Source organism: Hymenobacter bucti, assembly GCF_042681145.1.
Classification (GTDB): Bacteria; Bacteroidota; Bacteroidia; order Cytophagales; family Hymenobacteraceae; genus Hymenobacter; species Hymenobacter bucti.
The window spans coordinates 817534-1278906 of the sequence record NZ_JBHUFD010000001.1 but is presented as its reverse complement, the minus strand read 5'-3'; the positions used below and the strand labels follow the sequence as shown (position 1 = coordinate 1278906).

Here is a 461373-nt window from a genome sequence, read left to right as displayed (position 1 = left end):
GCGGCTTTGCTGCTCACGGTGGCGAAGTTGCCAACCATAGAGTCGGTAATGGCAGCGTTGAGTATCGAGGCCGAAGTCTGGATGATGGAGTTCGACACGCGCGAATCGCGCACGTTGCTCTTGCTGCCAATGCTCACGTGCGGGCCCACTACCGAGTTGGTAATGATGGCGTTCTCGCCGATGTACACCGGCTCGATAATCACCGAGTTGGTGATGGTAGCCGACTCGGCCACCAGGTTTTCGCCGCGCTCCTTGAGGTACTCCAGGTAGCGCTGGTTGGTGAAGACGGTGGCGTCCTTGTTGCCGCAGTCGAGCCACTCGGTTACCTGGCCAGGCACGAAGATGGTGCCCTTGTTCTTCATGTTTTCGAGGGCGTTGGTGAGCTGGTACTCGCCTTTGTCCTTGATGTCGTTGTCAAGCAGGTATTGCAGCTCTTCACGCAGGTACTCGCCGTCCTGGAAGTAGTAGATGCCGATGATGGCCAAGTCCGACACGAACGTTTCGGGCTTCTCTACGAAGTCAGTAATCTGGCCTTGCTCGTTGAGCTTCACCACGCCGAAGGGCTTGGGGTCCTCTACCTTCTGCACCCAGATGGTGCCGGGCACCGAGCTATCCAGCGTGAAGTCGGCCTTGAACAGCGTATCGGCGAAGGCTACCACCAGCGGTCCGCTCAGCGATTCTTTGGCGCACAGAATGGCGTGGGCCGTACCTAGGGGCTCGTCCTGGTAGTAAATAGTGCCTTTGGCACCTACCGACTCGGCAATCTTAATCAGGCTCTTCTCTACCTCGGCGCCAAAGCGGCCAATGATAAAAGCCACTTCTTCCACGGCTTCGCCGCACACCTGGGCAATATCTTCGACCAAGCGCTGCACGATGGGTTTGCCAGCAATCGGAATCAGGGGTTTGGGAACGGTGAGCGTGTGCGGACGCATGCGCTTGCCCATGCCGGCCATCGGAACGATGATTTTCATTGGAGAGGGGTGAGAAAGGGTAAAAGAGGTTTGTCTTCGACAGATACTCGTTTTGGTTGAAATCGTTTCGCCGCAAAGAAACGCCCGAACCTAGTATGCTGCTACTCGGCTGTGCTATTTAGTCATGTAGCAATTCGGCCAGCACCGCTGGGTCCACGTTACCCCCGCTGAGAATGAGCACTGTGTGCTGGCTGGGCGGCAGGCTGGCGCGGTGTCGCAGCAGGGCGGCCAGCGGCAGGGCGGCCGTGGGCTCCACTACCAGCCGGGCTTCGAGCAGCAGGCGGCGGGCGGCGGCGCGCAGCTCGGCCTCGCTCACGGTCACCACATCGTCGGCGTACTGGCGTAGGTGGGCCAGGGTTAGCTCGCTCAGGGCCAGTGTGCGCACGCCGTCGGCCAGGGTGCGGTTGGTGTCGGCGGCGGCCCACTCCACCACCCGGCCCTCTCGGAAAGAGGCTTGCGCATCGGCGGCCAGCTCGGGCTCGACGCCGATGATTTTCACGCTGGGCTTCAGCAGCTTGATTGCCGCCCCTACCCCACCCAGCAGGCCGCCACCACCCACCGGGGCCAGCACCAGGTCCACGGCGGGCAGGTCTTCCAAGATTTCCAGGCCCACGGTGCCCTGGCCGGCTATCACGTAGGCATCGTCGAAGGGTGGCACCAGCACGGGCGGGTGCGCGGCGCCGGCCAGCAGCCGGGCAGCCACAGCCTCGCGCTTTTCAAGGGCGGGGTCGTAGAGGATAACCTCGGCCCCTAGGGCCCGCGTGGCCGCTATTTTGACCTGCGGCGCGTTGGTGGGCATGATGATGGTGGCCCGCAAACCCAGCTGGCGGGCGGCGTAGGCCACGCCTTGGGCGTGGTTGCCGCTGCTGTAGGCCAGCACGCCGCGCGCCCGCTCCTCGGCCGTGAGGGCCATGATGCGGTTGCCGGCTCCTCGTATTTTAAAAGAGCCGATGGGCTGGAGGCTTTCGGGTTTTAAGAAAATAGCTTCGCCGGACAGCTCGGGCACGTCGAAGGGCAGCAGGGGTGTGCGCCGGGCCAAGCCTTGCAGCCGCTGGCGGGCCTGCTCGATGTCAGAAAGTGTGACGAGATTCATACGTACCTAGGGTCGGGTTGGCGGTTCGCGCAAAGTTGGGGCAAAAACTGCCACCCGACTTTCCGCGTTAGCTGTCCCATCCCGTACTTTGCTTGTATGAACTACATTTTTGAAATCGAACTCGGCATCCAGAGCCTGTTTGCCGCCACCAGCGCCGGCTTCACCAACGATGCCAGCGCCGGCCAGGGCCACGTAAACAACTGGCTCAGCGCCCTGCAAAGCAGCAACGACCCGGCGCTGCGCCCCATCGCGCAGGAACTGGAAGTGCTCAGCCGCGCCATCAGCAGCAACGACGCCACGGCCATGTCCAAGTCGCTCTATCTGCTGGGCAACCTCACCGGCAAGTCCGCGCTCAACCTGCACGCCTTCGGCGGCGGCATCGGCGACAAGCTGCGCGAACTAAGCCAGAAGCTCATGTCGGCCGGCGGTAACCTCCAGCTCATCGGCCAGCAGCAAAACCGCAACGCGGCCTCGGCTCAACATTAATCAATGAGCAATGAACAAAGGGCAATGAGCAGACTGATTATTCGGTCTGCTCATTGCCCTTTGTTCATTGCTCATTATTTACTTACCCGTGCTGCCGTAGCCGCCAGCGCCGCGCTCGGTTTCGCTGAGTTGCTCGACGGGCTGCCAAGCTATGGTTTCGTGCCGCGCTACTACCAACTGCGCGATGCGCTCGCCATCCTGCACCACGAAGGGGTCATTAGATAAGTTGACCAGCAGCACCTTAATCTCGCCGCGATAGTCGGCGTCGATGGTCCCGGGGCTATTGACGATGCCAATACCGTGTTTGTAGGCTAGGCCGCTGCGGGGCCGTACCTGTGCCTCATAGCCTTCGGGCAACGCCAGACTCAGGCCCGTGGGTATGAGTTGACGCTCCAGTGGCCCTAGGGTAATAGAACCATCGGGGAGGTTGGCGCGCAGGTCGAGGCCGGCGGCGTGCGCCGTTTGGTACTGCGGCAGCGCGTGCTGCGAATGGTTGATAACGGGAATCGTAAGCATCATCCGCCAAAATTACTGCTTGTAGCCGCCCTAGGCGCACAAAAAAGCCCGGCTCGTGAGTCGGGCTTTTTGTCTTTCTTATAAAATGCTTGACCTAAATAGCCGCCATCTCGGCGCGCACAAAGTCGGCGAGCTGCGTTAGGTATTCGGTGCTGAAGTCGAAGCGAATGCCCGCCGCGGCGTACACCTCGCCGATGGGCCGGGTATACCCTAGGGCCAGCGCCCGCTGGTAGCCCGCCAGGGCGGCGGCGGGGTCCTGCCGGAAATTGCGCCACACCGCAATGGCGCCGAGCTGCGCCAGCGCGTACTCGATGTAGTAGAACGGCACTTCGTAGAGGTGCAACTGCTTCTGCCACAAGTAAGGGCGGAAGTTTTCGAGGCCGCGCCAGCTCACGCTACGCTGGTTAAACTCCTGAAAAATCTGCGTCCAGCGCTGGTGGCGCTGGTCTTCCGTGTGGGCAGGGTTTTCGTAAATCCAATGCTGAAACTTATCGATGGTAGCCACCCACGGGAAGGTTTCGAGCACGCTCTCGAGGTGCGTTTTCTTGGCCCGGCGCAACTCGGCAGGGTCATCAAAAAACACGTCCCAATGGTCCATGCTCATGAGTTCCATGCTCATCGAGGCCAGCTCGGCTACCTCGCTCGGCGGGTGCTTGTCGGCCGAGAGCGGCAGGCGCCGCGTGAGGAAGGAATGCACCGCGTGGCCGCCTTCGTGCAGCATGGTCACCACGTCGCGGAGCGACGAGGTAGCGTTCATAAAAATGAACGGTACGCCAGTCTCGTCGAGCGGGTAGTTGTAGCCGCCCGGCGCCTTGCCAATTCGCGATTCCAAGTCGAGGTGACCCATCTGGCGCATGGTGCTCAGGCACTGCCCTAGGAAGGGGTCAAGGCGCTGAAACACGGTGATGGTCTTTTCCAACAGCTCTTCGCCGGTTTGGAAAGGCCGCAGCGGCTGCTTGCCGCTGGGGTCCACGTCGAGGTCCCAGGGGCGCAGCTCGGGCAGCGCCAGGGCCTTGCGGCGGGCTTCGTCAAACTCGTCGATGAGCGGCACCACCGTTGCCCGGATGGCCGCGTGGAAGTTAAACGTATCCTCGGGCGTGTAGTCGAAGCGCCCCAGGGCGGCAAACATGTAGTCGCGGAAATTGGCAAAGCCCGCGTTCAACGCCACTTGGTTGCGCAGCTCTACAAGCTCAGTAAACAGCTGGTCCAGCGGCTTGCTGTCTTGCAGGCGCCGCGCCTGAATGGCCCGCCAAGCCTGCTCACGCACGGGGCGCGAAAGGCTCTTGAGGCGGTCGGCGGCGCGGGGCAGCGTTATCTCTTCGCCGTCGAGCGTTACCGTCATGGCGCCCACGGTAGCTGCGTACTGCTGCTGCTTGGTCGATATTTCGGTTTTGAGCGGAATATTTTCTTCGCGATAAATCTCCGACGCCCGGCGCACCGAGCGCAAAAACACGCCGTAGCGCGCTTCATCGAGCTCGGGCAGGTTGGGCGCGGCCAGCAGCTTTTCGTTGAGGGCGTGGTCGTAGGGGGCTACCTGCGGCTCGATTTCCTGCACAAAAAACTGAAAAGCCTCGGCGTGGCTTTCGTCCTGCGTATTGCAGGTCATGCGGATGTAGCGCCACGCCAAGTCCTCGCTCAGCACGGCTTCCAGCTCCGAGCGGTCGAGTAGCCACTGCTCGAGGGCTGCCGCACTGGGCAAACTGCGAGTCTGCAACTCCTGAAAAAAAGGCTCCAGCGCCGCCCAGTCGGTGACGTAAAACTCCTCCGGTAAGTAGTGGCGCGCGGGCCGCGCCGTGTCCGTCGCCACAGACAGGGCAGTCGTATCAACCTCTGATATCAGCATAGAAATGGGGTACGCAAATGGTACGCTAATGGGTATGGGCGCTGCTAAACCAGCTAGCCAGCACAGCGCCCGGCGGCAAGCTGACGGGCTGCTTCCGCATAGCAAAATAAGCTGCACCGCCTAAACTGCAACCACCAAGCCTTACCGAATGGTTACACCAATAGCTACCAACTGCACCTAAGCGCTTGGCTATTATTTAAATAAGATTACCCAGGCTTAGCCTATTTCTATCACCACGTCGCTCGTGAGCGGGTGGGCCACGCAAGTCAATATATAGCCTTTAGCGATTTCTGAGTCGGAGAGACCTTCGCGCTCATCAAGGTGTACTTTGCCCGACAGACACTTGCCGCGGCAGGCGGTGCACAGGCCGGCCTGGCACGAATACGGCAGGTCGATGTCTTCGTCGAGGGCGGCATCAAGAATGGTTTTGCCGGTGGGCACTGTCAGCACATACTCGCTGCCTTCGTACTGAATGGTCACGTTGCGGCTCTTCGCGGGGCCGTCGTCGTCGCCGGCCAGCACGTCGCCGTGGGTGGCGCTGGCCTCGGCCGTGTCGGCGGCGGCCACAAAGCTCTCGCGCCGGATGCGGCTGCTAGGTACGTTGAGCAGCTGCAGAGCGGCCTCGCACTCCGTCATCAGGCCCTCGGGGCCGCAGATGTAGTACTCGGCCTGCGGGGCCGGAAACTGGTGGCGCTGCTCCAAGATGCGCAGGATGGTGGTGCGGTTGACGCGGCCCGTGTGCTGGTGCGGCCCGGCCGGGCGCAGCGGCTGGCTGTACACGTGCTCGACTTGCAAGCGGCCGCGGCTGCCGGCTTCCAGCTCATCGAGCTGCTTTTTAAAGATAACCGAATCCTCATTGCGGTTGCCGTAGAGCAGCAGCACGTGGCTCTGGGGCTCCTCGCTGAGGATGGCCTTGAGCATGGACATGAGCGGCGTGATGCCCGAGCCCGCCCCGATGAGCACCAGTGAGCGCGCCGCCTTGGGGCTGGGCTGCACCACGAAGTTGCCGAGCGGCGGCAGCACCTCGTACTGCTGGCCTACTTTTACGCTATCCAGCAAGTAGTTGCTAACCAGGCCGCCCGCCACGCGCTTCACGGTTACGGACAGGCGCGGGGCCTCGGCGGGCGTGCTGCTGAGCGAGTAGGCGCGGCGCTCTGGCTTGGTGCCGGCCGGGCCGCAGGGCACCAGCAGGGTCAAAAACTGGCCGGGCTTGCTAGGTACGGTCTGGCGGTCGGGCCGCTCAAGGTGAATGGTAACGGTATCGGGGGTTTCCTGGGTAAGGGCGACGACGGTCAGCGTCAGGTACGACGACATGGGCTCAAGCTTGATAGAACAGAATAGAGCGCAAATTTACGGCTCGCATAGCTGGTACGGCTAGTGTATAATTTGGGTGCCTCGCCAACCTGGCGCTTACTTGAGCGACGTAGCCTAGCTTCGCGGCCCGATGTTACACGATTTAGCCTCTCTCCTCGCCCGGCACCGCGACCGGCTGGCCCCCATTTTTGCTTTTCCGTTGCGCGGCCCCAATGTAGCCCGCCTCAACTTCACAGATACCAATCCGCTCCTTACCCACCCCGAACGCTTGCGCGACACCGTCGCTTTTGATGAGCTAGTGCAACAGATGCTGGCCGAGCAGCACGCCTCTACTGGCATCGGCGGTTACCTCGAAAACCGCGTTATTTACCGCCGCAGCCCGCATTTCAGCAATGAAAATGAGGCGCGCTCGTTGCATTTGGGCGTTGATGTGTGGGTGCCAGCTGGCACGCCCGTAGCCGCGCCACTAGCAGGCGTAGTGCATAGCGTAGCAGATAATGATAATTTTGGCGATTACGGACCAACGGTTATCCTACAACATTGGCTAGATGGCATACCCTTCTACACGCTTTATGGCCATCTAAGTCGCACTGATTTAGCCGCTTTGCAACCACGTAATCCGATACTTCTAGGGCAGGTATTCGCTCACGTCGGGCCTTACCCTGAGAATGGTGATTGGCCTCCGCACTTACACTTTCAAGTAATAAGCGATATGCAAGGGCGCAGGGGGGATTTTCCGGGTGTAGCTCCAGCTAGTGAACAAAACTATTGGGCAGAGCTATGCCCTAGTCCTTGGCTATTACTGAAATAGTGCAGGATATAGCTTCATTGCGCTAATCACCTATTTCTCCCGCTCTATCGTGTAGTTTATCAGGGCCTCCAACGCGGTGCGGGCGGCGGAGGCCGGAAACTCGTGCAGAATATCTAGGGCCTCGTCGCGGTAGCGCTCCATGGTGCGCACGGCGTAGTCGAGGCCACCCGATTTCTTCACAAAGTCGATGACGTGCTGCACGCGGTCGCGGTGGCCGGCGTTGTTTTTTACGTTGAAAATAATGCGCCGCTTGTCGAGCCAGCTCGCCTGCTGCAAGGCATAGATGAGCGGCAAAGTCATTTTTTTCTCCTTGATGTCGATGCCTAAAGGCTTGCCGATTTCGGCGGTGCCGTAGTCAAACAGGTCATCTTTTATCTGGAAAGCCATGCCTACTTTTTCGCCAAAGAGGCGGGCGCGCTCCACTACTTCCTTGCTGGCACCCACCGAGGCCGCTCCCACGGCCGTGCAAGAGGCAATGAGCGAAGCCGTTTTCTGGCGAATGATGTCGAAATAAATATCCTCCGTAATGTCCAGCTTGCGGGCCTTCTCGATTTGCAGCAGCTCGCCTTCGCTGAGCTCGCGCACGGCGCGGTTCACGATTTTGAGCAGGTCGAAGTCATCGTTTTCCAGCGCCAGCTGCAAGCCGCGCGAAAGCAAATAATCGCCCACCAGCACGGCTATCTTATTCTTCCAGAGCGCATTGATGGAGAAAAAGCCGCGGCGGTAGTTGCTCTCGTCCACCACGTCGTCGTGCACCAGCGTGGCGGTGTGCAGCAGCTCGATAAGCGCCGCACCGCGAAAAGCGGCGGGATTCAGCTCGCCGGCGGGGTCGGCGGCCGCGGTGCGGGCCGTCAGGAACACGAACATGGGCCGCACCTGCTTGCCTTTGCGGCGCACGATGTAGCCCATTATCTTATCGAGCAGCAGCACGTTGGTTTGCATCGACTGGCGGAACTTCACCTCAAACTCAGCCATTTCGGCGGCGATAGGAGCTTGGATAGAGTCGAGCGGATGTGCCATGCAGGGGCAATGATACGGCAGGCAGCCGCATTGAGCCACGTTGCCCAGGGAGTAGCTTGCGGTGCTTTTCGCCCCTATACGTATGCTTACTACTGTTGAGTTCGTGCTCACTGGCCCCAGCCACGGTCGGCCTTTCGCCGCCGATGCTACTTATCTGGCTCCCGACTCGCCCGCCGCACCGGCCCGGCCCGTGGTGGTGTTCGTGCACGGTTTCAAGGGCTTCAAGGACTGGGGGCACTTCCCGCTGCTGGCCCGTTTTTTTGCCGCGCAGGGGTTTGTTTTTATCAAGCTCAACCTCTCGCACAACGGCGTGGTGGTAGGCGGCTCCGGTGACCTGGAAGACCTGGAGGCCTTCGGGCACAACAACTTTAGCCACGAGCTAAACGACCTAGGGCAGTTGCTGGACGCCCTGCACACGCCCGGCGCCACACCCCTGCCCGCCGCGCTGCTCGACCTGGGGCGCCTCTTCCTCATCGGCCACAGCCGGGGTGGCGGGCTGGTGCTGCTGAAGGCCGCCGAAGATGCGCGCATCCGGGCCGTGGCTACCTGGGCCGCCGTGGCCGACCTCGCCCCGCGCTGGCCCACCGAGGTGCTGGCGCAGTGGCAGCGCGAGGGCGTGCTCTACGTACCCAACTCGCGCACTGGCCAGCAACTTCCTATGTATTACCAGATTGCGGAAGACTACCACGCCAACCTGCCGCGCCTCGACCTGCCCAGCCTAGTGCCGCAATTGCGGCAGCCGCTGCTTATTGTGCACGGCGACCCCGACGAAACCGTGCCCCTAGGTGCCGCCCAGGAACTGCTGGCCCGCAAGCCCGACGCCGAGTTGTTCATCGTGCCGGGCGCCGGGCACATGTTTGGCGGCAGCCACCCGTGGGCATCGGCCGAGCTGCCGCCGCTGGCCCGGCTGGTAGCCGAGCGCACGGCCACCTTCTTTCGGCAGTACCCATGAGCGACGTATTGGCTTATCTGCTGCTCGGCGGCAACCTAGGCGACCGGGCGGCCCACTTGCAGCAGGCCCGGCAAAATCTGGCCGCCGCGGCTGGCGAAATCGTGGCTGCCTCGGCCTATTACGAAACGGCCGCCTGGGGCCGGGAAGACCAGCCGGCATTCCTGAACCAAGCGCTGGCCGTGCGCACCGCCTTGCCCGCCGCCGCGCTGTTAGCCGCCTGCCTGGCCACCGAGCAGCTAGCCGGCCGCGAGCGGCAGCAGCACTGGGGCGCCCGCACCCTGGACGTGGATATTTTATTCTACGGGGCCGAAATTATTGCCACGCCTACCCTGGTGGTGCCGCACCCGGCGCTGCCCGCCCGCCGCTTCGCCTTGGTGCCACTGGCCGAAATAGCCCCGCAGCTGGTACACCCGCAGCTGCACCAAACGGTAGCCGAGCTGCTCGCTAGCTGCCCCGACCCGCTAGCGGTAGTTAGGATAATGGGTAATTTGAGTAATGGGTAATAAGCGTAATTTGAGTAATAAGTAATGAGCTTGATTACCTCATATTACGCTTATTATTTAAATTACCCATTACTCAAATTACCCATCACTTAGATAGACCCCACGGTGGCGGTGGGCGCTATTTTCTTCACTAAGCCTTGCAGCACCTTGCCGGGGCCGCACTCCAGGAACGTGGCGGCGCCATCGGCGGCCATGGCTTGCACGCTCTGAGTCCAGCGAACGGGCGCGGTAAGCTGGGCCAGCAAGTTAGCCTTGATTGCGGCGGGGTCGCGGTGCGGGGCGGCGTCCACATTCTGGTACACGGGGCAGCGCGCCGGCTGAAAAGTGGTGCGCTCGATGGCTTCGGCCAGCGCGGCCTGGGCCGACTGCATCAGGGGCGAGTGAAAGGCCCCGCCCACCGGCAGCGGCAAGGCGCGCTTGGCGCCGGCCGCTTTCAGGGCCTCGCAGGCCTTGGCGATGCCCTCGACCGAACCGGAAATAACGAGCTGGCCGGGGCAGTTGTAGTTGGCGGCCACCACTACGCTGCCCGCCGCCGCAATTTCCTGGCACACCCGCTCCACTACCTCATCGGCGAGGCCCAGGATAGCGGCCATCGTGCCGGGCTGCTCGTCGCAGGCGGCCTGCATGGCTTGGGCCCGGCGCGCCACCAGCGGCAGCGCATCGGCAAAAGAAAGCACGCCGGCCGCCACCAGCGCCGAAAACTCACCTAGGGAGTGGCCGGCCACCATGGCCGGCTGGATGCCCGGCAGCGCCGCGAACTGCGCCACCGAGTGCACAAACACGGCGGGCTGGGTCACATCGGTGCGGCGTAGGTCAGCCTCGGTGCCCTCAAACATAAGTTGGGTTAGGCTGAAGCCTAGAATGTCATTGGCCTGGGTAAGCAGAGCGCGGGCGGCCTCACTGTGTTCGAATAGGTCGCGGGCCATGCCCGGAAACTGGCTGCCCTGGCCGGGAAAAACAACGGCCACGGGGCCAGCGGTAGTAGGTTGGGTGGGGTTCACAAACAGCGGTACTAAAGTAGAAAAAAGCTCGCCGACGGCTCGCGAGGCAAACTTAACGCAAAAAAAGCCGCCTCTTTCGGGGCGGCTTTTTCGATTGCGAGGTAGTTAGCTAAGGCTAGCGCACGATTTCTACCCAGCCTTTGTAGGTGCGCTTGGTACCGGCAAAGTCAGCAAACTCGACCTCGGCCAGGTAGTAATACAAGCCATTCGATACCTTACCGTTGGCTCCCGTCTCGTTGAGCGGGCCGCCCCCGTCCCAGTTGATGTAAGGGTCTTTGTCGCTCTCATACACCTTGCGGCCCCAGCGGTTGAATATCTGAACGTGCGTGCGCCGGATAGCGCTCGCCGTCTTGGGCCGGAATCGCTCGTTGAGCCCATCTCCGTTGGGCGTGAAGATGTTGGGCAGCAGGAAGAATGCGCAGTTGTCCTGACAGGCCACGTTGCTGAGCGCGCTGCGCACCCGGGCCGCGTTCACGGCCTGCACCTGGTAGCAGCCCGCCCCGCCCGTGTTGCCCGCCGTGTTCAGGGGCACCTGGTGCAGGTAGGTGTACTGGGTGGTCGAGTCGATGAGCGTAAACGGCCCCTCGGCCGTGCTGCGGTAGAAGATGCGGAAGTACGCCACCTCGCCGCTGCAGCCGGCCGGCGTGTTGCCGAGGGTCCAGCGCAGGCGGTTCTGGTAGCGCAGAGCCGCAAAGTCAAGGTTCGAATCTCGCTGGTCGAGGTTGGCCAGGCTGTCGCAGTTGGTGGGCACTACGGTCAGCACCGGCGTGCAGGGCGTCGGGATGAGCAGGGCGCAAATCTCCTGGCTGCGGTTGAGCAGATTGGTGAGAATGGGCTGGTTCAGCGAGTTGGTCGGCGTGGTGTACTGCCCGTTCGTTTGCACGTAGTAGCAGTAGTTGGCGCCCCGCGTCAGGCCCCGGTCGACGTACGTGACGCTGCTGGCGCCCGCGCTGGGCGTCAGCGTAGCCACCTGCGCATAAGGGCCCGTGGCCCCGAGCCGGCGGAAGATGAGCGTGGGCTTGGTGCTGTTGTCCCACGGCACCTGGTAGGACCAGGTCAGCGTGTTCAGGTTGTTGTTGCCATCGGGCACCACGCCCAGGCGCACGCTGCTGGCCAGTGGCGAGGTCTCCGAGGTTTCGGCGCTGCCGGGCTGGGTGGTGGCGGCGCTGAAGAAGACGAGCTGGTAGGTGTACTGCCCGTCCTGCGTGTTCAGGGCCGGGGCACTATCCACGTAGGTGGTGTCGGTCAGGCTGGTTTTGGTCGTCACCAGCGTGAAGGGCGCGGCGCCCGTGCTGCTGCGGCTCAGGCGGTACCCAAGGGGCGCGTTGAAGCTGCCCACGTTGGGCCGCGGCTGCGTCCACTTGATGGCAATCTGCCCGTTGGTGGGGGCCGTCGTCAGCACGTCCACGTTGGTGAGCTGCGCCGAGCGGCCTAGGAGCGCGCTACACGACTCGTTGGAGGCCAGGCTGGCCCCGCCCGCCGGCAGCGGGAACGTGACGTAGATGCGGTAGCAGTACGTGCGGCCTCGCGCCAGACCAGCGCCGTTGTTGTCGTCGGTGTAGGCCGTAAGGTTGGCCGGAATGCTGGCGATGCGCGTGTAGCCCGCCGCGGCCGGAATCCCCGTTTCACACGGCCCTGGTGTGAAGGGATAGGAGTTTTCGCGGCGGTAAATCTGGATGGTCGGTAGCACGCCGGGCTGGCTCGATGTCAGGCAGGGGTAGCTGGCCCACGTCAGCAATATCCGCTGGTTGGTCGTGACGGTGGCTTGCAGGTTAGTGGGCGCGGGGCCCACTACCGTTACGCGCCAGGTTTTCTCATCAATCAGCGGCGGGTCAGAGGCAATGGCCGGCGTGTGCGGCGTGTCCTGCGCCTTGAACACCACGAGGTAGGGCTGCGCCGCAATGTTTTCACACTGCGTAGCCCAGTTAAACCGGCCCACCGCGCGCGGCGGCCCCTGTGTAGACTGCCGGAACGTGGCGGGCGGGATAATGCCGCTGTAGGCAAAAAGCTGTATCGGCGTGGCCGGCGCATTGGGCCCTACCCCATCCACGGCCGTGACGCTTTTGTTGAGCACGGCACCCGCGATTACGCACGTGTCCTGCGGAATCCGGATAACCGGGGGCAAATTGGTAGTGGCCACCACGTCTATCTGCATGTCCCGGAGCACCTCGCCTCGCATAATGTAGGCTCCTAGGGCATTTTTTCGCCACTCTTCCACGATAATCGCCACGTTGTAGGTGCCCGTGCGCAAAGGCGCGTTCCAAATGAGCTGGCCGCGGTTGTTGATGGTGAGCGACGCGTTGGCGCCTACATTGGCCAGTTGGTTACCGTTATTGTCTAGGAACGATACCTGCCTCGGATTCTGGCCATTAGCATCAAATGACTGGCTATTCGGATATTGGTAGCCACTGGTAATGGTGGGCGTCGGGATGAAGCTGGCGGGCAGTGGGTTGGGTATCAGCGCCACTTGCTGGCTCTGCATTAGCCGAAAGCCGAGTGAGTCGCCATCGGCGTCGTAGGCGGCCGGGTTGTGCAGGAACACCTGCCCGGCGGCGGCCGCGTCGATAGCCGGCGCCTTCAGTACCGGTAAGCTATTCTGACCCAGGCCGGGGTCTACGGTCAGCGTGGTACTAATGTAGAACGTCTGGTTTACCGAGCCCGTCATGTTCACCACACCCGCCACGCGGTTGGCTTCGACCATGCTGGCCGTGTACCGGCCCGAGCCGGGGTAGGTGTGCTCGAAGTAAAAGGTAATGACGTTGGCCGTCGGCGATACGCTAACTTCCGTGGATTTAGGAATGCCACTCGGCGTATCGAGGTCGCTGGTTTTGCCATCGCCGTAGTACACTCGAATGGTATTTTGCTGCACATACCGCGGGTCGCGGTACAGCGTTAGCTTAAAGAAAATGCGATTCGGGTTGCGGGTCGGCGTTGTGTCGACCTTGGCCTGAATGTCGCCCGCGCGCAGGTGGGTGGCGTGCGCGGCTGTGGGAAGCAGCCAGCCCAGCCCAGCCAGCAGGAAGGTCAGAAACCACCCGCTGCGCCAGAAGGACGACTTAGGAGAGGAAAGTGTTTGCATATAACAATAATAAGGGGTGCGGAGACTATTCCTTCACTGCCAACCCACTACCAGACACAACCTTTTGGAGCAAGATTGGTTGTAAACAGGTTATGCTGGCTAACGGCGCTGGGAAACGATTGATTCAGGGCGATGCGGAGTTAATAGAACAGTAATATTTAACCATTCTAAATAGTACGCATATTAGACGGCGTGCTTGGGGGTCAGGGCCTGCGGCCCTACCTTTGGGCAACTTAAGTAGCTCTTTTTTGGCTGATATTTTTATGAATTGGTTTACAAAAACCTTTACCAGCAGCATCGGGCGCAAGATTGTCATGTCCCTGACGGGCTTGTTTCTTTGCACTTTCCTGGTAGTACACTTGGTTGGCAACCTCCAGCTCTTCAAAAACGATGACGGCGTCGCGTTCAACGTTTACTCGCATTTCATGGGTACCAATCCCATCATTCGCACCATCGAATGGGGTTTGGTACTAGGTTTCGGCTTTCACATCTACGAGGCCCTGATGTTGCAACTGCGTAATAAGGGTGCCCGTGCTCACAAGTACGACCAGTGGGAAGCTAAACAGAACTCAGAGTGGACCTCGCGCAACATGGGCCTGCTGGGCTCTATCATTCTGGTTTTCTTAATAGTACACCTGTACAACTTCTTCTGGCGCGCCCGCTTTGGCTCCATCGACCCGGACATTAACCACAACGATAACCTCTACAAAGTAGTGGTAACGTCGTTTCACCAGCTTTGGTATGTGGTACTGTACGTAGCAGCGCAGGCCAGCCTAGGGTACCACCTCTGGCACGGCTTCCGCTCGGGCTTCCAGACCCTAGGCCTGAACCACCGCAAATACATGCCGCTGATTAAGAACTTTGGCTACGCTTTCGCTGTCCTAGTTTCAGCTGGTTTCGCTGCGATGCCGCTGTATTTCTACCTCTTTACCAACGAGCAGGGCGCGCTGAAAGATGGCGTAGCCGTGACGTTGCAGCATTTGACGTTGGCTTTTAACTAATTTGTTAAGCCGCTAGGCAGTTGGGGGCCGAGTTAGTTACTAACTCACGCTTCTCGCTTACCTAGCCCCCTAACTTCCTAATCACCCACTAGATATGGAATTGCTTTCCAAAGCTCCCGAAGGTCCACTGGCCGAAAAATGGGACAAACACAAGTTCAACGTCAAGCTCGTTAACCCCGCCAACAAGCGTAAGTACGACGTAATTGTGGTGGGTACTGGGCTAGCCGGGGCAGCTGCTGCGGCTTCGCTAGCCGAACTGGGCTACAACGTAAAAGCCTTCACGTACCACGATTCGCCGCGCCGGGCGCACTCCATTGCGGCGCAGGGCGGCATCAACGCGGCCAAGAACTATCAGAACGACGGCGACTCCGTGTTTCGCTTGTTCTACGACACCATTAAGGGTGGTGACTATCGCGCCCGTGAGGCCAACGTGTACCGTCTGGCGCAAGTGTCGGTTAATATCATTGACCAGTGCGTGGCACAGGGCGTGCCCTTCGCCCGGGAATACGGCGGACTGCTAGCCAACCGCTCGTTTGGTGGTGCGCAGGTAAGCCGCACGTTCTACGCCCGCGGCCAGACCGGGCAGCAGCTGCTATTGGGTGCCTACTCGGCTCTGAGCCGGCAGGTGGCCTATGGCAAGGTTAAGCTATATACCCGCTCGGAAATGCTCGACGTAGTGGTAGTTGACGGCCAGGCTCGCGGTATTGTCACGCGCAACCTCATTACTGGTGAGGTACAAACGCACGCGGCCCACGCCGTGGTACTAGCCACGGGTGGCTATGGCAACGTGTTCTACTTGAGCACCAACGCCATGTACTGCAACGTGACTGCTCCTTGGCGGGCACACAAAAAGGGGGCTTATTTCGCTAACCCTTGCTTCACCCAGATTCACCCCACCTGCATCCCGGTATCAGGCGACTACCAGTCGAAGCTGACGCTGATGTCAGAGTCGCTGCGTAACGATGGCCGCGTGTGGGTACCCGCTACCAAAGAAATCGCCGAGCGCTTGCGCAAAGGCGAAATCACGGCTACTGACATCAAAGAAGAAGACCGCGACTACTTCTTGGAGCGTAAGTACCCCGCTTTTGGTAACCTCGTACCGCGCGACGTAGCCTCGCGCAACGCCAAGCAGATGTGCGATGAAGGCCGTGGCGTGGGTTCAACCGGCCTAGCCGTGTACCTTGACTTTGCCGACATTATCAAGCGCACCAGCGCCGAGGCAGTAAGCCAGAAGTACGGTAACCTTTTCGCCATGTACGAGAAGATTACCGATGAAAACCCCTACCAACTGCCGATGCGCATTTACCCGGCGGTGCACTATACTATGGGCGGCCTATGGGTTGATTACAACCTGCAAACCACCATCCCGGGCCTTTATGCCACGGGCGAGTGCAACTTCTCGGACCACGGCGCTAACCGCCTAGGTGCCTCGGCCCTGATGCAGGGCTTGGCCGACGGCTACTTCGTGATTCCGTACACCATTGGCGACCAGCTGGCCCAAACGCCGCCTAAGCCAGTAACGACCGACCACCCGGCTTTCGCGGAGGCTAAAGCCAGCGTGCAGGCCCGAGTAGAGCAGCTGCTGAGCATCAACGGCACCCGCACGCCTGACGAGTTTCACAAGAAACTGGGTCACCTCATGTGGGAGTATTGCGGTATGGCCCGCAATGCCGAAGGCCTCAAATACGCCAAAGCCGAAATCGCCAAGCTGCGTAAGGAGTTTTGGAGTGATGTAAAGGTGCTAGGCAACGGTGAGGAAATGAACCAGGCTTTGGAGAAAGCGGGCCGCGTGGCCGATTTCATCGAGCTCGGCGAGTTGATGGTAGACGACGCCCTAGACCGGAACGAAAGCTGCGGCGGCCACTTCCGCGAGGAATACGCCACTGAAGACGGCGAAGCCAAGCGCGACGACGACCATTACGCCTACGTAGCCGCCTGGGAATATATGGGCGAAAACCAGCCCGAGCGCCTCAACAAGGAAGAGCTAGTGTTTGAGAACGTGAAGCTCACCCAGCGCAGCTACAAATAATTATTAATGAGCAATGAACAATGGACGATGAGCAGCTCTACTGCTGTTCTGTTCATTGTTCATCGCTAATTGTTCATTACCCTATATGGCCGGCTCTAATCCCAACGCTAAACCTATGAACCTGACGCTGCGTGTGTGGCGGCAGCCCAACCGCCAGACCGAAGGCCAGATTGTGGAGTACAAAGTGAACGAGATATCTCCCGATATGTCGTTCCTGGAAATGCTCGACGTGCTTAACGAAGACTTGCTGCGCAAGGGTACCGACCCGGTAGCCTTCGACCACGACTGCCGTGAGGGCATTTGCGGCTCGTGCGACTTGTTTATCAACGGCCGCTCGCACGGTCCGGAGAAGGGTACTACGACATGCCAGCTGCACATGCGCAAGTTTTCGGATGGCGATACTATCACCATCGAACCTTGGCGCGCCAACGCTTTCCCAGTCAATAAAGACCTCAGCGTAGACCGCTCAGCATTCGACCGCATTATCCAGGCGGGCGGCTACGTGAGTGTGAACACGGGCGGTGCCCCCGACGGCAACGAGATTCCGATTCCAAAGGAAATTGCAGACCGGGCATTTGAGGCAGCTACCTGCATCGGCTGTGGCGCTTGCGTGGCAGCCTGCAAAAACGCTTCGGCGATGCTCTTCGTGAGCGCCAAGGTATCGCAGCTGGCGCTGTTGCCGCAGGGCAAGGTAGAAGCCCAGACCCGCGTCGAAAACATGGTGGCCCAAATGGACATCGAAGGCTTCGGCGCCTGCTCCAACATTGGCTCGTGCGCAGCTGAGTGCCCGGTGGGCATCTCGCTAGAAAACATTGCTATCCTGAACCGTGAATTCCTGACAGCTAAAATCTCTTCGAACAACTTGGCTTAAGCTCTAGCTAGTTATTAGCAAACAGCGCTCTGGCTTCGCCAGGGCGCTGTTTTTTATTGTGGCTGTACTAAAACATCCCAGTCAGTTATTACCTAGGTTATTGTTTGCCGGAACTACCGAGGGCGGCGGCGGCGGGCTGAATAAATACGTGCCGCACATCGGGGTAGGTAGTTTTGATAGAGGCGCACAGGTGCTCCACTGCCTCCGTTAATTGTGCCACGGACAAATCGGGCATAAATTCGACGGGTAGCACCACCAGTAGCTCGTGCGGGCTGAGGTAGGAAGAGAGTGCTGGGGCTGTGCTCACAACAGCAGGCTCGGCCTGCACCAGAGAGGTTATCTTTTCTAATAATTGGGGCTCGGCGGGCTCGCCTAGGAGTAGACTTTTGGTTTCGCGCAGCAACAGACCCGCCACTACAAAGAGCAGCAGGCCAATAAGCACGGAGGCCACCCCATCAAGCACCGGTTGATGAAGAAGATGGCTAAGCAAGACGCCCAGGAATGCAATCAGCAGCCCCAACAGGTCGGAGGCGTCCTCAAACAGCACTACGAAGATGGAGGGGTCCTTGCTGGCGCGAAAGGCCTGCCAGAACGGTTGGCGCCCCCGCTGAGCGTTGAAGGTGCGGCGGGCCACCAGAAAGGAGGCGCCGTCGAAGCAAAAAGCCACCGTCAATACCACGTAGTTCCAGGTGGGGCTACCTAGGGGAGCCGGGTGGCGGATGTGCTCAATGCCATCGTAGAGCGACAAGCCACCGCCGATGATGAAGATGAGCACGGCCACCATAAAGGCCCAGAAATACAGCTCGCGGCCATAGCCAAATGGCCGCCCGGCGGTGGCAGGCTGCTGGCTTTTGCGCAGCCCCAGCAGCAGCAGCCATTCATTGGCCGTATCGACCAGCGAGTGGATGCCCTCGGACAGCATCGCGGAGCTACCCGTAAACCAGGCAGCCACGAATTTGATGATAGCGATACCCAGGTTGGCGGCCAGCGCCATCACGATGGCGGTTTTAGATTGAGGTTCGTCGGTTGGCAAGGGCGGGGCTGTAGAGGCCGGGGTATATCCGGGGCCTACCGGGGCTACTACGGGCCAGCACCGCCCAAGGCTGCGGCCGAGCTACTTATCTCGCGGGCTCGCCAGGGTACAGCCCAGTTGCACCAAGCCGATAAGCTACTCATTCGCTTTGCTGCCTAAAGCCAGTTGGGAAGTCGCGCGGAGCAGCCAAAAAAAAGCTGCACAGTGAGAAGTGATTATGCTGAGCTAGCAAATAGTAGCGGTGAAGCTCCTAGCGCGAGCTTTGTGGCGAAAAGCAAGGCGCTAGAAACCTGCATAAAGCGCCTAGGTTATAGCAATATTCTGAGGCCGACCACGGAGTTGCGCCCCGTAGCACCGTTATTCGCAGGCACATTTGCCGCCCATGAGTTTGCTTGCTGCTGCCGTTCCCGTTGCCGTCTTGGTTTTAGCCTGGGATGAGACCACTCCCGCCGTGCGGGCGCTAGTGGAGGCCACCGAAGCCACTACTTCCGCGCTCGATTCGGTGGTAGTGCTGGTGCCGGCCGAAACTGGCGAGCCTACGCAGGAGGAGTACTTGCCGCTGGCCGCCGAACCCACCCTGCCCGAAGCCGCCGAGGCCGCCATCTCCCCAGCCGAAGCCCCTCCTACCGAACCAGCAGAGGCGCCGCCGCTGGGTTTGCCATCGGCTTCACCGGTCCCGCCAACGCTTTCGAAACTGCCGGTCCCAGGTGCCCCAGCGGCGCTGCCGCCAGCGCTGGCAGCGGCGCTGGCCCCGTTGGCTTGGTCGGAGGTGCGCGTGTTGCGCCTCAGTAGCTTCGGCCTCCCAGGGCTTACGGAGTTGAGCAAGCAAGCTTTACCCCACCCTATTTGGCAGAGCAGCACGCTGCTGCCCGCCGCGCCTTACCTAGGTAGCCAGCCTGAGGTGACCAGCAGCGAAGTAAGCACTACTGCCAACCAAGGCACAATTAAGCCTAAGGCAGCGGTAATGCACGCCACTTTACCAGAAGACGCCGCCGCGCCGGGCGCCCCTACCCCATCGGGAGCAACCCAGCCCGCGCGAGCTCTACCAGGCTTGGCCCCCGATTACTTGCTGGCTGCATCGCCGTTGCCGGCCCTTGATGCCGAAGCCGACCTAGCCCCCATTTTACCCGACGAGCTGGCAACCGCAGAGGCGGCCCCCGCCGAAACCCCGAGCAGCGCCCAAGCAAGCTGGTCCGAAGCCCTGGCCTCGCTGCGCACGCCCCTCCCGATTGATGAGCCGACGCTCGCCGCTGACTTTCAAGACGCGGCGGCCTACTACGCCGCTACTGCGGGCGGAGCAACCGGCACTGGGCCCACCGCGCTGCGGTCGGCAAGCAAGCCCTTTGCGGCGCCTGATTTGAATTTTCAGGTTATTCAGTACGCGCGCTTTGCCGTGCCGGTGGCGCTGGCACAGGCGCCGTTTTCGGCCATCTACGCGCCGGCCTGGCCCACTTGGCTGGCCGCGCAGGAATTGCGCTACCGCACGCGGCAGCCGCTGGTGCTGCACGTGGCTACCCTGGCCGCTGGCGCAGACCAGTCGATTGAAACGGCCACTGGCTGGCAGGCCGAGTTGCAACGCCAAGCCCTGCACCGCGCCGACCTTATCCTGGCTGAAACGCCCGAGCTTACCCGTCGCCTCCGCCACGACCTAGGGCTCTCGCCCGAGCTGGTGCGCACGGTGACCGCTGCCGATGCCGCCGCCGTAGCGCAGGCCCTACGCACTGCCCGCGTGCGCCCAATCATCAATCCGGGTTAATTTTGCCGCTGATGACGGAATTTGAACAGGAATTTGAGGCAGCGCTCGAAGCTGACCCGCACACGGGCGACGTGTTTGTAGTGGCGCCTTTTTCGGTAGCCGAGGTGTACGGCACCAAGGATGAGCTACTTGTGCAAACGGCCATCGAGGGCTTTCCCTACCAGGGCGAGCTCACGCCGCTCGGCGATGGCTACCACGCCCTCGTGATACCCCGCGAGGTGCGCCGCGCCGTGGGCAAAACCGTGGGCGACGTGCTGCGCGTGGCCCTCAGCCACGACCTTAGCGAGCGCGTCATAAACCTGCCTGACGACCTAGCCGCCGGTCTGGCCGAAAATGCCGCGGCCAACACTTTTTTCAAGAGCCTGACCAAGCCCGAGCAGCGCTCCTACGTGCGCTACCTCAAGGGTGCCAAAACGCCCGAGATGCGCGCCAAGCGCCTCACCGAAACGGTTTACCGCCTGGGCATCGGGCGCAAGCGAGAGTAAGCTATAGGTAATTGGCGTAATGGGTAATGGGAGTAATGCTGTCGCATAAACTGAACAGCATTACTCCCATTACCCATTACGCCAATTACCTATAGCTTACCCAGTACCAGTGCCGTGCGGCTAGGCACGTAGAGGCGCAGGCGCGGCGCCTCGGCGGTGCCGCCGCCCCCTAGGGTGTCGTAAACCACTGCTTCGTCGAGGCGGTCGAAGCCACCGAAGGCGGGCCGGTCGGAGCTGAGCACTAGGCGGTAGCGGCCCACGGCGGGCACCGGAATGCCGTAGTCGAAGAAGCTCTCGCTCACGCTGAAGCTGAAGACGAACACCAAGCCGGCCCGCTCGAAGGTGATGATTTTATTGCCGGTGTCGATGTTGAGCAGCTGCGCCGGGCCTTTTACCAATAGCTCGTGCTGGCGGGCCAGCTCCAGCATGGCTTGGTCGAAGGCCAGCAGCTGGTGGTAGCGCAGGTCAGGGTTATCGCCCAGGCTCCATTGGCGGCGGGCGTAGTGGTAGCTCCAGTCGTTGCCGGCGCGGGGGAAGTCTATCCATTCGGGGTGGCCAAACTCGTTACCCATGAAATTGAGGTAAGCCTCGCCGCCCGCGCTAAGCGTAATGAGCCGCATGAGCTTGTGCAAGGCCGTAGCTCGGGCCGCGCCGCCATCGGGGTCAGTGGCCTGCATGTGGTGGTAGATGGCATCACCAAACAGCCATTGGGCCAGGGTTTTATCACCCACCAAAGCCTGGTCGTGGCTTTCGGCGTAGGCCACCGTTTTTTCGCCCTGGCGGCGGTTCACTAGCTGGTGCCAGAGCTCGCCTAGGTCCCAGTCTTCGTCTTGCTTATGCTTGAGGGTCTTAATCCAAAAATCGGGCAGGCCCATGGCTAGGCGGTAATCGAAGCCCACGCCGCCTTCGGCAATGGGGCGGCAGAGGCCGGGTAGGCCGCTCATGTCCTCGGCCACCAGCAAGGCCGCTGGCTTGATTTCGCGCACCAGCGTACTGGCCAGCATGAGGTAAAGAATGGCGTCGTCGTCGGCATCAGGACCGAAATAGCTGTCGTAGCCGCCAAACGCGTGGCCCTCGCCGTGGTGGTGGTAGAGCATCGACGTGACGCCGTCGAAGCGGAAGCCGTCGAAGTGAAACTCTTCGAGCCAGTAGCGCAGGTTGCTCAGCAAAAACTGCTGCACCTCGGGCCGGCCGTAGTCGAACAGCTTCGAGTCCCAGCCGGGGTGGTTGCCGCGGTCGCCTTTATGAAAGTACAGATTGCCTGAGCCGTCGAAGTCGGCCAAGCCCTCGGCCTCGTTCTTCACGGCGTGCGAGTGCACGAGGTCGAGCAGCACCACGATGCCGCGCTGGTGGGCCTCATTCACCAGATAGCGCAAGTCTTCGGGCGTGCCGAAGCGCGAGCTAGGGGCGAAGAAATTGGCCACATGGTAGCCAAACGAGCCGTAGTATGGGTGCTCGAGCACGGCCATCAGCTGCACGCAGTTGTAGCCATCGGCCTGAATGCGGGGCAGTACATGGTCAGCAAACTCGCGGTAGGTGCCCACGCGGCCTTCCTCGGTGGCCATGCCCACGTGGGCCTCGTAGATGAGCGGCTGGCCCTTGGTGGCGTCCGCAATGCGAAAGGCCTGGTCGGTCCACTGAAAAGGATGCTTATGCACCCAAAGCTGGGCCGAGTAGTCTTTGCTATGCTCGTCTTGCACGGCGCGGCGCAGGTAGGCGGGCAGGCGGTCCTTGCCCTGGCCGTGGGCCACCACGTGCAGCTTGTAGCGCGAGCCAGCAGCCGGGCGGCGGCCGTGCTCATTGTCGGCCACGAAGCCTTCCCACACGCCCGTGGCCTCGTCCTTGTGGAGCGGGTCGGCCCCGCGGTTCCAAAAGTTGAAGTCGCCGACCAGGTACATGGCCTCGGCGCCCGGCGCCCACTCGCGCACCACGTAGCCGCGCCGCGTGGCGTCGTAGTGCAGCCCTAGGTGCTGGTGGGCGGTGGCGAAATTGCTCAGCGAGCCGTATTCTTTCGTGATAACGGCCAGCCGGTCGGCCAGCCGCTGCTGGCGGGCCAGCAGCACGGGCTCGTAGGGTTGCAGCCAAGAGTCTTCCTGGGTGAGCGTCAGCGTAGGAGCGGTGGGAGCGGCGGCGGGAACCTGGGCGTTGGCAGACATAAGCAAGGAAAAAATAGGGACATCCAAAGGTAGGCAACTGCCCGATAGCCGGGCCCAATGCCTACTTTGCGGGATGCAATCATTTACTCGTTTTTCGTGGGCTGGTTTGCTGCTGGCCACGCTAGCCGGGCCAGCGCTGGGGCAGCGAGCCGCCCCGGCCCGTCCGGCTAAGGCTAAGACCAACGCCGCCGTAGCCAACCAGCTGCCACCCGCCACCGCGCCCGTGGTAGCCCGGCACGCGCTGGTGGTATCGGCGCACCCCGCGGCATCCCAAGTGGGCCGCGACATTATGCAGCAGGGCGGCAACGCCTACGATGCCGCCGTGGCCGTGCAATTTGCGCTGGCCGTGGTGCTGCCGGTGGCCGGCAACGTAGGCGGCGGCGGCTTCATCGTGTACCGCGACCACCGCGGCTCGGATGGCACCCTAGACTTTCGCGAGACCGCCCCCGCCGCCGCCAGCCGCGATATGTACCTCGACGCCAGCGGCAACGTGGTACCCGGCCGCAGCACGGCCGGCGCGCTCGCGGTGGGCACGCCCGGCACCGTGGCTGGCATGGTGGCGCTTCATAACAAACTCGGCAAGCTGCCTTGGACCAAGCTCGTGGCGCCCGCCGTGCGCCTGGCCCGACGCGGCGTGGCCCTCACCGAAAAAGAAGCCGCTGGCCTCAACCGCACCCAGGCCGATTTCACGAAGTACAACCCCGGCTCACCGCCCGTATTCGTACGGGCCACGGCCTGGCAAAAAGGCGACACCCTCAAGCAGCCCGACCTAGGGGCCTTATTGCAGCGCATCCAGGACCAGGGCCGGGCGGGCTTTTACCAAGGCAAAACGGCTGAGCTGCTGCTGGCCGAAATGAAAAAGGGTAACGGCCTCCTCACCCAGCAAGACCTCGACGGCTACCAGCCCAAGTGGCGCGCCGCTCTGCACGGCCAGTACCGCGGCTACGACGTTATCACGATGCCACCGCCCAGCAGCGGCGGCGTGGCCCTGCTCCAGATGCTGCAAATGCTAGAGCCCTATAATCTAGGCCAGCTGGGCTACCACACGCCGGCGGCGGTAGCGCTCATCACGGAGGCCCAGCGCCGCGCCTACGCCGACCGCGCCACCTACCTAGGCGACCCCGACTTTGGTAAAGTGCCCGTGGCGCAGCTACTGGCCAAGGACTATAATAAGCAGCGCGCCAGCACTATCCGCCCCGATGGCCAGGCCACGCCGAGCGCCGAAATTACAGCTGGCTCCGGCCTGCCCCGCTACGAAAGCGACCAAACCACGCACTACAGCATCGTGGACGCCCTAGGTAATGCCGTGAGCTGCACCACCACCCTCAACGGAGCTTACGGTAGCAAAGTAGTCGTGGCCGGTGCGGGTTTCCTCCTTAATAATGAGATGGATGACTTTAGCTCGAAAGCCGGTGTGCCCAATATGTACGGCCTGGTGGGCGGCACCGCCAATGCCATCGCGCCCGGCAAGCGCATGCTCAGCAGCATGACGCCGACCATCCTTACCAAAGGCGGTAAGCTGGCCCTCGTCACGGGCTCGCCGGGCGGCAGTACTATCATCAACAGCGTGTTGCAGTCCATTCTCAGCATCGTGGACTACGGCGCCAACGCCGAGCAGGCCGTGTCGGCGCCGCGCCTGCACCACCAGTGGCTGCCCGATGAGCTATACGTGGAGGCCGGCGCCCTCACGCCCGAGGCGGAGAAAACGCTCCAGGAAAAGGGTTTTAACCCCAAAGCGCGCGCGCCGTGGGGCCGGCTCGACATCATCCGCGTGTTGCCTACTGGCCAGTTGGAAGGTGGCGCCGACCCTAGAGGCGACGATGCGTCGGTGGGGTACTAATTCTTGACCTATCGCTTATTATGCCCAAAGCTCTTGAGCGTGCTATTGCTTGGCTCGTTGCGGGTCTAATAGTAGTAAGCGCATTGTCGGGCCTGTCCATTATAGATACCTTGGTGAGCTTGAAATATGAGATAACTGCTCCTAGAGGGTGTATTAGTCATATCACTGGCTACAATCTGTGTCAGCAATTAAGGTCGAGCCAGATTACTTGCATTAGTAGCTTACTGGTTGCCTTGGTGATTACTCTGCTTGCTTGGCTGCGCCGCGATAAGTAGGGCTGGGCTTAGGTGATTTTGGCAGTTGCAAAGCCTCGAAAAAATACGTATCTTTGCACCCGAAATTGGTATTCAATCTGAAAAGAGGGGACGCGCAGTCCCCTCTTTTTTTGTCCTATTCCCCCGCCCGCCATGGCTCAATATGACCGCCAACGCATTCAACAGCTACTCGCCGACGCCCTCGGCGACAGCGGGTTGTATGTTGTGGACCTCACCGTGTCCGACTCGGTGATGCCCAAAATCACCGTCACTCTCGATGGGCCTAACGGCCTCGGCATTCAGGAGTGCGCCCAGGTGACGCGCCGCCTCAATCGCGGCATGGAGGAAGCCTACGGCGAAGAAGCCGCCTACTCGCTTGAAGTAACGTCGCCCGGCGCTGACCAGCCCCTCACCGACCCGCGCCAGTACACGCGCCACATCGGCCGCAGCCTGCTGCTGAAGCTGCAGGATGGCACCGAGAAAACAGGTCCGCTCACCGCTGTAACTGAGGAAGGCATTGAGCTAGAAGAAGTTATCAAAGTAAGAACCAAGAAAACTACGCTGCCCGCCGCCTTCATTCCTTTCGGGGACATAAAGGAGGCTACCGTTGTTATCTCTTTTAAGTAAACCGCAGATTTAAACGGATTAAACGGATTTCGCAGATACGCCCGCTAAAGCGGGCTACCTAGGTTCCGTTTCAGACGCTTTTACGCTTTAATCTATCTCTCATGGCTAAAAAAGCAGCAGGCCCCAGCCCGCAGGAAGTTGCCGCCGCGGCGGCCGACCTGAACGCCCGGATGCTCATCGAGAACTTCCAGGAGTTCGCCAAGAGCCGCAACATCGACCGGCCCACGATGATGTCCATCCTCGACGACGTGTTTCGGACGATGATTCGCAAGAAGTTTGAGGACGACTCTAACTTTGACGTGATTGTCAACCCCGACAACGGCGACCTAGAGATTTGGCGTAACCGCGAAATCGTGGACGACGACTCGGAGGATATCTGGGACCTTGACAAGATTCCGCTGGCCGAAGCCCAGAAGATTGAGCCCGACTTCGAGATTGGTGAGTCGGTAGCCGAGCCCATCAAGATTGAGGACTTTGGCCGCCGTGCCGTGCTGCTCGCCCGCCAGACGCTGATTCAGCGCGTGAAGGATATGGAGCGCGACAACCTGTACCAGAAGTACAAGGACCTCGTGGGCGAAATCATCACCGGCGAAGTCTACCAGGTATGGAGCCGTGAGGCGCTCATCCTGGACAAGGACGAAAACGAGCTGGTGCTGCCTAAAAGCGAGCAAATCCCGAAGGACCGCTACCGCAAGGGCGATACCGTGCGCGCCGTAGTGCACCGCGTGGATGTCGTGAACGGCACGCCTAAGGTTATCCTGAGCCGCGCCGCGCCCGCCTTTCTGGAACGCTTGTTTGAGCAGGAAGTACCCGAGATTTTTGACGGTCTCATCACCATTAAAAACGTGGTGCGCGAGCCCGGCGAGCGCGCCAAAGTGGCCGTTGAAAGCTACGACGAGCGCATCGACCCCGTAGGTGCCTGCGTAGGTATGAAAGGCAGCCGCATCCACCCGGTAGTGCGCGAGTTGATGAACGAGAACATCGATATCATCAACTACACCGACAACCTAGAGCTGTTCATCTCCCGCGCTTTGTCGCCGGCCAAGGTAGGTTCGATGAAAATCAGTGAACAAACTGGGCGGGTTTCCGTGTTCATGAAGCCAGACCAAGTTAGTCTGGCCATTGGCCGGGGCGGTGCCAACATCAAGCTGGCCTCGCGGCTAGTGGGTATGGAAATCGACGTTTTCCGCGAAGCCACCGACTACGAAGAAGATATCGCGCTTGACGAGTTTACCGATGAGATTGAGGCTTGGGTAATTACCGAACTCAAGAAAATCGGCCTCGACACGGGTCGCGCAGTGTTGGCCGTCAAAAAGGACGACATCGTGCGCCGCACCGAGTTGGAAGAAGAAACGGTGGACGATGTGTACCGCGTTATTCGTCAAGAATTTGCGGACGACGACGACCTCCCAACCGACGAAGCGGCCCCCGCCGCCTCAGCCGACCCCGAAAGCGCTCCGGCCGCCCAATGAGGGCCGGGGCCAACCGCCCGCAGAGCTATTATTAAATCGAGCCAGTAGGCTTGGTTTATAGCCTGCTGGCCAGATTTAATCTTTACCTTTGCACCCTAGAACGTATCGTTCGCGACTTTATAGAATGGCGGAAGCAACCCCGAAACGGCTTATTCAGGCAGCCAAAGACCTGAACATCGGTATCGACCGGGCCGTCGAGACCCTTTCCCGCAAGGGGATAGTGGTCGAAAATAAGCCTACCACCAAGCTCACCGGTGACCAAGTGGCTTTGTTGGAAAAAGAATTTGCGGCCTCAGCGCAGGACAAGCAAGAAGCGCAGCGCCACACTCAGGCCCGCCGCCAGAACGAGCTGAACGCCCAGGCGCAAGCCGCCGTGGCTAAGCCCGCTGCACCTGCTCCGGCCCCCAAGCCCGCACCCGCCCCAGCTCCGATAGCTGCTGCGCCAGTAGCTGCCCCCATAGCTCCGGCGCCAGTGGTGGCCGCTGCTCCGGTAGCTACGCCAACTCCCGCGCCGGCTGCTCCAGCGCAGCAAGAGCCAGCTCCTACTCCGGTAGCAGCTTCACCTGCCCTAGCACCCACGCCAGTAGCCGAAGCTTCTAAAGCTCCTGGCCTCAAGGTCATGGGTAAAATTGAACTAGATAGCAAAGGCCGCGTCGTTCCGCCGCGTCCAGCTGCGTCAGTGCAAGCTCCGGTAGCTACGCCACCCGCCACCCCTAAGCCAGCTCCAGTTGCCCAGCCTCAGCCTATCGTGGCACCGCAACCCGTGGCCGCGCCAGTGGCTCAGCCAGTAGTGGCTAAAGCAGAGCCTGCTCCCGTTGCTGCGGCACCGGCCGCTCCAACCGTAGCACCTACGCCTACTCCGGCAGCACCCGCGCCGACTGTTGTAGCTACTCCAGTTGCTGCGACGCCCGCACCAGCAGCTCCGGCTCCGGCCGCAGCTCCTTCGGTTCCAGCTGTTACGGCAGCACCTACCGCCGAGGCTCCGGCTGCGGAGGAAGGCACTATTACCGCCAAGGCCGACCAACTGAAAGGTCTTACCGTACTGGGCAAAATCCAGCTGCCGGTTGATTCGAGTCGTCGTGGCCCGGGCGGCCGTGGGCCGCGCCCCGTAGCTTCGTCCGATGTGCGCAAGAGCGGCGTTGGCACGAACAACAATCAGAAGAAGCGTCAGCGCCTACCGGCTCCCGGCCAGCCAGGCGGTGGAGCTAGCACGGGCACCAGCACTACCCCTGGCACTGGCCAGCAAGGTGGCGGTGGTGGCTACCAGGGCAACCGCCCTAGTGGTCCCGGCCAAGGTAACCGCCCTGGCGGCCCTGGCCAAGGCAATCGCCCCGGTGGCCCTGGTCAGAACCGCCCTGGCCAAGGCCAGAGCGCGCCCCGCACCCCGCAGGTCCCGCTTACGGCTGAGCAGAACGACAAGCAGATTCAGGAGCAAATCAAGGCTACGCTGGCCAAGCTGAGCGGTGGCAAAAACAACGCCGCCGCCAACCGCGCCCGCTACCGCCGCGACAAGCGTGGCATGGCTGCCGAAGAGCGCGAGGCCCTACGTGCCCAGAACGAGCTTGATGCCAAAACTCTCAAAATCACTGAGTTTATTTCCGCCAACGACTTCGCGTCGCTGATGGATGTGAACGTGAACGAAGTGATTCGGGTGTGCCTAGGTATGGGCATGTTCGTGTCGATTAATCAGCGCCTCGATGCTGAGGCTATCACGGTTATCGCCGACGAGTTTGGCTTCGATGTAGAGTTCCTCTCGGCAGAGGAAGACGAGGAGGCTATCGACATGAGCGATGCCCCCGAGGACTTGCGGCCGCGGGCTCCTATCGTAACCATCATGGGTCACGTCGACCACGGCAAAACGTCGTTGCTTGACTACATCCGGAGTGCGAGCGTAGCCAAAGGCGAAGCCGGCGGTATTACGCAGCACATTGGCGCCTACGAGGTAACCACTAAGTCGGGCTCGCCGATTACTTTCCTTGACACACCTGGTCACGAAGCCTTTACGGCTATGCGTGCCCGTGGTGCCAAGGTGACGGACATCGCGATTATCGTTATCGCGGCCGACGACTCGGTGATGCCCCAGACTAAGGAGGCCATCAACCACGCGCAGGCTGCCGGGGTACCGATTATCATCGCCCTCAACAAGATTGATAAGCCCTCTGCTAACGCCGAGAAAATCCGCGAAGAGCTTTCGCAGATGAATATCTTGGTGGAAGAGTGGGGTGGCAAATACCAGAGCCAGGAGGTTTCGGCTAAGTCGGGCCTAGGGGTAGAGGATTTGCTGGAGAAAGTGTTGCTCGAAGCTGAACTGCTTGAACTCACTGCTAACCCTGACCGCAACGCCATCGGCACGGTAATCGAAGCCGAGCTTGATAAAGGCCGCGGCTACGTAACCACCGTGCTGGTGCAAACTGGTACCCTGAACGTAGGCGACATCGTACTAGCCGGCCCGCACTATGGCCGCGTGAAGGCGATGACCGACTACCGTGGCAAGAAAAAGAAGGTAGCTGGCCCGGCCACGCCGGTGCAGGTACTAGGCCTCACGGGTGCCCCGCAGGCTGGTGACCGCATCCAGGTAATGGAAACGGAGCGCGAAGCCCGCGAACTGGCCACCCAGCGCCAGCAGCTGGCCCGTGAGCAGACCATCCGCACCAAGAAGCACATTACCCTCGACGAAATCGGTCGCCGTCTGGCAATTGGCTCGTTTAAGGAGCTGAACATCTTGGTGAAAGGTGACGTGGACGGCTCGGTAGAAGCCCTATCCGACTCGCTGCTGAAACTGAGCACGCCCGAAGTAAAGGTGAATATCCTGAGCAAAGGCGTAGGTGCTATCTCGGAAAGCGATGTGTTGCTGGCTTCGGCTTCTGATGCCATCATCATCGGCTTCCAGGTTCGTCCTTCGCAAAGCGCTCGCCGCTTGGCCGAGCAGGAGCAGATTGACGTGCGCTTGTATTCCATCATCTACAACGCCATCAATGAGGTGAAGGACGCGATGGAAGGCATGCTGGCCCCAACGCTGCACGAAGTAATTACGGCCAACGCCGAAGTTCGCCAGGTGTTCAACATCACTAAAGTCGGCACCATTGCCGGCTGTATGATGACGGATGGCACGCTGACTCGCAAAACCCGCGTGCGGGTAGTGCGCAACGGTATCGTGCAGTACACCGGCGACATTCAGGACCTCAAGCGCTTCAAAGACGATGTGTCGGAGGTGCGCCAAGGTTACGAGTGCGGTATTTCCATCAAAGGCTACAACGACCTCCAAGAGGGCGACAACATTGAGGGCTTTGAAGAACAAGAAATCAAGCGCAAACTATAATCGCAGATTTAGCGGATTCAACGGATTGCGCAGATACGCCCGCCTGCGGCGCGCTGACTACTCGGACTATCCAACTTATCTACCCGAATTATAAAAAGAAAAAGCCGCCTGAAAGGGCGGCTTTTTCTGTTCTATTATATCAGTTATCTATCAAGCTAGTCAGCCCGCCGCAGGCGGGCGTATCTGCGCAATCCGTTGAATCCGCTAAATCTGCGATTTTAGAAGAGCAGGAATTTCTTCTTCTTCTTGTGGTTGTGCACCAGCGGTTGCCCTTTGGTGACGCTACCGGAAGCTTGGTGACCTGCGCCTCGTTTATTCTCTTGGCCAGGCATAGCCCGGTATTTACGCAGCGTGAAGCCACCGCTGCCCTTGTCGTATTGGTGAGACGGTTTGCCGCTGCTGGCACCAAAGCTAGTGTTGCCGGTGCGCGCTTCCAGTATTTGTAGTTGCTGGTCGCGGGCAGCATCTTCAGGCGCCATTTGCTGCTGGCGGCGGGTGCGGGCCGGGTCAATAGACTGAGTTGGGGCTTCACCGGCCGAAGCAGAACCAGGCGCCGACGACTGCGCCTGAGCTGGCAAAGCACTTAGCAACCCTAGGGAGCCAGCCAGCAACCCAATAGACAAAAGGTTTTTCACGCGAGAAAGTAAAGGATGGAACAGCGGCGAAAGTACGGCGCTAACTATTGCCCAAGTTCATTAAGTTCCAGGTGAAGCCGGCCAGCTTCGCGCCGGTGTTCAACCGCCCTAGGATAAGCTAGGAACGAGCACGCAACGCATCGCGAATTTCGGTCAGCAGTACTTCTTCTTTGCTGGCGACGGGAGCGGCCGACACTACTTCTACCACTTCGGCCGGACGCTTGAAGCGGTTAGCCAATTTCACTACCCAAAAGATTACGAAAGCGATGATAAGAAAGTAGATGACCGCATTAATAAAATTGCCGTAGCTAACTACTGCTGCTTTAGCATCCTGGGCCGCTTTCAGGGTAGCGTAGTGCTCGCCATTTAGGGCAAAGAATTTCTCTTTAAAGTCGATTCCGCTGGTAAACACGCTGAGAACCGGCATAATAACATCATCGGTAAGCGAGGTAACTATTTTACCAAACGCACCGCCAATGATTACCCCGACGGCGAGGTCGAGCACATTACCCTTAGAAATAAACTCTTTGAATTCGGAAATAACACTCATGGGGATAGAAAAAAGGGTGAAAAAAAGTCGGATGCTTGCAGCACAACTTTGTTAAAGCAAGCACAAGAGGTTGCTACAATCTGAAGACAATTGGCGAATAGCGCTGCAATATGCAGGAAATGTCCTAATATTTTCGCGCAACTGCCTATTTTTTAACTTCAAACAGGCGCTATAGCTAAGCAGCGGCGGCGCCATTTGCCAAGCCGTACCTTTGGGGCCGTTCGCGCTCATTGGTTTTTTCTATGGCTCCCACTTTCGACAACCTGCTTTACGAGCTGGATGCTACCACTGGCATCCTTACCCTCACCGTCAACCGCCCCACCAAGCTCAACGCCCTCAACGCGGCTACCATCTCGGAGCTGGGCCAAGCTATTGCGCAGGCGCGCCAGGACGCGGCCGTGCGCGGCATTTTGTTGACGGGCAACGGCGAAAAAGCCTTCGTGGCCGGGGCTGACATCGCCGAACTCGCCGAGCTGAGTGGCCCTGATGCCCAAGCCGCCGCGGCCCACGGGCAGGCGGTGTTTCGGCAGTTCGAAACCAGTCCGAAACCCGTGGTGGCGGCCGTAAACGGCTTCGCTTTGGGCGGCGGCTGCGAGTTGGCTATGGCCTGCCACATTCGGGTGGCTTCGGAAAATGCCCGCTTCGGCCAGCCCGAGGTGAACCTAGGGCTGCTGCCCGGCTACGGCGGCACCCAGCGACTGGTGCAGTTGGTGGGCAAGGGCAAAGCCCTGGAGCTGTTGCTTACGGCCGACCAAGTGAAAGCCGACGAGGCCCTACGCCTGGGCCTAGCCAACCACGTAGTGCCGCAGGCCGAGCTATTGGCCTTCTGCCGCAGCTTGCTACTCAAGATTTTAACCAAGGCGCCAATCGCCCTAGGCCTTACTATCGACTGCGTAAATACGTACTTCGACCAAGGCGGGGAAGCTGGCTACGCGGCCGAGGCAGCAGCCTTTGGGCAGGCCTTTGGCACGGCTGATTTTAAAGAAGGTACGGCAGCATTTCTTGAAAAACGGGCCGCCGTATTCACCGGAAAGTAACTTTACCCGGAGGACTTGACCTAGGGCGGTGCTACCAACCCACAACCGGTAGCAGCACCGCCCTAGGTCAAGGCCTCCCAGGCGTAGCCAATGAGTATTGCGAAAAAGCTGGCCTCCCAAACGGCCATTTACGGGGTCAGCAGCATAGTGGGGCGGGTGCTGAGCTACCTGCTGGTGCCGATATACACCGCCCACTTTGCAGCGGCCGAGTACGGCGTGGTAACGGGGCTCTACGCCTACGTATCGTTTCTAAACGTGGTATTTACCTACGGGCTCGAAACTACGTTCTTCCGGTTTGCTAACCGCCCTGGCCAGGACCGCCGCGAGCTGTATGACCGCACCCTGAGCCTAATGCTGCTCAGCAGCGTGGTGCTTACGCTGTTGCTGGCCCTGCTGGCCCGGCCGCTGCTCGGGCTGCTCGACCTGCCGCCCGGCCACGAAGAATACGCGCGCTGGGTAGCCCTTATTCTAGGGTTCGATGCTATTGCGGCGCTGCCTTTTGCCCGGCTGCGGCTCGAAAACAAGGCGCGCAAGTTTGCCGCTATCCGTCTGGCTAACATTTTATTGTACGTTGGGCTCAACCTGTTCTTCGTAGTGCTGTGCCCCTACGTGCTGCAAAGCCCACCCAGCGGCTGGCTAGCGGGCCTGCGGCCGCTGGTAGCGGCCGTGTACGACCCGACGCTGGGGGTAGGCTACGTGTTTTTGTCTAATCTCGCCGCTTCGGCCCTTACGCTGTTGCTGCTGGGGCGCGAGCTGCTGGATTTTCGCTTTCGCTGGCCCGATTTATCATTCCTACGGCCGCTGCTGGCCTACGCCCTCCCCCTCATGCTGATGGGCCTGGCCGGCATGGTCAACGAAACGCTCGACCGCATCTTACTGCCGCGCTGGCTACCCGACAACTTTTACCCCGGCCTGAGCCGCCTAGGGGCCGTGGGCGTGTACGGGGCGTGCTACAAGCTCAGCATTTTTATGTCGCTCGTCATCCAAGCGTTTCGCTACGCGGCCGAGCCCTTCTTCTTCTCGCAAAGCACCGAAAAAAACTCGCCCGCCACGTTTGCGCTGGTGCTCAAGTGGTTTACGCTGTGCTGCGCGTTCATTTTTGTGGGCATCAGCCTGAATCTTACCTGGGTAGGCCCGCTGTTCTTGCGGCGCCCTGTGTACCTGACGGGCCTCAACGTGGTGCCGATTTTGCTGCTGGCCAACCTTTTCCTAGGGATATATTACAACCTATCGGTTTGGTTTAAGCTCACCGATAAAACGTACTATGGCACCTACATCGGCGCCGCCGGGGCCGTCCTCACCATCGCCCTCAACTTCGTACTGATTCCGGTATTGGGCTACACGGGCAGCGCCTGGGCCACGCTGGCCTGCTACTTTCTGATGGCCGCCCTGTGCTGGTGGCTGGGCGAACGGCACTTCCCGGTACCCTACCCAGTGGGCCGGCTGCTACTATGGCTGCTAGGCGCAGTGGCCCTGGTAGTAGTGGGGCAAGCTGCCATTCAGGCGCTTCCCACGGCCCGCTACGCCCTGGGCTTGGCATTGCCGCTGCTTTTTATCGGCCTGATATACGTAGTAGAAGGCCGCCAGCTGAGCCGGCGCCGAGGCTAAGCGAGAGGGGTAGGAGCAAAAAAAACACCGGGCACGACCCGGTGTCTTTCTGAGCTATGAAAACAAACTTAGCCAACTTCCTTTTCCCGAATCGACCAAATGGACGATTACAGTATCAGGTTGCTAACCGGTACAAAGTTGGCGGTTTTGAATGACATATACGCAGTAAAGCTGAATCTTTTCGGCGAATTTCTCCTTCTGACCGGTGAACACACCAAATAGGAATGCTAACATTCAATTAATTATTTGGCAGAATTAACTTATTACTGCGTTTTTCCAGATTGGGGGTTTAACCCATTTAGTAGCAGATAACAGCCGCCGCTTGGTCGATTAGCCTGGGCGTCTGAAAGCATGGCTGCCGGGCAAAACCAACTTACCTGGTACCTTTGTTGCAGTCCAGTAGCCCGTCTTTATCGTATACTGACTTCTACTTTTTCTCCCTGTTTTTCCACTCGCTACCGCCACTCGGCTCCTTCCCTCATGCTCACTCTCTCCCTGCTGTTTCTCAGCAACCCGAAGACCATCATCTTCATTGTTTTCGTGCTGGTGTTATTCTTCGGTGCCAAGCGCATTCCTGAGTTGTTCCGGGGTGTGGGCCAGGGCGTGCGCGAGTTTAAGGACGCTAGCACCGAGCAGCAGCAGCGCCCCAATTACCAGGCGCCCACCCCTCCCCAGCAGCCCTATGGCCAGCCCGGCCAATACGCCGGCCAGCCCCAGCCGCCCTACGCGCCGCAGCCCGGCCAGCCCTACGCTCAGCCGCAGCCACCCTATGGCCAGCCGGCTCCCGGCCAGGCGCCCCAGGCTCCGTATAACCCCAACGGCCCGGCTGCTTAGGTGCTGCGCAGCTTTTTTTTAATACTTCGCTTTAATTTCTTTTCTCATGACTTCTTCCCTGCTTTTTCTAGGTGATATCGGCGGCTCCGAATTGATTTTGATTATGGTCGTCATTCTCATTTTCTTTGGTGCCAATAAAATTCCGGAGCTCGCCCGGGGCCTTGGTAAGGGCATCCGCGAGTTTAAGGACGCCAGCAGCGAGATTCGCAACGAGTTTGAGAATGCCGGCCAGCCACGCCCAAACCAATACGCCAACCAGTACCCGCCGCAGCCGCAAGCCCCGTATCAGCCGCAGCCCTACGACCCGTCGCAGCCGCAGTATGGCCACGTGCCGCCCACTGCCCCTGCCGCCTATGAGCCCGTGCACCCGGTGTATAATGCCGCAGATGATGTAAATTCGCCCGCCGTAGCTCACGTTCCGCACGCCCACGACACGCCCCTGCCGGGCAGTGCGCCTGCCAACAAGCCGCGCCTCGACCAGCCTTCACCTGACGCATAAGATTTGAAACCTCTTTTTTCTTCCCTTTCGGAAATCCAGCGCGAGCTGGCGGCGGGCACTACGTCCTGCCGCCAGCTCGTTGAGTATTACCTCGATAACATCGCCCAGCGCAACGCCGAGCTGAATGTCTTTCTGGAAGTGTGGGCCGATGAGGCTCGCCAGCAAGCCGCCGCCGTGGACGAAAAGCTGGCCCTAGGTACCGCGGGCCGCCTCGCCGGCATGGTCATTGGCCTCAAAGACGTGCTGGCCTACCAAGGCCACTCGCTGCAAAGCAGTAGCCGCATCCTTGACGGGTTTAAGTCGCTCTTTACCGGCACCGCCGTGCAGCGGCTGCTGGCCGAAGACGCTATTTTCATCGGCCGCCAAAACTGCGACGAGTTTGCCATGGGCGGCTCGAACGAGAACTCGGCCTTCGGCCCGGTCCGCAATGCGCAGGACCCTAGCCGGGTACCGGGCGGCTCATCGGGCGGCTCGGCCGTGGCAGTGCAAGCCGATATGTGCCTGGCTTCAATTGGCTCCGACACGGGTGGCTCGGTGCGCCAGCCGGCCGCTTTTTGCGGAGTTATTGGCCTCAAGCCCACCTACTCGCGCATTTCGCGCTATGGGTTGGTGGCGTTTGCCTCGTCGTTTGACCAGATTGGGCCGATTACCCACTCGGTAGAAGACGCTGCCCGCCTGCTCGAAGTAATGGCGGGCGCCGACGGCATGGATAGCACCGCCAGCCAGCAGGCGGTGCCCGCCTATAGTGCGCTGCTCGAGCCCCTCCCCCACTACCGCATCGGCTACCTCAAAGAAGCCATCGACCGGCCGGGCTTGCAGCCCGAGGTACACGATGCCCTGCAAGACACCCTCGACTCGCTCCGCAGCCAGGGTCACCTCGTCGAAGCCGTGGACTTCCCGTACCTCGACGAGATGATTCCGACGTATTACATCCTCACCACGGCCGAAGCCAGCTCTAACCTTTCGCGCTTCGATGGGGTGAAGTATGGCTACCGGGCGCCGGATGCTACGGACCTAGAGTCGCTCTACAAGAAAACGCGGGCGCAGGGCTTCGGCCCCGAGGTGCAGCGGCGCATCATGCTGGGCACGTTTGTGCTGAGTGCCAGCTACTACGATGCGTACTACACCAAAGCGCAGCGCGTGCGGCGGCTCATCAAGGAGAAAACCGACGAACTACTGCGGCAATATGACTTCCTGGTGCTACCAACTACCCCGACCACAGCCTTTAAGATTGGCGAAAAGCAGGACCCGGTGTCAATGTACCTAGCCGATATTTTCACGGTGCAGGCCTCGCTGTCGGGCGTGCCGGCTATATCTATTCCGGCCGGGCAAGATGCGCAAGGCTTGCCCATTGGCTTGCAGATTATGAGCGGTGCTTTCCGGGAAGCTGACTTGCTGGCGTTTGCCAACGAGCTCATGGCCGTGCCCGCCGGCAGCTAGGCGCAAGCCCCGCAGGCAATCGGTTTTCACCGGTTGTTGCTGGTAGCTCGTCCTTGCTAAAGGCGGTTCCCTAGGTGCCAAATATTCAACTGACTGACTACGTAGCGAACTGCTGCGTAGCCAGTCAGTTTTTTTAGCAAGGTTTGCTAACGGTTAGGCGGTTCATAACTTGTATTTTACCTTAGCTCAATGAAAGTATCGCACCAAGTACCCGCGTTGGCCAAGCGTCCTGCTTTGCGGGGCCGTTTGACGGGCCGGTTGCTCGGGTGGGCGCTGGCGCTGGGCGCGCTGCCAGCCGCGGCCCAGCAGTTGCCCCGTGCGGGCCGCACTCTACCTATCGATACTGTACGTCAGATAGTTGACTTGCCCGCCGCGACTATTGACTCGCTGGCCGCCGAGCCGCTCATTGAGCTCACGGTAGATTCGGCACGCCTAGCCTGGCTGCAAACCCCAACGACGCTGCAAGAGCTGGTGGGCGACCGCATGAGCTGCTTTGAAACGGCCGCCCCGCACCAATTCAACAATGCGGTGATGGCTTACGTGCGGCTTTTTACCGAGCGCCAGCGCGGCTATACCCAGCGGGTACTGGAGCGCCGCGACTTTTACTTCCCACTTTTTGAGAAATATCTGGCGAAGTACAATCTACCCGATGAGCTAAAATATCTGTCGGTGGTGGAGTCGGCCCTGCTGCCCGCCGCCAAGTCGGGAGTGGGCGCCGTGGGCTTATGGCAGTTTATGCCCCCTACGGCCAGCGACCTGCGCCTCAAGCGCGACGAGTGGGTAGACGAGCGCATGCACCCCGAAAAATCTACGGAAGCTGCCTGCAAATACTTGCGCGACCTCTACCGCATATTTCACGACTGGGAGCTGGTGCTGGCGGCCTACAACTGGGGCACGGGCAACGTGCAACGAGTGATTCGGAGAACGGGCAAGCGCAATTTTTGGGAGATGTACCCGCACATGCCCGCCGAAACGCGCAACTACGTGCCCACTTTCACGGCCATCATGTACGCGATGACCTATGCCAAGGAGCACGACCTGCACAACTCCTCGATGCGCTACCAGCACTACGAGCAGCTCGACACACTGACCCTGCACGGGCAGGCTCTTGATTTGCGTCGCCTCAGCCGCGCCCTCGGGTACGCCGACTCGCTGGCCCTGCAGCGCTACAACCCCGAGCTGCGCCACGCCGGCCTACCGGCCGGCTACCGGCCCTACGTGCTGCGGTTTCCGGCAACGGCGCGCGAGCACCTAGGCGATGTCGACCACGCTACGCTGCTGGCCTATTGCCAGCCGGCCGCCGAGCTGCCGCGCCCACTAGCGCCGCTGCTGGCCCAATTAAACGGTGTGGAGCCCTGGTCGACGGGCAGCCAGCTCGCTCATGCCGATACGGAGGCGGCCGCCCCCCACCTCCGCCGCCTCAACTACACGCTGCGCCGCGGGCAAACTCTGGCCACCGTAGCCGAGAGATATCACGTAAGCCCGGCCCAGCTCCGCAAGTGGAACGGCTTGCGCAAAGACCAATCGCTGAAGCCTGGCCGCCAGCTGCTGGTGCTAGTACCCGCCCCGGCCGCAGCCGCGCCGCATACCGAGCAGACCCTAGTGGCCGCGGTAGCTCCGCCGCCCATCACGGTGGCCACTCTTCGCCACGCAGCAGCTACCGACAGCACTTTACAGATACTCGCTGCCGCTAATGTGCGCTACGCCCGGCTGGCCCAGGAGCGCACCGCCCGCGAGGTGGCGCAGGCCCAGGAGCTAGCCCGCGTAAAAAAGCAGCTGGCGGCCCGGGCAGCGGCGCAGCGGCGCTTATCCATCGCGCAGGCAGCGGCGGCGGCTAAAAATGCGGCTGCCACGCGCCTAGGTCTGCCCACCGACTCGACTACCACCGACGACGCGGTGGCGGCTGCTGTGGCACCAACGCCTTCGCAATCGGCCCGCACGGCCAAGCGCCGCGACAACACGCGCAACGCTATGCGGACTGAGTCCGTGGCTAGCGTAGACGCTACTACCGAGCCGGATTTGGCGCCAGAAGATGCTAACGCTACGCCTCCTTCACGCACCAGCCGCACTAGCGTAGCCAGCTCACCGGTCGAGGGCCGGACCACTGGCCGGACGACAACAGAAACCCGCCGACCTAGGGAGGAAAAAACTGAAGCGGCCCCCACCCTTTACACCGTGCGGCCGGGCGATAACCTCACCAAGCTGGCCCAAATGCAGGGTATCAGCGTGGAGCAGCTCAAAGCGTGGAATAAGCTGACGACCGAGAACGTGCTGGCCGGGCAGCAGCTGCGCCTTGCCGCGCCCGCCGATGCCACGGCGCTGCCCGTGGCGGTGCAAAACCCGGCGCCGCGCCACGCTAAAAATATCCCGAGTGGCCCCAAACTCGAAACCCACACCGTGCAGCCCGGCGACACGCTTTTTAGCATTGCCAAGCGCTTTGGGCTGACGCTGACCGAGCTAAAGCGACTCAATCACCTGGCTAGCGACCAGGTAAAACCGGGTCAAAAGCTGGTAGTGGGCGGGTAGCTCCCGCCAAATAAAGTGTATTTTTGCCGAACGGCCGCGATTGGTTCGCGGCCGTTTTTGTTTGGTCTAACTCCCCACCATGCTCAAAATCAACCCCCAAGACGCGCTCGACTACCACGAGCAGAGCCCCCAGGGCAAAATCGAGGTAGTGCCTACTAAGCCCGTGAGCACCCAGCTCGACCTGGCCCTGGCCTACTCGCCGGGCGTGGCCGAGCCCTGCAAGGCCATCGCCAAAAACCCCGACGACGTGTACAAATACACCGCCAAGGGCAACCTAGTGGCAGTTATTTCTAACGGAACGGCGGTGCTGGGCCTCGGCAATATTGGGCCGGCCGCCTCGAAGCCGGTGATGGAGGGCAAGGGTGTGTTGTTCAAGAAATTTGCGGGTATTGACTGCTTCGATATTGAGATTGACGCCGAGGATCCCGACGAGTTTATCCGCATCGTGAAGGCGTTGGAGCCCACGTTTGGCGGCATTAACCTAGAGGACATCAAGGCACCGGAGTGCTTCCGCATCGAAACGGAGCTGCGTGACAAGATGAACATCCCGCTGATGCACGACGACCAGCACGGCACGGCCATCATCACGTCGGCGGCTTTGCTGAACGCGCTGGAAATCGTGGGTAAGAAGATTGACGAGATTCAGCTCGTGGTGAGCGGCGCGGGCGCGGCGGCCGTGTCTTGCCTGCGCCTGTACCTAGAGCTAGGCGTGAAGCTCGAAAACGTGGTGGTTTTCGACAAGGACGGCGTTATCAACGCGGGCCGCACCAACCTGGCCGATATGCAGATGCGCTTTGCTACGCAGCGGCCCGTCAGCACGATGGCCGAGGCGCTGGAAGGCGCCGACGTATTCCTAGGGCTGTCGGCGGCCAATGTGCTGCCCGCCGAGCTGCTGCTGAAGATGGCCGACAACCCCATCGTATTTGCGCTGGCTAACCCCGACCCGGAAGTGGCCTACGACCTGGCCATGAGCACCCGGCCCGACCTGATTATGGCCACCGGCCGCTCGGACCATCCTAACCAGGTAAACAACGTGCTGGGCTTTCCCTACATCTTCCGGGGAGCTTTGGACGTGCGGGCCACCGAGATTAACGAGGCCATGAAACTGGCCGCCGTGCGCGCCCTGGCTGAGCTGAGCAAAGAGCCCGTGCCCGACATGGTGAACAAAGCCTACGGCGATAATACACTGGCTTTCGGTCGCAACTACCTCATCCCGAAGCCCCTCGACCCGCGCCTGATTACGACGCTGTCGCCGGCCGTGGCCAAGGCCGCGATGGAAAGCGGCGTGGCCCGCCGCGACATCACCGACTGGACGGCCTACGAGGACGAGTTGCGCGCCCGCCTAGGGGTCAACCAGAAGCTGATGAACCGCATCACATCGGCTGCCCGCTCGGGGCCGCGCCGCGTGGTGTTTGCCGAGGCTGATAACTACAAGATTATTAAGGCGGCGCAGATTGTGCGCGATGAAAACATTGCCCTGCCCATTTTGCTGGGGCCGCAGGACCGTATTCAGGCCATTGCCCAAGAGAATAATATTGACCTGGAGGGCTGCGAGATTATTGACATTTTGCAGGAAGAAGCGACGCGCCACCAGTACGCCGAGCTATTCTATCAGAAGCGCTCGCGCCGAGGTATCACGCTCTACGAAGGCCGGCGCCTGATGCGCGAGCGCAACTACTACGCCGCCATGATGGTGGAAACCGGCGCGGCCGACGCCTGCATCACCGGCTTTACGAAGGACTACGGCAAGAGCATCGTGCCCGCGCTGCAGGTAATCGGGCCGGCCGAGGGCGTGAGCCGGGTGGCCTCGATGTACATCATCCAGAACCGCCGGGGGCCGTTTTTCTTCGCCGACACCACGGTGAACATCAACCCCAGCGCCGAAGAGCTAGTGGGCATTATTGGCCTCACGGCGCGGGCCGTGCGGTTTTTCGATGCCGAGCCCCGCATTGCGGCCATCTCGTACTCCAACTTCGGCTCGAACTCGGGCGTGCTGCCCGACAAGATGCGCAACGCCGTGGCGCTGGCCAAGGCCAAGTACCCCGACCTGCTCATCGACGGCGAGATGCAGGCCAACGTGGCCCTCAACCCCGAGCTGCTGCGCGAGCAGTATGGCTTCTCGCCGCTGGCCGAGCAGGGCGCTAACACGCTGGTTTTCCCCAACGTGGAGTCGGGCAACATTGCTTACAAAGTGTTGCAGGAAATCGGCGGCGCCGAGGTAATCGGGCCCGTGCTGATGGGCATGCGCAAGCCCATCCACATCTTGCAGCTCGGCGCCTCAGTGCGTGAGATTGTGAACATGACGGCCATTGCGGTGGTCGATGCCCAGCGCGGCGGTAAGGCGCTGTAGCCCAGTACGCACCCGCGTTATTTTACCACTTTATCAAGGCGGCCCGAAAGCAAACAGCTTGCTTTCGGGCCGCCTTGCTAGTATTTGGCCGGGCCGCGCTTATTTTTGATAGTATAAAGCCAAGAACCGCTTGCCGGGCCAGCAATAGGCCCTGACCAGCAACTTTCCCTCGGCAGCCCACTGCCCCCACCCTCGCCATGATAGCCTACCTCGACGGTAAACTCGCCTATAAAGACCCCACTCAAGCCATTATCGACACTGGCGGCGTGGGCTACGAAGTTAAGATTTCCCTAGGTACCTACTCCAAGCTGCCGGCCGAAGATGCGAAGGTGAAAGTCTTTACCTACCAGCACATTAAGGAAGATGGGCAGACGCTCTACGGCTTCCTCGACCCCAACGAAAAGGCGCTGTTTCTGCACCTAATTTCGGTGTCGGGCATTGGGCCGGGCACGGGCATCAACATGGTGAGCAGCATGGGGGTGAGCGAAATTCGGCAGGCCATCGTGAACGAGGATGTGCGCGCCATCCAGAGCATCAAGGGCGTAGGGCCGAAAACGGCGCAGCGCGTGATTCTCGACCTCAAGGATAAGCTGCGCAAAGACGAGCTGCTAGCCAAGGCTGGCGTAGACACCGTGCCGCTGGCCCGCCAGCACAATACCCAGCGCCAAGAGGCGTTGCAAGCCTTGGTAATGCTGGGGTTTGCCCGCGCGGCGGCGGAAAAGACCCTCGACCAAATTCAGCACAAACACGGCAACGAGCTGAGCGTGGAAGAGCTCATCAAATTTGCCCTGAAATCGCACTAGGCAAGCGGCCAGGCAGCTATATCAGTATCCCAGGTTTGGGCGGCGGCACCAGCAGCGGCCCAGATTATTAGCTTTATCTACTTAAACCCGGCATCTTCCTACTTCCTAGGGTGATGCCGAACCTCTGTATCTGCTTGAAGTCTCTACTATCTGCTGGTTATAAATTACTTACCCCAGCTACTATATTGACGACCACGCTGGTCTCGTCAGTATTTATGGCGGCGGCGTGGGCGGGCTCAGCCGGGGCGGCGGGGCATTCGCGCGTAGCAATTGGGGTGTTTACGTGGGCGGGCCAGCTGGGGTTGCCCCTGCAAGGACTGCCCGCGCAAACCGTGCCCGCCGACACGGGCCGCTACCGGCCCAGCCGGCGCCCTAGGGTGCGCACCCAAGACCGGCCGGGCAGCCGGTTTTCGCCGCAGCGGCGGCGCTCGCCGCTGGTGTTGCCCCTGCCCAAGAGCGTGCAGATGACGGTGACGCCCGACGACAGCCTCAAGCGCTACAACGTGCGCGAAACGGTGGGCGCCGACATCGACTACCGCGACCCGACCGAAATCACGCGGGAGGAGCTGCTGCGGTTTCAGGAGCGGCAGGCCATCAACGACTACTACCGGCTGCGCAGCCAGGGCGGCGTGGCAGGCACCGGGGCGCAGCCGGGCTCGGCGCAGGCTCAGCGGCTGATTCCGAAGATTGACATCGGGCCGGTGGCCGACCGCATTTTTGGTGGGCGCTACATCGACATTCGGCCGGCGGGCTCGCTGACGCTGAAGGCGGGCGCGCGCTTCAACACCAACCGCAACCCGGCCCTGACCTTGCGCCAGCAGAGCGTGGGCGACTTCATTTTTGACCAAAACCTGAATTTGAACCTGAGCGGCCAGGTGGGCACCAAGCTCAAGCTCACGTTCAACTACGACACCAAGGCGGCGTTCGACTTCGACAACCAGATGAAGTTCGACTACGTGGGCCAGCCCACCGACATCCTGCGCAAGCTAGACCTCGGCAACGTGAGCATGCCGCTGAATAACTCGCTGATAACGGGTGGCTCTAACTTGTTCGGCATCAAAACCCAGCTACAGTTTGGGCGCCTAGGGGTAACGGCAGTGGCGGCCACTTTACGTGGCTCGGCCGACGAGGTGCGGGTGCAAAACGGCGCCCAGAGCCGCACCTACGAGCTGAAGGCCAGCCAGTACGAGCGCGACCGGCACTTCTTCCTGGCCCAGTACTTCCGCGACCAGTACGACCAAAACCTGCGGGGCTTGCCCACGGTGCAGAGCGGCATCACTGTCACCCGCTTGGAGGTGTACGTGACTAACGACAACCGCACCACCGACAACCTGCGCAACGTGGTGGCACTCATGGACCTAGGCGAGCCCCGCCGCGACCGCACCCTGCGCTCGCAGTTCTACAACCAAACGGGCGGCACGGCGGCCGTGGCCGTAAAGCCCGCCGACAACGCTGGCAACTCGCTTTACAACACGCTCTTGCGCGGCGCCGGCGCCACCCGCGACAACCTGAACGTGGAGCAGTTCCTAGGTGGTCTGCCCGCCCCGGGCGGCACGGTAGCGCTGGTGAAGAACCTCGACTACGAGCGCGTGCGGGCCCGCAAGCTGGCCACCAGCGAATACACCTTCAACGCCCAGCTCGGCTACGTGAACCTGAACACGGCCCTGCTGCCCGACCAGGTGCTGGGCGTGAGCTACTCGTACCTCTACAACGGTAAGACCTACACAGTGGGCGAAACGATAAACGAGTACAGCAACGTCGCCCAGGACCAGGTAATCTACCTGAAGCTGCTGAAAGCCACCAACCCCGGCGTGGGCACCGTGGCCTACGACAACCCGACGGCAAATTTTAACCAGCTGAACCCGAACCTGCGAACCCGCAACACGCCAGCCTGGGATTTGATGATGAAAAACATCTATCCCCTGAACGCTTCACAGCTCAACCGCGACAACTTTAACCTTCAGATTATCTACAAGGACGACGCCACGGGCGTGGACTTGATTTCGCTGAAGGAAGGCGCCCGCATCCAGAATACGCCGCTGATTCAGGTGCTGGGGCTGGACCGGGTGAATGCCAACAACGACCGCAACGCCGACGGCAACTTCGACTTTTTCCCGGGCATCACCATTGACCCGGAACTAGGCAAGATTATTTTTCCGAGCGTGCAGCCGTTTGGCTCCTACCTGCGGGCGCAGTTCGACACGGCCAATACCAACGCTACCGTGGCCGCCGCCGAGCGGGCGCTGGTACAGAAATACGTGTACCAGTCGCTCTATAACCGCACGCAGAGCGATGCGCAGCAAGAGCAGGTGAAAGACAAGTTCTACCTGCGCGGGCGCTTCCAGGGCGCCTCGGGCTCCGACGAAATCAGCCTGCCCGGCATTGGGGTGGCGCAGGGCTCGGTGAAGGTGTACTCGGGCAGCACGCTGCTGACGGAGGGCGTCGACTACCAGGTATTCTACGACCAGGCCAAGGTCAAAATCCTCAACACCGCCTACCTAAGCGCGGCCAACGAGCTGCGGATAGCCTTCGAGAAAAACGCTCTGGTGCAAGTGCAGCCGCGCAAGCTGGTGGGCACCCGCCTCGACTACGCCGCCAACCGCGACGCGCTGTTTGGCTTCACGGCCATGCACATCCTGGAAAACCAGGCGCCCGGTATCAACCGCGTGAACATCGGTGACGAGCCGGCTAACAACACCATGCTGGGCGGCGACGTGAGCTTCCGCAAGGACAGCCGAGTGCTGACCAAGCTAGTGGATATGCTTCCCGTTGTGTCGACCAAGGAGCTCTCGACGGTAGCTTTTACGGGCGAGGTAGCCAAGCTCATTCCAGGCCGGGCGCAGTTGGGGCGCGGCGAGAATGGCGTGAGCTACATCGACGACTTTGAGAACGCCCGCACGCCCTACACGCTGAGCGGGCTGGCCTCGATTCCGGCGTGGCGCCTGGCCGCCACGCCGGCCCCCATCCTGGGCACGGCCACCGGGCTGGCCAGCAACTACCGCCGCGGCAAGCTGGCCTGGTACACCATCGACCAGAGCTACTACACGGGCGGCAATGGCACGTCGGGCATTGCCAGCGCCACGCTCAATAACTTTTATACGCGGGGTGTCCAGCGTAATGAAGTATTCCCCATCAAGGACCTAGGCACTACCGGCAACGGCTACGAATACACCTTTGACCTGGCCTACTACCCCGGCGAGCGGGGGCCGTATAACTTCCTACCCGACGGTATTGACGCCAGCGACCCCGACAGACGCCGCTTTACCGACCGCTCGCCCGCTGCTAACCAGGCCCGCTTCGGGGGCATTTCGCGGGGCATTACGTTCGATACGGACTTTGACAACGCTAACATCGAATACCTAGAGTTCTGGATGCTGGACCCTTTCGCAACCGCCAGCAACCGAGAGCTCACTAAAATTGATGACCCTCAAACCCCCAACGTTTATGCGAATGACCCCAATGCTGGCGGCCAGTTTATTCTGAACCTGGGCAACGTGAGCGAAGACGTGCTGAAGGACAGCAACCAGCACGAGTTTGAGAACGGCCTGCCCACGCCTGCCGACCCCGACCCGGCCTTGCTCACCACCGGCACCGCCTGGGGCCGCGTGACCACGCAGCAGTTTCTAACCGATGCCTTCAGCGCCGCCGCGGGCGCCCGCGCCCTCCAGGACGTAGGCCTCGACGGCTTCGGCAACACCGACGAGAAAGTGTTCTGGACCGGGCAGCCGGGCAACTTTGGCGCCTTTACCGACCCGGCCGCCGACGACTTCCGCCACCACCTCGACCCGAGCTACACCCAAAACAACGTGCAGCTCCTAGGTCGCTACAAGGACTATGACAACTACGATGGCAACTCGCCCGAGAATTCGCAGCTCAGCTCCACGGCCTACCCCGACAAGGAGGACCTGAACCGCGACAACGTGGTGCAGGACTCGGAGCAGTACTACGAGTACGCGATGGACCTGCGCCCGGGCCGCCTGAACATCGGCGAGAACTACATCATTGACAAAGTAGTGGCGCCCATCGTCAGCACTACGGGCGCGGCCACTACCGAAACGAATACCTGGTATCAATTCCGCATTCCGGTGCGCGAGTACCAGCGCGTGCAGGGCAACAACGGCGCCGATTTTGGCTTCAAGAACATCCGCTTCATGCGCTTTTACCTCACCGGCTGGCAGCAGCCGGTGGTGCTGCGCATGGTGCAGCCGCAGTTCGTGGCCAACCAGTGGCGCCGCTACCTCAGCCGCATTGCCGACCCCCGCATCGGCCTTACCTCGCAGCCCACCGATGCCGACGCCTTCAACGTATCGACGGTAAGCGTGGAGGAGAACGGCCTGGGCGCTGGGGCGGCCACTAACGGGTCGATTCCCTACGTTCAGCCGCCCGGCATCACGCGCGACATCGAGTACGGCTCGTCGTCGGTGGCGCGCCAGCAAAACGAGCAGAGCCTGCGCCTGTGCGTGGAAAACCTGCGCGACGGCTACGCCAAGGCTGCCTACAAGAACCTCACCATCAACATGCTGCGCTATAAGCGCCTGCGCATGTACCTGCACGCCGACTCGCAGGACCCCAACACGGTGAGTAGCACGCAGGAGGGCGACAGCGTGCGGGCATTCCTGCGCATCGGCACCGACTACACCCAGAACTACTACGAATACTCGCTGCCCCTGACCTTTACCACGGCCGGCCAAACGGTGCAGAGCGACGTGTGGCCCGAGAGCAACAACGTGGACGTAGCCTTCCAGGACTTCATCGACGCCAAGGCCGAGCGCAACCAGCGCGGCTGGCCGCTCACCGTGCCCTACGTGAAGAAAGTGCTGCTGCCCAGCGGCAAAACGGCCTACCTCACCATCCTCGGCAACCCCGACTTTTCGGCGGTGCAGGGCTGCATGATTGGGGTGCTGAACCCGGTGAAAGTGGGTAACACCAGCTCGAAAACCTTCTGCCTGTGGGCCGACGAGTTTCGGGTATTTGACTTCGAAACCCAGGGCGGCTGGGCCGCCAACGCCCGCCTCAACGTGAAGCTGGCTGACTTGGCCAACATCACGGCCACGGGCTCGTTTGTGGGCGTGGGCTTCGGGGGCTTGCAGGACAAGGCCCAGGCCCGCTCGACCAGCGACGTGATTCGGGGCGACCTCAACGCCACGGTGGCGGCCGATAAATTTCTGCCGCCCACCCTGCGCCTGCGGGTGCCCGTGCTGGTGCAGGCCAGCACCCAAACCACCACCCCGCAGTACGACCCCCTCGACCCCGACACCAAGCTCGAGCAGAGCCTGCTCAAGTTTGCCGATGCCGACGCCAAGGCCGAGTACAAGAAGCTGGTGGTAGACCGCACCACCAGCCGCAGCATCTCGGTGCTGAACGTGCGCAAGGAGCGCGGCCCCACCCAAACCAAAGTGCACCCCTGGGATATCGAGAACGTGGCCGTGAGCTACGCCATCACCGAGCGCACGCACTCCGACATCAACACCCAGCGCGACTACTCGCGCTCGTACACGGCGGCGCTGGCCTACATCTACCAAACCACCCCGCGCAACTTCACGCCCCTGAGCAGCTTCAAGGCGCTGGATAATCCCTACCTCAAGATTTTCAAGGAAATCAACTTCACGCCGCTGCCCAGCCGCTTCTCATTCCGCACTGACCTCGACCGGCGCTACAACGAGCGCTTTTTGCAGCGGGTGCTGGAGCCGGGCACGCTGCCCACCACCGCCGGCATCGCGGGCGTCTACTACAAGTCATTCTACATCAACCGGGTGTATGATATGCGCTGGGACGTGACCAAGGCCCTGGCCATCGACTACACCGCCAACAACCGCGGCGTGATTGACGAGGGCGTAGGCCGCTCTATCGGCAATAGTGCCGAGGCCCAGGCCAACCGCCAGCAGCAGTGGAATAACCTGCTGCGCGGCGGCCGCACCACCAACTTCGACCAAACCATCTCGGCCACCTACCGGCTGCCGCTCGACAAGTTCCCGCTCACCGACTGGCTTTCGGCCGATGTGCGCTACTCAGCGCACTACAGCTGGCAGGCGGCCTCCACGGCCCTGCGCGCCCGCACGCCCACCCCGAGGCGCCTAGCCGACAATACCATTGACCCCACCGATACCACCACCGTGGCCATCAACCTAGGCAACACGGCGCAGAACAACGCCGAGCTGACGGCCAACGGCAAGATTGACCTGGTGAAGCTTTACAACAAGGTGCGGTTCTTGAACATCATCAATAACGCGCAGCCGGCGCCGCGCCCCGTTCAGCCGAACCCCAACGCGCCGGTGCCGCCCGGCGGCCGCCCCCAGCAGCCGGCCGCCCCCGACACGGCCCGCAAAGACCCGTTGCGCTTCGTGAAGGCCGCCCTGCGCGCCATCATGACGGCCCGCAGCATCAACTTCACTTACGCCCACTCCAATGGTACGCTGCTGCCGGGCTACCTACCTAGGACCCGCTACTTTGGCCTCACCGACGGCGACTTCAATGGCTTAGGTGGCTTGGCGCCGGGCATTCCATTCATTTTAGGTCAGCAAATGAGTCTGGCCTCGCTCTATCAGGAGGCGGTGAGCAAGGGCTGGTACACCGAATCGAGCCAATACCTGAACACGGCCTACAGCGCCCTGCTGACCGACAATGTGGCCGCCCGCACCGCTCTGGAGCCCTTCCGCGGCTTCAACGTGCAGCTCGATGCGCGCTGGCAGCGCACTAAAAACGACGAGTCGTACTACCGCCGCACCATCGACACGGCCTCGACCGCTTATAAGGAAGTGGGCTACCTGACGCCCCTGGCGGGCGAAGACCTGGCCCGGCTGGTACCCCAAACCTTGGGCACGGGCTCGTTCAGCGCCACCACCATCACCATTCAAACGTTTTTTGGCGACCTAGGGGCCAACGGCGAAACCAGCAAGGCCTTCGACCGCTTCGTGGCCAACCGCGCCGCCGTGCAGGCCAAGCTGCAGGCCGCTAACCCAGCCCAAGCGGCGGGCGGCACCACCACGAAACTCTTTAGCCTCAACTCGCAGGACGTGCTGATTCAGAGCTTCCTGGATGCCTACCACGGCAAGTCGTCGGAGGGCTACGAGGCCAAGCGCTTCAACCCGTTCGGCATGTTCCCGCTGCCCAACTGGCGCCTGGAGTACAACACGTTTGCCGAGCTGCCGGGCATGCGCGAGCTATTTCGCTCATTCACTATCAACCACTTATACTCGTCGGTATACACCCTTGGTAGCTACACCACCACCACCAGCTACAGCCGGCAGCCCGACTTTGGCAACAACGCGCTCGTGCCGCTGGCCGTCAACAGCACCGGCCAGTATATTCCGTACTACGTGGTGGGGCAGGTCAGCTTCCTGGAAAGCCTGGCGCCGCTGGTGGGCATCAACTTCCAGACCGTCAACAATGTAACCGGCCGCGTGCAGTACAGTACCAGCCGCGCTGTGGCCCTGAACACCACCAATGCCCAGGTAACCGAGGTGCACGCCACCGACCTCACCATCGGCATCGGCTACGCGGCGGCCGGCCTTAAGCTGCCCTTCCGGGTGGGCGGCGAGCAGCGCGTACTCAAGAACAATTTGCAAGCCCGCCTCGACCTAAGCATCCGCGATAACACCACCATTCAGCGCAGCATTCTCAACTCCATCGACCCCATCCCCAACCTGCCGGGCGGCGCGGCCTTCGCCCAAGGCGACGTGGGCATCCCGACCTCGCAGATTACCAACGGCGCCCTCACCGTGCAGTTGCGCCCCACCATCGACTACCTGCTCAACACGCGCCTCAACCTGCAGTTCTACTTTACCCAAACCATCACGCAGCCTCGCGTGAGCAACGCTTTCCGCAACGCCACCAGCGAAGGCGGCTTGCAGCTGCGCTACAGCTTGCAGTAGGTGAACTAGTGAGTTGGTGAAATAGTGAGCATGTTGAACTTACCGCTTTTGCTTTGCCGATGAGGCCACAGCCGCTGGCTCGCCGTACTTTTGCGGCAACTCACCATTTCACTAGTTCACCATTTCACCTTATGGATTTTCCCGCCACCCTGCACTACACTAAGGACCACGAATGGCTGCGCGTTGAAGGCGACGTGGCATACATCGGCATCACTGACCACGCGCAGCGCGAGCTCGGCGACATCGTATATGTGGACATCGATACCGTGGACAAGGAAGTTGCCCAGCACGATGTATTCGGCACCGTGGAGGCCGTGAAGACGGTTTCTGACTTGTTCAGCCCCATCACCGGCACCGTGCTGGAAGTGAACGCTAAGCTGGCCGACGCCCCCGAAACCGTGAACTCGGACCCCTACGGCGACGGCTGGATTATCAAGATGAAGGTGGCCAACCCCGCCGAAATTGAGGCCCTGATGACGGCCGACGCCTACGCCGAGCTGGTGGGCGCCTAGGTCCACCTGGTTTCGTTTTAGAACGCCATGCCCCGGAACGCGCCGCGTTCGGCATGGCGTTCTTTTTTTGACTTCTCCCCTATCTTGCCCGTTCACGCTGCTTACCGAGCGCCCCCCATGGCCCAGTCTTTATCGCGCAAATTTTACGCCGTGCCGCCCCTGCTGTGGGCGGCTATTATGCTGGTGCTTACCCTCACCCCGGCCCAGGAAATGCCCCGCACACCCGACTGGAAACTGCTGGCCTTCGACACGGCGGCCCACGCGGGCGTATTTGCCGTGCTGGCCGTACTGAGCTGGGTGGCCCTGCGGCAGCAGCGGCGCTGGCCAGCCCTGGCCCAGCGCGCCGGTATAGTAGTGCTAATAGGCTGCGTGCTGTTCGGCGGCCTCATCGAGATTTTGCAATACCTCATGGCCGTGGGGCGGCAAGCCGAATGGTCGGACCTGGCCGGCGACAGCCTAGGCGCCGTGCTGGCGCTATTACTGGTCGGCGGCGGCTGGCACTGGTGGTCGCGCCGCCGCCTGGCCACTCCTGCCCTAGTCCTGCTGCTGCTCTTGAGCAGCAGCCTTTTTTTTGCCCCACCCGCCCGCGCCCAGGCGCCCGACCTGGGCCGCGCCCGCCGCACTATCGAGGCACTAGCGGCGCCCAAGCTGCACGGCCGCGGCTATGTGCAGGGCGGCGAGCACGCGGCCGCCACCTACCTGCGCGGCCGGCTGCGCCAATTGGGCCTGCAGCCGCTGGCGCCCGATTTCACGCAGCCCTTTACGCTGGACGTGAATACGTTTCCGGGAAAGATGGAATTTCAGCTACTTATTCCAACCCCACGCCGCCTGATACCGGGCAGCGACTTCATTGCTTCGCCAGAATCTGGTGCCGGGCACTCGCCCGAACGCTACGTAGCGGTACCGCTGGACACCTTGGTTTTTACGGATAGCACCGCGTGGCGCCAGTATTTGTCGCCTCCCGCACTGCCCAATGGCGGCCGCCCCAAGCCGGGACCAATAGCCGCTCTGGTGGTGCGAGCCCGCGACGAAGCCCGGCTGGCTCAGTTGCCTCCCGCGATGCAGCAGTACATCGCGCAGCACCCACGCTTCACATTGGTACCCAAGCTAACCGCTTCGCTGGCCAGCCAGCAAGCCGCTACGCCTCACTTAGAAGTGCTCGCTAGCAGTTGGCCTGCCAACCTCCTCACAAAGCCTTTTACCCTACAGCTCGATGCCGAGCTCCAGCACAACTACCAAACCCAGAACCTCGCCGCCTTCATCCGCGGAAGTGCCCAGCCCGACAGCTTCCTGGTGGTTTCGGCCCACTACGACCACCTAGGGATGATGGGCGATAAGACCTATTTCCCCGGCGCCAACGACAACGCCAGCGGCGTGGCGCTGCTACTAGAGCTCGCCGCCCACTACGCCCGCCCCGAAAACCGGCCCGCCTGCTCGGTCGTGTTTCTGCTGTTTGGGGCCGAGGAGGCGGGGCTGGTGGGCTCGCGCTATTTCGTGGCGCACCCGCTGGTACCGCTGCCGCGCATTAAGTTCCTGGTCAACCTCGACCTGCTGGGTACCGGCGAAGAGGGCGCCACCGTCGTGAATGGCAAAGTCTACGAGCCCGCCTACCAGCGCCTCACCGCCCTCAACGACGCGCATCACTACCTGCCGCGCCTCAGTGCCCGCGGCCGGGCGGCCAACTCCGACCACTTCCCGTTTTCGGAAGCTGGCGTGCCTGCATTTTTCCTGTACACCCGCGGCGGCAGCCCGGCCTACCACGACGTGCATGACCAGCCCGCCGCCCTGTCGCTGGCGGGCTTTGCGGGGGCGTTTGGGCTGGTGCGCGACTTTCTAAACGACCTAGGCGCCCGGCCCTAGGTAGCCCGGCGGCCAACAAAAAACCCCGACCGCTAACCGGCCGGGGTTTTTAGATAAAATAATCGAATAAATTTTATAAAATAACCTAATTCACTAATAATCTGTCACAAGTATCCCCCACTTTCCGCCCGAGGGCGGAAATCGTTTACCCGTTGGCTTTCAACGAGTTTAGAATTTTCTTAGCCAGCGGCTCCCATTCGGGCTTCTGGCGGTCGGCGCAGTTAAAGGTGCAGATGAGCAGCTTGCCCTGCACGTCGGTGAAGAACACCAGCGTGTACACTTCGTGGCCCATCTCGGGCTTCATGAATTCGAGGTAGCCCACTTTGCGGCCCGAAACCTCCTTCACGCCCTCGCCAAACCAAGTGGTTTGCTTATACTGCTTGTGGTAGGTTTTCGAGAAGTTGGTCTGGTAGATGTCCACCATGTCTTGGTCGGCTTCGTTGTCCGAGTAATTGAAGGACAGGCTCACCAGGTTGTTGTTGGTGAACACCACGCTGGGCCGGCTGCTGGCGTGCGAGTAGATGAAATCCATCTGCTGCTCGCTCATCAGCTCGAAGCCTTTGGGGATGAGCACTTCTACGCGCTCGCTCAGCACTCGCTTTTTTACCAGCTCGATTTCCGAAGCGGGCCGGGCCGCCATCAGCAGGCCCGATAACGAAACCAGCAGGGTTAGTATGAATGACTTCATAATAGTTAAAAAGTAAGAGGGTGAGTGAGTAGAAGTAGCTCTTCGTCCTATGTGGCATCTAAGTTACAAGCAAAATCCAAATTTGGTTTATCTGGAAAATGACGTAGCTCAGTATCCGTAAATCTAATTTTAGCGAAACACTTGTTTAGTATAAACTACTAATTATCAAATGCTTTACTCATTTAATGTGAATCAAAGCATCTTATAAAAAACCAATAAATTACTTCTTTTGCACGTTCACTTTATGAGAAATATGCAAAACGTAATCCGAAAGATGCAGTAGTTTTTTTGAAAAAATATCTCTGTAGCAATTACAGAATATTATTGAGCTGCTCCTTGATTTTTTCCAACTCTTCTTTCATGCCCACTACTAGGTGCTGCACGGCCGCGTCGTTGGCTTTGGAGCCTATTGTATTGATTTCCCGGCCTATTTCCTGGGCCAGGAAGCCGAGTTTCTTACCTACGGCCTCATCGGGCTGCTGGATTGCCAACTCGAAATAGTTTAAATGCGCGGCTAAGCGCACTTTTTCCTCCGCAATGTCCAATTTCTCTATATAATAGAGCACTTCCTGCTCAAAGCGGGTGGCGTTGAACTGCTCGTGCTGCGTGAGCTCGGCGAGGTGGGCGGCCAAGCGCTGGCGCACGTGCAGGATGCGCTGCGGGTCGTGCAGCTCCACGGCAGCCAACTGCTGCCGAATGGTGGCGATGTAGCCTAGTATCTCAGTCTGGAGCGTTTGGCCCTCATCGTGGCGAAACTGCTGCATGGCGGCCAGCGCCTCGGTGAGCAGCGGCTGCAGCTCGGCCCAGGTGGGCTCGTCGGCGGGGCCGGCTTCGGCCTGGGCCTGCTCCGATGCACTGGGCACCACGCCGGGCAGGCGCAGGGCCGCCAGCAGGGTGGCCTCGGTAACGGGCAGGCCCAGGCCCTGGGCAATGGCTTGCAACTCGTGGTAGGCGGCCCGCAGCGCATCGCGGTTGAGCGCCACGGCGGCGGCCGGGGCAGTGGCAGCGCGGGTGAAATCGAGGTTGAAATTAACCTTGCCGCGCAGCAGCGCCTTAGTGATTTGCTGCCGGATATCGAGCTCGTGGGCTTGCAGAAAGCGCGGCAGGCGTAGGGTCAGGTCGAGGGTTTTGGAGTTGAGCGAGCGCAGCTCTACCGTGGCAGCGTAGCGGTCGGTTTGGCGGTGGGCCTGGCCAAAGCCAGTCATGGATAGTAACATAGGAGGGAACTGCCTGGGCCAGCGGCACCAAAGGCGGCGTTAGTGATACAAAGGTGAACGGCAAAGCTATTGCCCTAGGGTCTTAAACGCTCACCTAGGCTATTTGCCCTTTGGCCAGGGGCTTTTACTCGCTAAAGGCTACTGCCGCACCAACGGGTGCCCCCGTTTTTGCAACCATACTATAAGGTATGCCGTCGGGCAACCCGGCCCGCTGGTATGTTACGCCAACGTTACAGGCGTTGTGGATTACCAATGATTTGATAATTTTCGAAGGCTTACTTAGATTCTAGCCTGGGGGAACTTTGCGGCTGCATTGGCATAACCCCCCTTTTTATGCGCACTTCTACCCTAGGCCAGCCCGCTACGCGACTGGCCACCCTCGTATTTCTGCTGCTGGCCCACTGGGCTTCGGCGCAAGTCACTACCTCGTCGATAAGCGGCAAGGTCATCTCCGACAAAAATGAAGAGCTAATCGGCGTAACCGTCGTGGCTACCAACGTGCCTACCGGCACCAAGCGCGGCACCGGCACCGAAACCGACGGCCGCTTCAGCATCCCCAACCTGGCGCCCGGCGGTCCTTACACCGTTACGGTTACGTACGTGGGCTTCAAGGAACAGACCGTGAGCGGCGTATTCCTGACCCTAGGTAACACCACCCGCCTCAACTTCACGCTGGCCGCCGAGGCGCAGCAGCTCAATGAAGTAGTGATTACGGGCAACACGCAAGCCACCAAAACCGGCGCCGGCACCAACGTGGGCAAGGAAGCCATTCAGCAGCTGCCCACTATTTCGCGTAGCATTCAGGACTTTACGCGCCTCGACCCGCGCAACTCGAACGGCTCGTTTGCCGGCTCGTCGTTCCGCTACAACAACATTACGTTGGATGGCGCCGTGAACAACGATGCCATTGGTTTTTCGCCTTCCCTAGGTGGGCAGGGCGGCACTTCGGGCCTGCCGGGCTCGTCGGCCCGCGCCAACCCGATTTCGCTCGATGCCATCCAGGAGATTCAGGCTTCGGTGGCGCCCTTTGACGTGAAGCTGGGCAACTTTACGGGCGGCTCCATCAACGCCGTGACGCGCTCGGGCACCAACGATTTCCACGGCTCGGTGTACGGCTACGGCCGCAACCAGGGCATTACGGGCAAGAGCATCGACGGCGAACGCAACCGCATCGGCGCGGCCTACCACGACTACCAGACGGGCTTTCGCCTAGGTGGCCCAATTATCAAAAACAAGCTGTTCTTCTTCGTGAACGGCGAGATTGCCCGCCGCCAGGAGCCGCAGTTTTACGGCGCTGGCACGCCCGGCTCGCCGGTGTCGCAGGACCTGGCCCAGCTCATCAGCAACAAGCTGCAAACCACCTACGGCTACAACGTGGGCGAGTACAACGACTATAACATCCACGCCAACAGCGACAAGATTTTCGGCCGCATCGACTTCAACCTCGATGACAAGACGAGCATCGCGCTGCGCCACAACTACGTGAAGTCGGACGCCACTAACCTGGAGCGCTCGGGCAGCTTGTTCAAATTTGGCTCGCAGGACTTCAACCAGAACAACCTGCAAAACTCGACGGTGCTGGAAGTGAAGTCGAACTTCAGCAGCAAGATTGCCAACAACCTGATTCTGGGTTACACCAACATTCACGACTACCGCTCGCTGCTGGGCGGCCAGAGCACGCTGTTTCCGGCAGTGCAGATTAACAACGTAGGGCCTTCGGTAGGTGATAACACGCCGTACTCGGGCACGTACTACCGCGGCTCGAACCAGATTTTGCTGGGCTCGGACCGCGAGGCGAGCATCTTCAATACCCGCACCAAGACCTTCGAAATCACGGACAACGTGACCTACTTTGCAGGCAACCACACGCTGACCCTAGGCACTCACAACGAGCTGTATAAGATTGATTACGGCTTCATTAACTCCTGGAACGGCCGCATCGAGTATAACAGCGTGTCGCAGTTCTTGGCCGACCAGCCGACCCGCATCCGGGGCACGTACAACAAGACCGACAACAGCTACGACTACAACTACAACAACCCGTCGGCCTCGTTTAATGTCAACCTGTACTCGGCCTACCTGCAGGACGAGTGGAACGTGACCGACCGCCTCAAAGTGTCGCCTGGCCTGCGCTTCGACCTCACCTCGCTGCCCACCGCCCCGGCCCTGAATACGGCCCTGGTGAACAACCCGCAAAACGACGCGCGCACCCTAAACCAGACCTACCAGCACAAGAACTGGTCGGAGCTGAACAACAACATCCTGGGCCGCATCCAGGTATCGCCGCGCCTGGGCTTCAACTACGACGCCAAGGGCGATGGTAGCATCGTAGTACGCGGTGGTACGGGCTTGTTCACGGGCCGCATCCCGTTTGCCTGGTTGGGCTACGCTTACTACAACAACGGTATCAACTACAACTCGGTGGATGCCAACAACCTGCAGCCCACCAGCGGCAACCTGGCGGCCGGCACCAAGTACCTGCTCAACCAGAACCCCAACCAGATTTACTCGCAGCTACCCGCCGCGGCCCAGAACACGACCGAGGTTAATCTGATTGACCCCGACTTCAAGATGCCGCAAATCTGGCGCTCGTCGCTAGCCTTCGATTTCAAGCTGCCAATGGGCTTCCGGGCTTCGGTAGAGGGCTTGTACACGGAGGTGTTGCAGGACGTGAAGTTCCAGAACATCAACCTGACCGACAACGTCACTTACTACGCCCAAGGCCCGACCCAATCGCCGCGCTACTCGGCTCCGGCCGGCGGCAACGCCAAGGTGAACACGGCTTTCTCGAACGCATTCTTGCTGACCAACACCAACCAGGGCCGCCGCTACCAGCTCACGGGCTCGGTGGGCAAGAGCTTCACTAACCTGCTGGACCTGAGCGCCGCCTACACCTACGGCGTGAGCAAGGACATCAGCAACGGTATCCGCAACTCGCCCCAGAGCAACTGGGAGCTGAACCCGGCCCTGAACGTGAACGACCCGGCCCTGGCCTACTCCAACTTCGACCTGCGCCACCGCGTGGTAGCCAGCATCAACCTACACCACAACCTAGGGCAGCGCTTCACGGGCTACTTCACCTCGGTGCTGACCTACGCCAGCGGCTCGCCCTACTCGTGGGTGTACAACAGCAACCCCTTCGGCAACGGCCAGCAGAACGTGCAGCTCGCCTTCATCCCCGGCTCGGCCGCCGACATCACGCTCGTCAACCGCGTAGCCACCACCGTGAACCCCACGGGCTTCGCCCTCGACGCCAGCGGCGCGCAGTACGCCGCCCTCAGCAGCTTCATCGACGGTGACAACTACCTCAAGAACCGCCGTGGCCAGTACGCCGAGCGCAACGCCGCCCGCACGCCTTGGAACAACCAAGCTGACGTGCGCTTCATGGTCGAAGCCAAGCTCGGCAAAATGGAACCCAACGAGGCGGGCGTAGTAGCTGCCGGCCACAGCATCCAGATTTCGTTTGATATCCAGAACGTGGGCAACCTGCTCAACAAGAGCTGGGGCCGCCAGTACTTCGTGCCCAACACCTTCAACTCCACCCTGGGCACCGGCCTTTCGCAAGTGGCCTTCGCCGACGCGGCAGGCAACCTCTCGGCTACCTACGGCGCCAACACGTTTAACCGTCCGGCCTTCACCTACAGCTCGCCGGCTACTTACTCCATCGACCAGCTGGCCTCGCGCTGGCAGGGTCAGCTAGGCGTGCGCTACCTGTTCTAGGTCCTGCGCGCCTCCCAAAATCGGCCCCGGTCCTGCTTATGCGGGGTCGGGGCCGATTTTTTAGTTTACCACCCCCCCAGCTGAGTTCTGAGACCCTAGGCCGCTCATCCCCAAGCCGCGCAAAGAAATAACTCGTCTTTACTCAAAATTCATCTTATAAATAACAAGTAAATTATATATTGTGCTTTCATCAACTGCCGTGCTTAATTGTGAGTATTTGATGAATAATTCTTTTCGTCACTGGCCCCGCTTACCCTCGTGCGGGTGCCTAGTTCGGAGCGCCTCGCGGGTTGATTTTCCTCATTCCCCCCGCCTAGCCGCCCGCCACTTTTTCTCACCCTAACACCAGGAGGCCGCCATGAAAGCACTAGCGCAGTACACGGGTTTTTTACGCAGGCTCCGCTTCACCTACTGGCTGTTTAACCTGGCCAACCTGCTGCGGCTGACCAAGAACAAGGAGCTGTATAAGAGCCTGGGTATTGGCCGGGCCGTGTGGCAGCACGTGGCCCACGCCGACATCAAGCAGCCCTCGGCCGATATTCCGTGGCTGGACCAGGCCGGCGTGACGCCGGCCGCCATTCGGCAGCGGGCGCACTTTGCTAGCTTTCCCGCGGCCGTACAAGAGCAGCTCTTGCAGTGGCCCGCGCAGGGCTTTATCATCTTACCCGGCCTGCTAACGGCGGAAGCCGATGCGGTAAATGCCGAGATAACGGCGCTTCGGCAGGCGGGCAAAATAGATTTCAACTTCACTGGCCGCAAGATTTTTAACGCCTGGCAGCACAGCCCGGCCGTGGCGGGCGTCTTCCATCACCCGCTGCTGCTGCGCATCATCCGGTTCATTTTTGAAAAGGACGTCATTCCGTTTCAAACGGTCAACTTCGTTCGGGGCAGCCAGGAGAAGCCGCACAGCGACAGCATCCACATGACGACCGAGCCCCTTGGGTACCTGGCGGCCGTGTGGGTAGCGCTCGAGGACATTCAGGTGGGCAGCGGCGAGCTGCTGTTTTACCCCGGCAGCCACAAGCTGCACTACGTGATGAGTGAGGATTTTGCCAGCGGCAACACCGCGCTACACCTAGGTACCCACACCCGCGAAAGCTACGAGACTAAAATCGAGGAGGTTATCCAGCAGCACGCCTGCGTGGGCCAGCCGTTTTTGGCTAAGAAAGGCGACGTGCTACTCTGGCACGCCAACTTGCTGCACGCCGGTTCGCCCATCTCGGACCCGCAGTTGACGCGCCACAGCATGGTGGCGCACTACTTTGCCGATGGGGTACTGCGCTACCACGAAATAACCCAGCGCCCCGCCATCATCTAGCGCCGCGGCCCGGCGCTATTTTTGGGCCTGTGAAAGTCCTGCACCTGCCCAAGTGGTACCCGCACCGCTACGACGACCAGGACGGCGACTTTGTGGCCCGGCACGTGGCGGCCATTGCGGCGCACGGCGGGCCCGGCGACGGCCCGGCCGAGTCGGCGGTAGTGTTTGCCACCGTGGCCCGCGGCCCCCTCCCCGCTCTGCTGGTGGAGGAAGCCGACCTAGGCGGGCTGGTGCCCACCTGGCGCTACTACTACCGCGCGCGCCCCACCGGCCTGGCCCCGCTCGACCGGCTGCTGAAGCTGGGCCTGTGGCTGCTGGCCCAGCACCGCGGCCGGCGGGCCGTGCGGCAGCACTGGGCCGGCGCCAGCCCCGATGTGGTGCACGCGCACGTGCTGTTTCGACCCGCGATGTGGGCGCAGTGGCTGCGGTGGCGGCACGGCACGCCCTACGTACTCACCGAGCACTGGACGGCCTTTCAACCCGCTAGTGCGGCGCGGCTAGGTTGGTTCAGGCGCTGGCTGGCGGGGTGGCTGGTGCGGCGGGCCGCGGCCTTCACGCCCGTTTCGGCTGACCTAGGGCGGGCGCTGGCGGCGCTGGGCGGCACGAATGCCCAAACTATTGTGGTGCCGAATGTGGTTGACACGGAGCTGTTTCACCCGCCGGCCGCGCCGGGCGGCCGCCAAGGCCTGCTGCACGTAGCCGCCTTTAATGAGCCGGCCAAGAACCTAGGCGGCCTGTTGCGCACCGTGGCCGAGTTGCGGCGCACGCAGCCCGGCCTGCCGGGCCTGCGCCTGCGCGTGGCCGGCTACGGCCCGGCTGAGGCGGCGCTGCACCACCTGGCCCAGGCGCTGGGACTGCTCGCCGATGGCACCGTCATCTTCCTAGGCAAGCTAGCCCCGGCCCAGGTGGCGGCCGAGATGCGCCAAGCCGCGAGCCTGGTGCTGTTCTCCAACTACGAAAACCTGCCGTGCGTGCTCATCGAGGCGCAGGCTAGCGGCCTGCCGGCCGTGGCCACCCGCGTGGGCGGCGTGCCCGAACTGCTGCCTGACCCCGACCTAGGGCTACTCGTGCCGCCCAGCGACGAAGCCGCCCTGGCCCAGGCCCTGCGCGAGGTGCTGGCGGCCCCACCCGGCCGCTTCGACGCCGCCCGGCTGCGGGCCCGGGCGGTGGCCCAATACAGCTACCCGGCGGTGGGGCGGGCCTTTGGCGCGGTCTATGCCCGTATTTTGGGGCGATGAAAGTTCTCCGCTCGCTGCTCGAAGCTGCCGTGGTCCTGGTGGTAGCGCTGGGGCTGGTGCGCTGGGTGCTCAGCATTTTTAGTAAGAAAACTACCGTTTACCGCCCCACCACGGCCCGGCAGCTGACGCTGCTCACGTGGCCGCTGCTGGCGGTGGGCGCGGGCCTGACAGCCGCCGGCCCCGACCTGTTCGCCGCTACCGCCGCCGAGCGCTGGCTGGCCTGGGGCCTGCTGGCCGCCGTGCTGGCCCTGGCCGCGCCGGCCCTGGTGCTGCACCTGCGCTACTACACCCTCAACGCCGCCACCACGCTGGTGTTCGACCCCACCAAGGGCCACTTGCAAGTAGCATTGGCCGAGGTGCTGGCCTACGACCCCGCCCGCCAGGGCTGGCCCGGCCCCGGCCCGGTAGAGTGGAGCCGCTGCCGCTGGCCGGGCGTATTTTGGCGCCCCTACGAGTACCTGCGGCTGCCCCTGCCGCAGGGCGACGTGATTATCACCGTGCTGGTGCTGCCCACCATGCAGCCGCTGGTGCACTACCTGCGCTATTTTGGGGTGGAGGTAGTAGAAAGGCGCCGCGGCTGGGCGTGGGTGTAGCGCTCGCTGCCCGGCCAGTGCCGCATCGGCTAGCGCCGCGCCGCTGCGTACAGCTCGCCTAATACCGCGCCGCCTAGGTCGTAAAAGTGCAGGGCGCCGGCCAGCGGCGCTGGATGCGCCACCGCCGCCGCGTAGCCGGCGGCCACCTCGAAGCTGCTCACGGCCCACCCAGGCACCGGCCCAAAATCCGCCAAGCGGTGCTCACCAACCAGGGCAGGCACCTGGCTGAACTCGGCGTCGATGCCCCGGCCGGTAGCCTTCACGAAGGCTTCCTTACGCGTCCAGAGCTGGTAAAACGCGTGGTGCGGCACTGGGCTGCGCTCAATAAACGCTTTTTCGGGTGGGCTAAAGCTGTAGTCGAGCAGCTCTTCAAAGGCGAACTGTGAGTCTAGGCGCTCGACATCGACGCCCACTTCGGCCCCGGCCATGGCCAGCAGCACCCAGTCGCCGGCGTGCGATACGTTGTAATGCAGCGGGGCTTCGCGCAGCCGCGGCTTTTTGTCCGCGCCCAGCTCGAAGTGCAGGCCGGCCGGCGGCAGCCCTAGGTAGGCGCCCAGCACCAGCCGCTGGGCCGCCCGCCCCAGCAAAAAGCGGTGGTAGTCGGCGGGGCGGTGGTAGCGGTGGGCGCGCCGCAGCTCATCGGCTTGCAGCAGCGCCGCGGCCTGGGGGGCGAATGACTGACTAGCGGCCACGGGTAGCCGAAACACGGCCACGGCGGCCGGCCATCGAAAATCGGGGTGCGCGCTCCAGCGCTCGCCGGCCGGCCGGGTACTACACGTCAGCAGCATGAGCGGGCGGCGCGGCTAGGTGGCACGGCCCGCCCGTGTTCAGCACTGGTCGAGGGCAGCTTGCAGAATCTGAGCGCATTCGGCATCGTGGGGCGGGGCAAACATGTGAAAGTGATTACCGGGCAAGTCATACGTTTTTACGCCCCCCAGGGCAAATTCCGTCCACCCTAGGTGCGTAAAATCATCCATGTAGTAGAGCCGCTCCTGGCTGCGAAACACGTGCACGGCAATAGCCTGCGGCCGCAGCCGAAAATTTTGCTGCGCCAGCGCATTCACCACGCCCAGCTTGTGCGGGTGGCCGTTGATGCGCTCGTACCGCTCGGCGGCGCTGTATTGGAAGCGCTCTATCGTGGCGCGCCGCAGCGACTGCATCTTCCACCAGAAAGCCTCCTGCGGATTGTTTTTCATCACCACCAGGCTGTACAGCACGCGCTTAACCAGCCGAACACTCCGCTTCAGGTTTTTGCGCAGCCACGGCATATCGTGGTCCGATTGCTCGGCGTAGGTATCAAACATGCCCACGAACTTCACCTGCTGGCCCGCCGCCGTGAGCTGCCGGGCCATCTCAAAAGCTACGATGCCCCCAAACGAGTAGCCCGCCAGGGCGTAGGGCCCGTGGGGCTGGGCCGCCGTGATGGCGGCCACGTAGTGCGCCGCCATTGCCTCCACGCTTTCCGAAGGCTCCTCGATACCGTCCAGCCCCTTAGCCTGCAGGCCGTACACGGGCTGGTCGGGCGCCATTTGCTTCGACAAGGCATTAAATATAAGCACGTTGAAGCCCGCGCCGTGCACGATGTACAGGGGCGTTTTGGTGCCCTGGGGCTTGATGGGCACCAGCGAGCTCCAGGCGCCGGGCTGGTGCGCTTGTTGCAGCACCGCCGCCAGTCGCTCTACCGTGGGGTGCTCGAAGAGGGTAGCCAGGGGCAAGCGCTGGCCGGTTTCCTGCGCCAGACGGGCCATCACCTGCACCGCGATGAGCGAGTGCCCACCGAGCTGAAAGAAATCGTCATACACCTCGACCTGCGTCACGCCTAGGCACGCTTGCCAGGTGGCGGCCACCAGCTCTTCGAGCTGGGTGCGCGGCCGGCTGGGGCGCTGGGCGGGGCCGGCCTCCGGGCCGCTGGGCGCGGGCAGGGCCTTGCGGTCGAGCTTACCGTTGAGGGTGAGGGGCAGCGCGGGCAGCACCACAAAATCGCTGGGCACCATGTAAGCGGGCAGCTGGCTCAGCAGGGCCTGCTGCCAGCGCGTGGTGCGGGCCCGGTCGGCGGGGGCCGCGGCGGGGTCAGTCAGCACCAGGTAGGCCACCAAGCGCTCGTCGCCGGGGCGGCGGTGGCAGGTGCCGATGACGGCCTGGCGCACCTCGCCGAGTGCCTCCAGGGCATGCTCTATTTCGGCGGGCTCGATGCGGTAGCCCCGCACTTTCATCTGCTGGTCGAGGCGCCCCAGGCACAGCAGTTCGCCCGAGGGCAGCAGCCGGCCTAGGTCGCCGGTGCGGTAGAGCAGCCCCCCAGGCTGGCTGGCGAAGGGGTTGGCCACGAACTTCTCGGCCGTGAGGGCTGGGCGGTTGAGGTAGCCCACCGCCACGCCCTCGCCGGCAATGCAGAGCTCGCCCGGCGCGCCGGGGGCGGCGGGCCGGCCGTGCTCGTCCAGGATGTAAAACTGAGTGTTGGCGATGGGCCGGCCGATGGTTATTTCGGTATCGGCGGGAGTTATCTGCTTCATCGACGACCAGATGGTGGTTTCGGTGGGGCCGTACAGGTTCCATACTTCCTGGCTGCGGGCCAGCAGCCGGCCGGCCAGCTCCAGCGGCAGGGCCTCGCCCCCGCACAGCACCTTCAGGGGCAGGGGCCGCGGCCAGCCCGCGTCGAGCATCAGGCGCCAGCTCGACGGCGTGGCTTGCATGATGGTGATTTTTTCGGCCTCGACCAGCCGCAGCAGCTCCTGGCCGTCCTTGGCGGCGTAGGCATCGGCCAGCACCACGGTGGCCCCGCTCACCAGCGGCAAGTAGAGCTCGAGGCCGGCAATATCAAACGAGATGGTAGTAATGGCCAGCAGCCGGTCCTCGGCCGTAATGCCCGGTGCCTGCTGCATGCTGCACAGGAAATTAACGGCGTTGCGGTGCGTCACCTCCACGCCCTTGGGCTTACCAGTCGAGCCCGAGGTGTAGAGCACGTAGAGCACCGCCTGGCTATCGGGCAGGGCGGTAGGCTCCTGGTCGGAGTAGCTGCGCGCTTGCCCTAGGGCCTCGTCGATGGGCAGCACGCGGGCCGTAGTGGTCAGCGCGGCCGGCGCCGAGGCCAGCAGTAGCTTGGCACCCGCATCGGCCAGCATAAACTCGAGCCGCTCGGCCGGGTAGGCGGGGTCGAGGGGCACGTAGGCGGCCCCGCATTTCATGAGCGCCAGCAGGACCACCACCAGCCCCGGCGAGCGCTCGACGGCGATGCCCACGCGGTCGCCTTGCTGCACACCCTGGTGCCACAGGTAGTTGGCGAACTGGTTGGCGCGGCGATTGAGCTCGTCATACGACAGCTCTTCTTCCCTGAACCGCAGCGCCACCCGTCCGGGCGTGGCGCGGGCCTGCTCCGTGATGAGTTGGTGCAGCGTTTTGTGCGCCGGGTAGGGCTGGGCCGTGGCGTTGAGGGCGTGGTAGGCCACCGCCAGCGGGGCCACTTCCCCCTGCACCAGCGCGCGCAGGCTGGTGGTAGGCGCGGCCACGATGCGGCGCACCAGGTCTTCCAGGCTGGCCATCCAGCCGGCCACGGTTTCAGCCCGAAACAGGTCGGTATTGTACGACCATTCCAGCACTAGGCCTTGCTCGGTGCCGCTGGCATTCACAAACAGCTCGAAGCTTTCGTAGGCCCTGGGATTGTTGACCAGCTCGTAGCTGAGCCCCTGAAACGCGACATCATTAGTCAGCCCTAGGTCGATGTTGAACATCACCGGCACCAGTGGCACGCGGGAGGCATCGCGGGCCAGGCGCAGCTTTTTGAGCAGGCTACCGAAGGTGAGCTGCTGGTGCTCGTAAGCGTCGAAGAGCGCCGTTTTACGCTGCCGCAGATAGGCGATGAAATCGCCGTCGGCGTAGGGCTGGCTGCGCAGCGGCAGCAGGTTTACGCAGTGGCCCACCAGCTGCGGCAGCCCGCTGGCCGACTGCCCGGCCGCGGGCAGCCCCACCACCACTTCGTTCTGGCCCGTGAGCTGGGCCAGCAGCACTTCAAACGCCGCCAGAAGCGTCGTCACGAAGCTACAGCCAGCGCCCAGGCCCACTTTTTTGAGGTCGGCCACCAGGTCTGGTGCCAATGGGTAATCGGCGCGGGCGCTGCGGTAGGTGCGCAGCGCGGGCCGCGCAAAGTCGGTGGGCAGCGTCGTGGTGGGCACCGGCCCCTGGTACTGCGCCAGCCAAAACTGCTCGACCGCCGCAAAGGCCGGGCTGCGGCTAAACAGCAGCTGCTGGTCGGCGTACTGGCCAAAGGGCGTGGCGGCCGGCAGCACGGGCGGCAGACCCTGGTAATAAGCCGAGTACAGCGCGCCCAGCTCTTGCAGCAGAATGCCCATCGACCAGCCATCGCACACGATGTGGTGGGCCGTGAGCATCAGCTCGTGCACATCGGCCGCCAGGCCAAACAGGCTGATGCGCAGCAGCGGCCCGTGCAGCAGGTCAAATACGTACTGGGCATCGTGGGCCACGCGGGCAGCCACGGCCGCCCGCTGCTCGGCGGCGCCTAGGTTGGAAATGTTTTGGTAGTCAACCTCCACCGGCAGCTCCCGAAACACGCAGCTGTACTTGCCATCGGCGCTGAAGGCCGAGCGCAGCGCCTCGTGGCGCTGCCCTAATGCTCCTAGGGCCCGCCGCAGCGCCGGGCGGTCGAGGGGGCCGGCCAGGCGCAGGGTCACCGACTCATTGTAAGCCCGACTGGCGTCGTCGCCGCCGAGCAGGCACACCGCCCATATCTCGGCCTGCGACTCCGTGATGGGCACCAGCCGCCGCAGCTCGGGGCCGGCGAAGGGGTCAAACTCCACTTCGGCCACGTTGGCCAGGCGGGCGGGCAGGCGCGCCACGAGCGAGTCAATCGTAAAATTCTTGCTCATGGCCGGCTAGTGCACGCTAAGTTGGCGGTAGCTGTCGGGGCGGCTGGGGTCGGCCACAAACCAGGCGGGGTTGCCGGCGCGGTCGCGGCCCAGGCGGGCGCCGGGCGCGGGCGGCTGGTTGAGCTGCTCGGTAGTACCCAGGGCCGGGGCCGGGGGCCGGGTCGCGGGGGGCCGCGCCACGGTAGACCGCGGGGCTTTCAGGAAGTCGGCGGCCACCAGCTCGCGGGCGCTGGCCAGGCAGGCGGCCACTATCTGGTCCACTTCCTGCGCGGTGTGGGCCGTGGTGAGGAAGCACGGAAAGCCATCCCAGATGTGAATACCCTTCTCGCGCATCAGCGTAAACAGCAACTCGTTATAGGGTAGCTCCTCGTAGAACTTAATCTTCCAGAGCGACCCAAACTGCGCCACGTAGAAGGGCAGCTGCTGGCGCTCGAGCTCGGCATTGAGCAAGTCAGCCAGCCGCTCGGTGCAGGCCGTGAGCTCCTGCTGCAACCTAGGGCCCTGCTCCTTAAGGTACTGGAGCGAGGCCTTGGCGGCGGCCAGTGCCAGCGGGTGCCGCACAAACGTGCCGGCAAAATAGGTGACGCCCGCTTCGGGAAACGAGGCGTCGCCGTACTGCCAGAAGCCGCCGTCGAGGGCGTCCATCCACTCCTCGTGGCCCGCGATGACGCCGATGGAGAGGCCGCCGCCCACCACTTTGCCGTAGGTGGCCAGGTCGGCCCGAATGCCAAACAACGCCTGCGCCCCGCCGGGGTGCAGCCGGAAGCCGGTGATGACTTCGTCAAAAATTAGGGCCGTGCCCGCGGCGGCCGTCACCTCGCGCACCTGCTTCAGGAACGCAATGGGCCGAAACTCGGGGCGCCGGCTCTGCACGGGCTCGACCAGCACGGCCGCCAGCTCGTGCGCCCGCTCCTTGATGATGCGCAGGCTTTCGTCGGTGCCATAGTCCAGAATGAGCATGTTTTGCACCGCCTCGGGCATAATGCCGGGCGCCGCCGGAAACGACTTCAGCTGCCGGGTGCCGCGCACTAGTACTTCATCCACAATGCCGTGGTAGGAGCCCGTGAAAGCTACCACCAGCGAGCGGCCCGTGACGGTGCGGGCCACCCGCAAGGCGCCCAGCACCGCCTCCGAGCCCGTGTTGCAGAGCGCCACCCGGTCGAAGCCCGTGAACTCGCACAGCAGCTGGCTCACCTCGCCGGCCAGCGCGTGCTGCGGGCCTATTTCATAGCCCTGCTCCAGCTGGGCGTGCAGCGCAGTTTTGATAACCTCGGGCTGGTAGCCCAGCAGCGACGACCCAAACCCGTTGAGCGCGTCGATGTACTCATTGCCGTCGAGGTCCCAGAGCCGGCTGCCGCTCGAGCGGTTGACGACCAGCGGGTACACCAGCTCCTTGGTGAGTGGCCGGAAGCCCGACACCACGCGCGGGTCGGCCATGCGGGCGCGGTGCTGCTGAGTGTAGGCTTTGCTGGCGCCGGTTTTTTTGGTGTAGCGGCGCGTCAATTCCTGCAAAAACGTCTGCTGCGCTGGCCCCAGTTCGGTGGCCTGGCGCTCGATGCGGGCGGTGGCGCCGAAGGGCTTTTTCAACTCCGCCACTTCTTCGGCCGACAGCCCGGCCGCCGGGGCCAGCGCGGGCCCGGCGGCCGGTGCTGGGGCCAAAGCCGATGGGGCTGGAACCGGCGCCGGAGCAGCCCAAGCCGGGCTGGGCTGAGCCACCGCGGCTTGCCCCGGCCCGCCGGCGCTGGCTTGCAGCAGGGCCACTTGCTGGGCAATGAGGTGCAGCTGCTGCGCCAGCAAACCTAGGGCCGTGTTGGCGGCCGGCGCGGGCAGCGCGGGCCCGGCCATGAAGACGCCGACGGGCGTCGGAGCGGAGGCGGGCGCCGCCAGTGTCGGGGCGGCCGGGGCGCTGGCGGGCGCGGGCGGCGCCGGCGCGTCGGCGGGCAACTGCTGGTCGAGGTAATCCACGAGCTGCCCTAGGGTGCCGTATTCTTCGTTCAGCTGCCGGAACGTGATGGGTAGGTTAAACTCTTTTTTGAGCGTGATGGCTAGCTGCGTAAGCAACAGCGAATCGAGGCCGATTTCCAGGAAGCTGGCGTCGGGCGTGGCCGTAGCCAACTCGATGCCGGAGGCGTCTTCCAGCAGGGTGCGCACCTTATTAAATAGCGCAGGCTTTCTCATACTAATTGCAGAAGGGAGGGGTAGAACAGAAGTAGGTAGCAGAGCAAGTAGTTCTTCCGCCGCGGGTTTGGCTAGGGAGCCAGCCACCGTCGCGGGCGGGTCGAGCCAGCAGCGCTGGCGGTCGAAAACGTAGGTAGGCAGGCTAATTTCACGGAATGCCGACTCAATATATAAGCTAGACCACGCAGGTTGCAAACCACTTAACCACAACTGCCCTAGGGTGGTCAGCATGGCGTGGCAATCGGAATGCGTGGTAGCCGGCGGCAGGCCCGGCAGCACGGCCGCGGCGCGGGTACCTAGGTGCGGGCGGGCCAGGGCGGCCAGTGCCCCGCCGGGGCCCACTTCGAGCAGCAGCGGGTTGGCCAGGGCACCTAGGGTGTCGAGGGCTTCAGCAAAGCGCACGGGGCGCCGCAGGTGCTGCGTCCAGTACTCGGGGTCGGTGGCCTGCGCATCGGTGAGCCAGGTGCCGCTCACGGTTGACACCACCGGGCGCTGGGGGCGGTGCAGCGCCACGGTGGCCACCGCCGCCCGGAAGGCGGGCAGCGCGGGCTCCATCATGGCCGAGTGAAAGGCGTGGCTGGTGGCCAGCAGCTGGCTCGGCACCGCTTGCGCCTCGAGCAGTTGCGCAAACGCGGCCACGGCCTCAGCGGGACCGGCTACTACGCAGCGGCGGGTGCCGTTGGTGGCGGCCAGCGAGAGGGCGGCCGGCAGCTGGGTTAGCACGTCGGCCGCGGGCAGCGGCACCGCCAGCATGCGGCCGCCGGGCAACTCGCCCACCAGCCGGGCGCGGGTGGCTACCAGCCGCAGGGCATCGGCGAGCGTGAACACGCCGGCCAGGTGGGCCGCCACAAACTCGCCCACGCTGTGGCCGCACAAGATGCTAGGCTGCACGCCCCAGCTCTGCCACAACTGCGCCAGCGCGTACTCGGTCACGAAGAGCGCGGGCTGGGTGTAGCGGGTGTTTTTCAGGCGTTCTTCGGCCCCCGCGCTGCCCGGCGCCGGGTACAGCACCGCGCGGATATCCACGTCGAGCTGGTCTTGCAGCAACGCGGCGCAGTCGTCCACGGCCTGGCGGTAGGCGGGCTCGTGCTCGTAGAGGCCGCTCCCCATGTGCAGGTACTGCGAACCCTGGCCCGGAAACAGAAACACCGTTTCGCCCGGCACGGCGGCCACGGTTTTGGTGCCACCTAGGGGGCCGGTGGGGCTCTGGAGCGCCGCCGCAGCCTCGGCGGCCGTGCTGGCCACCACAAAGCCACGGTGCGCAAACGCCGGCCGCGTAGTGTGCAGGGTAAAGGCCGCATCGGCCAGCGAGGCGGCCGGGTTGGCACCTAGGTGCTGGGCCAGGCGCTGGGTGTAGGCGATGCGGCTGGCGTCTGACTTGGCTGACCAGGTGATGAGCTGAGCCGGGCGCTCGGCGCGGGCCGGCGCCGGGGCAATGGGCGCGGCGTATTCTTCCAGCACCACGTGCACATTGGTGCCGCCCACGCCAAACGAGCTGACCCCGGCGCGCCGGCTGCCCGCCGGCTGCCAGGGCGTGAGCGCGGTATTGACAAAGAAGGGACTATTGGCGAAGTCGATGTGCGGGTTGGGCACTTCGAAGCCCAGCGAGGCCGGCAGCTGCTGGTGGCGCAGGGCCAGCACCGTTTTGATAAAGCCCGCCACGCCGGCCGCCGCCGTGAGGTGGCCCATATTGCTTTTGATGGAACCTAGGGCGCAAAACTGCTTGGTGGTCTGCGCGCCGAAGGCCATCGTCAGCCCCTCGATTTCGATGGGGTCGCCGAGCGGGGTGGCCGTGCCGTGGGCCTCCACGTAGCTGATGGTGGCGGGGTCCACGGCACCGTCGGCCAGGGCCTGGCGAATGGCGCCAGCCTGGCCCTCCGCGCTAGGGGCAGTGAAGCTGCCTTTGCCGGCGCCATCGTTGTTCACTCCCACCCCTTTGATGACGGCGTGTATGGTATCGCCATCGCGCTGGGCGGCGGCTAGGGGCTTGAGCAGCACCACCCCGGCGCCATCGCTGAACACGGTGCCCTGCGCCTGGGCATCGAACGAGCGGCAGTGGCCGTCGCCGCTCAGCATGGCGCCCTCCTGGTAGAGGTGGCCGCTGCGCAGGGGCGCCGTGATGCTGACGCCGCCCGCCAGCGCTACTTCGCACTGGCCGCTGCGCAGGCTCTGCACGGCTTGCGCAATGGCCAGCAGCGAGGTCGAGCAGGCCGAATACACGCTCACGGCCGGGCCCTTTAGGTTGAGCTGGTAGGCGGTGCGCGAAGCCAGGTAATCTTTCTCGTTCACCGTCATCACCTGAAACTCGCCGAGCTGCGCCACCCGCTCGGGATGGTGCAGCACGTTGCGCGGATAGTAGGTATTGTTGCCGCTACCCGCAAACACGCCCACGCGCCCGGCGTAGGTTGGGGGCAGGTAGCCGGCCTCCTCCAGCGCCTCCCAGGCTATTTCCAGAAACACCCGCTGCTGCGGGTCCATGACCTCGGCCAGCTTGGGCGTGAGGCCGAAGAACCGGGCGTCGAACGCGTCGGCATGGTCGATAACGCCGCGGGCGGCCACGTAGAGCGGGTCGCTGCGGAGCGCCGCCGGAATGGAGGCGTCGAGCTCCTCGGCGCTGAAAAACTGAATTGTTTCGCGGCCTTGCGCCAGCACGTCCCACAGCGCCGCCACCGAGGCCGCCCCCGGAAAGCGCCCCGCCAGGCCAATCACGGCCACGTCGCCCGCTTGGCTATCGCGGGCTTGCCCTAGGTCCGCGGGCGCCGGGCGCGCCGGGCCCAGGCCCCCTAGGTAGTCGGCCAGGCCAGCGGCCGTCGGAAACTGGTAGAGCTTGGTGATGGGCACGGTGTACTGGTACCGCTTCTGGAGGGCCGCCACCGATTTTTGAGCCAGCAGCGAGTTGCCCCCCAGCTCAAAAAAATTGTCGTCGGCCCCCACCTCGTCTAGTTGCAGCAGCTCGGCCCAGAGCTGGGCCACGTGCTGCGCGGCCCCGGCCGCGGGCCGCCGAAATGGCACCCCTAGGGCCGGCCGCGTGCGCTCGGGCGCGGGCAGGGCTTTTTTATCGACCTTGCCGCTGGTGGTTTTGGGCAGCTCCGGCAGCCACACGAAGGCACTGGGCAGCATGTAATCGGGCAGGCGCTGGGCCAGCGCCTGGCGCACGGCCGACACCTCCTGCGCGGCGCCGGGTGCGGCCACCAGGTAGGCCACCAGCTGCGCCGCGCCCGTGGGGCTGGCGTGGGCCACCACCACGGCTTGCTTGAGGCCGGGCAGGTCGGCCAGGGCCACTTCGACCTCCCCCACTTCAATGCGGTGGCCCCGGATTTTCACCTGGTCGTCTTGCCGGCCCAGGAACTCGATGTTGCCGTCGGGCAGGTAGCGCCCTAGGTCGCCGGTGCGGTAAAAGCGCGGGCCGGCGGCACTTTCCACAAACTTGGCTTGCGTGAGGGCGGGCTGGTTGAGGTAGCCTTCGGCCAGGCAGACGCCGGCAATGCACAGCTCGCCCACCTCGCCGGCGGGCACTGGGCGCAGGTCGGCATCCAGGAAAAAAACCTCAGTGTTGGCAATGGGCTGGCCGATGCCGGGCAGCGGGGGCCAGGCGGCGGGCGGCCCGGCCAGCCGCAGCTGCGTCACCACGTGGCATTCGGTGGGGCCGTACTGGTTATAGAGCACGCAGCCGGGCAGCGCCGCGCAAAAAGCTGCGAGTTGCGGCGTTATCTTGAGCTGCTCGCCGGCGGTCATGATTTCGCGCAGGCTCGCCGGAAAATGCTGGGCGCTCACGGCGGCTTCGGCCAGCGCTTGCAACGCCACGAAGGGCAAGAACAGCCGGTTGACCGCCTGCGCGTCGAGCAGCGTTAGGAGGCCTTCGAAGTCGAGGCGTTGCTCCTCGCTCAGCAGCACCAGCGTGCCGCCCGTGGTCAGGGTCGCGAATATTTCCTGAAACGAAACGTCGAAGCTGAGCGGCGCAAATTGCAGGGTGCGGGTACCGGGACCGGCCAGCGAGTTTTCCTGCTGCCACTGCAAGAGATTTACCAGCGCCGCGTGGCCCATGCACACGCCCTTGGGCTCGCCCGTCGAGCCGGAGGTGTAGAGCACGTAGGCCGCCGTGCCGCTAGCAGTCTCTTGATTTTCGAGTTGGTTTTCGAGCGCGGGCGCGGCATCGGGCGCCAGCACATGCAGGCCTAGGGCCGCCAGCGCCGCCGCATCCGGGGCCGGCGCCACGCAGCAGCTGAGGCCCGAGCTGGCCACCAGCTGCGCCAGCCGCTGAGCGGGGTAGCTGGGGTTGAGCGGCAGGTAGGCTTTGCCGGCCTTCAGGATGGCCAGTGCTCCCACCACCATGTCGAACCCGCGCGTGGTGCTGAGGCCGATGAGCGGGGCCGCCGGGGCCTGGTGCCGGATGGCTTGGCTAAGCTGCTCGGCCCGGCTGAGCAGCTGCGCATAGGTGTATGTAGCCGCCCCGTCGACCACGGCGGGCAGCGCCCCGTACCGGCTAGCGGCCTGCTCCACGAGCTGCTGAATCAGCGGGGGATGTAAACTATCTGCCACGTGCATACCTATAATTTTTAACTGCTTATTAATTGCTTTTAGCGCCCTTTCGCTAGTGAAGCCGGCCTCACAAAACGGCCGGTTTTTCCCTAAGCATAATCATCTTTATTTACTAAACGCTACCTACCCTAATGCCGAGGTAATCTGGCTTTCTTTCGCTGACCTAGGTTCGCGAATTATTACTGGCTATAAAGACCAAGTAACAAAATTGGTCATTTCAAGTCAATAATTACCGGATAAATGGCCTGTTATCCTCGGTAAGCATTGGCTACAGCTGTGCCAGCGAAAATGCCTCCGCAAAGGGTGCCGGCGTAGCGCCCGCGGGTGCGCATTCCCAATAAATTCATCAAGCATTATTATAACTTTGAATAATACAATAAATAACCAGAGTAATTTTCAAAGCTACTATCAACTAACCTGAAGTATTGCAAGGAGCTAACTTTACATAGAAAATAAATTATATAAATCCCCTTTTACCGGGTCCCTACCCCTTATCCACTTACCGGCCAAAACAGCGGGCGGCTGCTCGCCGGGGTGGGGTGGGCGGGCCGGGGCGCTGGCGGTGGCCCGCGTGGCCTAGCGGGCGGGCCGCTAGCGGCCATCTTTGTGCTTCTATTGCTCTTTACTTATGGCTACTCCCCTGCTCCACTTTCTTGACCAAGGCGACCCGGCGGCCCAGCCGCTGGTGATTTTGCACGGCCTCTTCGGCACCCTCGACAACTGGCAGACGCTGGCGCGCCGCTGGGCCGACGAGGCGGGCCTGCGCGTGGTATCGGTGGACTTGCGCAACCACGGGCGCTCGTTTCACGCGCCCGAGCACAGCTACGCCCTCATGGCGCAGGACGTACTGGCGCTGCTCGACCACCTAGGTCTTGACCCCGCTCGCCTCACGGTGCTGGGGCACAGCATGGGCGGCAAGGTGGCCATGACCCTGGCCCTAGGCTACCCCGCGCGGCTGGCGCAACTCATCGTGCTCGACATTGCGCCGCGCTTTTCCGACATGGAACACCAGGACGATATCATTGCCGGCTTGCAGGCCGTGGACCTGAGCACCATCCAGAACCGGCAGCAGGCCGAGGCGGCGCTGGTGCCGAACATTCCGCAGCTGGGCGTGCGGCAGTTTTTGCTCAAAAACCTGTACCGGCGCGAGGACAATTCCTTTGCCTGGCGCATCAACCTGCCCGCGCTGGTTGAGAACCTAGCGGCCGTGGGCCAGGAAATCGCGGCGGCCCAGCCGTTTCTTAAGCCCACGCTATTCATCCGGGGCGGCAAGTCGGACTACATCACGGCCGACGACAAGCTGCACAGCATCCCGGCTTTGTTTCCCAACTCGCAGGTGGCCACCGTGCCCGACGCCGGCCACTGGGTGCACGCCGAAAAGCCCGACGAGATATTCGGGCTGGTGCGAAACTTCGTTTCAATGAGCAATTAACAAGGAGCTATGAGCAGGCCGTTGGTGCGCCACCTGCTCATTACCTTTTTCCTGTTCATTGTTAATTGCTCCTTGCAACATGCTTTACCTCATTCCTACCCCGCTGGCCGAGGGCACGGCGCCCCAGGTGCTGCCGCCGCAAGTGGTGGCGGCGGTGGCCCGGCTACCCTATTTTCTGGTCGAAAACCTGCGCACGGCCCGCCGCTTTGTGAAGGAAGTGGCGCCACACCGCGTCATCGAAGACATTCGCTTTGAGCTGATTGACAAGGACAGCACGCCGCCCCAGGTGCAGGCGGCGCTGGAGCCCCTAGTGAAGCAGGGCCTCGAAGCGGGCGTGCTCTCGGAGGCCGGCTGCCCTGGCATTGCCGACCCCGGTGCGGCGCTGGCCCAGGAGGCCCACCGGCTGGGGCTGCCGGTGCGGCCGCTGGTGGGGCCATCTTCGATACTGCTGGCGCTCATGGGCTCGGGGCTGAACGGGCAGCGGTTTGCTTTCCACGGGTATTTGCCCATCGAGAAAGGCCCGCGCATTGCGGCCATCAAGCAGCTGGAAAAGGAAAGCACCCAGCGCGACCAGTCGCAGCTGTTTATCGAGACGCCCTATCGCAACGACCAGCTGCTGGCCGACCTGCTGGCCCACCTGGCGCCCGGCACCCGCCTCTGCGTAGCCACCGACCTCAGCGCGCCCACCGAGTACCTCCGCACGCTGCCCGTGGCCGCCTGGCGGCGCCTGCCCGAGCTACCCAAGCTGCACAAGCGACCCACCGTGTTTGCGCTGGGCCAGTAGCCACCTAGGGCTGCTTTTTAGTTTGTTTTCAGAAACTTCGTGCGCTGGCCCGTGGCATCGTCCTGCAAAAAATAGAGGCCGCTGGGCAAGGCCTGCACATCCAGCGGCCCCAGGTCTTCGGGGGCTTGCGGGCGCTGCACCAGGTGGCCCAGCTGGTCGAAAATACTGAACTGCGTACCCGCTCCCGCCCCGGCCACGTGCAAGGTGCCGGTAGTGGGGCTGGGGTAGGCGCGCAGGGCGGCGGGGGCGGCCCACTGCACGGCCACCACGGGGCTGAACGTGACCGTGCCATCGCGGTCGAGCTGCCGCAAGCGGTAGTAGCTGCGCGGGGCCGGGCTAGGGTCCACAAATCCGTAGGCCTGGGTTTGGGTAGTGGTGCCGGTGCACGGCACCTGGCCGATAGCCGCGAAGCCCACCGGCGCATCGGCCGCCCGCTCTACCACAAATTGCTCCGCATTGTGCTCCGACGCGGTGGCCCACGACAAGGCGACGCCTTCCGGGGTAGCCGCACCCTGAAATGCCACCAGCGACACCGGCAAGGGGCTCACGGTGCTGAAGGCCTCGTACACCTCAATATCCTGACCTAGGGCCAGGACTGAGAAAAAAACCAGCTCTATTTGGTTGAATTCTTTCGTCGGCGTAAACGATATTCGGTTGATGCCCGCGGCCTGCACATTCAAACTCAGCACATCGCTGCTGAGCTGGTGGCTGTCTACTTCCGTGGTCTTGGTGCCTTTTTTATAGTACGTGGTTAGGGTAGCGCCGCCCAGCAGCGCGGCCGAAATCAGGATATTGGGCTTGATGTACATGCCCGCTTCTTTGCCGGCCGCGGCCGTGCTTGGGAAGCTCATTCGCAGCCGGGTGTAGCCGAGCAGCAAAGAAGGTTTGATGGTGGCGTTGGTGGCTAGGTTGCTATCGGCGGCCTTATTATCGTCGCTCACGATGCCATCGGCCATCACCACCTTGTTGGCATACTGCACCTGGGCCCACGCGCCGGGCGTGGCTAAAAGAAGGCTGACTGAAACGAGCATCAAGGCCCGCAAGCTGCGTAAAATTTTATAATTCATCAAGGAAGGAGAGATAAGTGTACCCCCGCCGTTTTGCAAACCAGCTACCAAAGCCGGATTTATAAATATTGTGTATTTTGATGTATCTAATGCCCAATTTCTTGCCCGCGCGCCGTACCAGAATGAGATGCCCACGTCTCGGAACGGCAATCAAGCTCGACAGTCAATTGTATTAACTCACTAGAATTATCCGCGGCCACGGGTGTCCAGCACCTCCTCTTCAGGCGGTGCGCAGCTCGACCTGGAAGGCGGTGCGGCCATCGGCCCCGGTGGCCAGCCGGAAGGCGAAGCCGTGGGCCAGCAAGATGTCGCGCACCAGCGTGAGGCCGATGCCCTGGCCGCCCGCCTTGGTACTGAAAAAGGGCGTGAATAGCCGCTGGCTCACTGCGGGGCTGAGGGGCGCGCCGTCGTTGGTAATGCTGAGCGTGAGCGGCTGGGTAGTGGTGCGCACCCACACGTGGCCACCACCGGGCCCGATGGCTTCGAGGGCGTTTTTGGCCACATTGAGCAAGGCCTGGGTGAGTTGCTGCGAATCGGCCTCAATGAAAAGAGGCCCGGCGTGGGCCAGCTCCCAGTGCCAAGCCACATCCTGCTGCGCGCTTTGCGGGGCCAGCAGCTGGCCTAGGTCGCGCAGCAGGGCGTGCAGGTCGGTGGGGTGCGGGGCGGGCGGGGGCAGGCGCACCAGGCGGGCGTAGCCGGCCACGAAGTCGGCCAGCTGGGTATTGCGCGTGATGCTCACGTCGAGGGCCTGGGTAAAATCGGCTTGGTCGGCCGGGGCCAGTTGCGGGGCGTAGTACCGGAAGCTGCCCAGCAGCGAATTCACGGCCCCGATGGAGTTATTGACCTCGTGCGCCACCAGCCGGATAAGCTGCTCGTAGGTCTGCTTTTCCTGGGCCCGGATTTCCTGCGTCAGCTCTTCCAGCACCACAAAGCGCCGCTGAAAGCCGCGGTCGAGAAAGTGCGCGGCGGCGGCCCGGTAGGTTTGGCCGCCGGGCAGGCGCACGGCTTGGGGCTGGCCGCTGCCTAGGTCAGCCAGCACGCCGCCCCAGGGCGCGGGCAGGGCCGCCACCGCCTGGCCCACCAAGTCGGCCGCGGGCATACCTAGGGCCCAGGCCGCGGCCGCGTTGGCGCTGGCGATGTGTTGCTCGAAGGTTAGAATAAGGATGCCGGCCGGCGAGGCCTGAATGAGCCGCTCGAGTAGCACGCTCTGCTCGTGCTGGCTCACGCGCTCTTGGCGCAGGGCGTCGAGCATGTCGTTGTAGACCTCGATGAGCTGGTCGAGCCCCGGCTGCCCCACGGGCCTGAATTTCAAGTTGAAGTCCTGCGCCTGCAAAGCCGCCGTGCCCGCCTCGATGAGCCGAATGGGCTGCATAAAACCCCGGTAAAGCTGCCACGCCAGCCCTAGGCTGCCCAGCAGCACCACTTCGCAGGCAATGAACAGGGCCGCATTGGTGGTGCGCGCCTGCGCCGCCAGGGTGATGAGCACCGCGTAGAGCGGCAGCAGAAACAGCAGAAGCTTGAGGCGCATGAGGTCAATGAACAATTATCAATGAGCAATGAACAGCGCTAAATAAGACTAAAGCTGCTCATTATTAATTGCTCATTGCTCATTAGGATAAGGTATCCCAAACTTATCCAACCTTCGATATAAAGCGCCCCGGCTCAGGCCCAGCGCCCGCGCCACCTGGCTGAGGTTGCCGCGGTAGTGGGCCACGCTCTGGCGAATGGCCTGCTCCTCCAGCGCCTCCAGCGTCATGGTGCCGGGGGCCGGCAGGGCAGCGTCGGGGACCGGGGGCGCGGGGGCACCTAGGTGCTGCGCCTGAAAATCGGCGGGCGTCAGCTCGTCGTGCGGGCTAGTGAGCACCGCGCGCTCGACCAGGTTTTTGAGCTCCCGGATGTTGCCGGGCAGGGCCTGGGCTTGCAGGTAGTGGGCGGCGGCGGCGCCCAGGCGCAGGCCGGGGCGCTGGTAGGTGGCTTGCAGCTGGCGCACGAAGTGCTGGGCCAGGCGCGGAATGTCGTCGGCCCGCTCGCGCAGGGCGGGCAGGCGCAGCGTGATGAGGTTGAGCCGGTAGAACAGGTCTTCGCGGAAGCGGCCCTGCGCCACCAGCTCGGCCAGGTTTTTATTGGTGGCGGCCACCACTCTAATGTCGAGTCGGCGCGGGCGCGAGTCGCCGAGCACCTCGTAGGTGCGGTCTTGCAGCACGCGCAGCAGCTTTACCTGGCTGGCCAGCTCCAGCTCCCCGATTTCATCCAGAAAAATAGTGCCGCCGTTGGCCAGCTCGAAGCGACCCACGCGGTCGGCGCGGGCATCGGTGAAGGCGCCGCGCCGGTGGCCAAACATCTCGCTCTCAAACAAGCTTGATGAAATACCACCTAGGTTCACTTTCACGAAGGGCTGCGCGCGGCGCGGACTATTCTGGTGCAGGGCTTCGGCAATGAGCTCCTTGCCCGTGCCGCTCTCGCCCTCTATCAGCACCGAAGCATCGGTGGCGGCCACCTGCCCTACCTGGCGCAGCACGGCCAGCAGGCGCGCATCTTCGCCCACAATGCTACCTAGGGCAAACTGCCGGTCGAGCGCCCGGCGGCCGGGCGGCGGGGCCGCCTCGGCCGGCGCGTGCAATTGCAGGACGGTGGTAATGGTTTGGAGCAGCGTTTCGTTTTGCCAGGGCTTGGTCACGAACTCGGCGGCGCCGGCCTTCATGCCCGCCACCGCCAGCGCAATGCTGCCCCAGCCCGTGAGCAGAATAACCGGCACCGCGGGCGCCAGCGCCCTGAGCTGACCTAGGAGCGCCAAGCCGTCGGCCCCGGTAGTGGCAGCCGCAAAATTCATGTCGAGCAAGACGAGCCGGGGCGCGGCCTCGCGCACGGCGGCTAGCGCCTCGGCTGGGCCGGGCACCGCCTGCGCGGGATAGCCAGCCTGCTTCAGCAGCAGCTGCAACGACACGCGCACGGCTAGGTCATCATCGACTATCAGAACCACAGATTTAACTAATTCTAACGGATTTTTTGTGGTTCTTCAACAAACGGCACAGAGCGAGCGGAACCACAAAAAATCCGTTCAATCCGCTGGAATCAGTTAAATCTGTGGTCCTAGTGGCCGCTCACGCTGGCGCCGCTGCTCACGCGCTTGGTGAGCTGGGGCGAGCCGCTGTAGCTGATGCTGGCGCCGCTGCTGGCCTCGGCCACTAGGTCGTCTTTTACGGCTATCTGTATGGAGCTGCCGCTGCTGGCCTGGGCGCGGCAGCGGTCGGTGCGCAGGTCTTTGCCGTTGAAGGTGGCGCCGCTGCCGGCTTGCACATCGAGGCTGGTGGCGCGGCCATCGAGCATCGTGGTGCTGCCGCTGCTCTGGCGCACGGCCAGGGTAGCGGTCGAAATGTCGGCCTTCACGGTAGCACCCGACGAGATATCGAGCTTGAAATCGTCGGCGTCGATGTCGCCGCTGGCCTTCACCGACGAGCCACTACCCGCCACGAGGGCCGTGAGCTGGTCGGCCGTGACGCTGGCCCGCAGCTGCACGTGCTGGCGCGAGCGCTGCTGGCCGTTGCGGTCGTTGGGGTTGTCGTAGCCGATGGTGAGCACGCCGTCCTCCACCGTCGTGCGGATGTAGTTGGCAAACTCGGCCACGTTGGCGCTCACCTCCACGCGCTGGCCGTGGCCGGCCGTGAGCTCCAGCTGGATGCCGCTACCCACTTTGATGGCGTGGAAAGCGGACACCGAGCGCATTTGGGCGCTTTGGGCGTGGGCGCCGGTGAGGGTGGCCAGGCCAAGCAGGGCGGACAGCAGGACGTTTTTCATGGGGCGTGAAGCTAGAAAAGGGGGAGATAAGAACCAGGCGTTTGCCGCGAGTACCGGGCCGCGGGGCAGTTCGTTACGGCCCCGCCGAAAAATACTGCGCCGCGGCCGGGCCGGGCACTCGGCCGGGGTTTCTTGGCTACCTAGGGGCATTTATTCTTCGCGCAGCGCCACGGCCGGCTGAATACCCGCCGCCAGCCAGCTCGGGTAGAGGGCGCAGCCCGCCGCCAGCGCGTAGAGGCCCACCGTGGCCAGGGCCATGCCGGCGAGGTACACGCTGGTTTTCACATTGAACACGCCCAGCAGCGGAAACTGCGCCGCCACCAGCAGCCCCAGCCCCAGCCCAAACGTAGTGAGCACCAAGATTTCACCCAGCACCTGCCTACTGATGGCCCCCGCCGTGGCCCCTAGGGCTCGGCGCACGCCCAGCTCAGCGCGGCGCTGGCTGATGTTGAGCCACAGCACGCCAAACAAGCCCAGCGCCACATTCACCAGCAAAAACAAGCTCACCACACCCATGATAAAGGGGGGCGTAAGCAACTGCTTGAACTGCACGCGGCGCTGGTCGGCCAGCGGGGTGATGTTGCTTGACAAAGTAGGGCTGATGGCGTGAATATCATCGCTGATTTTCTTTTCGAGCGCGGCCCCGCTGCCGGGCTGCACCCGCACCAGTAGCGTGGCGAGGGCGTGGGCAGTATCCTGGGGGCTGACATATAGGAAGATAGCGGGCCGAGGCTCGTTCAGCTCGCCATCGCCCCGGTAAGAGCCGCTCACGCCTACCACCCGCCACGGCTTGGGCATCATGCGGGTAGGGCCGCCGCCAATAATATGGCCCAGCGGCGACTCGCCGGGGGCGAATAGCGCATCGCGCAACGACTCGGTGATGACGACCGAGCGGCTATTGGCGGCCTCGTCGCGGCGGTCGAACCAGCGGCCGGCTTTCATTTGCAGCCCCATCACCTCCCGAAATTCGGGGCTGGCATCGTAGTAATTGGCCTGGTCGCACACGCGTTTTTTATCGCCCTCACCCGCTTCTAGGTCGCCGTTATTAGAAGAAAAAGAATAGGGCGTGTTGCCCTCAGTTCGGGCTACGCCGGCCACGCCGGGGGTAGCTTTCAGGTGCTGGATAACCTGCTGCAATGTGCCCAGCACCTGGCCGCGGCTGGGCTGGCCCCCGGGGCTTAGGCTCACGCTCCACACCTGCTCGTAGGCAAAGCCCAGCGGGGCGCGGTAGTTGCCCCACAGGTACACGCCCAGGCTGCTCACGGCAAATAGCACCACGAAGGCCAGCACTAGCTCTATCACCAGCAAGCTGTTGGCGCGCTTGCGGTTCCACATCAGGGTAAACAGGTGGCGTATCATGCGGCAATATCTCCTTTCAATGCCTTCACGGCGTGTAATTTAGACATTTTATAAGCCGGGTAAGCCCCCGACAGCACACCAAAAAACAGTACTATCCCCAGCGCCAGCGCAAACACGCGCCCATTGAGTCCAAACTCGGAGTAGGCAATGAAGTGGCTGCTGTTGAGCAGCGCTAGGGCGCCCGCTGCCAGGCCCAGACCCAGCACCCCCCCGAGCAGCGTAAGGAAAATATTTTCGAGCAGAAACTGCCCCACCAGCCGCCCCGCCGTGGCCCCAAAAGCCTTGCGCACGCCAATCTCGCCCGAACGCTCCAGCGTGCGGCTCACGTTGATGTTCACCAGGTTGAGGGCCGGCAGCAGCATAAAAAGCAGGCCTAGCGTGAGGAGCAGCCGCATAAAGCGGTTGCCGCCGCCGGGCGCTACTTCGCCCCCGCTAAAGCGGGCCGTGAGATTGGTTAGCAGCGGCAGCGCGTGCGACACAAGCCGCTCATATATTTTGGGGTCGGGAATGGGCTGCCGGGCTATCAGTTGGTCGTATTCGGCTTGTATCTGCGGCACCTCGGCCGGACTGCGGGCCAGCACGATGGCTTGGTAGGCACCGAGCAGGTCGGGCTTGCGTAGGTCGTCGGGGGTAGTGGTGATGGGCGTCCACACGTCGGCGTAGGTCATCAGCCGCATGACGGGCACATCGTGCACTACCCCCACCACCCGGTAGCGCATGGCATCGACCTCGATGGTGTGGCCCACCGCCCCAGCCGTGCTGCCGAAATAGCGCCGGGCCGTGGTTTCGTTGATGACGGCTACGTGGGCCGCGTCGCGCACTTCGCGCCCGTTGTAGGGCCGGCCGGCCACGAAGTCAAAATCCAGCACCTGCCAAAACTCGCCATCGGTGCGGCGCTGGTCGAGCTTCAGGGTTTGCTGGCCCACGTAGGCCACGGCCGTGCCGGGGTTGGCCTCGCTCACCGATACCTTTTCGGGCGTGCGCATGCCCCGCACCGCTTGGTTGAGGAAGGCATAGCCAACGCTCGAATTGTTTTGCCCACCGCCCCGGTACAGCAGCTGCATCCGGTTGACAAATAATAGCCGGTCGGAGCGCAGCTCGGGCTGATGCGGCCCAACCGCAAAATCAAAAAATGAATACACCACCAGCAAAATCATCAGCGTGAAGCTGATGCCAAACAGGCTGATAGCGGTGAAGAACTTGCGCCGCAGCAAGACCTTCCAGGCGATTTTAAGGTAGGAAAGGAGCATAAGATTTTGAGTTTGTAAGTGTCTGTCTTTGCTGCGCTCGCAAGGACAGGCGGGGCACTACGCTACTTGCCGCCCGTCGAAAAAGCGGATGAGGCGCTGGGTTTTGAGGGCCTGCTGCTCGTCGTGGGTCACCATCACGAGGGTGGTGCCCTGGCGGTTGAGACCTAGGAGCAGGTCCATGATTTCCTCGCCCATTACCGAGTCGAGGTTGCCGGTGGGCTCGTCGGCCAGGATAATTTCGGGCTCGCCGGCCAGGGCGCGCGCGATGGCCACCCGCTGCCGCTGCCCGCCCGAGAGCTGCGCCGGAAAGTGGTTGGTGCGGGCATTGAGGCCCACTTGGTCGAGGGCGGCCAGGGCTCGGCGGCGACGCTCGGCGCCGCCCACGCCGGGGCGGTAGAGCAGGGGCAGCTCCACGTTGTCGCGCACCGAGAGGTCGTTGATGAGGTGGTAGCTCTGAAAAACGAAGCCGATTTTATGGTTGCGCAGCCCCGCCAATTCCTTGTCAGAATAGGAGTTCACGGGCCGGCCATCAATCTCGATGGTGCCGCTGCTAGGCTCATCGAGCAGACCCATGAGGCTGAGCAAGGTCGATTTGCCGCAGCCGCTCGGTCCCATCACCGACACGAATTCGCCGCGCTGAATGGCCAGGTTGACCTGGCTCAGGGCTACGGTTTCGATGGTTTTGGTCTGGTAGACTTTTTCGATATTGGCCAGCCGGATGACGGGCGGGGTGGTGGAGGTTGGCATTTGGCAGTGTGAATTGAGCTGTGTAAAAAAAGTGGTTATGGCGCGGGGCTCTGCCCCGTACCGACTATTCGCAGCTAGTCAGCTACCAGCGGCTGCCCGGTTTCAAAATCAAATAACGTGAGCCCGCGCAGCCGGTAATAACCCACCCAGCCCGCCCGCAGGGCCAGGATGTAGCTGCGCCGCGCCAGGTCCTTGGCCGCCGAAGCCAGCGTAAGGTCGGTGAGGCTGAGGCGGCCGGCCTCGTAGGTGGCGCGGGTGATGGCGTAGCGGCGCTGGGCCAGCGTGTCGGCGCGGGCGGCCAGGCGGGCCTGCCCAGCCAGGGCCGGCACCTGCGCGGCCTGCGTGAGCACGGTTTGCTCGAAGCTGCGCTCGTCCTGGGTCACGATGGCCTGGGTTTGGTCGCGGGCCAGCTCGGCGGTGCGCACGATGGCCCGGCGCCGGCCCCAGTCCACAAGCGGCAGCGAAAAGGCCAGCGCCACCTGCTGCTGGTTTTGGAGGGCGGAGTAGCTGTCGAGCAGGTAGGGCGCCTGGTTCACGTAGCCGAGGTTGGCGGTTAGGGTGGCCAGAAAGCCGGTGGTGCCCCGCGCCTGAGCCACATCTTGCGCAGCTTGCAGCTGCCGCCGCTGAAAGGCCAGCGTGGCGGCGCGGTGCTGCCGGGCCTGCCCTAGGGCCTCGGCGGGCACCACGGCCAGGGCGGGCGCGGGGGTGGGCACGGCCAGCGGCGGCACGGCGCCATCCGTATCGGTAGCGCCGGGCAGGGCGCAGTAGGTGCGCAGGCTCACGGCGGCGCTTTCGGCATCGAGGCGGGCCTGGGTCTGGGCCTGCTGGGCATCGAGCAGGTTGAGCTCGAGCTGAAGCAAATCGCTCTGCGAAAGGCGACCTAGGGCGTATTTCTCGCGGCCCACGCGCAGCAGCTCGGCGGTGGCCTGGGCGTTTTGGCCGGCCACGGCGGCATTCACCTGCTGCAAGAGCACGTCGAAGTACAGCTCGGTCACGCGCCGGGCCAGGGCTTCGCGGTCTTCGAGGTACTGGCGCTGGCTTTCCTGGTAGAGCAGCGGCGCGATGCGGCGGTTCCACTTCAGGGCGTTGAAGTAGCCCAGCGGCTGGGTCAGACCTAGGGTAAAGGGCTGGTTGTTGTAGCGCTTTTGGCTGCGGGCAAAGTCATCGAAGCGCTGCACCTGCGAGCCGATAACCACTTGCCCGCCCGTGAGGCCGATGTTCTGGCTCAGCCCCAGCCCCAGCAGCGAGTTGTTGATACGCACCGACTGAAACTCGGTGGTGCCATCGGGCTGCACCACCGGCGTGATGATGCGGCTGAAATTGGGCACCGTGCCGGCCAGCGTCAGCTGCGGGCGGTAGTTGGCCTGGTAGGCACGGTAGGCCCAGTAGCCACCCTCGCGGGCGGCGCGGGCTTGCAGGGCGGCGGCCGAAGTAGCCAGCGTTTGCTCGATGAGGGCGGGCAGGGTGAGGGTTTGGGCAGCTGCTTGATAGGAAAGTAAAAGCAAAAACCCTAGCAAGGCACCCCAGGCCCCGCCGCCCGCCCCTTTGGGAGCAGGGGAGCCCGGCAGTTGCAGCGCCGCTGGCTTCTTAGGAACACAGTTTTTATAGGAAGGAAACACGGCTGCTTTTCGCTGAATTTTTGATTTTGCATTGGTTGGCTTTCCTCCCACACGCGCCTCAAGTGGCGCAGAGCGGGGCGCTACCCTAGGTTACTCCACCCGCAGCGCGGGCGTGTCCGCGTACCCCTTAGTGTCTGAGAGCACGACCTCCTCCCCTTTCGCCAGGCCGCTCAGCACCTGCACGTAGTCGGTGTTGCTGTCGCCCAGGCGCACCACCCGGCGCACGGCGCGGCCGCCGCTCAGCACGAACACCGGCTGCTCCTGGCCACCCTGGTAGAAAGGGCCGTTGCGGAGGCGCAGCACGGCCCGGTGGGCGCGGGTTATCACGAATACGTCGGCTCGCAGGTTGGCGCGCAGGCCGGGGTAATGGTCGTTATCGAGGGCGGCGTAGAAGGTCACCGTGCCCTTGTCCACGGCCGGGCTGATGCTGGCTACCGTGCCGCGCAGGTCGGTGCCGGGCCCTAGGCGCACCAGCACCGGGTCGCCGGCGTGCAGCTGGTCGGCGTAGGCATCGGCGAGGGTGGCGCGCACCCGAAAGCGGCTGAGGTCGGCCACGCGGGCCAGGGCATCGCCGGCCTGCACGGTGGCGCCTAGGTTGTCGTTGACCCAGGTCAGCACGCCGGGCTGCTGGCTACTGATGTTGGCCTGCCGCAGCTTGCCGGCTTGTTCTTGAATATTGCGCCGCTGCATCGACACCGTGAAGCTGAGCTCGCGGCGGTCGGCGGCGCTGGCTTGGCGCTGGTTGGCGAGCTGGTGGCGCAGGCGCCCGGCTTCGAGGCGGGCGGTGCGCAGGTTAAGCTCGGCCTGGCGCACGGCCTCGGCCGTGCCGCCGCCGATGCCGAGCAGGTGCTGCTCGTCGCGCAGGGCCGATTGCAGGCTGCTCACTTTCAGGGCCTGGGCTTCTTGCTGGGCTTGCAGGTCGGTAAGGCTGCGCTCGAGGGTGAGCTGGAGCTGGGCGTTCTTATTCTGGTTGCGCAGCTGCTCGTCGTCGAGCTTGGCCAGAGCTGAGGCGGCCAGGTCTTTGTCGAGCTCCAGAATGGTTTGGCCCGGCCGCACCCGCGTGCCCACCGCCAGCACCACCCGCCGGATGCTGCTCTGCAAGGGGCTGGTGAGCACCGCCTCGCGGGCCGGAATGACGGTGCCGGCCGCCGTGAGCGTGGCGTCCACGTCGCCCGTTTCGACCATCGCCGTGCGGATGTCAACGCGGTGCAGGCTGGGTTGCAGCACCCGGCGCAAACCCAGCGCCGCCCCCAGCACAGCGGCCACGGCCCCCAAGCCCAGTAGCCATGTGCGAAACTGACGACGGCGTTGCGTGGCGGGCGAAATAACTCTGTCCATAATCGGGCAAGTGGGTAGTGGGTTACTACCTACTAAGCCAAGCGCCGTGCCATCATCATAAGCTATTATTGATAAGCTACTTATATCAAAAACCCGAGGCGAACCACCCACAAAACCTGTCCACTACCGGGCAGGGTGTTCAGTAGCGGACACTTTGCCTAGGGCGCCTGCTTGCTTACCGGCCTAGCCCGGCCGCCACCTAGGGCGGTGCGAGCCAGCAGCGGACTGGCCAACAACTTTGTACCCTGGCTTAGCTACCAGCTTAAAATCGCCAAGTATGCTACCGGGCGCGCTACCTTCGCGGTGGGTATTTATGCCCTTTGCACTGTGATTTATCGCCACCTTCCTAACCTGTGTCTCCAATACGAGCCCCTTCTCGGGACGATGCTTTTGGAATGGGTCGCCTTCAGCAATCCGCACCACCTGCGCGCCAGCGCCAGCCAGCTGCTAGTGCTGCTTCGAGAGCTGAAAGTGCGCCACCTGCTGCTCGATATGAATAGCCTGCCCGACCTCTCGGTGGCCGACCAGGAGTGGCTGGGTATCTACTGGATGCCCGGTCTGGTGGCGCTGGACCTCGAACACCTCGTGCTGCTAATTGACAACAACCGCCAGCACAATCAGCTGGCCGTCGATGCCCTGCACGACCTCGTGCAGCCGGCCATTCGCTTCAGCTCGCACTACTTTGCCGATGCGGCCTCTGCCCTGGACTGGCTCACCGACGGCTCGCCGCGGCTGCCGACCCTGGCGGCCGAGTGGGCCGCCCGCCACGCCCCCACCGCCCACTAACCGCACAAACTGCCAGCGATGTACCGTGGACCCTGCGGGGTCCGCGCGTGGGGAGCGGCCGGACGATAACCCGCGCGGACCCGCAGGGTCCGCGGTACACCCTGCCTACCACCACTACTCCGCGCCGCTGCCCCGGAAGGCGGGCATGGTGGCCTCGCCGGCCGCCGCCACGCCGCGCCGGCCCAGCACCCGCCCGGCCGTGCGCCACAAAATGCGCAGGTCGAGCCCCAGGCTACGGTGCTCGACGTACCACAAGTCGTAGGCAAATTTTTCTTCCCATGAAAGGGCATTGCGGCCATTCACCTGGGCCCAGCCCGTGATGCCGGGCCGCACCCGAAACCGCGCTTTTTGGGCCGCCGAATATAGGGGCAAGTACTCGTGAATGAACGGCCGCGGTCCCACCAAACTCAAGTCGCCGCGTAGCACGTTCCAGAGCTGGGGCAGCTCATCGAGGCTGGTGCGCCGCAGCCAGCGGCCTAGGGCCGTCAGGCGCTGGCCGTCGGGCAGCAGTTGGCCGGCTGCGTCGCGCTGCTGGGTCATGGTGCAGAATTTCAGCAGCTGAAACGGCTGCTCGCGGTAGCCGGTGCGCCACTGCCGAAACAGCACCGGGCGCAGGCCGCCCAGCCACGCCGCCCCGGCCACTAGCAGCAGCCCCGGCGCCAGCAGCAGCAAGCCCAGGGCGGCGGCGCCTAGGTCGAGCGCCCGCTTCGCCCGCTCATACACTGGCCGGAAGCCGAAAGCCGCTTTTCAGTAAAAACCGGTCGTTGGTGGCCACGGCCCGGAAAGCGCGGCGGCCGTGCAGCACCTGGTCGTCCCACCAGGCCACGGCCTCGCCGGGCGCCAACTGAATGGTCACTTCGGCCGGCGTACCGGTAATGTGCGTTAGCAAAAACTCCCGAAATTCCTGGGTTAGCGCGTGGTTTTCGGCCGTTTCGGCGGGGTCCACGCAGTGGTAGTTCCAGTTGAGGCGCAGGCCGGCCGGCGTTTGGGCGATGATGGGCAGCGTGCGCGAGTCGTCGGCTTTGGCAAAGCGCACGGGGCGGTCGAGCAGCCGCGCGGCCAGCGCGGGCGCGTGCCATTGCAACTGCTGCCACAGCTCGTCGGCATTCACGAAGGTGGTTTCGCCGCCCGCCGGGGCCTGCACTAGGCAGTGCATAAACATCACGTCGGCCGGCTCGCTTAGGTACGACTCGTCGGTGTGCAGCGGCTGGGCGTTTTTGCTGAAGCGGTACGCGGCATCGTCGGGGATGGCGGCGTCGTAGCGCACTTCTATCCACTTCTCGCCGGTGCGCACGCTACCTAGGGCAAAGTTCTCGTCGAGGTGCAGGCACTGGCCAGTGGCCTCGGTGAGGGCATCGTAAAAAGCCGGCCACTCGGCCGCCGGCCGGCTCGCCGCCAGGCCTCGCAGGTGCACTACTTTTGCCGAGCCCAGGGCGGCCCGCAGGGCAGTAGCGGCCGCGGCCACTGGTTGGCCAGGCGCTATCGAAAGCGTAGAAATAAAAGACATAGCTGGCTGGCAAACGCTGGTCACCAAGCCTAAAGTACGCTTCTGCCCACGCTTCGCCCCCCAAATTTACTATCTCCCGTGCTCACCTTTCCCAACGCCAAGCTCAACCTAGGTTTGTACGTGACGGCCAAGCGGCCCGACGGCTACCACGCCCTCGAAACCGTGTTTCTGCCCCTGCCCTGGGCCGACGCCCTCGAAGTGCTGCCCGCCCCCAAAGGCCAGACCGGCCCCAGCCTCACGCTCACGGGCCGCCCCATCCCCGGCGAGGTGGCTACCAACTTGTGCCTCAAGGCCTACGAGCTACTCAAAGCTGATTTCTCGGACTTGCCCGCCGCCCAGCTGCACCTGCACAAAATAGTACCCATCGGGGCCGGCCTAGGTGGCGGCTCGGCCGATGCCGCGTTTGCATTGCGCGCTATCAACGACGTATTTAAGTTGAATTTAACGGTAGCGCAGCTCGAAGGCTACGCCCGCCGCCTGGGAGCCGACTGCGCGTTTTTCATCGAAAACAAGCCGTGCCTGGCCCTGGAAAGAGGCGACGTGTTCGAGCCCATCGCCCTCGACCTGCGCGGCACGGCCTGCGCAGTGGTGTACCCAGGCCTGCACATCAGCACGGCGCAGGCCTTTGCGGGCATCGTGCCCAGGGCGCCCAAAATGCCTTTGCGCGAAGCCCTAGGTCAGCCCCTGAGCACCTGGCGCGACACGGTCAGCAACGACTTTGAGGCGTCGCTGGCGCCCGTTTACCCCGTGCTGGCCGACATCAAGCAGCAGCTCTACGCGGCGGGCGCGGCCTATGCCAGCCTCTCGGGCTCAGGCTCAGCCGTGTACGGGCTGTTTCCGGAACTGGCGGAGGCGCCGGCGCTGCCCTGGCCCAGCGAGTACCTGGTGTGGCGCGGGCAACTTTGAATTAAAAATTATAAATGAAAAATTAAAAGAGAGTATACTTTTTAATTTTTCATTTATAATTTTTAATTCAAACGACTATCTCAGCAGCCGCACGTTGGCGGGCCCGGCGCTGGTTCCACTGGTCGAGCACGGGGTGCACGAGCACGCTGGCCAGAATCAAAATGGTACCTAGGTAGAAGCCGCCCGACATTTTCTCTTGCCCAAAGCCGGGCACCCGCAGCACGAACATAATCTGCGCCAGCACGATGCCGTAGACGGGCTCCAGGTTGATGGTGAGGTTGACCACGAAGGCCGAAATCCGCTTCATCAGCTCGACCGAAGTCGAGAAGGCGTACACCGTGCATACGCCCGCCAGCAGCAGCAGCCACAGCCAGTCGAGGCCGTGCAGGGCCAGGTGCAGGCCCTGCCCCTGGGTGAAGTACCGGCTATAAACCGGAAAGAACAGCGCGATGCTCAGGCAGGCGCCCGCCATTTCGTAGAAGGTAAGCTTAACCGGCGCGTGGCGCTTGACCAGCTGCGAGTTGAGCACGCTAAACAGCGCCGACAGCCCCGCCGAAACCACCGCCACCAGCAAGCCGGTGAGCTGCGTAAACTCGGCCTGCGAAATGAGGTACAGCCCCACCATCGCTAGCAAACCCAGGCCCACTTCGTAGGGCCGCACGCGGCGCCACAGCAGCAGCGGCTCCAGCAGCGAGGTCCACAGGGCCAGCGTGGCCAGGCCCGCCAGGCACACGCTCACCGATGACAGGCGCGCGGCCAGAAAAAACGTAATCCAGTGCGCTGCCACCAGCGCGCCCACGCCCAGCAGCTTCAGCGCCTCGGGGCCGGCCACGCGCCAGCCCGTGCGCCGCACCACCAGCAGCCCCGCCAGGCCCGTGGTGGCCAGCGCCGTGCGCCAAAACACCAGCTCGACCGGCGGCACCGTCAGCAGCTTGCCCAAAATGGCGGTGAAGCCCCAGAGCAGGACGATAAAATGCAGCTTGAGGTAGTCTTTAAGCATAAGGTAATAGGGGTAATTGGAGTAATTAGCGTAATGGACACGGCAGCAGTATCCAATCAGGATTACGCTAATTATCCATTACGCCCATTGCCCCATTCTATTTAGGTACGAGGCGATACAGCACCAGCCCGATGGCCGAAAATACCATCCCCGGAAACCACGCTGCCAGCAGCGGCGGCATGCTGCCCACCTGCGCCAAGTTGCGGCTCAGCATCACGAAGATGATAAAAATGAAGGCCAGCACGAAGCCCAGCGCAATTTGCCCGCCCACGCCGCCACGGCTTTTGCGGGCGCTCAGCACCACACCAATAAAGGTGAGAATCAGAATATCGAACGGGTAGGCGTAGCGCTCAAATTTCACGCTCAGGTACTGCGCGGTATCGTCGGCGCCGCGCAGGATTTTACTGTTAATCAAGTCGTTGAGCTGGGGTGAGGTCAGCGTCTCGGCCAGGCGGTAGGTGTTGGCGAAGTCCTTGGGGTAGAGGTTCAGCGTGGTGTCGCGGGCCGGGATGGTTTGCAACACTTCATCCTGGCTACCGCGAAAGGAGCGCACTAGCTGCTGCGACATTTTCCAGGCCTGCTTGGTGCTGTCCCAGGCCAGGTTGTCGGCCGTGAGGCGCCGGCGCAGCACGGTGCCGTCGATGGTTTCGAGGGCAAAGTGGTAGCCCGTGTTGGTGGAGCTGCTATAGCTTTCGAGGTACACGTAGCTCCTAGGGCCGATTTTCATGTGCACGTTGCGCCCCTCAAAGCGCCAGGGCTCCTTCACGTGCAACGACTCGAAGTGCACTATCTCCTTGGTAGCCTTTGGGATAACCCAGCCCACCAGCCCAAACGTGAGCAGCCCGATAATGGTGGCGCCCATGAGGTAGGGCACCAGCAGCCGCCCAAAGCTCATGCCGCTGGCCAGCATGGCCACAATCTCGGTGCGCGCCGCCAGCTTGGCCGTCACAAACACCACCGCCAGGAAAATAGTAATCGGCGAGAGCAGGTTGGCGAAGTACGGAAACAGGTAGATATAGTAGTGCGTGAAAACGTGCCCAAACGAGAGGTTGTGGTGGATAAAATCGTCGTTTTTCTCGGTGTAGTCAATCACGCAAATCACCGACACGAGCATTACCACCGTGAAGAAAAACGCGGTGAGAAACTTGGTGATGATGTATTTATCAAGCAACTTCATAAATCGCAGATTTAGCGGATTTAATGGATTTCGCGGATACGCCCGCCTGCGGCGGGCTGGCTATGCTTTTTTGGCTGGGGCCGGTAGCTTTGGCTAGGTGTGGAACGTGGATTTGATGAAGCGGCGGTATTGGAGGGAGGTGCTGCCAAAATTCAGGAGTAGGCCTACGTGGAGGTGGTAGGCTTCTAGGTAGTTGATGACTTGGGCAAAGTGGATATCGGCCAGGTCGGTTGTGGCTTTTAGCTCTACCAGGATGGGTTTTTCGGGCTGCGGGCCTTCTACCATAAAGTCGACCCGGCGGCTACCAATCTGCTGCCCCCGAAAGTAGATGGGCGTTTCGACCTCCTGCTGGGCCTGCATGCCCTCGCGTGCCAACTCAATGGACAGCGCCCGCTGATAAATTACTTCCGGAAAGCCCGCACCCAAAACGCTATGCACCCGCATCGCGCAGCCAATGGCCCGGTGCGTAAACGGCGTGTAAACCGCTAGGTCTACCCCGTAAGCCGCCCCCGGCTCCCCCACCAAGCTACCAAGCCCAGCCCCACTCCCCAAATAGTCAGCATCCACCCAATCATCAAAAGCCCCATCCATAATCAAAAAGCACAATAAAGCCTAGTCAGCCCGCCGCAGGCGGGCGTATCCGCGAAATCCGTTAAATCCGCTAAATCTGCGATTATAGGCGGCGCATTAGTTTTTCGACCATGCCCGGCTTCCACTGGGCAAACGTGCCGGCGATGATTTGCTTGCGTGCTTCTTTCACCAGCCAGAGATAAAAGGTGAGGTTGTGCATTGAGGCGATTTGCGCGCCGAGCATTTCCTTAGCTTGCATGAGGTGGCGCAGGTAGGCCTTGGTATAAAACGTGCTGGCGTAGCCACCTAGGGTCTCATCGATGGGTGAAAAATCGTCGGCCCACTTCTTATTAGTGACGTTGATAATGCCCTGGGTGGTGAAGAGCATGCCGTTGCGGGCATTGCGGGTGGGCAGCACGCAGTCGAACATATCGACCCCTAGGGCAATGTTTTCCAGGATATTAGCCGGCGTGCCCACGCCCATGAGGTAGCGCGGCTTGTCCGGGGGCAGAATGTCGCAGACCAGCTCGGTCATCTCATACATGAGCTCGGCGGGCTCGCCCACGCTGAGGCCGCCGATGGCGTTGCCGGCGCGGCCCTGCTCGGCGATGAACTCGGCCGACTGCACCCGCAGGTCCTTAAATGTGCTGCCCTGCACGATGGGGAACAGCGTCTGCTCGTAGCCGTAGAGCGGCTCGGTGGTGTCGAGGCGCTCGATGCAGCGCTTGAGCCAGCGGTGCGTCATGTCCAGGGAGCGGCGGGCGTAGTCGTACTCGCACGGCCAGGGCGTGCACTCGTCAAACGCCATGATGATGTCGGCCCCGATGCGGCGCTGAATATCCATCACGCCCTCGGGCGAAAACAGGTGCTTCGAGCCGTCGATGTGCGAGCGGAAGGTCACGCCCTCTTCCTTAATCTTGCGGGTGCCGCTGAGCGAAAACACCTGGTAGCCACCGCTATCGGTGAGGATGGGCCGGTCCCAGCCGTTGAACTTGTGCAGGCCACCAGCGGCCTCCAGCACCTCCAGGCCGGGGCGCAGGTAGAGATGATAGGTATTACCAAGGATAATCTGGGCCTGCACGTCGTTTTTCAGTTCGCGCTGGCCCACGGCTTTCACGCTGCCGGCCGTGCCGACGGGCATAAAGATGGGCGTTTCGATGGTGCCGTGCGCGGTGGTGAGCAGCCCGGCGCGGGCCTTGGTGCCCGGGTCTTGGGCGAGGAGGTCAAAAGTCATGGTCAAAAAGGCACTGGGCCGAAGGCCGGGCAACTGGCCGGGCGCCGGGGATAGTTCCGGCGCGGCGCCTGGCCCACGGCACTGCCACAAAGGTACTTCGGACAGCCGGGCCGCTTATTCGGCGAGTAACGGCCGGCCCTGGGCCACCCCCGGCCGTACCTTTGGGGCCTAGTCCCGTGCTGCTACCACCGCTTACCTCGCTTCCGCCGTCGCTTATCCTGCTGCCGCTGCTCCTGGTGCAGCTTTGGTACTGGGCGCGGTATTTTCGGCCGTTTACGCGGCGCCCCCTCGAGGCGCTAGCCGAAGAGCCGGGGCCCGACAGCGAGCCGGTGTCCCTCATTTTATGCACCCACAACGAGCTCGACAACCTGCGCGAACTCGTACCGATACTCCTCAACCAAGACTACCCGGCGGGCTTCGAACTGGTGCTCATCAACGACCGCAGCCACGACGAAACCGAGCTCTACGCCCAGCAGCTGGCGCAGTATTATCCGGGCCGGTTTCGGCTCGTAACCGTGACGCACACGCCCGCCGGCTTCTCGCCCAAGAAGTATGCGCTCACGCTCGGCATCAAGGCCGCCCAGCACGAGCGGCTCCTGTTTACCGACGCCGACTGCCGTCCTGTCACGTACGACTGGCTGCGCCTGATGCAGCGCGGCTTTAGCCAAAAAAATGGTACCGACTTAGTACTGGGCTTCTCCGGCTATACCGAAGAGCCGGGGCTACTCAACCAGCTCATCCGCTACGAGACGCTGCTCACGGCGGCGCAGTACCTAGGGCTGGCCTGGGCGGGCCACCCCTACATGGGCGTGGGTCGTAACCTGGGGTATACGCGCGGCACGTTTCAGAGCACTAAGGGCTTTGCCAGCCACATTAGGCGTCTCAGCGGCGACGACGACCTGCTGGTGCAGGACGCCGTGGCCCTGGGTGCCCGCGTGGCCGTGGTGGCCGACCCGCCCGCCCAAACCCTGAGCGAGCCCGCCCACACCTGGGCCGGCTGGTGGCGCCAAAAGCGCCGCCACCTCTCGGCCGGCAGCCGCTACCGGGCGCCCGACCGCCGCCGGCTCGCTATATTTATGGGTAGCCATGTTCTTTTCTACCTACTAACCCCGGCCGTATTGGCAGTGTCACTTTCCCTAGAAAATAGTTTATCTTTGGGAGTATTGTGGCTGGCCCGAACATTGCTGTTACTAACAGCTTATATACCACTGGCTCGCCGCCTGGGGCAGAAGCTGCCCGCCGCCACGCTGCCTTTTCTTGATTTTATATACCTCGCTTTTTATTGCGCCTGGGGCTTCTCGCTCCTGGTGCGCCGCCCGCTCCAATGGAAGTAAACCCCGCTGATATTCAGAAACAGTTTTCGTCTAAAGCCCGGCATGACTTCAAACTCATCCGCGCCGCCGTGGACAACGGCGATGAGAAGGCTTATGCCGAGCTGATGCAGATTTATAAGAAGCCGGTGTTTCACGTCGTCCTTAAAATGGTGCGCAACCCCGACGACGCCGAGGACCTCACCATCGAGGCCTTCGCCAAGGCGTTTCGTAACCTGCACAAATTCAACCCGGAGTTTGCGTTCAGCACCTGGCTCTTCCGCATCGCGACCAACAACTGCATCGACTTTATTCGCAAGAATAAAATCAAGACGATGAGCATTGACTCGGCCGTGAAAATGGGCGACGGCGATGAGATTCAGCTGGAATTCCGCGACAACGACCTCAACCCGGCCGACACGACGATTAAGAACCAGAAAATCGAAATCATGCGTCACGTCGTGTCGCGCCTGCCCGATAAATACCAGCGTCTGGTGAGCCTGCGCTACTTCGACGAGCTCAGCTACGAAGAAATCGCCACCGAGCTTAAAGCACCCCTAGGTACTGTGAAAGCTCAGTTGCACCGCGCTCGCGAGTTGCTCTATGACATGGTGAAGGACAAGAAAGAATTTATTTAATTGATTGGCATAACGCTAAACCCGTCATGCTCATCTGGTGGCCACGCAGTGAAGCATCTCTACCGCACCGTTGGAATACAAACCAGACGATGCAGCAGAGATGCTTCACTGCGTTCAGCATGACGGGTTTTAGTTTTTTTTACCGTTTTGCATGAATTTGCTCACCAAATACTTCCCTACCCTCACCCCGCAGCAGCTTAAACAGTTTGCGGAGTTCGAGAAGGAATTTAAAGCATGGAACACGCAGATAAACCTCGTGTCCCGCACCGACGCCGACAACCTCATGGAGCGCCACATCCTGCACTCGCTAGGCATTGCCAAGGTGGTGCAGTTTCCGGCGGGCAGCGCGGTGCTCGATGTAGGCACGGGCGGCGGCCTGCCGGGCTTGCCGCTGGCTATTCTATTTCCCGAAGTGAAGTTTCACCTCGTCGATAGCATTGGCAAGAAGATTAAGGCGGTGCAGTTTATGGCGGGCGTGCTGGGCCTCGGCAACGTGACGGCCACCCAAACCCGCGCCGAGCAGGTGACCGAGAAGTTTGACTTTGTGGTGAGCCGAGCAGTGGCGCGGCTGGCCGCGTTTCATCCCTGGATTATGCACAGCTACAAGAAGCATCCCGCCCGCGGGGCGGGGCTGTATTACCTCAAAGGCGGCGACCTAGGTGAGGAAATCGCCGAAAGCGGCCTCGTGGCGCAGGTTGTTGACCTCAAGGATTTCTACGAGGAGGAGTTTTTCGACACCAAGAAAGTGGTGGTGGTGCCGGTGTAAGGCGCGCAGTAGCGCGCTAAACTGCGGCCAGCCACGAGCTGCTAGCTGGCGGGCGCGGCGGTAGCCAGGGGTTTGGTAGCGAACCACTGCTGAAGCTTCTCCAGCAGGTGGTTGCGCAGGGCGTCTTCCTGGCTGGGCTGCGCGTACACGCGGAAGGCCACGGTCATGGTGGCACCGGGTTTGAGAGCCACCAGCACCACCTGCGGCGCGGGCGCGTCGGGCACCTCATCGTCGTGGCGCAGGAGCGGAATTGCCTGCTGGCGCAGGGCCTCGAAATCGGTGCTGCTATCCAGTTCCAACTGGATTTCGACTAGGGCCCGCTTGGGGTGAGCTTTGTTGATGATGACGCCGTTGGACGTGGCGCCGTTGGGCAGAATAACGGTATCGCCCTGCGGGGTGAGCAGGATGGTATTGAAAATCTGGATGGCCTGCACGGTGCCGCTGCGGCCCTGGCTCTCAATAACGTCGCCCACGGTAAAGGGCTTGAATATTAGCAGTAGCACGCCCCCGGCAAAGTTGGCCAGCGTGCCTTGCAGGGCCAGGCCCACCGCCAGGCCCGCCGCCCCCACAATAGCCACGAATGACGTGGTTTCGAAGCCCACCATGCCCGCCGCCGACATCAGCAGCAGCACCTTGAGGGCAATGCTGAACATACTGGTGAGGAAGGAACTGAGCGACACATCGAGCCGCGCCGTGGCAGCGGCCACCAAGCGGCTGCCCCAGCTAATGAGCCACCAACCCACTACGAGCAACACAATAGCCGCGACCACCTTAGGTATGTAGAGCACCGCTAGGTCTTGCAGGCGTTCGAGGTAGAATCCAACTTGATGCAGGGCCAAAAGCGAGGTGAGCAACATGATAAAATGGCAAGCGAAAAGGTACTAGCAACGGCTACCGACCCCGCTGGGTTGAGTTTGAGCTCGCTACTAGCTGGCAATGAGGGCGCCACGCACCTAGGCCCGAGCTACTGCACCGGGTAGTAGTACAGCGTGGGCTTCTCGATAATACCCCAGTGCTTGAGCAGCTCGGCATTGGTGACCGACTCGTAGGGCCGGGCAATGGGCGACCACGACAAAACCGTGCACTCGTGGGGCAGCCGCACCACCGGCGCAGCGCCCGCCCGGGCGAGTACAGCGAGCGCCTGGCGCTCACGGCCGTTGTGATTCTTGGGTTGCAGCTTGCGGTCGGCGTTGGTGAAAATAAGGGCTACCACCACTACCGCTGCCGCGTACCACTGCTGCGGGCGGCCCTGCAGCTGCCGCAGCAAGTAGCTGCCTGTCAGTGCGTAGCAGCCAATAAGCCCCACCGTGATGGGCAGGATGGAATCGTGCCGCAGGATGAGAGGCCGGTAGTTGCGGTAGCCGCCCAGGGGCAGCAGCGCCACGTAGACCAGCGCAAACCACCCTAGGTAGCGCAGCACCAGCAAGATGCGCTGCGCCTCGGCCGTGGGCGGCAGCCGGCGCCGAATCAGCTGCACATTGGCCAGGCAGCCCAGCACCAGCAGCGGCAGCCCGAGCTTGCTGGTGAGCTCATCCCAGATACCTAGGGGCACCAGCTGGTAGCGCTGCCCGAGGGGCAGCGTAGCCATCAGGTTTTCGGTATTGTGCCGCCCGATGTAGAGCGAGTACAAACAGAGCGCGCCCAGCCAGCCCCAGACCAGCACGGCCTGGCAGGTTAGCGAGCCAGCGGGTGGCGGGCAGCGGCCAGCGCTGCCTAGCTGCGTGCAGGCCCACGCCCAGCAGCAGCACCAGCACCACCCCCGCAATAATGGGCCCGCTAAACGCCAGCACCACCACCAGCAGCAGCATGGCTACCAGCTGCGGGCCGCCCACGCGCAAAGGCTGCTGCTGGCTGGCCGCCCGGTACAGCGGCCACAGCAGCACCAGCAGGGCCAGCAGCGGCAGGGCATAAAAAAAGGTGTAGGTGAAGGAGTTATCCACCACCGACATCTGCCCGTTGTAGCCCGTGGTCTGGAAGAAGGGCGCCATGAGGGCCATCGCCAGCCACAGCCGCCAGTTGCTGAGGCGCCGGGTGCCGGTGGCGTACCACCCCAGCACGTAAAGCAGCAGCGCCTGCACGCCCACGCTGAGCAGGGCCAAAGCCACGTACACACTAGCAATAGGCGTAGTGAAGGCTTGCAGCAACAGCGGCACGCGCAGGCAGTATTCGCGCAGCGTAATGTGCGAAAAGAACCGATTTGGGGCCGAGTACCAGCCCCCGGTAGTCAGCACCGTCCAGCCGAAGGGGTCGTGCAGCACCGGCGCGTAGTCGGCGCGCGGCACCACAATGGCGGCTAGGTCGCCATCGAGGGGCAAGTGGGTGTGCTGCACGTAGGTGAGCCCCAGGTCGGCCAGCACGGCCAGCATGAGCAGGGCCAGTAGCCAAGTCTTTTTCATTGCTTAGGGGAAGGAGCCGTGGGCCGCGCGCCAGCCGGCAGCAGCGTCACGGCCGTGATGCGGTCGCCGATGTCGAGGCGCTGCACCACCTCAAGGCCGCGCACTACCTGGGCAAAAATCGGGTAGCGGCCATCGAGGTGCGGGGTGGGTAGATGAGTAACGAAGAACTGGCAGCTTTCCGTGTCCTTACCGGCCGAGGCCAGCCCCACGGCGCCCGCGCCATAGGTGAGCTGAGCCAGCTCCGAGCGCAGGGTGTAGGGCGTGCTGCCCGAGCCGTCGCCGCGCGGGTCGCCGCCCTGCATCACAAAATTGGGCACCACGCGGTGGAAATACAGCCCATCGTAGAAGTGCTGCCGCACCAAGGCCACGAAGCTGGCCACCGCGCCCGGCGACTCCACCACTTTCAGTTCCAGCTCCACCACGCCCTGCGTGGTGGCCAGGCGCACGCGCTGGCCCACCGGCACGCTTTGCACCACCGCCCAATCGATGGGGTGCTGGCTGGCCGTGCCCCGCGGGGCCGGGGTGAGCGCGGCGGTTTTTTCGAGCTTGTCGAGCGCCTGTTGCAGCGCTATCCAGGGCTCTATTTCGCGGGGCAGCGTCAGCTTGTCGCGGGCCTGGCGCAGGGCGGCCAGGTCTTCGGCCTGGGGCGCGGGCACCAGCTTGGGGTCGGCCAGCGCCTCGGCGGCAGTGCTGAGCTGCGCCTCGTCGCCACCCGCCAGGGCGCGCCGCAGGGCTGCCGTGAAATCGGCCTGGCGGGCGGCGGGGAAAGCTTTGTTGCCGCGCATCGCCACCAGGGCACCTAGGGCGGTGCCGGGCACCACGGGCGGGCCGGTGGTCAGGGTCGCCTCTTTAGCTACGAAGTCAAACTGCGCCGGGTCCTCACCTAGGGCCGTGAGCAGGGCGGCTTTTTCGTACTGGTTGGCCGTGCGCTGATAGCGGCGCCGGATGCTGTCGGCGGTGGCGGGGCGCTGGGCGGCGGGCGCGTGGCGCAGGGACGCTTGCAGCAGGGTGGTGCGGGCGCGGAAGTGCTTATTCTTTAACAGGTCAGGAAATGCGCGATTAAATGCACTATCTGGCTTGGCTTTTAAGAACCATTCGGCAGCGGCCAGCGATTCCTGGGCCAAAGGTCTAGCCAGTTCATCACTGAGCACTTTCTGAGGCATAAGCAGCCCCCCCGTTACCACCGCGTGCCGTTCTACAGACAACTGGGCCGAAGGTGGCGGCGACATAGCGGAGAACTGTAATGTATTAGGCAAAGCTCGCAGGGCTCCAATACGCACTTGATGGTCCGCGTCGAAGCGGGCTGCTTTGGCTAAAGCATCATAAACCACCGGCCGCGCCACCCGCCCCAGCGCCGTGGCGCAGTTAGCCCGCACAAAATAATTTGGGTCCGAACTCAAGCCTTTCAACAGCACTGGCAGCGCTACCCGCGCTAGCGTCGAATCCTGGCCCCGCATGCGGGTAAAAGCCGCCGAAGCGCCCGTGCGGGCGGCTAGCACCTGGTTTCGCTGACCTAGGAGCTTGGTAGCCTGGCCCACAGCTTCGGGCGTGGCGAGTCCGCGCAGCGCGGCGCGGTACAGGCCCCAAGCGCGGCCGGGCGCAGCAGCGCTGTCGGGGCCGGGCGGCGTTATTGTCCAGAGCTGGCTCACGGTGCGCTTAGTTACGCAGCGGCCTAGGGCTTCGTAGGTGGCGCGGCGGGCCAGGGCGTTGGGCTCGAGCTGGGTTAGGCGCTGCCCTAGGGCGGGCACGGCAGTGCTGTCGCCGGTTTGGCCGAGGGCGTAAGCGGCGGCGCGGCGCACGGCGGGCGCGGCATCGTGCAGCAGCGGCAGCAGCGCGGACACGGCTTTGGCGTCTTGCACCGAGCCTAGGGCCTCGGCGGCGGCGGCGCGGTAGGTGGCGTTTTTATCGGTGAGAAAGGGCAGTAGGTCCGCCGTTTTGCGCTCATCCTGGGCGGTGGCAATGCGCCGGCGGGTGGCATCGGCGTAGGGGTGCGCGGGGGGCGGCACGGCCGATACCAGCAAGGGCACACCAACTAAAAAAAGGAAGAACAAGCGCATAGGGAGGCCCGAATGAAGCCGCAAGTAAGACCCGAAGTTGTTGATTTCACCCGGCGCGGGCCGCAAAGCCTCGGCCCCGGCCCGACCTTTGCGCTCGCTTTCTACCCTTCCTCCCTCCTCCCGTTCCTCATGCTCTCCCCGCAGCAGCTCCGCATTCAGGATTTTCACTACGACCTGCCCGCGGCCCGCATCGCGCCCGAGCCCCTGCCCGACCGCGCCGCCAGCCGCCTGCTGGTGAGCCGGGCGGGCGTGCTCACCGACAAAACCTTCCGGGACCTGCCTAACGAGCTGCCGCCCCATACGCTGCTCATTTTCAACGACACGCAAGTGGTACGGGCGCGGCTGTTGGCCCGGCGCCCCACGGGCGGCGTGGTCGAGCTGTTTTGCCTCGAGCCCGTGACCCCGCACCGCGCCCTGGAGCCCGCCTTGCAGCAAACCGCCGCTGCTACCTGGCGCTGCCTCGTGGGCAATGGCCGCCGCTGGAAGGAAGGCCCCGTGACGCTGGAGTTTTCGTTCGCGGGCCAGCCCGCCACGCTCTGGGCCGAGCGCCAAGCCGTGGAAGAGAGCGGCGAAAGCCTCATCGATTTTCGCTGGGAGCCCAGTTCGCTGCCCTTTGCCGAGGTGCTGCGCGCCGCCGGCCACCTGCCCCTACCGCCCTACCTGCACCGCCCCGACACCGCCATCGATGCCGTGCGCTACCAAACCGTGTACGCCGCCCACGAGGGCGCCGTGGCCGCGCCCACCGCGGGCCTGCACTTCACCCCCGAGCTGCTGCAAGAGCTAGCCCAGCGCGGCGTGGCCACCGGCCAGGTAACGCTGCACGTGGGCGCCGGCACGTTTCAGCCCGTGAAGGCCGAAGCCATGGCCGACCACCCCATGCACGCCGAGCCCATTATTGTGCAGGCCGGCTTGCTGCGGCAGCTGCTGGCGCACCGGCCCCACCCCGTTATTGCGGTGGGCACCACCAGCCTGCGCACCCTCGAAAGCCTGTACTGGCTCGGCGCTGGGCTGGTGCGCCAGCCCGAGCAGTCCACGCTGGCCGTGGCCCAGTGGCAGCCCTATGAGGAGGCCGCGCCCGCGGTAGCGCCCGAGCAGGCGCTGCAAGCGCTGCTGGCCTACCTCGAGCGCCAGGGCTCCGACGCGCTGGAGGCCAGCACGCGCCTGCTCATTGCGCCGGGCTACCAGTTTCGGCTGGTGCAGGGGCTGATTACCAATTTTCACCAACCCGAGAGCACCCTGCTGCTGCTGGTGTCGGCGCTGCTGGGCCCTGGCTGGCGCACCGTGTACGACCACGCCTTGGCCCATGGCTACCGCTTCCTGAGCTACGGCGATAGTTCTCTGCTGTTGCCGGGCTAGCACAGTGGCGTTAATCGATTTTGGCACGGGCTTTGAACGACTGCGCTCAACCGGGTGCCTTCGCGCCTCACAACCCTAGCGAAGTGGCCCCGTAAAAGGCCCAAGAAATCCAATTCTACCTTTCTTTTCAATCATGAAAAACGCAATTCTGCTCCTCGCCGCCTGTGCCTTCACCACCGCTTCTTTTGCCCAAACTCCGGAGACGGAAGTGAAAGTACGTGACAACGGCACGAAAAAAGTAGTTACCAAGACCGGCAAAACCAACGTGGGCCAAGCCCTCGAAAACACGACCGATGCCGCTGGCAACCTAGCCAAGAAAACTGGCAGCAAAATCAAGAGCGGCACCAAAAAAGGCGTCAGAAAAGTAAAGAGCGGTACCCAGAAAGTCGGCAAAGAGACTGTAAAAGGTAGCGAGAAAATCGAAGCTAAAACGGAGTAGTCCGCTTGCGCTTATTACAAAGAAAAAGCCCCGGCCTGCGCCGGGGCTTTTTCTTTGTGGCATGAGTATTACGCTTACTACGCCGGCGCTCTTGTTTCCGGCCCTATCGCTGTTGCTGCTGGCTTACACCAACCGTTTTTTGAGCTTGGCCGACCGGGTACGGGGCCTGAAGGCGCGCTATGAAAACGCCCCCCACGCCCACCTACGGCCGCAGATTGAGAACCTGCGACGCCGCCTAGGGCTGCTGCGTAACATGCAGGCCGTGGGCACGGGCAGCATGTTTGGCTGCGTGCTCACCATGTTTGTACTGTACGCGGGCTGGCAGCAGGCCGGGCAGCTGCTATTTGGCGCCAGCCTGCTGGCCCTGCTAATTTCCCTAGGTATGGCTCTGCTCGAAATTCAGATTTCGGTCGACGCACTCAATATTGAGCTGGACAACCTGCAGGAAACGCCCGCTGCCTGACGGCCGGCTTACTGGTCGGCCGGCTTTTCCTTGAGCTGGTACAGCACGCTTTCGCTCACGCCGTGGCCAAATAAGCTGAGGCCCGCGTTGAACACCACCAGGGCCACCGTACCCGCGCCCACCCACTGGGCCGTGGGCACCTTACGCTCCTTGAGGGCGCCGGCCCAGCTGATAAGGCACGCGCCGGCCCCTACCGTCAGTAGCCCCGCGGGGGCAAATAGTAACCATTTAGCTTTATGGGTCATTGCTGTTGCACAGCGGCTTATTAGGTAGCAGGCCGCCGTGCCACCTAGTACCAGAAAGCACTTTCCAGGGTTGCCAGCTTTGGGGCAAAAGCTCCTCCTGGCCGTTCAGCTAAGTAGTAGCTGCGAGCATAGTTTGGGGAGCATTATACCTAAAAAAAGTATGCCAGCGAGGCATTGAGCCTAGGTAAATGCGGTAGCGCCCTATCTTCGTGCAGGTCATATTGATAAAAACTGCACTTATGCCGCGCACCATTTTATTAGCTCGTTTATCGCTGGTTCTGCTGTTGGCACTGGCGGCAGCTGCTGCGTTTTTACCCCACCACCACCCCGAAGCGGCGCCCAATGCCTTTCAGCCCGCCGACATTGCTTGGATGCTCACGGCCTCGGGCCTGGTTTTGTTTATGACGCCGGGGCTGGCGTTTTTTTATGGGGGTATGGTGAGCCGGCGCAACGTTATCTCGACCATGTTGCAGAGCTTTATCGCCCTAGGTATCATTTCGGTGCTGTGGTACGTGGTAGGCTTTTCACTGGCCTTCGGCGACGACATTGGGGGCGTGATTGGTGACCCGCGCACGTTTTTTATGTTCAACAACGTGGGCACGGCGCCGCACGCGCGCCTGGGCGTCACGATGCCGCTGGTGCTGTTTGCCGCGTTTCAACTCAAGTTTGCCATCATCACGCCGGCGCTCATCAGCGGCGGCTTTGCCGAGCGCATTCGGTTTTGGGGCTACCTCATTTTCATCTGCCTCTTTAGCATTTTTATCTACTGCCCGCTGGCCCACTGGGCCTGGCACCCCGATGGCTTTTTGGCCAAGTGGGGCGTGCTCGACTTTGCGGGTGGCACGGTGGTGCACATTTCGGCGGGCTTTGCGGCGCTGGCCGGGGCCATTTCCATCGGCCGCCGCCGGGTGCACCTCGATGGCCACGCCCACGTGCCGGTCAACGTGCCGTTCGTAATCCTAGGCACCGGCCTGCTGTGGTTCGGTTGGTTTGGGTTTAATGCCGGCTCGGCCTTCGGGGCTAATACCACGGCGGTGCAGGCGTTCTTCACCACGCACCTGGCCTCGGCGGCCGCCATGCTCACCTGGATGCTGCTGGAGTCGGCCCGCGGGCAGCGGCCCTCGGCCATGGGCACGGCCATTGGGGCCGTGGTGGGGCTGGTGGCCATTACGCCCGCGGCGGGCTACGTGGCCTACGGGCCGGCGCTGGCCATTGGCATTCTGGCCTCGGGCGTGAGCTTCGGGGCCGTGATTCTGAAAAACCGCACAACCCTCGATGACACCCTCGACGTGTTTCCGTGCCACGGCGTGGGCGGTATCGTGGGCATGCTGGCCACGGCGCTATTCGCCCAGAAGGGCGGCCTGTTTACGGGCGGCGGGCCGGCGCTGCTGGGCTACCACCTGCTTACGCTGCTTATTGTGGGGGTTTTTACTTTTGGGGGCTCGTGGCTGCTGTATAAGGTCACGAACCTGATTGTGCCCATCCGGGTAAACGCCGAAAATGAGGCACACGGCCTCGATGCCAGCCAGCACGGCGAAACCATTTTGGTGGCCTAGCTACCCGGTAGCGAGGCCGCCGGCCGCCCCTTTATTGCCATGACGCAGTTATTTTTTTCTGACTATCACCCCCAGGAGCAGCCGGCCGCGGCCCCGCAGCCGCTCGTTATTTTTGGGGCGGGCGGGCTGGGCCGCGAGGTGCTCGTACTGCTAATGCAGCTCAACGAGGCCGGCGCGAGCTGGGACGTGCGGGGTTTTTACGACGACCAGCCGCCCGCCGCGCCCACCGTGGCGGGCCTCCCCTACCTAGGCACCGCCCACGACCTCAACCAAACCACCGAGCCACTGGCCGTGGCCGTGGCCGTGGGCAGCGGCGCTAGCCGCGCCGCGGTGGTGGCCCGGCTCACGTCGGGGCAGCTCAGCTTTCCGGCGCTGGTGCATCCGGGAGTGCGGCTGGCGCGCTACCAGCGCGTGGCCCTGGGGGCGGGCTGCATCATTCAGCAGGGCTGCGTGCTCACCTGCGACATCGCCCTAGGGCGCTTCGTGCTGCTCAACCTAGGCTGCACCATCGGCCACGATGCAGTGCTCGAAGACTTTTGCTCGCTGATGCCCCACGCCAACGTGGGCGGGGCGGCGCAACTCGGTACGGGGGTGTACCTGGGTACTAATGCTACCGTTATCCAAGCGGTGCGGGTAGGCGCGGGCACCACGGTGGGCGCCGGGGCCGTAGTAGTGCGCGAATTGCCGGCCGGGATTACGGCCGTTGGGGTACCCGCAAGGGCAACGAGCGGTATTCAGCTATAGCGCGAGCTTTCAGTTCGCGCTACGGCTGAATGACCTACTTACTTGTTAATTGACTTTGGACCGTATTTATCTTTCGCCCCCGCACCTAGGTCGCCACGAGCTCAACTACCTGCATAAGGCAGTCGAAGACAACTGGGTGGCCCCGGTGGGTCCTAACCTCACGGGCTTCGAGGCGGACCTATGCGCTTTTACGGGCGTCGGCCATGCGGTAGCGCTCACCTCGGGCACGGCCGCCATCCACCTCGGGCTGCGGCTGCTGGGCGTGGGGCCGGGCGATGAGGTGCTGTGCCCTTCGTTCACGTTTGTGGCCACCGCCAATCCCATTGGGTACTGCGGCGCCACGCCAGTGTTCGTGGATAGCGAAGCCGATACCTGGAACATGTGCCCCGCCCGCCTGCGTGAGGCCCTGGCCGACCGCCACCGGCTAGGTAAAAAGCCAAAGGCGCTGCTGCTGGTGCACCTCTACGGCATGCCCGCCAAGCTCGATGAGCTGCTGGCCATCGCGCAGGAGTTTGGCTTGCCCGTGCTCGAAGATGCTGCCGAGGCCCTAGGGTCACGCTACCAGGGCCGGCCGCTGGGCAGCTTCGGCGACGTGAGCGTGTTTAGCTTCAACGGCAATAAGATACTGACCACCAGCGGCGGCGGCGCCTTGCTAACCAACCGGGCCGACTACGCCGCCAAGGCGCTATTCCTGGCCACGCAGGCCCGCGACCCAGCGCCGCACTACCAGCACTCGGAAGTGGGCTACAACTACCGCCTCAGCAACCTGCTCGCCGGCATCGGCCGCGGCCAGATGGAGCTACTGGAGGACCGGGTGAAGCGCCGCCGCGAGATTTTTACCTGGTACCGGGAAAACCTAGCGGGCCTGCCCGGCCTCGCCGTGGCGCCCGCCGCCGAGCTGCCCGGCAGCCGCACCAACCGCTGGCTGACCACCGTGCTCCTCAACCCTGCGGAAACCAAGGCTACTCCCGAAACGCTGCGCCAGCACCTCGAAACGCGCAACATCGAGAGCCGGCCGCTGTGGAAACCGCTGCACTTGCAGCCGCTCTTTGCCGGGGTGCCCATGTACGGCGGCGCGGTGTGCGAGGACCTGTTTGCCCGCGGCCTATGCCTGCCCAGCGGCACGGCCCTCACCGACGACGACCTAGGGCGCGTGGCGCGGACATTACGGGAAGGGCTGGAGTAAGCCTTCACGCGAAGTTTTACGAAATAAGGCGCGAAGTTTTGTAAAGCCGCTCCAAACGGCGTTAGCGCGGCTTTGCAAAACTTCGCGCCTTACTTCGCAAAACTTCGCGCTAAAAGACACTACCTGAACTTAGGACTCTTGACGCGGCGGTCGCGGCGCAGATTGATGGGCTGGGCGGCGGGGGCCTCCACCGTGAACGCAATGGGGAAGCGCCGGCTGGCCCCCGGCGCGAGACTAAACAGCCAGGTCAATTTGCCCGACGGCTCATCGAGGGCGGCCCCGCCAAGGTCGATGGGCTTCACGGTAATCTCCTTTTCCTGCGACACGGGCAGCTGGTCGAGCAGGCGCAGGCGCACGGCGTAGGGGTGGGTGTTCTTGACGTTGATTTCGTAGCCCAAACGGGCGCGGGTGCGGCTACCGCCGCTAATGGGGCCTTCAAAATCTTCGCGCTTGGTACGCGTAAGCTGCACTTGGGGGTCGCGGCCAAACGATACTTCGAGGGTGTCGGTGTAGGCGCGGGTGTCGAGGTCGGTGGTGCCCACGTAGGTGCCCCGGTAAAAGATGGTGGCCGTCTCGGCCAGAAAATTCACCTGGTTCCAGTCGCTCACCCGGCCCACCAGAAATACCTCCTCGTCTTTTTTAGGGATGGCCAGGTATTCGAGGCGCATGGGTAGGGTGAAGTCGCCGAGCACGTACGTGTGGGCGCCACCAGCAGGCAGGGTCACGGGGGCGGGCAGGCGCAGACTGGCCCCAAGGTCAGGGGCCGCGGCGGGGCCGGCGGCAGCGGTGCCAGGAGTGCCAGGCCCTTTCACGGCAAAGTCGTCAAGGTTACCCTCGCCCTCGTTGCCAGCGCGGCCAAAAGCCACGGTCCAGGGGTCGAGGGCGGGGCGGGTGGTTTGGGCCGAGGGGGTGTTAGTGCGCAGCGTTACGGGGAGGTTGGTCCAGGGCAGGCCGGTGTCGTTGCGCAGGGCGGCGCGGCTCACCACGCGCAGCTGGCGCAAGTTGGGCTCGCTCACGCGCAGCTCGTAAGTGGGCCGCCAGGGGGCAGCGGTGGCCAGGCGGTAGCTCACGCGTAGGCGCACCTGCCCGGCGCGGGGCACTTGCAGATGCAGCAGCAGGTCGGGAGGAATGACGTCGGCGGCCGCCGCAGTGCCGAGGGCCGCCAATTGCTCGTCTATTTGCACCAGGCGGGCGCTGTAGGCGGTGCCGGCGCGCAGCGTTTCTTCGGCCCAGCGACCGGGCGTGTTGTTGTCGGCGTGCGTGTTTTGCTTTAAAAACTCCTTCTCGGCGCTGAGTAGGGCTATTTCGTGGCGGCGGCGGCCAAGGGTGTCGCGCCCCACCGTGCGTCGGGGGCTACCGGCCACTAGCTCCAGGCCCTCCAGCTCGGCCCCGGTGGCATCGGCTTGCAGGGCATAATCGGTCAGGGCCGGGGCCAGGCCGGTCACGCGCACATCCACGGCCCCGGCAGGTAGCGTGGCGCTACCCTCATGCTGCAGCTCGGCCGCATCGAGGTAGAGCGTGACGGCCCGCAGCGGCAGCGCCTGGCGAATGGCCGTGGGGGTAGTTTGGGCCGGGGCCACCCAAGGGGCGAGGGCCAGAAGCAAGGAGGAGAGGAAAAATTTACTCACAAAACTGGAGGTATCACCTTATAAAAACGCGGCGCAGAAGCTGACTCCGCGGCCTGCTTTAAGCCGATTGCAAGCTACCTACCGCCTGCGCCACTGGCGCTACCGCGGCCGGCCGGCCAAACCAGCGGCGCAGCAGCAGGTGCGTAGGCAAGTAAAACACGCTAAACAGCGCCAGCATCCAGCCTACCAGATACACCGGGCCGGGCAGCCAGACTTGGGCGTGGGCATCATCAAAGCCAAACACGTAGTTGATGTTGACCGGAATCTTGGGGTCAGGCAGCACGGTGCCAGCGGGCGGCAGCAGGAAGTACGCTACCAAACACAGGCCCCAGCCGAGGCCCGCCCAGGCCCAGAGCGCCCGGCGGTCGTAGCCCAGCCGCCGCACCATAAACAGTAGCAGAAACGGCAGCCACCCATGGAAAAACGACAGCCCCCGCAAGAACAGCGAGCGCTCGGGGTCGAACATATACGCCGTGAGCCCCACCAGCTTGAAGCCGAACAGCTGAGTCAGAAAATCGGCGCACCACAGCAGCTGCGGCAGCAGAATACCCACCGCCGCCATCGAGGCCGGCAACGGCCACTCGGTCCACAGCCCAACCACGCTCAGCAGCAAGGCCACATCGCAGAAATACAGAAAATTGGTGGGGCCGTAGTTGAGGTAGTACACGGGCACCAGCACGGCTACGAAAGCCGTAACCAGCAGCTTCAGGGCAAGCGGCAAACGAGTGGGGGCAGCAGACATAACGCGGGTTGGGTTGAGGTGAGCCGCAATGCCGGCCGCCCTAGGGCCCCACCGACATTGCTGAGGCGAAATACGGCCCCGCCTTGCTGCCAACAACTGCGAAATATCACCTTTCAGGAGCTTTCAATTCCCCCGTCTTCTACCGCAAGCACTTGGCTTAAAGCATACTACTTGGTTTTTATCAGACTTTTGCCATCCAGCCAAAAGCGCTTCCTGCCCCCGCAACAAAGCGCTACCCCAGCGCCTGCGCCAAGTCAGCCAGCAGCTCGGCGGGCTCTTCAATACCCACGCTCAGGCGCAGCACACCCGGCGAGATACCTAGGGCGCGGCGCTGCTCCTCCGTGAGGCCGCGGTGCGAAGTTGCCGTGGGATACGAGCATGACGAGGCTACGCCGGCCAGCGAGGGCGCCAGTGGAAAGAGCTTGGTACGCTGCACGAAAGCATCGGCGGCGGCCACCGTGTCGTCAGCCAGCCGCACCGAGAGCATGCCGCCGTACAAGCCGTTCAGCAGCTGAGCCTCGGCCAAGCCGTGGCCAGGGTGCGTTTCCAGGCCCGGATAAAACACCTGCGCCACGGCCGGGTGCTTGGCCAGGAAACGGGCCACGGCCAGCGCGTTTTCGGAGTGCTGCCGCATGCGCAGGAGCAGCGTTTTGAGGCCCCGCACGGCCAGCCAGCTATCCAGCGGCGCCAGCATCAGCCCTAGGTTGGTGGCTACTTGCCGCAGGCGCTTATTTAGGTCCGGGTCGTTGGCTACCACCACGCCGGCCGTTACGTCGGAGTGGCCACCTAGGTACTTCGTGGCCGAGTGCCACACTAGGTCGGCGCCCCAGTCGAGCGGCCGCGTCAGCACGGGCGAGGTAAACGAGCTGTCAATGAGCAGCAAAATGCCCTGCTCACGGCAAGCCTGCGCCAAGCGTGGCCCATCGAGCACCTTCAGTAGCGGGTTGCTTAATACTTCGGCCAGCACCAGCTTGGTATTGGGCTGGCGGTGCTGACCAAGGTCGTAAAGGTCATCCAGCGGTACGTAGGTCGTTTCGATACCTAGGCGGCTCAACTCCTTTGACAGCAGGACCACCGAGCCACCATAGAGCTCGGCGGGGCACAGCACGTGGTCGCCGGCCTGGCAGGTGGCCAGTACGGCCGCCAGCAGCCCGGCTAAGCCGGCGCCAGTGGCCACGCCACCCGCGGCGCCCTCCAGGCGAGCTACCTCGGCCACTAGCTCATCCGAATTGGGGTGTTCAGAGCGCGAATAGCCGTACATGCCGCCGTGGTCGGGGGCCGTGTAGTAGGTTTCCAGCTCAGCCAGCGAGCTGAATTTGAAGACCGAAGTCTGGTAAATCGGGGTGACTTTTGGGTGAATCGGGGTCAGGTCCATAGGAGGGCGAAGGTAGGGCCCGCGCCTTGCTCCTGCCCACTACGCTACTGCGTGCGGCGCACTTCCTCGGCTTCATCGCGCACTTCCATCGACTTATCGATTATCTCCTCAGCTTTACCCGTTACCGAATTGGGTACCAGATGCAATAGCACCCGGTTCTCGCGGGCGAACACCTGCATTAACACCACGAAGTACGAGAGCAGCAACGGCCCGATAACCAGGCCCACGATGCCAAAAATATCCACGCCCAGCGTCAGGCCTACCAGCGTTACCCACGGGTGGATATCACCCATGTACTTGCCTAGCTGAATGCGCAACACGTTGTCAATGTTGATGATAACGATAACGCCCACCAGCAGAATACCGATACCCTGCCCCGTGTGTCCCTGCGCAATCTGGTAGAGCGCGGCCGGCCCCCAAACCAGCGGCGTGCCCAGCACCGGGATAAAGGCCATGAAAAACGCGACAACCGTCCAAAAACCTGGGCTAGGCACCCCAAAGCCCCACAGCGTCAGGCCCGTGAGCAAACCCTGCACAATGGCCACAATACCCTGACCTAGTACGTTGGCGTTCACGTTGTTGCGTAGCGATTCGCTCAGCTCGTCCAGCGTCTTTTCGCGGAAGGGTAGGTAGCGGTGCAGCCCCGCCAGAAAAGCCTCTTCCTGAGTAAACAGATAGTACATCGTGAAGAGCATCAGGCCCACTATCACAATGACATTTAGCACGCTGCTGGCTAGTGTAGGTATCCACTGGCTCACTTTGGTAGCGCCCTGCTGCAGCAAGGTGCGTACCTGCGCTTGGTCAGTCACCTGCATTCCCAGCTTGCGCTCAATGCCCTGCACGGTGGCCAGAATCTGGTCGGTATTCTGGGCCACTATCCGCACCTTATCGATGAGCAGCGAGGTAAGCGCAAAAAACGGAATGATGAGCACCACCACTGCAAACAATAGCAGCATCACCGTCACCAGCGTGCGGTTCCACTTGCGCTTGTGTACCAGCGCCGTAAACCACGGCCGTAGCACCACATAGAGGATGCCCGCTCCTAAAAAAGCCGTGAGGTAACCCAGCAGCCCGTAAAGCGTGAGTAGCCCCAGCACTATCAGCGTCACGATGAGCAGCAGGTAGCGTTGGCGGGGCGAGTAAATATTAGTTTCGATATTGTTCATAAAAGGTGGGAGAAGCTGCTTGCAGATTCTGCAGTTCGGCGGCGTAAAACTGGTAGTTCTGCTTAAAATCGGGGAATTAATAACGACAAGTAAGATGTCCTCTTAACGTCATTTTATCCCTAACTACTAAGCTGATGCGCAGCAAAATGTTGAGTTATCATAAGTTGCTAAGATTGCACTTATCCGCTTGCACAGACCACTTATACGCCTCCGCGCTATTATTGGTGAAAGCATAGTAATATTCCTGATTACAATAGCTCAGTACGCTGGCCCAATTATCGGGTCAGAAGCAGTTCGACCAAAGCCAGCCTTTTGCCGCACCGAGCAAAGTCGTAAGCCGCGAAAGCGAGCCACTAGCAGGCACGCACCTTCTCCGCCCAGCTACGCAAAAGCGCCCGCCCCGGCCGAAGCCAGAGCGAGCGCTCTCTTGTGTAAACTACGAAACGAGTGACCTAGGCCAAAGCCGACTCAGCCAGCACCGTCACTTTGTTGCGCAGCACCTCCACGATGCCGCCACCGATGTGAAACGTGCCGCCGCCCGCGCCCGTCACTATCACGTCGCCCTCTTTCAGGGCCGCAATGAGCGGGGCGTGGTTGTTGAGCACTTCAAACGAGCCATCGGTACCCGGAAAGCGCACCGAAGTGGCTTCGCCTTCGTAGACCTTCCGGTCGGGGGTGATGATTTCTAAATGCATAACTCTTGTTGGTTAAGAGCTAAAAGTTAAGAGTTAAGAGTTGGTAGCTGCGTTCGGCAACTCTTAACTCTTAACTCTTATCTCTTAACTTATTTGGCTTCCGCAATCAGGCGCTCGCCCTTGGCCACAGCATCTTCGATGTTGCCAACCAAGTTGAAGGCCGACTCCGGGAGGTGGTCGTACTTGCCGTCGATGATTTCGTTGAAGCCTTTGATGGTGTCCTTGATGTCAACCAGCACGCCTTGCAGGCCAGTGAACTGCTCGGCCACGAAGAAGGGCTGCGACAAGAAACGCTGCACGCGGCGGGCGCGGTTCACAGTCTGCTTATCCTCCTCGCTCAGTTCGTCCATGCCCAAGATGGCGATAATGTCCTGCAGCTCCTTGTAGCGCTGCAAAATCTCCTTCACGCGCTGGGCGGTGTTGTAGTGCTCGTCACCCAAGATGGTGGCGTCGAGGATGCGCGAGGTCGAGTCCAGCGGGTCAACGGCCGGGTAGATGCCCAGCTCGGCGATTTTGCGGCTCAGTACCGTTGTGGCGTCCAAGTGGGCAAAGGTGTTAGCCGGGGCCGGGTCGGTCAAGTCATCGGCCGGCACATACACGGCCTGCACCGAGGTAATCGAGCCGCGCTTGGTCGAGGTGATGCGCTCTTGCATGGCCCCCATTTCGGTGGCCAGCGTGGGCTGGTAACCTACGGCCGAAGGCATCCGGCCCAGCAGAGCCGATACTTCCGAACCCGCCTGCGTGAAGCGGAAAATGTTGTCGATGAAGAACAGGATGTCGCGGCCGGCACCGGTGCCGTCGCCATCGCGGAAGCTCTCGGCAATCGTGAGACCCGACAGAGCCACGCGAGCGCGGGCTCCGGGAGGCTCGTTCATCTGGCCGAACACGAGGGTAGCCTGCGATTTCTCCATCTCGGCCATGTCCACTTTGCTCAGGTCCCAGCCGCCCTCTTCCATCGAGTGCTTGAAGGCGTCGCCGTAGCGAATGATGTTGGCTTCGATGAATTCGCGCAGCAAGTCGTTGCCCTCGCGGGTACGCTCGCCCACGCCGGCAAACACCGACAGGCCCGAGTAGGCCTTGGCCACGTTGTTGATAAGCTCTTGAATCAGAACGGTTTTGCCTACGCCGGCACCGCCGAACAAGCCAATTTTACCGCCCTTCACGTAGGGAGCTAGCAGGTCAATTACTTTGATGCCGGTGAAAAATACCTCCGACGACGTCGCCAATTCCTCGAACGCCGGGGCGCTGCGGTGAATGGGCAGGCCGCCCGTGCTCGTGGGCTGCGGAATGCCGTCGATGGCCTGGCCAATTACGTTGAACAAGCGGCCCTTCACACCGTCGCCGGTGGGCATCGTGATGGCGTGGCCTAGGGGGCGCACGGCGGCGCCACGGGTCATGCCCTCGGTCGAGTCCATGGCGATGGTACGCACCCGGTCTTCGCCCAAGTGCTGCTGGCACTCCAGTATTACCACTTGGCCGTTTTCTTTGGTTACTTCCAGCGCGTCGAAGATGTTGGGGAGGTCGCTTTCGCCCGCGAAGCTCACGTCCACCACGGGGCCGATAACCTGGGTGATTTTGCCCGAATTCGCCATTTGGTTTTGTTTTACTAAGTTAATACATTTTGAGGGTGCAAAAGTACGCCCTAAACGGGGCTTTTCAAAGCTGTGTGCCACCTAGGAAAGGAGGTAGTTGGGCCCACCCACAAAACGGCCTTCAGGAACCGTTCACGAAGTTTTTTCAAAAATTTTTGCCTCCGCTCTTGCCTCGTATTATTCCCTTGCTACCTTTGCAGCCCCGAACGGCACACCGCCATAGGGAAACTGTCCGATGGTGTAACTGGCAACACGCTTGATTTTGATTCAAGAAAGTCCAGGTTCGAGCCCTGGTCGGACAACGACGACAATGCTCGACAACTTTAGCAAAGGCGCTGGCTTCTCCCCCCCGGGAGCAAGCCGGCGCCTTTCGCGTTTTACTTCTTTACCTTCGCCCGGCCCCCTATTTTAGGTTGCCGGGCGTTTTTGTTTCTACCTTACCATATGGAACCGCACGTTAAACTATTCGCTGGCAGTGCATCTAAGGAGCTAGGCCGCAAAATAGCGGAGGCCTACGGGCAGCCGCTGGGCAACCTCAGCCTGCAGCGCTTTGCCGATAATGAGCTAGGGCCAAGCTTTGACGAAAGCATTCGCGGCTGCGAGGTCTTTCTCATCCAAAGCACCTTCCCGCCCTCCGAAAACCTGATGGAGCTGATGCTGATGGTAGACGCCTGCAAGCGCGCCTCGGCCCACAAAGTCAATATCGTGATGCCCTACATGGGCTACGCACGCCAGGACCGCAAAGACAAGCCCCGCGTGAGCATCGGGGCCAAAGTGGTGGCTAACATCATCCAGAGCGTGGGCACCGACCGCCTCATGACCTGCGACCTGCACGCGGGCCAGATTCAGGGCTTCTTCGACATCCCGGTCGACCACCTCGACGGCGCCACCGTCACGGCGCCCTACATCAAGTCGCTGAACCTGGAAAATCTCATCTTCGCCTCGCCTGACGTGGGCGGCGTGGTGCGCACGCGCGCCTTCGCCAAGAAATTTGGGGCCGAAATCGTGGTCTGCGACAAGATGCGCCTGCGGGCCAACGAAATTGCCTCGATGCAGATAATTGGCGACGTGAAGGGCATGGACGTGGTGTTTGTGGATGACCTAGTGGACACGGCCGGCACCATCTGCAAAGCCGCTGACCTCGTGATGGAGCGCGGCGCCAACTCGGTGCGCGCCGTCATCACGCACCCGCTGCTGAGCGGGCCGGCGCACGCGCGCATCCGCGCCTCGCAGCTCACCGAGCTCATTACGACCGACACGATTCCGCAGCGCGAGGAAAACGAAAAGGTGCGCGTGATTTCGCTGGCCCCCCTGTTTGCCCGGGCCATTCGCAACGTGGTCACGCACGAGAGCATCAGCTCGCTATTCAGCTAAGTAGCTACTCGCGGACCCGCAGGGTCCACGGTACAACGGCCGCTTGCTTTTACCGCCCCAAATCCGTACCTTTGCGGCCCGTTTCGGCAAGGGTTGCCGAGCGGATAATTCATTCCAAATCAACTTCTTTTATGAAAAGCCTGGAGATTGTAGGGTTTAAAAGAGCGAATCTCGGCAAAACGGACGCTAAGGCACTGCGCCTCGACGCCCAAGTGCCTTGCGTACTGTACGGTGGCCAAGAAGCCGTGCACTTTTCGGTGCCCGCCATCCTGTTCCGCGAGCTGTTGTACACCCCGGAGGCCCACATCGTGGACCTGAACGTAGAAGGCAGCCATTTCCGCGCCATCGTGCAAGACGCTCAGTATCACCCCGTGAACGAGATGCTGCTACACGTTGACTTCCTGGAAATTAAGGAAGGCAAAGAAGTTAAAATGGACATTCCCGTAAAATACATCGGCGTATCGCCGGGCGTATTGGCCGGTGGCAAATTGGCCAGCAAAATCCGTAAGGTGAAGGTGAAGGCGCTGCCCGAAAACCTGCCCGACTACGTGGAAGTTGACATCAGCACCCTCGAGCTAGGTAAGTCGGTGAAAGTAGGTGCCGTACAGCCCACCAACTACGTTATCCTGACCAGCGCCCAGGCGCCCATCGCTACCGTAACCGTACCGCGTGCGCTGAAAGGCGAACTCGCCGCTAACCGTTAATCGCAGATTTAGCGGATTTAACGGATTGCACAGATACGCCCGCCTGCGGCGGGCTGACTGTTTTGGTTCGTTTGGTTGGTTAAATTCGTTACTCGCTGTTTCGCAAAAGAAAAAGGCTGCTTTGTTAGGCAGCCTTTTTCTTTTGTAGAATTCGTATTGCTAGGCAAATTATACATCATTCGGAAAAAGCCAGCCGCGCAGCGGCGTACCCGCGCAATCCGTTAAATCCGTTAAATCTGTGGTCTTCTTGGTTCTTGCCTTGGGCAATATTGGCCCCGAATACGCCGACACGCGCCATAATATTGGCTTTATGGTGGCCGATTATCTGGCACAAAAATTTGAGGCGCCGCGCTTCGTGCTGGGCCGCCACGCGTTCACTACCGAATTTAAAAGCAAGGGGCACACCTACGTTTTGGTGAAGCCCACTACGTTTATGAATCTCAGTGGCAAAGCTGCGCAACATTGGTTGAGCGCGCTCAAAATTCCGGTCGAGAATATGATTGTCGTGACCGACGACCTAGCCCTGCCCTTCGGCAAGTTGCGCCTGAAGGGCCAGGGCTCGGCCGGCGGGCACAACGGCTTGAAAGACATTCAGGCCACCCTAGGTACCGATGTGTATGCCCGGCTGCGCTTCGGCGTCGATGCCAATTTTCCTAAAGGCCGGCAGGTTGATTATGTGCTGGACCCTTTCTCAGCCGATGAGCAGATTGACTTGTCACTGCGCATCGAAAAGGCGGGTGAGGCGATAGTGGCCTTCGGCTCAATGGGACTAGAGCGCGCGATGAACGTGGTGAATGTGAAATAAGAAAAGCCGGCCGCTACTAGTTAGCGACCGGCTTTTTTTGATGTATGGACGCAGATTATTGCGTCTCTACATCCAACTACAAAATGCTGCTGCCGTTGCGTACGGCCGTACCGGGCTGCATCAGCGCTAGGCTACCATCCGCATTCTCAGCCAGCAGCAACATGCCCTGGCTCTGAATACCTTTTATTTCGCGGGGCGCTAGGTTTAGCAGCACCATCGCCTGCTGCCCAATCAGCGCTTCGGGAATAAACGACTCGGCAATGCCACTCACAATCGTACGCTGGTCGAGACCCGTATCGATGGTCAGCTTGAGTAACTTCTTGGTTTTAGCGACTTTTTCGGCGGCGATAATGGTGCCGACGCGCAAGTCCATTTTACCAAACTCCTCGAAGCTTACGTTTTCCTTCGTGGCCGTTACAGGCGTGTTGGCCAAGGTGTTGGCTTGCTTGGTATCGAGCAGCTTCTGTACTTGCGCATTCACCACTGCATCCTCGATTTTAGCAAATAGCAGCGCCGGTTCTTGTAATTGGTGGCCGGCGGGCAGCTGCTCGGCGCGGGCAGCGCTCTGCCAATCACCGGGCTGGAAATTCAGCATTTTCGCCAGCTTATCGGCCGAATCGGGTAGAAAGGGCGTGAGCAGCGGCACCAACGCGGCGGCCACTTGCAACGCCACGTGCAACACAGTACCGGTGCGCGCCGCATCGGTTTTAATGAGTTTCCAAGGCTCGGTTTCCGCTAGGTACTTATTACCGACGCGGGCGAGGTTCAGCACCTCGGCCAGCGCGTCGCGGAAGCGGTAGTTTTCGATTAATTCGCCCACGCGGTTCGGGAACTCGGCTACCTGTCGGAAGACCTCTTCATCCAGTTCGGTGAGCTCGCCGCGCTCGGGTACTTTGCCCTCAAAGAACTTCTGCGTAAGCACCGCTGCGCGGTTCACAAAGTTACCTAGGGTCGCAACCAGCTCATTATTGTTGCGCGCCTGGAAGTCCTTCCAAGTGAAGTCGTTATCCTTGGTTTCGGGCGCGTTGGCGCAGAGCACGTAGCGCAGCACATCGGCCTGGCCGGGGAAGTCGGCTAGGTACTCGTGCAGCCAAACGGCCCAGTTGCGCGAGGTGCTGATTTTATCACCCTCCAGATTCAAAAACTCGTTGGCGGGCACGTTGTCGGGCAGGATATAATCGCCGTGCGCCTTCAGCATTACCGGGAAAATAATGCAGTGAAAAACGATGTTATCCTTACCGATAAAATGCACCAGCTTGGTACCGGGGTCCTGCCAGTATTTCTGCCACTCGTCAGGGAAGCCTTCCTTGGTGGCCGAGATGTAGCCGATGGGCGCATCAAACCAGACGTACAGCACTTTACCTTCGGCGCCGGGCACCGGCACGGGCACGCCCCAATCGAGGTCGCGCGTCACGGCGCGGGCGTGCAGGCCCTGGTCAATCCACGATTTACACTGGCCGTAAACGTTGGTTTTCCAATCGTTTTTGTGGCCTTCAACTATCCATTCGCGCAGCCAGGGCTCGTACTCGTTCAGGGGCAAAAACCAGTGCTTGGTTTCGCGCAGCACCGGCGTGTTGCCGCTCAGCATCGAGCGCGGATTAATTAATTCGGTGGGGCTGAGCGAGGTGCCGCAGCGCTCGCACTGGTCACCATAGGCGTTTTCGTTGCCGCAGTTGGGGCAGGTGCCCACTACGTAGCGGTCAGCTAAGAACTGGCTGGCCTGCTCGTCGTAAAGCTGCTGCGTGGTTTGCTCGATGAATTTATCGTCGGCGTATAGTTTCTTGAAAAACTCACTCGAAACTTCGGCGTGGGTTTTGGAAGAAGTACGCGAATACACGTCGAACGACACGTTAAAATCGCGAAAAGAATCGCCGATTATTTTGTGGTATTTATCGACAATCTGCTGCGGCGTAACGCCTTCTTTCTGAGCCCGGATGGTAATCGGCACGCCGTGCTCATCGGAGCCGCAAATAAATTTTACGTCGCGGTTTTGAGCGCGCAAATAGCGCACGTAAATATCGGCTGGTAAATACACGCCGGCCAAGTGGCCAATGTGCACGGGACCGTTGGCGTATGGCAGCGCTGCCGTAACGGTATAACGCTCTGGTAGTAAGCTCATTACAAAGAGAACAATAATATCAATCTATTGGCGCAATTAATTAGTTACTATCCGGCAGCTTGGTTTTTACTGCTGATAATTATTAATCTTGCTTCGCCACAAAAACTACTTCTAGCTAAGAAACCGATTTTAAACGAGAAACGTGGGGGCCAACAAAATAAGCGGGATGCCCGTTTGCAAATCAGGTAATTATACCCGGCACAACGGTGTGAATTTCAGTCGGCTTTTTACTTTTTTATTCCCAATTCAACCTTTACTCATGGCCAAAAAGACTAACTCCGAAACCGCTGACGCCGTAGCGCCACCCAAGCGCACGCCCCAGGAAAAAGCTCAGCGCAAAGCTGACAAAGCCAGCCGCCACGCCAACCAAGACCTCACCGATAGCCGCGCCGAAAAAAAGGCTGGCCAAAAGGAAACGCTTAAAACAGCCGCCAAGCAATTGCAGAAAGAGCTTGATGCGCGCATGAGCGAAGTGGTCACTCGCATTCGCAAAGAAACGAAGGCCAAACTGAAAGAGGTAGTAAAAGAGGCGACGCGCCGCCTCGACGTGGACACCGAGCGCATGTTTGAGCAGGCCCTGCACACTATCGTGCGCCACTACGATTCTGTGGCGCCGGGCCGCAGCGCTGACCTCAGCTTCCCCGCCCCCGCCGCGGAGACCGCCGATGTCGCTACCAACAGCAACAGCACCAAAGGCACCAGCCCCAAGAAGGGTACTGCCAGTAAAACACCCTCGCCGGGCAAGGCCCAGCCGGCTGCCGCTACCCCGGCCCCAGCAGCGAGCAAGCGGGGCCGCGCTACTAGCAAACCAACCGCTAGCCCAGCCCCAGCAGCCAGCCCCAGCCGCGGGCCGGGCCGGCCCAAACGCGCCACTGCCGACGCGTTGGTTACGGATAGCGCCACCAACCTAAGCACACCTGCGGCCAGCGCTAATGATGGCGTAACAATAGATACCGTGTAGCACAGCGCACTTCACTCAGTAGCCTTAGCTACCTAGGAAACCGACTTCATTAAGCACAAAGTCGATTTTCTAGGTAGCTAAGGCCATTTTTATACCCTAGGGCCGGCGCAAAGTGTCGGCAATGGACTGGTCGATGCGGCGCAGGCGCGTTTCTGGCGTGGTGAGGTTGGGGTCGTTGGTATTGAGGGTTTCGGGGCGCTTGGTGCGGTTGATGTCGGAGGCATCTTCGCCGAGGCGCATCACGTTGGGGGTGGCGTCGGGCACGGGCACCCCGGCCCGGCTGATGGTACCGTTGGACTGGTAGATGGCGCGGCGGTCAGCGTCCGAATTTACTTCGGTAGGAATGCTGCGCGGGGCCGCGTTTTCGGCGGTTTGCTCGGTGGCCGTGCAGCTCACCAGCAGGGCTGAGGCGGCCAAGCAAGCTAAGCGCAAATGAGTATGAAAGGACATGATAATCAATGAAGAAGGCGACCCTAGGTGGGTCGCCTTCTTTAAACGAGAGTTGAAGCTGGGAGTTCGGTCTATTTCTTTTCGAACAGCAGCGCGTTGCCATCCATGCAGTAGCGCTGGCCGGTGGGCTTGGGACCATCATCGAAGACATGGCCGAGATGGCCGCCGCACTTAGCGCACACGATTTCGTCGCGGCTCATGCCAAAGCTCTCATCCGACTTCACCTTGACGCTGGCCACCGTAGCCGGCGCGAAAAAGCTGGGCCAGCCAGTGCCCGAATCGAACTTGGTATCACTAGAAAACAGCAGGTTGTGGTCGGCGGCGCAGTAATAGGTACCCGTTGCGTGATTGTCGTGGTATTTGCCGGTGAAGGGCCGCTCAGTACCCTCTTGGCGCAGAATATAGTACTGCTCGGGCGTAAGCTGTTTTTTCCATTCGGCGTCGGTTTTCACCACTGCGTATTCGCCGGGCTTACCCGTGACGGGCTTGGGCTGCGGGTATTTACCCTCCGTAACGGAAGCGCCGTGGGGGCCGGCGGGCACCGCAGCCACGGTTTTAGACTGGTCGGCGTGGCTCTGCGAGCAGGCCGGCGTAAAAGCGAGGGCGCTCAGCAAAAGAGGGAGCAAAGAAAGGCGCATGGCGAAGAAAGCAGGAGGTATGAGTGGCTAACAAACGCACAAACCAAGTCGTTCGGATGTCTGGTCGGGCTTATCTAAAATAGCTAAAATGGAATCTTTGACTGGCCTAAACTGTCTGTATTCCGGCAAACTAGTAATTAGATAATTAACGCGGCTAGGGTTTTCCACTTGAGACTCCGTACCTTTGCGGCCGCAAAAACATACGTATGACCCAGAACATTCGGAATATCGCCATCATTGCCCACGTTGACCACGGCAAGACGACTTTGGTGGATAAGATTATCCACGCCTCCAAGATTTTCGATGCGCATCAGCACTTCGACGACCTTATCCTCGACGACAACCCCCTGGAGCGCGAGCGCGGCATTACTATCGTATCGAAGAACGTGTCGGTACGCTATAATGGCGTGAAAATCAACATCATCGACACTCCTGGTCACGCCGACTTCGGCGGCGAGGTAGAGCGCGTGTTGAAGCTGGCCGACGGCGTACTGTTGCTCGTGGATGCCTTTGAGGGCGCCATGCCGCAGACCCGCTTCGTGCTGGGCAAAGCCATCGACTTGGGCCTGAAGCCCATCGTAGTGGTGAACAAAGTGGACAAGGAAAACTGCCGCCCCGACGAGGTACACGAGCAGGTTTTCGACCTCATGTTCAACCTAGGCGCCTCGGAAGACCAACTTGATTTCGTGACCTTGTATGGTTCGTCGAAGCAGGGCTGGATGAGCACCGATTGGAAAGCAAAAACTGACAACCTCATTCCGCTGCTTGATGCGGTAGTGGCGTCCATCCCGGCTGCGCCGGTGCTGGATGGCACGCCCCAGATGCAGATTACGTCGCTCGACTACTCGGCGTTCGTGGGTCGTATCGCTATTGGCCGCGTACACCGCGGCACGCTGACGGAAGGCTCCAATATGAGCCTGATGAAAGCTGACGGTAGCATCAAGAAAGTAAAAGTGCGTGAACTCCACGTATTTGAAGGCCTAGGCCGCGTAAAAGTGGACTCGGTAGGCAGCGGTGAAATCTGCGCCGTTTCGGGCATCGAGGGTTTCGACATCGGCGATACGCTGGCCGACGCTGACAACCCTGAGCAGCTCGAGCGCATCAGCATCGACGAGCCGACGATGAACATGTTGTTCACAATTAACAACTCGCCGTTTTTTGGCAAGGAAGGTAAATTCGTGACTTCGCGTCACTTGCGCGACCGTCTGTTCAAGGAAACCGAGAAAAACCTCGCCCTGCGCGTGGAGGCTACCGATAAGGAGGATACCTTCCTGGTGTTCGGCCGCGGTATTCTGCACTTGTCGGTACTGATTGAAACCATGCGCCGCGAAGGCTACGAGCTGCAAGTGGGCCAGCCCCAGGTGCTGTTCAAAGAAGACGAGAACGGCAAACGCACCGAGCCCATCGAGCTACTCGTGGTGGACGTGCCCGAGGAGTCGGCCGGTAAGGTAATCGAGCTGGTGAGCATGCGCAAAGGCGAAATGACCATCATGGAGCCGAAGGGCGACTTGCAGCACTTGGAATTCACCATTCCGTCGCGCGGCCTCATCGGCCTGCGTAACAACGTGCTGACGGCTACCGGCGGCGAAGCCATCATGAACCACCGCTTCGTGGATTACGAAGAGCACAAGGGTCCGATTCCGGGCCGCATCGCGGGCTCGCTGATTTCGTTGGAAACCGGCCCCGGCACGGCTTACACCATCGATAAGATGCAGGACCGTGGTTCGTTCTTCGTGGACCCAGGTGAGGAAGTGTACGCTGGCCAGGTTATCGGCGAGCACACCCGCCCCAACGACTTGACCATCAACATCCAGAAGGGCAAGAAGCTGACCAACATGCGCGCCTCGGGCACGGATGACAACGCTAAGATTGTACCTAAGCGTCAGTTCTCGCTCGAAGAAGCCATGGAATACATCCAAAAGGATGAGTACCTGGAAGTAACGCCCAAGTCGGTGCGGATGCGCAAGATTCTGCTCGACGAGAACGAGCGCCTGCGCTACGCCAAGACTGCCGAATAAATCGCAGATTTAGCGGATTAAACGGATTTCGCAGATACGCCCGCCTACGGCGCGCTGACTATGCGAGAAGTATGGGAAAGGCTGCCTTTGGGCAGCCTTTCTTTGTTTGGGGGAAACACTTTGATTTGTTTTTTTATGGATTCTTTGAATGCCTTTATTCGGTTTTTTAGTCTTGCTGATGCGGCTGCTACGCAGCGCATGGAGGCGCGGCTGGCGCTGGCGCTCCGCGACCCGAGCGCCTACCAGATGCAGTACGCCGAGGAATTGGGCGAGCGCGGCATGGACGGCAGTGAGCTGCCCGCGCAGGAGCTGCGCGACGTGGCCCTCATCGACGCGCTATTGAGCGAGGACTTGCTGTGGGAAAGTGACTACCAGGACCCCGCCGCCGAAACGGCCGAGGGCCTGAATGACATCCTGGAGCAGCAGCAGCGGCCCGAGCGGCTGCGGCTAACAGCAGCGGGCAAGGGGCCCGAGGCGCTGGACGCTTTGCAGGAGGCGCTGGAGCCTCTAGGGCTGGCGCTGGTGCTACTGACGCTGGATAGCGACGCGTACCCGCTGAGCGTGGTGGCCGAGGCACAGGCGGAGGACGCACGGAAGCTGGCCCAGGAGCTAGGCTTTGGCGTAACGGTGTACTAGGAAATTCGCTTAGCGCAACACGAAGCAGCGCTTCGGGCTACTGCCCGCGCTGGCGCACGGCCTCGAAAGTGAGCACCGCCGCCGCTACGCTCACGTTGAGCGAGTCGAGCACGCCGCGCATGGGGATGACAACCGTCTCGTCGCAGGCCTGGCGGGTGGCGGGCGTGAGGCCGTCGGCCTCGGTACCGAGCACCAGGGCGGTGGGGCCGGCGAAGGAGGTGGCGGTGTAGCTCTTGGCCTCGTCGGCCAAGGCCGCAGCGAAGGTGCGGATACCTTTTTCTTTCAGAAAAGCCAGGATATCAGCCATTGGCGCGGCCACGGTGGGCACCGTAAAAATACCCCCTAGGCTGGCCCGGATGACGTTGGGATTGTAGAGGTCGGTGCGCGGGTCGCCGACGAGCACGGCGTGGGCGGGCGCGGCATCGGCGGTACGCAAAATGGCGCCTAGGTTGCCGGGCTTCTCCACGGCTTCGAGTACCAGCACTAGCGGATTTTCGGGCAATTCTAGGTCGGCTAGCGTGCGGCTGGGCGTGCGCAGCAGGGCCAGCACCCCGTCGGAGCGCTCGCGTACGGCCAGCTTGGCAAACACGGCGGCGCTCACGGGCAGCAGCTCGTAGGGGCGTGGCACGAGGCGCGTGGGCTCGACGAGCTGCCGGGTTATTTCCTCACCAGCCAGCTCTTCGCAGACCAGTAGCGTGGCCACGGCCCAGCCAGCCTGGCGGGCATTAGCCAGCTCGCGGTAGCCTTCGACCAGCGTGAGACCTTGACGGCGGCGCTCAGACGATTTTTCCTGAAGACGTAGCACCTCCTTGATGCGCGGGTTGTGCAGGCTGGTGATGCGGTCGGGCTGAGCGGGGCGGGCGGCGTACATGGGGCAAAGGTAGGAACGCGGTGAGCAGGTGATAGAACGAGGGAGTGAGAGGGAACCTAGGCGGGGCGCAACGGGGCGGCAGCGCTTTCTTTACACGCAGCAGCGTCAGCAGCTGTGCAAACTAGGCGGCTCATTTCTGCCTAGCCCCTTCACCTCCTTACCCAGTAGCTTACTTGGTGCTCCGGCTCAACACTAAGATTCTAATAGGCTTCGCCATCGCGCTGTCGGCGCTGGTGGCCACGTCAATTATGGCGTTTGTCACCATTCGGCAGCTGAGCCACTACACGGCCTTGGTGGACCACTCTTACCAAGTGTTGCAGCAAACCGATGACCTGCGCCTGACTATTCGGGATGCGCAGACCGGGATGCGCAGCTACCTGCTGGTGGGCGACGCCGACTACCTCGACCTCTACCGCAGCAACGCCCTGCTGATGCAGCGCCAGGCTGTGACCTTGCAGCGCCTCGTGGCCGACGAGCAGCGGCAGCGCCTGCGCGCCGACACGCTGCGCCAGCTCATCGAGGGCCAGACCGAAGAGCTGGAAGTATTCAAGACCTACAACCCATCGCCCGCGGTGGCCCAGGCGCTGCTCCTGCGCGAGCAGCAGCCGCTGCGCACGTTTCGGGGCGTGGTGCTGCGCCTGCGCCAACGTGAGGAGTACCTGCTGCGCGTGCGCAACCAGCGCCAGCAGCTCTTTCAGCGGCTGGTGCCGCTGGCCATTGGGCTGTCGGCAGGGCTGGCAATAGTCATTGTGCTGTGGCTGTTTCGGCGCATTTCGGGCGAGCTGCGGGCCAACGAGCGCCTGCGCCTGGAGCTGACCCGGGTGAACATCGACACGGCGCGGCGCATCCGGGGCATCGAGCACCTGGCCCGGCAGGTGGTGCAGGGCGATTACAAGGTGAAGATTGCCGACGATGGCCAGGACCGGCTGGGCTCGCTGGCCGCACGGCTCAACGAGATGACGCAGGCCCTCGACGACGCCTTTAGCACCCTGGAGAAGCGCAACCAGGAGCTGGACCAGTTTGCCTACGTGGCCTCGCACGATTTGAAGGCGCCCCTGCGCGGCCTGTCTGCCATTGTGAAGTGGATAGAGGACGAGCAGGCCGCTGAGCTCTCGCCCGCCCTGCTCACCTACCTCGACCAGATGAAAGGCCGCCTAGGTCGCCTCGACGACCTCATCAACGGCCTACTGGCCTACGCCCGCGCCAGCCGCACCGAGGCCCCGGCCGAGGAAGTAAATGTGGCCCAGCTGGCGCGCGACGTGGCCGACCTGGTGGTGCCGCCCGACTTTGCCCTGGAGCTGGCGCCGGGCCTGCCCACCTTCCACACCGACCGCCTAGGGCTCCAACAGGTGTTTACCAACCTGTTCAGCAACGCCGTGAAGTACCACGGGCCCGGCGGCACTGGGCGGCTGCGCGTGAGCTGCCTCGATGCCGGCCGCCACTACGAGTTTAGGGTGCAGGACAATGGCCCCGGCATCGCGCCCGAGCACCACCAAAAGATTTTTCTGCTGTTCCAGACCCTGCGCGACCGCCACACCGCCGAAAGCACCGGCATCGGCCTGAGCATCGTGCAGCGCCTCATCGACGACCGCAAGGGCAGCATCCGCGTCGAGTCGGCCTTGGGGCAGGGTGCCACCTTTATTTTTACCTGGCCCAAAGGCTAGCCCGATGCAACCCTTGGGGCCGGGCCGGGGCTCTGGTAGTCAGGTGAAATACTGCGCTTATTTTGCACCCGTATTTTCACTGCTGCGCCTCATCACTCCCTCACTCCTTTCTTCTGTACTTCGCTGCCATGCGTTCAGTTCTGCTAGTTGAAGACGATATTTTTGACACGATGACGGCGCAAAAGACCTTTGCCAAGTTCAGCGTGCCGCACCAGCTGCACACCGCCTTCAACGGTGAGGAGGCGCTGGATATGCTGCTGGGCCGCGGCCAGGTGCCGCCCCTCGAGCCCCTGCCCGAGCTCATCCTGCTCGACCTAAACATGCCGCGCATGAACGGCCTGGAATTCCTGGCCGAGATGCGGGCCACCCCCATCCTGTGCGACATCCCGGTGTACATCACCACCACCTCGGATATGGCGCACGAGCGCGCCGCCGCCGCCGAGCTGGCCGTGAGCGGCTACATCCTCAAGCCCTTCGATGTAGAATCGGGCCACGACCTGATAGACAGCCTGAGCCTGCTCGAAAAACTGCTGAAATAGCGCGTCTGATGCCGGGCGCCGGCACTTTTGCCCCAGCCGAGGCCGTTGAAAGCTCAACTGGTTGCCATTAGTCAGTTTGGTAGTTATTTGCCGCATGAAATCCGTGTTTCTCACCGCGCTGGCCCTCGGGCTGGGCGCAACCAGCTTGTCGGCTTCGGCCCAGGATGCCCCGCGGCAGCTCGGTGGCGCGCCGGTGGTGCCGATGCCGGCCGCCCGCCCCGCCGCCCCCGCGCCCCAGCCAGCGGAGGTAGCCCCGGCCCCAGCGGCGGTGTCAGCCCCGGCTTCTAGCGCCACGGTGGCCGACTCGGCACGCCCGGCGCCCGTGGTGAGCACCCCGGCCCCGGCGGCCCCCGCCCCGCCGCCGCCGGCCGGCAGCCCCTTTGGCCGCCCCTACGTGCAAGAAGGCGCGGCGCGCCCCACGCGCTACCAGGTAGGCCTCAAGAGCGGGCAAGTGTACAGCGTCTACGACGTGGAGGTGAAGTCGCCGCTCTTCGGCCGCTCGCATTTGCTGCTGGATGGCCAGCGCCGCATCGACCTGGCCGACGTCGGCTTCTACGAAGACCAGAGCGGCCACTACGTGCGCACCACGCTGCCGCGCTCGAACCGCGAAACCACGCTGCGCCGCGAGAAGACGGGCCGCATCAGCTTGTACGCCACCTATAATACGTCGTATGCCTCCTCGCCCTACGGCATGGGGATGGGCATGGGTGGCTTTGGCTACGGCGGCATGGGGATGGGCGGCTTTGGGGGTTACCCCTACGGCGGCTACCGCACCACCAAGACGGAGTATTTCTCAAAAGACAATGGCCCGGTGCAAAACCTCAGCGTGCGCAACCTGGCCCTGGCCACGGCCGACAATGCCGGGGCGCAGGCGCTGCTGAGCAATGCGCGGCGCTACCAGCAGTCGACCATTGCGGCCTACCTAGTGGGCGGCGGCCTGCTGGTAGCGGGCCTGGTGCAGTCGGTGCGGCCCAACAACCCTGGCATCTCACCGCTCTTCTACGCCGCCATCCCGGTGCTCATCGTGCCGCTCATCTTCCAGAGCAAGCAGGCGGCCGCCCAGCGCCAAGCCATCGCGCTCTACAACAGCGGGCGGCAGTAACCAGCCTGCCCTAAAACACAAGCGCCGGGTACCCTAGGGTAGCCCGGCGCTTGTGTTTTAGGGCAGGCTGGCTGCCTAGGTAGACTACAGGGCCACCAATAGCAGGTTCACGAGCACCATGCCCACGAGGTGGTAGCTGCCCGTGATGAGGCCATAGAAAAACGGTCGCGGAATGTTGGGGTTGATGGCAATATTGACCGTGTTGGTAAACAGGTACCCCACCCCAACTACCAGCGCAAAGCGCAGGGCATTGCCGTAGGTGTTGATGTGCAACGCAGACAACAGCACGGCGCAGGTAATCGTGATGATAAGGGCGCATACGGCCGGCCCCACGATGTAAAGGAGTTGCTGGTTTTGGCCCGTATCGGGCTCGTTTTCCTTACCCAGCGAGGCCCGGTAGGGCTTAGGAAAAAGCCCTAGGTACCACATGGCCCCTAGCAGAAAGTACGCGATAAAAGCCGCCGCTACGCCGAGCCAGTTGATGGAAGACAGCACGTTGAACATGGGAGGAAAAATGAGGGGGTTGAACAGTTATTTTGATTGTTTGACCCTGCAAAATTCCGCCTCGCCTATGACAGCCCTGTGTCAGCAGCCGGGCCAGGCGCGCAAAAAAACTCGTGCGCTCGCTGGGCCTGCTCGCACAGCTCTGCGCGCAAGCCCAGCGGCTCCAGCACGGCCACGGCACCAGCATAGGGCAGCAGCCAAGCGGCCAGGTAAGCCAGCGTGCCGCTAAAAAACGTCATTTCCAGGCTACCATCGGGCAGGGCTTGCTCGTGGGCCCAGCCGCACTGGCGCTTGGTGTCGTGCAGGCGCTGCACCAGGCTGGGCAGCACCCCGGCCGGCTGGAAGCGCAGTACCACTTTCTCCTTGTGCCGGTGGCGGGCCTGGCTGGCCCAGTACTGCTGCAAAGTTTCGGGGCGCGGGGCAAAGTGCTCGGCACTAAGGGCCAGCTGCTGAATGCGGTCGAGGCGAAAGTTGCGGAAGTCCTGCCGCAGCCGGCAGTAGGCCACCACGTGCCAGTGCTGGGTGAGGTAGAGGCCGATGGGCTCTACCTCGCGGGCGGTGGGCGGGTCGGCAGCCGTGGCTTGGTAGGCCAGGCGCACTACCTGCTGCGTGGCAATGGCCGCCACCAGCTGCTGATAGACCGCGGGCTGGCCGGGCGCGCCGGCCTGCCCAAACACCTGAATGTGCGGCGTCAGCGTTTCGAGGTAGTCGCGGTCGGGGCGACGCAGCACGGCCCGCAGCTTGTCCATGGCCGCACCGCTGAGCTTTGCGGTAGCGGCATCGGTGAGCCGAGCGGCCAGCTTCTCGGCCGTGAGCAGGGCCGCCGCTTCTTCGCGCGTGAACATGACGGGCGGCAGGCGGTAACCCTCGGCTAGCGAGTAGCCCACGCCGGCTTCGCCGAAGAGCGGCACCCCGGCCAGCTCCAGCGTGCGCAGGTCGCGGTAGATGGTGCGCAGGCTCACGCCAAACTGCGCGGCCAGGGCGGGGCCGCCCACCACGCGCTTGGCTTGCAGCTGAATGAGAATGGCCGTGATGCGGTCGAAGCGGTTCATAAAGAGCAAAAAAAGGTACCGGCTAGCTTACCGCGCCCGCGGCCCACCCCGGCGGGCCACGGCCACCGGGCGAACGGACTTGCGCAGGAGCCGTTTACCAATCAGTAGCAACTCCTTTTCTATGCCCGCCCGCCGCCCCACTTCTCCCCCACCCGCCGCCGATACGCCCGCGCTACGCGAGTTGGCACTGCTGGCTCACCACCGGCTGTGCGCCGCGTACGGCGCGCCGTTTTTATTCTTCAGCACCAAAGACCCGCTGAGCGAGCTCATCAGCGCGCTGCTCTCGCACCGCACCAAAAACGCCGACTCGCACCGCGCCTACCAGCAGCTGCGCACCACCTTCCCGGCTTGGGAAGACGTGCGCGATGCGCCTACCATCGACGTGCAGCGCGCCCTGAGCGCCTGCACCTGGCCCGAGCAAAAGGCACCCCGCATTCAGGCCGTGCTGCGCGAAATAAGTAGCCGCTGCGGCGATGAAAACCTGCCGCCCTGCTCACTCGATTTCCTGGCCGAAAAGCCCATCCCGGAGGCGCGGGCCTGGCTCGAAAGCATCACGGGTGTGGGCCCGAAGACAAGCGCGGCCACGCTGCTATTCAGCAATTTGCGCCTGCCGGCCATGCCCGTTGATAGCCACCACCACCGGGTGGCGCAGCGCCTAGGTCTCATCGGACCAAAGGTGGGCGAAGGGCCGGCGCACGCGCTGCTAGCGGCCCTGCTACCGCCCGACTGGACCGCCCAGCAGGTCTACGACCACCACGAGGCGCTCATGTATCACGGGCAGAAGTGCTGCTTCTTCTACAACCCCGCCTGCGCACGCTGCGTGATGCTGGACGTGTGCCCGGTGGGGCAATTAGCAATGAGTAATTAGCAATGAACAATGAGTAATGAGCAGGTAAAAGCTAAAATTGCTCATTGCTCATTTTCCTCTAACGCCCGCCACAACGAGCTGCTGCCCGGCCCCGACGGCCGCTGGACGGTGCGCCTGGCCGCCCCGCCGCAGGGTGGCAAGGCTAATGCCACCCTACTCGCTTTTATAGCCGAAGTATTTGGTGTAGCTAAAAGCAGCGTGCAGCTGCTAAGTGGCCACACGGCGCCCTTCAAAAATCTGAAAATTAGTGACCTAAGCGAGGAAGAAGGTGCGGCGGCACTGGCTCGCTACCAGGCGTAGGCCTACCGTACCTAGGGTCTTTTTGAGCTACTCGCCGCTAGTTCAGCACGCGCACCCCGGCCTCCCGGTACTGGGCCAGCACGTGCGGGGCGGCTTGCTGGTCGGTCACTAGCGTGCCGATGGCGGACAAGGGCGCGAATTGCAAGTACTTGTCTTGCTCGAGCTTGCTCGAATCGCAGAGCAAAAATGCGTGCTGCGCCGCGGCCAACACCGCCCGGCTGATGGTCGCTTCCAGCTCACTGTTGGCGCTCAGGCCCCGCCGCACCGATAGCCCATCTACGCCCAGAAAAGCTTTGTCCACGGCGTAGCGCCCTAGGTGCTCTACCGCCAGGGCCCCGTGCACGGCTTGCCGCTCAGCATCGACTTCGCCCCCAGCAATGACGACCTGCACGGCGGAGCCGACCAGCTCAAAAAGCACCGGCAAAGAGTTGGTGAGCACCCGGATTTTCAGATGCCGAATGAGGGCGCACAGCGGAAAAGTGGTGCTGCCGCAATCAATAAAAATGGTGTCGCCCTCGGCGATGTGCTCCGCCGCCAGCCGACAGATATATTCCTTTTGGCTGAGGTTGACGGCCGCCTTGCGCGCAAACGCAACCGGGTGCCGGGCTACGCTCGGCAGCACGGCCCCGCCGTGCGTTCGCACCAGCAGCCCTTGGCTTGCTAACTGCGCCAAATCGCGCCGAATCGTGATGGGATTTGTCTGCAGGTGCTGCGCCACGTCGGACGCCACCAAGCTACGCTCGCGCTCCAAGACACTCAAAATGTAATGCTTACGCAGTTGGAAATTCATGGAAATGGTGTAGCTTGCCTTAACCAATCACAAATAAACACACTCAAACACAAATGAACAATTCTGTCTGCACGAACGAACGCATTCGCTTGCGAGAACAGACAATTTTGTCTGATAACTGGTACACACTGCGCAAGGTCACGTTCGATTATCAGCGCAAAAACGGCGTTTGGGAAACCCAGTCGCGCGAGGCCTACGACCGGGGCAACGGGGCTACTATTCTGCTGCACAACCCCGCCGCCGACACGGTCATTCTGACCCGGCAGTTTCGCCTGCCCACCTTCGTCAACGGCAACCCTTCGGGGATGCTCATTGAGGCCTGCGCCGGGCTGCTCGACGATGAGCATCCGGACGTGGCCATCGTGCGCGAAACGGAGGAGGAAACCGGCTACCGCCTCACCGCGGTGCAGCGGGTGCTGGAAGCCTACATGAGCCCCGGCTCGGTCACGGAGCGCTTGTTTTTTTACCTGGCCGAGTACTCGACGGCCACCGAGCGGCAAGCCGGCGGGGGCATCGAGGAAGAAGAGATTGACGTGCTCGAACTGCCGCTGAGCCAGGCCCTGGCCATGGTCGCCACCGGAGAGATTCAGGATGGCAAGACCATCATTCTCCTCCAGCACCTTCGGCTGCAACAGGTTGGCGGTTAGATTTTAAGCTTACTTAACCCAACTCGCTTTATGCTCATTCTGATAGCTGGCCCCTACCGCAGTGGCACCGCCGATGACCCCGCCCGCATGGCCGACAACCTGCGCCGCCTCGAAGCCGCTGCGCTACCCTTGTTCCGGGCCGGCCACCTGCCCCTGATTGGGGAATGGGTGGCGCTGCCCCTGCTCAGGCTGGCGGGCTCTACCCGGCCGGGCGATGCGCCCTACGAAGAGATTCTGTACCCAGCGGCGCACCGCCTGCTTGCCAAATGCGACGCGGTACTGCGCCTAGGGGGCGCCTCAGCGGGCGCCGACGAGGATGTGCGGCTAGCGCAGGCGCGCGGCCTACCCGTGTACTACCGCCTCGAAGACGTGCCAGGCTACCAGGCGATGGCCGGCCCGGCCTGAGCGGGCCCCACAGCGCCTTACTTGCCGCGCTTCCAGCGATAGTAGCGCCGGTACCAGGGCGCGGTTTTCTTGAAGAGGCTGCCCGTGGTTTCGTGCGGAAAGATGTTGACGCGGAATATCTGCATTCGGTCGTCTTCCAGGTGCAGGCCGCCGGTGTCGGTAGCCACGGCATAGGTGAAGCCCGCTTGTTGCACCTGGGTTTTCACCGCCTCGGTGAGGGCGCCGTAGGGGTAGGCGAAGGAGATGATTTCGGTACCTAGGGCCTGTTCGAGGGCGGTTTTGCTCTGCTGAATCTCGGCGGCGGCTTCGGCGGCGGGTAGCTCCGGCAGCCTGGCGTGGCGCATGGTGTGCGCCCCGATTTCCCAACCCGCCGCCACGAAAGCCTGCTTTTGGGCCGCGTCCATGATGTCGGCGCGCGGCTCGGTGGGGTCGGCGTCAGCATCCCAGTAGTTGTAGCGCACCCCAAAGTCGCCTAGTAGATACAGTACGCCGCGGTAGCCGGCCTGCTGCATGAGGGGCAGCAAGTTAGTGTAGTTATCGACGTAGCCATCATCAAACGTGAGGATGATGGGCCGGCGCGGAAACTCGGCCAGCGGGCGCCGGCCACTGGCAAAATCCTGGTAATCGAGGAAGGTGATGGGCGTAAATTTCTGCTGCTGGAAATACGCCAGGTGCTTGGCAAAATTCTCTTTGGTAACGAAAATCTGGTGCCGCGAGGCCAGCGGCGCGTCGGGAATCTTGTGGTACATGAGCACCGGAATAAAGCCCGGCACGGCCTTCTGCATGCGGGCCGACTCGTACACCGCCAGCACCCGCGCCGCGATGGCGGCTAGGTCGTAGTCGGCCCGCACGCGCTGCTGCAAGGCGGGCGCCACCCGGCCGGGCTGCTGCCAAAACGCGCGCGCATCGCGCAGCACCACCTGCCAATCAACCGCTTCGGTGCCCTGCTGCGCTAGGATATCGCCGAAGTTGGAAGCCGCGGCGGCGGCGTAGGTGGCTTCGGTTACGGGACCGGCGTAGCGGGCTTCGCCTAGGGCCAGCACCGCCCGGCCGGCCCCCAGGGCCTCAATGGCCACCCGGCCGGCTCCGATGACGAGGTCAGTTTTAGCGAGCCAGCCGGCTACGTCGTCGGTGAAACCCACTACTTCGACCCGCTCGCCGAACTCGGCTTGCAACGCCCCTAGGGCGACTTTGCCGGTGGCGGGCAGGTGGTCGAGTTCGCCGCCAATGAGGGCGACGCGCAAGGCCGAATATTCGCGCAGCAACGGCGGAAACACGTGTTCAAACAGCGCCGCCGCCCGCTCGCCCTTGGGGCCGTTAAAGCGGCCGATGAAGGCCATGCGCGGCACCTCGCCGGCGGGTGCGGGCGGCGGGGCACCTAGGGTATCAAACGCTATCCCGTTGGGGATTACGGCGAGTTTGCGCGGGGCCGTTTTCACTTCGGTGCGCAGATGCGCGGCCAGGTTTTCGCAGATGGCAATGACTTTATCACCGTACACGTCGAAGAGCGAAGTCGAGGTGTGCAAGTGCTGGCGCCCGTGCACGGTGCTCACCAGCGGCACCGCTAGCCCACGCACCGCGAAGTAGCTGACCCAACTGGCCGCCCGCGAGTGGGCGTGCACCACGTCGATGTTATGCACCTTTATCAAGTGGCGCAGCTCCTGAACGTTATGCCAGCGCTGCCGGTACTTACGCTGGCTGATGGGCAGTTGCACCACCGTGGCGGCCGTGGGCAGGTGGGCCGCGTCCGAAGCTAGCCACACCTGGTGGCCCTGGCGCCGGTGGGCTTCAGCTAAGGCTACGGCGTAGGCCACCGACCCGGCAAAGAAATTGGCAGAAAGGACGTGCAGGATGCGCATGGGCCGGCAAAGGTATCGGCCGCCGTCGTAGCGCAGACTTTCAGTCGGCGAGCCGATAGCCACGCCTGACTCGCAAGCTGAAAGTCCGCGCTACTACACCCTAGGCCCAGGCGCGGCCAGCCACGTTGCTCATGTACTTCTGGCCGCTGCCGGTGTTGAGAAGCAGGACGCGTTCATCGGCGCGCAGCCAGCCGGCGGCTAGCAGCTGGCGGGCGGCCATCCAGACGGCGGCACCTTCGGGGGCTACGAACAGGCCTTCCTGCTGGCCCAGCTCGCGCATGCCTTCCAGCATCCCTTCTTCGCTGATGCTCACTACCGTGCCTTGCGATTCGCGCAGAACGTCCAGCATCAGGGGCTCGCCGAGGGGGCGGGGCACGGCCAGACCGTTGGCGAGGGTGGGACGGCCGTTATAGTTCAGGCAATTGGCCTGGTGGCCGAAGTAGGTGTCATAGAGCGGGCGGCAGTTTTCGGCCTGCACGGCCACCATGCGCGGCAGGGCGGTTTCGGGGGCAAGCCAGCCCATGGCCTTCATTTCCTGGAAGGCTTTCCAGATGCCGATAAGGCCGGTGCCGCCGCCGGCGGGGTAGAGCAACACCTCGGGCAGCTGCCAATTGAGTTGCTCCGCTATTTCGTAGCCCATGGTTTTCTTGCCTTCGAGGCGGTAGGGCTCCTTGAGGGTCGAAATATCAAGCAGTTCGCTGCCGGCATTAAGCTGACGCACGCGGGCCGCGCAGTCGTTGATGAGGCCATCGACCAGCTCGACCTGGGCGCCGTACCAGTAGCATTCTTCCTTGAAGGCCTCGGGCGTGTGGCGCGGCATCACCACGGTAGCCGTGAGGCCGCCGCGGGCGCAGTAGGCGGCCATGGCCACGCCCGCATTGCCGGCCGTTGGGATGATGCAGCCCTGCGCGCCCAGCTCCTTGGCTTTGGAGATGGCCATGCTCAGGCCCCGCGCCTTGAACGAGCCCGTGGGGTTCTGGCCTTCATCCTTGAGGGTGAGCGCGCTGAAGCCGTATTTACTACCTAGGCGCGGCAATGCCAGCAGCGGCGTGAGGCCTTCACCTAGGGTCACTTTGTTGGCGGCGTCGAGCAGCGGCAGCAGCGCGCCGTAGCGCCACATCGAACTGTCGGCCTGGTCGATGCCCTGGGCGGGCGTGGGCGCGTGGTGCAGGTCGTAGTCCGCCACCAGCGGCTGCTGGCAGCAGGCCGACACGCTCTGGAGCTCGAAGGGCGAGTAGGGCGTGTGGCAGCGGGCGCAGTGCAGGCTGTGGATGCGCGAGTGCGACGGGGCAACGGTCAGGTTCATGGGGCAAAGTTCTGGCGGCTCTATACGCACCGCTATGCCCCGGCGAAATGGAGTTTTCGCATAGCCTATTCCTTTTGGGAATAGTAGCGCTGGGTGAAGCGCAGAAAGTCGCGGTACGGCCCATTGTTCTCCGTGCCCTTGCGCTGAATAAAATTGAACTGCCGGAACAACGACAAATCCTTGATTTTAACTTCTTTTAGCTCACCCGTAGCCAGCTCCTTCAGCACGGCCTGGCGCGGCAAAAAAGCCAGGCAAGTTGTCTCGATGCGCACGAAGTTTTTGAGGGCTTCGGTGCCACCTAGGCGCACTCTCACCGGCAGGGCAGCCAGCTTGATGCCCTGCGCGGCCAGCGCTTCTTCGAGCACCGCCAGCGTACCGGAGCCCGTTTCGCGCAGCGCCAGCGGGATGCTGAGTAGGTCGGCGGTGGCCAGCTCGCGGCCGGCGAGCGGGTTGGCAGCGGCGCACACGGCTATCACTTCGTCGGTGAGCAGCGGCGTGTAAGTGACGCGGCTCACTTTGTGGATGCCTTCGATGATGCCCAGCTCGATTTCGTGCTCCAGCAGCGCCTGGAGGATATTGTCGCTATTGCGGTTTTTGAGGCTGAGCTGGTGCTGCGGGTGCTGCTGCAAGTAGGCCGCTACCACCGGCGGCAGCACGTAGAGCGAGATGGTGGTGCTGGCCCCGATGAACAGGTGCACCGCCGGCGCAAAGCCGGGGCTGAGCTCGCTCATCTCCTGTTGAAGCTCCTGTTGCAATTGCTTGGCTTGCAAGAGCTTTTGGTACAGCTTCTGGCCGGCCGGCGTGAGTAGCACGCTGCCGCCCAGGCGCTCAAACAAGCCCGTTTGGTAGTGCTCTTCCAGCGCTTTCACCTGCTTGCTCACCGCCGACTGGCTGATGAACAGCGCCTGCCCGGCCTTGGTAAAGCTCAGGCGCTGGGCTACTTCGAGGAATACTTCGTGAGGGTGCGAGAGCATGCGGCGGGGTTTTAACTTTCAAAGAAACGCTATCACTATAGCGCGGGCTTTCAGTCCGCGAATTACTACGCCTGCTACTCGCGGACTAAAAGTCCGCGCTACAGCATTTAAACAAACAAAAAAGCATAGCTATTGACGCATTTTTGACCGGTCGTTTACTACCTTTCCAGGGCCGTTTTTCCCGGCCTTTTTATGCGCCTCTGCCGCCTGCTGCCGCTGCTATTTTTATTCCTATTTACTACCTTTTCCTGCTCCAAAAAGACTAGCCAAGAGCACGCCAGCGGCCCCAACGGCGAGGAAATCGACCCCTACCAGAATATTACGTTTGCCTTTGATGAGCCGGTGGCGCCCCCCACTCGGGCGGGCGGCTGGGACAGCACGCGCTACGTGCAGTTTGAGCCCGCCATTAAGGGCAAGTTTCGGTGGGCGAGCGAGGGGCGCGAGCTGGTATTTTCGCCGTTTGAGCCGCTGCGGCCGAGCACGGTATTCCGGGCCAGCCTGCGTAAGGCGGCGCTGCCCGCTACCAAGCAGTGGGTGACGCTGGACCGCGCCAAATTTCATACACCGCTGGTGAGCATCACCACCACGCAGGTGTACTACGGGCGCAGCGAGCAGGCCAGCGGCACCACCGAGCTGCGGGCCAAAGTGCTCTTCAACTACCCCGTGCGGCCCGCCGACCTGCGCCCTAGGTTGACCCTGACCCAACACGGCCGCCCGGTAGCCTACACCCTCACCAGCACCGAGCCCGACCGCGAAATGAGCCTGCTCATCACGCAGGCCGTGAAGCCCGGCGAGCCGCTGCAATTCACGATTGCGCCGGGCTTGCTGGCCGTGGATGGCACCGAGGGCACCGCCGCGCCGCTGGCCGCCACCGCCACCGTGCCCGAGCAGCTGGCCCTCGAAGTGCGGGAGCTGACTGGCGAGGTGGTGGACGGCGAGGCCATCGTAACTATTCTCACCAACCAGCCGGTGGCGGTGGCCGACGTGCAGCCGCTGCTGCAAGTGTCGCCCAAGGTACAGTTTTCGATAGAAACTCAGGAAAGCGGCCTGCTGCTGCGCGGCGGCTTTGAGGTGGGCAAGAACTACCAGATTACCATCAAGCCGGGCCTGCGTGGCGCCCTAGGTGGCAAGCTCCAGGAGAAGTTTGAGCAGACGGTGGGCTTCGGCAACATCGCGCCGAGCATCAGCTTTGCCAGCGCCGAAAAGGCGATGTACCTCAACGCACTGGGCAGCCGCAACCTGGGGCTGCGCCTGAATAAGATTGAGAAAGTGGAGGTAACAGTAGCCAAAGTGTACGCCAGCAACGTGCAGGAATTCCTGCGCAACGGCAAGCAGTACAGCGGCGGCGAAGGCGGCGAGTACGATGGCGAGCACGGCGAGGAAAGCGGCGACGACACCAACGCAGATGGCAGCGAGGGCGGCGGCAGCTACCAGTACTACGAGCTCGAAAACCGGGGCGACGTGCTCTTCACCCGCACCTACGCTACGAGCGGACTGGCCAAGAAAAACGGCCTGCACCTGCTCAACCTCAGCCTGCAAGACCTGGAATTTAACGCCCCGCTCAAGGGCGTGTACGTGGTGCGGGTGCAGGACACTGAGCACCTGTGGCTGCGCGAAGAGAAGCTGGTGGTCCTCACCGACCTAGGCATGATAGCGCGGCAAAACCTGGACGGCGGCACGGTGGTGTTCCTGAACTCGCTGCGCACGGCGCGGCCGGTGAGCGGGGCCACGGTGCGCTTCATCAGCACCAATAACCAGGTGATGGGCACCGCCACCACCAACGGCGAGGGCGTGGCCCGCTACGACAGCGTGGCCGGCTCGCGCTTTAAATTGGGCATGGTGACGGTGGGCAGAGGGGCCGATTTCTCCTTCCTGAGCTTGCCTAGGATGCAGGTCGAAACCTCGCGCTTCGACGTGGGCGGCCTCACTCGCAACGCGGCCCACTACCAAGCCTTTCTGTACGGCGACCGCGACCTGTACCGGCCCGGCGACACGCTGTACACCAACACGATAGTGCGCAACGAAACCTGGGGCACGCCCCCGGTCGGCCTGCCCGTGAAGGTGCGCCTGCTGCTGCCCACCGGCAAGGAATACGCCAGCCTGGGCGAGCGCCTGAGCGCGGCCGGCTCGGTGTCGTCGCGCTTCATTTTGCCCGCCACGGCCATGACCGGGCTCTACACCCAGGAGGTGCTGACCGGCAACGACGTGCTACTGACCTCGCGGCAGGTGAGCGTGGAAGAATTTATCCCCGACCGAATGAAAGTGAGCGTAGTGGCCGCGCCGGCCGTGGGGCGCCCGGCCCAGCCGATAGCGGCCAACATCACGGCGCAAAACCTGTTTGGGCCGCCCGCGGCGGGGCGCAAGTTTGAGGTGGAATTCTCGCTCAAGACCAAGCCGTTTTACCCTAAGGATTACTCGGATTATAACTTCGCCATTCAGCAGGGCAGCTCGGAAACCTCGGGCCAGCAGTTTCAAAAGGAGCAGCGCGAGGGCGAAACCGACGCCGCCGGGCACGGCACGGCCACCTACGTTTTGCCCGATGTGCACGACCTAGGCACGCTGGAAGGCACGGCCTTCGCCACGGTATTTGACGAGACCGGCCGGCCGGTCAACCGCGTGGCCACTTTTGAGGTGCAGACCCAAACTACTATGTTCGGCATCAGCCACTTACCTTCGCTAGTGGGCACGCACCAGACCCAGCCCATCCAGGTCATTGCCCTCACGCCGGCCGGCCAGCCCACCCGCGCCGAGGCTCAGGTAACGGTGGTGCGCAAGCTCTGGGAAACCGTGCTAGAGCGCCAGGGCGACCGCTACGTCTACAACTCGCAGCAGCGCGACGAGGTGGTATTCAGCAAGCTGCTCACGCTAAAAGGCCCCGATAAAATCTTGTATCGCCCGCAGTATTCGGGCGAATACGAGGTGCGCATCCGGCGGCCCGAGGCCACGAGCTACGTGGCCGAGCAGTTCTACGCCTACGGCAGCGGCGACACGGCCGGCAACTCCTTCGAGGTCAACAACGAAGGCGAGATAATCATCGAGGCCAACAAGCCCAAATACGAGCCTGGCCAAACGGCCAGCCTGCTGCTAAAGTCGCCCTTCGCCGGCCGCATCCTCGTGACGGTGGAGCGCGACCGCGTGCTGAGCCATTTCTACGTCGATACCGACCAGAAATCGGCGCGGGTGAGCATCCCCATCCTAGGTGAGCACGTGCCCACTATCTACGTCACGGCCACGGCCATCCGGCCCATTGTCGATAATTCGCTGCCCCTCACCGTGGCGCGGGGCTTCCTGCCGCTGGCGGTCGAGAAGCCCAGCACGCACCTACCCGTGCAGCTCACCGTGGCTGCGCAGAGCCGCTCGCAAGTCTTCCAGACTATTGCGGTGCGCACGGCACCTAGGGCCCAAGTCACGCTGGCGGTGGTCGATGAAGGCATTTTGCAGCGCACCGGCTACCACACACCCGACCCCTACGCCTACTTCTACCAGAAGCGGGCGCTCGAAGTCAGCGCCTTTGACATCTACCCCTTCCTGCTGCCCGAGCTAGGGAGCAGCAGCAGCGGCGGCGACGCCGCCGACATGGGCCGCCGCACCACGCCCGTACCCAACCGCCGCGTGCGCCTGCTGGCCAAGTGGAGCGGCGTACTCACCGCCGACGATGCCGGCCTGGTGCAGTACAAAGTGCGCATCCCGCAGTTTAGCGGGGCGCTGCGCGTGATGGCCGTGGCCTACAAAGACGACGCCTTCGGCAACGCCGAGCAAACGATGAAGGTGGCCGACCCGGTGGTTATCAGCACCGCGCTACCGCGGTTCATGTCGCCCGGCGACACGATTGACGTGCCGGTGACGCTGACGAATACGACCGATAAGCCGCTGCAAGTGGGGGTAAGCCTCAGCGTTGCCAACGACCTGCTGCGCCCTTATCCATTCAACAAAGCCAATACTTCCTACCCCTTAACGCTCAAGCCCAACGCAGAGAATCGGGCTAATTTCAAATTAGTTGCTCAAAGTAAGATTGGGAATGAGACCGTAAAAGTGACCGTTACGGGCGCGGAGAATTACTCCGAAACCATCGAAATGCCCGTGCGTCCCGCTGCGCCGCTCGAAAAGCGCACCGGCAGCGGCGACGTCACGGCTGGCACCCCGGCCACGCTCGACTTGCGCACCGATTTCCTGCCTAGCTCGCTGCGGAGCAAGATGCTGCTGAGCCGCTCGCCGCTCACACAGTTCTCCAAAAACCTGGATTACCTGCTGCAATACCCCTACGGCTGCCTCGAGCAAACCGTATCGGCGGCGTTTCCGCAGCTGTATTTCGGCGACCTGGCGGCCACGCTCAACCAGCAGCCCAACCGGCCCCAGCGCTACAACCCCAACCACCACGTGCAGGAGGCCATCCGCAAAATAGAGTCGATGCAGCTCTACAACGGCAGCCTCAGCTACTGGCCGGGCGGCGACTACGACAACTGGTGGGCCACGGCCTACGCCGCCCACTTCCTCATCGAGGCCAAGCAGGCCGGCTTCGCCGTGAACCAAGCCATCCTCGCCAAGGTGCTGGACCACTTGCAGTTCCGCATCCGGCAGCGCGAAACCGAAACGTATTATTACTACGAAGGCAACCAGCGCCGCGAGCGCGTCATTGCCAAGCGCGAAAATGCGTACTCGCTCTACGTGCTGGGGCTGGCCGGCCGCCAAGATGCCGTGGCCCTCAACTACTACCGCGCCAACCGCTCGCTGCTCACCGCCGATGGGCGCTTCCTGCTGGCCGGCACCTACGCCCTAGGTGGCCAGCAAAAAGCCTTTCAGGATGTGCTGCCCCGGACGTTTGTGCCCGAGAGCGGCAGCCGCGAGCTCGATGGCTCGTTCTCCTCGCCCATCCGCACCCAGGCGCTGGCGCTCAACGCCTTGTTCACGGCCGACCCCAACAACCCGCAGGTAGCCAGCATCGCCCGGCAGCTGAGCCAGCAAGTGCGCGCCGCTAATTATATGAACACCCAGGAATCGGCGTTTTCGCTGCTGGCGCTGGGCAAAATCGCGCGCCGCGTGCGCACCAGTACCGTCACGGGCACGTTAGCGGCCGGCGGTAAGAGCCTAGGTAAGTTCGATGGCAAGGATCTGACGGTAAGCAACGTGGCCAACTACCAGCTGCTGCTGAAAGCCAGCGGCGCGGGCGGGCTCTACTACTTCTGGGAGATGGAAGGCATCTCGGCCGGCGGCCAGGTGCGCGAGGAAGACAACTACCTCAAAGTGCGCCGCGAGTTCCTAACCCGCGACGGCAAGCCGGCGGGCCGCACCGGCTTCCGCCAGAATGACCTAGTGCTGGTCAAAATCACGCTGCGGTCGGCCGAGGCGGCCGGCGAGGTCAAGAACGTGGCTATCACCGACCTGCTGCCCGCGGGCCTGGAAATCGAAAACCCGCGCCTAGGTCCGCAGCGTGAGGTAGACGGCGAGAAAGCCCCCAGCACCCCCGACTACCTCGACGTGCGCGACGACCGCATCAACCTCTTCACCACCGCCTCGCCCGAGCCGAAGGTATTTTATTACCTGGCACGGGCCGTGAGCAAGGGCACGTTCAAGCTGGGCCCGGTGAGCGCCGATGCCATGTATAACGCCGAGTATCACTCGTATAACGGGGCCGGCGTGGTGCGAGTGCGGTAACTAAGGTCCATGACGTGGGTACCCCGTAAGGCACCCACGTCATGGCATAGTCGTATTTTCGCCAACCTATGCCCCCTCCTCCCATTCTCCAGGCCCTGCGCCTCGAAACGCGCCCCGCGCACGACCAGCTCGAGCAAAATGCCTTTAACCAGCAGCTGACTGCCGGCACCATTACCGAAGCGGCCACGGTGCATTTCTTAGCTAAGATGTATGGCTTTCTAGCGCCCTACGAGGCGCGGCTGCGCCAGCAGGACCTAGGGCCCGAATGGGACGTTACCACCCGCCAGCGGGCGCCCCTCATCCTCGATGATTTACAGCAACCTAGCTCAGCGCTAGCGCTTTGCCCCGACATACCGCCCCTAGGTACCTGGCCGCAACTGCTGGGCGCCATGTACGTGGTAGAAGGCTCGACACTAGGCGGCCAGGTGATAGCGCGCCAGTTGGTAAAGTCCAATATCCCGCAGCGGTTGTATTTTTCGGGCTACGGCGAGCAAACCGGGCCGCTGTGGAAGGCATTTTGCCAGCTGCTGGCCCGCGAAGCAACCTCCGACAACGAAGCCGAAATAGTACACTCGGCCAGCCTTACTTTTCAGAAACTAAGCACATGGCTCAACCAGCCGCCAGCCTAACCGACGAGTCTCTTTTCGGGCAGCCTATTACCCTCACCAACTGCGACCGCGAGCCCATCCACATTCCGGGCTTGGTGCAGCCCTACGGCTTTGTGCTGTGCCTCGACGCGGCCACCCGGGAGATAGTGCAGGTCAGCGACAACGTGGAGGCCCACGTGGGTATTTCGGTTGACCAGCTGCTGGGTAAGGGCCTCGAGCGGCTGCTGGGCCCCGCCCAGCTGGCCGAGGTGCTGCCACTGTGGCCCACCCTCACCGAGGCGGCCAAGCTGCTGGGCGTGCGCCTCGACTACGTGACGGGCAAGCCGCTGTTCAAGCTCATCATGCACCGCTACGATGGGCTGGTGTGGCTCGAATTTGAGCCGGTGGCCGAGAAGGAAGCTAATCCGCTCGACCTGGCGGCCCTCAACGCCACGCTGAGCCAGATGCTGACGGCCACCACCGTGCTCGACTTTTGCCAGCACGCGGTGGAGGAGGTGCGCGCCCTCACCGGGTTTGCGCGGGTGGGCATGTACCGCTTCGCCCCCGACGAAAGCGGCGAGATGATAGCCGAAGCCAAGCGCGAAGACCTGGCCCCGCTGCTGGGGCTGCACTACCCGGCCACCGACATTCCGCAGCAGGCGCGGGCCATGTACCTCAAAAACTGGCTGCGCTTTATTCCGGACGTGGACTACGCGCCCGCGCCGCTGGTGCCGGTGCGCAACCCCGCCACCGGCCGCCCGCCCGACATGACGTATTCGGTGCTGCGCTCGGTGTCGCCCATTCATATTCAGTACCTGAAGAACATGGGCGTGGCGGCCACCATGACCATTTCCATCATTCAGGATGGCCGGCTGTGGGGCATGCTCATGTGCCACCACGACAGCCCGCGCCTAGTGAGTTACGAGCTGCGCGAAATGTGCCTGTTTATCGGCAAAACGTTTTCGGCGCTGCTGCACACCAAGGAGCAGCTCGAGCAGCACGCCTACCAGCTGCACATTCAGCAGGCGCAGGTGCGGCTATTCGAGCAGGTGAGCCAGCAGGCTAATTTCCTCGACGGCCTACACCAGCAGCCCACTACCTTGCTCGACGTGTTTGAGTGCGGCGGGGCGGCCATCTTATTTGAGGATGAATTAATTACCCTAGGTAGCACGCCCAGCCCGGCCGAGATTCGGGCCCTGGCGCTCTGGCTGAAGCTACACGCGCCGCAAGACGTGTTCCACACCGATTCCTACGCCCGGCTCAACCCGGCGGGGCGCAGCCTGCGGGCCACGGCCAGCGGCATCCTGTCCATTGCCTTGACCCAGGAGCCCGGCGACTACATCTTCTGGTTTCGGCCCGAGCGGCTGCAAACCGTGACCTGGGCCGGCAAAAACGAGAAGGTGCAGCAGATGGAGGACGGCCAGCTGTTTATGTCACCTAGGCAGTCGTTTGCGGCCTGGAGCCAGGAGGTCGAGAGCACGGCCACGCCCTGGCAGCCCCTGGAGCTGGAAGCGGCCAAGGAGCTGCGCCTGCACATTTCGGACGTGCGCCTCAAGATTTTCAACGAGCTGCAAGCCCGGGCCGCCAGCCTGAGCCGCCTCAATACCGAGCTGGCGCGCAGCAACGACGAGCTCGACTCGTTTGCCTACGTGGCCTCGCACGACCTGAAGGAGCCGCTGCGGGGCATCCACAACTACTCGATATTCTTGCTCGAAGACTACGCCGAGCGGCTCGATGAGGAGGGCGTGGGCCGGCTGCAAACGCTGGTGCGCCTAAGCCAGCGCATGGAATCGCTCATCGACTCGCTGCTCCAGCTCTCGCGGGTGGGGCGCCTCGACCTGGAGGTGCAGCCCACCGACCTCAATCAGCTGGTGGCTGAGGTGTGCGAGCTGCTGCAGCCCCGCCTCGAGCAAACCCACACGACCGTGGAGGTGCGCCACCCGCTGCCCACCATTATGGTCGACCCGACGCGGCTGAGCGAGGTTTTTAACAATCTAATCAGCAACGCTTTAAAATACAGCAACAAACCCGAGAAACTGGTGGTGATAGGCGAAGCGCCGGCCAGCAAGCTGGCCGACCGGGGCGTGGCCAACCCAGAAGACTACTACGTTTTTTACGTGCAGGATGATGGTATTGGCATCGACCCGCGGCACCACCAGATGATTTTTCGCATCTTCAAGCGGCTGCACGCCCAAGATAAATTTGGGGGCGGCACGGGAGCGGGCCTGGCCATTGCCCGCAAAATGGTGGAAAAGCACGACGGCGAATTATGGGTAGAATCCGTAGTAGGCCAAGGAGCTACGTTTTACTTCTCAATTTCAAAATCAATCTAGCCGTGTCTACCAATTCTCTCCTGCCCATTCTGGTGGTGGAAGACAGCGCCGAAGACTTCCTGGCGCTGGGCCGGGCTTTTCGTAAGCACGCGCTGCAAAACCCCGTACTCCGCTGCGCCGATGGCGACCAGGCCCTGGAGTATCTACAAGGCTACGGCAAGCACCCGGCCTGGCCCCAAAAGCTGCCCGCCATCGTGCTGCTCGACCTCAACATGCCCGGCACCGACGGGCGTATGGTGCTCGACATTGTGAAGCAAGACCCCTACCTGCACAACATTCCGGTTATCATGTTCAGCACCTCCTCGAGCAGCCGCGACGTGGACGACTGCTACCGCCTGGGCGCCAACAGCTACCTCACCAAGCCCATCTCGTACAGTGAATTAGAGGAAAAAATCAGACTCACGATTGACTACTGGTTGGGGGCTTCCGAGCTACCCGTGTTCCACTTCTAAAGTTGCAGGCGGCAGTGAAGAAAATTTTACTGGTCGATGATAACGAGTACGACCGCATGCTGTACAAGCGCTACCTCAAGCCCCAGGCGGGCGAAGAGCGCATGGAGTTGTACGAGGCCACCTCGGGCGAGGACGCGGTGGCGCTGTTTCAGCAGCTGCAACCCGACTGCGTGCTGCTCGACCACAGCCTGCACGACACCGACGGCCTAGCCCTGCTAGGGCAGCTGCGCGAGCTGGTGCCGGCCCATAGCCTGTGCGCCGTGATGATAACGGGCAGCGGCAACGAGGCGCTGGCCGTGCGGGTGCTCAACGGCGGCGCCCTGGACTACTTGGTCAAAGGCAACTTCGACCGCGAGCTGCTGGGCAAAACCGTGCGCCACGCCATCGAGAAAAACGAGTGGCGCCAGTACCAGGCCAGCTACCACCAGGAGCTGCAAGCGGCCAACCAGCAGCTGGCCCGCACCAACGCCGACCTCGACAACTTTGTGTATGCCGCCTCGCACGATTTGCGCCAGCCGGTGAACAACCTGCGCGGGCTGTTTGAAGAGATTAAACGCGCCGCCACCTTCGCCGACCCCGCCGATGCGCAGCTGCTGCAATTCATGGACAAGTCGCTGGGCGCCTTGAGCACCACCATCGACGACCTAGCTACCGTGGTGCAGGAAAACCGCCAGCCCACGGCCCAGCTACCCGAGCCGGTGGCGCTGGCCGACCTCGCCGCCGACGTGCTCGAAACTCTGCGCCCGCAGGCGCAAGACACGCACGCCGTTGTTGAGCTTGATTTCAGCAACTTGCCCGAGATACCCTGCGTGCGCAGCAACCTGCGCACCATTCTGCTCAACTTGGTGGCCAATGCCCTCAAGTACCGCCACCCCGACCGGGCGCCGCGCGTGGCCGTGCGCTCGTACTCGGCCGAAGGCCAGCCCGTGCTGGCTGTGCAAGACAACGGCCTGGGTATCAATCTAGCGCAGCACGGCACCGAGCTATTTCAGCTGTTTCGGCGCTTCCACCCCACGGCGGCCGAGGGCACGGGCGTGGGGCTATTTTTGGTCAACCGCCTGGTGCAGGCGCAGGGCGGTCGCATTGAGGTCGAGAGCGAGGAAAACGTTGGCACCACCTTTCGGGTGCACCTAGGTACCGCCAACTGAGTAGTGTAGGCTTTTAGTCCACGCTACAACCACTGACACCCAGGGTAGCCAGTAGCCTACTTCGCCCCGCCGGGAGCTTATTTTTGAGGATGCACAACAGGCGAAAACGGCGGCTCGGCCAGCTAGGTGGGGGCTTACTGCTGCTAGCCCTACTGGCGCTGGTGCTCGACCGCCTGTTTCCGCTGCCGCCGGCGCCACAATACTCGCCGCTGGTGCTGGCCCAGGATGGCAGCGTGCTGCACGCCTACCTCAACCCCACCCAAAAGTGGCGGATGAAAACTGAGCTGCCCGAGATTACCCCGGCGCTCCAAACGGCTATTATCGCTAAGGAAGACCGGTATTTTCGCTACCATCTGGGGGTGAATCCATTGGCGCTGGTGCAGGCGGCGGGCCGCAACCTGCTGGGCCACGGCCGCACCACCGGGGCCAGCACCATCACCATGCAGGTGGCGCGGCTACTGGAGCCCAAGGAGCGCACCTTCGGCAATAAGCTGCTCGAAATGCTGCGCGCCACCCAGCTGGAAGCGCACCTCAGCAAGGCCGAAATCTTGCAGCTTTACCTCAACCTAGTGCCATACGGCAGCAACATCGAGGGCGTGAAATCGGCGGCGCTGCTCTACTTTCAGCAGCCGCCGCACTACCTCTCACTGGCCCAGACCGTGACCCTGGCCATCATCCCGAACCGGCCGGCCGGGCTGGTCCTAGGTAAGCACAACGCCCAGATTCTGGGCGAGCGCAACCGCTGGTTGCGGTACTTCGGGCAGGAAAAGCTCTTTCCGACGCAAGACATTGCCAACGCGCTGCTGGAGCCACTGGAGGCCCGGCGCCACGCCGCGCCCACCCTGGCCCCTCACCTGGCGCGGCGGCTGGTGCAGGCCCGGCCCGGCCAGGCGCTCATCCCGAGCACCCTGCGCCCGGCCACCCAGGCCAAGGCCGAAGACCTGGCCCGCAACTACGTGCGGCGGCTGGCCACGCGGGGAATCTCGCAGGCTGCCGTGCTGGTCGTCAACAACCACACGCACGCCGTGGAGGCCTACGTGGGCTCGGCTGATTTTGGCGACCTAGGCAGCAGCGGGCAGGTCGATGGTGTGCGGGCCGTGCGCTCGCCGGGCTCCACGCTCAAGCCGCTGCTCTACGGCCTGGCCCTCGACCGCGGCCTGCTCACGCCCAAAACCGTGCTGCCCGACGTGCCCACCAATTTCCAAGGCTTCCGGCCCGAAAACTTCGACAAGAAGTGCCAGGGCGAGGTGACCATGGAGCGCGCCCTCACCTACTCGCTCAACATTCCGGCCGTGCGCGTGCTGGCCGAGGTCGGGGTCGATAATCTCACCACCACGCTGCGGCAAGCAGGCTTCCGGCAAGTGGGGCGCGATGCTCCTAGGTTGGGGCTGAGCACCATTTTGGGCGGCTGCGGCGCTACGCTGGAAGAGCTGACCGGGCTCTATTCGGCCCTGGCCAACGGCGGAAAATACAGCCCGCTCGCGCTCACCTCGCAGCAGATTTCCCGCCCCAGCACGCGCCTCCTCAGCCCCGCCGCCGCTTACCTTCTCACCGACATCCTGGCCCAGCGCACGCGGCCCGACCTGCCCATGGACGCGGCCAGCAGCCGCCACCTACCGCGCATCGCCTGGAAAACCGGCACCAGCTACGGCCGCCGCGACGCCTGGAGCATCGGCTATAACAAGGACTACACCATTGGGGTGTGGGTGGGCAACTTTAGCGGGCAGGGCAGCCCGGCCCTCACGGGCGCCGACGTGGCCTCACCACTGCTGTTTGACTTGTTTAACGCCCTGGCCTACAACAATAGTAACGAGTGGTTTGCGCCGCCCGCCAGCCTCGATTTTCGGCTGGTTTGCGCCGAAACCGGATTGGTGCCCGGCGAGCACTGCCCCAACCAGCTTATGGATTATTACCTGCCCGGCGCCTCGGCCAGCCACCGCTGCCAGCACCAGCAGGAGGTATTGCTGGCCGCCGATGGCACCTTCAGCTACTGCCGCGCCTGCGCACCGGCCGCCGGCTACCGCCGCGCGCTGTACCCCAACGTACTGCCCGAGGTACTGGCCTACCGCGAGGCCCAGGGCCTGCCCACCCGCCGCCTGCCGCCCCACAATCCCGCCTGCCGCCTCGTGCGCGGCACCACCGCCGACGCCCCCGAGGCCGCGCCGCTGCTCGCCATCACCTCGCCGGCCGGCCACGCCGAGTATTTGCTCGATGCCGCCGACCAGCAGCTGCTCCTTACCTGCGCCGCCGGCGCCGAAGTGCGCCAGGTATACTGGTACGTGAACGACCAATTTGTGCGCGCCGCCCCAGCCACCGAACGCGTGTTTTTTCGGCCGCCCACCGGCGAGGTCAAAATCTCGTGCGCCGACGACCACGGCCGCAACGTGGACGTGCGCGTGCTGGTTCGTCACTTCTAAACGGGCGGCCAAGGGGGCGGCTCCCAGGCCGGCGTGTGCTTTTTCGAAGAATTAAAAATATTATACTAATACCCTGTTTTTAAGCCATTTATAATTTTTAATTTACCGTTTTTAATTTCGATTTCCTACTCCACTCAGCCTCATGGCAATTGCTTGGAGCGGCGGGCTTACGGCTCTGTCATCGACCTAAGCGGCGCAAACCACTCGCCAAGCCCCGCCGTAGTTGGCACAGTGCTTGTACTCCCGTCCTTACCAACAAGACCTTTTTCTTCCGCTTTTTACTTGTCCTTCCCATGAAACGCACTTCCTGGTTATTCCTCCTTCCGGTGCTGCTGTTCAGCTTCCTCTCCAGCCACCAAGCCCAGGCCCAGCGCGGCTGGAGCCCGCAGGGCAAAGGTGCCGCCATCGGCGGCGCGGCCGGCATTTTGGGCGGTGCCCTCATCAATAAGCGCAACCGCGTAGTGGGCGGCGCCATCGGCGGCGCGGCCGGCGCGGGCATCGGCTACGGCGTAGGCAAGCACATTGATAACAAGCGCAAGAAAGCCGCCGCCCTAGCCGCCGAGCGCGCCGCTGCCAACCAGCGCATCGCCGCCGCCAACGCCCGCGCCGCCAGTGCCGAACGCGCTGCCGCCGAGCGCCGCGTAGTAGTTGAGCGCCAGGCCGTCGCTCGCCCGGCCATGGGCGTGGCCACCGCCGCTACTGCCGCTGGGGCCGGCCTCGTAGCCGCCCAGGCGTTTGCGCCCTCCACGCCGCCCAACACAGTTATTGCCGCCGGCTACCTGCCCAATCCGCAGTACGGCCAGACTGGCACGGCCTACCCTAGCTCGCCGATACTGCGCAAGAGCTGGTAAGCCTCAGTATTTAGCTAATTCAAGAAAACCCAGGCTCAGCGGCCTGGGTTTTTCGCCCTTCATACGTTCCTTTATTCTACCAAAACCCTTTTTATGAAATTTTACCTGCCTTTGATTTGCGCGGCTACCCTGCTGGCCTCGTGCGGCAACAACGCCGACAAGGCGACCACCACCGGCGCGGCCCCGGCCACCAGTAGCGCGAGCGTGGCCGACCTCGACCAGCAATTTCTCAGCGCCTGGAACGGCAAGGACGCCGCCAAAGCTTCGGCCCTGCTGGCCGACGACGTACAGTTTTTGCAGGGCGAAACTCGCTTCAGCGGTAAGTCGGAAGTGATGAACAAGTGGATTACGCCCACCATCACCACTATTTCGGGCCTCAAAACCAGCGTCGTGAGCTCGGGCAACGATGCGAATACGGCCTACGAGGCCGGCACTTTTTCGGTGGATGTGCTGCCTACGGCCACCGACAATACGGCCGGCACGGGCGCGGGCAACTTCATTTTTCTCTGGAAAAAAGGCGGCGATGGCAATTGGAAGCTCAGCTACGCCCAACTCGAGGACCTACCCGTGCGAGCGAATAAGTAACACGAAGCGGCAAAACCTTTGCCCGGCTATCGGCTTATAGAGTTTCGGTTGTCTGAAAAGACGGCCGCGCGACCCTAGTAAGCGATAGTGATGTTGAGTAAACCGATACGATACCCCCACCGGCTGGCCCGGCTCCGAAAACTTCGGGGCGGGCCAGCCGGTCTTTTTATATGGCTGCTTTTCAGCCTACTGGCCAGCGGCTTCGCCCAGGCGCAGGCGCCCGGCGCGCCCGCTTCGCAGCCCATCCCGAGCACGGCCAGCCTGCCGGAGTGCATCAGCTTTGCGCTGCGCAACCAGCCCGTGGTACGGCAGTCGCAGCTCGATGAGGAAATTGGCGAGCGCAACATTCGCATTGGGCTGTCGGCCTGGCTGCCGCAGATAAATGCTACGGGCATCTACACCCGTAATATTCAGTTGCCCACGGCGGTTTTTCCGGACCTCACCAACCCCGGCGGGCCGCAGCAGATTTTTCGCATCGGCCTGAACAATACCTCGACGCTGGGCGTGGCGGCCAGCCAGCTGCTATTCAGCAACGACGTGCTGCTGGCGGCGCGCTCGGTGCGCCCCACGCGCCTGGCGTATCAGCAAACCACCACGGCCAACAAGATTGACGTGGTAACGAACGTCAGCAAAGCGTTTTACGACATTTTGCTGACCGAGCGGCAGCTAGCCATTCTGGACGAGGCCATTCAGCGCCAGCAATTGCAGGTGAAGGACTCGAAGGCCAAGCTCGACGTGGGCGTGGCGGACAAAACTGACTACCTGCGGGCGTCTGTGTCGCTGCGCAATGCCTACGCCCAGCGCCAGGGTACGGCCGCCGCGCTGCCCGGCAAGTACTCGGCCCTGAAGCAGCTCATGGGCCTGGGGCCCGAAAAGCCGCTGGCTCTGCAGTACGACACCCTGCAAATGGTGCGCGAGGCGCAGCTCGACACGGCCGAGCGGCTGGTGCCCGAGCGCCGCATCGAGGTGCAGCAGCTCCTGACCCAGAAGAAGTTGCAGGGCTTCAACATCGATTACTACCGCTACGGCTTCCTGCCCACGCTCTCGGGCTTCTACAACTACAACCGGGTGTACCAGAGCAACCAGTTTTCGGAGCTCTACCGCACGGCCTACCCCAACCAGCAGGCCGGCGCGCAGTTCGCGCTGCCGCTCTTCACAGGCCTGCGGCGGCTGCAAAACCTGAAGATAGCGCGCCTGCAAGACGAGCGCCTCGACCTGGATTTGTTCGATACCAAGAACCAGATAACTACCGAGTTCGACCAGGCCCTAGGTGTCTACAAAGGCGCGCTGAGCCAGCTCAACGCCCTGCAAGACAACCTAGTAGATGCCAAGGAAGTGTACCGCGTTATCAACCTCCAGTACCGCGAGGGCATCAAGACTTTTCTGGAGCTGACCATCGCCGAGGCCGACTTGCGCACGGCCCAGCTCAATTATTACAACGCGTTGTTCAACGTGCTGTCCAGCAAGCTGGACGTGCAGCGCGCCCTAGGCAACATTACGTTTAACCAGTGAGAAACCTCAACCTATTGGCGGCGGCCCGCGTGGCGCCCGCCCTGCTAGTGGCGGGCCTGCTGGCCGCCTGCGGCAAAAAAGACGAAGCCCAGCAAGCCGGCCCGCCGCCCGCCGTGCCTGTGGCCGTGTACAAGGTGCAGGCCGAAGACGTGGTGAGCGCCGACTCCTACCCCGCCACCGTGGTGCCCCTCAACGAGGTGCAGCTGCTGGCCGAAGTAACCGGCTATCTCACTGATATTTATGTGCAGGACGGGCAGAAGGTGACCAAGGGCCAGAAGCTCTACGCCATCGACCGCACCCGCTACGCTGCCGCCGTGGACCAGGGCCGCGCCCAGCTGCAAGTGGCCCGCACCAACTACGTGCGGGTGGCCAAAGACGCCGAGCGCTACCAGCGCCTGGCCGCCCAGGATGCCATTGCCCTGCAGCAAGTTGACGTGTCGAAAGCCGACGTGGCCAACGCCCGCTCGCAGATTGCGGCGGCGCAGGCGTCGCTGCGGAGCCTGTCGCTGGACGTGAGCCACTCCATCATCACAGCGCCGCTCACGGGCACCATCGGCATCGCGCAGGTGAAGCTCGGGGCGCTCGTGAGCCAGGGCCAGACGCTGCTAAACACCGTGTCGGCTGAGGACCCGATTGCGGTGGATGTGAATATCGGCGAGCAGGATATTGCCCGCTTCACCAAATTGCAGCAGGCCAAAGGCGTGCGGCAGGACTCGATTTTCACGCTGCAAGTGCCCGGCGGCCAGACCTATAAGCTGCCCGGCAAAATCGTGACCCTTGACCGCGCCGTGGACCCGCAAACGGGCACACTGAAAGTGCGCGTGCAGTTCCCCAACCCGCGCCGCTTGCTCAAAGCCGGCATGAATACCAGCCTGCGCGTACTCAACCAGGATACCGGCGAGCAACTCGTCATTCCGGCCCGTGCCGTGACCGAGCAGATGGGCGAATTCTACGTGTACGTGGTGGGCGACAGCAGCAAGGTATCGCAGCGCAAAGTGCTGACGGGCACCAAAATAAAAGATAAAACGGTGGTGCGCCAGGGCCTGAAAGCCGGCGAAACCATCGTGAGCGACGGGGTGCAGAACCTACGTGAAGGCGCAAAAGTCCAGGTCGGCGACCCGAGTAAGCCGGCGAGTGCGCAGGGCGGCGCGGCGGTGCCGGCAGCAGGCAAATAGCCTCAAAACGCCCCGTCATGCTGAGCGCAGCGCAGCGGAGTCGAAGCATCTTGGCAGGTGAACTAACTCCTATCGTTAGCAACGAAGCGGCCAAGATGCTTCGACTCCGCTGCGCTGCGCTCAGCATGACGGGGCGTTATTTAACTAACTGCTCACAAGGCATTTATTCTTATCCTGAATGATATCTGACGTTTTTATACGCCGACCGGTCACGGCCATCGTCGTGTCGATAGTGCTGGTGCTGCTGGGCGTGTTGTCGCTTAGGAGCCTGCCCATCAGCCAGTACCCCGATATTTCGCCGCCCGTGGTGCAGATTTCGGGTAGCTACACCGGTGCCGATGCCCTCACGGTAGAGCAAACCGTACTCACGCCCATCGAGACGCAGGTAAACGGTACGCCGGGCATGGCCTACCTCTCGTCGAACGCGACGAGCGACGGGCGCATCTCGTCGAACGTGACCTTTGAGATTGGCACCAACGTGGACATTGCGACGCTCGATGTGCAGAACCGCGTGAGCGTGGCCCAGCCCCAGCTGCCCGACGAGGTCAAGCGCCTGGGCCTAACGGTGAAAAAGCGGAATCCGACCATCCTGATGGTGGTGGCGCTGTACTCGCCTAAGAAAAGCCACGACGTCAAGTTTCTGGACAACTACACCAACATCTACATCCGCGACGCGCTGCTGCGGGTGAAGGGCGTGGGCGACGTGCAGAGCATCGGCCAGGACTTTTCGATGCGCGTGTGGCTCAAGCCCGACCGCCTGGCCCAGCTCGGCCTCAGCGCCGCCGACGTGACCACCGCCTTGCAGGAGCAAAACGTGCAAGTGGCAGCCGGCTCCATTGGCTCGGCCCCGCAAACGAGCGCGCAAGCCTTTGAGTATTCACTTTTTGCGAACGGCCGCCTGAGCACGGTGCAGGAATTTGAGAACATCATCGTGCGCACCAAGCCCCAGGATGGCTCCATCGTGTACCTCAAGGACGTGGCCCGCGTGCAGCTCGGCAGCTTCTCGTATTCGCAGACTTCCTTCGTAAACAGCAGCCCTTGCACGATTTTGCTCGTGAACCAGGTGCCCGGCGGCAACGCCCTCGAAACGGCCGACGGCGTGTACGCGGCCATGAAACAGCTGCAAACTAAGTTCCCGCCCGATATCGCTTACAGCGTGCCGTTTGAGTCGGTGTCGGTGGTAGAGGTGTCCATTCACGAAGTGGTCGAAACCCTGGTTATCGCTCTGCTGCTGGTGACGGTGGTGGTGTTCGTGTTTCTGCAAAGCTGGCGGGCCACGCTCATTCCGGTGCTGGCGGTGCCGGTGGCCATTGTGGGCACGTTCATTCTGTTCATCCCACTGGGCTTTACCATTAACACGCTGACGCTATTTGGCTTCGTGCTGGCCATCGGCATCGTGGTCGATGATGCCATCGTGGTGGTGGAGGCCGTGCAACACTACATCGACACCGAAAAAATATCGGCGCGCGAGGCCACCGAAAAGGCCATGAAAGACATAACGGCGCCGGTTATTGCCATCGCGCTCATCCTGGCGGCGGTGTTCGTGCCGGTGGGCTTCATCCCCGGCATCGTGGGCAAGCTCTACCAGCAGTTTGCCGTTACCATCGCTATTTCGGTGGTGCTGTCGGCGTTTATCGCGCTCTCGCTCACGCCAGCCCTCACCTCGCTCATGCTGCGGCCCACCGAGCAAACGGCCGACTCCAAAGGTCTTAACAAGCTGTTTTACAAGTTTAACCAGTGGTTTGAGCGCGTCACGAAGTCCTATGCCAACGGCGTGCGCAAGGCTTTGCGCTTTGCGCCGCTGGTGGGCATTTTGCTGCTGGGCGTGTACGGCGGCACGTTTGCGCTGTTCCGCACCAAGCCTTCGGGCTTTATCCCGACCGAGGATGAGGGCCGGCTGTTCGTGGCGGTCGAGCTGCCGCAGGGCGCGTCGGGCATTCGGACTCAGACAGTGCTGGCGCAGATGGCCCAGATTATCAAGCAGAAAGTGCCGACCGTGCAGAACATAGTGGGCATTAGCGGCTTGAACGCGCTTAACTTCTCGTTTAAGTCGAGCAGCGCCACCATGTTTTTGCAAATGAAACCCTGGGACGACCGTAAGGAAGAGTCGCAACAGCTGTTTGGCGTGATTGCGCAGCTGCAAAAGGAGTTTTCCGTCATCAAGGGAGCCAATATCGTGGTGGTACCGCCGCCGGCCATTCCGGGCCTAGGCAACACGGGCGGCTTCAGCTTTATGCTGGAGCAGCGCGAAAGCTCGACCGACATCAAGGCGTTTGAGGCTACGGTCAACAAGTTTGTGGGCGCAGCCAACCAGCGGCCCGAAATCGGAAGTGCCTACACCTTCTTCACCGCCAAAACCCCTGGCTACCAGCTCACCGTGAACCGCGAGCAGGCCAAAAAGCTCGGCGTGCCGCTCACCAGCGTCTTCAATGCCATATCGACCTACCTAGGCAGTACCTACGTCAACGACTTCACCAAGTACGGGCGCAACTTCCGGGTGGTGGCCCAGGCCGACACTAGCTACCGCCAGGATATCACGGCGCTCAACTCGTTTTACGTGGCCAACCAGGCGGGCGGGCAGGTGCCGCTTAGCTCACTTGTGACTTATAAATTGGTTGAAAACGCACCGCTTATCTCGCACTACAACCTATTCCGCTCGGCCGAAATCAACGGCGATGCCAAGCCCGGCTACAGCTCGGGCCAGGCCATTGCGGCCTTGCAAGAGGTAGCGGCCCAAACCCTGCCCGCCGATTACGGCTTTGACTTTTCGGGCTTGAGCCGCGAAGAAATCAGCGCGGGCAACAGCACGGTTATCATCTTTGGGCTCTCGATTTTGTTCGTGTTTCTGCTGCTGGCGGCGCTCTACGAAAGCTGGTCGGTGCCGTTCTCTGTGCTGCTGGCGGTGCCCCTAGGTATCTTCGGCGCCATCGTGGCGCTCACGCTGGTGCCCAAGCTCACCAATAACGTGTACGCTCAGATTGGTATGATTACGCTCATCGGCCTGGCGGCCAAAAACGCCATTCTGATTGTGGAGTTTGCCAAGGAGCGCGTGGATACCGGGATGCCCGTGCTCGACGCCACGATGCAGGCCGTGACGCTGCGCCTGCGGCCCATTATTATGACCTCGCTGGCCTTCATTCTGGGCGTACTGCCGCTGGCCTTTGCCTCAGGCGCGGGCGCCGTATCGCGCCAAACAATAGGATGGACGGTGGTGGGCGGCATGCTGGCGGCTACCTTCCTGGCCATCTTCGCCGTACCGGTATTGTTCCTGAATATCACCAACTTTGCCTACGGCAAAAAGAAGCTCGCCGAGATATCGGCCAACTACAAGCCCGAGGAGCACGGCCACGAAGGCCACGGCTCGCAGGAGGGTAGCACGCCGCCCGCTGGCCCGTCGGAGGCTAATACGAATGACGTGGCGACGGAAGAGCGCAAGCGCAAGGACGAGACACCGCCGGAACTGGGGACCTAGGGCTCACTTGGCGCTCGCTCAAAAATCGTTCGTCATGCGGAACGCAGTGAAGCATTTCTACCGCACCGTTGGATTACTAACCAAACGGTACGGTAGAGATGCTTCACTGCGTTCCGCATGACGAACGGTTTTTGAGCTACTGCTTAGTAGGCAGCAACCTCACGCCTCCACCGGGTACTCGTCGCCCGCGAAAACCGGGGCCATGTCCTGCTCCTCCGCTTCCGTAAACAGCCGCGAGCGGATGAGAAACCGCACCCCTAGGGGGATTTCCAGCGAGAAGCTGGCGCCCCGGCCCTTCACCACGTCCACCGTGAGTTGGGTGTGCTTCCAGTACTCGAACTGGCTGGCACTCATGAAGAAATCGCAGCCGTGGATGCGGCCCAGCCACACGTCGTTGCCGCCCACCCGAAACTCGCCCTTGGCAAAGCACATCGGCGACGAGCCATCGCAGCACCCGCCGCTCTGGTGAAACATGAGCGGGCCGTGCTCGTCGCGCAGCAGGTCAATGGTAGCTTCGGCGGCGGTGGTGACGAGGACGCGAGGGGTGGGCATAAATGTGCGGTAAGCTTTAGCTTACCGTTGAGTGATAGGAATGAAAACTGCCGCCAGTTATTCCCAGCGGCAGTTTTTGAGGTATTTACGGCAAGCTGAAGCTTACCGCACAGCTAAAAGAACCCTAATTTCTGCTGGCTGTAGCTAATCAGCATGTTCTTGGTCTGGCGATAGTGCCCCAGCATCATCTTGTGGTTCTCGCGCCCAAAGCCCGAGGCCTTGTAGCCGCCAAACGGCGCGCCGGCGGGGTAGTCGTGGTAGCAGTTGACCCACACGCGGCCGGCCTGAATGGCGCGGGGCACCTCGTAAAGCTCGTGCGCATCGCGGGTCCACACGCCGGCCCCTAGGCCGTAGAGCGTATCGTTGGCCAGCTCGATGGCTTCGGCCACCGTTTTAAAGGTTGTCACCGACACTACCGGCCCGAATATTTCCTCCTGAAAAATCCGCATCTTGTTGTGGCCTCGGAACATGGTGGGCTGAATGTAGTAGCCCTCGGCCAGGGCGCCATCTTCCTGGCTGTAGGCCTCGCCGCCGGTCAGCACCTCGGCACCTTCGGCCTTGCCGATTTCGAGGTAGCTCAGGATTTTCTCGAACTGGTCGTTGGAGGCCTGCGCACCCATCATCGTGTTCATATCAAGCGGGTTGCCGAGCTTAATGGCCTTCACGCGGGCAATAACGCGGGCAATAAACTCGTCGTAGATGTCTTCGTGAATCAGCATCCGCGAAGGACAGGTGCAGATTTCGCCCTGGTTGAGGGCGAACATCACGGCGCCCTCGATGGCCTTGTCCAAAAAGTCATCATCGGCGTCCATTACGCTTTTGAAGAACACGTTGGGCGACTTGCCACCCAGCTCCATCGTCACCGGAATCAGGTTTTCGGCGGCGTACTGCATGATGAGGCGGCCGGTGGTCGTCTCGCCCGTGAAGCTGGCCTTTTGGATGCGCGGCGACGAGGCCAGCGGCTTGCCAGCTTCGAGGCCAAAGCCATTGACCACGTTGACCACGCCGGCCGGGATGAGGTCGCCAATCAGCTCCATCAGCACCATGATACTGGCGGGCGTTTGCTCGGCGGGCTTCATCACTACGGTGCAGCCGGCGGCCATGGCGGGCGCGAGCTTCCAGGTAGCCATCAGCAGCGGGAAGTTCCAGGGAATAATCTGGCCCACTACCCCCAGGGGCTCCTGAATATTGAGCGATACGGTGGTGGCATTCAGCTCGGTAGCGCTGCCCTCCTCGGCCCGAATGACGCTGGCAAAGTAGCGGAAGTGGTCGACTACCAGCGGCATGTCGGCGTAGGTAGTTTCGCGGATGGCTTTGCCATTTTCCACGCACTCCACGGCCGCCAAGAAGGGTAGGTTTTCCTCGATGCGGTTGGCAATCTTATTAAGAATATTGCTGCGCTCGGTGGCCGAGGTTTTGCCCCAGGTCTTGAACGCCTCGTGAGCCGCGTCGAGGGCGAGGTTGATGTCCTCCTTGGTGCTGCGAGCTACTTTGGTAAAGGCCTTGCCATCAATGGGCGACGGGTTATCAAAATACTGACCCTTAACCGGGGCCACCCATTTACCACCAATGAAGTTGTCGTAGTGATTCTTGAACTGGGGGCGCGCCACTAGCGTGGTGGGCGCTTCGAGAACTTCTGCCATAATGCTGCGGGAATTTTAGAAGGGTTGAAGAACAAGGCAAAGGTGGCCCGTTACCCTTCCGTGAAGGCTGTGGTATTCTCGCAAAAAATGTTGAAATTGCCGCATATTAAAGTGAGTACTTACTCACGTACAAATCGTTTGTCATTGCGAGCGGAGCGCAGCAATAACAAACGGCTCCTCCCTCTCCCCTCCCCCATGCCCACCCGCGTTCATTTGCCCGCTGCCGTGCCGCCCCTGGCGCTGGAGCGGCTGCACTCTTTGGTTGAAAACCGGACGGTTTTTGCGCTTGAAGCGTTTGAGCTCAATATTTTTGAGACCCACCGCCCGGCTCTGCGCGTACCGCTGCGCCTGGAGGGGCTGGCGCTCACGACCATGTTACGCGGCAAAAAAGTGATGCACCTGCCCGGCCGACCAGCTTTCGACTACCTGCCCGGCGAGTCGGTGGTAGTGGGCGAGGATGAGCTGATGGAAATAGACTTCCCCGACGCCTGCTTGTGCCAGCCTACGCAGTGCCTGGCCGTGGCCATCGCCCCCGACAGCATTCGCCAAACCATCGACTTGCTCAACGAGCACTACCCGCGCCTCGAAGCCCACCAGCCCTGGGCGCTGGCCGGCCCCGAGCACGCCCACCTCACCAACACGCCCGAGCTCACCAGCACCCTAGAGCGCCTGGTGGCCGTGTCGCGCACCACTGATGCCGCCAAGGACGTGCTGGCGGGCTTCACGTTACAGGAGCTGTTGGTGCGCCTGATGCAGACGCAGGCTCGGCAGCTGCTCTTTCAGGATTATACCAAACACCTTACCACGCATCGTTTTGCGGCGGTGGTGCAGTACATCAAGCAGCACCTCGCCGAGCCGCTGCCAGTGGAGAAGCTGAGCGCGGTGGCGTGCATGAGCAAGGCCACGTTCTTCCGGCTGTTTAAGCGCGAGTTTGGCCTGACGCCCGTTGAGTACATCGTGCGCGAGCGGCTGGCCGAGGCCAAACGCCTGCTGTGCCACCCGCTGGCCACCGTGGCCGAGGTGTGCCTGCGGGCCGGCTTCAACAACCTGTCGTATTTCCAGGCCTTATTTAAAAAGTGCGAAGGGCTGACGCCAGGCGCGTATAAGAAGCAGCACACGCCACTTAGGTAGGTTAGGCCGTAGCACGGACTTTTAGTCCGCGAGTTAAGGTGCTACTACTTGCGGACTAAAAGTCCGCGCTACGGCCTAACCTACCTAGGCGTAGCTGATGTGCACTACTTCTACCGTCTCCGGTTTTGGCCCTAGGGGCAAGCTCACCGCCTGCCCCAGCTTAGCCCCGACCAAAGCGCGGGCAATAGGCGCCACAAAGCCCACTTTGCCCGCCGCCACGTCGGCTTCATCGACGCCCACCAGCGTAAAGGTGCGCTCGGCTCCTACCCGGCCCCCGCTTAGGGTGCGGAGCGTAACGGTGGCGCCGAAGCGGACTTCGCCGGGCGGCTGGGTACTGGGGTCGATGAGCTTGGCGCTGGCCAGGCGCTCGGTGAGCAGGGCCAGGCGGCCATTTAGCAGCGACAGGCGGTGGGTGCGGTCGGTGTCATTGTCGCGATTGGCGGCGGCCTGCGCGCGGGTAGTTTCGAGCGTGGTTAGCTCGGCTTGCAGCTGGGCGAGGCCCGTGGGGGTCACGTAATTGGGGGTGCCGGCGGGTAGCGCGGCGCGCGGCGGCACGATGGGCGGCGTTTGCGCATCGTCTTCTTTCACAAATCCTCGGCTCATGCCCGGCAAACGCAGCGCCACCGGGCAAGTTGCGGCGGGCGTGTAACTATCGCGGCTCTTCAGGAGTTAAGTCCTGCTCTTTATCTGATAATTGCTATCGCCGCTTCCCGTTTATCGCCTCCCATGTCTGATACGTTAATTACGCCGCGCGCCACCACGGCGGTCCCGGCCGCCCGGCAGCTCGATGCCGCGCTGGTTTGGCTGATGGCCCTCACCTGCGGGCTAGTGGTGGCCAACATCTACTACAACCAACCCCTGCTGGCGGCCATCGGCCGCACCTTCCACGTTTCGGACAGCCGCGCCAGCCTCATTGCCACCGCCACGCAGGTCGGCTACACCCTAGGAATGCTGCTGGTGGTGCCGCTGGGCGATATGCTAGAGCGCAAGCGCCTGATGCTGTGGATGCTGCTGGCGGCGGCCGGCTGCCTAGGCGCCGCGGCCGTGGCTCCCACGTTTGTGCTGCTGGCCGTGGCCAGCGTGCTCATTGGCATCTGCTCATCGGTGCCGCAGCTGCTGCTGCCCATGGCGGCCACCCTGGCGCCCGAGGCCGACCGCGGCCGCATTGTGGGCCGCGTAATGAGCGGCCTGCTCATCGGTATTCTGCTCTCGCGCACGGTGAGCGGCTACGTGGGCGCGCACCTAGGCTGGCGCTTTGTATTTGAAGGCGCGGCCGCGCTGATGCTGGCGCTGGCGGCCCTGCTGGCCTGGCGCTTGCCCCGCGACCGGCCCGCTTTCCAGGGCAGCTACGCTTCGCTGATGCAGTCGCTGGGCACGCTCGTGCGCGAGCTGCCCGCCCTACGGCGCTCGGCGCTGGTGGGGGCGGCCATCTTCGCTTCCTTCAGCGTTTTCTGGACTACCCTCACGTTTTACCTCGCCGGCCCGGCCTACCACTACGGCAGCGATGTAGCCGGCTTTTTTGGCTTGGTGGGCGCCCTAGGGGCCCTGGCCGCGCCCCTGGCCGGCAAGGTGGCCGACACGCGGGGGCCGCGCTACGCCATCACGGTGGGCATCGTGCTGGCCCTGGTCTCCTACGGGCTGCTCGGCGTGGGCGGCGGCTACCTCGTGGGGCTGGTGCTGGGCGTTATCCTGCTCGATGTGGGCGTGCAGTCGGCCCACATCTCTAACCAAACGCTGGTGTTCTCGCTGCGCCCCGAGGCCCGTAGCCGCCTCAATACTGTGTACATGACGGGTTACTTCACGGGTGGCTCCCTAGGTTCGGTCATCGGCGGCCTGGCCTGGATGCACTTCGGCTGGCCGGGCGTGTGCGCCACGGGCGGCGCTTTTGTGGTGCTGGCGCTAGTGGCGCACCGGTATTATGGGCGGCCGGCTTCCCAGGCTGTTCTGCCCACAGCGGCTACTCAACCCTAGGTAGCAGCTTGAGCCGCACTCTCAACCGGAATCTCGGTGCCGTACAGCTTATTCAGGGCGACGCCTCCCCGGCGCAACGTTTCTACGGCATCCTGGCTGATTGTTAGCATAACGCCTTCGTAGGAAGTAGTTTCTACTTGTTTTACCGCCACTTTTAGCTGCCCAAACACAAGCCAGTCGCCGGCTTTGATGACAGTAGAAGGTGGGTAGACCCGACCCGTGAGCAGAAAATCGCTGCCGCTAGGTTGGTTGCGAAACGAGATTCGGAGGAGAAATATAGCCATGTGCTGCGCAAATAGGTTGAGCCAAATAACTTGTTGCGAGGCTCTGAAAAAAGCAACTGCCTAGGTGTTGGCCCAGGCAGTTGCTTTACAAAACAGCTTAGCCCAGCCGCCCCAGGCACGTCTGCAAACTGGTGCGCCAGTGCGGAATCGCGATGCCTAGGGTCTGCTTCACTTTGGTTTTGTCCATCACCGAGTAGGCGGGGCGGGTGGCTTTGGTGGGGTATTCAGCGGTGCGGATGGGCGTTGTTTTCACCTCCGTGTGGCTCAGCTCGAAAATGGCGGTGGCGAAGTCGTACCACGAGGTAACGCCCTCGTTGCTATAGTGGTAGAGGCCGTAGGCAGTGCTCTGCTGCTCGATGATAGTGAGGATACAGCCAGCCAGGTCGATGGCGTAGCAGGGCGTGCCCGTTTGGTCCCAGATGATGCGCAGTTCGTCGCGCTCGCGGCCCAGCTTGAGCATGGTTTTCACGAAGTTGTTGGCATACTCGGAGTACAGCCAGCTGGTGCGCAGGATGAAATACTTATCAGTGAGGGGCGGAATAACCTGCTCACCCTCCAGCTTGGTGAGGCCGTAAACGCTGATGGGCTCGGCCGGGTCGGTTTCGACCAGCGGCTGGTTGCCGGTGCCGGCAAACACGAAATCGGTCGAAATCTGGATGAGCACGGCGCCAAACTCGCCGCACAGTCGGGCCAGGTTTTCGGCGCCGTCGCGATTCACCTTGCGGGCTATGTCTACTTCATCCTCCGCTTTATCCACGGCCGTGTAGGCGGCGCAGTTAATGGCGTAATCTGGCTTGTGCTGCTCGAAAAGGCTCCGCAGGCCCGCAGGATTTAGGATGTTAGCTTGGTCCTCGGGCGGAAAAATCAGGCCCGGCGTATTGCGCTCTTTGGCTACGTGCGCCAGGCACTGCCCCAATTGGCCCGAGGCCCCAAAAACCAAAATAGTACTCATGTCCGGCGTTGCGTGAATTTGCGTTGAGCGCGCAAATTACGGCATCTCAGAGTAGCGCGGGCTTTCCATGCGCCCGCGTCCGCGCGCGCCTAGGTGCACGCAATCGGGCAAAAACGCGGGCGGACTAAAAGTTGGCCCTACTCGCTCGGGGCGTTAGGCCCGCGCTTGTTTTTGATGGGCTCGAAGCGGCGCTCACGGGGCTGCTTTTCGCTCAGGTACTTCCAGTAGCGGCGCGGCATGTGGCGGTTGTGCAGCTTGAGGTTCTTGCGCTCGGGGATGTTGACGTGGTCGAAGTAGGCCTGCCACAGGATTTTGAACAGCGGCTCACGCTCGTCGAGCACCGTGGCCGAGAGCTCGCCCCGGCGCAGGGTAGTAGCACCGCCGGCCTCAAAGCTCACGACATCGGTGCGGGTAAGGTCGTAGTACAGCCCGTAGTGGCGGCGCTTATCAAAAATGAGCCAGCGCTGGTCGGCGTAGCGCTTATTGAAGTGACTGGCGATGAGCGGCAGCACGTCAAAATCGGGCTCAATGGTGGCGTGGAATAAGCCGTCCTGCGCTTTCTCAAACCGCACGAAGGCTTCCATGCGGTGCTTCTCACGAAACATCTGCTGGGCCAGGCGCTGGCAGCGGCGCACGGTGGCGTCGGCGTAGTTCTCGGAGATGTCGCGGCCGGTGCGCAGCGCCATGTCGGCGTAGCGAAAAATGAGTAATTCGCGCTCCGGGTCTTCGCTCAAAAACACGTGGTAGAGCCGCGCCCGCGCCGGCTCGGGCATGAAGCGCAGCAGGCCATCCCAGGTGCGGGTAGCCAGCGCGTCGTCGGTGTCGATGGCCACGGCCTGGGCAAACAAGCCGCCCTGCGAAGCCTCGGCGGGCTGAATACTATTGGGCGCCGAGCGGCGGTCGTAGATACGAAACAGCACCGTGAGCAAGCCCTCGAAACTACCGTCGTAGGTGTAGTCAGCGGGCGGGTTGCGCAGCTCAGGCGCGGCCGGGCGCGGAGCTACCGGGCCCACGGCCGTGTTCGTAGGGCGGTTAAGCGGCGTGAGTTGGCTCATAGTTTTTTTCTATGTTATAAGGAGCGCGTTTTGTCATGCTGAGCATGACGACCACTATCAAAGCAAGTCCTGCTAAATCGAGCTATCTGTACCCTCCGATTGCAAAAACTGCAACAGTAACTCGTTGACCGCGGCCGCCTCTTCGAGGTGCACCCAGTGCGTGGCCTGCGGAAAGTAGTGCAACGTAGCCTGCGCGCATTCGGCTAAGCTAAGCTGGGCAAACTTCTTATTCAAAAACGCATCGCGCTCGCCCCAAAGCACTTGCACCGGCCCTCGGATGCGCGGCCAGTCGCCGACGGGTGGCCGCGTCAGCGCCCGGTACCAGTTCAGCATGGTGGTGATGGCGCCGGGGCGGTTCCAGGCGGTTTTGTAGCGCGCTACCTCGGCCGCGCTGAAGGTGCCAGGGCGGCTGGAGCGCACCAGCATTTGGGCGCCAAGCTGCCAGTTGCGGCGGCTAATCAAGCGCTCGGGCAGGCCCGGCAATTGAAAAAAGGCGATGTACCAGCTGCGCAAAAGCTGGTCGGGCGCTTGCCACAGGTTCGGCAGCACCGCCCTGGGGTGCGGCACGTTAATGATGGTAGTGCGGGCCACCCGGCTCGGGTGATGCGCCGCTAGGTACCAGGCCACAATGGCGCCCCAATCGTGGCCCACCACGGCGGCCTGCGCCCGCCCCGCCGCGTCGATAAGCCCGATGATATCGGCGGCCAGCGTGGGCAGCCCGTAGCTTTCGACGCCTAGGGGCTTGTCGCTCAGGTTATAGCCGCGCTGGTCGGGCACCCACACGCGGTAGCCGGCGGCCACCAGCGCCGGCAGCTGCGCCCGCCAGCTGTACCAATATTCGGGAAAGCCGTGCAGCAGCACCACCAGCGGGCCAGCGGCAGGGCCGCACTGCACCACGTGCAAGCGCAGGCCGTTGGTAAGTACATCGTGATGTTCCAGGGGGTAGTCCATAGCGGCTTGTACCCGGCGGGGGCGCCCTAGGGTTGCGGCCGCGCTTTCTGGGGAAGGAGGATGCCGGGGGCGCAACCAGCCGCCTACCTGGTTTTCCGCGGCTGGCGCCGGCCCGCCAGCTTAGCCCTAGGTGGTTTGGCGGCGGCGCCCAAGGGCGAATACTGGCTGGTGCATATCTTCGCCGCATCCCACTTACTCCTTCGCCCCATGGCTACTACCGACCTCCTGGCCCCGCTCCCCAACGCCGACCACCGCGAAATGGGCGGGGTACTGATTGACACCGTGCGCACCGGCAACTCGCGGGTCAAACGCATCGTGTACCCGGCGGGCTTTCGCTGGTCGCAAAACATGAAGCCGCTCATCGGTACCGAGCTGTGCCAGCACGCGCACGTGGGCTTTCTGGCCAGCGGCCACCTGCGCATCGAGTACGCTGATGGCGTAATTGAAGACTTCGTGGCCCCGCAAGTGGTCGCCATTGCCCCCGGCCATGATGGCTGGGTGGTCGGCACCGAGCCGGCCATCCTCATTCAATTCGACTTTGAGGGCGAAACCGTGGCGCGTCTCGGCTTGCAGCGGTAGCTGGCAGCGCCAGGCGCTACCTAGGCGGCTACGCTCGGGGCGACCTCGGCAGCGAGGCGGGCCGTGCGGGCGGCATCGTGCAGCTGCCGCACCATGGGCATCAGCTCGCTGAGGCGGCAGCAGCACGACAAGCGCGGAGCCTTGTCAAAAGAAGCCAACACCAGCTCGGCGGAGTGAATTAGCGCAGCTTCTGGCAGGGCGGCTACGTCGGCGAGGGCACGATGGGTAATTTGCATGGCGAGAGGGGCCGCAATGGCCTGAGTGGATAGCATTTCGGCCTTTAGGGCCGGCTTAGTTTACCACCACCGTGTCGGTGATGAAAGTATTGTTACCAGTCAGAAACTGAATTCGATACGTACCGGCCGTGGTGGCCTTAAACTCATAGGTAGTCTGCGAAACTGTTGTGGTCGTGTTGCAGGCGCAGCCGCTGTAAGTCCCCGACACGCCCACTTGCACGGTGTTGCCGTTGGGCACGGCCACTACGCTGCCAAGCGTGCCGCAACTGCTGCCGAGCGTGTAGCCAACCGCAAACACGGCGGGCTGATTGACGCCCACCGTGCGCGGCCCAATGGCACTCACGATGGGCGCGAAGCTCGTCGAGTTGCACGTCGGCTCCTGCGTCGTGAGGCAGCCCGTGAGACAACTGGCACCTAGGGCGATGGCGGAGAGAACTACTAAATTTTTCATAACAGTAAGAGAGCAATCAAGCACTTGGTAGTTGCAAGTTGACCTCGCTGTTTGGTTTACCCCGCTTGGGCAAACAAGTCGAGCTGCTGCGTTACGAGGGCCGAGCGCACGGCCTTGCCCCCAAACAGTATCTGCCGGCGAATCTGCTGCTCGTCGAGCTCGCCCAGGCGGGCCGGCGCCGAGCCGCGGCAGGTGAGAAAGTGCTTGGCGCGACGCATCACCACGCCGAGCTGCTTGAGCGTTTCGGCGGTGAGGGGCCCGAAGCGGCGGGTCTGGATGATGCGCTCGACCGAGCGCGCGCCCACACCCGGAATGCGTAGTAGCATGGCCCGGTCGGCCACGTTCACGTCTATCGGGAAGAGGTGACGGTTGCGCAGGGCCCAGGCCAGCTTGGGGTCTACTTCGAGGTCGAGGTAGGGGTGCGCGGGGTCCAGGATTTCGTCGGCTTCGAAGCCGTAAAAGCGCATCAGCCAGTCGGTTTGGTACAGCCGGTGCTCGCGTACCATGGGCGGCTGGGTCACCTGCGGCAGGCGGGCGTCGTCGGTGATGGGCACGTAGCCCGAATAGTACACCCGCTTCAGACCGTAGCCCTGGTAAAGGCTGTCGGAGAGCTTGATGATTTGGAGGTCGTTTTCGTCGCTGGCGCCCACGATGAGCTGCGTGCTTTGGCCGGCGGTGGCAAACTGCGGCACCTTCTTAAAGAGCGCCTTTTCCTCCTTGTTCTGAATAATACCGTCGCGAATCTGACCCATCGGGGCCAGAATCTCGGCGTAGTTTTTCTCGGGCGCCAGGTTTTGTAGGGCCAGCTCAGAGGGCAACTCGATGTTCACGCTCAGGCGGTCGGCGTAGAGGCCAGCTTCCGCAATCAACTCGGGCGAGGCGCCCGGAATGGTTTTGACGTGGATGTAGCCGTTGAATTTATGCTCGGTGCGCAGCTTCTTCACAATGCGCACCAGGCGCTCCATGGTATAGTCAGGCGACGAGAAAATACCGCTGCTCAAGAATAGCCCCTCGATGTAGTTGCGGCGGTAGAAGTTGATGGTCAAATCCACCACCTCCTCCACTGTGAAGGCGGCGCGCTTCACGTCGTTAGAGCGGCGCGACACACAGTAGGCACAGTCAAAAATGCAGTGGTTGGTGAGCAATATCTTGAGCAAGCTCACGCAGCGGCCATCCTCGGTATAGCTGTGGCAGATGCCCATGCCCTCGGCGTTGCCGAGGCCCTTCTGCTCGTTTTTACGCTTGCCACCGCTGCTGCTGCACGATACGTCGTACTTGGCAGCATCGGCTAGTATGCTTAGCTTTTCCTGAATGCGCTCGTTCATCTGACTAAGGGGGTTAGCGGGGGTAAAACTACTGTTTGCCGTTGATATTAGCAAGCAACTTATAAGCTAATTTTTTTGGAAATGGTTCCGGTTTTTCCTACGTGGCCGGCAAGAAGCCAGCCCAAGGCGCCTAGGTGGTTGGCACTCATCAAACCACGGTCTTAGCGCGGGTACTGCGGCCGGAGCCGTAACTTGCAGGGAGTGCGTGTGCGCCCTATGCTGAGGTTTATTTCCCACCCCTTCTGCGTTCTGCTGCTTGGCTGGCTGCTCGTGCTGAGCGGCGCGGGGCCGGCGTGCGGGCAAGAGTTTACGCCGCGCGTGGCCGTGCCGCCCGACTCGCTGCGGGCGGCCGAAGAAGCACCGGAGCTGCCGGCTGACTCCCTAGGTCGCCGCTTCGATGAGAACCGCCTGCGCCTGAGCTTGCAGCGCTACACCCGCCGCAAAACCATTGCGGGCCGGGCGGTGGCCGCTTTTTTCCGGCTCACGCGACCTAGGGAAGAAGACCGCGGCCTCGATGCGGTGCTGCTCAACCGGCAGTTCGACCAGCACAATTTTAAGATTGTGCGCCGCGTCACCATCACGCCTCTCGACGCCTTTGGCTATAGCCTAAACGACTCGCTGCGCCGGCCGCGCACGCTGCTCGAAAAGGCCGGCAACGCCATCCACATTCGCACGGCGCAGTCGCGCATCCGGCAGCTCTTGCTCTTTAAAATAGGGCAGCCGCTGCTGCCGCAGGCCCTGGCCGAAAGCGAGCGCCTGCTGCGCCAAACCGATGAGCTGCTCGATGCCCGGGTGGTGGTGAACGACCTCACGGCAGGCCGCGACAGCGTGGATATTCTGGTGTACACCACCGACGTATTCAGCATCACGGCGGGCTACGATTTTCGCTCGCCCACCCAGGCCATCGTCACGGCCGGCGACCAGAATTTTCTGGGCCTAGGGCACCAGTTCGACAACCGCTACCAGTACGGGCGCGACCTGCCGCAGGACTGGGGCTACGAGGGCACGTACCGGGTACCGTTTCGCAACTTCGTGTACGGCCGCGGGTATTACTTTAATGAGTTCGAGTCGCACTCGGGGGGCGTGGCCGTGCAGCGCGATTTCTATTCGCCCAGCGCCCGCTGGGCGGGCGCGCTCTCGCTCGATGCCATCAATCTCCGTATTGTGCTGCCCCGCGATGCGCCGCCCCAGGAGGGCCAGCAGCCCAATTTTCAGTTTCGCTCCTACACCAGCCAGAGCCTGTGGGTGGGCCGGGCGTTGCGCCTGCGCTCCTACGACCTAGGCTACGAAAACCCCGGCCGGGTGATTGTGGCGGCCAGCGTGCTGCACGAAAACCACACCACCAACCCCACCAACACCCCCGACGACCGCACCCGCACCCTGTACCTAGGCACGGTGGGCTACTCGGTGCGCCGCTACTATAAGGATAAGTACCTCTTCGGCTTCGGGCGCACCGAAGACGTGCCGGCGGGCACGCTGCTCAGCCTCACGGCGGGCATGGAGGCCAACCCCGTGGGCGCCCGCCGCTACTTCGACGTGCGCGTGGCCACGGCCGGCTACTCCGAGCGCCAGGGCTATCTGTTTGGCAGCCTGAATTTTGGCACTTTTCAAGACGTGGCCACCGGCAAGTGGGAGCAGGGCCTGCTCACCGGGCAGTTTCTGTACTTCACGCGGCGCTACCGGGTGGGCAACTACCAGAGCCGGCACTTGCTAAATGCGCGCCTCACGGCGGGCTTCAACCGCTACCCGGCTGAGGTGCTGCTCAGCGGCGTGGGCGGGGCGGGCGGGGCGGTGCGCGGCTTCCAGCCCGCCGGCCAGATACTGCCCACCAGCCGCTTCACCACCAGCTATGAGGGCACCGTGTACACGCCGCTCTCGCTGCTGGGCTTCCGAATGGCGGTGCTGGCCTTTGCCGACGTGGCCTTTATCAACCAAACCATCGGCGGCGGCTCGCCCTTCGGCACCCAAACGCCCTACACGGGCTTTGGCATCGGGTTTCGCTTCCGCAATGAGCTGACGGTGCTGCGCACCTTCCAGATACTACTGGGTTTTTACCCTAGGGGCCAGCTCGCGCCCAATGGCGTGCGGCTGTTCGAAACCTCGCGCGACTCGTACCAATTCAGCGACTTCAGCTTTGGGCAGCCCAGCGTGGTGCGCTACGACTTGCAGTAGCGCGGGCAATAAGCTGGGCCATTTGAAAACTTTTTGGTTGAGGAACCGTTTACTATCTACATTGATTGCACACAATACAATCAAGCACAATACAAGCGAATTTCCCCAAAGCATACAGCTACCAACTGGCAGCTCCTTTTGTTTTTCAAACCATGAGCCAAAATACTGTTCTGTTTACCCCTTTCAAGGTAGGCGCCCTCACCCTACCCAACCGCCTGGTAATGGCGCCCATGACGCGCAGCCGCGCCAAAGCCGAAGGCAACGTGCCCGACGACTCGACGGTGAAATACTACGTGCAGCGCGCCTCGGCCGGCCTCATTATTACCGAAGGCTCGCAGGTATCGCCCCAGGGCGTGGGCTACATCTACACGCCCGGCATTCATAGCCAGGAGCAGGTGGCGGGCTGGAAAAAAGTGACCGATGCCGTGCACGCGGCGGGCGGGCGCATCTACATTCAGCTGTGGCACGTGGGCGCCATTTCGCACCCCTTCTTCCACAACGGCGAGTTGCCGGTGGCCCCGTCGGCGGTGCAGCCCAAGGGCGTGCAAGCCTTCACGGCCAACGGCCAGGAGGAAATTCCAACGCCCCGCGCCCTCACAACGGAGGAAGTAAAAGCCACCGTGGAAGACTTCCGCCAAGCGGCCAAGAACGCCCACGAGGCTGGCTTCGACGGCGTCGAGATTCACGGCGCCAACGGCTACCTGGTTGACCAATTCATTCAGGACGGCACCAACCAGCGCACCGACGAGTACGGCGGCAGCGTGGAGAACCGCGCCCGCTTTGCCCTCGAAGTAGTGCAGGCCGCCGTGGACGTGCTCGGCGCCGACCGCGTGGGCATCCGCCTCGCGCCCACGGGCACCATGGGCGGTATTAAGGACAGCGACCGCCTAGGTACCTTCAGCTACGTCACCGAGCAGCTCAACAAGTTTGGGCTGGCTTACCTGCACGTGATTGAGGCGCTGCCCGGCCACCCCATGGCCGCCAAAGATGGCAAAACCGTAGGCCCCGCGCTGCGCAAAATCTTCACCGGCCCCTTCATCCTGAACGGCGGCTACACCCAGGAAACCGCCGAGCACGCCCTCGAAAACCAGGAGGGTGACCTCGTCGCCTTCGGCGTGCCCTACATCGCCAATCCCGACCTGGTGGAGCGCTACCAGCAGGGCGCGGCCCTCAACCAGGCCGACCCAGCTACCTTCTACGGCGGCGACGACAAGGGCTACATCGACTACCCTTCGCTGCAAGAGCAAGCCGCTAAGTAGCGCCAGGCATCGGCCGGAAACGACCAGTGCTTAGCGCCCTAGGTACCCAAAAACCGTTCTGGCTTAGGCCAGAACGGTTTTTTTTGCGTTGCCCCGCCTGCTGGCAGGTGCGTGGCCTTGCGAACTGCGGGGCCTGAGTCGTCGCTATCCCTAGTCCAAACCTTCGGGGCTGACTGGGCTGCGCGGCAGCACTCCAAAAAAAGTAAATGAGCGATATATAAAATAAATTTTGGTTGTGTGCAATTAAAATTCTTACAACTATCTTTACACTCTAAAACCGAAGGCTATGAACGACTCGTCCACCTCGCACTGCAACCCGCTGCTCAAGCTTGATAATCAGCTTTGCTTTTCGGTGTATGCCCTGTCGCGCCTCATCACCAAGGCCTACCAGCCGCTGCTCGACACCCTAGGCGTTACGTATCCGCAGTACCTGGTGCTGCTGCTGCTCTGGGAGCACGAGTCGCTGACGGTGAAGGAGCTGGGCGAAAAGCTACTGCTCGACTCGGGCACGCTCACGCCGCTGCTCAAGCGCATGGAGCAGCGCGGCTGGCTCAGCCGCCGCCGCGCCACCCACGACGAGCGCTCGGTAATAGCCACCCTGCTACCCGCCGGCCGCGACCTAGAGCGCCAGGCGCAGGAGATACCCACCAAGCTGGGCAGCTGCTTCGATATGAGCGTGGAGCAAATAGGCGAGCTGCGTCAGCACCTGCAGCCGCTCATCGCCAAACTAACCAGGTAACTGCCCCCACTCTTTTCTTTTTTGACTGCACAAAAGCATTCAGCGCTTGTACACGGCAAAAGCAAAGGTTACCGGTGGCCGCGCCGGCCGCGCCATCTCGTCTGGTAATGTTATCGGCCTGCCCCTGAGCACGCCCAAGGAAATGGGCGGCCCTGGCAAAGCCGACTCGACCAACCCCGAGCAGCTCTCCGCCACCGGCTACGCTGCCTGCTCTGACGGCGCCCTTAACCTAATGGCCCGTATGGAGACCCCCCCCATTACCGGCAGCACTGTGGAGGCCGATGTGAGCTTTGACAAAGCCGGCGAGCACTACGGCATAACCGTGGATTTGAATGTGAACCTGCCCGGTTTCGACCAAGCCCAGGCCGAAGAGCTGGTAGCCAAAGCTCACCAGGTGTGCCCCTACCCGCGGCAACATCGAGGTTAACCTCAGCACCACGACCAACGCCTAGGTTACCATTTTAAGTAGCGAAGGCAGCCGTTTGCCCCCTCGGGAACCAGCTGCCTTCGTGTTAAGCTTCTGCGCCCATCCGCGCAAATCTTCCGCGCCTTCCGCGGTAAACAACATAAGGGAAGCGCTGCCGACCTTTGCCCCCAACCCAGCCCCTACCCCATGCTTCACCTCGGCGATTTTAACGACCTCGAAATAGCCCGCGAAGTCAGCATCGGCTTCTACCTCACCAGCGACGACGGCGACCTGCTGCTGCCCGAAAAGTACCGCCCCGTGGGCGCGCACGTGGGTGACACGATTCGCGTATTCGTGTACCGTGACTCCGAAGACCGCCTCATTGCCACTACCTTGGAGCCGCTGGCGGTGGTCAACAGCTTCGCCACCCTTGCGGTGCGCGACGTGGGTGGGCCCGGCGCCTTTCTCGACTGGGGCCTCGAAAAAGACCTGCTGCTGCCCCACGCCAACCAGCGCCACGCCGTGCAGGTGGGCGAGCGCGTGCTCGTGTACGTGTATCTCGACGACGCCACCGACCGGCTGGTAGCCTCGGCCAAGTGGCAGCAGTTCCTCAGCCCCGAGCCCTTCGAGGGCGCCGAGGGCACGAGCGTGCAGCTACTCATCGCGGAGGAAACGCCCCTAGGGTACTCCGTCATCGTGAACGGCACCCACGCGGGCCTGCTCTATAGCAACGAGGTTTTCCGGCCGCTGCGCACCGGCGAGTTGCTGCCGGGCCACGTGCGCCAGGTGCGGCCCGATGGCAAGCTCGACGTGCGCCTCGGCCAGGCCGGCTACGACGAAGTCGAAACCGCCGCCAACCTCGTACTCGCCGCCCTGCGCGACCGCCCCAATAAGACGCTACCCCTAGGCGACAAAAGCCTAGCCGACGACGTGTACCGCCGCCTCGGCATGAGCAAAAAAGTATTCAAAAAAGCTCTGGGCTCTCTCTACAAACAGGGCCTAATAACGCTGGGTCCGGAAGAAACCCGTTTGGCAACGACAGAATAGCTTCCGCGTTTCTTCCGCGTCAAAATACGCTCTCAAAGCCCGCTGCGCCACCCGGCCCAGCGGGCTTTTTTATGCCCGATTTTAAAGGTTGTTGCAACCTGAGCACCGGCGGCCGGCTCTCTATTTTGACTAAAAACTGATTAATACGTTATAAAACGCATAAACCAGTTTTTAAACTGATTTATCAGTTATACATTTACCCCATGGAGGAATTAACCAAAACCGAGGAGCCCATCATGCAGGCGCTCTGGAAGTTGAAGCAGGCGTTCGTGAAGGACATCATCGAGCACCTGCCCGACGACCCCAAGCCGCCCTACAACACCGTGTCGTCGGTGGTGCGCATCTTGGAGCGCAAGGGCTACGTGGGCTTCAAGGCCTACGGCAAGACCTACGAGTACTTTCCGCTCCTTAGCAAGGCACAATATCGGGCGCAAAGTCTGAAGCGCATGCTGGCCCGCTACTTCGACAATTCGCCGGCCGCGCTGGTGTCCTACATGGTCGAAGAAAGCCTGAACCCGAAGGAGATTCAGCAGCTACGCAAGCTGCTCGACGAGGACGAAGCCAAAAACTCGACCGGCCGTGGGTAGCGGCTTCTTGCTCTACCTGGCAGCGGCCACTAGCTGCCAGGGCGTGTTTGCGTTGGGCTACTGGCTGCTGCTGGCGCCGCTCTCCACCTTCGGCTGGAACCGCGCTTATCTGCTCGGCGCGCTCGGGCTGAGTGCGGGGCTGCCGCTGGTGGCGCTGCCCGCCGCCTGGGCGCAGCTACTGGGGCCGGCGGCGCTACCGGCGGCTACGCTGCCAGTGTGGTACCTAGGAGCAACTGCCCTGGCGCCGGCTACTGCCGGAGCCGCGCCCACCAGCATTCCCTGGTTATTGGTAGTGTTGATTATCTATTGGCTAGGCGTAGCGTGGCAGGCGGGCCGCACGGCGCGCAGCCTAGGGTGGCTCTACCGCCTCAGCCGGCGGCACCCGCGCACCCGCCTGGGTCGGGGCTGGCTGGTGCAACTGCCCGAGCCCAGCCGGCCGGCGTTCTCGTTTGGGCGCTGCGTGTTTTTGTCGCCCGCCCACGCCCAGCTTCCCGCCGCCGACTACGCGCTGCTGGTGCAGCACGAGCAGGTGCACGGCGCGCAGTACCACTCGCTCGATTTGCTGCTGGCCGAGGCCCTAGGGTGTTTTTTTTGGTTCAATGGCCTCGTACCCTACTTCCAGCGGCAACTGCGCCTGGTACACGAGTACCTCGCCGATGCCGCCGTGACGCGCCCGGCGGGCAACCGCGTGGCCTACGGGCGCCTGCTGCTCAAGCTGGCGGCCGGACCGCTGCCCTCTTCGCTGGTGCACCCCTTTGCCGCCCGGCAGGTGGCCCAGCGCATTCACATGCTCACCTTCCCCCCTTCTTCTCCCATGCAAAAGCTTCGTTTTCTGTTGATTATTCCGGTAGCGGCCCTGGCCTGGGTTGGCGCCGCTACGCTGAATCCAACCCCATCGGTCGCGGCCGGACTGCCTAAGGTTCAGCCAGTAGCCAAGGCGCAGAGTCGCATTGGCACCATCACTTGGCAGGGTAATAAATTCCTGACCACGACGCAACTCAACGAGGCCCTAGGGCTTAAATCCGGCGACCTCTACAGCAAGGAAACGCTGGAAAGGACACTTGCCTACCGGCCCGACAACCGCGACGTGACCTCGCGCTACATGGACCAGGGCTACCTGTTTTTTCAGATTACGCCGACCGCCACGCCCCGGCCCGACGGCACTACCGACCTGCTGTTTACCATCAGCGAAGGCGCTACGGCGCGCATCAATAGTGTGGTCGTGAAAGGCAATCAAAAGGTGCCCACCGCTGATGTGCTCGCGCTGATTCCGCTGCACAAAGGCGAGCTATTCAGCCGCGCCAAGCTAATTCAGTCGCAGAAGACGATGGTCGAGAGCGGCCTTTTCGACCCCACCAAAATCGGCATCAACCCCCAGCCCGACGTGGCCAACGGCTTGGTCAATATCGAATACGTGCTTATCGAAAAGTAGGCACGCGGTATTTTTCCTGCCTAAAAATTTGCTTTTTCCCAAAAGCATCGTTCCTTTGCCCCCGCAAACCTATTTCAATTATGTCTTTCTGCGCAACCGTTTCGCAAAGCTGGTGGCCCTCAACCTTTCCCAAGGCTGAGCATTAGGCATATATAGTTGGTTGAACCCCTTAGAGATTCTCCAAGCCCGCTGCTCACCGCAGCGGGCTTTTTTGTTGTTTTAGCTTCCCGTTTTTTCCCTGCCATGTCGGCCGCCCCCGAAGTTTCCTCCGCCATCCTCGTTCACAGTCGCCACCGCCGGCTGCTGGCCGATACCCTCACACCGGTGAGCCTCTACCTGCGCCTGCGCGACCAGTTTGTGGGCACGCTGCTACTCGAAAGCTCCGACTATCACGGCAACAACAATAGCTTTTCCTACCTCTGCTTCAGCCCCGTAGCGCGCTTCGAGCTCGATAAAAACCAGCTCACTACCCAGCGCCCTGGCCAGTCCGCCAGCACTGCTACGCTCGCCGACCCGCGCCAAGCCCTGGGGCTGCTGCGCGAGTTTCGGGAGAGCTTCCAGCCGGCCGCGCCCTCTGGGCTACCGTTTATCACGAATGGGCTGTTTGGGCACATGGCCTACGAAGCGGTGCAAAACTTTGAGGACGTAGAGTTGCGCGACAAGCCGGGCGCCAGCACGGTGCCGGCCATCGTGTACCAGGCGTTTCGCTACGTCATCGCCATCAACCACTTCAAGGACGAGCTCTTTCTGTTTGAGCACCAGTACCTAGGCAAGGGCGAAGAGCCCGCCGCCGATACGCTCGACCAGATAGAAACGCTCATCCAGAGCCGCAATTTTGCCACCCACCCCTTCCGGCTGAGCGGCGAGGAAACCTCCAACGCTACCGACGAGGAATACTTAGAATTGATTCGCCTGGGGCAGCACCACTGTCAGCGCGGCGACGTGTTTCAGATTGTGCTTTCGCGGCGCTTTCAGCAGGGGTTTCAGGGCGATGAGTTCAACGTGTACCGGGCGCTGCGCTCGCTCAATCCGTCGCCCTACCTGTTCTTTTTCGACTACGGCAGCTACAAGATTTTCGGCTCCTCGCCCGAGTCGCAGATTGTGATTAACAAGGGCCAGGCCGTGCTCTACCCCATCGCGGGCACCTTCCGCCGCACTGGCGACGACGCGGCCGACGCCCGCCTGGCCCAGCAGCTCCTCGACGACCCCAAGGAAACGGCCGAGCACGTGATGCTCGTGGACCTGGCCCGCAACGACCTCAGCCGCCGCTGCGACGTGGTGGCGGTCGAGCGCTTCAAGGAAATTCAGTACTACTCGCACGTTATCCACTTGGTTTCCAAGGTAGTGGGCCAGCTCGGCGCCGATACCGAGCCGCTCGACGTAGTGGGCGAGACCTTCCCCGCCGGCACGCTCTCGGGCGCCCCCAAGTACCGCGCCATTCAGCTCATCGACCAGTACGAAAGCACGCAGCGCGGCTTCTACGGCGGCTGCATCGGTGCCCTCGACTTCGGCGGCGACTTCAACCACGCCATCATGATTCGCACCTTCCTCAGTAAAGACAACACGCTCTTCTACCAGGCCGGCGCCGGCGTAGTAGCCAAATCAGTGCCCGCCAGCGAATTGCAAGAGGTGCATAACAAGCTGGGCGCGCTACGCGCCGCCATGCAGCAGGCCGAGCGGGTGTAATTGGAATACGGTCGTCATGCAGAGCGCAGCGAAGCATCTCGCGTGCTGACGTTAGCAAACGTAAGAGATGACTACGCCACGCGAGATGCTTCGTTACGCTCTGCATGACAGCCGTTTTTATACGCTCCCACCGCCCGCTGATAATTGCTCATTATTAATTGTTAATTGAAATAATGCCTATCCTGGTTCTCGACAACTACGACTCCTTCACCTACAACCTCGTGTACATGCTGCGCGAGCTGGGCCAGGAAGTAGACGTGTTTCGCAACGATAAAATCAGCCTCGATGAGGTCGATAAGTACTCGCACATCTTGCTGTCGCCCGGTCCCGGCATCCCGAGCGAGGCGGGCATCATGCCCGAGCTCATCAAGCGCTATGCGCCTACCAAGCATATCCTGGGCGTGTGCTTGGGCCACCAAGCCATCGGCGAAGCCTTCGGCGGCCAGCTCGCTAACCTTGGCGAGGTGCACCACGGCGTGGCGCACGTACTGCACCAGACGCCCGACGCGGCCGATAACCGCCTTTTCAACGACGTGCCCAACGACGTGCGTGTAGGCCGCTACCACTCCTGGACCATCGCGCCCGACGGCGTGCCCGCCGAGCTGCGCGTGACCGCCGTAGACGAAAATGGCCAGGTGCTGGCCCTCGCCCACCGCGAGTACGATGTCCTAGGGGTGCAGTTCCACCCCGAGTCGGTGCTGACCGAGCACGGCAAAACTATGCTGGCAAATTGGTTGAAGTAGCGCAAAGCGCTGTTTCGCGTTGCCGTCATTCAGTCTACTTCTTTTAAGCAACGATACGCGAAGCGGAGCTTCGCGCTACTCATGAAAGACACGCTCAACCACCTCTTTGCCTACCGAACGCTGCCCCAGGAAGAGGCGCACCGCGTAGTGCTGGGCATCGCCCAAGGCCAGTACAACCCGGCCCAAATCGCGGCCTTCCTTACCGTGTACCTCATGCGCAGCGTAACAGTGGAAGAGCTGGCCGGCTTCCGCAACGCGCTGCTGGAGTTGTGCCGCCCCGTAGACCTAGGCGGCGTGGATGCGATGGACGTGTGCGGCACCGGCGGCGACGGGCGCAACACCTTCAACATCTCCACCTTATCGGCTTTCGTGCTGGCCGGCGCGGGCCAGCCCATCGCCAAGCACGGCAATCACGGCGTATCGAGCATCAGCGGCAGCAGCACAGTTCTGGAGCACCTAGGAGTGCGCTTCACGGCTGATAACGACCAGCTGAAACGGCAGCTGGACGAGGCGAATATCTGCTTTTTGCACGCGCCGCTGTTTCACCCGGCGCTGAAAAACGTGGCCCCGCTGCGCAAGGAATTGGGCGTAAAAACCTTCTTCAATATGCTCGGCCCGCTCGTGAACCCCGCCCGGCCGCGCTTGCAGCTGGTGGGCGTGTTCAGCCTGGAGCTGGCCCGCCTCTACGCCTACCTGCATCAGCAGGAGACGAACCGGGAGTTTCTCATCGTGCACAGCCTCGATGGCTACGACGAGGTGTCGCTCACGGGGCCGGTCAAGCTCATCAGCCGCCACGGTGAGGAGCTGCTCTCGCCCGCCGACCTAGGACTGCCGCAAACCACGCCCGAGGCGCTGTTCGGCGGCGACACGGTGGCCGAGGCTGCCCACATTTTCATGAACGTGCTGCGCAACGAAGCCCCCGCCGCCCACCGCAACGCCGTACTCGCCAACGCTGCCCTGGCGCTGCGCACCGCTGGGCGCGCCGCTGATGCAGCCGAAGGACTAGCCCAGGCCGCTGAGTCGCTGAACAGCGGCCGGGCGCTGGCGGCATTTGAAAAATTATTGTCTTTGAATTAATTGTAAATCGTTGTCATGCAGAGCGCAGCGCATTATATCGCTTGCCCCGTTGCCGACATAAAAGATTAGTGCGCTACGTGAAATGCTGCGCCCTGCATGACCGACTAAAAAAATGACCATTCTAGATAAAATTGTAGCCGAAAAGCGCCAGGAAGTAGCCCGCTGCGAAGCCGAAACCTCGGTGGAAACCTTGCGGACACAGCCCGATTTCACGCGCCCCATTATATCGGCGCGGGCGGCGCTCACGGCGGCCGGCTCCACGGGCATCATTGCTGAGTTTAAGCGACGCTCGCCTTCCAAGGGCGTTATTAATGGCACGGCGGAGGCCGGCGCAACCACGGCCGGCTATGTGGCGGCGGGCGCGGCCGTGTTGTCGGTACTCACCGATGAGCCGTTTTTTGGCGGCACGCCAGCCGACCTGCGGGCGGCGCGGGCAGCCTGCCCAGCTACCCCGATTTTACGCAAGGATTTTATCGTCAGCGAATACCAGATTACCGAGGCCCGGGCAATGGGCGCGGATTTGATTCTGCTCATCGCCAGCTGCCTCACGCCAGCCGAGGTCAGGCAGTTCAGCGAGTTTGCGCACGGCCTGGGGCTGGAAGTGCTGCTCGAAGTGCACGACGAAGCCGAGCTACGCAGCCACCTCACCGATAGCGTTGATTTAGTGGGCGTCAACAACCGTAACCTGGCCACCTTCGCTACTGACGTGGATACGTCGGCGCGGTTGGCGGCAGGTATTCCCAGCCACTTCGTGCGGGTGGCCGAGAGCGGCTTGCAGCACGCCAGCACCATTTTGGCGCTGCGCGAAGCGGGCTACCGGGGCTTTCTGATTGGGGAGACGTTTATGAAAACTGCTGACCCGGCGGCGGCGCTGGCTGGGCTAGTGGCCGAACTATCCGGCTCGGTTTCGGCTTCTTAAACGATTATGAAAGTCAAAATCTGCGGCATGCGCGAGGCGGCCAACCTGTGGGCGGTAGCCGACTTGAAGCCCGACTACCTAGGGTTTATTTTCTACGGAAAATCGACTCGCTACATGCGCGACACGCTCAGCGCCAGCCGGGTGCGCAACCTGCCGGCCGGCATCAAACGCGTGGGCGTTTTTGTAAACGCGGACCTAACCAACGTGCAGGCCACGGCCAGCGCCTACGCCCTCGACTACGTGCAGTTGCACGGCCACGAAACCCCCGAATACTGCCAGCAGGCGCGCGATTCGGGCCTGCATATTATCAAAGCATTCGCGGTGGGCGAAACCTTTGATTTCACGACCCTGACGACCTATGAGCCAAGCTGCGATTTTTTCCTCTTCGATACTAAGGGCGCGCTGCCGGGCGGCAATGGCACGGCCTTCGACTGGCAGATTCTGGCCGGCTACGCGGGCACCACGCCCTTTTTCCTGAGCGGCGGCCTGGGGCCGGATAACTTGGCCGCGCTGCTCGCTTTTCACCACCCGCAGCTCTACGGCTTCGATTTTAATAGTCACCTCGAAACCACGCCCGGCGTAAAGGATGTGGCCGTGACGCAGCAGCTGCTTCAGCGCCTGCACCACGAGTCCGCCAACTCATGACTTTTAACTCATAACTCTTAACTATATATGACTGCCCCCTCCCCCTACCAGGTTGATGCCGCCGGCTACTACGGCCCCTTCGGCGGCGCCTACGTGCCCGAAATGCTGTACCCCAACGTGGAGGAGCTGCGCGATAACTACCTGCGCATCACCCAGGACCCGGATTTTCAGCGCGAGTTTCAGCAGCTGCTGACCGACTACGTGGGGCGGCCCACGCCGCTCTTTTTGGCCAAGCGGCTGTCGGCCGAGTACAACACCACCATCTACCTCAAGCGCGAGGATTTGTGCCACACCGGCGCTCACAAGATTAACAATACCATCGGCCAGATACTGGTGGCGCAGCGTCTGGGCAAGCAGCGCATCGTGGCCGAAACCGGCGCTGGCCAGCACGGCGTGGCCACGGCCACCGTGTGCGCCCTCATGGGCCTGGAGTGCATCGTGTACATGGGCGAAATTGACATCGAGCGGCAAAAGCCCAACGTGGACCGGATGCGGATGCTGGGCGCCAAAGTGGTGCCCGCCCGCAGCGGCAGCAAAACCCTGAAGGACGCCACCAACGAGGCCATGCGCCACTGGATAAGCCACCCCACCGACACGCACTACATCATCGGCTCGGTAGTTGGCCCGCACCCCTACCCCGACATGGTGGCCCGGTTTCAGTCAGTTATTTCGGCCGAAACCATCAGCCAGCTCCTGCACCAAACCGGCCGCGCCACGCCCGACTTTATGCTGGCTTGCGTGGGCGGCGGCTCCAACGCGGCGGGCGCCTTTTACCACTACCTAGACGAGCCCAGCGTGCGCCTGATTGCCGCTGAGGCGGCCGGCCAGGGTGTTTCCTCCGGCCACTCGGCCGCCACCACGGCCCTAGGTAAGCCCGGCATCCTGCACGGCGCCAGCACCATCCTGATGCAGACCGACGACGGGCAGGTAACCGAGCCCTACTCGATTTCGGCGGGGCTCGACTACCCCGGCATCGGGCCGCAGCACGCGCAGCTGTTTGCCACCGGACGAGCCGAATTTTTGTCGATTACCGACCGGCAGGCACTCGATGCGTCGTTTCAGCTTTCGCGGTTGGAGGGCATTATTCCGGCCCTCGAAACGGGCCACGCGCTGGCTTGCCTACCGCTCATTGGGGCTAAGAAAGATGATGTGGTGGTAGTCTGCCTCTCGGGCCGCGGCGATAAGGATTTGGCTACTTACACCAAGCATCTGGAAGAATATTCTTAATCGTTTTTGGTAGGGTGCGGGGCTTGCCCCGCACCCTACACCTTCAATCATGAACCGCCTCATCGACCTATTCCAACACAAAACCGCTGACGTTCTCAACGTCTATTTCACCGCCGGCTTTCCGCAACTCGGCGACACGGTGCCCATCCTGCGAGCCTTGCAAGACGCGGGCGCCGACCTAGTGGAAATCGGCATGCCGTACTCCGACCCGGTGGCCGACGGCGAAACCATCCAGCGCAGCAATCAACAGGCGCTCGAAAACGGCATGACCGTGGCCACGCTCTTCGAGCAGTTGAAAGACGTTCGCCAGCAGGGCCTCACGGTGCCGATTCTACTCATGGGCTACCTCAACCCGGTGGTGCAGTTCGGGGTTGAGAAATTCTGCCAGCAGTGCCAGGAAGTGGGCGTTGACGGCGTGATTTTGCCCGACCTGCCGCTCGAAGTGTATGAGCGCCAGTACCGCCCGCTCTTCGCGCAGTACGGCCTGAAAGTGGTATTCCTGGTGACGCCGCAGACCAGCGCCGCCCGCGTGCGCCAACTCGACGCCCTGGCCGATGGCTTTATTTACCTCGTGGCCGCCGCCGGCACCACCGGCGCCCAAACCGACATGAACGCCGACGTGGACGCCTACCTCAGCCGCACCAAGGCCCTAGGGCTCCAAAACCCGACGCTCGTGGGCTTCGGCATCAGCGACGCGGCGAGCTTCGCGGCGGCGAGCCGGCATACGACGGGCGCCATCATCGGCAGCGCGTTTATCCGGCTGCTCCAGCAAACGCCGGCCGAGGGGCGCACGGCCGCCATTACGGATTTTGTGCATAGCATCCGGGAGTAACGTTTGCTGAGTTGCCTCACGCAAAAAGCGGTACGTACCATCTGGTACGTACCGCTTTTTGCGTATTGGAAGCTAGGCGCGCCTAGCTGGCGGCCAGCAGCTGGCCGGCTAACTGGGTGTGCTGCTCGTCGGCTTGCTTGGCTTCGCGCACGCAGGCCTCTAGGTTCTGCTCTGCTTGGCTGAGGCCGGCCTGCCCGGCGTAGGTGCGCAGCGTGCCAAACGCGGCAATCCAGTAGTGCAGCGCCAGCTGGCCGGCGGCAATAATGCCCAGGTCCCGCGTATAATCGTCGGGCGCCTGCTGCCGGATTTTTTGGCTGACCTCGAAGTGCGCTTCCAGAATAGGGTTTTCCTGCTCGCCGCCAGTGCCCGCTTCGGCCAGAGCCTGGTCGATGCGCGTGGCCCACTGCTTCGCGGTTTCGTTGCCCTGCTCGAGGGCCGCCTTCAGCTCGGGGCTGTGGACGTCTTTCTGGATTTCGGCCGTGGCGGCGGCAGCTACTTGGCTACCGCCTTTGAGGGCAGCCAGCCCTTGGCCGATGAGCTGCTTAAGTTGTTCGTTTGCCATTGGTTAAGTGCTTTTTTCCTGGTGATGATGTGACCGGGCTAACGCGCTACCTAGGGCAAGGTTCTTACGGTTGAGCCCAGAAAATTCGCTTAGCCGGGCACTACCGAGAGCTTGCTGTTTGAGCGTTATGGGGCTTCGGGACGATTTAGATTCTTTCTAAAGAAAGTTTGAAGCGAGGGCTTCTGAGCCGTTACTTTGCATTTCTTTAGAATAAGTCTAAATTACAAATGCATACTTCTCGTTACCTACTCCTACCGCTGGTGGTTTGTGCCGCCTCCGCTACCGCGCAGGCCCAAACCACTGGCACCATCACCGGCCGCATCACCAATAGCAACGGCGGGGCCGTGGAGGCCGTGAGCGTGGGGCTGCAAGGGCAGGCTAAGGGCGACATTACCGACGAGCAGGGCCGGTTTCGCATCCGGCAGGTAGCACCGGGGCAGTATACCATTATAGTGTCGGCGGTGGGCCTGAAAACCGAGCAGCAGACCGTGACCGTGACGGCCGGGCAGGCGGCAACCATCAATTTCGCGCTGACTGAGAGCGCCGCCGAACTGAAGGAGGTAGTCGTGAGCGGCGCCCGCACCAACAAATTCAACCGCTCGGGTAGCGTGGACGTGGCCAAGATGCCGCTCAAAAACCTGGAGAACCCGCAGGTATACGCCACCGTGGGCAAGGAGCTGCTGACCGAGCAGCTGGTATTTTCGGTGGATGATGCCTCGCGCAACGTGCCGGGCCTACAAAAAATGTGGGAGCCCACCGGCCGCTCCGGCGACGGGGGCTCGTTCTACGCCAGCCGGGGCTTCGTGGTGTCGAGCCAACTGCGCAACGGCGTGGCGGGTGCCGTCACGAGCACCATCGACGCCATTAATTTGGAGAAGTTGGAGGTTATCAAGGGGCCGTCGGCCACGCTCTACGGCAGCGCGCTTACCTCGTTCGGGGGCCTGCTCAACCGCGTGACCAAGAAGCCCTACGAATCGTTTGGCGGCGAGGTGGCCGTGTCGGCCGGCAGCTACGGCTTCCACCGCGTGAGCGCCGACGTGAACACGCCGCTCAACAAGGCCAAGACGCTGGCCTTCCGCCTTAACACGGCCTACAACTACGAAGACGGCTGGCAGAATGTGGGCTACGCGGGCTTTGCCAAAAACCTGGCCATCGCCCCCAGCCTACAGTTTCGGCCTAATGACCGGCTGACCATCAACCTCGACGCCGAGGTGTACCGGGGCACCAACGTGGGCAAGCAGCTCGTCTACTTCACCTTCGGCGACCCCATCCGGAACCTGGGTTTTTCGCGGGCCGATGAGACGCCGCTCGACTACCGTCAGTCGTACATCGGGCCGGGCCTCACGCAAAGCTCGCGCAGCACCAACCTGTTTGGGCAGGTGCGCTACCGCATCTCGCCGAGCTTTACCTCCACCACGTACCTCACCAGCAGCCGCAGCTACTCGGAGGGCAAGGGGGCGTACTTCTACCTGCTGTCGAATGCCGTGGCCAGCGGCGGCGCCATCACCACGCCGGGGGCTAATACGCTGCAGCGCGCCGACCAATCGACGCAGGACAGCCGCACCCAGACTTATGAGGTGCAGCAGCTTTTCAACGGCGACTTTCAGCTCGGCAACCTGCGCAACCGCATGGTCCTAGGTCTAGATTTCTTGCGCATCGACTCCAATGTAGACTTCTTCGGCGGCACCATCGACCAGGTGCCCATCCGCGCCGAGAGCCCCGGCTACCCGGCCGGCTACGACTACCGCGCGTACTTCACGGGCAGCACCGTCAATGCCCTGTACGCAGCCAACCCACCCGCGCACTATCCCATCACGACCAAAGCCAACATCTACAGCGCCTTTGCCTCGGATGTGCTCAACCTCACCGACCAGCTGAGCGTGCTGGCGGCCGTGCGCGTCGACCGCTACGACAACAAAGGTGGCCTGGTCTACTTCCCGGTCAATGCCTACGCCCAAACGGTGGTTTCGCCCAAGTTCGGCGTCGTGTACCAGCCCATCAAGGATCGGGTGGCGCTGTTTGCCAATTATCAGAACAGCTTTCTCAACCAAAACAGCGTGTTTCTGGATGCCCAGGGCGGCTCAAACGTGACCCGGCCCCAGCGCGCCAACCAGTGGGAAGGCGGCGTGAAGCTCGACGCGGCCGGCGGCCGGGTAAGCGCCACGGTGAGCTACTACGACATTCGGGTGAGCAACATCTTGCGCACGCTGGGTTACAACGCCGCCGGCGCCACCATCGGCGTGCAGGATGCCTCGCAGTGGAGCCGCGGCGCCGAGCTAAACCTGACCGCCAACCCGCTGCCGGGCCTCAACATCGTGGGGGGCTTTGCCTACAACTACTCGGTGGTGGTGAACACCAGCGACGACCTCAACGGCCTGCGCCCCGAAACGGCCTCCTCGCCCTACCTAGCCAATGCCTGGGTTAGCTACCGCCAGCCCGCCGGCCCGCTCCGCGGCCTGGGCGTGGGCCTGGGCGGCAATTACGCTAGCGACAACAAGATTGTCAACCGCGTGTCGCTCGGCTCCTTCACCCTGCCCGAGTACACCGTGCTCAACGCCAGCGTGTTCTACGACCTGCCCCACTACCGCTTCTCGGCCAAAGTGGACAACCTCACCGATAAAAAATACTGGATAGGCTACACCACCATGAATGCCCAGAAACTGCGCAGCATCGTGGGCTCGGTGGCGTATAAGTTTTAACTTCAGCTTGTAGCTTGGACTTTGTAGTCCGAGTGCGAGCGCAGCGAGCATCCACGTAGGCCAACGCCTGCAAGCGTAGATGCTTGCTGCGCTCGCGCTCGGACTACAAAGTCCAAGCTACTTTCAGCAAGTCCTCCTATGACCTTTCGCAAAGCAATCGGAAAGCTGCACCTCTGGCTGGGCCTCGCCTCGGGGCTCATCGTGCTTATCGTGAGCTTGTCGGGGGCCGTGTTTGTGTTTCAGGACGATATCCGCGACCTTACGCAGCCCTGGCGCAAAGTGGAAGTACAGGCCCGGCCCATGCTGCTGCCCTCGGTGCTGCAAGCCACAGCCACGAAGGCCCAGCCCGGCTTCACCGCCTCCTGGACCACCTACAACGGCCCCGACCGCTCGACTGCCGTGTACCTGAGCAAAGGAGAGGAGGTGTACTACGCCTTTTTGAATCCCTACACCGGCCAGCTGCTGAAGGTCCAGAACCTAAAAACCGATTTTTTCACCATCGTGCAGTACCTGCACATGTACCTGCTGCTGCCGCCAGCCATCGGCAAGTGGGTGGTGGACATTGCCGTTATCACCTTTGTAATCATGCTCGTGTCGGGCCTGGTACTGTGGTGGCCGCGCAATAAGGCAGCCCGCAAGCAGCGCTTTTCGGTGAAGTGGGAGGCCTCGCCCAAGCGCCGCACCTACGACCTGCACAACGTGCTGGGCTTCTACGCCAGCGCGCTGGCCTTAGTGATAGCCCTCAGTGGCCTCTGCATCAGCTACGAGTGGCTGATGAATGGCATCAGCACTGCCGTTAACGGCGGCCGCTCCATCGCCCCCGAAAACGCTGAACCTAAGGCTGATACTTTACTTACCGCGCGCCCCGCCCGCCCGGTGGTTGATGTGGCATATGCCTATCTGCGGCAGCAGTCGCCCCAAGCTGAGATGCTGCTCATCGGCCCCGTCGGCAAGGCCGCCGAGCCCGTCTGGTGCACCGCCTACGGCCAGGCGCTGCACTACTACCACCGCGATGAGTATCGTTTTCACCCCCGCACCGGCCAGGTGCTGCTAAACCAGCCCCACGCTAGCAAAAGCCCCGGCAAGAAGCTCTCGGACATGAATTACGACCTACACACCGGCCTTATTCTGGGCTTTGGCGGTAAGGTCATTGCGTTCATGGTCAGCCTCATCTCCGCCAGTTTGCCCGTCACGGGCTTCCTGGTGTGGCGCGGCCGGCACAAGCACCGCAAGCCTCACCAGCGTCCGGCGCTGGCCACCGCCTAGGTCAGGCACCAATTTGATTTAAGCTACTTGCCCTAGGGTTTATTGCAATGGAAATTTCTCGAAAGACACGTTGCTCATCACGCCTTTCTCGTATTTGGCCAGGCAATTCTTGTTGAATTCAGGGCTGAAATTCACCTCGCCGGGCTGCACTGTCTTGGGCGCTGGCTGGCCCTGGCGGAAGAAGTAGATTGTCGTTTTGCCATACTTGGTGTAGGGCGCCAGGTCGCCGTACTGCCGCATTTCTTGCCAGAGCGTGTCGGCCACCGTCACGGCCGCCACCCGGGTGATGGGGCCGGTATTGTTCTCGTTGCGGTAGCTGGCCACCTCCTGAAAATTACCCGGCAAATCCTGCCCGGTGGGCTGGCTCAACGAGTCGTAAATAAACCAAGCAAGTAGCGCCACCACGGCACCTAGGGCGAGATATTTTAACTTCATAGTGAATAGCGCCAGTAGCAAGCTTGCCTACATAAGCGCTTACTCAACCGTTAGGTTATAAACGATGAAGTGCGGAATATTAAACGCGCTGTACCAATCTTTTACGGGCGTCTGGCTTTGCACCAGCTGGCAATAGAGCAGCCAGCCGGGTTGCTCGTAGGGGAGGGTGTACACTAAAAAAGGCACTTTTTGGCCCGCCGCAAAGCTGCGTTCCAGAGTTGGCTGCTGGCCTGGCCCCAGGGCCGTGGCCGGTTGGCGCGGCCGGTAGGGCCAAATGTCTGGCCGCAAGCTGTACAGTGCGCCTTTGCCGGGCAACGCTTCGAAAGATTTGATATTTGCGCCTTTAGCGAAGAGAAACTGAACTTCTAGGCGACTTTCCGCAGCTTGGTGCGCAAAGACATCGAAGCTGAAGCGCCCTTGGGCATCGAAGGTTAGCAGCCGGGCTACGTCGCCGACCAGCTCCTTCTCGGCCTCGGCCACGCCCCGGCGATACTCCTGGTACGTGAGGTGAAAGTGCTTGCCGGCCAGCCGCGGGTTGGTGGCGTCAACGTGCCACTTTTCGACGTGCAGCGCCCGCGCCATTAACTGGTGCAGCTCCGCATTATCAGAGCCAAAATGCAGCGCCATCCGCACGCTGTCGGGGGCCGGCGCGGCCGGGGGGCGCTGGGCGTGGGCCACTGTGGCCCAGCCGGCAAATGCGTAGAGAAGGAAGGCTTTCATAGAATGAGGTATTTTTTGACAAACCTCGCCGCTGCCTTCACCTCGCCTTAGTTAACACCCGTTAAGAAGTGTTAAGGTGTGTTAAACCTCGGCCATTTTACTTATTCGCCGGCTACTTTCGGGCCGGATGACGCGACGAATCAAGCTTTTGGTGGCCCTCATGGCCGGCTGCACCCTGGCGCTACTGGGCCTGCAAGCCTACTGGAACTACCAGGCCTACCAGCAGGCACTCCGCAGCTTCCGGCGCGACGCCAACGAGGCGCTGGCCGACGCTACCCGGCAGGAAATTCGGCTGCGCCAGGAAGCTTTACTCCAGCGCTGCCGCATCTGGCTGGCCGACACCAACCAGTTTGTGATAAGAGCGCGGGTGGATAAAAAGGAGGGCTACACCATCTTCTCGCTCGCCGACAAGCACCCCGCGCCCACCGAAAAGCGGCTACCGTATGACATCGGCTTTCAGGATTTTCACCTAAAAACCAAGCGGCTTGATACCGACGGCCGCGCCTTTTTTATCAAGCGCTTCACCGCCGGCGCCGTGGCCGACAATGTGCGCGAGGGCCTGGCTTATTTCTACACCCGCGCGCTGGGCGAGCGCCTGCACGCCGCCTTTCGGGCCGACACTGTGCATACCCGCCGCCTAGGGCAGCTATACGCCCGCGCCCTGCGGCAGCGTGACATTCCGACGCCGTTTCGGCTGGTGCTGGCACGGCAGTCGGCCGACAGTAAAGAGTTAGTTTTTGCCACGAGTTCATTCAACACCAGCGCCTTTGGCCGCAAGGATATGCTGTTGCGGGCGTGGTTTCCGAACCCGCAGCGCGTGTACCTACGCCGGATGCAAGGCGTGCTGCTAGGCTCGGTGGGGCTGATTGGCATTGTGATGTTTTGCTTCGCCTACACCGTGCAATCACTGCTCAGCCAGGAGCGGCTGGCGGCGCTCAAAGACGACTTTGTGAGCAATATGACCCACGAGCTCAAAACGCCCGTGGCCACCATCGGCGTGGCGGCCGAAGCGCTGGAGCAGTTTGACCTCGGCCCCAAGGCCAGCGCTGAATACTTGGGTATTATCCGGCAGCAAGCCGGCCGCCTAGGCGCCCTCATCGACCAGATTTTGCAGAGTGCCGTGGCCGAGCAAGCCGGCCCGCCGCTCGCCCGCCGCCCCCTAGACCTAGGGCCGTTGCTGACTCACGCGCTGACGCAAATACAGCCGCAGTTAACCCAGGCCGGCAGCCCGCTGGTGTACGACGCACCGCCCGCCGCCTTGCCCATCGTCGGCGACGCTATACACCTCACCAACGTGCTCATGACGCTCTTCGACAATGCGCTGAAGCACGGTCGCCTAGGTGGCAAAATTCGGCTGTGGAGCGGCGTGCATGGCGGCGCGGCCGTGGTGCAGCTCATCAATGAAGGGCCAATTATTCCGCCGCAGTACCTAGGGCGGGTGTTCGAGAAATTCTTCCGGGTACCCACTGGCAACCGCCACGACGTGCCCGGCTACGGCCTGGGTTTGCACTACGCCCAGACGGTAGTGCGGCACCACGGCGGCACCATTGCAGTGCGCAGCCAAGACGGGCGCACCACGTTTACCATCACCATTCCCCTCGCGCCCCATGTCGCCCTCACCCCGGTTGCTGCTCTTGAAGGATGAGCTGCCGCTCGCCCGCATCGTGCGCGAAAGTCTGGAGCACCAGGGCTACCAGGTGCACCACGCGGCCAATGGCGTGCTGGGGCTGGCCGCGTTTCAGCGCGATGCCTACGACCTGTGCATCGTCGATGTGATGCTGCCGCAACTCGATGGCTTCGCCTTCGTGGCCGAGGTGCGACGCACCAATCAGCAGGTACCCATCCTGTTTCTCACGGCCAAGTCGCAGCCCGCCGACGTGGTGCAGGGCTTCGGCGTGGGCGGCAACGACTACCTGCGCAAGCCCTTCAGTCTCGAAGAACTGGCCGTGCGCCTACGTGAGCTGCTGCGCCGGGCGCCCGCCGCCACGCCCGAACTACCGGCCACCATCGCCCTAGGTCGCTACAGTTTCATCCCATTCAAGCAAGAACTGTGGTTAGATGGCAAACTCATAATCAAGCTTTCACACCGCGAAAGCGAGCTGCTGCGCCTGCTTGCCAGCCACCGCCCGCACCCGCTGGCGCGCCAAGCCACGCTGCTCCAACTTTGGGGCGACGACTCGTTTTTTCACGCCCGCTCGATGGACGTGTTCATCTCGCGCCTGCGCAAACACCTGCGCCACGACCCCAACCTCGCCATCCTCAACATCAGAGGGGTCGGCTACCGGCTGGTATCGTAGCGGCTTAATTTCAACCTCAACCCTAGGTCTACCCACCCGCTCGCAAAGCCACCGAACACCCCCAACAACTTCTGAGCAAGCTATTTATAAGTTTCTACCTAGCTTCTAGCACGTTCTCTTAAGCAGCTACCCTCACTCCTACTAACTGGCAGCGTAGCTCAGGCTGCGAAATACTGTTCTATCAACTCGTCGGTTAGCTCTCGCTTCAGGGTTTGGCCGTTGCTAGCCGCGGGGAAAGCATTGCGGCAAAAGCCCGCCGAACGCTGAAAATCGTACAGCGCGTGGCCGTAGCCGTTGATAAGCAACACGGCCGCAGTCCAGGTTTCATCCCAAACTAGCTGAACCTTCACCGGAAGGTGTCGGTCGGTCACGTTGGCGACGTCGTACACGTGCAGGGCGTCCAGTATTTCCAGGTCGGCCCCAGGCCGCACGGCATAGAAATAGCCCGTGGTGCCATCATCTTCAAAAATCACACTGCGCTCGCCCCCCACCGCCGTGCTCTCCACAACGGTGTTTGGGGTGCCAACCGTAATTTTTTCTTCGGTACCTAAGTGCATAGCAATGGGTTGTAAACGCTAGCCTTTTACTTTATCGGCTAGAAACCGCGCCGTATGGTTCGTGTCCTTGAGCTTCACCAGCTGCTCGGGCGTGCCCTCAAAGAGCAAGTGGCCGCCGTTGATGCCACCCTCTGGCCCTAGGTCGATGAGCCAGTCGGCGCACTTAATGATGTCCACGTTGTGCTCGATGATGAGTACCGAATTACCCTGCTCCACCAGCGCGTTCAGCGCGCCCAGCAGCTTAGCAATGTCGTGGAAATGCAGACCAGTGCTCGGCTCATCGAAGATGAATAATATCTTATCTTGCTGTAAAGTAGCGCCTTTGGTGAGGAAGCTCGCCAGCTTCACGCGCTGGGCTTCGCCGCCGCTGAGCGTGTTGGCCGACTGCCCCAAGCGGATATACCCTAGGCCCACGTCGAGCAGCGGCTTGAGGCGCTCGGATACTTTAGGCTGGCCTTTGAAGAACTCCACGGCGTCGGCCACCGTCAGGTCGAGCACCTCGAAGATGTTCTTGTCCTGGAATTTGATTTCCAGAATATCCTGCTTGAACTTGTGGCCGCCGCAGCTTTCGCAGGTCAGGTAGATGTCAGCCATGAACTGCATCTCGATTTTCACCTGGCCCTCGCCCTGGCACACCTCGCAGCGCCCGCCCTCCACGTTGAATGAGAAGTGCGACGGCTTCAGGCCGCGCGCCTTAGCCAGCGGCTGCTCCGAAAAGAGCGAACGAATGGTGTCGTAGGCCTTTACGTAAGTCACCGGGTTCGAGCGCGACGACTTGCCTATGGGGTTCTGGTCCACGAATTCGACGTGCGTTACCTGCCCGTTCACGCCCAGCAAACGGTCAAATTTGCCGGTGCTTTCGCCCGCGCCGCCGCCTAGCATCTTCATCAGCGCCGGGGCGAGGATGCGTCGGATGAGCGTCGATTTGCCCGAGCCGGACACGCCCGTTACCACCGTCATTACGCCCAGCGGAATCTTGACGCTCACGTTCTTCAGGTTGTTTTCGCGGGCGCCGGTCAGCTCCAGCGCGTTGCGCCAGGGGCGGCGCACGGCGGGCACCGCCACTTCGAGCAGCCCGCTCAGGTACTGGCCGGTGTAGGTTGCCGTGTCGCGGGTCAGCTCGTCAAAAGTGCCCTGAAACATGAGGTTGCCGCCGCCGCTGCCGGCTTCGGGGCCGATGTCGATAACCTGGTCGGCGGCCTCCATCATCTTCTCCTCGTGCTCCACCACCACTACCGTGTTGCCCAGCGCTTGCAGCGAGCGCAGCACGCCAATCAGCTGCTCGGCATCCTTAGGGTGCAGGCCGATGCTGGGCTCGTCGAGCACGTACATCGAGCCCACTAGCGCTGAGCCCAGCGAGGTGGCCAGTGAGATACGTTGGCTTTCGCCGCCGCTCAGCGTATTGCTCAAGCGGTTGAGGGTGAGGTACCCTAGGCCCACCCGATTGAGGTAACCGAGGCGGTTCGTGATTTCGGCCAGCAGGCGGTCGGCCACCGCCATATCGTGCTCGCTCAGGCTCAGGTTCTCGAAGAAAACCTGCGCATCGGCGATGGGCAGCAGCACCAAATCGGTGATGCTGCGACCGTCGATTTTCACGTACTGCGCGTCTTTGCGCAGGCGGGTGCCGCGGCAATCGGGGCAGGTGGTGCGGCCCCGGTAGCGGCTTTGCAGCACGCGGTACTGAATTTTGTGGGTCTGCTCGCTCACCCATTTGAAGTACGCATCCAGGCCCTCAAAATACTTGTTACCCGTCCACAGCAAGCGCTGCTCGGCGGAGCTGAGGTCATTGTAGGGGCGGTGAATAGGGAAATCGAACCGGATGCCATTCTTGAGCAGCGGCTTCAGCCACTCGCCCTGCTTTTCGGTGCGCCAGGGCGCAATGGCGCCCTCGTACACCGTCATGCTCTTGTCCGGAATAACCAGGTCCTCGTCAATGCCCAGCACCGAGCCGAAGCCCTCGCAGGTGTGGCAGGCGCCGTAGGAGTTGTTGAAGGAGAAGAAGTTAACGCTTGGCTCCTCGAATACCTCGCCGTCCAGCTCAAACTTATCGGAGAAGGTGCGCGTCTCGTCGTCTAGCTTCACCACGCAGGTGCCGTGGCCCTCAAAAAAGGCCGTTTGCACCGAGTCAGACAGGCGGAATTGCAAATCCTCGTCGCCCGGCTGCACGGCGGCGCGGTCGATGAGGATGGAAATATCGCTCTCCACTTCAGGCTTGCCTTCGCCGATAAGGTCTTCAATAAACGCATTATCGCCGCTCGCCAGCACCACGCGGCCGTAGCCTTTTTGCAGCAGCAAATCCAGCTCCTTGCTCATCGGGCGGCCGGGCTCGGTGCGCAGCAACGGCGCCAGAATAGTGACGCGGGTATCGGCGGGCAGGCTGAATAAAAAGTCTACCACATCGGCCACCGAATCTTTACGCACCTGCTCGCCGCTGACGGGCGAAAACGTGCGGCCCACCCGCGCAAACAGCAGCTTGAGGTAGTCGTAAATCTCGGTGCTCGTGCCCACCGTCGAGCGATTATTCTTGATGCTGACCTTCTGCTCAATAGCGATGGCCGGCGAAATGCCCCGGATGTAATCCACGTCGGGCTTGTCCATGCGGCCCAAGAACTGCCGGGCGTAGCTGCTCAGGCTTTCCACGTACATACGCTGACCCTCAGCGTACAAGGTATCGAAGGCCAGGCTCGACTTGCCCGAGCCCGAGAGGCCCGTGACCACGATAAACTTGTTGCGGGGCAGCGCCACGCTCAGGTTTTTGAGGTTGTGGACGCGGGCATTCTTGATAAGAATAAACTGGCGCGGGTCGAGGTGGTCGATTTCGTCGTGGGCCGGGGCGGCCACTTGCAGAGCGGAATTGTCGGACATGAATGCGGTAACGCCGGCCGGGGGGCGGAAGGTTTCGGGCGCGGGCGCAAAGGTCGGGCGTAATCGAATAAGCGGTAGGACTTTTTACTATGCTTTGCTCTCCTTACCCTTCTCTATATAGTTACGTTACGCTCTCAACCTGCTGCACTTCCTGCTCGTAAGTTCACGCCTATGTTACTTGAAGAACTACGTTCGCCGGTTGGGAAGCTATACTTATCCATTCAGCAGCCCGAAAACGCCCAGTGGATTTATGCCGATTGGATGGGCTACCCCACCAGCAACAACGTGGCCGCTGGGGCCATCGCCTACCTCAACTGGATGCAGAAGCAACACCTGCACGCCGTACTCAACGACAACCGCCACCTGGTGGGCCGCTGGGACAGCTCGCTCGACTGGCTCGAGCAGGTGTGGGTGCCCCACGCCGTGCAGTGCGGCATCCGCTACTGGGCCCACCTCGACAATGCGGAGGCCATGTCGGCGCAATCGGCTGCCGCGCTGCGGGCCCGCATCAAGGGCCAGTTTATGATGGAAATGTTCAGCGACCAAGCTGAGGCTGAAAAGTGGTTGCGCAGCCACCTAGCCCACCGGTAGCCGGGCGCAATGGCCAGCGCCGCCGCTGTGCCTCAGTAGCGGCCCTCAGCCCCACTGCCCCCCGAGTGCCCGCCGCCAAACTCAAACCCCACCTCGGGCGCAGCCGGCGCGTGGGCCGTCTGGGCTACTACCAACGTTTCTAGGTTGAAGTGCGACGCTGCCTCCTCATCAGCGGCCGCCGTGAGGCCGTGGCGGGGCGTGCGCAGGTAGCGCAGGGCCGCCAAGGAGCCTAGGAGCAGCACGGCCCCGCCCACGGTAGCCGCAATTTCGGGCGGCAGCAGCGAGCGGTAGTAGCGCAGTGTGAAGAGGGAAAAAGCCAGCGCCAGCAACCCTAGGGTCAGCAGCAGCCGGTCGTGGCGGCGCAGGCCCAGCCCGATGTACACCACTGGCATACCCGCCGTGCAGGCGTAGAACAGCGGCGCCAGCGGAATCTGCCCCGACGGGCCACCGCCGCCCAGCAGCTGGGCGTTGCCCTCGCGCACTACCAGGTAGTTGCCGGCCAGGTAGAGCGCGGCTAGCCCCAGCGTACGCAGCACCAGCCCGGCACTGCGGTAGTAAAAATAATCGGTCCGGTTTGGTAGCTGCCGCAGGGCCAGCAGCAGGCCACCCGCGGCGGCCATTGCGCCAAATGGTAGCAGTTGACGACCTAGGGTGCTTTGCAGCAGCACATTGGCGAGTAATGCCAAGGCGGCGCTGAAGCTGGCGGCTGCCACCAGCGGGTCGGCGTAGCGTACTAGGGCGGCCAGCAACACTGGTAGCAGTAAAAGCAGTGAGCAAGTAGTAACAGTTGAGCTGGTGGCTAGCTGCTCGCTTATCTCATTCGCCAAAAAACCCCAGGCTACTAGGGCAATATAAAGCAGTGCGTTATCAGCCCCGGAGCGGTAATGCGAGGAGCCTTTGATAGTAAGCTCCAGCAGCACTACCGCACCCACTACAACCAGCACGTCATAGGCAGTGGGGGGTAGCTTCCCCTCCGTTATCAGGACCGAAAAGCCCAGCGCGGCGGCGATTCCCAATACCGTAAGGATTAGCAGTAAAATTCGTATCCAGACATTGGGGCGATAATAGGGGCTGGGGTACGCTGCGTTGATAGCTACTTGCTGGGCCGGCGTGAGCAGGCCGCGTCGTTGCCAGCGGCGGGCGGCAGCCCGCATGGCGTCGGCAGTGGCCCAAGCCAGCGGATATGCGTTGAGACTCATGCGATGTGCAGCACTTTCTTAATATTAATCAACAGCAATATTAGCCCCAGAAAACTGAGCGGAAAGTAGAACATCCCTAAGGTAATAAAACCTTCTTCTATGCGGAGAAACATGCCCAGCATGATGAGCATGGCGGTGAAGGCAACGTAGCCGTAGCCCACCGCCAGCAGCAAAAACACGTAGGACTGCGTGCGCCGGGCGTACCACACCAGCATTCCGCAAATGCCTAAAATCAGCAGCGCTACCAGCCAAAAACGTAGCAAGGCCGACCATTCGGGCCTATTACTTGAGCCCTCAAAAAGCCGCACCATGGCCGCCAGCAGCGCCACGTTGCTGCCCAGCAGCAGGTAAGTATAGGAAAAATGCGGCTTGCGGCGCAGTTGCTCCGAAAGCAGGCCGGCCGCCAGCAGCCCTAGGCCCAGCAGCAGCCCCGGTCCGCTCAACTGCGCCGCCGGAAAGCCTTGGGTGAAAAGGGTAAGCGGCGCCACGCTCACGCCCACCCAGGCGGCCAGCGCCGTAATGGCCATCGAAAGCACGCCGCGGTGGTCGAAGCGGTAGGCCAGGTAAAAAAATAATCCCGCCGGTAGCACCGTGGCCAGCCCGTAACGCGCGCCAAACAGCTCATACTGAGCTTGCAAATATCCTTCCAGCACCAGAAACAGCAAGCAGCTGAGCAGCAGCAGGTAGTCGGCCGCGATGGCGGTACGCGGCGCCTCGCCCCACGTAAACGGCGCCCGGTGGCGGGCGGCGTAGGCATAGGAACCAACCATTGCCAGGACGATAGTGCCGATAATAACCCCGTGCCCGATGCTGCTAAGGTGCTGATACACCAGCACCCCCAGCCCGCCCACCAGCAGCATGCTGCCGAGGTAGAGCAACGCCCGCAGCTCATAGTGCAGCGAGAAGGGCCGGGTGCGCTCATCGGCCCGGATGGCATCGGCTTGGGTAGGTGGCAGCAGGCCCTCGGCTTCGAGGTCGGCCAGCAAACGCAGGGTAGGAGCAGCCATGAAACGATAGAAACCAGGTAAAACCGACCGTAAACATAGGTTGCTGAGGGCTAGCTATCATGTCAGTTAGCCCAACTGCCAGCGGCTGCTCTTCGTATTGCTGCCTATCTAGCTGCATTTATATGGCCGAACTTCGTATTCAACCTAAAAAACCTGCCCCCAGCCCGTGGTTGCTGGTGGCTTTAGCAGTGGTAGTGCTTGCCGTAGCGGCCTACTTCTACCTGCGCCCCGACCCGGCCGACGAGCCGGCTCCTACCCCGGCCGCCACGGCCGCGCCGGCCCCCATCGATAGCCTGGCGCCCAACAGCCCAGCCGCCGTGGCCCGCGCCACGCCCCCGCCCGACGATTCAGTCGAAACCAGCCCGGCTCCAGGTAGCTCGTCGCCCGCCCGCGCCCGGTTGCTGGAGCTAGCCCCCAAGCTCACGCAGCTCGCCGACCTCGCCGACCTGCGCGACGACGCCACCATCCGCGAGCAGCGCGACAACTTCACCAGCGCCACCGCCCGCCTCGAAGACAATGACCCCAGCGCCAGCCTACGCCCCGGCCTAGTAGCGGCCGCCAGCCTGCTGCTGGCCGTGCAGCAGAAGGGCTATCCTAACCTCGAAACTGAGGCCGCTACTCTCCTGGGCCAGGCCAACCAGCTATCTGGCCGCGATGCCACGCCCGCCGAGCAAACTCAAAACCGCGAGTACCTGGCCGAAGTCGCCAGCCTGCTCAACACCCTGAGCTACCCCGCCAAAGACGTTCTGTAAAGCTGCTTGTTATGAGTTCTCCCACTTTGCGCCGCCTGCGCGACCTGCCCACTTTTGAAATGGCCACCGGCGACCCCGACCCCCGCGGCTGGGCCGTGCGCGGCGGCGATGGCCAGGTATTTGGCATCGTAGTCGAGCTGCTGGTTGACCCCGGGGCGCAGCGCGTGCTTTACCTCACCGTGCAGCTCGAGCGGGGCTTGCCCGGCGTACCCACCCCCGCCCCGCACGCCGAAACCCAGATTCTGCTGCCCCTGGCCGCCGTCAACCTCGATACCGAAGGCAACAGCGTCTTCGTCACGGCGTTGCGCCGCGACACGGTTAGTAGTTACCCGACGTTCGTGGATTTCATTTTGCCCACCGAATTTGAAGAGGCGATGCAGCAGGCGCTAGGCAACAACGCTACTGCCTAACTAACATCCGTCATGCTCATCTGGCGGCCACGCAGTGAAGCATCTCTACCACCTCGTTGAAAAGTGCGGTAGAGATGCTTCACTGCGTTCAGCGCACTAGATAGCTTTCAGCCTCTACTACAAGTAGTAACTAATTCGCCCGCACCATGTCGGCCACCGCTTCTACCCAATAGGGCTCCGAGTTGAGCGAGGGCACCAGCTGCCAGTGCTCGCCGCCTTTTTCCTCGAATAGCTCCTTGAACTCCACGCCTACTTCAATGGTCGTTTCGAGGCAGTCGGCCACGAAGGCGGGCGAGAAAGCCAGCACTTTCTTGATGCCTTTGGCTGGGTATTCGGCCAGCACCTCGTCGGTGTAGGGTTGCAGCCAGGGGTCGCGCAGGCGGCTTTGCAGGCGGCTCTGGAAAGTCACGGTGTACTGGTCGTCGCGCAGCCCTAGGCCCTCGGCCAGCAGGCGTGAGGTGGCAAAGCACTGCGCTCGGTAGCAATAGCGGTTGTTCTTGTTATAAGTGTTGCAGCACTTGCCCAGCTGGCAGTAGCCCTTGAAGCTGCCCTTGAGCACGTGGCGCTCCGGAATGCCGTGGTAGCTGAACACGAAGTGGTCGTAGTCGCCCTTAGCCATCTCGGCCTTGCCGCGCTTCACAATGCTGGCGATGAAGCCCGGCTCATCGGCAAACGAGCTGATGAAGCTGATGCTCGGCACTATCCACCAGTCTTTTACGATGTCCATGACCTTCTCCTGCACCGAGCCGGTGCTGGCCGAAGCGTACTGCGGAAACAGCGGCAGCACCACGATGCGGTCCACGGCCGCATCACGCAGCTCGGTTAGCGCCGTTTCAATGCTGGGCTTTTGATAGCGCATGCCGAAGGCCACCACGTACTCGTCGCCTAGGGCCTGCTGCACAGCTGCTTTCAAGTCGAGGCCGTGGAAGAGCAGCGGCGAGCCGCGCTCGGCATCCCAGAGCTCCTGGTAGATTTTGGCCGATTTAGGCGCCCGCAGCGGCACCACCAACCCTTTAAAGAGCGGGTAGCGCACGGCGGCCGGCATGTCTACTACGCGGCCATCGGTGAGAAATTCGTTGAGGTAACGGCGCACGTCGCTGGTCTGAGGCGAGTCGGGCGTACCTAGGTTGACCAAAAGCAGGCCAATGCGGCGGGCGGGAGTAGGCATTATTTATAGCGATTAATGGTTAGTGAGTAATGATTAATGTCTCAGGACGACCAATCAGTAGCCACTAGCTATTCATTCTGTGTCGACTGCATGCTTAACCAAAAAAGTAGGGCTTAGGCTTCAAATTCGACGCAAAAAACGCTAATCATTAATCACTAAACCCTAACCGCTCATTCTCGCCGTACCTTTGCAGGCTGATTTTCAAAACTATCCTTAAATTATCATTCTAGTGAACCCCGAACCTAAGCCCCACCGTGCCGGCTTCGTCAGCATCATCGGCAAGCCCAACGTCGGCAAGTCCACGCTGATGAATGCCTTAGTGGGCGAGCGCCTGAGCATCGTCACGAGCAAGGCCCAGACCACGCGCCACCGCATCCTGGGCATCCTCAACGGCGACGATTTCCAGCTCGTCTACTCCGATACGCCCGGCATCATCCAGCCCAAATACGAGCTGCACAATGCCATGATGGCCTTCGTGTACTCGTCTTTGGAAGATGCCGACGTGATATTATTCGTCACCGACATCTACGAAAAGCACGACGAGGAGCCCGTAGTTGAGCGCCTACGCAAGACCGTGGATACGCCCATCTACATTCTGGTCAATAAGATAGACCAAGCCGACCAGGCGGAGGTCGAAGCCAAGCTGGCCTACTGGAAAGAACAGCTGCCCAACGCTACCGACGTGCTGCCCATCTCGGCGCTCAACGCCTTCGGCACCGAGCGGGTGTTGCAGCTGGCCCTCGAAAGCCTGCCCATCCACCCGCCCTACTACCCCAAAGACGAGCTTACCGACAAGCCCGAGCGCTTTTTTGCCGCCGAAATGGTGCGCGAAAAGATTTTCAAGCTCTACAAGAAAGAAGTCCCTTACAGCTCCGAAGTGGAGATTGAAGAGTTCAAAGAGGACGACGACATCATTCGCATTCGCGCCGTCATTTACGTCGAGCGCAACAGCCAGAAGGGCATCATTATCGGGGCCAAAGGCGAGGCGCTGAAGAAGGTTGGCACCTGGGCCCGCGAGGAAATGGAGAAGTTTTTCCAGAAAAAAGTGTTCCTGGAATTGTTCGTGAAAGTGAACGAGAACTGGCGCACCGACAGCAAGGCGCTCACCCGCTTTGGATATCAGTAACGTACCGTGGACCCTGCGGGTCCGCGAGATTTAGCAGCTTTTACAATAACACACGCGGACTCACAGAGTCCACGATACACCGACCATTTTAACCTTAACTACTCCGGGTACTGCCGCGCCAAGGTCGGGCCGGTGGCTGGAGCCAACCACATGAATACCATTGCAATAGTGGGCCGCCCTAACGTGGGCAAGTCCACCCTGTTCAACCGCCTGGTGGGCCGCCGCCAAGCCATCATGGACAACCAAAGCGGGGTAACCCGCGACCGCCACTACGGCTACGGCGACTGGATTGGCCACAATTTCACCGTTATCGACACGGGTGGCTACGTCTACAACTCGGACGATATTTTCGAGAGCGAAATCAACCGGCAGGTGAAGCTGGCCATTGATGAGGCCGACGTAATCCTGTTCATGGTCGATGCCGAAGCCGGCCTGCACGGCCTGGACGAGGAATTTGCCCAGATACTGCGCCGCTATATCAGCAAAAAGCCCATCTACCTGGTGGCCAACAAGGCCGATACCAACCTGCGGGCGCACGGCTCGGGCGAGTTTTACGCCCTAGGTCTCGGCGAAACGGAAATATTCGCCATCAGCTCGGCCAATGGCTCGGGCACCGGCGAACTGCTCGACGCCATCGTGAGCAACTTCGAGGAAGTAGGCGAGGAAGAGCCCAATTCGGAGCTGCCGCGCATCGCCATCATCGGCCGCCCCAACGTGGGTAAGTCGTCGTTTGTCAACCTGTTGCTGGGCGAAGACCGCAGCATCGTGACTGACATCGCTGGCACCACGCGCGACTCTATCGAGGCGAAGTACTCGGCCTTCGGCCACGAGTTTATGCTGGTCGACACGGCCGGCCTGCGCCGCAAAGCGCGGGTCAACGAGGACATCGAATTTTACTCCAACATGCGCTCGCTGCGCGCCATGGAAGCCGCCGATGTGTGCGTGGTGCTGCTCGACGCCAGCCGCGGCATCGAGGCGCAGGACGTGGCCATTATCGCCCTGGCCGACAAGAACCGCAAGGGCATCGTTATCCTGGTGAATAAGTGGGACTTGATTGAGGATAAGGAGACCAATACGGCCCGCGATTTTGAAGCCAAAATCATGGAGAAGCTGGCACCGATTGCCTACCCGCCGGTTGTGTTTATCTCGGTGCTGAACAAGCAGCGCGTGCACAAGGCGCTGGAAGTCATTATGGAAGTGTACTCGAACAAGCGTCGCAAGATTCCGACTTCGCAGCTCAACGACGTGATGCTGAAGGAGATTGAGCGCTACCCGCCGCCCATCCAAAAGGGCAAGATGGTGCGCATCAAGTACGCCACGCAGCTGCCCACGCACAACCCAGTGTTTGCCTTCTTCTGCAACCTGCCGCAGTACATCCCCGACTCCTACGCCCGCTACCTGGAGAACCGGATGCGCGAGCATTTCGACTTCACGGGCGTGCCGATTGGGCTGGCCTTCCGCAAAAAATAATTTTTTTCGGGCAGGTGGGTTACCTCCTCTGTGGCGTGGCATTAAGGGGCAGAAATCTTCAAAACCCATTTCTACCTTTCACCATGAAAAAAGTACTGTTCCTCGCCGTAGCCGCCATGTCGCTTTCGCTCGCTTCGTGCGACAGCAAAAAAGAAGATGCTGCTGAAGCTACCGGCACTGCCGTAAAAGAGTCGGGCGAAGCTAAGGCTGACGCTATGGAAGAAAAGGCTGATGCCGTTCGTGACTCGGCTGACAAAAAAGGCGAAGCTATCGGCGACGCTGCTGACGCAAAAGACCCCAAGTAATTTCTGGCGCTCGTCGCCTGCCAAAAGGCCCTTCCCCGATTCGGGGAAGGGCCTTTTTCATTTTACGCATGTATCTTTAGCTTTCAGAACCCTAGGAGCTATATTTTAAGGATTATTCTAAGATTTTATTATTGTCAACGTTAGCTATATCCGTGTTATTCTATGACCGAACCTAGGTCCAGTATTTTAGTAGTGGAAGACAGCCCGACCCAGGCCCGCGTGCTGTGCACCTGCCTACTGCAGCTGGGCCTGCCGCTGCTGGGGCCCGCCGCCACAGCCGCCGCTGCGCTGGTGCTGTGCGCCACCACCTGGCCGGCCGTGGCCGTTATCGACCTTGGCCTGGGCGCCGGCAACGACGGCGTAGCGCTGGCTCAGCAGTTGCAGCAGCGGGCGCCCCTACCCCTCATTTTTATCTCGGCCACCGACGATACCCAGCTGTTGGCCCGGGCGCGGGCCTTACAGCCGCTGGCTATCTTACCCAAGCCGTTCACGGTCACAAGCTTGCGGCGTATGGTGGAGCTGGCGCTGTACGGCCAGGCGCGCACGCCGCTCGACTGGCAGCCCGGCGCGGGCGCCGAGCCCGCGCTGTCGCCCTGGCTATTCGTGCGCGAGCGCGATGTGCTGATGCGCCTCGCGCTTGCTGATATCACCTGCGTGCACACCGAGCAGAAGCACGCCGTGCTCACGCTGGTGTCGGGGCGGCGCTACTCGGTGCGCACGCCGCTGGCCGAGCTGCGCCTGAGCCTGCCCGACACGTTTGTGCAGGTGCACCGCTCGTGGCTGGTCAATCTGAACCACGTCGAATACGTTGACCCCGTGGCGGGGGTCGTGCGGCTACCCGACGCCCTGGAGGCCCCCCTAGGGCGCACGTATCGCGATGAGTTGCTGCGCCGGCTGCCTCTCATTTCGTGAGGGTGCGCGCCGCGCCCCGAAACCCAAAAGCCGCCGCTAGCGGTTAGGGTACGCAATGGATGTTTCCACTCCCGAGGCCGCGGCGGCGCACTTTGCCCAGCGGCCCGATACCGAATTGCTTTACCTAGCCCGCCACGCCAGCCGCTACCCGCCCGCCGTGGGCGCAGCCGCCGTGGCCGAGCTCCAGCGCCGGGGCCTGGTGCCCGAGGCACCCGCCCCCATCCCCGCCCCCCCGCCCACCGAGGCCCCCAGCGAAACCTGGGGCCAGCTGCTGCGGCAGCTCGGCAAGGGGCTGTTCTGGCCCAGCCCGCCCTACGTGGCCGTGCCGCTGCTCATCGACCTCAACGTGCTTGTCTGGCTGCTGATGGTCGGCAGCGGCGTGTCGGCCACCGACCCTACGGGGCGCGAGCTCGCCACCTGGGGCTCCAACGTGAGCAGCCTCACGCTGCACGGGCAGCCCTGGCGGCTCTTCACTAGCTTGTTTGTGCACGGCGGAGCCACCCATTTGCTGCTCAATATGATAAGCCTGTGGCTGCTGGGCCTGATGCTGGAGCAGCGCGTGGGCCCCTGGCGCCTGCTGGCCGTGTACCTGGCCAGCGGGCTCGCCGCCAGCCTGGCCACCGTGTGGTACCACACGGGCGGCATCAACTCAACGGGGGCCAGCGGCGCCATTTTTGGGCTGTACGGCTTTATGCTGGCTTTGCTGCTGAGCAAGAAAATGGTGCTCGACAAGTTTGACCGCCGCGCTATGCTGGGCCTGGTAGCATATCTGATATTGAGTAACTTGATTTCGGGCCTTACGGGTAATATCGACAACATTGCCCACCTAGGTGGGCTGCTGATGGGGCTGCTGGTGGCGGGCCCGCTGGCCATCTTCACAATGAGCAATGAGCAAGTTGGCAATGAGTAATAAGCCCCTAGGTTTTTTTAATCCTTACCCGCTCATTACTCGTTGGTAAGCATCTGCAGTCAGCTTGCTCATTCTTAATTGCTCATTGAAACTCATGCTTGCCCTCCAACAAGATGCCGTGCAGCAGCCCGCCGTAGCGCGGGAAATCGCGACGCCCACCCCCGCCGCCGGTGAGGTCCTCCTCAAACTGCGCGTGGCTGCCCTCAACCACCGCGACGTTTGGATTCAGAAGGGCCAGTACGCGGGCATCAAGCTACCCTGCACCCTCGGGGCCGATGCCAGCGGCGAGGTAGCCGCGCTGGGTGAGGGCGTGGCCGACCTCGCGGTGGGTGCCCCGGTTATCCTCTACCCCGGCGTAGCATGGGGCAGCAACCCTAGGGTGCAGGGCCGCGAATTTCGCGTCCTGGGAATGCCCGACCCCGGCACATTTGCCGAATACACCACGGCCGCCGCGGCCTACGTGCGCCCCCGCCCGGCGCACCTCGACTGGGCGCAGGCGGCGGCGCTGCCGCTGGCGGGTCTCACTGCCTACCGGGCGGCCTTTATGCGGGCGCAACTGCAAGCCGGCGAGCGGGTGCTCGTAACGGGCATCGGCGGCGGCGTGGCCCTGGTGGCCGCGCAGTTTTGCGCCGCGGCGGGCGCCGAGGTGTGGGTAACCTCAGGCGACGACGACAAGCTGGCGCGGGCGCTGGCCTTGCCCATCGGCCTGCGCGGCGGGGCCAACTATAAGGCCGAGGGCTGGGGCAAAGACCTCACCAAGCGCGCCGGCGGACTGTTTGACGTTATCATCGACAGCGCGGCCGGAGCGGGCTTCGAGGCGCTGGTCGATGCCGCGGCGGTGGGCGGGCGCATCGTATTCTACGGCGGCACGCAGGGCAATATTACTTCCCTGCCGCCCGGCAAGGTTTTCTGGAAGCAGCTCAGCATCCTAGGTACCTCCATGGGCAGCCTGCAAGATTTCGACGCCATGCTGGCCTTCGTAAATGAGCATCAACTCGTGCCGATAGTCGATAAGCATTTCGCCCTGGCCGATGGCGAAGCAGCGCTGAAATACCTGGCCGCCGGGCAGCAGCTCGGCAAAGTAGTGCTCGACATCGCGTAGGGTGCGGGGCTTGCCCCCGCTCAGCGTTAAGCGGCCTTGCAGAACACGTACCATCGTTGCCAAAGCACCTAGCAACGATGGGCAGGGGCAAGCCCCGCACCCCGCAAAAAAGCGCCCGCAACTGATGTTGCGGGCGCTTCTGTTAAGCAAGCTACCGGTTATTACTTCTTACGGTATTCCGAGTTCAGGTACGTGAGCACGGGGGTCGTAATGTCGAGGCCTTTTTCGCCGTAGGCGATGGTGCCGCTGGGCGCCGCAATGAGTATCATTTTGTAGCCGTGCGACTTGCCGTAGGCTTCCACTTTTTTGTTCACGCTCTCCAGCACCGTTTGGGTCAGCTTAGCTTCGGCCTCCTGGGCCTGGGCCTGAATCTTTTGCTGCTCCACGGCGCCCTGCTGCTGCTGGGCCTGGAGCTTCTGTTCGGCGGCGGCGCGCTGCTCGGGCGTGAGCGAGGCGGCGGTTTTCTGGTACTGCTCCACGGCGGTGCGGAAACCATTGACTAAACTCTGGTTCTGGCGCTCCCAGCCTTTCGCCTTGACCTCAAAGGCCCGGCGGGCATCCTTCATACCCTGGTAGCCATCCAGCATCTTGCCCGACTCGACGTACACAATGGCACCTGCGCCAGCAGTGGTCGTGGGCGCGGCGGCTACCGGCGCAGCGGCTACAGCTGGCGTGGCCGTTTCTTCGGCGGCAGCGGGCGCGGCGGCCGGGGCAGCCACGGTATCGGCAGCTACGGTTTCAGTGGGCGTGGCGGCGGCCACCGAGGCAGCCGCGGGCCGCTGGTTGAAATGCAGAAAGTAGAGCACCGCCACTGCAATGAGCAGCACGGCATTAAAAGCTAGTTGAGCAGGATTCTTCATGGTAGCAAAGGTAGAGTCAATGAGCAATTAGTAATGAACAATGAGCAGAGTCGCCTTTTGGTCTGCTCATTGTTCATTACTAATTGCTCATTGCTGCCGGCACGGCCAGGTGCAGCAGGGCGTCGCCCTGGTTCACGACGGGCATATTATTGAAACCGATAACGTAACCGCTCATAGGCGATTCGAGGCGCACCGATTGCAGGCCGTAGGGGTCGGACACGGAACCGTAGACCTGGCCCTGCTCCACGTAGTCGCCGAGCTTGACCCAGGCCCGAAACAGGCCCGCGTAGCGCGCCCGCAACCAGCGGTGGCGGTGGCACACAATGCTGGGCCGCGCCGGCACCGGCCCCGGCGCGGCGCTCATGCCCAGGTGGTGCAGCACCCGCAGCGTGCCCGCAATGGCTTCCTCAATGCCCGGCTCGTCGAGGCGCAGGCTCTCGCCGGTTTCAAACACGATAATGGACTTACCCAGGGCGTGGGCCGTGGCGCGCAGCGAGCCGGCGCGCAGGCGTGCGTGCAGCGTGAAGGGCGCGGAGAAGGCGGTGGCCAGCTCATCGGTCACGTCGTCTTCGCCCAGCACGCAGCGCAGCTGCGGGTAGTTGGCGCGGGCAGCACCGCCGGTGTGAAAGTCGATGCCAAAATCGACGAGCGGCATCACCTCGCGCATGAAGCGGTGCGCCACCCGGCTGGCCAGCGAGCCCCGCGGGTGACCCGGAAAGGAGCGGTTCACATCCTTGCCATCGGGTACTTCGCGGCTAAAATTCAGAAAGCCGTAGATGTTGAGTATCGGGATGGCCACGATGCTGCCCCGCGTGGGCTGCAACAAATCGCGCCGCAGCAGCCGCCGAATCGTCTCGATGCCGTTGACCTCGTCGCCGTGCATACCGGCCATCAGCAGCAGCACCGGGCCGGGCTTCTGGGCCCGAATGATGTGCACCGGCACGTCGATAACCGTGCCCGAGGGCAGCTTCGAAATAACGAGCCGCGTGAGCACCCGCTCGCCGGGCTTAATGGTTAAGCCATTGATGGATAACGAGTCGCTTGGGGGCATGGCAACACCTAGGCGGGCCGCCTAGGTACCCCAGACAGTCCAGATTAACGAGAAAGCAGGGCGCCGTTCAAGAACCCGGCCAATCTTGGCGCGGCGGCGCGCTAGCCTTATTCGGGCGCCGCATCGGGGGCCGGCTTCTTGGCTTTCACCTTGCCCTTGCCGCCACGCTTGCGCTGGGCCAGGGCGGCGGTGTAGTCGATGATGCGACCCGCGATGTCGAGGCCGGTGGCTTTTTCGATGCCCTCCAGGCCCGGCGACGAGTTGACTTCCAGCACCAGCGGGCCGCGCTTGCTTTGCAGCATGTCCACGCCCGCAATGCCTAGGCCGAGGGCCTTGGTGGCCAGCAGCGCGGCGGCTTTCTCGCTGCGGCTGAGCTTGACGAGCGTGCCCACGCCGCCGCGGTGCAGGTTGGAGCGAAACTCGCCTTCCTTGCCCTGGCGGCGCATGGCGCCCACCACCTCGCCATTCACTACAAAGGCGCGCACGTCGGCGCCCTTGGCTTCGCCAATAAATTCCTGCACCAGAATGCGGGCCTTGAGGTTGTGGAAAGCCTCAATAACCGACTGGGCGGCCTTGGCGCTTTCGGCCAGCACTACACCCAAACCCTGCGTGCCCTCTAGGAGCTTGATAATGACCGGCGCACCACCCACGTGCTCGATGAGCGCGGGCACGTCGTCGGTGAAGTTAGTGAAGGCCGTTTTGGGCATGCCCACGCCGGCGCGGCTCAGTATCTGGGTCGAGCGCAGCTTGTCGCGCGAGCGGATGATGGCCTGGCTGTCCACGGCGGTGCGCACCTTCATCATCTCGAACTGCCGCACCACGGCCGTGCCGTAGAACGTGACCGAGGCCCCGATGCGGGGGATGATGGCGTCGAATTTGGCCAGCGGCTGGCCCTTATAAATGATGTCAGGCTGGCCTTGCTCCAGCACTAGGTTGCACTGCAAATGGTCGAGGACCTGGGCCGCGTGGCCGCGCTCGAGCGCTGCCGCCACCAGCCGCTGCGTGGAGTACGATTTGGGCTCCCGCGAAAGAATAGCCAGGTTCATAAAATTAGCTGCCAGCACTACCTATAATTAAACTCAAACAATGATTTTTTGCTAGCCCACCGGCCCGGCGGGCGCGGCCAAACTATCGCCTATTGCCCACCCAGCCGCCTTATACGGGCCAAGCTACGCCTAAACCGCGCCAGCGGGGTCAGGTTTGTCGGGTTGGGAGCGGGCGGCGGCCCGGCGCGCGGCTTTAAACGATAAATCGCGCCGCGTTACGTCCACCACGAAGCGGCCCTGGCGCAGCAGCGCCCGACCCAGGAGCACGGGGTAGCGTAGGTCGGAGCGGTCAGCCAAGGAAAACTCAGTGGTGAAGTTCTTGCCGTAGAGCCGCACCGTGGTGGTGATGACGTAGCGGGCCTGCACCTCCCCATTGGAGGAGCGGATGAGGCGCTGGTCGAACTCCTGAAACGCCAGCGGCCGGCCGTCGGTGGCGGGGTGCTCGGGGTCGAGCAGGCGCACGTGCAGCACGGGCTGGCCGGTGGCGGCATCAGGCATTAGGCGCACCTCATCGCAGTGGATGGCGCTGGTGTAGGCGCCGGTATCAACCTTGGCCTCCACGCCGCGCAGAGCCAGGGCGGGCAGGTCGATGAGCTCGCGGCGGCCGAGCGAACGCTTCTTTTTGGGTTTCAGCAACACAGTAAGCTACTAAACTAGAGATAGTAAGCCCGCAAGCATTCTTGCGAGGCAAAACAACAAAGCAACCCTTCCTTCACAACTCAACGAGCGTTCGCTGGCGTAAAGGAAAGGTTGCTTTATCATTTTGCCTCGCGGAGACGGCAATTTATTATCACGGGAAAAGTAGCCCGACATTATAAGCAGCTCAGTACGGCTGCTGATTGAGCAGGCGCTCGTATTCGCGCTGCGTGCGCTCGCCGCGGTTGAGTTTGCTATAGGCCGAAAACCCCTGAATGGCCAGCCCGAGGCCCCAGAATACCGATGTCCAGACGGGCCAGGGCAACTCGTTGTAGCGGTGGTGGCCGTGCGCCTCGGGCAGCAGCAGCCACAGCAGCCACAGGCCGGTATTAACAAGGAAGTAGACTACTAGGTGGCTCTGGAACTTGGTGCGGGCTTTGGCAATCTGCCACAGGCGCTGGTCGCGGGTGGCATCGGCAGTAGGGGCGGTAGCGGGGCGGAGGGGCTGCATGGCGAAGGTTGGTTAGCGGTGGTTGGAAGCGATAGTCAAATGTAGATTTTGCCCCGCCCCTTCACAATTCTCGCTTACCGAAGCAGCCCGCCCTAGGACTGAAACCGCCGTAACGCCCGCCGAAGCGGCACGTACACGCTCCCAACTTCTGCCGTTTTTACTTATGCTTGCCTCCCCTACCCCTCGCCTGCGCATCGTGCAGGGCGACATTACCAAGCTCGCCACCACGGCCATCGTCAATGCGGCCAACTCGTCGCTGCTCGGCGGCGGGGGCGTAGATGGGGCCATTCACCGGGCGGGCGGCCCCCAGATTCTGGAAGAGTGCCGCCAGATTCGGGCTCGCCAGGGCAGCTGCAAAGTGGGCCAGGCGGTTATCACGAGCGGCGGGCGTTTGCCGGCCAGCTACGTCATTCACACCGTGGGCCCGGTCTGGAACGGCGGGCACAAAAATGAGCCCGACCTACTGGCCAGCTGCTACCGCACCAGCTTGCAGCTGGCGCTGGACAATCAGCTGGAATCAGTAGCTTTTCCGGGCATCAGCACCGGCATCTACCACTATCCCAAGCCGGCGGCCGCCGCCATTGCCGTGCGCGAGGCACAGCAGTGGCTGGCGACCCACGAGTGGCCTAGGGAAGTAGTTTTCGTAGCGTTTGACAACGAAGCCAAGCAGTTGTACGAGCAGGAAGTTGCGCGGACTCTGTAGTGCGCATTCGTAAGCGTGCAGCCGGATGCGGACTACAAAGCCCGCGAACAGCTACACCGCTACGCCGATGCCTTCGACCCGCTCGGCCACTTGGCGCATGAGCCAGAGCGGCGTGCTAGTGGCGCCGCAAATACCCACCGACGTGGCCTCGGCCAGCCATTCGTCCTGGATTTCGTTTTCGTTTTCGATGAAGTAGCTGCGTGGGTTCACGCCGTTCACGACCGTGAACAGGGCTTTGCCATTCGAGCTTTTGCGGCCGCTCACGAATAGAATCACGTCGTGCTCCAGGGCGAAGCGGGCGAGCTGCGGCTCGCGGTTGCTCACTTGCCGGCAAATGCTGTCGTTGGCATCGAAGCTCTCGAGCTCGCCACCGGCCGCCGCAATGCGGGCCTCGATGAGCGACTTCATCTTGTAGAAGCCGGCCGTGCTCTTGGTGGTTTGGCTGAAGAGTGTGACGGGGCGCGTGAAGTCAATCTGGTCGAGGTCGGCCTCGTGCATCACGATGATGGCCTGGTTGCGCGTTTGGCCGGCTAGGCCGATAACCTCGGCGTGGCCGGGCTGACCGTAGAGCACAATCTGGCCGTTTTCGCGGGTGGTGGCGTCGAAGGCGTGCTTCACGCGGTTTTGCAGCTTGAGCACCACCGGGCAGCTCGCGTCGATGAGCTCCAGGTTGTTTTGCAGGGCCAGCTGGTAGGTTTCGGGCGGCTCGCCGTGGGCCCGAATGAGCACCTTGCAGTCGTGGAGCGTGCCGAGCTGCTCGCGGTCAATCACGCGCAGGCCGCGCTGGTTGAGGCGCTCCACTTCCATGCGGTTGTGCACGATATCGCCGAGGCAATAGAGGGTTTCGGCCCCGCTATTTAACTCATCCTCGGCCATTTGAATGGCAAACTCGACGCCGAAGCAATAGCCGGAATTTTTATCGATGGTAACCTGCATGATAGCTAGATAACAGCCCGGCCACCGACCAGGTTCGAAAAGGCAAAGGTACGCAGCCCTAGGTTGGTAACGAGCAACCTGGGTGCGCAGCCCCTTACCAAAGACCGTGCGACACTTGGCGCCGCCGGCCCGACCTTTGCCGGTCCGCGCCCGGCCATGCTGTTCAATTCGCTCCACTTTCTCGCCTTTTTTCCGCTCGTAGTCGGGCTCTACTACGCCCTGCCGCCGCGCTGGCGGGCGCCGCTGCTGCTACTGGCCAGCTACTACTTCTATTTCAGCTGGCGGCCCGAGTACACGCTACTGCTGGCAGCCACCACGCTGCTCGACTACTACAGCGGGGTGCGCATGAGCCGGCTGGCTACCCAGGCCCAGCGCCGCCCTTGGCTCTACCTGAGCCTGGCGAGCAACCTAGGCACGCTGTTCATTTTCAAGTACTTCAATTTTTTTCGCGACACGGCCAACGGGCTGGCGGCTGCCCTGCACCTGCCCCTGGCGGCGCCCGCGCTGGCGCTGGTGCTGCCGGTGGGCGTGTCGTTTTATACCTTCCAGTCGGTGGCCTACATCGTGGATGTGTACCAGGGCAAGCTGCCGGCCGAGCGCAACCTAGGGCGATTCGCGCTGTTCGTGGCCTTCTTTCCGCAGCTGGTGGCCGGGCCCCTCGAGCGGGGCTCGCAAATGCTGCCGCAGCTGCGCCAAACCCACGAGTTCGACTACGGCGGCGTGGCCAGCGGACTGCGGCTCATGGCCTGGGGCATGTTTAAGAAAGTGGTGATTGCCGACCGGCTGGCGCTGCTCGCCAACCCCGTCTTCGACCACCCTAGGCGGTTCGACAGCCTGGCTTTAGCGCTGGCGGTGGCCGCCTTTACGGGCCAGATTTACGCCGATTTTTCTGGCTACACCGACCTGGCGCGCGGCGCGGCGCGGGTGCTGGGCTACCACCTGGTGCTCAATTTTCGGCAGCCCTACCTAGCCACGTCGGTGGGCGATTTCTGGCGGCGCTGGCACATGTCGCTCTCCAATTGGTTCAGGGATTACGTGTACATTCCGCTGGGCGGCAGCCGCCGCAGCCCAGCCCGTAACTACGGCAATGTATTGATTGTCTTCTTACTAAGTGGCCTTTGGCACGGCGCCAGCTGGACCTTCGTGGCCTGGGGCGCGCTGCACGGCCTTTATCTCATAGCCGAAAACTGGACTGCCTCGGCCCGCACGGCCCTGGCCCAGCGTCTCGGGCTGGTGGCCCGCCCGCGCCTGCACCGGGCCCTGGGTACCGCCACCACGCTGGTGCTGGTGGCCTACGCCTGGATATTCTTCCGCGCCAATTCTTTGCCCGATGCTTTTTACATCAGCACGCACTTATTCCGGGGCTGGGGCGGGCTGCACCCGGCGCAGCTCCAGGGGCTGCTGGCAGGCCTAGGTCGGCATTTTGCGGCTGAGTTAGTAGTAGCGGCCGGGGCCGTGATGCTGCTGGCCACCGCCGACTACCGCGCCGAGCGCGGCTCGGTGGCCGCGTGGCTGGCGCGCTGGCCGGCGCCGCTGCGCTGGGCCGGCTATCTAGGGCTATTGCTGGCTACGCTCTACGGCGGGGTGTTTGGCAGCAACCAATTTATTTATTTTCAATTTTAGCTGTTCCGCTTCGCGCTACTACTTACCATGCGCAAACTCTTATTTCGACTATTGCTGCTGCTAGGGGGCGTGGGGCTGCTGGGGGGCCTGGGCCTGTGGGTGGGCCTGCGCCGCGGCTACGTCGATGCGTTTTATGCGCGCTTTGCGGCGCCACCGGCGGGCTCACTGGTGCTGGGCACTTCGCGGGCAGCGCAGGGCATCCGGCCCGATATGCTGGCGGCGCGGCTGGGCGGGCGCTACCAGGGGCCGTGGCTCAACTACGCGTTTACGCTGGCCGAGTCGCCCTACGGGCCGGGCTACCTGGGCAGCATCCGGCGCAAGCTGGCGCCGGGCACCCGCCGCGGCTTATTCGTGCTGGCCGTAGACCCGTGGTCGCTGTCGCTGCCGAAGGCGGTGCTGGATAAGCAGCCCCTGGTACTGCCCGAGGCGCAGTCGATGGTGAGCCAGCTGCGCAACGTGAGCCAGAATCCCAACCTCGATTACCTGACCCATTACCTGCACAAGCCCTTTTACCAGCTGCTACTCGATACCAATCCGAAGCACGTAATCGAGCGCCTGCACCCCGATGGCTGGCTCGAAATAGCCCTGCCCCCGCCCACCGCCGACCCGGCGCTACTGCGCCGCCGCACCGCCGAAAAGCTCGCCACCTACCGGCCCATCGCGGCCGGCAGCCGCCTGGCGGCGGTGCGCCTACTCAGCCTGTGGCAAACCATCACGCTGCTGAAGCAGCACGGCCGGGTGGTGCTCGTGCGCCTGCCCACCGGCCCCGGCATGGCAGCGCTCGAAGACGACTACCAGCCGGACTTCGACCAGCTAATGAGCCAAGCGGCCCAGCGGAAGCACATCACCTACCGCTCGTACCTCACTGAGCCCTACGCCACCAACGATGGCAACCACCTCACCAGAGATGCCGCCGCGCAATTCAGCCAGCGCCTGGCGGCCGACATTGCGCAGCTGCCCGCAGCCGAGTAGCGCGGAGTTTCAGTTCGCGCTACTCGGCTGCGGGCAGCATTTTATAGCATTCATTCAAGGGCTGACCCTTCGCGTTGTGCGCCACCAGGTAGTATAGGCAGGGTGGCAAAGCGCCCACGCTACCAGCGACGGTAGCGGCCTGCCTCACCTCGCCGAGGTGCTTAGCTCAGCTGCTCGTTTATCTTGTGCGCGTAGGCCGCGAACAGGGCCGACGACACGTTGTCGAGCACAAAATCGACCTGCTCGGTGATGGTGATGTGCGTGGTATCGAGCAGCACGGCATCAGCGGCGCGGCGCAGGGGGCTCTCGGTGCGGGTCGAGTCGATGTGGTCGCGTTTGCGCAGGTTTTCGATAATATCCTCCAGCGATACGTGCTCGCCTTTGGCGGCCAGCTCCTCCTGGCGGCGGCGGGCGCGCACTTCCACGTCGGCCGTCATGAATATCTTGACCTCGGCGTCGGGAAACACGGTAGTGCCGATGTCACGGCCATCCATCACCACGCCGCGCTTGCGGCCCATGCGCTGCTGCTGCGCCACCATGGCGTGGCGCACCTGCACAATCACCGACACCTCGCTCACGGCGTTGGAAATGCGCATTTGGCGAATGTCGTCTTCCCGTGTTTTCCCGTTCAGGTACAGCTCGTTGCGTCCCGTGCGGCTATTGTGCTTAAAACTAATGTTGATATCGTGGCGCAGCGCCTGCTCTACCTGCCCTAGGTCATCAAACGGAATATTGTTTTCCAGCAGGTACAAAGTCACGCCCCGGTACATGGCCCCGGTGTCGAGGTAGGCGTAGTGCAGGGTGGCGGCAACGGCCTTAGCCGTAGTGCTTTTGCCACACGAAGAGTAGCCGTCGATGGCAATAACGAGGTTTTTCATAAACACGCGGTAGTGGCCATTGGCCCCGCAAGATTACGAAATCTTGTCCTTACGCGCAGCTTGGCGCTCGGCCAGCCGCCACGGCACCGACGCAAAAAAGCCCGCTACCGAAGCCGTAGTGCCCTTATCCAGTTGTTCTTTGACCAGAAAAAAAGGATTAAAAAAAAGCTGGCCGGCGATGCCCACCCCCGTGGTGCCGTCGGGCCCGGCGGCCCACTCACCCTGGTAGGTGCGCACCAGGCACTCGCCTAGGTAGCAGCCCACGGCCGTAATAAAATCGGGGTGCTCGGCCGGTTCCAGGGCCGTGCGCTGCGCATCGATGAGGTGGCTCAGGTGCGCGAGCGCCTCGCCGCCGTAGCCCGGCAGCCGCAGTTGCTGGCGCACCTGCTCGGCAGCGGTAGTGAGGGCGAGGGCTTCGGCCGAAAGTTCATTTAACATTTAACAATCATCATTTAACAAGCTGCTGATTCTCAAAGCACAGCTCCTATACTTATTCATTCAGCCAGTACCCAGGCTGCTACCCCTTCAGGCAGAACTACGCGAGCCCATTAACACAAAAGTCGGCGGCAGCCCCTTGCTAACTGTTGAATGACTCAGTGGCCGCAGGGGCAGGGCGTGGCCTTGCCAGCGTGGCTTTTGTACCAGCGCGTTTTCTTCTGCAAGGAGGCGTGGCGGGCGCAACCGCTGGCGGTGCTCAGCAGGGCGGCGAGCAGCAGCCAGGCGGGTAAGCGGGAGTTAATGAATAGCTTCACGGCGAATATTTTTTTATTAAAAGTACTTTACTTCGGCTGGATTGCCCAACGCACGGCGGGGGGCAACTAGTTTATTCTACTGTTTATGCCTCCTGATTTTTCGCTTTCCATCAATTTGGTGGACATTCCGGCCCGCACCATTTACCCGGCTACGCTGCGGGTGGCCGGGGGCCGCATCGCCGCCATCGAGGCCGCGCCGGGCGCCTCCGAGCCCGACGAGACTCTTCCCTACGCCCTGCCGGGCTTCGTGGATGCGCACGTGCACGTGGAAAGCTCCCTGCTGGTACCTAGCGAGTTTGCGCGGCTGGCCCTGCCCCACGGCACGGTGGCCACCGTGAGCGACCCGCACGAAATCGGCAACGTGCTGGGCGTGGCCGGTGTGCAGTACATGCTCGACAACGCGGCCGCCGTACCCTTTAAGTTTTGCTTTGGGGCGCCGAGCTGCGTGCCGGCCACGCCGTTTGAGACGGCCGGGGCCGAGATTACGGCCGCCGATATTGAGACGCTGTTTCAGAACCCCAAAATCGGCTACCTGGCCGAGATGATGAACTGGCCCGGCGTGCTGCACCGCGACCCGGTGGTGCTGGAAAAAATTGACCTGGCCCGGCGCTACGGCCGCCCCGTGGATGGCCACGCGCCCGGCCTGCGCGGGGCCGATGCCGAGTGCTACGCCAGCGCCGGCATCAGCACCGACCACGAGTGCTTTACGGCCGAGGAGGCGCGCGACAAGCTGGCCGCCGACATGAAAATTCTCATCCGGGAGGGCTCGGCGGCCCGCAACTTCGATGCCCTCATCGAGCTGCTGCCGCGCTACTACGACTGCCTCATGTTTTGCTCGGACGATAAGCACCCTGATACGCTGCTGCTAGGCCACATCAACCAGCTGGTGCAGCGGGCCGTGAGCTTGGGCTACAGCGTGTTTGAGGTCTTGCAAATCGCCTGCCTCAACCCCGTCGCACATTACAACCTGCCCGTGGGCCAGCTGCGCCCCGGCGACCCCGCCGACTTTATCGTGGTCAATAACCTCACCGAGTTTGGGGTACAGCAAACCTACCTCGATGGCGTGCTAGTGGCCGAAAACGGCCAGTGCCTGCTGCCCGCCGCGCCGGTAGCCGTGGTCAACAACTTCCACGCTCAGCCAGTGCAGGCCGCTGACTTGGCCGTGGCCGCAACGCCCGCTCAGCTACTTACGCCGGTTATCGAATGCTTTGATGGCCAACTTATCACGGCCCGGCGCGACCTAGGCCTGCCCACGGCCGGCGGCTACGTGCAGCCCGACCTAGGGCAGGATGTGCTCAAGCTGGTCGTGCTCAACCGCTACGCGCCCGGCGCGGCGCCGGCGGTGGCCTTCATCAAGGGCTTTGGGCTGACGGTGGGCGCGCTAGCCAGTAGCGTGGGCCACGATTCGCACAATATCACGGCCGTGGGCACGGACGATGAGAGCCTGGCCCGCGCCATCAACCTGGTGGTGGCCGCGCAGGGCGGCCTGGCGGCCGTAGGTGTCGCCGGCGGCGCCGAACATATGCTGCCCCTGCCGGTGGCCGGCCTCATGTCCGACCGCCCCGGGCCCGAGGTCGCCGCCGCGTACTCTACGCTCGATGACTTTGCCAAAATCGAACTGGGGTCAGGGCTGCAAGCGCCATTCATGACCTTGTCTTTTATGGCGCTGCTGGTGATACCCAGCCTCAAGCTCAGCGACAAAGGCTTGTTCGACGGCGACAAATTTGAGTTTGTGCGCTAGCCGAGGCGGACGTTAAAAAGGCCGGACCCGGCGTAGCAACTACTACGCCGGGTCCGGCCTTTTTTTACTACCTAGGCGCCCTACTTCGCGGGCACTACCAATTCAATGTTGAACCGCTTGGCCAGCAGGCGCTGGAGTTTTTCTTCGGTGAGGGGCTTAGTGAGGTACTCCACGTTGGGGTACTGCGCTACGCGGGCTGTATCGGCCGAGTGCATAGAGGTTGTGAGCACGGCTACTACGGTGCGCTCCTGCACCACCGTAGGCAGCTGGCTGTACTGCTCCAGAAAGTCGAAGCCACTCATGCCGGGCATTTTCAGGTCCACAAACACGAGGTCTACGGCGGGCTGGAGCGCGGCTTGCGCGTCGCCCCACAAGAAGTGGCTAGCTTCTTCGGCCCGCATGAAGGTACTGACTTTTTTGGCCAGCGCCAGGCGGCTCAGCAACCGGTTATTGAGGAAGCTAGTGGTCTCATTATCATCCACCAGCACGATATGGTTGAGCACCTCCATGACTAGTTTAGTAAGCCTTTAGATTGTTCAGTTAACTGCATACTCCCACGAAGTTACTACGTGCGGCATTCTTTCTACCACCCGGTAGCTACTTTATTTAGCAACCGCTGACCTACAACCAGCCCTGGGCGCGCATCCAGTCGTCGTTGTAAATCTTGCCTAGGTAGCGCGTGCCGTGGTCGGGCAGCACGATAACCATTGTGTCCTCTTCTTTCAGGTGCTCACGGGCGTATTCGAGGGCGCCGTGGGTGGCCGAGCCGCAGCTCCAGCCCACAAACAGGCCTTCTTCTTTGGCCAGGCGGCGGGTCATGAGGGCGCCGTCTTTATCAGTCACTTTCACGAACTGGTCGATGACGTCGAAGTCCACATTCTTGGGCAAAATGTCTTCGCCGATACCCTCCGTTTTGTAGGGATAAATCTCGTTTTCGTCGAAAATCCCGGTCTCTTTATACTTCTTAAATACCGAGCCGTAGGTGTCGATACCGAGGGTAAACACGCCGGCGTGCTGCTCTTTGAGGTACTTGCTGATGCCGCAGATGGTGCCGCCCGTGCCTACGCCGCAGGCCAGGTGCGTGATTTTGCCCTCCGTGCCGGTCCAGATTTCGGGGCCGGTGCTGGCGTAGTGCGCCGCCGTGTTCGACATGTTGTCGTACTGATTGGGGTAGAACGAGTTGGGCGTTTCCTGGTTGAGGCGCTTGGCCACCGAGTAATAGCTCCTAGGGTCGTCTGGGGCCACGTCGACGGGGCAAATGACGACCTCGGCGCCCACGGCGCGCAGGATGTCCTGCTTTTCCTTGCTCTGCTTGTCGCTCATCACGAAGATGGTTTTGTAGCCCTTCGCAATGGCCGTGAGGGCTAGGCCCATGCCCGTGTTGCCACTGGTGCCCTCGATGATGGTGCCGCCGGGCTGGAGCAAGCCGGCCGCCTCAGCGTCCTCTATCATGCGCAGGGCCATGCGGTCCTTTACCGAGTTGCCAGGGTTAAAATACTCTACCTTAGCGAGTACGGTGCCTTTGATACCTTCGGTCACTTTGTTGAGCCGCACAAGGGGCGTGTTGCCGAGGGTTTCGATGATGTGATTAAAATACATAGGAATAAGGTGGGAGGAGAAATGGAGCGGCAATGCGGCCGCAAAGGTAGGCAAGGGCCCTAGGTGCGCACGGCGGCAAAAAGTGGGCGGTGCAGAATGCCCGCTCCGGCCCTACTTTTGCCTCAATTCATTCCTCCCAACAAGTCAGCCGCCCATGAGCGTTCTCGTCAATAAAGATTCCAAGGTCATCGTGCAGGGCTTCACCGGCTCCGAAGGCTCGTTCCACGCGCAGCAAATGATGGATTACGGCACCCAGGTCGTGGGTGGCGTGACGCCCGGCAAGGGCGGCTCCGAGCACCTCGGCCGGCCCGTGTTCAACACCGTGGCCGACGCCGTGGCCGCTACCCAGGCCGATACCAGCATCATCTTCGTGCCCCCGGCCTTCGCCGCCGACGCGATTTTAGAGGCTGCGCAAGCGGGCATCAAGGTTATCGTGACCATCACGGAAGGCATCCCGACCAAGGACATGATTGCCGTAAAGCACTACCTCAAGGACCGCACCGGCATCACGATGGTGGGCCCGAACTGCCCCGGCGTTATCACGGCCGGCGAGTGCAAAGTGGGCATCATGCCCGGCTTTATCTTCACCAAAGGCCGCGTGGGCATCGTGTCCAAGTCGGGCACACTCACCTACGAGGCGGTTGACCAGCTCACTAAAGCCGGCCTGGGCCAGACCACGGCCATCGGCATCGGCGGCGACCCCATCATCGGTACCACTACCAAGCAGGCGGTCGAACTGTTGATGAACGACCCCGAAACCGAAGGCATCGTGATGATTGGCGAAATCGGGGGCGGCATGGAAGCCGAAGCCGCCCGCTGGATTAAGGAAACCGGCAACAAGAAGCCCGTCGTGGGCTTCATCGCGGGCCAAACGGCGCCTCCCGGCCGCCGCATGGGCCACGCCGGTGCCATCGTAGGCGGTGCCGACGACACGGCCGCCGCCAAAATGGCCATCATGCGCGAGTGCGGCATCCACGTGGTGGATTCGCCCGCCGAGATTGGCGAAACCATGCTGCGCGTGCTGGGCAGCAAGTAAGCTCCGCATTTCGTTTTATAGAAAAAGCCCCGGTTTGCGCCGGGGCTTTTTACTTTAGTACCCATTCCTATTTGCTTCGTTCTTATTCCGGTTCGTTTATGCGTAAATTATTACTTTATAACCTCCTAGGGGCCGTGGTGCTGCTGAGCGCCTGCAAGAAGGAAATCGAGAAAATCGTGGTGCAGGACCGGCAGTACAGTTGGATGCCCGATAAAGGATTCACGGACAGCTTCGGCATTCTGCTCGGGGCGGGCAAGGGGCCAACCGGGCTGTACTTTCAGCAGCCGGGCGGCTTTGCGGCGTTGCAGGGCCCGGCCGCTGGCCCCCTGCGGTACACGCAATACCTGTCCTGGGGCAGTGGCAACCTGACTACGCGCTACTTAATTGGGCCCGAGTTTCTGGCGACGTACCGCGACACGCTGGTATATCTTACGGCTAACACCCAGCCCGTAACTAGCGGGGCGGGTGGACTCATCAGGCTCAAGAAAATCGACCCGAAGGCCTTGTACGTAGAGCCAAATACGGCTTCATTCATCTCCTTCGCAGCCCTCAGCAAGAATAATTACCTGCTTTTCCCTTACGAAAGCGGCCGGTATGACTTCAAAAACCGGCTGGTCCTGGCGCACATTACTACTACTTTCGGTATTAATTTTCCGATTTACACAGCCCAGTCAAAAATCATCGAGCTGCCTATTGTTCAGGGCTATAACGGCTATAAACCACGGTTGCTTACGGCTATTGACGATTATTTTTTGGTGGACTGCGGCAGCGAAGGTCTGTTTAAAGTGACCGAGGCCGGCAGCTTTCGCCAGGTTCTGCCGGCTAATTCGGAGGCCTATGCTTTCTTTAAGTGGCAAGGCGCGCTGTGGGCCGGGCTGGGCAACAGCAAACTCGCTACATCTACCGACAACGGCGACAATTGGCAAGTCACGGCCGGTGGCCCCGACCTGCGCTCCACCACCGTTCACCTGGTGGGCGATAGCCTGGTTGTGATGACGCACCTCTATGGCGGCGGCCGCCTCTACACTCTCAACCTGAATCTAGCCAAGCAAAAGTGGCACTTGCGCCAGCTCAAAGACGACGGACTAAACCAGACGGCTATCAACGACCTTCAAACCTGGGGCGACACCGTGTACCTGGCCACCAGCAGCGGCCTGTTTAAGCGGTCGCTGCGTACGTTTTTTGAGTCGAAACCCAAGCCCTAGGTGACTTAGGGGACAAGCTATTTGGGCCGATGCCTCAACAAGTCTGGCCGAAACACGAGGCCCGCCCCTATCAGCACCGATACCGGGGCCGTGCGTTGGGTGCGTTGGTCGTCGGCCCGGCGGCCGACTGGGGTCGAGATGCCGACCATAAACTGCCATTGGAGCACCCAGGGCCGGGTGCGCACAAAAAACGTCGGCTCCAGAAAAAAACGGGTAGCTGGTGCAAATGGCTGGCCATCTGCCAGCAGCCGGGTATAGTCTACGAAAGTGCCTCGCACGGAAAGGCCGGTTGTTATACTCTCGGTGGGGTAGGCAGCGTACAGCTGGCCGTAGTATCGCCGGTAAGTGGCTTGATAATAGGCGCCCGGCACCGGCACCGGCACCGGCAAGATAAACAGCACGCCCACGTCGAGGCTGTGCAGGTCCATGCTGGCAAAGCCCACGCCACCCACCGCTGCCAGGTAGAGCGGCAGGCGGGCACTCGCGGCCCGGTAGGCACCCACCCCGAAGCCCACCTGCCGGTGCGAATCGTGGTAGGTAGTGCTCACGTTATTAACGGTCCGGGTTTCTGCGTTGGGCTGCACGGCGGCCTCGGCCGTCAGCAGCAGGTGCGGCACCGGCGCCCACGCCGCCCCGGCCTCAAACGAGTTGAGGCTGCGCATGCCCGCGCTCACCTCCACTTGCCCAGCCTCGATGAGCGGCGTGCTCGGAATCGTGGGCACGTATACCGTGCAACTACTTGCCAGTAAAATAGTTAGTGGTAATAGCCACAATGAGTAGCGCGTTTTTTTCATAGCGAGAGTTCGAAGCCGCTGAGGATTAGCGTAGCGACACAAATTACCATTATCCACTACCACCACTACAAGTGCATCTTGTCAGCTTTTCGACTTCCTTCAGCGGCCAGTAACCTGGTATTTTGGGCTTTGCCAAGCGGCCAGCTGCCTTTTTTCATTCCTGAAATCTGACTTTAGCGCCTACCTCCTTTGCCGCAGCAGGTGCGGGTAGAGCGCCACTCCCACCGACACGTAGCTGCGGGTGGTCCTGAACTGCCGGGCGGGGTCGTAGCGGTCGCCGGCCGTTTGCTCGTCGTAGTGCGCGCTGCGCGAAGCCCCCACCGCCGCCTGAAACTGCACCGGGCTGTCTTCGCTGGGCCGCACGCGAAAAAAAACCATGGGCTCGTGCCGCCAGATGGGGGATGCCTGCACGGCCACGCTCTGGTCCGTGGCCTCGGTAAGGCGCAGCTGCACCAGCCGGTACGACAGCCCTAGGGTAGCCAGGGCACCCACTTTGCAAGTGAGGTAGGTTTCGCTAAAATACCGGTTGTAGTGGGCATCGAACTGGTGCTGCACCGCACTGCTGAGCAGCGCAAAGCCATCTTCCTGGTACCGGGCGCGGGCGTGCGCCCGCCCAAAGCCCGCCAGCCCACCCACCAACCAGCGCTCGCCCAGCGGCCAATAGGTGCCCGCGGCCAGCTCATACTGCTTGTTTTGCAGATAGTTGGCGCTGTCTGGGTGCGCGGGCGCACTCCCCTTGAAGCTGGCGGCGGCACGCACCAGCAGGTGCGGCAGGGGCGAGTAGGTAGCTCCAAAATCTAGGCGGTTGGTGAGCGACCAGCCGCCGCTTACCTCCAGCTCGCCCTTGGCCCGGATGTCGGGGGCCGCGCCTTGCATGGGCACGTACACCGAGCAGCCGCTGAGAGCTAGTAACAAGGCACTTAACCAGCCTTTTGCGTAGCGATAAACCATACGTATACAAGAATAGGAATAAGAAGCGTAAAGAACGCCGGGGCCGCGCTATTACCCTAGCTTTCCTGCTGAGAGCCAAGCCTCGGGCCAAGCGTTGCACAGCCACAACTCATTAGATTACCGGTCGTGGGCCGCTGTTTCGCGTATAGGAATTGCCGCCTGTCCCGTGGCCTCAGTTTGCCTTTTTATGTCTGATTACTCCTGCGATGCGCTTATCATCGGCTCCGGCCAGGCCGGCAACCCCCTGGCCAAAGCCTTGGCCGAAGCTGGCCAAAAAGTTATTTTAGTAGAAGCGGCCCAAATGGGCGGCTCGTGCCTCAATTACGGCTGCGTGCCCACCAAAACCCTGTTGGCCTCGGCCACGCGCGCCCACCAGGTGAACACCGCCGCCAGCCTCGGCGTGTACGTGCGCGGCGAGGTAGAAATAGACATGCCGGCCGTGGTGGCCCGCAAGGAAAAGCTGCTCGCCAAGTCGCGCCGCGGCCTCACCGAGTCGCTGGCGCCCGAGCACGAAAACATTACGGTGCTGCGCGGCCGCGCGGCCTTCACGGGGCCGCACCAGGTGCGCGTGCAAGAAACCAAGGAGCGCAGCAGCGAGATTACCGCTAAGCAAGTGTTTGTGAATACGGGCACGCACGCCGCCGTGCCGCCGGTGCCGGGCCTGGCTGATACGAAGTTCTTGACCACTACCGAACTGCTGGAGATAGAAGAGGTACCCGAGCACCTGCTCATTTTGGGCGGCGGCTACATCGGGCTGGAGTTTGGGCAGATGTTCCGGCGCTTCGGCAGCAAAGTCACCATCGTAGAGCACGGCCACCAAGTGCTAGAGCGCGAAGACGACGATATCTGCGAGGCGCTGCAAGCGGCCCTGACCGACGACGGCATCGAGTTTGTGATGGGCGCGGAAGTGCACCACGTATCGCAGAACGCGGAGGGGCGGTTTACCCTCGCCACCGGCACTCCGCAGGGCGAGCGCCGCCTGCACGGTACCCACCTGCTGGTGGCCACCGGCCGCAAGCCCAACACCGAGGACCTAGGGCTGGATCTATCTGGCGTCAAGACCGACGAGCAGGGCTATATCGAGGTCAATACGCAGCTGCAAACCAACGTGAAGCACATCTACGCCTTGGGCGACGTGCACGGCGGCCCGCAGTTTACGCACCTAAGCTACGACGACTTTCGAGTGGTGCGCGATAACCTGCTAGCAGACGGCCCGCGCCGCTCGGCCAAGCAGCGCCCCCTGCCCTACTGCGTGTTCACGGACCCCGCCCTCGGGCGCATTGGCCTGAGCGAGACGCAGGCCAAGGACCAAGGCATAGACTACCGCGTAAGCATCACGCCGGTGAAAAAAATCAGCCGCGCCCAGCAAACCGGCGACGACCGGGGCTTCTGGAAAATGCTGGTGGGGCCCGACGACCGCATCATCGGCGCAGCCATCCTAGGGCCCGAAGCGGGCGAGATTATGACCATCGTGCAAGTAGCCATGGCCGGCGGCCTGCGTTACCAGGAGCTGGCCGACATGGTCATCGCGCACCCCGTTTGGGCGGAGGGCCTCAACGTAGCGTTTCGGGACTTGAAGTAATAAGCTTCCAGCAAAAAGAGGGCGGGGGCCGTGCTGCATTAGCACGGCTTCCGCCCTCTTTTTGTAGACCTAGGTCTTGGATTTACTTCTTGCCAGCGGCGGCTTTCACCACCCGCACGCCTACCGACATGATGCCGGGCAACTGGTTTTGGCGCATGTACTGCTCTAGGGTCACTTTGTAGCTACCGAGGCGGGCAAAGTGCACACCGCGCAAGGCCAGGAACTGGTGGTCGAAGATGTCGCCCGCGCCGGCGCCCCGTGGCTCGCCGGTTTTGGGGTCAAGCAATATCATTTCGTGCAGCAGCGGCTGGCCTACCACGCGGCCATCGGGGCCGGTGAGCGTGTGCTTGAGATACAGGTTATAGAAGCCGTAGGCCGAGGCATTGCGCACGTTGAAATACACGTCGTAGCGGCTGGTCGTATCGGCAATAGGAAAGGTAAAGCTCGGGCGCTGCTGCACGTCCCACACGTAGGGGTCGCCGGTGGGCGACTTGAGGTCAGTGTTTTCTTCGTACACCCGGTTGGGGTCGCAGGCGCTGAGAGTAGTGAGGGCGGCCAGCACCAGCAGCGCCGGCCAGGGCCAGGCCACCAGCCGAGTGAGCAGCGTGGGCATAAGAAAATGAAGAGCTTGTCGATTCACAAAAACCGGTCGTTAGTTGCTGCCGGTGGGCGGGCCAGCGGGGTTTGGGCCCCCGCCGTGGCGGCCGCTACCACCCCGGCGGCCCCGGCCCCGGCCGGCATTGCGGCCGGCATCGCCCTCGCGGGGCGGGCGCGGCGCCTGGGGAGCACTGCTGCCGTCGGTGGGCGCTGGCCCTTTGGGCGGCCGGTTGGCCTGTTCGGGGCGCCGGGAGCGCTCCTGCTCGGGCCGCGGGGCGTCGGGCTGGGTAGTGGGGCTTTCCCCCGCGCCGGCACGGTTGCGGCCCCCGCGCCGATTGAGCGGGCGGGCAGCTGCGCCGCGCCGGCCGCGCTGCTCCGCATTCTCGTCGGACGGCGGACTGGCGGGCGTAGCCGGCGCTACCTCGGCGCTCGGGGCTGGGCTGGGTTGAGCCTCGGCGCGGGGCGGGCGGCTGCCTTCGGGGCGCTCCGGCCGGTCGGGGCGGTCGCGGCGGCGGGGCTCACGGGTGTCGCGCGGCTCACGGGCTTCGGTGGTAGCGGGGGCGGCGGGGCTGGCGGTTGCTTCGCGGGCCTCGGGGCGGTCTTTGCGCTTGCGCTTGCCGCGCTTGCTACCGCCTTTTATCTGGTCGTCGAGGCGGTCTAGGTCGCCTTCCATGAGGGTAGAGACGGCGGGCGCCACTTCTTCCTGCACGCGGGGCGGGGCCAGCGTATCGGGTTTTTCGCCTTTTTTATTCAGCTCCAGCACTTCGCGCACGCGCTCCGTGGAGAGCATCACCCAGTTGTTATCACCTTTGAAGGCAAACCACATGCGCTTGCGGAAGATGTCGGTCTTCTGCAAAAAGGCCTCGCCCGTAGCTACTTGCAAGGGGCGCTGCACCTGCGGAATGTCCTTGAGAGCGTCGAGGTAGGCGTCGAGCTCGTAGTTGAGGCAGCACTTGAGGCGGCCGCACTGGCCGGCCAGCTTCTGGGGGTTGAGGCTCAGGTTTTGGTAGCGGGCGGCGGTGGTGCTCACGGCCTTGAAGTCGGTAAGCCAGGTAGAGCAGCACAGCTCGCGCCCGCACACCCCGATGCCGCCGATGCGGCCGGCCTCCTGGCGCAGCGAGATTTGGCGCATCTCGACGCGCACCCGGAACTCGTCGGCCAGCCGCCGGATGAGCTCCCGAAAATCGACCCGGTCCTCGGCCGAGTAGTAGAAGAGCGCCCGGGTGCGGTCGGCCTGGTACTCCACGTCGGAGAGCTTCATTTTGAGGCGCAGCTCATCGACCACGGCGCGGGCCCGGAACATGGTACCGTTTTCGAGGTCGCGCACGGCCTGCCAGCGCTCCTCATCGTCGGGGGTGGCCACGCGCAGGATGGGCTTGATGTCGCGCGAGTCGGTGGGCACCTTCTTTTTACGCATTTGCAGGCGCACGAGCTCGCCCTTGAGCGACACGTGCCCTAGGTGCCAGCCCGAGCCGGTGGCCTCCACCACCACGGCGTCGCCGGTGACGAGCGGCAGGTTTTTATCGTTGCGGAAAAACTCTTTCCGCCCGCCTTTAAAGCGGATTTCTACGCAATCAAAGCCCCGAAAATCGGAGGGCATATCGACATCGGCAAGCCAGTCGAAGACATTGAGCCGGGTGCAGCCGCCCGACGAGCAGCCACCCTTGGAGCCGCAGCCGCCTACCTTGCTGGTAGAGCAGCCGCCGCCGGATGAACAAGAAGCACAAGCCATAAGGCTAAGAATATATATAATGAGGCAGCCAGATATCAGGCCGCACGGAAGTGGGAAGCTAACAAAGATAACCGTTTCGGGAAGCGGAAAGGTTTGGGGCCAAACCGGCTTTACCGCGCGGCCGGCCCGCTCGCCGTGGGCCGAGCTAGGTGCCTTTCACTCGCTGCGGTAGGTGATGCGGTGGCCACTAACCGCCGCGCATACGCAGGTAGTGGCTTCCATTACTACCTAAACAGAACGGCTGGAATCTGGCACCGGGGCCGGGCCAGTACAGGCTGCCCCGGCCCCGGTGCAGCGCCCTAAGGCGCTGCTATCTAGTGGCTCATAGATACCAAGCTTCTGGCTTATTCCGCACCTACCAGTGGCTTAGCAAACAAGAAAGCGCGCCTTGGCAACCTAGTTTAGGTTCAGGCCAAACAGCAGCCCGACCCACAGCTTACGCTGGTAAATCCAGTAGTCGGCATCGGGACCGAGGAGCTGGTCGATGCCCACGGCCATGCCTACGTTGAACACGCGGGCGTCGTAGATGACGGCGGCCCCGCTGTGAATAACGACGCCTTCGTAGTCGAGCGCGGCCTGGCCGCGGGTGAGGTCGGCGGAGATGAGCGAGGAGCCCAGCCCGGTAAAGAGGCCGTAGCCCAGGCCCACCGTGCGAATGAGCGGGTCGGCGCGGCCCGATGGGGTGCGGTGGCGGGTGAGGTGGTAAAAATCGAGCCGCCGGCCTAGGTAGAGCGCCGCGTTGAAGGTGGTGTTGAGCGCGATGGGCACGCCCTCGCGGCTAGGGCGCACCTTGAAGGGCAGGGTAAAAATATCAAAGTCAAACTCGCGGTGCAGCAGCACTACGCGGTGGCGGGGGCGTAGGCCGTAGCGCAGGGGCGGGGCGGGCACGGCCGCCGGGCGGTAAAGCAGCAGCGTATCGGGGGCGGGCTGCTCGAGGTAGAAGCGGTGGCGCGGCACCTCGGCCACGGCTTGGGTCAGCAGTGAGTCGTTGGTTTGAACTACCTGGTAGTAAGCGGGGTCGAGCTGCGTGATCCGGCCCACCGTGCAGCTGCCCAGCCCCGCCAGCGCCAGCAGGGCCGCCAGCGCGGCGTACAAAGGGCGGCGGGCCACCGCCTCAAAACGGGTGTGCATGAAGCTTGTTGGTAAGCGGCTTGGGGCCTAGGGTAGGTTTCGGGCGGCAAGCTACTCGGCAACGGGCGGGCGGGCCGCCAAGCCCAACGGGCAGCGACCAAATCTCAGCCGGCGCGGCCTTTGCGCGCCTATGTTATCTCTTGGTTCGGCCAGCCAGATAAGAGTAATCGCCTAGGGACTCAGCAGTTTTATTTTAAAAAAAAGCCGCCCGCCCGTGTAATACGGGCGGGCGGCTTTGCTTAACCTGGCAACTTAGCGCTCAGCTTTATTCGCCGGGCTTGAGCACCACTTTCAGGCAGTTGTCCTTTTTGTGGCGGAAAATGTCGTAGCCATGAGCGGCCTGCGAGAGCGGCAGGCGGTGCGAGATGATGTCATCGAGCACCACTTCGCCCTTAATAATGTGCTGCAACAGCTTGTCGATGTGCTTGTGGGCCGGCGCTTGGCCACCCACCAGCTTGATGCCTTTATCGAAGAACTGGCCGACCGGGAAGTTGTCGTTGGTGGTGGCATACACGCCCAGCACCGACACCACACCGCCGCGGCGCACGGCGCTCATGCAGGTTTCGATGATTTTGGGCGAGCCTTTTTCGAGGTTGATGACGGCCTTGGCGCGGTCGAGCAGGTTGCGGTCGGGCTCGAAGCCCACGCAATCAACGCATACGTCGGCGCCGCGGCCCTCGCTCATATCACGAATTATTTGTACCACTTGGTCGTGGCTTTCCCAGAGGATAGTTTCGCAGCGGGTCGTTTCCTTGGCTTTATCGAGGCGGTATTGCTGGGTATCGACGATAACTACGCGGGCCGCGCCGCGCAACCAGGCGCTCTTGGCGGCCATAATGCCCACCGGGCCGGCGCCGAAAATGGCAATAAACTCGCCGCCCTTCACCTCGGCCCAGTCGATGCCGGAGTAGCCGGTCGGGAAGATGTCGGTAAGGAACAGCACCTGCTCATCGGTGAGGAAATCGGGCACTTTGCGGGGGCCGTAGTCGGCGTAGGGCACGCGCACGTACTCGGCCTGGCCGCCGTCGTAGCCGCCATAGAGGTCGGTGTAGCCGAAAAGGGCGCCGCCCTTCTGGGTCAGCAGGCCGCCTTCGGGGCCGTAGTGGTCGGGGTTCGAGTTTTCGCAGTGGCCGGGCAGTTCGTGGTTGCACATGAAGCAGTGGCCGCAAGCCACGGGAAAGGGCACCACCACGCGGTCGCCGCGCTTGAGGTTACCCACGCCCTTGCCTACTTCCTCCACAATGCCCATAAACTCGTGCCCGAGCACCATGGGCGAGGTGGGCAGCGAGCCGTTGTAGATATGTAGGTCGGAGCCGCAAATGGCCGTGCTGGTGACGCGGATGATGGCATCGCGCGAGTCTTTCAATGTGGGGTCGTCGACGGTGTCGACGCTGACGTTGCGGGGGCCGTGGAACACTAATGCTTTCATGCGGGAGGGCTGGTTAGGGTGTGGCTAACGTGCCTGAACTAACGGCGCCGCTAGCGGCTGGTTGCGCCTATCCGCATCTTTACCACGGGCTGCAACTACGTTACAGCCAGCATATTGCTCAGTTTTTCTCTCGTCCCAACCTGAGCCACTACGGCTACCTAGGCCGCTCAATTTCAAAGGATGCGGCCCGCCCTCAGAGCTGATAAATCTGCACGCCTTTGGCCGTAACAAAATAGGCGTACTGGTCGCTGAGCAGCACCTGGCGCACGGTGGTTGCATCGAGGTCGGCGGGCAGCGGCTGGGTGCGCTCGGTGAGGTTGTAGAGGTGAAAAAAATGCAGCTGCCCCCCGCTGAGATAAGCCAGCTCATCACCCCGAAACGTCACAAAGTCCAGGCCCGGGAAGGGCAGCTTCTTGCGGTAATTCCCTAGGTTGTCAAACACGAAAACGCCGCTGGTGCGGTCTACCAGGTAGATGTTGTTCTGGTACTGGCGCAGAAAGCGAAAGTCGGGCCGGCTGCGGCCAATAATTAAGTCTAGGGGCGTATTCTGGACCAGGCGCAGCGCCTGCGGGTCGAACTCGCGCAGCACCAGGTTGCTTTCATCGAGCAGCCACAGCAGGCCGTCAGGCGCCAGGGTGGCCGTGCGCACGGTACCCTCCACATAGTCGGCTAGCCGAATTTCGCTCAGCGGTGCCAGGAAGCGGTCGAGCAGCAGCACCTGCTGGCGGTCGTCGTAAAAAACCAATACGCTGTTCTGGTTCCAGGCTTCGAGGACCGCCACGTGGCCGGGCTGGGCCGGCGAGTAGGTATTCAGCGGCTGCCCCGCGGTGGTGAGTTGGCGCAGGTTATTATCCTTATCGGCCAGGTAAAGCGCGCCGCGGCGGTCTACGGATGCCGCGCTGGCGCCAGGCAGCACTAGGCTCTTAACCAGCGTCCAGGCACCAGAAGCCGAAGCAGGGGTATTGGGGTTAAGAGTTTTAGGTCCGGGCGCAGCTTCAACCGGCGCTACGCCAGCGGCGGGCGCCACCGAGGCGGCGCTGGGCACGGTGGCTTGGGCTACTGAGTTAAAAGTTAAGAGTTGAGAGTTAAGAGTTAGCAAGAGCCAGAGTAGGGCCGGGCCTTTTTTAACTCTTAACTCATAACTCCTAACTCCTAACTCACTTGTATTCGCGCAACGCCATAGTGGTACCATCATACACGCCGTAGGAACAATAATTGACCCATTCGCCCAGGTTAATGTACTGGCTGCCGGGGCCCACGGCCACGTCGAGCGGCAGGTGCCGATGGCCGAATACGTAATAGTCGTGGTGCCGGCGCTTTTCTATCTCGCGGCAGTACACGAGCAGCCATTCGTCTTCGCCGAAGTACTTTTCGTCGGCCGCCCCGTTTTGGAGGCGCGAGCGCTGGCTCCACTTGCTGGCTAGGCCGATGCCTAGGTTAGGGTGCAGGCGCGCAAACAGCCACTGCGTAAAACGGGAGTTGAAAACCGGTTTCAGCAGGCGCTTATAGGCAAAGTCGCCGGGCCCGAGGCCATCGCCGTGGCCGATGTAAAAGAGCTTGTCGCCCATGCGCTGCGTCACGGGGTCGCGCTGTACGGGGATGCCCATTTCCTGGGTAAAGTAGCCAAACATCCACATATCGTGATTGCCGGTGAAGAGCGTGATGGGCAGGCCGCCATCGGTGAGCTCGGCCAGCTTGCCCTGCAAGCGGCTGAAGCCACGCGGAATGGCGTGCTTGTACTCAAACCAGAAATCAAAAATATCGCCGACCAGGTAGATGGCCGCCGCGTCTTTAGCAGCCTCGTCGAGCCAGCGCACAATGCGGCGCTCGCGCTCGCGTGAGGTGGCCGCATCGGGCACGCCTAGGTGGAAATCGGAAGCAAAATAGACCCGCTTGCCGGCTGGCAAGGCCAGCGGCGGCAGCTCGGGCAAAACCTTAGGTGTCATCTTCAAGCAAAAACAAGGTGAGCCGGCGCGGGCCGTGGGCACCTAGCACAAGCGTTTTTTCGATGTCGGCCGTGCGGCTGGGGCCGGTGGTGAGCGAGAGCATGGAGGGCAGTTGGGCGCCGTAGCGGCCCTGCGCCACCCGCAGCGCGTCACCGATTTCGGCCACCACCTGGCTGGGCCGGGCCAGCACAAGGTGCTGGTCGGGGTAGATGCTGAGCCGCCGGCCGCTGGCCGTGGCGGGCGCCACCACGATGCTGCCCGTGCGCGCCACCAGCGCCTCGCACGACGTAAGCCCGGCGGCCGCCTGGGCCTTAAACTCAATTTCGGTGCTTTCAAACGGGACGCCGGCTTCGGCGAGCAGCGCTTGCAGGGCCGGCTCCCACACGTAGAATTGCTGGCCTTCGGGCAGGCGCTCGGCGAGCCAGGCGCGCAGCTCGGTACCTAGCTGCGCCTTGGTTTCGCAGTAAAAAAACTCGCCGCCGATGCGCCGAAAGTTCGCGGCGAACGTCACGGCCAGTTCGGCGTCGGGCAAGGGCGGGTGCACAGGAGCAGCCCAATCGGGCTGGGGAGGCTGGGGCGCCGGCCCAGTGGCCAGGGCCGTGCGGATGCGGGCCAGCATACTATCGCGGGAAGACATGAGGCAAAGGTAGGGGTAGGAGTATAGCTAGCTCGACATTCTAAACGCAAAAAGGCCAGCCGTTTCCGGCTGGCCTTTTCTATACTTTAAACTTGGTCTCTACACAGTCTCCGACTCGGGCATGCCGGGCAGGTGCAGTTCGGGCAAGTCGCTGGCGATTTTGGCGCCGGGGTTCTCACTCTTCACTTCGCTGGCGGTTTCTGAGCGGTCGGTGCCGGCCATGTGGGCCTGGTAGTTGGTTTGGCCACCGTAAGGGCGTTTGCCCACCAAGCGCTCTAGGTCGTCTTGCAGCAGCACTTCTTTTTCCAGTAGCTCCTTCGCAATTACTTCCAGTTCGTGGCGGCGCTCGGTGAGCAGCTCCTTGGTCCGGATGTAGGCGTTTTCGATGATGGTGCGAACTTCTTCGTCTATCATCTGCGAAGTGGCTTCCGAGTAAGGCTTCGAGAAACCGTACTCGTTCTGGCCTTTCGAGTCGTAGAACGACACATTGCCCAGCTTAGGATTCATGCCGTACATCGTCACGATGCTGTAAGCCATCTTGGTAATGCGCTCCAAATCGCTCAGTGCGCCGGTCGAGATTTTACCAAATACAATGTCTTCAGCAGCGCGGCCACCTAGGGCCATGCACATCTCGTCGATGAGCTGCTCCGTGTTGTAGAGAAACTGCTCTTTAGGCAGGTACTGGGCGTAGCCTAGGGCAGCTACGCCGCGCGGTACGATGCTCACCTTCACCAATGGGTCGCAGTGCTCTAAGAACCAACCCGTGATGGCGTGGCCCGCCTCGTGGTAAGCTACGATGCGCTTCTCGCCAGGCGAGATGATTTTATTTTTCTTCTCCAAGCCACCAATCACGCGGTCGATGGCGTCGGTGAAGTCTTGGTTGGTGATAAATTTCTTATCGCGGCGAGCGGCGATAAGCGCGGCCTCGTTGCAAACGTTGGCGATTTCGGCACCGGCAAAACCAGGGGTTTGGGCCGATAGCTTACGAGCGTCCACGTCGGGGCCTAGCGTCAGGGGCTTGAGATGCACCTGAAAAATATGGGTGCGGCCGTTGATATCAGGCTTGTCGATGCTAATCTGACGGTCGAAGCGACCGGGACGCAACAGAGCGGAGTCCAGGGTATCGGGGCGGTTGGTAGCGGCCAGGATAATAACCCCGGAGTCGGTACCGAAGCCGTCCATTTCCACCAGCAGCGAGTTCAGTGTGTTTTCGCGCTCGTCGTTGCCGCCGGGCATCGAGCCCTTGCTGCGCGAACGACCCACGGCGTCAATTTCATCAATAAAGATGATGCAAGGCGCCTTGGCCTTGGCTTGCTTGAAAAGGTCACGCACGCGGGCGGCACCCACGCCGACGAACATTTCCACGAAGTCAGAGCCCGACAGCGAGAAGAACGGCACGTCGGCTTCGCCAGCTACGGCTTTGGCTAGCAAAGTTTTTCCAGTGCCGGGAGGGCCGACCAGCAGCGCGCCCTTCGGGATTTTACCACCTAGGATAGTGAATTTGCTGGGGTTCTTCAAGAACTCCACAATCTCCTGCACTTCCTCTTTAGCTTCTTCCAGGCCAGCCACGTCCTTGAACGTAATCTGCACTTTATCACCACCTTCGAAGAGCGCGGCGCGGCTCTTACCGATGTTGAAAATCTGGCCGCCGGGGCCGCCCGCGCTACCGACACGGCGCATCAGCACCCAGAAGCCCACCATGAGCAGGATAATCATGCCAGGGCCGGTGATGATATCTAGTAGGCTTACGCGGTTCTGTATATCGAAGCCCTGGCGCTTGGCCGGGTCCACGTTAGCTTGCAGCTTATCAAGGTCTTCCTTGAACAGCTTAGCATCCACGATGGGGAAGGCAAACTGCACGTCGCGGCCCACTACGAAAGGACCGCGCCGGGCGGTTAGCTCGTTGAGGTACTCGGGCTTGCGCAGAGCGGTAGGCGTGAGGCCGAACTCGACTACCTTGTCGTTGTAGAGGGTAATCTTTTCGACATCACCCGCCAGCAGCATTTGTTCAAATTTTTGCTGGTTGGTTTTAATAGCCGAATTGTAGCCGCTGAAATAGAACATTCCGAGCAGCAGGAACAAGAGCCCCCCTAGCACCCACATCTGCACGCCCGGCCGGGGCGAGGGATTGGGCACCGTAGGTTTACGGCGCTTATTAGGCGTGGTATCAGACATAAAAGATGGTTAACTAGAGAATATGAATCGGGGGTAAAACTGTGGGCCACAGTCTTTGTTGCTGCGCAACTACCGTGGCCTCCTTCACTAGACGCCAACACTCCCCCTAATACTTTAACGGGAAGCCTCGGCCGGTTCTTCGATATGCGTAATTTCGGCGTCGCCCCACAGCTCTTCGAGCGCGTAGAACTGACGACGGTCACGTAGGAAAACGTGCACTACGACATCTACGTAATCCAACAACACCCACTCGCGATTGGTGCGTCCTTCGGTCTGCCAGGGGTTCTGGCCCGTAAGTTTTTCCACTTCTTCTTCTACTGAGCGCGCCAAGGCGTCGAGCTGAGTATCAGAATTTGCTGAGCAAATGACAAAATAGTCGGCTACAGCGTTCTTCAATTCTTTTAGATTGAGCACCACAATGTCAGTGCCCTTTCTTTCTTGCATGCCGCGAACGACTACTTCTGCCAATGTGTCCGAATCCTGCCGGACTAACGTGCTCTTCATAGAGAAATCTAATTGTTTACCTTGCTAAAGTACGACTGCTAACTCCGTTGGTCATCAGCCCCGACACCTTATTCACGGGCCAGCAGCTGATTTGGTTGCCGGCCTGTCCCTCCACTAACTCGGTGGCGCAGCAATTGCAGCGCGAAAACCGAGCCAGTGAAGGCTGCACCGTCATTACCGGTCACCAAACCGCCGGCCGTGGCCAGCGCGGCAACCAATGGGAGGCCGCCGCCCACGAAAACCTGACGCTTTCGGTGGTGTGGCAGCCCACTTTTCTGGTGGCCACCGAGCAATTTTTGCTGAGTCAAGCCGTGGCCCTGGCGGCGCTCGACTGGGCCCGCCGCTGGCTAGGGGCCAGTGGCGAAAACAGCTTGCGCGTGAAGTGGCCCAACGACTTGTACGCCGGCAATCAGAAGCTAGGTGGTATTCTGATTGAGAACACCCTGAGCGGGTCAAAGATTCAGTACAGCGTCGTCGGAATTGGCCTAAACGTAAACCAGCAGGCCTTTGCCGTGCCCACCGCCACGTCGCTGAGCCTGCTCACGGGCCGCCAGTACGACCTGGCCACGGCGGCCGCTCGCCTGCTCGAATGCCTCGAAGCCCGCTACCTCCAGCTGCGGGCCGGGCGCGTGGGCGAGCTGCGGCGCGACTACCTAGCGGCCCTTTACCGCTATCAGCAGCCGCACCAGTTTTTGGTGGATGGCCGGCCCACCACGGGCGAAATTGTGGGCGTCGAAGATGATGGCCATCTCGCCGTGCGCCTGGGCGGCGAGGTGCGGCGCTTCGGCGTGCAGGAAATTAGATATTTAGGGGAAGTGACCTAAGCGGCGAGCCACTACATTCGCACAGATTAAGCAGGGCTAGGTCGAGTATCGTCCTAATTTGGTCGACTATATAGTACGGCACGGTGCTTGTCATAGCTACTTTCGTGGCAGGTATTCGGCAACGCAGCTGAACCATCCCTTCCAGGCTCGCCTTACCGCTCTGACTATGCGCTTCTCTACTACTGTTTTAATACTCCTCACCTTGCTGACTGGGGCCACGAGCTGGGCCAACCCGCGCACGGCCAGCCAGCCTAAGCTGGTCAGCTACCGCGCCGCTCAGGTTGCGACCCCTACCCTCACCGTATTTCCGAACCCCAGCCGCGGGCAGCTCACGGTGCAGGCCGCCGGCCTCACGGGCCAGGGCTACAAGTTTCGGCTGGCCAACGTGCTGGGCCGCGAGGTACGTTTGCTGTCCTTCCGCCCCGAGCAGGCTTCCGAAGCGCTGGCGGTAGACCTAAGCGGCTTGCCCGCTGGCTTGTACTTCTACTCGCTGCTGGTGAACGATAAAATTGTGAGCACGAAGCGCCTGACTTTGCAGGCTGACTAACGGGCGAGCCGCCTGGCAACTTATTATTAACAGAAAGCAGTTCTCGGCCGGGAACTGCTTTTTTGTGCTCGGCGGTGCGCACCGCGCAACCCCTCGGGGCTTCATGCCTACTTTTGGGGGATTGTTGCCTAGCGGGCAGTTAGTTGTTTTCCCGAATTACTTGCGCTCTGCCCCTAGGGTCGCCCACTCCGGCTTCGGCCGCTTTTGCGTTGTATGCGTTCTTTTCAAAAACTGAATAACCTGGTTGGCTGGCTGGTTTTCGCCATTGCGGCCGTCACCTACCTCCTCACCCTGGAGCCCACGGCCTCGTTCTGGGACTGCGGCGAGTTCATCGCCTGCTCCTACAAGCTGCTGGTGCCGCACCCGCCGGGCGCGCCTACCTTCCTGATTTTGGGTCGTCTGATGTCGCTGCTCAGCTTCGGCGACGTGACCAAAGTGGCCGTGCTCGTCAATGCCCTCTCGGGCCTGAGCAGTGCGTTCACGGTGCTGTTCTTGTTCTGGATTATCACCCGCCTGGGGCGCAAGCTGCTGCTGGCCAGCAAGGAGCTCGACGTGGAAACGCCCGAGCCGACCAGCGGCCAAACGATACTTATCCTGGGTGCCGGCGTGGTGGGTGCGCTCAGCTTCGCGTTCTCCGACTCGTTCTGGTTCAACGCCGTGGAGGGCGAAGTGTACGCCATGTCGGCGCTGTGCACCGCCGCCGTGGTTTGGATAATGCTGAAGTGGGAAGAGTACGCCGACGAGGCGGATTCCGATAAGTGGCTCATCCTCATTGCCTACGTTATCGGCCTCAGCATTGGCGTGCACTTGCTGAATTTGCTGGCCCTGCCGGCCCTGGCCTTCATGTACTACTACCGCCGCACGGCCAACCCCACTACCCTAGGCGGTATTATTACGCTGGTGGTGAGCCTGGTTATCGTGGGTTCAGTGCTGGTAGGCATCATTCCGGGCCTGCCTACGCTGGCCGGCGGGTTCGAGGTGTTCTTTATTAATGGCTTCGGATTGCCCTTCAACTCGGGGCTGATTATCTTCCTAGTGCTGTTTGTGGGGCTTATTTACGGGGGCTTCAAGTTGTCGTACAGCCGTCGCAGCCAGCTCTTGAACACGGCCATGCTGTGCTTCGTGTTCATCCTGATTGGGTATTCGAGTTACCTCATCGTGCCCATCCGCTCGTCGTTTCACCCCACCATCAACGAGAACAACCCCGAGGATGTGCTGAGCTTCGTGAGCTATCTCAAGCGCGAGCAGTACGGCTCGCGGCCCCTGCTCTACGGCCCGCAGTTCAACGCCCAGCCCGACCACTACGAGGAAGGCGCCCCGCGCTACGCCCGCAAAGGCAGCAAGTACGAAGAGGTGCTGCCCCGCGCCCAGGAGCCCGGCTACGCCGACGCCGACAAGATGCTGCTGCCGCGTATCTACAGCTACGAGCCGGCTCACATTCAAGAGTATAAGAAGTGGATACCTGACCTGGTGGAAGGCCAGAAGCCCACGATGGGCCAGAACCTCGGCTTCCTGTTCAAGTACCAGATGGGCCACATGTTCTGGCGTTATTTCGGCTGGAACTACATCGGGCGCGACTCCGATATTCAGCAGGCGGGTGTGGTTACGCCCTTCAGCGCCGGCGCTAACAGCCTGCCGCCGCGCATTGGCCAGAGCTTCGCGCACAACAATTTCTTCGCCATTCCACTCATCCTGGGGCTTATTGGCTTGTTCTTCCAGGTGTATCGCCGGGGGCACGATGCGCTGATTGTAGGTTTGCTGTTCCTGTTCACGGGCCTGGCCATCATCATCTACCTCAACCAGCCGCCGCTGGAGCCGCGCGAGCGCGACTACACTTTCACGGGGGCCACGTTCGCGTTTGCCATCTGGATTGGCCTCGGGGTGCTAGGCATTGCCGAAATGCTGCGCGCGGTGGTGAAAGCCGATGGCGTGCGGGCCACCGTGGCGGTGCTATTGGGCGTCATTGCGCCGGGCATTTTGGCCGCCCAGGGTTGGGACGACCACGACCGCTCGGGCCGCTACAACTCGGTCGATTCGGCTAAGAACCTGCTCAACAGCTGCGCGCCGAACGCCATCCTGTTCACCAACGGCGACAACGACACTTTCCCGCTCTGGTACGCCCAGGAAGTGGAAGGCGTGCGCACCGACGTGCGCGTGGCCGTGCTCTCGTACCTGAACACCGACTGGTACATTCAGCAGATGAAGCGCCCCGCGTACAAGTCGATGCCGCTGCCCATCACGATGGGCGATGCTAGCTACGCGCAGGGCAACAACGACATTCTGTACTACAACCCCAACGAGGCCGTTAAGGAGCTGAACCTGAAAGAGTTCATTGGTCTGGTGAGCCAGAACAGCCCGCTGCTGCGCCAGAGCTACGGCGAGGGCCAGCAGGTCACGACCTTCCCGACCAGCCAGTTCTACATGCCCGTCGATACGATGGCGGTGAAGGCCCTGGGTATCATTCCGAAAGACCGCCAGCACCAGCTCGTCGACCGCCTCGACTGGAGCATGGGCAAGCGCGCCATCGAGAAGAAGAACCTGGTGATTCTGGACATGATTGCCACCAACAACTGGAAGCGGCCCATCTACTTCAGCTCCACGGTGGCCCCGTCGGACTACATGAACCTGCAGCCCTACTTCCAGCTCGAAGGCATGGCCTACCGCCTGCTGCCGCTGAAGGACCCCAACTACAACCCCCGCGGCGACGAGGGCTACGTGGAGAAACCCATCTGCTACGAGGAGCTGATGAAGACCTTCAGCTACCGCGGCCTCAACGACGCCAACATTTTCTACGACGAGAACAACCTGCGCTTCCCGGCCAACTACCGCGATAAATTTGCCCGCCTGGCCGCGGCCTACCTCGCCGCCGGCGACAAAGCAAAGGCCAAGGAAGTAGCCGAGAAGTGCCTCGCCGTGATGCCCGACGCGGCCATCCCCTTCGACTACTACACGCCGCAACTGGTGCCGGTGCTCTACGCCGTGGGCGAAAAAGACCAGGCCAACGCCATTCTGGACAAGCTCACTACCCGCAGCATTCAGATACTGAGCTACTACCAAACCCACGACGGTGCCATGTTCGACGACGCCCAGCGCGGCTACCTACTCACGCTCCAGAGCGTGTACCAGGCTGCGGCCCAGGTCGGCGACCAGGCCCGCGCCAAGAAAGCGTATGATGTCCTAGGTCCTTATTTGCAGGGCGGCGGGCAGTAAGTTAGCCCACCTCGCTCAACAAAAAAGCCACCCGCAAAGGTGGCTTTTTTGTTGGGGTCTACCCTGAGGCTATCGTTGCAGAGCAATTCCTAGGTATTCAGCTCGTACCCCGCGAAGTCTTTGCGCAGCTGCGTCTTGAGCAGCTTGCCGGTGGCGGTGTGGGGCAGCCGCGCCACAAACTCCACGGCGTCGGGCTTCCACCAAGGGGCTATTTTGCCATCGAGGAAGGCTAGTAGCTCGGCGGCGGTTACGTCGTGGTCGGGCTTGCGGACTACCACCAGCAGCGGGCGTTCGCTCCATTTGGGGTGGGGCACGCCAATGACGGCGGCCTCGGCCACGGCGGGGTGGGCGATAGCCAGGTTTTCGAGGTCGATGCTGGAAATCCACTCGCCGCCCGACTTTATCACGTCCTTAGAGCGGTCGGTGATGTTCATGAAGCCGTCGGGGTCAATGGTGGCCACATCGCCGGTCTTGAACCAGCCGCCAGCCGTGAGTTGGCCCAGTTCGGTGGTGCCGAAGTAGTCGCTGGCAATGAACGGCCCGCGCACCAGCAGGTCGCCGAAGGCCACGCCATCGTGCGGCAGCGGCTGGCCGGTCTCGTCCACAATCTCCATATCGATGCCGAAAATGACGCGGCCCTGCTTGATTTTCAAGAAGAACTGCGCCTCTTCGGGCAGCCCCAGGTGCTTGGCTTTGAGCGTGCTCACGGTACCTAGGGGCGAGGTTTCACTCATACCCCAGGCGTGCCGAATCTCGATACCCAGCTCCTCATCAAACGCTTGCAGCAAGGCCGGTGGGCACGAGGCGCCGCCTACTATCATCTTGCGCAGCGTGCTGAATTTGCGCGGGCCCTGGCGCATAAACTGGAGTAGCCCAAACCAGATAGTTGGCACGCCCGCCGAGAAGGTAACTTTCTCGTTCTCAAACAGCTCGTACAGGCTGGCGGCGTCCAGCGCGGGGCCGGGCAGCACGAGCTTGCAGCCATTGAGCGGCGCCAGGTACGGGATGCCCCAGGCATTGACGTGGAACATGGGCACGACGGGCAAAATCACGTCGCGGGCGCCGCAGCTGAAGCAGTCGGGCAGCGAGGCGGCGTAGCTGTGCAGCAGCGTGGAGCGGTGCGAGTAAAGCACGCCCTTGGGCTCGTCGGTGGTGCCCGAGGTGTAGCACAGCGACGAGGCCGTGTTCTCGTCAAATACCGGCCACTCGTAGTCGGCCGTTTCGGCGGCCAGCAACGCTTCGTAGCTATCCAGGCCGGGCAGCGCCGACTCGGCGGGCAGGTGCTCGGGCCCGGCCATCAGCACCCACTTTTCGACCTTAGGGCAGTGCGGGGCCAGCTTTTCGACCAGGGGCAGAAAGGTGAGGTCGAAGAACAGCAGCCGGTCCTCGGCGTGGTTGATGATGTAAATCAGCTGCTCGATGAACAAGCGCGGATTGATGGTGTGACACACCGCGCCCAGCCCCGAGATACCGTAGTAGAGCTCGAAGTGACGGTGCGTGTTCCAGGCTAGCGTGCCGATGCAGTCGCCGGGCTGCACGCCTAGGCGGTCTAGGGCGTTGGCCAGCTGCTTGGCGCGCTCGTGGGCGGCGGCGTAAGTGTAGCGGTGCAGGCCGCCCTCGGGCAGGCGCGACACGATTTCGGTATCGGCGTGCCACTTGGCGGCGTGCTCGATAAGCCCCGCTATGCGCAGGGGCGTGGGCATCATTAGTCCTAGCATGGGTGGGAATAGGGTTGGTAGGCGGAAGATAGCAGGCTACGCCGCGCCGGCGGCAAAGCTTGGTTTAAAATAGCTTGTCCTTACGCGTACCAGCGAAGCTAACGCACCTGAAAGGTGGCTTACTCCGCTAGCACGCGTAAGGACAATTTTATTCTACTTACTATATATCAGCAGCTTACTGCACCGCCTCAATCGCCACCTGCTGAATCTGGAGGCGCACGCCCGGCCGGCCCGGCTTAGTGTTACGGCGCGAGGGGTTGAGCCAATTAGTGAGTACTACCACAACTAATTCCTTCTCCGGGTCAACCCAGAAGTAGGTACCCGTGAAGCCCGAGTGCCCAAAGCTGCTGGCCGAGGCCCCGGGCGCCGTGTTGCCCGTGGCGGGGCTGCTGGGCCGGTCGAAGGCCAGCCCGCGCCGGTTGGTGGGGCAAAACTGGCAGCGCGTCCAATCAGCGAGAATATCGGTTTTGAAGATTTGCTGGCCGCCGTAGCGCCCGCCCCAGGCATAGGCCTGCGCCAGCTGGGCCACATCATTGGCCGAGCCAAACAGGCCCGCGTGGCCCGAAACGCCCCCTAGGAGCGCCGCGCCCTCATCATCGACGTAGCCGCGCAGCAGCTGCCGCCGAAACAGCGAGTCGTACTCGGTGGGCGCGATGCGGCTTTCGGCAAAGTGGTGCAATGGCTGAAAGTGCAACCCCGAGCCCAGCGGCCGGTACACCTGCTTGGCCAAAAACTCCTCAAACGGCTGGCCCGTGCGTCGCCGCACGAGGTCGGGGTAGAGGTAAAACGACAAATCGGAGTACACGTAGCCCTGCGCAGGCTTGAGTGGCGCGGCCCCAATCTGTTCGTAGATATGAGCCGGCAAGTCCTTACGGCCCCATATCCCGCGCGCCACCGGCAACGGAAACCGCGCCGACGAGTCGGCCCGAAACCAGCGTCGGCGTAGCGTGCCATCGTCCTTAGCCAGCGCCTTCCAGAAAGGAATCCAGGCCGGCAGGCCGGCTTGGTGCGTCAGTACGTCGCGCATTTTCAGGCCGGCTTTGTCGGTCTTTTGCAGGAAAGGGAAAAACTGCCCTAGGGTACTGTCTGGACTGAATTTTCCCTGCTCTTGCAGCTTGAGCAGTGCGGGCATTGCCGCCAGCACCTTAGTCAGCGACGCCAGGTCATAGACGTCGGTATTCTGCACCAGCCGGGCCGATGTCCTAGGTGCCTCCGCCGCTGAGCCAGTGGCCGAAGCGCTGCCCGGCTCGCTCCCGAAATTGCCGGCCGCCGACGCCACCGCGACGCTCGGCGCACTCACCATAGGCAAGGTCACGCCGCTGGTAGCCGCCTGGTAGCCGTAGCTTTTGCGCAGCACCACTACCCCGCGCCGGGCAATGACGACTTGGGCGCCCGGCGTAGCGCCCGCCGCGAGCGCCTGCGCCATCACGCTGTCCACGCGCGCTTCCAGGCGCGCATTCATGCCCGCATCCTCGGGGTGGGCGTAGGCCAGGCGCTGGCCGGGCTGGGTGGTGAGGCCGTAGCCGATGGGCAGATTATTGGCCACCGTTACAGGTAGTTTGCCGCGGGCACCGATGCCGCCGAAAATAAGCTGCGCCGCTAGCTGCTGGGCCTCAACACTTTCCTGGTAGGCCAGCACCACGGCGCTGGCGCGGTCGTAGTCGCGCACCTTGGATACAGCGTAGGCCGAGCCGAACACGCTGAGTACCACCTGCTGGCCGGGCTTAGTGAGCTCGCGCAGCAGCAGCTGCGCCTCGGGCGCGATGCCGAAGCTGGTGGCCGGCAGGCGACCTAAGCTTTGCAGCGCCACCAGCACCACATCGTAGGAAAAGAGCTTGGCGCGCATGTCCACCAACTCATCTAGGGTGGGCGCGGCGGGCAGGTGGAAGTGCGCCACTTGCGCATCGTAGTCGGCCACGGCGCGCTGAAAATCGGTGGTGTCGGCGGGGCTACCACCCACCACCAGCGTGGCCAGGCGCAGCGTATCGAGGCGCTGCAAGGGCAAGATATTGCGCTGGTTGCGCAGCAGCGTGATGCTGTGCTCAGTGAGCCGGTGGCTGAGGTAACGGGCGTGCGCCGGGTTGAGGTCAGCCACGATATTCTGCTCCGCCACGGGCCGGTACTTATGCAGGCCGGCCCACTGCTTGAGGGCCAGCACGCGGCGGCAGCTTTCGTCGATGCGCGCCTGCGAGATGCGCCCGCTGTCCACGGCCGCCAACACGGCTTGCAGGGCCACCGGCACGCTTTTGCTGAACTCCAGCACGTCGTTGCCGGCCAGGATGGCGCGCACTTCGGCTTCGCCAGTGGGCACCTTGGCAATGACGCCCTTCATGTTCATGGCGTCGGTAAAAATCACGCCTTTAAAGCCCAACTGCTGACGCAATAGCCCCGTCACCACGGGCTTCGAGAGCGTGGTGGGCGCGCCCGAGTTGTCGAGCGCCGGCACGTCGAGGTGCGCTATCATCATGCCGCCGATACCATTGGCAATCATGCTTTTAAACGAGGGCAGCTCCAGCGAATCGAGCCGGCCTTTGTCGACCCGTACGATGGGCAGCGCCAGGTGCGAATCGGCCTCCACGTCGCCGTGGCCGGGAAAGTGCTTGGCCACGGCCAGCACGCCCGCATCCTGCATGCCGCGCATGTAGAGGCGGCTTAAGCGCGCCACCGCCACTGGGTTTTCGCCCCACGAGCGGAAGCCGATAACGGGGTTGGCCGGGTTGTTATTGACATCGACCACCGGCGCGAAATTGACCTGCATACCCAGCCGCGTGAACTGCCGCGCCACCTCGCGCCCCATATCGTAGATGAGCGCCGAATCGGCCTCGGGCACCGCCCCCAGGCTCATCTGGTACGGGAAGCGCAGCACGCTGTCGAGGCGCATGCCGGCGCCCCACTCGCCGTCCATGGCCACTAGCAGTGGCACCCGGCTCTGGGCCTGAAAGCGGTTGAGCAGGCGCGCCTGCCGCACCGGTCCGCCCTGAAAGTATATCAGCCCGCCGATGCCGTAGTCCTTTATCAACGTCGAGATAGAATCTTGGTAGACAGCAGGTTTATTGGAATACGCCGCCACCATAAACAGCTGCCCCACCCGCTGCCGGGGCGTGAGGCTACGCATCAGGCTATCGACCCAGGGCGAGTGCAGGTAGCTCAAGAAACCAGGTGCCACGCCGGTAGCCCTAGGGGCCGCGGGGCGCGCAATTTTCTTAATGGGCCGGGCGACGGGGCGGCGCTGGGCGGGGGCCAGCAGCGGCGCGCTCAGCAGCAGCGCAAGCAGCAGAAGTTTGAAACGAGACAAATGGAGGCGGTTTAGTAGGCGAAACGAGCGCGTAAAAGTCGGGGATAGTTGGGCTAGGTTGTCGCGCTCACCGGCCGGCCGGGTATTTTAAGCTCCCCGCCCGGCAGCAAGTCGCAGTACCAGAAGCCCGCCGCAAAGGGGTCATCGAGGGCGCCGCTGCCCACGTTGCCGGTGGGCGATTGGTACGTGCGGCGCACCAGCTCACCGCGCACTACTTCAATCGGCTGGCTGAAATACGGCGCGTCGAACACGAAGCTGTGGTACTCGCCGTTCTCACCGCAGGGGTCCACGCCGGGCGGCAGGTCGCGTACAAAGTCGCGGTCGAGCAGCCGGCCGCAGAAGCTGGCGTCCAGCGCCCGGTCGTTCACGCACACCACGATGGCCTGAAACCCTAGGTCCCAAAACTCGCGCAATACATCGAGGCTAGCGCGCTGCCACAGCGGAAACGCGCCCCGCAGCGGCACCCGCGCCAACTGCTGCTCGCGGTAGGCGCGCAGGTCTTCCAGAAAAATATCGCCGTAGATGGCCGTGTCGATACCCTGCTGCCGCAGGTCGGTGAGCGTGGCCAGCAGCGCCTGGTCGTAGTCAGCCATCGAAGGCATTTCGGGCAGTTGCAGCTGGCGCAACGGCAGCCCCAGGCGCTGGGCCTGGGCTTCGAGCAGCTCCAGCCGCACGCCGTGCATCGACACGCGCTGGTAGTGCGCGTTCACACTGGTCAGCAGCTGAGTCACCTGGTAGTTGGGGTCGCGCAGGGCGTGGTGCAGGGCCAAGGCCGAGTCCTTGCCGCCGCTCCAGCTCATGAGGGCATTGTGGGGCATCAGTAGCTACAAAAAAACGTCCTGCCGCGGGTGCAGCAGGACGTTCTAATTAAATTAAGTTACTCTATTTCAACGTAAAGGTCGTCTTGCCCATCAGGGCGCCGCCTTCGTAGAGCTCCACCGTGTGCTGGCCGATTTTGTAGTCACCGCCCTTGGCGTACACAAAATTCAGCGGCTGCTTGGTGTTGTCGAACACCACGTCCTGCTTCTGGGTGTAGAAGGCCTCCTGGCCATCAACGCTGAACGTGCCGCCGCCGGTGCTCAGGTTGTAGAGGGCCGCGCCGTCGGGCTCCAGAATGCGTAGGTAAATCTGCTTGGTTTCCTTCGGCGACACGTCGTTGCGGGCCAGGCTAAAGGTCACTTTCACGCGGTCTACGCGCTTGGCCTTGAACTCCTCCTTGTCGTCGTCCTTCTCCTTATTCTTGGAAGTCAGGATGCTAACGTGAATATTGTCAGCCTGCAAGCGCGAAGCTACGTTGACTTTGTCGCTCAGCTCGCGGTTGGTTTTGGCAATCGTGCTGATGGTATCGGTCAGCTTGTTTTGCTTTTCCTTCAGGGTCGTCGTTTCCGTGTATAGCGTCTCGTTCGACTGCTTGAGCGAAGCGATTTCGTCGTCTTTTTTCTTTAGCTGGCTCTCCAGGTTGAGGGCGCGCTGCTTGAATTGCCGCTGCTGGGCCACCGAAAACGAACCGGCTTTGAACGAGCGCAGCTTCAGCAAATCGGCGTTGATACCCGCGATGCGCGCCACCAGCGAGTCATTGCTGAGGCCCAGCTTTTGCAGGTCCTGGCTCTGGCGCTCGTAGTTGGCTTTCAGGTCTTCAAACTCCTTTATCTGGGCCGTCAGCTTGGTGTCCTTGGCTTGCACTTGGGTAGTAAGCTGCTCGTTCTCAGTTTTTTTCTGATTGTTTAGGTAAAACAATACGCCGTTGATACCGAGCAGCACCAGGACGAGGGCCACCCACAGCAGGACGCGGCTATTATTCTGGCGAGGTTCGGGTTGTTCGTTCTGAGGTTCCATGCGGGGTGGGGGGCCAAAAAGTGAAAGAGATGCAGGCGTGAGCCGGCCAATTAAGCAGACGGCTACCTTTGTAACGGGTAAAAATAGCGTTTATTTCTACTTCGCCTAGTCCTCTTCCTACTTTGCGGCCATGCAAACGGATTTCCCCGCCTTCGATGCTGTCTATTGGCAGGCCCGCTACGCCGCCCCCGGCCGCGCCGGCTGGGACGCCGGGCGCCCCACCCCGCCCCTGCAAGCGTACTTCGACCAGCTCGATGTGCCGCGGCAGCCGCGCATCCTCATCCCCGGCGCGGGCCGCGCCTATGAGGCCGAGTATCTGCACCACCTAGGGTTTCAGCACGTGGTGGTGGCCGACCTGGCGCCCGAGCCCCTGGCCGAACTCGCCGCCCGCGTGCCCGACTTTCCGCACCCGCACCTTTGGCAAGCCGATTTCTTTGCCCTAGGTGAAGCCGAAACCTTCGATTTAATTATCGAGCAAACGTTCTTCTGCGCCCTCGCGCCCAGCCTGCGGCCGGCCTACGCCGCGCAATGCGCCCGGCTGCTGCGGCCGGGCGGCAAACTCGTGGGGCTGCTCTTCGACACCCCGTTTGCCGGGGCCACCGAGCCGCCATTTGGCGGCAGCCGCGCCGAGTACGCGGCGTACTTTCAGCCGTATTTCCGGTTTGTTCATTTCGAAACTGCGCACAACTCGCTGCCCGCCCGCGCCGGCCGCGAGCTGTTTATTTGCCTGCAAAAGCTGTAACGCCTGGCTCCAGCCCGGTGCTTCTCACCCCTACCCTTCGCCAAGCTGGAGCTTGGCGCTACGCTCATGCTCACCTCGCTCGCCCAAGCCCTCCCCCACTTCCGCAACACTAATTCTGGCCAGTTCTTTTTGATGGCCGGCCCCTGCGTCATCGAGGGCGAAGACATGGCGCTGCGCATTGCCGAGCGCGTGAAGCACATCACCGATAAGCTTCAGATTCCCTACATATTCAAAGGCTCGTACCGCAAAGCCAACCGCTCGCGGCTCGATTCCTTCACCGGCATTGGCGACGAAACGGCGCTGCGCATCCTGCAGAAAGTGGGCCGCGAAATCGGCGTGCCCACCGTCACCGACATCCACGAGTCGGACGAAGCCGCCCTGGCGGCCGAATACGTCGACGTGCTGCAAATTCCGGCTTTCCTCTGCCGCCAAACCGACCTGCTGGTAGCCGCCGCCAAAACCGGCAAAGTGGTGAATATCAAGAAGGGCCAGTTCCTGAACGGCGAAGCCATGCGCTGGGCCTTGGACAAAGTACAGGGCGCCGGCAACCCGAACGTCATCCTTACCGACCGGGGCAACTCGTTCGGCTACAGCGACCTAGTGGTTGACTTCCGCAACCTGCCCACCATGCGCGGCTTCGGCGTGCCCGTGGTGATGGACGTGACGCACTCGCTGCAACAGCCCAACCAAGCCAGCGGCGTAACGGGCGGCCAGCCCGCCCTCATCGAAACCATTGCCAAGGCGGCCATTGCCGTGGGCGCCGACGGCCTGTTCATCGAAACGCACCCCACGCCCGCCACCGCCCTCTCCGACGGCGCCAACATGCTGCCCCTCGACCAGCTCGAAGCCCTGCTGCAGCGCCTCACCCGCGTGCGCGAGGCCGTGCGCCCCACCGGCGACCTCAACCCCCAAGGACTGAATGCGTAGCTAACCCTCATCTGAGGCCGCGGCAATAAGAAGGCGGAGCACCAGTGGGAAAGATTATTTCCCACTGGTGCTCCGCCTTCTTATTGCCGCTTGGCTACCTCACGCAGTTTATCTGTAATATAACGCGGCGCTCACGGCCGCAGCCAGAAATTCTGCCTAGGTTGCTTTTTGCGAAAGAATACCAGCCCGACGTAAAACAGGTCCACAGTCACGGTCACGGCGGGGTGAGCTTTAATGGCCTCCCAAGCCTGCTCCATTTCGGCCGACCAGTGAATGTCGTCGAGCACGAATACGCTGTTGTCGTGCGCCTTACATAGGCACTGCTCAAAGTAGCGCAGCGTGGGCTCGTAGCGGTGGTTGCCGTCGAAAAAGACGAAATCGACGGGCCTAGTGAGCCCAGCCAGCGTGGCGGGCAGCGTCTGGTCGAGGTTGCCGGTTACTAGTTCTACGTTGCCTAGGTGTAGCTTGGCGAAGGTCTCGCGGGCCACCGCGGCCGTGTTGGGACAGCCCTCGAAGGTGATGACTTTACTGCGCGAGTCGGCCGCCGCCAGGTAGGCCGTAGTGAGGCCCAGCGACGTGCCCAGCTCCAGGATGGTGGCGGGCTGGAAATGATTGACCAGCCGAAACAGCAGCTGCGCCAGCCGCGAGGGCTTGGCGGCGTGGCGCGCAATATCGCTAAGCCGCCGTTGCTGGCCACCGCCCCCGGCCACCTGCGAGCCCGCCCCAAAATCCGTGACCGCAATACGCTGAGTACTTTTTAGTAGCTCGCGCCGCCGCGCTTCAATCGGGCCAAACGCCTTGAACTTACCGTTGTGGCGGATAACGGTGGTATAAAGCCCGTAAATAAATGGCGAATGCAGCCCGTGGGCATTGCCCGAGCGCAACCAGTAGCGCAGATAAGCGAAAAGTTGATGCAAGCTAATAGCTGTTAGCTGTCAACTGCTAGCTTCTTGGCTTTATGCAGCTAATAGCTGATAACCAATAGCTAACAGCCAAAATCTAGTTCATCCGGTAGGGTACCATCAGGGTAAACTCCGGAATTGTGACTTGAAATTGCTCGCCGTTGGCGAGGCGCTCCATAAGGTAGGTGCCCTCCATCTTACCCACGCCCGATTTGAGATTGCAGCCACTCATGTACTGGTGCGATTCGCCGGGCTCGAGCACGGGCTGGCGGCCTACCACGCCTTCGCCCTCCACTTCGCGCACCGTGCTGTTGGCATCTGAGATAAACCAGTGGCGCCGCAACAGCTTGACGGTGTATTCGCTATCGTTGCGAATATCAATACGATAGGCAAACACAAAGTGCTCCTGCGAAGGACTAGAATAATCGGGCAGATAATTGGTCGTAACCGTAACGGTTACGCCCTGCGTAGTGGTAGTAGGCATAAGCGGCGGCAGCGAAGGTAGGCTACGGGGCCAACAGCAGCCCGGAAACTTTGGTTTTATACGAACTTAACGCCCCTAACGGCTTTCGCACTGCTTTATTTTTTGTTTTTCGACTTTCCTCTCCTCTTCCCTCATGGTCAAAATTGCCGAAAGCTGGCGGCCGGTACTCGCCGCCGAGTTTGAGAAGCCTTATTTTCAGAAGCTAACCGCCTGGGTGCGCGGCGAGTACGCCACCACCACGGTGTACCCCCTAGGCTCCCAGATTTTTCACGCTTTCGATGCGTGCCCCTTCGACGAGGTCAAAGTCGTTATCCTAGGGCAAGACCCCTACCACGGCAAAAACCAGGCGCATGGCTTGGCCTTTTCGGTGAATGAAGGCGTGCGCACGCCGCCTTCACTGCACAATATTTTTAAGGAGCTGCAAGACGATATTCCGAGCACGCCGGCCCCTGCCAACGGCAACCTCGACCGCTGGGCCCAGCAGGGCGTGCTGCTCCTCAACGCCACGCTCACGGTGCGCGCCGCCACGCCGGGCTCGCACCAAAAGAAGGGCTGGGAGGAGTTTACGGACGAGGTAATCAAGCAGGTGTCCGCTGGCCGGCCGCACGTAGTATTTATTTTGTGGGGCGCCTACGCCCAAAAGAAAGACGAGCTGATTGACGCCAGCAAACACTTGGTGCTCAAGGCTGCGCATCCCTCGCCCTACTCCGCCGACCGCGGCTTCTTCGGCTCCAAGCCCTTCAGCAAGACGAACGAATGGCTGGAGCAGCACGGCGAAACGCCTATTCAGTGGTAATTCAATTGTAGCGCGAACTTTCCAGTTCGCGCTACAATACCCGCTTTATCAGGCGCAGCTTGTGGCTGTATTTCTGCCGGTCGCGGTTGAAGATGCCGTGGTGGTCGAGCGGGTCGAGGCGCACCTCGCCGTGCGCGTGCAGGATTTGACCTTCGTCGAAGACCACGCCCACGTGCACGATACGACCATCGGCGTTCTCAAAAAAAGCCAGGTCGCCGGGGCGCGCCTGAGTCACAAAATCGACGGGCTGCCCTAGGGCAATCTGCTGGTAGGCATCGCGCGGTAGCTGCACGCCCAGCAAGCCAAAGAGCTGCTGCGTGAGGCCCGAGCAGTCGAGGCCAAATACGCTTTTGCCACCCCACACGTAGGGTGCGCGCAGGTAGAGCAGGCCCATCTTGCGCAGCAGCGCGAGCTGGCGCTCGGGCGTGGTAGGCTGCGCGGGGTTAGTAGCCGTGCCATTGTAAAACAAGCACTTATCGCCCACCTTCAGCGTCATGCCGTCGAAGAAGGGCAGCCGGCAACCCACCGTGATGGGCTGGCGCGTGTCGGCATCTGATACTACCTGCACCAGGTCCAGCGCCCTAGGGTGCTCCTGCGCCCGCCACGCCTCAAAGTAGGCCGGGCTCACGGGCAGGTGCTGCTTGTAGTCAATCCAGCCCTGGTACTGGTCAGCGGCGCTCTCCACGTGCAGCCAGTTGCCCTGCGTGAGCAGCACAGTGTAACAATCGCCAAACAGCAACTCGGTGATTAGCTCGGCCTTATCGCTGGCCTCGGCCCGAACGGGAACGGCGCTGAGCGCGCAAATACCTGGGTTCAATGAGTGAAGTAGTGAAGGAGTGGATGAGTGAATGAAGGGGCGAATGGCTAATTGATGGCTTAAAAATTCACTCATTCGCTCATTCACCCTTTACCGAAAACGCTCCATTTCGCGCTTCTGGTCTTTGGCTTTGAGGTCTTCGCGCTTGTCAAACAGCTTTTTGCCCTGGGCCAGCGCTATTTCGAGCTTGGCAAAGCCGCGGTCAGTCACGAACAAACGCAAGGGAATGATGGTGAGGCCGGTATCCATCTTACCGGCCAGCTGCTTGAGCTCGCGCTTGTTGAGCAGCAGCTTGCGGACGCGCATAGCATCGTGGTTGTTGTAAGTACCTGGCGTATAGGGCGCAATGCGCACGCTGTGCACCCACAAGTCACCCTTGTGGTCGAAGGTGCAGTAGCCATCTTGCAGGTTTACTTCGGCAGCGCGCACGCTCTTTATTTCGGTGCCGTGCAGCATCATACCCGCGTCGTACTTGGCCAAGAACGTGTAGTCGTGGCTGGCGCGGCGGTTTTTGATGTTGATAGGGGCGGGAGTCTTGTCTTTCATACCGCAGATTTAACGGATTTAACGGATTGCGCGGATACGCTTGCCTGCGGCAAGCTGGCTGCGCTTCCGGCGATGGGTAGGGCGCAGTGAGAGAGCCATACGTTATAATTTCAACCTAGGGTCGGGGCTGGTGAGCTGGCTGGCAAAGTCGCCGGCTTCGTATTGGAACAGAGCGGCCTGGCCTACCATGGCAGCGTTGTCGGTGCAAAACTCGAAGTCGGGGATGAATACGTCCCAGCCTTCGGCCTGGGCTAGCGCCTGCACGCCCTGGCGCAGGCCCGAGTTGGCGGCCACGCCGCCGGCCAGCGCCACTTGGTGCAGCCCGGTGGCCTGGGCGGCTTTTTTGAGCTGGCGCAGCAGCGTCTGCACAATGGTGTGCTGAATGCTGGCGCAGAGGTCAGCCAAGTTCTCTTCCACGAACCTAGGGTTGGCAGCCGTCTCCTTTTTCAGGAAGTAGAGGACCGACGTTTTGAGGCCGCTGAACGAGAAATTATAGCCCTCCAGCGCACCCTCGGGAAAGGGAAAGCGGCGGGGGTTGCCGGTCTGGGCCAGCTTGTCGAGGCGCGGGCCGCCGGGGTACGGCAGGCCGAGCAGCTTGGCCGTTTTGTCGAACGCTTCGCCCGCCGCATCGTCGATGGTCTGACCTAGGATTTCCATGTCCAAGGCGCTGCGCACCACCACCAATTGCGTGTGCCCGCCGCTCACGGTGAGGCACAGAAACGGAAACGCCGGTTTGGGCTCCCGGATGAAGTGCGCCAGAATGTGCGCCCGCATGTGGTTCACGGCCAGCAGCGGTTTGCCCAGGGCCAGCGCCAGGCTCTTGGCAAACAAGTTGCCTACCAACAAGGAGCCGAGCAGGCCGGGGCCCTGGGTCACGGCCACGGCATCTAGGTCGTTTTTATCGATGCCAGCCTGGCGCAGCGCGGCCGTAACGACCGGCAGCAAGTGCTGCTGGTGCGCCCGCGAGGCCAGCTCGGGCACCACGCCGCCGTATTGCTCGTGCACGGCCTGGCCGGCCACTACGTTGCTGAGCAGCTGACCATTGCGAAACACGGCGGCGCCCGTGTCGTCGCAGCTCGATTCGATGGCGAGAAGGGTAAGCACTTCGTTTTAGTTATGAGTTATGAGTTATGAGTTATGAGTTGGCTTCGTCCGAGTCAGCGTTAAACCAACTCATAACTTTTAACTCATAACTCATAACTCCCTTGCAAAGGTCGGGCGAACCCGCCGACTATCTGTTCCGTTTGCGGGAGCACTGTGCGCGAAAAGCCGCACCTTTGCGTTTTACCAGCCAGACCAAGCTGGTTATAACCTCTTTCTATCCGTATTCGTGCGTCGCGCTTTCCGCATTCTGCTCCGAACCTTGCTGGGCCTGCTTGTGCTGGGCCTGGTGCTGGTGGGTGGCGTGCTGGTGGCCCTGCGCATCCCCAGCGTGCAAACGCGCCTGGCCCAAAAGGCCGCTGCCGTACTTTCCCAGAAGTTGGGGCAGGTAGTAGAAATCGGGGGCCTGGACGTGCGGCCCTTCTCGCACGTGCTGCTCGACCGGGTGCGGGTGCGCGACCGCCGCGGGGGTGAGCTCTTCAGCATTGGGCGGGCCGACGCTGATATTCAGCTGTTTTCAGTATTCGACCCTAGGCACTTGCACGTGGGCACGCTCACGCTCACGGAGCCGCGCTTTGCCCTGCGCGACGTGGCTGGCCAGCCCGACTCCACCACGCTCGACCAGTTTTTGAGCGCCATTAAGCGCCTGGCCGGGCCGCCCGACACAACGACGACTTCAAAGCCCTTTGATTTTCAGCTGCACGACGTGGCCCTTCGCAACGGCCATTTTGAGCTGGAGCGGCCCGACCGGCCCCGCGACCCCGCCTATGGCCGCAGCATCGACTACGCCCACATGCAGGTCGATAGTATTTACGCCGACATCTCGGCCCTGAACTTTAGGACCGATACCCTGCGGGTGCGGGTGGCGGGCCTGCGGGCAGTGGAAGTGCCTTCCCAAACGCATCTGCGCGAGCTCACGGCCGACATTCAGTACCAGGCGCACTTCTGGGAGTTTGCGGGCCTGAAGCTGCGCATCGGCCGCAGTGAATTGCAAAAGTACCTGCGCTTTGAATACAAGCGCTTTGGCAACTTTTCCGACTTCAACGACTCGATGCGGGTGGTTACGCAGCTGCGCGGAGCCAAGCTTTACACCGATGACATTGCCAAGTTTGCGCCGCAGCTGGCTTCGCTGAAGGATTCTATCCGGATTTCGGGCGACGCAAAGGGCTACGTGCGCGATTTTCAAATCAAAAACCTCGACGTGCGCTACGGCCGGCGCACCCACGTGGTGGCCAGCCGCGCCCACGCCGACAACTTGCCGCGCTGGCGCACTAGCCTCATGGACTTACGCCTGCAACCCTCGCAGGTGGACGCGGCCGACCTGCGCCGCTGGCTGCCGCGCTCAGCCAATACGCTGGTGCAGCGCCTAGGGCTGATAAAACTAAACGGCCAGTTTGTGGGCTACGTGACCGACTTCGTGGCCAATGCCTCGTTCGACACGGCCCTAGGCAAGGTTTCGACTGACCTTAACCTGAAGACCAAAAGCGACTTCGACCACGCCCGCTACGAAGGCGACATCCAGAGCACGGCTTTTCAGCTGGGCAAATTCATCGGTGACGAGTCGATGATTCGGGACGTGACGCTGCGCGGCAAAGTGACCGGCACGGGCTTCGTGCCGCCCGTGGCCAAGGGGCACGCCGTGGTGGCGGTGCCCGCCATCTGGCTCAATGGATACCGCTACCACAACCTAACCCTCAACGGCGACTTTGCCGGGCAGGGCTTTAAGGGCAAAATCACGGCCAACGACCCCGCCGTGCAGCTCACGGCCAACGGCGAGTTTGACCTCAACCCCCGCCACCAGCGCATAGACGTGACAGCCGCCATCGGCCGGGCTAACTTAGGTACCCTAGGCCTGCTGGACATGCCGCTGGTGGTACGCACCAACGCCCAGGTGCACCTGCGCGGCACCCAGCTCGACTCGCTGCTGGGCTACGCCCGGCTGCGCGACTCACGCTTCACGCTGCGCGGCCAAACCCTGGAGCTCGACACCCTGGACGTGACCAGCACCCGCAACAGCCGCGGCGAGCGCGCGGTGAGTCTGCGCTCGGAAGTGCTGGCCGTATCGGCGGCGGGGCGGTTTGAGGTGGCCACCGTGCGGCGCGATATCGAGACGCTCTGGCACGAGTACCGGCTCAATTTTGAGAGCAACGCGGTGGCCACGGCGGCTTACTACCAGCGCAAGCGCCAGCAGGCCTTGCCCACCTACGAGATTGATTTTGATGTAAATTTCAAGCACATCAACCCCGTGCTAAACCTGCTGATGCCCGACTTACAGCTCTCGGACAATAGCCGCATCGACGGCTCGTTCCGGCAGGGCGAAACGTCGATTTTGCAGCTTGGCGGTCGGTTTGACAGCATCTGGTACGGGCCAGTGCGCACGGTGGCCACCGAGTTTGACTTCACCACGTCCAAGCTGCCCTACCGGCCCGAGGTGCTGGCGCAGGCCAGCGTGACCTCGGCGCGCCAGCTGGTACCGGGGCTGGGCCGCACCGAGAAATTTGTGGTGGAAGGCGTGTGGGACCAGCAGCGCATCAATTTTTCGACCTCGCTGGCCCAAAGCGGCACCACCAACCGCGCCACCATCAACGGGGCGCTCTCGTTTTTGCCTAGGGTGGTGGAGGTGGTTTTCCGCCAGAGCGGCCTGCACCTGCTCGATAAGGAATACACGATTGCGGCCGATAACGTCATCCGCATCAGCGACTACGGCAAGCGGCTCGACATTCAAAATTTCGTGCTCAGCAACGGCAACCAACGGCTGAGCGCCCAGGGCATCATCTCGCCTGACCCGCGCCAGCCGCCCTTGCAGCTCGACATCGCCAACTTCGACCTAGGCACCCTGAACTCCGTGATTGACCAGCGGCTGGGCGGGCGCCTGAATCTAAAGGCCTCGGTAAGCGGCATTTACAATGACCTGGCCGTGAACAGCACGCTGGCCGTCGATTCGCTGGTGTACGAGGGCGTGCCCATTGGGCAGGTGGCCGGGCGCGGCGACTGGGACAACCCCAGCAGCCAGCTGCGCATCAACCTCGACGTGGCCCGCCAGCAGCAGCGCGTGCTATCCGTGACGGGCTACCTGGCGCCAAAGTCGGCCACCCAGCAGTTTAACCTCACCGGCCGCCTCGACGACGCGCCCGTGGTATTGGCCCAGCCCTTCCTCACCGGTATCCTGGATAAGCTGGGCGGCACGGCGCAGGGCGAGCTCATGCTCACCGGCCTGTTCAGCGCGCCTATTCTTACGGGGGCGTTGGACGTGCAGAACGGGCGCTTCACCTTTGGCTACCTAGGCACCACCTACACTTTCGCCGACCGCATCACGTTCACGAACACCAGCATTTTGCTGGCCGGCATTAAGCTGCGCGACGCCCAGGGCAACACGGGCACGGTGGACGGCAGCATCAACCACCAGGGCTTTCAGAACATGAGCCTAAGCCTGCGGGCTAACTTCCGCAAGTTTCAGGTCCTCAGCACCACGCGCAAGGACAACGACATGTACTTTGGCACGGCCTACGCCACGGGCACGGCCACCGTGCGCGGCCCAGTCGATGACCTAGTGGTGGACGTGCGCGCCACCTCGGAGGCCGGCACGCGCCTGGCGTTGCCCCTCGATAATGCGGCCAAGGCCCAGCAAGCCACCTATATCAAATTCGTGAACCGCAACCTGCCCGACTCGGTGAAGCGGCGGCAGGCCATCACGGCCGCCACGCTGGCGGCGCAGAATAAGGTCGATTTGTCGGGTATTCAGCTGAACATGAACCTGACGGTGACGCCCGACGCCTACCTCGAGATTTTGCTTGATGAGGCCACCGGCGACGTAATCCGGGGGGCGGCCACCGGGCAGCTGCGCCTGGCCATCGACACGCGGGGCGAATTTAATATGTACGGGCAGGTCGAGATTGTGCGCGGCGCCTACAATTTCACGCTGCAAGGCTTGGTTAACAAGGAGTTTGTGGTGCGGCCGGGTGGCGTTATCACCTGGAACGGCGACCCGCTCGACGGGCAAATGAACGTGACGGCGACCTACACCCAGCGCACCTCGCTGGCGCCGATTCTGCAAACCAGCAGCGGCGGCAGCACCGGCAGCGGCGCGGCCGTGGTGCCCGTTACGGCCGTGATGAACCTGACCGGGCCGCTGCTGCTACCGGTTATCAAGCTGGCGCTGGAGTTTGATGATGCACCTAGCTCGCTCCAGAATGACCTAGCCTCGTTCATTGCGCTGCTGCGCAACGACGAGCAGGAGCTGAACCGCCAAGTGTTCAGCCTGTTGGTTTTCCGCACGCTATCGCAGCAGAACGCGTTTACCAGCGTCTCGCTCAGCGGCCAGGGCAACGCGGTGCAGAACAGCCTAGGGCAAATTATTTCGTCGCAGCTCGGCGCGCTCACCTCGCAGATTGACCAGAATCTGGAGATTGACTTCAACATCAACGGCCTCACCGCCGACCAGCTGCAAGCCCTGCAAGTGCGCCTGAGCTACTCCTTCCTAAACGGGCGCCTGCGCCTCACCCGCGAGGGCGGCATCAGCAATACCTCGACCACCACCACCACCACGGGCATCACCACCACCAACCAGTCGTCGCTGCTCGGTGACTTTAGCCTCGAATACTTCCTGCGGCCCGACGGTAAGTTCCGGGCCAAGCTGCGCTACGAAACCACTCCGCGTACCGGCGACCTCATCAACAACGTCAACCAGAACCAGGCCCGCGCCGGCATCTCGCTGCTGCACACCGAAGAGTTTAACTCGCTGCGCGACTTATTTGGCCGCGAGTCGCCGACCCGCCGCGAGCGCAACCGGGAGCGCGCCCGCGAGGTGCTCACGGTCGAGGAAGACCCTAAAACGAACATGTAGGGCGCTTTACCAGCTACCCAGGCGCTGTTTTGCTACTGGTAGCGGCTAACCGAAGAGGCGGTTCTTTTTAGGGATTTTGTAGTAAGCGCCTCGTCGCAGTCAGATACTTCAAGGGGTATACTTATTTATTGCGATTTTTTAGAAAAATCCGATTAGCTTGCGCTTCCCTTAATCCTGCGGCAATATGGAAGTGCAAACGCTGAAGTACCCGGCCATCCGCAACTACGTAGCTGGCCAGCTCACCGCTGCTACTCAGGCCCCTACGCTAGAGGTGTACAGCCCGCTCAGTGGCGAGTTGATTTCGACCGTGCCGTTGAGTACCGCGGCCGACCTTGATGCCGCCGTGCAAGCCGCTAAAGCGGCCTTTCCGGCCTGGGCCGCCGTGCCGATTAAGGAGAAAGTCCAGATTTTCTACCGCTATAAAACGCTGCTGGAACACCACATGCACACCCTGGCGGGCCTGGTGCGCGAGGAAAACGGCAAGACCTACGACGAAGCCCGCGCCGAGGTCGAAAAAGCCATTGAGCTTACCGAGTTTGCTTGTTCGATGCCGCAGCTTATCCAAGGCGAGATTTTGGAGGTAAGCAAGGGCGTGGAGTGCCGCATCGAGCGCAAGCCGCTGGGCGTGGTGGCCAGCATCGCGCCGTTTAACTTCCCGAATATGGTGCCGCACTGGACCATCCCGAACGCACTGGTACTCGGCAACTGCCTGGTTCTGAAGCCATCGGAGCAAGTGCCGCTGAGCGCCATCAAGATTGCCGAGCTGCTCAAGGAAGCCGGCCTGCCCAACGGCGTGCTTAACATCGTGAACGGTGACCGCGAGATAGTGGAGGCCATCTGCGACCACCCTGATATTCAGGCGGTATCGTTCGTGGGCTCTACCAAAATTGCCAAGGTGGTGTACCGCCGGGCCACCGCCAACCTCAAGCGCTGCGTGGCCCTGGGGGGCGCCAAAAACCACCTGCTGGTGCTGCCCGATGCGCAGCCCGAAATGACGGCCTCCAACGTGGCCGCCTCCATGTCGGGCTGCGCGGGCCAGCGCTGCATGGCCGGCTCCACGATGGTAGCCGTGGGCGGTGTCGACCACATTATCAGCAAGCTGGTGGAGGAGGCAAAGAAAATCGTGCCCGGCCAGAACCTAGGTTCGGTTATCAGCCGCGAAGCAAAGGCGCGCATCGAGCAACACATCACCGACGCCGAGGCGGCGGGGGCCACCATCTTACTCGATGGCCGCAATACGCAAGTGCCTGGCCACGAGGCCGGCTACTACGTGGGCCCGACGGTGATTGACCACGTGACGCCCGACATGGCCATTGCCAAGGAAGAAGTGTTCGGCCCGGTGCTGGCCATCCTGCGGGCCAAGACCCTCGACGAAGGCATCGCCCTCGAAAACGCCAGCAATTACGGCAACGCCGCCGCCGTCTTCACCCAAAGCGGCAGCCACGCCCGCTACGTGATGGAGCACGCCAGCGCCGGCATGATAGGCGTGAACATCGGTGTGCCCGTGCCGCGCGAGCCCTTCTCGTTCGGCGGCTGGAACGAGTCGAAATTCGGTGCCTGCGACATCACCGGCAAAAGCTCAATAGAATTCTGGACGCAGCTCAAAAAGACCACAACCAAGTGGAACCCCGAGTCGCGGACGAATTGGATGAGCTAGAATATGCGTCGGTACCAAGCATTAGTTATCGCTCCTCTGCTATCGCTGACAAGTTGCTTCGGCTTATTCGATAATGGTACAGACAGTATAGTAGATAAGTATGAAGTGACATGGATTGATGTACATGCGCAGCGGGCACTATACTGCGATGGTTCAGAAGTGGTACCTGCGTACATCGCTGCAGTAGGGTACAACTCGAAATATTTGTTTGTAAAACAACACCCACTCGCAGGTGAGCATGATGAAAAAGTGCTGGAGTCTATCACCAACTACTATCTTATTGAGCGAACGCAAAATGAGTCACAAGACAGACCTATTTATGGGCCATTATCAGAAGAGAAATTTAATGTATTGTGTAATGAATTAGGAATAGAAGAAGTCACGTTCAGCACCCATTATCCGGAGAATATTTAATAGTACTCACTCGCATGTCTCTTTAGTAATTCGCCAAGTGTATATGCAGCCGACCCTCGACCTCGACAAAGAGCAGATTCTGCGCGATAACCTCGACCACACGCTGTTTTCGTGGTCGAAGCAGGCGGGCCTGAACCCCATCAACGTAGAGCGGGCGGCGGGCGTGTACCTCTGGGACCGTGATGGCCGGCGCTACCTCGATTTCTCGTCGCAGCTCATGAACGTGAACATCGGCCACGGCGACCAGCGCGTGACTGAAGCCGTGGCCGCCCAAATGCGCGAGCTGAGCTACGTGTACCCCGGCATGATAACCAAGGCCCGCGGCGACCTAGGCAAGCGCTTGGCCGACATCACGCCGGCCAACCTCACTAAGGCTTTTTTCACCCTAGGGGGCGCCGAGTCGATTGAAAATGCCGTGAAGCTGGCCCGCATCTACACCGGCCGGCACAAGATTGTGGCGCTCTATCAGTCGTTTCACGGGGCCAGCTACGGGGCCATGAGCGTGGGCGGCGACCCGCGCAAGTTTGCCGTTGACAGCCAAGCCATGCCCAATGTGGTGCACGTCGAAAACCCCTACGCCTACCGCTGCCCCTGGTACAGCACCACGCCCGAAGAGTGCGCCCAGCGCGCCGCCGATGCCTTGGAGCGCATTATTGGCTACGAAAACCCCGGCAGCGTGGCGGCCATTTTTCTGGAGGGCGAGTCGGGCACCAGCGGCTGCATCAAGTACCCGCCCGGTTACTGGCAGCGGGTGCGCGAAATCTGCGACAAGCACGGCATCTTGCTAGTGGCCGACGAGGTGATGAGCGGCTTCGGCCGCACCGGCAAGTGGTTTGGCTCGGACCACCACGGCGTGAAGGTTGACATCATGTGCCTGGCCAAGGGCATCACGGCCGGCTACCTGCCCCTAGGTGCGGTAATGGTCGATGAAGCCATCGCCAAGTCATTTGACGACAAGCCCTTGCCCCTAGGGCTCACCTACTCGGCGCACCCGGTTTCGTGCGCGGCGGCCGTAGCCGTGCTCGACATTTACGAGGAAGACAACCTGCTGGCAAACACCGTGGAGATGGGCCATTACCTCGACGCGCAGGTGGCCGAGCTCATGCAGCAGCACCCCAGCATCGGCGACTGGCGCAACACCGGCCTCTTCGGCTGCCTAGAACTGGTGAAGAACCGCACTACCAAGGAGCCGATGGCGCCGTGGAATGCCACGCCCGACCAAATGGGCGTCATGAACCAAGTTGCCGCCAAGATTAAAGAACTGGGAATGTACACGTTTGTGCGGTGGAATTATATTTTTATCTGCCCGCCGCTGTGTATCAATAAGGAGGAGCTGGATGAGGGGCTGGCTGTCATTTCGGAAGCCTTGAAAATCGCCGACGCGCACACGCATTAACCCCATTCTTGCTCATGCCTATTCTGTTGCAAAACGGCCGTGTTGTCACGGCCGACTCCGATGGTATTTGCGATATTCTGGTTGAGGGCGAGCAGATTGTGGCCCTAGGTCGCCACTTGCCTGTTCCGGCCGACACGACGGTACTCGACTGCACTGGCAAAATCGTGGTGCCGGGCGGCATCGACCCGCACGTGCACCTCGAAATGCCGTTTATGGGCACTTTTAGCAGCGATACCTACGAGACGGGCACCCGCGCCGCGCTGCACGGCGGCACCACTACGGTCATCGACTTTGTGTTGCAAAAGCAGGGGCACTCGTTGCGCGCAGCGTTGGAGGAGTGGCAGGGCCGCGCTACGGGCAACGCAGTGGGCGACTACTCTTTTCATTTGGCTGTTACCGACTTTAACGAGAATACCAAGGCGGAAATCGCGGAGATAGTAGCCGAGGGCATTACTTCCTTCAAGGCTTTTATGGCCTACAAAGGCTCGCTCATGATTGATGATGCGCAGCTCATCGGGCTGATGCAAGAGGTGAAGAAGCACGGCGGCCTCGTGACGGCCCACGCCACCAACGGCGACGTGATTGACTCGCTCATCGCCCAGCACCGGGCCGCGGGCCAGCTCGCGCCGCTCTACCACTACCTCTCGCAGCCCGAGGTGACGGAGGCCGAAGCCTCGGGCCGCTTTGCCGACCTGGCCAATTACGCCGGTACGGAGGCCTACATCGTGCACATGACCTGCGAGGGCGCCCTCAACCAGGTGCGCCACGCTACCCGCCGCAACCAGCGCGTGCTGGCCGAGACATGCATTCAATACCTGCTGCTCGATGCATCACTGTATCAGCATGATTTTGAAGGGGCTAAGGTGGTAATGTCGCCGCCGCTGCGCGAGAAAAAAGACCAAACTGCGCTGTGGGCCGGCCTCAACCAGGGCCTGGTGCAAGTAGTGGGCACCGACCACTGCCCCTTTCTGTGGGAGCAAAAGCTGGCGGGCAAAGACGACTTTTCAAAGATTCCCAACGGCCACCCCGCCGTGGAGCACCGCATGGAACTGCTGTTTTCGGAAGGGGTCGGCGATGGCAAAATCACCTTGCAAAGGTTCGTGGAAGTGACCTCCACCAACGCAGCCAAAATCTTCGGCATGTTTCCGCGCAAGGGCACCATCAGCATCGGCGCCGATGCTGACTTAGTGGTGATTGACCCAGCTAAGAAGCACGTTATCTCGGCCGCCACGCACCACATGAACGTGGATTACTCGGCCTACGAAGGCTGGGAAGTGACGGGCAAAGTCGAGACGGTGCTGCTGCGTGGACAGGTGGCCGTGGCGGCTGGCGAAACTAAAGTTGCCAAAGGTTACGGACAGTTTATAAAACGTAGCAAAACAGCATTTTAATCAGCAGGCGACACTTAAAAATGCCGGTCATGCAGAGCGCAGCGAAGCATCTCGCGTGGTGTAGTGAAATCATGCGTTGACAACGAAGCAAGCGAGATGCTTCGCTGCGCTCTGCATGACAATCAATTAATTGTTAACAATATTACCTCACTTACTCATGCCCAGAATACTCAAATCCGGCCTCATCCAGATGAGCTTGCCGATGACCGAAGGCGAAGGCACGATGGCCGAAATCAAGGAGGCGATGATACAAAAGCACCTGCCTCTGATTGAGGAGGCGGGCCGGCAGGGCGTGCAGATTTTGTGTTTGCAGGAGATTTTCAGCACCCCGTACTTCTGCCCCGGTCAGGACAGCAAGTGGTACGCCTCGGCCGAGGCGGTGCCCGGCCCCACCACCGAACGCATGGCCGAATACGCCAAGAAGTACCAGATGGTGATGATAGTGCCGGTGTACGAGCGCGAGTCGGCGGGCGTGCTCTACAACACGGCGGCCGTGATTGACGCCGACGGCACCTACCTAGGCAAGTACCGCAAAAACCATATTCCGCACACCAATGGCTTCTGGGAGAAATTCTTCTTCAAGCCCGGCAACCTGGGCTACCCCGTGTTCCAAACCATGTACGCCAAGGTGGGCGTGTACATCTGCTACGACCGGCATTTTCCGGATGGCGCCCGCGTGCTGGGCCTGAACGGGGCCGAAATCGTGTATAACCCGTCGGCCACGGTGGCGGGCCTCTCGCAATACCTCTGGAAACTGGAGCAGCCCGCGCACGCGGCGGCCAACGGCTACTTCATGGGCTGCATCAACCGGGTGGGCGAGGAAAAGCCCTGGAACCTGGGGCGGTTCTACGGCACGTCCTACTTCGTGGACCCGCGCGGCCAGACGATTGCGCAGGCCAGCGAGGACCAGGACGAGCTGCTGATTGCCGAGTTTGACCTCGATATGATAGATGAGGTGCGCTCGACCTGGCAGTTTTTCCGCGACCGCCGGCCCGAAACCTACGAGAAGCTGGTGGAGCTGTAAACATCGCCTGTCATTGCGAGCGCAGCGAAGCAATCGTATCAATACGAGCTATTTAGGTGCGATTACTTCGCTGCGCTCGCAAGGACAGCCTATCTACTTTTACGCATAAGTATGGCCGAATTTTCTACTCCCACAACCGAGCAAGAGTTTGCGCGAAACTTTGCGCAGCTCAAGCCGGCGATGAACCGCACCGAGGCGCTGTATGAAAGCTCGCGCTGCCTGTTTTGCTTTGATGCGCCGTGCATTCAGGCGTGCCCGTCGGGTATTGATATTCCGCAGTTTATCAGGCAGATAAACAGTGGCAATGAAACCGGCGCGGCCCGCACAATTTACGAAGCCAACTACTTCGGCAATGCTTGCGGCAAGGTGTGCCCCACGGAGGTGCTGTGCGAAGGCGCCTGCGTGTACAATTTGCAAGAAGTGAAGCCGATAGAAATCGGGCGCTTGCAGAGCTACGCCACCACCAAGGTCATTGCCAGCGGCCAGCATCTCTTCGGGCCGGGGGCAGACAATGGCAAGCGCGTAGCGGTGATTGGGGCGGGGCCGGCGGGTATCTCTTGTGCGTGCGAGCTGCGGGCCCTAGGGTACGCCGTGGACGTTTTTGAGGCCAAAGCACAGCCCTCGGGGCTGACGGTATACGGTGTAGCGCCCTATAAAATCACTACTGAAGAGGCGCTGGCCGAGATGACGTATTTGCAGGCGCAGTTCGGGTATGCGGTGCAGTACAACTCGCCCATTACCAGCCGCGAGGAACTAGCTGATTTAGAGGCGAGCTACGATGCTATTTTCCTAGGTATCGGCCTAGGCAAAACCAGCACCCTAGGGCTGCCGGGCGAGGCCCAGCGCAACTGCGTGGGCGCGGTCGAGTTCATTGCCGACCTACGCCAGCTGCACCACCAGATGGCGGTGGGCCGCCGCGTAATTGTGCTGGGCGGCGGCAACACGGCCATGGACGCCGCCTCCGAGTCGGCGCGGCTGGGGGCGGAGAGCGTGGTACTGGCCTACCGCCGCGGCAAGGGGGAAATGGGCGCCTACGGCTTCGAATACGACCTAGCCAAGAGCGTAGGCGTGAAGGGCTTATTCAACGTGGCCCCGGTGGAAATAGTGGGCGACGGCTACGTGTCGGGCGTGCGCTTTGTGCGCACCGCTACCGTAGATGGGCGCGTGCAGGAACTGCCCGGTTCTGAATTTGTGCAAGACTGTGACATGGTGATACTGGCTACCGGCCAGGCCAAACAGACGGGCCTTTTAGGTCTCATCCCAGGCTTGGAATTGGATGAGAAGGGCCGCATCTTGGCCAATGCGCATACCGGCCAAACCACTAACCCTAAATATTTTGCTTCGGGCGATGCTTGGAATGGCGGGGCCGAAGTGGTGAATGCCGCGGCCGAGGCGAAGCTTACGGCGCGGGGCATTCACGCCTATTTAAGCAAGTAGCGCGGACTTCCAGTCCGCAAACACAAACCCTTTTTTCTACGCTACTCGCGGACTGAAAGTCCGCGCTACTGCCATGCCAGACCTTTCCGTAAACTTCGCCGGCATCCATTCGCCCAATCCATTTTGGCTGGCTTCGGCGCCGCCTACTAATTCTGGCTACCAGGTGATGAAGGCCTTTGATGCGGGCTGGGGCGGCGCGGTGTGGAAGACCCTAGGCGTGCCCGTTGTGAATGTATCGAGCCGCTACGGCGGCGTCAACTACCGCGACAAGCGCCTCATCGGCTTCAATAATATCGAGCTGATTTCGGACCGGCCGCTGGCCGATAACCTGCGCGAGATTGAGGAAGTGAAGAAGCGCTTTCCCGAGCACGCCGTCATCGCCTCGCTCATGGTGCAGAGCCGGCAGGAGTGGCACGACATCGTGCGGGCGTCGCAGGATGCGGGCGCCGATGGCTTCGAGCTGAACTTTGGCTGCCCGCACGGCATGTGCGAGCGCGGCATGGGCTCGGCGGTGGGCCAGGAGCCTAGGGTGCTGCAAATGATAGTGGAATGGGTGATGGAGGTGGCCCAAAAGCCCGTTATCGTGAAGCTGACGCCTAATATCTCAGATATCACGGAGCCGGCGCTGGCGGCTCGGCGCGGTGGCGCGGATGCTATTTCGCTGATTAACACCATCCAGAGTATCGTGGGGGTTGACCTAGACCGCTTTGCGCCCTACCCCATCGTGGATGGCAAGGGCACCAACGGCGGCTACTGCGGCCCGGCCGTGAAGCCCATTGCCCTGAACATGGTGAAAAACTGCGCCCAGCACCCTGGCATCAAGCTGCCCATTTCGGGCATCGGCGGCATCGAGAACTGGCGCGATGCGGTAGAGCATATCTTGCTCGGAGCCAGCGCAGTGCAGGTGTGCACGGCGGCCATGCACTTCGGCTTCGGCATTATTCGGGAAATGACGGCGGGCCTTTCGCAGTACATGACGGAAAAGGGCTTCGAAACCATCGACCAGATGGTGGGCCGCGCTCTGCCCAACGTACTGCACTGGGAAGACCTGAACATGAAGTACCAGGTCACGGCCCACATCAACGCCGACAAGTGCATTGGCTGCCAGCTCTGCTACACGGCTTGCGAAGATGGCGCGCACCAAGCCATTGGGCTGCAAGCCGGTACGCGGGTGCCAGCCATTATTGAGGAGAACTGCGTGGGCTGCAACCTGTGCTCGCTGGTGTGCCCGGTGGAGCAGTGCATCACGATGGAGCGCACCGACGACGGCACCCAGCACCTCACCTGGAAGGAGCGCACTGCGGCGCAGACCATTCCGACGGAGTTTAACGACGAGCGCGCCGGCGGCCGCCACCACTGGGTGCCCGAGCCCGCCGCCGCCCTAGGCAAGGAGCGGCACAAAACGCTGCCCGGTAAAGCCCGGCTGCTAAATGGCGTGACCGAGGCGCCCGCATCCTAAGCTTGTAGAACGCACAGCGTAGCAACGCTACACTTTTTGAAAACGGCGCGGCCGTACCTTTGCCGCCTATGCCGAAGCGCCGCAAAAAGAAACTGGGCTCCTACCCTACCCCGCTGGTAGTGTTTAGCATCACGCTGGCGCTGGTGGTCATTGGCCTGTTTGGCCTGCTGCTGTTGCACGCGCATAAGCTGAGCGAGCAAGTGCGCGAAAACCTGGAGGTGCAAGTGTACCTAGAGCGCAACTTGCCCGAAACCGAGCTGCTGCGTCTCCAGCAAGACCTGGAGCACCAGCCCTACGTGGCCGTGAAGGACGGCCGCGCCCAGCTTCGCTTCGTGAGCAAAGAGGAAGGCGCCCGGCAACTGCTAGAAAGCACCGGCGAGGACTTCCGCACTTTCCTGGATGATAACCCGCTGCGCGACGCCTACGCCCTCAAAATCAGGCCCGAATACACCGATACCATGCACCTGCGGCAGCTGAGCCAAAGCCTGAGCAGCCAGCGCGGCGTGTTCGAGATTCAGTACCCCAAGTCGCTATTCGACAGCATCAACCAGAATCTGACCAAGATTAGCCTCTTGCTGGTGAGCTTCGCGGCGGTACTCGTGCTAGTGGTGGTTATCCTGATAAATAATACGATTAAGCTGGCGCTGTTTTCGCAGCGGTTTTTAATTCGCTCGATGCAACTGGTGGGCGCGACGCGGTTCTTTATTCAGCAGCCGTTTTTGCGGCGGGCTACGTGGCAGGGCTTTGCCAGCGGAGCGCTGGCGGCCCTAGTGCTGGTGGCGCTGCTCCAATACGCCTACCTCGAAGTGGAGCAGCTGAAGCTGCTGCGCGACGACCGCCTCATTGCCCTGCTGCTGATAGCAGTGGTAGGCCTCGGCACCGTTATCGGCTTCCTGAGCTCGTACCGCGCCGTGAATAAGTACATCGGTGTTTCTCTCGACGAATTGTATTAATCAAGTGCTTAGTGGATAGTGTTTGATACCCACTCCCTAAACACTATCCACTAAGCACTAAACACTACTACCATGCAAGCAACTACTCCGGCCCCGCGCTTCGCCTTTGGCCCCCGCAACTACCGCCTCATGTGGATAGGGTTGGCCGTGCTGGCCGCTGGCTTCATCACGATGATGCTCGACGGGGCACAGTACGGCGAAGGCTTCCTAGGTATCACCCTAGGGCCCATATTACTGGTAATCGGCTTCATCATTGAGTTTGCGGCCATCCTGGTGCGCAGCAACCCGGGCGAGGTGGTGCCAGTGGCCCCGGCGCACCCCGGCGTGGCCGCACCCATCACGGCGCCCACGGCCGCTGCTCCGGTGGTGCCCGCACCCGCCCCGGCCAAGCCCGCTTACAAGCGGCTCTAGTTTTTGCGCGTTTCCAAACACTACATTCTGCTTGTCATTGCGAGGAGGAACGACGAAGCAATCGCACCAAACAGCCCGTTTTGATGCGATTGCTTCGTCGTTCCTCCTCGCAATGACAGCCCTTACCTACTCTCAAACACCTACTTACCTCACAACTGCTACATGACTTACTGGCACGCGCTGCTGCTGGCTATCGTGGAAGGACTCACCGAGTTTCTGCCCGTATCCAGCACCGGCCACATGATTATTGCTTCTCAGCTGCTGGGCGTCGCCATGACGCCCTTTGCCAAGCTGTTTTTGGTGGTTATTCAGCTCGGGGCCATCCTGTCGGTGCTGGTGGTGTACTGGAAACGCTTTTTTCAAAGCTTCGACTTCTACCTCAAGCTGCTGGTGGCCTTTTTGCCCATCGTAGTGGTGGGTTTGCTGCTCAAAAAACACATCGACGCGCTGCTCGAATCGGTGACGACGGTGGCCGTGATGCTGCTCCTAGGTGGCGTGGTGCTGCTGTTTATCGACAAGTGGTTTCCGCAGGAAAGCCCCCAGGCGGGCGGCCACCCGGTCACTAACCCTAGCTTCAAGGAAGCGCTGTTTATTGGTTTATTTCAGTGCATTGCGGTGGTGCCGGGTGTGAGCCGCTCGGCGGCTACCATCATCGGCGGCCTCAGCCAGAAGCTGACGCGCCGGGCGGCGGCCGAGTTCGCCTTTTTCCTGGCCATGCCTACCATGGCGGCGGCGGCCGTGAAGGACATTTACGATTACTATAAGGAGGCACACGCCCACGGCGTGGAGCTGGGCCAGCTGTTTTCGGGCGAGGAAATCAAGCTGCTGGTGCTCGGCAACGTGGTGGCTTTTGTAGTGGCGCTACTGGCCATTCGGCTGTTTGTGGGCTTCGTGGCCAAGTACGGGTTTCGGGCGTTTGGCATCTACCGCATCATCGTGGGTGGCTTCTTGTTGCTGCTACTCGGCCTAGGGGTAAATTTGCAGCTAGTATGAGTAAGAAAGCATTAGCTGATTTCAATTTCGAAGCGGGCGAAGTCCTGCTGCTCGATAAGCCGCTGACCTGGACCTCGTTTGACGTGGTGCGCAAGGTGAAGAACACGCTGCGCCCGCGCAAAATCGGCCACGCCGGCACCCTCGACCCGCTGGCCACGGGCCTGCTTATTCTCTGCACCGGCAAGAAAACCAAGGACATCGACCAGATTCAAGCGCAGGAAAAGGAATACGAAGGCACCTTCCGCCTAGGGCAGACCACGCCGAGCTTCGACCTCGAAACGCCCGTGGACGCCGAGCAGCCCTACGCCCACCTCACGGAGGCCGAGATTCAAGCCGCCGTAGCTACTTTCCTGGGCAAAATTGAGCAGATACCGCCCGTATTCTCGGCCGTAAAGGTGGATGGCCAGCGCGCCTACGAGCTGGCCCGCAAGGGCGAGCAGGCTGAGATAAAGCCCAAAACCGTGGAGATAAAAGCGTTTGAGTTGACGCGTATCGCCTTGCCCGACATCGACTTCCGCATTGTGTGCTCGAAGGGCACCTACGTTCGCAGCCTGGCCCGCGACCTGGGCGTGGCCTTAGGGTGCGGCGCCCACCTCACGCGGCTGGTGCGCACCCGCATCGGCGAGTACCGCCTGGCCGACGCCTGGACGGTGGCCGAGGTGCAGGCCTTGCGCCCGCCCCGCCCCGAACCGGCCGACGGCGAAGCCCCAGCGCCCCGCCAGCGGCGCGAGCGGATAAAATCGGCCCGCGTGGGCCTCGATTTCTATGCCTCGCAGCAGGCCGACCGGGCACCCGCCACTGGCCCCGACCTGCCGCTGCATCCTGAAGGCACGCCCTCGGCGTAAGCCGCTGCCGCCACATCTGCGCCTTATGCAAGTTATCCGCGACCTAGCCGACTTTCCTTTTCTCACCAACGCCGTGGTGACGAGCGGCACCTTCGACGGGGTGCACCGCGGGCACCAGCGCATTTTAGCGCGCTTGCGGCAGGTGGCCGATGCCGTGGGCGGCCCGGCGGTGGTTATCACCTATTGGCCGCACCCGCGGCTGGTGCTGGGTCCGCCGCCCACCCACCCCGAGCTGCTAGAATTGCAGCTGCTCAATACCTTGGACGAGCGCATATTGCGGCTGGCCGAGTTCGGCGTCGATTACCTGCTGGTGATGCCCTTCACCCGCGAGTTTGCGCAGTGGACCTCGGAGCAATACATTCAGGAATTACTCCTGAAAACCGTGGGGGCCAAGCACTTAGTTATCGGCTACGACCACCGCTTTGGCAAAAACCGCGAGGGTGGCTTCGAGTACCTGAGCCAGCACGCCGACCGTTACGGCTTCACGGTGGAGGAGATTCCGCGCCAGGACGTGGACGCGGTGGGCGTGAGCAGCACGCGCATCCGGCAGGCGCTACGCACCGGCGACGTAGCCACCGCCACCCGCTACCTAGGCTACGAATATCCGCTCACCGGTACCGTGGTGCACGGCCAGAAGCTAGGCCGCACCATCGGCTACCCCACCGCCAACCTGCAGCCCACCGAGCCGCTGAAGCTGGTGCCCGCCCAGGGTATTTATGCGGTGTGGACCACCACGGCGGCCGGCACGCGGCACGCGGCCATGCTCAGCATCGGGGTGCGGCCCACCATCGGGGCCGGTTTGGCGCAGACGATTGAGGTTAATCTGCTCGACTTCAGCGGCGATTTATACGACCAGGAGCTAACGCTGGAATTCGTGGCCTGGCTGCGCGGCGAAGAAAAATATACCGGCCTAGATGCGCTAAAGGCCCAACTGGCGTTAGATGCGCAAGCTACGCGGGCCGCCCTGGCCCAGTAGTTGCAAAGCCCTTTCTATTATTCTTACGCCTTAGGTACTGCATATGCGCTATTTGCGATTGGTTATTCTCTTGAGTTGCTGGCTGGGGGCGGCAGTGGCCGCCCAGGCGCAGGGCCGCATCACGGGCGTGGTGCAAGACTCCGTGACGCACGAGCCGCTGGCGTTTGCCAGCGTTTTTCTGGCCAACACTACCCTAGGGGCGACTACTACCGAGCAGGGCACTTTTGTGTTTGAGCGCGTGCCCAAGGGCACCTACGACATTGTGGGCTCGTATGTGGGCTACCGCTTGTCGAAGCAAAACATCACGGTGGGCGCCGCGGCGCAGCAAGTGACGCTGCGCCTCGCCTCCTCGGGCCCGCAGCTGAGCGAGGTGGTGGTGCACGCCGATGCGCACCAGGAGGACAACTACCGCAAGTTCACGGGGCTGTTTTTGGGCGGCACTACCTTCTCGAAGCAGTGCCGCATCATGAACCCCGAGGACGTGGACGTGGCGTTCAACGACACGTCTAAAACGCTGACGGCCACCACGCCTAATTTCGTGCAGATAGAAAACACGGCCCTAGGGTACCGCATCAAGTACTACGGGCTGCACTTCGACTACAACACCGAAACCGAGGCTTCAGGCTTCGACGGCCAAACGGTATTCGAGGAAATGAAGCCCAAGGACGACCAGCAGCGCCGGCAGTGGGCCGCCAACCGGGTGGCCGCCTACAACGGCTCGCTCACGCACTTCCTGAAAAGCGTGTACGATAACCAAGTGACGGAAAGCAACTTCCTGGCCCAGCAGGTGCGCCTGGTGCAGCCGCTGCGCGCCATGCGCGGCGAACAGCTATTAAAGAAGAAAAAAGGCGCCTTCACGGCTGCCGACCGCGACTCGATGCGGGTGTGGGACGAGCTACCGGCCATTGCCCAGCTCAACCCGGCGGCCCGGCCCATTGACAGCCTGCGCCGCGTATCGACGGACGGGCGCACGTTTTTGCGCTTCACGAACGAGTTGCAAGTGGTTTTCTTTGGCGAAGCGCCCGACCCCGGCTACACGCAGCCCATGTCGCCGATTGGGCCAGTGAGCGCCAAGTCGCCAACCAAGCGGCAGGTGTCGCGCCTGACGCTGCTGGCGCCCGAAACCGAGATTCAGCCCAACGGCACCCTCGCCAATCCGCTCGACGTGGTGAGCGGCGAGTACTGGGGCTTCCAGAAAATGGGCGAGTTTTTGCCGCTCGACTACGCGCCGCCCGTGGCCGTCGCGGCACCTGCGCCCACCAAGCAAGCTAAAGCCAAATAGGGCCGGCGAGGGCCACCCGCGCTCGCGCGGCCAAGCCAAGCGCTCAGCAAAGGCCGCACTCTAGGCCGCTGCCTCGCTACCGGAGCAGCACGCCGCGAACCCACTACCTGCTCCACTTACCTGACCAGGTAGGCGGAGCAGGCTTATTTTTGGCGGCTTCTACCCGCCCTCGCCATGACTGCCACGCTCCTCTCCGAAGTTGTTTTGCCGCACCTGCCCTCGGCTTCGGGCGTAGAGATTATCGGGGCTACGGCCTACGTCATCAGCGACGATGCGCCTTTTCTCTACCTGCTCGATGCGGCTACCCTAGCCGCCACCGGCCGCGTGGCGCTGTTTGAAACCGCTGACTTTACCACCGGCCGCATTCCGAAGGCCACGAAGCCCGACCTCGAAAGCATGGCCGCCGTGGGTGGTCCCACCGCGGAGGTGGGGCTGCTGCTGCTAGGCTCGGGCTCGGGGCCCCACCGCGAGGTGGGCTACTACGTGCGGGGGCTACCCCCCGGCGAGTCCGCGCCCCTGGTCGAGCGGCTGGAGCTGCGCCAGCTCTACGACCAGCTGCGCCCACACCTGCCCGCGGGCGCAGTCCTCAACCTCGAAGCCGTCGCCACAAGTACCACCGACCTGCTGCTGCTTCAGCGCGCCGTGGGGGGCGGGCCGGCCCAGCTATTCAGCTTTCCGCTGGCGCCGGCGCTGGCCCACCTGCGGGCGCCGGGCACGCCCGCGCCGCCGCTGGGGCTAGTGCATTCTTTCAAGCTACCCACGCTGGAAGGGCACGCGGCGGGCTTTTCGGGCGCCACTTTCGTGGGCGGGGTTTTGTTTGTGACGGCCTCCGTGGAAGCGACCACCGATGCCGTGCTCGACGGGGCCGTGCTAGGCTCCTTCGTGGGAATGGTGGACGTGCAGACCCAAACCGCCACCTTCGCCCGCCTGGGCTGGGCCGATGGCCGCCCCTACCGGGGCAAGGTAGAGGGCCTGGCCGTGCGCCGCATCCTGGGGCCGGGCTGGCTAGAACTGCTGCTCGTGACGGACGATGACCTAGGGGGCAGCAGTGCCCTGGTAGCCGAAGTGCGGGTGTGAAGCCCGTAAATTGCGCGAACGCAGCCACTGGCGCGGCAGCCAGGCGTCGGCCACAAAACCTGGTTACCCGTACTTCAGCCTCTTCTACCCCCCTTTCCCACCCCATGATAAATAAAGTAGTGCCCGATGCCCAGGCCGCCCTGGCCGGCGTGGCCGATGGCATGACCCTGATGCTGGGCGGCTTCGGCCTCTGCGGCATCCCCGAAAACGCCATTGCCGAGCTGCTGCGCCTCGGCGTACGCGACCTGACGTGCATCTCCAACAACGCGGGCGTCGATGATTTTGGCATTGGCAAGCTCTTGCAAACCAAGCAAGTGCGGAAGATGATAAGTAGCTACGTGGGCGAGAACGCCGAGTTTGAACGCCAGTTGCTGAGCGGTGAGCTTGAGGTCGAGCTCATTCCGCAGGGTACATTGGCCGAGCGCTGCCGGGCGGGCGGCGCCGGCATTCCGGCCTTTTACACCCCGGCCGGCTACGGCACCGAGGTGGGTGAGGGCAAGGAAAGCCGCGAGTTCAACGGCAAAATGTACCTGCTCGAAACCGCGTTGCGCGCCGATTTTGCCCTCGTAAAAGCCTGGCGCGGCGACACTGCCGGCAACCTCATCTACCGCGGCACGGCCCGCAATTTCAACCCCATGATGGCCACGGCCGGCGTCATCACCGTGGCCGAAGTAGAGGAGCTGGTGCCCGCCGGCGAGCTCGACCCCAACCAAATTCACACGCCGGGCATCTTCGTGCAGCGCATTTTCCAAGGCCAAGCATACGAAAAGCGCATCGAGCAACGCACCGTATCGCAGATTCAGCGGATTTAACGGATTTCGCAGATACGCCTGCCGGTGGCAGGCTGGCTATGCGGGCGATACACGGCGGCTGCGCCGCTTGCTGGACCCGGCCGCTTTGCTTTTCACTTACTGTTTTCTGCCTTTTAGTTCCTGCTTTCAACATGAGGAAGAACCTAATGCTGGGCCTGCTGCTGCTGGGCGGCCCTGGAGCCTTTGCGCAACTGGCCAAGCCAGCCGTGCTGCACGCGGCCCCGCCGGCCGCGGTCGGCATGAGCGCCGAAAAGCTCCAGGCCATCGACGCGCTGCTGCAAGGCTACGTGAATGATGGGCGCGTGCCGGGCATCATTGCCCTGGTGGCCCGCGATGGGCAAGTGGTGTACCGCAAGGCGCTGGGCTACAGCGATGTGGCTACCAAGACGCCCCTGCGTCCCGACGCCATTGAGCGCATTGCCTCGCAAACCAAGGCCATCACGAGCGTGGGGCTGATGGAATTGTACGACCAGGGCAAGTTTCAGCTCGATGACCCCATCTCGAAGTACTTGCCCACGTTTGCTCACCCGCGGGTGCTGGCCAGCTTCAACGCGCAGGATTCGAGCTACACCACGGTGCCGGCCCGAAGCGAGATTACCATTCGGCAGCTGCTGAGCCACACCTCGGGCATTGGCTACGCGGTTATCGGCTCGGCCGAGGCGCGGGCCATTTATGCCAAGGCGCGCATTCCGAGCGGAGTGGGCTCGCCCGACGGCACCCTAGGGCCCGCCATCGACGCGCTGGGCAAGCTGCCGCTGTTCAACCAGCCCGGCGAGCGCTTCACCTACGGCCTGAGCGTGGACGTGCTGGGCCGCCTGATTGAGGTGCTGAGCGGGCAGCCGCTCGACCAGTACCTGCGCGCCCACGTGTTTGACCCGCTGGGCATGCGCGACACCTACTTCTACCTGCCCGCCGCGCTGCAAAGCCGGCTGGTGCCGCTGTATACCGAGTACCAGGGGCGCACCGTGGCTATGCCCACCACCGGCATGATGGGGCTACGGCCCGATTTTCCGAACCAGCCGGGCACCTATTTCTCGGGCGGCGGCGGGCTCTCCTCCACCATCGACGACTACGCCGTGTTTTTGCAAATGCTGCTCAATGGCGGCACCTACAACGGCCAGCGCCTGCTGAAACCCAGCACCGTGGCCCTGATGACGCAAAACCAGATTGGCGATGTCAACCAAGGCGTCAACAAGTTTGGGCTGGGCTTTAGCATCGTAACGCCCGCTGGCGCCGCCCAAACCGGGCAGTCGGTGGGCAGCTACGAGTGGGGCGGCGCTTTCGGCACCGACTACTGGGTTGACCCTAAGGAGCACCTGGTGGTACTGATTTACACCCAAAAGTTTCCGCACAATAACACGCCCGACCTGGTGCCGCGCTTCCGCAAGGCCGTGTACGCGGCCCTGGCTAAGCGCCAGGCGGCCAAGTAAGTAGTTCCACCTGCACGTCAGGCAGAGCGTAGCGAAGCATCTCGCGTGGTGCAGTAATCAATAGCGCATGGATTTACTGCGCCACGCGAGATGCTTCGCTACGCTCTGCATGACAACGGCTCACATATCCTTTATCCCACCCCACTCTAATGTTAGACAAACACGGCATTGCCCGGCGCATCGCGCAGGAAGTGCAAGACGGCTCCTACGTCAACCTAGGCATCGGTATTCCGACGCTGGTGGCCAACTACATCCCGGCCGGCCTCAGCGTGGAGCTGCAAAGCGAAAACGGCCTGCTCGGCATGGGCCCGTTCCCGACCGAGGCCGAGGTTGACCCCGACCTCATCAACGCGGGCAAGCAGACCGTGACGACGCTGCCGGGCTCTAGCCTGTTCTCGTCGGCCGACTCGTTTGGCATGATTCGCGGCGAGCACGTGGACCTCACCATCCTGGGGGCGATGGAGGTGAGCGAGTGCGGTGACATTGCCAACTGGAAAATTCCGGGTAAAATGGTGAAGGGCATGGGCGGCGCCATGGACCTCGTGGCCTCGGCCAAAAACATCATCGTGGCCATGCAGCACGTGGCCCGCGATGGCAGCAGCAAGCTGCTACCCGACTGTACGCTGCCCCTCACCGGCCTGCGCTGCGTGAAGAAAATCGTGACCGAGCTGGCCGTGCTCGACGTCACGCCCGACGGCTTTGTGCTGCGCGAGCGGGCGCCCGGCGTCAGCGTGGCCCAGATTCGGGCGGCTACGGCGGGCCGGCTGGTGGTGCCGGGCGGCGACGAGGCCGTGCCGGAGATGCGCGGCGTGTAGCGTGAGCGGTGAATGGCGAGCAGTGGCTTACTTTTAGGCAGTTAAGTACGCCTGTAAGTTTCACCGCTCGTTTTTCCCTTGCTTATGAAAACAAAATTTTTACTCTTGCCCCTAGGTCTGGTAGCCAGCCTGGCCCACGCCCAAACGGCGCCCACCATTACAGCGGCCGACATGCCCGCCGCCGGCGACTCGCTGCGCCTGAGCCTGACGGCCGCGCTGCCCGCTACTGCGCCGCCCCTCACCCGCAACGGCGCCAACCAAACCTGGAACTACGCCGGCCTGACGGCCGCCTCGCAGCGCGTGGAGCGCTACGCCGACCTGAGCACGGTCACGGATTTTACGCTGCTGTTCACCTTCAACAACGCCTTCACGGGTGCCGCCAACCGCGCTACGCTGGTGGCACCTAGGAACCTGCCCATCCCGGCCGGCACCACGTTTCCGGTGCCCATCACCAACCCGCAGGAGTTTTTCAACAGCTCGGCGGCCGACTTCCGCTCCGTGGGCTACGGGGCCACGCTCAATGGCACGACCCTGCCGGTCACCTACGCTTCGCGGGCGCAGCAAGACGTTATTTACCGCTTCCCGCTGACGTTTGGTAGCGCACCTGAGGTTATTAATTCGTTGCTGACTACGCCCGCGGTGGCGGCCAGCACGGGCTACTTCAGCCAGCGGCGCCAGCGCACCAACCAGGTCGATGGCTGGGGCACGCTCACCACGCCCTTCGGCACGTTTCAGACGGTGCGGGTGGTGAGCACGCTGCTCGACCACGATAGCCTATCGGTGGGGGGCGCGCCGGGCCAGGCCCTCGACCTGCCCCTCACCCGGCAGTACAAGTGGCTGGCCAACGGCGTGCGCGTGCCAGTGCTCACCATCACGACCACCACCGTGGCGGGCCAGGAAACCGTGGCCGCCGCCGAATACCGCGACAGCTACCGCCGCGTGGTAGCGCTGGCCAGCCGCGGAGCCAGCGGGCCCGACCTAGGAGCCGCCCCCAACCCCTCGGCGGTGGGCACCGAGCTGCGCCTGCTGGTGCCGGCCGGCAGCGGCCCGCTCACGGTGCAAGCCACTGATTTGCTGGGGCGCACGGTATTTCGCCGCGCGTTTGCGGGGAGCGCGGGCGGCGTGCTCACGCTGGATGCGGCGGCCTTCGGTGGGTTCCGCGGGGTGCTGCTGCTGGCGGTGCAAACCGCCCAGGGCACCAGCACCCAGCGCGTGGTGCGCGAGTAACCTTCTGCACCTATCGGCTCGTTTAGTGGTTATAAAGCCCGTTGGCCCTGGCCAGCGGGCTTTTTTAGGGGTAATTTTGACTAACGCTCCGCTACTTACGACTGTTTTTTCCTGTTAATTTATGGCTACTTCTTCCGACACCAACGGCAAAGCCACTCCCGGCGGCACGCACCACAAAAAGGGCACCAAGCTGGGCCCTACTACTGATGAGCGCTTGACGCCCACTGCCGTACCAGCCCACAAGCTGGTGCTGCGCCAGTTGCGCCGCACCGATTTCAAGGCCATCCACGGCATTATGGAAAAGGTGTACTCCAACATGGAGGGCGCCTGGTCGCAGGACGAGTATAATGCCCTGCTCAAGAAATTTCCCGAGGGCCAGATTTGCATCGAGGACAACGGCCAGGTAGTGGCCGCCGCACTGGCTATCATCGTGGACTACAGCAAGTTTGGCGATAAGCACACCTACGCCAAAATCACGGGCAACGGTAAGTTTGACACCCACGACGCGGAGGGCGACACCCTCTACGGCGTCGATGTATTTGTGGACCCCGAGTACCGTAGCCTGCGCCTAGGTCGCCGCCTCTACGACGCTCGTAAGGAGCTGTGCGAGAGCCTAAACCTGCGCGCCATGGTGGCCGGCGGCCGCATCCCTGGCTACGCTGCCTACGCCGACGAGATGACGCCCGCCAAATACGTGGAGATGGTGCGCAACAAGGAAGTGGTTGACCCCATCCTCACCTTCCAACTCTCGAACGAGTTTCACGTGCGCAAAATCATTCGCGGCTATTTGCCTTATGACTCGGAGTCAAAGGCTTACGCCACGCTGCTGGAGTGGATTAACGTGTACTACGACGAGGAGTTTGACAAGCTCATCGGCAACCAGAAGTCCAACGTGCGCATCGGTATCGTGCAGTGGCAAATGCGGGCCACCAAGAGCCTGGAGGATTTTTATCAGCAAATCGAGTTTTTTGTGGATACCGTGAGCGGTTACAAGGCTGACTGCGTGCTGTTTCCCGAGTTTTTCAACGCCCCCATGATGGCCCTCACCAACGAGAAGGCAGCCTCGGCGGCCATTCGGGGCATGGCGGCCTTCACCGAGCCCATCAAAATCAGGATGATGGAGCTGGCCGTGAGCCACAACATCAACGTAATCGCGGGCTCGATGCCGGTCTACGAAGATGGCAAGCTCTACAACGTGAGCTACTTGTGCCGCCGCGACGGCACCGTGGACGAGCAGTACAAGCTGCACGTAACGCCCGACGAGGCCAGCTACTGGGGTATGCGCGGCGGCGACAAAATCAAGTGCTTCGACACGGACTTTGGCAAAATCGGCATCCTAGTCTGCTACGACGTGGAGTTCCCCGAACTCAGCCGCATCCTGAGCGACGAGGGCATGAAAATCCTGTTCGTGCCCTTCTGGACCGACACCAAGAACGCCTACCAACGCGTGCGCATCTGCGCCCAGGCCCGCGCCATCGAAAACGAGTGCTACGTGGCCATCACGGGTTCGGTAGGCAACCTGCCTAGGGTCGAAAACATGGATATTCAGTACTCGCAGTCGGCTGTGTTCAGCCCTAGCGACTTTGCTTTCCCGCACGATGCCATCGTGGCCGAGGCCACGCCCAACACGGAGATGACGCTCATCGCCGACCTCGACCTCGACCTACTCAAGGACCTGAACACCAGCGGCGCCGTGCGCAACCTGCGCGACCGCCGCAAGGACCTCTACGGCGTGAGCTGGGTAGTGAAGAAGAGCGACCGCGACGACGACCTGCTGGCCCAGGGCGAGGAGCGCCAGCCCGCCACCAAGCCCAGCCGCCGCAAGGCGGTGGCGGCCGGATAACGCCCAGCACCTTGCTTAGACTAACCTAAAAAGGGTAGGCTGTACTTTTACAGCCTACCCTTTTTGCTTGCTGTGCACCATGTTACTAGCACGTTATAGTATCGCAGCTTTTCTGTTATCGGTCAGCTTATTAGCCTTTGGGCAGACTACGAGCGCTACCAGCAAATTTGAGCGCGGCAGCCTCAGCAAAGGCCAGCCGACCGGCACGTGGGAGTACCTAGATGACACTGGCCAACTCGAGCTTCGCATGAACTACGATTCGAGCCGCATCAGCTACCGCCGGCCCGATACGGCCCGCTATGAGTTGCGCATCAACGATACCTGGCAGCTGGTGCACCCTAGCCGGGCGCCAGGCCTGCTGGGCAGCCGCGCCGGCCGCCGCCAGGCGCTCCGCACGGGCCTGCGTTATCCCGTTGCGGCGTTGCAGCAGCAGTGGCAAGGCGATGTATTGCTCTCCTACGTGGTGCAGCCCGACGGGAGCACGACCGATTATACAGTGCTAAGCAGCTTGTCGCCCGCCTGCGACCAAGAAGTGTGGCGGATGCTACAGCAGCTACCTAGCCGTTGGATCCCGGCTATTTACCAGGGGCAAGCCCGGGCGGCGCGCTTTTACCTACGGGTGCATTTTGAGATGGTAACCGCTCGTAGCCTCGACGAATATAAAAAAACCCAAGCCCAAGTGCTCGCCCCTCCCTCCGGGCCATTCTCAGACGTTGTTACGGTCACGGCTGTGGGTATCGAGCGGCGCTAATTTTTGCTGGAAATGATGACCGAAACTTAGTTTTTCTTCTACTGACGGAGCCGAGTAAAATATACCAATTTACTGCTAATCAACCTCTTTTACTCCAAAAACAACTTTTACCCAGCGGCTATCACGTGCGCGTGGTCGCGGAGCACGGTGCGCAGAAACGCCTCGTCGGACATATCGCTTTGCACGTGCAGCAGCTGCTTTATTTTGGTGGCGGTTTCGTTGAGCAGCACGTAGTTTCCCTGTTGCAGACTGCGGCTCAACAGCTGGCGCAGCAGGGCCACGTCGTGGTCGGTGAGGTCGGCGGCCTGCGGAAACACCGCCTGGTAGCCTTCGAGTGGGAGCGATGGCCCTAGGTCGGGTAGCAGGCCAGCTGGGGCTTTGGTGCTCACGACGGTGGTGCCGGCGGCCATGTCGCCCAGGCGCTGGCCTTTGCCATTGACGGCAATGGTAATGATGGCCACCAAGCCGCCCGCAAAGGGCAGGTACAAATCAATGATACGCAGCAGCCAGCGCAGAAAATAGTCGCCTAGGCGCGGCGCGGTGCCATCGAGGCGCACCACGCGCAGGTGGCGGGCTTTCTTACCCAGGCTCTGGCCGTTGAAAAAAATCTCGCTGGCCAGGCTGTAAAAGACGACGGGCGCGAGAATGAAAGCAATAATGATAATAGCGATGATGCCCGAGGCGCTGCTCCAATCGGTGGTTTCGTGGCTGCCGCCCGAGCCTACGCTCTGAAAAATGACGCCCCACAGCACGGCCCAAGCCACCAGCACCAAGGAGTCAATCAGGGTCGCCACGATGCGGTCGCCGATGCTGCCGACCTCGTATTCGAGGGTGACATTCTGCGTGGTATGGATGCGAATAGTTGCCATAAAGTAGTTGGAAGTAAATCAGTCCGAAAAATACGCCGGGCGGCTTTAGCTGCTACTAGCGGCTGCCTACCTTTAAGGCCTAATCCTTGCCGACTTATGCGCGAAGCCGCTTTTCTGCGCCAAAACCAGGCCCGCTGGCAGCAGTACGAAACCCAGCCGCCGGCCAACCCCGACGAGCTGGCCGCCCGGTTTGTGAGCCTCACCGACGACCTGGCCTACGCCCAGACCTTTTACCCGGCCTCGCCCACCACGGCCTACCTCAATACCCTCGCCAGCAAGTTTCACCAGTCGCTGTACCGCAACAAGCCCGAGGAGCGGCACCGGCTAGCGCGCTTCTGGGCCACGGAGGTGCCGCTGGTGGTGGCTCGGCACCAGCAGGCGCTGGCCTGGGCCTGCGGGTTGTTTTTGCTATTTACGGCCCTAGGGGCACTCTCAGCGGCCTACGACCAGGATTTTCTGCGCGTGGTGCTCGGCGACGAGTACGTGAACCAGACGCTGGCCAACATCCGCAAGGGCGACCCGATGGCCATTTACAAGTCGGGGCCCTCGTCGCTCATGTTTCTGGGCATTGGGGCCAATAACCTGCTGGTGGCCCTGCGCACGTTTGCGATGGGGCTCACGCTGGGCATCGGCACGCTGCATTCGCTGTTTGTAAACGGGGTGATGCTAGGTGCTTTTCAGTACTTTTTTTACCACGAGCACGTGCTGCTGCCCTCACTGCTCACCATCTGGATACACGGCACGCTCGAAATTCCGAGCATCGTGCTGGCCGGCGGGGCCGGGTTTATCCTAGGCGGTGGGGTGTTGTTTCCGGGCACCTACTCGCGGCGCGAGTCGCTGGCCCGCGCCGCCCGCGACGCCGTGAAGCTGGCCCTGGGGCTAACGCCGGTTATCGTGGTGGCGGCTTTTCTGGAAAGCTTCGTGACGCGCCACACCGAGATGCCGGTGGCCCTCAGCCTAACCATCATCGGCGGGTCGGCAGCGTTTATTATTTGGTATTTTGGCATTTACCCGCACCTAGTGCGGCGGCGGGCGGTGCTGGTTGAAGAATAAGTTGACTAATTACATTTCCATACTTTATTACGGCTAACTACTTATGCAAAACACCTTTACCCAACCCGCCGACTTCTGGCAACAGCGCGATTTTGGCAAGAAAATATCCGCCACTTTCGAATTTATGGGGGCGCACTGGCGGCCGCTGGGCCGGGTGCTGCTTTATCTAACGGTGCCGATAGCCCTGGTGCAGGGTATCCTGGGCGCCGCGTTGCAGTCGCAGCTGCTGGGCGCCATCCGGCAGGCCACCTATAGCCAGTCGACCGGTGGCGGCTACTTGTCGGGGCGCTTTGCCATGTACAGTAACTTATTTCAGTCGCCGCTCTACCTGCTCAATAACTTACTAGCCATGGCTCTGCACACCGTGCTCATCCTGAGTGTATATGGCTACTTACTGTGCTGCGTATACCCGGCCCAGGCCGGCGCGCCCGTGACGGTAGCCGACGTGTGGGAGGTGGTAAAGCGCCAGTTCATCAGCACGTTTTTCTCGCTCTACGGCGTCTGGATTTTTATTGCCCTTGGCTTTCTACTGCTATTTATTCCGGGCGTTTACATGGGCGTGGTGCTCAGCCTCTTTTTTGTGGTGAAGGTGCTGGAAGGCACGGGCTTCGGCACCACCCTCAACCGCTGCGTGAGCCTGACGCGCGGCAAGTGGTGGTCGACGTTTGGCTTGCTGGCCATCATGGTGCTCATCATCTACTTCATGTTTGCCAGCGTGGGCATGGTGGCGGCGCTGTTCGGAGGCTTGCGGGCGTTGCTGCTGAGCTCGGGCACTGCTTCTTCGCCGTTTCTGGTGGTCATCAGCGCTTTTTCGGGGCTGCTTTCGCTGCTGCTGTATCCGCCGGTGCTGCTAGCCATTGCGTTCCAGTATTTCAATCTGGTGGAGCTCAAGGAAGGCGTGGGCCTGCGCCTGCTCGTTGATAAGCTAGGGCAGGCCGACACCCTGCCGGAGGCCCAGTCCAGCTACTTTCGGCCCGATGAAGAAGGCAGCTACTAGCCCCATTATGTATTACAAACGCAGCCTGGCCAGTGGCCTGGCCCTGCTGCTGGCGGCCGGCTCGGTGCTGGCCGCGCCCCAGCCGCCCCAGCCGCTGCGGGCCTGGCAACGGCGGGCCGCCGCCCCGGCCGATACGCTGCTGGCCCCGCCTTTGCCCGCCGACGCGGCGGCCCAGCCGCCCCTGCGCCGCCCGGCTGCCGAGCGCCTGCGCACGCTGCGCAACCAGCACGATTTTCAGTACACCGACGTGACGGATGCCCCGGCCAGCCCCAGCCTCTGGGACCGCCTGCTGCGCTGGCTATGGAGCTGGCTAGGCCGCCTGCTCGACACCCGCGGCGGCCACCTGGCCTGGAACACGCTGTGGTACGGCCTGATGGGCGCCACCCTGGTTTTTACCGTGCTCAAGCTGCTGCAAGTTGACCTCACCAAGGTATTTGGCCGGGCGCCGCGCTCGCTGCCGCTAGCCTACGAAGCGGGCCAGGAAAACATTCATGCGCTAAACTTTACCGACGCCCTCGCCCAAGCCGAAGCGACCGGCAACCTGCGCCTGGCCGTGCGCCTGGGCTACTTGCAGCTACTAAAGCAGCTCACCGACCGCGACTTCATTGCCTGGCAACCCGACAAAACCAACCAAACCTACGTGCACGAGCTGGCCGCCAGCCGCCCCACGGCCCGGCCGGCTTTTGCCGAGCTCACCCGCCAGTTTGAGTACGCCTGGTACGGCGAGCTGCCCGTGCCCGCCGCGCTTTACCAGCAGGTGCGCGAGGCCCAGCGCCAGTTTGGGCAGCAGCTCAGCGGCGCCGGGCGGGCGGCACCCGTAGCCTAGAGCCCTAGGGTGCTTTGGGCACCACTTTCTTTCTATGTCGTTTCCCCGTATTATTCTTGATTGCGAGCCCCTGAAGGACCGCAACAGCGGCTTTAGTCACTTCGTGGTGCCCCTGGCCCACGAGCTGATTCGCCAGAACTACCGCTACCGCCTCGTCTGCTACGTGCCGCCCGCCGAGGTGAGCGGGCTCGGGAGCCGGGGCGTGCGCTACCTCCCGCAGCGCAGCTTTCACAAGTATTTCAACCCGCCCAGCTACACCTACCGGCTGTGGCACGCCACCTCGCAGCTGAGCTGGTACGTGCCCACCAGCCCGTTTACCAAGGTAGTATTGACGGTGCACGACCTTAATTTCCTGCACGAAAACCCCGACGAGCGCACCTACACCCGGCAGCTGGCCATGGTGCGCCGCAACATCCGGCGGGCCGACTACCTCGTCACGATTTCGGACTACGTGCGCCAGGACATTCTGCGCCACGCCGAACTGCTGGGCTACTCGCCCACCAAGCCCCTGCGCTACGTGCGGCGCGGCGTGGAGCCGCTGGCGCCGCTGCCCGCGGGCCACGCGCCCGCCTACGCGCCCGGCGGGCCGTTTTTGTTTGGCCTAGGTACCATCAACAGCAAGAAGAACTGGCACGTGCTGCCGGCACTGCTGCAAGGCAATGACTACGAGCTGCTTATTGCCGGCAGCTTCGCCGAGGAAGGCTACGTGCAAACCATCCGCGCCGCGGCCGAGCAGGCGGGCGTGGCCGACCGCGTGCACATCCTCACCCGCATCAGCGAGGCCGACAAAACCTGGTATTACCAGCACTGCACGGGCTACTTGCAGCCGTCGCTGGCCGAGGGCTTTGGCCTGCCGGTGGTCGAGGCCATGCAGCTGGGCAAGCCCGTGTTTCTGAGCCGCCTCACCTCGCTGCCCGAGGTAGGCGGCGCGGCGGCGTACTACTTCGATGATTTTGCGCCGGCCACCATGCAGCGGGCGTTGGCGGCCGGCCTGGCGCAGCATTCGCCCGCCCGGGCAGCGCAGGCTCAGGCGCAAGCTCGGCAGTTTAGCTGGGCGCAGGCCGCAGCCGATTATTTAGCTATCTACAAAGAATTATTAGGCAAGTAGTTAATCCACTTTTTTACTTCCACCTTGACTACTTTTCGCTGGTATTTACTGGGAATCCTGGTGCTGTTCGGGAGCTACGTGGCGCTGGAGTACTACCGCCCCAAGCCGCTCGACTGGTCGCCCACCCTCAGCAGCAAGGATAAAATTCCGTATGGCACCTATGTGCTCTACGATGCGCTGCCGCAGGTGCTGGGTACCGACTCGGTGGCGAGCGTACGCCTACCCATCTATAACCAGCTGCTGGGCACCGAAGAGCCCAAGGCACGCGGCGGCCGGCCCGTAAACGTCACTTTCGCCGGCGACTCGGCGGCCGAGCGGCGCACCGCCGACACCACGGCTACCGCCGCCACCCAGGATGCGGCCAACGACCAAGCTGCCGCCGCAACCGAAGCCGCCACGCTGCCACTGGTGGCCACCCGGGCCAGCTACATTTTCGTAAATCAAGGCTTTGCGGCCACGCGCCTCGAAACGGCCGCGCTGCTGCGCTTTGTGGCGGCGGGCCACGATGTCTTTATCGCGGCCGAAGATTTTGGGCCCGAGCGCCGGGGCTTCCTGGCCGATACCCTAGGGTTTCGCACCTACGAGGCCGATACGGCCCAGCGCCTGGCGGTACCCCGCATTGGCCAGCCCGCCGACACCCGTAATTTGGTAAGCGTGCATTTGCTGCGCGCCCGGCCGGAGCTACCCGGCACGAGCTTTCAGTTTAAGCCGGAAGTGACGGGCTACCGGCTGGCGCTTACGAAGCGGCGGCCGCACCGGGGCGCTACCCTGGCCGCCGACGAGCGCGGGCGGCCCGTGCTGGTGCGCCTCGACCACGGGCGCGGGCATTTTTACCTGTGCTCGGTGCCGTTGGCTTTTGGCAACTACTGGGTGCTGCGGCCCCGCACCGCCGACTTCGCGTTTGCGGTGCTCTCCTACCTGCCCGCCGGGCGCCCGGCCTGGTGGGACGAGTACCAGAAGCAGGGCCGCCTAGGTGAGCAATCGATGCTGCGCGTCATCATGGCGCACCCCGCCCTGCGCACGGCCTACTACCTGTCGTTGGTGGCGGGGCTGCTGTTTGTGCTGGTGGAAGCCCGGCGGCGGCAGCGCGTCATCCCGACCCTCAAGCCGCTGCCCAATACCACGCTGCTTTTTACGCGCACCGTAGCCGGCCTCTACCAGCAGGGCCGCAACCACGCCCAGATTGCGGAGAAGAAAACAGCGCTATTTCTAGACTACCTGCGCACCCGCTTTCAGGAGCCCACTCCCGACCTAGGCGACGAGACTTTTCGCGAGCGCCTGAGCCAGAAGGCCGGGGTGCCCAGGCCCCGCGTGGAGGAGCTAGTGCGCCTCATCAACTTCGCCCGCACCGCGCCCGCCGTCACCGACCGCGAGCTGCTTATCTTGAGCCGCGCTATCCGTGATTTCAAGCGCGAGTCGCAGTAAATCGCTTTTTGCACTCAGGCGTTTAATTTAACTTTTCCGATTTATAATTATTTTAATAATATGCCCTCGGCTGATGTAAAGCGTCTTTTTACTGCAAAGACAGCTCGCGGTCCAAGCGTGTTATTTACTTTTAACAAGCTGCCATGTTCGCTATCCCGCAGCCACTGCTGCGAAGCTACGCTGGTTTGCTAACTCGCCTCCTCATGGACCCCCAACCTCTCAACGAACCGATTTCCTTCGCTGCTCCAGACGCTGAGCCGTCCATACTTCCGGCGGCGGACGCCGTTACGTCGGCCGCGGCGCCCGATGCGGCCCCGGCCTTCGTGCCCCGCACCGACCTCTCGGCCCTGACGGCCCACGTTGCGGCGGTGCGCCAGCAAATCGGGCATGTTATCGTGGGGCAGCACGACCTGCTGGAGCTGCTGCTCGTGGCGCTACTCGCCGATGGGCACGTGCTGCTCGAAGGCGTGCCTGGCGTGGCTAAAACACTCACTGCTAAGCTCCTGGCCCGCACGCTTGCCGTGCCGTTCAGCCGCATTCAGTTCACGCCCGACCTGATGCCGGCCGACGTGCTGGGCACCAGCATTTTTCGGCCCGCGCAGGGCGATTTTGAGTTTCGGCCCGGCCCTATTTTCGCCAGCGTGGTCTTGATTGATGAAATCAACCGCGCCCCGGCCAAGACGCAGTCGGCACTGTTTGAGGTGATGGAGGAGCGCACCGTAACCCAGGACGGCACCACCCACCGCATGACCACGCCCTTTGTGGTGCTTGCCACCCAGAATCCGGTGGAGCAGGAAGGCACCTACCGCCTGCCCGAAGCCCAGCTCGACCGTTTCCTCTTCAAGTTAAACGTGGGCTACCCCACCCTGGCCGAGGAAGTGCAGATACTGCAAGGCCACCATAGCGGCTTCGGCGGCACGCCGCTCGAACTGGTGAAGCCCGTGCTCTCGGCCCAGGACCTGGCCGCCCTGCGCCAGCAAGTGGGCCAGCAGCGCGTGGAAGCTAACGTGTTAGAATACATCGCCAAAATAGTGGGCCAGACCCGGGCGCACAAGGCGCTGTACCTGGGCGCCTCGCCCCGCGCCAGCCTGGCGCTGCTCAATGGCGCCAAGGCCTTAGCCGCCCTGCGCGGCCGCGACTTCGTGACGCCCGAGGACGTGCAGTTTCTGGCCGCGCCAGTGCTGCGCCACCGCATCATGCTCACGCCCGAGCGCGAAATGGAAGGCGGCACGCCCGATGAGGTGGTGAAGGCGATAGTGCAGAGCGTGGAGGTGCCTAGGTAGGTCATTCCAAACGTATCGCCTCACGGGACCCCTCTGGGGCTGGCCCCCTCTCCGAAAAGGAGAGGGGGAGCCGAACGACAATTACGCAACCACTATTCAATATATCAATAACTTACACGTACTTGCGCCGTGGCTCCCCCTCTCCTCTTCGGAGAGGGGGCCGGGGGGTGAGGCGCCACGCCGGAGCAAGTTATTATGCCTTATTCTACCGCTTGGCTGCTCGATCAGCCGCTCACCGAAACCAAATACCTCTTCTTCTGGGGCCACACGCCCAAGCAAAAGAATGAGGTTGACAAAAGCTGCTTTAGCCAGTGGTACTCGGCGGCTTTCGAGGTAGCGGGCGACACCTACGCCACCGCCGAGCACTGGATGATGGCCGAAAAAGCCCGAATTTTCGACAACGACGAGGTGCGCGCGCGCATCCTGGCGGCCAAGCACCCGGCCGAGGCCAAGAAGCTGGGGCGGGAAGTAATCGGCTTCGACCCGCAAGTGTGGGACGAGCAGAAATACGACCTAGTACAAGCGGGTAACTACCATAAATTTACGCAGCACCCACCGCTGAAAGACTACTTACTGAATACGGGCAGCCGGGTACTGGTTGAGGCCAGCCCGGTCGATGCCATTTGGGGCATTGGGCTGGCCACCGACCACCCTGATGCCTTGCAGCCGGCCCGGTGGCCGGGCCAAAATTTGCTGGGCTTTGCCCTGATGGAAGTCCGCGACCAGCTACGCCGCTCATGAGCTTTTTCCTACCCTTGCGCTTTTTTTACCTCTGCACGGCCCTCATTGCGGGCTTCGTGCTGGCCTTCTTTCTGCCGTGGCTGCTGGGGCCTATGCAGGTACTCCTAGGTGCCACCATACTGCTTACGGCGCTTGATGCGCTGCTACTATACGGGCCGGGGCAGGGCGGCGGCCAGCCGGTAGCGGGGCGGCGGGTGCTGGGCGACAAGCTCTCGAATGGCGACGACAACGAGGTGCGGCTGTACCTGGAAAACCGCTACCGCTTCGGGCTGCGCGTGGAAGTGATTGACGAGATTCCGCACCAGTTTCAGCGGCGCGACGTGCTGTTTAAAACCAACATCGCGCCGGGCCAGACGCAGATTATTACCTACCAGCTGCGGCCCACCAAGCGTGGCGAGTACGAGTTTGGGGCGCTGAACGTGTACGCGGCCTCGCCGCTGGGCCTGGTGCGGCGGCGGTTTCGCTTCGACCAAAACCGCACGGTGCCCGTGTACCCCTCGTTTTTACAGATGCGGCAGTACGAGCTGCTGGCCATCCATAACCGCCTTACGGAGGTGGGTGTGAAGCGCATCCGGCGGGTGGGCCAGAGCATGGAGTTTGAGCAGGTGCGGCCCTACGCCAGCGGCGACGACCCACGCAACATCAACTGGAAGGCCAGTGCGCGCCGCACCACCGGCGGCCCGGCCGACACGCTGGTAGTCAACCACTTTCAGGATGAGCGGGCGCAGCAGGTGTACTGCCTCATCGACAAGGGCCGCGTGATGCGGATGCCCTTTGCAGGCCTGAGTCTACTCGACTACGCTATCAATGCCACACTGGTCATGAGCAACATCGCGTTGATAAAGCACGATAAGGCGGGGCTGATTACGTTTTCGAATAAGCCGGGCGCGACCGTGCCCGCCGAGCGCCGGCCGGGCCACATGCGCACCATTCTGGAGGTGCTCTATCACCAGAAAACGCAGTACCTCGAAACTGACTACGAGCGCCTCTACGCCACGGTGCGCGCCCGCATTAAGCAGCGTAGCCTGCTAATTTTGTTTACCAATTTTGAGACTTTGCAGGGAATGGAACGGCAATTGCCGTATTTGCGGGGCCTGAGCAAGGCGCATCTGCTGCTGGTCGTTTTCTTCGAAAACACCGAGCTGCGCACCTACCTCGACGCGCCGGCCGAAACCACGGCCGACGTGTATAACCAGACCATCGCCGAGAAATTTCAGCAGGAAAAGCGGCAAATAGTGCTGGAGCTGCAGCGCTACGGCATTCAGGCCCTGCTAACCCCGCCGCAATTGCTGACGGTAAACACGATAAATAAGTACCTGGAATTCAAGGCCAGGGGATTGATATAATATGAGTTTTTTTCCACAGAGTTTGACTGACGTCTTCCTCCGGTTCGCAGAGTTAGGCGCAGGGTTTCGCAAAGTCTTCTTTCTTGAACCCTGCAAAACCCTGCGGTTTAACCCTGCGAACCGAAGGAAGACGTCAGTCAAACTCTGCGGGAAACTCGTCTTATTACTGTTAATCAGCTTAAGCGCCCACGCCCAGCGGCCGCTCATGCCGCTGCCCGTGCAGGCCGAGTGGCAGCCGGGCTACTACCGCTTCGCCACGGCGCCCCTAGGTGCCCTGCGCCGGCAAGTAACGGGCCCGGCCGGCTCGACCGATGAGAGCTACCACCTGCGCGTGACGGCAGCCGGCGCCAGCCTCACGGCGGTGAGCGCCCTAGGGTTGCAGCGGGGCATCGCCACGTTTCGGCAGGTGCTGGAGCGCCAGCCGCGCGGCTGGCGGGCGCAGTACTGCGACATCCGCGACTGGCCGCGCTTCAAATGGCGGGGCCTGCTCATTGATGCGGCGCGGCACTTTCTGCCGGTGGCCGTTATCAAGCGCAACCTCGACGGCATGGCCGCCGTGAAGCTGAACGTGCTGCACTGGCACCTGAGCGACGACCAGGGTTTTCGGGTCGAGAGCCGCTTGTTTCCGCGCCTCAACCAGGCCAGCACCGATGGGCTGTTTTACACCCGCGCCCAGGTACGCGAGGTGCTCGCCTACGCCGCGGCGCGGGGCATTCGGGTGGTGCCCGAGTTCGACATGCCCAGCCACACCACGAGCTGGATTGTGGCCTACCCGCGCCTGGCCTCCGTGGACTCGGCCTACGCGCCCTACACCCTTTGGCGCACTACCAACGTGGCCATCGACCCTACCCGGCGCAGCACCTACGCCTTCGTTGACTCGCTGCTGACCGAGATGACGGCGCTGTTTCCGGACCCGTACTTTCACACGGGTGGCGACGAAAACGACGGCCGGCAGTGGCGACGCACGCCGCGCATCGTGGCCTTTATGCGGGCGCACAAGCAGGTGAAAGCCGACGGCGTGACGCCCGACAAGCATTTGCTACAGCTGTATTTCAGCCAGAAGGTAGACTCACTGGTGCGCCGCCACGGCAAAATCATGATTGGCTGGGACGAGATACTTGGCCCCGGCCTACCCCACGACGTGGTGGTGCAGAGCTGGCGCGGGGCCAAAGCCATGGCCCAGACCGTGCAGCAGGGCCACCCGGCGCTGCTGTCGGCCGGCTATTACCTCGACCTCAACTACAGCGCCGCCACTTACTACACCGCCGACCCGCACGCGGGCGTGCCCGACTCGCTGCGAACGCGCGTGCTGGGTGGCGAGGCCGCCATGTGGGGCGAATACGCGGACAGCGTGGTGTATGACAGCCGCGTGTGGCCCCGCGCCGCCGCCGTGGCCGAGCGCCTCTGGAGCCCCGCCGCCGCTACCCAGGATGTACCCGATATGTACCGCCGCCTGGCCGCAGTGAGCGACGAGCTAGAGGGCCTAGGGCTGCGCCACCGCCGCACCCCGGCCATCCTGCTGCGCCAAATGGCGGCGCCCTACCCCGCCGCCCTGCCCGCCCTCCAAACCCTGGCCGCCGTGGTAGAGCCGGTGAAGGAGTACAAGCGCAACTTCCAAGGCTTTAAGTACACCACCGAAACGCTCTACAACCGCTTGGTTGATGCTGCGCCGGCCGAATCGGACGTGGCCCGCCGCTTTGGCGCTACCGTTGATAGCCTGATGGCGGCCCAGCCGGTACTCACCAGCCTCGTGCCCACGGTGGCGCCCATGCCCCTCACGCCGGTGGCCCGCGGCCAGCTAGCCCGCCTGCAAAAGCAGGTGCAGCAGTGGCAGCAAGCCAGCGCAGCCCTTACGCCCCTATTCGTGGTGGCCCCTAACCTAGGCGAGTACGCCCCGCTGGCCACCCAGCTCGCCACCGTAGCCACGCTGTGCCAGCAGCGCCTGGCGCAGCTGGCAAGTGGCCAGCCCGTACTGCCCGCCTGGCAAACGGAGGCTAAGCTTCAGCTCGACGCCGCGCAGAAACCGGCCGGGCAGGCGGAGCTAGCGATTGTTAAGGCGGCGCGGCGGCTGGCGGGATTGTAGCGTGAACCGGAAAGCTCGCGTTACGGCTGATTCCGCACGGCAATCAGCTCCGCCGCTACGCTCACCGCTATTTCTTCGGGCAGGCGGCTATTTATCGACACCCCAACCGGCCCGCGCAAACCCGTTAAATCAAAGCCTTCTTCCGCCAGCACCCGGCGCAGCTCAGCTACTTTGGTGGCGCTGCCCAGCACACCTAGGTAGCGGTAGGCGTGGCCCAGCAGCCGGCGCAGCACCACGGCGTCGGTGCGGTAGCCTACGGTCATCACCACTACGTAGCAATGCGGGCCGGGCTTTACAGTCAGCGTTTCGTAATCCACCCGTTGGCGATGGTGCGCAAAGTGGTTGGCATCCAGCGTGGGCAGGTCGGCCCGGTCATCGAGTACGGTTATTTCAAACTCTAGATTGCTAGCTACCTGCGACAGGGCCAAGCTGACGTGCCCGCCGCCCACAATAAAGAGGTGGTCGCGGAAGCCCAGCTGCTCGCAGTAGCTCCACGCCGGACCAGGTTTGTACTCGTAGAAGTCAGCCAGCGCAGCCGTTACCAGCTGCAAGCCTGTTGCCTCGCTCACGGCCCAGGCGCCGCGCCCTAGGCGTTGTAGCTGCTCCTCAATGGCGGCCACTACTGGCAAATCTGCGGGCTGGAGCACCCACAACAATACTTCCTGCTCGCCGGCGCACATCATGCCCGAGCGGTCGGCGGGCGCCTCGCGCCGGTGAATCTGGGGGCGCAGCAGCGGCGCGTAGTCACCCTCACGCAGGCGCTGGCGAGCCAGCTCCACCCACTTATGCTCCATGATACCGCCGCCGATGGAACCGGCTACGGCTTCCGCGGTCACAGCCATTTTGAAGCCCTGGCGGCCGGGGCTGCTGCCCTGACTCCGTAGCACGCACAGCAGGGCGGCCGGCTGGCCGGCGCGCAGGGCGGCGGCGGCTAGCGTCCAGGCGGGGAGGTCGCGGGGGGGGGAGGGCATGCTCTAACCGTAGTCTTTAAATTGTCATTGCCAGGAGGCACGACGAAGCAATAGCACCTAGGAAGCACCCCACAGGCTCATTCTGATGCGATTGCTTCGTCGTGCCTCCTCGCAATGACAGCCAATTTATTTCCTTTACCCCCGCACTACCGTACCCGTGATGTAGCCAAAGGGCGCATCGGTCGCCACGAATACCTCGTTTGTATTCTCCTGGCCGAAGGGCGTGAGGTTGAACGGAATGTGGTGCTTGTTGGGCATGATGAGGCTAATTTCTTTTACCTCGTCGTTCTGCTCCAGGATTTTCTCGCCGATGGCGTAGAGCGTATGCTGCACCGACAGGCTCTGGTGCGCCGAAAAAGTGCGCAGCAGGCCGGTACGGATTTTCTGGTAGAGCGCCTCAAAATCGAGGTCGGCGCTGATGTATTCCCACTCGGCCTCGCACTCGGTGGCCAGAATGCGGTCGGTGGTTTCGGGCAGCACGGTGTACTCGTCTTTGGGGTAGCCCACGAAGCCCGAGTCAGCGGTTTTGAGCAGCATTAGGCCTTTTAAGCCAGCCCAGACGGTGGTGGTGCCATCGGCGGTTAGCTCCACCACGGCGCGGCGCTTTTCGGAGCCGCCGCCCGTGAAGGCGTGCGGGTGGTCCTGGCCATCGAAGTGCATGCGCTGCCAGCCGTGCTCGAGCAGCTCGATGCGCGCCTTGCTCACCTGCGGGTTGCGCGACACAAAGTGCCGGGCCAGCACCAGCCCGTAGGCCTCGATGGTACCTGTAAAGTGCTCCTTGGCCAGGGCGTACACGGTGTTTTTCTGCGTGTCGGTGGGCAGAATCAGCGAGTTGTCGCCTAGGGTGTGGGCGGCCTCAAAGTCGCCCGTCAGCTGCACGCTCACCGACACCTGCCGAAACTCGTGGTGGCCGGCGTGGCGAATGACGCGCGATAGGTTCACGGCATTTTTGCCGTAGGCATTGGCAGCGAGTTTGATGGGCATAGCGCGTAGATTGCGAGGCAAAGAAGAGCGGCAAGATAGTCGCCAGCCGCCACCGCTCACCCTCGACTTATGCCCGATTTAATTTTAAAAAGTACGGCCGTCGTCACGCCTACCGGCCAGCGCCCGGCGGTGCTGGTGCTGCAGGCGGGCCGCATTGCCGACGTGCTGCCCTACGAGGCGGCCGTGGCCGGCCCGGTGCTCGACCTCGGCGACGCGGCCATCTTGCCCGGCGTCATCGACCCGCACGTGCACCTCAACGAGCCCGGCCGCACCGAGTGGGAGGGCTTCGACACGGGCACCCGCGCCGCGCTGGCCGGCGGCCTTACCACACTGGTAGACATGCCCTTAAACTCGGCGCCCGTCACGACGTCAGTCGCCAATCTGCGGCTCAAGCAGACGGCTACCCAGGGGCAGCTGCACACCAACGTCGGCTTTTGGGGCGGCATCGTGCCCGGCAATGCGGCCGAGGTGGGCCCGCTCATTGCGGCGGGTGTGCTGGGGTTCAAGGCGTTTCTGACGCACTCGGGTATCGATGATTTCCCGAACGCCACGGAGTCGGATTTGCGCCGCGTGATGCCCCTGCTGGCCAGCCACGGCCTACCGCTGCTGGTGCACTGCGAACTGTCGGAGGACAACGACGAGTGGAAAAAGGGCGACACCCGCTCCTATCCCAACTACCTGGCCTCGCGGCCCAAAAGCTGGGAAGACGAAGCGATAAAGCTGATGATTCGGCTGTGCGCCGAGTACCGCTGCCCCGTGCACATCGTGCATTTATCGTCGGCCGATTCGTTGCCCGCCATTGCCGAGGCCAAGGCCCTGGGGCTACCCCTGACGGTGGAAACCGGCCAGCACTACCTCTTCTTCAACGCCGAGGACATCACCGACGGCCAAACGCAGTTCAAGTGCGCGCCGCCCATCCGCGAGCGGGCCAATAATGAGCAGCTGTGGCAGGCGCTGCAAAGCGGCCTCATCGACTTCGTGGCCACCGACCACTCGCCCGCCCCGCCCGACCTCAAGCAGCTGGCCAGCGGCAACTTTGCCACGGCCTGGGGCGGCATTGCCTCGCTCCAGCTGGCCCTGCCGGTGCTCTGGACGGCCGCCCGCGAGCGCGGCGCCACCCTGCCCGACCTCGCCCGCTGGCTCAGCACCAACCCGGCTCGGCTCATCGGCCAGGCGCAGCGCAAAGGCCAGATTACCAAGGGCTACGATGCCGACCTGCTGGTACTGGCGCCCGAGGCCACCTTCCGCGTGACGGAGGCGCTGCTGCACCACCGCCACAAGGTTTCGCCCTACCTAGGGCGCGAGCTGACGGGCGTGGTCACGCACACGTTTTTGGCGGGCGAGGAGGTTTTTCACCACCCCGACGCCCTGCACCTCAACCGGGGGCAATTGCTGACGCGCTGACTCTGTATGTTTGCGGTTTCCGCTTTGTCCTCTTTATCCTTCGTTCAGATGTCTGATTATCTTGCCCGCACCACTCATATTCTGCGCCGCATCGACGAACTGGCCGCCATCAGCGAAGACGCGACGGGCGCCACCGTGACGCGGCGGTTTGGCACGCCGGCCTTTGTGCGGGGGCGCGACTTGGTGCAGCGCTGGTTTGAGGCCGCGGGCCTGGAAGTGCGCCTCGATGGCATCGGCAACCTGCGCGGCCGGCTGGCGAGCCAGCGGCCGGGCGCCAAAACCTTCGTGCTGGCCTCACACATCGACACGGTGGTGAATGCCGGTAAGTATGATGGTCCCCTAGGTGTCTTAATGGGGTTGGATTTGGTGGAGCGCATTAGCCAACAAGGTATTGCGCTGCCATTCCATATTGAGCTGATGGCCTTCAGCGATGAGGAGGGCGTGCGCTTTCACACCACCTACCTGGGCAGCAAAGTGGTGACCGGCGCCTTCGAGCCAACGCTTTTGCAAAGGGCCGACGCCGACGGCATTACCCTGGCCCAAGCCATTGCGGAGATGGGCGGCAACGCCGCCACGCTCGCCACCGACGCCCTGCCCGCCGACGAGTGGCTGGGCTACTTCGAGCTGCACATCGAGCAGGGGCCGGTGCTGTGGGACAATAAGGTACCCATCGCGCTGGTCACGGCCATTGCCGGGCAGCAGCGCGTGGAGCTGACCTGGCAGGGCATGGCTGGCCACGCCGGCACCGTGCCAATGGCCATGCGCCAAGACGCGCTGGCCGCCACCGCCGAGTTTGTGCTGGCGGCCGAGGCCTTCGCCCTAGGTCACGGCCGGGGGCTGGTGGCCACGGTGGGCCAGCTGCGCATCCCGTACGCGGCCAGCAACGTGATTCCGGGCCAAGTGGTGCACAGCTTCGACCTGCGCAGCCCCGACGCCGACCAGCTCGCCGCGGCCTACGCCGAGTTGCAAGCCGAGGCTAAAGCCATCGCCACTCGGCGCGGCCTGGACCTCGATTGGCAGCTGGTGCAGTACACCGCGCCCGTAGCCTGCGACCTAGGGCTGAACCGCCTGCTCGGCCAGGCCATCGCGGCTAGCGGCCACGCGGTAGTAGGCCTGGTGAGCGGCGCGGGCCACGACGCGGTGCCCGCTTCGGCCGTGGCGCCCGCCACCATGGCTTTCATCCGCTGCTACAAAGGCATCAGTCACAACCCGTTGGAGAACGTGGAGGCCGCCGACGTGGCGGCGGCGCTGGAGGTGGCTGAGCGGTTTTTATTGGAATTAAAAATTAAAAATGAAGAATTAAAAATGGCCTAAAGTAGCAGCTTGTTAGCCACGATAATTGCTACTAGTCGTTTTGAATGAGCTTCAATTCTACCCAATATTTTTAATTCAAACTCCCATGACCCTAGGCTCCACCACCCGCTCCGTCGTCAAGCGCAACCACGCCATCATCGCGCCCGATGGCTACATCAACAGCAACGTGCCCGGCTGGACGGGCGGCACCGTCAACGTCATCATCAACGAGCAGATGGGTGCCCGACTCTGCCAAACGCTCGTGACTCTCACTGACGCTGGGCAGCTGACGGGCGCTACCGAGGCCAGCCAGATTTTTTTCTACGTGGTGCAGGGCCAGGTGCAGGCCACCATCGGCGACGATAGCCGGATTCTGACAGTGGGCAAGTTCGTGTACGTGCCTATTGGCCAAAGCTATACCTTCAAAAACCCCACGGCCGGCACGCAAGTGCTCACCTTTCACAAAGTGTACGAGCCGCTGGCCGGCCACACCACGCCCGGCGTGTGCTGGGGCGAGAAAGACGACAGCAAAGCGCCCGTGTACATGGGCGACGAGGCCCTGCGCATTCAGGAGTTGCTGCCCAACGACCTAGGCTTCGATATGGCGGTCAACATCTTCACCTACCAGCCCGGCGGCAACCTGCCGATGGTGGAAACCCACATTATGGAGCACGGCTTGCTCTACTTGCAGGGCCAAGCTATCTATATGCTTGACCAGCAGTGGTACCCGGTGCAGAAGGGCGACTCCATCTGGATGGCGCCCTTCTGCCAGCAGTGGGCCGCCTCTATCGGCAAGGAGCCCTCGGTGTACATCTACTATAAGAACGTGAACCGCTTTCCGACGGTGGTCTGATGCAGCAGCCCAACCGCTCGGCAACCCTGGCTACCTGGCTCGAAACGGCGGCGCTGCCCGTTATTACCGGCGTGGGGGTCGGGCTCAGCAGCGGGCTGTCGATGGGCGGGGCCACGGGTTGGCTTTTCGGCACGGCGGCCTCCCTGGCAGCCATAGCGGTGGGAGTAGCATTAGCAGAAAGAGAACGCCGGCAAACCCAAGCCCAACCCTCCCCGATTAGTCCGCCGGGCAGGCCCGCCCTACCCGCTACTTCCATGACCCTTTCTGACCTCAACGCCCTGGCCCCCGCTGCCCGCGCCGAAGCCCTAGGTACCTGCTGCGGCGCCGTGGCCTGGGTAGCTGCCCTAAACGATCAGTTTCCGTTCGCTTCGCCGGCCGCGCTCTTCGAAGCCGCCGAGCGCATCTGGGACAACCTAGGCGAAGCCGATTGGCGCGAAGCGTTCAAGCACCACCCCAAAATCGGCGACGTAAACGCCCTGAAAGAGAAATTTGCCAGCACCGCCACCTGGGCGGCGGGCGAGCAGGGCGCGGTGCGGCAGGCTGCGCCAGAAACCCTGGAAGCCCTGGCGGCCGGCAACGACACGTACGCGCAGAAATTTGGCTACATCTTCATCGTGTGCGCCACGGGTAAGTCGGCCGACGAGATGCTGGCGCTGCTGCAAGCCCGGCTGCCCCACGAACCCGCCCAGGAAATCCACGTTGCCAGAAGCGAGCAGGCCAAAATCACGCGCCTGCGCCTCGAAAAACTACTCGCATGAGCCAAATCACCACCCACATTCTCGATACCACGCTGGGCCGGCCCGCGGCGGGCGTTACCATTGTGCTGCACGACTGGGCCCACGACGCGGGCTGGCGCGAAATTGCCCGCGGCCTCACCGATGCCGACGGCCGCCTCACCGACCTGCTGCTGCCCGAAGAGCGGCTCGCCCACGGCGCGTATCAACTGCGGTTTTTTACCCAGCAATATTTTGAGCAGCTGCATACGACGGGCTTTTACCCGTTCGTGGATATTTGCTTCGTGATAACTGACGAATCGCACTACCACGTGCCGCTACTGCTCAACCCCTTCGGCTACAGCACCTACCGCGGCTCCTGAGCCAGTACCACGAACTTTCCAGTTCGCGGCACACTCCCCAACTCCTCTCCCACCATGAAACTCAGCCTCCAGGACACCGACACTGCCGCCCTGCTCGACCAGCTCGGCGAGGCCAACCTGCGCTTTCAGCACACCTACCCCGGCGACCGCCCCGACCGCCAGCCCGTGCACACCGTGTACGGCGGCGCCAACCTCTTCAAGGCCGATACCTGCGTGCGGATGGGCGAAATCGCGCTGCGCAACCTCCAGACCTACGCGCCCAACTTCGTGGAGCTGGCTCGCGTGCTCCAGCTGGCCGGCCACGAGCACCTGCCCACCCTAGAGAAAGACATTCACTACCTCACCGACTACCTCGACAAGCTGCCCGCCGACCAGCGCCGCCAAGAGCCCGCCTGGCTGGCCTACACCGTGTATAACAAGGTGGTGCAGAAGCTTAAAAGCGAGGCCGTCGAGGATTTTCGCATTGATTTTGAGGATGGCTTTGGCAACCGGCCCGATGCCGAAGAGGACGCCACCGCCGTGCAGGCCGCCCACGAAGTAGCCCTAGGTATGACGCAGGGTACGCTCTCGCCCTTCATTGGCATCCGCATCAAGCCCTTCACCGAAGACCTGAAAGCCCGCGGTGTGCGCACGCTCGATATCTTCCTGAGCACCTTGCTCGAAGCCACCGGCGGCCAGCTGCCCGCCAACTTCGTGGTAATGCTACCCAAGGTCACCATCCCCGAGCAGATGACCACCATGGTGCGCCTGCTAGAGCTGCTGGAAAAAGCCAATAACCTGGCGCCCGGCACGTTGAAGATGGAAACGATGGTGGAAGCCACCCAAATCGTGATGGACGAGGAGGGCCGCAACCCGCTCATGCGTATCGTCCGGGCCAGCGAGGGGCGCTGCATTGCGGCGCACTTCGGCACCTACGACTACACGGCCTCGGCCGGCATCACGGCCAAGTACCAGACTATGGCGCACCCCGTCTGCGACTTTGCCCACCACATGACCAAAGTAGCCCTAGGGGGCACCGGCATCTTCCTCAGCGACGGCGCTACCAACGTGATGCCCATAGGCCCGCACCGCGGCGATAACCTGAGCTTTGCGCAGCTGCGCGAAAACCAGGAGGCCGTGCACAGCGGCTGGCGCCAGGCCTACCACCACACCATGCACTCGCTCATCGGCGGCCTTTACCAGGGCTGGGACCTCAACCCCGCCCAGCTGCCCATGCGCTACGCGGCCACCTACAACTTCTTCCTCAGCAGCTACGAAAGCGCCGTGCACCGCCTCAAAACCTTCGTGGACCGCGCCGCCATTTCGACCCTCACCGGCGATATTTTCGACGATGCCGCCACCGGCCAGGGCTTGCTCAACTTCTTCCTGAAAGCTCTGAACTGCGGCGCTATTTCGGAAGAGGAAATCGTGCCCACTGGCCTCACCATTGAGGAGATTGAGACGCGCTCGTTCTACCGCATTCTGGCCGGGCGCCGGCGCACAGCGTAGCGGCCCTAGGTATTGCCTGGCCCAGCGGGCGGCCTCAAGCGTGGCACCGTCGCCCGCCGGTGGCGCCTAAAACCAATTCTAAGCTATATAGCAAAGGCTTTTAGGCCCAACCTCTTCCGCAACTACTTTCCTGGTCTGAGCGTAAACTTTAGGCAGCTGGCGGGACCATCCGCCGCTTAGTTTTTTCGCAATGTCACTTTTTGGAAATGATAAATTGAAAGGTAAGCGCGTGGCCATCATCGCCACCGATGGCTTTGAGCAGCTAGAGCTGACCGAGCCGCAGAAATTCCTAAAAAACGAAGGCGCCGAAGTGCACGTGGTATCGCTGAAAAGCGGCAGCATCAAGGGCTGGGACATGACCGACTGGGGCGATAAAGTGGACGTAGACAAAACCATCGACGAAGTGCAGGTGGCCGACTACGACGCCCTGGTGCTGCCCGGCGGCCAGATTAACCCCGACAAGCTGCGCCTGGAGCCCAGCGTAATTGACTTTGTGCGCGAATTTGCCCACACCGGCAAGCCGCTGGCCGCCATTTGCCACGGCCCTTGGCTGCTCATCGAGGCCGACGTGGTGCGCGGCAAGCACATCACGAGCTGGCCCAGCCTCAAAACCGACCTGCGCAACGCCGGCGCCGAGTGGCAGGATTCGGAGGTAGTGGTAGACGGCAATATCATCACCAGCCGCAAGCCCGACGACCTCAAAGCCTTCAACCAGAAGATTGAGGAGTTGCTCACCACCCCGCGCTAACCGTCCGCACCGGATTATTTTCGCCTAAAAAATGCCCGCCCCGGCTCCGCTTTTGCGGGCCAGGGCGGGCATTTTTTATTGATGGCGGCGCTTACGCTAGCTGCGCCTGCGCAGCCACAAACTCGGGATACAGCCCCCCTAGGACGCGCTCGGGCGTCATCGGGGCCACCAGCGGCAGGGCCGCGCTGGGCCGGAAGGCCCGCACCGCCGCACGCAGCGCGAAGTAGGCGCCGATGCCGTACATGAGCGGCGGCTCGCCCACGGCCTTGGCGCGTAGGATGGCATTGGGGTGGCCGGGCGTGTCGAGGAAGTGCACGTCGAGCACGGCGGGCACCGAGTAGAGGTCGGGTATCTTGTAACTGTTCAGCGAGTTGCTGAGCAGGCGGCCTTCGTCGTTGTAGCTCACTTCCTCCAGCGTCATCCAGCCGATACCCTGCACCGCGCCACCCTCAATCTGCCCGCGGTCGATGGCCGGGCTAAAGCTCTGGCCGAAGTCGTGGGCAATTTGCACGCTGTCAATCGTGTAGGTGCCGCGCAAGCAATCGACGGTGGCCGTGGTGAGCGCTGTGCCATACACGTGGTAGGCAAAAGGGTGGCCTTGCTCTACGCTGGCATCGAAGTGCACGCCGGGCGTGGCGTAGTGGGCGTTTTCGGTGAGGGCCACGCGTCGCACAAAGGCGCTGCTCACCAGCTTTTCCCAGGTGGTTTCGGCCGGAATACCGGCGGCCAGCACCTGCTCATCTTCGATGCTGATGCCTTCGTACTCGACCGCGAACTCGGTGCTGGCGTGGCGCAGCAGGCGCTCGCGCAGGGCCTGGCAGGCCAGCTCGGTGGCCTTGCCGTTGAGGTCGGCGGTGGCGCTAGCGGCGCTGGGCGAGGTGTTGGCCACGCGGGTGGTGTTGGTGGTTTCGATTTTAATTCGCGCAATCGAAATCCCCAGCGTGCGGGCCGCCACCTGCGCAATTTTAGTATTCACGCCCTGCCCCATTTCCACCGCGCCGGTGCTGATGCCCACCGAGCCGTCGGTGTAGATGTGCACCAAGGCCCGCGTCTGGTTCATAAAGGTCTTGGTGAACGAGATGCCGAAGCAGATGGGCATCATCGCCAAGCCTTTCTTAAACAGCTGATTTTCCTGGTTGAACTTCGCAATCGCCGCCCGCTGGCCGCCTAGGTCAAACAGCTCGGCGGCCGTGTCCCAGGCCTGCTCGGCGTGGCACATTTCGGCCGGCTGCCGGTACGGAAACCGGTCGCCCTCGCGCAGCAGGTTACGCCGCTGAATCTCGCTCGGCAGCACGCCCAGCGCCTCGGCCGCCTTGGTAATGGCCGACTCAATCACGAACATCCCCTGCGGCCCCCCGAAGCCCCGAAAGGCCGTGTTAGGCGGCAAATTGGTGCGGCACGAGTTGGCCGTAGCCGTGACGTTGGGGATGAAATAAGCGTTCGTGGTGTGGAAAAGCGTGCGCTCCAGCACGGCCGGCGAGAGGTCGGCCGAGGCGCCGGCATTCTGGTAATACGTCACCTCGTAGGCCAGGATTTTCAGGTCGGCGTCCAGCCCGATTTTAAAATCCGACGAGTACGGGTGGCGCTTGCCAGTCATCCGCATGTCGGCCATGCGGTCGAGCACGAGCTTGACGGGTTTCTTGACCACGAAGGCACCTAGGGCCGCCAGGCAGCCCCAGGGCGTGGCCTGGTCTTCCTTACCGCCAAAACCACCGCCGAGGCGCGTCACATCCACCTCAATCTGGTGCATACCGATACCCAGCACCACCGCGCAATGGCGCTGCACGGCCGTCGGCCCCTGGGTTGAAGAGATAATTTTAACCCCGCCTAGCTCAGTCGGGAAGGCGTAGGCCGCCTGCGTTTCGATGTACAGATGCTCCTGCCCGCCGCTCTCGGCCACGCCCTCAAACACGTGCGCGCACCCCGCAAACGCGCCCGCCGAATCGCCGATGCGGAAGGTGCGCGGCGGCACAATTAGCTCGCCCTGCGCGGCGGCCCGGCGCGGGTCGGTGATAATGGGCAGCGGCTCAATATCAGCCGTGATGAGCTTAAGCGCGGCGTGCGCCTGCGCCTCGGTGCGGGCCAGCACCAGCGCCACCGGCTGTCCCCGAAAGTGCACGTGCCCCTCGGCCAGCAGCGGCTCGTCGGGCACGATGCCGCCGATTTGGTTCTGCCCTGGGATGTCGGCCGCCGTGAGGATACGCACCACGCCGGGCGCTCGCCGGGCGGCGCCTAGGTCTAGGCTACGTAGCACGCCGTGCGCCAGCGGCGACTCGTACACGGCCGCGTAGAGCGTACCCTGCTGCACGGGCACATCGTCGAGGTACTGCGATTCGCCGCGCACGTGGCGCTGGGGGTCGAGGTGGTTCATAGTGCTAGCTGCGGGCTGATTCGTCGCGCAATTCCGTTCTTAAATCAATCAATAAATTCGTGGCAATCATCCACCAGTCATAGCCACGATGGTCTTCTAGCAACTCTGCCATCGACCCAAAGAAATGAAAGTTTTCGCCCCTAACAAAGACAAAGTCTCCGCTGATAAACTCTTCTAAATATGAAGTATCCAATGGGCCTTCCTGCTCTCTCCGCAACGAGCAATTATGGCAGAACACCAATGGATTATCGCTTTTACATTGCAACGTTGCGCAGTAGCCCAGCGCCTGTTTAATCTGGTCAAGTGTTAGTTCATGACTGTCAAGCGCGTGGTGCAACGAGTCGTGCACTATGCTAACTACATCACCCACCGCCAATCGCCGCCCGTCGATTCTGGGCGAGCCGGACAGCGTATTCTCTGTGCAGACTATGGCAGGGTAAGTAGAGGACATATTGATGTTGCTATTGCCCTATCAAACTACTCATCGCCAACTCCGGCGCAAACCGAAGGAAATGCGCGAACAGCAGCTGCCGCAGCAGCAGTCGCTTGTAAGCCGCCGTGCCGCGCACGTCGCCAATCGGGCTGATTTCTGACTGTATCACCTCATTGGCCCCAGCCGCCGTTTCGGCGCTCAGCTCGCGGCCTACCAAGTACTCGCCGGTGCGAGCCAGCAGCAATGGCACCGGCCCTACCCCACCAGCAGAAAGCCGGGCGGCAGTAACGATGCCATTATCAAGGCGTAGCCAGGCGGCGGTGTTTACGCTGGCAATATCGAGGTGCGTGCGCTTGGAGACTTTCTCGAAGTTAAAAAAGTCACCGGCGTGCGGCGCCGGAAAGCTGATTTCCGTTACCTGCTCGTCGGCGGTTTTTGCCAGTTTTTTATACCCTAGGTAGAGGCTAGCCAGCGGCAGCGTGCGGCTGGCACCGACTGCGTTAGCCAACGTAATATCGGCTCCTAGGGCCAGAAAAAGTATCGTTAAATCGCCAATGGGCGAGGCGTTTACGAAGTTGCCCGCCACCGTGCCCATGTTGCGGATGGGCGTACTCGACACTAGCTTGAGGTACTCGGGCAGGCGCGGCAGCAGGCTACGCATCACTTCCGACTCTAGTAGTTGGCTGGCGGTGGTGGCCGCGCCCAGCACCACGCGGCCGTTATCCTGGCGCACGCCGCGCTGGCCGTAATCAAAAAGTAGGCGCACGGGCTGCTGGCGCAGCTCGTCGAGGCGCTGCACCAGCAGGTCGGTGCCACCGCTCAGCAGCGGGTGGCTGGCGTGGGGAAATTGGCTGCTATCGTGGCTGTTCTGGCTTTGGAAGTGGCCGTTGGGTGAGGTTGATACGGCACTTTCGGTGGCGCGGTGGCCGTTGCGACTAGCCGCGGCTGGCGCTTCAGCCACGGCTGTTTCGGCGCGGAGAGTGGCCAGCTTTGCGGGCATTTCCCCAAAGTAGCTCGGCACGAACTGCTTTTCAGTCAGCCATTTTACGCTATTGGTACTAGGTCGCTCGGCCAGCTCGGCGGTGAGGGCAGCAGCGGCGCGCTCCAGCGACTTGTAGCCCGTGCAGCGGCAGATGTTGCCGTCGATGGCGGCGCGGGTATTTTGCTCGGTGGCCGGCTTTTCGGCCAGGCTGTGGCCGGTGAGCGACATCACGAAGCCCACCGTGCAGAAGCCGCACTGCGCGCCATTGTGGTCCACGATGGCCTGCTGCACCGGCGTGAGCTGACCGCCGGCCTGGTTGATGCCCTCGACCGTAACCACGTGCTTGCCATGCACGTTGCCGAGCGGCGTGAGGCAACTCGTCATACTCTGATAAGCAATGCGTTGGCCGTCTTCGGCTAGCTCGCCCACGAGTATGGTGCAGGCGCCGCAGTCACCCTCGCGGCAGCCGATTTTGGTACCCATCAGGTGCTCGTGGTAGCGCACGAAGTCGAGCAGGGCGCTGGCGGGCGGCTCGGCGGTATAGATGGGCTGGTCGTTGAGATAGAAGCTTACCATGACACTTTCGCTTGTCTTAGCCAACAAACGAATGGGTAAGATAACGCTCAGCTCGCACCTTATCAACCAATGCCTTGAGCTTACCAGATAGTAGCGACGGCTTCGCTAGTACTCCGTGCGCCCCTCGTGCGCTTCCCAGGCCCGGAAACTCGCGCTGGCCTCATCGGCCAGGAACTGCTGCATGGGCAGGCGGCGCTCGCCCAAGGGCTTCTCGATTTCGTCGTAGATAAACTGGTCGTCGAAGCCGACGGCGGCGGCATCGGCTTTGGTGTTGCCGTAGAATACGCGGGCTGGGCGGGCCCAGTAGATGGCCCCCAGGCACATGGGGCAGGGCTCGCAACTGGTGTAGAGGTCGCAGCCATCGAGCTGGAAGGTACCTAGGGCCTGGCAGGCCTTGCGGATGGCATCGACCTCGGCGTGGCAGGTGGGGTCGTGGGTGGTGGTGACTTGGTTGAAGCCGCGGGCGATAATTTGCCCGTCTTTTACCACGACTGCCCCGAATGGGCCGCCGAAGCCGGCCTGCATTTTCTCGATGGAAAGGCGAATGGCTTCGCGCATGAAGTCGGGGTTGGGAGCGTCGGGCATGGGGTAATAAGCGTAATTTGAGTAATGGGCGTAATGAGTGCAGCAAACCGCCCGGAATGATAGCACTTATTACGCCCATTACCCAAATTACGCTCATTACCCTTAAAACAGCACCGCCACCTGCATGCGGCCGGTGTGCACCACGCCCAGGCCGCTAGACTTGCGGCCGTCGTAGGCTACCGTGATGTTGAGGCCGTTGGCGAGGCGCTGCTCCAGGTTGAGGTTCCAGGTGAAGTTGGAGCCGGGGCGCAGGGCTTGCAGTACTTCGAGGCCGACTACCGAGGCCACGTTGCCCTCGAACGTGACGCGCGTGACGTGGGTGGCGGCCGTGAGCGTGCGCTTGCCCACCTGGCTGACGCGGGTTTCGAGACCTAGGTCGTCGAAAGTGCCGCGGGTGTCGTTCGGCACATCGGGCTGGCCGGTGTGGTCGAGCAGGTCGCGCTTTTCGACGTGCTGCAAGGTGCCCGTGAAGCGCAGCGCCGTGCTGGGCTGGTAGCTGATTTCGGGCTGCACGGTGTAGATGCGCAGCCGGAAGTTGCGGGCGCTGAGGTAGGCGCTGTTGGTACTGTATGAGCTTTGCGCCTCGCGCACATCGCGGGCCAAAATGAGGCGGCCCGTGAACGACTGCGCCAGCGTGCGGCGCAGCAGCAGGCTCTGGGTGGTGAGGTTGCGCAGGTCGAAGCCCTGGGCCAGCAGCGTCTTTTGCTGGGTTTGCTGCGAAGTGAGCTCGGCGCCGAAGGTGGGGTTGGCACGGTTGAGGTACAGCGTATTGCGCACAAGCTGGGTGAAGGCCAGCAAACTAGCATCTTCCTTCTCGAAGCTAAACGGGCTCAGGCGCGACCCTAGGGCCTTGCTGCTGGTGCGGCGGTCCACGGTGACGCTCGTGATGCTGCTGAGCCGCGCCGCCAGGGCCTGCCAGCCGCCGGCCTCGCGCCAGCCGCGGGGCGCGTTGAGGGTGAGGCGGTAGCTGAGGCGGTTTTGGTAGGCGGTGAGGTAGTCGGCGGTGGGCAGGTACACCTTGATGTAGGTGCGGTACTGGGCATCTGGGGTTTGGGCTTCCAGGAATTCGTCGCGGTCCTCCACGCCGTTGCGGTTGAGGTCGCCGGCGTAGTAGTGGGTGCCCTGGCCGGCGGGCACGGCCAGGAAGGAATAGTCGCGGCGCAGCTCGCGGCCGGTTTGCACGCTGTAGCTCAGCTCCGAGCGAATCTGGTTTTGGAGCAGCGTGGCGTTGTAGTCGATTTTACCCAGCACGTTGCGCTGGCGGGCGCTGTCAGGGTATTCCACGCGCTGCACGTCACGGTAGGTGGCCAGCACGCGCAGGTCCTGGGTTTTGCCGAGGCGGGTGGTCACGTTGCCCTGCCAGGTTTGGGCGATGTTGCGCACGCGCAGGGTGGTTTGCTCGGCAGTGGGCGTTTGGTCGCGGCGGTAGGTGTAGTCGAAGCGGTAGTGGGTGCGGCCGGTGTCGGGGCTTTGCAGGAAGAAGGTGTGCTCGTCGAAGTAATTGGCGGAGCGCACCGAGTCGCGGCCCGGCGAGATAACGCGGTTTTTATCAAACTTATAGCTGTAGCCCGGGATGAGGCGCCCGCCGCCGTAGCGCACGCTGGCCTCGCCGCGGGCCCAGGTAGACTGGTAGCGCCCGGCCTGCGAATTGAGCAGAAACAGCGCCCCGCGCAGCTCCACACGCCCCACCTGCTGGGCCACATCGAGCCAGTGCTGGAGGCCGTTGACCTCGCCCGGCCGGTAGCGGCGGCTGAGGCGGTAGTTGATGCTGTGGGTAGCATCGCGCGTCAGGCCCACCGCGAAGTTGAGAATATTGTCCTCCCTAGGTGCCGTAGCCGTGGCATTGGCGGTGCTCACGGTGCTCCAGTTGCGGTCGAACTCGATATCGCGGTAGCGGTCGATGGGCGCGAACTTGGGGGCGGTGTACTCGTAGTCGAGCGCCGAGCTGAGGCGGTAGTTGCGCAGCGCGGCGGGCGCCCACTGGGGCAGCGCGCGGTTTTGCACACTGTAGCCCAGGCGCATGGCCCCGCCCTTGTCCTCGGTACCCAGGGCAAAGCGGTTGCGCTGCAATTGCGAGCTGGCCAGGTCCACAAACACGGCGGCCGTGGGGTCGAGCTGGTAAGTGGCCCCGGCCGTTAGCATCTGCTTGAGCAAGGGCGTGGGCAGCACCCGCACCGGCGCGTACTGGCCCAGGCCGGGGCCCCGATACACGTACACCCGGCCGTTGGTGCCCGAAGTGGTGTTCAGGATGTAGTCGCCCCGCCCCGCGCCCACGTTGGTGAAGCTCACGTTATAAACCGGCTTGGTCGAGTCGGGCGGAAAGGTGTAAGTAGCCACCGGCTGACCGGTACCGGGGTTCGTAACCAGCGTGCGGTTGTACTGCACCAGGCTGCGGTTGAAGGCGGCCAGGGTATCGCCCCGGGTTTGCACGGCGGCCACGTTGCCGGCCTGGCGCAGGGTCTGCTGGTCGGTAGCCGAGAGCGAGAGGTTGGCGGTACTGTTGGGGTCGTCGGCCTCCTGGTAAAAATTACCGCGCACTTGCAATTTGCCCACCTGCTGGTAGTGGCTCAAAGTGTAGAGCGAGCGCGAGTAGTTGAGGTCGGAGTACTCAAAATCAACCTTCAGGCGCGAGTTTTTGGTAATGAGGTGGCGGGGTGAAAACGTGAGCTCGGCCAGGTTGTAGTCGATGGTGTAGTCGTAGTCGAAGCCCCGGGTCTGGAGCCGCCCATCGAGGTACACGCGCTCGGAGCCCGCCAGCACGATGATATACTGCTCACCGTTGGGCCCGGTGAGGCGGTACGGGCCCTGCACGTTTTCGAGGGGCGTGATGTCGAGCGAGGCAAACTTGCCCTTGGCCACGCCGCCCGCCACCAGGGTCGAAGAGCGAATCTGGCCTTTTTGGTCGCGTACCGTCACGCTACCCGCGCCGCTGGGCAGACCGGCCGGTCCCACGCCAACCCCTCGCCCAACCCCGACTCCATTCGGGAGGGCGCCCACCACGCCGGGTACGCCGGTGGGCGTTTGCAGGGTTTGGTTGGGCGGCACCACGGTGCCGGGCGGCGTCAGGGTTTGCAGGCTGTTGCCGGTGGGCGCGGCGCTGTTATTCGTCACGCCGTTGGTGTAGGTCGTGAACGAGGAGGGCGGCGCGTTACTCACGCTGTTATTGCTGGCGCCGGCTTGCAACGGCTGCGGGCCCGGCGCCCCTAGGTTGGCCTCGATGGCCGCGCCCTGGATGTTCTTGTAGTAGCGCAGAAAGTAGTCGGGCTTGTTGCGCAGCACCACGTCGCCGGCCGTCAGGTTCCACTGCGGGCCGGTGAGGGTGATGTAGATTTTATCGAACTGCTGGAGCGTTTGGGTATTCCCCTCCGGCTGAAACGGCACGTTCTGGTCCGATATCGCCGCCGTGAGGCGAATATTCTCGGTGAGCTTGCCCTCCAGCTGCAAGTTCAGCGCCGAGTTCACGAACACGTTCTGGGTGTTGCCAAACGAGATGCCGCGGGCCAGATTACCGGTCTTGCTGATACCGGGCGTGCTCAGAATCTGCTCCTGCTGCGAGAAATCCTCCAGCCGCAGCATCTTGCGCTCCCGAAAATCAATGCTGTCCATGAGTCGGCGCGGGCGGCGGTAGCGCTGGGCCAGCAGCTGCACCGGCAGCACCCGGTAGCACAAGTACACCGAATCGGGCCGGATGCTGCCGGTACTATCGGCCGCCGGCGCGGCCCGCACGATGCGGTAGCGATTGGTAGCCGCGTCGTAGCCCACCGGCCGCCCATTGGCCGTGACGGTAGCCGGCACGATGGTCAGCGAATCAGTAAGCGCAAACGTGGTGGTATCGCGCCCCAAGGTCAGGCGCAGGTAGCGGCAGCGCTGGGTGGTGGGCGGCGGCTGGGCCGTGGTGGGCACCCTAGGTGGCGCTGCCACGGCGGCCGGCGCCGTAGCGGCCGGCACCGGCGCCGCCTGTTGCGCCCAGGCGCGGGGCATACTCAACCACAGCACCGCCATGAGCAGGCCCACGAGGGGAAAGCACAGACGGTAGCGTTGGGTCATAGAGTAAAGTTCGGCACTAGCGGGGGCACAACGCTAAGGGGCGGCTGAGTAGTGCCCTAGGGCAGCCGTAGCCACTCCAACTTTCTGCTACCTTATTTCTCCCACTCCACAAAAATGTGGTCTTCTCCTGCTAGCTCCTCCTCAATAATCGCCGCAATAACGGTCCAGTCACCTTTCGCCAAGCCGGCCCCGATGGCCGGGTACCCAATTCGCTTGCCGCTATACTCCTGCTTCAACCGCCGAAATACCTGTTGAATAGCATCATAATCAACTAGCCGCCCCGGCCCGCGCCAATTGTATTGCGTGTAGGCATTGATGATGACCAGCGGCTTGCCCTTGACTTCAACCAACGCCTGCGAATAGGTACCAAGCTTGGCGACATCACCTGCTATTGTGGCTACATCCGCTTCGTAAGCGGCTGGAAATACCTGTTTGATGGTCTTCGCGATGCCCGCGCCCATTGTGCAGAGGCAATTGCAGCCGTGCACTAGCACCTCAAATTCGCCCGCTCTGGCTTTTTGAATCAAGTCTCCTTTCTCGATGCGCATACTTCCGCCTCATATAATTTGTCTTCATTACAGGACACCTAGGTCAATCACCTGGCTTCCTACCCGGCCAGCGGCAGCTCGATGAAAAAGGTGGTGCCCTCGTCTTCCACCGTTTCAAACCAGATACTGCCGCCCGCGCTCTCAATACCGCGCTTGGCCACCGCCAGCCCGATGCCCGAGCCGGTGGCTTTGGTAGTGAAATTGGGCCGAAAAATCTGGTCGCGCACGTCTTCGGCGATGCCGCTGCCGTTGTCGGCAATGGTAATCAGCACCTTGCCGGGGCGGCACTGCAGGGCCACTTCCTGGCGCGGGGCGCGGCCGGGCGGCACGGCCTGTTTAGCATTAAGCAACAGGTTGTTGAAAGTCCGCACCAGCAGGCTTTCATCGGCAAATACGGTGCACGAGTCAGCCTCGGGCAGCGCGAGGCGCAGCTCGCCGTGTTCATCGCCATCCTGCTCCCGAAAGAGGTCGGCGCAGTGCCGCAGCACGGCCGCCACGTCGAGGCGCTCGGGGCGCATGGTGGGCAGGTTGGTGAAGGTGCTGAACGAGGTCGCAATGTCCGCGAGCACGTCAATCTGGGTAATGAGCGTCTGCGAGATGCGGGCTATTAGGGCCTCCGTGTTGGGCCGGCGCTCGTCGATGGCTTTCTGCAAGTATTGCAGGCTCAGCTTCATGGGCGTGAGCGGGTTCTTGATTTCGTGGGCCACCTGGCGGGCCATTTCGCGCCAGGCGGCTTCTTTTTCCTGGGTGGCCAGCTCGCGCTTGCTGTCTTCGAGCTTGCTGAGCATGGTGTTGTACTCGCGCACCAGCAGCCCGATTTCGTCATCGCTGCTGCGGTAGTCCAGCATTTCGTTCTGGCCCGTGAGGGTGGTGCGCCGCAGGCGCTCGGTCAGCAGCTTGAGCGGCGCCGTGAGCTGGCGCGTGGCCACGAAGGCCAGCACCAAAAATAGCAAGCCCATGAGGGTAAAGATGTTGAGAATGGTCGTGAAGAGCTCCGTCAGCTTGCTGTCCAGCTCCTTTTGCGAGTCGAAGAACGGAATGCCCACGTAGCCCAGCACCGGCCCCGCCACGGCGCCACTGCCGCTGGGCACGCGCACCGGCATATATAAGGCGCTGAACGACAACGACCCGGCGCGCTCGGTGAGCAGGGCGCGGCTCAGGCCGCGCTCGCGCAGGGCCACCATGGCCTGCGGATTGAGCAGCGACCCTAGGAGGCCCGCTTCAAAAATGAGCGGCTGCGAGCTCACCAGCAGCTTGCCCTGCGCATCGTAGAGGTTGAGGTCCGTTTCGGTGAGCGCGGCCACGTTGTGCACCAGGCCATTGAGCGCGGGGTCGTAGCCGGCGGGGCGGTTGGCACTGTCCGTGAGCAGGTCGCGGCGGCGCAGGAGGCTTTCCAGCGCAATGCGCCCCCGCCGCTCGTAGGTGCGGTGCAGGTCGCGGCGGTAGCCCGAGATAACCTGGCTGGCGGTGGCCACGCTCACCACCACCAATGACAAAAGAATGCCCACATTGAGCAGCACCTGAATGCGGGTGCTGAAGTTGAGCTGCCAGGCGCGGCGCTCGCGGCGCAGCAGCAAGTATACGCCGCCCGCCAGCAGCCACAGCACGCTATTGAGCAAGAGCTGAAACGAGAAGTTGGACAGCCAATCGGCCAGCGAGTACGTCGAGGTGGTGACTACCACCGTGCGGCCTTCGGTGCCCCGCACCGCCAAGTGGTGAAACCCACTCAGCACAATGCCCTCCTGATAAAGGCGCGGGTCACCTAGGCGATTCGCGGGCAGCAAGTTGGCGTAGTCGAAATCTCCTTCGCTGTACACCAGGTGCCCGGCCGCGAAGCCGGCGTAGCTGAGGTCAGTAGCCAAGCCGGGCTGAAAGAACTTCTGGTCGACGAGCAACTCGGGCAGCACGCTGTAGCTCGACAGCTTGCGCAGGCTGAGCGTGAGCACAATGGTACCGGCCGGCGCGGGCGGCCCGATGCCTACCGCCGCGGGCGCCACCAGCGGCACCACCGCCGCATAGCGCCGCGAGCTAAACGAGTTTTCGGATTTTAGCAGGTACACGCCGGCCTGGTCGGTGGCCGTGGCCGTGCGCGACAGCACCTCCCGCGTTTGGCTAAAGGTGAGCGTATCGGCCTGCTCGGTACCTAGGGGCCGGCCGGCGGCGTCAAATAAGCCAATATTGGCCTCATACTTATCGAAGTAGTCGCGCAAGTACTGGCGGCTCACGCGGCGGCGCACGGCATCGGCCCGCACGGGCTGGTTGGCCAGCATTTGGGCAATAACCGGGTCGGCGGCAAGCTGACGGGTGCGCTCGCCCAGCAAAAACTCGCCTTGCAGGTCGTTATCTACCAGCAGGTTAGTGGCCAGCCGTTGTTTGTCGAGCAGTAACTGGTGGCCAAACTGTTCGTACAGCGCCAGTGCCCCGGTAGCCGCCCCTAGGCCCAGCAGCAGCAGCAGCAAATAAGGCAAGCCCCGCGAGCCCGGCCCGGCCATGCGCACCAGCACAAAGTAGCTGATTGCCAACGCCGCCAGGCAAAGCCACGGCCACCCAAGCAAGGCGCTCAGCCCCAGTAGCGCGATGGCGCCTCCGGCAGTAATAGCCAGTAGCAGGCCGCCGTGCGTTAGCCGCCGGCCCGGTCCCAGCAAGCGGGTTAGCAGCAGCAGCAGTAGTAGTAAGGCGGCCGTGTGCAGCACCACGGCCAGCGCCAGCACCACCCGAAACCCGCTGGCCTGAATACTCTGGGTGATGTCCAGGTTGAGCTGGCCGCTACTAAAGGCCATGCGGTAGTAGCTGTGCAGCTGAAGCAGCAGCAAGCTAAAGGCCACGGCCAAGCCAACCCGCCACACCATGCGGCTACCGAGCTGCGCGCGCGTTTGCCAGCGGTAATGCACACTCAGCAGCCACGCGCCAACGGCCACGACCAGCGCTACTACGGCATTCAGCAGCAAGTCGCCCAGCGACGGGGCCCAGCTCGAAACAGCGTACACCCGGGGGTCGAAAAGGGGTGACTCCAGGATGGCATTTGGCAAGCCTAACTGCACGAGCACCACCCGCAATATGAGCAGCGGCAGCACCAGCGCCGCCACGGCGCGCGCGCCCTGCTGGGCCCGCCACCAGTGCCCCGCCAGCGCCAGCCACCCCGCCAGGTACAGCAGCACTCCCAGCACCAGCAGTGCCAGCGGCAGGTAGCGCCCCGCCAGCGAGCTATTTTGCAGCCATTGCACCGTGAACAGCGGCTGGCCGGTGGCCTCGCGCACCGTGGTAGCGGCATGCGGCTTGGCGCCCAAGGCCTGCACCTGCACATCCAGCCCTTGCAACAAGGCTTGGCCATAGCCTTCTCGCAAGTAGCGGTTGCTGATACCGTAGCGTTGCAGCAGCGGGATGTAAACCAGTACTACCGTACTATCCATGGCCCGCCGCACCACCAAAAAGTCACCTAGGCTGGTCTGGGAAAGCCATTCTGCCCGGTTGTCGGCGATGTCTTCCGCTTTAGGAATTGGGCCCGCGGCCGACCACTCGCGCAACTGTCCGCCCTCAACCACAAAGGCCGGATACGTGCTTTGGCTTAGCAGCTGGCTGAAACGAACTGCTTTTGAATAATGGCTTGTTTGCAGAATACGCTCCGCTTCTTGGCTGGCCGTGGCCGTGGCCTGTTGCACGAGGCGCTGCACCTGGGCCGTACCGGGCTGCGCCTCCTCGCCCGCGCTGGCCCCGTACTGGCTAGCCAAATAGCTAGCACCGAAAGCTAGCAACCCACTGGCCACTAGCAGCCAAGCCCAAAGTATACGCTGGCCACGACGCACCAACGAGTCAGGAAGCTCCATATGTAGCTTAAACTAAATGCCCTGGCCCGCCGCCGGCTCCTCAGTGCCGCACAGCCAACCAGGGCTTTCTAAAAGATAACACCGCTGTCCTCTCCGCAAAAACCGGGCGAGGATGCGCAAATGCTAAGCAGTCCTACCTTTTTCTAAGAAGCGTTTATCAAACCGCACGCCGCCGAAGGCATAGAGCATAACGGCGCGAGCGTAGCGGAAGGAAGGCGGCGTAAGCAACAGCATTACCACAGCCACCGTCGTCACATACACCCAGGTGGGTGGGTCACCAAAAAACCAGTATAGCACGGCTCCACTCCCCAGCACTACTGGCACCGAAAACGTAAAGCTGATGTACATGGCCCCCCAGTAAAACCCCGGTTCGGGCTCGTAGTGCTGGTGGCACACCGGACAGCTTACGGGCATGTCCATAAAATGCCCTAGGTTGTACATGCTGTAGCTGAACAACGGCCCAGTGTGGCAACGCGGGCAGCGCAGAGCTAGCAAGGCCAGCCACCACGCCCGAATTGGCTTCATTATGCGGCGGGCGTACGCTTAGGATGCGTGCGCCGATACCAGAAGAAGCCGATTGCCCCCATCAGGATGTAGGGGACCGTCATCATGTACACAATGCCTTTGTTGAGGCCAGCTACATCGTAGTCATCGCGCTCGGCGCGGGCGGCTTCCACCTGCGACTTACACATCACGCACTGGGCCTGGGCCCGCGGGCTCAGCCCCAGTTGGCCTAGCAGCAAGTAGCTAAGCGTCAAGGCAAAAATTAGCTTTTTCATAAATTCAGAACACGCGTAGGAGAGGAAAGTTCGCTACCCGGCTAGCTAGCCGGGTAGTACGGGACAATCATGAAATAGACGATAACCCCCGTTACGGAAACGTAAAGCCAGACCGGAAACGTCCATCGTGCAATCGTTTTATGCTTGGTATACTGCCCCGTCAGCGCAAAATAGAGCGTAAACAACACCAACGCTACCGTGACTACTGCTAAGCTAATGTGAGTCAAAAGCAAGAGAAAATAAACCGTTCGAATGGCACCAACCCCGCCAAAATGCGTGCTATCGGCCTGTGAGTGGTAAGCCACGTAAGAAAGCAGAAACAAGCTACCTAGGCCAAACGCAATGCCCATCATGGCGCGGTGCCGCAGCACGTCCTTCCGCCGGATAAAATAGAACCCTGCCAGCAGAAAAATAGCCGTCAGCGAGTTCAGGCCCGCGTTGATGGCGGGCAACAGCCGCACCTGGGCACCAGGAATGCGAAAGGTTTGCGGGAAGAAATAGAGCACTGCCACTAGCAGCGGCACCACCGCCCCCAGAATGCCTAGGATGATTTTATACTTGGTATAGTCACCCGGCTCTAGCACGGGCGGATGCAGCTGCTCAGCGGCGGTGGTCATAGATGTAAAGCAAAACGTTAATTTCCGTGATGAGCCGCTCTATCTCGTGGATATCAGTACCATCATAGATGCCGCGCACATGCTGGTCGTGGTCGATTAATAACAGCCGACCCGCTGGCAAAGTTGCCGGCTCAGTGGCTGGCCGGAAGGGTAGATGCTCAGGCCGGAGCGTGGTCAGCCCGAACTCGTACTGCCCTAGGTGCTGAACCGAGTCGGGCGTGGCTGCCAGCACAAACCACCTGCCGCTGATGGTGCCGTATTGCTCGCTGAGCTTTTCTAGCTGCGTGCTCACCGCCGCTGCCTGCTGCGCATCGGGCACGGCCACCAGCGTGGCCAGCCGCACCCGTGGTTCCCGCCGAAACTTCTCCTGAATCCGGGCCATGGCGCGGGTGGCTTGCGTGCTAGCCTCCCCTGGCGTCGAAACCTGAAGGATATACAAGCCTTGCCCTAGCACACTGCTGGCTATGCGGCGCCCGCCCGCGGCCCGCAGCCTAAAAGGTTGTACCCGGTGGAAAACAGTATCGCGCTGCCACCCTCCGCCGGCGATGCGGACGGAGTCCGCCCGCTCGGGCAAATAGGTTGGCAGCGCGTATTGATTGGAGCCGAAGCCGTAGAGGAATAAAAAGGCCAATACGGGCACCAGCAAAAGCAGCCCCAGCAAGATGGTTTGGCGGGGCCGCATTGATTAGCTGAACATGTGCGAGAGGGTTTCGCCAATCGACGAACCTTCCGTAACCAAGGCTACTACTAGCCACACCAACAGCGACGTCGGAATCAGGATGGTCCAGATGAGGCTCTTAACCTCGTGCTTCAAGTGCATAAACTCACCCACAATGAAGAAGGCCTTCAGAATCGTGAGCACGATAAAGATGCTGTTGCGGAAGGTACGCAGACCAGGGTTCGTCATTACGAAGGCAATAACAAACTCAACGGCCGTGATAATAACCAGTACCCAAAAGGTCTTCCAAATCCAACCCGTGTTGGGTTTGGCAATTTCGCCCGGAATATAGGCGTGTTCGGTAGTAGCGTGCGCAGACATAGTATTGAATTTTTGAGTTTTGAATGCTGAATGCTGAGCATCCAGAAAGCAGGACGCTCAGCATTCAAAGCAAGGACATTCAAAATTTTTGTTACACCAAGTAGAAGAACGTGAACACGAACACCCACACCAAGTCTACAAAGTGCCAGTAAAGGCCAATTTTCTCCACCATCTCGTAATGGCCGCGCTTCTCAAAAGTGCCGTTGGTAGTAGCAATAAAGCACCATACCAGCAAGCACACTCCCGAGAATACGTGCGTGCCGTGGAAGCCAGTGATGAAGAAGAATAAGTCAGCAAACAAGGGCGGGCCGTACTGATTGGCGGCTAGATTGGCGCCAAACATGCGAGTACCATCGGCCATCAGCGTACCTTTTTCGTCGCCACCAATAAAGTGGCTCCACTCCCAAGCCTGCGAGCTGAGGAACATAGCGCCGAAAAGAATAGTCCACAACAACCACTTCTGCACGTCAGCTTTGTCCATCCGGTGGCCGGCTTCCACTGCCAGTACCATCGTTACGGAGCTGAAGATGAGAATCATCGTCATCAACGCCACAAAAGCCAGCGGCAAGTCGATGCCATGCAAGCCAGGGAAGCCGTTAAATACTTTTTCTGGGATGGGCCAATGAGCAGTGCTGAAGAAAAACTTATCAGCTGTTCCGGTAAATACGCCGTGTTTGTGGCGAATCATACCATATGCCGTCAGAAACGCTCCAAAAGTGAAAGCATCTGATAGCAGGAAAAACCACATCATTAGCTTGCCGTAGCTCGCTTTAAAGGGTTCATTACCACCGTCCCAAGTACCGGTGCGGGGCGCATCGGTATAAGGGGTGGCAGCAGTAGTGGGCTCTAAGGTGGTCGAATGGGCCATAGCAGGCGGCAAAATAGGCGGGAAGTTATCCTACGACAACTCGCGGATTAGTGGTTCAAAAGTAGGAACAAATACAGGTACAACCAAAGGCCGCCCAAGAAGTGCCAGTAGATGGTGGCATTGCCAATCGAAAGCATGGCCCGCGAATGCACCTGATAGCCAAGGCTCCGCTTGAGCACAACGGCTACGAAAATAAGCCCCGTAATCAAGTGAAAGGCGTGCACGCCCATGAGCACGTATACGAAAGAGCCCGAGGGGTTGGCGTCGGCGCCACCAAAAAAAGTGCGCCCATCCACCAAATCACCCCACGAATGCACTTGCCCAAACAGAAAAACAATCCCTAGGCCCAACGTAATCAACAGGCCCAGCTGGGTACGCTTTACTTCATTGTGCTTGGCCGAGTAGAAAGACCATTGGATGGCCGCGCTACTCAGGGCAATTACGATGGTGTTAAATAGCAGGCTAACGGGCAGGTCAAACTCGCGCCAGTTGCCTTCGTCGCGCCGCACGATATAGCCGCTAGTGAAGGCAGCAAACATCATGATAATACTGAAAATAAGCAGGATAAGAACCAGACGCTTTGGGTGTAGTCCTAGCCCCTCTTCTTTCTCAATCAGCAGTTCTGAAGTATTCATAAATGAGTAGTGATTATTGGTTGTCAGTTTCGCCACCTAGATGGTTGAGTTGCTGACTATGCAACAAAAAGCAGCCGATTAAAAATCAAACTTTATCCAGAACCAGCGCAATTTGTACGATAGGTAAATACAGGAAGGAGGCGAACATGATGCTGAGCGCTGCCTTGCGGTCCTGGGTGCGCATAAGCTGCACGGTCATAAGCAGAAAGATGACGCCGCAGACAAGCGCTACGCCCGCCGACACCCGCCCCGAGATACCTAGGACGAGCGGCAGGAGCGAAACAGGAATTAGCAGTACCGTATAGGTCATTATCTGAAACGCCGTGCGCAAGTCTCGCTCGCCCGGCGAAGGCAGCATCTTGAAGCCGGCCCGCTTATAATCTTCATCAGCTACCCAGGCAATGGCCCAGAAATGCGGAAACTGCCACATAAACTGAATGCCAAACAGCACCCATGCTGGAGTGCCAATAAAGCCCGTGGCAGCCACCCAACCAATCAGGGGCGGCAACCCACCCGGAATCGCCCCCACGGCCACACACACCGGCGACACGGTCTTGAGCGGGGTGTAGATAAAACCGTATAGAATGAGCGACAGCAGCGATAGCGCCGCTGTCAGGGGGTTGAAGTAATAAGCTAGTAGCGCTAATCCTGCTACCCCCAGCACCACGCACAGCACCCACGCCTCATTTGGCGAAACGCGGCCCGTGGGCAGCGGCCGTGCTTCTGTGCGGCGCATCCGCTTATCGAGGTCCTTCTCGAATACTTGGTTGATGATGTTAGCTGACCCCGTCACTAGCAGTCCGCCCAGCATCACCAGCAGCGCCCGGCTCCAGCTTAGCTCTCTCGCCCCTAGCAGGTAGCCAATGGCGCTAGAAAACGCCACCGTAAACGAGAGCCGGAACTTCAGGAGTTGGAAATAGGCACGGGCCTTTATCATTCAGCTATTGTCGGTGGCCACTTTAGCGCAGCCTGGAACCGGACTACAAAGTTACGCATGCGCTGGCTGTGGCTGGGCTCGCTGTGCCATAGTCTTTGCTTGTTGCCACCTTACTAGGGTTAAAAACTGTGCTCCAAAGAGCAAAGTTGCCAGTGTAAGGTGCACTGGCTGCATGATAGCAGGCAACTCAAAATAAGCGAGCACTATCCCAGCCACGATTTCCAAGCCGAGCAGCCCTAGGGTGGTGCCCAGCAGGCGCCGTAGCCCGAGCCCGGCCGTGGGCCACAGCAGATACACTGCGTAGCCATTGAGCAGAGTTACTAGCACCGACATAGAGCGGTGGACCTTAAACACGCTACCAAGCTGACTTACCCAAGTGCCGCGGTGCGTGTACGCAGCAGATGAAGCAACCTGGTCTATCTGCTCGCGCACCTGCGTACCCAGCACTATCTGGACGAATGTAATTAACAACAGAATCCATAAGAGGCCAAGCACTCCACTTGTGCTGTCAGATACTACGTACTCAGGACCAGACTTAACCTTGTAAGAATCATTACCTTTGCTTACCTGCTGCTGCGCTCTGTTTGCAGCGTACAACAGCATTGCCACAATCAAAAGGGCCAGACCCATGTGAATAGTGACCATTATCGGCAGCAAGTTGGTCGATACCACCAAGGAGCCCAGCCAGCCTTGCACGCCGGTCAGTAGCCACCCTCCTATTGCCAGCCAAACGATTGTTTTGTCGCGCCTCCAGTAAGGTAAGGCAACCAGTGCCGTCACGAAGACGAAGATGCCTATCAGGGCACCTAGCAAGCGGTTTACATACTCAATCCACGTCTTAGTGGCATTGAAGTCTGTTTCAATGTGCTGGGTAGGATGGGCAAAAATTTCGCCAGCTACCTGCTTAAAACCAAGGCCCGCTAGGGTACGAGCCAGCTTTTGATTTTTTGCCACGCGCTGCGTAGTGTACACTTGCTTATAGTCAGCTGGCAGTTCACTAACATCAGTAGGAGGTATCCACTGTCCGAAGCACCGGGGCCAGTCGGGGCAGCCCATACCCGAGCCAGTGGCCCGCACTACTCCTCCCACTAGGATGAGTAGATAAATACTTATTACAGTTAAAACGCTCCAAAATCGGAAGCGCCGTACAGAACCATCTACTTGCATAGTATTTCAGCAGCTTAACGCCTACGGCCACTCGTACCTAGGTAGTGGGTAAACAAAATAAAACGGGCCGCCGTTGCGCGGCGGCCCGTTTAGGCAAAATACTCAGTTCGTGCTAGTCTTCTAATTCTTGCTCGTAAGGCAGGTTGGACGAAGCAGTTTGCGAATACGGCACGTTCTGAGGAATAAAATCCGACTCAGAACCAGGCTTGCTGTAATCGTAAGGCCAGCGGTAAACGGCGGGTATTTCACCAGGCCAGTTGCCGTGGCCAGGTACCACTGGAGTCGTCCACTCTAGCGTCGTCGAATTCCAAGGATTCTGCGTGGCGCGGCGGCCCCGGAAAATGCTGTAGAAGAAGTTGAAGATGAAGATAAACTGGGCAAAGAAAGCTAGAATAGCTGCTGCTGAAATAAACTTGTTCAAATCAGCAAACTGGCTGAAAGCATCGAATCCAGTCCACGAGTAGTACCGACGTGGGAAACCAGCGATACCAACGTAGTGCATCGGCATAAACACTAAGTATACCCCGATAAAAGTGAGCCAGAAGTGGATGTAACCCAGCTTCTCATCCATCATACGGCCGAACATTTTTGGGAACCAGTGATATACGCCCGCAAACAAGCCAAAGAAAGCCGATGAGCCCATCACCAAGTGGAAGTGAGCCACTACGAAGTACGTGTTGTGCATCTGGATGTCAAGTGTAGCATTACCCAAGATAATACCAGTCAAACCACCCGAGATAAACAGTGACACAAAACCAATGGCAAAGAGCATAGCAGCAGTAAAACGGATATTACCACGCCACAGGGTAGCCAGCCAGTTAAACACCTTCACGCCCGACGGTACTGCGATAATCAGCGTCAGAAACATGAATACCGAACCTAGGAAAGGATTCATGCCCGTTACAAACATATGGTGAGCCCATACTACGAACGATAGCAATGAGATACCAATCAGCGAACCAATCATAGCACGGTAGCCAAAGATTGGCTTACGGGCATTGGTAGCCAGAACTTCTGATACCATACCCATTGCAGGCATGATGACGATGTAAACCTCAGGGTGACCTAGGAACCAGAACAAGTGCTGGAACAAAACAGGCGAGCCACCTTGGTTATGCAAAGCTTGCCCAGCAATATAGATGTCAGACAAGAAGAATGACGTACCGAAAGAACGGTCAAATACTAGCAATAATGCTGCTGAGAGCAATACTGGGAAAGACAGGATACCGAGGATAGCGGTGAGGAAGAATGCCCAAATGGTAAGGGGCAACTTGCTCATGCTCAAACCACGCGTACGCAGGTTGATTACCGTCGTCACATAGTTTACACCACCTAGAAGCTGTGAAACGATGAAGAATACCATCGATACCAACCACATGGTCATACCCATGCCAGAACCCTGAATAGCCTGGGGCAACGCGCTCAACGGTGGATAGATTGTCCAGCCAGCAGCAGCTGGTCCAGTTTCCAAGAACAGCGAGACAAACATGATAACGCTCGACAGGAAGAAGAACCAGTACGAAAGCATGTTCATGAAGCCAGAAGCCATGTCTCGGGCTCCTACTTGCAATGGAATCAGGAAATTTGAGAAAGTACCTGACAGACCAGCAGTTAGCACAAAGAACACCATAATAGTGCCGTGCATAGTAACCAGTGCTAGATAGAATTCAGGATTCAGCTTACCGCCTTCAATCCACTTACCTAGTAGTGGCTGAAGCCAGTCCATAGTGGCTTCAGGCCACCCTAGCTGCAAACGGAACAAACTTGAAAGTACACCACCTATGACGGCCCAAAACATTCCTGTAATCAGGAATTGCCGAGCAATCATTTTGTGGTCCTGGCTGAACACGTATTTCCACATCCAATGCTGGTCGTGGTGCTCATCGTGCTCATGCAGATGCTCATCGTGCTCAGTATGCGGTACTGGGGCAGTACCGATACCACCTTGCGCGTGTGCAGATGCGGGAAGATTAGTGGCCATATAAAAAACAGTTATCGTAAAAATCCAACTTACATCGCCGTCTGCGCCGCCAAAGGAGACGCAGGCGTTTCACCAGTTTCTTCGATAGCAGCAGCTTTCGCACCCAAGCTACCACCTTTGCCAAGGCCAGCGCTTTGACTAGTCTGCTTGTAAGAAGCCATCATATCAGCGTTAGCCGAGTTAGGGCTTTGCTTAGCGTACCATGCCTGGTAATCGTCCGGCTCATCTACAACAAGAGTAGCTTTCATAGCATAGTGGCTTTTGCCACAAATCTGGTTGCAAGCCAATTCATAATTGAATTTAGGGTTACCCAGATGTGCACGCATCTCATCGGTGGTCATGGTCGGCGTGAACCAGAAGCGAGTAGGCATACCAGGAACAGCGTACATCTGCACTCTGAAATGTGGCATATACACTGCGTGAAGTACATCGCGCGAGCGAATCTTTATCAGTACCGGATGGCCCTTAGGAACGTGTATTTCCGTGCTAGTGAAATCATCTAAAGCAGCTTTATCACTCAGGTCAAAACCGAAGTCATTGGAAGCATCAATAAGGCGATAATTGACCACCCCAAGCTTCATATCACGACCAGGATAACGTACCAGCCAGTTGAACTGCTTACCCATCAACTCCACTACTACCGAATCTTTCGGCGCCGGGCCAGTGATGCGCGTCCACGCTTTCCAACCAGCAAAAATCAACGATGCCATTACAATAGCAGGGATGATTGTCCAAATTACCTCAATGGTGTTATTATGGGCAAAGAAGTAAGCCCGACGACCTTCTTTATGCTGGTATTTGTAAGAATAGATGAACAGGAGTGCCTGCGTGATGACAAATGCAATACCAATCACAGTCATCGTGGTCCAGAACATCCGTTCCATCGCGTGCCCATGAATGGAAGCAACGGGTGGGTTCATCTTATTGAAGTTCTCCGAGAATGACCAGAAAAACGCTGCTCCCCCCACTACCATGAAAACCAACATTAGAACCGCGTTTATGCGATTGCTCATGCCAATTTCCCGGACGTAGGTGCCGGAGAAGATAGAGGTCAGAATCTGGAGCCGGAACAGCAAGCCGAAAACGACTAGCAGAAGTACCAGCACCAAGAGGATTGTTAGAGCAGTCATTGGGTATAAGCTAGAAATCAGAAGCTGGAAACTAGAGAAACAGTTCAGTTTATATTAACCGACTATTAACTTCTAGCTACTGTATTCTATGTTTTTAGGTCGTGTGGTGAACGCTTTCTTCGATGAAAGGATGATTGACAGGTACTAGTGAGGCAGCAGCTAAGCGACGCGTCACTAGTATGAGGAAAGCACCCAGTAAAATCAAGGCTACTCCGATTTCAATTAGAAACCCATTTTCCCCCTTCAGAGTGCCCGGCATAAGCATCAAATAGAAGTCAGACCAGTGGCCTATCAATATAGCAATACAAACGATTTTCAGCATAATCATTTGACGCTTTGCATCTCGGGTCATCAAAGCCAAGAAAGGAAATGCAAAATTGATGAGCAAGTTTCCGTAAAACATCCACGTATAGCGGCCATCGAAGCCACCTAGACGCTGATTAAAGTACACAGACTCTTCCGGCAAGTTGGCGTACCAGATGAGCATGAACTGCGAAAACCACACGTAGGTCCAGAAGATGCTGAAGCCAAACATGAACTTACCTAGGTCATGAAAATGGTTCGAGTTCAGCATTCGCAGGTAACCAGCCTGTTTCAGATATATAGCAATCAAAGTGGTGGCTGCAATACCAGATACCCACCACGAGGCGAATACGTACCAACCAAACATAGTGCTAAACCAGTGCACGTCTACCGACATTATCCAGTCCCAGGCAGACATCGAAGACGTAACTGCGAACAGCACTAGGAAAAGTGCGGCTGTAGTAATACTAGTGTGGAAATAGCTGGTACCACCGTTCAGGTCTTCCTGCAAAGACAGTTGACGAAGACGCTGCGAGAATGTCCACCAGATGAAGAGGTAAGACACCATGCGAATTAGATAAAAGGGAATGCTTAAGAAGCCGCCCTTACCCGCAACGATTGGGTCATACGTTTTACTACCTTTATCCATAATCCCGGGCATAGTCCAGTGGAAAAGGTCGTGATTAATCAAGCTAGCTGCAAAAACCAGTATCATAATGATGGCACCGGGTAGCAACCAAGCGCTAAGTGCCTCATTGATTCGTTTTACGACTACTGACCAACCAGCATACGCTACATATTGGATGGCCATGAACACAGTTCCAACTACCGAAACCCCGATTAAGAATACGTTGCTGTGCCACAGGCTAACCAGCAGGCGCTTTAACCAAATTGGGCTACCGCCGTGTTCAGCATGGCCAGCGGCGTTTGCTGCATGGCCAGTAGCCTCGTGGTGTTCGCCCCAGCCCATGAAAGCCACTAGCAAACCAATTGCCAGGACAATAACACCAGCTATAATAATAGTAACAAACGTGCGCTGCAAGCCAGGGTGCTCCTGCAAGTGCTCGGCCACAACGGGTTCGTGATGATGCGTCAAAGTTGCCATATCTATCGAAATTACATAGAGCCGTTATGGGCCTTAGTGTTACCCTGACCGGGCGTCTCAGAGCCTGTGCCAGCTTGCGCTTGGCCCTCCGGCTTTTGATTAGCTCCGTCCGTTTGCTGGGAAGCATTCCCAGCTTGGGCGCTCGTAACTGGTGTTGCTCCACCAACTTTTACAAGCTTAGGTAAGTCTGCCGGGTCGTTGTTTAGCTGTAGCACGTGAACGTACATGGCAATCTTCCAACGCTCTTCTGGATTGACTTGCGACCCGTGTGGCATCATTCGGTTACGGCCCCACTGAATGACGTGATAGATATGTCCATCATTCATCGTTTTGTAGGCACCCGAGGAGTAGTTAGGCACACCTTTAAATTTCTGACCCACTGGGCCATCACCCTTACCAGATTCACCATGACAGTGCTGGCAGATGCGCGTGTACAAAACCTGACCCTCCTCGATATTAGCCTTCGTATAGGGGTAAGGGTTGCTCAATTGGCGCTCAGCGATACGTACACTATCCTTAGGAATATGGTCATAATAGTTGAGCTTACCCCGGGGCACCGTACCTGTAGCTGGTGTACGTTCATTAATACCGAAGGCATTAATCTTATTGTAGCCCGTCTGCTTTAGGGGCTCATAAGGAATAGACTCGTACATCTCTGGTGCATATTCTACACCAGGGTCATCGGCGCGCGTCGAGCAGCTACCTAGGCCAATACTTAGTAGCAAAGAGGCCGCGTACAGCCCGTGTTTGAGGGAAGGCGACATCATTAGAATTTGGTCATTTCCTTTTGATTGACTTCGCTTGCTCCATTCTCACGAAGCAACTGAGTCAATTTCGGCAATTGCGAGCTAGTCTCATCCATCTCAATGGCCATTACAAACTTATCGTCAGTAGCGCGCGCATCCAGTACAGGCGTCTTGATTCGAGGATACAGCTTAGAGATAGTATAGAATGTAATTACCATGCCGTGGCAGGTAAAGAATACTGTCAACTCAAAGGCCACTGGGATAAAGGCTGGCAGAGCGATATTAGGTTTACCACCAATAATCATTGGCCAGTCAAAACCCAACATATAAATCTGCATCCACAGTGCGAAGGACAGACCGCACAACCCGTAGAAGAACGCTGCGATGGGCAGACGTGAACGTTCAATACCTAGTGCATCGTCAATGCCGTGCACAGGGTATGGAGAGAATACATCGTATATTTTAACTCCAGCGCCACGCACGTTATCAACCGCGTGCAGGAGTACATCTTCATCATCAAAGATGCCGAGAGCAAAGCGCTTAGTCATGTTTATCGTAATTTACGGGTGCCGAAGCTGGAACACCAGGCGTGGAATAAGGTGCCGGCGACACGCGCCGACCTGCCGATTGCGACCCATCGTTGGTACCACCATAAGTAGGACCATCATTGACGGTATACTTAAGGATAGTCTTTACCTCAGCCATGTTAATAACTGGAAAGAACTTGGCGAAGAGCAAGAACAGGGTAAAGAATAGGCCAATGGTACCTACGTACACGCCTACGTCGATACGAGTTGGGGAGAACATAGCCCACGAAGAAGGCAGGTAGTCGCGGTGTAGCGAGGACACAATGATTACAAAGCGCTCGAACCACATTCCGATGTTTACGATGATGGATAGGATGAACGTCAACATGATGCTGTAACGAACGCGACGGAACCACACCAGTTGGGGGGTAATCACGTTGCAAGTCATCATGCTAGCATAAGCCCACCAGTATGGTCCAGTCGCACGGTTGATAAAGCAATACTGCTCATACTCTACTTGCGAATACCAAGCGATGAAGAACTCAGTGATATAGGCTACACCTACAATAGAACCCGTCGTCATCATGATTTTATTCATGAGCGCGATGTGCTCTAGGGTGATATAATCCTCCAGCTTAAATACGACGCGGGTGATGAGCATCAGCGTCAGTACCATAGCGAACCCGGAGAAGATAGCGCCTGCTACGAAGTAAGGAGGGAAAATCGTAGTGTGCCAACCTGGTACTACCGAAGTAGCAAAGTCCATCGATACAATTGTATGTACCGAGAGTACCAATGGGGTCGAGACACCAGCCAGAATTAGCGAAACCGTTTCATAGCGCGACCAGTGTTTGGCCGAACCCGTCCAGCCCATGCTAAGCAGTGAATAGCTCACTTTAGCAATCTTGCCTTTAGCACGGTCGCGGATGGTAGCAAAGTCGGGAACCAAACCAGTGTACCAGAATACTAGCGACACCGTGAAGTACGTCGAGATGGCAAACACGTCCCACAACAGTGGCGAGTTGAAGTTTGCCCACAGCGAACCTAGGGTATTCTGAAGCGGAAAAACGTAGAATGCCAACCAAGGGCGTCCCATGTGCAGCACAGGGAACATTGCGGCGCAGATTACGGCGAAAATCGTCATAGCTTCTGCAGCCCGGTTGATAGATGACCGCCACTTCTGACGGAACAACAGCAACACTGCCGAAATCAGCGTACCTGCGTGGCCGATACCTACCCACCATACGAAGTTGGTGATGTCCCATGCCCAACCGATTGTTTTGTTGAGGCCCCACTCGCCGATACCGTACCACAAGGTGCGATAAACCGAGTAGAAGAAAACGCCGAGCAAAACCAAGGACACAGCCAAGGCGCCCATCCACCGAACGTTCGGGGCAGCTTCTACTTGGTAGCAGATATCCTGAGTTACGTCGTGATACGTCTTACCGCTCGTTACGAGCGGCTCGCGTACAGGTGATACGTGCTGCATAATGATGAATAATTAAAGACTTAACTCTTGGGAATCAAACTATCCGAAGCTTACGCTGGCTTTTCCTCCGGGTAAAAGGCCGATTGCTCCGCATTACGTATCTTAGTCAGGTACGTAACGTTGGGCTGGACGTTGATTGAATCCAGCACGTGGAAAGCACGCTCGCCATCCTCACGCTTCAGCAGTTTGCTGATACGGCTTGCAGGGTCGCGCATGTCACCGAACAGGATTGCTTCTGTTGGGCAAGACTGAGCGCATGCGGTTACTACTTCTCCGTCCAATGGGCGGCGCTTCTGCTTTTTAGCTTCCAGCTTACCAAGCTGAATACGCTGCACGCAGAATGAGCACTTTTCCATGACCCCACGTGCACGAACCGTTACATCCGGATTCAGCACCATGCGGCCTAGGTCGGTGAACATGTGGCCGTTCACATCTTCAAACTTCTCGTTGGAGTAGTACGAGAACCAATTGAAACGACGCACTTTATACGGGCAGTTGTTAGCGCAGTAACGGGTACCTACGCAACGGTTGTATGTCATCTGATTCAGACCTTCCGAACTGTGCGTAGTTGCTAGCACTGGGCACACCGTCTCGCAAGGAGCGTGGTTGCAATGCTGACACATCATGGGCTGGAATACTACCTGCGGGTTATCCGAAGGGTCTTCCATTGCGGCATAAGTGGCCAGCTTACCTTTTTCGTCGAAATCGCTCTTGTGAGCACTTGAGCTGTAGTAGCGGTCAATACGCATCCAGTGCATTTCGCGCCGGTTGATGACCTGCTGCTTGCCTACTACGGCAATGTTATTTTCAGTCTGGCACCCAATCACGCACGAGCCGCAGCCGATGCACGAGTTGAGGTCGATTGCCATACCCCAATGGTGGTCATTATACTGATAATCCTGCCAGAGCGATACTTTGCTAGGCTTCTCAAGGCCTTCGGGAGTGGAAATCATTTCGTACTCCGTTACCTCCTTCGGATTATCGCGGTACTTAGCCAGCGTATTCTCCTGCACCACCTCGCGGCGGTCCATAATGGTATGGTGAGTCTGCGTTTGAGCAATAGGGCTATTAGCTCCCGTAGCTTTCAGCGTAACAGCGTTTGCGTAGATGATACCATCCTTACCAACTTGGGCCAATGGGAAAGCATTCTCTCCAACATTATCGCCAACCCGGCCAGCCATTACGCGGCCGTAACCGACGGCAATACTAACTGTTCCATCGGCTTGACCAGGCTGAATCAAAACGGGCAGGTTGAGCGGCTTGGCAAGGCCAGCAGCACTAATGCTGAGCACATCGCCTTGCTCCCACTTGTTGGCAACAGCCATCGTGCGGGGTACAGCTACGTAGTTACCCCACGTAGCTTTCGAAACAGGGTCAGGTAGCTCTTGCAGGAAAGGGTTATTAGCCTCCACCCCGCCTTCGCCAATACCAACCTTTTCATAAAGCGCAAGCTCCACAGAGCCTGCCGGAGCAGCAGGCACATTGCGCAAGCGGCTTACTGCTTCGGCAGCGCCAATAACAGGCGACGAGAATGCAGGGGCAGCAGCCAGCGCGGAGCCAATAGCAACGCCATCGTGCACAGCTTTGTCCCAAGCCGCCTGGAAGCCATTAGCACCAAGCACAGTACGCCAGCCATCCTTCAGGAAATCATAATAGTTCTCATTGGAACCAGCCCAACGCAGGAAGCTTTCCTGGCCTTGACGAGTTTTGAAGATGGGCGTGATAGCGGGTTGAGCTAGGCTCAAGAAACCACGCTTGGGCTCATAATCATTCCACGACTCCAGCCAGTGGCTGTCGGGAGCCTGGTACTGACACAGTGAGCCCGTTTCGTCGAGGCGGTCATTAAGCGATACGCTTAGGCCAGCTTTGGCAATACCAGCTTTAATCTGAGCACCTTGAGGGTGGTTGTATACTGGATTAGCGTTGTAGAAGAACACGGCACTGATAGCACCGCTATTCAAATCGCGAACGAACTGCGCCATGCGCGCATCGTCGCCTTGGCGCACGTAGGAAGGGTTCGTTAAATCAACCGTCGTCCCTACGTTACCGAGGGTCTGGTTGATGGCCGCTACTAGTGCTTGAACAGCTGGGTCGTTCGAACCAGCAACTAGCAGCGAGGCTCCGCGGTTGGATTGCAACTCGGTTATCGCCGTTTTAACTTTTGCGCTGATGGCCGGGTCCAGTGTGGGGGCCGCACCACCACCCACGATGGTGTTATATAGAGCCAACACGATAGCTGGCATCTGCGAGGGCTTTACTGGCACTCGTATATCAGCATTGGCTCCGGTTAGGGAAAGAGCCGTTTCAAACTGATGGTGACGCGACATAGTACGCTTGTCGCTGTTCACTTTGCGGTTGGTGATATACTGGCGTGAGTACTCAACCGGTGAAATCCAAGTACCTAGGAAGTCAGCACCTAGGCTAACGATAACGTTAGCGCGGCTAAAATCATAGGCAGGCAACACTCCACCATTGGCCTGTAGCAGACCCGATGCAGAGTTAACATCGTACATGATGTGCTCGACATTAGGGTACTTCCCGGCAAAAGCCGCAATAGCACGCTTGGTACTAGGGCTAATAATTGTCGGTGATACAATAGCAATCTTGCCGGTAGCATTACCTAGGCCAGCTCGAACTGCTCGGTCTACATCCGCAAAGTCAGCTTTCTTGCCCTTCGCCATGAATTGCTGCAAACGGCCACTATCATATAGGCTGAGTATGGCGGCTTGAGCGCGGGCCGAAAGACCACCGCGCGTAACGGGTGATTCAGGGTTGCCTTCCAGCTTAATTGGACGACCATCACGGTTTTTCACTAGCACCGCATTGTAGTCGGAGCCCGTGAAGTAAGTCGAGGCGTAAAAGTTGGAGATAGTTGGGTCAACTTCCTCCGGCTTATTGAGGTAAGGAATTGCCTTGCGCACCGGCGTTTCGCAAGCAGTTAGTGTGGCAGCTGCTACGCCAAAGCCCATGAGCTTCAAGAAATCGCGACGTGGTGCTACCGAAGAATCTTCAGCATCACCAGCACGGCTTTCCTTAACCGGTAGAAAGTCGGGAAATTCAGCGAAGGCGTTCTTAGCGAACTCCGACGAATTATCCAGCTCTTCAATTCCCTTCCAGTATTTCATTGTAGGTAGTAAGAAGACAGCCGCAGCGAGCTTGAAACAAGGTCAGCGTGGCACTTAGCCTGCTGCACCTACCTAGGTTCAGGTTATCGCTTTGGGTCTTATATAATAAAGCTTAGCTAAAAAGACTTAGTAGTGGCACTTCGAGCACTCGGTACCACCGTTCGACGACACGGTGAAAGGCACAGCGTTGTTCGACTTATCGTGCAGTTTCACGAGGTTGTCGTAGTAGGCGTTGCCTTTCGTGTTGAGGGGCGTTTCGCGGTGACAGTTGATGCACCAGCCCATGGTAAGGGCCGAATACTGATACACCACTTCCATATTCTGGATAGGACCGTGGCAGGTCTGGCACTGAATGCCACCTACCTGGGTGTGCTGCGAGTGGTTGAAGTAAGCGAGGTCGGGCAGGTTGTGAATACGCACCCACTGCACGGGCTGCTTACGCTCGATAGCGCGGTAGATTTTTTTGATTTCCGGCGATTCCGTCTTAATCTGCGAGTGGCAGTTCATACAGATGTTGGCCGAAGGAATGTTGGCCGACTTGGCCTTGTATACCGAAGTATGGCAGTAGGCGCAGTTGATGTTGTTTTCCCCAGCGTGCAGTTTGTGCGAGAAAGCGATTGGCTGCGTGGGCTGATAGCCTTGCGTTAGACCTACTGCCATTACGCTTTGCACCCCGGCGTACAGCAGAGCCAAGGCTACCACTGTGCCGACAATACCCCGCAGAGCTGTTGACTTGTACAGGTTAGCCCAATCGTAGCGCTGCTCCAGAATTTCCACATCGCGGCCATCAAGGTCCTTGCGGCCACGCAGCACGTCCTTCATGAGGTTGGCGATGATGACGAGCGTTACCACAAGCACGATAAGCACTACAACCAGCACGATGAGCAGCACGTCGGCGTACTTGCCGGCACCAGCTCCACCGCCATCGGCAGCATCTTTACCGTCAACAGCGTCTTTGTTACCAGCAGTAACACCACCAGTTGCGGCAGCAGCTGTACCAGCGCCTTCCTGCGAGGTAACCCAAGCCATAATGCTGGTTATCTCCTGGTCCGACAGTGCGAACGAAGGCATTTGCTGCTTGCCATAGTCATTGAACAGCTTTACAGCATATTCGTCACCGCTAGCGATTACTTTGGCAGGGTTCTTGACCCATTTAATCAGCCACGGAATCTGGCGGCGTTTTGTGATACCCGACAAAGCCGGGCCCACAACTTTTTCGTTGACGGCGTGGCATTGCGTACAGTTAGCCTTAAAAAGAGCATCACCCGCCTGAATGGCCGCGGCATCGCCGCCGCCGGTGGCGGGGGCAGCGCCTGCGGCACCACCTGGGGTTACTCCTTGCTGGCTTACGGTAGCTGCCGTTGTGCCATTCTGGGCTGAGGCAGAGCCTGCCAGAGCCAGAAATAGTGCTAGCACCCAATAGCTGGTGCGCGATAGAAAGCTATTCATCATCCAAATGAACCGGTAAAAACGGAGTGCGGGCGTACCCTTTCCGGGGTACAAATGTAGGCTAGGAATTGTGGGCAGCAAAGGTGGAAAAGGCATTTTGAGCCCTTGGCACCTTATTTAGAATTCACCTAAATAATCAATTAAGACAGGTTATTCCTGCCGTAATGCAGAAGCTATTTCTACTAAGGTATCATCTACGGAGTTAGTTTCCTATGCGAAGCCTTCTTTATTGTTGGCTCCAAATGGCGGTGTTTAACAGCTAACTTCTGGTGGTGAGCCAAGTATGTCGTGATTTCTACGGCACCCAGCTTCTAAATAAAGATGCTAAACGGACACTTGGTAATCTGTCGGGAAATCAGTACCTTTGCACCCCAATTCATTTTTTTCACTTACAAAAATCAACCCCGTCAATGGACGTAAGAAATTACGAGACGGTCTTCATCCTCACCCCCGTGCTAAACGAGGGCCAGGTGCAAGAGACGGTCGAGAAGTTCTCGCAGGTGCTTAAGGAAAATAGCGCCGACCTCATTTCTACTGAAGCCTGGGGCTTGCGCAAGCTGGCTTACCCAATTCAAAAGAAATCCACTGGTTACTACTTTACCCTGACCTATAACGGTTCAGGCAATATCGTAGACGTACTGGAGCTGGCTTTCCGCCGCGATGAGCGGGTTATCCGCTTTCTGACCACGGTGCTCGACAAGCACTCGGTGACCTACAACGAGCGCCGTCGCAACGGCGAAATGAACCAGCAGAAGGCTCCGCAAGCAGCCGAGGCAGTGGCTCAGTAACCTCTAGTAAGCAACACGATGGCTACGCAGAATAACCGCAACAACGACCGCAACAACGGCAACAAGCCCGTTGACACGCGCAACAAGTACTGCCGCTTCAAGAAGAACGGCATCAAGTACGTGGACTACAAAGACCCGAATTTCTTGCTGAAGTTTGTGAATGAGCAGGGCCGCTTGCTGCCCCGCCGTATCACCGGCACCAGCCTGAAATTCCAGCGCAAAGTGGCGCAGGCCGTGGCAAAAGCCCGTCACCTGGCCCTGATGCCCTACGTAACTGACGCCCTGAAATAGACTTTAAAGAAATGGAAATCATTCTGAAAGACGACGTTAAGGGTCTGGGTTATAAAAACGACCTCGTAACGGTAAAGTCGGGCTACGGCCGTAACTACTTGTTGCCCCAAGGCTTGGCCATGCTGGCTGACAAATCGGCCAAGAAAATTGTAGCTGAGAACGTACGCCAAGCTGCGCACAAAGCTGAGAAGGTGAAAGCTGATGCGCAAGCAGTGGCTGACCAAATTGGTGCTCAAGTATTCGAACTGCCAGCTAAGGTGGGCGAAACCGGCAAAATCTTTGGCCGCGTAACGACCCTTCAACTTGCTGATGCGCTGAAAAGCAAAGGCATCGAGGTAGACCGCAAGCGCCTGAGCTTCGACCAGGAGCCTACCGCTGCTGGCGACTACACTGCAACGCTGAACCTGCATAAGGAGGTAAAGCAGACCATCAATTTCCGCGTAGTAGCTGCCTAGGTGCTCACTACCAACTATTTGAAAAGACGCCCTACCGTAAGGTGGGGCGTCTTTTTTTGCGCCTACCTTTGTGGTTCATGTTTCGGACTGAATTAACTATTGCGCCGCAGGAGCGGCTACTACCACGCACGGCGCGGGTGCTGACGGTGGGCTCGTGCTTTGCTGATAGCATTGGCGAGCGGCTACGGCTAAATAAAGTAAATGCGCTAGCCAACCCCTTCGGCACGGTGTTTCAGCCGCTGGCGCTAGCCCAGCTGCTACGCGCGGCGGCGGGCGAGGCACAGGACTGGCAGCAACACGTGGTGGAAGCGCGGGGCCGCTGGCAGAGCTACGACTTTCACAGTACTATCGGAGCCGAGTCGCCGGTCGAACTGCTGCAAACTATCCAGGAAACAGTGAGCCGGGTGGGCGACTTCGTGCGGACGGCTGATGCCGTGGTGCTTACCCTGGGTACCGCCTGGGCCTACCGCCTGCGCGAAACCGGCGAGCTGGTGAGCAACCTGCATAAGCTGCCGGCTGGCCTTTTCGAGAAAGAGCTACTGACTGCCGACGAGATAGTAAACGCGCTGGCCGAGGTGCACGCATTGCTGCGACGCCTCAACCCGAATATCCACATCGTGCTCACGGTAAGTCCGGTGCGGCACATTAAGGACACGTTGCCGCTGAATGCGGTGAGCAAGTCGGTGCTGCGAGTGGGCTGCCATTACCTAAGCGAGCTATTGCCCAATGTCAGCTACTTCCCGGCTTACGAACTGCTGACCGACGACCTGCGCGACTACCGCTTTTACGCGGCCGATATGTTGCATCCGTCGGAGGTAGCCGAAGACTACATTTGGGAGCGCTTTGCGCGGGCTTATTTTGACGCTGATTTTGGCCGCTTCCGCAAGGAGTGGGCAGCCGTGCGGCAGTCATTGGGCCACCGGCCGCTACACATCGGAGCACCCGAGCACCGTACTTTCCTCGACCAGACCCGCGAACGCTTGGAGCGCCTGACGAGCCAAGGCGTGGACGTGCGGCAGGAACTGCGCGACGTACAGCGCCAGCTCGCGGCCCTGCCCCCACCCCGCCCCGTGCGGGTGGTCGAAGTAGAGGTAGAAGACGACGGCGAGGAGCGTATTGACATTGGCGATGGTACTCCTACTGTAGCTTCTGTTGCCGAAACGGACGTGCAACCGGTACGCCGCCAGGATAACCGCCGCGACGGCCGGCGTGGTGACCGCAACAACCGTGACCGGCGCGATAACCGCCCGGCCCTAACGCAGCCGCCCATAGCTGAGGAGCTGGCGCTGTCAACCGAGGAGATACTCGAAGAATCGGTAGCCGCCTCAGTAGAAGCGTTGCTCGTCAGCCCAGAAGCGGAGCTTTTGCTACCGACTACGGAGGATGCTGGCGCTCAGCCGTCCAAGAAGAAAAAGCGGCGCTCGCGCGGCGGGGCCAAGCGCACTGCCCGCAAAAACGCCGCCCGGCTGGCGGATGAGCAAGGGACTGAGCAGGGCGCGGACGAAGGCGATGATGATACTGAGGTTGCGGAAACGGCTACAGAGTCAGTAGAAACGTCGGGTAACACTACCGTTTTTGCAGAGCCGCTCTCCTTAAATGAGCTACCTGAAGAAACAGTTGCCGAGCCGGCAACAGGTACCGACAGCGAGCCGGAAGCAGCATTAGAAAGCGACCAACCCGGTGCTACCGCTACCGAACTGCTGCCCGAACTTGAACCAGCGGCTTCGGAGCAACCAGCCCCGGTGCGCCGACGCGGTGCCGGCCCCACGCCCAAAAAATCGAAGGTCATCACCAAGTCTGGCCTAGTGAAGCGTGGGCAGCGGGGTAGTCTTTACCGGACGCCCTCCCCAACTCCCGACGAGGTCAGTCCGTCGAACCTAGGGTCGGCCCCGATTATCTCGTCGCCCATCATTCCTGAGATATTTCTGGAGCGTCCGGCGAACAACATCGCCGATTTTCAGGAGCCGACTGCCGAACCCGATTTGGCCGCAACCGTCCTAGGTCTGTATTCTACCAAACCTAAAGCGCCGGTGGCCGCAGCCCAGCCCAAGCGCGGCCGCCCTAAGGCCGCAGCGCCAGCGCCAGTAGCTGCTGAGCCCACGGCTGCCGCCGAGCCGGCCAAAAATCCCGAGCCAATAGTGGCAGAAGCTACGCCAGCCAAAGCCGTGGCCAAAAAGCCCGCTGCCCGCTCGGCAAAAGCGCCTAAGCCAGCTGCCACTAAGCAAACCGCTACTAAACCAGTTGCTACTAAAAAAGTAGCCGCCAAGCCCGCCGCTCCGAAAAAAGCGGCGGCTAAAACTGCGGCCCCGCGCCGAGGCCGCCCCCCGGCTAAGAAGGCTTCGCCAGACACGCCCGATACCCCGGACGCTTCTTAATTCTCAAAACCCAGCCCCACCGGCTGGGTTTTGTTTTACCCGACTCCCTCGCATCATGTCTGCCGCCTCCTCCGCCAACCGCCTAGGGCACGAAACCAGCCCTTACCTGCTGCAACACGCCCACAACCCTGTGGACTGGTACCCCTGGGGGCCGGAGGCGCTGGCGCGGGCGCAGGCCGAGCAGAAACCCATTATCGTGAGCATCGGCTACGCGGCCTGCCACTGGTGCCACGTCATGGAACGCGAGTCGTTTGAGAATGAGCAGGTAGCGCGGGTGATGAACGAACATTTCGTCTGCATCAAAGTAGACCGCGAAGAGCGGCCCGATGTGGACCAGATTTACATGGACGCAGTGCAGGCCATGGGTATTGCGGGCGGCTGGCCGCTCAACGTGATGCTCACGCCCGCGGCCAAACCGTTCTACGGCGGCACGTATTTCGCGCCTGGCAACTGGGTGAAGCTGCTCGAAAACATCGCCCAGGCCTACGCCAGTGAGCACCGCACCGAGCTAGAAGGGTCGGCCGAACGCTTTGCCCAGGTGCTACAAACCAGTGAGCTAGTGAAGTACGGCGCCAGTAGCTCTAAAGTCGGCGTCAATCAGGAGGAGTTTGAGCTGCTGGTGCATACCCTAGGGCTGCGGTTCGACCACGAGCGCGGCGGCACTAACCGGGCGCCTAAGTTTGCTATGCCCAGCATCTGGCGCTTTTTGCTGCGCACGCACCATATCTCGGGCAGCCAGAATGTGCTGAACCAAGTTAACCTCACGCTGCGTGAAATGGCTTGGGGTGGCCTCTACGACCAGGTGGGCGGCGGCTTTGCCCGCTACTCGGTCGATGCGGAGTGGCTGGTGCCGCACTTTGAAAAAATGCTGTACGATAACGGCCAACTACTCAGTCTCTACAGCGAGGCCTACCAGGTTACGCGCGACCCGCTGTACCGTGAGGTCGTATTCCAAACCGTGAGATGGGTGCGGCGCGAGCTGACCAACCCGGAAGGTGGCTTCTACTCGTCGCTGGATGCCGACAGCGAGGGTGAGGAGGGCAAATTCTACGTTTGGACGCGGGAGGAATTGCAGCACGCCCTAGGTGCCGAGGAGGCGCTGGCAGCGGCTTACTACAGCTGCACAGGGCTAGGCAACTGGGAGCACGGTCGCAACATCCTGCACCGGCGGCAGTCGGATGTTGACTTTGCTATGGAGCACGGCCTAGAGCCAGCCGTACTGGCCCAACTCATTCACGGCTGGCAGAAGAAACTACTCGCCGCCCGCGCCCACCGCGTGCGGCCGGGCCTGGATGACAAAGTCCTGACCGGCTGGAATGCCCTTATGCTGAGCGGGCTAGTGGCCGCCTACCGCGCCTTTGGCGAAGCCGAGCTACTGGAGCTAGCGCTGCGCAATGCCGAATTCTTGCAGCAAAACCTGCGCCACGGCCCCCGCCTCTACCGCACCTGGAAGAACGGCCGCGCCACCATCAACGGCTTTCTGGAAGACTACGCGCTGGTAATTGAAGCCTACATCAGCCTCTACGAAGCCACGTTTGCGGAAAGCTGGCTGCGCGAAGCTGAGGTACTGACCAGCTACGTGCTCGATAATTTCTTCGACCCGGCCGAACAGCAGTTTTTCTACACTGACGCCAGCGCCGAGCCGCTCATTGCCCGCAAAAAAGAGCTGTTCGACAATGTCATTCCGGGCTCCAACTCAGTAATGGCGCACAACCTGCTACGCCTGGGCCGCCACCTCGAAAATGCTCACTACCAAGCGCTAGCTGCCGCCATGCTGGGGCAGGTGCAAAGCTTGGTGGTGAAGGAGCCGCAGCACCTCACCAACTGGGCCAGCCTCTACGTGGCACTCGTGCGGCCGGGCGCGGAAATAGCTATCACGGGGCCGCAGGCTGAGAAGTTTCGGCGCGAGCTTAGCCAGCACTTCCTGCCAAATGATATTATAGCTGGCACCTTGGCTACCAGTAGCTTGCCACTCTTACAAGGGCGGGCGGCCACGGCCGGAACGACCATTTACGTGTGCCGCCACCGAACCTGCCAGCTGCCGGTGCACTCGGTGCGTGAAGCCCTAGGACAGCTCGCGCTGGCCGAACAATAAGGTGCGGTTGGCAAACCAACCACCCCCCAGCCGGGGTTATCTTTACTATTCGCCTGCCGCTAGTTATTGCCCGTGTCCCTTACGTTCGAATTTGCTTCGCCTGCCCCCATTCCAGCGCCCGCGCCTGACCGCGTAACGCTGTTTGTGGACGTGATTTTGCCCCTGCCGCTGCCCAAGCTCTACACCTACCGTGTGCCCTACGAGCTGAACGACAACGTAGTAATCGGGGGCCGGGTCATTGTGCAGTTTGGGGCCAAGCGCACGCTCAGCTGCATCGTGGCGGCCGTGCACGAAACGCCACCCAAGGAATACCAGGCCAAGTACATTCTCGAATTCATCGACGATGCGCCCGTGGTGACGCAGCCGCAGCTCAAGCTTTTTCGCTGGATGGCCGAGTACTACATGTGCACCCTCGGCGAGGTCATCAACGCCGCGCTGCCCTCAGCGCTCAAGCTCAGCTCGGAGTCGCGTATTCAGCTGCACCCGGTCTTTATCGCCGAGGGCAGCCCCTACCCGCTCGATGAGAAGGAGCAACGCATCGTGGACGCCCTAGGTAGCGAAGATGGCAAGGCGCTGACCTTTACTGAAGTGGGTGACCTGCTGGAAGTAGCTTCTTTCCATAAGGTTATCAAGTCCTTGATGCAGAAAGACGTCATCTTTCTCTTCGAGCAGATGGCCGACAAGTACACGCCCAAGGTGGTGAAAAAGGTGCGCCTCGCCGAGCACTTCGTGACGATGGCGGCCGTGGAGCAGCTCTTCGAAACCCTGGCCAGCAAGCCCAAGCAGGTCGATGTGCTGCTAAAATACTTGCAGCGCGTGCCAGTGCACCACAACGAGCACCTCAACCACGTGGGCCTCGAAAAGGCGGCCCTCACCAGTTCGCCGCACCTCTCGCCCTCGGCCGTAAACACGCTGATAAAGAACGGTATTCTGGAGCAATTCGACCAGATTATCTCGCGCTTTCCGCTCGATGAGAACCCGGTAGCCCAAATGCCTTTCCAGCTCAACGAAGCCCAGGTAACGGCTCGCGATGAGGTGATGAACCTGTTCAACCAGAAAAACATCGTGCTGCTGCACGGCGTTACGGGTTCGGGCAAGACAGAGATTTACATCGACCTCATCCGGCAGGCGCTCGATGGCGGCGGGCAGGTGCTGTACCTGCTACCCGAAATCGCGCTCACAGCCCAGATTGTGACCCGGCTGATGCGCGTGTTTGGCACGCGTCTAGGAGTGTACCACTCCAAGTTTTCGGACAATGAGCGCGTGGAAGTCTGGAACGGCGTGCTCTCGGGCCGCTTTCAAGTGGTGGTGGGCGTGCGCTCGGCGGTGTTCCTGCCGTTTGATAATCTGAGCCTCATCATCGTGGATGAGGAGCACGAAAGCTCCTACAAGCAGTACGACCCGGCCCCGCGCTACAACGCCCGCGAAGTGGCCCTGATGATAGGCAACTTCCAGGGAGCTAAGGTCTTGTTGGGCTCGGCTACGCCAGCCGTGGAAACGTACTACCAGGCCCGCCTAGGGCGCTACGGACTGGTCACGCTGAGCAAGCGTTTTGGCGAGGCCGGGATGCCGGAGATTGAGCTGATTGACACGCGCAAGCTGCGCGCCGATAAGAAGATGCACAACCACTTCTCGGCCGACTTGCTGAACGCGATGGAAAGTAAAATCGCGCAGAACGAGCAGGTTATCCTGTTTCAGAACCGCCGCGGCTACGCACCCGTCACGGCCTGCAACGACTGTGGCTACATCCCCAAGTGCCAGAGCTGCGCCGTGAGCCTAAGCTACCACAAGCACGCCCACGAGCTGCGCTGCCACTACTGCGGCTACCACGAGGGCATGCCCACGCAGTGCCCGGCCTGCGGCTCGCGGGCGCTGCGCACCCAGGGCTTCGGCACCGAAAAGCTGGAGGACGACCTCAAAATCATGCTGCCCCAGGCCAATGTGCAGCGTATGGACCTCGACACGACCCGCGCCAAAAACGCCTACCAGCAGATTATCGGCGACTTTGAGCAGCAAAAAACCAACGTGCTCGTGGGCACCCAAATGGTGACCAAGGGCCTCGACTTTGAGAACGTGAGCCTAGTGGGCATCGTCAATGCCGACGCCATCATCCATTACCCCGACTACCGGGCCCACGAGCGGGCCTACCAGATGTTTGTGCAGGTGAGCGGCCGGGCCGGGCGCAAGGGTAAGAAGGGCAAGGTGTTAATCCAGACCGGCGACCCGACGCAGGTGATTTTCGACAAGGTAATCCGCAACGACTACCTCGAATTTTACGAGTACGAGATAACCCAGCGCCGCGAGCACGAGTACCCGCCCTTCACCCGCATGATAAAGCTGACGGTGAAGCACATGGACCAGGAGCTGGCCCAGAAAGCCGCCATTCTGCTCACCCAGGAGCTAGCCGACCGCCTGGGGCGCAACATTGTGCTGGGGCCGGAGGCGCCGTACATCTTCCGCATCCGCAATTTCTTTTTGCAGGAAATCGTCATCAAGCTCAGCCGCGAGCACACGGTACTCAAGCAGGCCAAAATCGACATCTGCGCCGCCCTCGACGTAGTGCGCGACCAGAAAGAGTACCGCCAGGCCCGGCTGGTAGTCGACGTAGACCCGATGTAGCGCACCCTAAGCGCCTAATTAAAAAGCCCTGGCTGCTAACGCAGCCAGGGCTTTTTTAAAGCTAATTATTTCGACTTGGGACTACGCTTGGTCAAGCAGCCATAGCACCAGGAATACGAGGCCGATGATGAGCAAAATGGTACCTAGGATACCAAATATGTTGCTTACGCCGCTGAAAAGCAGCAGAATAATACCAATCAAACCGAAGAGGAGCGCGCTGCGCAGGTTGCCATCGAGGCCACCGCGGGCCGCGCTCGCATCACGCTGTTTGAGCTGCGGCATGTGGCTGGCCAGCTTGTCGAGCTTCTTAGTGATTTTGCGCAGGGCCAGGCGCTGCCCTAGGTTAAGCTTGGGGGCGGCGGCAGCTTTAGTCTGTGGTGCGGCGGCAATAGCCGGGGCCACCGGCGCGGCGGCCGAAGCTACTGGCGCTACCTCTGGCGCGGCTGGAGTCGGCTGCACGGCGAGGGGCGTGGCCGGCGCCGCTTGCGTTGGCGTAATGGATTTCACGGTGGCCGAGGCCTCACCGGCTACGGGCACATAGGGAGCAGCCTGGGCGATGGGCGTGCTGGCGGGTTGGGTAGTAGCGCTCGAAATCGGGGCGTAATCGGCGCGGCCGCAGGCGCCGAGCGAAAAAGCAGTAGCAAGCACGAGCGTAATGCGGCCGAGTGAGAGAGTCAAATTTTTCATACGGTGAAAAAAAGAGAAGAAGGTAAGAAAAGTAGGCCTCCCTACGTTGTAAGAAGTAATTTGGGTGCCTTATCGGGGTATTTGTTATACTTAATGTTGTTATTGCAACATCTCACTACTGTTGCGGCTTCTCTGAACGCCTACTAACCCAGCGCTGTTGGGCAGGCAGTTTGTGACGCTAGACTAGGTACCAAAACGTATGAAAAATACCGTTGTGATGTGGGTGATAGCCAGTACGGCTGCCGCCGGAGCCTGCGCCCAGCTGCCAATCGAGTCCAACGTAGCCTCGCAGGCGTTCGTCCGTTCGGACTTGCCCTCGGGCCAGACAGCCGACTCGGCGGGCTACGAGACCCGCGCCCCGCGTGACCCCAGCGGCATTGGGCGCTACTACCTAGGGCGGCAAATAGCGCACGTGATGGGCCACGAAGGCGCCGACTGGCTCGAGCGCTCCGACCGCCGCGAGGAGGAAGGCACCGACCTGCTGCTGAAGGAGCTGCAACTAAAGCCCACCGACGTAGTGGCCGACCTAGGGGCCGGCACGGGCTTCTTTTCGTTTCGAATGGCGTCCCTCGTGCCCAAGGGCCAAGTGCTGGCCGAGGACATTCAGCCCGAAATGATAGCCGAGCTCACCCAGCGCAAGGCCAGGAACAAGCAGCCCAACGTGCGCCCGATATTGGGCACCACCACCGACCCGCACCTGCCCGCCAGCGGCGTCGATGTAGTGCTGCTAGTGGATGCGTACCACGAGTTTGACCACCCGCGCGAGATGGGTCGCGCCATTCGCAACGCGCTGCGGCCCCGCACCGGCCGCCTGGCCTTGGTAGAGTACCGCGCCGAAGACCCTAAGGTGCCCATCAAGCCCATCCACAAAATGAGCGTGGAGCAGGCTAAAAAGGAAATGAGCGCTATCGGACTGGAGTTTGTGGAAGTGCGCGAAACCCTACCGCAGCAGCACCTGATGCTGTTTCGGCGGCCGTAAAGGCACCTTTAAAACGCTCGTCATGCTGAACGCAGTGAAGCATCTTGCGTGGTGCAGTAACTCCTTATTCTAAAGGTTTACTGCACCACGCAAGATGCTTCACTGCGTTCAGCATGACAATTACCGCTTCATCAGGCGCTCGATGTCCGCTAGCTCCAGCGGAATATCGGCCATCAAATCCTCGTTGCCAGTGGCGGTGAGGAGGAAGTCGTTCTCTAGGCGGATGCCTAGCTTTTCTTCGCGGATGTATATGCCCGGCTCGATGGTGTACACCATGTTCGCCTCGAATTTGCGGTATTTGAAGCCTACATCGTGCACGTCGAGGCCGAGGTAGTGGCTGGTGCCGTGCGGGAAGTACTTTTTGTAGAGTGGCGCGTCGGGGTCCTGGTTCTTCACGTCGCTGGCGTTCAGCAGGTCGAGCTTAATGAGCTCCTGTTCCATCGTATCGCCTACTTCCTTGTGGTAGTCTTCGATGGAATTGCCGACCACTAGGCGGCTTTCGCAGAAGCGGAAGACCCGCAGCACGGCCTCGTATACCTGGCGCTGGCGCGGCGAAAACGTGCCATTGACCGGGATGCTGCGCGTGAGGTCGGCGGCGTAGTTGGCGTATTCGGCGCCGAAGTCCATCAGCAGCACGTCGCCGTCCTGGCACTGGCGGTCGTTAGAAATATAGTGCAGGATGGTAGCGCTTTCGCCGCTGCCGATGATGCTGGTGTAGGCCGGCCCGCGCGAGCCCGAGCGCACAAATTCGTGCAAAATCTCGGCCTCCACCTCAAACTCCCACACACCGGGCTGCACGAAGCCGAGCAGGCGGCGGAAGGCGTTACCGGTAATCTCGCAGGCGCGGCGCATCAGCCGAATTTCCTCGGGGCTCTTGATGGCGCGCAGCTGGTGCGTGAGCCGGGCGGCGCGGCGGTACTGGTGCAGCGGGTAGCGGCGCTGCAAGTCCTTAATAAAGCGGGCGTCGCGGGTTTCGACGGCCACCACCGAGCGAATGTGCTCGTTAGTATTCAGGTACACGTACTCGGCCTCGTTCATGAGGGCCGGCAGCACCGTATCAAATTGGTCAAGCCACATGATGGTCGGGATGCCCGACACCTGCTTGGCTTCTTCTTTGGTCAGCTTGTAGCCTTCCCAGACCAGAATCAGCTCCGACGTTTCGCGCACGAACAAGATTTCGCGGTACTTGGGCAGCGTGGCGTCGGGGCAAATGACGAGGATAGTTTCCTCCTGGTCGACGCCGCTCAGGTAAAACAAATCGGTATTCTGCTTCAGCGCCAGCGTACCGTCGGCGTTGGTGGGCAGAATATCGTTGGCATTAAAGATGGCCAGCGACTGCGGCGGCAGCAGCTCGCGGAAGCGGCGGCGATTTTCAATAAACAGCTCGGGGGCGATGGGTCCGTAGCGCATGGGCGATAAGGTTGAGATTAGAGGCGCAAGTTAGCGGTGGGCCGGCGGGCGGGCTTTTTTGCCGACCTAGGACCATTGCCAAATGACTGTGCCATCTCAACCACCACGCAGCGCATTCTGCGCACCTAGGAGCGGCGCCCCTGCTCCAATTCTCTTCTCCCTACGCCAGCTGTGGCACCAGCACCGGCAGCGTAATGCGCCGGGTGCGCGACCGCAGAAAGGCTATTACCGATGCCTTGTCGCGAGGGGCGCCATCGAGCAGCACAAAGTGGCGGGCCAGCAGGTCGTAGCGCTTGGCCATAAGGTAGAAAAAGATGTGCAGAAAGTGGATGCCATCAAATACAATGGCTTTTTGCTCGATATACTCGCCTAGGTGCTGCCGAAAATGCGTGGGGTGGTCGGTCCAGTGCAAGGCCGGCTTAAGGTGGTGGCTGATGTGGTAGCCATCGTTCCAACACTTGTGGTTGTAGGCGGTGTTGATGCACGTCACGCTGTTAGTATAGCAGTTGTCGGGCGTGCGGGGGTCAATAAAAGCGTGCTGCGCCCAGTTGCCAATCATCATGATGATGCGCGAGAGCACGAACGGCACCACGAACACAACCAGCGTGGCTGGCAGGTTGACAAGGGCCAGTATTAGCGTGCCACCTAGGTAGATAGCTTCGCCGCGCAGCAGCCGGAAGCGCAGCGTGGGCTTGTTGCGCCGCGCGAAGTAGCTGGCCAGGTTTACTACGCCCAGCACCAAAAAATCGCCTAGGTAATGCAGAAAACCTAGGGCCGAATCCCGCTGATATAGCATGGTCGAGCTTTCATCATCGGGCATATTATTTTCCGCGTGGTGCATGCCCATGTGATGCACGAAGTACGACTCCGGCGTTTGGCCAAACAGCGGCCCCAGCACCCACGGAATGTAGTTATTGAGCCAGCCGTATTTTTTCTTAAACAGCATCCGGTGACAGGTGCAGTGTAGCATCAGCCCAAACGGCCCTTTGAAACGGGCGTTGCTAAAAAAGAAAAACAACCCGAACGTGGCCCACCACCACGGCCCACGCAGCGCGGGCACGAACAGAATAACCGCCAGCGGCAGCATCGTGGCCGTAATCTTCAAAATGAGGTGGGCAAAAGGCAGGTCGCGCGGGTCTTGCAGATAGCACAGCAGCCCCGCATCGAGGCGAGAGTGCGCCGCCGGCCGGGCGTAGCCGGGGTCGGTGCTGGTAGTCAGTGCTTTCATGGGGAGCTTCGGTGGGTGAGCGCAGCCCGACCCGGCCGGCGACTCATTAGCAGTCCCCGGCACAAAGCGGAAACCCAGACAGAAGCAAGCTCGGCGGCGGCGAAAGAGAGCTGGACGCAGCCCCGAGCGGTGGGCCAACTGTGGCCCGTGTGCGCAGGTAACCGCAGTTGCCGCCCGGCGGTTCGGCCAATTGTGGGTAGTGGCTCATTTTCAGTATTTACCGAAAAAGCGGGATAAATACGTACTTTTTAACCCCGGCCGGGCGGTTGTATCTTTACCATACCACCGCCTACCCCCTGCCCGATGCCCACGTTTTCGCACCTGCACTCCCACACCCAGTACTCCTTGCTCGATGGCCAGTCGAGCATCAGCGGGCTCATGAAAAAGGCGCAGGCCGACGGGATGCCCGCCGTGGCCCTTACCGACCACGGCAACATGTTCGGGGCGTTCAACTTCGTGGCGGAGGCTAACAAATACAATGTCAAGCCGATAATCGGCTCCGAGTTTTACATGGTGGCCGACCGCCACAAGAAAACCTTCCTGCGCGAGAAGGGCGAAAAGGACAACCGCTACCACCAGCTACTGCTGGCCAAGGACCAGGCTGGCTACCACAACCTGGCTAAGCTCAGCTCGATGAGCTTCATCGAAGGCGTGTACTCCAAGTTCCCGCGCATCGACAAAGAGCTGATTCTGAAGTATCACGAGGGGCTGATTGCGACTAGCTGCTGCATCGGGGCCGAGATTCCGCAGGCCATTCTTTTTGAAGGCGAAAAGAAGGCTGAGGAGCTGCTGAAGTGGTGGCTCGACGTGTTTGGCGACGACTACTACATCGAGATTCAGCGCCATGGGCTCATGAACTTCGACGGCACCGGCAAAAGCCAGGAGGACGTAAACCAGGTGCTCCTAGGTCTGGCGAAGAAGTACAACGTCAAGGTTATCTGCACCAACGACTCGCACTACGTCAATCAGGACGACTACGCCCCCCACGACCTGCTACTGTGCGTGAACACGGCCGAGGAGCGCGCCATTCCGGTGGGCGACTTCGAGACGAACTACTACACCATCATGACGGGCCTGCCCGGCAGCGCCGAGCAGCGTGTGCACTATGGCCTGCTGGAGGACTTGCGCAAAACCCACGGCAGCGACGACAACGCCCGCCGGATGCTCTCGCGCATCGACGAAGAGATTCAGAAGCCGCCGAAGCAGCGCCGCCGCCGCTTCGGCTTCGCCAACGACCAGTTCTTCTTCAAGACCCAGGAGCAGATGAATACGCTGTTCCACGACGTGCCGGAGAGTGTGGATAACACCAACGAAATTGTGGATAAGGTGACGCCGCCCAAGCTGGCGCGCGATATCCTGCTCCCCAACTTCCCGTTGCCGCCCCAGTTCGCTACCGCCGACGCCTTTTTGCGCGAGCTGACCTACGTGGGCGCCTTCGGGGCTAGCGCGGGCAACGGCACCGTGACGATGACCAAGCCGCCGCGCTACTCCGAGCGCACCCCCGAAATCGAGGAGCGGTTGGACTACGAACTGCGCATCATCCAAACGATGGGCTTTGCGGGCTACTTTCTTATTACGCAGGATTTTATCAACCACGGCCGCTCTGTAGGCGTGGCCGTGGGGCCGGGCCGGGGCTCGGCGGCGGGCTCGGCGGTGGCGTATTGCGTAGGCATCACCAACATCGACCCCATTAAGTACTCGCTGCTGTTCGAGCGCTTTCTGAACCCAGAGCGCGTGTCGATGCCCGATATCGACATTGACTTTGACGACGTGAACCGCCAGAAAGTCATCGACTACGTGGTGGGTAAGTACGGCAAAACGCAGGTGGCCCAGATTATCACCTTCGGCACGATGGCCGCCAAGTCGAGCATCAAGGACGTAGCGCGCGCCATGGAACTACCGCTGCCGGCCGCCAACGAGATTGCCAAGCTCGTGCCCGAAAAGCCCGGCACCACCTTGGCCGGCGCCTTCCGCGACGTGCCCGAGCTGCAAGCCCTGCGTGCCGACAAGGGCGACCTAAAGGGCCAGATTCTGGCCCTGGCCGAGCTGCTCGAAGGCTCGGTCCGTAACACCGGCATCCACGCGGCGGGGGTCATCATCGCGCCCGACGACATCACGAAGTACATCCCGGTTTCGACCTCCAAGGACTCGGACCTGCTCGTGACGCAGTTCGACGGCAAGGTGATTGAGAGCGCCGGCATGCTCAAGATGGACTTCCTAGGGCTCAAAACCCTGACCATCATCGTAGATGCCATGAATTTGATTGAGCGCAACCACGGCGTGAAAATCGATATCGACAACATTCCGCTCGACGACGAGAAGACCTACGCGCTCTACCAGCGCGGTGATACCATCGGCACGTTCCAGTTCGAGTCGGAAGGCATGCGCATGTACCTCAAGGACTTGAAACCTACCAACATCGAGGACTTGATTGCGATGAACGCCCTGTACCGGCCCGGCCCGATGCAGTTCATCCCCGACTTCATCAACCGCAAGCACGGCCGCGAGCCGGTCGAATACCCCCACGAGCTGCTCAAACCCATCCTGGAGTACAGCCAGGGCATCATGGTGTACCAGGAGCAGATTATGCAGACGGCCCAGATTCTGGCCGGCTACTCCCTAGGTGGCGCCGACTTGCTACGCCGCGCCATGGGTAAGAAGGACATGAAAAAGATGGCGATGGAGCGCGAGAAGTTCATCAAGGGCGCGGGCGAGCTGCACAAGATTCCGGCGAAAAAGGCCAACGAAGTCTTCGACGTGATGGAGAAGTTTGCGGAGTACGGCTTCAACCGCTCGCACTCAGCGGCTTATTCAGTAGTGGCGTATCAGACTGGTTATCTGAAAGCTAACTACCCCGCCGAGTACATGGCCGCCGTACTCACCAACAACATGGGCGACATCAAGAAGGTGACCTTCTTCATTGAGGAAGCCCGCAAGCAAGGCGTGGCCGTGCTCGGCCCCGATGTGAACGAATCGGAGCAAAAATTCAACGTCCCCCGCACCAACCAGATTCGCTTTGGCCTAGCCGCCGTAAAGGGCGCGGGCGAAGCGGCCGTACTCGAACTGGTGGAAGAGCGCCAAAAAAGCGGTCCGTTCACCGACGTGTTCGACTTTGCCAAGCGCGTGAACCTGCGCGCCGTAAATAAGAAAACCTGGGAAAGTCTGGCCCAAGCCGGCGCTTTCGATAGCTTCGAAAAGTACAACCGCCGCCAGTTTATGGACGCCCCGGCCGGCGACCAGAACCTGATTGAGAAGGCGCTGAAGCTAGGTCAGCAGCACCAGGCAGCCAAAGAATCGGCGCAGCACAGCCTGTTCGGGGCGGGCGCTTTTGGGGCGGTGGCCGCGCCGCTGCCCAAAATAGCCGACATGGAGGAGTGGAGCGCGCCCGAAAAGCTGCGCCGCGAGAAGGAGGTAGTAGGCTTCTACCTTTCGGGCCACCCGCTCGACACCTTCCGCATGGAAATCGACGCCTACTGCACCTGCGCTCTTGATAAAATAGAGCTGCAAAAAGGCAAGGACGTGAACATCGCTGGCTTGCTGTCGGGCGTGGTTTTTCGCACCACCAAGAGCGGCTCACCGATGGCCTCGTTCAACGTGGAAGACTACGATTCGAGCCTCAACCTAGCGCTGTTTCGCGACGACTACACCCGCTTCAGCGCCCTCATCAACCCCCGCAACTACCCGCAGGAGCAGGTACCGCCGATGTTCATCCGGGGCAAGATGGAGCTGCGCTACGGCACCCAGGACCAGTGGGAACTCAAGATAAAAACGATGGAGCCGCTGGCCCAAGTGGCCGAAAAGCTCAGCAAAGGCGTGCGCGTGAAGCTCGACCTGCGCACCGTAACCGGACCTATGATAGACCGCTTGCAGGAAGCCATTGAGCACGCCAAAGGCTCGAAGCGGCTGGAGATTCAATTTGTAGAGCCGCACGAGCGGCTGGCCGTGGACATGTTTTCGCGCCGCTTTCAGATTGAGCCTAAAGCTTTTATCGACAAGATGCGCGAGTTTGAGCTAGACGTGTGCGCGCTGATTTAGGCAGTACCGTGGACCCTGCGGGTCCGCGCGTGGGTGGCAGAAACAAACATACTTACGCGCGGACCCACAGGGTCCACGATACTACCTGAACTTTCCTACCCCCACGCTGTTTTACTCCCACTCCGCTACCTTGCAGCCTTGTCGGCCGTATACGCCGGACGTTTTTTCACTAATTTATTCCTTAGCGTCATGGCGCACAAAGCAATTGAAATAACCGACGCCAACTTCGAGGAGATTATCAACTCGGACAAGCCAGTACTCGTGGACTTTTGGGCCGAATGGTGCGGCCCCTGCCGCATGGTAGGCCCGGTAGTAGAAGAGTTGGCCGGCGAATACGAAGGCAAAGCCATCGTAGGAAAGGTAGATGTTGATGCTAACCCCCAGACTTCGATGAAGTTCGGTATCCGCAGCATCCCGACGCTGCTGGTATTCAAGAACGGCCAGATTGTGGACAAGCAAGTAGGCGCCGTGCCCAAGCACGTACTCGCCCAGAAGCTCGAAGCTCAGGTAACCGCCTAGGTAGCTTAAAAGCTCTTAGTGAAAGCTCCACGCCTTGATTGGCGTGGAGCTTTTTGCTTTTTCAGCAGCTAGCAAGCATTGTGGCGCCTGAGTCAGGCAGTTAGTGAAAGCGGGATGCTGCCTAAGTAATTATCCTCAACAGTAAAGTATATTTTTTGAGAAGAAACCACCTACATTTCGGCACATTTTCTGCCTAGTGCGGTAGTGAGTTTTTCACCCATTCCCTCCCCTTTTCACCCATGAAACGTCTTTCTGGTTTTTTTGCTACCCTGGTGGTAGCCAGCAGCTTTGCTGCCCACGCCCAAACTGCCCCGGCTGCTACCACTATGAGCAGCAGCTCGTCGAAGACAACAACTACTAAAGTGTCGCAGGCCCCAGCTGCCAAAACCACGACCAGAACCGCGACGACCACTAACCCGGCCGGCATGAGTAAGTCATCGACCACCGCCAAAAGCCAGACCAGCACGAGCAAATCGAGCACCATGACCACGCCTTCGGGCATGAGCAAATCGTCGACTACTACCAAGGCCAACACTGCCCCCGGCATGCAGTCGAAGTCTGTTAAGACGACGACCTCTACCAAATCGGTGATGTAATACCCTGCATACGCCACAAAAAAGACCTCCCCGGCATAGCTAGGGAGGTCTTTTTTATGACTATTCGTGTCGGCGCGAGCCGGGCAAATGCTCGTGGCTTTTTGTATCCGCCAGGCGGCGCCTAGGTGAGTAATTTTACGCCTAAGCTCACCCAGCCACGGGTTGGGCCGCTTCCTCTAGCTGCACCGAGCGGTTAAATACTTCTTCCAGCGAAATCAGGGTTTCGGTGCGTTCCACGCCTTCTATCTGCTGCACCTGGTCGTGCAACACATTACGTAGGTGCTGGGTATCGCGGCAAGCTAGGCGGGCAAATAAGTTGTAGCTGCCGGTGGTGAAGTGCAAACTGGTTACCTCCGGAATGCCGCGCAGCTGCTTAATAACGCTATCGCAAAAAGAGCTTTTGAGCAGAAAAATCCCGAGGAAGGCTTGAATACCGTAGCCTACTTTTTGCAAATCGAGGTCGAGCGTTGCTCCGCGCACCACGCCCATTTCTTCTAGCCGCGTCATCCGCACGTGGATGGTGCCACCCGATACGTGCAGTTGGCGCGCAATCTCGGAGTAGGGCAATTTAGCGTCGCGCACGAGTAGGTTCAGGATGCGACGGTCGGTATCGTCTAATTCGTTGGTGCGTGACATATAAGGAATAAGGAGTCGAAGATAATAAAAGTTTCAATATTATACCGACTTTTATGTAAAATGAATAATTTTTAACCTTTTTTTAGATACAATTTGCAAAGTCATAATTTGGTAACCTATCTTTGCATCAGCAAACGCAAGCGGCGTGGCTACTCCAAACCTTGTAGTGTGGTGAAATTGGCAGACACGCCCTCCTATCTCGGGGGTGAAGAGTAATGGGATAAATTGCACGCTTCTCGGAGCCGCGACTAACCACTTCGTGGAGGTTCAAGTCCTTCCGCTACAGCAACTTACAAAAAAGGCGCCTTCTCATCAGAAGGCGCCTTTTTTGTTTAACAAACGGGGCTGCCGAGGGTAGATAAATCGCATTTCCGAGCCTAGTAATTACCTCGACGCCAACTCGCTCTCGCAAACGCCGTACTTTTGACCTTATAAAGGCTGCCCGACCGTCTGCGTCTGAGGGAAGCCGACCACATGGGCTTAAAAATACTGCTTACCCTCCTGCTCGTTTTAGTGAACGGGTTTTTTGTCGCCGCCGAGTTCTCGCTCATCCGAGTGCGTTTGTCGCAGCTCGAAATCAAAGCTAAAGAAGGTAGCCGCCTAGCCGTTCAGGCCCTAAGCGTTATCCGGCATCTCTACGACTATTTGTCGGCCACCCAGCTCGGGGTCACCATTGCCTCGCTTATCCTAGGTGCCGTGGGCGAGGAGGTAGCCACCGAACTGATTCTGGGCGGGGTGCATAAGCTTGGCTTCAACTTGCCGGAAGCCACGGCGCACACAATCGCTGTGGTGTCGGGCCTGGTTATCATTACGGTGCTGCACGTGCTGTTTGGTGAGCTATTCCCAAAGGCGCTTGCCATTCAGCGCCCCGAATCGGTGAGCTTGGCGCTGGTGCTGCCGCTGCGTGCATTTTACCTGGCTACGCTGCCGCTCAACTGGTTCTTGTCGAAAGCTTCTAATGCTTTGCTGGGTGCGGTAGGCATCAGCAATGTACACGGCAGCGAGGCCCATACTTCCGACGAGCTGCGCCTGCTTCTCGACCAGAGCAAGGAGAGCGGCGAGATTCAAGACTCTGAGCACGAGCTTATTGAGAACGTCTTTCAGTTTAACGACCGCATGGTGCGTCAGATTATGGTGCCCCGCACCAAGCTGGCGGCCCTCGATGTGAACGCTCCCGAGGACAAGCTGCTCGAAAAGATTTTCAGCGAAGGCTACTCGCGCCTACCGGTATACGATGGCCACATCGACAACATCGTGGGCGTACTCAATGTCAAGGACTTGCTGCCCATCGTGCGGCGGGGCGAGGCGATAGAGCTGGCGCGCATTATGCGCCCAGCTTATTTCGTACCTGAGACGAAGAAAATCAACCGCTTGCTGCGCCAGTTTCAGCGTAAGCACATCGTGATGGCCGTCGTGAGCGACGAATTTGGCGGCGTGGCGGGCATCGTCACCATCGAAGATATCATGGAGGAGCTAGTGGGCGAAATCCAGGACGAGTATGACAATGAGGTGCCGGTGGTGGAGAAAATATCGGAGTCGGAGTATCGCGTAGATACGGCTACTCCTATCCCCGATGCCAATGAGTACCTCCCCTACCCCCTGCCCGAAAGCGATGACTACGAGACTGTGGGTGGCCTGCTCAACGTGCTGTATGGCAATATTCCGGAGGTAGGCGACGTGGCCGTGCTGGACCCCTATGAGTTTCGGGTGCTCAGCCGCACCGGCCGCGTGGTGGAGATGGTGCAGCTACGGGTGCTAACGCCCCAGACGCCGACCGACGAAGACCCGTTGGGCGCCTAGTCGGGCCGTAGCTCTTGGTCCCTAGCGGGTTTGAAAAAATCGGGGGTAGTACTCGCCCTCCCTGGGCTTGAGGTCGTTGGTGAGAATGCGTACCGCATCAATAAGCGCAAGCGCGCTAACCACGGACAGCAGGATGGAGCCGATAAGCAGCGCAACCAGATACGCGCCGCCGCCCGAACTGAAGAGGGCCAACAGCAACCCCACTGCCCCCACAAAAAGCAGCAGCCCACCAGCCAGGGTAAGTAGCAGGTAGGCAACGGCCCGCTTGTGATACCCTAGGTAAAATAAATGGCCGCCGAGGCCGCCGAGGAAGAAGGCTAGTAAAAAAGCAATACCCTTGGTGCGGTGATGCAGTGGCTCATCGGGCGGCCCTGGCAGTGGCCGAACCTTAACAATTGTGGGCGATACGGAAGCTACCGCGCCTAGGTGGGGTAATTTCACTAGCCGGGCCATCGGGCTGCGCCTGGCAGCCAGCGCAACGCGTGCTGGCTGGTGGGCCCGCCGGGGGCGTGCGGCTTCCGGGCGCGCAGCGGGCTCCTGGGCCTTGCTGGTGGCCTGCAGGCTATCGGCCAGCGGGGCGGGGGTGGGCGCTTGGTAGGGGGTAGCGGCCAAGGGCTGAAATTGATACGCGGCTCGCTGGCAGCCACCTAGGCTTACGGCCAGCAGCAAGGCCAGTCCCCAACGGCAACCAGTAGAAAGAAAAAACATGCGAGAGTGGCAAGGTGAAAAGGCACCGGCAAAGCACTCACTTTCCCAGGCACTTACCAAAGGCAAATGCAGTGAGCTTAGACTTTACTACAGCCCATATATCTAGCCTCAAAGCCACTCCAGCGCAGTTGAGACAAGATGTTGTCAAAGAAGTTGGGACTTTACCTGCTACCGCATTGGCTCATTCCTCGCCGCCTACCCCTCAAAACCAGCTGGCATACAGCTGGTAATTAGCCGCCGTGCGGCGCAGGCCTTCAGCCTGCGCCTCGCTCACGGGCTTGATTTTTTTGGCGGGCACGCCGGCGTAGAGGTAGCCGGGCTCGCACACAGTATTCTCCAGCACCACGGCGCCGGCCGCAATGAGGCAGCCGCGGCCCACCACGGCATGGTCCATCACGATGGCGCCCATGCCAATGAGCACGTCATCCTCAATGGTACAGCCGTGCACCAGCGCCCGGTGGCCGATGCTCACCCGCGAGCCAATAGTGAGCGCTGCCTTTTCGTAGGTGCAGTGCAGCACGGCCCCATCCTGAATATTGGTTTCGTCGCCAATGCGAATGCTGTTGACATCGCCCCGAATCACAGCCGTGAACCATACCGTGCACCCCCGGCCCAGCACCACATCGCCCACAATGGTCGCATTATCGGCCAAAAAGCAGTCGGGCCCCAGGGTAGGCATAATACCGTGGACGGGCAGCAGAAGCGCGGGCATAGCGAAGCAAATAAGGTGGAATTGCCAAATGTAGGGCGGCTTCCGCTTCCGAGCCTGACCGGCTACCGGAGGTACCTAGGCGCGCAGCAGTCGCTTCCAGGTACCTTTTTCCCAGTTGTATTTCAAGGTGCTGGGCAGCGCCTCCCAGAAGTATTTGCTGGTTTCAACTGCAAAGCTGGGCTGCATGTAGCAGTTGATGGTGCAGCCCTCGCACTGCGGCAGGCGGCCTTCGAGAGCGGCCAGGCGCTGTGTTTCGGGGGCGTTGTATAGGTCAAACAGCCGGCCGCCGATGGGGAATTTTTGCTCGCCCAGGTGGTAGCAGGGCAGCACCAGCTCATTGCTGGGCGAGATGACCAGCGTGGTGCTGGCGGCCCGGCACACGGGCGCGGCCACGTGGTTGCCCCCGTCGCGCCGCAGCGCGATGAAGCCCTCGTTGAGGTACACGCCTTTCTTTTTGCCGAAGGCCGAAAGGTAGCTTAACTCCTCATCCGTCAGCTGCTCGCCGGTTTCAACCTCGCCATACTCAAAAGCCGGGTTGATGATGAGCACCAAACCATTAGGCTGCGTAATATTGCGGTACACCGCCTCCAGGTCAGCCAGGTTTTTGCGGAAGACGGTGAAGAGAATATCGGGCCGCTCGCCCAGCTCCTTGGCTACCCGAATACTTTCGAGCACGAAGTCGTAGCAGGCCACGCCGCGCCCTAGGTCGTGGGTGGCGCGGTCGGCCGAGTCGAGCGAGAAATGAAGCATATCGACCAACCCGCGCAGCTTTTCGGCATTCTTGGGGTAGAGCAGGCCGTTGGTAGTAACGGTGGTGATGAACCCCAGCTGCCGGGCCAGCGCCAAAAACTCGGGTAGCTGCCGGTGCAGCAGCGGCTCACCCCCCGTAAAGTCTATCACCTTTACCCCTAGGCGCTTGAGGTCGCGCAAATTTTGCTCTACGTCGGCCAGCGTGATGTAGGGCGACGGCTTTTCCCAGATGTCACAAAACGAACACTTCGCGTTGCAGCGGTACGTGACGTAGTAGTTGCAGAGGACCGGGTGGCGAACGAGGCGCATGTTTTTTTGGCTATTAGCTGCTGGCTAGTAGCTAGTAGCTCTTTATCCGGCGCCTCATTACGCGGCAGCCTACTTAGCTAAGCTAACAGCTGACACCCGAAGATAGCTTATTCGAAAAAAAGCCAACCGCCAGCAGCCACTAGCTAACCGCCCAAAGTTAGTGCGGCAGCTTACCCCAAGCGGCCGCGTCCCAATGCGTGGGGGTGGCAGCCAGCACCTCCGACGTGGCTTCACCGTAGTGCTCGCGGTAGTAGTCGCAGAAGCCTTTGAGAGGGCAGCGCGGGCAGTTGGGCCGCTGGAAAAAGCAAATCTGCTGGCCGTGCCAGTAGTTGTGCTTATGAAAATTGAATAGCCCCTCGGGGTCGAGCTTGGGGCTGAGCAGGGCCAGCAGCACGGCGTGCGCTTTCTCTACCGATACTTTGGGACCTAGGAAACCCACGCGTTGTGCCACCCGGTGCACGTGCGCATCGACGGGCAGCACGGGCTTACGGAAGTTGAAGAGCAGCACCAAGGAAGCCGTTTTCAGGCCGATGCCGGGCATATCGGTCAGCCAGGCCATACTACGCTCGGTGGGCCAGTCGGCCAGGAAATCGAGCGAAAAGCTGCCGCCCGTTTCGGCTTTGATGCGCCCCAGAATCTCCTGAATGCGCGGTGCCTGCGTGGCCGGCCAGCGCGTGGTACGGATGGCGTGAATCAGGTCGTCGAGCGGGGCTGCCAGCACGCCTTCCCAGTCGCCGAAAGCTTCGAGCATCCGGTCATAGGCCAGCTCCTCATCAGCGTGGGTAGTGCGATGCGAAAGCAACGTGGAAATAAGCTCGCGCATGGGCGTGCGCCGGGCGGCGGTGGGCACCGGCCCAAAAAACTCATTCAGGATGGCATGGTCGGCCAGCGCCTTTTCCACCGCAGATTGTACCAAAGTCATCGCAGATTTAACGGATTTAACAGATTGCGCGGATACGCCTGCTGCGCAGGCTGGCTAGCTTACCTAGCCCACTTCTCTTTACTGCCTGCCCTATGCTAGCTGAGCCAGTACGAAAAAAGGTCGCCCTAGGGCGACCTTTCCTGCACAGAACCCGAAAAAGCAGTCAGCCTGCACAGCAGGCGTATCCGCGCAATCTGTTAAATCTGCGATTATAGTTGGCCTTTTTTGGCGGCTTTCTGCATTTTCTCATTGGCGAAGATGGCTACTTCTACGCGGCGGTTGGCGGCTTTGCCGGCTACGCTCGTGTTGTCGGCCACCGGCTGCGACGAGCCATAGCCCGTAGCCGTGATGCGGCTGGTTTCCACCCCTTTGGTGGTCAGCTCGTTGGCCACGGCCTGCGCCCGGCGCTGGCTTAGGGGCTGGTTGATGGCATCGGAACCCGAGGCGTCGGTGTGGCCGTCGATTACCACGTTGGTGTCGGCGTACTTCTGGAGCGTAGCCGCCAGCTCGTCAATGTTGCCCGCGGCGGCCGGCGTGAGGCTCGACGAGTTGGACGCGAATAGAATGCCCGAGGCAAACGTGATTTTGATGCCCTCACCAACGCGCTCTACTTTGGCGCCTTCAAGGTCGCGGCGCAGCTCGGCAGCTTGCTTATCCATCTTGCGGCCGATGAGCGCGCCGCCCGCACCACCTACTACGGCACCTAGGATGGCGCCCTTGGCCGTACCCGACTTGCCGCCAATTACGCGGCCCAGGATGGCCCCACCCGCCGCGCCGCCCAAGCCGCCGATAATACCACCTTTCACGGTTTTGGTCATGCCCTTGGGCTTATCAGTCGTTACCGTCGAGGATTGGGCCTGGGCAAAATGCCCTACCAGCAGCAACAGCGCCAGCAAGTAGGAGAAAGAAAATCGTAGGGTCTTCATGTAATAGGTGGAAATAAAAAGGGTAAATTGTCCAATTGTGCGGTTATGCGCTGGCAAGTTCGGCACGTTGCAACCACCTTGCCAAATATCCGGCCCGGCCCAACGTTTTTTTGCCGACCAATCGTGTTTTACGCCCCCTAGGGGCATAAAAAAGCCCGGCTGGTGGCCGGGCTTTTTAGCAGTAAGTAAGCCAGTGGGGCGGTTTACTTTTTATTCTTATAATGATAATAGCGGGCTGGGTCTTTCTTTTTGTCCTTGTTGCGGCCGATAAGGCCACCGCCTACTACGCCAGCGGCCGTGCCAATGAGGGCACCTTTGCCACCCCCAACCACGGCGCCCGTTACGGCGCCGGCGCCGCCACCGATGGCAGCACCTTTTGCTTTATTGCTCCAGCCTTTGCGGTCCTGCGCCTGCGCAGCCGAACCAGCTAGTACGATGAGTGTTAATAAAAAAGCGAATATTCTGGCAAACGATTTCATATGAAAGAGAAGGTTTAGAAGAACGGAACGTAGCGAAGCTGCTACTAGCTGGTTTTTAACGAAGCGACTGAGTGGGAGGTTGTGCTTATTACACAAAAAACCTGAGCTATGCGAGCTCAGGTTTTTAATATTGGCTTTCGGAGCCAGTTAGTTGGTTAGAGCGTGCCGTTTTCGGCCGCTTTTTTCATTTTCTCATTGGCGTAAATGGCTACCTCCACGCGGCGGTTGGCCTGCCGGCCTTCGACCGTGGTGTTGTCGGCGATGGGGTCAGTCGAGCCGAGGCCTTTGGTCGTGATGCGGCTGCTAGCTACCTGCTGCGCCGTAAGGCCATTGGCCACGGACTGGGCGCGGCGCTCGCTCAAGGGCTGGTTGATGGCGTCGGTGCCAGTGTTGTCGGTGTGGCCTTCTACCAGCACGTTGGTGTCGGCGTATTTCTGAAGCGTAGCCGCCAGCTTCGACACATCCGACTGGGAAGCCGGCCGCAAATCGCTGCTGTTGGTATCGAACAGAATACCCGAGTCGAACGTGATTTTAATGCCCTCGCCCACGCGCTCTACTTTGGCGTTGGCCATGTCGCGCTGCAGCTCAGCGGCTTGCTTATCCATGCGGCGGCCAATGATAGCGCCCGTGCCGCCACCCACGGCAGCACCTAGGATAGCACCGGCCGCCGTGCCCCGGCCGCCCCCGATGAGGCCACCCACTACGCCGCCCAGTATCGCGCCGCCGCCAGCGCCCAGCAGGCCGCCCTTGTTGGCTTTGGTCATGCCGGTTTTGCGGGCCCCGGTGCCGTTGTTATCAGACAAAGAGCCATCGGAAGCAGGGCGCGTTGAGGCGCATGAGCCGAGCAGCATCACGAAGGCCATTAACATGGCCATAAAGGTCTTGGGAGTAGTCATTAGTAAGGTGTTGGGGAAAAGAAAGATTGATACCCGGGCCTTATACGAAAAAGCCCACCCCGGTTGTCGGGGTAGGCTTTTCAAAGGCTGTGCCAAGTTGGTTCAATGAGTGAAGGAGCGAGTTATGAATGAGTGTTTCTACTGAGGTTCATTCATTCACAACTCCCGCTTTCACTCATTGAACCATCCCTAGGAGGTCGGCGAGGCGCTGCTTGAGCTCGCGGCGGTCCACGATGAAGTCAAGAAAGCCGTGCTCCAGCACAAACTCGGCGCTCTGGAAGCCCTTCGGCAGGTCTTTGCCAATGGTTTCTTTGATAACCCTGGGGCCGGCAAAGCCGATAAGGGCGCCGGGCTCCGCGATATTAAAGTCGCCGAGCATGGCAAAGGAAGCCGTGACGCCGCCCGTGGTGGGGTCGGTAAGCAGGCTCACGTAGGGGATGCCCGCTTCGGCGAGCAACGCCAGCTTGGCCGAGGTCTTGGCCATTTGCATCAGCGAGTAGCCGGCCTCCATCATGCGGGCGCCGCCCGAGCGCGAAATCATAAGGAAGGGCACCCGGTTTTGGCGGGCGTAGTCGATGGCGCGGGCTATTTTTTCGCCCACCACCGAGCCCATCGAGCCCCCGATAAAGCGAAAGTCCATGGCCGCCACCACCAGCGGCTGACCGGCGCTCTGGCCGTGGGCCGTGCGCACGGCGTCTTTGAGGCCGGTGTTTTTTTCGGTCGACTGCACGCGCTGCGGGTAGGCCTTGGTATCGACGAACTTGAGCGGGTCGCCCGAGGTCATGTTGGCATCCAGCTCCTCAAACTGCCCGCCATCGAAGAGCAGCTCGAAGTACGTGACGGCATCGATGCGGTCGTGGTAGCTACAGTTGCCACACACGTGGCTGAGGCGCCGGTGCTCGGCCATCGAGACCACCGTTTTGCACTCGGGGCATTTGTACCAGAGGCCATCGGGGGTCTCTTTCTTTTGCTCGGTAGGGGTAATGATACCCTTTTCCTGTCGCTTGAACCAAGCCATAGATAATGGGGAGAACCTAGGTAGCGGCCGCCCGGCGGCGGGCAGCTAGCAGGTGCGGGTGAGTACGTGTAGAAGCAGTAAAAAACGAATTGGCGGCAACGCCAGGCTACGGGCAAAGGGCAAGGCTGCCAACCACTGGCTGACCCGCGCGCGCCGCGCCGCGCCCAGGGCCAGGGGGCAGAAGGGGAAGCAAAGGTACGGCGGCGGAAATTGCGGTAACTTGGCAGGCAAAACTCATTTTTCTTCCGCTTATGTTTTCTGCGAAATCTACGGCTCGTCGCACGTATCCGCTGGGGCTGGCGCTGCTGGCGGCCACCGCCCTCACGCTGCCGAGCTGCGTAACGGCCAAGCGCTACGATGACCTGCAGGCCCGCCAGCGCAACGAGCAGGAGGCGCGCCTCACCGCCGAGCAGCAAACCCGGCAGCTCAAAGCCGACCTGCAAAAAACGAACGATGCCCTCACCGAATTGCGCACCGACCAGAAGCGCCTCGTAGCCGACTCGACCCAGAACGGCAACGCCCTGCGCCGCACCCGCACCCTCTACAGCCAGCTCACCGAGAGCTACGATAAGCTGCTCAAAAACAGCGACCGCGCCCTCGCCGACCGCAACAACGACTACGGCAAGCTGGCCAAGGACCTCGCCACCCGCGAAGCCGAGCTAGGCACGCTCGACCAAAACCTGCGCAAATCGAAAGCCGACTTAGCCGCCCGCGAAGCCAAGCTGACCGAGCTGACCCAGGCGCTGGCCGAGAAAGACAAAGCCGTGAACGACCTGAAGGCCCGCGTGAGCAACGCCCTGCTCAGCTTCAACTCCAAGGACCTGCAAGTGAAGCTCAAGGATGGCAAAGTGTACGTGTCGCTGTCTGAACAGCTACTCTTCAAGTCGGGCTCGACCAAGGTGGACCCCAAAGGCCAGGAAGCGCTGAAAAAGCTGGCTACCGTGCTCCAAGAGCAGAAAGACGTGAACGTAGTAGTGGAAGGCCACACCGACAACGTACCCATGCGCGGCACCGGCGCCATCACCGACAACTGGGACCTAAGCGCGCTACGTGCCACCGACATCGCCCGCCTGCTCACCAGCAGCGGCGTCGAGCCCAGCCGCATCACGGCGTCGGGCCGCTCGCAGTACGTGCCCGTGGCCGGCAACAGCACGCCCCAGGATAAGGCCCTCAACCGCCGCACCGAGATTATTCTGACGCCCAAGCTCGATGAGCTGTTTCAGATATTAGACAGCAACAGCAGCGGCACTGCGGCCAAGCCCTAGGTAGCTTTGCTGGCCGATTTAAGCCAAAAAGCCCGCTCCACGCAAATGGAACGGGCTTTTTGCTTTGTACTAGCTTAGGACGTTTTTGTACTACCCTAGGCCGTTTCGCGTTAGAGCGAGATGTTCAGGCGCCCGAAGTAATAGGCGCCGCTGAAGCCGAACTGGTTGGCGCTGTAGAGGAAGCGGCCCCGGTTCGAGTTGTCGAGCGAAGAGCTGAAGCTCGTGGTGGGGTCAACCGAGAAGTTATTCGGGTTGTTGCGCGGGTCGACGTAGATTTTGTCGGGGTACACGTCGAACAGGTTGTTCACGCCCAGCGTGAGGCCCACCTGCTTAACCAGCTGCACGTTCACGGTGAAGTCGGTAATCCACTTGGCTGAGAAAGTCTGGTCGAGGTTGGCGCGGGTGGGGTTGGGGTCGGCGGTGCTAATCTCGCCGAAGCGCACCGAGCGGGCTTCTACTCCAAAGCGGCCGATGGTGTAGGAGGCGGCCAGGTTGACTTTGCTGCGCGGGTTGCCGCGCTCAATGCGCGTGCGCTGCGAGCGGTCGAAGAGGCGGTTTTGCAGGTTATCGACGCCCGCCGTTTGGTCGCCATTGATGGTCGAGGACGACGAGTTGAAGCTCGTGACCTCGGTGCCGTTGAAGTTGGCGGCCGCTGTTAGCAGCAGCCGGCCGCTGCCCACGGGCAGGCGCTCGTTGGCCACGATGTCGATGCCCTTGGTGCTGGTGTTGATGGCATTGGCAAAAAACTGCACCTGGCTCACAGCCTGCGTACCCAGGATGTTGTTTACCAGCGGGTTGGCCCGCGTGAAGGCCGACGACAGCACGATGCGGTCCCGAATATCAATCCGGTAGGCATCCACCGTTAGGGTAAACTGCTGCGCGATGGTGGCGGTGAGACCTAGGCTGTAGTTGGTCGATTTTTCCTGCCGCAGTGGCTCCACGCCAAAGCCCCGCTGCGTGGTGTTGGTGTAGTCATTGCGCACGAGGGGGTTGTCGTTGTTCACGGTGAGCACCTGCTGCGGGTTGCCGCTCACAAACTGCGTGCTCACGTTGGTGAAATACCGCTGCTGGAGCGAGGGCGCCCGGAAGCCGTTGCCGACGGAGCCGCGCAGGGCCAGCGCATCAATGATGCTGAAGCGCGCCGCGGCCTGCCCGCTCACGTTGCCGCCAAAGTCGCTGTAGCGCTCGGCCCGGCCCGCCAGGTGCACCAGCAGGCGCGTGCTGATGTCACTTTCCAGGTCGAGGTAGCCCGCCAGGTTGGTGCGGGTGCGGTTGGTGGCGTCCTGCGGCTGGTAGCCGGGGAACACCTGCGAGCCCGCCCCGGCGAAGCCGCCGGTGGGCAGCGCCCGGTTCAGGTTCACGTACGAGGCGTATTCGCCCTGGCCAATCACGTAGTTATCGACCCGAAACTCGCCCCCGGCCGCCACGTTGAGCGTGGCCAGCGGCCCCACGTCGGTGTAGCGGCGCGACAGGCCCAGGTTGGTACTGTTCTGCATGAAGGCCAGCCGGCCCGCGTAGAAGCTGGTGGGGTTGGCCGTGTTGGTGGTGCCCTGAGGCAGCGAGGCGTTGATGGAGTTCTCGACGCCGAAGTTCAGGTTGTTGCGCCCGAAGGTATTGCTCAGGTCAATTGCGTAGTCGCCGAGGGTTTTGCGCACGCCCACCGTGCCCGACTGGTCGGTGATGACGGTGGTGATGAAGGGCAAAAAGCCGTTGGGGAAGATGCTGAGGTCACGCTGAGCGGGCTGATTGGGCAGGCGGTTGAAGCCCGAGCCCCGGCCCGTGCGGTACGACGCGCCGCCGAAGAAGTACACTTCGTAGCCCGCGCCCACTTGGTAGGCCCCGTTGAACATGCCCCCGAAGTTGCGCGAGTCGGACTGCCCCACCCGAATGTCGCGGCGGTCGAAGCCGCGCTGGGTCACCAGCGCATCGTCGGCGGCTTTTAGGTCGCGGCGCGACTGCTCGGTGGTAGCGCTGGCCGGGTAGTTGCCGCCGTTTTCCCCTAGGTAGATGAGTGGCGCGGTGTCAGTAAACGAGCGGTTGGTGTAGCTGCGATTCAGAAACTGACCGCTGAGGTCGAGGTAGCCGCGGTGGTTGAGGTTAATGCCGGTGCTGAAATCGACCTGCTCGGTTTTGCCGTCGCTCTGCGTGGTTTGGCCATACAGGCTGCTGGCGCTGGTGTGCGTCGAATCGTCCTTGAGCTGAATGTTGATAACGCCCGCGATGGCATCGGAGCCGTAGAGCGCCGCCGCGCCATCGCGCAGCACCTCGATGCGCTTGATGCTGGCCGTCGGAATCGTGTTGAGGTCGGTACCTACCGAGCCGCGCCCGATGGTGCCGTTGATGTTGACCAGCGACTGGCTGTAGCGGCGCTTGCCGTTCACGAGCACCAGCACCTGGTCGGGGCCGAGGCCGCGCAGGCTGGCCGGGTCCAGAAAGTCGGTGCCATCCGAAATCGACTGGCGCGACGACTGAAACGAGGGCGCGGCGTAGGTCAGCACCTGGCTCACGTCGGTCTGGGCAAAAGCCTTGATTTCGCGGGACGAAATCACGTCGACCGGGGCCGTGGTCAGCACGTTGGTGCGGCCGATGGCGGCGCGCGAGCCGGTCACTACCACGTCGCCTAGGTCGGTAGCGGAGGCCGCTAGGCGCACCTCCACGCGGGTGCGGCCCTGCACCGGCACCTGCTGCGTAGCAAAGCCAATGGCCGAAATTGTGAGCGTGGCGGTGGGCGCCACCGCCAGCGAATACTCGCCGTTAGCGCCCGTGGCGGTACCGTTGGTGGTGCCGCGCTCTAGCACTGTGGCGCCGGGCTGGGCCTCGCCGGTGGTGCTCAGCACGCGGCCGGTTACGGTTACTTTTTGGGCGTGCGCAGCCAAGGCCACCACGGCAAGCAAGGGCGTAAGTAGAATTTTCTTCATGCAAAAGGGGGTAGAGTATTATTTCTTCTTTAAGAATTGCAGCGGGCAAATTACACCGCTTTTCACCCAACGCAAGCAACTTCAAGAAAAAATCAACTTCGCTTCTGCTGTATGGTTTAGCTAATTTATATCTTATTTAAGGTCAGTTTTATCCGGGCCTTATTTCATCTTTTATACTTAGAAAGCTACTAGGTGAGGCGGCGTGGCCCGCCGGGCGTGGGCCTCCCCCCCTAGCCCACTCTCCTTGGGGAGAGGGGGGACTAGCCCTAGTTCTAGATTTTAGAGACTAAGACTAAAATTAGTCCCCCCTCTCCCCAAGGAGAGTGGGCTAGGGGGTGAGGTTCACGCCCGGCGCGCCACAAACCCAGCTAGCCAAGCCACTCAAACCCACCAACCCGAGTTCAGCGGCCCCGCCGCTACGTCCACGCGCTGCCCCGGCGCCGGCAGCAGCAACTCAGACGATTCCATCACTTCTAGGAGGCGCTGCACGGGCTGCCGCCAAGCGTGAAACGCCAGGTTGAACGTGCCCCAGTGCAGCGGCAGCAGCGGCCCGCCGCCCAGCAGCCGGCGGGCCGCCGTAGCCTGGTCGGGCCCGAGATGAATGTCGGCCCAATCGGCATCGGAGGCCCCGATTTCGAGCATCACCAGGTCAAACGGCCCGAACCGCTCCCCTATCTGCCGAAAAGCTTCGTCGAATGGCCCTGAGTCGCCGCCGAAAAACACGCGGTGCCGCGGCCCCCGCAGCACCCAGGAGGCCCATAGCGTACCATCGCGGTTGAGTAGCCCGCGCCCCGAAAAGTGCCGGGCCGGCGTGGCCACCAGCTTAAAATCGGGTGCCACGGCTACCTCATCCCACCAGGTTAGCTCCGTGATTTTGGCCGCCGGCACGCCCCAGCGGCGCAGGTGCGTGCCTACCCCCAGCGGGCAGTAGAAATGCGCCGTGCGCCCGGCCAGCGTCTTGATAGCTAGTGGGTCGAGGTGGTCGTAGTGGTCGTGCGAGAGAATGATGCCATCCAGGGGCGGCACGTCAGCCAAAGCCAGCGGCGGGGCAAAAAACCGCTTGGGGCCCACCAGCTGCGAGGGCGAGGCGCGCTCGGCCCACACCGGGTCGGTGAGGAAGCGGCGGCCATCGACTTCCAGCAGCATCGTGCTGTGGCCCAGCCAGGTGGCCCGCAGCGCGTCGGCTGGCACGGGCGCCCCTAGGGCTGCCGCCTCGGCCCGAAACGGACCTAGGGGCTGCCGGGGCTCGCGCTCGGCTTTCTCAAAGAGGTAGCGCCGCAGCAGAGCGCCGTAGCCCGCGGGCGGACTAACGCTGGTGGGCAGCACGTTGTGATATTTGCGGCCGTCGTGGCGGGGCTGGAGCAGCATAAAATAGCCGCCAGCGCTGAGTACGCTGGCGGCTACCTAGACGCGGGGCCGGGCCAGATGTTTTTAAGCGCGGCTACTTGAAGCGATACGCCAGGCCCACGCGGGCCACGCGCACCGCGGCATCGGGGCTGGGCACCGACGTGGTGGCCGCCTGGTAGTTGGCGAAACCCAGCGAGTAGCTCGCCAGCAGGCCCACCCGGTTGCGCCACACGGTAAGGTCGCCGCGCAGCCGAAAGTCGAGGCGGTTGGCGGGCGCGCGGCTCAGGTCGGTGCGCCAGCCGCCGTTTACCGACGAGCTGCCTTCACCTATTTCGCGGGCGTTCAGCACGTAGGCCAGCTCGGGGCCTACTACGGCATCGAGGGCCAGCTTTTCACCACCTAGGCGCCAGCCCGCTCCCAAAAAGGCCGTGATGCTGGGCGTGTAGAGGTGCACGGTGCCCGTGGCGGGGCGGCTGTAGCTGGTGGAGGCGCTGCTGTAATAAATAGCGTTAACGTCGGTGCGGGCCTGCATCCAGTCGAAGCCCAGGTCGAAAGCCGTGAGCAAGCCGGCCTTGCCCACGCGCTGCGCCCGCAGGCTAATACCGGCGCCCGTGCCCAGGCGCTTGCCGTAGGGGTTCACCGCCCGGCTGCTTTCGGCGCCGTCGGTGGTGGAGGTCGAAACGGTCGTCGTTGTTGTGGCATTAGCGCCCCTGAACGCCGAAAAGCCGGCGTTGGCGCGGGCCGAGTATTCAATGTGTTGCCCGAAAGCCTGCGTGGCTAGGAGCGTGGCGGGCAGCGCCAGCAATAAGTACTTCATAAGGGGCCGAAATAGTGCGGCAGCCCACCAAGAGCGGTGCGCCACGCCAGCAAGCTAGGCGGGCCGTGGTGAACGGCAAATGACGTTCGGCTGCGCCTCAAATTTCGGCAGAATTGCGCGGCAGGCCGGTTTTCAGCGCAATTGCTGCTGCACCACGGGCAGCGCCAGGGCGGCCCACTGCCGCATTTGTACGCTCGTATAGTGCAGACCATCAGCGGTAAACTGATTTTCGTGGCCCGCGGCGGCCCGCGTGAGCGGCGTAATGTCCACGAAGGCTACGTCGGCGTGCTGGCACTCCTCGTGGGCCACCAGGTTGAACTGGTCGATTTCCTGAGCTATTTGGGCCTGATTGCGGTCGTGAGCGAAGGGCGACACGCCCCAATCGGGGATGGCAAGCACCACCACGTGCCGCGGCTGCCCGCCCGCAAAGCCAATGGCCGTGGCCAGCAGCGCCCGAAACTCGGTGCGGTAGAGCGCCACCGACTGGCCCCGGTACTGGTTATTAACCCCAATCAGCAGCGAGACCAGGTTGTACGCCTTCTGATTATTGGCCCTCGCAATGGCCGCTTGCAGCTCAGCGGTCGTCCAGCCCGTGCGGGCAATGATGGTGGGCTTGGCCAGAAACAAGCCCTGCTGCCGGGCCAGCGCCGCCAGCTGCACCGGCCAGCGGTGGGCCGCCCGCTCGCCTTCCCCGATGGTGTAGGAATCGCCGAGCGCTAAAAAAGGCAGCGGGGGGCCAGCCAGCGGCGTGGTCGAAGATGTAGCCTTAGAAACAAGCATAGTAGAAGAGCAGGCACCAGAACAGAGGGCCAGCAAAAGCAAAACAACGCGCATAAAACAAACCTAGGCGCCCCAACAAAGCGGGCGCGCCCCCGCGGATTAAGCCAGCGCGGCCACGGGCGGCGGTAGCGGCTGCCGCAGCTGCCGCCACACCGCCCACGGGCTAGCCGCCCGGTAGAGCTGCCAGCTGCCGCCCAGCATTACCCCGCCAAATAGCGCGGCCACCAGCTTGGGCCGAAAAAGGAGGGTAGGATAATGGCTAAAAGCCCCTATGTAGTGTAGCAGCGCCTCCAAATTGAGGTAATAGGCCAGCGAAAACACTCCAAATAGCGCGTAGCGCCGCGTTAGTATGGCGTGAGCGCCCAGTAGCAGCAGCGCCGGGTGCCAATAGCGCTCGTGCATTTGGGTATTGAAAAAGCAGAATGCCAGGGGCACTAGCCCCAAGCTGAGCAGTACGAAAGGGTAGTCGGGCGGCCCAAATGTTGTGCGCGTGCGCAGCTTGTGCAGCGTGGCCAGCCCTAGGGGCAGCAAGATGATGGTCGAAGCCGAGCAGAAGCTCAGCAACCCCCAGGCTTTGTAAGAGAGCCCTGCGTAGAGCTGCGAATCAGGCACCAGGAAATCGCTGAAAAACAGCACCCACATATTGTAGCAGTTCAGGCTAGCATTCGGGTAGTGGTCTACTGCCCCGCTCACCACTGCGCCGAGCTGGAGCAGCGTACCGCTTTGGGCAAATGGCAGCAGCAGCAGCCCCTGCGCCACCGCCCCCAGCCCCACGGCCTGGGCCAGCCGCCGCGGGGCCAGCCACCACTGCGGCGCCCACAGCAGCAGCAGCGGCGGCAAGAAAATAATGGCCTGGGTTTTCATATTAAGGGCCAGCACCAACCAGACAAAGCTGCCCACCGGCCGCTGGCGCAGTGCCTGCACCACCGCCACGAAAGCCAGCGTGCCCACAATGGCATCGACCTGCTCCCAGGCCACCGTATTGTAGAGGTAGCCCACATTGAGCAGAAACAACAGCGACAGCAAAAACCGCTGGTTGCCATCGCCCCACCCGAAATACCGCACGGCCATAATAGCCCCGCCAAAATCGAAGAGCAGCGTAAACCACTTGAGACAGTGGATGTAGGCCGCAATAGCCTGAGGGCTACCCGCCAGCTTGGCGTAGCCAAACAGCACGTACTGGTACAGGGGGTTGTAGTTATTGGACTCCAGCGTGTAGGCATTGCCCAGGCCGTGGGCGCCCGTGTACGTGGCCCAGTTCAGCCAACAGGTTACGTCCGAACTAAAGCCCGCATTCGGTGTGAGCAGTAGGAGCAGGCCGAAGAGCAGGGCGTAGAGCAGCCAGTGCAGCCGCGCCGGGTAAAGAGGTCGCATTTAATCTCAGGATGAGCTAGCAAAATAACACCCTATTTAGCGGGCACTAGTTGCGCCAGCGCCGGCCGCCGGGCAGCACAAAGGCCGGAGCACTCGTTTTTTCACGAGGCTCCGGCCTTTGGTAGGCGGTGGGGCACGTTACATAGGGGCCCTACCCTATCGCCTGGGCCAGATCCTCAATCAGGTCCTCGGCATCCTCGATGCCCACGCTGAGGCGAATGAGCGAGTCGCTGAGGCCCGCAGCGCGGCGCTGCTCGGCCGGAATGCTGGCGTGCGTCATGGTGGCGGGGTGGCCGCTGAGGCTTTCCACGCCCCCCAGGCTTTCGGCCAGGGTGAAGAGCTGAAATTTTTCGAGCACCGCAATGGCGTCGGCCTGCCGGTCGCCCTTGAGCACGAAGGAAATCATGCCGCCAAAGTCGTTCATCTGGCGAGCGGCCACTGCGTGGTTGGGGTGGTTTTCGAAGCCCGGCCAGTACACTTTTTCCACCCTAGGGTGCTGGCGCAGATACTCGGCCACGGCGCGGCCGTTTTCGCAGTGGCGCTGCATGCGCAAGTGCAGCGTTTTGAGGCCGCGCAGCACCAGAAAGCAGTCTTGGGGACCCGGCGTACCGCCGCAGGCGTTTTGGTAAAAGCTGAGGTCCTTCAGCAACTGCTCGTCGTTGAACACCAGCGCGCCCATCACCACGTCGGAGTGGCCGCCCATGTACTTGGTAAGCGAGTACACCACGATGTCGGCGCCCAGCGCCAGCGGGGTTTGCAGGTAGGGCGTCGAGAAGGTGTTATCGACGGCCAGCAGGGCGCCGGCCGCCTTAGCCACGGCTGCGGCCGCCGCAATGTCGATGACGTTGAGCAGCGGGTTGGTGGGCGTTTCGACCCAAATGAGCTTGGTATTGGCCGAAACTTTGGCCTGCACCGCGTCCATGTTGCCCATCGGCACGAAGTAGAATTTGATACCTAGGGGCTCGTACACCTTGGTCATGATGCGGTAGGAGCCGCCGTAGAGGTCGTCGGTCGAGATGACTTCGTCGCCGGGCTTCAGCAGGCGCAGCACGCAGTCGATGGCCGCCATGCCCGAGGCGAAGGCCAGGCCGTGGCGGCCGTCGTCGAGGGCGGCCAGCGCGTCTTGCAGCTGGGTGCGGGTGGGGTTGTGGGTGCGCGAGTACTCGTAGCCTTTGTTGTCGCCCGGCGACCGCTGGGCGTAGGTCGAGGTTTGGTAGATGGGCGTCATGATGGCCCCGGTGGTGGGGTCGGGGTGCACGCCGGCGTGGATGGCTTTAGTGGCAAATTTCATAGGGCCACAAAGGTACCGCCCGGCGCGGGGGCACGGCCGGGCGGCCCTTTCGCGCGGCTACGACTAGAGCCGGCTAACGCCTGGCCCCGCGCCGGCCCTAGGGCAGGTTATTTACTTGTAATCAGGCATAAACGCGTTCGTAAACAACCGCGTACGGTTCCGGCCGCTGAGGTCGCAGGTCCACACCTCCGGCGGGGCAATGTCGTCGTTGTCGCGGTTTACAAAGATGAGCTGGAAGCCCGTGGGCGAGTAGCGGGGCGTCAGGTCGTTGGTGCCCGCCGCTTTGCCGCTGGTGCCGGTAGCACCACTGGTAATATCGACCAGCGACGACCCATTGACGGCCTGAATGAACAAGTGCGCATCGAGCTGCCGCCCCGTGGCGCTAGCGAAACCCGCTACATCGTGCGTGTACACAAACGAGGCGCCGTCGATGCTAAAGCTGGGCGAGTCGACGCGGCCGGGCAGGTTGCCAACCACTTGCACTGGGTTCGAGCCGTCTACGTTGTACAGGTAAATCTCCGAATCAGTAGGGCTCACGCCCATCGTTTGCACCAGCAGGCGGCCGCCGCTCTGCATGGTCCAGTCGCACTCGCGGAAGTGCCGGCCCGCTGGAGCCGTGGCCAGCAGCACCAGGCCCGTGCCATCGCGGTTGATGCGGTATAGCTGGTCGTAGTGGGCATAGAGGAGCTGCCCCCCGTCGGGCGACCAGCGGTAGCCCACGCCCGCATTGTTGTAGCCCTCGGCCGAGAGCGTAGTGATGCGCCGCTGGCCCGAGCCGTCGCGGTTCATGGTGTAGAGCTGGTACTGGCCGCTGGCATTGGAGGCATACGCTATCAGGTCGCGATTGGGGCTGAGCTGGGGGTTGGTTTCGACAGTAGCAGCGCTGGTAAGGCGCAGCACGCTAGCCCCTTGCGCATCCGACGAATAGATATCAGTGTTACCCGCCACCGTGCGCGCGTAGAGGTAGCGGTTGTCGGGTAGGGCGGCCGTCTGGAAGCTCCAGATGGGCCCGCGCGTACTGGCTTTGGCCGCGTTGCGCGTAGTCACCTGCCAGTAATAAGTCGTGTTGTAGAGCAGCCCGCTGGCCGCCACCGTAGAGTCCCGGCTGTTGGTGAGGAGCGTACGCTGGTTGAGGTTATTACTCTCAAAAAGCACTACCTCGTAGCGCAGCGAGTCGCCGGGGCTAGCCCCCGCAGCGGCGCGCCACGCGAGCTGCACGGTGGTCGGCAAGCCCATGGCCCCCACGGCGGGCGTGGGCCGCCCGGCGGCGGCCGGGGCGGCCGTAGAAGCTGCTTTATTGAGCAGCAATACTACCGACTGCGTTTGGCCTTCGGTGAGGGTGGCGGTGCCGGTGGCGGCGTCGTAGGCGGCCCGGCGGGCGGCGATGCTTACGGTGCCTGCCGGCACCTGGCTGATAACCACCTGGCCCTTCGCATCGGTCACAAACGAGCCGGTGGCGGGGGTAGTACTGATGGACACATTGGCCAGGGGCTGGCTGGTGCTGCCGTCGAGCACGGTCACCGTCAGGGTGCCGTAGTAGGCCGGCTCTACCAGCACGGGCTCGCAGGCCCCCAGGCCGAGCAGCCAGGCAATAAACAAGAAAGCCCCGAGCTGGGGCTGCCGCAGAGAGCGTAGCAATAGGCGCATAAATCAGATACAGAGACCGTGAGCTTAACGGACTGAGCCCTGCACTGCCGAGTCTTGGGCCACGGTGTGGCCGGCCAGGTCCAGCACCCGCAACTGAATGCGGTAGGTGTCCTGCGCCGAAACGTTTACGCGGGCTTCCGATAGAGTTACCTCCTGCGCCGGCGCCACCTCAAACTCGCCGCGCTGGGTGTTTTGGGAGTGGCCGCCGGTACTCGCGCGCTGCAGCGACAGCTCGTAGCGGTAGCGGGCGGCGGCGGGTAGCAGGCTGCGGCAATGACTGGTTACGGTCAAAAAACCGTCTTGCTGGCGCAGCTCAAGGTGTGCTCGACACGGTACGGGCGCTGCGGCGCTTTGCCAAGCCGCGAGTAAAAGTAACAGAGAATTCATAGCACAAGAAGTAAGAAATGAGTTTTTATAAGTAGCTCATCAGCAGTTATCTGCTGCTAATAAAGGCTGGTAACTACCCAGCGAACAGGAAAGGCCGGACTGCTACTAGGCAACCGGCCTTTCCTGTTCCTTCAGAAGCATCTTGCTGAACCTAGGGCTTTATCTTGCCCTGCTCAATGGTGAGATTGATGCCCGTGCCGCGCATTTCCACGGTGTAGCCCGGCGTGGCCTGCACGCCTGATTCTACTTGTTTGAGCACGTTGCCACTACCGTACTGGTTGATAGTGTAAGCTTGCCGGTTCTGGCGCAGCTCGCTATCTACCTGATTGTTGTTGCCCTCCTGGCGGATAGTCAGCTTAGTGCCGTCGCCGGCCACCAGGCCCGTCAGGCGGTTTTGGGCGCCCTGTTGGGTCAGGGCCGAGGAGTTGCCCTGGCCCTGCTGCGTCAAATCTGCTCGGTTGTCGGTGCCGTTTTGCACTACGGTGGCGCTATTGCCACCGCCGGCCTGCACCAGGCCCAGCGCATTGGCGGCCCCCACTTGCAGCACGTAGGCTTGGTTGCCCGGTGCCGCCAGGCTTTGCTGGTCGATGCGCGCGGCGTTACCGCTGCCTTCTTGCAGCAACGTAGCGGTATTCTGCAAACTGACAGCCGTGCTGTTTGGTAGCCGCTCCAGCCCTAGGTCCTCTGCCAGGCGCTGCCCGGCGGTGGCCATTTCGCCAGGAGCCCGCTGCTGGGCCTGGGCAGCCGTGCCGCAAACCAGCGCACCCACGAAGGCACAAGCAAAACGCAGTTTCATAAGCCTTTAGCTGAAATACGAAAAACCCCTGGTCTCCTACCCCAAGCAAACCAAGTTCCGGGCTTTTCCGCAGCGCGGCCCGAAACTTGGCGTGCGTAGCCCACCTAGGTGCAGCTAGACTGGCTCTAGCGCTGGGTGATGGTGGCAGAATTGCTTACCCCACTCTGGGTTGTGTAGGCCGCCGTAACCGAGTTGGTAGTAAAGAAGCCATCCTGGCCCTGGGTGATTCTGGAGGCGTTGGCAGTGCCCGACTGCACTTGCTCAGCGTAGCTGTAGCCCGAGCGCTGCGTAATGTCGGCCTGGCCATAATTCCCGCTCTGCGTTTGCTTGGCGTAATTGCGGTCGGGTAAAAAACTGGGCCTTGACGAACTGTTGTCTGACTGAACGATACGGGCATTGTTATCAATACCCGTCTGCACCTGAATGGCGTTGTTGGATTCTCCCCGCATTCCCTGGGTGATATCCGCCGAGTTACCCGAGTTTTGTTGCGTTTGCATCGCCGTGCTGTAAGTGCCTTGCTGCACAATGCGCGCTTGCTGCCCATAACCGGACTGCGTTTGACTGGCGCTGTTGCCAATCGGGCCCGTCTGGGTAATGCTGGCCGAGTTGTAGGCATTGCCGCCGGCTAAATCAGTGCTCTGAACCTGAACGGCCAAGCTGGATTGTCCGCTTTGCATCACGGCAGCCGTGTTGCTAAGCCCGCCCGACTGCGTCTGCCGGGACTCATTGCTGGCGCCGGTTTGCGTCGTGCGCAACTCGTTGCGAGAGCCACTGCTTGACGAAGCTGTATTTGACGTCGCATCCAACGTCTGATTTTGGTAAGCGTTGTTGGACGCACCAGTCTGGCTGATTACCGCCGAGCTGCCGGCAGTGCCCGCGACATTACCCAGCCGATTGTTTATCTGCGTTACGTTGGCGTAGTTGCTGGTGCTGGACTGCGAAATGTAAGCGTCCTGGCTGTAGGAGGTACGCTGCGAGAAAGGCGTAGTGGGTGGGCCCAAAGCAGGCAGGTTAAAAGCGTTGGGGCCGCCCGGGGCCGTGGGCGCGGTGGGGGCAGTTGGGGTGCGGGTGAGCTGGTTGGTGGGCCCTTGCGCCTTGGCAACAGTGGCCGTCAGCAGGGCAGCAGCTAGCAAGAGATAGTGATGGTTAAGCGTTTTCATTTGGGTGAGTTAAAGAATTGATGGGCAAATATTTGGGTGGGGTATGCTCTCTCCGGAAGAACGAATCAAAGGTAGGCTCTTTCTTTAAGATACAATAATTTTTATAATAATATTTTTATATTTTTTCACACTTTATTACTGCTCGCCGCCCGTTGCATAAAACGGCACTTCGCAGCTGGACAGCCTTCACGCGTAGCCACCTCGCTAGGGGGGCGTGAGCCGGGTGGCGCGGGCCGCCCGGGGCCGCCCTAGGTAGAGCACGACGCCAGCGCGCGCGCCCCAGTAGTAGTCGTTGTAGCGGCCGCTCACTACGCCGTCCAGCTCGTCGTTGAGAAAGTAGTGGGCATCTGCTCCCAGGCTCAGCCCTAGGTGCGGGGTAAGCAAGTACTCGGCCCCCAGGCCCGCCACGAGGTGGGGCAGCACGCGGCGGCTGCCCAGCAGCGGCGTGCTGGCCGTGGCGCCCGCCCCTGCCAGCGCGTAGGGCGTAAAGCGGTCGCGCGGGAGCAGGCGCAGGAGCAGCCCACCTTCGGCGTAGGCGTAGGCGTTGTTGAAGAAGTTGCGGGTAGGGCCGGCCGCCAGCCGCAGCTGGCCCGCGTTGAGAAACAAGCTGGCCGTTTCGCCCAGCGCCACGCGCAGGGTGGCCTCTACCCCAAACGTTTGGGCGGGCTGGGCAAAGTCACCGCGGTACTGCACGGCGGCGCCCGCCAGGCCCAGGGCAATGGGCGCCCGGCGCGGGACCTGCACGCGGCCCAGCACGTCGATGTTCAGGTTTTCGGCTTTTTCGCGCAGGTAGGCTTGGCGGGCGGGGCCGTGCAGGGCGGCCGTGTCGCGCGGCACCCACAGGCGGTCATCAAAGCCTTCGTACACCAGGGCTTGCACCGATTTCTCGATGGCGTCCTTCACGGCTAGCTCGCTGGGCTCATTATAGGTAAAGCCAGTTTCGGTTTCGAGCAGGCGCTTGAAGTCAACAAACTGAAACAAGCCAGCCGTAATCTGCTGCGAGAGAATAGTTTTGGAGGTGTACACCGTTTTGAGCACCTTGCCGGTGCTCGTGCTCACGGCCCGCAGGTACACCGTCACGCGGTCTTGCCGGTACTGGCCCGACGCGCCCACCCCGAAGTAGCGCAGCCCCGCCCCACCCGTGATGATGTTGGCATCGTACGAGATAATGCCGCCCTCCAGAATGACCCCCGCAAAGAGCAGGGAGGGCAGGTTGGGCTGCGGCTGGCCGGTTTGCTCGGTGTATTCCTGGCGGGTACTCCGGATAATTTTGCGCTCGTTGAGCAAGTTGCCCAGGTTCTCGCGCTCGATGGGCTCAAACCACTGCGATTCCTCCAAGGCCTTGATAAGCACCGTAGTAGCGCCCTGCGTTACGGCCGTCGAGAAGCTAGCCCCGTTGGCCTGCGGCTTGTACTGGCCGGTTTGGTCCCGAAATTTATATACCGCTACCACCGTCTTGCGCAGGGGCACCGGCAGCTCGCCCCACTGGGCGGGCGTGCGCAACTCGGAACCTAGGCGGGCGGGCTGGGTAGTTAGGGCGTGCTGGTGCAGGTAGGGCGTGCAGGCCCCGAGCCCCAGCAGGAGCCCGGCCGCCACCCGGCGCACAAGGGAAATAGGCATAACGACTGAATAGCAGCTAGCAAGGAGGGTAGCCGCTGCCCCGCGCCACCCTAGGGGCAGCCCGGCGCGGCGGCACGGCACAAGCCGCTGCTACAGCCCGTTAGGAATGGTGATGGTAGTCTGGTTGCCGGTGCCAGGGTCCGTCACGGTAATGACGACCCCACCGGTGCTTTGCCCTACCTGCACCTGGTAGGCGCCCACCGCGTAAGTGCCGGGCTTGATGGCTCCTTGCCCAAACTGCGAGCTGATGAGGCGGCTTGTGAGCTGGCTGAGCACCTGCTGGTTGAGATTGGCTGAGAACTGCGCCAGAGGGTCAACGGCGGCCACCGTATTGCTCACGGGGTCCTGAATGCGGTTTTGGGCGGTGGCCGAAGCCTGCAGCCACGAATAGTTGAAGGTGTTGCCGCCGAAGGCCGGGTTCACGGGCTCGTACACGAAGCGCTGGGCGCGGGCCGCCGGCGCGCCGGCGGTCAGGGCCGCCAGCAGCAAAAAGGTAAGCGTTGGTTTCATAGCAGGGAGAAAGGAGGAGAGTAGTGGTGGGGAAGGCAGCGCCTTCGGTAGCTGGTTCAGTAGACTTCGAGCGGTGCCCGGCGCCCCGATTCTAACTGACGACTTACATTCTGCGCTTCGGCCAGGTAGTCTTGCGCGATTTCGGCCAGTTGGGTTACTAGCTCTTCCATTTGGTCGAGCCGGGTAGGCAGCAGCACCTCCACGAGTTCCTGCTCATTGATAGTGAGTACTACCAATGAGCTATTGCCCCGGCCCGGCCGCTCGCCTACCAGCACTGTAAAGCCGGTGCTACCAGGCGGCGCCTCAAACGTGCCGTAGAACAAGTCGTAGAAGTCGTGCCCGGGCTTGGTGAGCGCTTGGTCCAGCACGAGCCCTTCGGCCTCGGTGCCCGCGTGTGCGGGCAGCCGGCTGGTCGAGTCGGCGCGCAGCAGCAGGCGCAAGGCTTCTTCGAGCTGGGCCGGGGGCAGTGGTTTTTTTGAGGGTGTCACGAGTACGCGAGGGCCTAGGTTGGCTTTGGGCACGGGCACGGGCCGGGTGGCCGGTGGGGCTGGGTGGGCCGGGGCCGAGGGCCTACCCTGCGCCCAGCCAACGGTAGCGCCACTCCAAGCGCAGGCCAGCAATAACCCACTCCTTACCGAATCGAGCCTATTGAGCAGCGCAGAAAGAGAGGAGCGGTTAGCAGCCACGCAGGTATTACCAAACGATAGTACGTCTTGGTATCCGAGGCAAAAGTATTAATAATGACATATAAATAATTCAACAAACTAAATAATATTATTATAAAATGACCACGCAAGAAGCGGCCACTCCTTCTGCCTGAAAAAGCACAACCTATTCCGGACGTTGCTACTGGCAGCTAACAGCTATTCTGAGCTTATCTAGTTGCTGGGCTCAGCGGCCCTATACTCGTGTGGGCACCTAGGAAAATGCAGTAGTTTGAACGAAGCCTGTGGGCTACTTCCGTCCTTCGCCCTAGGTAGCCTGCGTGGCTGCGTAGGCGGCCGCTACCCGCGCACCGCTTAAATAAAGTCGCAAATAACTATCTATTGTATAAATGCTTGCATTATATTCGCGAGGTTATTATTCACTTCTTTTTCATTTTATGAAGAACCCTTTATTCAGTTTATTTTTACTGCTATTAGCCGCGGCCAGCGTCGTGGCCAAGCCCGCGCCCAAGCCCACAGCGGTACCCGACTCGGTGGCGCGGTACCGGGCGGTGGTCGACTCTGTCCAGGGCACGCTCCGCTACCAAACGGGCCACCTCACGCTGCCCGGCGGCATCGGCGAGCTCACGGTGCCCACCGGCTATCGCTACCTCGACTCGGCCCAGAGCCGGCGCGTGCTCACTACCTTCTGGCACAACCCGCGCGGCCTCAGTCTCGGTATGCTTTTTCCAAAGGATAAGGGCCCGCTCGATGACAATAGCTGGGCCTACGTCATCCAATACGACGACATGGGCTACGTGAAGGATAACGACGCCGACGACATCGACTACGCCGACCTGCTGGCCGACATGCAGCAGGACCTGGAGGAGGAAAACCCCGAGCGCGAAAAAGCGGGCTTCGAGGCCGTGCACCTCATGGGCTGGGGCGCCAACCCCTACTACAACAAAAGCCAGCACGCCCTGCACTGGGCCAAGGTGCTGCGCTTCGGCAGCAGCCGCGACTCGACGCTCAACTACAACGTGCGCCTGCTGGGCCGCAAGGGCGTGCTGGTGCTCAACGCCGTGGCCGCCCCCGCGCAGCTCGCCGAAATCAAGGCCAGTATCCCCGGCCTGCTGGCCAACGTGTCGTTTGCCAAGGGCCAGCAGTACACCGATTACAACGCGGGCATCGACGAGGTAGCCGCCTACACCATCGGCGGCTTGGTGGCGGGCAAGGTGCTGGCCAAAGTGGGCTTTTTTGCCATCATTCTCAAATTTTGGAAGCTGGGTTTGCTGGCGCTCGGTGGGGGGTGGGCGGCCATTAAGCGCTTCTTCGGCATCGGCGCCAAAGAGGCGTAGCCAGCCGCGCGTGGCCCGGGGCCGTACCTAGGCGGCGTAAGCCCGTCCGGCACTGGCCGGGCGGGCTTTTTCGTTACTTTGTGGCAATGGCATTTCTGCGCGAGCTTTTTCAGAAGAATTTTTCTACCCTGCTCACGATGGCGCTGCTGGTGGCCGTGCCCCTGCTGGGCTCGGGCTCCCTGGTGTACATCCTGAGCCAGCACCAGGGTCTGCTCCAGCAGCTCACGCCCTGGCAAATGCTGGCGTACTTCGCGCTCATGGGCATCACGATGGCCCTGGCGCTTACCAACAGCACGTTTGTAGTCATTATTACGGGCTATTTTTTGGGTTGGGCCGGGCTGCCGGGTATGATTGCCTCTTACGCACTGGCCGCCGCCCTAGGCTACGAGCTGGCCCGCCGCCTCGACCAGGGCAAGCTGCGCGGCTTCCTGCACCACTTCCCCAAGGCCGACGCCGTGCTGGGCGAATTGCAGGACCAGAGCTGGCAGCTCATTCTGCTCACGCGCCTGTCGCCGGTGCTGCCCTTTGCCCTCATGACGTTTGTGCTGGCCATCGTGGGCGTGCCGCGGGGGCGCTTTCTGGCCGCCTCAGTGCTAGGCATGCTGCCGCGCAGCCTGTTTTTCTACTGGCTCGGCACCAAGGCCTCCGACGTGCTGGCCCTGCTGCGCGACCCCGACGAAGGCACGCTCAGCAAGCTGGTGCTGCTGCTGCTGGTGGCCGCCTCGCTGCTCGGGCTGTACGTGGTGTTCAACCGGGCCTTGCAGCGCGTGCTGCGCCGCAACGCGCCCGCCACCGAAAATTAGTACCTGACAATGACTGCCTTGCTAACCAGCAACCGCTTTTTTCGGGCAAAAATTCGCAGCATACTTGCGCAACCAAAATTTTTCTGCCTACCTTTGCACTCCCAACACGGGGAAACGGTTGTATAGCTCAATTGGATAGAGCATCTGACTACGAATCAGAAGGTTTAAGGTTCGACTCCTTATACGACCACAAAAAAGCCCTCAGCAACACGCTGAGGGCTTTTTTTATGCCTTGCACAGGCAGCGCGCCACCCTGCTACTGCCAACCGGGAGCGAGGCCTTGCCCTTATCTTTCTAGCAGCTCAATGGCAACCTAGTATCGCTTATCCGTTTAGGATACTATTCCTACTCAGAGGCCGCTGCCTGCAGGCATCTGCTTTGACAGCCCCGTAGTTGCTCTTTCTGAAAAGGATAGCAGCTGCACCGGCGCAGTTATAACGCTAAACTAAACTATTTCACCGTCTTCTCTCACGCGCAGCGAAGGCCGGTTACCAATACTCGCCCGCTACCAAGAACCTTCTTATTCTACTCCCGTGCTTCCCTTCACTCCTGCCGATGCCACCCGCATCAACATCAAGTCCGTTAACGAAGTCAACTACTGGTGCCAGATACTCAACTGCACCGAAACCCGCCTGCGCAATGCCGTGATAGCAGTAGGCTCGCTGGCCGCAGACGTGCGCACCTATCTCAACCGCTAGCGCTGCGCTCAAGCCCCGCCCGCGCCAAGTGCCTCCGATACTCTTTCCACTGCACCGCGCTGCCCCGGCCAACCAGCATTAGTGCCCGGTTTTGAAGCTGTACCAGCGCCCAGGGTCGCCGACGCGATGTCAGCCGGCCGCACCCGCACGGTGCAGGTCGTTGCGCTGGGCCCTAGGTGCTATCAGTAGCGTCTGTGGCTGGCTAGATTTCCGCAGCGCAGCCAGTTTTCCCACTTTTTGCGCTGCGGCGCGATGTGGCCTTTCAAATACTTCTCCATCACGAGCGCCGCGCAGGGCGCGGCGGAGAGCCCCCCGAAGCCCGCGTTTTCGATGTACACCGCCACCACAATCCTAGGCTTAGTGGCCGGGGCAAAGCCCGCAAAGGTGGCGTGGTCGTCGCCCTCGTCGTTTTGCACGGTGCCAGTTTTGCCGGCTACCGTTATGCCGACATCGGCGAGGCTGGCCAGCTCGGCGGTGCCGTCGCGCTGCATGGCGGCTACCATGCCGGGCACGAGCGCCGCGATATTGGCGCTATCGACCAGCGTGCGGTGCCGCTCGGTGAAGCGCGCCAAGGGCTTGCCAGTGCGGCCAATTGCCTTCACAAAGTGCGGCGTGATGTACCAGCCCCTATTGGCGATAATGGCCTGCACATTGGCCATTTGCAGGCCCGTGAGGTTGATTTCGCCCTGCCCGATGCTGAGCGAGTAGATGGATTGAAACGTCCAGTTTTTGGTGCGGCGCGCCTTATCGTAATAAGTGGGCGTGGGCAAAAAGCCGGGCTGCTCGCGGGCAATATCCACGCCCAGCAGCGTGTCGAGGCCAAACGAGCGCACGTAGCGCCGCCACTGCCCTAGGTTGGTGTGGCGCGCCGCCACGGTATCAGCCATGGTAGCCGCCGAGTCGGGCCTAGGCTCCACCACGGCGCGCAGCACCTGGTAGAAGTACGGGTTGCAGCTGTATTTGAGGGCCAGCGTGAGGTTGCGGGCCTGCGAGTGCCGATGCGCGCAGTTGATGAGCGACTGGTCGCAGATGAACGACGTGTGGTCGGTAATGGCGCCGAGCTGCAGGGCCACGGCCGCATTCACGAGCTTGAACACCGAGCCCGGCGGACTAGCCGCCACGGCGGGCCGATTGAGCAGCGGGCGGTTTTCGCGGTCTTGCAGCAGGGCGCGGCGCTCGGCGTTGCGGCCGGGCGCCGTGAGCACGGCGGGGTCGTAGCTGGGCGCCGATACGCAGGCCAGGATTTCGCCCGTGCTGGGCTCCAGGGCCACGATGTAGCCGCGCCGCTCGCCCAGCAGGCGCTCGGCATAAGCTTGCAGCTTGGCGTCGAGGCTCAGGTGCAAATCCTGGCTGGCCTGGTAGATGGTGTCGGCGGCCCAGCGGCCGTGCACGCGGCCGTGGCCGTCGGTGCGCGGGTGGTAGGCCCCGCGGCGGCCGGTCAGTAGGGTGTTGTAGTAGCCCTCGATGCCGGGGTTGCGCAGGCGGTAGTAGCGGCCGCGCTCCAGCTTTTGAGCCAGGTACAGAAAGGGGGCGGCATCAGCCGGGCGGTAGCCCAGCACCGGCGCGGCCGCGTGGGTGAGGTAGGTGCGCTCGCGGCGGCGGCGCATTGTCAGGCCCGGCCACTCGCCGGCGTGGTGCCGAAAGTTATCGGCCTCGGGCTTGGTGAGCGTCAGCTCGATGGGCCACTGCTGCACCCTAGGCGGGGCGGGTTTGGGCTTAGTAGTGTCGGGCGTGATAACGCCCAGCGAATCGGGCACTGGGTCGGGCCGGAGGCGGGGCGGAATGGCGGGCAGCCGGGCGGCAAATATGCGGGCCTGCACGGCGCCTTCGGGCCAGCTCATGAGCTGGTTAAAAGCCACGGTATCGAACTCAGCCAGCTTGGGCAGCGTGAGCGTATAGTGCGCCCGCGTGGCTACCAGCGGCTCGCCGTGCCGGTCAAGCAGTTGGCCCCGAATGGGCTCGTACACTTCGCGGCAGTCGTAGTATTCTTCGGCTGGCCCCGAAGCAGTGGGGGCCGAGCACGCGGCCAGTCCGGCCAGGGTAATCGTTAGCGCAAAGTAATTCGGTAAGCGGGTGAGAAACATCGGGTAAAGTTACGGCCGCCAGTAGCTTGGGCTCTGCGAGTCCAAGCGCTCGCGCAGCGAGCATCTACGCTGGCAGACGTTCGCTTACGCAGATGCTCGCTGCGCGAGCGCTCGGACTCGCAGAGCCCAAGCTACTGGCGGCCGTACTTTTGCCCCGTGTACGACTTCCTCACCACCTCGGCCTGGCCCGATTACGAGCTGCTCGACAGCGGCAATTTTCAGAAGCTCGAACGCTTCGGCCAGTACGTGCTGGCCCGGCCCGAGCCCCAGGCCATCTGGGATATGGCCCTGCCCGCCAGCGAGTGGGCGCGCGCCGATGCCACCTTCGCCCGCGCCCCCGGCAGCACCGAAAAAGGCCAGTGGAGCCTCAAAAAAGGCATGCCCGAGCAGTGGGTTATCGCCTACGAGCGGCCCGACGGCTTGAAGCTGAAGTTTCGCCTGGGCTTATCATCATTCAAGCACGTGGGGCTGTTTCCGGAGCAAGACCCCAACTGGCAATTCATTTATAACCAGACCCGTAAGCGCCAGGCCAAGCTACCTAGGGTACTCAATCTCTTTGCCTACACCGGTGCGGCCACGCTGGCCGCCCGCGCCGCCGGGGCCGACGTCACACACCTCGACTCGGTGAAGCAGGTCAACTTCTGGGCCCGTGACAACATGGAGGCCAGCCAGCTCGACGGCGTGCGCTGGCTGGTCGAAGATGCCATGAAATACGTGCGCCGCGAGGTGAAGCGCGGCAGCAAGTACCAAGGCCTCGTCCTGGACCCGCCCGCCTACGGCCGCGGCCCCAACGGCGAGAAATGGCAGCTCGAAGACGAGCTAAATGAGATGCTCAAATTAAGCCAGCAGCTGCTCGACCCCGAGGACCATTTCTTCGTGGTGAACCTGTACTCGCTGGGCTTCTCGGCCCTGATTCTGGATAACCTGACCCAGGCCATTTTCCCCGGCCCGAAGGCGGTGCGTGAGCTAGGCGAAATATACCTGCACGACGCCAGCCAGCGCAAGCTACCCCTAGGTACGTTCTGCCGGTTTGCCACTTAAATCAAAGAGTGAAGGAGTGAGGGGTGAATGAGTGAAGTATTTTTCGGACTCGCTCGCTAACCTGCCAACTCACTCCTTCACTCACTCGCTCCTTCACTTACTGCATACTATGCACGCTCCCGTATTGCACCGCCGCCTGGCCCTTATCGACATGGGTACCAACACCTTCCACTTGCTCATTGTGGAAGACCGGCCCGGCCAGGCGCCGCACATTCTGGTGCGCACTAAGGTAGGCGTGCGCCTGGGCGAAGGCGGCATCAGCCGCGGCGAAATCGCGCCCGCGCCTTACGCCCGCGCCCTGCAAACGCTGCGCGGCTTCAAGGAAGAAATCGAATTGCACCAAGCCACGGAGGTGCGCGCCACGGCCACTAGCGCCATGCGCGTCTCGCGCAATGGGCCCGACTTGGTGCGCGATATTCTGGACCAAACTGGCATTCAGGTCGAGGTAATCGGCGGCGAGCGCGAGGCTGAGCTCATTGCTAAAGGCATCCGCCAAGCGGTAGTTCTAGGTCAGGAAAAACACCTGCTAATGGACATCGGCGGCGGCTCGGTCGAGTTTATCATCGCCAACGAAGACACCATTTTCTGGAAGCATAGCTTTGAAATCGGCGCGCAGCGGCTGCTCGACAAGTTCTTTACCGAGCCCAGCGGCGTTTTTCCCCGTGAAAGCCTGCGCGCCCAAATCGCCTACCTGGCCGAAACCCTGGCGCCGCTCACAGCGGCCGTAGCCGAGCACAAGCCGCTGGCCAGCCTAGTGGGCAGCTCCGGTAGCTTCGATACGCTGGCCGACCTCACGGTGGGCCGCGTGCGCAAAGAATCAGAACTGCCGCCGAGCACTTGGCTGTCGGTAACCAACTTCGAGCATCATTTTGCGCAGCTGCTGACGCTGGACCACGACGAGCGGGCGGCGCTGCCGGGCATGTTCCCGATGCGAGCCGATATGCTGGTAGTAGCTAGCGTAATTGTCGAATACGTGTTGAAAACCTACGGACTGACGCGCATCACGACCTCGGCTTTCGCCCTGAAGGAAGGGCTGCTGGCTGAACTGCTGGGTAAGTAAGTTCAGGGTAGCGTAAAGCAGAGCTTCACGCTACCCTGAACCTCACGCCCGGCTGACCAGCCCTACCCTATCGCCGGCTACTTTGTGGATGAAGGCCAACTTGCGCTGCACGTCGGGGCTGATGATGAAGGGGTACGGGTCGGGCTGGCCCATGCTGCGGTTGAGGCTATTAAGAGCGAAAGTGAGCGGCAGCCACATGGCCATAATCTGCCCGAAGTCAGCTAATTGGTAGGGGTCCTGGATGGCGGCGCGCAGACCCTGCTCCGAGAGCTCTTCAAGCGGCTCTAGGCGCAGGCCGTAGGCGTGGCCGGTTTGCAGCGTGTCGATGATGTGCAGGTAGTGCGCCCAGGTTTCGGCCCAGTCCTCCCAAGGGTGGCTGGTGGCGTAGGAGCTGATGTAGTGCTGCTGCCAGTCGGGCGGCGCGCCCTGGGCATAGTGCTTTTTGAGCGCTTCGCCGTAGTCCTGGCGGTCATCGCCAAACACCTGCCGAAATTCCTCTAGGTCGGGAGAATTGTCGATGAGGCGGTCCCAATAGTAGTGGCCTACCTCATGGCGGAAGTGCCCCAGCAGGGTGCGGTACAGCTCGTGCATCGACTGCCGCGCCTGCTCGCGCTCGATGGCGTCGGCCTCGGCTATGTTAATAGTGATGAGACCGTTGTCGTGGCCCGTCATCACGCGCTGCTCGGGGCTTTCGTCGGCTTTGAAGTCAAATTGCAGGCCCTCGTCGGGGTACACACGCTTGCTCACTACGGGCAGGTGTAGGCACAGCAGGCCGTACACGAGGCGGTGCTTGGCCACTTCAATATCTTGCCAGCGCTGCAAAAAGCCGGGCTGCCCTAGGTCGGGAATCGTGCGGTTGAGGTCGCAGGCCAGGCAAAAAGGAGTGGTGCTATCAGTGGGTACCAGCCAGTTGCAGGCGCAGTGCTCGTGGTTGTGGCAGTAGGTGTAGGTGCAGCTGGCGGGCTCGTTGTATAGGCGATAGGTGCGGCCGTCGGGCTCGGCCACCAGGGGCCGCAGCCGCAGCTGGGTGGCCTCAAAACCCAGCGGGTAGTGGCATTTTTCGCACTGGCTGTTCTCGAAATACAGCACTTGCCCGCAGTGGGTACAGCTAAAGAGTTTCACGGCAAATCGGCTTGGTAACGTGGGGGTGAACGGACGGCGGGGCGTGGGGTTGAGCACTGGCACCGGAAAATAGTGCACAGTTCTGCTTATCCTAGACCAGGGTGCCAAGCGAAATTTTTATATCTATACCGTTATCAATCAAAATTTTATGTTTTACAATACTGTTGCCGTGCAGCGCGCAGCGAAGCCCTGCGCGTGCAACAGTAAAATTCCAATGCTTGGGGCTACTGCGCGCCATGAGCTACTGCGCTACGCGCTGCACGACGGCCATCCTTTCACACCCCTCCTACTTCGCCTACAGTACTTAATTAAGAATTTTAGTTGTTTATTTAGCCCCAAGTAATCGCTTTGCTAAGCGTTTTCCGCGTAACGCCCTTCTATTTTAACCCTATTAGCCTTATGCCGACCAATCCGCTACTGCGCTCGTACCCCGAGCAGCCTCAGGTGTGGGACGAGATGTTTCGGTCCGGCGACGTGCGGCCCGAGTACCAGGCCTTCGTGGCGGCCCTCGCCGACCTGGCCGGCGCCGAAATGACCCGTAAGGACGAGCTCGCCAAGAAACTCTTTATGAGCCAGGGCATTACGTTCACGGTGTACAGCAGCGGCGAGGGCATCGAGAAGATATTTCCGTTTGATGTTATCCCGCGCATCATCTCCAATAGCGAGTGGCTGCGCATCGAAGCGGGCATCAAGCAGCGACTGAAGGCGCTCAACATTTTTTTGAAAGACATTTACCACCAGCAGTTTATCCTTAAGGATGGCGTGGTGCCGGCGGCCCTGGTGTACTCGTGCCCGCAGTTTTTGCGCGAGATGATGAACGTGGCCGTGCCGCACGACGTGTACACGCACATTGCGGGCGTGGACCTGATTCGGGACCACGACGGCGAGTTTTACGTGCTCGAAGACAACCTGCGCACGCCCTCCGGCGTGTCGTACATGCTCGAAAACCGGAGCATCACGTACCGCATCTTCCCCGACCTGCTGCCCAAGAGCAACGTGCTGCCGGTCAAGGACTACCCCGATTTATTATACCGCAATTTGCAGGCCCTGGCCGACCGCCAGACCAGCGACCCCACGGTGATACTGCTCTCGCCGGGCATCTATAACTCGGCGTATTTTGAGCACAGCACGCTGGCGCGCCTCATGGGCATTCAGCTGGTAGAGGGCCGCGACCTCATCGTGCACAACCACTTCGTGTACATGAAAACCACGAAGGGTCTGGAGAAAGTGGACGTTATCTACCGTCGCGTCGATGATGAGTTTCTCGACCCGCTGGCCTTCCACCCCGACAGCGCCCTCGGCGTACCCGGCCTCTACTGGGCCTACCGCAAGGGCAACGTGGCCATAGCAAACGCCATGGGCAATGGCGTGGCCGACGACAAGGCCGTGTACTGCTACGTACCCGACATGATACGCTACTACCTCAACGAGGAGCCGATTCTGAAAAACGTGCCCACCTACCAGCTCGAAAATGCCGAGCACCGCGAGCTGGTTTTCAAGGACATGGACAAGATGGTCGTCAAGCGCACCAACGAGAGCGGCGGCTACGGCATGCTCATCGGCAGCGCCGCTACCGAGCAGGAAATGGCCGCTTTCCGCGAGGCCATCACCGCCGACCCACGCAGCTTCATCGCGCAGCCAATTATCAGTCTGTCCTCCACGCCGTGCTACATCGACGGCAAATTGCAACCTAGGCGCATCGACCTGCGGCCATTTGCGCTGTGCGGGCCGGATGGCATCGACATCGTGCCGGGCGGGCTCACACGGGTGGCCCTGCGCGAGGGGTCGTTGATTGTGAACTCTTCGCAGGGCGGGGGGTCTAAAGACACTTGGGTTTTGGGGAATTAGGCCCTGGCTTGTTACCCCACCCCCCCGGCCCCCTCCCCTTCGGGAGAGGGGGAGCCGAGCGCAAGAGTTATAAATGAAAAATTGCAATGAACAGTCCGCGCTAACAAGCTCATTTTTAATTTATAATTCTTAATTTTTAATTTCTACGTCAGGCTCCCCCTCTCCTTTTCGGAGAGGGGGCCGGGGGGTAAGGCGCCCCGCCAGAACGGAACTCCTACCTACTATGCTTTCTCGCGTTGCCGATACTATCTACTGGCTGGGCCGCTACATGGAGCGCACCCAGGCCATGCTTCAGGTCATTCGTATTCAGTATATTGCCTCGCAGGATGAGCCGCATTACTGGGGCTGGCAGCCGCTGCTGCACACCTTTGGCGACCTCAGCGACGCGGACCTGGCGCGCAAAGCGCCGCACACGCCGCAGGTGCTCTACCACCTCATTTTCGACCGCGAAAACGGTGCTTCGGTGTACCACAACATCGTGCGCGGGCGCGAGAATGCGCGCGCCGTGCAGGACCACATCACCAAGGAAGTGTGGCAGAGCCTGAACGACTACTACCACCTCATCCGGCGCGATGACGTGGCGCACCTCACCCTAGGCGAAGACCCCATGTCGGGCTTCGAGGCCTTGCAGCAGCAGAGCGTGCTCTACGTAGGCACGGTGCAAAATACCATGCCCCGCGATGAGGGCTACATTTACCTCAAGCTGGGTAAATTTCTGGAGCGCTCGCTGCAAACCGTTGATTTACTGACGCTCAACCAGCACCTTTTTGAGCAGGAAGACACCGCCCACTCGCCCGAGCTGCGCTACTTGCTCTTCGGTCTGCTGGGCTACGAGCTGTACGTGAAAACCTACCAGGGCCAGATTGACGCCACGAGCGTACTGGAGCTGGTACTCTATAACCCCGATTTTCCGCACTCGCTGCTCTACAGCCTCGGGCAGCTGCTGCGCTACTGCGAGCGCCTCAAGGATAAGAGCCGCCCCGAGAGCTACGAGCAGCTGCGCTTCCTCATTGGCAAGGCGCGCACCACGGTGGCCTACAGCACGATGCACCCGCAGCACGATGGCGCCCTAGGTCAGTTTTTGACTCAGGTGCGGAGCGAGCTGCTGGAAGTAACGGCGGCGCTGAGCAACCTATATTTCGGCAATACCTAGCAGAAAACTAACCGATTGTCCTTGCGAGCGCAGCGAAGCAATCGCACCTGCTGAGCATCTGAACGGATTTTGAACCGCTCGCTGACAATTCGTTGTGATGCAATTGCTTCGCTACGCTCGCAACGACAAAACTTACATTAGAAGTGAAATATGTCCGTCTATAAAATTCTGCACCGCACGCGCTACACCTACGCCGCGCCCGTTATCGACTGCGCCAACCAACTGATGATATACCCGCTGCCCGACCACCGGCTGACGGTGCGCAGCCACGTCGTCAGCATTACGGGGCAGCCGGAGGTGGCCCTGTTTACCGACCATTTTGGCAATCAGGTGGGCGTGTTTTCGCTCATTCAGCCGCACGCCGAGTTGCTGATAGATTCGGTGGCCGAGGTCGAAACCCACGCCATCCAGTTTCCGATGGACGAGGCCACGGCCGCCGCGCAGTGGGAAAACCTGGCCAGCCTGCGCTTCGATGTCGAGTTTATGGACTTCCTCAAACTAGCGCCTTCCGAGCTGGAGCCCGAGATTCGGCAGGCGCTGAGCAGCATCGTCACCTTCGGGGCCAAGCCGCTCAAGCAGGCGCTCGAACTCTCGGAGTACGTGCACGATAACTTCCAGTACCAGCAGGGCGTGACGAGCATCGAAACGCCGCTGGAGGAAATCTGGCGCGGCCGGGCTGGGGTTTGCCAGGATTTTACGCACCTGCTCATTTACCTGCTGCGCCTCATTGGGCTGCCCGCCCGCTACGTGAGTGGCTACGTGTGCCCCCGCGAGGAGGGCGTACGCGGCGCGGGTGCCACCCACGCCTGGGTCGAAGTCTACGTGCCCTTCTACGGCTGGCTGGGCCTCGACCCCACCAACAACTGCATCGTGAACGACGGCCACGTGCGCATGGCCATCGGCCGCAATTTTGCCGACTGCACCCCCGTCAAAGGCACCTACAAAGGCACCGGCGCGCATACGCTGGAGGTATCGGTTCACATCGAAAATGGCAAGCCCATCCCCGGCAACGAGGTGCCCGAAGCCCCGGTCTACGTGCAGCAATCGCCCGCCGCCGCGGCCGCCCCGCCCATGAACTCGTACCGCAAGTACATTACCTGGGAGCAGCAACAGCAGCAGCAACAGCAACAATAGTTGTAGGCCCCTGAGTCAGCAGCACAACGCCCGTTAGGTAGCTTTTAGCTATCTAACGGGCGTTGCTTTTTCTGAGCAGCTATTTGCTACCTAGGGCTTATTTCGAAACTCGACGGGAACCGTAAAGCTTACTGCCACCGTCCGGCCATTTTGCTTACCTGGCTCGAAGCGTGGCAACTTCTGGATAGCGGCTAGCACGGCTGCATCATAGGCTGGGGCGAGGCCTTTCACAATTTTGGTATCCCTGACGCTACCATCAGCCATCACAGTGAAGCTAGCAAACACACGGCCTTCCTGATGTGCGCCGGCCGGGTACACGAAGTTGTTCGAAACCTGCCTAATGATGGCTCCCGACCCACCACCGCCGGGCAGCTGCGGCATCTGCTCAACGTAAGTGTACACGTGGCTGGCCTCGGCAGAGGCTTGGGCCGCCCGTTGCTCGGCAGTGGAGGGCACAAGTACGGGCGGCGGCGGCGGCGCAGTCTGCGCGCTGGCCGACTGGCCAACTACTGCGCACAGGCCCGCCAACAGCGGCAGGGCTAACCACTGCTTCCAGCGGCGAACGGGCATTTTGCTTTGCAACATGGTAATGCGAGTTAGGGTGAAAGAAAGGATAAAGGGCTGAAGCAAGGAGAAATGACTACCGCCCACCGCGCGACGGGTAGCGAGGCGGGCCAATAGCGTCGCGTACACCGCGGCAGCCGTTGGTTGGTCGCTCGCCTGCGTAGCGGCGCGGTCGGCCAGCAGCTCATGGGTAAGGCGCAAGGGACCTAAGAGCAAATGAATGAATGGATTGACCCAAAGCACGGCACGCCATGCCTCCAGCCAAAGCACGTCGTAACTATGGCCCTGGCGCACATGAGCCAGCTCATGGTCGAGAACGGTAGTAGCTTCGGCTGCCGTTAGCTCGGCGGCCTCATTCCAAAAAACAGTGCGGCCAAACGAGCTGGTTGGCAGCCGCCCACCAGTGTAGGCTAGCACGTAGCCGGGGCGCGGCTCGCGGGGCAGCTGCCGCGCCGTGCGCCGCAGCTGCCAGACCTGATAGAGTAGTCGCCCCAGGCCCACGGCCACCCCGAGCAGGTACACGCTTAGTAGCCAGGGCCAGCCGGGCCAGGCAGCTGCTCCGGTAGCCGCTAGGTGCAGCGTAGGCAGAGCCACGGTAGTGTTAGCGGCTGGCCAGCCTGCCGTTGCGATGGTTGGCAGCCAATTCGATAGCGTAGGTCGTGGCAGCAGCGGCAGTAGCCCGGCCACTACCGGCGCCAACAGCAGCAACACGCGATTGTACCCATAGCACTGCTCCTGGCGAAGCACTACCCTAAACAACAGCCACAGAGAACCTAGGGGCAGCACCGTGCTGGCCAGCCAGCTTGCAACAGAAGGAATAGTCATGGCTAGGGGGTAGAAGGAGTGGGAGCAGCGGGCGGGGTAGGCGCAGCGAGTTCGTCGTCGGCAGCGAGTGGCACCTCGGTCTGGGCCTGGCGCAGCAGAGCGTCGAGCTGGGCGGCGTCGAGGTTTTCGTCTTGGGCGAAGAAAGAAACGAGCTGCGTAAACGAGCCGCCGAAGTAGCCGCGCAGCAGCTTGCGCAGCGAAAAGCGGCGGTAGTCGTCCTGCGCCACTAGGGCGTGGTAGCGGTAGCCGCGGCCCACCGGCTCGTAGCCCACGAAGCCCTTTTGCTCCAGAATCCGCACGATGGTGCTCACCGTGGTGAGGGCCGGGGCGGGCGCAGGCAGCTCGGTCAGCACGTCTTTGACGAGGCTGGGGCCGCGTCGCCAGAGGATTTGCATCACCTGCTCTTCGGCGCGGGTGAGTTCGGGGAAGGGAGGTTGCATAGGCAGCGCGAATGGTTGACGAAACGAAGTACGTCACTTTTCAACGTAAATCTTAGTTATTAACTAATATTTACGTTGAAAAGTATCAACTTATTTATAATCAACAGCTTTATTTTATAAGCCATCCCCATCCGGGCTACTCACAAAGCAGCTGTCCTTGCGAGCGCAGCGAAGCAATCGTACCTAAACAACTCGTCTTGGTGCGATTGCTTCGCTGCGCTCGCAAGGACAGCTGCTTTTTAACAACGCTACCTCCGCCTTTCAGAAGCGTAGTAGGTTTGTGTGCTACACCTACTCGCCCCACGCCGCGCCCTTGCGGCCCAACTGAGCGTTCGCTTTTCGCCATGACGTTTTCTTACCAACAGCTTTTTACCTTCGCCGAGCAGGTTTTCCTGAGCATCGGCTGCCCGCCCGACGATGCCACGCTGGCCACCGAAACCCTGCTCTCAGCCGACCTGCGGGGCGTGGACTCGCACGGCGTGGCGCGGCTCTCGGGCTACGTGCGCCTCTGGGAGGCGGGCCGCATCAACGCCACGCCCAGGGTGGGCATCACCTACGAAACGCCCAGCACCGCCGTGGTCGATGGCGACGGTGGCCTCGGGCTGGTAGTAGGGCCAAAAGCCATGCGGATTGCGATGAGAAAAGCCGAGCAGGTGGGCACCGGCTGGGTGTCGGTGAAGAACTCCAACCACTTCGGCATTGCCGGCTACCACGCCATGCTGGCCCTGGCCCAGGACATGATAGGCGTGGCCATGACCAACGCCTCGCCGCTGGTAGCGCCTACTTATTCACTTGAGCGACTGCTAGGTACTAACCCCATCGCGGTGGCCGTGCCGGCCGGCGAGCAGCCCGATTTTGTGCTCGATATGGCCACCACCACGGCCGCCAACGGCAAGCTCGAAATCGCGCAGCGCAAAAACCTACCCATCCCCGAGGGCTGGGCGCAGGATGCCGAAGGCCGCCCTAGCACCGACGCCAACACCGTGAAAAACGGCGGCGCCCTGCAGCCCCTAGGTGGCGCCACCGGCTCGCACAAAGGCTACGGCCTGGGTGCGGTGGTCGACATCTTTTCGGCCGTGCTCAGCGGGGCCAATTACGGGCCGTGGGTGCCGCCGTTCGTGGCGTTTCTGCAGCCTTCGGCCAACCCCGTGGGGCAGGGCCTAGGTCACTTTTTCGGCGCCATGCGGGTCGATGCCTTCCGCCCCGCCGACGAGTTTAAAGCTCACATGGACAATTGGATAACTACTTTTCGCGAAGCGAAAGCTGTGGAGGGCCAGCGCGTCCTCATCCCCGGCGACCCCGAGCGCGCAATGGCCGCGCACCGGCTCCTCGATGGCCTGCCGTTGCTGGAAGCCGTGGTGAAGGACCTAGAAACCGTGGGAGCGAAGTTTGGCGTGAAACTGTAGGGCTTTTATCAAAGCGACCATAGTAAAAAGCGTTTGTCATGCTGAGCGTATCGAAGCATGACAAACGCTTTTTAGGTTATGAAAAGCCTACCGGCCAATAGCCCTGGAAGCCCCCAGCTGCACCAGCAGCACCCAGCCCACGGCGCTGCTCCAGCCGGCCAGCACATCGGAGGGGTAGTGCACGCCCAGGTACATGCGCGCCCAGCCGACGCCCAGCGCAAACAACGGGGCCAGCGCCCACACGCGGCGGTGGCGCGGCAGCACAAAAAACAAGGCTGCCGCCAGCGCCGCCGTATCCATGGCGTGGCCGCTGGGGAAGCTGAACGTGTGCTCGGGCCGCAGGCTGGGCCACAAATCGGGCCGGGCGCGCGTGGCCACGTGCTTGATAACCTGCGTGAGCAGCATCGAGCCGCCTACGCCTAGGGCAAACAGCCAGGCAGCGCGGCGGCGCCCCAGGTAGGCAAGCGCGGCGGTGGTGAGCACGCCGGCCGCTATCATGGGGCCAGTATTGCCCACGATGGTGAAAAATACGGCCAGCCGGTCGAGCGCCGGGGTGGCGTGGCGGTGCAGCGCCAACAGCAACGGGTCGTCGAACGGTACCCTGCCGCGCCCGAATACCAGCGCGGCCATGGTGCCGAAGGTGGCCCAGGCCAGCGCGGCGGGCAGCCACAAGCGCCGCGGGCGGATGGGTAGCAGGGAAGTGGGAGCAGAGCGCAGGAAGGTATCGGGCATAGCGAGTAGCTACTACTTAGGCCGGCAAATTAGCGCGGTTGCAGCGTCAGTGTACGGCCAGGCAAGTAGCGTGGCCTCCAAGCCGCGCTAGGCAAACAAAAAAAGGCAGCGCTCCTCTTCTTTGGCGAGGAAGCCACCCCTAGGGAGGTGTCGCGCAGTTTTCCGCCTTGGCACACGCTCACTTATATGCTACTACCTGCACTCATCGGCCGCGGCTTTACCGACCGCAAAAAAGGCTGCCAACCCGGTGGGTGACAGCCTTTTTTGAGTTGAGCTTGTCGCCCGAGGCTACAGCTGGGTGGCAGCCGAGCTAAGCGTCTGGCCGAGCTGCATGAGCTTGTCCTGGGTATCGGGGGTGGCTGAGGCGGCGGCTTCCGTCGTCAGCTGCCCGAGCTTGCGCAGGCTGCTAGCTACCTCGCTGCCGTCGATATCGCCGCTGCTCAAAATGTCTTGCAGGTTTTCCAGTTCCGTGCTGACGTTGGTCAGCTGGGGGCTGTCTTGCAGCAAGTCAGTCCAGCTCGAAATGTTGTCGCCGGCCGCGCCAGCGGCACCGGTCAAGCCGCCGCTAAGTGCAGTGAGCGTAGAGTCTAGTAGGCCGCTTGCTGATGAGGTGGTAGCCATGGTGGTAGGGAGGGGGTTGGGTGAAGTAAATTACTAGACTACCAACGGGGCTACTGGCTACTTGTTAGGCGGCGAGCGTGCAACATTCCGGCATTGCCACAATATGTAACCTAGGCTTAACATGCTTATTGTTAATTTTTTATCTGACCAGCTTTGGTCTGGTTGAGCTTAGCACCCTGGGCCTGTTGCTTAGGCAAATCTTCGTCACCTGCTTTCCCGTCACCCTGTGCCCCTTAACTACCAACGGGCGCTGCTTAGCGGCTCATCGAGCCGGCTGGGCCAGGAAGTCGTGCCGCGCTAGGCCCTCGGCTACGAGCCGCGCTACACGGCCGAATACCTAGTACCCCAAGCACTTGCCGCTGCCGGGCGGCCAGCCGCGCAGATTAATTTCTAACTAGGTACCAGGCTGGCGCGTAGGCAGGGCAACAACCTGCTACCGCCACCTAATGACTGACCCACACCCCCAGACCCACCTATTTACCGTAGCCCACCCCGACTGGGCCGCCACCGCCACTATCTACGAAGTAAACCTGCGCAACTACACGCCCGAAGGCACCTTTCGGGCCTTCGAGGCGCACCTGCCACGCCTGGCCAAAATGGGCGTGGTTATCGTGTGGCTGATGCCGATTCACCCCATCGGGCAGGTGGGGCGCAAGGGCACCCTGGGCAGCCCGTATGCCGTGCAGGACTACTACGGCGTGAACCCCGAATTTGGGACGCTGGAGGATTTGAAGCACCTCGTGCAAGCCGCGCACGACCTAGGACTCAAGGTTATCCTCGACTGGGTGGCCAACCACACCAGCCGCGACAACGCCCTCATCGTCGAGCACCCCGACTGGTACCAGCACGATACCCAGGGCGCCCTGGTGCCGCCCGTGGCCGACTGGACCGACGTAGTAGCCCTAAACTACACCAACCGCGACATGCGAGCCTACATGACTGAGGCGCTGGCGTATTGGGTGCGCGAGGCTGATATCGACGGCTACCGCTGCGACGTGGCCGGCCTGGTACCCACCGACTTTTGGGACGAAGCCCGCCCGGCGCTCGACGCCATCAAGCCCGTCTTTATGCTGGCCGAATGGGACGAATTATACCCCTCGGGCGGTCTGAGCTGGGAGGAGTTCAACTCCGATACCAAGCTACTCGAGAAGGCGTTTAACATGAGCTTCGGGCTGCGCCTACACTACCTGCTCGACCACATTGCCGATGGTAAAGCCGACCTAGGCGACATCGACACCTACCTGGCCGCCGAGCGCGAAAAGTACCCGCCCAGCGTGTACCTCATGCACTTCACTAGCAACCACGACGTGAACTCCTGGGATGGCACCGAGTACGAGCGCCTGGGGCCGCTGGCGCTGCCCTTCGCCGTGCTCACGGCCCTCCTGCCGGGCATGCCGCTGCTCTACTCGGGCCAGGAAGCGGCGCTCGAGAAACGGCTGGAGTTTTTCGAGCGCGATACCATAGCCTGGCAGGATTTCCCGTTGCAGGACTTCTACACCAAGCTTTTTCAACTCAAAAAGCGCCACCCCGCCCTGCGTAACGGCGACCCCGAAAGCCGCTTCCAGCACCTCAGCGGCCCCGCCGGCCTCTACGGTTTCATCCGCGAGAAAAACGGCTCGGCCGTACTCGTGCTCATCAACGCTACGGCCGAGCCGCTGGAGCTGCCGGGCCAGAAAACGGTCATCAACCCGCAAAAAGGCTTGTTCGACGTGTTCAGCGGCGAGCAGCTGACGCTGGCCCAGGCCAAGGCGCGCACCGTGCCGGCCCACGGCTGGCGCGTGCTGCGCACCCGCGATTAATTGGGCAGTAGCGTGGACGCTGCGAGTCCGAGCGCGAGCGCAGCTCGCATCAGCGTTTGCTTACGTAGATGCGAGCCGCGCTCGCGCTCAGACGCGTAGCGTCCAAGCTACTTTTCTTCTTCCCTATGCCCTACGTCTTTCTCTTTCTCGCCATCATCAGCGAGGTCATTGGCACATCCGCCCTTGCGGCTTCCAACCAGTTTACGAAGCTCGTGCCCAGCCTCATTACCGTAGCGGGGTACGGCCTGGGGTTCTACTTTTTCAGCTTCGCGCTCAAAACCATTCCGATGGGCGTGGCCTACGCCATTTGGGGTGGCGTGGGCATCGTACTGGTCACGATTATCGGCTTTGTTTTCCTGAAGCAAAAGCTCGATTTTCCGGCGCTGGCGGGCATCGCGCTCATCGTAATCGGGGTGCTGGTGATGCAGCTGTTTTCCAAGACCGTGTCGCACTAGCGCCGTAGCGTGGGGTTTCAGTCCGCGCTACTGCCACCTAGGCGTCGAGCCACTTGCGAAACTCGGCGGTGGTAGCAGCGCTGGTGAGCAGGAAATCGGGGCTGTTTTTGAGCTTGATGGCGAGGCGGTCTTTGCCATAAGGCTCGGCCTTTTCGATGTACCCTAGGTTGACCAGCTCGCCGCGGTTAAGGCGAAAGAAGCGAGCCGGGTCGAGCTGCTTTTCTACCTCCGTGAGGGTGCCGGCCAGCGGGTAGCGCGCGCCTAGTTTATCAACGGCAAACACAACGCCTTCCTCGGCCAGCAAGTGCGTCACATCGTCTACGGCCAGCAGGTGCAGGGCATTGCGCAGCCGCACCGTGAAGCGCTGCTTGTAAGTGCGCGGCTGGCGCAGAGCCTGGCTTAGTTCGGCCAGCACTTCGGCGCTGAGGGTGGGGCCGGCCGGCGCGAAGCTGCGGCGCAACGCGTGGTACTTGGCCAGCACCTCCCCGAGCTGCGCGGCCGTAAATGGCTTTAACAGATACGCAATGCCCTGGCCCTGGAAAGCCTGCAGCAAAAACTGGTCATAGGCCGTGATGAAAATGATGGGGCACGTGGGCAGCACTTGGTCGTAGATGGCGAAGGCATTGCCATCAAGAAGTTCGATGTCGGAAAAAATCAGGTCGGGCATCGGGTTTTGGGCAAACCAAACCAAGGCCTTTTCGATGCTTTTGAGCAACCCAACGACGATGGCGCTGGGCTCAGCTTCGGCCAGGTACTGGATAAGCTGGCGGGCCGACGGGCCTTCGTCTTCAATAATTAGAATATTCATAGGTAGAGTCTAGTGTAGCTTGGACTCGCAGAGTCCAAGCTACATTTTCAGCACGGGCACCGTCACGGTGAAAAACTCGTCGGCTTGCACCTCGGGCTCGCGGCCGGCCAGCAGGCGGTAGCGCTCGCGCAGGTTGCTGAGGCCAGTACCCATCGACTCGACGGCCGTGCGCTTGGGAGCGCGGCGGTGGCGCACCACTAGGGCATCGGGGCGCACGGCTAGGGTCACGAGGAGCGGGTTGTCTTCGTCGCCGCGGTTGTGCTTCACCACGTTTTCGAGCAGCACTTGCAGCGTGCCGGGCACCACGAACAGGCCCGCCAGTTCGGCCGGGGCAGGCAGGCTGGTACGCTCAAACTGGTAGGCCGTGCCGAAGCGGTGGCCCAGCAAGTAGATGTATTCGTTGGCAAAGCGCAGCTCCTCTTCCAGCGGCACGAGGTCGGCGTCTTTGTGGCGGATAAGGTAGCGGTAGAGCGACGAAAAGCAGCTCAGAAAATGGCTGGCTTCTTCTTGATTTTGCTGAATGAGGGCGTAAAGAATATTGAGGTTATTGAACAGAAAATGCGGGTCTACCTGCGCCCGCAGTGACTTTAGCTCGCTTTCGGCCTGCGCTTTCTGCGCCAGCAACAAGTGCTGCTGGCCCTCAAAATAGCGTTTCCCAATGAGCAGCACCGCCAAAATACCGTAGCTGCGGGCGTGCGCGATGATGCCGCCGATGAGGTAGGTCAGCGACCAGGCGCCGTGGTATTTGCCCAGCACCACATCGTAGCCCACTAGGTACAGCACTCCGCTCAGCCCGGCCGCCGCCAGGGCCAGCAGCAGCGACGAACCTAGCCGCCCGCGCTGCATGAAGCGGGGCAGCAGCCCAAACACCAGCGCCAGCACGGTGCCCGTATCGAGCACCACGTTGTAGAACATGGCCCCTAGGGCGCGCGCCCAGCCGTCTTCGCGCACGTAGGTGGGCAGGATGACCAGCACGGCGAGGCTCCAATAGGCGGCGGTCAGCAGGTAGTCGGAGCGGTGGAGGCGGCGCGAAAAGAGCGCAGGCACGGGGGTAAGCTTAGGCACTAACTATCAGTAATACTATTCCTTATCGGTTTTCACGCGGCCGCGCTCCTCGTCGAGGCTGGTGGTGCGCTTGCGGGCGGCGCGCAGGGCCTGGTTGCCGAGTTTGTAGGTAAAGCTAAGGCGCACCTGCTGCGACTCAGTCTGGTTGAAAAACCGCACGTTGAGGTCCTGGTAGCGCACCGTGCCGCGCTGCTGGCTGGTAAAGAGCGCATCGGTAGCCGCCAGGCGCAGCTGCGCCTGGTCGTGCCAGAAGGACTTTTGCACCCCTAGGTTCAGCGCGCCGAAGGGGCGGTAGTTGAGCAGGCCATTCACACCGGCCGTTTGCAAAAAGCCCGATACTTCGAGGCCAATGCCTTTCGGCAGGCTCACTTTGGTTTGGAGGTAAAAGGTGGCCGACAGCTGGCCATTGTCATACTGCCCGCCTAGGTACTCGCTGCGGTACTGGTTGTAGTAGACGATGGTGCCGCCGTAGCCGCTCACGCGTTTACCCAGGCTGATGGGGAAATTGAGCGTCGCGCTGTAGTTGGCTAGGCGGCCTAGGTTGGCGGTGGTTTGGTAGAGCACGCTGTCTTGCTGGGCCGTGGCCAGGCTGATGGCCTCGGTGGTGCGGGTGTAGGCGAGCAGCAGCATCGGCTGCTTCTGGTAGGTGAGGCCGGCCTGGACGGAATTGGTAAGCTGCGGCCGCAAAAACGGGTTGCCGCGCTGCTGGCTGTAGGGGTCGAGGTAGACGATGCTGGGGTTCAAATCCTGGTAGCTGGGCCGGTCGATGCGGTGGCTATAGCCCAGGGTGGCGCCCAGCTTTTTGGTCAGCGGCTTGTCGAGCGAGAGGCTGGGGAAGAGCTGGAGGTAGTCGCGCGCCACCGTTTTGTCGAGGGCCATCGACGTGGCTACGGAGTGGGTTTGCTCGGCGCGTAGGCCGGCTTGCACCTGCACGCCGGCCACCTGTTGGTCGAGGCTCAGGTAGGCCGCCGCGATACGCTCCTGGTAGCGAAAGTGGTCGGAGCGGCTGGCGTCGGGCTGCCAGCCACCGGCCGCCAGCGCGCTAAAATCCAGCTGGCTATCAATGTCGGCGGCGCTGATTTTGGCCCCCGTCGCCAACTTGCCGCCAGTGCCCAGCGGGTGCAGGTAGTCAGCTTTGGCCGAGGCCAGCCGGATGGCGGTTTGCTGCTCGAAACCCAGCTGCTGGGTAGCGGCCCCTAGGTTGGTTTGCAGCCGGTTGGTGAGGCGGGTATCGTTGGCGGTGATGTAGCGCGAGTAGTCGGCATCCAGCGTCAGGGCGCGGCCCTGGGGGCTGAGGGCCAGCTTATAGTTGAGGTTGGCGGTGTAGCTGTCGGTGGGGCGGCGGCTGGTGCTGCGGGTGTCGGTGCGGCCTAGGGCGCCCTCGTTCACGGCGATGCTGTTTTCAGCTGATACAATGGTACGGGTGGTGTAGCCGCTCAGCAGCACGCCCAGCGTTTGGCGGGGCGAGAGGGCGTAGTCGGCACCTAAGCGGGCGGTATTTACGTGGGTGGTGCGGGGCTGGTAGCTCTGCTGCTGGTAGGTACGCGGCTGGCCCACTTCGGCCAGGGCACGGTCGGTATTGAGCTGTTCGTAGGTGCGGCGGTAGCTGTAGCCGTAGCTACCAAACACGTTGAGGCCGCCGGCGCGGTGGTTGCCATCCAGCGTCGCGCCGCCCTTGCCGAAACGGCCGTAGCCGCCGTTCAGGCCCACCGTGCCGTTAGTGCCCTGCTCGGCGTTCTTCTTGAGAATGATGTTGATAATGCCCGCGCTGCCGGCCGCATCGTAGGCCGCGCCGGGCTGGCTCAGCACCTCAATGCGCTCGATATTACTGCTCGGTAAGTCTTTGAGCACGCTCACCACGTCGGTGTAGTGCGTGGTGCGGCCATCGAGCAGGATGGTCAGACCCTCGCGGCCGGCCAGGCTCAGGCGATTGCCCATCACTAGCAGGCCGGGCACTTTTTGCAGCGCCTCCAGGGCCGTGCCGCCCGCCGTGGCCGGGCTAGCGGCCACGTTCACGACCAGCTTGCCGCCCTGCATTTCGAGCAGCGGGCGCTGGCCGGTCACCTGCACGCTGGCTAGCTGCTGGGCGGCGGGCCGTAGCTGCGCCACGGGTAGCACAGCGCTCGGCTGGCCCCCCGTCAACTCAAACGGCGACGAGTAATAGCGCTCGTAGCCCAGCATGGTAGCCATGAGGCGGTAGCGCCCCGCCCCTACCCCCGCAAAAGCGTAGCGCCCATCGGCCCCGGCCTGGGCGGCGCGCACCGCCAACGTATCGGGCAGTGCCTGGAGCAGCACCGTGACAAAAGCGACGGGCTGCTGCTGAGCATCGAGCAGGCGACCGGTGACTTGGCCGGTAGTTTGGGCGCAGGCCAGCATGGTGGGCGCAGCGGCCAGGCAGAAAGTAAGGAGGTGTTTCACGAGGTCGGGTCTTGAGGTAGAAGTTGCTCAAAACACGACCTAGGCCAGCCCGAAAGCAGGCGAAAACTGGCGAGGGCGGGAGAATATCCTTTGAAGTGGGGAAAAGCGGGGTCGAGCTAGTAGTATTGTGGCCAGTAGCGTGGAGCTATTACCTCTTTATCATTTCCATTTATGCGGAATCAAGTGTTTGCCATTACCGGCAACAAAATAGCCTCCATGATGGCCGGCGAAACGTCGTTTATGTTTTCCAGCCAGCACTTCCACTCCGCCGAGGAGTTTCAGGCGGCCTGGGACAAAAAGCTGTCGCTAGCCACGAGGGTTGAGGTGAAATACGACGCCATCAAGTCAGTACATAAGGACGATGACGACGCAGATATTTTGATTAAATACAAGACGATTTTAGGCATTCCTACCAACTGTCAGTTTTCATTTGATGACGCTGAAGCTTACCCGATTTTCTTTGCCTTCTTGCAGAAAGACAGGTATTTCGCCAAACAGGAAGAGAAGTTAACGCCCCTAAAATCTATTGTCAACTACCTCATTGGCAATGTAGTAACGCTGGCATTTACTGTCTTTTGCTATTCGGAAGCCTTGAAAATTGCTAAAGGCACCGTAGCAGAAACTACCAATGGCAAACAAGAATTATTCAATAACATAGTCGGCGCTTTGGGCGATAAAGGCGTGCTGGCGGCCGGGGCCTTGCTGCTAGCCTACCTAGGGTATAAAGCATGGTCGCGGTTTTCGAACCCACCGAATCGCATTCTATTTTTGCCGCCAAACTCTTACTAGATTTGGCATATAGGTTAAAGCCAAAAAGGCCTTTTACGCTAGCGTAAAAGGCCTTTTTGGCTTTAAAAGAAGTCGAACTACTCGGCCAGCTTCTGCGCCCGCCAGGTGTTATTGCCCTTGTTCACGTCGGGGAGAATATTGGTTGGGTTCAGCACCACCGTGCTCAGCGGCGAGGTGGTGCTGGTGCGGAAGGTCCAGGTGCCGCCGCGCTGCCAGATTTCGACGGGCAGGTGCACGGTGGTTTTCTTACCGTTGCTTTCCGTGATTTCGGCCGTCACGGGCATGGCAGCCTGGCTCTTGTTTTCGATAGTAATGAGGGCGCCCTTGGTGGGGTCCTGGTTCACGTAGGCCACCGAATTCACGGCTTGGTCGAGCAGCCAGTTCTCGAAGAACCACTCCTGGTAAAACCAGCTCAGGTCTTCGCCGGCCACCTCGTTCATGGTGCGGAAAAAGTCGCGCGGCTGCGGGTGCTTGAAGGCCCACCGCTTGATGTAGGTGCGGAAAGCGTAGTCAAAGCGCTCGGGACCGAGGATTTCCTGGCGCAGCAGATACAGGCCGTAGCCGGTTTTGGAGTACGCGGCGTAGCCCAGGTTGCGCGCCTGCGTCACGTCGGGCACGGTGTAGGGTACATCCATGGTCGCTATCTGCGTCTGGAGCGTGTTGATGGGAGCCATTGATTTGGCTACGTCGCCCTGCTCCTTGTACTCGCCGTTGTTGAAATTCTGGCTGCTCAGGATGTTAATAAAGGTGTTGAAGCCTTCGTCCATCCACGGGTATTTGCGCTCGTTGGAGCCCACAATCATCGGGAACCAGTTGTGGCCAAACTCGTGGTCGGTCACGTTCCACAAGCTGCCTTTTTTGGCCTTCACGCCGCAAAACACGATGCCCGGATACTCCATGCCGCCCACCACGCCGGCCACGTTGGTAGCCACCGGGTAGGTATATTCAAACCACTGCTTCGAGTTGTATTCGATGCTCTTTTTCACGTACTCGGTGCTGCGGCCCCAGGCCGAATCCTGCGCTACTTCGGCCGGGTACAGCGACATAGCCAGCGACTTGCGGCCGCTGGGCAGGTTCATCTTAGCGGCATCCCAGACGAAGGCAGCCGAGGCAGCCCAGGCCACGTCGCGGGCCTGCTGGCACTTGAAGTGCCAGGTGAGGCGGCCGTTGCGGCCAGCCGGCCGCGAGCCGGCCTGCTTCACCTCATCGGCACCGCGCACGATTACCGTTTTGTCAGAGCCCGCGGCCTGGGCCAGGCGCTTTACCTGGGTGGTAGTCAGCACTTCGGACCCGTTCACGAGCTCGCCTGAGCCGCCCACTAGGAAGTTGGCGGGCACGTTCACGGTGTAGTCGAAGTTGCCGTAGTCGAGGTAAAACTCAGCCGACATATACGGCAGCGTGTTCCAGCCCGAAATGTCGTCGTACACGGCCATGCGCGGGTACCACTGCGCCACCTCGAAGATTTCGCCATTCGGCGTCTTGAGGCGACCTAGGCGGTCGGCGCCATACTCGGGGATATTAAAGGCGTAGGCGATGTTGATTTTGAGCTTCTCGCCCTTGGGCTTCAAGGCTTCGGGCAAGATAATTTGCATCCGCGTATCGGTTACGCGGTAGTTGGCTTTCAGCTTCTTGCCGTGCAGCTCGATGGTCACGGTTTGAAGCGAGTCGCCGCCCTGGAAGCCGCGCGCCGCGTTGCCAAAGCGCCCGCCCGCTGGGGGCGTGGCCGCTGCCCCGCGCGAGTCGGTGCGAAACAGATTTTGGTCAACTTGCAGCCATACGAAGGGCAGCTCGTCGGGGCTGTTGTTGGTGTAGGTGATGGCCACGGTGGCCGTTACGCGGGCCGCCTTATCATCAAGCGTGGCGGCAATCTGGTAGTCGGCCGCGTTTTGCCAGTAGGTGGCGCCGGGCTTGCCGCCGCCCGTGCGGGTGCTGGGGGCCGGCTGGTTCAGGTAGTCGGGCTGAAACAGCACGCGCGCGTTGTAGGGCGGCAGGTTAGCGGGCGGCAGCACCACTGGCAGGCCCTGCTGGGCCTGGGCTGCGCCGCCGCTGAGTAGCAGCGCGGCGGCCGCTAGTAGCTTAGTAAATGAATTTTTCATCCTGAAAAAGTGAAATAGCAGTTTTGCCAAAAGTAAGCAGCAGGGTGGGGTATTGGGATGAGGAAACCGCGTTTTAGCGGTGATAAGGCGGGCAAAGACTGCCGGGCGGAGGGCCGCGTTGCAGATTCGGCCCATAAAACGGAATGGCCCTCCGTTTTGCGGCAGGTTTTGCTACAAACGCCAAACGCGGGGCCACTCCGTTTTACAGCGCTACATTCGCCCTATGGCTCTTTCCCTGCTCGGCGTGCACCACATCGCCATTATCTGCTCCGACTACGCGGTTTCCAAAGCCTTCTATACCGAAGCCCTAGGTCTCGAAATTATCCGCGAAGTGCACCGCGCCGAGCGCGATTCCTACAAGCTCGACTTGGCGGTCAATGGGCAGTACGTCATCGAGCTGTTCTCCTTCCCCAACCCGCCACCGCGCCCCAGCCGGCCCGAGGCGCAGGGCCTGCGCCACCTGGCCTTCGCGGTGGCCGACGTGGAGGCCGCCATTCGGCACCTAGGGGCGCACCACGTCGCCTGCGAGCCCGTGCGGGTCGATGAGTTTACGGGCCGGCGATTCACGTTTTTCAGCGACCCCGACGGGCTGCCGCTGGAGCTGTACGAAGGGTAGCAAATGTACCGTGGACCCTGTGAGTCCGCGCGGGCGTAGCTCACTGAGCAACTACGCCTGCGCGGACCCGCAGGGTCCACGGTACAGCCGGCCCGCTAAGCAGCCGGGTAGAACCGGCGCCGAAACCAGAACGCCAGGTTAACCAGCGCAATGAGGGCGGGCACCTCGATGAGCGGCCCAATGACGCCCGCAAACGCCTGCCCCGAGTTGAGGCCAAACACGCCGATGGCCACCGCAATGGCCAGCTCGAAGTTGTTGCCGGTGGCCGTGAAAGCGATGGATACGTTTTCGGCATAGCTGGCCCCTAGGTACTTGCCGGCCAGAAAGCTGGCCACGAACATGACGCCGAAGTAGATGGCCAGCGGCAGCGCAATGCGCAGCACGTCGAACGGAATGCGCACTATCAGCTCACCTTTGAGGCTGAACATCAGCACGATGGTGGCCAGCAGGGCCACGAGCGTAATGGGACTGATAGCCGGAATAAACACCTGCTCGTACCAGGCATCGCCCTTCACCCGGCGCAGGATGTAGCGCGAGAGGAAGCCGGCCGCGAACGGAACACCTAGGTAGATGAGCACGCTCTGGGCAATGTCCCAAATGCCGACGTTCACGGCGTAGCCTTTCAGCCCGAAATAAGGCGGCAGCACGGTGATAAACAGCCAGGCCAACACCGAGTAAAACAGCACCTGAAAGATGGAATTGAGCGCCACCAAACCGGCCGCGTACTCGCGGCTGCCGTCGGCCAGGTCGTTCCAGACCAGCACCATGGCAATGCAGCGCGCGATGCCGATGAGAATCAAACCCACCATGTATTCGGGCTTGTCGGGAAGCAGCCAGATGGCCAGGAAGAACATCAGCAGCGGCCCCACCAGCCAATTGAGCACCAGCGACAAGCCCACAATGCGCACGTTGCGAAACACGCGGGGCAGCTGCTCGTACTTGACCTTGGCCAGCGGCGGGTACATCATCAGAATGAGCCCCAGGGCCAGCGGCACGTTCACGGTGCCCACCGCGAAGTAATTGATTACCCGGTCGATGTGGGGTACAAAATAGCCCAGCCCCACGCCTAGGGCCATGGCCAGAAATATCCAGAGCGTGAGGCCCCGGTCGAGGCCAGACAGCTTCTTCTGAGCCACTGCCGCCGCGGGTGGCGGTGCTGGTTGGTTGGTCAATTCCATAAAAATAAGGCGGGTAGAAAATGCGCGATAAGGCGCCGGCGCCGAGCCAGCAGCCCGCGCCAAACAATCAAGAAATCAGCTCAGAGAGGCGGCAACTCGGCCTAGGCCGGCTAACCTACCGTGGCGCTGCGCCGCTCCAGCAGCAGGGTATCGTGCCACGCGCCCGCTAGCTGGCCAATGCGCTCGCGCCGGCCCACCAGCCGGAAGCCGTGGGCGGCGTGCAGCGCCAGGCTGGCCGCGTTTTCGGGGAAGATGCCGGCTTGCAGCGTCCAGATGCCCTGGGCTTCGGAGGCGGCTACCAGGGCCCCGAGCAGCTGCCGGCCCACGCCCTGGCCCCGCGCTTCGGCGGCGATGTAGATGCTGACCTCGGCCACGCCGGCGTACACGCAGCGGCTCGACACGGGCGAGAGCGCCGCCCAACCCAGCACCTGGCCGGCGGCGCCCAGCGCCACCAGCCGGCTATGGGGCAGGTGGCCAGCCTCCCAGGCCTCCCAGGTCGGGGCTTCGGTGGCAAACGTGGCTTGGCCCGTGGCAATGCCGGCCTCGTAGATGGCGCGGGCAGCGGGCCAGTGGGCGGCGGTGAAAGCACTGACTAGCATAACGATGAGGCAGAATCGATGAGCCTAGTAAGCCCGGCGCAGCATGTCGGCATACTCGTTGGGCAGGGGCGAGGCCTCCACGGCCTGCGCGGCTTTTTCCACGTCGTATTCAACGCGAATTAGCTCCGAGCGCACGCTGCTGGGGTCGGTGAGGCTGGTAGTTGAGTCGAGGTGCAGCAGCAGGTAGGCCGCGCGCGGGTCGCCGTCCTTGGGCTTGCCCACCGAGCCAATGTTGAGGGCGTGGCGGTAGCGGGTTTCGCCCTCGTGCTGGTACGGAATCGCCCGGTGGTAGGGCTTGTGGGTGTGCCCAAAAAGCAGAATATCGGCGTGGGCATCAGCCAGCACCCGCAGCAAGCTGGCCTCGGGCCGGTCCTCAAACAGGTACTCGTTGATTTTGCGCGGCGAGCCGTGCACCATCAGCAAGCTCAGGGTACAGGGCTCGTCCTCAAAATCGAGGCGCATGTGCTTGGGCAGCAGGCGCAGGTAGCGCCGCTCATCTTCGCCCACCACCTGGTTGGTGTAGGCGATGCTTTGCGCCCCTAGGTCTTTTTCCGTATCGGTTTTGTAGGCGCAGCCGCACTCAGCGCTGGCCAGCCCGATGCCCTGGTCGTAGTTGCCGGCCAACGCGGGAATGCCCCGGCGGCGCACCTCGCGCACCACCTCATTGGGCCAGGGCGCGTAGCCCACTAGGTCACCGAGGCAGAAAATCATGTCGGGCCGGCGCTGCTCCATATCAGCCAGCACCGCTTCCAGGGCTGGCAGGTTGCCGTGGATGTCGGAGAAAAAGGCAATCGTCATCGCAAAAGAGAAATGAAGTAAGAAAACTTGCAGCAGCGCGGCTCCCCGCGCCGCGCCGGTCAGCTCATTAGCAGCACCCGCCGCCCGGCGTGCAGCCGGCTACTTGCAGCTGGGGCAGAGCAAATTGCAGAGCCGCCGGGATGCCGCAGGCATCCTGCGCCAGGCAGGCCGTTTGCTTGGCGGTCAGCACAAAGTCATTGCCTTCGCGGGCCAGGCCAAACTTGCCAATGGTGGCCTGCTGGTACTCCACTTCGATGTCTAGGTCCTCGCTACCGAGGATTTTCGCCGACAGGTTCAGGATGTGCAGGAATTTCTGCGGGGCCAGGCGGTGGTCGTAGTCGCCGGCTTCCCAGAGCTGAAAATTGGCCACCTTTTCCTGGCGCTCCACGCCGCCGCAGTCGATGAAGTGCTTGCTCACCAGGCCCACTTCCGTGACGTGGAAATGCGCGGGCAGATACTCGCCCGTGGGCAGGCGAAAGTTGACGGCTTCCACTTCGGCCAGGGCCTGCTTTATTTCAGAAATTTTCATGAGTACAATTTGATTTATAGGGTAATAGCGTGGTCATGCAGCGTATCAAACAGAGACGAAGCATGACAAACGCCTGCTTATTTTTTTCCTAGGCTAGCATCCGCAAGCTTCGTCCGGCCCGCACGCCTCGCCGGCCGTGGCCTCCAGAAAGAAGGCCGTAAACTGCTGGTGCACCTGCCGCAGCAGCTCCGTATTAAGGCAGTAGCAGACCGTGAGGCCGTCTATTTCGCCGCGTATCAAATCCAGCGCTTTTAGCTCCTGCAAGTGCTGCGACACGGTGGTGCGGGCCAGCGGCAGTTCAGCGGCGATGTCACCCGAAATGCAGGTTTTCTGGCCCGCCAAAAACTGAATGATGGCCACCCGTGCCGGGTGGGCCAGCGCCTTGGCCACGCGGGCTAACTGCTGCTGCTCTTCGGTGAAAACGGTGGTTTTGGCGTAGGTCATGAGCCGGCTTTGAAGTATGACGTAAACTTACGACATAGTTGAGCGAATTATCCTTTTGGAAGTGAAAAAGGCGTGTGGTTTTGAAAAGCGCGAAGCGCTGCTTAGCGTCGCGTTCGCTCGGCAATGCGACGCTTCGTTCGCCTAATCTCACCACGCAACGCCAAGCAGCGCTTCATGCTACGACCCGCGCCCTGACCCCAACTTTGCGGTTGTCATTTCTCCTACTCTCCAATGCCCTACCGTTACCTCTTTGCGCTGCTGCTGGCCCTGGCCGGCTGCGCTACCCGGCCACCCGCGCGGCTGCAAGTGGCGGCCGGCTACTGCGACCCGCCCCTGCCCTACCGCTACGACCCGGCTTTTGCGCCGCAGCCCAACTTTGAGGCGGCCCTCACGCCCGAGCTGCTGGCCCACTACCCTAGGCGCAACCTGCTCACGGCCAACGCGGCCGGCCTACTGCCGCTGCTGCGCGAGCTACTGGCCCTTGAAGAAATAGCCCGCCAGCCCCTGGCCCGCCGCCAGCAGCCCGTGGCCGAGCTGGCCGTGCTGCGCCAGCGCCAGCGCATTGCGGCCCAGCTAGCCCTGGTGAGTACGACCGTGGCCAGCCTGGCCGCCGAACTCGACTGCGAAGGCGAGCGCGCCGACCAGGTGGCGGGCTACCTCAACGAGCAGGATGGCCGCCACACCCAGCGCCTCAACGTGCTGAGCATCGGCATTGGGGCGGCCAGCGGCATCGGCACCACGGTCATCAGCAACACGCCGGGGCAGTACGCCTTTGGCATCGGGGGCGGGCTGCTGGCGGCGGGCCTGGGGCTGCTGACGCTGCGCGTGGGCAGCACCGCCGAATTTGACCACCCGCGCAACCTGCTGGCCGATGTCTGGGCCGAACGGCCGGCGTCCGAGCTGTTTCCGCCCAGCGTGTGGTACATGCTCACCGAACCGGCCTTCAGCAACAGCGGCCAGTCAGCCATTGCCCACAACACGCGCCTGCGCTGGCAGCACTACGGCCAGCTCGCCCGGCCCGATTCGAAGCAGGGCCAGCAGCTGGCGGCGCTGCTTTTCGGCCCCGGCGGCCAGTACTCCGCGGGCCAGCTTACGGTGCGCGCCAACATGCTCAACGAGCTGCAATCGGCGGTGCGCCTGCTCAACCAGGAGCTGCAAGGCCTGCTGCTGGCGGTGAATAAGGAGTGAGTGGGTGAAGGAGTAGATGAGTGAAAAAGTAACCTAAGGCTGCTTTTGGAGTTATCAACCATTCGCCTCTACGGCGCGTGAGTCAGCATTCGCTCAGTAGCTCCTTCACTCCTTCACCATATGGCAACCCTTCGTGAACTCGGCCACTCCGGCCTCCACATCGCCCCGCTCGTACTGGGCGGCAACGTATTCGGCTGGACGGCCGACGAACCGACTTCCTTCGCCGTACTCGACGCCTTTGTGGCGGGCGGCGGCAATGCCATCGACACCGCCGACGTGTACTCGGCCTGGGTGCCCGGCCACCAGGGCGGCGGGCAGTCCGAAACCGTGATTGGCAAGTGGCTAACCCAGCGCGGCCGCCGCGACGACGTGCTCATTTTCACCAAAGTGGGCATGGACCTCGGCGATGGCAAGCAAGGCCTGTCGAAAGCCTACATCAAGCAGGCCGTAGAAGCTTCGCTACGCCGGCTGCAAACCGACTACATCGACCTCTACCAGAGCCACAAAGACGACGAGAGCCTGCCCGTAACCGAGCCGCTCGAAGCCTACGCCGAACTGCTGAAGGAGGGGAAAATCCGCGCCATCGGGGCTTCCAACTTCAAGCCCGCGCGCCTGCAAGCCGCCCTCGACGCGGCCCAAAACGGCCTGCCTCGCTACGAAAGCCTCCAGCCCGAGTACAACCTCTACGACCGCGCAGCCTTCGAAAAAGACGACCTAGGCATCGTGCAAGCCAGCGGCATCGGCGTGATTCCGTATTTCGGCTTGGCCGCCGGCTTCCTCACCGGCAAATACCGCTCGGAGGCCGACTTGCAGAAAAGCCTGCGCGGCGCGGGCATCGGCAAGAAATACCTAAACGACAAGGGTTTCCAGCTCCTGAAAGCCCTGGATGCCGTGGCCGACCGCCACTCGGCCACCCCCGCCCAAGTAGCGCTGGCCTGGCTGATGCAGGCACCCGGCATCACGGCGCCCATCGCCAGCGGCACCAGCGTGGGGCAGGTGCAGGAGCTGACCGAGGCCATGAATCTGCAACTCACGGCCGCCGACGTAGCCGAGCTGCAAGCGCCCACGCCCGCCAAAGCCGCCTAGTTTTCAACCAGCAAACGCCGCCCACCTAGGGCGGCGTTTTTCATTTATCTAACCCCGCTTTTATGCCTTACTCCAACACCCGGGTGCTGCTGGCCTCGCGCCCCGTGGGCCTACCTAAGCCCGAAAACCTGACCATCGAAACCGTGGAGATTCCGCCCCTCACGGCGGGCCAGGTCCTGGTTAAAACCATCCTCATCTCGCTCGACCCCGCCATGCGCGGCTGGATGAACGCGGGCAAAAGTTACGCGCCGCCCATCGGCATTGGCGAGGTGTTTCGGGCGCTCGCCGCCGGCCAGGTTGTGGAGTCGCAGCACCCCGGCTTCGCGGTGGGCGACTATGTGACCGGCACCCTAGGCGCCCAGCAGTACGTGCTGCGTGAGGGCGACGCCGCCCAGGACCCCACCAATCCTAATTACCTACTCAAGGTCGATACCAGCCTCGCGCCCCTCGAAACCTACCTCGCCACCCTAGGTATGCCGGGCCTGACGGCCTACTTCGGCCTGCTCGACACCGGCCAGCCCCAGCCCGGCAACACGGTGGTGGTGAGCGGCGCGGCCGGCGCCGTGGGCAGCGTAGTGGGCCAGATTGCCAAGCTCAAAGGCTGCCGCGTGGTGGGCCTGGCCGGCGACCAGGCCAAGGTAGACTACTGCGTCAACGAGTTGGGCTTTGATGCCTGCATCAACTACAAAACCGAGGACGTGGCCGCTGCCCTGCACGCCGCCTGCCCCGCCGGCATCGACGTGTATTTTGACAACGTCGGCGGTGATATTCTGGATATTGTCTTGCTCCAGATTAATCTAAAAGCGCGCGTCGTCATCTGCGGCGCCATTTCGCAGTACAACAATACGACGCCCGTCAAAGGCCCCGCCAACTACTTCGCGCTGCTCGTGAACCGCGCCCGCATGGAAGGTATCCTGGTCAGCGACAACGCCGCCCGCTTCGGCGAAGCCGCCCGCGAAATGGCCGGCTGGCTTCGCGAGGGCCAGCTCACCGCGCCCAAAGTGCAGACCGAGCACGGCATCGAAAACTTCCTAGCCACGCTAAACAAGCTGTTTTCGGGCGAGAACTTCGGCAAGCTCGTGCTGGCGCCTTAGATAGGCGGCTAGGCTTAAAATTCAGCCAAACTTGTTTACTTGTAACACGGCAGTACAGAAAAGGCGTCGCTTCAGCTGAAGCGACGCCTTTTTCATTTTCAGAGCTCACGCAAAAACGCTTGTCCTTGCGAGCGCAGCGAAGCAATCGCATCAGGACGAGCCGCTCGTCTGTCATTGCTTGAGCTCGACGCGGACGAAGCGGTCGGCCACTTCGTCGGTATTCTCAACGGCGTGGGGCGCTTCGGGCGCCTGCCAGCGGGCGCGCACCAGGTCGGGGCCTTTTCGGTAGGGCGTGGTCGATTCGTGGACCAACGCGCCGGTGGCGTCGTAGTAGCGGCCCCGGCCGGTTTGCTCTTTGTAGAGCACGCTGGGCCAGCGGTGGGTGTGCAGCGGCTCGCGGGTGTGCGGCGGCACGGTCACTTCGAGCACGCGCACCCGCTCATTCTCGAACAGCACGCGGTGAAACTGCGGCGCGGCTACCACGGCATCGAGCGAGTCGGGGTAGGGCCACGGCCCGGCCGCCGGGGTAGTGGCGGGGGCCGTGGCTGCTGCGGCCAGCGCCGCAGCTTGCAGCCCGGAGGCACTCCCAACAACCCATCCTACCAAGCAACTCACCCCTCCAATCAGGGCGAGCTGCCGGGTAGCCGGGCTTAGCAAGTAGGTTTTCATAACTCAGCGCAACAAAGGTTTACCAGGACGGACTTACTCAGTGGCGGTCAACGATTTTGACCGGGTCGAAGGGCTCAGCGCTTGGTTTTTCTATGGGGTTGTTGGGCTGGGCAGCGGCGCGCACTACGGTATTTTGGCCGGCCGAGAGCAGCCACTGGCCCTGCTTTTTCACTAGCACCAGCGTGAGCAGGTCGTCGGCTTCGCCTTCCTTATTGGTACCGTGGTCGATGCCATCGGGTGGAAAAAAGGCGCCCACGTGGCAGTACAGATTAACCACCGCCACGCCGGGCGCGATGCCGCGCACGGTGGCCGGGCCGGGCGTGAAGGGCACGCCCTTGAAGATGGTATCGAAGATTTGCTGGTGCGCCTGCTGCACGGCGGGGCGGCCGCGCCACCACATGCCCACGATGTTGACCCAGCTCACATCGGAGGTGGTGTAGGTGGCCATGTCGGCGAAGTGGTGGTTCTGAAAATTAGTGGTCAGGCGCGCCACCGTGCGGCGCACGGCGGCCTCCTCGGTGGGCGAGAGTTGGGCGAAGGCGCGGCCGGTGCCCAGCAACAGGGCCAGGGCTAGCAAACAGGTTTTCATGGGCTTAGGAGTTTGGATACGCTCGCAAAGCTCCGGCCCCCGGCCACCCGGCTAGTAGTAAAAAAACGACATTCTACCGCCCTAGCACGGACAGGTAGTTGGAAACCGCGCCGCCCGACACGCGGGCGTGGGCGGTTTCGGCGGCCAGCAGCTGCGGGGGCGTCACGCCGGCAAACTCGCGGAAGTCGCGCACCAAATGGCGGTAGTCGTAGTAGCCGCACTGCACGGCCACCGCCAGCCAGTCGAGGCCAGGCTGCCGCTCCTTGAGCCCAAACGCCTGGTCGAAGCGCGCAATGCGGGCAAACAGCTTGGGGCTGAGGCCCACGCGCTCCACAAAATTGCGCTCGAACTGCCGCGGGCTCAGGCAGGCTTCGGCGGCCAGGCGGTCGAGCGAGGTACCTAGGCGGCCGCTGGGCAGCAGCCCCGATAGCAGCCGGTCGAGGGGCCGCTCGGTATGCGGGCGCAGGCGGCGCAGCATTCGCAGCAGGTAGGCCTCGACCACGGCCAGCATGGTGGCGTAGCTGGGCGCTTCGGCCAGCCGCGCTTCTACCTCGCCCAGCGCCGGGCCGAGCAGCGCCCGGCTCTCCACCGAGTAATCCAGCATTTCGGCCACCGGCACGCCCAGCAGGCGGTGCAGCCCGCCCGGCCAAAAAGCGGCGCACAGCATGAGGTGGTCAGAAGGAAAATGCAGGTCGAGCCGCGACACCTGCGGCCCCACCAGGATGCTGCTCGGCAAGTCGATAAACTTACTTTCCTTGTGGTGAAAGCTCCGCATGCCGCCACGCGGGTAGAAATACAGGCACTGCTGCGGCGCGGGCGGCATGGGCTTTATCGCCTGGCCGGGGTCTACGCCGTCGTAGCGCACGTGCACCAGCAGGTAGTGCTGCACGAAGGGGCGCAGGGCCGGGGCGGGCGGTACAATGCGGAAGAACATGAGGCCGGCAGCTGGTACCGGCGTAAGGTACTAATCAGCAGCTATTTCCACTTATCTACCCTGAAAAAAAGTAGTTATCCTACTCAGCCGTGGTTCTACGGAGTAGATTTCAGGCAGCAGCACGCTTAGCGCGTCCTTACTTATCGGTCATGGGCTTAAGCTGTTTCAGGGGCGGGCCTACGCGCTTAAAGCCGTGGGCTTCGCGAAAGGCATCCTGCTCGGCTTCGGACATAGTGCGGGTGGCGCCCTGGCTGATTTTACGAAAGCATTCTTCCATTTTGCCGGCGGGCTGAAAAATCATCAGCAGCCGGCCTTCACCCGCGCCCACTTTGGCAAAGCTGTGCGGCACCATGCGCGGGCCAAACACACTATCCCCCGCCTTGGCTTCGTACACGGTGTCCCCTACTTTGATAAGAAACTCGCCGGCCAGCACATACCACCATTCATCCTGCTCGAAATGGTAATGGTGGGAAGGGCCGCCTTCCTTCAGGCGGCTCGACTCGAAAACGTAGAGGTCGCCGGCCGTATCGGTGGTAGCAATTTTAGTCAGAAACGTGTCGCCATCGAACAAGGCCATCGGCGTGTTGAAGCGGTCCTGAGCCGCCTTCACGGTAAAGCCCTTGCCAGCGCGGGCAATAGTCCTCGCCACTAGTATAGCTGGAAAAGCCAGCAGCGCGCCGGTAGCGGCGCAGGCTTGCAAAAAGCGGGTTCTATCCATAAAAACAGCGGATTAAGGATGGCAGAACAAGGGCAATCGACAGCGGCGGGCTGGCAACCAGCGGCCGCTAGCCCGCCAGGTCCCCGCCAAAACAGGGGTAACCACTGACGGGCACCGGCCGGCCTCGCGCCAGGCTAGCCAGTTAGCTAGAGCCAACCCAGGAAGCGACCTAGGCTTGCCCAAAGCAGCGGGTGCGACGCAGAAGCCGCCAGCGCCATCACGCAAGCCTAAGCTACGAATGCGCTACTAATCTCCTGGAGCAGTTTTGCACTCAGTGTACAGCTTGCGCCACGCGGGTAGCAGCGCTTCACGCTACTACCCGTATACTGACTCGGAAACTGCTCTAATTATAGTAAATATACTATAATTAATCTTAATCCTGCTTCTTTCTTGATCCTTGAGGCAGCTACGGGCGGAAGCCCCTGTACGGCAGCGCCCTGGCTACTTGCCCACGCCTCTCTACTAGCCTGTCAGGCGCGACTAGCATTCGCTCGTCCGAGCGCGGCGGCCTGACGGCCTTTCCTGCACATACCGGAGGACTGTTTGCGGCTCTTTACTTCCCGGCTACGTCCTCGTAGGTGTAGGTGCGGGCTACGTCTTCTACCGGCTTGCCGTCGGCTTCGGCGTAGGGGTACACGAAGTAATTGAGCGGCGGGCCGGCTTGCTTGGGGGTCAAAGTCAGGTCGCGGCCGCGGGTGAACTCGACGCGGTTTTCGTCGTGGGCACCGAAAAAGTAGGCGCGCTTAGCGGGGTTTTTGGCGGCCTCGGAGGCATCGACGGGCACCCAGCCGGTTTCCTTGGTGAAGAACTCGGCCCAGCAATGGTAACCTTTTACTTCGCCTTTGCCATGCTCGGCAGGCAGCGGCAGGCCGATGCTGAAGCGCGCCGGAATACCTAGGGCGCGGCAGTAGCCGATGACGATGGCGTGGAAATCGGTGCAGTTGCCGCGGCGGGCGTCGCAGGCGTAGTAGATGTCGCCGCGGCCCCAGCCCTGGCCGGTTTTGTCGTAGGTCACGGTGCTCACCACGTGCTCGTAGATGGCGCGGGCCTTGGCCAGCGGCGTGGTGGCGTGGGCTTTGTCCACTACTTCCTGGGCCTGGGCCTTGATTTTGGCATCGAGCGGCACCAGGCGGTCGGGGGCCAGCCAGCGCTTGAGGTTGGGGTCGGTGGCTTCGGTTTCGGCGGGGGCGTGGTCGTCAGTGGCGCGCAGGTTGAGGTGTTCGCGGCGCGTGACCTGAGCCGTGAGCGTAACGGTGAGTGGCGCGGTGGGCACGGTGGCCGGCTTCAGATGCAGCATCTGGTTGCCGTACTGGTCGGTTTCGACGATGTAGGGCGCGCCGGCCTCAATCTTGAGGTCGCGCACGTCCTGGCTTTTGTCGCGGTGCGGCACGGGCATCCAAAACTCCAGCGCCTTAGTACCGGCTGGTTGCACGGGCACCACGGCCCGGCATGTGAGCAAAAAGGTGCGGCTGCGCGGGGCCACCGTGGTAGTGGCCGGCGCGGCAGCGGTGAGGAGCAGCGCGGCGGCGGCGAGTAGCGGGTAGTTCATGGAAATAAAAGCGAGTGAAGGAGTTGCAAAATTACGCCCGGTAGCCGCTAGGGTCAGTAGCGCGAACTTTGTAGTTCGCGTTCGCCAGCGAGCAGCCATTTGAACCAACTAAACGCGAACTACAAAGTTCGCGCTACTGTCCCCATGAAAGCTCCTACCCCGCCGGTACTGGCGCTGGCGCCGTTTCCGCAGGCCCGCACGCCCTACTACGCCGAACAGCTGCGGGCGCACGTGGCGCGGTTTCCGCACGTAAACGCGCCGCACGGTCACTCGTTTTACCTGCTGCTCTACGTGAGCCAGGGCCACGGCACGCACACCGTGGACCTCGTGACCTATGACCTAGGGCCGGGCAGCGTGTTCTTTCTGGCGCCGGGGCAGGTGCACCAGTGGCACCTAGGGCCCGAGGCCGAGGGCATCGTGGTGTTTTTCGAGCCGGATTTTTACCAGTTCCGCTACCCCGAGCGCGACTTGCTAGCGCTGCCGTTTTTCGACAGTACGCACCCGCCCGTGCTCTATTTGCCAGCCACAAACGAGTTGGCGCCGCTGTTTGCGCAGCTGCTGCGCGAGTACCAGATGAACCATCCTAACCAGGCCGAAGTGCTGCGCGCCTACCTAGGGCTCATCCTTGAACTCGCCACCCGCCACTACCCCGCCGCGCCGGCCAGCACCGGGGCGGGCCTGGCCCAAAGCCAGATTCGGCAGTTTGGGGCGCTGCTGAACCAGCACTACCGCACCCACCGCAGCGTGCGTGACTACGCCGCGCGGCTGCACCTCACCGCCAATTATCTCAACGCCCTGTGCCGCCGCGTGCTGGGCCAAACCGCCAGTGACCTCATCCACGCCCGCGTGGTGCTGGAGGCCCGGCGCCTGCTCACGCACTCGGCCCTGAGCGTGGCGCAGGTGGCCGACGAGCTGGGCTTCGACGACCCGTCGTATTTCGGACGCTACTTCCGCAAGTACGTGGGCCAAAGCCCCGAGGCATTTCGGCAAAGCAGTAATTTGTCCTAGAACCGGGCGGTTTCGGGCTACTCGGCGGGCGGGTGCGGGCCCGACCTTTGTGCTACCCAGTCGGCCGGTGCTGACCTAGGGCTTCCCACTTGCTTTCTCTCGCCATGGCTGCTCCTGTTTCGCCCACCCTTGCCCTGCTTTCGCTGCGCTGCCCCCACTGCCACGAGGGCCGTTTGTTCACGCATTCGGCCTTCAACCTGGCGCACTTCACCGAAATGCCCGCCCGCTGCGAGGTGTGCGCCGTGCCCCTCGAGCCCGAGCCGGGCTTCTACTGGGGCGCCATGTTTATCAGCTACGGCTTCAACGTGGCCACGGTGCTGCTGATAGGCGCGCTGCTCTACTTCGTGGGCGGCGACCCCGACGTGTGGGTCTACGTGCTCACGGTGGCCGGCGCGGCCCTGGCGCTGGCCCCGGCCGCGCTGCGCTACTCGCGGGCGCTGATGCTGTACTGGTTTGGCGGGGCGCGGTACCGCTTCAATCCTAGTCGCTTAGCCAGAGGCTAAGCCTGTATACTGCCCCACAAAAAAGGCCCGGCGCTATGAATAGCGCCGGGCCTTTTTCAGAAAATTCTGTTCAACTCGCGGACCCACAGAGTCCACGGTATACTTTATCCTGCGTTCTTCAAGGTAGCCATGTCGATGACGTAGCGGAAGCGCACGTCGCGGTCCATCATCTTATCGTAGGCCTCGTTGATGTCCTGCATGTTAATTACCTGCACCTCGGGCGCAATATTGTGCATGGCGCAGAAGTCGAGCACCTCCTGCGTTTCGGCGATGCTGCCGATGATGGAGCCCGAAATAGAGCGGCGATGCATGGCCACTTCCATGTTGTTGAGCGGCGCCTTGTACGGCCCCAGCAGGCCCACCGTGGTGAGCACGCCGTTGCGCTTAGCCAGCTTCACGTACTCGTTCACCTCGAAGGCGTCGGGGATGGTAATAAGAATGAAATCGAACTTTGACTCGTGCACTTTCATAGCGTCCGCGTCGGTCGAAATCAGCACCTCGTGCGCGCCCAACTGCTCGGCGGCCGCGCGCTTTTTCTCATCCTGCGTAATGGCCGTGACGGTGGCGCCCAACGCCCGCGCCAGCTGCACCGCCATGTGCCCTAGGCCACCAATGCCCACCACGCCCACGCTGCTGCCGGGGCCCACATTCCAGTGTTTCAGGGGCGAATAGGTCGTGACGCCCGCGCACAGAATAGGCGCGGCGGCCTCAATATTCAGCCCCGCCGGAATGCGCAGCACGAACGATTCCTTCACCACAATGTCGGTCGAGTAGCCGCCGAAGGTGTTAAAATCCTTATTCTGGGGCTTCATGTAGCCGTTGTAGGTGGCCGTCCAGCTCACGGGGCCTTCGCAGTAGTTTTCCTCGCCGTGGGCGCAGGGCTCGCAGCTGCCGCACGAGTCTACCATGCAGCCCACGCCCACGATATCGCCCACCTGGAATTTGGTAACGGCGCTGCCGGCTTCCTTCACGCGGCCCACTATTTCGTGGCCCGGCACGCAGGGGTAGATGGTGTTGTGCCAGTCGTTTTTGACCTGGTGCAGGTCGGAGTGGCACACGCCGCTGAACAGAATTTCGATGTGCACCTCATCGGCCTTGGGGGCGTAGCGCTCCACTTCCATTTCCTTCAGGCCGCTGAAGATGGAGTTGGTCGCGCCGTAGGCTTTTACTTTGTAAGCGTCCATGAATTGGGTTGGTTTTAGAGGAAGAAAGGGCGGCAATAAATAACAGGAAATCAGAATAAAAGCCCGGCAATTAGGCCCGATTCGCTTGCTCTTAAACGCCCGCCTGCCGCACTGGGTTGGGCGCGGCGCCCTATAAAATCCGGGTATTAAGGCTAACCGCCACCGTGGCCGACCTAGGGAAGCCGGGCAGTACCCCGGGCCCACTTTTGCCGTATGAGGCCCGGGTCCGCTCGGCCGGCAAGGGCCGGCGCTCCGAGCAGTTGGCCCCTCCCTTTTTAGATTTTATGAGCAAGCAACAACAAGCAGCGCGCCGCCGCGTGCTGGTCACGGGCGGCACTGGCAAGCTGGGCAAAGTTTGCGTAGCCGACCTGCAGGCCCACGGCTACGACGTGTTCGTGGTCGATACCGTAGCGCCCGCCAAGGGCATTCCGCACATCATCGCCGACCTCTCCGACTTCGGCCAGACGCTCGACGCGCTCTCGTCGGTGAGCTTCGACATTCACGCCGGCGTGGGTAATAATGCTTTCGATGCCATCGTGCACCTGGCGGCTTTTCCGACCCCGCGCCAGTATCCCGACGCCCATCTGTTTCAAAATAACATTATGGGCACCTTCAACATCTTTGAGGCCGCCCGCCGCCTGGGCATCCGCAACGTGATATGGGCCAGCAGCGAAACCACCCTAGGTGAGCCCTTTGAGAACGACGCGCCCTACGCTCCGGTAGACGAAGACTACCCGCTGCGCGCCAAAAGTGCCTACGCCCTGGCTAAGGTGTTGATGGAAGACATGGCCCGCCAGTTCTGCTACCAAACGCCCGACTTCAAGCTCATCGGCCTGCGCTTCTCTAACGTGATGCTGCCCGCCGACTACGAAAAATTCGAGAGCTACCAGGCCGACCCCGAGGAGCGCAAGTGGAATATGTGGGCCTACATCGACGCCCGCGACGGCGCCCAGGCCATCCGCAAAGCCATCGAGTGGGAGGCCACCGGCATGCACCCCTTCATCATCGCCAACGCCGACACCGTGATGGAAAAATCATCGGCCGAGCTGATGCGCGAGGCGCTGCCCGGCGTGGAAGTGCGCAAGGACCTAGGCGAACACGAAACGCTGCTGTCCATCGAGAAAGCGCGCCGCGTGCTGGGCTACGAGCCCACCCACAGCTGGCGCGACAAGGCCAACTGGCAGTAGCCACAGGCCCGCCAGCGGGTGCGGGTGGCGCCGCGCCACGCTCGTGCCAACCGGGAGCAGAATAATGGCTCCACAAATTTGGGTTATGAGTAGGACAAGGGGCCTAATATTTCGTGTAAACATCGAAATATTAGGCCCCTTGTGCATCCAAAAGGCTGGGCTTTCCCGTTTAACGAGCTCACACTACTGGTCCAGCTTATCGGGGCCGGGCAGTGCTTTCACGTGCCTTTCTTTTTTCACCTAACCATTTCTTTTATATGAAGCATTTTTTCCTTCCTGCGGCACTCGTGCTGAGCGCCTTCACGGCCCACGCCCAAAAGGGTTCTATCTACCTTGGCGGGCAGGCCGGGTTCAACTCCACCAGCACCACCTTCGACAACGGCAATACCAGCACCACCACCAGCAAGGCCAGCAACTGGAGCTTCTCGCCCGAGGTCGGTACCTTCCTCACCAACCAGGTGCAGCTCGGCGTGGGCTTCACCTTCAGCGGCTCGCGGCTAGAAACGCCCGCCAGCAATATGAATCTGACCGCCATCACCAAGCGCTACGGGGGCACGGTGTACGGCCGCTATTTCTTTGGCGAAGGCAATTTCCGGCCCTTCCTGGGCCTGAACGTGTCGCTGCTACCCGGCAACAGCCGCACCGAGCGCAGCGGCTTCGCAAACTCCACTACCCGCTCCACTACCTTCGACGTAGGGGCCAACCTCAACGCCGGCTTCGCCTACGGCCTCACCAAGCGCCTGGCTATCCTGGGCTCGTTTGGCACGTTTGGCTTCCAGAACTCGGTAGCCAAGGAGGATGGCACCAACAACAAAACGACAACCACCAACTTCGGCCTCAACGTCAACACCCTAGGTAACCTCTTCACGATAGGCGTGTACTACACGCTTACCAAGCCGACGGAGTAGGGCGAAGCGGCCTATTTATTCTGAATTATAGAGGCTTATAAAAAACGAATCCCCAATGCTAATGCTTGGGGATTCGTTTTTTATAAGCCTCTACGCATTAAATATCGGATTCTCAGTTCCTTGCAATGTTTTATCGCCTTTTCACCTTGCCGCCTAAAAGCATGTTAGTAGTAGGAATACTCCTGCTCAGCTGCGCGAAGTCGAAGCCAGTTATCTGAGTATTCTATAGTCTTAAACATGTCTCCTTTAGCCTAAGTAAAATTCTAGCAAAAGCTCAGGCAAGGTAGCATCAGCCCCATCTTTGCCTCCATGCCCGACCCCGCTGCCCCCCTCCCCTACCTCGTCTTCGACTTCGACTCGACCTTCACCCAGGTTGAAGGCCTCGATGAGCTTGCTGCCATTGCCCTCACCGGCCAGCCCGACCAGGCCACCCGCGTGGCCGCCATCAAGGCCCTCACCGACCAGGGCATGGCCGGCGAAATCGGCTTTCAGGAGTCGCTCAGCAAGCGCCTGGCGCTGCTGGGGGCGCACCGGCGGCACCTAGGGCCGCTGGTGGCTCACCTGCAAACCAAGGTGAGCGAAAGCATCCAGCGCAACGGTGACTTTTTCCGGCGCTACGCCGACCGTATTTACGTGGTGAGCAGCGGCTTCCGCGAGTTTATCGAGCCCGTGGTGGCCGCGTTTGGCATTCCGGCCAGCCACGTGCTGGCCAATACCTTCACCTTCGACGCCGAGGGCAACATCACGGGCTGCGACCCTGGTAACGTGCTGAGCCGCGACGGTGGCAAGATTCAGCAGCTGAAGGACTTGCAGCTCGACGGGCCGGTGTACGTGCTCGGCGATGGCTACACCGACTACCAGATTCGCGAAGCCGGCCTGGCTAAGCGCTTCTACGCCTACACCGAAAACGTGAGCCGCCCCAGCGTGGTGGCCGCCGCCGATGAAGTGCTGCCGACCTTTGACGAGTTTTTGTATCAATTGAAGCTACCCATGACCCTGAGCTACCCGAAGAACCGAATCAAGGTATTGCTACTCGAAAACCCCGATGCCCGCGCCGCCGAGCTCTTCCGCCAGGAAGGCTACCAAGTGGAGGAAGTGAAGGGCGCGCTCGACGAAGACGAGCTCGTGGCCCGCATTGAGGGCGTGAGCATCCTGGGCATCCGGTCGAAAACGCAGGTGACCCAGCGCGTGCTCGACGCGGCTAACCGCCTCATCGGCATCGGCGCGTTTTGCATTGGCACCAACCAGATTGACCTCCTAGGCGCCATGCGCAAGGGCGTGGCCGTGTTCAACGCGCCTTTCAGCAACACCCGCTCGGTGGTGGAATTGACCCTGGCCGAGTTGATTGTGCTGGCCCGCCGCATCCCCGAAAAGAACCCTAAGATGCACGCCGGCGAGTGGGACAAGTCGGCCAGCGGCTCGTTCGAGATTCGGGGCAAAACCCTAGGTATCATTGGCTACGGCAACATCGGCTCGCAGCTATCGGTGGTGGCCGAGGCTGTGGGCATGAAGGTGGTGTACTACGACATGGCCGAAAAGCTCCAGCTCGGCAACGCCCTCAAAGCCCAGACCCTGGAGGAACTGCTGCGCCAGTCCGACATCGTGACGCTGCACATCGACGGCCGCCCCGAAAACCAGGATTTCTTCGGCGCCAAGGAGTTTGCGCTCATGAAAAAAGGCGCCCTCTTCATCAACAACGCCCGCGGCCACGTGGTAGACGTGCCGGCCCTGGCCGCCGTACTGCGCAGCGGCCACCTAGGCGGCGCGGCCATCGACGTGTTTCCGCACGAGCCCAAAACCAACGCCGAGAGCTTCGAGAGCGAGCTGCGCGGCCTGCCCAACGTGCTGCTCACGCCCCACATCGGCGGCAGCACGGCCGAAGCGCAGCGCAACATCGCCGAGTTTGTGCCCGAGCGTCTCATGCAATATATCAACACCGGCAACACGCAGCAGAGCGTCAATTTCCCCAACATTCTGCTCCCCGGCCAGCCGGGCCACCGCCTCATCCACATCCACGCCAACGTGCCCGGCGTGCTGGCCCGCATCAACAACGTGCTGGCCCAGCACCACGTCAACATTCTGGGCCAGTATCTGAAAACCAACGAACTGGTCGGCTACGTGATTACGGACATTGATAAGGCCTACGACCAGGACGTGATTCAGGCGTTGAGAGAAGTAGAGCACACGATTAAGTTTCGGGTGCTGTACTAAGCGGCGGGCAAACTACTTGGGGGCACCGGCCATTGTTTTAGAAAACCCAGCTTTTGTTATGTCTCAGCTCATTCTTACTCTCGACGACGACCTAGTGCAAGCAGCCCGTGAGTATACCCACCAAAATGGGCAGAACCTGGAGGCGCTGGTAACGCAATTTTTGCAATCCACTATACGCCCCACAGTAGCAGCGCAGCCAGCGGCCGAACCTAGTCGGCCGCTATCACCGCGCATCCAGCGCCTATTCGGGGCGGTGCAGGCACCAGCTGATTTTGGCTAGAGGCTGAACCCGCCATCGAAGCCGTCATCACCCGCGACCCGAAAGGCTTCGCGACCGGCACCCTGCCCGTGCTGACGCCGCCGCAGGCGCTGGCGCAACTAGGCAGCTAACGCTTCTTTTCACTACCAAAACGGCGGTGCTTCAGCCTGAAGCACCGCCGTTTTATTAAGTACTACTCGGCCGCGGCCGGCGGCTGGTCCGGCTGCCCGGGCGCTGGCTCGGCCAGCAGCTCACGCGGCAAGGCCAGTGCGTGCTGAAACGGCACCTGCCGCAACTCGCCCACCGGAATACCGGCTTTCATGTCGGCTAGTAGCTCGCCCAGCAGCTCCATGGCCTGCGTGGTCGAACACCGGAATTTGCCCATGAGGTAGCTGGTGGCCAGGCCCACCCATTGGTCGATGCTTTGCTGGATGAGGCGCAGTATATCGTCGGGCTCTTCGCGCAGCTGCGGCTGCTGGGCTAGCCGGTCGTGTTCTTCCAGGTGCAGCCGGACGGCGTTCATCGCCAGTCCAAAAAGGGTTTTATCGCGGCGCAGCTGGCGCATGCGGGGAAGGGGCATAGAAGCTCGGGTATGTAGTTGGGAGGGGCCGCAAAGGTAGAAGAAGCGCGGCAGGCGGCCACGTAGCTCTATGGTCGTTTGTGCCCTTTAGAAATCATCTGACCACCGGCGCGCTGCCTCAAAGTAAGCTAGCCCACTTTGTAGCGGCCTGCGAAAGCCTAAGCGCCAAGCCGCTGGTCATCGAGCTGGCGCGAGGCACATGCGTCACCCAGCCCGTGCCCGGCAAAGTAGTGCAAGCGCCTGACCTACTAGCCGCGCTAGCTTTGGCTGCTACCGATGCGGCATACCTAGGTAATCGCCACCTGGCTGGCTTCGATGCAGTGGTAGCTGGCTTGCCCGCACCGCCTGAGCAAGGCTTCTGGCACAACCTGCGCGATTTATTTTAATTATGCTTACCCAAGCAAAAAAGGCTGGCTCCCTAGGTAGGGGGCCAGCCTTTTTTGCTTGGGTAAGCAGGGGTTGCGTGAGTGAATTAGTTGCGCACTACGCGCTGGGTGGTGGCGCCGGCGGCCGTGGCAATGCGCAGCAAGTACACGCCGGGGGCCAGCGTGGGCAGCTCGGCCAGGGCCTGGGGGGCGGTGCCCAGCTGCACGGTGCGGCTGTACACGGGGCGGCCGTCGGCGGTGAGCAGGGCCACGGTGGCGGCCTGGGCTTCGGCGCCGGGCAAAGCCACGTTTAGCTCGCTGGTGAAGACGGTGGGGTAAGCAACGGGCTTGGCAGGGCGGGCTACGGCGGCGGAGCTGGCGGCCAGCGTCACGATGGGCGAGTAGGTGCTGGTGCCGTCGAGGTCCACCTGGCGCAGGCGGTAGTAGCTGGTGCCAGCGGCCGTAGCGTCGTCGGCAAACTGGTAGCTGTGGGCGGCGCTGGTGGTGCCGGCGGCCGCCAGCTGGCCGATTTTCACAAACGCCTGGCCGCTAAACGAACGCTCTACTTCGAAGTAATCGCTGTTGGCTTCCGAAGCGGTAGTCCAGCGCAGCACGTTGCCGGTAGCCAGGCTTTGGCCGGTGAAGGAGGTCAGTACCACGGGCAGCGGGGCGGGGTTAGTGAGGGCGCCGGCCAGCAGCGTGGGCGTGGTGGCCGACTGCGCTTGCTCGAAGCGCTGTATCGTGCCGTTGCCGTTGCCCACGAAGAGGTCGAGCAGGCCATCGCCATCGAGGTCGGTAATGGCCGGGGCCGCGTAGCCGCCCACGCCGCTCAGGCTCATGGCCGTGGTGCCGTTCGTGGTCAGGTTGCCCACCAGCTGGAAGGTAGCCGAATTGGCGGCCGACTGCGTGTAGAGCACGATGCTGCCGGCCCGGTTGCCCAGCAGCATGTCAAGGTAGCCATCGCCGTTGTAGTCGGTCAGCAGGGGCTTGTCCACGTCGCCGGCGTCGATAACAGTGCCGTTGGCCAGCTTCATCTGCCCCAGGGCGGTGAAGGTAGCCGCATTAGCCGCCGTTTGCTCGTAGCGGCGCAGGGTGCCGTCGTTGCTGCCCACCAGCACGTCGAGCAGGCCGTTATTGTCGAGGTCGGCCACCGTGGGGCGGGGGTACGAGCCGCCGTTGGGTACGCTGGCCGTAGCCGCGCCGAAGGGGTTGGTGAAGAGCGTAGTTTTGGTGAACGCAAGGGCGCCGGTGCCCGTGGCGGCGGTTTGCTCGTAGCGCAAGATGTTGCCGGTGTCTTCGCCCACCAGCAGCTCCAGCAGGCCGTCGCCGTCGAGGTCAGCCAGCGTAGGCTTGGCAAAGCTGCCCACGTCGAGGGTCGTGCCATCGGCGTTTTTGAGCAGGGTGCCCGCGCCGAAAGTCTCCGCTTTGGCCGCCGTTTGCTCAAACACCAGAATGGTGCCATCGCCCTGCCCCTGGATAAGCTCAACCAGCCCGTCGCCATCAATGTCGCCCATGGCGGGCGTCGAGTAGCTGCCGGCCGCATTCATGCCCGTAACGCTGGTCGAAACCTGGCCGTAGCTCACCGCCGACGACTGCCGGGTGATGCCCAGCTTGGTGCCCGTGAGGGCCGTGCCGGTGGCCGAGGTGAGGCGGATACGACCGGTAGCCGCCGCTACCGGCACAATCACATCAACCGAGCTATACGACGACTTGGCTATATTCATAGGCTGGCCGTTAATCATGGCCGACGTAAGCTTATTGAGGTCGGTGCCCGTGATGGTAACCGTGGCGCCAGCAGCAGCTTGAGTGCGCGAGACCGCCAGAATGGTTTGGGCAGAGGCGGCGAGGGGCAGCAAGCCGAGACCAGCTAGGGTAAGGCGGCGAAAAGCAGGTAGCAGAGCAGAAGTAGGTAGGCAGAACATGTAGCAGAAAAAAAGAGCAAATACTATATCAGAGCGAGCAAACGGCGTCTACAAATAGTTGACATCCAATAAGTAGCTCATTCAATTCTGAGCCCGGATATCCACCGCCGTTTTAGTGATACAAAATTATTTGACCGCTTCAGGCCCGCTTGGCCGTTCTAGCTTAACCTCCCTTTCGCGTCTGCCAACGCAAGGGTTTACTATGCGGAAGTATTCAGCCCCGCCACTATTCAGGCTGCTGCCAGCGCACCCATATTACTCATTACCAGGAATAAACTTGTTTAATATTTGCTTAATGCCATGCTTTAAAAAGGTTGAGCGCCCTCTACCGCCTTTTTAGCGGATAGACTTGTTCCTGAATTTAGGAAAAATGTGCTAAAGCAGGTCATGCTGAACGCAGTGACGGATGACCTGCTTTAGCAAGACTTTTAATGCCGGAACAAGTCTCTTACAAAAGTGCGGCCGGGCGCAGCAGCGGCCGCTGGCTACAGCCGCTCGCGCACCTCGCGCAGCAGGCGCTCCATGGCATTACGGGTGGCCTGGTCGCTACCGGGAATGCTGTTGTTGAAGAACGTGACGGCCACCAGCCGGCCGCTTTTGCAGCGCACGTAGCCGGCCAGGTTGCAGGTGTGGGTGAGGGTGCCAGTTTTGCCCCACAGCCACGGCGTTTTGGGCGGGCCGACCTCAAAGTAGCGGCGGCGCAGCGTACCCTGGCCGCCGCCGCCGGCCAGCAAACTCAGCAGGCGCGGCTCGGGCACCTGCTGGTGCAGGCGGGCTAGCAGGGCCGTGAGGGTGCGCGGCGTCAGCAGGTTTAGGCGCGACAGGCCCGAGCCATCGACCCAGTCGGGGCGGTCGGGCAGGCCGCGCAGCTGGTTTTTGAGCAGGTAGCGAATGGCGCGGGCCCCGCTCAGCGAGTCGCGGTAGCCTAGGCGACTGCTGGTCATCAGCAAAAGCTGCTCGGCCAAAAAGTTGTCGCTCACGCGCAGCATGCGGCGGTAGAGCGAGTCGGCCCGCAGCCCGCGCAGCGTGCGGATGCTGTCCTGGCCGGGGCGCGGGCGCCAGGCCGTGCCCACGATGGCGCGGCGCAGCGTGTCGCCGAGCAGCCGCAAAAACAGCGTGCGGCTGGTGCGGTAGGGCACTTCATCTATCCACTTTTTGGGACCTGGGCGGTAGGTAAAGCGGTTTTCGAGCTGCGCCCGGTACACGTGCATCTCGTCGTCCTGGTCGGGCGAGAGGCGGAAATCGGGGCCGGCCGCGGCCGTGAGCGGCGCAAATGCCCTAGGGTGTACCCGCACCCGCTGGGGCAGCGCCTGGGCCGGCGCGCCCGGCCGAGGGCGCACCACCAGCGGCGCGCTGGCATAAAAGCGCACCGTGTTGCCATAGAGCGGAAACGCCGTGCGCTCGGGCTGGAAGTAGTAATTAAAATCGTCCCAGGTCCAGCCGGGGCCGTAGGCGGGCTCGGTGGCGATGTCGCAGTAGGCCAGCAGCTTCTCGGGCCGGGTGGCCAGAAAGGTGTAGGCCCGGCGCGAGGGCACGTCGCCGTGCAGCAGCGTGGGGTCGCCGGTGCCCTGGAAGAACAGCGTATCGCCCCGCGAGAAGTAGCGCAGGCTGGGCAGCGAGTCGGGCAGCAGCGTGAGGCCGGCGTAGAGGCTCAGCAGCTTCATGGTGCTGGCGGGCGTGAAGTACTTGGCCTCGTTGTAGCCGAACAGCGCCTCGCCGGTGGTGGCGTCGGCCAGGGCCACGCCCACCTGCTGGCGGCGCAGCGTGGTAGAGCTGTCGAGCTGCTGGCGCAGCCAGGGCATATCGGCGCGGCCGGTGGCCGAGTCGCGCACCACGCCGGGCTGGGCGGGCGCGGTGGCGGGCGGGTTTTGGCCGCAGGCCGAGGTGAGGGGCAGCAGCCCCAGCAGAAGGAGACTGGCGGGTAGGCGACAGGGCAAGAGAAGGGGCAGCATGGGCACGGGCGCAACTTACAGCCGAAATTACCCAGCCTCCGCCACCTAGGCTAGTTTTGGGGAGTAGGCAGCCGCCAATGCCCGGCCGGCCACCCAACTAAGGGCCCTCTGGTGGGGCCGGCCCTGGCTTGAGTTGCTCGGTAAAATCTAGCTAAACTGCGCTATAATGCAAGAAAAGCTCCTACATTTGGGGTGAGCTAACTCTGATTCAATCGTTTAACTACCCCGTTTTCTTCTCTGTGTACACGCTTCTTACCCAAGCAGAATTTGACACCTACGCCGCCGCCTGGGCGCAGTTTATCAGCCGGGACGGCGCCGGCGAAGTACAGCGTCTTTTCCAACCCGCCGGCAAACTGCGGCAAACGCATGTCAGCTTCGACCTAGTCGATAGCCTCGTACCGCTGCTCTCCACGGTCGGCCTCCGGCGAGTGGCCGCGCGCTTTGTGCTGCTGCCCGCCGAGGTGGCCGGCGACAGCCCGCGCTTTCGGGTAGTGCTGTTTGCCACCGACGCGCTGGGCGGGCGCATCTCGGCCTATTACCTGGGCGCCGCCGCCTGGGTGGCCGCCCCCAAAACCGACGAGCTCCTAAGTGAAGACGCAGCGGGGCTAGTGTCCTTCAACCTGGCCAAGGTCTGGCTCCGGGCTTGGGCCGCGCCCCAGCAGCAGCTGGGCCCGCGCCTGTTCGGGACCGCCTACGGGCCGCTGCAAGGCTACACCTTCGAGCTGAGCGATTTTATGGACCCGCTCTTCCCGGCCCAGCAACCGGCTCCCCCCGCTCCCGGCATGGTCTTTAGCCTGCGCTTGTATTTCAGCCTCAAGAGCTACTACCCCGCCTACCCCGAAAACCTGGAGCAGCCCCACCAAACCTTCGGGCTGGTGGGGCGCCTATTTCCGCCGGTTGGCAAGGTCACCGACGACGACGACGCCAGCGGCACTACGGGCGGGTCTTCTTATGATATGGCGCAGCCTAATCCGCCAGGCTAAGCGCCTAGTAGACCTGTACTCAATTTGCAGCTTAAACAATCCCCATGCTTAGGGAATACCTTCAATATTTCATCTCATTCACTATCGGGCTGGCCATAGTTGCCAGCTTGATTGGCTTAGCGCGCTATCGCCAGCTGCCGGCCAGCCTGCGCTACATCACGCTGCTCGCCTGCTTCGATACATCAATGGAGCTGACTGTCAAGTTTCTACATGATGTAGTAAAGCTGAAGAGCAATCTATTTATGTTTCCCTTTATCTCCATCGGCGAGTTGGCGCTGCTGGGGCTGGCCTATCGCCAGGCATTGCAATCTGCCGCTTTCAATAGAGTACTACCTTGGCTGCTGGGCTTGTTCACGGCTTATGCATTGGCAGTTAGCTTTAGCCAGTTCGGGATGGTTCGCTATGCGGTTGGCGTAGCCACCATCGTCAACTTACTAATGCTGGGCCTGGCAGGCTTTTATTTTAGAAAGCTGCTCAATGACTTACAGGTAGAGCACCTTTTACACGACCCTTTCTTTCTGGTGTCGATAGGGTTGACAGTGTATGGGCTGGGAAATTTACTTATCTACTTATCTAGCAATTACTTACTTGCACATTGCTCAGAACAGCTGCAAATGATTATTTTTTGGGGCGTGCGCAATTTGTTCAATGTTGTCCTCTACTTATCGTATTGCGTGGCGCTGTGGATATCCCCTACCCAAGAGCGCGTGGTGCCCGCGGCGGCCAGCACCTCACCTAGGATATGACAACTGCGCCTGTGTACGTTACGCTGGCCTGGGGGCTGACGGTGGTCGTTATTGCCGGGGCTAGCCTGCGGGGCTTCACCCGCTTTCGCCAGCTGCCACCTAGCCTGCGGGCCCTTACCTGGTTTGCCGGCTTCGAGACGCTCATGGAAGTGGTCAACAAGTCTTTAATTAAGGTTTTTCACTTTCAGTCAAACCTGTTTCTGCTCCCGCTCGATGCCATTGGCACGGTGGGGCTGCTGGCCCTGGCGTATAGCTACGCCTTGCAGTCGGCGGCCTTTAGCCGGCTGATGCCCTGGGTACTGGGCGCTTTTAGCAGCTACGTGCTGTTCGATACGCTCGCCGGGCTCGGCACCGTGCGCTACACCCCGAGCGTGCAGGTTATCGGCGACTTACTAATGCTGAGCTTGGCAGGGCTGTATTTTCAGAAGCTGCTCAACGAGCTGCGGGTGGTGCGCCTCGGGCGCGACCCTTTCTTCTGGATGTCGGTGGGCACCGTGATTTACACGCTGGGCGATTTGCAGCTGTCACTGTTCGGCAATTACATTTTGCACCACGTTCCGCTTCAGGCGCAGCTTATCACCCTTAGCTTGGTGCGGATTTCTTTACTTTTCGTGTTTTACGGCAGCTGCTGCCTGGCTTTATGGATGCGCCCGCAGAGGTAGAGTTTAGCCAGTTGCTGCTCACGGGCATTGGCCTGATGCTGCTGGCGGCCGGAGCGCTGGTGCTCTTCGTGGTCACGTACCAGAAACGCTTGCTGCGGCAGCAGCTGGCCCTGCGCACCGCCGAGGCCGCTTACCAGCAGCAGTTGCTGGCCGCCGTAATCGAGGCCCAGGAGCACGAGCGCGAGCGCATCGGCCGCGACCTGCACGATGGCATCGGCTCGACCATCGCCACCGCCAAAATGCTCGTCAACCGCCTCGAAAGCGACCAGCCCACCGACAACCGCCCCGAGCTGTTCGGCATGGTGAAGGAGATAATGGGCACTGCCGTGCACGATGTGCGTAGCATCTCGCACTCGCTCTTCCCGGCCGTGCTAGCCCGCTACGGCCTCGCCGACGCCCTCCAGCACCTGGTAGATGTCAGCAACGAAACCGGCACCCTCGACATCGAGCTGGAGGTAGACTACCTCCAGCCGCTGGCCCTAGCCCAGGAGCTGGCCCTCTACCGCATTTGCCAGGAGCTGATTCACAACGCCCTCAAGCACGCCCGCGGCGCCACCCGCCTCGATGTGCTGCTGCGCCAGCGCGGCCCGCTGCTTACGCTGGTGGTCGAGGACGACGGCCCCGGCTTCGACGCCACCTACCTAGGCCCCGATGGCCAGCCCGCCACCAAGGGCGCCGGCCTGCGCAGCATCGAGGTGCGCGTGCAGCTGCTGCAAGCCCGCCTGCGCCAGCAGTCGGCCCCCGGCCAGGGCGTGCGCACGGTAGTCGAAATTGCTTCGCCCGCTGGCTAATGGCGCGAACTTTACGCGCCACTACCCACCAGGCTAAAAACCGTTTCAGGCAGCACCTAGGGCACGTTCAGCAGCTTCTCCACTTCGCATTCTTCTCCCCACCGCCCTACATGGCCACGATTACCACCCCGGTGCAGATAGCGCTGCTCGACGACCACCCGCTGTTTCGGCAGGGCATGCGCTACATCTTGCAGGCGCTGCCCTACGTAGAGTCGGTGGTGGAGGCCGGCGAGTTCGGCGAGTTGCTGGCCCTGTGCCGCCAGCGCCTGCCCGACGTGCTGCTGCTCGACCTGCAAATGCCCGGCATGGACGGCCCCGAAGTGGCCCAGGCGCTCCTAGGTGAGTTTCCCGACCTCAAAATCATCGTGCTCTCGATGTTCTCGGCCGATAAGTTCATCACCCAAATGATGAAGCTCGGCGCCCGCGGCTACCTCCCCAAAGACGTAGACCAGCCGCAGCTCGCCCAGGCCCTCGAAGACGTGCTCACCAACGGCCACCACTTCACCGAGCGCGTGTCGAAGGCCATGCTGCGCGGCGTGCAGCAGCCGGCCCGCCCGGCGCCCCTCAGCCTCAGCGAGGAGGTACATTTCACCCCGCGCGAGCTCGATGTGCTGCGCCTCATCTGCGAGGGCCGCACCACGGCCGACATCGCCGAGGCGCTCTTCCTGAGCAGCCGCACCGTGGACGGCCACCGCCAGCGCCTGCTCGAAAAAACCGGCTCGCCCAACGTGGCCAGCCTGGGCGTGTACGCCGTGCGCCACGGCCTGCTTGAGGGCTAGTGGCACCCCCGTATAAATACGGGGGTCGGCAAAATGGGTATTTATACGCTAAAACCAGCCACTGCCCCAGGGCCACCTTTGCAGGGCAAATACCTGGTCACGGTAGGTGCGTACTGCGCTCTTTCTAAGCTATGAAAACAGGCTTAGCCATTTCCTTCTTGCTGGCTTAGCTACCGCTCTCTTCCTCGCTGGCTCGCAGCGTGTTGAAAACAACTTTTCATTTGCCTGGCCCCGTCCTGCCGCCCTAGCGCCGCTCATTCGAGCAGCCGGGCCAGGGCGGGGCTAGCTTGTTGCCTGCAATTAGGCTTGGCCCCGGCTCGGCCCGGTACTTTCACCGGTAAGACTTACGTGAAAGCCCTCATTTGGCCCCCTAGGTCCTACTTCATCGTCAGGAATTTCTGCTGCATCACCTCCTGCACCGAGCGGCCCGACACCTTGCTTTCGAGCCACGAGATGATATCGAAGTAGAGAAACGGCCGCCGGTCAAAGGGCCGGGCGGCTATCGCCTCCAGCTTGGCTTTTAGCTTGCCAAACTCCTCGCGCAGCTGATTAGGTGCAAAGTGCCCGGCCCGCCGCAGAAACCGGAATACCTCCACCTGCATCGGCTGCTGGTCGTTCATCTTACCTAGGAATTGGTATACCGAGCGCACCTGGTATTCAAGCTCCGCATCCTGCCCATCCTCGAAGTGCGCCACCAGGTTGAGGATGCGCGCAAAGCACTGCAAGTCCTCGCGCAGGCTCAGGTCCTTGTGGTCGATAATGCGGTTTAAGTACTTGATGGCCTGCTTATACTGCCCGCTCCCGAAGTACAAGCAGGCAATTTTGTAGTAGAACACCAGCGTACGGTGCAGGTCGAGTTGCGACTTGTACTCCCCAAGCTGCTCCAGCAGCTCGGGCACCATTTCCACGCCTTCGGTAAAGCGCGCCTCCAGAAAAACAGCGTTGATGCGATTGGTCCAGATGTATTGAAACAGCAGCGCCTCGGTGTTGGGCGTGGCGCGGCGCGTTTGGTTGGCGCCAAAGTCCTCCAACGTCTGCAACACTTCCCGAAAACGGCTGTAATACATCATATTAAACAGCGACGCCAGCAGGTTGTGCAAACCTTTGATGTAGAGCATCGTCTGGCTTTCTTTCAGGTCGGGCTGTTGCTCAAACAAGTCCACCCACTTTTGCGCGTAGCGGTAGCAGGCCCGAAACTCCTGGTTAATGGTGTGGTACCACACGTGCGCCTGGTAGAAATACAGTTTTTCCCAAAACCCGCTGTTGCGCCCGATACTAGCCGGCACGTGCGCCCGGAAGTACGCCGTAAACTGCTCGTGGTCAGCTTGGTTGCGGGCGTGGCCGGTTTGCAGATACAGCCCGTACAGCCGCAGTGACGCGTTGGACAGCGCGTGCTGCTGGCTGAGGTGCGCCGCCGTGGCCGTAGCCTCGGCCGCCAGCGACTCAGCCCGCCCCTGCAAGCTGCGCGTGATGTACTGCGACTCAATAAGCTTCTCAAAATCAATGGTTAGCAGCGCTACGTGCGGCAGCTCGGCCTGCTGGGCCGCCAGCTTCACGCGGGCCAGCATCCGCAGCGCCTGCTGGTAGAAGCCCTTGTTGTAGAGCACGCGGGCATAGTCGAGCTGCTCGTGCAGCTGAATATCCAGATTTTGGCCAGCGTGGTAAAGGCGCAGGCTGGCCAGCAGCTGCCGGTACAAATTGGCCTTGAGGTTGGCGAGCTGGGCGCGCTTGAGCGTGGGCACCTGGGTGAGCACGCGCTCCTCATCTAGCTGCTCCTGGGCATCGAAGGCATCGAAGAGTTGCAGGAATTTTAGGCCTTCGGTGGAACCCTGGCGGTTAGTAAAAAGGCGAAAATGACGCTTTTCGGACTGCGTCAGGGATTTTATCAGCTGAAAAACGGGGTCGCTGGCTTTATTAGGCATTGTAAAATACTACCCGCTAAATTATTGATTGACAAAGCAATAATGAAATAATTTACTCACTTGGAAATAATAGAAAACACTAAAAAATGTTTTTCGCCCCTCGAAAAATCCTGGTACTTGCAGTGCAATAACAAAGCTGGCCCCGTGCTGGCAGGTTTTCAACTCCTATGGCGACGCAAAAAATTCAGATTTTCGATACCACGCTCCGCGACGGCGAACAGGTGCCGGGCTGCAAGCTAAACCAGCAGGAGAAACTAGTTATTGCCCGGCAGCTCGAAGCCCTAGGGGTCGATGTTATCGAGGCTGGCTTCCCGGTATCGAGCCCCGGCGACTTCGCCGCCGTGGCCGCCATCGCCGCCCAAACCAAGCACGCCACTGTCTGCGGCCTCACCCGCGCCGTCGAGAATGACATTCGCGTGGCCGCCGACGCGCTGCGTTCGGCTCGCCGCCCGCGCATCCACACCGGCATCGGCACCTCCGACCTGCACATTTTCCAGAAGCTGCGCACCACCCAAGAAGACGTGCTGGCCCGCGCCGTGGCCGCCGTGAAGCTCGCCAAGAGCTTTGTCGAAGATGTGGAGTTTTACGCCGAAGATGCCGGCCGCACCGACAACGAGTTCTTGGCCCGCGTGTGCGAAGCCGCCATTGCGGCCGGCGCCACCGTGCTCAACATCCCCGATACCACCGGCTACTGCCTGCCCCACGAGTACGGCGCCAAGATTAAGTACCTGTACGAGAACGTGAAAGGTATTGACCGCGCCATTCTCTCGACGCACTGCCACAACGACCTAGGGCTGGCCACGGCCAACTCCATCGCGGGCGTCAGCAACGGCGCGCGTCAGATAGAGTGCACCATCAACGGCGTGGGCGAACGCGCCGGCAACACCTCGCTCGAAGAAGTGGTGATGATTTTGCGCCAGCACCCCACGCTGAACCTGCACACCGACGTTAACACGCGCCTGCTCACCGAAACGTCGGCCCTCGTGTCGCACCTCATGAGCATGCCAGTGCAGGCCAACAAGGCCATCGTGGGCGCTAATGCCTTTGCGCACAGCAGCGGCATCCACCAGGATGGCGTAATTAAGTGCCGCGAAACCTACGAAATTATTGACCCTAAGGAAGTTGGTGCCGTCGATTCGACCATCGTGCTCACTGCCCGCTCGGGCCGCGCGGCCCTCGCCTACCGCCTCCAGAAGCTGGGCTACAACCTAGAGCGCCCCGCGCTGAACATGGCCTACGCCAGCTTCTTGCAGCTCGCCGACCGCCAGCGCGAAGTGATTGACAACGACTTACACAGCCTCATCGAACAAGAAAAACTAGTAGCCGTCGGCTAACCGGGCAAAGGAAACGGGGCGGCAGGCGCTGCCAGTGGGTGGGAGCAGGGAAGTCAGGGGGTCGGGTTAACAACCCAATGACGCCATTCTTTCACACTCGTTGACTCGACCAAAACTTCCCCCTGTTGCTTCGTTTCCTTCGCCTTTTTATTAACGCTGCTGTCACTAGAACCCTATTAATAGAAGGTCATGCTGAACGCAGTGAAGCATAACGCTCTAGAGACTACGATACTCTACCAAAAAAATGGCCCGGTCCTTAGTTGATAAAATATGGGATGCCCACGTCGTTCGCTCCATCGCGAGCGGGCAAGACGTGGTGTACATCGACCGCCACCTGATTCACGAAGTCACTAGCCCGCAAGCATTTGATGAAATCGCGGCGCGTGGTCTAGAGCTGTTTCGCCCCAGCCAGATTATCGCTACGGCCGACCACAACGTGCCAACGCTCAATCAGCACCTACCTATCGAAGAGCCCCTTTCGCGCTCGCAGGTCGATAAGCTGACCGAGAACTGCCAGAAGTACGGTATTGAGTTGTACGGCCTAGGGCACCAGCGTCAGGGTATCGTGCACGTTATCGGGCCGGAACTTGGACTCACCCAGCCGGGCATGACCATCGTGTGCGGCGATAGCCACACCTCGACCCACGGCGCGTTTGGCGCGGTAGCCTTCGGCATCGGCACCAGCCAGGTGGCGCAGGTAATGGCTTCGCAGTGCCTGCTGCTCACGCGCCCCAAGCGGATGCGCGTAGCGGTAGAAGGTGACCTAGGGCCTGGCGTCACGGCTAAGGACTTGATTCTCTATATCATCGCGCAGCTCGGCACGGGCGGCGCCACGGGCTACTTCGTGGAGTATGCAGGCAGCGCGGTGCGCGGCCTCAGCATGGAAGGCCGCATGACCATTTGCAACATGAGCATCGAGATGGGCGCCCGCGGCGGCCTCATCGCCCCCGACGCCACTACGCTTGCCTACGTACAGGGCCGGCCCTTCGCGCCGAAAGGCGAGGCCTGGAACGACGCCGTAGCTTATTGGGAAACGCTGTATTCGGACGAGGACACGGTATTTGACGCCGAGTTCGTGTACGACGCGGCCGCCATCACGCCCATGATTACCTACGGCACCAACCCTGGTATGGGCATTCCGCTCACCGGCCACGTGCCGAGCCAGGTGCCCGACGCCGAAGCCGAGAGTTTCGACAAGTCGCTGAAGTACATGGGCTTCGAGCGCGGCGAGTCGCTCCTAGGTAAGCAAATCGACTACGTGTTCATCGGCAGCTGCACCAACTCGCGCATCGAAGACCTGCGCACCGTGGCCGCCTACGTGCAAGGCAAGCGTAAGGCCGGGCACGTGGAGGCTATCATCGTGCCGGGCTCTAAACAAGTTGAGCAGCAGGCCATTGCCGAGGGCATCGACAAGATTCTGGCCGCAGCCGGCTTCGAGTTGCGCGAGCCCGGTTGCAGCGCCTGCCTGGCCATGAACGAGGATAAAATTCCGGCCGGCAAGTACTGCGTGGCTACCTCCAACCGCAACTTTGAGGGGCGCCAAGGGCCTGGCTCGCGCACGCTGCTGGCCTCGCCGCTGGTGGCTGCCATCACGGCCGTGCAAGGCCGCATCGTTGACATTACGCAGTACCTGAACTAATGGAAAAATTTCAGACCCTGCACACTACTGGCGTGCCGCTCTCGTTTGAAAACGTTGATACTGACCAGATTATTCCGGCCCGTTTTCTGAAAGCCACCACCCGCGAAGGCTTTGGCGAGAATCTGTTTCGCGACTGGCGCTACAACGCCGACGGCTCGCCCAAGGCCGACTTTGTGCTAAATAACCCGCGCTATAGTGGCGAAATTTTGGTAGCCGGCAAAAACTTTGGCTGCGGCTCTAGCCGCGAGCACGCCGCCTGGGCGCTTTACGACGCTGGTTTTCGCACCGTTATTTCGAGCTACTTCGCCGATATTTTTCGGGGCAATGCGCTGAACACCGGCCTCCTACCGCTGCAAGTGAGCGATGAGGTGCTGGCCCGCCTGCTGGCTGCTATCGAGGAAAATCCGCAGTTGGAACTGGTCGTCGATTTGCCTTCCCAAACGCTGGCCGTGCCGGCTTGGGGCGAAACCGTTAGCTTCGCCATCGACCCCTATAAAAAGGAGTGCCTGATTAACGGCTACGACGACATCGACTTTCTAGTAAATCAAAAATCGGCCATTGCGGCCTACGAACAAAAACGAGCATGGACATGGTAATCAAGAAAATAGCCTTGCTGCCCGGCGATGGCATCGGGCCGGAAGTCTGTCGACAGGCCGTGAAAGTGCTCGACGCCGTAGCCGAGCGCTTCGGCCACCGCTTTGAATTCACCTCGCACCTAGTGGGTGCCTGCGCCATCGACGCCACCGGCAACCCGCTGCCTGACGAAACACTGGCCGCCTGCCGTGCCTCCGATGCGGTGCTGTTCGGCGCCATCGGCGACCCCAAGTACGACAACGACCCGAGCGCCAAAGTGCGCCCCGAGCAAGGCTTGCTGCGCATGCGCAAGGAGTTGGGCTTGTTTGCCAACATCCGCCCCGTAACGGCCTACAAGGCGCTGTTGAAGCACTCGCCGCTGAAAGCCGACCGTATCGAGGGCACCGACCTAGTAATATTTCGGGAGCTGACGGGCGGTATCTACTTTGGTGGGAAGGGCCGCATGGCGGATGGTTCGGCCTATGACCATTGCACGTATTCTCGCGCCGAGATTGAGCGCATCGCGCACCTGGCGTTTCAGTCGGCGGCCGGCCGCCGCCAGCATCTCACGCTCGTGGACAAGGCTAACGTACTGGAAACCTCACGCTTGTGGCGCGAAGTGGTACGCGAGATTGCGCCTAGCTACCCGGAAGTAACCGTTGATTACCTGTTCGTGGACAATGCCGCGATGCAGATTATCATCAATCCCAAGCAGTTCGACGTGATACTTACCGAGAACATGTTCGGCGACATCATTTCGGACGAAGCCTCGGTCATTGCCGGCTCGATGGGCCTGTTGCCCTCCGCCTCGGTGGGCGCCGATGTAGCGGTGTTTGAGCCCATCCACGGCTCCTACCCCCAGGCCAAAGGCAAGGGCATTGCCAACCCGCTGGCCGCCATTTTGTCGGCTGCCATGCTGCTCGACCACCTAGAGCTTACGGAAGAAGCTGCTTTGGTGCGCGAGGCAGTGGACGAGGCGCTGACCAACCAGATTCTGACGCCCGAGCTGAACCCGACTGCGCCTTATACCACTGAGCAAGTTGGTAGTTACGTAGCGTTTTGGATTGCCGACTCGAACGAGCAGCAGTGGAATGCACATAACATCGCGGTGGGCGTGAGCACCATTATTTAGTGTACCGTGGACCTTGTGGGTCCGCGAGTTGCCCAGTTTCCAACCATCCTATTCACTCGCGGACCCGCAGGGTCCACGGTACCACCAGCCATGCGTATGCTACCCGTCATTTCCGTGGTCATTATTCCTACCCTCACGGGCTAGCAGGCACTTCTTATTCTCAAGAAAACCTTCCTAGCCCGCGGCTCAGGAAGGTTTTTTTAGAGCCAAACCGAATTTCTTCGCCGAATTAACCCCATGACTCTCAATAAATTCAGCCGCATCTACACCCAAGACGACAGCTTGCCCGCCTCGCAGGCCATGCTCATCGGCGCGGGCCTGTCGGATGCGGATTTGCGCAAGCCATTCGTGGGCATCTGCTCCACGGGCTTCGAGGGCAACACCTGCAACATGCACCTCAACGGCCTGGCCGACGAGGTGAAGCGCGGCGTGGCCGCCCAGGGCCTTGTGGGGCTGCGCTTCAACACCATCGGCGTGAGCGACGGCATCACCAACGGCAACGCGGGGATGCGCTTCTCACTGGTTTCGAGGGAGATAATTGCCGACTCCATTGAGGCGATGGCGGGCGCGCACTATTACGACGCCCTGGCCACGGTGGTGGGCTGCGACAAGAATATGCCGGGCGCACTCATCGCCATGGCGCGGCTCAATCGGCCTTCCCTCATGGTGTACGGCGGCACGATTAAAGGCGGCGAGTTTAAGGGGCAGCAGCTCAACATTGTATCGTGCTTCGAGGCCTACGGCAAGAAGGTAAACGGCCAGATTTCGGACGAGGATTACCAGGGTATCATCCACAACGCCTGCCCCGGACCCGGCGCGTGCGGCGGGATGTACACCGCTAATACGATGGCGGCGGCCATCGAAACGCTGGGCATGAGCGTGCCCGCATCGTCGTCGTTGCCCGCCGAGAGCAGCGCCAAAATCCAGGAATGCCTCGATGCGGGCGCGTACCTGCGCAACCTGCTGGAGCTGGACTTGAAGCCCCGCGACATTCTGACCCGGGCGGCGTTTGAGAACGCGATGGTGATTATCACCGTGCTCGGCGGCTCGACCAATGCCGTGCTGCACCTCATCGCCATTGCCCACGCGGCCGGCGTGCACCTCACCATGGAGGACTTCCAGGCCGTGAGCAACCGCGTGCCGGTGCTGGCCGACCTCAAGCCGAGCGGCCGGTACCTGATGGAGGATTTATCGAAAATCGGCGGCGTGCCCGCTGTGCAGCGCACGCTGCTCGACTACGGCCTGCTGAATGGCGACCTGCTGACCGTGACCGGCCGCACGCTGGCCGAGAACCTGGCCGACGTGCAGCCCCTAGGTGCCGAGCAGGACCTATTGCGGCCTTTGAGCAACCCCATCAAAGCCGATGGTCACATCCAGATGCTATACGGCAACCTTGCTACCAAAGGCAGCGTGGCCAAAATCAGCGGTAAGGAAGGCCTGCGGTTCGAAGGACCGGCGATAGTGTTTAACTCGGAAGAAGAGTTGAACCAGGGCATCATCGACCACAAAATCGAGGCCGGGCAGGTGGTCGTGATTCGCTACGTGGGGCCGAAGGGCGGACCGGGCATGCCCGAAATGCTTAAGCCAACCTCGGCCATCATGGGCGCGGGCCTGGGCGACAGAGTGGCGCTCATAACGGATGGCCGCTTTTCGGGCGGCACCCACGGCTTCGTGATTGGGCACGTCTGCCCCGAAGCCTTCGACGGCGGCGGCATCGCGCTAGTGCAGGACGGCGACTGGATTATCCTGGATGCCCGCGCCAACACCATCGACGTGCAGCTTTCCGAAGCCGAATTGGAGGCCCGCCGCGCTGCCTGGCAGCGCCCGCCGCTGCCCGCCAAGCAGGGCGTGCTCCTCAAGTATATCCGCACCGTGAGCGACGCCAGCCACGGCTGTATCACTGATTTAGTAGAAGAAAATTATGTCAACGCAGACCTTAGCCCAGCCCACCGCTAGCCCGGCCGCCGCCCCCGCTACCACGCCCACGACTGGCGCGGTAGCCACGCTGCAAGCCCTGGTGGCCGAGGGCGTGGACACTATTTTCGGCTACCCCGGCGGGGCCATTATCCCGATTTACGACGCGCTTTACGACTTCGAGGGCGCCCTCAACCACGTACTGGTACGCCACGAGCAGGGCGGCATCCACGCGGCGCAGGGCTATGCGCGCAGCTCGGGCCGGGTGGGCGTAGCACTGGCCACGAGCGGCCCCGGCGCTACCAACCTCGTGACGGGGCTGGCCGATGCGCTCATCGACAGCACGCCGCTGGTCTGCATCACGGGGCAAGTGTTTGCGCATTTGCTGGGTACCGATGCGTTTCAGGAGACGGACATCATCAACATCACGACGCCCGTTACGAAGTGGAACTACCAGGTAACCAGGGCCGAGGAAATACCCGAGGCGCTGGCTAAGGCCTTCTACATTGCGCGCAGCGGCCGGCCCGGCCCGGTGCTGGTGGATATCACCAAAAACGCGCAGATGCAGACCTTCGACGCGCCGGCCTACGAGCCGTGCACGCATATCCGCAGCTACCGGCCCGCGCCGGTAGTGCGCAACGAGTACATCGAGCAGGCGGCGGCGCTGATTAATAATGCTAAGCAGCCGTTCATCCTCTGGGGGCAGGGTGTGGTACTGGGCAAGGCCGAGCGCGAGTTTCAGGAATTTGTGGAGAAAAGTGGCATCCCGGCGGCCTGGACCATCCTGGGCGTGGGGGCCCTGGCCACTGGCCACCCGCTGAATGTAGGGATGCTGGGCATGCACGGCAACTACGGCCCCAACGTGCTCACCAACGAGTGCGACGTGCTGATTGCCATCGGGATGCGCTTCGACGACCGCGTGACCGGCCGCCTCGATAAGTACGCCAAGCAGGCCAAAATTATCCACCTCGACATCGACCCCACTGAAATCGGCAAAAACGTGCCCACCGCCGTGCCCGTCTGGGGCGACTGCAAGGAAACCCTACCCCTGCTCACGGCCCTGGTCGAGCGCAAGGAGCACGCTGCCTGGCTGGCCCGCTTCAACGACTACGCCGCGCAGGAAGTGGACGCCGTGATTCGGGAGGAGCTGTTCCCGACTTCGGAGGAATTGACAATGGGCGAGGTTATTCAGCAGCTCAACGAGCTAACTGGTGGTGAGGCCGTTATCGTGTCCGACGTGGGGCAGCATCAGATGGTGGCCTGCCGCTACGCGCTGCAAAACCAGTCGCGCAGCCACGTCACGAGCGGCGGGCTGGGCACCATGGGCTTTGCGCTGCCGGCGGCCATTGGGGCCAAATTTGGCGCGCCTCACCGGCTAGTAGTAGCCGTGATTGGCGATGGCGGTTTCCAGATGACCATTCAAGAGCTCGGCACCATCATGCAGACGGGCGTGGACGTGAAAATCATCATTCTCAATAACCAGTTTTTGGGCATGGTGCGGCAGTGGCAGGAGCTGTTTCACCAGCGTCGTTACTCGTTTGTGAATATCCAAAGCCCTGATTTTGTGGCTGTCGCGGCCGGCTACCGCATTGCCGGCCAGCGCGTGGATGCGCGTGACGCCCTGCGCCCGGCGCTGGAGCGGATGCTGGCGCATCCGGGGTCGTTTTTGCTGGAGGTGATGGTGACCAAGGAGAATAACATCTTCCCGATGGTGCCGCAGGGGTGCAGCGTGGCGGAAATCCGCTTGAGATAGTCCCGCCTACCCCGCCTGTCATTGCGAGCGAAGCGCGGCAATCGCACCAGTATGGTGTCTACACGGCTCGTCAGCCACCCGTTCTAGTGCGATTGCTGCGCTTCGCTCGCAATGACAAACGCTTTTAAACCTACTGATTATGAGTCTCGAACCCGCCGACCGCCAGGAATACAACATCACCGCGTACACCGAAAACCAGGTGGGCTTGCTCAACCGCATTGCCATCATTTTCTCGCGCCGCAAAATCAACATTGAGAGCCTCAACGTGTCGCCCTCCGAGATTGAAGGCATCCACCGCTTCAACATCGTAATTGTGGAAACGGAGGACGTGGTGGAGAAGCTCGCCAAGCAAATCGAAAAGCAGGTGGAAGTACTCAAAGTGTACTACAACACCAACGCCGACGTGATTTGGCAGGAAATGGCACTCTACAAAGTACCCACCGACGTGATTGCCGAAAAGGTGCTCGTGGAGCGCCTGCTGCGCGAAAATGGGGCCCGCGCCGTGGTGATTCGTAAGGACTACACGGTGTTTGAAACCACCGGCCACCGCGAGGAAACCGACAACCTGATTAAGGCTTTGCAGCCTTACGGGCTGATTGAGTTTGTGCGCTCGGCGCGCATCGCCATCATCAAGGCGAGCGACGGCTTTCACCACAAGCTGCGCGAGTTTGAGCGCCGCGAGCCGAGCGAAGAAGTGGCTGAGAACGAGTTTTTGAACGACCGCGAGCAGGTTTTTACGATGTAACAAGTTGCGCGGACTCTGTAGTCCGCGACCCAGAACGACACCTTTTTTCAATCAATTCGCGGACTACAAAGTCCGCGCAACACCCCAACCAACATGGCAACCATCAACTTTGGCGGCGTCCCCGAAACCGTAATTACCCGCGACGAATTTCCGCTGCAAAAGGCGCTTGAGTTTCTCAAGGATGACACTATCGCCGTAATCGGCTACGGCGTGCAGGGCCCCGGTCAGGCGCTTAACATGCGCGACAACGGCTTCCACGTCATCGTGGGCCAGCGCGAGGGCACGCCGTCGTGGGAGCGCGCTTTGAAGGATGGCTGGGTGCCGGGCGAGTCGCTGTTTTCGATTGAGGAAGCCGCTGATAAAGGCACTATCATCTGCAACCTGCTGAGCGACGCCGGGCAGATTGCATTGTGGCCAACGCTCCAGAATTACCTCACGCCGGGCAAAACGCTGTACTTCTCGCACGGCTTCGGCATCACGTTCAACGACCAAACCAACATCATCCCGGCCAAGGACATCGACGTGATTTTGGTGGCTCCCAAGGGTAGCGGCACTAGTCTGCGCCGCTTGTTTGTGGCCGGCGGCGGCTTGAACTCGTCGTTCGCAGTGTTTCAGGATGCTACGGGCAAAGCCTGGGAAAAGGCCATTGCCATGGGCATCGGCGTGGGCTCGGGCTACTTGTTCGAGACCGACTTTAAGAAAGAAGTGTACTCCGACCTCACCGGCGAGCGCGGCGTACTGATGGGGGCCCTGGCCGGCATCATTGAGGCTCAGTATCAGGTGCTGCGCCAGCGCGGCCACTCGCCTTCCGAGGCTTTCAACGAAACCGTGGAAGAGCTGACCCAGAGCCTCGTGCCGCTGGTGGGCGAAAACGGTATGGACTGGATGTTTGCCAACTGCTCGGTGACGGCCCAGCGCGGCGCGCTCGACTGGAAAGGCAAATTCCGCGAAGCCACCCTACCCGTACTCAACGACTTGTACGACAGTGTGGCCAGCGGCGAAGAAGCCCGCCGCACTATCGAGCGCGGTAGCACGCCCAACTACCGCGCCGAGCTGGAAGCGGAGTTGAAAGAAGTACGCGAATCAGAGCTGTGGGCCACTGGCGCCACCGTGCGCGAGCTGCGCTCACGCAGCAGCGAGAACGTGGAGGCGTAAGCTGCTGCGCAGATAGTTTTTAGCAACTCGCTCAACATAGCGCCTCACTCCCTAGCCCCCTCTCCGAAAAGGAGAGGGGGGACTAGTTTCTATTTCTAGTCCCTTTGTCGGCTGGCTCCCCTTCTCCTTTTTCGGAGAGAGGGCCGGGGGGTGAGGCGTTACGTTAGCATAGCCCCCTACCCCATGCCCGACCTGCTAGCCCCGGCGGCCACCGCCGTCACCCTAGAAAACGTGGAGGCCGCCGCGCGCCGCCTCAAAGGCGTGATTACCAAGACGCCCCTGATGCAGAACCTGGGGCTTTCGCGCAGCTACGACGCCACTATTCTGCTCAAACGGGAGGATTTGCAGGTGGTGCGCTCGTATAAAATACGGGGGGCTTACAACAAGATTGCCACGCTGCCCCTCACCGTGCCGAGTCGCCAAATCGTGTGCGCCAGCGCTGGCAACCATGCCCAGGGCGTGGCCTACGCCTGCCAGCTGCTGGGCTTGCGGGGCGACATTTTCATGCCCGCCCAAACGCCCGCGCAGAAGGTGGACAAGGTGCGCCTCTTCGGCAAGGATATGGTGACGGTGCACCTCACCGGCCGCACCTTCGACGACTGTTACCACGCGGCGCAGGCGTTTTGCGATGAGCGCGGCAGCACGTTTGTGCATCCGTTTGACGATTTGGCCATTGTGGAAGGCCAAGCCACGGTGGGACTGGAAATCCTGAAAGCGGCCCATGACACGCCGATTGACTATTGCTTTATGCCCATCGGCGGCGGCGGGCTGGCCTCGGGCTTGTCGAGCGTGTTTCGGCAGCTGAGCCCACACACTAAGCTTATCGGGGTGCAGCCCTTAGGGGCGCCCAGCATGCACGACGCCCTGCGCGCCGGGCAGCGACAGGCGCTGGCTAGCCTTGACACCTTCGTGGATGGCGCGGCCGTGAAATGCCCCGGCGAGCTCACATTTGAGATTTGCCAGGCGCTGCTCGATGAAGTGCACCTTGTGCCCGAGGGCCAGGTGTGCGAGGATTTGCTGAAGATGTACAACGAGGAAGGCATGGTGCTGGAGCCCGCGGGCACGCTCGCCATCTCGGCGCTACACGCTTACGCCGACCAGATTCGGGGCAAGACGGTGGTCTGCATCGTGAGTGGCTCCAACAACGACATCACCCGCATGGAGGACATCAAGGAGCGCGCCCAGCGCCACCAGGGCCTCAAGCACTACTTTATGGTGCGCTTCAACCAAGCGCCGGGCGCGCTGCGCCGCTTCGTGAATAATGTGCTGGCTGAAGGTGAGGACATCATTCAGTTTCAGTACATCAAGAAAAATAACAAGGAGAAAGGCCCCGTTTTCATCGGCGTCGAGGTCAAAAACCCGCACGATGTGGAAGGCATCAAGGCCCGCATGACGGAGGAGGGTTTTGGTTTTGAGTACCTGAACGGGCAGCAGGATTTTCTGAGTTTGCTGGTGTGAGCAGAAACCAACCCACCGCATCACAATTTCGTGACCTGCTGGTACCGGGTGGCTTTCGTATCTTTGGGAGCAAGCAACAACCTGTTTTTGGTGAACACATTACCTGGCTTTACCGTCTGCTTTAAGTGGCAGCCGAAGCTTTGCCCAGCAGGAGATTATGGCCGTCATCGACTCCGAAACCGCGCAGCTTACCGCGCTGGCCCTAGGTCAGCGGGCAGCCTTCGAGGCGCTGTATCACCGCTACAAGCAGCCGGTTTTTGCCAACATTCGCAAGATGGTGCCTGACCCCGACGCGGCCGAGGACCTGCTGCAAGAAACGTTTATTGCGCTCTGGGAAAACCGCACGGCCCTCGACCCCGCCAAGGGCGCGGGCGGGTGGCTCTTCGTAGTGAGCTACAATAAGGCCGCTTCCTACCTCAAAAAAAAGCTGCGCGAAGCCGCCATTCTGGAGCTCGAAACTGACCTGGCCGAACTGGCCGTGGCTGATGAGCTGGCCGATGAGGAGCTCTATACCAGCCAGCTAGCCTTAGTAGAAGAGGCCGTACGCCACCTGCCGGCCCGCAAGCAGGCGGTATTTCGGCTGTGCCGCTTCGAGGGCAAGTCGGCCGAGGAAGTAGCCGCCGCTACCGGTATTTCGGTGGCCTCGGTGAAGGATTACCTCAAGCAGTCCACACGCTTTATTCGGGAATATATCCACCTAGGGCACTCGCCTACGCAGGCGTTGGCCGTGGCCGGCCTGCTGGTGTTGCTGGAGTTGCCGTAGGGCGCATACCCGTTTTTTGGACCAGAAAACGGGTTATCAAATCATTAAAAATCAGCGCCTGCGCCTAACGATTTAGCAACGCCCACCGGCATCCCCTTTCGGCACCCCTTCGAGTATTTAAGGGTGATGAGCCAGGACGCGCAGCACCTTATTGAGAAGTTTTGGGATGGCACCGCTACGGCAGCCGACAAGCAGCAGCTCGCCGCGCTGTTCGGCCCCGACGAGGACACCTGGCACGAGCGCCTAGGTCAGGAATTTGCCGCGTACCCGGCTGGCGAGGCCGGCCCGCTCAAGGAAGAACAGTCGGCGCGGGTGTGGGCGCAGCTGCGCCGGCACCTGGCGGCCGAGGCTGCTGCCGCGCCCACACCGCGCCGCGCCGGCTGGCAACGCTGGGCCGTGGCGGCAGCCGTACTGCTGGCCGTGGGGCTCGCCGTGCTACGCTTCGCCTACCGGCCCGCCGCGCCCGCGCCAATAGCGCAAGTTACCCGCCCGGCCGCCCCCACTAGCCCGCTGGTGCGCCGCGCCAATACCGGACGCGCCCCGCTGCGCCTGCCGCTGCCCGATGGCTCGGTGGTGACGTTGCAGCCGGGTAGCGAGGTGGCGTATTACGCGCCGTTTGTCCACAACCGGCGCGACATCAGCCTGCGCGGCGCGGCGCTGTTTGCGGTGGCGAAGGATGCGGCGCATCCGTTCACGGTACTGGCTAATGGGTTTACGACCACGGCCCTAGGCACCAAATTCCGGGTGCAGGCTACTGACAGCCAGCGGGTAAACGTGCGGCTACTGGAAGGCAAAGTGGTGGTGCGCGCCACCCCCGCCAGCCACCTCACCATGCGCGAGCAGTTCCTGAAACCCGGCCAGGAGCTAACCGTGAACGTCCGCACCCGGCAAGTACGCCTGCACACATTCGGGCCGCTGCCCGCGGCACCCAGGCCGCTGGCGGTGGAGGTACCCACCGGCCTCAGTTTCGAGAAAGATGACCTGACCGAAGTGCTGGCCCAGGTGGGCGCCCGCTACCACGTGCGGATGGCCTACGACTCGGCCGACGTGCGCGGCCTTTCTTTTTCGGGTGATTTTGAAGCCGCCGACCCACTGCCCGTGGTGCTGCGGGCCGTGTGCGCCGCCAATAACTTAACCTTTACCCAAACCCCCGGCCTGGTTACCCTGCGCAAGTCACCCTAGTCCGCCTCCCCTACCCTTTCTGGTTTTTCCCGCTTTTAAACGCCCTTTTTGGGGCGAGCGGGCCCGCTTTGCCTTTTTTATCCCCACTTTTTTTACCTGTTAGATGAAACAGCGCTTACGATTTTTGCATAGCTGGCCGGTTGGACTCGTGGCCTGCGGCCTGCTGCTGGCCGAGCCGGCCGTGGCCCAAACGGGCACCCGCCCGGCAGCCCAGTCCACGGCCCGCATGCAGGGCACCGTGCTCGACGACAAGGGCGAGCCGCTGGCCGGCGTCACGGTCCTGCTGCTGGAGGCCGGCGCCACCGGCAACCCGCGCGGCGTGGCCACTGGTGTGGATGGCTTGTTCACTTTCGACAACCTCAAGGCCGGCAGCCGCTACACCATCACGGTGAGCTACGTGAGCTATGAGACGCAGAAAATCAACGACTTCCTCATCAATGCCGGCGACAACAACAGCCTGATGGTACGGCTGAAACCGGAGAATAAGGCCCTCACAGACGTGGTCGTTATTGGCTACGGCTCGCAGTCGAAGGCCAAGGTCACGGGCGTAATTTTGGAGGTGAAGGGCGCCGAGCTGGCGCGCTACAGCGGCAGCAGCTTTGGGTACTGCGCTACGCCGACGTGCTGCTGATGCTAGCCGAAGTGCAGAACGAATTGGCAAACACCACCGACGCCGCGACCAACCTCAACCTCATACGTACCCGCGCCGGCTTGGCGGCCACCACCGCCGCCACCCAAGCTACGCTACGCACCGCCATCGACCTAGAGCGCCGCCTGGAGCTAGTGGGCAAAGGCCACCGCTGGTTTGACTTACAGCGCAGCGGCAACGCCGTGCCTGTGATGAACGCCTACTTCCAAAGCACCGGCACGCTAGTCACGATTGATGCGAATGACCTGCTGCTGCCCATCTCGCAGTCGCAGGTGAATACGGACCCGAGCATTACGCAAAATCCTGGCTATTAAATCTAACGCGACGCCTCACGAGACCCCTATGGGGCCGGCCCCCTCTCCGAAAAGGAGAGGGGGGCATAAGTACCTCCTACGACTGCTTACGTCCGATAGCGGTCGGCTCCCCCTCTCCTTTTCGGAGAGGGGGCCGGGAGGGGGTGAGGCGACACGCCTGACGAGTTTACTTAAATTTTATATTCCCATTCATGAAATCCCTCCTTTCCCTCCTCGCCGCCGGCCTGCTCCTCGCCGGCCCAACCCTGGCCCAGCAGCCGGTGCAGGCCATTATCCGCACCATGAAAGACCCGGCCACTAAGCAGGTAGTCGTGGTGGCGCACCGCGCCGACTGGCGCAGCGAGCCCGAAAATTCCATCCCCGGCATCGAGTCGGCTATTAAGATGGGCGTGGATATGGTCGAAATCGACCTCAAAAAATCGAAGGACGGCGTGCTGATACTGATGCACGACGAAACCCTGAATCGCACTACCACCGGCAAGGGCAAGCCCTCGGATTACACCTGGGCCGAGCTGCAACAGCTGACCCTCAAGAACGAGCACGGCGGCCCCACCCGCCTGCGGATTCCCACGTTCGAGCAGTGCATGCTGGCCGCCAAAGGCCGCGTGATGGTGAACGTGGACAAGGGCTACGACTACTACCAGGAAGCTTACGACGTGTTGGAGAAAACCGGCACCGTCGACCACGCCGTTATCAAGTCCTACGAAACCTACGCTACGGTGAAGGCGGCCCACGGCAACCTGCTCAACAGCAAGCTACTGTACATGCCCATTATTGGTCTGGAAAAGCCAGGCGCGGAGGCCTCCATTCGCGAGTACGAGCAGCAGCTCAAGCCCGTAGCTTACGAGCTGAATTTCGCCAGCGACACCGCCCTCACGCACTCCATCTACCAGACCATCCCGAAAACGGGCTCTAAAATCTGGTTCAACAGCCTCTGGGCCAGCCAGAACGCCGGTCACGACGACGAGCGCAGCGTAGAAGAAAACCAGCCCGCCGACGGCTGGGGCTGGCTGCTGGCCCACGGCGCCACCATCATCCAAACCGACCGCCCGGCCGAGCTGCTGGCCTACCTGCGCGCCCGCCAGTTGCACAAGTAACCCCTAGGCTCTCCCCACAAAAAGCTACCCGGCGCGACTCCTAGGTCCGCTTAGGGTAGCTTTTCGGCTAGGTAGTAGTACGGCTGAAACAGGTGGTGCTGAAATAGCTTGGCCGGGTCATTGGGGTACTTGGTGTAGTAGGCGGCATCGGCGGGCAGCACGATGGTGGGACCTACCCGCACGTAGTTGCTACTGGGGTAGTAGGCGGGCGCCTGGTAGCCGGGCACGCTCTTTTGGAGGGCCTTGCTCACGTAGCCGCCCAGGTAGCGCTGGTAGCGGCGCTGGGCCCGGCGCGAGGGGCCCGCGAGTTGGCGATAGGCGTGGCGCGCCACCAGGTTCTTGGGGAAAGGCTGTTTCTTGATAATAGCCCCTACCCCCACGAACGGGTTAGTGGGGTTGAAGTCGCTGGTAGTCTGCACGGTGAGGGGTACCTCGGGCACCCAGTCGGCGGGGTTCACCACGTTCACGGCCCAGCCACCCTGAGTGGCGCGCTCGTAGTCGTAGGCGTAGTAGAGGTTGCCGGGCTTGGGAGCGGCACTGCAATAGGTTTTGAACCGGATGTCGGCCGGCAGCTGGCCCTGCGCCTGCAAGCTGCGCAGGTGCGAGGTCAGCAAAAACGCGATGGCCCCGCCCTGGCTGTGGCCCATGATGAGGACGTCGCGGGTGCCGCGGCGGTAGCACGAGTCGATTTTGTGGATAATGCCTTCGGCCTGAAATGCCATGCCCAGGAGCCAGCCCGCGTGCACGGCCGCCTGGGGGTTGTCGGCTAGGTGATACTTGAACTTGCGGGTGGGCGAGAGCTGCAGCTCGCCGGTGGCGGGCAGCATGGCCGCGTAGAGGTTTTCGAGCCAGCTCTCCTGGGCCTTGGTGGTGCCCCGCACGCTGATAACGGCCTGCGGCTGGGCGCCGGCTTTGGTCCACAAATCCCAGCGGTTGTCGAGGCCCACCACCGGCGAACGGTAAGCCATGGTGAACTGCCGGGGCCGCGGGATGCCGGCCCAAAGCGCCGAGTCGAGGCTGCCTATGCGGGCGTGCAGGCGCAGCAGCTCTAGGTACTCGGCCTTGTCGAAGCCGGGTTTGAGCGCCTGGGCACGCGTGCTGCTGCTGGCGCTGGCCAGCAGCAGCACGCAGCCTAAGAACGTGCGCGCGAGTGGACCCCCGAGGAAGGCAGACACGCGTTGAAAAAACCTGTGTTTCATTCGTCAGTCAGTAGTGGCCTGAGAATAAGCTTCCTGGAGCGCTGGATGTTTACCCAGCACGGCGCCCGGCGCTACCCGCAGCTGGCCCCGGCCGGCAGTTTTGACGCTGGCCTGCGGGTCTTGAAAAAAGTAGGCCCCGTCCTCGATTATTAGCTCGCCCGCGATAGTGACTTTGGTGTGCGGCTGGATTTCCAAGGCGCCGCCTTTTTTAATGAACAGCTGCGCCCCGGGGCCGATGTACAGCTCAGGCTCTTTGCCAGGCGCTTCGTTCAAGATTAGAATATTATCCAGGCCGACTTCTACGCTCGTGGCCTTGCGCCCCGCGGCCTGCCCAATCGCCAGCCCATTCGGCAACAAGTAGCGGCAGCCCGGCGCCAGCAGCCGGAGCTGTCCGCCGGGCTGCACCAGCACGGAGCCCGTTGTTTCAGGCGTGCCGAGTATAAAATTGGTGGGTGCGGGCATGGCGCGGTGCGGCCCGCTCGCCACGGTGGTAGTGCCGCTGAAAATAACGGTTGCCAACAAGTTATCAACACCTAGGGATGGCTCGGCCTGGTCGAGCACGAAGGTGCAGCCGTGCAGCCGGAAGGTGCTGGCCGAATCAGACGCGGCCGCCACGGCGTACAGCAGGCCGTTGCGGGTGCCCACAAAGCGGCAGTTGGTGAAGCGCATGGCTCGCGCTTCGCGGTTGGAGTACACTAAGTGCTGCCCGTAGGCGGGCTGGCCGCGGTAGGGCCGGTCCTCGAAGGTACAGCCCACGAAACGCGTAGGCAGGGCACCTAGGGCGCTGCCCGTGATGAAGGCGCCGTAGATACGGCAGTTTTCGAACAGAATATTGGGCTGCCGCACCCAGGCCGACCAGTTGCTGACGCCCCAGAGCAAGCAGTCGCGCAGCACAATGTTTTTGGTGGTGGGCGGGCCATTGCCGTAGCGGTCCGACACGAGGCCCTGGCCGGCGTTGTCCACGAAGCGGCAGCGTTCGAGGCGCACGTTGGCGGCGTAGCCGCCCTCGGGCTCGATGTCGACGCCCGCGCCGGGGTTGGAGTACAGCGGCCGACCTAGGGCTGGAATAACGACCCGCCCGGTGTGGCTAAAGCTGCAATTGACGGCCCGCAGCCCATTGGCCCCCGTGATGGACAAGCCCTGCCGGCCGTTGTAGTCGAAGCACGAGTTTTCGAGCAGAATCTCTTCCTGCGCGGGGTCGTCCACGCTCTTAGCCAGGTGGTTGAGCACTTGAATGCCATCGCGGCCAAAGTGGTGCACCGCCAGCTTACTGAGCCGCACGCGGCGCGAGTCGCTGACGAAAACCCCGTCGAACGACAGCTGAATGCCGGTGTCGCCCCAGTGCCCACCCACCAGCAGGTGTGCGCTGTTGCCGTTGAGGGTGAGGTTGGCCACCTGCACGTTGTCGCAGCCTTGCAGCACCAGCGCCGTGCCGCCGCCCACGCCCCAACTCCAATCGGTGAAGAACGCCTTGGGCGACTCGTACACCGCGTGGGTGGCGGGGTCAAAGGCGCCGTAGCGCAGGCTGTCGGCGTAGCGAATTTCGGTGGTGGCGCTGTCGGCCCCCAGGATACTCAGGTTGCGGCAGTTGACAAAGGCCATTAGGTTACCTAGGCTGCCGGGGCCGGGCTGGCCCACCCGGTACACCCCGGCCGGCAGGTGCAGCACGGCGCGCCCGGCCCCGGCCGGCGTTTTGGCGCGCTGATTGAAGAAATCGGCGGCTTTGGCAAACGCGGCCTGGTCGTTGGTGCGGCCGTCGCCCAGGGCGCCAAAATCTTTTTTCAGGTCTTTGTGCAGGGTAGCCTGGGCCGTGGCGCACAGCGTAGCTCCGAGCACCAGCCAGCCGCTCATCAGTAGCATAAGCCACTGATGGCCAATCAGCCAGCTTACCGCGTATTTATTCATTGAATTTGGCAGCATATTCCTTATACAAGTAGTGGCGGCAAGACTGCTTCCGGTAAAAATAGCCTACCCCGCCACACCACCCGGCGGCGGCACAGCCCGTCCTAGCCCGTAACTTTGGCCCCCGTCATGCCCGAACGCTCCTCCCCCCCTGCTGCGTCGGCCGCGAAGTATATCTTCGTCACCGGCGGTGTCACCTCCTCACTCGGCAAAGGAATTATTTCCGCCTCCCTGGCTAAGCTTTTGCAAGCCAGAGGCTTCCGAGTTACGATTCAGAAATTCGACCCCTACATTAACATCGACCCCGGCACGCTGAACCCGTATGAGCACGGCGAATGCTACGTGACCGACGACGGCGCCGAGACCGACCTCGACCTGGGCCACTACGAGCGCTTCCTGAACACGCCGACCTCGCAGGCCAACAACGTTACCACCGGCCGCATCTACGATACGGTTATTCGCCGCGAGCGCGAAGGCGCTTTCCTAGGTAAGACGGTGCAGGTGGTGCCCCATATCACCGACGAAATCAAGCGGCGGATGCTGCTGCTGGGCCAGGATGACAAGTTCGACGTGGTTATCACCGAAATCGGCGGCTGCATCGGCGACATCGAAAGCCTGCCCTTCGTGGAGGCCGTGCGCCAGCTGCGCTGGGAGCTGCCGCCCCACGACTCGCTCGTGATTCACCTCACGCTGCTGCCCTACCTGGCGGCGGCCGGCGAGCTCAAAACCAAGCCCACCCAGCACTCGGTGCGCGACTTGCGCGAGGCGGGCTTGCAGCCCGACATCCTGGTCTGCCGCTCCGAGCACCCGATTCCGGCCGAGATGCGGCGCAAGATTGCGCTGTTTTGCAACGTTAAAATCAACTCCGTAATCGAGAGCCTCGACGCCGACACCATCTACTCGGTGCCGCTCATGATGCTGAAGGAGGAGCTCGACGCCCGCGTCATTAGCAAGCTGCGCATGAACGGCGGCCACGCGCCCGACCTGGAGGAGTGGAAGGAATTCCTAGGTCGCCTCAAGAACCCGACCGAGGAAGTAACCATCGCGCTGGTGGGCAAGTACGTGGAGCTGCCCGATGCGTACAAGTCTATCATCGAGTCGTTTATCCACGCCGGCGCCACCAACGAGTGCAAGGTGCGGGTGCGCAGCATCCAGAGCGAGCACCTGACGCCCGAAAACGCCGTGCAGCAGCTCGAAGGCGTAGATGGCGTGCTGGTGGCCCCCGGCTTTGGCGAGCGCGGGTTCGAGGGCAAGGTGGCCGCGGTGCGCTACGTGCGCGAAAACAACATCCCGTTCTTCGGCATTTGTTTGGGCATGCAGGTGGCCGTGGTGGAGTACGCCCGCAACGTGCTGGGCCTGCCCGAAGCCAGCTCGACCGAGATGAACCCCAACACGCCCGACCCGGTTATCGCTCTCATGGCCGACCAGAAGGACATCACCCAGAAGGGCGGCACCATGCGCCTCGGCGCCTACACCTGCGAGCTCAAGCGCGGCTCGCGGGCGGCGAAGGCCTACGGCCGCAACACCATCAGCGAGCGCCACCGCCACCGCTTCGAGTTCAACAACGAGTACCTAGGGCGCTTCGAGGAGGCCGGTATGTCGGCCTCGGGTATCAACCCCGACACCGGCCTGGTGGAAGTGATTGAGCTACCCAAAACCGTGCATCCGTGGTTTATGGGCGGGCAGTTTCACCCCGAGCTCAAGAGCACCGTGGAAAACCCGCACCCGCTGTTCGTGCGGTTTGTGAAGGCCGCCATTCAGTATAAGAAGGGGCTGTAAAGCCTCCGGTGTCGTCACTCGTTTGTCATTGCGAGGAGGAACGACGAAGCAATCGCACCTAGGAAGAACCCGAGTGGCTCATTCTGCTATGATTGCTTCGTCGTTCCTTCTCGCAATGACAGTTTTATTGCAAACAGTAGACAACAGTTTGTAATAATTATGCCAACAACGCGAACTACTCGCTGCGCTCGTTCGCGGACTCGCAGAGTCCACGCTACATGCGCCGTACCTTTGCCCCTCGTATTCTTTTTATTGTAAATGGACCGCTCCCAAGCAACTGGCCTTTTTTTAATTTCGGCCCTGCTCCTGGTTTACCTGTTTTTCTTCTCGCCCAAGGATAAGGTCGAGCCAGCTAAAACCCAGGCTACTACCTCCACCGCTGCCAAAGCTGCGGCCCCCGCGCCCGGCGTAGCGCCCGTGCCACAGCTCGACTCGGCCGCTGGCCCAGCGCGCAACATTGAGCTGAAGAACCCCGAGCTTACGCTCACCTTCTCGACCCAGGGCGGCCGCGTGGCCGCCGTGCGCCTCAACAAGTACAAGACGTTCTTCGGCAAGCCGCTCGACTTGTTCGATGCGCAGAGCGCTCGCTACAATACCAAATTTCGCACTCTTAGTGGCCAAACGATTGATTTTGCCGGGCTGAATTTTATGGCCGGCGACCCCTCGCCCACCGCCGATGGCGGCCAGCAGCTGGCCTTCACGGCGCCCGTGGGCGGCGGCACCATCACCCAGACTTACACCGTGCCTAAGTCGGGCTACGAGGTGAAGTACAACCTGAAGCTGAACGGCGTGGCCGTGGCCCAGGAGCCGCTGCAATGGAGCTTCGTGGACAACGTGCGCCAGACCGAGCAGGACCTGAAGCAGAACCGCAACCACACCACCATTAACCACTACCTGGCCACCGACGACCACGGCGCCCTGGCCGAAGCCAGCGAGAAGCCTGAGGAAGTGAAAATCGCGACGCCCATCAAGTGGGCCGCCGACAAGCACGATTTCTTCGTGGCCGGCCTCATCGCCGATTCGCAGCCCTTCGCCAGTGGCCAATTCAACGCCACGGTGAACATGGCCGACTCGACCTTCATCAAGACGCTGAGCACTAACCTGGCTTTGCCCGTGGCCGACGTGACGAGCGCCGCCGGCGGCCAATACCGCTTCTTTTTCGGCCCCAACCAGTTTAACCTGCTCAAGAGCGTGGCGCCGGGCTTCGACCGCAACGTGTACCTGGGCTGGGGCTTGTTCCGGTGGGTAAACCGCTTCGTGGTGCTGCCGGTGTTCAACTTCCTGGAGCAGTATATCACCTCCTACGGCGTTATTATCCTGCTGCTGGTAGTGCTTATTAAGCTTGTAACGTGGCCCTTGACCTACAAGACCTACGAGAGCCAGGCCCGCATGAAAGTGCTGAAGCCCGAGCTCGACGAGATTAAGGCCAAGCACGGCGACGACCAGGTGAAGACCCAGCAGGAGACCATGAAGCTGTACACGCAGTTTGGGGTGTCGCCGCTCAGCGGCTGCGTGCCCACGCTGCTCACGCTGCCGATTCTGTTCGCCATGTTCCAGTTCTTCCCTAACGCGATTGAGCTGCGCCAGCAGCCCTTCCTGTGGGCCAGCGACCTGAGCACCTACGACAACCCGATTCTGCTGCCCTTCACGCTGCCCTTCCTAGGTAGCCACATCAGCATTTTCACGGTCCTGATGACGATTTCGACGCTCTTCATGACCTACCAGAGCAACCAGATGAACACCGCGGCCATGCAGGGCCCGATGAAGTTCTACAGCTACCTCATGCCGCTGATTTTCTTCTTCGTGCTGAATAGCTTCGCTTCGGGCTTGACCTGGTACTATCTGGTTTCCAACCTCGTAACCCTAGGCCAGCAAGCGCTCACCCGCTCGTTCGTGAACGACGATAAAATCCGGGCCCAGCTCGAAGCCAACAAAGTCAAGAACAAAGACAAGAAGCCTGGCGGCTTCCAGGCCCGCCTAGCCGAAGCTATGAAAACCGCCCAGGAGCGCGAGTCCCAGGCCAAGAAACCCGGCAAGACGTCGTAACACTTTTCGGCTTTAGTTATAAGAGGCCCGCCGCGCATTGCGTGGCGGGCCTTTTTCTTTTAATGGCTGATTGAAGCTGAGTAGCGTGTTCGAGTCAGCCAGCTGGCTACCTAGGGTGCATCAGTTGGCGCGGTTTTCGAGTATCACATACCATGACCTTCCCGACCAGCATCCTCGCCCGCGCTTGTGGCCTACTTACCCTAGGTGCCTTTTTGCCTGCCTGCGCCCAGCACGTGGCTGCTCCGGCCGCGGCCACTCCCGCCAGCGGCGCGGTTCACAAGCCCCGTCCGGTTTCGACTATCCCCATCAATACTGCGCCCAACGACACCGTACTGGTGTTTCAGCGCACGCCTTGCCACGGCACTTGCCCTATCTACACGGCCACCATTTTTCGCAATGGCAAGGTGGCTTACGAAGGCGAACGCTTTGTACCCCGCACGGGCCAACATGCCCTAGCCCTCGACCCAGCTACCGTCACGGCCATGCTGGCCGAAGCCCGGCGCATCAACTTCAATGGGTTCGCCCCTAGCTACTCGGCCAATGTCAGCGACTTACCCAGCACCATTATCACGGTGTACCAGCCGGGCCAGCCGCGCCACAAAGTGACTGCCGAAGCCAACATTCCGGCGCCTTTGCAGCAGTACATCGCCTACCTGAGAGACAAAATCGACCCACTGGCGGGGCTGAGTCCGCAGAAATAGCGCTCTACTCTTTGCGCACGCGCTCCAGCAGCAGCTGGTTCATGGGGTTGGCCGTGAGGCCACGCACATTGTTCTGCGTCAAGCGGATAACCTCATCGTAGTATAAACTAATGACTGGGCTTTCGGCCACGATAAGGCGGTCCATCGCTTGGTAGAGAGCCGTGCGGCGGGCGGCGTCCTGCTCGCGGCGGGCCTGGTTGTAGAGCGCATCGTAGGCCGCCGACTTAAAGTGGGTCTTATCGGGTCCGCCAGGGCTGAAATTGGGGCTGTAGAAGAGCGAGAGGTAGTTCTCGGCATCGGGGTAGTCGCCCAGCCAGCTTTTGCTGAAGAAGGCGGCCCGACCGTTATCCACCAGCTCCTGCTGGGTAGCGGCCTGGTTGATGTCGATTTGGACCTGCACGCCCACGTCGGCCCAGTTTTTTTGGAGGTACTCGGCCACGGCTTTGCGCTCGGCCACGGTGCTCAGGCGCAGGCGCAAGGTTCGGCCGGGGCCGTAGCCCGCTGCCGCTAGCAGCTGCCGCGCTCGCTGCGGCTCGTAGGTGTAGCCGGGCACTTTGGTGGGCGAAAACGACGGCAGCGCGGCCGGCACAAAGCCCGAATTGCCCGGTACGCCCACGTGGTTGAGCACGTAGGCCAGTAGCTCGGGCTTGTTGATGGCGTAGTTGAGGGCTTGGCGCACGCGGCGGTCGCGCAGGGCGCGGCCCTGGGCCGCCTGCTCGCCAGTAAGGTTGACCGAGTCGAGCTGAAACCCTAGGTACTCGGTGTTGAGGTAGGGCGCCTTTTGCACCGTAAACCGCCCTTTAAAGTCGGCACGCACGGTGCCATCGGTGTTCATCACGAGGTCGCGCGAGCCCTCGCGGATGCCGCTCAAGAAGTCCAGCTTGCCTTGTAGAAAGGTCAGAAACTCGGTTTTGCGGTCGGCAATGAAGCTGATTTGCACCACGTCGAGGTAAGGTAGCGGCTGGCCCTTGGCATCGCGCCGCCAGTAGCTGGGGTTGCGGTGCAGCAGCAGCACGTTGCCCGTATCCCAGAGCTTGAAGCGAAACGGCCCCGTGCCCACCGGGTGCTCGCGGAAGTCCTTGCCGTATTTCTCCACCGCCTCGTGGGGCACCACAAAGGCGTAGGGCATCGTCAGGATGCTCAGAAAAGGAATAAATGGCTCCTTGAGGTGGATGCGCAGCGTCGAGTCATTCACGGCCACGAAGCACGTATCGCTGATATTGCCTTTGCTGTCTTCCAGCACTTTGCCTCGAAATATCCAGCCGCCCGGCGAGGCGGTTTTGGCGTCGAGCAGGCGCTTAAAGCTGTACACGAAGTCGGCGGCCTTTACAGAACGGGTAGCAACCGGAACCGAGAGGTTATTAGCTGCATTCCTACTTGCATCAAGTTCGGGATGCAGGTCAGTTTCAGAAACTGGGAAAAGCTCCTGGCTCTCATGAAAACACACCCCTTGCCGCAGCCAAAACGTGTACGTCTTGCCATCGGGCGAAATCTCGTACCGCCGCGCCAGCGCTGGGGCCGGCTGCAAAGTCGAGTCCAGCTCCAGCAGCCCGTTGTAGAGCTGCGACACGGCCCAGATGTTGGCCTGGTTGCGGGTGAAGGCCGGGTCGAGCGAGGTCAGTGCCTCGGGCTGGTTGTAGCGAAACACACGCCGCTCGTCGGCCGCCGACCTAGGGGCCTCGCCGCAGGCGGCCAGCAGCCCCGCCACCAGCGCCAGCCCTACCCAAATCAAACCGCGGCGCATTCGCAAATCGTGTAGAAACATCTATTTAGGGTGTCGGTTGCAAAGGTAGGTGCCGCGTTGGCCCGTTTATTTCTTTCTTCCATGCAGCTTACTTATTTCGGCCACTCCTGCTTTTTGGCCACCATCGGCGGCACGCGCGTGCTGTTCGACCCCTTCATTCGCCCCAATCCGCTGGCCAAAGACGTCGATGTTGACGCCATCGAAGCCGACTTCATCCTGCTCTCGCACGGCCACGGCGACCACATCGCCGACGCCGAGGAAATCGCCAAGCGCACGGGCGCCAAAATCGTGGCCATCGCCGAGGTAGCCGGCTACTTCGGGGCCAAAGGCCTCGACGGCATCGGCGCCAACCTAGGCGGCAAGGTGAAGCTGCCCTTCGGCACGGTGCACTTCGTGGCCGCCGCCCACAGCAGCTCGTTTCCCGACGGCTCCTACGCCGGCGTGCCCGTGGGCTTCGTCATCAAAACCAATGAGGGACAGACCTTTTACTACGCCGGCGACACGGGCCTGACCTATGACCTCAAGCTCATCAAAGACTGGTACCAACTCGATTTTGCGCTACTGCCTATCGGCGACCACTACACCATGGGCGTGACCGACGCGCTGGTAGCCGCCGACTGGGTGGGTGCCACCGAGCTCATCGGCATGCACTACGACACGTTCCCGCCGCTGGTCATCGACCACGCCGCCGCCCAGGCCGAGGCTAAAGCGGCTGGCAAAAACCTGCGGCTGCTCGCCATCGGCGAAACTATCAGCCTCTAATAAGCCCGCTAGCCAGCCATTTGGATTCGCCAGGGCCCGCCAGGCTTGGCGAATCCATTTTTTTTAGCCTTATTTTGTAAGTTGAACTCCGTCGGTCACGCCGGCCGTTAAGCTACTGGGCAGCGCCCTTCTCTGTTATTTTCGTTTGTTATGGGTAAAATCATCGCGGTAGCCAATCAAAAAGGCGGCGTTGGCAAGACTACTTCGGCCATCAACCTGGCCGCCTCGCTGGCGGCCCTCGACTACCGCACCCTGCTGGTCGATGCCGACCCGCAGGCCAACGCCACCTCGGGCGTGGGCTTCGACCCCAAGGACATCGAAAACAGCGTCTACGAGTGCATGGTCGACGGCATTCCGCCGAAGGATATTATTCTGCAAACCAATATCTTGCCGCACCTCGACCTCATGCCCTCGCACATCGACCTGGTGGGCGCCGAGGTAGAGATGATAAACCTGCCCAACCGCGAGGAGAAGATGAAGGCCGCCCTGCGCCCCCTGGCCGCCGAATACGACTTCATCATCATCGACTGCTCGCCCTCGCTGGGCCTCATCACGGTGAACGCCCTAACGGCCGCCAACTCGGTTATCATCCCGGTGCAGTGCGAGTACTTTGCCCTCGAAGGTCTGGGTAAGCTCCTGAACACCATCAAGATTATTCAGAGCCGCCTCAACACCGACCTCGAAATCGAAGGCATCCTGCTCACGATGTACGACGTGCGCCTGCGCCTCTCCAACCAAGTGGTGGAGGAAGTGCAGATGCACTTCCAGCAGCTCGTGTTCGACACCATCATCCCGCGCAACGTGAAGCTGAGCGAGTCGCCAAGCTTCGGCATCCCCGTTATCCTGCACGACGCCGAGAGCAAAGGCGCCGTGAGCTACCTCAACCTGGCCCGCGAAATAGTGGAGAAGAACAGCGTGGAGGCCAACCCCGAGGAAGAAGCAGCCGACGAGGTGGCGTAGCCATTGCTACCTTGCCGCTATGAACGGCTGGGTACACTACTTACTGGCAAAGTATACATTCAAGCCCAGTTCGGCGTCTTCTACGATGCTGGACTGGGCTTTCCGGTTTTAATAAATGTGCCGGAATTTGGCAAGCCGGAAGGCAGAATGGTTTTCCCGGATGATTATCCACCACTAGGTAGTACAATAGGTGGAGAGCTGTGTGGATTTGATGAACACAACCGGCAGGTACAAGTTAAGCGAATCTTAATGGACTTAGATGACCAATAGAAGCCAAAACTTTCCACCTTGCCCTTCGCCCGCTAGGCCGTAATTTTGAAGTTCAGCGGCCCCCTAATCATTGGGCCCTGCTGTCTGGTAGTATGTCCGCAGAGAAGAACGAAGATAAAATTCAGGCCGCCCTGGCTGCTAACCCCGCGGCGGCGGCGGCGGCCAAGCGCCGCGTAGGTGGCCTAGGCCGGGGTCTCAACGCCCTGATTGAAGGCAGCTACGACAAGCCCAGCGAGCGCGTGCTGGCCAGCCCCAACCCCGTGAATGTAGTGGGTCTGATTGCAGTGGGCCTCATCGAAGCCAACCCGTATCAGCCGCGCACGCACTTTGACCAAGAGGCGCTGCAAGAGCTGGCCGAAAGCATCCGCACCCAGGGCATCATTCAGCCCGTGACGGTGCGCCAGTTGGGCACCAACCAATACCAGCTCATCTCGGGCGAGCGCCGCCTGCAAGCCAGCAAGCTGGCGGGCCTTGATAGCATCCCGGCCTACATCCGCAAGGCCGACGACCAGCAGATGCTGGAAATGGCGCTGATTGAGAACATTCAGCGCGAAAACCTCAACGCCATCGAGATTGCCCTCAGCTACCAGCGCCTGCTGAGCGAGTGCAACCTGCGCCAGGAGGACCTAGGCGAGCGCGTGGGTAAAAACCGCTCGACTATCACCAACTACCTGCGCTTGCTGAAGCTGCCGCCCGATATTCAAATCGGCCTGCGCGACGCCGTCATTGGCATGGGCCACGCCCGCGCCCTCATCAGCATGGAAGACCCGCAACAGCAGGTGGCCCTGTACCGCCGCATTGTGGTGGAGGACCTCTCGGTGCGCCGCGTGGAGGAGCTGGTGCGCCAGGGCGCCAACCAACCCGCCACCGATGCCAAGCCCGAGCCGCGCGAGCAGCCCGCGTCCATCGTGCCGGTGGCCGAGCTGCGCCGCACCGAGCGCCAGCTCACCGACCACTTTGGCTCGAAGGTGCAGCTGCGGCCGGGCGCTCAGGGCCGGGGCGAAATCAAGATTTCGTTCGACTCGGTCGAGGATATGCAGCGTATTCTGCACATTTTGCAGCCCGCCTAACGCGTTGAATACTACGGGCCGGCGGCTTAGCGTTGGCAGCACTTGTATGCAACACCTTCTCTTCGCTGCGCCACGCTGGGCCTGGCTCTTCGGGCTTCTGCTGTGCCTAGGTCTGGCTCGCCCAGCCTGGGCGCAGCTGCCGTCCACGGCCGTGGTCGACCCCGACCTGACGCGCCCCCAGACCGACACGGCCCGCGTGGCGCCCAAGCTCACCAAGAAGCAGAAGCGTGAGCAAGCCGCCGCCGACTCGGCCCTAAAAACCGAGCGGCTGTTTGGCCTGCGCCTCACCCGGCCGCAGAAGGCACTGCTGCTGGCCGGCATAGCACCCGGCGCCGGGCAGATTTACAATAAAAAGTATTGGAAGCTACCGCTGGTCTACGGCCTGCTGGGCACCCTAGGCGGCGTGGAGTATTTCTTCCAGACGCATTACACGGACTATCGCTATGCTAAGGAACAAGTAGCCACTGGAAAAGTCAGTGCTTCACAGTTAGCGAATGCAAGAACTGAACCTATAGAAGATTGGGACTCTGCTAAAAATGCCAATAGCACCACCATTATCGAGAGCGGCATCATTTTCTACCGCCGTAACCGCGACTTATACATCTTGCTCCTGATAGGGGGGCACGGCCTGCAAATGCTGGACGCGCTAGTGGATGCCAATCTGCACGACTTCGACGTGGGCAAGGACCTAACGCTGCACTGGCAACCAGCGCTACTGCCCGTGCCGGGGCAACTGGTGCCCGGGGTAGGCGCTACTGTAGCTTTGCGGGTGAAATAGGTTTTTTGGTAGGAAGCGGGGCTGGCCCCCGCCCGGCGTTGTTGAGAAAACACCTAACAACGCCGGGTGGGGGCCAGCCCCGCTCCCTACCCAATCAAGCACCAACTATGAGAATTATTCTGATTGGCTACGGCAAAATGGGCCACACCCTGGCCGCCCTAGCCCCGGCCCACGGCCACGAAGTAGTGGGCATTGTGGACCAGCACGCCTCGACGCAACGCATCGAAGACTTCACGCCCGCCACGGCCGACGTGGCCATCGAGTTTACCCACCCCGAGTCGGCTTTCGAAAATGTGAAGGCCTGCCTGCGCCAGGGCCTGCCGGTGGTATGTGGCTCCACGGGCTGGCTGCACCACTTTGAGGAGGCCAAGGCGCTATGCCAGGAGTTGGGCGGGTCGCTGTTTTACGCGTCTAATTTCAGCGTGGGCGTCAACCTGTTCTTCCATTTCAACGAGTACATCGCGGCCAAGATGAATCAGTTTGCGGCCGGCTACGATGTGCAGATGACCGAAATTCACCACATTCATAAAGTAGACCAGCCCAGCGGTACGGCCCTCACGGCGGCGCAGGGCATTCTGGCCAACTTCCCGGCCAAGACTACCTGGCGCAACGCGCCCGCGCAGGCACCGGAAGAGCTGGCGGTGCTCAGCGAACGCCGCGGCGAAGTGGTGGGCACCCACGAGGTCCGCTACGTGTCGGCCGCCGATACCATCGAGCTGCGCCACGAGGCCCACTCGCGCGAGGGCTTTGCGGCCGGGGCGCTGCTGGCGGCGGGCTGGCTGCCGGGCCGGCCAGGCGTGTTCGGGATGAACGACCTCCTGGGGTTGTAAAAAGGCTTGTCATTGCGAGGAGGAACGACGAAGCAAACGCATCAGGACGGGCTGTTCGGGTTCTGCCTAGGTACGATTGCTTCGTCGTTCCTCCTCGCAATGACAAGCGCCGTTGTTTCTTTGCCAGAATAATTTACCGGCCGGCTTTGGCTTGCCCCCAGTTTCATGCTCTTTCGCAAAAACGACCCTACTGCCCCGCCGCCCCCGCCCAAGACCAAATCCCGCGAGTGGGTTGACTCTTTGCTGTTTGCCATCATCGCGGCCACGCTGATTCGGTGGGCCACGTTTGAGGCGTACACTATCCCGTCGCCGAGCATGGAAAACTCGCTGCTGGTGGGCGACTACCTCTTTGTGAGCAAGCTGCACTACGGGCCCATCACGCCCCAAACGCCGCTGCAGGTGCCCCTGACGCACCAGACGGTGCCGATTCTGAACGTCAAGAGCTACTCCGACGCCATTCAGCTACCGACCTACCGCTTCCCGGGCTTCAGCAGCATCAAGCGCAACGACGTGGTAGTGTTTCACGTGCCCCACGAAAGCCAGTACCCGGCCGACTTGCGCACCAACTACATCAAGCGCTGCGTGGCGGTGGCTGGCGACACGATTTCCATCCGCAGCGGGCAGGTGTACCTCAATGGCCAGCCCGGCCC

The 461373-nt window shown here is 61.5% G+C and carries 389 protein-coding genes, 2 tRNA genes and 2 pseudogenes (2 of these 393 cut by a window edge); 210 read left to right on the top strand and 183 right to left on the bottom strand.

From position 1 onward, the window contains the following. Positions 1 to 971 carry the 5' portion of a sugar phosphate nucleotidyltransferase gene (locus tag ACFSDX_RS05280; RefSeq protein ID WP_382312151.1) on the bottom strand. Its footprint begins 40 nt before the window's first position, so the window shows 971 of its 1011 coding nt (coding positions 1–971); it begins with the start codon at positions 969 to 971; the stop codon falls past the left edge of the window. 118 nt (positions 972 to 1089) lie between these two features. Then, positions 1090 to 2064, bottom strand: a complete 975-nt coding sequence (locus tag ACFSDX_RS05275) for a threonine ammonia-lyase (protein WP_382312150.1) — start codon at positions 2062 to 2064, stop codon at positions 1090 to 1092. A gap of 96 nt (positions 2065 to 2160) precedes the next feature. Between ACFSDX_RS05275 and ACFSDX_RS05270 the strand changes: the two genes are divergently transcribed. Beyond that, a complete protein-coding gene (locus ACFSDX_RS05270; RefSeq protein WP_382312149.1) occupies positions 2161 to 2550 on the top strand; it encodes a hypothetical protein in 390 nt (129 codons plus the stop codon). Positions 2551 to 2628: 78 nt separating this feature from the next. On the opposite strand, the gene dut is transcribed toward ACFSDX_RS05270, so the two are convergent. From dut to ACFSDX_RS05255, 3 genes are all read right to left on the bottom strand, one after another. Beyond that, positions 2629 to 3069, bottom strand: a complete 441-nt coding sequence (gene dut, locus ACFSDX_RS05265; RefSeq protein WP_382312148.1) for a dUTP diphosphatase — start codon at positions 3067 to 3069, stop codon at positions 2629 to 2631. A 91-nt stretch (positions 3070 to 3160) separates the two neighbouring features. After that, on the bottom strand, positions 3161 to 4909 hold the full coding sequence (locus ACFSDX_RS05260; protein WP_382312147.1) for a M3 family oligoendopeptidase: 1749 nt from the start codon (positions 4907 to 4909) through the stop codon (positions 3161 to 3163). A 216-nt stretch (positions 4910 to 5125) separates the two neighbouring features. After that, positions 5126 to 6223 (bottom strand): 2Fe-2S iron-sulfur cluster-binding protein, encoded by a 1098-nt coding sequence (locus tag ACFSDX_RS05255; protein ID WP_382312145.1) that lies wholly within the window; start codon positions 6221 to 6223, stop codon positions 5126 to 5128. A 130-nt stretch (positions 6224 to 6353) separates the two neighbouring features. On the opposite strand from ACFSDX_RS05255, the gene ACFSDX_RS05250 reads away from it, so the two are divergent. After that, on the top strand, positions 6354 to 7034 hold the full coding sequence (locus tag ACFSDX_RS05250; protein ID WP_382312144.1) for a peptidoglycan DD-metalloendopeptidase family protein: 681 nt from the start codon (positions 6354 to 6356) through the stop codon (positions 7032 to 7034). Positions 7035 to 7064: 30 nt separating this feature from the next. Here the strand turns inward: ACFSDX_RS05250 and ACFSDX_RS05245 are convergent, their stop codons facing one another. Further along, positions 7065 to 8054, bottom strand: a complete 990-nt coding sequence (locus ACFSDX_RS05245) for a polyprenyl synthetase family protein (RefSeq protein WP_382312143.1) — start codon at positions 8052 to 8054, stop codon at positions 7065 to 7067. An 82-nt stretch (positions 8055 to 8136) separates the two neighbouring features. Here ACFSDX_RS05245 and ACFSDX_RS05240 point away from each other — a divergent pair, with 82 nt between their 5' ends. Both ACFSDX_RS05240 and folK read left to right on the top strand, forming a co-directional pair. Further along, a complete protein-coding gene (locus ACFSDX_RS05240) occupies positions 8137 to 9006 on the top strand; it encodes an alpha/beta hydrolase family protein (protein ID WP_382312142.1) in 870 nt (289 codons plus the stop codon). Next, positions 9003 to 9509 (top strand): 2-amino-4-hydroxy-6-hydroxymethyldihydropteridine diphosphokinase, encoded by a 507-nt coding sequence (folK, locus tag ACFSDX_RS05235; protein WP_382312140.1) that lies wholly within the window; start codon positions 9003 to 9005, stop codon positions 9507 to 9509. Before ACFSDX_RS05240 ends, folK begins: the two co-directional genes overlap by 4 nt. An 89-nt stretch (positions 9510 to 9598) precedes the next feature. On the opposite strand, the gene fabD is transcribed toward folK, so the two are convergent. Both fabD and ACFSDX_RS05225 read right to left on the bottom strand, forming a co-directional pair. Next, the gene (fabD, locus tag ACFSDX_RS05230) at positions 9599 to 10510 is read right to left on the bottom strand and encodes an ACP S-malonyltransferase (RefSeq protein WP_382312139.1); all 912 of its coding nucleotides are present in this window, start codon (positions 10508 to 10510) and stop codon (positions 9599 to 9601) included. 115 nt (positions 10511 to 10625) lie between these two features. Then, positions 10626 to 13589 (bottom strand): T9SS type B sorting domain-containing protein, encoded by a 2964-nt coding sequence (locus tag ACFSDX_RS05225; RefSeq protein WP_382312138.1) that lies wholly within the window; start codon positions 13587 to 13589, stop codon positions 10626 to 10628. A 263-nt stretch (positions 13590 to 13852) separates the two neighbouring features. Here ACFSDX_RS05225 and ACFSDX_RS05220 point away from each other — a divergent pair, with 263 nt between their 5' ends. The 3 genes from ACFSDX_RS05220 (at position 13853) to ACFSDX_RS05210 (ending at position 17490) form a co-directional block, all read left to right on the top strand. Beyond that, positions 13853 to 14590: a succinate dehydrogenase cytochrome b subunit gene (locus ACFSDX_RS05220; RefSeq protein ID WP_382312137.1), complete on the top strand. Its 738-nt coding sequence runs from the start codon at positions 13853 to 13855 to the stop codon at positions 14588 to 14590. 94 nt (positions 14591 to 14684) lie between these two features. Continuing rightward, positions 14685 to 16619, top strand: a complete 1935-nt coding sequence (locus tag ACFSDX_RS05215) for a fumarate reductase/succinate dehydrogenase flavoprotein subunit (protein WP_382312136.1) — start codon at positions 14685 to 14687, stop codon at positions 16617 to 16619. 115 nt (positions 16620 to 16734) lie between these two features. Continuing rightward, on the top strand, positions 16735 to 17490 hold the full coding sequence (locus tag ACFSDX_RS05210; RefSeq protein ID WP_382312135.1) for a succinate dehydrogenase/fumarate reductase iron-sulfur subunit: 756 nt from the start codon (positions 16735 to 16737) through the stop codon (positions 17488 to 17490). A 97-nt stretch (positions 17491 to 17587) separates the two neighbouring features. Here ACFSDX_RS05210 and ACFSDX_RS05205 read toward each other — a convergent pair whose 3' ends face one another. Next, positions 17588 to 18523 carry a cation diffusion facilitator family transporter gene (locus tag ACFSDX_RS05205; protein ID WP_382312134.1) on the bottom strand — a complete coding sequence of 312 codons (936 nt, stop codon included), beginning with the start codon at positions 18521 to 18523 and terminating at the stop codon, positions 17588 to 17590. Between the two features lie 382 nt (positions 18524 to 18905). Here ACFSDX_RS05205 and ACFSDX_RS05200 point away from each other — a divergent pair, with 382 nt between their 5' ends. Together ACFSDX_RS05200 and ACFSDX_RS05195 are read left to right on the top strand one after the other, a co-directional pair. Beyond that, positions 18906 to 20279, top strand: coding sequence for a glycosyltransferase (locus tag ACFSDX_RS05200; protein ID WP_382312133.1), 1374 nt, complete (start codon positions 18906 to 18908; stop codon positions 20277 to 20279). An 11-nt stretch (positions 20280 to 20290) separates the two neighbouring features. Beyond that, positions 20291 to 20764 (top strand): YdeI/OmpD-associated family protein, encoded by a 474-nt coding sequence (locus ACFSDX_RS05195; protein ID WP_382312132.1) that lies wholly within the window; start codon positions 20291 to 20293, stop codon positions 20762 to 20764. An 89-nt stretch (positions 20765 to 20853) separates the two neighbouring features. Here ACFSDX_RS05195 and ACFSDX_RS05190 read toward each other — a convergent pair whose 3' ends face one another. Next, positions 20854 to 22920, bottom strand: a complete 2067-nt coding sequence (locus tag ACFSDX_RS05190; protein ID WP_382312131.1) for an alpha amylase C-terminal domain-containing protein — start codon at positions 22918 to 22920, stop codon at positions 20854 to 20856. Positions 22921 to 22993: 73 nt separating this feature from the next. Between ACFSDX_RS05190 and ggt the strand changes: the two genes are divergently transcribed. From ggt to infB, 4 genes are all read left to right on the top strand, one after another. Next, positions 22994 to 24760: a gamma-glutamyltransferase gene (ggt, locus tag ACFSDX_RS05185; RefSeq protein WP_382312130.1), complete on the top strand. Its 1767-nt coding sequence runs from the start codon at positions 22994 to 22996 to the stop codon at positions 24758 to 24760. Between the two features lie 407 nt (positions 24761 to 25167). Next, positions 25168 to 25641: a ribosome maturation factor RimP gene (locus ACFSDX_RS05180; RefSeq protein WP_382312129.1), complete on the top strand. Its 474-nt coding sequence runs from the start codon at positions 25168 to 25170 to the stop codon at positions 25639 to 25641. Positions 25642 to 25799: 158 nt separating this feature from the next. After that, positions 25800 to 27113 carry a transcription termination factor NusA gene (gene nusA, locus ACFSDX_RS05175; RefSeq protein WP_382312322.1) on the top strand — a complete coding sequence of 438 codons (1314 nt, stop codon included), beginning with the start codon at positions 25800 to 25802 and terminating at the stop codon, positions 27111 to 27113. Between the two features lie 124 nt (positions 27114 to 27237). Beyond that, positions 27238 to 30432, top strand: a complete 3195-nt coding sequence (infB, locus tag ACFSDX_RS05170; RefSeq protein ID WP_382312128.1) for a translation initiation factor IF-2 — start codon at positions 27238 to 27240, stop codon at positions 30430 to 30432. A 218-nt stretch (positions 30433 to 30650) separates the two neighbouring features. Here the strand turns inward: infB and ACFSDX_RS05165 are convergent, their stop codons facing one another. Further along, on the bottom strand, positions 30651 to 31067 hold the full coding sequence (locus tag ACFSDX_RS05165) for a hypothetical protein (protein WP_382312127.1): 417 nt from the start codon (positions 31065 to 31067) through the stop codon (positions 30651 to 30653). A gap of 118 nt (positions 31068 to 31185) precedes the next feature. After that, positions 31186 to 31617 carry a large conductance mechanosensitive channel protein MscL gene (gene mscL, locus ACFSDX_RS05160; RefSeq protein ID WP_382312126.1) on the bottom strand — a complete coding sequence of 144 codons (432 nt, stop codon included), beginning with the start codon at positions 31615 to 31617 and terminating at the stop codon, positions 31186 to 31188. 242 nt (positions 31618 to 31859) lie between these two features. Between mscL and ACFSDX_RS05155 the strand changes: the two genes are divergently transcribed. The 11 genes from ACFSDX_RS05155 to ACFSDX_RS05105 all read left to right on the top strand — a co-directional run bounded on the left by ACFSDX_RS05155 (position 31860) and on the right by ACFSDX_RS05105 (position 52957). Then, a complete protein-coding gene (locus ACFSDX_RS05155) occupies positions 31860 to 32654 on the top strand; it encodes an enoyl-CoA hydratase/isomerase family protein (RefSeq protein WP_382312125.1) in 795 nt (264 codons plus the stop codon). Positions 32655 to 32744: 90 nt separating this feature from the next. Next, a complete protein-coding gene (locus ACFSDX_RS05150; protein WP_382312124.1) occupies positions 32745 to 34262 on the top strand; it encodes a polysaccharide biosynthesis C-terminal domain-containing protein in 1518 nt (505 codons plus the stop codon). A 480-nt stretch (positions 34263 to 34742) separates the two neighbouring features. After that, entirely contained in the window at positions 34743 to 35096 is a 354-nt protein-coding gene (locus tag ACFSDX_RS05145; protein WP_382312123.1) for a twin-arginine translocase TatA/TatE family subunit, read from the top strand. Between the two features lie 46 nt (positions 35097 to 35142). Next, positions 35143 to 35595, top strand: a complete 453-nt coding sequence (locus ACFSDX_RS05140; protein WP_382312122.1) for a Sec-independent protein translocase subunit TatA/TatB — start codon at positions 35143 to 35145, stop codon at positions 35593 to 35595. Between the two features lie 3 nt (positions 35596 to 35598). Next, a complete protein-coding gene (gene gatA, locus ACFSDX_RS05135) occupies positions 35599 to 37035 on the top strand; it encodes an Asp-tRNA(Asn)/Glu-tRNA(Gln) amidotransferase subunit GatA (RefSeq protein ID WP_382312121.1) in 1437 nt (478 codons plus the stop codon). A gap of 189 nt (positions 37036 to 37224) precedes the next feature. Continuing rightward, positions 37225 to 39561 (top strand): LysM peptidoglycan-binding domain-containing protein, encoded by a 2337-nt coding sequence (locus ACFSDX_RS05130; RefSeq protein WP_382312120.1) that lies wholly within the window; start codon positions 37225 to 37227, stop codon positions 39559 to 39561. Positions 39562 to 39640: 79 nt separating this feature from the next. Continuing rightward, entirely contained in the window at positions 39641 to 41911 is a 2271-nt protein-coding gene (locus tag ACFSDX_RS05125) for an NADP-dependent malic enzyme (protein ID WP_382312119.1), read from the top strand. Between the two features lie 197 nt (positions 41912 to 42108). After that, positions 42109 to 42714: a Holliday junction branch migration protein RuvA gene (gene ruvA / locus ACFSDX_RS05120; protein ID WP_382312118.1), complete on the top strand. Its 606-nt coding sequence runs from the start codon at positions 42109 to 42111 to the stop codon at positions 42712 to 42714. 185 nt (positions 42715 to 42899) lie between these two features. Beyond that, positions 42900 to 50585 carry a T9SS outer membrane translocon Sov/SprA gene (sov, locus tag ACFSDX_RS05115; RefSeq protein ID WP_382312117.1) on the top strand — a complete coding sequence of 2562 codons (7686 nt, stop codon included), beginning with the start codon at positions 42900 to 42902 and terminating at the stop codon, positions 50583 to 50585. 131 nt (positions 50586 to 50716) lie between these two features. Beyond that, entirely contained in the window at positions 50717 to 51097 is a 381-nt protein-coding gene (gene gcvH / locus ACFSDX_RS05110; protein ID WP_382312116.1) for a glycine cleavage system protein GcvH, read from the top strand. A 117-nt stretch (positions 51098 to 51214) separates the two neighbouring features. After that, a complete protein-coding gene (locus ACFSDX_RS05105) occupies positions 51215 to 52957 on the top strand; it encodes a VanZ family protein (protein ID WP_382312115.1) in 1743 nt (580 codons plus the stop codon). 145 nt (positions 52958 to 53102) lie between these two features. On the opposite strand, the gene ACFSDX_RS05100 is transcribed toward ACFSDX_RS05105, so the two are convergent. Both ACFSDX_RS05100 and ACFSDX_RS05095 read right to left on the bottom strand, forming a co-directional pair. After that, positions 53103 to 53645, bottom strand: a complete 543-nt coding sequence (locus ACFSDX_RS05100) for a hypothetical protein (protein WP_382312114.1) — start codon at positions 53643 to 53645, stop codon at positions 53103 to 53105. A gap of 311 nt (positions 53646 to 53956) precedes the next feature. Then, complete coding sequence (locus ACFSDX_RS05095; RefSeq protein WP_382312113.1) at positions 53957 to 54862, bottom strand: YicC/YloC family endoribonuclease; 906 nt, start codon at positions 54860 to 54862, stop codon at positions 53957 to 53959. A 333-nt stretch (positions 54863 to 55195) separates the two neighbouring features. Between ACFSDX_RS05095 and ACFSDX_RS05090 the strand changes: the two genes are divergently transcribed. The 4 genes from ACFSDX_RS05090 (at position 55196) to ACFSDX_RS05075 (ending at position 61731) form a co-directional block, all read left to right on the top strand. Further along, entirely contained in the window at positions 55196 to 58582 is a 3387-nt protein-coding gene (locus tag ACFSDX_RS05090; protein ID WP_382312112.1) for a TonB-dependent receptor, read from the top strand. A gap of 358 nt (positions 58583 to 58940) precedes the next feature. Beyond that, positions 58941 to 59900 carry a phytanoyl-CoA dioxygenase family protein gene (locus tag ACFSDX_RS05085; RefSeq protein WP_382312111.1) on the top strand — a complete coding sequence of 320 codons (960 nt, stop codon included), beginning with the start codon at positions 58941 to 58943 and terminating at the stop codon, positions 59898 to 59900. 29 nt (positions 59901 to 59929) lie between these two features. Then, positions 59930 to 61138 carry a glycosyltransferase gene (locus ACFSDX_RS05080; RefSeq protein WP_382312110.1) on the top strand — a complete coding sequence of 403 codons (1209 nt, stop codon included), beginning with the start codon at positions 59930 to 59932 and terminating at the stop codon, positions 61136 to 61138. Then, a complete protein-coding gene (locus ACFSDX_RS05075; protein ID WP_382312109.1) occupies positions 61135 to 61731 on the top strand; it encodes a PH domain-containing protein in 597 nt (198 codons plus the stop codon). The genes ACFSDX_RS05080 and ACFSDX_RS05075 overlap by 4 nt, the downstream gene beginning before the upstream one ends. A 29-nt stretch (positions 61732 to 61760) precedes the next feature. On the opposite strand, the gene ACFSDX_RS05070 is transcribed toward ACFSDX_RS05075, so the two are convergent. Genes ACFSDX_RS05070 through ACFSDX_RS05060 form a run of 3 tightly spaced genes read right to left on the bottom strand, consistent with a single transcriptional unit; the run spans position 61761 to position 73331 of the window. After that, complete coding sequence (locus ACFSDX_RS05070) at positions 61761 to 62519, bottom strand: 4'-phosphopantetheinyl transferase family protein (RefSeq protein ID WP_382312107.1); 759 nt, start codon at positions 62517 to 62519, stop codon at positions 61761 to 61763. Positions 62520 to 62558: 39 nt separating this feature from the next. Continuing rightward, complete coding sequence (locus ACFSDX_RS05065; RefSeq protein WP_382312106.1) at positions 62559 to 66608, bottom strand: non-ribosomal peptide synthetase; 4050 nt, start codon at positions 66606 to 66608, stop codon at positions 62559 to 62561. A 6-nt stretch (positions 66609 to 66614) separates the two neighbouring features. Next, positions 66615 to 73331, bottom strand: coding sequence for an amino acid adenylation domain-containing protein (locus tag ACFSDX_RS05060; RefSeq protein ID WP_382312105.1), 6717 nt, complete (start codon positions 73329 to 73331; stop codon positions 66615 to 66617). 622 nt (positions 73332 to 73953) lie between these two features. On the opposite strand from ACFSDX_RS05060, the gene ACFSDX_RS05055 reads away from it, so the two are divergent. Together ACFSDX_RS05055 and ACFSDX_RS05050 are read left to right on the top strand one after the other, a co-directional pair. Beyond that, positions 73954 to 74757 carry an alpha/beta fold hydrolase gene (locus ACFSDX_RS05055; protein ID WP_382312103.1) on the top strand — a complete coding sequence of 268 codons (804 nt, stop codon included), beginning with the start codon at positions 73954 to 73956 and terminating at the stop codon, positions 74755 to 74757. Between the two features lie 79 nt (positions 74758 to 74836). Further along, entirely contained in the window at positions 74837 to 75541 is a 705-nt protein-coding gene (locus ACFSDX_RS05050; protein WP_382312102.1) for an SAM-dependent methyltransferase, read from the top strand. A gap of 17 nt (positions 75542 to 75558) precedes the next feature. Here ACFSDX_RS05050 and ACFSDX_RS05045 read toward each other — a convergent pair whose 3' ends face one another. The 9 genes from ACFSDX_RS05045 to ACFSDX_RS05005 all read right to left on the bottom strand — a co-directional run bounded on the left by ACFSDX_RS05045 (position 75559) and on the right by ACFSDX_RS05005 (position 86716). Continuing rightward, positions 75559 to 76572, bottom strand: a complete 1014-nt coding sequence (locus ACFSDX_RS05045) for a T9SS type A sorting domain-containing protein (RefSeq protein WP_382312321.1) — start codon at positions 76570 to 76572, stop codon at positions 75559 to 75561. A 256-nt stretch (positions 76573 to 76828) separates the two neighbouring features. After that, positions 76829 to 78136 carry a sensor histidine kinase gene (locus ACFSDX_RS05040; RefSeq protein WP_382312101.1) on the bottom strand — a complete coding sequence of 436 codons (1308 nt, stop codon included), beginning with the start codon at positions 78134 to 78136 and terminating at the stop codon, positions 76829 to 76831. Between the two features lie 72 nt (positions 78137 to 78208). Continuing rightward, entirely contained in the window at positions 78209 to 79588 is a 1380-nt protein-coding gene (locus ACFSDX_RS05035) for a sigma-54-dependent transcriptional regulator (protein WP_382312100.1), read from the bottom strand. Between the two features lie 110 nt (positions 79589 to 79698). Further along, the gene (locus ACFSDX_RS05030; RefSeq protein ID WP_382312099.1) at positions 79699 to 80403 is read right to left on the bottom strand and encodes a head GIN domain-containing protein; all 705 of its coding nucleotides are present in this window, start codon (positions 80401 to 80403) and stop codon (positions 79699 to 79701) included. 150 nt (positions 80404 to 80553) lie between these two features. Then, positions 80554 to 81762, bottom strand: a complete 1209-nt coding sequence (locus tag ACFSDX_RS05025) for an ABC transporter permease (protein WP_382312098.1) — start codon at positions 81760 to 81762, stop codon at positions 80554 to 80556. Further along, positions 81759 to 83012: an ABC transporter permease gene (locus tag ACFSDX_RS05020; protein WP_382312097.1), complete on the bottom strand. Its 1254-nt coding sequence runs from the start codon at positions 83010 to 83012 to the stop codon at positions 81759 to 81761. The genes ACFSDX_RS05025 and ACFSDX_RS05020 overlap by 4 nt, the downstream gene beginning before the upstream one ends. A 57-nt stretch (positions 83013 to 83069) precedes the next feature. Beyond that, a complete protein-coding gene (locus ACFSDX_RS05015; RefSeq protein ID WP_382312096.1) occupies positions 83070 to 83759 on the bottom strand; it encodes an ABC transporter ATP-binding protein in 690 nt (229 codons plus the stop codon). 74 nt (positions 83760 to 83833) lie between these two features. Further along, a complete protein-coding gene (locus ACFSDX_RS05010) occupies positions 83834 to 85264 on the bottom strand; it encodes a TolC family protein (RefSeq protein WP_382312095.1) in 1431 nt (476 codons plus the stop codon). Positions 85265 to 85468: 204 nt separating this feature from the next. After that, a complete protein-coding gene (locus tag ACFSDX_RS05005; protein WP_382312094.1) occupies positions 85469 to 86716 on the bottom strand; it encodes an efflux RND transporter periplasmic adaptor subunit in 1248 nt (415 codons plus the stop codon). Positions 86717 to 87100: 384 nt separating this feature from the next. Between ACFSDX_RS05005 and ACFSDX_RS05000 the strand changes: the two genes are divergently transcribed. After that, the gene (locus tag ACFSDX_RS05000) at positions 87101 to 87502 is read left to right on the top strand and encodes a hypothetical protein (protein ID WP_382312093.1); all 402 of its coding nucleotides are present in this window, start codon (positions 87101 to 87103) and stop codon (positions 87500 to 87502) included. 114 nt (positions 87503 to 87616) lie between these two features. On the opposite strand, the gene ACFSDX_RS04995 is transcribed toward ACFSDX_RS05000, so the two are convergent. Together ACFSDX_RS04995 and ACFSDX_RS04990 are read right to left on the bottom strand one after the other, a co-directional pair. After that, positions 87617 to 88225, bottom strand: coding sequence for a sugar transferase (locus ACFSDX_RS04995; RefSeq protein ID WP_382312092.1), 609 nt, complete (start codon positions 88223 to 88225; stop codon positions 87617 to 87619). Continuing rightward, positions 88218 to 89009, bottom strand: coding sequence for a TauD/TfdA family dioxygenase (locus tag ACFSDX_RS04990; protein WP_382312090.1), 792 nt, complete (start codon positions 89007 to 89009; stop codon positions 88218 to 88220). Before ACFSDX_RS04990 ends, ACFSDX_RS04995 begins: the two co-directional genes overlap by 8 nt. Positions 89010 to 89087: 78 nt before the next feature. Between ACFSDX_RS04990 and ispE the strand changes: the two genes are divergently transcribed. Then, a complete protein-coding gene (ispE, locus tag ACFSDX_RS04985) occupies positions 89088 to 89915 on the top strand; it encodes a 4-(cytidine 5'-diphospho)-2-C-methyl-D-erythritol kinase (RefSeq protein ID WP_382312089.1) in 828 nt (275 codons plus the stop codon). Positions 89916 to 89982: 67 nt separating this feature from the next. Here ispE and ACFSDX_RS04980 read toward each other — a convergent pair whose 3' ends face one another. The 4 genes from ACFSDX_RS04980 to tgt all read right to left on the bottom strand — a co-directional run bounded on the left by ACFSDX_RS04980 (position 89983) and on the right by tgt (position 93896). Then, positions 89983 to 90915: a DMT family transporter gene (locus ACFSDX_RS04980; protein WP_382312088.1), complete on the bottom strand. Its 933-nt coding sequence runs from the start codon at positions 90913 to 90915 to the stop codon at positions 89983 to 89985. Positions 90916 to 91012: 97 nt separating this feature from the next. Next, on the bottom strand, positions 91013 to 92092 hold the full coding sequence (locus ACFSDX_RS04975) for an LptF/LptG family permease (RefSeq protein ID WP_382312087.1): 1080 nt from the start codon (positions 92090 to 92092) through the stop codon (positions 91013 to 91015). Positions 92093 to 92185: 93 nt separating this feature from the next. After that, positions 92186 to 92683, bottom strand: a complete 498-nt coding sequence (locus tag ACFSDX_RS04970) for a GxxExxY protein (RefSeq protein WP_382312086.1) — start codon at positions 92681 to 92683, stop codon at positions 92186 to 92188. 82 nt (positions 92684 to 92765) lie between these two features. Further along, positions 92766 to 93896 (bottom strand): tRNA guanosine(34) transglycosylase Tgt, encoded by a 1131-nt coding sequence (tgt, locus tag ACFSDX_RS04965; RefSeq protein WP_382312085.1) that lies wholly within the window; start codon positions 93894 to 93896, stop codon positions 92766 to 92768. A 176-nt stretch (positions 93897 to 94072) separates the two neighbouring features. Between tgt and ACFSDX_RS04960 the strand changes: the two genes are divergently transcribed. The 3 genes from ACFSDX_RS04960 to rsmG all read left to right on the top strand — a co-directional run bounded on the left by ACFSDX_RS04960 (position 94073) and on the right by rsmG (position 96610). Further along, entirely contained in the window at positions 94073 to 95230 is a 1158-nt protein-coding gene (locus ACFSDX_RS04960) for a glycosyltransferase (RefSeq protein WP_382312084.1), read from the top strand. After that, complete coding sequence (locus ACFSDX_RS04955) at positions 95221 to 95844, top strand: RNA polymerase sigma factor (RefSeq protein WP_382312083.1); 624 nt, start codon at positions 95221 to 95223, stop codon at positions 95842 to 95844. The genes ACFSDX_RS04960 and ACFSDX_RS04955 overlap by 10 nt, the downstream gene beginning before the upstream one ends. 151 nt (positions 95845 to 95995) lie before the next feature. Beyond that, complete coding sequence (gene rsmG, locus ACFSDX_RS04950; RefSeq protein ID WP_382312082.1) at positions 95996 to 96610, top strand: 16S rRNA (guanine(527)-N(7))-methyltransferase RsmG; 615 nt, start codon at positions 95996 to 95998, stop codon at positions 96608 to 96610. 41 nt (positions 96611 to 96651) lie between these two features. Here the strand turns inward: rsmG and ACFSDX_RS04945 are convergent, their stop codons facing one another. The 4 genes from ACFSDX_RS04945 to ACFSDX_RS04930 form a co-directional block, all read right to left on the bottom strand. Continuing rightward, positions 96652 to 97467 carry a mechanosensitive ion channel family protein gene (locus ACFSDX_RS04945; RefSeq protein ID WP_382312081.1) on the bottom strand — a complete coding sequence of 272 codons (816 nt, stop codon included), beginning with the start codon at positions 97465 to 97467 and terminating at the stop codon, positions 96652 to 96654. A gap of 107 nt (positions 97468 to 97574) precedes the next feature. Continuing rightward, positions 97575 to 98198 carry a hypothetical protein gene (locus ACFSDX_RS04940; RefSeq protein WP_382312080.1) on the bottom strand — a complete coding sequence of 208 codons (624 nt, stop codon included), beginning with the start codon at positions 98196 to 98198 and terminating at the stop codon, positions 97575 to 97577. Further along, entirely contained in the window at positions 98140 to 99006 is an 867-nt protein-coding gene (locus tag ACFSDX_RS04935) for a hypothetical protein (RefSeq protein ID WP_382312079.1), read from the bottom strand. Before ACFSDX_RS04935 ends, ACFSDX_RS04940 begins: the two co-directional genes overlap by 59 nt. Beyond that, positions 99003 to 101033, bottom strand: a complete 2031-nt coding sequence (locus ACFSDX_RS04930) for a peptidylprolyl isomerase (protein WP_382312077.1) — start codon at positions 101031 to 101033, stop codon at positions 99003 to 99005. Before ACFSDX_RS04930 ends, ACFSDX_RS04935 begins: the two co-directional genes overlap by 4 nt. 159 nt (positions 101034 to 101192) lie before the next feature. On the opposite strand from ACFSDX_RS04930, the gene ACFSDX_RS04925 reads away from it, so the two are divergent. From ACFSDX_RS04925 to ACFSDX_RS04915, 3 genes are all read left to right on the top strand, one after another. Next, positions 101193 to 102419: an S-adenosylmethionine:tRNA ribosyltransferase-isomerase gene (locus ACFSDX_RS04925; protein WP_382312076.1), complete on the top strand. Its 1227-nt coding sequence runs from the start codon at positions 101193 to 101195 to the stop codon at positions 102417 to 102419. Positions 102420 to 102552: 133 nt separating this feature from the next. Continuing rightward, positions 102553 to 102858, top strand: coding sequence for a hypothetical protein (locus ACFSDX_RS04920; protein WP_382312075.1), 306 nt, complete (start codon positions 102553 to 102555; stop codon positions 102856 to 102858). 61 nt (positions 102859 to 102919) lie between these two features. Further along, complete coding sequence (locus tag ACFSDX_RS04915; protein WP_382312074.1) at positions 102920 to 103321, top strand: DUF2721 domain-containing protein; 402 nt, start codon at positions 102920 to 102922, stop codon at positions 103319 to 103321. A gap of 8 nt (positions 103322 to 103329) precedes the next feature. Here ACFSDX_RS04915 and ACFSDX_RS04910 read toward each other — a convergent pair whose 3' ends face one another. Then, positions 103330 to 103566, bottom strand: a complete 237-nt coding sequence (locus ACFSDX_RS04910) for a hypothetical protein (protein WP_382312073.1) — start codon at positions 103564 to 103566, stop codon at positions 103330 to 103332. Between the two features lie 239 nt (positions 103567 to 103805). Between ACFSDX_RS04910 and ACFSDX_RS04905 the strand changes: the two genes are divergently transcribed. From ACFSDX_RS04905 to ACFSDX_RS04895, 3 genes are read left to right on the top strand one after another with little or no spacing between them, the layout of a single operon-like run. After that, positions 103806 to 105122 (top strand): ammonium transporter, encoded by a 1317-nt coding sequence (locus ACFSDX_RS04905; RefSeq protein WP_382312072.1) that lies wholly within the window; start codon positions 103806 to 103808, stop codon positions 105120 to 105122. Between the two features lie 39 nt (positions 105123 to 105161). Further along, positions 105162 to 105866 carry an acetyltransferase gene (locus tag ACFSDX_RS04900; protein WP_382312071.1) on the top strand — a complete coding sequence of 235 codons (705 nt, stop codon included), beginning with the start codon at positions 105162 to 105164 and terminating at the stop codon, positions 105864 to 105866. Between the two features lie 55 nt (positions 105867 to 105921). Next, positions 105922 to 107052, top strand: a complete 1131-nt coding sequence (locus ACFSDX_RS04895) for a DegT/DnrJ/EryC1/StrS family aminotransferase (protein WP_382312070.1) — start codon at positions 105922 to 105924, stop codon at positions 107050 to 107052. 119 nt (positions 107053 to 107171) lie between these two features. Here ACFSDX_RS04895 and ACFSDX_RS04890 read toward each other — a convergent pair whose 3' ends face one another. The 6 genes from ACFSDX_RS04890 to atpD form a co-directional block, all read right to left on the bottom strand. Further along, positions 107172 to 108680: a mucoidy inhibitor MuiA family protein gene (locus ACFSDX_RS04890; RefSeq protein ID WP_382312069.1), complete on the bottom strand. Its 1509-nt coding sequence runs from the start codon at positions 108678 to 108680 to the stop codon at positions 107172 to 107174. A gap of 58 nt (positions 108681 to 108738) precedes the next feature. Next, the gene (locus ACFSDX_RS04885) at positions 108739 to 109422 is read right to left on the bottom strand and encodes a membrane-associated protein (RefSeq protein WP_382312068.1); all 684 of its coding nucleotides are present in this window, start codon (positions 109420 to 109422) and stop codon (positions 108739 to 108741) included. A gap of 232 nt (positions 109423 to 109654) precedes the next feature. After that, positions 109655 to 110797 (bottom strand): trans-sulfuration enzyme family protein, encoded by a 1143-nt coding sequence (locus tag ACFSDX_RS04880; RefSeq protein WP_382312066.1) that lies wholly within the window; start codon positions 110795 to 110797, stop codon positions 109655 to 109657. A 44-nt stretch (positions 110798 to 110841) separates the two neighbouring features. After that, a complete protein-coding gene (locus ACFSDX_RS04875; protein WP_382312065.1) occupies positions 110842 to 111963 on the bottom strand; it encodes an AI-2E family transporter in 1122 nt (373 codons plus the stop codon). Between the two features lie 452 nt (positions 111964 to 112415). Further along, the gene (gene atpC / locus ACFSDX_RS04870; RefSeq protein ID WP_382312064.1) at positions 112416 to 112658 is read right to left on the bottom strand and encodes an ATP synthase F1 subunit epsilon; all 243 of its coding nucleotides are present in this window, start codon (positions 112656 to 112658) and stop codon (positions 112416 to 112418) included. A gap of 89 nt (positions 112659 to 112747) precedes the next feature. Further along, entirely contained in the window at positions 112748 to 114250 is a 1503-nt protein-coding gene (atpD, locus tag ACFSDX_RS04865; RefSeq protein WP_382312063.1) for a F0F1 ATP synthase subunit beta, read from the bottom strand. Between the two features lie 229 nt (positions 114251 to 114479). Here atpD and ACFSDX_RS04860 point away from each other — a divergent pair. The 4 genes from ACFSDX_RS04860 to pth all read left to right on the top strand — a co-directional run bounded on the left by ACFSDX_RS04860 (position 114480) and on the right by pth (position 117133). Further along, positions 114480 to 114552 (top strand) — tRNA-Gln (locus tag ACFSDX_RS04860). A gap of 142 nt (positions 114553 to 114694) precedes the next feature. After that, positions 114695 to 115624, top strand: a complete 930-nt coding sequence (locus ACFSDX_RS04855) for a ribose-phosphate pyrophosphokinase (RefSeq protein WP_382312062.1) — start codon at positions 114695 to 114697, stop codon at positions 115622 to 115624. Between the two features lie 131 nt (positions 115625 to 115755). Beyond that, the gene (locus tag ACFSDX_RS04850; RefSeq protein WP_382312061.1) at positions 115756 to 116328 is read left to right on the top strand and encodes a 50S ribosomal protein L25/general stress protein Ctc; all 573 of its coding nucleotides are present in this window, start codon (positions 115756 to 115758) and stop codon (positions 116326 to 116328) included. Between the two features lie 238 nt (positions 116329 to 116566). Then, entirely contained in the window at positions 116567 to 117133 is a 567-nt protein-coding gene (gene pth, locus ACFSDX_RS04845) for an aminoacyl-tRNA hydrolase (protein WP_382312060.1), read from the top strand. Between the two features lie 76 nt (positions 117134 to 117209). Here the strand turns inward: pth and metG are convergent, their stop codons facing one another. Next, a complete protein-coding gene (gene metG, locus ACFSDX_RS04840) occupies positions 117210 to 119252 on the bottom strand; it encodes a methionine--tRNA ligase (protein ID WP_382312059.1) in 2043 nt (680 codons plus the stop codon). Between the two features lie 259 nt (positions 119253 to 119511). Between metG and ACFSDX_RS04835 the strand changes: the two genes are divergently transcribed. Next, complete coding sequence (locus tag ACFSDX_RS04835) at positions 119512 to 120213, top strand: hypothetical protein (protein ID WP_382312057.1); 702 nt, start codon at positions 119512 to 119514, stop codon at positions 120211 to 120213. A gap of 96 nt (positions 120214 to 120309) precedes the next feature. On the opposite strand, the gene ACFSDX_RS04830 is transcribed toward ACFSDX_RS04835, so the two are convergent. Both ACFSDX_RS04830 and msrB read right to left on the bottom strand, forming a co-directional pair. Further along, on the bottom strand, positions 120310 to 120663 hold the full coding sequence (locus ACFSDX_RS04830; RefSeq protein ID WP_382312056.1) for a hypothetical protein: 354 nt from the start codon (positions 120661 to 120663) through the stop codon (positions 120310 to 120312). 71 nt (positions 120664 to 120734) lie between these two features. Beyond that, entirely contained in the window at positions 120735 to 121289 is a 555-nt protein-coding gene (gene msrB, locus ACFSDX_RS04825; protein WP_382312055.1) for a peptide-methionine (R)-S-oxide reductase MsrB, read from the bottom strand. A 218-nt stretch (positions 121290 to 121507) separates the two neighbouring features. On the opposite strand from msrB, the gene typA reads away from it, so the two are divergent. Both typA and ACFSDX_RS04815 read left to right on the top strand, forming a co-directional pair. Further along, positions 121508 to 123319, top strand: coding sequence for a translational GTPase TypA (gene typA / locus ACFSDX_RS04820; protein ID WP_382312054.1), 1812 nt, complete (start codon positions 121508 to 121510; stop codon positions 123317 to 123319). A 135-nt stretch (positions 123320 to 123454) separates the two neighbouring features. Continuing rightward, positions 123455 to 123955, top strand: coding sequence for a DUF6630 family protein (locus ACFSDX_RS04815; protein WP_382312053.1), 501 nt, complete (start codon positions 123455 to 123457; stop codon positions 123953 to 123955). A gap of 37 nt (positions 123956 to 123992) precedes the next feature. Here ACFSDX_RS04815 and ACFSDX_RS04810 read toward each other — a convergent pair whose 3' ends face one another. Further along, complete coding sequence (locus ACFSDX_RS04810; protein WP_382312052.1) at positions 123993 to 124826, bottom strand: TrmH family RNA methyltransferase; 834 nt, start codon at positions 124824 to 124826, stop codon at positions 123993 to 123995. A gap of 176 nt (positions 124827 to 125002) precedes the next feature. On the opposite strand from ACFSDX_RS04810, the gene ACFSDX_RS04805 reads away from it, so the two are divergent. From ACFSDX_RS04805 to ACFSDX_RS04795, 3 genes are all read left to right on the top strand, one after another. Beyond that, the gene (locus tag ACFSDX_RS04805; RefSeq protein WP_382312051.1) at positions 125003 to 126490 is read left to right on the top strand and encodes a sensor histidine kinase; all 1488 of its coding nucleotides are present in this window, start codon (positions 125003 to 125005) and stop codon (positions 126488 to 126490) included. Between the two features lie 128 nt (positions 126491 to 126618). Beyond that, complete coding sequence (locus ACFSDX_RS04800) at positions 126619 to 127029, top strand: response regulator (protein ID WP_382312050.1); 411 nt, start codon at positions 126619 to 126621, stop codon at positions 127027 to 127029. A gap of 94 nt (positions 127030 to 127123) precedes the next feature. Next, a complete protein-coding gene (locus ACFSDX_RS04795; RefSeq protein ID WP_382312049.1) occupies positions 127124 to 128131 on the top strand; it encodes a hypothetical protein in 1008 nt (335 codons plus the stop codon). A gap of 84 nt (positions 128132 to 128215) precedes the next feature. On the opposite strand, the gene ACFSDX_RS04790 is transcribed toward ACFSDX_RS04795, so the two are convergent. Together ACFSDX_RS04790 and ACFSDX_RS04785 are read right to left on the bottom strand one after the other, a co-directional pair. Next, entirely contained in the window at positions 128216 to 128635 is a 420-nt protein-coding gene (locus ACFSDX_RS04790; protein WP_382312048.1) for a DUF1761 domain-containing protein, read from the bottom strand. Between the two features lie 65 nt (positions 128636 to 128700). Beyond that, a complete protein-coding gene (locus tag ACFSDX_RS04785; protein WP_382312047.1) occupies positions 128701 to 129687 on the bottom strand; it encodes a helix-turn-helix transcriptional regulator in 987 nt (328 codons plus the stop codon). Positions 129688 to 129808: 121 nt separating this feature from the next. Between ACFSDX_RS04785 and ACFSDX_RS04780 the strand changes: the two genes are divergently transcribed. Then, positions 129809 to 130555 (top strand): endonuclease III domain-containing protein, encoded by a 747-nt coding sequence (locus ACFSDX_RS04780; RefSeq protein ID WP_382312046.1) that lies wholly within the window; start codon positions 129809 to 129811, stop codon positions 130553 to 130555. A gap of 9 nt (positions 130556 to 130564) precedes the next feature. Further along, positions 130565 to 130855: a DUF167 domain-containing protein gene (locus ACFSDX_RS04775; protein ID WP_382312044.1), complete on the top strand. Its 291-nt coding sequence runs from the start codon at positions 130565 to 130567 to the stop codon at positions 130853 to 130855. 37 nt (positions 130856 to 130892) lie between these two features. Here ACFSDX_RS04775 and ACFSDX_RS04770 read toward each other — a convergent pair whose 3' ends face one another. Beyond that, on the bottom strand, positions 130893 to 131645 hold the full coding sequence (locus tag ACFSDX_RS04770; RefSeq protein ID WP_382312043.1) for a DeoR/GlpR family DNA-binding transcription regulator: 753 nt from the start codon (positions 131643 to 131645) through the stop codon (positions 130893 to 130895). Positions 131646 to 131698: 53 nt separating this feature from the next. Here ACFSDX_RS04770 and nudK point away from each other — a divergent pair, with 53 nt between their 5' ends. Continuing rightward, positions 131699 to 132292 carry a GDP-mannose pyrophosphatase NudK gene (gene nudK / locus ACFSDX_RS04765; RefSeq protein WP_382312042.1) on the top strand — a complete coding sequence of 198 codons (594 nt, stop codon included), beginning with the start codon at positions 131699 to 131701 and terminating at the stop codon, positions 132290 to 132292. Between the two features lie 30 nt (positions 132293 to 132322). Next, positions 132323 to 132697 carry a DUF4406 domain-containing protein gene (locus ACFSDX_RS04760; RefSeq protein ID WP_382312041.1) on the top strand — a complete coding sequence of 125 codons (375 nt, stop codon included), beginning with the start codon at positions 132323 to 132325 and terminating at the stop codon, positions 132695 to 132697. Between the two features lie 17 nt (positions 132698 to 132714). On the opposite strand, the gene ACFSDX_RS04755 is transcribed toward ACFSDX_RS04760, so the two are convergent. The 3 genes from ACFSDX_RS04755 to ACFSDX_RS04745 all read right to left on the bottom strand — a co-directional run bounded on the left by ACFSDX_RS04755 (position 132715) and on the right by ACFSDX_RS04745 (position 136836). Continuing rightward, a complete protein-coding gene (locus ACFSDX_RS04755; RefSeq protein WP_382312039.1) occupies positions 132715 to 134556 on the bottom strand; it encodes a polysaccharide deacetylase family protein in 1842 nt (613 codons plus the stop codon). Between the two features lie 100 nt (positions 134557 to 134656). Then, the gene (locus ACFSDX_RS04750) at positions 134657 to 135862 is read right to left on the bottom strand and encodes a threonine synthase (protein ID WP_382312038.1); all 1206 of its coding nucleotides are present in this window, start codon (positions 135860 to 135862) and stop codon (positions 134657 to 134659) included. 65 nt (positions 135863 to 135927) lie between these two features. Then, complete coding sequence (locus tag ACFSDX_RS04745) at positions 135928 to 136836, bottom strand: LysR family transcriptional regulator (RefSeq protein ID WP_382312037.1); 909 nt, start codon at positions 136834 to 136836, stop codon at positions 135928 to 135930. Between the two features lie 192 nt (positions 136837 to 137028). Here ACFSDX_RS04745 and ACFSDX_RS04740 point away from each other — a divergent pair, with 192 nt between their 5' ends. The 11 genes from ACFSDX_RS04740 to ACFSDX_RS04690 all read left to right on the top strand — a co-directional run bounded on the left by ACFSDX_RS04740 (position 137029) and on the right by ACFSDX_RS04690 (position 157020). Then, the gene (locus tag ACFSDX_RS04740) at positions 137029 to 142488 is read left to right on the top strand and encodes an alpha-2-macroglobulin family protein (RefSeq protein WP_382312036.1); all 5460 of its coding nucleotides are present in this window, start codon (positions 137029 to 137031) and stop codon (positions 142486 to 142488) included. 68 nt (positions 142489 to 142556) lie between these two features. Next, positions 142557 to 143117, top strand: a complete 561-nt coding sequence (locus ACFSDX_RS04735; RefSeq protein WP_382312035.1) for a biliverdin-producing heme oxygenase — start codon at positions 142557 to 142559, stop codon at positions 143115 to 143117. After that, positions 143093 to 145408 carry an ATP-binding protein gene (locus ACFSDX_RS04730; protein WP_382312034.1) on the top strand — a complete coding sequence of 772 codons (2316 nt, stop codon included), beginning with the start codon at positions 143093 to 143095 and terminating at the stop codon, positions 145406 to 145408. Before ACFSDX_RS04735 ends, ACFSDX_RS04730 begins: the two co-directional genes overlap by 25 nt. Before the next feature lie 2 nt (positions 145409 to 145410). Further along, positions 145411 to 145860 (top strand): response regulator, encoded by a 450-nt coding sequence (locus ACFSDX_RS04725; RefSeq protein ID WP_382312033.1) that lies wholly within the window; start codon positions 145411 to 145413, stop codon positions 145858 to 145860. A gap of 14 nt (positions 145861 to 145874) precedes the next feature. Beyond that, positions 145875 to 147008 carry an ATP-binding protein gene (locus ACFSDX_RS04720; RefSeq protein ID WP_382312032.1) on the top strand — a complete coding sequence of 378 codons (1134 nt, stop codon included), beginning with the start codon at positions 145875 to 145877 and terminating at the stop codon, positions 147006 to 147008. Between the two features lie 89 nt (positions 147009 to 147097). Further along, positions 147098 to 149425 carry a penicillin-binding protein 1C gene (pbpC, locus tag ACFSDX_RS04715; protein ID WP_382312031.1) on the top strand — a complete coding sequence of 776 codons (2328 nt, stop codon included), beginning with the start codon at positions 147098 to 147100 and terminating at the stop codon, positions 149423 to 149425. A gap of 293 nt (positions 149426 to 149718) precedes the next feature. Then, the gene (locus ACFSDX_RS04710) at positions 149719 to 150276 is read left to right on the top strand and encodes a glycine zipper domain-containing protein (protein WP_382312030.1); all 558 of its coding nucleotides are present in this window, start codon (positions 149719 to 149721) and stop codon (positions 150274 to 150276) included. A 93-nt stretch (positions 150277 to 150369) separates the two neighbouring features. Continuing rightward, positions 150370 to 150861 (top strand): YybH family protein, encoded by a 492-nt coding sequence (locus ACFSDX_RS04705; protein WP_382312029.1) that lies wholly within the window; start codon positions 150370 to 150372, stop codon positions 150859 to 150861. 90 nt (positions 150862 to 150951) lie between these two features. Next, a complete protein-coding gene (locus ACFSDX_RS04700; protein ID WP_382312028.1) occupies positions 150952 to 152373 on the top strand; it encodes a TolC family protein in 1422 nt (473 codons plus the stop codon). Then, positions 152370 to 153548, top strand: a complete 1179-nt coding sequence (locus ACFSDX_RS04695; RefSeq protein WP_382312027.1) for an efflux RND transporter periplasmic adaptor subunit — start codon at positions 152370 to 152372, stop codon at positions 153546 to 153548. The genes ACFSDX_RS04700 and ACFSDX_RS04695 overlap by 4 nt, the downstream gene beginning before the upstream one ends. Before the next feature lie 178 nt (positions 153549 to 153726). Further along, on the top strand, positions 153727 to 157020 hold the full coding sequence (locus ACFSDX_RS04690; RefSeq protein WP_382312026.1) for an efflux RND transporter permease subunit: 3294 nt from the start codon (positions 153727 to 153729) through the stop codon (positions 157018 to 157020). 159 nt (positions 157021 to 157179) lie between these two features. Here the strand turns inward: ACFSDX_RS04690 and ACFSDX_RS04685 are convergent, their stop codons facing one another. Together ACFSDX_RS04685 and ACFSDX_RS04680 are read right to left on the bottom strand one after the other, a co-directional pair. Continuing rightward, positions 157180 to 157572, bottom strand: a complete 393-nt coding sequence (locus tag ACFSDX_RS04685; protein WP_382312025.1) for a DUF779 domain-containing protein — start codon at positions 157570 to 157572, stop codon at positions 157180 to 157182. Between the two features lie 113 nt (positions 157573 to 157685). Continuing rightward, positions 157686 to 159215, bottom strand: a complete 1530-nt coding sequence (locus ACFSDX_RS04680) for an aldehyde dehydrogenase family protein (RefSeq protein WP_382312024.1) — start codon at positions 159213 to 159215, stop codon at positions 157686 to 157688. 195 nt (positions 159216 to 159410) lie between these two features. Here ACFSDX_RS04680 and ACFSDX_RS04675 point away from each other — a divergent pair, with 195 nt between their 5' ends. Then, entirely contained in the window at positions 159411 to 160346 is a 936-nt protein-coding gene (locus ACFSDX_RS04675) for an AraC family transcriptional regulator (protein ID WP_382312023.1), read from the top strand. Positions 160347 to 160430: 84 nt separating this feature from the next. Here the strand turns inward: ACFSDX_RS04675 and ACFSDX_RS04670 are convergent, their stop codons facing one another. Continuing rightward, positions 160431 to 160949, bottom strand: coding sequence for a GreA/GreB family elongation factor (locus ACFSDX_RS04670; RefSeq protein WP_382312021.1), 519 nt, complete (start codon positions 160947 to 160949; stop codon positions 160431 to 160433). Positions 160950 to 161072: 123 nt separating this feature from the next. On the opposite strand from ACFSDX_RS04670, the gene ACFSDX_RS04665 reads away from it, so the two are divergent. Further along, complete coding sequence (locus ACFSDX_RS04665) at positions 161073 to 162317, top strand: MFS transporter (RefSeq protein WP_382312020.1); 1245 nt, start codon at positions 161073 to 161075, stop codon at positions 162315 to 162317. On the opposite strand, the gene ACFSDX_RS04660 is transcribed toward ACFSDX_RS04665, so the two are convergent. The 4 genes from ACFSDX_RS04660 to ACFSDX_RS04645 form a co-directional block, all read right to left on the bottom strand. Next, the gene (locus ACFSDX_RS04660) at positions 162314 to 162601 is read right to left on the bottom strand and encodes a hypothetical protein (RefSeq protein ID WP_382312019.1); all 288 of its coding nucleotides are present in this window, start codon (positions 162599 to 162601) and stop codon (positions 162314 to 162316) included. The genes ACFSDX_RS04665 and ACFSDX_RS04660 overlap by 4 nt on opposite strands. 97 nt (positions 162602 to 162698) lie before the next feature. Then, a complete protein-coding gene (rfbD, locus tag ACFSDX_RS04655; RefSeq protein WP_382312018.1) occupies positions 162699 to 163553 on the bottom strand; it encodes a dTDP-4-dehydrorhamnose reductase in 855 nt (284 codons plus the stop codon). 137 nt (positions 163554 to 163690) lie between these two features. Then, positions 163691 to 164608 carry a TIGR03915 family putative DNA repair protein gene (locus ACFSDX_RS04650; protein ID WP_382312016.1) on the bottom strand — a complete coding sequence of 306 codons (918 nt, stop codon included), beginning with the start codon at positions 164606 to 164608 and terminating at the stop codon, positions 163691 to 163693. Between the two features lie 72 nt (positions 164609 to 164680). Continuing rightward, positions 164681 to 165559, bottom strand: coding sequence for an alpha/beta fold hydrolase (locus ACFSDX_RS04645; RefSeq protein WP_382312015.1), 879 nt, complete (start codon positions 165557 to 165559; stop codon positions 164681 to 164683). A 207-nt stretch (positions 165560 to 165766) separates the two neighbouring features. Here ACFSDX_RS04645 and ACFSDX_RS04640 point away from each other — a divergent pair, with 207 nt between their 5' ends. After that, complete coding sequence (locus tag ACFSDX_RS04640) at positions 165767 to 166138, top strand: cupin domain-containing protein (protein ID WP_382312014.1); 372 nt, start codon at positions 165767 to 165769, stop codon at positions 166136 to 166138. Between the two features lie 20 nt (positions 166139 to 166158). On the opposite strand, the gene ACFSDX_RS04635 is transcribed toward ACFSDX_RS04640, so the two are convergent. From ACFSDX_RS04635 to ACFSDX_RS04625, 3 genes are read right to left on the bottom strand one after another with little or no spacing between them, the layout of a single operon-like run. Continuing rightward, positions 166159 to 166374: a hypothetical protein gene (locus tag ACFSDX_RS04635; RefSeq protein WP_382312013.1), complete on the bottom strand. Its 216-nt coding sequence runs from the start codon at positions 166372 to 166374 to the stop codon at positions 166159 to 166161. 55 nt (positions 166375 to 166429) lie between these two features. Continuing rightward, a complete protein-coding gene (locus tag ACFSDX_RS04630) occupies positions 166430 to 166825 on the bottom strand; it encodes a hypothetical protein (RefSeq protein ID WP_382312012.1) in 396 nt (131 codons plus the stop codon). A gap of 56 nt (positions 166826 to 166881) precedes the next feature. After that, positions 166882 to 168150 (bottom strand): putative DNA modification/repair radical SAM protein, encoded by a 1269-nt coding sequence (locus ACFSDX_RS04625; RefSeq protein ID WP_382312011.1) that lies wholly within the window; start codon positions 168148 to 168150, stop codon positions 166882 to 166884. A 216-nt stretch (positions 168151 to 168366) separates the two neighbouring features. On the opposite strand from ACFSDX_RS04625, the gene ACFSDX_RS04620 reads away from it, so the two are divergent. The 14 genes from ACFSDX_RS04620 (at position 168367) to trpA (ending at position 182921) form a co-directional block, all read left to right on the top strand. Further along, positions 168367 to 170322: a BamA/TamA family outer membrane protein gene (locus tag ACFSDX_RS04620; RefSeq protein ID WP_382312010.1), complete on the top strand. Its 1956-nt coding sequence runs from the start codon at positions 168367 to 168369 to the stop codon at positions 170320 to 170322. A gap of 152 nt (positions 170323 to 170474) precedes the next feature. Next, positions 170475 to 171581, top strand: a complete 1107-nt coding sequence (locus tag ACFSDX_RS04615) for an alkene reductase (RefSeq protein ID WP_382312009.1) — start codon at positions 170475 to 170477, stop codon at positions 171579 to 171581. Positions 171582 to 171867: 286 nt separating this feature from the next. Beyond that, positions 171868 to 172320 carry a MarR family winged helix-turn-helix transcriptional regulator gene (locus ACFSDX_RS04610; RefSeq protein WP_382312008.1) on the top strand — a complete coding sequence of 151 codons (453 nt, stop codon included), beginning with the start codon at positions 171868 to 171870 and terminating at the stop codon, positions 172318 to 172320. Between the two features lie 46 nt (positions 172321 to 172366). Beyond that, a complete protein-coding gene (locus ACFSDX_RS04605; RefSeq protein WP_382312007.1) occupies positions 172367 to 172747 on the top strand; it encodes an Ohr family peroxiredoxin in 381 nt (126 codons plus the stop codon). 186 nt (positions 172748 to 172933) lie between these two features. Continuing rightward, the gene (locus tag ACFSDX_RS04600) at positions 172934 to 173773 is read left to right on the top strand and encodes a CvfB family protein (RefSeq protein ID WP_382312006.1); all 840 of its coding nucleotides are present in this window, start codon (positions 172934 to 172936) and stop codon (positions 173771 to 173773) included. Between the two features lie 203 nt (positions 173774 to 173976). After that, positions 173977 to 174360 (top strand): BlaI/MecI/CopY family transcriptional regulator, encoded by a 384-nt coding sequence (locus ACFSDX_RS04595; RefSeq protein WP_382312005.1) that lies wholly within the window; start codon positions 173977 to 173979, stop codon positions 174358 to 174360. Continuing rightward, positions 174353 to 175792, top strand: coding sequence for a POTRA domain-containing protein (locus ACFSDX_RS04590; protein ID WP_382312004.1), 1440 nt, complete (start codon positions 174353 to 174355; stop codon positions 175790 to 175792). The genes ACFSDX_RS04595 and ACFSDX_RS04590 overlap by 8 nt, the downstream gene beginning before the upstream one ends. A 243-nt stretch (positions 175793 to 176035) precedes the next feature. Then, positions 176036 to 177478, top strand: a complete 1443-nt coding sequence (locus ACFSDX_RS04585) for an anthranilate synthase component I family protein (RefSeq protein ID WP_382312003.1) — start codon at positions 176036 to 176038, stop codon at positions 177476 to 177478. Between the two features lie 173 nt (positions 177479 to 177651). Next, complete coding sequence (locus ACFSDX_RS04580; protein WP_382312002.1) at positions 177652 to 178221, top strand: anthranilate synthase component II; 570 nt, start codon at positions 177652 to 177654, stop codon at positions 178219 to 178221. 81 nt (positions 178222 to 178302) lie between these two features. Continuing rightward, the gene (gene trpD / locus ACFSDX_RS04575; RefSeq protein ID WP_382312001.1) at positions 178303 to 179298 is read left to right on the top strand and encodes an anthranilate phosphoribosyltransferase; all 996 of its coding nucleotides are present in this window, start codon (positions 178303 to 178305) and stop codon (positions 179296 to 179298) included. A gap of 112 nt (positions 179299 to 179410) precedes the next feature. Next, complete coding sequence (gene trpC, locus ACFSDX_RS04570; RefSeq protein ID WP_382312000.1) at positions 179411 to 180217, top strand: indole-3-glycerol phosphate synthase TrpC; 807 nt, start codon at positions 179411 to 179413, stop codon at positions 180215 to 180217. Between the two features lie 6 nt (positions 180218 to 180223). Continuing rightward, the gene (locus ACFSDX_RS04565; RefSeq protein WP_382311999.1) at positions 180224 to 180862 is read left to right on the top strand and encodes a phosphoribosylanthranilate isomerase; all 639 of its coding nucleotides are present in this window, start codon (positions 180224 to 180226) and stop codon (positions 180860 to 180862) included. A 27-nt stretch (positions 180863 to 180889) separates the two neighbouring features. Then, positions 180890 to 182089 (top strand): tryptophan synthase subunit beta, encoded by a 1200-nt coding sequence (gene trpB / locus ACFSDX_RS04560; RefSeq protein ID WP_382311998.1) that lies wholly within the window; start codon positions 180890 to 180892, stop codon positions 182087 to 182089. A gap of 49 nt (positions 182090 to 182138) precedes the next feature. Then, positions 182139 to 182921, top strand: a complete 783-nt coding sequence (gene trpA, locus ACFSDX_RS04555) for a tryptophan synthase subunit alpha (RefSeq protein WP_382311997.1) — start codon at positions 182139 to 182141, stop codon at positions 182919 to 182921. A gap of 82 nt (positions 182922 to 183003) precedes the next feature. Here trpA and ACFSDX_RS04550 read toward each other — a convergent pair whose 3' ends face one another. Continuing rightward, the gene (locus ACFSDX_RS04550) at positions 183004 to 183483 is read right to left on the bottom strand and encodes a YciE/YciF ferroxidase family protein (protein ID WP_382311996.1); all 480 of its coding nucleotides are present in this window, start codon (positions 183481 to 183483) and stop codon (positions 183004 to 183006) included. 227 nt (positions 183484 to 183710) lie between these two features. Between ACFSDX_RS04550 and ACFSDX_RS04545 the strand changes: the two genes are divergently transcribed. Together ACFSDX_RS04545 and ACFSDX_RS04540 are read left to right on the top strand one after the other, a co-directional pair. After that, positions 183711 to 186182, top strand: a complete 2472-nt coding sequence (locus tag ACFSDX_RS04545) for a TonB-dependent receptor domain-containing protein (protein ID WP_382311995.1) — start codon at positions 183711 to 183713, stop codon at positions 186180 to 186182. A gap of 138 nt (positions 186183 to 186320) precedes the next feature. Further along, the gene (locus ACFSDX_RS04540) at positions 186321 to 187448 is read left to right on the top strand and encodes a PepSY-associated TM helix domain-containing protein (RefSeq protein WP_382311994.1); all 1128 of its coding nucleotides are present in this window, start codon (positions 186321 to 186323) and stop codon (positions 187446 to 187448) included. Between the two features lie 39 nt (positions 187449 to 187487). On the opposite strand, the gene ACFSDX_RS04535 is transcribed toward ACFSDX_RS04540, so the two are convergent. After that, the gene (locus ACFSDX_RS04535) at positions 187488 to 187883 is read right to left on the bottom strand and encodes a hypothetical protein (protein ID WP_382311993.1); all 396 of its coding nucleotides are present in this window, start codon (positions 187881 to 187883) and stop codon (positions 187488 to 187490) included. 39 nt (positions 187884 to 187922) lie between these two features. Further along, positions 187923 to 188603, bottom strand: a complete 681-nt coding sequence (locus ACFSDX_RS04530) for a hypothetical protein (protein ID WP_382311992.1) — start codon at positions 188601 to 188603, stop codon at positions 187923 to 187925. Between the two features lie 127 nt (positions 188604 to 188730). Between ACFSDX_RS04530 and ACFSDX_RS04525 the strand changes: the two genes are divergently transcribed. After that, positions 188731 to 190248 (top strand): sensor histidine kinase, encoded by a 1518-nt coding sequence (locus ACFSDX_RS04525; RefSeq protein ID WP_382311991.1) that lies wholly within the window; start codon positions 188731 to 188733, stop codon positions 190246 to 190248. Beyond that, the gene (locus ACFSDX_RS04520) at positions 190211 to 190900 is read left to right on the top strand and encodes a response regulator transcription factor (RefSeq protein ID WP_382311990.1); all 690 of its coding nucleotides are present in this window, start codon (positions 190211 to 190213) and stop codon (positions 190898 to 190900) included. Before ACFSDX_RS04525 ends, ACFSDX_RS04520 begins: the two co-directional genes overlap by 38 nt. Before the next feature lie 158 nt (positions 190901 to 191058). Here ACFSDX_RS04520 and ACFSDX_RS04515 read toward each other — a convergent pair whose 3' ends face one another. Next, positions 191059 to 191457: a DUF2251 domain-containing protein gene (locus tag ACFSDX_RS04515; RefSeq protein ID WP_382311989.1), complete on the bottom strand. Its 399-nt coding sequence runs from the start codon at positions 191455 to 191457 to the stop codon at positions 191059 to 191061. A gap of 18 nt (positions 191458 to 191475) precedes the next feature. Further along, positions 191476 to 194322 (bottom strand): excinuclease ABC subunit UvrA, encoded by a 2847-nt coding sequence (gene uvrA, locus ACFSDX_RS04510; protein WP_382311988.1) that lies wholly within the window; start codon positions 194320 to 194322, stop codon positions 191476 to 191478. 171 nt (positions 194323 to 194493) lie between these two features. Here uvrA and ACFSDX_RS04505 point away from each other — a divergent pair, with 171 nt between their 5' ends. After that, a complete protein-coding gene (locus ACFSDX_RS04505) occupies positions 194494 to 194913 on the top strand; it encodes a hypothetical protein (protein WP_382311987.1) in 420 nt (139 codons plus the stop codon). Between the two features lie 32 nt (positions 194914 to 194945). Here the strand turns inward: ACFSDX_RS04505 and ACFSDX_RS04500 are convergent, their stop codons facing one another. After that, entirely contained in the window at positions 194946 to 196112 is a 1167-nt protein-coding gene (locus ACFSDX_RS04500) for a hypothetical protein (RefSeq protein ID WP_382311986.1), read from the bottom strand. Then, positions 196109 to 197119, bottom strand: coding sequence for a DUF2157 domain-containing protein (locus ACFSDX_RS04495; protein WP_382311985.1), 1011 nt, complete (start codon positions 197117 to 197119; stop codon positions 196109 to 196111). Before ACFSDX_RS04495 ends, ACFSDX_RS04500 begins: the two co-directional genes overlap by 4 nt. Before the next feature lie 122 nt (positions 197120 to 197241). Between ACFSDX_RS04495 and ACFSDX_RS04490 the strand changes: the two genes are divergently transcribed. Together ACFSDX_RS04490 and ACFSDX_RS04485 are read left to right on the top strand one after the other, a co-directional pair. Further along, positions 197242 to 197871 carry a hypothetical protein gene (locus ACFSDX_RS04490; RefSeq protein ID WP_382311984.1) on the top strand — a complete coding sequence of 210 codons (630 nt, stop codon included), beginning with the start codon at positions 197242 to 197244 and terminating at the stop codon, positions 197869 to 197871. Between the two features lie 11 nt (positions 197872 to 197882). Then, on the top strand, positions 197883 to 198281 hold the full coding sequence (locus ACFSDX_RS04485) for a PRC-barrel domain-containing protein (protein WP_382311983.1): 399 nt from the start codon (positions 197883 to 197885) through the stop codon (positions 198279 to 198281). Positions 198282 to 198411: 130 nt separating this feature from the next. Here the strand turns inward: ACFSDX_RS04485 and hemH are convergent, their stop codons facing one another. Next, positions 198412 to 199449: a ferrochelatase gene (gene hemH, locus ACFSDX_RS04480; protein WP_382311982.1), complete on the bottom strand. Its 1038-nt coding sequence runs from the start codon at positions 199447 to 199449 to the stop codon at positions 198412 to 198414. 229 nt (positions 199450 to 199678) lie between these two features. On the opposite strand from hemH, the gene era reads away from it, so the two are divergent. The 6 genes from era to ACFSDX_RS04450 all read left to right on the top strand — a co-directional run bounded on the left by era (position 199679) and on the right by ACFSDX_RS04450 (position 205274). Further along, positions 199679 to 200575 carry a GTPase Era gene (gene era, locus ACFSDX_RS04475; protein WP_382311981.1) on the top strand — a complete coding sequence of 299 codons (897 nt, stop codon included), beginning with the start codon at positions 199679 to 199681 and terminating at the stop codon, positions 200573 to 200575. Between the two features lie 150 nt (positions 200576 to 200725). Beyond that, positions 200726 to 202045: a ribosome biogenesis GTPase Der gene (gene der / locus ACFSDX_RS04470; RefSeq protein WP_382311980.1), complete on the top strand. Its 1320-nt coding sequence runs from the start codon at positions 200726 to 200728 to the stop codon at positions 202043 to 202045. 83 nt (positions 202046 to 202128) lie between these two features. After that, positions 202129 to 202350: a hypothetical protein gene (locus ACFSDX_RS04465; protein WP_382311979.1), complete on the top strand. Its 222-nt coding sequence runs from the start codon at positions 202129 to 202131 to the stop codon at positions 202348 to 202350. A gap of 162 nt (positions 202351 to 202512) precedes the next feature. Then, a complete protein-coding gene (locus ACFSDX_RS04460; protein ID WP_382311978.1) occupies positions 202513 to 203262 on the top strand; it encodes a LytTR family transcriptional regulator DNA-binding domain-containing protein in 750 nt (249 codons plus the stop codon). A gap of 55 nt (positions 203263 to 203317) precedes the next feature. Beyond that, positions 203318 to 204172 carry a rhomboid family intramembrane serine protease gene (locus ACFSDX_RS04455; RefSeq protein WP_382311977.1) on the top strand — a complete coding sequence of 285 codons (855 nt, stop codon included), beginning with the start codon at positions 203318 to 203320 and terminating at the stop codon, positions 204170 to 204172. A 94-nt stretch (positions 204173 to 204266) separates the two neighbouring features. Further along, a complete protein-coding gene (locus ACFSDX_RS04450) occupies positions 204267 to 205274 on the top strand; it encodes a zinc-binding dehydrogenase (RefSeq protein ID WP_382311976.1) in 1008 nt (335 codons plus the stop codon). Between the two features lie 161 nt (positions 205275 to 205435). Here ACFSDX_RS04450 and ACFSDX_RS04445 read toward each other — a convergent pair whose 3' ends face one another. From ACFSDX_RS04445 to ACFSDX_RS04425, 5 genes are all read right to left on the bottom strand, one after another. After that, on the bottom strand, positions 205436 to 206134 hold the full coding sequence (locus ACFSDX_RS04445; RefSeq protein WP_382311975.1) for an OmpH/Skp family outer membrane protein: 699 nt from the start codon (positions 206132 to 206134) through the stop codon (positions 205436 to 205438). Between the two features lie 79 nt (positions 206135 to 206213). After that, positions 206214 to 207185, bottom strand: coding sequence for a succinylglutamate desuccinylase/aspartoacylase family protein (locus tag ACFSDX_RS04440; protein ID WP_382311974.1), 972 nt, complete (start codon positions 207183 to 207185; stop codon positions 206214 to 206216). Positions 207186 to 207292: 107 nt separating this feature from the next. Beyond that, the gene (gene rimK / locus ACFSDX_RS04435) at positions 207293 to 208231 is read right to left on the bottom strand and encodes a 30S ribosomal protein S6--L-glutamate ligase (protein ID WP_382311973.1); all 939 of its coding nucleotides are present in this window, start codon (positions 208229 to 208231) and stop codon (positions 207293 to 207295) included. A gap of 129 nt (positions 208232 to 208360) precedes the next feature. Further along, a complete protein-coding gene (locus ACFSDX_RS04430) occupies positions 208361 to 208870 on the bottom strand; it encodes an ATP-dependent zinc protease family protein (protein ID WP_382311972.1) in 510 nt (169 codons plus the stop codon). A 184-nt stretch (positions 208871 to 209054) separates the two neighbouring features. Next, a complete protein-coding gene (locus tag ACFSDX_RS04425) occupies positions 209055 to 209378 on the bottom strand; it encodes a 2TM domain-containing protein (protein ID WP_382311971.1) in 324 nt (107 codons plus the stop codon). A gap of 163 nt (positions 209379 to 209541) precedes the next feature. Between ACFSDX_RS04425 and ACFSDX_RS04420 the strand changes: the two genes are divergently transcribed. Further along, entirely contained in the window at positions 209542 to 210081 is a 540-nt protein-coding gene (locus ACFSDX_RS04420; protein WP_382311970.1) for an O-acetyl-ADP-ribose deacetylase, read from the top strand. Between the two features lie 51 nt (positions 210082 to 210132). On the opposite strand, the gene ACFSDX_RS04415 is transcribed toward ACFSDX_RS04420, so the two are convergent. Next, positions 210133 to 211017, bottom strand: coding sequence for a 4-hydroxy-3-methylbut-2-enyl diphosphate reductase (locus tag ACFSDX_RS04415; protein WP_382311969.1), 885 nt, complete (start codon positions 211015 to 211017; stop codon positions 210133 to 210135). A gap of 156 nt (positions 211018 to 211173) precedes the next feature. Between ACFSDX_RS04415 and ACFSDX_RS04410 the strand changes: the two genes are divergently transcribed. Both ACFSDX_RS04410 and ACFSDX_RS04405 read left to right on the top strand, forming a co-directional pair. Next, positions 211174 to 212640 (top strand): MBOAT family O-acyltransferase, encoded by a 1467-nt coding sequence (locus ACFSDX_RS04410; protein ID WP_382311968.1) that lies wholly within the window; start codon positions 211174 to 211176, stop codon positions 212638 to 212640. A gap of 27 nt (positions 212641 to 212667) precedes the next feature. Further along, positions 212668 to 213612, top strand: a complete 945-nt coding sequence (locus ACFSDX_RS04405; protein WP_382311967.1) for a hypothetical protein — start codon at positions 212668 to 212670, stop codon at positions 213610 to 213612. Between the two features lie 161 nt (positions 213613 to 213773). Here ACFSDX_RS04405 and cmk read toward each other — a convergent pair whose 3' ends face one another. The 3 genes from cmk to ACFSDX_RS04390 all read right to left on the bottom strand — a co-directional run bounded on the left by cmk (position 213774) and on the right by ACFSDX_RS04390 (position 215242). Then, entirely contained in the window at positions 213774 to 214490 is a 717-nt protein-coding gene (gene cmk / locus ACFSDX_RS04400) for a (d)CMP kinase (protein ID WP_382311966.1), read from the bottom strand. Positions 214491 to 214523: 33 nt separating this feature from the next. Further along, positions 214524 to 214928 (bottom strand): hypothetical protein, encoded by a 405-nt coding sequence (locus ACFSDX_RS04395; protein WP_382311965.1) that lies wholly within the window; start codon positions 214926 to 214928, stop codon positions 214524 to 214526. A gap of 155 nt (positions 214929 to 215083) precedes the next feature. Beyond that, a complete protein-coding gene (locus ACFSDX_RS04390; RefSeq protein ID WP_382311964.1) occupies positions 215084 to 215242 on the bottom strand; it encodes a hypothetical protein in 159 nt (52 codons plus the stop codon). A gap of 85 nt (positions 215243 to 215327) precedes the next feature. Between ACFSDX_RS04390 and ade the strand changes: the two genes are divergently transcribed. Next, the gene (ade, locus tag ACFSDX_RS04385; RefSeq protein WP_382311963.1) at positions 215328 to 216983 is read left to right on the top strand and encodes an adenine deaminase; all 1656 of its coding nucleotides are present in this window, start codon (positions 215328 to 215330) and stop codon (positions 216981 to 216983) included. An 80-nt stretch (positions 216984 to 217063) separates the two neighbouring features. Here ade and ACFSDX_RS04380 read toward each other — a convergent pair whose 3' ends face one another. Next, the gene (locus tag ACFSDX_RS04380; RefSeq protein ID WP_382311962.1) at positions 217064 to 217492 is read right to left on the bottom strand and encodes a response regulator; all 429 of its coding nucleotides are present in this window, start codon (positions 217490 to 217492) and stop codon (positions 217064 to 217066) included. A gap of 115 nt (positions 217493 to 217607) precedes the next feature. Next, positions 217608 to 218582, bottom strand: a pseudogene (locus tag ACFSDX_RS04375) (PLP-dependent cysteine synthase family protein); the annotation flags it as partial. 154 nt (positions 218583 to 218736) lie between these two features. Between ACFSDX_RS04375 and sucD the strand changes: the two are divergent. Then, positions 218737 to 219618, top strand: coding sequence for a succinate--CoA ligase subunit alpha (gene sucD, locus ACFSDX_RS04370; RefSeq protein ID WP_382311961.1), 882 nt, complete (start codon positions 218737 to 218739; stop codon positions 219616 to 219618). 98 nt (positions 219619 to 219716) lie between these two features. Further along, positions 219717 to 220823, top strand: coding sequence for a hypothetical protein (locus tag ACFSDX_RS04365; RefSeq protein ID WP_382311960.1), 1107 nt, complete (start codon positions 219717 to 219719; stop codon positions 220821 to 220823). A gap of 17 nt (positions 220824 to 220840) precedes the next feature. Here the strand turns inward: ACFSDX_RS04365 and ACFSDX_RS04360 are convergent, their stop codons facing one another. Next, positions 220841 to 221545 (bottom strand): hypothetical protein, encoded by a 705-nt coding sequence (locus tag ACFSDX_RS04360; protein WP_382311959.1) that lies wholly within the window; start codon positions 221543 to 221545, stop codon positions 220841 to 220843. A gap of 252 nt (positions 221546 to 221797) precedes the next feature. Next, positions 221798 to 222532, bottom strand: a complete 735-nt coding sequence (locus ACFSDX_RS04355) for a hypothetical protein (protein WP_382311958.1) — start codon at positions 222530 to 222532, stop codon at positions 221798 to 221800. A gap of 223 nt (positions 222533 to 222755) precedes the next feature. Between ACFSDX_RS04355 and ACFSDX_RS04350 the strand changes: the two genes are divergently transcribed. After that, entirely contained in the window at positions 222756 to 224150 is a 1395-nt protein-coding gene (locus ACFSDX_RS04350) for a mercuric reductase (protein ID WP_382311957.1), read from the top strand. A gap of 82 nt (positions 224151 to 224232) precedes the next feature. On the opposite strand, the gene ACFSDX_RS04345 is transcribed toward ACFSDX_RS04350, so the two are convergent. From ACFSDX_RS04345 to rsfS, 9 genes are all read right to left on the bottom strand, one after another. Next, positions 224233 to 224763 carry a gliding motility lipoprotein GldH gene (locus ACFSDX_RS04345; RefSeq protein WP_382311956.1) on the bottom strand — a complete coding sequence of 177 codons (531 nt, stop codon included), beginning with the start codon at positions 224761 to 224763 and terminating at the stop codon, positions 224233 to 224235. Between the two features lie 39 nt (positions 224764 to 224802). Next, complete coding sequence (locus tag ACFSDX_RS04340) at positions 224803 to 226479, bottom strand: PSP1 domain-containing protein (protein WP_382311955.1); 1677 nt, start codon at positions 226477 to 226479, stop codon at positions 224803 to 224805. 396 nt (positions 226480 to 226875) lie between these two features. Next, the gene (locus ACFSDX_RS04335) at positions 226876 to 227610 is read right to left on the bottom strand and encodes a hypothetical protein (RefSeq protein ID WP_382311954.1); all 735 of its coding nucleotides are present in this window, start codon (positions 227608 to 227610) and stop codon (positions 226876 to 226878) included. A gap of 265 nt (positions 227611 to 227875) precedes the next feature. Continuing rightward, positions 227876 to 229039, bottom strand: a complete 1164-nt coding sequence (locus tag ACFSDX_RS04330; RefSeq protein ID WP_382311953.1) for a zinc-dependent alcohol dehydrogenase — start codon at positions 229037 to 229039, stop codon at positions 227876 to 227878. Between the two features lie 193 nt (positions 229040 to 229232). Further along, positions 229233 to 230138 (bottom strand): hypothetical protein, encoded by a 906-nt coding sequence (locus tag ACFSDX_RS04325; RefSeq protein ID WP_382311952.1) that lies wholly within the window; start codon positions 230136 to 230138, stop codon positions 229233 to 229235. A 58-nt stretch (positions 230139 to 230196) separates the two neighbouring features. After that, positions 230197 to 230985, bottom strand: coding sequence for a UDP-2,3-diacylglucosamine diphosphatase (locus tag ACFSDX_RS04320; protein ID WP_382311951.1), 789 nt, complete (start codon positions 230983 to 230985; stop codon positions 230197 to 230199). Further along, a complete protein-coding gene (locus ACFSDX_RS04315; protein WP_382311950.1) occupies positions 230975 to 231622 on the bottom strand; it encodes a LutC/YkgG family protein in 648 nt (215 codons plus the stop codon). The genes ACFSDX_RS04320 and ACFSDX_RS04315 overlap by 11 nt, the downstream gene beginning before the upstream one ends. A 99-nt stretch (positions 231623 to 231721) precedes the next feature. Beyond that, positions 231722 to 233797, bottom strand: coding sequence for an ATP-dependent zinc metalloprotease FtsH (ftsH, locus tag ACFSDX_RS04310; RefSeq protein WP_382311949.1), 2076 nt, complete (start codon positions 233795 to 233797; stop codon positions 231722 to 231724). 114 nt (positions 233798 to 233911) lie between these two features. Continuing rightward, positions 233912 to 234301: a ribosome silencing factor gene (gene rsfS, locus ACFSDX_RS04305; RefSeq protein ID WP_382311948.1), complete on the bottom strand. Its 390-nt coding sequence runs from the start codon at positions 234299 to 234301 to the stop codon at positions 233912 to 233914. Between the two features lie 47 nt (positions 234302 to 234348). On the opposite strand from rsfS, the gene ACFSDX_RS04300 reads away from it, so the two are divergent. The 3 genes from ACFSDX_RS04300 (at position 234349) to ACFSDX_RS04290 (ending at position 238882) form a co-directional block, all read left to right on the top strand. Then, positions 234349 to 235125 carry a biotin--[acetyl-CoA-carboxylase] ligase gene (locus ACFSDX_RS04300; RefSeq protein ID WP_382311947.1) on the top strand — a complete coding sequence of 259 codons (777 nt, stop codon included), beginning with the start codon at positions 234349 to 234351 and terminating at the stop codon, positions 235123 to 235125. Positions 235126 to 235291: 166 nt separating this feature from the next. After that, complete coding sequence (locus tag ACFSDX_RS04295) at positions 235292 to 235672, top strand: T9SS type A sorting domain-containing protein (RefSeq protein ID WP_382311946.1); 381 nt, start codon at positions 235292 to 235294, stop codon at positions 235670 to 235672. 213 nt (positions 235673 to 235885) lie between these two features. Beyond that, complete coding sequence (locus tag ACFSDX_RS04290; protein WP_382311945.1) at positions 235886 to 238882, top strand: glycosyltransferase family 117 protein; 2997 nt, start codon at positions 235886 to 235888, stop codon at positions 238880 to 238882. Positions 238883 to 238971: 89 nt separating this feature from the next. Here ACFSDX_RS04290 and ACFSDX_RS04285 read toward each other — a convergent pair whose 3' ends face one another. The 4 genes from ACFSDX_RS04285 to ACFSDX_RS04270 form a co-directional block, all read right to left on the bottom strand. Then, positions 238972 to 240600, bottom strand: coding sequence for a 3-(methylthio)propionyl-CoA ligase (locus tag ACFSDX_RS04285; protein WP_382311944.1), 1629 nt, complete (start codon positions 240598 to 240600; stop codon positions 238972 to 238974). Between the two features lie 175 nt (positions 240601 to 240775). Beyond that, positions 240776 to 243895: a glycoside hydrolase family 3 N-terminal domain-containing protein gene (locus ACFSDX_RS04280; protein WP_382311943.1), complete on the bottom strand. Its 3120-nt coding sequence runs from the start codon at positions 243893 to 243895 to the stop codon at positions 240776 to 240778. Between the two features lie 53 nt (positions 243896 to 243948). Continuing rightward, complete coding sequence (locus ACFSDX_RS04275) at positions 243949 to 244713, bottom strand: Dph6-related ATP pyrophosphatase (protein WP_382311942.1); 765 nt, start codon at positions 244711 to 244713, stop codon at positions 243949 to 243951. 64 nt (positions 244714 to 244777) lie between these two features. Then, complete coding sequence (locus tag ACFSDX_RS04270; protein ID WP_382311941.1) at positions 244778 to 245731, bottom strand: hypothetical protein; 954 nt, start codon at positions 245729 to 245731, stop codon at positions 244778 to 244780. A gap of 130 nt (positions 245732 to 245861) precedes the next feature. On the opposite strand from ACFSDX_RS04270, the gene ACFSDX_RS04265 reads away from it, so the two are divergent. Next, positions 245862 to 246473 carry a methyltransferase domain-containing protein gene (locus tag ACFSDX_RS04265; protein WP_382311940.1) on the top strand — a complete coding sequence of 204 codons (612 nt, stop codon included), beginning with the start codon at positions 245862 to 245864 and terminating at the stop codon, positions 246471 to 246473. Positions 246474 to 246539: 66 nt separating this feature from the next. Further along, positions 246540 to 247400 carry a 3-deoxy-8-phosphooctulonate synthase gene (gene kdsA / locus ACFSDX_RS04260; RefSeq protein WP_382311939.1) on the top strand — a complete coding sequence of 287 codons (861 nt, stop codon included), beginning with the start codon at positions 246540 to 246542 and terminating at the stop codon, positions 247398 to 247400. A gap of 131 nt (positions 247401 to 247531) precedes the next feature. Here kdsA and ACFSDX_RS04255 read toward each other — a convergent pair whose 3' ends face one another. Together ACFSDX_RS04255 and apaG are read right to left on the bottom strand one after the other, a co-directional pair. Beyond that, positions 247532 to 248317 carry an O-methyltransferase gene (locus tag ACFSDX_RS04255; RefSeq protein ID WP_382311938.1) on the bottom strand — a complete coding sequence of 262 codons (786 nt, stop codon included), beginning with the start codon at positions 248315 to 248317 and terminating at the stop codon, positions 247532 to 247534. A gap of 82 nt (positions 248318 to 248399) precedes the next feature. Beyond that, the gene (gene apaG, locus ACFSDX_RS04250; protein WP_382311937.1) at positions 248400 to 248786 is read right to left on the bottom strand and encodes a Co2+/Mg2+ efflux protein ApaG; all 387 of its coding nucleotides are present in this window, start codon (positions 248784 to 248786) and stop codon (positions 248400 to 248402) included. Between the two features lie 133 nt (positions 248787 to 248919). On the opposite strand from apaG, the gene ACFSDX_RS04245 reads away from it, so the two are divergent. Further along, positions 248920 to 249582 (top strand): uracil-DNA glycosylase, encoded by a 663-nt coding sequence (locus ACFSDX_RS04245; protein ID WP_382311936.1) that lies wholly within the window; start codon positions 248920 to 248922, stop codon positions 249580 to 249582. A 31-nt stretch (positions 249583 to 249613) separates the two neighbouring features. On the opposite strand, the gene ACFSDX_RS04240 is transcribed toward ACFSDX_RS04245, so the two are convergent. The 3 genes from ACFSDX_RS04240 to tsaD form a co-directional block, all read right to left on the bottom strand. Continuing rightward, positions 249614 to 250399, bottom strand: coding sequence for a C40 family peptidase (locus ACFSDX_RS04240; RefSeq protein WP_382311935.1), 786 nt, complete (start codon positions 250397 to 250399; stop codon positions 249614 to 249616). 90 nt (positions 250400 to 250489) lie between these two features. Further along, on the bottom strand, positions 250490 to 250945 hold the full coding sequence (gene smpB / locus ACFSDX_RS04235; RefSeq protein WP_382311934.1) for an SsrA-binding protein SmpB: 456 nt from the start codon (positions 250943 to 250945) through the stop codon (positions 250490 to 250492). A 102-nt stretch (positions 250946 to 251047) separates the two neighbouring features. Continuing rightward, a complete protein-coding gene (gene tsaD / locus ACFSDX_RS04230) occupies positions 251048 to 252049 on the bottom strand; it encodes a tRNA (adenosine(37)-N6)-threonylcarbamoyltransferase complex transferase subunit TsaD (protein ID WP_382311933.1) in 1002 nt (333 codons plus the stop codon). A gap of 226 nt (positions 252050 to 252275) precedes the next feature. On the opposite strand from tsaD, the gene ACFSDX_RS04225 reads away from it, so the two are divergent. From ACFSDX_RS04225 to ACFSDX_RS04125, 21 genes are all read left to right on the top strand, one after another. After that, positions 252276 to 256889, top strand: a complete 4614-nt coding sequence (locus ACFSDX_RS04225) for a translocation/assembly module TamB domain-containing protein (RefSeq protein ID WP_382311932.1) — start codon at positions 252276 to 252278, stop codon at positions 256887 to 256889. Positions 256890 to 257073: 184 nt separating this feature from the next. After that, the gene (locus tag ACFSDX_RS04220; RefSeq protein WP_382311931.1) at positions 257074 to 258546 is read left to right on the top strand and encodes a CoA-acylating methylmalonate-semialdehyde dehydrogenase; all 1473 of its coding nucleotides are present in this window, start codon (positions 257074 to 257076) and stop codon (positions 258544 to 258546) included. 3 nt (positions 258547 to 258549) lie between these two features. Next, positions 258550 to 258960 carry a hypothetical protein gene (locus ACFSDX_RS04215; RefSeq protein WP_382311930.1) on the top strand — a complete coding sequence of 137 codons (411 nt, stop codon included), beginning with the start codon at positions 258550 to 258552 and terminating at the stop codon, positions 258958 to 258960. Between the two features lie 43 nt (positions 258961 to 259003). Continuing rightward, a complete protein-coding gene (locus ACFSDX_RS04210; protein WP_382311929.1) occupies positions 259004 to 260356 on the top strand; it encodes an aminotransferase class III-fold pyridoxal phosphate-dependent enzyme in 1353 nt (450 codons plus the stop codon). Positions 260357 to 260370: 14 nt separating this feature from the next. After that, complete coding sequence (hydA, locus tag ACFSDX_RS04205) at positions 260371 to 261747, top strand: dihydropyrimidinase (protein WP_382311928.1); 1377 nt, start codon at positions 260371 to 260373, stop codon at positions 261745 to 261747. A 157-nt stretch (positions 261748 to 261904) separates the two neighbouring features. After that, entirely contained in the window at positions 261905 to 262771 is an 867-nt protein-coding gene (locus ACFSDX_RS04200) for a nitrilase-related carbon-nitrogen hydrolase (RefSeq protein ID WP_382311927.1), read from the top strand. A gap of 111 nt (positions 262772 to 262882) precedes the next feature. Further along, positions 262883 to 264208, top strand: coding sequence for an FAD-dependent oxidoreductase (locus tag ACFSDX_RS04195; protein WP_382311926.1), 1326 nt, complete (start codon positions 262883 to 262885; stop codon positions 264206 to 264208). 73 nt (positions 264209 to 264281) lie between these two features. Further along, entirely contained in the window at positions 264282 to 265667 is a 1386-nt protein-coding gene (preA, locus tag ACFSDX_RS04190) for an NAD-dependent dihydropyrimidine dehydrogenase subunit PreA (RefSeq protein WP_382311925.1), read from the top strand. Between the two features lie 68 nt (positions 265668 to 265735). Next, a complete protein-coding gene (locus ACFSDX_RS04185; protein WP_382311924.1) occupies positions 265736 to 266620 on the top strand; it encodes a cell division protein FtsX in 885 nt (294 codons plus the stop codon). A gap of 72 nt (positions 266621 to 266692) precedes the next feature. Continuing rightward, a complete protein-coding gene (locus ACFSDX_RS04180) occupies positions 266693 to 267031 on the top strand; it encodes a DUF3098 domain-containing protein (RefSeq protein ID WP_382311923.1) in 339 nt (112 codons plus the stop codon). Between the two features lie 162 nt (positions 267032 to 267193). Continuing rightward, the gene (locus ACFSDX_RS04175; RefSeq protein WP_382311922.1) at positions 267194 to 268024 is read left to right on the top strand and encodes an undecaprenyl-diphosphate phosphatase; all 831 of its coding nucleotides are present in this window, start codon (positions 267194 to 267196) and stop codon (positions 268022 to 268024) included. Beyond that, complete coding sequence (gene truB / locus ACFSDX_RS04170) at positions 268021 to 268869, top strand: tRNA pseudouridine(55) synthase TruB (RefSeq protein ID WP_382311921.1); 849 nt, start codon at positions 268021 to 268023, stop codon at positions 268867 to 268869. Before ACFSDX_RS04175 ends, truB begins: the two co-directional genes overlap by 4 nt. Positions 268870 to 268894: 25 nt before the next feature. Then, positions 268895 to 269845, top strand: a complete 951-nt coding sequence (locus ACFSDX_RS04165; RefSeq protein WP_382311920.1) for a bifunctional riboflavin kinase/FAD synthetase — start codon at positions 268895 to 268897, stop codon at positions 269843 to 269845. A gap of 43 nt (positions 269846 to 269888) precedes the next feature. Further along, complete coding sequence (locus ACFSDX_RS04160) at positions 269889 to 271127, top strand: carboxypeptidase-like regulatory domain-containing protein (RefSeq protein WP_382311919.1); 1239 nt, start codon at positions 269889 to 269891, stop codon at positions 271125 to 271127. A gap of 174 nt (positions 271128 to 271301) precedes the next feature. Beyond that, positions 271302 to 272204 carry a DUF6929 family protein gene (locus ACFSDX_RS04155; protein ID WP_382311918.1) on the top strand — a complete coding sequence of 301 codons (903 nt, stop codon included), beginning with the start codon at positions 271302 to 271304 and terminating at the stop codon, positions 272202 to 272204. A gap of 104 nt (positions 272205 to 272308) precedes the next feature. Beyond that, entirely contained in the window at positions 272309 to 273016 is a 708-nt protein-coding gene (locus ACFSDX_RS04150) for a CoA transferase subunit A (RefSeq protein ID WP_382311917.1), read from the top strand. A 131-nt stretch (positions 273017 to 273147) separates the two neighbouring features. Next, positions 273148 to 274446, top strand: coding sequence for a serine hydrolase domain-containing protein (locus tag ACFSDX_RS04145; protein ID WP_382311916.1), 1299 nt, complete (start codon positions 273148 to 273150; stop codon positions 274444 to 274446). Positions 274447 to 274595: 149 nt separating this feature from the next. After that, positions 274596 to 275261, top strand: coding sequence for a CoA transferase subunit B (locus tag ACFSDX_RS04140; protein ID WP_382311915.1), 666 nt, complete (start codon positions 274596 to 274598; stop codon positions 275259 to 275261). Positions 275262 to 275345: 84 nt separating this feature from the next. After that, positions 275346 to 276488, top strand: a complete 1143-nt coding sequence (locus ACFSDX_RS04135) for a hypothetical protein (RefSeq protein ID WP_382311914.1) — start codon at positions 275346 to 275348, stop codon at positions 276486 to 276488. Between the two features lie 295 nt (positions 276489 to 276783). Continuing rightward, on the top strand, positions 276784 to 278331 hold the full coding sequence (locus ACFSDX_RS04130) for a carbon-nitrogen hydrolase family protein (protein WP_382312320.1): 1548 nt from the start codon (positions 276784 to 276786) through the stop codon (positions 278329 to 278331). A 79-nt stretch (positions 278332 to 278410) separates the two neighbouring features. Further along, positions 278411 to 279082 carry an energy transducer TonB gene (locus ACFSDX_RS04125; RefSeq protein WP_382311913.1) on the top strand — a complete coding sequence of 224 codons (672 nt, stop codon included), beginning with the start codon at positions 278411 to 278413 and terminating at the stop codon, positions 279080 to 279082. A gap of 107 nt (positions 279083 to 279189) precedes the next feature. Here the strand turns inward: ACFSDX_RS04125 and ACFSDX_RS04120 are convergent, their stop codons facing one another. After that, positions 279190 to 279951 (bottom strand): RDD family protein, encoded by a 762-nt coding sequence (locus tag ACFSDX_RS04120; RefSeq protein ID WP_382311912.1) that lies wholly within the window; start codon positions 279949 to 279951, stop codon positions 279190 to 279192. Between the two features lie 96 nt (positions 279952 to 280047). Between ACFSDX_RS04120 and ACFSDX_RS04115 the strand changes: the two genes are divergently transcribed. From ACFSDX_RS04115 to ACFSDX_RS04075, 9 genes are all read left to right on the top strand, one after another. Further along, a complete protein-coding gene (locus tag ACFSDX_RS04115) occupies positions 280048 to 281004 on the top strand; it encodes a stage II sporulation protein M (RefSeq protein WP_382311911.1) in 957 nt (318 codons plus the stop codon). Positions 281005 to 281047: 43 nt separating this feature from the next. Continuing rightward, entirely contained in the window at positions 281048 to 282001 is a 954-nt protein-coding gene (locus ACFSDX_RS04110) for a hypothetical protein (RefSeq protein WP_382311910.1), read from the top strand. Positions 282002 to 282008: 7 nt separating this feature from the next. Further along, on the top strand, positions 282009 to 282827 hold the full coding sequence (locus ACFSDX_RS04105) for a DUF4129 domain-containing protein (RefSeq protein WP_382311909.1): 819 nt from the start codon (positions 282009 to 282011) through the stop codon (positions 282825 to 282827). A 34-nt stretch (positions 282828 to 282861) separates the two neighbouring features. Further along, positions 282862 to 283935, top strand: a complete 1074-nt coding sequence (locus ACFSDX_RS04100; RefSeq protein ID WP_382311908.1) for a glycosyltransferase family 4 protein — start codon at positions 282862 to 282864, stop codon at positions 283933 to 283935. Between the two features lie 24 nt (positions 283936 to 283959). Then, positions 283960 to 285360 (top strand): DUF4350 domain-containing protein, encoded by a 1401-nt coding sequence (locus tag ACFSDX_RS04095; RefSeq protein WP_382311907.1) that lies wholly within the window; start codon positions 283960 to 283962, stop codon positions 285358 to 285360. 203 nt (positions 285361 to 285563) lie between these two features. Further along, the gene (locus tag ACFSDX_RS04090; protein ID WP_382311906.1) at positions 285564 to 286643 is read left to right on the top strand and encodes an AAA family ATPase; all 1080 of its coding nucleotides are present in this window, start codon (positions 285564 to 285566) and stop codon (positions 286641 to 286643) included. A gap of 195 nt (positions 286644 to 286838) precedes the next feature. Next, complete coding sequence (locus tag ACFSDX_RS04085) at positions 286839 to 287384, top strand: NADAR family protein (RefSeq protein ID WP_382311905.1); 546 nt, start codon at positions 286839 to 286841, stop codon at positions 287382 to 287384. After that, positions 287381 to 288730, top strand: coding sequence for a DUF58 domain-containing protein (locus ACFSDX_RS04080; protein ID WP_382311904.1), 1350 nt, complete (start codon positions 287381 to 287383; stop codon positions 288728 to 288730). Before ACFSDX_RS04085 ends, ACFSDX_RS04080 begins: the two co-directional genes overlap by 4 nt. Positions 288731 to 288935: 205 nt before the next feature. Then, entirely contained in the window at positions 288936 to 290813 is a 1878-nt protein-coding gene (locus ACFSDX_RS04075) for a family 20 glycosylhydrolase (protein ID WP_382311903.1), read from the top strand. A 20-nt stretch (positions 290814 to 290833) separates the two neighbouring features. Here the strand turns inward: ACFSDX_RS04075 and ACFSDX_RS04070 are convergent, their stop codons facing one another. Next, positions 290834 to 291784: an XdhC family protein gene (locus ACFSDX_RS04070; RefSeq protein ID WP_382311902.1), complete on the bottom strand. Its 951-nt coding sequence runs from the start codon at positions 291782 to 291784 to the stop codon at positions 290834 to 290836. A gap of 135 nt (positions 291785 to 291919) precedes the next feature. Beyond that, a complete protein-coding gene (pucL, locus tag ACFSDX_RS04065) occupies positions 291920 to 292768 on the bottom strand; it encodes a factor-independent urate hydroxylase (RefSeq protein ID WP_382311901.1) in 849 nt (282 codons plus the stop codon). Between the two features lie 69 nt (positions 292769 to 292837). Here pucL and allB point away from each other — a divergent pair, with 69 nt between their 5' ends. The 7 genes from allB (at position 292838) to ACFSDX_RS04030 (ending at position 299650) form a co-directional block, all read left to right on the top strand. Beyond that, positions 292838 to 294172, top strand: coding sequence for an allantoinase AllB (allB, locus tag ACFSDX_RS04060; protein ID WP_382311900.1), 1335 nt, complete (start codon positions 292838 to 292840; stop codon positions 294170 to 294172). A gap of 48 nt (positions 294173 to 294220) precedes the next feature. Further along, positions 294221 to 295486, top strand: a complete 1266-nt coding sequence (locus tag ACFSDX_RS04055; RefSeq protein ID WP_382311899.1) for a Zn-dependent hydrolase — start codon at positions 294221 to 294223, stop codon at positions 295484 to 295486. Between the two features lie 85 nt (positions 295487 to 295571). Continuing rightward, positions 295572 to 296318 carry a (S)-ureidoglycine aminohydrolase gene (gene allE, locus ACFSDX_RS04050; protein ID WP_382311898.1) on the top strand — a complete coding sequence of 249 codons (747 nt, stop codon included), beginning with the start codon at positions 295572 to 295574 and terminating at the stop codon, positions 296316 to 296318. Further along, the gene (gene uraD / locus ACFSDX_RS04045) at positions 296318 to 297076 is read left to right on the top strand and encodes a 2-oxo-4-hydroxy-4-carboxy-5-ureidoimidazoline decarboxylase (RefSeq protein WP_382311897.1); all 759 of its coding nucleotides are present in this window, start codon (positions 296318 to 296320) and stop codon (positions 297074 to 297076) included. Before allE ends, uraD begins: the two co-directional genes overlap by 1 nt. Then, positions 297073 to 297414: a hydroxyisourate hydrolase gene (gene uraH, locus ACFSDX_RS04040; RefSeq protein WP_382311896.1), complete on the top strand. Its 342-nt coding sequence runs from the start codon at positions 297073 to 297075 to the stop codon at positions 297412 to 297414. Before uraD ends, uraH begins: the two co-directional genes overlap by 4 nt. Positions 297415 to 297468: 54 nt before the next feature. Beyond that, positions 297469 to 298902, top strand: a complete 1434-nt coding sequence (locus tag ACFSDX_RS04035; RefSeq protein WP_382311895.1) for a DUF6986 family protein — start codon at positions 297469 to 297471, stop codon at positions 298900 to 298902. A gap of 190 nt (positions 298903 to 299092) precedes the next feature. Then, the gene (locus ACFSDX_RS04030; RefSeq protein WP_382311894.1) at positions 299093 to 299650 is read left to right on the top strand and encodes a type 1 glutamine amidotransferase domain-containing protein; all 558 of its coding nucleotides are present in this window, start codon (positions 299093 to 299095) and stop codon (positions 299648 to 299650) included. 91 nt (positions 299651 to 299741) lie between these two features. Here the strand turns inward: ACFSDX_RS04030 and ACFSDX_RS04025 are convergent, their stop codons facing one another. The 25 genes and pseudogenes from ACFSDX_RS04025 to ACFSDX_RS03905 all read right to left on the bottom strand — a co-directional run. Then, positions 299742 to 302021: a xanthine dehydrogenase molybdopterin binding subunit gene (locus ACFSDX_RS04025; RefSeq protein WP_382311893.1), complete on the bottom strand. Its 2280-nt coding sequence runs from the start codon at positions 302019 to 302021 to the stop codon at positions 299742 to 299744. A 4-nt stretch (positions 302022 to 302025) separates the two neighbouring features. Continuing rightward, on the bottom strand, positions 302026 to 302472 hold the full coding sequence (locus ACFSDX_RS04020) for a DUF433 domain-containing protein (RefSeq protein ID WP_382311892.1): 447 nt from the start codon (positions 302470 to 302472) through the stop codon (positions 302026 to 302028). A gap of 10 nt (positions 302473 to 302482) precedes the next feature. Then, on the bottom strand, positions 302483 to 304012 hold the full coding sequence (locus ACFSDX_RS04015; RefSeq protein ID WP_382311891.1) for an FAD binding domain-containing protein: 1530 nt from the start codon (positions 304010 to 304012) through the stop codon (positions 302483 to 302485). A gap of 105 nt (positions 304013 to 304117) precedes the next feature. After that, positions 304118 to 304597 carry a nucleoside deaminase gene (locus ACFSDX_RS04010; protein ID WP_382311890.1) on the bottom strand — a complete coding sequence of 160 codons (480 nt, stop codon included), beginning with the start codon at positions 304595 to 304597 and terminating at the stop codon, positions 304118 to 304120. Positions 304598 to 304699: 102 nt separating this feature from the next. Then, positions 304700 to 308644, bottom strand: a complete 3945-nt coding sequence (locus tag ACFSDX_RS04005) for a hypothetical protein (RefSeq protein WP_382311889.1) — start codon at positions 308642 to 308644, stop codon at positions 304700 to 304702. Between the two features lie 92 nt (positions 308645 to 308736). Beyond that, positions 308737 to 309192, bottom strand: a complete 456-nt coding sequence (locus ACFSDX_RS04000; protein ID WP_382311888.1) for a macro domain-containing protein — start codon at positions 309190 to 309192, stop codon at positions 308737 to 308739. A gap of 59 nt (positions 309193 to 309251) precedes the next feature. Next, positions 309252 to 312920 carry an ATP-binding protein gene (locus ACFSDX_RS03995; protein ID WP_382311887.1) on the bottom strand — a complete coding sequence of 1223 codons (3669 nt, stop codon included), beginning with the start codon at positions 312918 to 312920 and terminating at the stop codon, positions 309252 to 309254. Between the two features lie 219 nt (positions 312921 to 313139). Then, the gene (locus ACFSDX_RS03990) at positions 313140 to 313541 is read right to left on the bottom strand and encodes a DUF983 domain-containing protein (protein WP_382311886.1); all 402 of its coding nucleotides are present in this window, start codon (positions 313539 to 313541) and stop codon (positions 313140 to 313142) included. After that, positions 313541 to 313795 (bottom strand): hypothetical protein, encoded by a 255-nt coding sequence (locus tag ACFSDX_RS03985; RefSeq protein ID WP_382311885.1) that lies wholly within the window; start codon positions 313793 to 313795, stop codon positions 313541 to 313543. Before ACFSDX_RS03985 ends, ACFSDX_RS03990 begins: the two co-directional genes overlap by 1 nt. Positions 313796 to 313836: 41 nt before the next feature. Next, on the bottom strand, positions 313837 to 314412 hold the full coding sequence (locus ACFSDX_RS03980; RefSeq protein ID WP_382311884.1) for a DUF420 domain-containing protein: 576 nt from the start codon (positions 314410 to 314412) through the stop codon (positions 313837 to 313839). Then, the gene (locus tag ACFSDX_RS03975) at positions 314396 to 315094 is read right to left on the bottom strand and encodes a DASH complex subunit DAD2 (RefSeq protein ID WP_382311883.1); all 699 of its coding nucleotides are present in this window, start codon (positions 315092 to 315094) and stop codon (positions 314396 to 314398) included. The genes ACFSDX_RS03980 and ACFSDX_RS03975 overlap by 17 nt, the downstream gene beginning before the upstream one ends. 3 nt (positions 315095 to 315097) lie before the next feature. Then, entirely contained in the window at positions 315098 to 315451 is a 354-nt protein-coding gene (locus ACFSDX_RS03970; RefSeq protein WP_382311882.1) for a cytochrome C oxidase subunit IV family protein, read from the bottom strand. A 91-nt stretch (positions 315452 to 315542) separates the two neighbouring features. Next, positions 315543 to 316319, bottom strand: a complete 777-nt coding sequence (locus ACFSDX_RS03965) for a cytochrome c oxidase subunit 3 (protein ID WP_382311881.1) — start codon at positions 316317 to 316319, stop codon at positions 315543 to 315545. Positions 316320 to 316366: 47 nt separating this feature from the next. Next, positions 316367 to 316861 (bottom strand): cytochrome c oxidase subunit 3, encoded by a 495-nt coding sequence (locus ACFSDX_RS03960; RefSeq protein ID WP_382311880.1) that lies wholly within the window; start codon positions 316859 to 316861, stop codon positions 316367 to 316369. Positions 316862 to 317039: 178 nt separating this feature from the next. Beyond that, positions 317040 to 317891 (bottom strand): heme o synthase, encoded by an 852-nt coding sequence (cyoE, locus tag ACFSDX_RS03955; protein WP_382311879.1) that lies wholly within the window; start codon positions 317889 to 317891, stop codon positions 317040 to 317042. A gap of 51 nt (positions 317892 to 317942) precedes the next feature. Next, the gene (locus ACFSDX_RS03950; RefSeq protein ID WP_382311878.1) at positions 317943 to 319058 is read right to left on the bottom strand and encodes a COX15/CtaA family protein; all 1116 of its coding nucleotides are present in this window, start codon (positions 319056 to 319058) and stop codon (positions 317943 to 317945) included. Between the two features lie 112 nt (positions 319059 to 319170). Beyond that, the gene (locus tag ACFSDX_RS03945) at positions 319171 to 321039 is read right to left on the bottom strand and encodes a cytochrome c oxidase subunit I (RefSeq protein ID WP_382311877.1); all 1869 of its coding nucleotides are present in this window, start codon (positions 321037 to 321039) and stop codon (positions 319171 to 319173) included. Between the two features lie 29 nt (positions 321040 to 321068). Then, positions 321069 to 322169, bottom strand: coding sequence for a cytochrome c oxidase subunit II (locus ACFSDX_RS03940; RefSeq protein WP_382311876.1), 1101 nt, complete (start codon positions 322167 to 322169; stop codon positions 321069 to 321071). A 94-nt stretch (positions 322170 to 322263) separates the two neighbouring features. After that, on the bottom strand, positions 322264 to 323577 hold the full coding sequence (locus ACFSDX_RS03935; protein ID WP_382311875.1) for a quinol:cytochrome C oxidoreductase: 1314 nt from the start codon (positions 323575 to 323577) through the stop codon (positions 322264 to 322266). 11 nt (positions 323578 to 323588) lie between these two features. Then, positions 323589 to 324344: a c-type cytochrome gene (locus tag ACFSDX_RS03930; protein WP_382311874.1), complete on the bottom strand. Its 756-nt coding sequence runs from the start codon at positions 324342 to 324344 to the stop codon at positions 323589 to 323591. Beyond that, positions 324344 to 324871 (bottom strand): DUF3341 domain-containing protein, encoded by a 528-nt coding sequence (locus ACFSDX_RS03925; protein WP_382311873.1) that lies wholly within the window; start codon positions 324869 to 324871, stop codon positions 324344 to 324346. The genes ACFSDX_RS03930 and ACFSDX_RS03925 overlap by 1 nt, the downstream gene beginning before the upstream one ends. Next, positions 324864 to 326339, bottom strand: coding sequence for an NrfD/PsrC family molybdoenzyme membrane anchor subunit (gene nrfD / locus ACFSDX_RS03920; RefSeq protein ID WP_382311872.1), 1476 nt, complete (start codon positions 326337 to 326339; stop codon positions 324864 to 324866). The genes ACFSDX_RS03925 and nrfD overlap by 8 nt, the downstream gene beginning before the upstream one ends. Positions 326340 to 326389: 50 nt before the next feature. Further along, positions 326390 to 329464, bottom strand: coding sequence for a TAT-variant-translocated molybdopterin oxidoreductase (locus tag ACFSDX_RS03915; protein ID WP_382311871.1), 3075 nt, complete (start codon positions 329462 to 329464; stop codon positions 326390 to 326392). A gap of 126 nt (positions 329465 to 329590) precedes the next feature. Next, a complete protein-coding gene (locus ACFSDX_RS03910) occupies positions 329591 to 330535 on the bottom strand; it encodes a cytochrome c3 family protein (protein ID WP_382312319.1) in 945 nt (314 codons plus the stop codon). Then, positions 330536 to 330913, bottom strand: a pseudogene (locus ACFSDX_RS03905) (c-type cytochrome); the annotation flags it as partial. Between the two features lie 410 nt (positions 330914 to 331323). Here ACFSDX_RS03905 and rpsF point away from each other — a divergent pair. The 6 genes from rpsF to priA all read left to right on the top strand — a co-directional run bounded on the left by rpsF (position 331324) and on the right by priA (position 339536). Further along, a complete protein-coding gene (gene rpsF, locus ACFSDX_RS03900; RefSeq protein WP_382311870.1) occupies positions 331324 to 331701 on the top strand; it encodes a 30S ribosomal protein S6 in 378 nt (125 codons plus the stop codon). Between the two features lie 18 nt (positions 331702 to 331719). Continuing rightward, a complete protein-coding gene (gene rpsR / locus ACFSDX_RS03895; protein ID WP_382311869.1) occupies positions 331720 to 331992 on the top strand; it encodes a 30S ribosomal protein S18 in 273 nt (90 codons plus the stop codon). A gap of 11 nt (positions 331993 to 332003) precedes the next feature. After that, positions 332004 to 332447: a 50S ribosomal protein L9 gene (rplI, locus tag ACFSDX_RS03890; RefSeq protein ID WP_382311868.1), complete on the top strand. Its 444-nt coding sequence runs from the start codon at positions 332004 to 332006 to the stop codon at positions 332445 to 332447. 77 nt (positions 332448 to 332524) lie between these two features. Next, the gene (locus ACFSDX_RS03885; RefSeq protein WP_382311867.1) at positions 332525 to 334822 is read left to right on the top strand and encodes a GSCFA domain-containing protein; all 2298 of its coding nucleotides are present in this window, start codon (positions 332525 to 332527) and stop codon (positions 334820 to 334822) included. 55 nt (positions 334823 to 334877) lie between these two features. Then, on the top strand, positions 334878 to 336917 hold the full coding sequence (locus tag ACFSDX_RS03880) for a thioredoxin domain-containing protein (protein WP_382311866.1): 2040 nt from the start codon (positions 334878 to 334880) through the stop codon (positions 336915 to 336917). Positions 336918 to 336989: 72 nt separating this feature from the next. Then, positions 336990 to 339536, top strand: a complete 2547-nt coding sequence (gene priA / locus ACFSDX_RS03875; RefSeq protein ID WP_382311865.1) for a replication restart helicase PriA — start codon at positions 336990 to 336992, stop codon at positions 339534 to 339536. Between the two features lie 81 nt (positions 339537 to 339617). On the opposite strand, the gene ACFSDX_RS03870 is transcribed toward priA, so the two are convergent. Beyond that, a complete protein-coding gene (locus tag ACFSDX_RS03870) occupies positions 339618 to 340223 on the bottom strand; it encodes a hypothetical protein (RefSeq protein WP_382311864.1) in 606 nt (201 codons plus the stop codon). A 199-nt stretch (positions 340224 to 340422) separates the two neighbouring features. Between ACFSDX_RS03870 and ACFSDX_RS03865 the strand changes: the two genes are divergently transcribed. Beyond that, complete coding sequence (locus ACFSDX_RS03865; protein ID WP_382311863.1) at positions 340423 to 341202, top strand: class I SAM-dependent methyltransferase; 780 nt, start codon at positions 340423 to 340425, stop codon at positions 341200 to 341202. A 120-nt stretch (positions 341203 to 341322) separates the two neighbouring features. Here the strand turns inward: ACFSDX_RS03865 and ACFSDX_RS03860 are convergent, their stop codons facing one another. Together ACFSDX_RS03860 and ACFSDX_RS03855 are read right to left on the bottom strand one after the other, a co-directional pair. Next, the gene (locus tag ACFSDX_RS03860; protein ID WP_382311862.1) at positions 341323 to 342612 is read right to left on the bottom strand and encodes an aminopeptidase P N-terminal domain-containing protein; all 1290 of its coding nucleotides are present in this window, start codon (positions 342610 to 342612) and stop codon (positions 341323 to 341325) included. Positions 342613 to 342772: 160 nt separating this feature from the next. Continuing rightward, positions 342773 to 343840 carry a fatty acid desaturase family protein gene (locus ACFSDX_RS03855; protein WP_382311861.1) on the bottom strand — a complete coding sequence of 356 codons (1068 nt, stop codon included), beginning with the start codon at positions 343838 to 343840 and terminating at the stop codon, positions 342773 to 342775. Between the two features lie 303 nt (positions 343841 to 344143). Between ACFSDX_RS03855 and dnaE the strand changes: the two genes are divergently transcribed. From dnaE to ACFSDX_RS03840, 3 genes are all read left to right on the top strand, one after another. Then, complete coding sequence (gene dnaE / locus ACFSDX_RS03850) at positions 344144 to 347875, top strand: DNA polymerase III subunit alpha (RefSeq protein ID WP_382311860.1); 3732 nt, start codon at positions 344144 to 344146, stop codon at positions 347873 to 347875. Between the two features lie 189 nt (positions 347876 to 348064). Next, the gene (trxA, locus tag ACFSDX_RS03845; protein WP_305018867.1) at positions 348065 to 348394 is read left to right on the top strand and encodes a thioredoxin; all 330 of its coding nucleotides are present in this window, start codon (positions 348065 to 348067) and stop codon (positions 348392 to 348394) included. Positions 348395 to 348633: 239 nt separating this feature from the next. After that, the gene (locus ACFSDX_RS03840; protein WP_382311859.1) at positions 348634 to 348990 is read left to right on the top strand and encodes a hypothetical protein; all 357 of its coding nucleotides are present in this window, start codon (positions 348634 to 348636) and stop codon (positions 348988 to 348990) included. A 147-nt stretch (positions 348991 to 349137) separates the two neighbouring features. Here the strand turns inward: ACFSDX_RS03840 and ACFSDX_RS03835 are convergent, their stop codons facing one another. Then, a complete protein-coding gene (locus ACFSDX_RS03835; RefSeq protein ID WP_382311858.1) occupies positions 349138 to 349626 on the bottom strand; it encodes an Lrp/AsnC family transcriptional regulator in 489 nt (162 codons plus the stop codon). Positions 349627 to 350100: 474 nt separating this feature from the next. Here ACFSDX_RS03835 and ACFSDX_RS03830 point away from each other — a divergent pair, with 474 nt between their 5' ends. Next, positions 350101 to 351426, top strand: coding sequence for a hemolysin family protein (locus tag ACFSDX_RS03830; protein WP_382311857.1), 1326 nt, complete (start codon positions 350101 to 350103; stop codon positions 351424 to 351426). Between the two features lie 21 nt (positions 351427 to 351447). Here the strand turns inward: ACFSDX_RS03830 and ACFSDX_RS03825 are convergent, their stop codons facing one another. The 8 genes from ACFSDX_RS03825 to accD form a co-directional block, all read right to left on the bottom strand. After that, the gene (locus tag ACFSDX_RS03825) at positions 351448 to 352134 is read right to left on the bottom strand and encodes an NINE protein (protein ID WP_382311856.1); all 687 of its coding nucleotides are present in this window, start codon (positions 352132 to 352134) and stop codon (positions 351448 to 351450) included. 202 nt (positions 352135 to 352336) lie between these two features. Then, entirely contained in the window at positions 352337 to 352846 is a 510-nt protein-coding gene (locus tag ACFSDX_RS03820) for a gamma carbonic anhydrase family protein (protein ID WP_382311855.1), read from the bottom strand. A 75-nt stretch (positions 352847 to 352921) separates the two neighbouring features. After that, on the bottom strand, positions 352922 to 353905 hold the full coding sequence (locus ACFSDX_RS03815; RefSeq protein WP_382311854.1) for a radical SAM protein: 984 nt from the start codon (positions 353903 to 353905) through the stop codon (positions 352922 to 352924). 157 nt (positions 353906 to 354062) lie between these two features. Then, a complete protein-coding gene (locus tag ACFSDX_RS03810) occupies positions 354063 to 354827 on the bottom strand; it encodes an endonuclease III domain-containing protein (RefSeq protein WP_382311853.1) in 765 nt (254 codons plus the stop codon). Positions 354828 to 355036: 209 nt separating this feature from the next. Next, positions 355037 to 355753, bottom strand: a complete 717-nt coding sequence (locus ACFSDX_RS03805; protein WP_382311852.1) for a YiaD family glycine zipper/OmpA-like lipoprotein — start codon at positions 355751 to 355753, stop codon at positions 355037 to 355039. 203 nt (positions 355754 to 355956) lie between these two features. Next, positions 355957 to 356232, bottom strand: coding sequence for a YMGG-like glycine zipper-containing protein (locus tag ACFSDX_RS03800; RefSeq protein WP_382311851.1), 276 nt, complete (start codon positions 356230 to 356232; stop codon positions 355957 to 355959). A 155-nt stretch (positions 356233 to 356387) separates the two neighbouring features. Beyond that, the gene (locus ACFSDX_RS03795; protein WP_465262254.1) at positions 356388 to 357083 is read right to left on the bottom strand and encodes a YiaD family glycine zipper/OmpA-like lipoprotein; all 696 of its coding nucleotides are present in this window, start codon (positions 357081 to 357083) and stop codon (positions 356388 to 356390) included. Positions 357084 to 357303: 220 nt separating this feature from the next. Then, complete coding sequence (accD, locus tag ACFSDX_RS03790; protein WP_382311849.1) at positions 357304 to 358146, bottom strand: acetyl-CoA carboxylase, carboxyltransferase subunit beta; 843 nt, start codon at positions 358144 to 358146, stop codon at positions 357304 to 357306. A 251-nt stretch (positions 358147 to 358397) separates the two neighbouring features. Between accD and ACFSDX_RS03785 the strand changes: the two genes are divergently transcribed. Beyond that, complete coding sequence (locus tag ACFSDX_RS03785; protein WP_382311848.1) at positions 358398 to 359411, top strand: OmpA family protein; 1014 nt, start codon at positions 358398 to 358400, stop codon at positions 359409 to 359411. Between the two features lie 110 nt (positions 359412 to 359521). On the opposite strand, the gene ACFSDX_RS03780 is transcribed toward ACFSDX_RS03785, so the two are convergent. The 13 genes from ACFSDX_RS03780 to ACFSDX_RS03720 all read right to left on the bottom strand — a co-directional run bounded on the left by ACFSDX_RS03780 (position 359522) and on the right by ACFSDX_RS03720 (position 374546). Then, positions 359522 to 362329 carry a TonB-dependent receptor gene (locus ACFSDX_RS03780; protein WP_382311847.1) on the bottom strand — a complete coding sequence of 936 codons (2808 nt, stop codon included), beginning with the start codon at positions 362327 to 362329 and terminating at the stop codon, positions 359522 to 359524. Between the two features lie 381 nt (positions 362330 to 362710). After that, positions 362711 to 363697, bottom strand: coding sequence for an MBL fold metallo-hydrolase (locus ACFSDX_RS03775; protein WP_382311846.1), 987 nt, complete (start codon positions 363695 to 363697; stop codon positions 362711 to 362713). Positions 363698 to 363770: 73 nt separating this feature from the next. Next, positions 363771 to 364493: a hypothetical protein gene (locus tag ACFSDX_RS03770; RefSeq protein ID WP_382311845.1), complete on the bottom strand. Its 723-nt coding sequence runs from the start codon at positions 364491 to 364493 to the stop codon at positions 363771 to 363773. 132 nt (positions 364494 to 364625) lie between these two features. Then, positions 364626 to 365273, bottom strand: a complete 648-nt coding sequence (locus tag ACFSDX_RS03765; protein ID WP_382311844.1) for an SGNH/GDSL hydrolase family protein — start codon at positions 365271 to 365273, stop codon at positions 364626 to 364628. Positions 365274 to 365372: 99 nt separating this feature from the next. Next, the gene (locus ACFSDX_RS03760) at positions 365373 to 366647 is read right to left on the bottom strand and encodes a hypothetical protein (protein ID WP_382311843.1); all 1275 of its coding nucleotides are present in this window, start codon (positions 366645 to 366647) and stop codon (positions 365373 to 365375) included. A 151-nt stretch (positions 366648 to 366798) separates the two neighbouring features. Next, positions 366799 to 367938, bottom strand: a complete 1140-nt coding sequence (locus ACFSDX_RS03755) for a cystathionine gamma-synthase (protein ID WP_382311842.1) — start codon at positions 367936 to 367938, stop codon at positions 366799 to 366801. 111 nt (positions 367939 to 368049) lie between these two features. Further along, complete coding sequence (locus tag ACFSDX_RS03750; protein ID WP_382311841.1) at positions 368050 to 369585, bottom strand: carboxypeptidase regulatory-like domain-containing protein; 1536 nt, start codon at positions 369583 to 369585, stop codon at positions 368050 to 368052. A gap of 24 nt (positions 369586 to 369609) precedes the next feature. Then, a complete protein-coding gene (gene csgH, locus ACFSDX_RS03745; RefSeq protein ID WP_382311840.1) occupies positions 369610 to 369972 on the bottom strand; it encodes a curli-like amyloid fiber formation chaperone CsgH in 363 nt (120 codons plus the stop codon). 151 nt (positions 369973 to 370123) lie between these two features. Further along, positions 370124 to 370768 carry a hypothetical protein gene (locus tag ACFSDX_RS03740; RefSeq protein ID WP_382311839.1) on the bottom strand — a complete coding sequence of 215 codons (645 nt, stop codon included), beginning with the start codon at positions 370766 to 370768 and terminating at the stop codon, positions 370124 to 370126. A gap of 125 nt (positions 370769 to 370893) precedes the next feature. Then, the gene (locus ACFSDX_RS03735) at positions 370894 to 371928 is read right to left on the bottom strand and encodes a hypothetical protein (protein WP_382311838.1); all 1035 of its coding nucleotides are present in this window, start codon (positions 371926 to 371928) and stop codon (positions 370894 to 370896) included. Positions 371929 to 372132: 204 nt separating this feature from the next. Then, complete coding sequence (locus ACFSDX_RS03730; protein ID WP_382311837.1) at positions 372133 to 373548, bottom strand: CsgG/HfaB family protein; 1416 nt, start codon at positions 373546 to 373548, stop codon at positions 372133 to 372135. Positions 373549 to 373638: 90 nt separating this feature from the next. Further along, positions 373639 to 374058 (bottom strand): curli production assembly/transport component CsgF, encoded by a 420-nt coding sequence (locus ACFSDX_RS03725; protein WP_382311836.1) that lies wholly within the window; start codon positions 374056 to 374058, stop codon positions 373639 to 373641. Positions 374059 to 374114: 56 nt separating this feature from the next. Further along, the gene (locus tag ACFSDX_RS03720) at positions 374115 to 374546 is read right to left on the bottom strand and encodes a CsgE family curli-type amyloid fiber assembly protein (protein ID WP_382311835.1); all 432 of its coding nucleotides are present in this window, start codon (positions 374544 to 374546) and stop codon (positions 374115 to 374117) included. Between the two features lie 614 nt (positions 374547 to 375160). On the opposite strand from ACFSDX_RS03720, the gene ACFSDX_RS03715 reads away from it, so the two are divergent. The 4 genes from ACFSDX_RS03715 (at position 375161) to ACFSDX_RS03700 (ending at position 377561) form a co-directional block, all read left to right on the top strand. Next, positions 375161 to 376060 (top strand): DUF2167 domain-containing protein, encoded by a 900-nt coding sequence (locus ACFSDX_RS03715; RefSeq protein WP_382311834.1) that lies wholly within the window; start codon positions 375161 to 375163, stop codon positions 376058 to 376060. An 86-nt stretch (positions 376061 to 376146) separates the two neighbouring features. Next, entirely contained in the window at positions 376147 to 376863 is a 717-nt protein-coding gene (locus ACFSDX_RS03710; RefSeq protein WP_382311833.1) for a TVP38/TMEM64 family protein, read from the top strand. A gap of 116 nt (positions 376864 to 376979) precedes the next feature. Beyond that, positions 376980 to 377053: transfer RNA gene (locus ACFSDX_RS03705), tRNA-Arg, on the top strand. A 343-nt stretch (positions 377054 to 377396) separates the two neighbouring features. Continuing rightward, positions 377397 to 377561, top strand: coding sequence for a DUF3606 domain-containing protein (locus ACFSDX_RS03700; RefSeq protein WP_382311832.1), 165 nt, complete (start codon positions 377397 to 377399; stop codon positions 377559 to 377561). A gap of 182 nt (positions 377562 to 377743) precedes the next feature. Here ACFSDX_RS03700 and ACFSDX_RS03695 read toward each other — a convergent pair whose 3' ends face one another. Then, positions 377744 to 379645 carry a peptidoglycan D,D-transpeptidase FtsI family protein gene (locus ACFSDX_RS03695; RefSeq protein ID WP_382311831.1) on the bottom strand — a complete coding sequence of 634 codons (1902 nt, stop codon included), beginning with the start codon at positions 379643 to 379645 and terminating at the stop codon, positions 377744 to 377746. Between the two features lie 156 nt (positions 379646 to 379801). Between ACFSDX_RS03695 and ACFSDX_RS03690 the strand changes: the two genes are divergently transcribed. Together ACFSDX_RS03690 and ACFSDX_RS03685 are read left to right on the top strand one after the other, a co-directional pair. Beyond that, complete coding sequence (locus tag ACFSDX_RS03690; RefSeq protein ID WP_382311830.1) at positions 379802 to 380686, top strand: class I SAM-dependent methyltransferase; 885 nt, start codon at positions 379802 to 379804, stop codon at positions 380684 to 380686. 109 nt (positions 380687 to 380795) lie between these two features. After that, on the top strand, positions 380796 to 381746 hold the full coding sequence (locus ACFSDX_RS03685) for a Ppx/GppA phosphatase family protein (protein ID WP_382311829.1): 951 nt from the start codon (positions 380796 to 380798) through the stop codon (positions 381744 to 381746). A gap of 42 nt (positions 381747 to 381788) precedes the next feature. Here the strand turns inward: ACFSDX_RS03685 and ACFSDX_RS03680 are convergent, their stop codons facing one another. Further along, positions 381789 to 382868: a zinc-binding metallopeptidase family protein gene (locus tag ACFSDX_RS03680; RefSeq protein WP_382311828.1), complete on the bottom strand. Its 1080-nt coding sequence runs from the start codon at positions 382866 to 382868 to the stop codon at positions 381789 to 381791. Positions 382869 to 383267: 399 nt separating this feature from the next. Between ACFSDX_RS03680 and ACFSDX_RS03675 the strand changes: the two genes are divergently transcribed. From ACFSDX_RS03675 to ACFSDX_RS03665, 3 genes are all read left to right on the top strand, one after another. Continuing rightward, the gene (locus ACFSDX_RS03675) at positions 383268 to 384716 is read left to right on the top strand and encodes a circularly permuted type 2 ATP-grasp protein (protein WP_382311827.1); all 1449 of its coding nucleotides are present in this window, start codon (positions 383268 to 383270) and stop codon (positions 384714 to 384716) included. Positions 384717 to 384939: 223 nt separating this feature from the next. Next, a complete protein-coding gene (locus tag ACFSDX_RS03670; RefSeq protein WP_382311826.1) occupies positions 384940 to 385869 on the top strand; it encodes an alpha-E domain-containing protein in 930 nt (309 codons plus the stop codon). A 150-nt stretch (positions 385870 to 386019) separates the two neighbouring features. Continuing rightward, entirely contained in the window at positions 386020 to 387003 is a 984-nt protein-coding gene (locus tag ACFSDX_RS03665; RefSeq protein ID WP_382311825.1) for a transglutaminase family protein, read from the top strand. A gap of 90 nt (positions 387004 to 387093) precedes the next feature. On the opposite strand, the gene ACFSDX_RS03660 is transcribed toward ACFSDX_RS03665, so the two are convergent. Both ACFSDX_RS03660 and ACFSDX_RS03655 read right to left on the bottom strand, forming a co-directional pair. Further along, positions 387094 to 388392, bottom strand: a complete 1299-nt coding sequence (locus ACFSDX_RS03660; RefSeq protein WP_382311824.1) for a TonB family protein — start codon at positions 388390 to 388392, stop codon at positions 387094 to 387096. A gap of 2 nt (positions 388393 to 388394) precedes the next feature. Next, positions 388395 to 388832 (bottom strand): BlaI/MecI/CopY family transcriptional regulator, encoded by a 438-nt coding sequence (locus ACFSDX_RS03655; RefSeq protein ID WP_382311823.1) that lies wholly within the window; start codon positions 388830 to 388832, stop codon positions 388395 to 388397. Between the two features lie 344 nt (positions 388833 to 389176). Between ACFSDX_RS03655 and ACFSDX_RS03650 the strand changes: the two genes are divergently transcribed. Then, the gene (locus ACFSDX_RS03650) at positions 389177 to 390238 is read left to right on the top strand and encodes an Ldh family oxidoreductase (RefSeq protein WP_382311822.1); all 1062 of its coding nucleotides are present in this window, start codon (positions 389177 to 389179) and stop codon (positions 390236 to 390238) included. Between the two features lie 87 nt (positions 390239 to 390325). Here ACFSDX_RS03650 and ACFSDX_RS03645 read toward each other — a convergent pair whose 3' ends face one another. Together ACFSDX_RS03645 and ACFSDX_RS03640 are read right to left on the bottom strand one after the other, a co-directional pair. Further along, positions 390326 to 390970: a phosphatase PAP2 family protein gene (locus ACFSDX_RS03645; protein WP_382311821.1), complete on the bottom strand. Its 645-nt coding sequence runs from the start codon at positions 390968 to 390970 to the stop codon at positions 390326 to 390328. Positions 390971 to 391258: 288 nt separating this feature from the next. Further along, positions 391259 to 391528: a hypothetical protein gene (locus tag ACFSDX_RS03640; protein ID WP_382311820.1), complete on the bottom strand. Its 270-nt coding sequence runs from the start codon at positions 391526 to 391528 to the stop codon at positions 391259 to 391261. A gap of 509 nt (positions 391529 to 392037) precedes the next feature. Here ACFSDX_RS03640 and ACFSDX_RS03635 point away from each other — a divergent pair. Together ACFSDX_RS03635 and ACFSDX_RS03630 are read left to right on the top strand one after the other, a co-directional pair. After that, complete coding sequence (locus ACFSDX_RS03635; protein WP_382311819.1) at positions 392038 to 393390, top strand: alpha-amylase family glycosyl hydrolase; 1353 nt, start codon at positions 392038 to 392040, stop codon at positions 393388 to 393390. A 68-nt stretch (positions 393391 to 393458) separates the two neighbouring features. Continuing rightward, positions 393459 to 393845 (top strand): DMT family transporter, encoded by a 387-nt coding sequence (locus ACFSDX_RS03630; protein ID WP_382311818.1) that lies wholly within the window; start codon positions 393459 to 393461, stop codon positions 393843 to 393845. 37 nt (positions 393846 to 393882) lie between these two features. Here the strand turns inward: ACFSDX_RS03630 and ACFSDX_RS03625 are convergent, their stop codons facing one another. From ACFSDX_RS03625 to ACFSDX_RS03615, 3 genes are read right to left on the bottom strand one after another with little or no spacing between them, the layout of a single operon-like run. Further along, a complete protein-coding gene (locus ACFSDX_RS03625; protein WP_382311817.1) occupies positions 393883 to 394653 on the bottom strand; it encodes a LytR/AlgR family response regulator transcription factor in 771 nt (256 codons plus the stop codon). Between the two features lie 39 nt (positions 394654 to 394692). After that, a complete protein-coding gene (locus tag ACFSDX_RS03620; RefSeq protein WP_382311816.1) occupies positions 394693 to 395700 on the bottom strand; it encodes a sensor histidine kinase in 1008 nt (335 codons plus the stop codon). A gap of 33 nt (positions 395701 to 395733) precedes the next feature. Then, positions 395734 to 398136: an outer membrane beta-barrel protein gene (locus ACFSDX_RS03615; RefSeq protein WP_382311815.1), complete on the bottom strand. Its 2403-nt coding sequence runs from the start codon at positions 398134 to 398136 to the stop codon at positions 395734 to 395736. Positions 398137 to 398319: 183 nt separating this feature from the next. Here ACFSDX_RS03615 and ACFSDX_RS03610 point away from each other — a divergent pair, with 183 nt between their 5' ends. Continuing rightward, a complete protein-coding gene (locus ACFSDX_RS03610; protein ID WP_382311814.1) occupies positions 398320 to 398925 on the top strand; it encodes a hypothetical protein in 606 nt (201 codons plus the stop codon). A 77-nt stretch (positions 398926 to 399002) separates the two neighbouring features. On the opposite strand, the gene ACFSDX_RS03605 is transcribed toward ACFSDX_RS03610, so the two are convergent. After that, positions 399003 to 401021: a M1 family metallopeptidase gene (locus tag ACFSDX_RS03605; RefSeq protein WP_382311813.1), complete on the bottom strand. Its 2019-nt coding sequence runs from the start codon at positions 401019 to 401021 to the stop codon at positions 399003 to 399005. Positions 401022 to 401244: 223 nt separating this feature from the next. On the opposite strand from ACFSDX_RS03605, the gene ACFSDX_RS03600 reads away from it, so the two are divergent. Further along, complete coding sequence (locus ACFSDX_RS03600) at positions 401245 to 401637, top strand: VOC family protein (protein WP_382311812.1); 393 nt, start codon at positions 401245 to 401247, stop codon at positions 401635 to 401637. A 95-nt stretch (positions 401638 to 401732) separates the two neighbouring features. Here ACFSDX_RS03600 and arsB read toward each other — a convergent pair whose 3' ends face one another. The 5 genes from arsB to ACFSDX_RS03575 form a co-directional block, all read right to left on the bottom strand. Then, complete coding sequence (gene arsB, locus ACFSDX_RS03595) at positions 401733 to 402815, bottom strand: ACR3 family arsenite efflux transporter (protein ID WP_382311811.1); 1083 nt, start codon at positions 402813 to 402815, stop codon at positions 401733 to 401735. Positions 402816 to 402925: 110 nt separating this feature from the next. Beyond that, a complete protein-coding gene (locus ACFSDX_RS03590; RefSeq protein ID WP_382311810.1) occupies positions 402926 to 403414 on the bottom strand; it encodes a GNAT family N-acetyltransferase in 489 nt (162 codons plus the stop codon). 24 nt (positions 403415 to 403438) lie between these two features. Next, positions 403439 to 404212, bottom strand: a complete 774-nt coding sequence (locus ACFSDX_RS03585; protein ID WP_382311809.1) for a metallophosphoesterase family protein — start codon at positions 404210 to 404212, stop codon at positions 403439 to 403441. 67 nt (positions 404213 to 404279) lie between these two features. Then, positions 404280 to 404741, bottom strand: a complete 462-nt coding sequence (locus ACFSDX_RS03580) for a DUF6428 family protein (protein ID WP_382311808.1) — start codon at positions 404739 to 404741, stop codon at positions 404280 to 404282. Between the two features lie 93 nt (positions 404742 to 404834). Further along, positions 404835 to 405185 (bottom strand): ArsR/SmtB family transcription factor, encoded by a 351-nt coding sequence (locus tag ACFSDX_RS03575; RefSeq protein WP_382311807.1) that lies wholly within the window; start codon positions 405183 to 405185, stop codon positions 404835 to 404837. Positions 405186 to 405416: 231 nt separating this feature from the next. Between ACFSDX_RS03575 and ACFSDX_RS03570 the strand changes: the two genes are divergently transcribed. From ACFSDX_RS03570 to ACFSDX_RS03560, 3 genes are all read left to right on the top strand, one after another. Continuing rightward, a complete protein-coding gene (locus tag ACFSDX_RS03570; RefSeq protein WP_382311806.1) occupies positions 405417 to 406373 on the top strand; it encodes a hypothetical protein in 957 nt (318 codons plus the stop codon). A 120-nt stretch (positions 406374 to 406493) separates the two neighbouring features. Continuing rightward, on the top strand, positions 406494 to 407459 hold the full coding sequence (locus tag ACFSDX_RS03565) for an aldo/keto reductase (RefSeq protein WP_382311805.1): 966 nt from the start codon (positions 406494 to 406496) through the stop codon (positions 407457 to 407459). A 62-nt stretch (positions 407460 to 407521) separates the two neighbouring features. Continuing rightward, positions 407522 to 408553: an NADP-dependent oxidoreductase gene (locus tag ACFSDX_RS03560; RefSeq protein ID WP_382311804.1), complete on the top strand. Its 1032-nt coding sequence runs from the start codon at positions 407522 to 407524 to the stop codon at positions 408551 to 408553. A 171-nt stretch (positions 408554 to 408724) separates the two neighbouring features. Here ACFSDX_RS03560 and ACFSDX_RS03555 read toward each other — a convergent pair whose 3' ends face one another. The 5 genes from ACFSDX_RS03555 to ACFSDX_RS03535 form a co-directional block, all read right to left on the bottom strand. Next, the gene (locus ACFSDX_RS03555; RefSeq protein WP_382311803.1) at positions 408725 to 409222 is read right to left on the bottom strand and encodes a hypothetical protein; all 498 of its coding nucleotides are present in this window, start codon (positions 409220 to 409222) and stop codon (positions 408725 to 408727) included. A 37-nt stretch (positions 409223 to 409259) separates the two neighbouring features. Continuing rightward, positions 409260 to 409811: an SgcJ/EcaC family oxidoreductase gene (locus ACFSDX_RS03550; RefSeq protein ID WP_382311802.1), complete on the bottom strand. Its 552-nt coding sequence runs from the start codon at positions 409809 to 409811 to the stop codon at positions 409260 to 409262. 73 nt (positions 409812 to 409884) lie between these two features. Beyond that, on the bottom strand, positions 409885 to 410745 hold the full coding sequence (locus ACFSDX_RS03545; protein WP_382311801.1) for an AraC family transcriptional regulator: 861 nt from the start codon (positions 410743 to 410745) through the stop codon (positions 409885 to 409887). Positions 410746 to 410881: 136 nt separating this feature from the next. Next, positions 410882 to 411463, bottom strand: coding sequence for a cupin domain-containing protein (locus tag ACFSDX_RS03540; RefSeq protein WP_382311800.1), 582 nt, complete (start codon positions 411461 to 411463; stop codon positions 410882 to 410884). Between the two features lie 553 nt (positions 411464 to 412016). Beyond that, positions 412017 to 413012, bottom strand: coding sequence for a transglutaminase-like domain-containing protein (locus ACFSDX_RS03535; protein WP_382311799.1), 996 nt, complete (start codon positions 413010 to 413012; stop codon positions 412017 to 412019). Between the two features lie 144 nt (positions 413013 to 413156). On the opposite strand from ACFSDX_RS03535, the gene ACFSDX_RS03530 reads away from it, so the two are divergent. Continuing rightward, positions 413157 to 414020 carry an AraC family transcriptional regulator gene (locus ACFSDX_RS03530; protein WP_382311798.1) on the top strand — a complete coding sequence of 288 codons (864 nt, stop codon included), beginning with the start codon at positions 413157 to 413159 and terminating at the stop codon, positions 414018 to 414020. A 104-nt stretch (positions 414021 to 414124) separates the two neighbouring features. After that, the gene (locus ACFSDX_RS03525; RefSeq protein ID WP_382311797.1) at positions 414125 to 414523 is read left to right on the top strand and encodes a DUF983 domain-containing protein; all 399 of its coding nucleotides are present in this window, start codon (positions 414125 to 414127) and stop codon (positions 414521 to 414523) included. A gap of 104 nt (positions 414524 to 414627) precedes the next feature. On the opposite strand, the gene ACFSDX_RS03520 is transcribed toward ACFSDX_RS03525, so the two are convergent. Next, on the bottom strand, positions 414628 to 415707 hold the full coding sequence (locus tag ACFSDX_RS03520; protein WP_382311796.1) for an NAD(P)-dependent alcohol dehydrogenase: 1080 nt from the start codon (positions 415705 to 415707) through the stop codon (positions 414628 to 414630). Between the two features lie 284 nt (positions 415708 to 415991). On the opposite strand from ACFSDX_RS03520, the gene ACFSDX_RS03515 reads away from it, so the two are divergent. The 4 genes from ACFSDX_RS03515 (at position 415992) to ACFSDX_RS03500 (ending at position 420293) form a co-directional block, all read left to right on the top strand. Further along, positions 415992 to 416894: an NAD-dependent epimerase/dehydratase family protein gene (locus tag ACFSDX_RS03515; protein WP_382311795.1), complete on the top strand. Its 903-nt coding sequence runs from the start codon at positions 415992 to 415994 to the stop codon at positions 416892 to 416894. 257 nt (positions 416895 to 417151) lie between these two features. Beyond that, the gene (locus ACFSDX_RS03510) at positions 417152 to 417802 is read left to right on the top strand and encodes an outer membrane beta-barrel protein (RefSeq protein ID WP_382311794.1); all 651 of its coding nucleotides are present in this window, start codon (positions 417152 to 417154) and stop codon (positions 417800 to 417802) included. Positions 417803 to 418111: 309 nt separating this feature from the next. Further along, entirely contained in the window at positions 418112 to 420013 is a 1902-nt protein-coding gene (gene serA, locus ACFSDX_RS03505; protein WP_382311793.1) for a phosphoglycerate dehydrogenase, read from the top strand. Positions 420014 to 420071: 58 nt separating this feature from the next. Next, a complete protein-coding gene (locus tag ACFSDX_RS03500) occupies positions 420072 to 420293 on the top strand; it encodes a DUF6364 family protein (RefSeq protein WP_382311792.1) in 222 nt (73 codons plus the stop codon). Positions 420294 to 420465: 172 nt separating this feature from the next. Here the strand turns inward: ACFSDX_RS03500 and ACFSDX_RS03495 are convergent, their stop codons facing one another. Further along, positions 420466 to 420852 (bottom strand): hypothetical protein, encoded by a 387-nt coding sequence (locus tag ACFSDX_RS03495; protein WP_382311791.1) that lies wholly within the window; start codon positions 420850 to 420852, stop codon positions 420466 to 420468. 80 nt (positions 420853 to 420932) lie between these two features. Here ACFSDX_RS03495 and ACFSDX_RS03490 point away from each other — a divergent pair, with 80 nt between their 5' ends. Then, the gene (locus ACFSDX_RS03490; RefSeq protein ID WP_382311790.1) at positions 420933 to 421238 is read left to right on the top strand and encodes a hypothetical protein; all 306 of its coding nucleotides are present in this window, start codon (positions 420933 to 420935) and stop codon (positions 421236 to 421238) included. Positions 421239 to 421324: 86 nt separating this feature from the next. Here ACFSDX_RS03490 and ACFSDX_RS03485 read toward each other — a convergent pair whose 3' ends face one another. Both ACFSDX_RS03485 and ACFSDX_RS03480 read right to left on the bottom strand, forming a co-directional pair. Next, a complete protein-coding gene (locus ACFSDX_RS03485; RefSeq protein WP_382311789.1) occupies positions 421325 to 423139 on the bottom strand; it encodes an FG-GAP-like repeat-containing protein in 1815 nt (604 codons plus the stop codon). Positions 423140 to 423624: 485 nt separating this feature from the next. Next, positions 423625 to 425091 (bottom strand): D-alanyl-D-alanine carboxypeptidase, encoded by a 1467-nt coding sequence (locus ACFSDX_RS03480; protein WP_382311788.1) that lies wholly within the window; start codon positions 425089 to 425091, stop codon positions 423625 to 423627. Positions 425092 to 425330: 239 nt separating this feature from the next. On the opposite strand from ACFSDX_RS03480, the gene ACFSDX_RS03475 reads away from it, so the two are divergent. The 5 genes from ACFSDX_RS03475 to ACFSDX_RS03455 are packed head-to-tail and all read left to right on the top strand — an operon-like array spanning position 425331 to position 429052. Then, entirely contained in the window at positions 425331 to 426074 is a 744-nt protein-coding gene (locus ACFSDX_RS03475; protein WP_382311787.1) for a hypothetical protein, read from the top strand. Between the two features lie 44 nt (positions 426075 to 426118). Then, a complete protein-coding gene (locus ACFSDX_RS03470; RefSeq protein WP_382311786.1) occupies positions 426119 to 426820 on the top strand; it encodes a hypothetical protein in 702 nt (233 codons plus the stop codon). After that, entirely contained in the window at positions 426817 to 427482 is a 666-nt protein-coding gene (locus tag ACFSDX_RS03465; RefSeq protein ID WP_382311785.1) for a hypothetical protein, read from the top strand. The genes ACFSDX_RS03470 and ACFSDX_RS03465 overlap by 4 nt, the downstream gene beginning before the upstream one ends. Beyond that, positions 427461 to 428273, top strand: coding sequence for a sensor histidine kinase (locus tag ACFSDX_RS03460; protein WP_382311784.1), 813 nt, complete (start codon positions 427461 to 427463; stop codon positions 428271 to 428273). Before ACFSDX_RS03465 ends, ACFSDX_RS03460 begins: the two co-directional genes overlap by 22 nt. Next, entirely contained in the window at positions 428273 to 429052 is a 780-nt protein-coding gene (locus ACFSDX_RS03455) for a response regulator transcription factor (RefSeq protein ID WP_382311783.1), read from the top strand. The genes ACFSDX_RS03460 and ACFSDX_RS03455 overlap by 1 nt, the downstream gene beginning before the upstream one ends. Positions 429053 to 429429: 377 nt before the next feature. Here the strand turns inward: ACFSDX_RS03455 and ACFSDX_RS03450 are convergent, their stop codons facing one another. Then, positions 429430 to 430974 carry a hypothetical protein gene (locus ACFSDX_RS03450; RefSeq protein ID WP_382311782.1) on the bottom strand — a complete coding sequence of 515 codons (1545 nt, stop codon included), beginning with the start codon at positions 430972 to 430974 and terminating at the stop codon, positions 429430 to 429432. Between the two features lie 167 nt (positions 430975 to 431141). On the opposite strand from ACFSDX_RS03450, the gene ACFSDX_RS03445 reads away from it, so the two are divergent. From ACFSDX_RS03445 to ACFSDX_RS03380, 14 genes are all read left to right on the top strand, one after another. After that, positions 431142 to 432308 (top strand): 2-isopropylmalate synthase, encoded by a 1167-nt coding sequence (locus ACFSDX_RS03445; protein WP_382311781.1) that lies wholly within the window; start codon positions 431142 to 431144, stop codon positions 432306 to 432308. A 244-nt stretch (positions 432309 to 432552) separates the two neighbouring features. Then, a complete protein-coding gene (gene leuC / locus ACFSDX_RS03440) occupies positions 432553 to 433947 on the top strand; it encodes a 3-isopropylmalate dehydratase large subunit (RefSeq protein WP_382311780.1) in 1395 nt (464 codons plus the stop codon). After that, a complete protein-coding gene (leuD, locus tag ACFSDX_RS03435; RefSeq protein ID WP_382311779.1) occupies positions 433947 to 434543 on the top strand; it encodes a 3-isopropylmalate dehydratase small subunit in 597 nt (198 codons plus the stop codon). Before leuC ends, leuD begins: the two co-directional genes overlap by 1 nt. Next, entirely contained in the window at positions 434531 to 435652 is a 1122-nt protein-coding gene (leuB, locus tag ACFSDX_RS03430) for a 3-isopropylmalate dehydrogenase (protein ID WP_382311778.1), read from the top strand. Before leuD ends, leuB begins: the two co-directional genes overlap by 13 nt. 237 nt (positions 435653 to 435889) lie before the next feature. Next, the gene (gene ilvD, locus ACFSDX_RS03425; protein ID WP_382311777.1) at positions 435890 to 437608 is read left to right on the top strand and encodes a dihydroxy-acid dehydratase; all 1719 of its coding nucleotides are present in this window, start codon (positions 435890 to 435892) and stop codon (positions 437606 to 437608) included. After that, positions 437574 to 439319: a biosynthetic-type acetolactate synthase large subunit gene (ilvB, locus tag ACFSDX_RS03420; RefSeq protein WP_382311776.1), complete on the top strand. Its 1746-nt coding sequence runs from the start codon at positions 437574 to 437576 to the stop codon at positions 439317 to 439319. The genes ilvD and ilvB overlap by 35 nt, the downstream gene beginning before the upstream one ends. A 139-nt stretch (positions 439320 to 439458) precedes the next feature. Next, on the top strand, positions 439459 to 440064 hold the full coding sequence (gene ilvN, locus ACFSDX_RS03415) for an acetolactate synthase small subunit (protein WP_382311775.1): 606 nt from the start codon (positions 439459 to 439461) through the stop codon (positions 440062 to 440064). 93 nt (positions 440065 to 440157) lie between these two features. After that, positions 440158 to 441219, top strand: coding sequence for a ketol-acid reductoisomerase (gene ilvC, locus ACFSDX_RS03410; protein WP_382311774.1), 1062 nt, complete (start codon positions 440158 to 440160; stop codon positions 441217 to 441219). 183 nt (positions 441220 to 441402) lie between these two features. Then, positions 441403 to 442677, top strand: coding sequence for a threonine ammonia-lyase IlvA (ilvA, locus tag ACFSDX_RS03405; protein ID WP_382311773.1), 1275 nt, complete (start codon positions 441403 to 441405; stop codon positions 442675 to 442677). Between the two features lie 157 nt (positions 442678 to 442834). After that, positions 442835 to 443440 (top strand): sigma-70 family RNA polymerase sigma factor, encoded by a 606-nt coding sequence (locus ACFSDX_RS03400; RefSeq protein WP_382311772.1) that lies wholly within the window; start codon positions 442835 to 442837, stop codon positions 443438 to 443440. Positions 443441 to 443566: 126 nt separating this feature from the next. Next, positions 443567 to 444622, top strand: a complete 1056-nt coding sequence (locus ACFSDX_RS03395; RefSeq protein ID WP_382311771.1) for a FecR family protein — start codon at positions 443567 to 443569, stop codon at positions 444620 to 444622. A 103-nt stretch (positions 444623 to 444725) separates the two neighbouring features. Continuing rightward, a complete protein-coding gene (locus ACFSDX_RS03390) occupies positions 444726 to 445253 on the top strand; it encodes a carboxypeptidase regulatory-like domain-containing protein (RefSeq protein WP_382311770.1) in 528 nt (175 codons plus the stop codon). Next, positions 445253 to 445585 carry a RagB/SusD family nutrient uptake outer membrane protein gene (locus tag ACFSDX_RS03385; RefSeq protein WP_382312318.1) on the top strand — a complete coding sequence of 111 codons (333 nt, stop codon included), beginning with the start codon at positions 445253 to 445255 and terminating at the stop codon, positions 445583 to 445585. Before ACFSDX_RS03390 ends, ACFSDX_RS03385 begins: the two co-directional genes overlap by 1 nt. A gap of 191 nt (positions 445586 to 445776) precedes the next feature. Then, positions 445777 to 446682: a glycerophosphodiester phosphodiesterase family protein gene (locus ACFSDX_RS03380; protein ID WP_382311769.1), complete on the top strand. Its 906-nt coding sequence runs from the start codon at positions 445777 to 445779 to the stop codon at positions 446680 to 446682. Between the two features lie 50 nt (positions 446683 to 446732). Here ACFSDX_RS03380 and ACFSDX_RS03375 read toward each other — a convergent pair whose 3' ends face one another. Next, complete coding sequence (locus ACFSDX_RS03375) at positions 446733 to 447857, bottom strand: lipase family protein (protein ID WP_382311768.1); 1125 nt, start codon at positions 447855 to 447857, stop codon at positions 446733 to 446735. Between the two features lie 27 nt (positions 447858 to 447884). Continuing rightward, entirely contained in the window at positions 447885 to 449801 is a 1917-nt protein-coding gene (locus ACFSDX_RS03370; protein WP_382311767.1) for a right-handed parallel beta-helix repeat-containing protein, read from the bottom strand. A 111-nt stretch (positions 449802 to 449912) separates the two neighbouring features. On the opposite strand from ACFSDX_RS03370, the gene ACFSDX_RS03365 reads away from it, so the two are divergent. The 3 genes from ACFSDX_RS03365 to ACFSDX_RS03355 all read left to right on the top strand — a co-directional run bounded on the left by ACFSDX_RS03365 (position 449913) and on the right by ACFSDX_RS03355 (position 454309). Beyond that, entirely contained in the window at positions 449913 to 451562 is a 1650-nt protein-coding gene (locus ACFSDX_RS03365; RefSeq protein ID WP_382311766.1) for a CTP synthase, read from the top strand. A 258-nt stretch (positions 451563 to 451820) separates the two neighbouring features. Continuing rightward, positions 451821 to 453608 (top strand): membrane protein insertase YidC, encoded by a 1788-nt coding sequence (gene yidC, locus ACFSDX_RS03360; RefSeq protein WP_382311765.1) that lies wholly within the window; start codon positions 451821 to 451823, stop codon positions 453606 to 453608. A 152-nt stretch (positions 453609 to 453760) separates the two neighbouring features. After that, on the top strand, positions 453761 to 454309 hold the full coding sequence (locus ACFSDX_RS03355) for a DUF6438 domain-containing protein (RefSeq protein ID WP_382311764.1): 549 nt from the start codon (positions 453761 to 453763) through the stop codon (positions 454307 to 454309). A 4-nt stretch (positions 454310 to 454313) separates the two neighbouring features. Here ACFSDX_RS03355 and ACFSDX_RS03350 read toward each other — a convergent pair whose 3' ends face one another. Then, on the bottom strand, positions 454314 to 456053 hold the full coding sequence (locus ACFSDX_RS03350; protein ID WP_382311763.1) for an ABC transporter substrate-binding protein: 1740 nt from the start codon (positions 456051 to 456053) through the stop codon (positions 454314 to 454316). An 81-nt stretch (positions 456054 to 456134) separates the two neighbouring features. Here ACFSDX_RS03350 and ACFSDX_RS03345 point away from each other — a divergent pair, with 81 nt between their 5' ends. The 6 genes from ACFSDX_RS03345 to lepB form a co-directional block, all read left to right on the top strand. Beyond that, the gene (locus ACFSDX_RS03345; RefSeq protein ID WP_382311762.1) at positions 456135 to 456815 is read left to right on the top strand and encodes a metal-dependent hydrolase; all 681 of its coding nucleotides are present in this window, start codon (positions 456135 to 456137) and stop codon (positions 456813 to 456815) included. A 150-nt stretch (positions 456816 to 456965) separates the two neighbouring features. After that, positions 456966 to 457775: a ParA family protein gene (locus ACFSDX_RS03340; RefSeq protein ID WP_144847087.1), complete on the top strand. Its 810-nt coding sequence runs from the start codon at positions 456966 to 456968 to the stop codon at positions 457773 to 457775. 362 nt (positions 457776 to 458137) lie between these two features. Beyond that, a complete protein-coding gene (locus ACFSDX_RS03335) occupies positions 458138 to 459115 on the top strand; it encodes a ParB/RepB/Spo0J family partition protein (protein WP_382311761.1) in 978 nt (325 codons plus the stop codon). A 46-nt stretch (positions 459116 to 459161) separates the two neighbouring features. Next, positions 459162 to 459893: a DUF5683 domain-containing protein gene (locus ACFSDX_RS03330; protein WP_382311760.1), complete on the top strand. Its 732-nt coding sequence runs from the start codon at positions 459162 to 459164 to the stop codon at positions 459891 to 459893. Between the two features lie 107 nt (positions 459894 to 460000). Continuing rightward, the gene (gene dapB, locus ACFSDX_RS03325) at positions 460001 to 460723 is read left to right on the top strand and encodes a 4-hydroxy-tetrahydrodipicolinate reductase (RefSeq protein WP_382311759.1); all 723 of its coding nucleotides are present in this window, start codon (positions 460001 to 460003) and stop codon (positions 460721 to 460723) included. A 165-nt stretch (positions 460724 to 460888) separates the two neighbouring features. Beyond that, positions 460889 to 461373 carry the start of a signal peptidase I gene (gene lepB, locus ACFSDX_RS03320; RefSeq protein ID WP_382311758.1) on the top strand. The gene runs 685 nt beyond the window's last position, so only the first 485 of its 1170 coding nucleotides appear in the window; the start codon lies at positions 460889 to 460891; its stop codon lies off the right edge, out of view.

Coding starts and splice junctions, on each gene's coding strand:
- ACFSDX_RS04800 (WP_382312050.1), top strand. CDS start 126,619: ATGCGTTCAGTTCTGCTAGTTGAAGACGATATTTTTGACACGATGACG.
- ACFSDX_RS03710 (WP_382311833.1), top strand. CDS start 376,147: ATGGCATTTCTGCGCGAGCTTTTTCAGAAGAATTTTTCTACCCTGCTC.
- ACFSDX_RS05180 (WP_382312129.1), top strand. CDS start 25,168: ATGGCTCAATATGACCGCCAACGCATTCAACAGCTACTCGCCGACGCC.
- rplI (WP_382311868.1), top strand. CDS start 332,004: ATGGAAATCATTCTGAAAGACGACGTTAAGGGTCTGGGTTATAAAAAC.
- ACFSDX_RS04785 (WP_382312047.1), bottom strand. CDS start 129,687: ATGAACCGCTTCGACCGCATCACGGCCATTCTCATTCAGCTGCAAGCC.
- rimK (WP_382311973.1), bottom strand. CDS start 208,231: ATGAACCTGGCTATTCTTTCGCGGGAGCCCAAATCGTACTCCACGCAG.
- ACFSDX_RS05055 (WP_382312103.1), top strand. CDS start 73,954: ATGGCTACTCCCCTGCTCCACTTTCTTGACCAAGGCGACCCGGCGGCC.
- ACFSDX_RS03465 (WP_382311785.1), top strand. CDS start 426,817: ATGACAACTGCGCCTGTGTACGTTACGCTGGCCTGGGGGCTGACGGTG.
- ACFSDX_RS04530 (WP_382311992.1), bottom strand. CDS start 188,603: ATGAAAGCCTTCCTTCTCTACGCATTTGCCGGCTGGGCCACAGTGGCC.
- ACFSDX_RS04645 (WP_382312015.1), bottom strand. CDS start 165,559: ATGGACTACCCCCTGGAACATCACGATGTACTTACCAACGGCCTGCGC.
- nudK (WP_382312042.1), top strand. CDS start 131,699: ATGAACAATTCTGTCTGCACGAACGAACGCATTCGCTTGCGAGAACAG.
- ACFSDX_RS03930 (WP_382311874.1), bottom strand. CDS start 324,344: ATGATGTCGCCTTCCCTCAAACACGGGCTGTACGCGGCCTCTTTGCTA.
- dut (WP_382312148.1), bottom strand. CDS start 3,069: ATGATGCTTACGATTCCCGTTATCAACCATTCGCAGCACGCGCTGCCG.
- ACFSDX_RS03990 (WP_382311886.1), bottom strand. CDS start 313,541: ATGAAGCCAATTCGGGCGTGGTGGCTGGCCTTGCTAGCTCTGCGCTGC.
- ACFSDX_RS04830 (WP_382312056.1), bottom strand. CDS start 120,663: ATGTCCTTTCATACTCATTTGCGCTTAGCTTGCTTGGCCGCCTCAGCC.
- ACFSDX_RS05050 (WP_382312102.1), top strand. CDS start 74,837: ATGCTTTACCTCATTCCTACCCCGCTGGCCGAGGGCACGGCGCCCCAG.
- ACFSDX_RS04710 (WP_382312030.1), top strand. CDS start 149,719: ATGAAACGCACTTCCTGGTTATTCCTCCTTCCGGTGCTGCTGTTCAGC.
- ACFSDX_RS04070 (WP_382311902.1), bottom strand. CDS start 291,784: ATGCCCTCCCCCCCCCGCGACCTCCCCGCCTGGACGCTAGCCGCCGCC.
- ACFSDX_RS03800 (WP_382311851.1), bottom strand. CDS start 356,232: ATGAAATCGTTTGCCAGAATATTCGCTTTTTTATTAACACTCATCGTA.
- ACFSDX_RS05020 (WP_382312097.1), bottom strand. CDS start 83,012: ATGCTCCTTTCCTACCTTAAAATCGCCTGGAAGGTCTTGCTGCGGCGC.
- ACFSDX_RS05030 (WP_382312099.1), bottom strand. CDS start 80,403: ATGAAAAACGTCCTGCTGTCCGCCCTGCTTGGCCTGGCCACCCTCACC.
- uvrA (WP_382311988.1), bottom strand. CDS start 194,322: ATGTCCGACAATTCCGCTCTGCAAGTGGCCGCCCCGGCCCACGACGAA.
- ACFSDX_RS05000 (WP_382312093.1), top strand. CDS start 87,101: ATGCTTTTGGAATGGGTCGCCTTCAGCAATCCGCACCACCTGCGCGCC.
- ACFSDX_RS04055 (WP_382311899.1), top strand. CDS start 294,221: ATGTCTGATTATCTTGCCCGCACCACTCATATTCTGCGCCGCATCGAC.
- ACFSDX_RS03515 (WP_382311795.1), top strand. CDS start 415,992: ATGAGCAAGCAACAACAAGCAGCGCGCCGCCGCGTGCTGGTCACGGGC.
- ACFSDX_RS05260 (WP_382312147.1), bottom strand. CDS start 4,909: ATGCTGATATCAGAGGTTGATACGACTGCCCTGTCTGTGGCGACGGAC.
- ACFSDX_RS05090 (WP_382312112.1), top strand. CDS start 55,196: ATGCGCACTTCTACCCTAGGCCAGCCCGCTACGCGACTGGCCACCCTC.
- ACFSDX_RS04780 (WP_382312046.1), top strand. CDS start 129,809: ATGCCCGCCCGCCGCCCCACTTCTCCCCCACCCGCCGCCGATACGCCC.
- ACFSDX_RS05200 (WP_382312133.1), top strand. CDS start 18,906: ATGAGTTTGCTTGCTGCTGCCGTTCCCGTTGCCGTCTTGGTTTTAGCC.
- ilvD (WP_382311777.1), top strand. CDS start 435,890: ATGACTCTCAATAAATTCAGCCGCATCTACACCCAAGACGACAGCTTG.
- ACFSDX_RS03485 (WP_382311789.1), bottom strand. CDS start 423,139: ATGTTCTGCCTACCTACTTCTGCTCTGCTACCTGCTTTTCGCCGCCTT.
- ACFSDX_RS03470 (WP_382311786.1), top strand. CDS start 426,119: ATGCTTAGGGAATACCTTCAATATTTCATCTCATTCACTATCGGGCTG.
- ACFSDX_RS04010 (WP_382311890.1), bottom strand. CDS start 304,597: ATGCCCGACGCTCCCAACCCCGACTTCATGCGCGAAGCCATTCGCCTT.
- ACFSDX_RS03715 (WP_382311834.1), top strand. CDS start 375,161: ATGAAGAACCCTTTATTCAGTTTATTTTTACTGCTATTAGCCGCGGCC.
- apaG (WP_382311937.1), bottom strand. CDS start 248,786: ATGCCTACTACCACTACGCAGGGCGTAACCGTTACGGTTACGACCAAT.
- ACFSDX_RS04265 (WP_382311940.1), top strand. CDS start 245,862: ATGCAAACGGATTTCCCCGCCTTCGATGCTGTCTATTGGCAGGCCCGC.
- ACFSDX_RS05155 (WP_382312125.1), top strand. CDS start 31,860: ATGGCTCCCACTTTCGACAACCTGCTTTACGAGCTGGATGCTACCACT.
- ACFSDX_RS03950 (WP_382311878.1), bottom strand. CDS start 319,058: ATGCAAGTAGATGGTTCTGTACGGCGCTTCCGATTTTGGAGCGTTTTA.
- ACFSDX_RS04885 (WP_382312068.1), bottom strand. CDS start 109,422: ATGTCTGCTGCCCCCACTCGTTTGCCGCTTGCCCTGAAGCTGCTGGTT.
- ACFSDX_RS03355 (WP_382311764.1), top strand. CDS start 453,761: ATGACCTTCCCGACCAGCATCCTCGCCCGCGCTTGTGGCCTACTTACC.
- ACFSDX_RS04940 (WP_382312080.1), bottom strand. CDS start 98,198: ATGGCTACGCTGCCCCTCGGGCAGCGCTACCAGCTGGTGCCCCTAGGT.
- ilvB (WP_382311776.1), top strand. CDS start 437,574: ATGTCAACGCAGACCTTAGCCCAGCCCACCGCTAGCCCGGCCGCCGCC.
- ACFSDX_RS03365 (WP_382311766.1), top strand. CDS start 449,913: ATGCCCGAACGCTCCTCCCCCCCTGCTGCGTCGGCCGCGAAGTATATC.
- ACFSDX_RS03480 (WP_382311788.1), bottom strand. CDS start 425,091: ATGCTGCCCCTTCTCTTGCCCTGTCGCCTACCCGCCAGTCTCCTTCTG.
- ACFSDX_RS04180 (WP_382311923.1), top strand. CDS start 266,693: ATGCAAGCAACTACTCCGGCCCCGCGCTTCGCCTTTGGCCCCCGCAAC.
- ACFSDX_RS03730 (WP_382311837.1), bottom strand. CDS start 373,548: ATGCCTATTTCCCTTGTGCGCCGGGTGGCGGCCGGGCTCCTGCTGGGG.
- ACFSDX_RS04615 (WP_382312009.1), top strand. CDS start 170,475: ATGAGCCAAAATACTGTTCTGTTTACCCCTTTCAAGGTAGGCGCCCTC.
- ACFSDX_RS04730 (WP_382312034.1), top strand. CDS start 143,093: ATGGCTCAACCAGCCGCCAGCCTAACCGACGAGTCTCTTTTCGGGCAG.
- ACFSDX_RS04525 (WP_382311991.1), top strand. CDS start 188,731: ATGACGCGACGAATCAAGCTTTTGGTGGCCCTCATGGCCGGCTGCACC.
- ACFSDX_RS04790 (WP_382312048.1), bottom strand. CDS start 128,635: ATGTTCAACGTGCTGTCTTCCATCAACTGGCTCGGCGTAGCGGCGGCT.
- ACFSDX_RS04880 (WP_382312066.1), bottom strand. CDS start 110,797: ATGGACCTGACCCCGATTCACCCAAAAGTCACCCCGATTTACCAGACT.
- ACFSDX_RS03675 (WP_382311827.1), top strand. CDS start 383,268: ATGCCGACCAATCCGCTACTGCGCTCGTACCCCGAGCAGCCTCAGGTG.
- ACFSDX_RS04855 (WP_382312062.1), top strand. CDS start 114,695: ATGGAACCGCACGTTAAACTATTCGCTGGCAGTGCATCTAAGGAGCTA.
- ACFSDX_RS04580 (WP_382312002.1), top strand. CDS start 177,652: ATGCCTATCCTGGTTCTCGACAACTACGACTCCTTCACCTACAACCTC.
- ACFSDX_RS04110 (WP_382311910.1), top strand. CDS start 281,048: ATGCAAAACACCTTTACCCAACCCGCCGACTTCTGGCAACAGCGCGAT.
- leuB (WP_382311778.1), top strand. CDS start 434,531: ATGGACATGGTAATCAAGAAAATAGCCTTGCTGCCCGGCGATGGCATC.
- metG (WP_382312059.1), bottom strand. CDS start 119,252: ATGAGCTTACTACCAGAGCGTTATACCGTTACGGCAGCGCTGCCATAC.
- ACFSDX_RS05275 (WP_382312150.1), bottom strand. CDS start 2,064: ATGAATCTCGTCACACTTTCTGACATCGAGCAGGCCCGCCAGCGGCTG.
- ACFSDX_RS03735 (WP_382311838.1), bottom strand. CDS start 371,928: ATGAAAACGCTTAACCATCACTATCTCTTGCTAGCTGCTGCCCTGCTG.
- hydA (WP_382311928.1), top strand. CDS start 260,371: ATGCCTATTCTGTTGCAAAACGGCCGTGTTGTCACGGCCGACTCCGAT.
- ACFSDX_RS03385 (WP_382312318.1), top strand. CDS start 445,253: ATGCTAGCCGAAGTGCAGAACGAATTGGCAAACACCACCGACGCCGCG.
- ACFSDX_RS04455 (WP_382311977.1), top strand. CDS start 203,318: ATGGATGTTTCCACTCCCGAGGCCGCGGCGGCGCACTTTGCCCAGCGG.
- ACFSDX_RS05240 (WP_382312142.1), top strand. CDS start 8,137: ATGCTTACTACTGTTGAGTTCGTGCTCACTGGCCCCAGCCACGGTCGG.
- ACFSDX_RS03550 (WP_382311802.1), bottom strand. CDS start 409,811: ATGAAAACCTGTTTGCTAGCCCTGGCCCTGTTGCTGGGCACCGGCCGC.
- ACFSDX_RS04545 (WP_382311995.1), top strand. CDS start 183,711: ATGCATACTTCTCGTTACCTACTCCTACCGCTGGTGGTTTGTGCCGCC.
- ACFSDX_RS04445 (WP_382311975.1), bottom strand. CDS start 206,134: ATGAAGAATCCTGCTCAACTAGCTTTTAATGCCGTGCTGCTCATTGCA.
- ACFSDX_RS03915 (WP_382311871.1), bottom strand. CDS start 329,464: ATGAAATACTGGAAGGGAATTGAAGAGCTGGATAATTCGTCGGAGTTC.
- ACFSDX_RS04465 (WP_382311979.1), top strand. CDS start 202,129: ATGAAAAAAGTACTGTTCCTCGCCGTAGCCGCCATGTCGCTTTCGCTC.
- ACFSDX_RS03445 (WP_382311781.1), top strand. CDS start 431,142: ATGGCGACGCAAAAAATTCAGATTTTCGATACCACGCTCCGCGACGGC.
- ACFSDX_RS04025 (WP_382311893.1), bottom strand. CDS start 302,021: ATGAACCACCTCGACCCCCAGCGCCACGTGCGCGGCGAATCGCAGTAC.
- ACFSDX_RS05070 (WP_382312107.1), bottom strand. CDS start 62,519: ATGCTGCTGACGTGTAGTACCCGGCCGGCCGGCGAGCGCTGGAGCGCG.
- ACFSDX_RS04100 (WP_382311908.1), top strand. CDS start 282,862: ATGTCGTTTCCCCGTATTATTCTTGATTGCGAGCCCCTGAAGGACCGC.
- ACFSDX_RS03815 (WP_382311854.1), bottom strand. CDS start 353,905: ATGCGCCTCGTTCGCCACCCGGTCCTCTGCAACTACTACGTCACGTAC.
- ACFSDX_RS04670 (WP_382312021.1), bottom strand. CDS start 160,949: ATGAGCCGAGGATTTGTGAAAGAAGACGATGCGCAAACGCCGCCCATC.
- ftsH (WP_382311949.1), bottom strand. CDS start 233,797: ATGTCTGATACCACGCCTAATAAGCGCCGTAAACCTACGGTGCCCAAT.
- ilvN (WP_382311775.1), top strand. CDS start 439,459: ATGAGTCTCGAACCCGCCGACCGCCAGGAATACAACATCACCGCGTAC.
- ACFSDX_RS03535 (WP_382311799.1), bottom strand. CDS start 413,012: ATGAACTACCCGCTACTCGCCGCCGCCGCGCTGCTCCTCACCGCTGCC.
- preA (WP_382311925.1), top strand. CDS start 264,282: ATGCCAGACCTTTCCGTAAACTTCGCCGGCATCCATTCGCCCAATCCA.
- ACFSDX_RS03760 (WP_382311843.1), bottom strand. CDS start 366,647: ATGCGACCTCTTTACCCGGCGCGGCTGCACTGGCTGCTCTACGCCCTG.
- ACFSDX_RS04340 (WP_382311955.1), bottom strand. CDS start 226,479: ATGGCTTGTGCTTCTTGTTCATCCGGCGGCGGCTGCTCTACCAGCAAG.
- ACFSDX_RS04035 (WP_382311895.1), top strand. CDS start 297,469: ATGAAACTCAGCCTCCAGGACACCGACACTGCCGCCCTGCTCGACCAG.
- ACFSDX_RS03570 (WP_382311806.1), top strand. CDS start 405,417: ATGCCCTACCGTTACCTCTTTGCGCTGCTGCTGGCCCTGGCCGGCTGC.
- ACFSDX_RS05045 (WP_382312321.1), bottom strand. CDS start 76,572: ATGCTCGTTTCAGTCAGCCTTCTTTTAGCCACGCCCGGCGCGTGGGCC.
- rsfS (WP_382311948.1), bottom strand. CDS start 234,301: ATGAAGAGCACGTTAGTCCGGCAGGATTCGGACACATTGGCAGAAGTA.
- ACFSDX_RS04535 (WP_382311993.1), bottom strand. CDS start 187,883: ATGAAGTTAAAATATCTCGCCCTAGGTGCCGTGGTGGCGCTACTTGCT.
- serA (WP_382311793.1), top strand. CDS start 418,112: ATGCCCGACCCCGCTGCCCCCCTCCCCTACCTCGTCTTCGACTTCGAC.
- ACFSDX_RS04345 (WP_382311956.1), bottom strand. CDS start 224,763: ATGCCCACGCTGCTCACTCGGCTGGTGGCCTGGCCCTGGCCGGCGCTG.
- ACFSDX_RS04625 (WP_382312011.1), bottom strand. CDS start 168,150: ATGAACGAGCGCATTCAGGAAAAGCTAAGCATACTAGCCGATGCTGCC.
- truB (WP_382311921.1), top strand. CDS start 268,021: ATGAGTAAGAAAGCATTAGCTGATTTCAATTTCGAAGCGGGCGAAGTC.
- ACFSDX_RS04935 (WP_382312079.1), bottom strand. CDS start 99,006: ATGAAAAAGACTTGGCTACTGGCCCTGCTCATGCTGGCCGTGCTGGCC.
- ACFSDX_RS05145 (WP_382312123.1), top strand. CDS start 34,743: ATGCTCACTCTCTCCCTGCTGTTTCTCAGCAACCCGAAGACCATCATC.
- ACFSDX_RS04610 (WP_382312008.1), top strand. CDS start 171,868: ATGAACGACTCGTCCACCTCGCACTGCAACCCGCTGCTCAAGCTTGAT.
- ACFSDX_RS04485 (WP_382311983.1), top strand. CDS start 197,883: ATGAGTTCTCCCACTTTGCGCCGCCTGCGCGACCTGCCCACTTTTGAA.
- ACFSDX_RS03860 (WP_382311862.1), bottom strand. CDS start 342,612: ATGCGCTACGGACCCATCGCCCCCGAGCTGTTTATTGAAAATCGCCGC.
- ACFSDX_RS04620 (WP_382312010.1), top strand. CDS start 168,367: ATGCTGAGGTTTATTTCCCACCCCTTCTGCGTTCTGCTGCTTGGCTGG.
- ACFSDX_RS04540 (WP_382311994.1), top strand. CDS start 186,321: ATGACCTTTCGCAAAGCAATCGGAAAGCTGCACCTCTGGCTGGGCCTC.
- ACFSDX_RS03725 (WP_382311836.1), bottom strand. CDS start 374,058: ATGAAACCAACGCTTACCTTTTTGCTGCTGGCGGCCCTGACCGCCGGC.
- yidC (WP_382311765.1), top strand. CDS start 451,821: ATGGACCGCTCCCAAGCAACTGGCCTTTTTTTAATTTCGGCCCTGCTC.
- infB (WP_382312128.1), top strand. CDS start 27,238: ATGGCGGAAGCAACCCCGAAACGGCTTATTCAGGCAGCCAAAGACCTG.
- ACFSDX_RS05245 (WP_382312143.1), bottom strand. CDS start 8,054: ATGGCACATCCGCTCGACTCTATCCAAGCTCCTATCGCCGCCGAAATG.
- ACFSDX_RS03980 (WP_382311884.1), bottom strand. CDS start 314,412: ATGACCACCGCCGCTGAGCAGCTGCATCCGCCCGTGCTAGAGCCGGGT.
- ACFSDX_RS04635 (WP_382312013.1), bottom strand. CDS start 166,374: ATGCAAATTACCCATCGTGCCCTCGCCGACGTAGCCGCCCTGCCAGAA.
- ACFSDX_RS04000 (WP_382311888.1), bottom strand. CDS start 309,192: ATGCGCATCGAGAAAGGAGACTTGATTCAAAAAGCCAGAGCGGGCGAA.
- mscL (WP_382312126.1), bottom strand. CDS start 31,617: ATGAGTGTTATTTCCGAATTCAAAGAGTTTATTTCTAAGGGTAATGTG.
- ACFSDX_RS03830 (WP_382311857.1), top strand. CDS start 350,101: ATGGGCTTAAAAATACTGCTTACCCTCCTGCTCGTTTTAGTGAACGGG.
- ACFSDX_RS03835 (WP_382311858.1), bottom strand. CDS start 349,626: ATGTCACGCACCAACGAATTAGACGATACCGACCGTCGCATCCTGAAC.
- ACFSDX_RS03695 (WP_382311831.1), bottom strand. CDS start 379,645: ATGTTTCTCACCCGCTTACCGAATTACTTTGCGCTAACGATTACCCTG.
- ACFSDX_RS04105 (WP_382311909.1), top strand. CDS start 282,009: ATGTATTACAAACGCAGCCTGGCCAGTGGCCTGGCCCTGCTGCTGGCG.
- ACFSDX_RS04245 (WP_382311936.1), top strand. CDS start 248,920: ATGGTCAAAATTGCCGAAAGCTGGCGGCCGGTACTCGCCGCCGAGTTT.
- ACFSDX_RS04690 (WP_382312026.1), top strand. CDS start 153,727: ATGATATCTGACGTTTTTATACGCCGACCGGTCACGGCCATCGTCGTG.
- ACFSDX_RS03740 (WP_382311839.1), bottom strand. CDS start 370,768: ATGAAACTGCGTTTTGCTTGTGCCTTCGTGGGTGCGCTGGTTTGCGGC.
- ACFSDX_RS04425 (WP_382311971.1), bottom strand. CDS start 209,378: ATGCAGCCCCTCCGCCCCGCTACCGCCCCTACTGCCGATGCCACCCGC.
- ACFSDX_RS04380 (WP_382311962.1), bottom strand. CDS start 217,492: ATGGAGGTGCTCAACCATATCGTGCTGGTGGATGATAATGAGACCACT.
- ACFSDX_RS05215 (WP_382312136.1), top strand. CDS start 14,685: ATGGAATTGCTTTCCAAAGCTCCCGAAGGTCCACTGGCCGAAAAATGG.
- ACFSDX_RS03450 (WP_382311782.1), bottom strand. CDS start 430,974: ATGCCTAATAAAGCCAGCGACCCCGTTTTTCAGCTGATAAAATCCCTG.
- trpA (WP_382311997.1), top strand. CDS start 182,139: ATGAACCGCCTCATCGACCTATTCCAACACAAAACCGCTGACGTTCTC.
- ACFSDX_RS04150 (WP_382311917.1), top strand. CDS start 272,309: ATGATAAATAAAGTAGTGCCCGATGCCCAGGCCGCCCTGGCCGGCGTG.
- ACFSDX_RS04220 (WP_382311931.1), top strand. CDS start 257,074: ATGGAAGTGCAAACGCTGAAGTACCCGGCCATCCGCAACTACGTAGCT.
- arsB (WP_382311811.1), bottom strand. CDS start 402,815: ATGGAATTGACCAACCAACCAGCACCGCCACCCGCGGCGGCAGTGGCT.
- ACFSDX_RS04815 (WP_382312053.1), top strand. CDS start 123,455: ATGGATTCTTTGAATGCCTTTATTCGGTTTTTTAGTCTTGCTGATGCG.
- ACFSDX_RS04155 (WP_382311918.1), top strand. CDS start 271,302: ATGACTGCCACGCTCCTCTCCGAAGTTGTTTTGCCGCACCTGCCCTCG.
- ACFSDX_RS03975 (WP_382311883.1), bottom strand. CDS start 315,094: ATGCGGCCCCGCCAAACCATCTTGCTGGGGCTGCTTTTGCTGGTGCCC.
- trxA (WP_305018867.1), top strand. CDS start 348,065: ATGGCGCACAAAGCAATTGAAATAACCGACGCCAACTTCGAGGAGATT.
- ACFSDX_RS03625 (WP_382311817.1), bottom strand. CDS start 394,653: ATGAATATTCTAATTATTGAAGACGAAGGCCCGTCGGCCCGCCAGCTT.
- ACFSDX_RS03840 (WP_382311859.1), top strand. CDS start 348,634: ATGAAACGTCTTTCTGGTTTTTTTGCTACCCTGGTGGTAGCCAGCAGC.
- ACFSDX_RS03985 (WP_382311885.1), bottom strand. CDS start 313,795: ATGAAAAAGCTAATTTTTGCCTTGACGCTTAGCTACTTGCTGCTAGGC.
- ACFSDX_RS03685 (WP_382311829.1), top strand. CDS start 380,796: ATGCACGCTCCCGTATTGCACCGCCGCCTGGCCCTTATCGACATGGGT.
- ACFSDX_RS03555 (WP_382311803.1), bottom strand. CDS start 409,222: ATGAAAACCTACTTGCTAAGCCCGGCTACCCGGCAGCTCGCCCTGATT.
- pbpC (WP_382312031.1), top strand. CDS start 147,098: ATGCACAACAGGCGAAAACGGCGGCTCGGCCAGCTAGGTGGGGGCTTA.
- ACFSDX_RS03580 (WP_382311808.1), bottom strand. CDS start 404,741: ATGAAAATTTCTGAAATAAAGCAGGCCCTGGCCGAAGTGGAAGCCGTC.
- ACFSDX_RS04275 (WP_382311942.1), bottom strand. CDS start 244,713: ATGCCCCACAATGCCCTCATGAGCTGGAGCGGCGGCAAGGACTCGGCC.
- ACFSDX_RS04630 (WP_382312012.1), bottom strand. CDS start 166,825: ATGAAAAATTTAGTAGTTCTCTCCGCCATCGCCCTAGGTGCCAGTTGT.
- ACFSDX_RS04500 (WP_382311986.1), bottom strand. CDS start 196,112: ATGAGTCTCAACGCATATCCGCTGGCTTGGGCCACTGCCGACGCCATG.
- ACFSDX_RS04015 (WP_382311891.1), bottom strand. CDS start 304,012: ATGGTAAGCTTCTATCTCAACGACCAGCCCATCTATACCGCCGAGCCG.
- ACFSDX_RS03455 (WP_382311783.1), top strand. CDS start 428,273: ATGGCGCGAACTTTACGCGCCACTACCCACCAGGCTAAAAACCGTTTC.
- ACFSDX_RS04760 (WP_382312041.1), top strand. CDS start 132,323: ATGCTCATTCTGATAGCTGGCCCCTACCGCAGTGGCACCGCCGATGAC.
- ACFSDX_RS04295 (WP_382311946.1), top strand. CDS start 235,292: ATGCGCTTCTCTACTACTGTTTTAATACTCCTCACCTTGCTGACTGGG.
- ACFSDX_RS03510 (WP_382311794.1), top strand. CDS start 417,152: ATGAAGCATTTTTTCCTTCCTGCGGCACTCGTGCTGAGCGCCTTCACG.
- ACFSDX_RS04350 (WP_382311957.1), top strand. CDS start 222,756: ATGTCTGATTACTCCTGCGATGCGCTTATCATCGGCTCCGGCCAGGCC.
- ACFSDX_RS04215 (WP_382311930.1), top strand. CDS start 258,550: ATGCGTCGGTACCAAGCATTAGTTATCGCTCCTCTGCTATCGCTGACA.
- ACFSDX_RS04665 (WP_382312020.1), top strand. CDS start 161,073: ATGTCTGATACGTTAATTACGCCGCGCGCCACCACGGCGGTCCCGGCC.
- ACFSDX_RS03770 (WP_382311845.1), bottom strand. CDS start 364,493: ATGAAGTACTTATTGCTGGCGCTGCCCGCCACGCTCCTAGCCACGCAG.
- ACFSDX_RS04740 (WP_382312036.1), top strand. CDS start 137,029: ATGCGCCTCTGCCGCCTGCTGCCGCTGCTATTTTTATTCCTATTTACT.
- ACFSDX_RS04750 (WP_382312038.1), bottom strand. CDS start 135,862: ATGAACCTGACCGTTGCCCCGTCGCACTCGCGCATCCACAGCCTGCAC.
- ACFSDX_RS04585 (WP_382312003.1), top strand. CDS start 176,036: ATGTCGGCCGCCCCCGAAGTTTCCTCCGCCATCCTCGTTCACAGTCGC.
- ACFSDX_RS04505 (WP_382311987.1), top strand. CDS start 194,494: ATGTTACTTGAAGAACTACGTTCGCCGGTTGGGAAGCTATACTTATCC.
- ACFSDX_RS04685 (WP_382312025.1), bottom strand. CDS start 157,572: ATGCCCACCCCTCGCGTCCTCGTCACCACCGCCGCCGAAGCTACCATT.
- ACFSDX_RS03805 (WP_382311852.1), bottom strand. CDS start 355,753: ATGAAGACCCTACGATTTTCTTTCTCCTACTTGCTGGCGCTGTTGCTG.
- ACFSDX_RS03665 (WP_382311825.1), top strand. CDS start 386,020: ATGTCCGTCTATAAAATTCTGCACCGCACGCGCTACACCTACGCCGCG.
- ACFSDX_RS04130 (WP_382312320.1), top strand. CDS start 276,784: ATGGAAAAGGTGTACTCCAACATGGAGGGCGCCTGGTCGCAGGACGAG.
- ACFSDX_RS03755 (WP_382311842.1), bottom strand. CDS start 367,938: ATGAAATTTGCCACTAAAGCCATCCACGCCGGCGTGCACCCCGACCCC.
- accD (WP_382311849.1), bottom strand. CDS start 358,146: ATGGCTTGGTTCAAGCGACAGGAAAAGGGTATCATTACCCCTACCGAG.
- ACFSDX_RS03400 (WP_382311772.1), top strand. CDS start 442,835: ATGGCCGTCATCGACTCCGAAACCGCGCAGCTTACCGCGCTGGCCCTA.
- ACFSDX_RS05195 (WP_382312132.1), top strand. CDS start 20,291: ATGACGGAATTTGAACAGGAATTTGAGGCAGCGCTCGAAGCTGACCCG.
- ACFSDX_RS04415 (WP_382311969.1), bottom strand. CDS start 211,017: ATGCAGGTTACCATCGATAAAAATTCCGGCTATTGCTTCGGCGTCGAG.
- ACFSDX_RS03335 (WP_382311761.1), top strand. CDS start 458,138: ATGTCCGCAGAGAAGAACGAAGATAAAATTCAGGCCGCCCTGGCTGCT.
- ACFSDX_RS04770 (WP_382312043.1), bottom strand. CDS start 131,645: ATGAATTTCCAACTGCGTAAGCATTACATTTTGAGTGTCTTGGAGCGC.
- ACFSDX_RS04290 (WP_382311945.1), top strand. CDS start 235,886: ATGCGTTCTTTTCAAAAACTGAATAACCTGGTTGGCTGGCTGGTTTTC.
- ACFSDX_RS03670 (WP_382311826.1), top strand. CDS start 384,940: ATGCTTTCTCGCGTTGCCGATACTATCTACTGGCTGGGCCGCTACATG.
- ACFSDX_RS04460 (WP_382311978.1), top strand. CDS start 202,513: ATGACCGAACCTAGGTCCAGTATTTTAGTAGTGGAAGACAGCCCGACC.
- ACFSDX_RS04745 (WP_382312037.1), bottom strand. CDS start 136,836: ATGCTCTCGCACCCTCACGAAGTATTCCTCGAAGTAGCCCAGCGCCTG.
- ACFSDX_RS03545 (WP_382311801.1), bottom strand. CDS start 410,745: ATGTTCTTCCGCATTGTACCGCCCGCCCCGGCCCTGCGCCCCTTCGTG.
- atpD (WP_382312063.1), bottom strand. CDS start 114,250: ATGGCGAATTCGGGCAAAATCACCCAGGTTATCGGCCCCGTGGTGGAC.
- ACFSDX_RS04795 (WP_382312049.1), top strand. CDS start 127,124: ATGAAATCCGTGTTTCTCACCGCGCTGGCCCTCGGGCTGGGCGCAACC.
- ACFSDX_RS04775 (WP_382312044.1), top strand. CDS start 130,565: ATGAGTAATGAGCAGGTAAAAGCTAAAATTGCTCATTGCTCATTTTCC.
- ACFSDX_RS03765 (WP_382311844.1), bottom strand. CDS start 365,273: ATGCTTGTTTCTAAGGCTACATCTTCGACCACGCCGCTGGCTGGCCCC.
- ACFSDX_RS03585 (WP_382311809.1), bottom strand. CDS start 404,212: ATGACGATTGCCTTTTTCTCCGACATCCACGGCAACCTGCCAGCCCTG.
- uraD (WP_382311897.1), top strand. CDS start 296,318: ATGCAGCAGCCCAACCGCTCGGCAACCCTGGCTACCTGGCTCGAAACG.
- ACFSDX_RS03500 (WP_382311792.1), top strand. CDS start 420,072: ATGTCTCAGCTCATTCTTACTCTCGACGACGACCTAGTGCAAGCAGCC.
- ACFSDX_RS04515 (WP_382311989.1), bottom strand. CDS start 191,457: ATGCACTTAGGTACCGAAGAAAAAATTACGGTTGGCACCCCAAACACC.
- ACFSDX_RS04550 (WP_382311996.1), bottom strand. CDS start 183,483: ATGGCAAACGAACAACTTAAGCAGCTCATCGGCCAAGGGCTGGCTGCC.
- ACFSDX_RS04195 (WP_382311926.1), top strand. CDS start 262,883: ATGGCCGAATTTTCTACTCCCACAACCGAGCAAGAGTTTGCGCGAAAC.
- ACFSDX_RS04030 (WP_382311894.1), top strand. CDS start 299,093: ATGTCACTTTTTGGAAATGATAAATTGAAAGGTAAGCGCGTGGCCATC.
- ACFSDX_RS04675 (WP_382312023.1), top strand. CDS start 159,411: ATGCCCACCCGCGTTCATTTGCCCGCTGCCGTGCCGCCCCTGGCGCTG.
- ACFSDX_RS05270 (WP_382312149.1), top strand. CDS start 2,161: ATGAACTACATTTTTGAAATCGAACTCGGCATCCAGAGCCTGTTTGCC.
- ACFSDX_RS04090 (WP_382311906.1), top strand. CDS start 285,564: ATGGACCCCCAACCTCTCAACGAACCGATTTCCTTCGCTGCTCCAGAC.
- ACFSDX_RS05150 (WP_382312124.1), top strand. CDS start 32,745: ATGAGTATTGCGAAAAAGCTGGCCTCCCAAACGGCCATTTACGGGGTC.
- ACFSDX_RS03520 (WP_382311796.1), bottom strand. CDS start 415,707: ATGGACGCTTACAAAGTAAAAGCCTACGGCGCGACCAACTCCATCTTC.
- ACFSDX_RS04405 (WP_382311967.1), top strand. CDS start 212,668: ATGCGCAAACTCTTATTTCGACTATTGCTGCTGCTAGGGGGCGTGGGG.
- ACFSDX_RS04705 (WP_382312029.1), top strand. CDS start 150,370: ATGAAATTTTACCTGCCTTTGATTTGCGCGGCTACCCTGCTGGCCTCG.
- ACFSDX_RS04565 (WP_382311999.1), top strand. CDS start 180,224: ATGAAAGTCAAAATCTGCGGCATGCGCGAGGCGGCCAACCTGTGGGCG.
- ACFSDX_RS03870 (WP_382311864.1), bottom strand. CDS start 340,223: ATGAAAAATTTGACTCTCTCACTCGGCCGCATTACGCTCGTGCTTGCT.
- ACFSDX_RS04735 (WP_382312035.1), top strand. CDS start 142,557: ATGCCCCCTCCTCCCATTCTCCAGGCCCTGCGCCTCGAAACGCGCCCC.
- trpD (WP_382312001.1), top strand. CDS start 178,303: ATGAAAGACACGCTCAACCACCTCTTTGCCTACCGAACGCTGCCCCAG.
- ACFSDX_RS04945 (WP_382312081.1), bottom strand. CDS start 97,467: ATGTTGCTCACCTCGCTTTTGGCCCTGCATCAAGTTGGATTCTACCTC.
- ACFSDX_RS04075 (WP_382311903.1), top strand. CDS start 288,936: ATGCCGCTGCCCGTGCAGGCCGAGTGGCAGCCGGGCTACTACCGCTTC.
- ACFSDX_RS03825 (WP_382311856.1), bottom strand. CDS start 352,134: ATGTTTTTTCTTTCTACTGGTTGCCGTTGGGGACTGGCCTTGCTGCTG.
- ACFSDX_RS04650 (WP_382312016.1), bottom strand. CDS start 164,608: ATGAGCCAACTCACGCCGCTTAACCGCCCTACGAACACGGCCGTGGGC.
- ACFSDX_RS04700 (WP_382312028.1), top strand. CDS start 150,952: ATGTTGAGTAAACCGATACGATACCCCCACCGGCTGGCCCGGCTCCGA.
- ACFSDX_RS03590 (WP_382311810.1), bottom strand. CDS start 403,414: ATGCTAGTCAGTGCTTTCACCGCCGCCCACTGGCCCGCTGCCCGCGCC.
- ilvC (WP_382311774.1), top strand. CDS start 440,158: ATGGCAACCATCAACTTTGGCGGCGTCCCCGAAACCGTAATTACCCGC.
- ACFSDX_RS03495 (WP_382311791.1), bottom strand. CDS start 420,852: ATGCCCCTTCCCCGCATGCGCCAGCTGCGCCGCGATAAAACCCTTTTT.
- ACFSDX_RS04440 (WP_382311974.1), bottom strand. CDS start 207,185: ATGCCCCCAAGCGACTCGTTATCCATCAATGGCTTAACCATTAAGCCC.
- ACFSDX_RS03880 (WP_382311866.1), top strand. CDS start 334,878: ATGTCTGCCGCCTCCTCCGCCAACCGCCTAGGGCACGAAACCAGCCCT.
- ACFSDX_RS05190 (WP_382312131.1), bottom strand. CDS start 22,920: ATGTCTGCCAACGCCCAGGTTCCCGCCGCCGCTCCCACCGCTCCTACG.
- trpB (WP_382311998.1), top strand. CDS start 180,890: ATGACTGCCCCCTCCCCCTACCAGGTTGATGCCGCCGGCTACTACGGC.
- ACFSDX_RS03390 (WP_382311770.1), top strand. CDS start 444,726: ATGAAACAGCGCTTACGATTTTTGCATAGCTGGCCGGTTGGACTCGTG.
- ACFSDX_RS04160 (WP_382311919.1), top strand. CDS start 269,889: ATGCGCTATTTGCGATTGGTTATTCTCTTGAGTTGCTGGCTGGGGGCG.
- cyoE (WP_382311879.1), bottom strand. CDS start 317,891: ATGATAAAGGCCCGTGCCTATTTCCAACTCCTGAAGTTCCGGCTCTCG.
- ACFSDX_RS04835 (WP_382312057.1), top strand. CDS start 119,512: ATGGCCAAAAAGACTAACTCCGAAACCGCTGACGCCGTAGCGCCACCC.
- ACFSDX_RS04365 (WP_382311960.1), top strand. CDS start 219,717: ATGCGTAAATTATTACTTTATAACCTCCTAGGGGCCGTGGTGCTGCTG.
- allB (WP_382311900.1), top strand. CDS start 292,838: ATGCCCGATTTAATTTTAAAAAGTACGGCCGTCGTCACGCCTACCGGC.
- ACFSDX_RS05005 (WP_382312094.1), bottom strand. CDS start 86,716: ATGGACAGAGTTATTTCGCCCGCCACGCAACGCCGTCGTCAGTTTCGC.
- leuC (WP_382311780.1), top strand. CDS start 432,553: ATGGCCCGGTCCTTAGTTGATAAAATATGGGATGCCCACGTCGTTCGC.
- ACFSDX_RS04145 (WP_382311916.1), top strand. CDS start 273,148: ATGAGGAAGAACCTAATGCTGGGCCTGCTGCTGCTGGGCGGCCCTGGA.
- ACFSDX_RS03605 (WP_382311813.1), bottom strand. CDS start 401,021: ATGAAAAATTCATTTACTAAGCTACTAGCGGCCGCCGCGCTGCTACTC.
- ACFSDX_RS03935 (WP_382311875.1), bottom strand. CDS start 323,577: ATGGCAACTTTGACGCATCATCACGAACCCGTTGTGGCCGAGCACTTG.
- ACFSDX_RS04595 (WP_382312005.1), top strand. CDS start 173,977: ATGGAGGAATTAACCAAAACCGAGGAGCCCATCATGCAGGCGCTCTGG.
- ACFSDX_RS04085 (WP_382311905.1), top strand. CDS start 286,839: ATGCCTTATTCTACCGCTTGGCTGCTCGATCAGCCGCTCACCGAAACC.
- ACFSDX_RS04680 (WP_382312024.1), bottom strand. CDS start 159,215: ATGGCAGAAGTTCTCGAAGCGCCCACCACGCTAGTGGCGCGCCCCCAG.
- ACFSDX_RS04955 (WP_382312083.1), top strand. CDS start 95,221: ATGGAAGTAAACCCCGCTGATATTCAGAAACAGTTTTCGTCTAAAGCC.
- ggt (WP_382312130.1), top strand. CDS start 22,994: ATGCAATCATTTACTCGTTTTTCGTGGGCTGGTTTGCTGCTGGCCACG.
- ACFSDX_RS03635 (WP_382311819.1), top strand. CDS start 392,038: ATGACTGACCCACACCCCCAGACCCACCTATTTACCGTAGCCCACCCC.
- rfbD (WP_382312018.1), bottom strand. CDS start 163,553: ATGAGTACTATTTTGGTTTTTGGGGCCTCGGGCCAATTGGGGCAGTGC.
- ACFSDX_RS03600 (WP_382311812.1), top strand. CDS start 401,245: ATGGCTCTTTCCCTGCTCGGCGTGCACCACATCGCCATTATCTGCTCC.
- ACFSDX_RS03560 (WP_382311804.1), top strand. CDS start 407,522: ATGCCTTACTCCAACACCCGGGTGCTGCTGGCCTCGCGCCCCGTGGGC.
- ACFSDX_RS03965 (WP_382311881.1), bottom strand. CDS start 316,319: ATGGCCCATTCGACCACCTTAGAGCCCACTACTGCTGCCACCCCTTAT.
- ACFSDX_RS03370 (WP_382311767.1), bottom strand. CDS start 449,801: ATGCTGCCAAATTCAATGAATAAATACGCGGTAAGCTGGCTGATTGGC.
- ACFSDX_RS04270 (WP_382311941.1), bottom strand. CDS start 245,731: ATGGAACCTCAGAACGAACAACCCGAACCTCGCCAGAATAATAGCCGC.
- nrfD (WP_382311872.1), bottom strand. CDS start 326,339: ATGCAGCACGTATCACCTGTACGCGAGCCGCTCGTAACGAGCGGTAAG.
- ACFSDX_RS03340 (WP_144847087.1), top strand. CDS start 456,966: ATGGGTAAAATCATCGCGGTAGCCAATCAAAAAGGCGGCGTTGGCAAG.
- dnaE (WP_382311860.1), top strand. CDS start 344,144: ATGCCCACGTTTTCGCACCTGCACTCCCACACCCAGTACTCCTTGCTC.
- ACFSDX_RS03810 (WP_382311853.1), bottom strand. CDS start 354,827: ATGACTTTGGTACAATCTGCGGTGGAAAAGGCGCTGGCCGACCATGCC.
- ACFSDX_RS04335 (WP_382311954.1), bottom strand. CDS start 227,610: ATGCACACCCGTTTTGAGGCGGTGGCCCGCCGCCCTTTGTACGCCGCG.
- ACFSDX_RS03970 (WP_382311882.1), bottom strand. CDS start 315,451: ATGTCTGCGCACGCTACTACCGAACACGCCTATATTCCGGGCGAAATT.
- typA (WP_382312054.1), top strand. CDS start 121,508: ATGACCCAGAACATTCGGAATATCGCCATCATTGCCCACGTTGACCAC.
- ACFSDX_RS04125 (WP_382311913.1), top strand. CDS start 278,411: ATGTTACTAGCACGTTATAGTATCGCAGCTTTTCTGTTATCGGTCAGC.
- ACFSDX_RS04020 (WP_382311892.1), bottom strand. CDS start 302,472: ATGTCCTCTACTTACCCTGCCATAGTCTGCACAGAGAATACGCTGTCC.
- ACFSDX_RS03350 (WP_382311763.1), bottom strand. CDS start 456,053: ATGCGCCGCGGTTTGATTTGGGTAGGGCTGGCGCTGGTGGCGGGGCTG.
- ACFSDX_RS03460 (WP_382311784.1), top strand. CDS start 427,461: ATGGATGCGCCCGCAGAGGTAGAGTTTAGCCAGTTGCTGCTCACGGGC.
- ACFSDX_RS04330 (WP_382311953.1), bottom strand. CDS start 229,039: ATGAAAGCATTAGTGTTCCACGGCCCCCGCAACGTCAGCGTCGACACC.
- ACFSDX_RS04420 (WP_382311970.1), top strand. CDS start 209,542: ATGCTTGCCTCCCCTACCCCTCGCCTGCGCATCGTGCAGGGCGACATT.
- csgH (WP_382311840.1), bottom strand. CDS start 369,972: ATGAATTCTCTGTTACTTTTACTCGCGGCTTGGCAAAGCGCCGCAGCG.
- ACFSDX_RS04080 (WP_382311904.1), top strand. CDS start 287,381: ATGAGCTTTTTCCTACCCTTGCGCTTTTTTTACCTCTGCACGGCCCTC.
- ACFSDX_RS05095 (WP_382312113.1), bottom strand. CDS start 54,862: ATGTTACTATCCATGACTGGCTTTGGCCAGGCCCACCGCCAAACCGAC.
- ACFSDX_RS03380 (WP_382311769.1), top strand. CDS start 445,777: ATGAAATCCCTCCTTTCCCTCCTCGCCGCCGGCCTGCTCCTCGCCGGC.
- ACFSDX_RS04495 (WP_382311985.1), bottom strand. CDS start 197,119: ATGGCTGCTCCTACCCTGCGTTTGCTGGCCGACCTCGAAGCCGAGGGC.
- ACFSDX_RS04980 (WP_382312088.1), bottom strand. CDS start 90,915: ATGCTTAAAGACTACCTCAAGCTGCATTTTATCGTCCTGCTCTGGGGC.
- ACFSDX_RS05140 (WP_382312122.1), top strand. CDS start 35,143: ATGACTTCTTCCCTGCTTTTTCTAGGTGATATCGGCGGCTCCGAATTG.
- rpsR (WP_382311869.1), top strand. CDS start 331,720: ATGGCTACGCAGAATAACCGCAACAACGACCGCAACAACGGCAACAAG.
- ACFSDX_RS05025 (WP_382312098.1), bottom strand. CDS start 81,762: ATGATACGCCACCTGTTTACCCTGATGTGGAACCGCAAGCGCGCCAAC.
- ACFSDX_RS03775 (WP_382311846.1), bottom strand. CDS start 363,697: ATGCTGCTCCAGCCCCGCCACGACGGCCGCAAATATCACAACGTGCTG.
- ACFSDX_RS03925 (WP_382311873.1), bottom strand. CDS start 324,871: ATGACTAAGCGCTTTGCTCTCGGCATCTTTGATGATGAAGATGTACTC.
- ACFSDX_RS05015 (WP_382312096.1), bottom strand. CDS start 83,759: ATGCCAACCTCCACCACCCCGCCCGTCATCCGGCTGGCCAATATCGAA.
- ACFSDX_RS04135 (WP_382311914.1), top strand. CDS start 275,346: ATGAAAACAAAATTTTTACTCTTGCCCCTAGGTCTGGTAGCCAGCCTG.
- ACFSDX_RS05060 (WP_382312105.1), bottom strand. CDS start 73,331: ATGCACGTGGCAGATAGTTTACATCCCCCGCTGATTCAGCAGCTCGTG.
- ade (WP_382311963.1), top strand. CDS start 215,328: ATGCCTCCTGATTTTTCGCTTTCCATCAATTTGGTGGACATTCCGGCC.
- ACFSDX_RS04005 (WP_382311889.1), bottom strand. CDS start 308,644: ATGACCCAACGCTACCGTCTGTGCTTTCCCCTCGTGGGCCTGCTCATG.
- ACFSDX_RS03785 (WP_382311848.1), top strand. CDS start 358,398: ATGTTTTCTGCGAAATCTACGGCTCGTCGCACGTATCCGCTGGGGCTG.
- ACFSDX_RS04905 (WP_382312072.1), top strand. CDS start 103,806: ATGCCGCGCACCATTTTATTAGCTCGTTTATCGCTGGTTCTGCTGTTG.
- ACFSDX_RS03345 (WP_382311762.1), top strand. CDS start 456,135: ATGCAGCTTACTTATTTCGGCCACTCCTGCTTTTTGGCCACCATCGGC.
- ACFSDX_RS04910 (WP_382312073.1), bottom strand. CDS start 103,566: ATGACCCATAAAGCTAAATGGTTACTATTTGCCCCCGCGGGGCTACTG.
- ACFSDX_RS04315 (WP_382311950.1), bottom strand. CDS start 231,622: ATGTCTTCCCGCGATAGTATGCTGGCCCGCATCCGCACGGCCCTGGCC.
- ACFSDX_RS04165 (WP_382311920.1), top strand. CDS start 268,895: ATGCAAGTTATCCGCGACCTAGCCGACTTTCCTTTTCTCACCAACGCC.
- ACFSDX_RS03960 (WP_382311880.1), bottom strand. CDS start 316,861: ATGATGTTTGCTGCCTTCACTAGCGGCTATATCGTGCGGCGCGACGAA.
- ACFSDX_RS04285 (WP_382311944.1), bottom strand. CDS start 240,600: ATGCTAGGACTAATGATGCCCACGCCCCTGCGCATAGCGGGGCTTATC.
- ACFSDX_RS03645 (WP_382311821.1), bottom strand. CDS start 390,970: ATGCCCGATACCTTCCTGCGCTCTGCTCCCACTTCCCTGCTACCCATC.
- cmk (WP_382311966.1), bottom strand. CDS start 214,490: ATGAAAAACCTCGTTATTGCCATCGACGGCTACTCTTCGTGTGGCAAA.
- ACFSDX_RS04970 (WP_382312086.1), bottom strand. CDS start 92,683: ATGGATGGGGCTTTTGATGATTGGGTGGATGCTGACTATTTGGGGAGT.
- ACFSDX_RS03650 (WP_382311822.1), top strand. CDS start 389,177: ATGACGTTTTCTTACCAACAGCTTTTTACCTTCGCCGAGCAGGTTTTC.
- rpsF (WP_382311870.1), top strand. CDS start 331,324: ATGGACGTAAGAAATTACGAGACGGTCTTCATCCTCACCCCCGTGCTA.
- ACFSDX_RS03820 (WP_382311855.1), bottom strand. CDS start 352,846: ATGCCCGCGCTTCTGCTGCCCGTCCACGGTATTATGCCTACCCTGGGG.
- ACFSDX_RS05250 (WP_382312144.1), top strand. CDS start 6,354: ATGTTACACGATTTAGCCTCTCTCCTCGCCCGGCACCGCGACCGGCTG.
- ACFSDX_RS04115 (WP_382311911.1), top strand. CDS start 280,048: ATGCGCGAAGCCGCTTTTCTGCGCCAAAACCAGGCCCGCTGGCAGCAG.
- ACFSDX_RS04185 (WP_382311924.1), top strand. CDS start 265,736: ATGCCGAAGCGCCGCAAAAAGAAACTGGGCTCCTACCCTACCCCGCTG.
- ACFSDX_RS03795 (WP_465262254.1), bottom strand. CDS start 357,083: ATGCTGCTCGGCTCATGCGCCTCAACGCGCCCTGCTTCCGATGGCTCT.
- ACFSDX_RS04210 (WP_382311929.1), top strand. CDS start 259,004: ATGCAGCCGACCCTCGACCTCGACAAAGAGCAGATTCTGCGCGATAAC.
- ACFSDX_RS04450 (WP_382311976.1), top strand. CDS start 204,267: ATGCTTGCCCTCCAACAAGATGCCGTGCAGCAGCCCGCCGTAGCGCGG.
- trpC (WP_382312000.1), top strand. CDS start 179,411: ATGACCATTCTAGATAAAATTGTAGCCGAAAAGCGCCAGGAAGTAGCC.
- ACFSDX_RS05085 (WP_382312111.1), top strand. CDS start 58,941: ATGAAAGCACTAGCGCAGTACACGGGTTTTTTACGCAGGCTCCGCTTC.
- ACFSDX_RS05225 (WP_382312138.1), bottom strand. CDS start 13,589: ATGCAAACACTTTCCTCTCCTAAGTCGTCCTTCTGGCGCAGCGGGTGG.
- ACFSDX_RS03565 (WP_382311805.1), top strand. CDS start 406,494: ATGGCAACCCTTCGTGAACTCGGCCACTCCGGCCTCCACATCGCCCCG.
- der (WP_382311980.1), top strand. CDS start 200,726: ATGAATACCATTGCAATAGTGGGCCGCCCTAACGTGGGCAAGTCCACC.
- ACFSDX_RS03525 (WP_382311797.1), top strand. CDS start 414,125: ATGGCTGCTCCTGTTTCGCCCACCCTTGCCCTGCTTTCGCTGCGCTGC.
- ACFSDX_RS05065 (WP_382312106.1), bottom strand. CDS start 66,608: ATGAGCAAGAATTTTACGATTGACTCGCTCGTGGCGCGCCTGCCCGCC.
- gcvH (WP_382312116.1), top strand. CDS start 50,717: ATGGATTTTCCCGCCACCCTGCACTACACTAAGGACCACGAATGGCTG.
- ACFSDX_RS03630 (WP_382311818.1), top strand. CDS start 393,459: ATGCGAGCCGCGCTCGCGCTCAGACGCGTAGCGTCCAAGCTACTTTTC.
- ACFSDX_RS05220 (WP_382312137.1), top strand. CDS start 13,853: ATGAATTGGTTTACAAAAACCTTTACCAGCAGCATCGGGCGCAAGATT.
- ACFSDX_RS04925 (WP_382312076.1), top strand. CDS start 101,193: ATGCTCTCCCCGCAGCAGCTCCGCATTCAGGATTTTCACTACGACCTG.
- smpB (WP_382311934.1), bottom strand. CDS start 250,945: ATGAAAGACAAGACTCCCGCCCCTATCAACATCAAAAACCGCCGCGCC.
- ACFSDX_RS05255 (WP_382312145.1), bottom strand. CDS start 6,223: ATGTCGTCGTACCTGACGCTGACCGTCGTCGCCCTTACCCAGGAAACC.
- ACFSDX_RS04175 (WP_382311922.1), top strand. CDS start 267,194: ATGACTTACTGGCACGCGCTGCTGCTGGCTATCGTGGAAGGACTCACC.
- ACFSDX_RS03910 (WP_382312319.1), bottom strand. CDS start 330,535: ATGCCTTCGTTCGCACTGTCGGACCAGGAGATAACCAGCATTATGGCT.
- ACFSDX_RS05105 (WP_382312115.1), top strand. CDS start 51,215: ATGGCCCAGTCTTTATCGCGCAAATTTTACGCCGTGCCGCCCCTGCTG.
- ACFSDX_RS04320 (WP_382311951.1), bottom strand. CDS start 230,985: ATGACACCTAAGGTTTTGCCCGAGCTGCCGCCGCTGGCCTTGCCAGCC.
- ACFSDX_RS04600 (WP_382312006.1), top strand. CDS start 172,934: ATGCTTCACCTCGGCGATTTTAACGACCTCGAAATAGCCCGCGAAGTC.
- ACFSDX_RS04850 (WP_382312061.1), top strand. CDS start 115,756: ATGAAAAGCCTGGAGATTGTAGGGTTTAAAAGAGCGAATCTCGGCAAA.
- ACFSDX_RS04975 (WP_382312087.1), bottom strand. CDS start 92,092: ATGAAGTTGCTTGATAAATACATCATCACCAAGTTTCTCACCGCGTTT.
- allE (WP_382311898.1), top strand. CDS start 295,572: ATGACCCTAGGCTCCACCACCCGCTCCGTCGTCAAGCGCAACCACGCC.
- folK (WP_382312140.1), top strand. CDS start 9,003: ATGAGCGACGTATTGGCTTATCTGCTGCTCGGCGGCAACCTAGGCGAC.
- ACFSDX_RS04900 (WP_382312071.1), top strand. CDS start 105,162: ATGACGCAGTTATTTTTTTCTGACTATCACCCCCAGGAGCAGCCGGCC.
- ACFSDX_RS05040 (WP_382312101.1), bottom strand. CDS start 78,136: ATGCGCCTCAAGCTTCTGCTGTTTCTGCTGCCGCTCTACGCGGTGCTC.
- ACFSDX_RS03575 (WP_382311807.1), bottom strand. CDS start 405,185: ATGACCTACGCCAAAACCACCGTTTTCACCGAAGAGCAGCAGCAGTTA.
- ACFSDX_RS04395 (WP_382311965.1), bottom strand. CDS start 214,928: ATGTTAAATGAACTTTCGGCCGAAGCCCTCGCCCTCACTACCGCTGCC.
- ACFSDX_RS03750 (WP_382311841.1), bottom strand. CDS start 369,585: ATGCGCCTATTGCTACGCTCTCTGCGGCAGCCCCAGCTCGGGGCTTTC.
- ACFSDX_RS04410 (WP_382311968.1), top strand. CDS start 211,174: ATGCTGTTCAATTCGCTCCACTTTCTCGCCTTTTTTCCGCTCGTAGTC.
- ACFSDX_RS04200 (WP_382311927.1), top strand. CDS start 261,905: ATGCCCAGAATACTCAAATCCGGCCTCATCCAGATGAGCTTGCCGATG.
- ACFSDX_RS04520 (WP_382311990.1), top strand. CDS start 190,211: ATGTCGCCCTCACCCCGGTTGCTGCTCTTGAAGGATGAGCTGCCGCTC.
- ACFSDX_RS04140 (WP_382311915.1), top strand. CDS start 274,596: ATGTTAGACAAACACGGCATTGCCCGGCGCATCGCGCAGGAAGTGCAA.
- ACFSDX_RS03780 (WP_382311847.1), bottom strand. CDS start 362,329: ATGAAGAAAATTCTACTTACGCCCTTGCTTGCCGTGGTGGCCTTGGCT.
- ACFSDX_RS03945 (WP_382311877.1), bottom strand. CDS start 321,039: ATGGCCACTAATCTTCCCGCATCTGCACACGCGCAAGGTGGTATCGGT.
- pucL (WP_382311901.1), bottom strand. CDS start 292,768: ATGCCCATCAAACTCGCTGCCAATGCCTACGGCAAAAATGCCGTGAAC.
- ACFSDX_RS05125 (WP_382312119.1), top strand. CDS start 39,641: ATGCTCAAAATCAACCCCCAAGACGCGCTCGACTACCACGAGCAGAGC.
- ACFSDX_RS04990 (WP_382312090.1), bottom strand. CDS start 89,009: ATGTCTTTTATTTCTACGCTTTCGATAGCGCCTGGCCAACCAGTGGCC.
- ACFSDX_RS05130 (WP_382312120.1), top strand. CDS start 37,225: ATGAAAGTATCGCACCAAGTACCCGCGTTGGCCAAGCGTCCTGCTTTG.
- sucD (WP_382311961.1), top strand. CDS start 218,737: ATGAGCGTTCTCGTCAATAAAGATTCCAAGGTCATCGTGCAGGGCTTC.
- ruvA (WP_382312118.1), top strand. CDS start 42,109: ATGATAGCCTACCTCGACGGTAAACTCGCCTATAAAGACCCCACTCAA.
- ACFSDX_RS03540 (WP_382311800.1), bottom strand. CDS start 411,463: ATGGATAGAACCCGCTTTTTGCAAGCCTGCGCCGCTACCGGCGCGCTG.
- ACFSDX_RS03395 (WP_382311771.1), top strand. CDS start 443,567: ATGAGCCAGGACGCGCAGCACCTTATTGAGAAGTTTTGGGATGGCACC.
- ACFSDX_RS03885 (WP_382311867.1), top strand. CDS start 332,525: ATGTTTCGGACTGAATTAACTATTGCGCCGCAGGAGCGGCTACTACCA.
- ACFSDX_RS04490 (WP_382311984.1), top strand. CDS start 197,242: ATGGCCGAACTTCGTATTCAACCTAAAAAACCTGCCCCCAGCCCGTGG.
- ACFSDX_RS05100 (WP_382312114.1), bottom strand. CDS start 53,645: ATGAAGTCATTCATACTAACCCTGCTGGTTTCGTTATCGGGCCTGCTG.
- ACFSDX_RS03865 (WP_382311863.1), top strand. CDS start 340,423: ATGAAAAATACCGTTGTGATGTGGGTGATAGCCAGTACGGCTGCCGCC.
- ACFSDX_RS03330 (WP_382311760.1), top strand. CDS start 459,162: ATGCAACACCTTCTCTTCGCTGCGCCACGCTGGGCCTGGCTCTTCGGG.
- ACFSDX_RS03940 (WP_382311876.1), bottom strand. CDS start 322,169: ATGACTGCTCTAACAATCCTCTTGGTGCTGGTACTTCTGCTAGTCGTT.
- rsmG (WP_382312082.1), top strand. CDS start 95,996: ATGAATTTGCTCACCAAATACTTCCCTACCCTCACCCCGCAGCAGCTT.
- ACFSDX_RS04810 (WP_382312052.1), bottom strand. CDS start 124,826: ATGTACGCCGCCCGCCCCGCTCAGCCCGACCGCATCACCAGCCTGCAC.
- uraH (WP_382311896.1), top strand. CDS start 297,073: ATGAGCCAAATCACCACCCACATTCTCGATACCACGCTGGGCCGGCCC.
- ACFSDX_RS04915 (WP_382312074.1), top strand. CDS start 102,920: ATGAGTATTACGCTTACTACGCCGGCGCTCTTGTTTCCGGCCCTATCG.
- ACFSDX_RS03660 (WP_382311824.1), bottom strand. CDS start 388,392: ATGACTATTCCTTCTGTTGCAAGCTGGCTGGCCAGCACGGTGCTGCCC.
- ACFSDX_RS04640 (WP_382312014.1), top strand. CDS start 165,767: ATGGCTACTACCGACCTCCTGGCCCCGCTCCCCAACGCCGACCACCGC.
- ACFSDX_RS03655 (WP_382311823.1), bottom strand. CDS start 388,832: ATGCAACCTCCCTTCCCCGAACTCACCCGCGCCGAAGAGCAGGTGATG.
- dapB (WP_382311759.1), top strand. CDS start 460,001: ATGAGAATTATTCTGATTGGCTACGGCAAAATGGGCCACACCCTGGCC.
- ACFSDX_RS03855 (WP_382311861.1), bottom strand. CDS start 343,840: ATGAAAGCACTGACTACCAGCACCGACCCCGGCTACGCCCGGCCGGCG.
- ilvA (WP_382311773.1), top strand. CDS start 441,403: ATGCCCGACCTGCTAGCCCCGGCGGCCACCGCCGTCACCCTAGAAAAC.
- ACFSDX_RS04755 (WP_382312039.1), bottom strand. CDS start 134,556: ATGCGCATCCTGCACGTCCTTTCTGCCAATTTCTTTGCCGGGTCGGTG.
- kdsA (WP_382311939.1), top strand. CDS start 246,540: ATGCTCACCTCGCTCGCCCAAGCCCTCCCCCACTTCCGCAACACTAAT.
- ACFSDX_RS05075 (WP_382312109.1), top strand. CDS start 61,135: ATGAAAGTTCTCCGCTCGCTGCTCGAAGCTGCCGTGGTCCTGGTGGTA.
- tgt (WP_382312085.1), bottom strand. CDS start 93,896: ATGACTTTTGACCTCCTCGCCCAAGACCCGGGCACCAAGGCCCGCGCC.
- ACFSDX_RS04875 (WP_382312065.1), bottom strand. CDS start 111,963: ATGAACAATATCGAAACTAATATTTACTCGCCCCGCCAACGCTACCTG.
- ACFSDX_RS04920 (WP_382312075.1), top strand. CDS start 102,553: ATGAAAAACGCAATTCTGCTCCTCGCCGCCTGTGCCTTCACCACCGCT.
- leuD (WP_382311779.1), top strand. CDS start 433,947: ATGGAAAAATTTCAGACCCTGCACACTACTGGCGTGCCGCTCTCGTTT.
- ACFSDX_RS04120 (WP_382311912.1), bottom strand. CDS start 279,951: ATGGCAACTATTCGCATCCATACCACGCAGAATGTCACCCTCGAATAC.
- ACFSDX_RS04660 (WP_382312019.1), bottom strand. CDS start 162,601: ATGGCTATATTTCTCCTCCGAATCTCGTTTCGCAACCAACCTAGCGGC.
- ACFSDX_RS03530 (WP_382311798.1), top strand. CDS start 413,157: ATGAAAGCTCCTACCCCGCCGGTACTGGCGCTGGCGCCGTTTCCGCAG.
- ACFSDX_RS05210 (WP_382312135.1), top strand. CDS start 16,735: ATGAACCTGACGCTGCGTGTGTGGCGGCAGCCCAACCGCCAGACCGAA.
- hemH (WP_382311982.1), bottom strand. CDS start 199,449: ATGCCTACTCCCGCCCGCCGCATTGGCCTGCTTTTGGTCAACCTAGGT.
- atpC (WP_382312064.1), bottom strand. CDS start 112,658: ATGCATTTAGAAATCATCACCCCCGACCGGAAGGTCTACGAAGGCGAA.